The organism is Citrobacter sp. Cpo032 (assembly GCF_030332975.1).
In the GTDB taxonomy this organism is placed as follows: domain Bacteria; phylum Pseudomonadota; class Gammaproteobacteria; order Enterobacterales; family Enterobacteriaceae; genus Citrobacter; species Citrobacter portucalensis.
In genome coordinates this window covers 288,358-612,486 of record NZ_JAOWGU010000034.1, presented here as the reverse complement: position 1 = coordinate 612,486, position 324,129 = coordinate 288,358, and the positions used below count along the sequence as shown (strand labels likewise).

Genomic DNA, 324,129 nt, shown 5'->3' with positions numbered 1-324,129 from the left:
GAGAAGCCCCGACCGGGGTTCGACTACTGGCGCAGCCAGTTGGACAGACCGGGAGCGCAGCGAACGGGCTGCCCCGCAGGAGCGAGCAAAGCGAGTCAATCCCCGCCTCACCGCCATATTTTAAGAAGAGCTCGTACGCAAGTACGGGCTTTTTTTTCGCATGTTGCGCGCCAGTGGGGGGGTAAATCCCCCACTGTATGATGAACGCTTTCCGATATGTTCGGAGTGCTTTTATTGCGTACTTAGCTTATTTTAATATCATCCCAATCGATATCTTCCTCTTCTTGAACATTATTTATAATTACATCCCGGGGAACATCTTTTTTGATAACGGCATAGACAGTAGCCGTGACAAATATATTAACTATCAATGCCATAATACCGGCCATTGGATGTGACATTGTAGGAATCATCAAAACACCACCAAAAGGTACTGTTGCATCTGCGCCATAAACCATGGTGATTGCACCACCACAAGCACCGCCGATTGCTGCAGCAGCAATACCACGAACGATATCATTCATAACTATAGGTATAGATCCTTCGACAATATTCACCACCCCCATAGGAACAGCCGATTTTAACATTTCAATTTCTTCGTTATTATAAATATTTTTGCGAAGAAGTTTGGCAATAAAGAATGCAAGCCCAAAACCAATAGGTGTTGCAGTGTTAACTAACTGCAGGGCCGTAATTGGTTCATTTATACCCTGTGCCTGGAGTGTTAAGACAAATGCAAAACATGTTTTATTTATCGGACCGCCAAAGTCAACGATACACAACGCTCCTATAACAGCACCTAATAGTAAATTAGATGAAGTTCCCATACTTCTCAGGAACGATGTCAGAGCGTCTGTAAAAATACCAATAGGCGTACCGATGATATAAACCATAATCAGGGCACTGAGAACGGATGCAAAAAATGGCACAACCAATGTGGGCATTAACCCCCTAGCCCAGTCAGGCACCTTCATATTTTTAATAATAGCAAGAGCAATATACCCGGAAATGTAGCCGCCGATCATGCCACCAATGAAGCCCGCACCAATAGCATTAGCCGCCAAACCAACGACAAAACCAGGGGCAATACCGGGCTTACCTGCGATAGAACCGGAAATCCCGATAGCTATAACGACGGGTAATAGTCCAAGCGCCTTGGCCCCCATAGTCGCGAAGGCCTGCCACAGATCAAATTGACCCGGTACTAAAGTGTCCTGAACCGTCCCCCCAAGGCCCATACCAATTGCAATAATGAATCCAGCACCACAAACAATGGGAATCAAGAATGAGATGGCAGTAAGCAGATGACCCTTAGGGTTTGCTGCTTTCCATACTTCTTTAATATTCATAAATTACGCCCTTTAATTTATATAGGATACGCATAGGTAAAAGTTATGAATTTACTAATTCACTGAGTTTTTCAATAAGCTTATTGGGAGATTTAACTGCCATTTCAGTTGGCACTCTGACTACTTTCTTTCCAGCGAACCTTTCTTCACCAGAAACCTTAACATCGGCGGCTAACAGGACAATGTCGGCTTGTATGATCTCATCAGCGGTTAAGGTATTCTCGATACCTATAGTACCTTGTGTTTCAATTTTGACATTATGCCCTGCTTTTTTCGCAGCTATTTCAATTTTCTTTTTCGCAATATATGTATGTGCAATACCTACAGTACAAGCTGTAACGCCAACAATATTCATAACTATTCTCCAGGATTTAATTATTTGCTACGTCATGGCAGAGGTGTTGATTAAATTAAGCGTTAATGCCTTCATCTTCAGGGATCAAAAGTTCGATGATTTTCTGAGGGTCATTTTCTTTCAGCAATTTTTCTATTATTTCTTCATCTGCTAATGAGCCAGAGACTTGTGATAGTAAACGGATATGAGTTGCATTTTGATCCACCAGACAAACAGCAAATAAAATAATGCAACGAACATCACTACCATCCATTGTTTCCCAGGGTATTTGATGCTGGGCTCGTCCAATAGCCAATGCCGTACGGGCTACTCCAGAGGATTTCCCATGTGGGATCGCAATATGATTTTCGAACCCAGTGGAGCCTTGTTCCTCGCGTAGCCAAACATCTTTTAGAAAATCATTTTTACTAATGACAACTCCATCAAGCACTAATAAATCAGTTAATTCTTCAATGGCTTCTTCTTTTGTTTTAGCCATCATATTTAGCTTAATGTTTTTTGCATTAAGCACATCCGAAATATTCATAATTCACCTTAATTAATATAATAGGGTTACAGCGCCCTCAACCGAATAAATCAAGAGCGAGAGCAAAGAGACAGATCGGTTAAATAGACTCTTTACCCTGAGTAATGGCTTAATACGGCTGAGCGCGCTGTAATTTCAGGCAGCGACTTCGCGCTGGTAGATATCGACCATTTTATCCCAGGCATCACTGACATTATCCGCCAGGGAGAACAGGCCCGAGGTCCCTACAATAAAGACGTCAACGCCGGATCGGGAGATCACATTAAAGGTCTTCTCGTTGCAGGATCCATCAATTTCAGTCAAGTAGTGGTAGCCTTGCGTTTCGCGCATCGCAATCAGTTCTTTGATTTTGTTGAGTGATTCCGGAATAAACTTCTGCCCTGCGTAACCGGGGTCAACCGACATAACAGTCACTTTATCCAGCAGATGCGCGTATTCTTTAATAGCATCCGCTGGAGTTGCCGGATTCAACACCACGCCGCAGCGGCGACCAGCATCTTTGATCTGGTTCAGCAGACGGAAGATTTTGTTATTCGCTGTTTCCGGATGGAAACTGATAATATCGGCTCCGGCCTCAATACACATTGGAATTATATCTTCCGGGTGATTCACCATCAGATGCACATCAATTGGCACATCGGTGATTTTCTTCAGATTTTCGATAAAGAAGGGTGACAGCGTAATATTCTTCACATAACTACCATCCATGATATCGACATGATAGAAATCAGCCCGACCATTCATTGCCGTAATTTGTTCTCTGAACTGCGTTAAATCCATACACATTAACGACGGCGAAAATTTAGCTGCCATATTTTACCTCCATAATAATCAATTAGTTAAACAATGAAATGGCATGCCCAAGTATGATGCCAACAACGCCGAAGTCCGCATCACCAAAGGTGGTGGATGCAAAACCAAGGTCGCCCATTAGAGGCAGTAAGATTGCAGGCAAAAACGAAATCAGCAGACCGTGAGCAAAAGCCCCCACTACCGCGCCTCGGCGACCGCCGCAGATGTTGCCGTAGACGCCCGCCGTCGCGCCGCAGAAGAAGTGCGGCACCAAACCCGGAACAATGACGCTCAAACCAAACAGAGGGCACAGGAACATGCTCACCAGACCGGCAGCAAAACTTGACAGAAAACCGACGATTACGGCATTCGGGGCGAACGGAAAGACGGTTGGGCAGTCGAGCGCCGGTTTGGCGTCTTTCACCAGCTTGTCGGCGATACCTTTAAAGGCTGGAACAATTTCGGCAATAATCATGCGTACACCCGCAAGGATGATCCACACGCCTGCCGCAAAGGTCAGCGACTGGATAACGGCGAAGATGATAAAGTTCTGACCACCACTGACGCTGCTCTCAACAAATTCCTTACCTGCAACCAGCACCAGAATGACAAACAGGATCATCATCGTCAGAGATATAGCAACCGAGGAGTCCCGCAGGAAATTCAGTGATTTCGGCACCTGCATTTCTTCAATTGACGGGCTACCTTTACCGACCGCTTTTCCCACCAGCGCCGACAGCAGATAGCCAGTTGAACCAAAATGACCTAGTGCCAGATCATCAGTACCGGTTATTTTGCGAGTGAACGGCTGCAGAATGGCCGGAGAGACCACCATCATGATGCCGAGGATCACCGCCCCGACCAGTATCACCCAAAATGGTGACAGGCCGCCGACGGAGAGAATGACAGCCAGCATCGCCGCCATATACAGCGTGTGGTGCCCCGTCAGAAAGATGTATTTCAGCGGTGTAATGCGGGCAAGTACAATGTTAAACAGCATCCCCAGCACCATGATCATTGCCGTCGCGGTACCGTAGTTTTTCTGCGCCAACGCCGCCATGGCGTCAGTATTTGGCACAACGCCCTGAATATGGAATGAGTACTCAAACAACTGGCTAAACGTTGTTAACGTAGTGGCAACAATCGCCGCACCGGATGTTAGTATTACAAAACCCATTATAGTTTTAAGAGTTCCGGAAATAACCTCGGAGACTGCTTTTTTTTGCAATAATAAACCGATCAAGGAAAACAGACCGACCAGTATTGCTGGTGTACCCAATACATCATGAATAATAAACTGCAGCATAGAATGACTCCGTAGGGCCGCAAAAAATTAGTCAGAGATTCTCGGAAAGAATTTCTTTGATTTTATTGTTATCCAGTAAATTAGATAAGCCAAAGACCTGTGCAGCATGGCTGGGTAGATGTTCAGCAATATCTTTAGCACTAAGAATAATATCTGCAGTTTCACTTTTTGCCGACGCCAGATCAGTATGAGAAACAATTGCTTCTTTATTTAGCTCTTTAATAATTTTTTTCACGTTCATTTCAACGATAAAACTGCTGCCTAAACCGTTACCACACACAATCAGAATTTTTTTCATCTTTACCTCACTATCCGTTGATAACGGCTTGAATTTTCTCCAATGAGGATGCTTTTAACAATGCTGAAAGTCTTTCATCATCGCTAAAAATATCCGCAAGGGATGTGATCATATTAATGTGTTCATCTCCCGAAATCGCACATAACATAATCACCACATAAATAGGATCATTGTCTTCCGAGTCAAAAGAAATGCCTTGTTTAATATGCAAAAGCGATAAGCCATTTTTAATCCCACCCTGTTCCGGACGAGCATGGGGCATCGCCAGACCAGGTGCTAAAATATAATAAGGACCGAGTTCCTGATGGCTATTTAAAATGGCTTTAATATAAGCCTGAGTTATCGACTCTTTATCCAATAAAGGTTGTGCCGCTAACGTAATGGCCTGTTTCCAGTCACAGACTGAATCCACAATTTGGATATTTTCCGTAGGTAACCAGGTCGTAATCATAAATACCCCGATAGCGTTGAAATTGAGCCTACTATAGAGGAATGCCTTCACGCCTTACCGTGATCTTCCTCGCAAAGTTAGCGCTAACACGATGGTGATGTTAAAATTCTTGTTACCGCTAACTTAATTAACCATACTTATTATTACTTTGCAGTTGGGCAATGCGCAAAACGCTAAACATCATTTACAATAGGAGCCCAGACAGGCTAAAGGAGGACATCAGTGCAGACGTTACAAGCGGACGATAGCGCGCGAGAAAAACGCAGGAAAAACACTGGCAAAATTACGCTCGCCGAAGTGGCAAAACTTGTCGGCGTTAGCACGATGACCGTGTCGCGCGCATTACGTATGCCTGAAAAAGTGAATCCTGAACTACGCACCCGCATCGAAGCAGCGGTGAACGAGTTGGGCTATGTGCCAAACCTGCAGGCCCGCAGCCTCGCCTCTGCTGACTCCAGTCTCGTAATGGGTGTGGTGCCTTCTTTTTCCTCCCCTGGATTTCTTGCCGTCTCCGAAACGCTACAGACGGTGATCGCGACCCAGGGCTACAGCATGATGTTTATCGAGTCCGGCCAGGGTGGACAAAGCGAAGAAAAAGCCTTTGCACAAATGCTCGCCTATAATCCGGCGGCGATTGTTCAGTTCAATATTGATAACATCAGCAGTTGTTCGCAGATGATAAGTAATACCGGCGTGCCGGTGGTTGAGATTGGTGCTATTAATCGCGATGCTAGCTGGGTCAGTATCGGCGTTGACTACGCTGCGGCCATTAAAAAGCTGGTCACCTCCCTTGCGCAGAGCGGATATAAAAATATCGGCTTGCTCTGCACCGCCTCCAATAACATTATGTTTCGCCAGGTGCTGAGCGGCTGGAACAGCGCCATGCTCTCGGTTAACCACTCCCCACATCGCGTGGTGACCTCTCACCTACCAGCAGGCATAACGACCGGTTTAAACCTGCTGGGAGATATTCGTATCACCTGGCCAGAGCTGGATGCGCTGATTTGTACATCTGATGAAATTGCCTGCGGCTGCATTATGGCCTGCCATGGTGCAGGACAAAAAGTGCCCAACTCCCTGGCATTGGCAAGCTTGAGTGGTGGTACTCTTGCCGCAGTTTGCTCACCTTCTCTGACTGCTGTCGAGTTCCCGTGGAGTGAAACAGGAACTCGCGCAGGAAAAACGTTACTTGATCTCCTTGCTGGCAATTCGACGGATAAATTCATTGAATTACCATCAACGTTACAAGTTCGCGCGAGCACCAGAAAAATGTAATGCGTTAATATATTTATTGATTTGTCATCCTGCCTACAGCCCTGCATATCTCTGTAGGCCTGATAAGCGAAGCGCCATCAGGCATGGCAGTTATTGTCGGCTGAGTAGCGTTAGCACTTCATAGTGCGCGGTGTGTGGGAACATATCGAAAAGTTGGACGCGTTCAATGCGATACCCGGGCAACTCACGAATATCCTTCGCCATGGTTTGCGCATTACAGCTGGAATAAACAATAAAACGCGGTGCCATGCGGGAAAGAAAATCGCACAACGGTTTTCCAATCCCGCGACGCGGCGGATTCACCAGCACCAGGTCAGGTACTTCGCCCTGAGCGGTAGCAAACTGGGTTGAATCCAGCGCCTGAAAATGCAGATTCTGCAACCCAAGCTCCTGCGCTGACTGCTTCGCGCAGGTAATCGCCTCTGGCGCGATTTCAATCCCTGTCAGTTTCATTTGCGGTGTAGCACAGTGCAGACCAAAGCCCCCTACGCCGCAAAACAGATCCCACATATGATTAACCGGAAGCTGACGCACCCAGTCACGCGCCGTGGCATATAACTGCCCCGCCACTACCGGATTGGTCTGGAAGAAGCTCTGCGGGCGGATCCACAACGGCACATCGTTAAAGCGTTCCGCCAGCGCCTGTTGTTCCGTCAGGAAGATTTCTGTCTCCCCTTCCATAATCGCCATATGCACCGGCTGAATATTGGCAGTGATCACTTTTAACTGTGGGAGTTGTGCCTGCAACCAGGGTAGCGCCGCTCGCAGCTGTGCCAGTTTTGCGTCAGAACGCAGGACAAAACGCAGCATCATACCGCCGTCGTATCGGCTTTCCGTTAACAGCAGATATTTCAGCTCCCCGCGTTTGCGCGCCACGTTATAGGGCGTCAGCCCTGCCCGAGCGATAAACGGCTTAAGCGCGGCAAATACGGGTGCAAAAGACTCAGGATAGAGCGGACAGTCGCACAAGTCCTCAGGCGTACCGTCACGATGCAGCATTCCCAGCAGCGGTTTTTCCACGCTGCCGCTGACTACCATTTTGGCTTTATTACGAAACGCGCTTTCCGGACCACTGACCGGCGCGCACCATTCTCCGACCGGATACTCGGCCAGCAGATTCTGCAGATCGGCTGTTTTTTCGAAGAGTTGATCGGCGACAGGCTGTGTTATCCACTGACAGGAGCGACAGCGTTCGGCGTCATATAGTGCGCACTGCATACAAAGACCTACAAATTAACCGGGGGCCAAGATTATACACGTTATTGCAAACGGAAGAACCGCCTGCTGGACGCAGGAACAAACAGCAGCAGCAATACCAGCATATCCGGCAGTTTTTGCATCACCAGCGTATGCAGGATTTCGCGTCTGGACTCCCCCGCAATGCTGAACAATTCTGGATATCCGTAGCCCAACGAAGCAGCCCACAGATAGACGCTGGCGATAATCTGGGTCAACAGATAGATCCAGCGTGCCCAGTTCCGTCCTTTTACCAGCGAAAATGCGCAGTAAATTTCGATAAATAGCAGCACCAGACTGCCCAGAAACACCAGCGTCAAATTCCAGGTCTGCACACTGCGATGAATAAACTCACTGGTTCCACGAAACCCAAGCGTATTAAAAATCATCAACAGATCGAGACAGCGGATCATGATAATAGCCAGCGCCGCCACCTGCACCAAAGCAGGGACGTTTAAGCGAGCATGTGATGTGGATGATTTCTTAAAAAATCCCAACGCGTCGTCTTCCATGAAAACGGCGCAGCCACCACAGTTGCGCCGTATAGACAGGTTGGCAGATTTTAGTTTTTTCAGCCGCGTCTTGCACGTTGGATATCGCGGATCCGTTGTTTTTCTGTTCGCGCCATCAGATACCACGCGATAAATCCGATAATTCCTACCACACCAAGGATCAGCGTCGCCAGGGCGTTGATCTCCGGGTTCACCCCCATACGTACGCTGGAGAACACCAGCATCGGTAACGTTGTGGCGCCAGGACCAGAGACAAAGCTGGCAATAACCAGATCATCGAGTGACAGCGTGAAGGCTAATAACCAACCGGAAATCACGGCCGGCATAATCATCGGCAGGGTGATGACGAAAAAGACCTTCAGCGGCGTGGCGCCGAGATCCATCGCCGCTTCCTCAATGGAGTGATCCAGTTCGCGCAAACGTGAAGAAATCACCACCGCCACATATGCCGTACAGAAAGTGACGTGCGCCAGCCATATGGTCAATATACCGCGATCCGCTGGCCAGCCGATGGCGTGAGCCAACGCTACAAACAGCAGCAGCAGCGACAAACCGGTAATGACATCTGGCATAACCAGCGGCGCGGTGATCATAAAAGCGAAACCATTCGAACCACGAAAACGACCAAAGCGCACCATTACCACGGCGGCGATGGTGCCAAGGATTGCCGCCATCGTCGCAGCACCCGCAGCAATCGTTAAACTCATGCCGACGGCGCTTATCATCGCGCTATCGTGAAAAAGCTCGCCATACCAACGTGTTGACCACCCCGCCCAGACCGTCACCAGCTTCGAGCTGTTAAACGAATAGATAACCAACATCAGCATCGGCGCGTACAGGAAGGTAAAGCCCACTACCAGGATAAAAATACGCCACGGCGAGCGAACGACCGGTAAGTTATTCATCCGTGTTCCCCCACGCTTTTTTGCTGATATTTGTGGAACCACATGATCGGCACAATCAGTAGCAGCAGCATAATAATGGCGACAGCAGAAGCCACCGGCCAGTCGCGGTTATTGAAAAATTCCTGCCACAGCACGCGACCAATCATGATGCTATCCGGGCCGCCCAACAGTTCCGGGATCACAAACTCGCCAACAGCCGGAATAAATACCAGCATTGACCCGGCGATAATCCCACCCTTGGTCAACGGCACAATCACGCTAAAGAAGGTCTTAAGCGGCCGGGCACCTAAATCCAGCGCCGCTTCCACCAGCGAGTAATCGATACGGGTCAGCGCGGTATAAATCGGCAGCACCATAAAGGGCAAATAGGCGTAAACAATACCGATGTAGACCGCCAGATTGGTGTGCAAAATCGTCAACGGTTGGTCAATGACGCCCAACCACATCAGGAAGTTGTTCAGCACGCCGTTGTTTTTTAGGATCCCCATCCAGGCATATACGCGAATTAAAAACGAGGTCCAGGACGGCAGGATCACCAGCAACAGCAGAATATTACGCGTTGAGGGTTTACTGTGCGCGACGGCCCATGCCAGCGGGTATCCCAGCAGCAGGCAACAGATTGTCGAAATTCCCGCCACCTGTAACGATTGCAGGTAGGCATCGAAATAGAGCGGATCGTCCGTTAACTGCAGGAAGTTGGCTAAGTTGAGCGTGATGGATAGCTGATCGTCAGCCCATGAAACGAGGTCCGTATAGGGAGGAATAGCGCGCGCCATTTCCGCCAAACTGATTTTGAAGACGATCAGAAAAGGCAGCAGAAACAGGAGCAGCAGCCACACATACGGCAGCGCGATCACCAGCTTGCGCCCGTGCTTCATTTGCAGCCGCGACATAAACAGCGTGAATCGCCCTGCTTTATCCACGCGTGCCGGAGGTTCAAGTGTACTCATCTTCGCTCCTTAAACCGTCAACACCACACAGCTGTCCGCATCCCAACATAAACGGACTTCGTCACCCCAGGTTGGTAATCCCTTGCGATAACGATGCTCATTTTGTAGCTGGGCGCTCAACATCTGGCCGCTTTTCAAACGTACGTGGTACACCGACAAATCGCCCAAATAGGCAATGTGTACCACTTCGCCTACCGCGAAGTTATAACCCTCTGGCGGAGGGGCTTCGCAGAGCATGATTTTCTCCGGGCGCAGCGCAACGTATACCGGGACGTTATCGACAATAGACGCATCGGCGTCCACTTTCAGCGGATGCACCAGTCCAGGAGACTCAATCACCAGACCATCTTCCTGGCGTTCTTTTAGCAGTCCCTCAAAAACGTTTACCGAACCGATAAACTCTGCGCTGTAGCGCGTAGTCGGGTGTTCGTAGATCTCTTCCGGCTCGCCGATCTGGACAAATTTGCCACGGTTCATGATCGCGATACGGCCCGCCATCGTCATGGCTTCTTCCTGATCGTGTGTCACCATCACGCAGGTAACCCCGACGCGTTCAAGGATATCCACCACTTCCAGTTGCATGCGGTCTCGGAGTTTTTTATCCAGCGCTCCCATCGGCTCATCCAGCAGCAGCAGTTTTGGCCGTTTCGCCAGACTACGCGCCAGTGCCACACGCTGACGCTGACCGCCGGAAAGCTGGTGCGGTTTGCGTTTGGCGAACTCCTGCATATGCACGAGTCCCAGCATCTCATTCACCCGACTGGCGATTTCAGCCTTCGGCAGCTTGTCCTGCTTGAGGCCAAAGGCAATGTTCTGCTCCACCGTCATGTGCGGAAACAGGGCATAGGACTGAAACATCATATTAATCGGACGCAGATAAGGCGGGACATGCGCTAAATCGACGCCATCCAGCATGATTTGCCCGGTAGTCGGCAGTTCAAATCCCGCCAGCATCCGTAGCAGAGTCGATTTGCCACAGCCGGACGCGCCGAGCAGAGCAAATATTTCACCTTTGTAGATAGTAAGATTGACGTCATCAACGGCGTGCTGACCGTCAAATGACTTGGTCAGATTGCGAATTTCAAGCAGCGGGGTCAGCGCCTTGCGGATTTTCGCTTGTGGGCGTGGGGTTGCATCATTCACTCAGGTGCTCTCCGGCATAAAACAAAGAAACGGTGCAAATAACGCACCATAACGGTGCGTATTGCCGGGTTATATGTGTCCGGGTTCAACGCTGCCCGGCAGGCAAAAATCCTGCCGGGTCATGTCCCAAACATCGGTTTATTTCCCGCTTTTTACCTTCGTCCATGCGCGGGTACGTACACGATCGATCTTCGGATCCTGTACTTTCAGTGTGAACAGCTTGGCGCGAACATCTGCAGGCGGGTAGATACCCGGGTTGTCACGAACTTCAGGGCTGACCAGAGCCGTCGCTTCTTTGTTGGCATTGGCATAAAACACGTGGTCGGAGATATGCGCAATCACATCAGGGCGCAGCAGGTAATTGAGGAACTGATAGGCTTCATCTTTGTTTTTCGCATCGGCAGGCATCGCGAATACGTCAAAGAACGCCATTGCACCTTCTTTAGGAATTGAGAAGGAGATATTGACGCCATTTTTCGCTTCTTTCGCACGGTTTGCCGCTTGCCATACGTCCCCTGCCCAGCCAATCGCGACGCAGGTATCACCGTTTGCCAGGTCGTTAATATATTGCGAGGAGTGGAAGTAGCGAATATTTGGGCGCAGCTTCAACAGCAGGTCAGTTGCCGGTCCGGTGTAATCATCCGCTTTGGTACTGTTTGGGTCTTTACCCAAATAGTTCAGCACCGTGGCAAACACCTCTTCGGGCGCATCGAGGAAAGAGACGCCGCAGCTTTTGAGTTTTTCCAGATTTTCCGGTTTGAGGATCAAATCCCAGCTGTTAACCGGCGCATCCGGCCCCAGCACCGCTTTGACTTTATCCACGTTATAGCCAATACCGGTCGTAGCCCACATATACGGCATCGCGAACTTGTTGTCCGGATCGTGTTTACCCACCAGCTTCAGCAGTTCAGGATCAAGATTTTTCCAGCCCGGCAATTTGCTCTTATCCAGCGGCTGGAATACGCCCGCAGTCAGTTGACGCTCAAGGAAGCTGGCAGAAGGAACGACAAGATCAAAGCCGGTGCTGCCAGCCATGAGCTTACCTTCCAGTACTTCATTGGAATCAAATACGTCATAGATAACTTTAATTCCGGTCTCTTTTTCAAAATTAGCCACCGTGTCCGGGGCGATATAATCAGACCAGTTATATATATGCAGCGTTTTTTGTTCAGCAGCGAGCGTGCCGGCAGAGATGGCCATCAGAGCACCCGCAACCAGGCCTGATAACCATTTTTTATTTAAGGCGGTCATAATCTCTTTCCTTCTGAAAGTTCGTTAACAAACGAACAAAAATGTCACACTCTAATGATATGCAAGAAACGTGCATATTCTTTCATGCGGCACCGATGAAAAGAGAGACCTCTCCTCATGCCGCTGTTGCTCGCTGGCATCCGCCGATGCATTCAACACACATTGTGGCCACAGGTCAGGTCACAAGGGGTTGTTTAAATGATGACGTTGGTAAGCTTCGCAAGAATAACTTTAGCCAGGAATTGTGGATATAGCCCAGATTAAAAAACGTCTTTTATCAATTTTTTATGCAGGAATTGTCTATGACATAAAGCGGAAGGCGCTGAATCGAGGTGAATAATTCTTTAATGAAAGGTTAAATGCAGAATAAAAACAGGCAATACGCAACCGCTCTGGCAGCGGCTGCGCAATATATGTCCAGATTCAGGAAGAATTAATGGAGGAAATGAATTTCAGCGGTGCTGTTTTGCGCATCTTCTTCAGCATTAAATAACAGCTGATGCGCTCCGGCTTCGAGGATCACCATCGATATTTGCTCTTCGCTCTGGCGAACAAAACATTCAAACTGCTCAAACGTTACGCCCGGCGTAACGGATAAAGACTGGCAAACCACCAGCTTTGGCAGATTATCATCCTGCATATCCAGAAACGCTTTCACAGTCAGTGAACTGGCATTGATCGCAGACAGATCGGCTGCCAGTGGCAGCAATGCAGAAGGTCTGACTTCCGCCATCGCAGAAAACAGAATGACGTTATCGACTAAATCAACTTTTGCATCAAAGATGCCGTCAAAATTCTGCATGTGTGGCAAGTGCAGCGCCTGACAGGTATCGCATTCAAAAAAACTCATGCCCAGGTCGTCGAGCCATTGACGCAACGTATCCAGAGTGGGAACGACCAGTGATGTCATAATAATGTGCGACCTCTATTGATGAAAAAAATACCGGCACAGCTTACGCAAAAAGATCGTGTCATACCACGATCGCAATCGATATTGTGTTTAGCCGCCGATTTTAAGACAAAATTCAGGCGTAGCATGGCGCTCGATCCACTGGATCATCTTGCCGGCAATGTCTATCCCGGTGGTTTTCTCGACCCCTTCCAGACCCGGAGAAGCGTTAACCTCCATGACCAGCGGCCCACGTTCTGCACGCAGAATATCAACACCTGCAACATCCAGCCCCATGGTCTGAGCGGCTTTGAGCGCAATTTTTCTTTCGCGCGGCGTAATATTCGCAATAGTCGCCACCCCGCCGCGATGGAGATTAGATCGAAAATCGCCCTCTTTAGCCCGTCGTTCAATGGCGGCCACTACTTCATCGCCCACCACGAAACAGCGGATATCCCGCCCTTGCGCTTCTTTGATATATTCCTGAACCAGGATATGGGCATTCACCCCACGAAAGGCATCTACCACGCTTTCTGCAGCCTGCCGCGTTTCCGCCAGCACCACGCCGATCCCCTGGGTGCCTTCAACCAGTTTCACCACCAACGGCGCACCGCCAACCATGTCAATCATGTCGCTGGTATCGTCCGGAGAGTGAGCAATTCCGGTGATGGGTAAATCAATTCCCTGACGCGCCAGCAGTTGTAGCGAACGCAGCTTATCGCGCGCTCGCGTAATCGCTACCGATTCATTCAACGGATAGCTACCCAGCATCTCAAACTGGCGCAGCGCCGCCGTCCCATAAAAGGTAATCGCGGAACCAATCCGCGGGATCACCGCGTCGAAATGGGGAAGCTGACGGCCCTTGTAATGAATAGAGGATGCCGCCGGGCTGATGTTCATATAGCAAGAAAGGGGATCGATAACTTCAACCAGGTGACCGCGCTGCATCGCCGCTTCACGCAGGCGTTTACAAGAATAGAGCGTTCCGTCCCGGGACAAAATGGCAATTTTCACCCTGCACCTCTCTGAATGACCTGGTAAAAGCTGGCGTATCATACACTGGGTTAAAATCTTTAGCGCGTGGCCCATCCCTGTTTATGCAAATATTCCAGGATAAAGGGGCGACTTTCTTTAATGATGGTACGGCGAATATGATCGCTCCAGGTGTCGCGACGGGTATTGCTTCCTCGGGTCAGATAGTACTGCGCGAGCTGCTCATCATATTGCGCCAAAACATCGCTGTTGAGTGGCTGGTATTGGTTTTCATGCACCACAAGCGACGCGGGCAGCCGCGGCTTGATATCCGGGTTATCCGCAGGCCAGCCGAGGCACAATCCAAAGAGCGGCAGAACATGTTGCGGAAGCTTCAGCAGTTCGGTGACCGGCTCAATATTGTTACGCAAACCGCCAATAAACACACCGCCAAGTCCCAGCGACTCTGCCGCCGTCAATGCATTTTGCGCCATCATTGCAGTATCAACCACGCCCAGCAGCAGCTGTTCCGCCAGCCCAAGTTGCGCGTCAGGGCAAATCTGCAAATGACGGTTAAAATCAGCGCAAAACACCCAGAACTCAGCGGCCTGAGCCACATGCTTTTGGCCGCCAGATAAGGTAGCCAGTGATTCACGCAGGGATTTATCCGTTATGCGAACGATCGTCGTGCACTGTAGAAAACTGGAGCTTGACGTTCCCTGAGCGGCGGCAATAATCGCCTCACGCTGTGCATCCGAAATGGCATCATCAGTAAAATGGCGAATGGAACGGTGGCTGCGAAGTAAATCAATGGTTGGAGTCATCTCTTTTGTCTCTGTCTGAATCAGTTGAATCACCGGGTGCGCGAGACATCAGTTGCGGTGCCAGCAATTGAGCAACACGCCACATCAACGCCACCGCAGCAGGGAGCATCAGCAGTATGCCCAGAAATATCATCACCACGCAGGCTAACGGGCTGTTAAGCGGTGCGGGCAAGGTGAGGTAATCGTTAAGCGATAGCAGCGCCAGCGATAACAAAACCATCCCAATTATTTCCAGCATCAATACGCTTTTGGGTAATACACCAATTGTGCGCATACGCGGCCTCCCGGTGAAATGGCTTCCATTATAAAACGTTCCGGCTTGCCGTGTTTAACAGATATAGCTTGAGGATATCAAAGCAACAGGCTGAACCTGCTTTCCATCCGTCACAAATCGCGGCATCATAACAAGTATTGCCATCCGGCCTGATAAGTTCGAGGAGAAAGAGATGTTTGCCGTTATTTTTGGTCGCCCAGGGTGCCCGTATTGCGTGCGCGCAAAAGAATTAGCAGAAAAATTAAGCAGTGAGCATGAAGATTTTAACTTCCGCTACATTGATATCCATGCTGAAGGAATTACCAAAGCAGATCTGGAAAAGACGGTAGGTAAGCCAGTTGAAACCGTTCCGCAGATTTTTGTCGATCAAAAACACATCGGCGGCTGCACTGATTTTGAAGCTTGGGCAAAAGAGAACATGAATCTGTTCGCCTGATAGCGGTTTCTACGCCCTCACCTTGAGGGCGTCATCAGTTCTTTTTCCGCCGTTGATGCTGATTGAATAAGCTACTGATAAATAAAAAACATAATGCGCCAAGCGCGCACCAAAACACTGCACTAAACAACCACGCCAGCTCTTGCCACAATGAACGCGTCGGCATAAAAACGAACCGCATCAGTAACAGGCAGCACGGCGCCGCCAACATTGCACCAAGCAGGGGTTTGAGCACTTCCCGACGATGGGAAAAAAAGCTTGCTGCAGCACCAGGTAAGATAAAAAACAACAATCCGACCTCAGGATGCCCTGCCGCTCTGAATGCCCCTTTCACGTTCAGCGTTAATGAAAGACACACCACAATAAAGAGCACAAAGCAGCAGACCGCACTCGCCCAACTTTGCTTATGTTTCAATCGTTCCTCCTGACACATTCTCTATCGAACACTCTTTTCGCCCGCAGGCGTCCAGTCAGATAAAGTAACTCGGCATTCCATGCCAAAAACACACCCACACGATTCTTATAGCCGTTGATACGTAATGAGATTAAACTAACCGCATATATTGTTATGCTGCATTATTCGGGGCTGTGTACGATGCTATCGCCCCTTAATTTCTGGCAAAAACATTAGCGTAAATTGCCATTTCTTTCAATAGCTTACTAGTAAACAAGAAGTTAGTCTCCGTGAATATAAACGTCGCAGATTTGTTAAATGGGAATTACATCCTGTTATTATTTGTGGTCCTGGCTCTGGGCCTGTGTCTGGGCAAATTACGTCTGGGTTCAGTCCAACTCGGTAATTCCATTGGCGTTTTAGTGGTCTCCCTATTATTAGGTCAGCAGCACTTTAGTATTAACACCGATGCATTAAATCTCGGCTTTATGCTGTTTATTTTTTGCGTCGGCGTCGAAGCCGGTCCCAACTTTTTTTCGATTTTTTTTCGCGATGGGAAAAATTATCTAATGCTTGCCCTGGTGATGGTCGGTAGCGCAATGCTGATCGCGTTGGGGCTGGGTAAGCTATTTGGCTGGGACATCGGCCTGACGGCGGGTATGCTGGCTGGCTCGATGACCTCAACGCCGGTGCTGGTCGGCGCGGGTGATACCTTGCGCCATTCAGGAATGACAGGGACACAACTTTCAAGCGCTCTCGATAACCTGAGCCTGGGTTACGCCCTCACCTATTTGATTGGTCTGGTCAGCCTGATTGTTGGTGCGCGCTATTTGCCGAAACTGCAGCATCAGGATCTGCAAACCAGCGCCCAACAAATCGCGCGTGAACGAGGTCTGGACACCGACGCCAATCGTAAAGTGTACCTCCCGGTGATCCGCGCCTATCGCGTTGGCCCTGAGCTAGTGGCATGGGCTGATGGTAAAAATCTGCGCGAACTGGGTATTTATCGCCAGACCGGTTGTTACATTGAACGCATCCGTCGCAACGGCATTCTGGCCAACCCGGATGGTGATGCGGTGTTGCAAATGGGCGATGAGATAGCCCTGGTGGGTTATCCGGACGCCCATGCTCGCCTCGATCCCAGCTTCCGTAACGGTAAAGAGGTGTTCGATCGCGATCTGCTCGATATGCGCATCGTCACTGAAGAAATTGTGGTGAAAAACCACAATGCCGTTGGTCGTCGCCTGGCCCAGTTGAAACTGACCGACCATGGTTGTTTCCTGAACCGCGTGATCCGTAGCCAGATTGAAATGCCTATTGATGACAACGTCGTACTCAATAAAGGCGACGTGTTGCAGGTCAGCGGTGATGCTCGTCGCGTGAAAACCATTGCCGATCGTATCGGCTTCATTTCCATTCACAGTCAGGTGACCGATCTGCTGGCCTTCTGCGCCTTCTTTATCATCGGTCTGATGATCGGGATGATCACCTTCCAGTTCAGTAATTTCAGCTTCGGCATCGGGAATGCGGCTGGACTGCTGTTCGCTGGGATCATGCTGGGCTTCCTGCGAGCCAACCACCCCACATTTGGCTATATCCCACAGGGTGCGCTGAATATGGTGAAAGAGTTTGGCCTGATGGTATTCATGGCAGGCGTCGGTTTAAGCGCAGGCAGTGGCATTGGTAATGGCCTGGGTGCCGTCGGTGGTCAAATGTTGATTGCCGGTCTGGTAGTCAGCCTGGTTCCGGTTGTCATCTGTTTCTTGTTTGGTGCTTACGTATTGCGCATGAACCGTGCCCTGCTGTTTGGTGCCATGATGGGCGCACGTACCTGTGCTCCAGCAATGGAAATCATCAGCGACACCGCACGCAGCAACATCCCTGCGTTAGGCTATGCCGGGACTTACGCGATTGCTAACGTTCTTCTGACATTAGCGGGGACACTCATCGTCATTGTCTGGCCTGGCCTTGGTTAGCGCTGAAATTTTCCCTTAATTGAAAAATTTTTGCAGGTAAGCAGAACTTTTCTTCAAGGCGTCAGTCATAACTATTGCCACTGCTTTTCTTTGATGTCCCCAATTTGTGGAGCCCATCAACCCCGCCATTTTGGTTCAAGGTTGATGGGTTTTTTGTTGCCTGAAATTTATCACCTATAAAATCAATTAATTATGAGTGAAACCAACCATACCTGGCGACAAAATGGCGACACGATTTTTTATGCCTTCATTTCAGCCAATTCCTAAGGTATTTTCTTCGTACATAAAATTGTTACGTTTGGAAAAGGATTTTAGTTATGGCTATCCCCGCCCCCTCACTTGATGCTGTAAAATTGTACGATAATGCGCTAATTTCTATCCAACTTGGTATTGAAGACTTTGAGCAGTCAACCCTACCTTCCGGTAATCAAGCACGAGCACTCTCGTCAGTAAGAAACCTTTTCGCTGGAATGCTGCTTTTGTTCAAATACAAAATTGCTGTATCGGTTAGTGATCCAGCAGATGCTTATAGCGTTATCTTCAATCCCCCTCCTATCGTGCCCGAATCTGATGGAAACGGTGGTGTTAGATGGGTTCCGGATGGAAAGTTCAAGAAAACAACAATTGATGTCCATGGCATTCAACAACGATTTGAAGGGTTCGGCATCAATGTCGATTGGGACGTAATCAATAAATTACAAGATTGTCGAAATCACTTAGAACACTTACATCCTCAACATACATATGGTGAGGTAGGAGGCTTTATTGCCGACCTTTTTCCCGTCCTAAGTGATTTCATTACTAATGAGTTACAACAAGTTCCAATGGATGTTTTAGGTGGGGCTTGGGAAAAGATGCTTGCTCACAAGGATTTCTACAACGAAAAACTTGCTGAATGTGAAGACAGTTGGCAATCCGCAGATATCCCTGATGGGATGCAAATCTATTTAGATGATTGCAATTGCCAGATGTGCGGATCACAACTCATTAAGGCGGCGGATGAAGACTTAGCGTCAGGACTTACTGTTAAACAGCATGAAGATAAATTTAGATATCGCTGTGTTAGTTGCAGTTACGCAGACCTGATTGCACCGGAACTCTATCACGCTTTTCATGTTGCCAATGATTATGACCCTCGCGATGGTAGTGAGCCAATTTGTGAAACCTGTTACGAATGCAATCATGATACCTTTTTGATTTTCGAACAAAAATGTGCTTGGTGTGGTGCTACCCTTGAACACAATACGTGTAGCATTTGTGGAGAGCCTCTAACGCAAGATGAGCAAGATAATGGGGGCTTATGTAGTGCCGATCAATATATTCGCGAAAAGTTTATGCGCGAAGACTGAGAAAATTTTTCAGATTTTGATAAATTAAAAAATGTTCCGAAACCCGCGATGTTCCTCGTTTCGCGGGTTTTTTGTTTTCTTCATCATAGCACAGCCCGAACCTTTCCCAACTTGCTGAAAAGTAATTATTTCTTTATTTATCTGGATGTTGCAAATTCACTTAGATCCTCAAGCAATCCTTGAAAATGAAAAACACTGAAATTCCTTTCATACTTTTCAGTTCTGGTTTTCTGTGAAGCTGCCAGCCACAGCGCGGTCTGGCGCTCTGTTTTGTAGAAAATGAAAACTGAAAAATTTTATCGATCCAGAAACCGCAGGCGGGTGCGGTGTAGTGCCGTTTTTGTCTGCGAACGATTTATTTTGTCAGCGTGTAGCGCCGTCAGCGTAACGTGACAGCACAGATCCTTTTGTGGTGTTACGCGGTCGCGGTCAGATAAAAGAAGTGCTTAGAATGCGTCTGGTGAGGTCTGGGGATGGGCACAAAAAAGCCCGCATTATGCGCGGGCTGATGGGATGATCAGGCGATTATTTTCTGGTACTTACTCCGGGTCTGTCCGGCCTTCTCCGCCGTCTGTGTGAATGCTCCGGCATTGGTTGGCGTACCAACACTGGGGTGTGAATGGCTCGCACACTGCTGCGCCAGCTCGGCCAGTAAATCAATGGTGTCCAGCATCATGGTCAACGTGTTGACGCTCTCACTGCCAATATGGACGGTTGGCCCCATAATCTGCTGACCGCCCGCCGCCACCGATTTACGCAATGCGGCAATCTTTTCAGTCAGGGTTCCCCCTACATCAACATCCACGGCTCCGGCCACCTTAGTGGATTGTTTCCCGGTTATGTCAGTTTCGTCATTTCCTTCAATGCTGGCCAGCCTGTTGCCTTTCACGGCCTGGCTATAATCCCCTGCACTGACCTGCTGAATGGCTCCGGCCATCAGGGTGGCAGTGCCCAGTACAGTGGTTTTGTCAGTGGCTTTAACGGTCGTTTCACGGCTAACCAGATCGCGCCGTTCCGTATCGGCCTTGACCGTCCGCGTCATCGATGTTTCGCTGATGGTCTGATCGGTCTGCCTCACCCAGTCGCCAGCCTGGGTGACACGTTGCGATACTTCCGCCCGCTGCTGTTGCAGCTGCTCGCCGGGTTTAACATCCGGCAGACTGGTACCATCCGGCAGCGTCTGCCTGATAAAAGGTTTATCCGGTCGCCCTCCGGTAAACGCAACTTCAACCAGCGTCCCTTCTGGCGGAAACTGGAACATGCCTGAGTCATTCCCGGCCATAGGAACCGGCAGCGGCACCGCAGAATAAACCGGCGTCTGGTTGTCCGGGTTGCCGTCTGCATCAAGCAGCTGCACATCAACGGCATAGCGCGGCCGGAACGGATCGGCAAAATTACCGCTTTTCACAGTTTCACTGGGTGCCACCACTCTGGCCAGTTTTGGCAGGTGCAGCCCGGAAGCCAGCTCCGGGTAATGGCTTTCAATCTGGCGCTGTGCCGGTGTTTTCTGTAATGGCTGACCTGTCGCGCGGTTTCTGGGTGTCCAGGTGACGGCCATTGTGTCATTGGTCAGATGAACTTTGGTCACACGCTCCCCGTTCAGCTCCACACCCGGCCGCAGACTCTGGATCACCGGCAGCGTCATGGAATTACCGCCAGCAGCATCCTGGCTGAACTCTGCCGGGATATCGACCGGACGACCGGCAAACATCGCTTTTTCCGCACCGCCCACATACAGGGAACCATCCGGCAACTGGTACCAGATGTAATCCTGAATACTGAATGCCCTGCCCAGATTATTCAGCAACTGATAACCCGTGCCGTTATGGGTGAAATGCGGGATCGGCTTATCGCTGTAGGGGGCATCCGGCACACTGACCACAATTCCGCTGTTTTCCTCCAGCCAGCTGGCTACTTTGCGCAAAGTGGGATGTTGAAAAGAACATGGCCACATCCTTTCAAATACGCCAACCAGCTCGCGCACAAACAGACGCTGAAAACCATTTTCGGCTGGTTGCGAGCGTTCCACGTAGCCGGTAAACCATCGCAAAAGCAGATCGGAATACCCGCCAGCGCCAGAACGCCGCCACCAATCTGCATAAAGGCTTCTTTTGATTTTTCAGCAAAGCCCGTTACGTTGCCCTGCGCCTGTTTTAACGGGCGGGACAATTTATCAATAAGGCTTAATGTAAAATCTAACTGTTTCATTCAGTGCCTTTAAATGCTTTAGCCACGCCATTAGCCACGGCTATTCCCGTATATTCCCAGTGACGGTTATCCAGCCATATAGCGGCGGCAATATCGTCAACGGAATCCTGACCATGTGGTAAATAATGACGGCGAAGAATTAAATACTGTTCGAGTCCATTTCGTTCAATATCATGGACTCGTTTTGTCAGTTTTTTACTTCAATCTCCAGTTCCGGCGCGTAAATATCATTAACTTTACTGACCAGTTGCAACGCTGCACCCGGATGTTTTAATACGTCAATCAGTGCTTCTTTCGTTTCCGGGGTAACAATACGCATCAGATAATTATTTGCAGGTGCAACTTTATTATCCATTGCCATTTCATTAATCAGTTTATTGTAAGCAGTCTGATTAGGTTCAAAAACAATATCTGCACCACAAACACTCAGTTTAATTTGTTCCATAAATAACACGCTCTCTTAAATTAATTTCATCGACTAACTGATTATGACGCGCCGCACACTGGCCATATATTTCAAGGTAAACAGTCAGCAGTTCCGCTGCATCTTTACCTGTTGCCCCGTTCAGACGCGGCAGCTGCGTGGCGCATCGTGTTTTCAGGTTTTCCTGATAACGCACGTTCGGTACCGGCGACGGCGCTGTTGTACATGCTGACAAAATCATCAGACAGGCACCTGTTAGTAAAAACCGGCTTAAGCACTTCCGTGCGGATCTCTCGCGGTTGCGCATTTCTTAGCGCCTCCAGTTTATCTTCCAGCGCCCTGGCGGAATCACTGGCAATGCCCTGCATCATCTTTCGCGATTCATTACCCGCCACCTGCGCCGCCGTGTTGATTGCCAGCTCCAGGCTGTCTCGCCGCCAGTCAGCAGTCAGCCAGCCCCAAGCAAACGCCAGCGCTACTACAACCAGCCACTGCGCGTGACTCATCAGCGCACCCCGTTATGTTCCAGGCTGAAATGATTACCATCCGGTCTGGATTTGAAGCGCCCGCCCCAGCTTCCGCCCAGTGATTCCCAGTATTCCCCCAGTGGCAGATAGTCCTCTGTACGGGTCTGGTACTGGCCGTTCACAAACAGATTAAAATCCACGGCCAGACGCTGGGTGTGCAGACTGTTAGAAATGCCGCTGCCCTTCTTCGCGTTCAGCGCCGCCTGTTCCGGGGTGCGGTACGCTTCACCAAACGTCAGCCGGTAGCCGCGTTCTTCCGCCCAGTGGATCAGGTTGGCCACCATGACGGTAAACAGCTGCTGCTTTTCACTCAGGGTCATTTGTCACGCTCCCGTTCTTCTTTCCCGCTGCACGTCTGCGCAGCCACATTTCAACAGCCTGATAACCGGCAATACCCAGCGCTGCCCCCAGTCCCTGAATTGCCAGCGGGCTGGCCTCCGGGATTTGAATCAGCACCGCGCCAGCGATGACTGAAACAAAACTGCCCAGGATCACACGGCTGATAAACAGGCGCGGTGTAATGGGATCATCACTGGCCAGCACCTTCGCAACAGCAATGAGCGCCCCCATAATCAGCAGTGAATAAAGGCTCTTTTCATGTTCCTGCATTCCGGCTTCCTTATCCGATCAGGTTTTCCGTGGCTTCCGCTTCCAGATACGGCACACCGTTGATGTTCACGAACTTGGGACTGGTCACAAAATATTTGATTTTGTGTGTCGCCACACCGCCGCCCTTTGGATCGATATCCAGCAGATTACTTAGCTGGAGTTTGTTGCCGAACGATTCCACTTTCATTTCTTCGCTGCCCGCTTTGGCATAGAAAAGAAAATCCAGCGGCGGAATACCACGCCACGAACCTGCGGCGTGGGCTTTGGCCGTCAGTACGCCCAGCACCTTGGAACTGACTTCAATTTCTCCCTCTGCGGCTACATCACCATCGACATGGCCATCCGGCACACCACGGGTCTGGGCGGCGGCGCTGTTATCCGTGATATCGAGTGTGATTTTCTCGATATGGATCAGATCGCCATCAAGATAGGTATCAAACGACATACCCGAAATACGTTTACTCATGCAGCGCCCTCCAGACTGGCATCCAGTAACAGACTGATGGTGATTTGCAGCGGAACTTCCCAGGTGCGTACCACCAGATAAATATCCACCGTCTTTTTGTTCTTCCAGACAATGGTCACATCACCCTCCTGCGGCGGCTTCACTTCCCCCGGAAATGACACGCCATTGATACTGGCCGCTGTGGACATTTCACGCAGTGGACGTGCAAACAGCGTCTGGTGTGCAGCAATGCTGCCCGGTGTGCTGTTCAGTGAACGATCCGCAATTTTGCTGATAGCCAGCAGACGTACACGACGCGCCGCTTTATCGGCAACACGCAGGGTTTCAATCGACTGGTAATCGCCGCCTTCCACATCCAGCGTTCGCCCGTCAGCCCAGTAAAAACCGTCATAATCCGGGTACCACAGCCCAGTCCAGCGCCTTATCCAGATCGCCCACGTCAAACAGCCAGATAACACACCAGGCAAATACCGGGTTGGCGTACACCTGCCCGCTTTCCAGATACGCTTCCACAGTCGGCATCCAGCGCGGCAGCAACACATCCCGTTTAAACTCAACGCGATCCGCGATTGTCGGCAGGTTACGGGCATGTTCCACATCCGTTTCCAGCGCCTTAATCAGCAGGTGCATGCTTTCCGTGGTTTCCAGTGCCTGGCTGCGTTTCAGCTTTTGTTCCATCGCTATGCGCTGGCTGTGACGCTGCGCGGGAGAAAGTGCCATTTGTCAGCCCTCTGCTGGTTCGGAAACCTTGCCGATGGTCACGGCGGATTCATCAATGGCCGCATACAACTCCGGCACTTCAACCGCATAGCCTTCATTACGCAGGTATTTGTTTTCGAACTGCTTACGGTCTTCAACAAATTCCGCCTTACGCATGCGGGTGTTGCGCTGGGTGTAGATATGCAAATTAGAAAGCGGCGTGACGACCATACGTTTACCCGGCATAAACGGCGGGATAACAGCAGGACGGCCAGCAATAGTGCTGCCCAGCATCTGCGCCGCAATTTTCTCAGTCGGGCGGTCTGCCGCCTGATACAGTCGGTATTGTTCAGCAGCAACCAGATCAGCACCGACCAGAACCACCAGGCGCGGGTCATTGCGGAACTGTGCCGGAATCTTGGCGTTAATCAGGTCAGAAGCCATTGCATCCAGTGACTTGTAATCCCCGGCTTCATCCAGCACGACCGGATCGGTCATAATCTGATTACCACCCAGCAGCGTTTTCATACGCTCATGCCAGCCGATGTTGACATCTTCGCCGTTCGGGTTATCCGTTGGATTCGTCGTTTTGGCACGGCTCTTACCGTTAAAACCAATACGCAGCATATCCAGCGCAAACGCCTGTGTGGTAAACGCCTGGACCAGGTTGTAAAACTCGTTTTCGTCCTTACCGGCATTGGCCCAGACCGAAAGCAGATCCCAGCGCAGTGCGGCGCAGCTGTCCGTTTCAACCAGTGAATAGTCATTGCCGTCCACGCCAACCTGACGAACAAAGCGGCCATTTTCACTGCGGCCGGTATCAGGCCAGGCAGATCGAACTGCTGTTTAAAAAATACAACTTCACCTATCTGGGAGTTGACGTTACCGGTATTGGCCAGGGTGTTTTTGACAACATCCAGCATTTTGCCATGCGCGTGGCCGTCGCCATTCGTTACGACATGAACACGAAAAATCAGCTGGTACTGAAAGCGGCGGACGTGGTGGAAAGCCAGCGTATTGAATGGGACAAAAACCTGAAAGAGATCCCGGCCAGCTTTATGGCTGTACGCCGCACCACCACGCAAAGCGGTAACGCCATGACATTTGTCGCTGACCGCAGCCAGGACACTGGCCACGCTGAGGCGTTCTGGGCCATTACCCACGCCCTGCATAACGAACCACTCAACTACGAAAACAAACCGAAATCCCGCTGGGGTGTAAGGAAAGAGGCTGCATGAGTAAAAAAAACCGCTTCGTTAAGCGCAACCCGCGCGGCGATAAGTCCAAAAAAATGAGCATCATTACGTTCGGCAAACCGGAACCTGTGCTGACCACCGGCACGGATTACCGCGACATCTGGTACGACAATGCCGCCGATCACTTTACCCAGCCTATTGACCGGCTGGCACTGGCACAGCTTATCAATCTGAACGGTCAGCATGGCGGCATCATCCACGCCCGGAAAAATATGATTGTGTCTGATTATCTGGGCGGTGGCCTGACTTACGACCAACTGGAAGCCGCAGCGTTTGACTATACAACCTTCGGGGATATTGCGATTGGCAAAATCCGCAACGGATGGGGGGATGTGATTGCCCTGGAACCTTTACCCGGCCTGTATATCCGCCGCCGTAAAGTCAGGGACAACGCCACAGACCAGCCCGGCGATTATGTGGTATTGCAGGACGGTGAACCGCAGGTATGGCCGCAGGAAGATATCATCTTTATCAAGATGTACGACCCGCAGCAGCATATTTACGGACTGCCCGACTATATCGGCGGCGTACACTCGGCATTGCTTAACAGTGAAGCCGTCATTTTCCGCCGCCGCTACTACCACAACGGCGCTCATACTGGCGGCATTCTCTATACACGTGATCCCAGCATGACGGATGAAATGGAAGAAGAAATTGAACAGCAGCTGCGTGACAGCAAAGGTATTGGCAACTTCTCCACTATTCTGGTGAACATTCCAGGCGGGGATGGGGATGCGATCAAGTTCATAGAAATGGGTGATATCTCTGCAAAAGATGAATTTGCCAACATCAAAAACATCAGTGCGCAGGACATTCTCAACGCGCACCGCTTTCCCGCTGGGCTGGCCGGAATTGTCCCGCAGAACACTGCCGGTCTGGGGGATGTTGAAAAGGCGGAAAGGATTTACAAGAAAAGCGAGATAGCGCCTATTCAGCGTCGGTTTATGACTGCCGTGAACAACGATCCCGAAATACCGGAACGTCTGCACCTTCACTTTGATTTAAGTTACACAGAATCAACGGATAAGGATGCGGCATGAGGCGAAAAAGGCTAAAATCCAGGCATTATTTAACAGCTGGAGCATGGAATATGCGAGTTCTGAAAATCGAATGCCCGGAATGCGGCTCAAAGGCTGTTATTCGTAAAACAAACCGGAAGCACCGGCAGATTGCGGATATTTACTGCGCCTGTTCAGATGTGGAGTGTGGCCATACGTTTGTGATGAATCTGACGTTCTCCCACACTCTCAGCCCCAGCGCGAAAACGGGTGATGCAATGGTGCAGAAAATATTGAATGCACTGTCACCCGATCAGCGTCAAATGGCATTAGACCTACTGAAAGCGACTCCCGCCGCCTGATAAGCCCCCTTCCCGGGGGTTTTTACTTTCATATTCATCAAGTTTACTTTCCAGATCTGAAGTCAGCTCGCTTAGCCAGGCAAGTGCAATGTCCTTTTCACATCCAGTGCAATTACTTTTGGCGATCAACCTGGTAAACAACGCAATCCGCTGCAATGCGATAGTTTCCATAAACAAATCCTGCACAAGCATCCTCCTAAAAACAGAATAACTGTATATTCATACAGTATACATTTAAGCACAAAATGTGAAAGTGATTTTTGCTGCTATTCGTTGACAAACATTGATGTATCACAGACTTACGAGGCTACAACCACCCCGGCCACAGCTCGTGCATTGGCTCGTTTCGTGTCTCCTGTAACCTGCCATTACGGTAAATCAACGCCGCCTGGCCAAATCTCAAACCACTGCCCCGCATGAGAATCGCTATTTCATCGTCAGAACCTTCAAAACCCCGGCTGCGCAATTCCAGTTTTAACCGTCTGCGGGTTCCACCCTCCGTACAGTTATTGACAGAACTCCAAGGGGCGGCGTTGCCGCCAGAAAAACCCGCCTCCGCTGGCGCTTCGGCCAACTTCGCTACCTTCTGCCACTTCACCAGTCGCGTACATATCGCTGAATCTGGAACTAATGGAGAATAGACACCCTGAACGCGCTGCACGTCCTCTGCGTATTCATTACCCTGCTCAGTGATTTCATAAGCCAGACGAACAACCAGATCGCGGCGGGCAACCAGTGCGCCACCCTGCGACTGGGTATATGCCGCCCAGTCCCCAACATCCGCAGCAGCCAGAACCGCATCCATTCTGCGGTCAGTCAGTACCTGATCACGCAACCGACGCAGCTCACGCCAGACTGTCACCGGCGCACCACCAATCTGCTGAAACTGGCGAATGCGCCAGCGTGAAGCCCATGCAGAAACGGACTTGGCCATGTCCCGTAGGTTCTCCCCTGTTTCGTCGTCCTGTTCACCATCCAGCGCAAAACCATCAATGTTTTTGGATATGTATTTGGCGATGTAACCCGTAGCCGAACCTTTAGCGGGATCGATGGCTTCAACATGGAAACGTGCCTTTAGCGCGTTTGGCGTTTGCAGTTCTTCGGAATCGGTAATTCTGGCGTGATAGCAAAGAATATCGCGCACGGTATCCACGTCACCAGGACGCATAAAAAGCAGCATATGCCAGTGCGGTGTCCCATCGTGGTGAGGCTCTACCACACGAAAACCAAAAACATGGATACCAGCCCGGGAAATGGCTGCGCGGGCTTTCGCCCATACACCACATAAGTAGCGCTGGGTATCCTGCGGGGTGCAGCCATCCCACTGTGAAACAAAGCCCCCTTTGCTGTGTACCGCATGGAATCGCGATGGCGCGGTGATGGTGTAAAACTCACCGGCCAGCCCTTCTTCATTGGCCATATCTTCAAACCCTCTCATTCTTACCATTAGCTCACAGCGACGGATCGCCGGATTAGCAACGCTGCGATGCACCATGCTGTCCAGTGCAATACGCAGCCCTTCATCATTCAGCAGGTCAAACTTTTTGAAGAACTCAAGGTTCCGCTTTTTCTGGTCTATCCATTCGCCCAGGGTTTTACGGGACACATAAGCGCTGGCCGCTTTCTGTACCTGCCCCACTGCAATGGCCATATGCTCACGCTGCATATCCCGCGCCCGCTTAAGACGCAGATACCACCATTCTGGTGCCATCATGCGGAGGATCCCGGATTCAGCCTTACGCGTTTCCAGTTGCCCGCCATTAGCTTCATGTTCAGCCCAGTACGGCGGTTGATTGTTCAGCATCAGGGAACACGTGCATAAATGGCGGTAAGACTCCAGCGTACGGCGGCGCAGCTCTGCGGCATCGTCAGTGCTGCCTACAAACTGATCGGTAAAGTCATACAGTGACTGGGAGATCCAGCCAGATATCTGGCCAGCCAGTTTTTTGAGTTCCGGGCGGTCAAGTGACGGCAGTCGCTCCAGCGACTTACCGAAAGGAAGATCAAGTGCATCAGCGGCCAGTTTGTAACGTGCAGCCACTTTGCGCAGACGTGGCAATACATTCCCGCCGATAGTTTTGCGCAGGAACGTATTGGCACGGCGACGCCCGTCACGACCAGACAGCAGCTTTTCGTAACGGTTGCCGAAATACCCGGCTAACCAGTCGGGTATCTCATGCAGGTACTGGGAACGCCATTCATAATCCTGTGGGTTAACAGCCCACAGGCGGCGTTCGGTGATCGTCGCATCTGACGGGGTACTAGGCGCAAAGGTTTCACGCCGCCAGGCATTGACGGCATGGTGTTGGCCAGGCTCCAGCATATCAGCCACGGTTAACCCACTTCCGCCAGAAATCAATCAGGAAGGCCACAAGTACAGCCGTTACCAGTGGTAGCCAGAAAACCGCACTCAGAGTGATTAGCCCTAAGTCCTCAGCATCGTGATCAAATTCGTCCTGGCATTCGTCCCATAAGAGAAAGGCGAAAGTAATACAGGCAAACAAGGCATAAAAGCCGGTAATAATTTCCGTCATCATGCCACCACCGCCCGAACATCGATCGCAGGGTTAGCAGGTGACTTAAGAATCAGCTCAGCAGCCACTTTCTGGCTTGCCGCTGCTGCACCCACACTACGTGGCGCATTTACCCGAACAGCTTCAAATCCTGCATACAGGTAATGCACCATTTCCAGATCGCTGTTTGACGCGACAACCTTAATCCCACGCTCAGTCAGGCGGCGCAGCCTACGCGCCAGCCGTCCCTGATCCATGTGCGAAAAACCGCGCTCATGGTAAGCGGTGAAATTGTCGGTATCAGTCAGGTAAGGCGGATCACAATAAACAACGTCATGCCCGTCCCTTACCAAATCAAGCGTTTCTGAATAGTTGGCAGTAATGAACGTTGCACGTTTCGCTTTTTCTGCAAAAGCGCGGATTTCATCAGCAGGAAAGTAGGTTTTTTTGTACTTACCAAACGGAACATTGAACTGACCACGGCGATTGTATCGACACAGGCCATTGAAGCAGTGACGATTCAGATAAAGAAAACGCGCCGCAGCTTCCACAGATTCAGAACCAAAGTATTTGCCGGACTGATTGAAGGCATCACGCACCGCGTAATAGAAAATTGCCCTGTTTTCTTCATCACCTAATGAACCGGCAGAAAATAAAGCCTCCAGCTCAATGAGCAATGCATCAGTGTGATAAGCCATCGTCTTATACAGATTAACAAGGTCAGGATTCACATCAGCTATCAGATACTCGTCATAATCCGTATTCATCATGACAGCACAGGAACCGGCAAAAGGTTCTATCAGGCGCTTACCCTCCGGCAGATGGGGAAGCAACTGCGGCATAAGGCGGGCTTTGCTGCCCACCCACTTAAGCGGAGTTTTTACTGCCATGCTGCACCGCCTTTACTGCAAATCGCTGCGGCTTCTTCGCGGATTAACTCAATGATTTCCGTTGCGCTTAAACCTTCATTGGCTGCATGGGTGGCCAGCTTATCCAGACGGGTGGAACACAGATCAGCAGCAGCGGCTTTACCTTCCTGCGTGGCTTGGGTGAGCATAGCCAGCAGGTCAGTGCCTGATTTTGTTGCGGGTAAATCCTGACGTGTCATGTGCATTTTGGTTTCCTTAAGGCAAAAGAATCCCCGGCCACCTAAGCTGTGGCCCAAAAAAATCATGTTGTTAATTAGTGAAAAGCGGGTTGTACAGTGACGGCGGAATGGTTCGGTGCAGGAATAAGGTGCAGCTCGTACGTTGTCCGCCACCACTCCTGGATCAGTGCTTTAATTTCGCCAACACCCAACGCACCGGCCGTGTAGAAAATTGCACGGATCCCAGCCAGCGCTTCAATCTGTGCTTCTTTGCTTTCGGCCTCGCGGTACACGCAGCACCAGAAAGCGGCATTGATTGCCAGCCAGTGACGCGGATTAGTCATGTGCTCAGTGTCATTAAAGAAGAACGGATGCAGCGCAATGCGACCGTTTTTGCTGGTGCTTTTCTCTGCAAACGCCACGGCATAATTATGTGGAACGCCCCACACGGCCAGCTCAGCCCCTAACGATTTACCTTCAACGGAAATAATGGCCATCAGAGATTCCCCTGTTGTTGTAACTTATGGACGATATGAGGCGCGATAATCATCTGCGGACCCCGATTGTTATTGATTGGATAAACCCGCTTTATTGGACGGTTCGCGGTACTTTTAGAAAAATCACTGTCACGCAATGACCCGAATCCATTCATCGTCAGACGCGCACGGGAAATGCCGCAGCGCAGCTGAATCATTGCCCGGTAATCCAGACGCTCAAACAGTTCCCGCCAGCAGCATTTGCTTAAGTGGGCTTTGAATACACTCAAGCCAGAATTAACAGCGGCGGCATGGAGAACTACCCCGCGCCATTCCGGTGTTAATTTGTCCCACCAGTCAGCAGCCTCACTGCTGGTATTGAAGTATTTGCGGCGAATCTTTTTAATCTGATCCAGTCCGCGCTGTTGCTGTTCCTGACTAATTGCCATAGCGCCCCCCTATACACCTAACCAGGCGACGGACTTTTGTTGGCAAGAAACGTAAAACCACCCCGCCTTTCATTCGAACAGACTCATGCGCATTGAATTTATACGTGTGGCTAGGATTCCAGCGCTGACCGTTCGGCAGTTCTATCCAGCCCGTTGAACCACTTGGCCGTTGCATGGCTGGTGATTCTTTTTTGAGGTAAGTAACAAACGCTTTCATGGTGCTCCCTCACATCAAGCCGGTGGCGTTAGCCGTCACCAGATCCACCGCTGCGGCCAGAACAGGCGCAGACTGGATACGGCTTTCAACGGTATAAGCCAGCACGGATAAGCTACGGATTGCATCGCGAGCGCGATCCAGAATTTGTGTACGGCGGGCGGCGGTCATATGACCAGTTGATACGGCTTCCCCAGCAATTGCGCCCACACAGGCTGTGGCACTCAGTGCGCACAACTGCATGTTGCCTTCTGTGGCATTGTTCACTGGTACGGATGGAAGGCAGTTAATCTGCCCCAGCATTCCATCCAGTAAACGCGCATCTTCGGTGTAATCCGTAATAGCTAAAAGCTCGTCACAGGTTAAACGGTGTGGCTGTGCTGGATTCAATTTGTTGCGCAGGATCTGCGGCCTCATGCCAACAGCAGCGGCCACATCTTCCAGATTGTGCTCAATCGCAAATGCTCGGCAAGCCGCATCAAAGTGCGCATGTTTGGAGGTTTGATAATCAAACATAGTCATTGCCCTCAGTCGGTCTCAAAATCGAACTAATTGATGGACACGTTGCAATCTGAGAGCGCATCGACAGTCATAGCCGCAATGTTGATCATAACTTTTTCGCGCTTTTTATCTTTGCGTAAGCGGTGCCGTATCAAGCGACCATCCGCTAGCATGTCATTGATTGTGTCAATTGATAGCCCAGTAAGTTCGCTATATTTTTCAATTGATACGGAAGGAACAGTCAACGTGATTGAAATGTGAGGAGTCATGATGCAAGATTCCTTTTTAAGTAAGTAAACCGTGTCTAGCGGTGTTCAATAGTGAAGACTCCAAATGAGCTTCAGCAGCAATATTACGTCTCATTTGGAGTTTGTCAACATGTAAGGTTCCAAAGGAGCATTAATGGATTTTAACAATGGTGGCCGTGAGGCTATTCTTCGTATGCTTGAGGCCTACGGAGTAAGTACTCGTAAGGCTCTTTGTGAGCGGCTTGGGATTTCAACAAGCACGATGAGCACCAGATGGATGAGAGACGTGTTCCCTGCTGACTGGATAATAAAGTGCTCAATTGAGACCGGAGTCCCAGTTGAGTGGCTTTCATTTGGAACTGGGAGTCCTAAGCCACCCCAAAAATCTTTAGGTATCCAATCAGCAAATGAAAATGTTCTTGCTGATTTGTTTTCCGTACCTCGAAAAAAAATCAAAGATGGGAAATTATTAGATTCAAATTTTTACCTACTCGACAAAGCGTTGGTGCCAGATTCTTTGCGAAAACCTATCGTAATCATGGATTCAGATCAGCTCTATTTAGCTGATCAACATTTTCACGAAGTGACCGATGGTAAGTGGGTGGTAGAGATAGAAGGGAAAGTGAGTATTAGAGAACTTACGAGAATACCTGTAGGAAGGGTCAAGGTTGGAGCACCCAATCCATGCCATTCATTTGAGTGCTTTATCAGTGAACTAAACCCAATTGCACGATGCCATTTTTACTTACTGGTCAATTTGAATTAAAACCGTTACTGACAAAGGAAATCGATATGTCACGAAGTTTTGCGGTCTGGGGGTGTAGGGATTATCATAGTAGTTCAGGCTCGACCTACAACTCTGAACATAAGAATTTCATTGAAGAGTTGCATATTAATTTTTGGAACATAAGCGCTCATAAATTTGGCTATTTAGATTTTGGCATCACATTCAAAAAGCCTGAAGATGAAACCATTGCTAAGCATGGGGCAATATGTATATTCCTACCATTCGAAAAAGAAAATAATTTTTTTTCTGATCTTAGTGAAAACCTTGAATCAAGCAGAGATCTCGTAACTGCAGTTTTCAATGAATACCTTATTGACACTAAAACAGTAGATGGTAGACATTTAAAATTAGTGCTCGCCAATAAAGGAGACTTAGTTGTTAATACTAAGTTATCATTTAGCGGCGGCGAGCTTGATCATAGAGTCAAGATAACAAAAATCCACAATGGCACCTTACTAGCCTTTAAACTCAAGGATTGTCTCTCTTCCGAAGATGCTTGCAATCACTATTTAAGATTCCGTGTCCAAATTAATAAAGAAGATATCGGTCTTTTAGTGAAAACATTTTACCCCAAAGATCTCTTCCTTAAGAGTAGTATTGAGCGGTCTGATATCATCGATTTTAGGGTTAATGAGCAAAGAAACCTGCCCTCCGAAATAGCCACAACTCTTGCTAGCGCCGCTTGTACCCCTTTGAAATGCCATATTTTTATAATCCGCGATATGGTTGATGACTGTTCCGCATCCGGTTCAAATTATAAAGGTTCAAGAATTTTAGAGTCTGAGACATGGACAAAATATTTTAGCAAAGGCGTATCTTTCGGGTCTCATGACCCAATGATATATCATTGGAAAATATCAAATGATATAAATTCGAGACTTAATGATTTTTCTGTCGTCGTAAAATTTAAAAACACGAAATCTAAACTAAGCAAAATATTTGCATACATTTTCTACGGCGCAGCAATAACATTTGTTATGAAATTTGTACCAACAGAAAGCTTAGATAAAAACCTATTTATTTACGGTTCACTATCGTTAATAGCATTATATATAATCGCACATTTCATTAAATTTAGAAAATGACTTTTCAATGAGACATGGAGATTAAAATGGAAAATTTAAAGCACATTAGTTTTAATGAAGTAAACTTTGACGATGCTTTTTTTGACTCATTGAAAGCTGACTATAAAGCTGGTTTTGTAGAATGGTTTCACAAAAAAGCAAAAGATCTAAGAGAAAAAGCATACGTGCTCTACAATGAGGATGATTCAATTGATGGATTCATGTATCTAAAAATTGAAGATGGCGAGGTTACTGATGTTAACCCTTCATTGGCTGATTTAAAACATCTCAAAATAGGGACCTTTAAGTTTAATACGAAAGGTACATTGCGAGGTCAACGTTTTTTGAAAAAGATATTTGACCACGCATTAAGTGAAAAAGTGAACGATATATATGTAACAGTTTTTGACAAGCATGATTACCTGATTAAACTTTTTTTAAATTATGGGTTTATAAAATACGGAAAAAAAGAATCTGAAAATGGTATTGAAAATGTTTTAGTAAGAGAAATGAGCACAGATGATCTCACTGGAGACCTTCTTGCCGACTATCCCTTCATCAACAACAGACATAAAGAAAACAAATACTTACTATCTATTTATCCAGATTTTCATACTCGTCTATTCCCAGACTCAAAACTTATAACTGAATCTCCAGATATTATTACTGACGTGTCTCACGCTAACAGTATAAGAAAAATTTACATCTGCGCCATGCAAGATGTAGCAAATATAAAAATGCATGACATTCTCGTAATTTATCGAACTTCAGATAAAAAAGGTCCAGCTCATTATCGTTCTGTTGCTACATCTCTATGTGTCGTAGAAGATGTTAGAGATATTTTTTCATTCCCAACAGAGCAAGATTTTATTAAATATTGTGCTCGGTATAGTGTATTTACCGAAACAGAATTGAGAAGTTTTTATAAAACAAAGAAATACCCCTATATTATAAGTTTTACATATAATCTTGCTTTACCGAAAAGAATCACTCGTGCTAAACTAATAGAAGACGTTGGTTTAAATCCACAAGCATATTGGGGTGTATTAAAATTAACCGACAGAGAATTTGACAACATTATTAAACTTGGTGCTGTAGATGAAAGTATTATTGTCAATTAAACCTGAATTTGTTGAAAAGATTCTTGATGGAACAAAAAAATTTGAGTTCAGAAAAGGAATCTTCAAAAATCCAGATGTTAAATCTGTGGTTATTTATTCAACAATGCCTGTAGGGATGATTGTTGCTGAGTTCGATATTGCTGATGTTATTGAAGATAAACCCAGCAATGTCTGGAAAAAAACCAGCCGTTATGCGGGTATCAGTAAACAATTTTTTGATTCTTACTTTCAAAGCAGGGATAAAGCCTTTGCGATTAAGATCGGTGATTTGAAAGTCTATGAACAACCACGTTTGCTAAGTTCATTAGGTGACAACATAACAGCACCGCAGTCATACCGATACCTATGATGTATAAGGTTCTTAACATCATACATTGACACTGTTTATACATACAGTAAAAATGCTCTCCAAAAGGAGGGCATTTTTTATGTCAGTACGAAAACTCACCACCGGAAAATGGATTTGTGAATGCTATCCCGCAGGTCGTAGCGGACGCCGCGTGCGTAGGCAGTTCGCTAGTAAAGGTGAAGCGTTAGCGTTTGAACGGCACATGATGGATGAGACTGAGGCGAAACCCTGGCTGGGCGAATCGGTAGACCGCCGGACGCTAAAAGATATCGTCGAACTCTGGTACAAGCTGCACGGAAAATCTCTGACCGCAGGCGAGCATGTTCACGACAAGCTGATCCTGATGGTCGATGCTCTCGGAAATCCCCTCGCCACTGATTTAACATCCAAAATGTTCGCGCACTATCGCGATAAACGCCTGACGGGTGAAATCTACTTTAGCGAAAAATGGAAGAAAGGAGCCAGCCCGGTAACTATCAATCTTGAGCAAAGCTATATGAGCGGAGTGTTTAGCGAGCTGGCACGACTTGGAGAATGGACTGCGCCAAACCCATTGGAGAACATGCGCAAATTCACCATCGCAGAAAAAGAGATGGCCTGGCTGACACATGAACAAATCACTGAGCTTTTGTGCGACTGCAAACGCCAAAGCCCCCTACTCGCCCTAGTTGTCAAAATCTGTCTGAGTACCGGTGCCCGCTGGCGCGAAGCTGTAAACCTGACTCGTTCTCAGGTTACAAAATACCGGATCACATTTGTCAGGACTAAGGGCAAAAAGAACCGCAGCATTCCAATCAGCAAAGAGTTGTATGAGGAAATCATTGCCTTGGACGGTTTCAAGTTCTTTACTGACTGCTACTTCCAGTTTTTATCTGTGATGGAGAAAACTTCTATCGTGCTGCCGCGCGGTCAGCTTACCCACGTTCTGCGCCATACGTTTGCAGCACACTTTATGATGTCAGGCGGTAACATCCTTGCTCTTCAGAAAATCCTTGGTCACCACGACATAAAAATGACCATGCGCTATGCTCACTTGGCCCCTGATCACCTTGAAACAGCGCTGCGCTTTAACCCATTGGCTACCCTACCAAATGGCGACAAAGTGGCGGCAGCGGTTGGCATTGCCCCGTAATCGCCACTCCTTATCACTAACCTAACTTATTGATTATCTTGTAACTCATTGTTTTCACTAACCCGTTTACATAAATGGGTTTTTTGTTGCCTGAAATTTGCGTTCATCGCCTTCCACCTCTGAAACGCCCCTCTAATTTGCAGCATGCCGGTTATGGCACATACTTTAAAACGGTGCTTTATCGGGGATGGGGGTTAGTCATGTTGCTTACTGGCAAAGTCGCAGTAATTTTTGGTGGCAGCGGGGCTATTGGTAGCGCGGTTGCGCAGGCCATGGCGCGCGAAGGAGCCCATGTGTGTCTGGGTGCTCGCAGCCAGGAAAAACTTGATCGGACGGCCAGTATTATCCGAACGGCAGGTGGTACAGTCGAAACCTTTATCACCGATGTACTTGACGAGCACAACGCATCGAAGGAAGTTACCCGCCTTGTAGAGCAAACCGGTGGAATAGATGTGGTGGTTAACACAACGGGATTTATGCACGAACAGGGCAAACGCATTGACGCATTATCCCTCTCTGAGTTTATGAGCGGCATCACCCCTTTCCTCTCGGCGCAGTTCAATATCGCTAAAGCCGTAACGCCGCACATGGGCGGCAATCGTGCGGGCGTCATTCTCAGCGTTGTTGCCCCCGCGGCCCCGATGGCGATGCCTGGTCATCTGGGTCATATTGTTGGTTGTGCAGGAACAGAGGCTTTTATTAAAGCGTTCGCCAGCGAGGTAGGACCGGCAAATATCCGGGTCGTCGGCGTGCGCTCGCATGCGATTGTGGATGCTGTTGCAGCTGGCTCCTATACCGGAGAAATTTTCTCCGCCAAAGCACAGTCAATGGGTTTAACCGTCGATCAATGGTTAGGGGGTGCGGCGCAAAGTACCATGCTCGCGCGCCTGCCTACGCTTGCACAAATCGCTGAGGTCATGACCTTTCTTGCTTCAGACCATGCCAGCGCCATGACCGCGACGGTGGTGAATATTACCGGAGGCGCTACGCACAGCTGACTGTCGCGGGTATCCCTGCAATACGCTCCACCATCAGCAAGATATCTTCTCGCTGCAGCGGTTTTTTGTCCGTGACAAAATGCAGCGTCATTCCTTCAATAAAAGCATCCAGCGCCCGCGCAGTAACCGGGTCAAACCATTGCTCCAGCGTTTGTTGGCTGCGTAGCATCCAGTTCTGCATCACCGTTTTCAACGCTGGTTTACGGCTGGCGAAAGCATACAGCTGATACATGAGCTCCATATTATCAGGCGTTGTGACCTGAGAGCCGTAAATCATATCGGTAATGGCATGGCAAGCCTGCGACGCATCCTTAACGTCGGCAAAAAAGTCCTGATACTGCAACAGCATCCTGTCAGTAAAACGGCCAAATGCCTCCATCAAAAGCTCATCAATTCCCGAAAAGTAATAGGTCATAGAACCCAGTGGCACCTCGGCAATCATAGCGATTTTACGATGTGTAACCCCATGAATACCATGGGTTATTACTGCATCCAGAGTCGCCTGAACTATTTTTTCCCGCCGCTGCGGATCGTTTGCACGTCGCACTACATTTCCTCTTCTTGCATTTGTGTACAAATGTACACAGTCTTGCTAATGTTGTCTCCTTCCCTCTTTTCTTTGGCTCGAATTCATGACTGGCATCTCATCACGCAAAGCCTTAAGACGTCGCACCTGGGCGCTGTTCACGTTCTTCTTTTTACCAGGATTATTAATGGCCTCCTGGGCAACGCGTACCCCTGCCATCAGAGATATCCTCTCCATCTCCACTGCCGAAATGGGCGCGGTGTTGTTTGGGCTCTCTATTGGTTCGATGAGTGGCATACTTTGTTCGGCCTGGCTGGTGAAACGATTTGGCACGCGTAAGGTGATTCGCACCACCATGTCTTGTGCAGTCCTCGGAATGGCGATCCTCAGCGTAGCGCTCTGGCTGCATTCCGCATGGCTTTTCGCGTTTGGCCTGGGCGTATTTGGCGCCAGCTTTGGTGCGGCAGAAGTTGCCATCAACGTCGAAGGTGCGGCAGTTGAGCGCGAAATGAACAAAACCGTGCTGCCGATGATGCACGGTTTTTACAGCCTGGGAACGTTGGCAGGGGCTGGAGTTGGAATGATGCTTACCGCCTTCAGCGTCCCGGCTACCGCGCATATTATTTTGGCTGCAATGGTTGCTATCACACCTATTTTCATCGCCATCAAAGCTATTCCTGACGGCACGGGCAAAAATGCCGCTGACGGTTCTCACTCCGGTGAAAAAGGACTGCCTTTTTATCGTGATATCCAGCTATTGCTGATCGGCGTTGTAGTGCTGGCGATGGCATTTGCTGAAGGTTCCGCCAACGACTGGCTTCCACTGTTAATGGTGGACGGACATGGATTTAGCCCGACATCAGGCTCGCTGATTTATGCCGGTTTTACGCTGGGTATGACCGTTGGGCGATTTACCGGTGGCTGGTTCATCGACCGTTACAGCCGCGTTGCGGTGGTGCGCGCCAGTGCGCTGATGGGCGCTCTCGGGATTAGCCTGATTATTTTTGTCGACAGCTCCTGGGTGGCCGGTGTGTCCGTTATTCTGTGGGGACTCGGCGCATCGCTCGGTTTCCCGCTGACCATTTCAGCCGCCAGCGACACCGGCCCCGATGCCCCAACCCGCGTCAGCGTTGTGGCGACCACCGGCTATCTGGCGTTCCTTGTTGGACCGCCGCTGCTGGGCTATCTGGGTGAACACTATGGCCTGCGCAGCGCTATGCTGGTGGTGCTGGCGCTGGTGCTTGTCGCCGCCGTCGTCGCGAAAGCGGTAGCGAAACCGGATCTCAAAAATACTACGGTGATGGAGAACAGCTAATGAGTATCAAATTAATTGCGGTCGACATGGACGGCACATTTTTAAGCGACCAAAAAACCTATAACCGTGAGCGCTTTATGGCGCAATACCGCCAGATGAAAGAACAAGGGATCCGCTTTGTGGTCGCCAGCGGCAACCAATATTATCAGTTGATTTCCTTTTTCCCCGAACTGGCCAATGAGATCTCATTTGTCGCCGAAAACGGCGGTTGGGTGGTCAGTGAAGGAGAAGATGTCTTTAACGGCGAACTGGCTAAAGACGATTTCCATGCCATCGTAGATCATCTGCTGACCCGCGCCGATATCGACATTATTGCCTGTGGTAAAAACAGCGCCTATACGTTGAAACAGTACAGCGATGAGCATAAGAACGTTTCCGCCATGTACTATCATCGTCTCGAATTTGTAGATAATTTTGACAATCTTAACGACGTTTTCTTCAAGTTCGGGCTGAATATTTCCGACGACCGAATTCCACAGGTACAGGCCGATCTCCACGAGGCGATTGGCGATATTATGGTACCGGTGCATACCGGCTACGGCAGCATCGACTTAATAATACCCGGCGTGCATAAGGCTAACGGTCTGCGCCTGCTGCAACAACGCTGGAATATTAACGACGACGAGGTTGTTGTGTTTGGCGATGGCGGAAATGATATTGAGATGCTGCGTCAGGCGGGATTTAGTTTCGCAATGGCCAACGCTCACGAACCGGTTGTCCAGGCGGCAAAATATCGTGCAGGCTCGAACAACGAAGAGGGCGTGCTGGATGTTATCGACCGCGTGTTAAAGAATGAAGCACCGTTTACGTATTAACGGCTCAGCACAGACGGCAACAAAATGATGGCATGATCTATTCATAATCCGCCTCAAATTAACCCGCTGGATTATTACTTCCAGTGAATATTTCAGGCGAGCGGATCATGAAGAAAAGTGTACTGATGGCGACATTGTTGCTGGGCTTTGCGGGGACAACATTTGCACAGAGCGTTACCGTTGATGTCCCCAGCGGTTATAAAGTGGTGGTAGTGCCCTCTTCCGTCAGCGTCCCGCAGGCGGTCAGCGTAACGACCGCACCACAAACGGTATATGTTGCTCCAGCGCCTGCTCCGGCCCCTGTCTATCGCGCACATCCTTATGCGCGACATGTGGCAAGCGTCGGTGAAGGGATGGTTATCGAACATCAGATTGACGACCACCACTAAGTTGTCGCCAGGCCCAGACAACCGTAATACTGGTCAGTTAAGATCTTTGGTGAGCGGTAGGACGGATAAGGCGTTTACGCCGCCATCCGGCAATTTGCTACAGGCCGCCGGATGGCGCTTCGCTTATCCGGCCTACCGCGTGATTCTATTATCAACATAATGATGAATTTATCGGCGTCATTATGCTTATCTGCGCTGGATTGCGGACAACCGGGCCTTAACCTTCCCGGGAATTCCCTACCCGTTTATCTTTCAGGAAGATAACCATCAAAATCAGCCACAGTACGCCGCTTGCCAGATTGAACAGGCTGAACAAGCCGTTCCCTCCCAGCAGATACGCGTGTTTGCTCAACTCAATACCGACGGTAAAAATCAGCATCTGCAACATACCCATTGCGGCAGAAACGGTCCCCTTACTCATTTCGCTGGCAAACAGCGTCAGGCGCACCAGCCCCGCATTCGCCACGCCAATGCCAAACGCATAGATACTCAAACCTGCCGTCATCCATAGATATGCATGAGATGACACTACCGTGGCCGCAGCAGCAATAATCAGGCCAACGGCGATTGGCCAGCCGCCCATGATAATTAGCGAACGCACGGTTTTTCGCGAAGTCAGACGCGCCAGCACCAGGTTACCGGCAATCAACGCGCCAAAAATCGGCACCTGCAACAGACCATATTCGTAGCTGCTGAGATGTTCACCACTGATGATAATAATCGGGGACTGCGCAATCCACGCCAGTAACGGCAGGCTGACAAAACCCAACGCCAGTGCGCCTGCAACGAAACGTACGTTCCTCAGCACCAGCTTATAATCCTTGCCCAGCTCTTTAATGGACAGCTTTTCACCAAGCCGGGTTGCCGTTTCCGGCATCGCGCGTTGCAGACCAAAAAAGGAGATGGCCGCCAGAGCAGCAAACAGGATAAACATCCCTTCCCACGGCAGAACATGTACCCAGGCTGCGCCTACCAACGGACCCAGCAGTGGCGCAATCAGCGCCACGTTTGCCATCAGCGCAGTAATTTTTATGCAGACCGCTTCTTCAAAGGATTCCTGAATGGCGGCGTAACCCACCGCACCAATAAAGCACAGGCTTATCCCCTGCAAAAAACGCAGGAAGGTAAATTGCTCAATATTCTGTGCAAGCAGGGTTGCAAGGCAGGTAACGATGAACCAGATCACGCCGGTTAACATTACCGGGCGACGACCAATACGGTCCGACAGCGGTCCTAACAACCACTGCAAAAACATGCCGCCTGCCAGATAGGCGGTCATGGACGTAGGTACCCAATCTAATCCGGCGTTATATTGCGCCACCACCGCCAACATTCCGGGCTGGATCATATCGTTGCCGATATAAGTGGAGAATTCGTAAAGCACCAGACAGAGCGGGAAAAGTAATGCCTGACGCCCCAAACGGACGCCTGAAGATAAACGGTTCTGCATGCAATCTCTTAACTATAGAAAAATCGCGCAAAGTGTAATAAATGCGCCGTACTGGTGATAGTGAATTATGTGATTTGAAAGCAAAATGCGCACATTTTTACACTCATTTGCTCAAGAACATTTTGCTTTAAGGTTAATTTAAGTTGAGACCGCTATCATGCTCAATAAGTCTCATTAATTGTCTTAAAAATCGTCATTTAACAGGCAAATAAGACAAGACCGCTTTTTATCCCGTGGAAGCAATTTTATGCTCTCCCCAAATGGGTCTATTTAACGATTACACTGAGTCTGGACGTTATGCTGGAAAATCTGAACAATTCGCTTTTTTACTTGATCAATGCAACACCGGACTCTGAGCAATGGGCAATTTCGCTCGCCATTTTCATTGCCAAAGATCTGATCAGCATTGTGCCGCTGTTAGCCGTTGTGCTCTGGCTTTGGGGACCTCGTGGTCAGGTTACGCTCCAGCGCCAGTTGGTCATCAAAATGGCCATTGCGTTGGTAGTCGGTCTGACGATTTCTTGGCTGATGGGGCATCTTTTCCCCCACGATCGTCCGTTCGTTAACCACATCGGCTATAACTTCCTGCACCATGCGGCAGATGACTCTTTCCCGAGCGACCACGGTACGGTTATCTTTACCTTTGCTCTGGCCTTCCTGTTCTGGCATCGCTTGTGGACGGGTGCTCTGCTGATGGTTGTCGCCGTGGCGATTGCCTGGTCACGAGTTTACCTTGGCGTTCACTGGCCGCTGGATATGCTGGGCGGATTACTGGCCGGGTTGATCGGCTGTCTGAGCGCCCAGATGATCTGGCAACGGTTCGGCACAACCTTGTACCTCGGCCTGCAGACGTGCTATCGCACCTGCTTCGCTCTCCCCATCCGTAAAGGTTGGGTACGTGACTAACCCGCGGTAAAAAGAGTAGTATTAAGCGCGAAACTAAGCACTTATTCTATTCTCCAGGGGAACTATGGAAACTCGACGCGACGAGCGTATTGGTCAATTACTGCAGGCGCTGAAACGCAGCGATAAATTACACCTCAAAGAAGCCGCGACGTTGCTGGGCGTATCTGAGATGACCATTCGTCGCGACCTGAATAATCATGATGCTCCCGTCGTGCTGCTCGGGGGCTATATTGTTCTGGAACCCCGCAGCGCTAACCACTATTTAATCAGCGATCAAAAATCCCGTCTGGTTGATGAAAAGCGTCGCGCTGCCCAGCAGGCGGCGAGTCTCGTGCAGGCGCATCAGACCATCTTTTTCGATTGCGGTACGACCACGCCGTGGATCATTGAAGCGATCGACAATGAACTGCCCTTCACCGCAATCTGCTACTCGTTGAATACGTTTCTGGTGCTGCAGGAAAAACCGCAGTGCCGCGTCATTCTGTGTGGTGGTGAATTCCATGCCAGTAACGCGATTTTTAAACCACTCGATTTCCAGGAAACGCTGAACAACCTCTGTCCGGATATCGCCTTTTATTCTGCGGCAGGTGTTCACATCGAAAAAGGCGCGACCTGTTTTAATCTGGAAGAACTGCCGGTGAAGCACTGGGCGATGTCGATGGCGCAGCATCACGTTTTGGTGGTCGATCACAGCAAGTTTGGCAAGGTGCGACCTGCGAGGATGGGGGACTTGAAACGCTTTGATACCATCATCAGTGATAACCGCCCTGACGATGAGTTTGTTGAGTACGCTAAAGCGCAACGTATCACGCTGAAGTACTAACAGATACTGCCGGACGGCGATTGCGCCATCCGGCAATAAATAAGATTACGAGAACCAACCACCAAACCACTGGTGGAATTTCATCATCACAAAGTCCCACATGCGGCTAAAGAAACCACCCTCTTCCACATCTTCCATCACCATCAACGGACGCTGCTCAATGGATTTCCCGTTCAACTGGAAGTCGATAGTGCCCACAACCTGACCTTTCTTCAGCGGTGCAGTTAGCTGTGGTTCAGTCAGGGTAAAGCTGGCCTTCAGGTTTTTGAGCTGGCCACGCGGAATGGTCACAGAACCCCCTTCTCCGGCGCCCAAATTCACTTCACTCTTATCGCCAAACCAGACGCGCTGGGTGACGAAAGTCGCATCCGGCTTGATCGGCGTAACGGTTTCAAAGAAACGGAAGCCCCAGGTCAGCAGTTTTTCTGACTCATTGAAACGAATGCGGTCGGTTTTTGCTCCCAGCACCACGGAGATCAGGCGCATATCGCCTTGGGTCGCAGAGGCCACCAGGTTGTATCCCGCCCCGGCAGTGGTCCCGGTTTTCATACCGTCCACGTTCAGGTTGGTGCTCCACAACAGACGGTTGCGGTTCGGCTGGCGGATTTTATTGAAGGTAAATTCTTTCTCTTTGTGAATAGCGTACTCTTCCGGCACATCGTGGATTAACGCCTTCCCGAGCAACGCCATATCACGTGCGGTACTGAACTGTCCTGCCGCATCCAGGCCGTGTACCGTCTGGAAAGTCGTGTTGGTCAGCCCCAGTTTTTTCGCATAGCCGTTCATCAGGCCAATAAAGGATTCCTGACTGCCGGCAACGTAATCAGCGAGTGCAATACAGGCATCGTTACCTGACTGAATGATAACGCCTTTATTCAGATCGGACACCGCAACCTGATCGCCGGGCTTGAGGAACATGACCGACGAACCGCGCAGGGCTGGATTACCGGTCGCCCAGGCGTCTTTGCCCACGGTGACCATGTCGTTGAGGTTAATTTTTCCGGCCTTCAGCGCCTGCCCAACCACATAGCTGGTCATGATTTTGGTCAGACTGGCAGGGTCCAGTTTCTCATCAGCATTACCTTCAGCCAGCACCTTACCACTGGCGTAATCCATCAGAATCCACGCGCGCGCGTCCACGCTCGGCGGGGCCGTCGGTTGCTCCGCCGCCTGTACGGTCGGTGCCAAAAGGATTAAGAGTGCAGAACCTGCAGCAAAGCTGCGAAGTGAAGAGAAGTATTGCGTCATAAATGCCACCCGAGTATCCATTCCAAAAAACCACGTCATACCACACAGTGTTTACACAAAACCGGCCAAGCGACCTCGACCAACCCATGCAGAAAAAGTCTGATGGATGACGTGTAAAATAAGTGCGGTGAGTAATAACGCACTAACGAGCTTAAAGAAACCGTAAGTTGGTAAAGTTTTTAAAGTTTATGCAATAACGCCGCGGTGCGCTGCTCCTGGCACGATTTTTTTAGACTTTGTTGCGTAAATATTAGGTTTACCCCACCATGTGAGCTAGTCAGATGGCATCTGCAGCCATAAAGCTGCTCAATTAATTTGCGGGGTTACTATGATTACACTGTGGGGTCGCAATAACTCGACCAACGTAAAAAAAGTATTGTGGACGCTCGAGGAACTGGAACTGCCGTATAACCAAATTCTGGCGGGCGGACAGCATGGCGGTAACCGCGATGCCGACTATCTGGCACTGAACCCGAACGGACTGGTCCCGCTGCTACGCGATGATGAAACAGACGTTGTTCTGTGGGAATCCAATACCATTGTCCGCTATCTGGCCGCTCAGTACGGACAAAAACGTTTGTGGATTGACGCCCCGGCCGCGCGCGCAGTCGGTGAAAAATGGATGGACTGGGCAAATCAGACGCTAAGCCCTGCGCATCGGGTTATCTTATTTGGTCTGGTCAGAACACCTGCCGATCAGCGCGATATGGCGGCCATTGAGGCAAGTAAGCAAGTTTGCGAGAACCTGTTTGCCATTCTGGATAACGCGCTGGCAGACCAGCCATGGTTCTCCGGCGCTGAATTTGGCACCGCGGATATCGCTGTGGCACCGTTCATCTATAACCTGTTCAACGTTGGTCTGAGCTGGACCCCGCGCCCGTATCTGGAACGCTGGTATCAACAACTGACCGAGCGCCCGGCGTTTCAAAAAATCGTGATGATCCCGGTCAGCTAACCAAATCAGGGACTCACTTTCAGTAATTCCCCGTCGGACTCGTCGGTTAACACGTACAAATAACCGTCTGGTCCGACTCGCACATCACGGATCCGCTGCCCCCTTTCCTGCAACAGACGACCATCCTCAGTGACCGTATTCCCTTTAACGCTCAGCACGATCACTTCTTTATCTTTCAACGCGCCGATGAACAACTTCTGCCGCCACTGCGGGAAGGTATCGCTATTGTAAAAAGCCATTCCACTAACCGCCGGCGACTTTTCCCAGTAAAAGATGGGTTGTTCCGTGCCAGCAACAATTTGACCTTTTGCTTCGGGAATTTTCAAACCACTGTAGTTAACACCCCAGGTCGCGATAGGCCAGCCGTAGTTTTTCCCTTTCTCGGGGATATTGATTTCATCGCCTCCGCGTGGACCATGCTCATTGAGCCACAACACATCACTCCACGGATTCATCGCCATACCCTGCGGGTTGCGGATGCCATACGACCAAATCTCTGCCCGCGCTCCTGCCATGTTCACAAACGGATTATCCGGCGGAATTTTTCCCTCGTCGGTCAGTCGGACTAATTTACCCTGCAATTTATCCAGGTCCTGGGCGGTAGCGCGTTGATTATTCTCCCCCAGGCCAATAAACAGATAACCGTTACCATCAAATACCAGACGTCCACCAAAATGGTTTCCGGTGGAAAGCTTTGGCTGTTGGCGAAAAAAGGTCTGAAATCCTTGCAGATGTTTGAGATCGTCACTCAATCGCCCGTAGCCTACCGCAGTGCCCGCTTTGCCTTCGCGGTCGGCTTCAGCGAAGCTTAGCCATACCCGGCGAGATTGTGCAAAATCCGGTGCTAACGCCACATCAAGCAGTCCTCCCTGACCATTTGCCCAAACTTTGGGTACGCCGGTCAGCGGGTCGGAAAGCCCTTTATCAGGCTGCCAGAGTCGAAGCTGTCCACCTTTGAGCGTAATGAGCATACCGCGGTTATCGGGTAAAAAAGCCAGTGACCATGGGTGATCGAGTTTAGTTTGCAGCACTTCCACTTTTACCGCGGCGGCATAAGTGGAAAATAGCGCAAGTGGAATAGCACAGAGAAAGAGTCGACGCATAACACCTCCTTAATGGCTCTGCATAAAGCGTAGCCAGCAAGGGGAATTATCCCGCTACATTTACATAATCTTGACGAAAAGGGGGAGCGCCCTCCCCCTGATTCAGACGTGTTCCAGCGTTGGGTAAGATTGCAAACTCTGGATACTTAGCGTCAGCGTTGTCAGGCAGTTTTCCAGTTTCTCTGCGTTAACGGCGATAAACGTTGGACAATCGTGATGTCCACTCATAAGACAAACAGCGGCGGCGGCTAACGCCCCTTCAGCACGATGAAGGGCATTCCACTCTTCCTGATCAAGATGCATACCGTGAAGCTGTGATTGCTCGTGCAATTCGCGATTCAGTGCAAAAAAAACATCACGCAGGCGATCGCTCTCGCTAACTGACATGTAGCCTTTCGCTTTTCTCAACTGCAGATAAGCGGCAAGTTCGATACGGGCGTTTATCAATTTGTTGAGAAGATCGGTTCTCAGTCTGTCAACAACCATACTTTGTTCCTCCTCTTTCCAACTATGGTGCAACTTAATAGTATGGTTGTTTTTTGAACAAATAGATGTCCTACATCAATAAAGCCCAATTGATTAACATAATTTACAATGTTACAACTTCATCCGGTACGCTTATCGAAAGCGCCCAGTGTCTGACTCGCCTGACTTTTTTTGCTATACCTGATGTGGTTACTGCCATGGTGTTGATGATGAGGGGTCTATGTCGAAAGCAAATGATGCAGAAAAGATACGCACACTATCAAAAATAGATCTCAATCTGCTGACCATTTTCTGTTTGATCTATAGCGTGGGTAGCATTTCCAGAGTCGCTGACATGCTGAACATCTCACCTTCCGCCGTCAGCCAGTCATTAAGAAAACTGCGCGAAATGATGGGGGATAATCTGTTTGTCCGTAGCGGGAATGCACTGTTACCGACGGTCTATTCTGATGAACTGTATGATAATACAATCCCAATTATCGATAAGCTGTCAACGCTGATGCCGCTTTCCACGCCTGCCACCAAAAAAAGGTTAACGCTTTATACGGAATCTTTTATTTCCCCTATCGTTATTCCAGATGTCACCGCCAGAATAATCGAGACTGACGCCGATATCAGCCTCCTGCACCTTACCGCCGACCTGAATGAACAGAGTATTATTGAACTGCTGAATATGCGTCAGGCAGATGCCGTTTTTTCTACCTTTTCTGTAGAGTCAGCAAGTCTTTCATGCCAGAAAATATGCGATATGCGCCTGGTGCTTGCGGCCTCGCAGAATAATTCTTTATATGGTAACACCATCAGTGAAGCGCAATTCAGAAACGCTAACCTGGTCGGTTACAATACTAAGAATGAGAAAATCATTTATCATCGCAGTATTGTAGATAAAAAATTTAGAACCGGAGAACGCTGCCTGCTTACCTCATCGTTTACGGCGATTCTGACGATTGTGTCCAATACACATTGTTTAGGGGTAATCCCGGAAAAGGTATTTGAAACACACGCTCACCTGTATGGACTAAAAAAAATAAACACTCCGTTTCCCTTGCCGCAATTTAGCGTGTTTGCCTCATCGCGCAAAGAAAGTAATACCCACAAAATCCTCTCACCTATTCTGGCTGATTTGCAAACAGCCTCCCTGTTATGAAAACCAGAGAGGCTGAGCGTTAGAAATACTGGCTACACGCGTATTTTTGCTATGCGCCAGATATGGTCGGCATATTCCTGAACCGTTCTGTCCGACGAGAAATACCCCATGTTAGCAATATTATGCATGGTTTTTGTCGTCCACTCCCGGGGAGTACGATACAACTCGTCCACCGCATCCTGACAATCTACATAGCTGCGGTAATCTGCCAACACCTGATAGTAGTCGCCGAAGTTAATCAATGAATCCAACACCTCCCTATAACGCCCTGGCTCCTGCGGACTAAACATCCCCGTACCGATTTGCGTCAGCACCTGATGAAGTTCCTCATCCTTTTCAAAGATGTGCCTCGGGTCATAGCCATCACGTCGCAGAGTTTCAACCTGATTCGCCGTATTGCCAAAGATAAAGATGTTATCTTCCCCAACGTATTCGCGCATTTCGATATTCGCACCGTCGAGCGTACCGATAGTGAGCGCACCATTCATACCGAATTTCATATTGCTGGTCCCAGAGGCTTCCGTCCCGGCCAGGGAAATTTGCTCTGACAGATCGGCTGCCGGAATAATTAGCTGAGCGAGACTGACGCTGTAATCCGGGATAAACACTACTTTCAGTTTGCCGCCAATCTGCGGATCGTTATTGACTAACTGCGCCACATCGTTAATCAAGCGAATAATTTGTTTTGCCATGTGATAAGAGGAGGCTGCTTTTCCGGCAAAGATATTCACTCGCGGTACCCAGTTGGCATCCGGCGCGGCTTTAATTCGGTTATAGCGTGTAATAACGTGGAGCACATTCATGAGTTGCCGCTTGTACTCGTGGATGCGTTTCACCTGCACATCAAACAGCGCATCAGGATTCACCACCACACCATAGTGGGTGGCAATATGGTGCGCCAGTCGCTGCTTATTTTTACGTTTCGCACGATGCACAGCCTCATTCACCGACGGATAATCTATAAACTGCTTCAGCTCGCCCAACTGCATTAATTTAGTCCGCCAGCTGTCACCGATATTTTCGTCCAGCACTTTGGCAAGCGGTGGATTCGCCAGCGCCAGCCAACGACGCGCAGTCACACCATTGGTTACGTTGGTGAAACGCAGGGGAAAAATATTCGCAAAATCTGCAAACAGTGATTCGGTCATCAGTTTTGAATGCAATGCCGACACGCCGTTTACCTTATGACTGACAACTACCGCCAGCCAGGCCATACGCACCACACGACCATTGGACTCATCAATTAACGACACACGTTTTAGCAGATCGCTGTCATTACGATAACGTTCCTGTAAGGTCTTCAGAAAACGATCGTTAATCTCAAAAATAATCTGCAAATGGCGCGGCAAAATTCGACTTAGCATTTCTACTGGCCAGGTCTCCAGCGCCTCACTCATCAACGTATGGTTGGTATAAGAAAAAATCTGACAAGTCACGTCAAACGCGTTATCCCAACTAAACTGATGATGATCAATCAATAAACGCATCAACTCAGGGATCGCCAGTACCGGATGCGTATCATTAAGGTGAATCGCAATTTTATCGGCCAGATTGTCGAAAGTTTTGTGCAACTGATAATGACGACTCAGAATATCCTGAATCGTCGCCGAGGCCAGGAAATAGGCCTGGCGTAAACGCAATTCACGCCCCGCATCGGTGGAATCATCCGGGTACAAAACCCGCGAGATACGATCGAAGTGGTATTTGTTTTCCACTTCAGTAGCAAAGTCGTCCTGCTGATTCAGTTTGCCCGCATTAACTTCGCTATTCACCTGCACGTTCCACAAGCGCAACGTATTAGTCGTGTCCGTCGCATAACCTGGAATAATTTGATCATGCGCCACGGCCAGAATATCCTCGGTTTCAAGCCAGCGGGTTTTATTTCCTTCCTGTTGAACACGCCCGCCAAAACGTACTTTATAATGCGTATTATGACGTTTAAACTCCCAGGGATTACCGTATTCCAGCCAATAATCGAGCGACTCTTTTTGTACACCGTTAACGATATTTTGTTTGAACATACCGTAGTTATAACGAATACCGTATCCACATCCCGGCAACCCAAGCGTCGCCAGTGAATCAAGGAAGCAGGCCGCCAGACGACCGAGACCACCATTACCTAATCCGGGATCGTTTTCTTCGTCAATCAGTTCTTCCAGTTCAAGTCCCATCGCCTCCAGCGCGCTTCTGACTTCATCATAAATACCTAAAGAGAGCAATGCATTGGATAGCGTACGACCAATTAAAAATTCCATCGACAGATAATATACCTGGCGCGCATCCTGAGAGAATTGCGCCCGATTAGAACGGTGCCAGCGCTCGACCATCCGATCGCGTACCGCATATAACGTCGCATTAAGCCACTCCCGTTTCGTGGCGATTGCGGGATCTTTGCCAATTATGAATAAAAGTTTATTAGCAATATCATCTCTAAGTTTATCAACATCAGAGTCCGTGACGACCGGAAGTGGCGAAATATACATATTAACGTTACCTTTCAAATTTTGCAGGATGGTAATAGACAGGTGAATTATTTAAAGTTTGGGTACGTGAGCGTTAGCTTTTTGTCGAATATTTTCATGACTGGCGATAAACGTTAATTCTGTCATTAATACACGCCAACTTAAGCCTGTGGCAAGCGAGATATAATATAAACTCACACCATTAGCATAAAGAGTTTTAGCCATTTCAAGTTTCGACTTCAAAACAATATCTTTCAAATTTAACCTCATTAGTAACGCTCGACGAGATTAAATTTACGATAATGAGTGCCTATAGCCAAGAAGCGGCACTTAAAGCCGGAATTAGACTCACTAAACACCTTTCACTGACCGATCTACTCTTTATAGGTATCGCTCTTTATTCTCTCCGTCTTATGCTGATCAGATATAGATGTACCGTGAAGGCATCTGTATAATCCCCCGATTACGAGCAATGTACAGTATAAGAAAATGGCAAAAATTGGTTTTATATCACTAGGTTGTCCGAAAAACCTCGTCGATTCTGAGCGCATCCTGACCGAACTTCGTACCGAAGGCTATGATGTTGTGCCAAGCTACGACGACGCGGATATGGTTATCGTTAATACCTGCGGCTTTATCGACAGTGCGGTTCAGGAGTCCCTGGAAGCAATTGGCGAAGCGCTGAACGAGAACGGTAAGGTGATCGTCACCGGCTGTCTGGGCGCGAAAGTCGATCAGATCCGTGAAGTCCACCCGAAGGTGCTGGAAATCACCGGGCCGCATAGCTATGAACAGGTTCTGGAGCACGTTCACCACTATGTGCCAAAACCAAAACACAACCCGTTCCAGAGTCTGGTTCCTGAGCAGGGCGTCAAGCTGACTCCTCGCCATTACGCCTATCTGAAGATTTCCGAGGGCTGTAACCACCGCTGCACGTTCTGCATTATTCCCTCCATGCGCGGCGATCTGGTGAGCCGTCCGATTGGCGACGTCCTCAGCGAAGCCAAGCGTCTGGTCGATGCGGGCGTGAAAGAGATTCTGGTAATCTCTCAGGATACCTCTGCGTACGGTGTAGATGTGAAGCATCGTACCGGTTTCCATAACGGCGAGCCGGTCAAAACCAGCATGGTTGATCTGTGCGAACAGTTATCAAAACTGGGGATCTGGACGCGCCTGCATTACGTCTACCCTTACCCGCACGTTGATGATGTGATCCCGCTGATGGCGGAAGGCAAAATCCTGCCGTATCTGGACATCCCGTTACAGCATGCCAGCCCGCGTATTCTTAAACTGATGAAACGCCCGGGCTCCGTGGACAGACAGCTGGCGCGCATCAAGCAGTGGCGTGAAATCTGCCCTGAACTGACGTTGCGATCCACTTTCATTGTTGGTTTCCCGGGTGAAACGGAAGAAGACTTCCAGATGTTGCTCGACTTCCTGAAGGAAGCGCGTCTGGATCGCGTGGGCTGCTTTAAATACAGCCCGGTAGAAGGCGCTGGCGCTAATGACCTGCCGGATCAAATCCCGGAAGAGGTGAAAGAAGAACGCTGGAACCGCTTTATGCAATTGCAGCAGCAGATCTCTGCTGAACGTTTGCAAGAGAAAGTGGGCCGCGAGATTCTGGTTATCGTTGATGAAGTTGACGAAGAAGGCGCAATTGGTCGTAGCATGGCTGATGCTCCAGAAATCGACGGCGCGGTATACCTGAATGGTGAAACCAAGGTGAAACCTGGCGATATCATCCGCGTGAAGGTCGAAAACGCAGATGAATACGATCTGTGGGGCACCCGCGTTTAATTAGCGTAACCCAACGTAGGCCGGATAAGGCATTTATGCCGCATCCGGCAATGCCTGATGGCGACGCTGAAGCGTCTTATCAGGCCTACTGTTTACCCTTTTATCTTCGGGTCCAGCGCGTCACGCAGACCATCTCCCAGTAAGTTAAACGCCAGCACAGTCAGGAATATCGCTACCGCCGGGAAAATCGCCACGTGCGGTGCGATCACCATATCAGCGCGCGCTTCATTAAGCATTGCCCCCCACTCCGGCGTCGGCGGCTGTGCGCCTAATCCCAGAAATGACAGGCTCGCGGCAGAGATGATCGACGTGCCAATTCGCATGGTAAAAAAGACCACGATCGATGAGACCGTTCCAGGCAGAATATGGTTGAAGATGATGGTCGCATCGCTGGCACCAATACTACGCGCAGACTCAATAAACGTCTGTTGCTTCAGCACCAGCGTATTCCCACGCACCAGGCGCGCGAAGGCTGGAATGGAGAAAATGGCCACGGCAATGATCACGTTAGCAATACCGCTGCCCAGCACAGCGACCACGGCTATCGCCAGCAATATCCCCGGAAAGGCGAACAGCACATCGCAGATTCGCATGATCAGTCGATCCCACCAGCCTTCGTAGTACCCCGCCAGCAGACCCAGAACCGTACCAATCGCCGCGCCAATAAATACGGCAAAGACCCCTGCCGCCAGCGAGATTTGCGCCCCAACCAGCACGCGGCTAAAGATATCCCGTCCCAGTGAGTCAACGCCAAACCAGTGCAGCATCGATGGCCCGTCATTCAGACGGTCATAATCGAAGTAATTCTCGGCATCAAATGGCGTCAGCCAGCGGGCAAAAATCGCTACCACGATCAGGAGCAATACAAACAGCCCAGCGACCATCGCCATGTGCTGTCGACGGAACCGACGCCAGAACTCATGCCACGGTGTGCGTATCTGCTCTGGCTTAACAAGGGGCATCGCATTTAAAATCGCCTGTCGGCGCCAGTTAAAAAATCGCATCCTTACTTGTACCTGATAGCCGGATTAATGGCAGCGTAGAGCACATCCACCACTAAGTTAATAAGAATAAATTCCAGAGAAAACAACAGCACCTCGGCCTGAATCACCGGGTAGTCGCGCATTTCGACGGAGTCCACCAACAGCCGCCCAAGCCCGGGCCAATTGAACACCTTCTCAACCACGATTGAACCACCAAGCAAAAAGCCAAACTGTAGTCCCATCATGGTGACCACCGGGATCATCGCATTACGCAGACCATGTTTTAACACCACCCAAGTTTCACTCACCCCTTTAGCCCGCGCGGTGCGCATATAATCTTCGCTGAGCACATCAACAAACGAGGCGCGAGTAAATCGAGCTAACACCGCAGCCACCGCCGCGCCCAGCGTAATAGACGGGAGGACGTAGTGCAGCCAGGTGTCTGCGCCCACGGTAGGCAACCAACCAAGTTCAACAGAGAATATCTGCATCAGCAGCATGCCAAGCGCAAACGCCGGGAACGAGATCCCGGTGACCGCCAGCGTCATGCTTAATCTGTCCGGCCAACGATTGCGCCATACGGCAGCAATGATCCCCGCCGTCATACCAAACAATACCGCCCACACCATACTGGCAATAGTCAGCCATAGTGATGGCATAAAACGACTGGCTATCTCTTCTGAAACCGGGCGACGAGACACCATCGAGGTGCCAAAATCGCCTTGCAACACGTTGGTCATGTAATGCCAGAACTGAACATGCAGCGGCTGGTCCAGACCCAGCTGCTTGCGCACCAGTTCAATCACCTCGGCGTCAGCTTCCGGTCCGGCAATCAGCCGGGCCGGATCGCCGGGTAGCAGGTGAACAAATAAAAATACCAGCACCGCAACAATCAACAGAGTTGGAATCAACCCCAGCAGGCGCTTGAAAACATAGTTAAGCATCAGGCTCCCTTCGTCGGCCCCTGTGCTAAGGGGCCGAATGCATAGCTTATTTTAAATCCGCATCATCAAAACTAAATCCGGTATCCGGCATAATCCAGAACCCGGTCAACCGGGTACTGTGTGCCGAAATCAGTTTTTCCACCACCAGCGGGATCCACGGCGACTCTTTCCAGATAATATCCTGCGCGTCTTTGTACAGCTTCGCTTTCTGCGCCGGATCGTTAGTTTGCAACGCTGCCGCTAAATCACTGTCCACCTGCTTATTGCTGTAGAACGCCGTATTAAACAAAGTTGGCGGCCAGTTTTGTGATGCAAACAGCGGTGACAGCGCCCAGTCAGCTTCGCCCGTAGACGCCGACCAGCCGGTGTAGAACATCCGTACCCCGCTCTCTTTCTGCGCTTTCCCTTCAACTTCCGCGGCGCGCTGACCGGCATCCATCGCTGTTACCTGAGCCTTAATGCCCACCTGCGCCAGCTGCTGCTGGGTAAATTGCAGCACTTTCTGCGCGGTACTGTGGTTATGCGAAGACCATAGCGTAGTGGTAAAACCGTTCGGATAACCTGCTTCTTTCAGCAGTTCGCGCGCTTTCGCCGGGTCGTAGGGCCACGGCGTATAGCTTTGCGCATAGGCTATCGACGGGGGGATAACGCCGGTTGCCGGCGTCGCGTAACCAGCAAAAGCCACTTTCACCAGCGCCTGGCGGTTGATGGCATAATTCAGCGCTTCACGCACCTTCGGGTTGTCGAACGGTTTTTGCGTGACGTTCATGCTGATGTAACGCTGCATAATAGACGGACTGGCCACCAGTTCCAGGTTTTTGTTCTTCGCCAACAGCGACGCCTGCTCGTATGGGATCGGGAAGGCAAACTGCGCTTCCCCAGTTTGCAGCATGGCCGCACGCGTGTTGTTGTCGGTCACCGGACGCCAGGTAATCGTATCCAGCTTTGGCAACCCTTGCTGCCAGTAGCCCGCGAACTTCTTAACCTTCACAAAATCCGTCTGATTCCAGGTATCAAGCTGGTACGGCCCGGTCCCCACAGGATGGAAACCGATCTCTTTACCGTATTTTTCCAGCGCGGCGGGAGAAATCATCGCCGTTGCCGGGTGCGCCAGAATATTGATAAAGGCAGAGAACGGCTGTTTCAGCGTAATCTTCACCGTCGACGGATCGACGACTTCGGTTTTATCGATATTCTTATACAGGTTGTAACGTTTCAGATGGTTTTCCGGGTTACTGGCCCGATCGAGGTTAGCTTTTACCGCATCGGCATTGAAGTCGGTTCCATCCTGAAACTTCACGCCCTGGCGCAGCTTAAGGGTATAGGTCAGTCCATCATCAGAAACCGTATAACTCTCCGCGAGCACATTTTTCAGTTTCATCTCTTTATCAAGACCAAACAGCCCCTGATAAAACGACTTCGCTACCGCCTGTGACAACGTGTCATTCGCGTCATAGGGGTCGAGCGTCGTGAAATTGGATCCCACGGCCACCACTACATCTTTGGCGGCCCAGCCAGGCGATGCGGCCAGTGCAGAGGCCACTCCCACAGCAACCAGCCATTTTCGAGCAACAATTTTTGTCATGTTATTCTCCTTAAACCCTGCCTGCCTGTTATAAACGCGAAAGCGCATTTTCTGGTAGCGGACGCGCAACATAATGCCCCGGACCAACTAACTGGAGTGATACGGGGGAAATCTCTTCGCCACGTTTACGAATATTGCTGGGGATATCGTCCGACAACAGCACGCGCTGGGGACGGTGATGGGATGGATCGGCGACCGGAACTGCTGCCATCAGCTTGCGAGTGTACGGATGTTGCGGATTTTCAAACACCGCCCGTCGGGTGCCTATCTCAACGATCTGCCCCAGATACATTACCGCCACACGATGACTGATCCGTTCCACTACCGCCATATCGTGGGAAATAAACAGGTATGCGATACCCAATTCTCGCTGCAGATCGAGCATCAGATTGATGATTTGCCCGCGAATTGAAACATCCAGCGCCGAGACAGATTCATCGGCAATAATCACTTTAGGATTGAGCGCCAATGCCCGTGCAATACAGATACGTTGACGCTGACCGCCGGAAAACTCGTGCGGATAGCGCCAGGCATGCTCAGGTAGCAAGCCTACACGTTCCAACAACCATGCAACCCGTTTTGATCCCGCATCGCCCTGCAATAACCCATGTACCCGTAGCGGCTCCAGAATGGAATATCCCACGGTCTGGCGCGGATCGAGCGAGGCATACGGATCCTGGAAGATAAACTGAATATCCCGACGCAGCGGCTGCAACTTGCTGGCAGCAAGGGTATCAATACGCTGTCCGTTGAAAATGATTTCCCCACGCTGAGACTCAACCAGGCGCAGCAGCGCCCGCCCGGTGGTGGATTTCCCGCAGCCCGACTCCCCCACCAGTGAGAGCGTTTCTCCAGGCCACAGGTCAAAGCTGACGTTTTCCACTGCATGCACCTCGCGAGTCACGCGATTTAGAATGCCGCTGCGCAGAGGAAAACGCGTCACCAAATTACGTACCCGCAGAATAGGCTCGCCTTCAACCACGGTGTCCTGCTCGGTCTGCGGTTCTACATGACTGGGATCGTGCAATGAAATGAGCGGGAAACGGCGCGGAAGCTCATGCCCGTTCATCGCCCCAAGCTGCGGCACGGCTGCCAACAGCGCTTTGGTATAGGGATGCTGGGGAGCGTGAAAAATTTGTTCAACGCTGCCGGTTTCTACCGCCTCGCCCTGATACATCACCAGCACGCGGTCAGCAATATCCGCCACAACGCCCATATCGTGGGTAATGAAGATCACTCCCATCGACATATCCTGCTGCAACACTTTTATCAGTTGCAGGATCTGCGCCTGAATGGTGACATCCAGCGCGGTCGTCGGCTCATCGGCAATTAAAACCGCAGGGCGACACGACAGTGCCATGGCGATCATCACCCGCTGGCGCATACCGCCGGAAAGCTGGTGTGGATAACGCGATAAAATCGCCTTCGCCTCGGGGATACGCACCTGATCGAGCATCCGCTTCGCTTCTACCATCGCCTCTTCGTGGCTGGCACCCTGGTGCAAGCGAATAGACTCGGCAATTTGCTCGCCCACGGTAAACACCGGATTGAGCGATGTCATAGGCTCCTGGAAGATCATCGCGATATCCGCACCGCGCACGTGACGCATTTGTGATGCGCTCTGTTCACCCAGCTCAATAACCTGCCGGTTGCGGCGTCGCAGCAGCATTTCATCGCAGCTTACCTCGCCGCCTGCTTGTTCAATCAGACGCATCAGCGACAAGGCTGTCACCGACTTTCCTGAACCGGACTCACCAACAATCGCCAGCGTTTCGCCACGCTTCAGGCGAAATGACAGATTACGCACTGCGCTGACACGCTGCTGCTCCTGTTCAAAGGCAATATTCAGATTGCTGACTGCCAGCACGTCGCTGGCATCAAGCTCATCACTGTGTGGCAACGCTATCTCCTTTTTCCCGATAAATACCGGTGGTTGGCGTATCGCCTGCGTATCCCCAGGCGCGGTACATGCCTTCGCTATTAAACGGCAAGGCCACGTTGCCCTCATGATCGATAGCAATTAAACCGCCACTGCCGCCAAGCGCCGGTAATTTTTCCATCACTACGCGTTCACACGCTTCGGATAAACTCAGGCCGCCATAGTCCATCAACGCCGCAATGTCATAGGCCGCCAGCGCACGAATAAAGACTTCCCCGGTTCCGGTGCAGGAGACTGCCACACTTGCGTTATTGGCATAACAGCCTGCGCCGACCAACGGACTGTCACCCACCCGCCCCGGTAATTTGTTGGTCATTCCACCGGTCGATGTTGCGGCCGCCAGATTGCCAAACATATCTAACGCGACCGCCCCCACGGTACCCATTTTGTTGTTTTCATCCAGCGGACTCGCGCTATGGTCCAGCACCGTTTCACCCACTGTTCGCGCCGCCAGTAGTTGAGCGTAGCGTTCTGGCGTCGAGAAAATATCCGCTGATACGCGCTCCATACCCTGCGCAATGGCAAAGTTTTCAGCCCCTTCACCTATCATCATGACGTGTGGGCTGTATTCCATTACCAGGCGCGCCGCGAGAATCGGATTGCGTAAATGGCTGACTCCGGCGACGGCTCCCGCATTCAGCGTGTTACCGTCCATCACGCAGGCATCCAGTTCATGGGTTTCATCACGGGTATACACCGCGCCAATTCCGGCATTAAACAACGGACACTCTTCCAGCAGGCGCACGGCTTCGGTAACGACATCCAGTGCGTTACGACCGTCCTCAAGCATCCGCTGACCGGTTTCAACGATATCCGACAGCGCCTGAATATAACGCAACTCTTGCTCCTGACTCAGCTGCGAACGGGTGATAGCCCCTGCGCCGCCGTGAATTGCAATGACTGCTTTACCCATTTTTTTCGTCCATTAGGTGGCAGGTACCGGGGTTATAAATATCAGAATTTCTGTGGCTTATTGATTCGATTTTTGAATATAGAAAGATGCAGACGTCATGTAAAGGTAAAGGCCCGTACCTCACGCCCCATCCCATCAGGTTATTTAAATGAGTTAAACAGAAAGAGTATCTTCCAACATCGTTGAATATATTATTCAAGCCGATCGGCAATCTGTTTTTTTGCATAAAACACAAAGCGTTCAACAGATGGCATAGACGCAGCCCAGTTCTTTTTGGTTAACCCCAGGTATTCCGCACGTGCGGCTTGCAGCGTATCAGCATACTCATCGGGTAATTGCGGTATAAGCCAGGAGGCGGCTTCATCTTTAGCGACAATATTGCCCGTAACTACGCTGTACCAAATACGCGCCAGAGTAAGGATGATATTTCGCTCGTCACCCTCTAAATCGCCCGGTTTCTGCCACATATCAAGGGTATGCCGAAACGTTTGCAAGACATCGCTAAAAGGGATGACGTTGAATAACGTCTCAGCGGGTTCACCGAACAACGCTACGCTGACGCGCCGGGCCTGGGTCAGCAGGATGGAAAGATCAGGATCCACCTGTCTCGGTTCAAAAATTCCCGCGCGAATATCGTCACGCAACCATTCGCCAAATTGCATTTCCCTTGACGGTGGGAATTGCCACGGCACAAGTTGTGAATAGACCACGATGGTCACTTCCAGCGCCCGATAGCTATCAACGCTGCCAGGCGGTGCTGATATTTCCAGAAACCCCTGCATCAGATCTTTTCTTTGCCGGGTATTCAGTGGCAGCCTAATGGTAACCAGTAAATCGATATCGCTTTGGGGCTTTAAGCCACCTTCAACAGCAGAGCCATACAAATTAACAGCAACCAGGTCGCCCTCGATAATCCGCGCAATCAGTGCACTGGCGGCATTCACCTGTTGTCGAATTGAATTCGGGATAGTCGCAGCCATTTAGCCTCCTGGAAAAAAGCAGAAATAATGAGTCTATACTGCATTTTTCCTGTAGCGCTATTCTCTGGCAGAAAACCTGTCTCAGATCGGATCCTAAGCCTGAGGTAGCATACTGTCCGCGTCCATTTTCTGACATAATGAGCGGATTCGATTTTGCCCCGCAGGAGTCTTCTCATGGAATTTACCGCCGGACTGATGCCGCTTGAAACGGCTCTCTCTCAGATGCTTTCGCGTATTACCCCACTCACCGCCGTCGAAACGCTGCCGTTGGTTCAATGCTTTGGCCGCATTCTGGCCACCGACGTCATCTCCCCGATTAATGTGCCGGGATTCGATAACTCGGCAATGGATGGCTATGCGGTGCGATTAGCCGATTTACAATCAGACCAGCCTCTTGCGGTGGCTGGCAAAGCCTTTGCTGGTCAACCATTCCACGGCGAGTGGCCTGCGGGAACCTGCATCCGCATTATGACCGGTGCCCCGGTGCCTGCCGGTTGTGAAGCGGTGGTGATGCAGGAGCAAACGGAACAAACTGACGACGGTGTGCGTTTTACCGCCGACGTCCGCAGCGGACAAAATATTCGTCTGCGCGGTGAAGATATCGCAAACGGCGCGGTGGTATTCCCCACCGGAACTCGTCTGACAACCGCCGAGCTTCCGGTTCTGGCCTCGCTCGGCATTGCCGAAGTACCGGTCGTTCGCAAAGTTCGCGTGGCGTTGTTTTCCACCGGTGATGAGCTGCAACTGCCGGGTCAACCGCTGGGCGACGGGCAGATTTATGATACAAACCGTCTGACCGTTCACCTGATGCTGCAGCAGCTGGGCTGCGAAGTGATCAACTTAGGAATTATTCGCGACGATCCCAACGCGCTGCGGGCCGCGTTTATCGAAGCCGACAGCCAGGCCGACGTCGTCATCAGCTCTGGTGGCGTTTCGGTAGGCGAAGCGGATTACACCAAAACCATTCTGGAAGAGCTGGGAGAAATTGCCTTCTGGAAGCTGGCCATCAAACCCGGTAAACCGTTCGCGTTTGGTAAACTGAGCAACAGCTGGTTTTGCGGCCTGCCGGGTAATCCGGTTTCTGCGGCCCTCACCTTTTATCAGCTGGTGCAACCGATGCTGGCGAAACTCAGCGGCAACACCGCCTGTGGGTTGCCTGCGCGCCAGCGCGTGCGCACCGCCTCACGCCTGAAGAAAACGCCAGGGCGTCTGGATTTTCAACGTGGTGTATTGCAGCGTACCGCGGAAGGCGAACTGGAAGTCACCACCACCGGACACCAGGGCTCGCATATTTTTAGCTCCTTTAGCCAGGGCAACTGCTTTATCGTGCTGGAGCGCGATCGCGGTAACGTTGAGGCCGGAGAATGGGTTGAGGTAGAGCCGTTTAACGCATTGTTTGGAGGCCTGTAATGGCAGAACTCAGCGACCAGGAGATGATGCGCTATAACCGGCAAATCATTCTGCGCGGCTTCGATTTCGAAGGTCAGGAAGCGCTCAAAGATGCGCGGGTACTGGTCGTTGGTCTGGGGGGACTGGGATGCGCAGCAACCCAGTACCTTGCGGGCGCTGGCGTCGGGCATTTAACCCTGCTCGACTTTGACACGGTCTCCGTGTCAAACCTCCAACGCCAGACGCTGCACAGCGATGCAACAGTCGGGCAACCCAAAGTGCTATCCGCCCGTGACGCGCTAGCGCGGATTAACCCTTATATCTCCATTACGCCGGTGAATGCGCTGCTTGACGATAGCGAGATTCACGCGCTTATTACCGAACACGATTTGGTGCTGGACTGTACGGATAACGTCAGCATCCGCAATCAGCTGAATGCCGGATGTTTTGCCGCCAGAGTCCCGCTGGTTTCCGGTGCAGCTATTCGTATGGAAGGACAAATTACCGTATTTACCTATCAGGAAGGCGAGCCTTGCTACCATTGCCTGAGTCGTCTGTTCGGTGAAAATGCCCTGACCTGCGTAGAAGCCGGAGTGATGGCCCCGCTGATCGGCGTGATCGGATCGTTACAGGCGATGGAAGCCATTAAGCTACTGGCAAACTACGGTAAACCGGCATCCGGAAAAATCGTCATGTACGATGCCATGACCTGCCAGTTTCGCGAAATGAAGCTGATGCGCAACCCGGGGTGTGAGGTTTGTAGTCGGTAAAAAAGTCGGGTGACGGCTTCGCCTTACCCGACCTACAACGGCTCGAACGTAGGCCGGGTAAGCGTTAGCACCATCCGGCAACAGCATCAGATCGACGTGCGTCCAAATGCACTCTGCCAGTCGTGCTCAAACTTCGCGACGGCAGCATCAACCGCCGGAGAGCTAATCATCTGCTGAGCAACGTCCAGCGGTAGCGTGATGGACTCGCAGCCCGCCAGCAGACAATCCAGTGCCTGACGCGGTGTTTTAAAACTGGCTGCCAGTACTTTGGCGTGCGGGGCATGCATTTTCAGTAACGTCTGCAGGTCGGCCACCGTCTGAATGCCATCCCCTCCTTGCGCATCCACGCGGTTAACGTATGGCGCAACGTATTCCGCACCCGCCAGAGCAGCCAATAACCCTTGAGCTGCACCGTATACCGCAGTACCTAACGTCGGGATCCCTTCTTCTTTCAGCAATTTTATAGCCGCCAGACCTTCTGCTGTCACCGGCACTTTGACCACGATATCAGCAATGATTGCCCGCAGCTTACGCGCATCGCTGACCATCCCTTCGGCGGTGGTCGCCATCACTTGAGCAAACAGACGCCCTTGCCCTCCCATCGCTTCCTGCAGTTGCGGCAGTAGTACTTCCAGCGTCTGGTTCCCTGCCGCCACAATGCTCGGGTTAGTGGTCACCCCTGCCAGCGGGAAAATGCGCGCCAGAGCTTTTACCGCATCAACATCAGACGTATCTAAATAGAGTTCCATAACCTTTCCTCAAACGAATAATTAGCATGAATAAAAGGTAGCACGGCGAAACCTCACGGTTAGTTGACGCACGTCAATATAACTTTCATTCGAAAGTAATTTAATCTTTATACGAAAGAAGAGAGGTCGCTTATGATTTTTAATATCCAGCGCTACTCCACGCATGATGGTCCCGGTATTCGTACGGTGGTGTTCCTTAAGGGATGCTCCCTGGGCTGTCGGTGGTGCCAGAATCCGGAAAGCCGCGCCCGCACGCAGGACCTGCTTTATGACGCGCGTTTGTGCCTCGACGGTTGCGATCTCTGTGCTCAGGCTGCACCTGCGGTGATTGAACGGGCGCTGGGCGGATTACTTATTCATCGTGAAAAACTGACCGATGACGCTCTCACCGTACTGACCGACTGCTGTCCGACTCAGGCGTTAACCGTCTGCGGAGAGGTAAAAAGCGTGGACGATATCATGGCGACCGTATTGCGTGATAAACCGTTTTACGATCGTAGCGGTGGCGGGCTCACCCTCTCGGGCGGCGAACCGTTTATGCAGCCAGAACTGGCGGCAGAATTATTCAAAGCCAGCCACGACGCGGGCATTCATACGGCGGTCGAAACCTGTCTGCATGTCCCGTGGAAGTATATTGAACCATCATTACCTGACGTCGATCTGTTTCTGGCCGATCTAAAACACGTGGCGGATGCGCCGTTTAAACAATGGACCGATGGCAGTGCCTCTCGCGTACTGGAAAATCTAAAAAAACTGGCTGCCGCCGGTAAAAAAATGATTATCCGCGTACCGCTGATTCAGGGATTCAACGCAGACGAAGCCGCTATTCAGGCCATTACCGATTTTGCCGCCGATGAGCTTCACGTCGGTGAGATCCATTTTTTGCCCTACCACACCCTTGGCATCAACAAATACCACTTACTCAGTCAACCCTACAACGCACCGGATAAACCGCTTGATGCGCCAGCACTGCTCGAATTTGCCCAGCAGTACGCCAGCCTTAAAGGTTTAACCGCGACCCTACGAGGATAATCGCCATGACCACTCTGAAACTGGACACACTCAGCGACCGTATCAAAGCGCATAAAACGGCCCTGATCCACATCGTGAAACCACCGGTTTGTACCGAGCGCGCCCAGCACTATACCGAGATGTATCAGCAACACCTGGATAAGCCTATCCCGGTACGTCGTGCACTGGCACTAGCTCATCATCTGGCGGAACGTACCATCTGGATCAAACATGACGAACTGATCATTGGTAACCAGGCAAGCGAAGTGCGTGCTGCGCCTATTTTCCCGGAATACACCGTCTCCTGGATTGAAAAAGAGATCGACGACCTCGCCGACAGACCGGGCGCAGGCTTTGCGGTAAGCGAAGAGAACAAACGTGTATTGCATGAGGTGTGCCCATGGTGGCGTGGTCAGACCGTGCAGGATCGCTGCTACGGGATGTTCACTGATGAGCAGAAAGGGCTGCTGGAAACCGGCATTATCAAAGCCGAAGGTAACATGACCTCCGGCGACGCACACCTGGCGGTAAACTTCCCGCTGCTGCTGGAAAAAGGTCTCGACGGCCTGCGTCACAAAGTCGATGAACGTCGCTCCCGCATCAATTTGACATGTCTGGAAGACCTCCATGGCGATCAGTTCCTGAAAGCGATTGATATCGTGCTGGAAGCCGTCAGTCTGCACATTGCGCGCTTTGCCGCGCTGGCACGCAAAATGGCATCTACGGAGACCCGCGCCAGCCGTCGCGAGGAACTGCTGACCATGGCGGAAAACTGTGATGTGATTGCTCATGAACCGCCTAAAACGTTCTGGCAGGCGCTGCAGTTGTGCTACTTCATCCAGTTGATCCTGCAAATTGAGTCGAACGGCCATTCAGTGTCGTTTGGTCGCATGGATCAGTATCTCTATCCTTTCTACCGTCGTGATGTGGAGCTGAATCAGTCGCTGGATCGTGAGCACGCCATTGAACTGTTGCACAGCTGCTGGCTGAAACTGCTGGAAGTGAACAAAATCCGTTCCGGCTCCCATTCGAAAGCCTCGGCGGGCAGTCCGCTGTATCAGAACGTGACCATTGGTGGTCAAAACCTGGTCAACGGCCAGCCGATGGATGCCGTCAACCCGCTCTCCTACGCGATTCTGGAGTCCTGTGGCCGTCTGCGTTCTACGCAGCCAAACCTGAGCGTGCGTTATCACGCGGGGATGAGTAATGACTTCCTTGATGCCTGCGTGCAGGTGATCCGCTGCGGTTTCGGGATGCCAGCCTTTAACAACGATGAAATCGTCATAGCGGAATTCATTAAGTTGGGCATTGAACCGCAGGATGCCTATGACTATGCGGCCATTGGGTGTATCGAAACCGCCGTTGGCGGCAAATGGGGCTACCGTTGCACCGGCATGAGCTTTATTAACTTTGCCCGCGTGATGCTGGCGGCACTGGAAGGTGGGCGTGATGCCACCAGTGGCAAAGTCTTTCTGCCACAGGAAAAAGCGCTCTCGGCTGGTAACTTCAACAATTTCGACGAAGTGATGGATGCCTGGGATACGCAAATCCGCTACTACACGCGTAAATCCATAGAAATTGAGTATGTCGTCGACACCATGCTGGAAGAGAACGTGCACGATATTCTGTGTTCCGCGCTGGTAGACGACTGCATTGAACGGGCGAAAAGCATTAAGCAAGGCGGCGCGAAGTATGACTGGGTATCGGGTTTGCAGGTGGGTATTGCCAACCTCGGTAATAGCCTGGCAGCAGTGAAGAAACTGGTCTTTGAACAGGGCGCTATTGGTCAACAACAGCTGGCCGCCGCGCTGGCCGATGATTTTGACGGTCTGACCCATGAGCAGTTACGCCAACGACTGATCAACGGCGCGCCGAAATATGGCAACGATGACGATAGCGTTGATACGCTGCTGGCCCGCGCTTATCAGACCTATATCGATGAACTGAAACAGTATCATAATCCGCGTTACGGACGTGGCCCGGTTGGCGGCAATTACTACGCCGGGACCTCATCTATTTCGGCAAACGTGCCGTTTGGCGCAGCAACGATGGCAACGCCGGATGGCCGTAAAGCACACACTCCGCTGGCAGAAGGCGCAAGCCCGGCCTCCGGTACGGACCATCTCGGCCCAACGGCGGTAATTGGTTCGGTGGGTAAACTGCCGACCGGTTCGATTCTCGGCGGCGTGCTGTTAAATCAGAAGCTCAACCCGGCCACGCTGGAAAATGAATCCGATAAGCAAAAGCTGATGATCCTGCTGCGTACCTTCTTCGAAGAGCACAAAGGCTGGCATATTCAGTACAACATTGTCTCCCGTGAAACGCTGCTGGAAGCCAAAAAACACCCGGATCAATATCGTGACCTGGTGGTCCGTGTAGCAGGTTATTCCGCCTTTTTCACTGCGCTTTCTCCGGATGCGCAAGACGACATCATCGCGCGTACTGAACATATGCTGTAAACAATATTGTCGGCCGGATGAGATTCCACACCGCCATCCGGCACGCCACCCTCCCCATTGCCGGATACGCTGACGCTTATCCGGCCTACAACGACTCTCCCCGTAGCCGGGTAAGGCAAAGCTACCATCCGGCTTTTTACTTTCATTCGAAATTAAATTTGTGCTACAGGTCACATTGTTATTAGAATGTTTCTGGTTGCAGTAATCGCCAGGAGCCTATCTTTATGACCATCAAAGTTATCGTCACCGATATGGACGGAACTTTTCTCGACGACGCCAAGAAATACGATCGTGCACGTTTTATGGCGCAGTATCTGGAACTGAAAAAACGAAATATCGAATTTGTCGTGGCCAGCGGTAACCAGTATTACCAGCTGATCTCCTTTTTCCCGGAGCTCAAAGAGGAAATTTCTTTTGTCGCTGAGAACGGGGCTTTGGTCTTTGAACATGGCAAACAGCTGTTTCACGGCGAGCTTACCCGCCACGAATCCCGTATTGTCATTGGTGAACTACTAAAAGATAAGCAGCTCAACTTTGTGGCTTGTGGGCTGCAAAGCGCTTACGTTAGCGAAAATGCGCCGGAGTCCTTTGTCGCATTGATGTCAAAACACTACCATCGCCTGAAACCCGTAAAGGATTATCAGGATATCGATGATGTGCTGTTCAAGTTCTCGCTAAATTTACCGGACCAACAAATCCCATTGGTTATCGATCACCTGCATGCTGCGCTGGACGGCATTATGAAGCCCGTCACCAGCGGCTTCGGGTTTATCGATCTGATCATTCCGGGTCTACATAAAGCCAACGGGATCAGCCGCCTGCTTAAACGCTGGAACCTGTCACCGCAAAACGTAGTCGCCATTGGCGATAGCGGAAACGACGCGGAAATGCTGAAAATGGCGCACTACTCTTTCGCCATGGCCAACGCGGCAGAGAATATCAAAGCGATTGCTCGCTATCAGACCGACGACAATAACCATCAGGGCGCGCTGAACGTAATTCAGGCTGTGCTGGATAACACCTCCCCTTTTAACGTCTAATCCTGCCAACCGGGGTATCCCTCATCCCGGTTTTCACTCTTTTTCTATTTTGCTCACTCCATCAAGTTTTAAACTTGCGTTAACTAAATTTTAACTTATATTATCATCTGTAAGTTAGTTAAGTTTCGAATGAAAGTTAATGCGAGGTGGATATGGCTTTTACTTTTACCAGCGACACGCTGCCTGCCGATCACAAAGCGGCAATCCGGCAGATGAAACAGCAACTGCGGGCACAGCTTGGGGATGTTCAGTTAATCTTCAATCAGTTGAGCGATGCTATCGCCACCCGCGTGGCGGAAATCAACGCCCTCAAAGCGCAAGGTGCCCCAGTGTGGCCAGTGATATCTTATGCAGATATCAAAGCAGGCCACGTAAGTGCAGAGCAGCGTGAAGAAATTAAGCGTCGCGGATGCGCAGTCATTAAAGGTCATTTCCCTCGCGAACAGGCTCTCGGATGGGACAGCTCAATGCTGGACTATCTGGACCGCAACCACTTTGACGACGTCTATAAAGGACCCGGCGATAATTTCTTCGGTACTCTGAGCGCATCACGGCCTGAAATCTACCCCATCTACTGGTCCCAGGCGCAGATGCAGGCCCGCCAGAGTGAAGAAATGGCCAATGCACAGTCGTTCCTCAATCGTTTGTGGACCTTTACAAGCGAAGGTAAACAATGGTTTAACCCGGATATCAGCGTTATTTACCCTGACCGCATTCGCCGTCGACCGCCGGGAACCACGTCTAAAGGGCTGGGCGCGCATACGGATTCCGGCGCGCTGGAACGCTGGCTTCTTCCGGCATATCAGCAGGTCTTTGCTCATGTTTTCAATGGCAAGCTGGAAGATTACGATCCGTGGCAGGCGGCGCATCGCACTGAGGTAGAAGAGTACACGGTGGATAACACCACCAAATGTTCGGTATTCCGTACCTTCCAGGGCTGGACTGCACTGTCCGATATGCTGCCAGGTCAGGGATTGTTGCATGTGGTCCCGATCCCTGAAGCGATGGCGTATGTGCTGTTACGCCCATTGCTTGACGATGTGCCGGAAGATGAACTTTGCGGCGTCGCGCCCGGCCGGGTGCTGCCGATTTCCACGCAATGGCATCCTCTGCTGATTGAAGCGTTAACCAGCATTCCACAACTGGACGCCGGAGACTCCGTCTGGTGGCATTGTGATGTGATTCACTCCGTCGCACCGGTGGAAAATCAGCAGGGTTGGGGTAACGTGATGTACATTCCTGCCGCACCGATGTGCGAAAAGAATCTGGCCTACGCCCACAAAGTGAAGGCCGCGCTGGAAAAAGGTGCATCACCGGGTGATTTTCCACGGGAGGATTATGAAACTAACTGGGAAGGACGCTTCACGCTGGAGGATTTGAATATCCACGGTAAACGCGCGCTGGGGATTGTTTAATTTTATATCCCCTTATCCCTAAGTATCTCGTGTTACAGGTGCAACCATCACACCTGTAACACGAGAACGACGGGAGACTTATTCGACGCCTTTACTACGCAGGTAATCTTCGTAGTTACCGGTGAAGTCGATTACGTGTTCCGGCGTAATTTCAATCACGCGGGTTGCCAGCGAGCTGACGAACTCACGGTCATGAGAAACGAAGATCAGCGTGCCCTGGTACATTTCCAGCGCCATGTTCAGCGACTCGATAGATTCCATATCCAGGTGGTTGGTCGGTTCATCCATAACCAGGATATTCGGTTTCTGCATCATCAGCTTACCGAACAGCATGCGTCCTTTTTCACCACCGGAGAGGACTTTTGCAGGTTTCTTGATATCGTCCTGGCTGAACAGCAGACGACCAAGGAAGCTACGTACTACCTGCTCATCATCGCCTTCCTGCTTCCACTGACTCATCCATTCGAAAACGGTCAGATCGTTTTCGAACTCGTATTCATGATCCTGCGCGTAGTAACCGACCTGGGCGTTTTCAGACCACTTAACGGTACCGTTGTCCGGCTGTAAGTCGCCAACCAACGTTTTCAGCATAGTGGATTTACCCACGCCGTTGGCACCAATGATGGCAACCTTCTCCCCTACTTCCAGCAGCAGGTTGAAGTTTTTAAACAGCGGGCCTTCATCAAAACCTTTCGCCAGCGCTTCCACTTCCAGCGCGTTACGGAACAGTTTCTTATCCTGTTCGAAGCGGATGAACGGGTTCTGACGGCTGGACGCTTTCACTTCGTCGAGCTTAATCTTATCAATCTGACGCGCACGAGAAGTCGCCTGTCGAGATTTAGACGCGTTGGCGCTAAAGCGGCTGACGAAGGATTGCAGATCGGCAATCTGTGCTTTCTTCTTGGCGTTATCGGCCAGCAGACGTTCACGCGCCTGGGTTGCCGCCGTCATGTATTCGTCGTAGTTACCCGGATAAACACGCAGTTCGCCGTAGTCCAGATCCGCCATGTGCGTACAGACCATGTTCAGGAAGTGACGGTCGTGTGAAATGATGATCATGGTGCTGTCACGCTCGTTCAGCGTCTGCTCCAGCCAACGGATGGTGTCGATATCCAGGTTGTTCGTTGGTTCGTCGAGCAGGAGAATGTCCGGGTTAGAGAACAGCGCCTGCGCCAGAAGCACACGCAGCTTCCAGCCGGGTGCGACTTCGCTCATCGGGCCGTAATGCTGTTCTACCGGAATACCTACGCCCAGCAGCAGTTCACCCGCACGCGCTTCCGCAGAGTAGCCGTCCATTTCGCCATACTGAACTTCGAGGTCAGCAACTTTATAGCCGTCTTCTTCGCTCATCTCGGCCAGAGCGTAAATGCGATCGCGCTCCTGCTTCACTTCCCACAGTTCAGCGTGACCCATGATCACGGTGTCAAGCACGGTGAACTCTTCAAAGGCGAACTGATCCTGGCGCAGCTTACCAATGCGCTCGTTAGGATCGAGGGAAACGTTGCCCAGCGTCGGTTCGAGATCGCCGCCGAGAATTTTCATAAAAGTGGATTTACCGCTACCGTTCGCGCCAATCAGGCCGTAACGGTTGCCGCCGCCAAATTTGACGGAAATATTTTCAAACAGCGGCTTACTGCCGAACTGCATGGTGATATTGTTGCAAAGAAGCAAAATTGATACTCTCTCGTAGGTTACTGAGGTGGTTATGAAACAAAACGGGCAAGCATACTCTTACATAAGATTCTCATCAAAGAAGCAAGAACAAGGCGACTCCGTAAGACGTCAAACTGAGCTTGCTGAACAGTACGCACATGCGAATAGTTTGATTCTATCAGATAAGAACTTTCAAGACCTCGGAATCTCAGCATTCAAAGAGGGAAACAGACCTTCACTCGGTGACATGCTTGAAGCAATCGAGAAAGGTCAGATTGAACAGGGTTCGACTATCATCATTGAATCGTTAGACCGCCTGAGTCGCCGAGGCATCGACGTGACTCAACAGATAATTAAGTCGATCCTGCAACACAACATCTTTATCGCTTCACTGGTTGATGGTCTATTATTGAACCAAGAATCTGTCAACGACCTCGTAAGTGTCATCAGGATAGCCTTGGCAGCGGACCTTGCCTATAAAGAGTCCGAGAAAAAATCGCAGCGCCTACGTGAAACGAAAAGACAACAACGACAACGAGCACTAAACGGTGAAGTTATCAACAAAATTCTGCCTTTCTGGTTAGAACGGAAAGAAGATAAATTTTATTTTAGTGACAGAGTGGATTCGGTCATAAGAATCATTCAGTTACGACGAGAAGGATTTGGAACAAATAAAATCGCTAAAGCGCTAAACGACGAAGGTCATCGACCATTACGTTCTACTGGCTGGAATCATACAACGGTTGGAAAAACAATAAACTCGGTTGCACTTTACGGTGCATATCAAACATCTGAGACGACTAAAGATCGGAAAGTCATTCTGCTTGATATCATAGAGAATTATTATCCTGCAGTTATCAGCAAAGAAGAATTCATGCTTTTACAGTCTGATCAGAAACAAAACAAGCCTGGATATAAGTCGGAACACAATGCCTTCGCTGGAATATTAAAACACGAATGCGGGGGTTCTCTTGTCAGAAAATTCCACGTTGCTTCTGGAAAAACATATCAATACCATGTTTGTGCTAATGCAAGAGATGGAAAGTGTAACATAACGAAAAATTTTAAAAATATAGAAATAGCACTTTATCGGATAATGAGAAAACTGAAACTTGAGAAAAGTACCAATCTTGATGGGGCATTATTGATAGAGCGAGACACAATAAAATTAAAGATTCAGGAGCTAAATAATATGCTTCTCACTGAATCCAAGATCCCGACAAGTGTAATCCAAACGATAAATAACCTTGAGGATAAATTGCACGAACTTGAAGAAAAAATCAAGAAACAGAATAGTATGATTATCTCAGAACGGGCATTTGATTTGAATCTATTGCAGGAGATTAAAGACCCACAAGAACTGAACATGATGCTTAAGCGAGTTATCGAACAGATAACCGTTTATAATATAGGTAAAAAATGGAGAATAAAAGTTCTGTACAGAAACAAACACGTTCAGAGCTTCCTTTGGGATGGTGAAAAAATTAGTTTTATTACTGATACTAAAGAAATATTAGATCTCGTTAATTCTTGGGTCTAAAATGAATGTCTATCCATCGCTATAACGCCATGAATCGCTCTGTATCTTGTCAGAGCGATTAAAGCAGGCGTGGGCATTATTTAATACAAAAACCCCGTAAAACTCGATACAGTGCGTTTTAGAGCAAGGGGGCTAAATTACATTATCCATTACGTCTACATACTGATCCCATTGTTCCGCTTCTTATCGAAACACCTCTATAGTTGCTGTAACTCCCCAGGTAAGTTGAATGTAATCCCCTTCTTTGGGAATACTCGATACTAACCCGCCCCTCCCCACCTTAACATTACGCATATCATTCCTTGAAAAACCATTAAATACAATAATCTTCGTAGCCATGCCACCTCTTCTACCCACATCAATCGATCGATTTTATAGATCAATATACAATTATTGATAGATTTTACAGATCAATGTAAAATCAAGTCTCTCAGACTGATTTCGGTTCGAAATCAACCAATTTACGTTTACTGAAGAGTCGCAGTTTTTCGATAGCACAAGGAAAGACATACGCATGAAGCCAAGAAAACTCTTTATAATCATCACGTTGAATGCTTTTTTGATTTCAAGCAGCGCTACAGCAGCCTCAGATAACCGCATCAGTTTCCAGAATATTGATACCGTGGATGACCTTATGGCGCTCCCAGCAAGTGAACTTTGCCTGAATGGTGGACCTACGTCAGATGACATAGAACTCATATTGCTAAATGGCCCCTTGGCACGTTCTATGTATCAAAATGACCCTACGGCAGCACGGATGGTCATTAATGAACAATCCGCAAACATTAAAACCAGAATCAAAGAAAAGTGCTCAAATCCAGATAAGCCCGTGCGTAAGTTAACGAAAGGAATGTTTAAGAACGGAGACGATGTGTGCAAACGTGGAGCGCCGACGATAGAAGAAGCTAAAGTATTCATTAACGAGTCGGACGACCCTGAATTGAATATTGATAAACAATTGCAAGCCATTCCTTATGAATATCGCCTCATATTGGAAGAAGGTGCGAAATTAAATGGGTATACACTTCGTGAAATGTTTATTGAGGATATAGCTACGAAGATCTCAAAAAGTTGGGAAAAAGCGTGTGCTGATAAATCATATTTTCAGAATAAAGCAAAGAACATCACAACCGCTCATGACAAGCTAACAACACCGCATTCCCCGGAAGAAGATTATCGTATTGCGGATAAAAAGCTTAACGATACATGGAAAGAACTACCAACTGAAACACGTAAATCTTTGCTACCATCGCAACGAAAATGGATCAAACAACAGGCTACCTGCAATCAGGATGTTCAATGCTTAATTGACATGACCAATAAGCGCATCACTGAACTGGAGGCTGAAAATGCTAATTAATGATTTAACCGTAGTATTGGTCCATGACCATTTAGCACAATCACCGGGCAATACCTACCAAGGAAAATACACAGTAGGGCGATTTCATCTGACAGATTCGTTCATCGTTGGATATATGAAGCTGATACATGGAATCGAAATACCTGACTCATGGATCAGTAGCTGCTTCACAAACATATCAGATACCGATACCCGTAAGGTTATGTATATGGAAGGCTGCGACATTTTATCGAAACATATTATGAATGAAATCCGTAGTTCCGTGAAGTCTCCACCTGACAACGTAAAAATATACCGTACTGGCGAACATGTTACCAAAATAGAAATCATGGAAGAACGAAATGAAATCATCTTATGAACGTTATATTAAAAAATCAGTCTTAACGGCTGCTATCTCCTTCGGATTTTTCATGTTGAATGGGATAGCAATCACACCATGCCAGGCTAAAACCCCTCAAATAGTACCCACATCAGATGCGGATGCAGTGTCTTTACAACAAGCAACAAAATCCCCCAGACCTTCTGTGATTGATATCCTACCGAGACTGTATACGACTGAAGAGGTTTATGCGCGATTTAAAGAACATGAGTTCCGGGCAACGAACGATTTCAAAAAATGCCGATTGATGGTTACTGGTAAAATAGAAAACATCAGTACTGTTACATTCAGTAAAAAACCATTAGTTACATTGGATATTTCTGGTTCGAATGAAGGACTAAAGTTTATTTTTGAAAATACAGATTATGATAACGATAAGGTAGCAGCGTTAAACGTGGGAGATACAATAATTATTGCCGGATTGAATGCACGACCGGGTACATTTGAAGGTATTTTTTTAGATAATTCGCAAATCATGACTGGTATGATTTCAAAAAAGAAAAGGCAAATGTTGGCTGTGAATGGTGGAGTCTATGATAGGGAGATTTGTCATAAGTAACATTATTTATACTCTTCAAATGCAGGGGCCAAGCCCCCTGCATCTTTCATCAATGGACACTGTACCAAGCGGAATAAAACCTGTAAGGAGCTACATTGGCGATTTTTTTTGATGACATACGACTCGAAATATCGCGACAGAACATTAAAGCAGGACCTGCCCTGCGAAATGGCCAATCCCCATCGACAAAAACATAGCCAGTGTACTCCAGAACATAATTCTTATGATCGCCCTGACAGGAGGTGCTTTACCTACAACAGAGGATATATAACCAAGGACCACCAGTGAAAAAAGGGTGGAAAGGATAATAAACAAAAAAACCTGCTTTGGAGGAGATAACCATGCAACTATTAAAGGTAACACAGCACCAGCAGAAAAACTCAGAGCAGAAAAGACAGCAGCCTGAAGGGGCTGTGCAGAGTTTGTATCCGTCAGCCCAAGTTCTTCACGGGCATGAGCATCCAGAGCATCTCTCGCCATGAGCTGCTCTGCAACCTTATAGGCAAGCACAGGATCCAGTCCACGTTGTATATAAAGTGAAGTCAGTTCCTGCATTTCACCTTCATAATCGGTTTCCAACTCCCTTTTTTCCTGAGCAAGTGCAGCGTTTTCGGTATCAGCCTGAGATGAGACTGAAACATATTCTCCCGTTGCCATCGACATAGCACCAGAAACCAGTCCGGCAACACCAGCAAGTAAAACTCCCGAAGAACTGGTGTTTGCTGACGCAACACCAAGGACAAGGCTTGCTGTCGAAACAATTCCGTCATTTGCCCCCAATACAGCCGCCCTAAGCCATCCCACTTTTTCGATGCTGTGTCGTTCAAGATGCATATCTTTGCTTTCCTTCAACTACGCACACTAATCGGAATTACGGACATATAAGAATGCCTTGACAGATAATTAAACTATTGTAGTCAATGTTATCCAGCCATTACAGCACACTTTATTAATCATCAATCTATCACACTATTCCGTAACGGAATTTTTCCTTTGGCTACGGATGGTGAGAAATATATGCAGCAACCCCATCGAACCATGCGCCCAGAAATAGGTTTCAATAAATACAGTCAGAAACTTATGCAAATTCAGGACACTTTCTGTCAGCACTGGCGACATTCCAGGAATTGTATTGAGTGCAAACCAGAAACCACCACATGATGCAACGCCCAATAGCGCAAGTACACCAAGCCCCTGGATCAAGGCAGCAATCCCACCAGCATGAGCTTCAGGGAGACGGAATGACATCAGCATTTTGATATCTTCAACCACACCTCGAAAATCAAGGGTCAGCCAAGCAAAATAGTAATGAAATCCTCGTTGTGTCAGCATCCATGCAAGCATGATTAACCCAAGAACAATCAGTGATAATCCAGTGATAACATGGAACCATGTAACGAACCCTGTGAGAGTATAGTCACTGAGAGCATCGCTTTCGGTAAGATTTGAACTAACAATCTGCAATAAAATCAATACAGCTACGATGATATGAAGCACACGTAGAAATGGTGTGTCTTTGTGAGGGAGAGCATTACGTAAATTTTCATTCATAATTTAGCCACTTTGTTAGGGGTGGTTGACCAAATCAATATGCTTTTTATTAACGAAACCTTAACTTATCGGAACTAAACAATACTCTTTAATCAGAAAATGGTATCTAAACCTATAGTACATCACATCTGTAATATGAAGACATTACCATGAAGAAGTGTTTTTCCAGCCAAGAGATCATCAGTATGCTTCCGTGAAGCACGAAGCGGGTATATCTGCCCCGTGCAACATCAATAGGACTTAGCTTATGTTGAGGCAATATGTAGCATCGGTAAGCATGTTTGCGACCCCTACATTTTTATATGTACTGAGCAGATAAGATAACGTATTAGAATTTCTTCACCAGGGCATAACTATCCATTTTAATACAAGCAGGTATATCATGGCAGTTCCGGGATATCTTTCCAGCATATCTACTTTCTCCTGATAGTTCCCGGTTCAGTCAACGCCAAGTTTATTATGGTATTTTCTCATCATACTGCCCAGTTTCTGTGCTGCAATTTTCCCAGCGTCAAGACCTTCCTTTTCAGCGGTACTTTCAACAGCAGTTACCTCATCAATCAGAAGAGACATACCTGCAACATACGTTTCCCTGTCATACCCCTCTATCGGGCCGTTCAAGATGGACTCTGCTGTTGATTTCAGATCCTGCATATCTTTCCTGAAAGATGTAACATCCTCCTCCTTAAGTGCTGCACGGTAGCTTTTATTCATCATCTTCATGGCATGTTCAACACCGTCAGAACCAGCCATTACACTGGTAGATAAAAGAAGGGCTGTTCCTATTATAACAGTATGCATAATTTTTCTCATAATAACTCCATATTGTTTACTATCATTTAAAAAACATCACAACCCGAAGTTGCAACATTGAACAAAGAAAATAATTACTTGCCAATTTCCCCGAAGAAAATAAGCATTAAAATTATTATTTATGATTATTTACACTTCCGTAATCAAGGTCACTTCCCTCCTTAAAATAAGGGTCAACATGTGTCATAACATTTAATACATGATGATTATCTAAAACTGATTTCCTGGCCAAAACAGCAATGTCATGCCCTACTTTCACTGATAAATTACCATCAATTTCCAGATGAACATCAACAACAACAAGGTCCCCCATTTTTCTGGTCTTGAGGTCATGGATGCCTTCGACCCCAGGAGTGGATAGTAATGTTGTTTTTATACTATTTTCAGTTTCAATATCTACGGCCCTGTCCATCAAGTCATGAAGCGAATCTGACATAAATGAATATCCCATTCTGGTCACAATAAGTCCCACAACCAGTGCAGCTACCGGATCAAGCAATTTAAAACCTGATAAACTACCAATAATACCAATAGCCACCACCAAAGATGAGGCAGCATCAGAGCGGGCATGCCAAGCATTTGCAACCAGCATAGTGGATTTTACTCGGGTTGCTACTGCCAGCATATAGCGAAAAAGAAGCTCTTTGATAACCAGTGCAGCTAAGGCTACCCACAGAGCAACAATATGTACCTGAGGAATATCATCTGGCTGTTGCATTTTATTTGCTGCTGACCATAACATCCCGATGCCAACAATGAATAAAATTGTCCCCAGAATTAATGATGCACCATTTTCATAACGATGATGTCCGTAGTGATGGTCATCATCGGGATTTTTTTTACTTTTATGATTAGCAATAAGCACCACAAAGTCTGAAACTAAATCAGACAGAGAATGGATACCATCCGCGATAAGCCCCTGAGATCCGGAAAATACACCAGTAATCACTTGCCCGGATGTCAGAAAACAATTAACAAGCACACTAACCCAAGTACTTTTACGGGCCGCGATGAAACGCTCATGAGAACTAATATCAATATCATCCGTAAATTTGTTTACCTGCACCAGAAACTCCTTATAACAGCATCAACAGTTAATACTAAACAGACTATCCTTCCCGGACAGGTTCTGTGGTGAAAATATAATAATTGGTGAGATTTATTCCTGTAAAGGACGTGCCATGTTTGCGATGACATTCATTTATCATAATTTTTAAACATTAATTTATTCTTAACAGAATATGAAAAAATTGACAGTTACCACAACTATACGCTTACGTTCAGTGTATACGTATTCGGCAAACTAAAATTATTTTACAGGTTATTATGGCAGATGATAAAAACTGGTTATGTAGATGCTAGACTATTCAGGTCCCCAGTAGTGGCTCGCTGTAATTGATAAAGACCTACTGAAATGCAAACTGAGTGGTTCAGTTACAGGAACTGACTACATCGTATAACCCAAGCAAGATCTGAGAACATTCAGTACAACATCTCTTTTAGGTATACCTGATAAAGACCATGACACAAAGTCTCAATAGGGTTATATTTAATTCTATTGACAGCAAAACGACGTAATGTATCATATGGGTGTTGAATTGATATTTAAAAGAGAATCCATAATGAATGTCCGTATCTACTGCCGTGCATCTACTGAAGGCCAACATGCTGATCGTGCATTAGCTAGCTTGCGCGAATTTGCGCAAAGCAAAAACTGGTCGGTTGCCGGAGAATACATTGAGAATGCAAGTGGTGCGAAGCTGGAGCGTGTGGAACTAATGCTTCTCCTCGAAGAAGCACAACCCGGCGATCTGCTTCTTATTGAAGCAATTGACCGTCTCAGTCGTCTTCAGCATGAAGAATGGGCTGAACTCAAAGCCACGCTGAACAGTAAAGGACTGGTTATTGTATCAATGGATTTGCCAACAAGCTGGCAGATGGTTGAAATGTCCGGTAATGACCTAACCAGCGGCATTCTTCGGGCAGTCAATGCTATGCTGATCGATATCCTTGCGACAATGGCACGACAAGATTATGAAACCCGCCGTAAACGCCAGGCACAGGGGATTGAGAGAGCAAAACAGGCAGGTTTGTACACGGGGAAAGAAAAAGATATGGAAGCCCGTGAGACTGTTCGCGAAATGCTGGAACAGAACGTTAAACCAGCCCACATAATGAAAGCAGCAGATATCAGCCGTGCCACATTTTACCGAATCAAGAAGGAATTAATAAACTAATTTCATTCGATTCTGACCAGACTGTGTAATTGAACCAGATTTGACTACCCATTTGCTTTTTATCTTGGTGAATGTCTGATGTGTGCCAAGCGGGCATTGCTGGCATCACAACGTGTTAATCAACGGGTAGCAGTTCAGGCGGCATATGTCGCCATAACCCATCTAACTCGTACAGCCCGCCATATGCGTTATTTTCCGATGGTCACTGTTAATAGCATTGTCTCTCGTCATGAATACCGGCGTTTTAGTCGGGAGTCCAGCCTTTCTGTTTCATCCATGACTTTGATGTACTCTTTGGCTAATTTCGGTGGCAATTCAATACGCCCATGTTGGTTCGCTAGATCACCGGTATTTAAGATTTCAAAACGTTTTCTAGCAAGGTACAACCATCTGATCACATCAGGATCATTTACCAGAGCCTGACGGATATTATCTACCTGTTGACCCTTATAAATCCGCTTGCTATCTGGGAGAAACAGAATGTTGTCCGTATGATAAGGATATGGGGTGATATCCAGCATTTCTCCAGCATCATTCTCCCAAATACAGTGGAACTCAGCTTCAATATAAACTCCAGGAACCCACCAGATAGCCCAACCGTAAACAGCCTTACCCCCATTCTTTTCGATCACCATTTCAACATTCGGAAAGCAGTCCATCACTTCAGCTCCCGGGAAAGGTTCATTGTTAATCAATACAGCGTGAGCATCAGGAACAACTTGCAGACAAAAATTCAGGGTTTCAGGCGCATCTAGCTGTGCGGGTATTGGGTGGCGCATAGTATTTCCTTATATTAGAAACAGATGGAACATTTATAGTAAAACGACTTACAGAAAATGTCATCGTTAGCGAGATTCTGAATTACGAGCGAAGCGAGATTCTGAATTACGAGCGAAGCGAGTTCCGTCAAGCGAAGCGAAGACGGACAGTTAACATTGGTTAAGAAACAGTCAAAAAACTACATTTTTCTCTATATATAAAATATAAAAATTTAAAAGTGTAGTTATGTAGGTTAGACACTCACTTCGTTCGTGTCCCTCGCTTCGCTCGGAATTTTGAAGTAATGTATGAATCTAAAAACAATGCTATTATCGTTGAACTATCATGCAACTGACCGAAGCATAAAGTTAATCAGGTCTTATTCATGCCTTAAAACGCCCTGAGCGCTGCTGTAAGCGATTTCCATAATATGGGTAATGCGATGATATACCTTGCAAAGAAAACCGCTCTACGGGCTTCCTGTGCGATATTTACGAGTTCAGTGCTTTACTATTCAATTTTGATGTTGAATACAAGCGCGTTCCCTTCCCTGTTTGCGACTTCCCGCGTTCTTTGGCTAGGTAAGAAAGCCAGAATACCGGGTCATTAAGTGATTCAGGAGCATCTCGATGAATGACGTAGTGATCGGGATAAGCTTTAGTGGACTTAGACAAGTTTACCAGCGTTGCATTACCACCTGTCAGTTTCATCCAGATTTCCGTAATAATACCTGCGATCCCTCTTTCTGGCGTTCCAAACCACCTTACCGAACGATGTGGAAGTGCAATCCAGCAATGGTAATGTGGCTGTGAAGCCTTTTCCTGTTCGCAAACCCAACCGTAAGCAAAATCGATGATAGGTTCCGATAAGCCGTTGTTATTGGATGCCAGACATGAACGTAACCGTTTGAACAGTTGACGTATGTATTCGTTACCAACGTCAGCAGAAGTGAATTCTGGCAGATGAAGATCAAAGCGGGTAAGAAACACTCGACTGTATCGCCTCTGCATTGCTTTTAATTCGGTGATCATCGCCATAAGTATATCTTGGCGAACACCAGATCCGGTTCTTGTGTTAATCGGATATTGGTGATCATCATGAACAAAAGACTTGCCATCAATTGCTTTGTAACGACCGTGTTCATGGTAGACAGTACGAAAGCAAGTTGTCGAAAAAATCGACGATTGGAACAGGGTTTGAGATTGTTGCATCATTGTTAAATCAACCTTTTTTTGTACTCAGAAAGAGATCACACCTCCTAAACAGTTATTACCAAAAACCACGGTAAAACGAGAGCATTTGCGATACCGCAAAGCCGCCTTGTATCTGACGTTGGGGATGTTTTCGAGGGGGGAAATACTACGGAACAAAGTTTACAAAAATATTTATCCAACCTTTAATTTTATCAGAATGAGAACAAATTGCGCAATACAAATTTTTATTTGGACCAGGCAGCGTATCAGACTTTGCTCGTTGTCCTTCCGAATTCTTGGGGTGGGGATGGCTAAAACCACCGGACCAGTATGAGGTTATTGGCCCAATGAAACCAGAATGTTTGAACAACGAAGACTAACCAATGCTCTCAGGAAGACAGAAACCTCTCTCCATTACTTAATTTCCCCCTTTGAAACTATATTGTGACGTTGCTGGAAACTAACACAGGCGTATCCTGAAAGAGAAAGAAATATGTGACAAACCGCTTATTATGCCATAAGTCTGCAAGAAGATCGCGTCTTCATGCGGAAGGGAAAAAGTGAAACCAAAAGGAAAAAAATGTGATTTAGTACACATCCGAATTCCTTGTTGCTCAGATTGCACATATAATGCGTGCCCAACACTACATAAATCTCAACCCACTAGCCTGCCTGGCACTGAATCTCGCATACATGAATATGAATATGAAATTAACAACGCTTTTCGCGGCGGCACTCGCAATAGTTGGTTTTTGTAATACCGCTTCAGCCGTCACGTACCCGCTGCCGACTGATGGTAGCCGTTTGATTGGCCAAAACCAGGTCATTACTATTCCTGAAGGCAACACCCAACCGCTGGAGTATTTTGCGGCAGAGTATCAGATGGGTCTGTCTAACATGCTGGAAGCCAACCCGGGCGTGGATACCTTCCTGCCGAAAGGCGGCACCGTGCTGAACATTCCTCAGCAGTTGATCCTGCCGGATACCGTGCATGAAGGTATTGTTATCAACAGCGCTGAAATGCGTCTGTACTACTACCCGAAAGGCACCAACACCGTAATTGTTCTGCCGATCGGTATCGGCCAGCTGGGCAAAGACACGCCAATCAACTGGACAACCAAAGTAGAACGTAAAAAAGCAGGCCCAACCTGGACGCCAACGGCGAAAATGCATGCGGAATACCGCGCTGCGGGCGAGCCGCTGCCAGCCGTTGTTCCGGCAGGTCCGGATAACCCGATGGGACTGTACGCGCTGTATATCGGTCGCCTGTATGCCATCCACGGCACCAATGCTAACTTCGGCGTAGGCTTACGCGTCAGCCACGGTTGCGTGCGTCTGCGTAACGACGACATCAAATTCCTGTTTGAAAATGTGCCAGTCGGCACCCGTGTACAGTTTATTGATGAGCCGGTAAAAGCCACTACCGAACCAGACGGCAGCCGTTACATCGAAGTACATAACCCACTGTCTACGACTGAAGCACAGTTCGAAGGCGGAGAAATCGTACCGATTACCCTGACCAAGAGCATTACCAGCATCACCGGCCAGTCTGACGTCGATCAAGCCGTCGTTGAGCAGGCGGTACAGAACCGTTCAGGTATGCCGGTTCGCCTGAACTAAGCACATACCTAAAACGAAAAAGGCGGATGATTCATCCGCCTTTTTTATTACCTCAATGCCGCTATTACATTAATAACAACAAACCATACCCCACCAGCGCCGCCCATATCAGCATCGGTACCGAATACCAATGAAAACGCCACCAGATCCGTCGGTCGTTTGCCATCCGTAACGCAATGAGATTCGCCAGCGATCCCGGCAACAGACCAAAGCCGCCCACATTAACCGCCCAGGCCAGCAGCAGCGTCGGCGGGACATAGTTCAGCAGCAAAATCGTACTGGGCACATTACTGATAAACTGCGACAGGCCAATAGCCGTTAACCAAAGTCCCGGTGCTGAGAGCGTGCCAATCTGGTGGGAAATCCCCTGCAAGGCCGGGAGCTGCGTCAGCAAATGCACATCAATGAACATCGCCATAAATACTAACAGCAACGTCCAGTCCACGCTGAGGATCACGCGACGCGCCAGTACCATGAACCCTGCCGCCACAATAGCCAGCCCCCACAGCTCTTGCTTTAACTCCAGCGCCGCCAGGAAGATGATATACAGCGCCAGACAACTCCATACCAGGCGTGGTTGCCAGTCAGGCGCGCGCGTACCGGTATGATAGTGCAACGCTTTATGCGGGAAACTGAACCAGCACAGCACCACCAGCGTCAGCATCATGGCCCCCGCAAGCGGCGCCATTTGCCAGGTAAACGCGGTAAACGATAAGCCTGAGCGTCCCCACATCAGAATGTTTTGCGGATTACCTATTGGCGTGAGCAACGATCCGGCGTTTACCGCCAGCGCCTCAAAGATAATCAGGCGATTCACCGGAATGGCACATAATTTTTTCAGGGTGATGGTCAGCGGAACAACAATAAACAATGCAACGTCGTTGGTCAGAAACGTCGACAACAACGCCGCCGCCAGCACCATAAATATCGCCAGCTGGCGCTCTGTTTTGAAGCGGCGGGTCATCTTGCGACCTAACACATCGAAATAACCGCTTAGCTCCACGCCTTTGGTCAGTAACATCAGGCCGCTAAGCGTGATTATCGTGTGCCAGTCAATCGCCCCTGGCCAGGACCGGGGCGTAAATGGCGTGAACAGACTCAGTACAACCCCAACGATGATTAACAGCTGGAAAAAACGATCGCGCTGTAAAGCACGTAATAAAGGAAAACTCATTCAGAGCCCGTTCCTTGCTGTTGCGTAAACCGGCTAAAAGCCTCCAGCGTTTCCTTACTAACGTGATGCTCCATCCCCTCCGCGTCGCGACGGGCAATTTCCGGGCTGATGCCTAACATCAACAGGAAATTTTCCACAATCTGATGACGTTCCCGGCTCTCCTGGGCTAGTCGTTCACCTTCTGCGGTTAAAAACACCCCACGCCACGGGATCATTTCAATCAATCCGACTGAAGCTAGGCGCTTAAGCATTTTAGCAACCGTCGGCTGGGAAACCCCAAGTCGCGCTGCCATATCCACCTGGCGCGCTTCACCTACCTCAATAATGAGATCGGAAATCAGCTCTACGTAGTCATCAATCAGTTCGCGGCGATGCGCCTCCCGGACCTGACGAAATCCTTCAACGTGTTCTTCGACATTCACCAATTGCGTCACTTTTTTTGTTGTTGGCATACCTGCGCGACGACTCATTCTGCTTCCTCGTTACTGTGACGCGTTAACGGCATCTGATTAGAGAGCGCTCATTGTAAACCAGAGTTGCGTGGGCACAAAAAATTAACGTTTTAGCAATAGCTATATAATATAGCCTGTGCTATATCTGTATATAATAAAGACATCCCTCAAGGACTGATGGGATCGTGAAGTCAGGAGGTTTACATGAATGAATTTAAGAGGTGTATACGCGTGTTTAGCCACTCTCCCTTTAAAGTACGGTTAATGCTGATCTCTATGCTGTGTGACATGATTAACAGCAAACCAGAGCAGGATAAACCTTCAGAAAAATAATGCGGCGTCGCGGTACGCCGCTTCATTTTCCTGCCGTCATTCGGGTACGGTGGTGGTTTTCGTCTCAATAACCCTTCTTTTTGTCAGTTTTGCCACGTCCCTCGCAAAACAATTTCTTTGTAGTAGTTGACCTTCTCTTGCGCACACTCTATCTTTTCGCAGCCCTGCGTATATTGCGGCTCGCGGATGCGGACCCTATCCCTCTTCTCGCTCTCTCAGGCAGGCAATGACCCTTAGCGCCAGGGTAAGCACATGGCGTTTTTGTAACAGTGGCATATGAATTTAACCCTCAAAGATTCAATCATTGCTCGTAGCCGAGCGATTAGTCCGTGGACTGGCCTCTATTTCTTACAGTCTTTGCTGATCAACCTTGCACTGGGCTATCCGCTTAGCCTGCTCTATAGCGTTGCTTTCACCTGCATATTGATGCTGCTGTGGCGTAGCGCGCCGCGCGCGCAGAAAGCACTGATTGGCATTTGCTCACTCATTGCAGCAATGTACTTTCCGTTCGGCCAGGCTTATGGTTCACCGAACTTCAATACCTTGCTGGCGCTGCACTCAACCAATATGGAAGAGTCAACCGAGATCCTGACCATCTTCCCCTGGTACAGTTATCTGGTTGGAGTGTTTATTTTTGCCCTTGGCGTTATCGCCGTACGCCGTAAAAAAGATGTGCAGCAGCGCAGCTGGAATAAGTTCGACAGCATTTGTTTGCTGTTTAGCGTTGTCGCATTCTTTGTTACCCCGGTACAAAACCTGGCCTGGGGCGGCGTGTTCAAGCTGAAAGACACTGGCTATCCGGTTTTCCGTTTCGCCAAGGACGTTATCGTCAATAACAACGAAGTGCTCGACGAACAAGAGCGTATGGCGAAACTGTCGAGCGTAAAAGACAGCTGGACGGTAACCGCCGTTAAACCGAAGTATCACACCTACGTCGTGGTGATCGGCGAAAGCGCCCGCCGCGATGCGTTAGGGGCGTTTGGCGGCCACTGGGATAACACCCCGTTTGCCAGCTCCGTTAACGGCTATATCTTCGCGGATTACATTGCGGCCAGCGGTTCAACGCAAAAATCGCTCGGCTTAACGCTTAATCGGGTAGTGGATAATAAACCCCAGTTCCAGGATAACTTTGTCACCTTGGCTAACCGCGCGGGCTTTCAGACATGGTGGTTTTCCAATCAGGGACAGATTGGTGAATACGATACGGCCATCGCCAGCATTGCGAAGCGCGCTGATGAGGTTCAGTTCCTCAAAAGCGGTGACTTCGAAGCGGATAAAAACACCCGTGACGAAGCGCTGTTGAAGATGACTGCCCAGGTGCTGGCAACCGAGCGCACCCAGCCACAGCTCATCGTGCTGCATTTAATGGGCTCGCATCCGCAGGCCTGTGACCGAACGCAGGGTAAATACGAGACTTTCGTCCAGTCAAAAGAGACATCTTGTTATCTGTACACCATGACGCAGACAGATGACCTACTGCGCCAGCTTTACGAGCAGTTACGTAACAGCGGTAATAGCTTCTCGATGGTCTATTTCTCCGATCATGGCCTCGCGTTTAAAGAGCGGGGAAAAGAGGTGCAGTACCTGGCGCATGACGATCAGTTCCAGCAGAATTTCCAGGTGCCTTTTATGGTGCTGTCGAGCGATGATAAAGCGCATCGGGTGATTAAAGCCCGTCGCTCCGCCAATGATTTCCTCAGCTTTTTCTCGCAGTGGACGGGGATAAGCGCAAAAGAAATCACCAACAGCTACCGCTTTATCTCAGAGAAAAAAGCCGGGCCGGTGTACATCACCAACTTCAAACTGCAGAAGGTGGACTACAACCATCTGGGTACCGATATTTTCTCAACCAAATAATACGTTGTCGGCCGGATAAGGCATTTTGCTACCGATGCCTGATGCGCTGCGCTTATCAGGCCTACAACGACATTCCTTCCTGCATTACACGCAAAAAAAATCCGCCCCAAGAGGCGGATTTTTCATATCACCGAAGTGATTAGAAGCGGTAACCCACGCCAGCAATCCAGGTGCCAACGTCAACGCTACGAATACGGCTCTGCTCGTAGGAGAAGTCCAGAGCAACGTTTTCGATCGGGTTGAACTGCAGACCAGCACCGTAAGAGAAACCGTAGTCGCTGGTGCTGTGGTTGTCAGCCGGAGATGCTGCGTTCTGGAATTTACCGTAACCAACACCCACTACACCGTAGATGCTTGCCCAGTCGTTCAGACGGTAAGCCGGACCAGCAGTGATGCCGTAGTATTGGGTTTTGTTGTAGTCGCCAGAAGCATCGGTACGATCTTTTTCAGTGTAAGTGAAGGAACCGATAACACCCAGCGGGTTGTTGTCCTGCTCGTAGCGATACTTCAGGTTGAAACCGTTCATTTTGTTCGCTGCGCCCTGAGCATCGCTCTGAGCGTAACCACCGGTAACGGTAGAAGTAGCAGCTACAGCAGTACCTGCGGAGAAAGCCAGAACAGCGGCCAGTGCTGAAAGACATGCAATTTTTTTCATAACCACCTCAAATGTGCTTCAAGTAAATCTTAAGTTTTAAATATACCAAAAATTGATGGGAAACTCTTTGCGATTCGCGATGTCTAACGGGGTCTTTCATGTAACAGAACATTTCAAAAACCCGCTATCTCTTTCAATTAACATCACTTTTTCAACTGAAAATACCATTATTGCGCGCACAATATGGCACATTCATCCAGAACATTCCTAATCACACAGATTATTAATCCATCATTTTCATGCCATTGTACGGAACTGAGCAATTTTTTTTTCAACGAATACTCAACCAGTTGAGCGTAATTCCATTACACTCGCTGTTTTACTTTTCTATACATAAAGTCATCTGCGTCGTAACAATGCTGAAGCGTGGCACAGATGGAGACGTGTAATCATCATTTGACAGGAGAAAGGATGCCGGGGTTGTCACGTAAAGCGCCAGTCTGGTTGCCTATTTTGGTTTTGCTTATTGCTATGTCCTCCATTCAAAGCGGAGCATCACTGGCAAAATCGTTGTTCCCACTCGTCGGTGCGCCGGGCGTTACCGCGCTGCGCCTTGCGCTGGGTACGATCATCCTTATCGCTTTCTTTAAGCCCTGGCGTTTACGATTCGCCAAAGAACAACGCCTGCCGCTACTGTTTTATGGCCTGTCTCTGGGCGGGATGAACTACCTTTTCTACCTGTCAATCCAAACCGTCCCACTGGGAATCGCCGTGGCGCTGGAATTTACCGGCCCGCTCGCGGTAGCGCTGTTTTCATCCCGACGCCCGGTGGATTTCATTTGGGTTGCGTTGGCAGTGCTCGGGCTTTGGTTCCTGCTGCCTCTGGGTCAGGACGTTTCTCACGTAGATTTAACCGGCGCAGCGCTGGCGCTGGGGGCTGGCGCCTGCTGGGCCATCTATATTCTTACCGGGCAGCGAGCCGGGGCGGAACACGGTCCGGCAACCGTCGCGGTAGGGTCATTCATTGCAGCACTGGTATTTGTTCCAATCGGCGCACTCCAGGCCGGAGATGCCCTGTGGCACTGGTCCATTCTGCCGTTAGGTCTGGCCATTGCAGTCCTCTCTACTGCGCTTCCCTATTCGCTGGAGATGATTGCTTTGACGCGCCTGCCTACACGTACTTTCGGTACATTGATGAGCATGGAACCCGCGCTGGCAGCGGTTTCCGGAATGATCTTCCTCGGTGAAACACTGACGCTTATCCAGACGCTTGCTCTGGGCGCCATTATTGTCGCATCAATGGGCTCTACGCTTACTATTCGTAAAGAGCCACAAATAAAACAAGTCGACGTGAATTAACCACGTATTATTCTGCATGGTTTGCATAATCATGCAGAATATCCAATTGTAAATCTGCGTGATAATAATTCTAAAAAATATAATTTTCTCATCCGCATATTTCATTTAATCTTAAAATTAACATAAAAATAACACCACGCAAGTAACAATACACTCATCACATTGATTTTATTTGATATTTTATATTTACCCTCTTCTTCGCTATTAAAGTGATAGGCAACACCGGAAACAAAAATCCAAATTTAGCGCTATACTTAATTCCGTTGAAGAGTTGGGACATAAATATCAAGAGGATATGAAAATATGAGTACCGCGAAACTGGTAAAAACAAAAGCATCCGCCCTCCTTTATACCCGCAACGATGTATCTGATAGCGAAAAGAAAGCGACCGTAGAACTGCTGAATCAGCAAGTAATCCAGTTCATTGACCTGTCATTGATCACCAAACAGGCTCACTGGAACATGCGCGGTGCAAACTTCATTGCAGTACATGAAATGCTGGATGGCTTCCGTACAGCCCTTACCGATCACCTCGACACCATGGCTGAACGCGCCGTACAGTTGGGCGGTGTGGCACTGGGCACAACTCAGGTTATTAACAGCAAAACGCCTCTGAAAAGTTACCCGCTGGATATCCATAGCGTACAGGACCACTTAAAAGAGCTGGCCGAACGTTATGCCGTAGTTGCAAACAGCGTACGTAAAGCTATCAGCGAAGCAAAAGACGAAGATACCGCGGATATCTTTACCGCAGCTTCTCGCGACCTCGATAAATTCCTGTGGTTTATCGAAGCCAACATTGAGTAACAGCAGGCATAAGAATTACCTATATAACCCTCGCTTCGGCGGGGGTTTTGCACATCTATGGTGCATAACATTGATCATTCGTCACTCCAAAGTAAATTATTTGTAATAATCACCTCACACAATCGTTAACGAAAGATTGTTTTATCAACAATTTTTACGCTAAATAGTCATACCGTTTGCACCGTGACTGGTTCGCACCAAATGAGTGCCCCAAAACAGTGCAGATTATTCGCTATGCCCTACTTATTGTGCAGAAAAACGAGACACCCTCTTGTTAAAACAATGAGTTGCAAAATTGGCACGATTTTTTCATTAAGCCATATGTTCTCGCAGGGGATCGCCCCGTGGATATAAAAGGAAATCCTATGAAGTCTGTATTAAAAGTTTCACTGGCTGCACTTACCCTGGCTTTTGCGGTGTCCTCCCATGCCGCAGATAAGAAACTGGTTGTCGCAACCGACACCGCGTTTGTACCGTTTGAATTCAAACAGGGTGACAAATACGTTGGTTTTGATGTGGATCTGTGGGCTGCCGTGGCCAAAGAACTGAAACTGGATTATGAACTGAAACCGATGGATTTCAGCGGCATCATCCCGGCTCTGCAAACCAAAAATATCGACCTGGCACTGGCAGGTATCACCATCACCGATGAGCGTAAAAAAGCGATCGACTTCTCCGACGGCTACTACAAAAGCGGTCTGTTAGTGATGGTGAAAGCGAATAACAACGACGTCAAAAGCGTAAAAGATCTGGACGGTAAAGTCGTTGCAGTTAAGAGCGGCACCGGTTCCGTTGATTACGCGAAAGCGAATATCAAAACCAAAGACCTGCGTCAGTTCCCGAATATCGATAACGCATATATGGAACTGGGCACCAACCGCGCAGACGCTGTACTGCACGACACACCAAACATTCTTTACTTCATCAAAACAGCTGGCAATGGTCAGTTCAAAGCTGTAGGCGAATCGCTGGAAGCCCAGCAGTACGGTATCGCCTTCCCGAAAGGCAGCGATGACCTGCGTGAAAAAGTGAACGGCGCGCTGAAAACGCTGAAAGAGAACGGTACTTACAACGAAATCTACAAAAAATGGTTCGGTACTGAACCTAAATAATAACCGGCAGCGTTGCCCGGTGGCGTGATGCTTACCGGGCCTACGCCTGGATTTTTGAGACCTGTAGGCCGGATAAGCACAGCGCATCCGGCAAAACGGGCATTTGAATATTTACACCACGGTAACAGGAACGACATATGCAGTTTGACTGGAGTGCCATCTGGCCCGCCATCCCGCTTTTGATTGAAGGCGCCAAAATGACCCTGTGGATCTCGGTCCTCGGTCTGGCTGGCGGTCTGATAATCGGACTTGCAGCAGGGTTTGCGCGCACTTTCGGCGGTTGGATCGCCAACCACGTAGCGCTGGTGTTTATCGAAGTCATTCGCGGTACGCCAATCGTTGTGCAGGTAATGTTTATTTACTTCGCTCTGCCAATGGCATTTAACGATTTACGCATTGACCCCTTTAGCGCCGCCGTTGTCACCATCATGATCAACTCCGGGGCCTATATTGCGGAAATCACCCGCGGTGCGGTGCTCTCAATCCATAAAGGGTTCAGCGAAGCCGGTTTGGCGCTTGGACTTTCACGCACAGAGACTATCCGCCACGTTATTTTACCCCTCGCACTGCGTCGTATGCTGCCACCGCTGGGCAACCAGTGGATCATCAGCATTAAAGATACCTCGCTGTTTATTGTCATTGGCGTCGCTGAACTGACCCGTCAGGGCCAGGAAATCATTGCCGGTAACTTCCGCGCACTGGAAATCTGGAGCGCCGTTGCGGTGTTCTATCTGATCATTACGCTGGTGCTGAGCTTCATTCTGCGTCGTCTGGAAAGAAGGATGAAAATCCTGTGATTGAATTTAAAAACGTTTCTAAGCACTTTGGTCCAACTCAGGTGCTGCACAATATTGACCTGAACATTCAGCAGGGCGAAGTGGTGGTGATTATCGGTCCGTCCGGGTCCGGTAAATCTACCCTGCTGCGCTGCATTAACAAGCTGGAAGAGATAACCTCCGGCGATCTGATCGTCGATGGTCTGAAAGTAAACGATCCGAAGGTAGACGAGCGCTTAATCCGTCAGGAAGCCGGAATGGTGTTTCAGCAGTTCTACCTGTTCCCACATCTGACGGCACTGGAAAACGTCATGTTCGGACCGCAGCGCGTACGCGGGGCGAATAAAGAACAGGCCGAGAAACTGGCGAAAGAGCTGCTGGCAAAAGTGGGTCTGGCCGAACGTGCACATCACTACCCTTCTGAACTGTCCGGTGGTCAACAACAGCGTGTGGCTATTGCCCGTGCGCTGGCAGTAAAACCGAAAATGATGCTGTTTGATGAGCCAACCTCAGCACTCGACCCGGAACTGCGTCATGAAGTTCTGAAAGTGATGCAGGATTTGGCGGAAGAAGGGATGACCATGGTGATTGTGACCCACGAAATTGGCTTTGCCGAAAAAGTGGCTTCACGCCTGATTTTCATTGATAAGGGACGAATTGCCGAAGACGGTAATCCGCAGGCCCTGATTGAAAATCCCCCCAGCCAACGCTTACAGGAATTCTTGCAGCACGTTTCCTGATAGCTCAACCTCCCTTCGCCCGAAGGGAGGTTTTTCACCAGAATCCTCTCATTTCAATTCCCTCCCGCTCTGACATCTATACTTATCCTTTTGAATTTATTTTCTCATGGGAGGAGTCATGCGCTGGATCTTGTTCATCTTTGTTTGTCTGCTGAGTCTTCCGGCTCAGGCGGTGACAATACCTGGCGTCACCTCGCCAACGTCAACCAACGCACAAGCCGCGCCAACGAAAGAGCCGGATGTTGAACAGAAGAAAGCGGCCTACGGCGCACTGGCGGATGTGCTGGAAAATGACGCCTCGCGGAAGGAACTGATCGATCAGTTACGCAAAGTGGCGACAGCGCCCCCTGCCGAGCCGGTGCCAACCATTGTTCCACCCACATTAACAGAAGAAAAAACGGTGCTGGAAAACGTCACGGATGTCACACGGCACTACGGTGAGGCGCTCTCCAGCCGCTTTGCCCAACTTTATCGCAATATTACCGATGCACCGCACAAGACCTTTAACCCGCAAACGTTCACCAATGCCCTGACTCATTTTTTAATGCTGGCGGCGTCAGTGTTCGGGTTTTACTGGCTGATCCGCCTGTGCGCGCTGCCGCTGTATCGCAAAATGGGGCAATGGGCGCGGCGGAAAAACCGCGAACGCAGCAACTGGCTGCAGCTTCCAGCAATGATCGTTGGCGCATTCATTATTGATTTGCTTCTGCTGGCGCTGACATTGTTTGTCGGGCAGATACTGAGCGACAGAATGAACGCCGGCAGTCGCACCATCGCCTTTCAGCAAAGCCTGTTTCTCAATGCCTTTGCCCTGATTGAGTTCTTCAAAGCCATTCTGCGTCTGATATTTTGCCCAACAGTGGCCGAACTGCGTCCGTTTAACATTCAGGATGCCGGTGCGCGCTACTGGAATCGGCGTTTGAGTTCATTAAGCAGTTTGATTGGTTACGGGCTTATAGTTGCCGTTCCCATTATCTCCAATCAGGTCAATGTGCAGGTCGGCGCGATGGCCAACGTCATCATCATGCTATGTATCACGCTATGGGCGCTGTACCTGATTTTCAGAAACAAGAAAGAGATAACGCTGCATTTACAGAATCTGGCAGAAAGATCGTTAGCTTTTTTCAGCCTGTTTATCCGCGCCTTTGCGTTGGTATGGCACTGGCTGGCCAGCGCCTACTTCATTGTGCTGTTTTTCTTTTCGCTGTTTGATCCGGGCAACAGCCTGAAATTCATGATGGGCGCTACGCTGCGCAGCCTGGTAATCATTGGAATTGCCGCCTTTGTTTCCGGCATGTTTTCCCGCTGGATAGCCAAAACTATTACCCTTTCGCCACACACCCAGCGCAGCTATCCGGAACTCCAAAAGCGGCTGAATGGCTGGCTGTCGACGGCGTTAAGCGTGGCCAGGATCCTGACGGTGTGCGTTGCGGTCATGCTGCTATTGAATGCCTGGGGACTGTTCGACTTCTGGAACTGGCTGCATTACGGCGCAGGAGAAAAAACGGTGGATATTCTGATCCGTATCGCGCTGATTTTATTCTTCTCCGCCATCGGCTGGACGATCCTTGCCAGCCTGATTGAAAATCGTCTGGCTTCCGATATTCACGGACGCCCGCTACCCAGCGCTCGTACCCGCACCCTGTTGACGCTGTTTCGCAACGCGCTGGCGGTGATCATCAGCACGATCACCATCATGATTGTGCTGTCGGAAATTGGCGTTAATATCGCCCCATTGCTGGCCGGGGCCGGGGCGCTGGGGCTAGCAATCTCTTTCGGCTCGCAAACGCTGGTAAAAGATATTATTACCGGGATTTTTATTCAGTTTGAAAATGGCATGAACACCGGCGACCTGGTGACCATCGGTCCACTCACCGGTACGGTTGAACGAATGTCCATTCGTTCTGTGGGCGTGCGTCAGGACACCGGGGCGTACCATATTATTCCCTGGTCATCGATAACGACCTTCGCCAACTTTGTGCGTGGAATTGGATCGGTCGTCGCCAATTACGACGTAGACCGCCATGAGGATGCGGATAAAGCGAATCAGGCGTTGAAAGACGCGGTTGCTGCGGTGATGGAAAAAGATGATATTCGCGGGCTGATTATCGGCGAACCGTCGTTTGCCGGGATTGTAGGATTAACCAATACGGCATTCACGCTACGGGTCTCGTTTACCACCTTACCGCTGAAGCAGTGGACGGTACGTTTTGCGCTCGACAGCCAGGTGAAGAAATACTTCGATCTGGCCAACATACGCGCCCCGGTACAGACGTATCAAGTGTTACCTGCACCAGGGAATGGTCCTGCGTCGGCGGCAAGCGAACCACTACCGCCAACCGAGCCAACGCTTTAGCGTTTACGCGCCATAAAACGACGACGCTGATCGTTATCCATAAAGGTCCAGGCAATAAAGCGACTCTGCTTTTGTCCCTGGGCCATCTCTTTCTTGACCACTTTCACCGCGCCCGCATCCGTTAATGCGTGGTACAGCGGAGGCAAGTTCTCGCCGCGAGAAACCAGTGTAGTAAACCACATCACCTGGCGACCAAAGGCCTGGCTTTCAGCAATCATTTTCTTGATGAACGCCACTTCACCGCCTTCACACCACAGCTCCTGCTGCTGTCCGCCAAAGTTCAGTGCATCGTCTTTGTCCTGTCCCAGATTACGGCGTTTGCGCTCGCTTCCGGCACGGGCTGAGGCCGCAGAATCATGGAATGGCGGGTTACACAATGTGGCTTCATACTGCTCATTTTTGTGAATGATGCCGTTGAAGATTGCCGTTGCATCTTTCTGGCGACGCAGACGAATAGCACGGGTTAATCCCGGATTGGCGTTGACGATCGCCTGAGCGCTGTTAAACGCTTCGCTACTGGTTTCACTACCCGTGAATCGCCAGCCATATTCATGCACGCCGATCAGTGGATAAATACAGTTTGCCCCCACTCCCACGTCCAGCACGCTCGCATTTGCCGGAATGGTTCCGCTGGTTTCACCCAACAGGTCGGCCAAATGGTGTATGTAGTCAGCACGACCAGGCACCGGCGGGCACAGAAAACCATCTGGAATATCCCAGTTTTTCACCGCATAAAAATGCGCCAGCAGTGCTTTATTGAGCGCCTTTACTGCCTGCGGATTCGCGAAATCAACACTCTGCTCGCCGCCGGGCGTGAGGGTGAGAAATTGCGTCAGCTCGGGCGTAACCTGGCATAAAGTCGCAAGATCATAACGGCCATTGTGGCGGTTGCGTGGGTGTATTCCCGGTTTCTGGGGGGACATAGCATTCTCCTTTTAACAGCGGCGTAAGATACCCGCATAACGCCACGCGGTAAACACACTCATCAAGGAAATTTGATTTTTTATGCCTGTTTCATGGCAAATAAATCGTTCAAAAAACAGACGACTGATCATCGATTTTTTGCGGTAAATATCATCCGCAGGCGGCCTAAACTTATCAGGCACCACCTGTTGTTTCTCAGAGGATATCACCATGAAGAAATGCCTCACATTACTTGCCGCTACCGTACTTACCGGCATGACATTTGCCTCCTTTGCTGCACAGCCATACACCAGCCCAGCTACCGGTCAGCTACAAGCTTCCGGCACCGTATCCGCTACCGGCGCCTCTAATCTGAGCGACCTGGAAGACAAGCTGGCAGAGAAAGCGAAAGAGCAAGGGGCAAAAGGCTTTGTCGTTAATTCTGCTGGCGGTAAAAATCAGATGTACGGCACCGCAACTATCTATAAGTAACCCCCTTCCTTAGCCCAACTGCATTCGTCCCGGATGCAGTTTTCTGCGCGCTGTTCACTTCATTGCAGTTCAATTTGTAATCAATATGTTGGCATTTTGAATCCAATGTAAATAAATGTATTTATTTTTGAATTAATGAATGCTAAAACGTCGCGCTGATTAGTAATGCTTATCAAAATCATTATCAATTACACATTCATTTCCGCGAGGCCTGCAGGGTATAACATCCATAGAGATGTCCCTTCGCGCGAGTGAAACCGTCCACTCAAAAAATAATAAGTCACTCATTAACATGGATAAAAATCGCAACTTGCCGTCCAGTAGCTTTCACTCACTGACTTTTTTTGCCGGTCTGTGCATTGGCCTGTCCCCTATAGCTCAGGCTGTCGCTGCGGACGACCAGGATAAAAAACAAGAAGACACTCTGATCGTTGAAGCGGCCAAACCTTCGCTGTACGCCCCAACACAGTCTGCCGACCCTAAATTCTCCCGTCCGGTGGCGGATACAACCCGCACCATGACGGTGATTTCTGAGCAGGTGATTAAGGATCAAGGCGCAACAAATCTGACCGACGCGCTGAAAAACGTCCCGGGCGTTGGCGCATTTTTCGCCGGTGAGAACGGTAACTCCAGCACCGGTGACGCGGTTTACATGCGTGGTGCGGATACCTCGAACAGTATTTATATCGACGGTATCCGTGATATTGGCAGCGTCACGCGCGACACCTTCAATACCGAACAGGTGGAAGTAATCAAAGGTCCTTCCGGTACCGACTATGGACGTAGCGCACCGACTGGCTCTATCAATATGATCAGCAAGCAGCCACGCACTGACTCAGGAATCGATGCATCGGCCAGCGTCGGTAGCGCCTGGTTCCGCCGTGGTACGCTGGACATTAACCAGGTCATCGGCGAGACCACCGCCGCACGTTTAAACCTGATGGGTGAAAAAACGCATGATGCTGGTCGCGATAATGTTAAGAATGAACGTTACGGTGTGGCCCCCTCTCTCGCTTTTGGCTTAGGGACTGAGAACCGACTGTACCTGAACTATCTGCATGTCACCCAACACAACACACCGGATGGCGGCATCCCTACCATTGGCCTGCCGGGATACTCCGCACCTTCTGCGGGGACTTCTGCACTGAATCATTCAGGCAAAGTGGACACGCATAATTTCTACGGTACAAACTCGGATTACGACGATTCGACAACCGATACCGCGACGATACGTTTTGAACATGACCTGAACGACAGCACCACTATTCGCAACACCACCCGCTGGTCGCGCATTAAACAGGATTATCTGATGACGGCGGTGATGGGCGGCGCGTCTAACATCACCCAACCCACCAGCAGCGTCGACAGCTGGACCTGGTCACGCCTGGCAAATACCAAGGATGTCAGCAATAAGATCTTGACCAACCAGACCAACCTGACCTCAACGTTCTACACGGGATCCATCGGTCACGACATCAGCACCGGCGTGGAGCTGACGCGCGAAACACAAACCAACTATGGCGTGGTGCCGATCACCCCACCACCGGTGAATATCTATCACCCCGACAGCAACGTGAATATCGGCGGATTGTCTCGTAACGGCGCCAACGCTAACGGGCAAACAGACACCTTCGGTGTATACGCTTTTGATACGCTACAAATTACCCGTGAATTCGAGCTGAACGGTGGTATTCGCCTCGACAATTACCGCACGGAATATGACAGCGCCACCGCTTGTGGCGCTTCCGGTCGCGGCGCAGTAGCGTGCCCGACAGGCGTGGCCAAAGGTTCCCCGGTCACCACTGTGGATACAGCCAAATCAGGCAATCTGGTGAACTGGAAAGCTGGCGCGCTGTATCACCTGACCGATAACGGTAACGTGTACATCAACTATGCCGTTTCTCAGCAACCGCCGGGCGGCAGCAACTTTGCTCTTGCTCAGGGCGGCAGCGGTAACAGTGCGAACCGTACCGATTTCAAACCGCAGAAAGCGAAAACCAGCGAGATCGGCACCAAATGGGAGGTGCTGGATAAGCGCCTGCTGTTAACCGCCGCGATTTTCCGCACAGATATTGAGAATGAAGTTGAGCAAAACGACGACGGTACCTATTCCCAGTACGGAGAGAAACGCGTTGAAGGCTACGAGCTCTCGGTAGCAGGTAACATCACTCCCGCATGGCAGATTATTGGGGGTTACACCCAGCAACGCGCGACCATCCACAGCGGTAAAAACGTTGCTCAAGATGGATCCTCTTCCCTGCCATATACACCGGAACATGCATTCACGCTGTGGAACCAGTATCAGGCTACCGATGATATCTCCGTTGGCGCAGGCGCTCGCTACGTGGGCAGTATGCATCGCGGTTCCGACGGTGCGGTGGGTACGCCATCCTACACTGAAGGTTACTGGGTCGCTGACGCCAAACTGGGCTATCGCGTGAATCGCAATCTCGATTTCCAGCTAAACGTCTATAACCTGTTCGACACCGATTATGTATCTTCCATAAACAAGAGTGGATACCGCTATCATCCGGGCGAGCCAAGAACTTTCCTGCTCACCGCCAATATGCATTTCTAATCCATCGCGTGGGGCGTAAGCCCCACTTTCAGGAGAAACACTGATGATGTACCACATTCCCGGCGTTCTGTCGGCGCAGGATGTAGCCTGGTTTCGCGAACAACTGGACGCTGCCGACTGGGTTGATGGTCGCGCAACCACCGGCGCTCAGGGGGCGCAGGTTAAAAACAACCAGCAGGTGAATACGCAAAGTGAACGCTACGGCGTTTTACAACAGGCGGTACAGACTGCGGTAAATAACAGCGCGCTTTTCTTCGCCGCAGCACTACCGAAAACGCTCTCCACACCGCTGTTTAATCGCTACCAGGACAACGAGACCTACGGTTTTCACGTTGACGGTGCGGTGCGTAGCCATCCGCAAAACGGCTGGATGCGCACGGACCTTTCCGCAACTTTATTCCTGAGTAACCCGAATGATTATGAAGGGGGAGAACTGCTGGTCAATGATACTTACGGCCAGCATGCGGTGAAGCTTCCGGCAGGCGATCTGGTGCTTTACCCTTCCAGCAGCCTACATTGCGTCACGCCAGTGACCCATGGCGTTCGTGTAGCGTCTTTTATGTGGATACAGTCGATGGTCCGTGACGACAAAAATCGCGCCATGCTTTTTGAACTGGATAAAAACATTCAATCCCTGAAGGCTCGCCATGGGGAGAGCAGCCAGATCCTGTCATTACTCAATCTCTACCATAACCTGCTGCGCGAATGGTCTGAAATCTGATACTGCTGGCGCGTGGTCATTTTTCAGCCATCACCTTCGCTATACTTAGTCTGTAGACATCAGCAGGAGATACACATGGCATCCGGATGGGCAAATGACGACGCGGTTAACGAACAGATCAACAATACTATTGAAGATGCTGTTGCCCGCGCTCGCGGTGAGTTACCGACGGGGGAAAGTCTGTATGAATGCGAAGAATGCGGCAATCCTATCCCTCAGGCCAGACGTGAGGCCGTGCCAGGGGTACGCTTGTGCATCACCTGCCAACAGGATAAAGATTCACATAGCGCATCATTTTCAGGATATAATCGCAGAGGTTCGAAAGACAGCCAGCTACGTTGACTTATCTTTACCAAAAGTTTCAGCGCATACGATTTCCTTTACGAGCACGCTTTTTTGCACCCTGTGTAGCAAAATGTGCCGTTGTCGCCTTCTCTGTAAAGCGCAATGACAAGAACTGTAAATCCCTCACTCGAATTTATTAATATTCAATAAGTTATTTGTCATTCAATTTTTTTGATTGATGTCGTCAATTCTATTCGATTTTCTCTCACCAAAAAAAACGTGATACTTATCACATCGACGGAACAACGTCTTCTTAAAGAACACTGACTAACAGAACAACCCTGCGAGAGATTAATCATGAAAAATATCAAATTTGCTGTTGCTGCCATCGCCCTGTCTACCCTGTCATTTGGCGTTTTCGCTGCCGAGCCGGTTTCCTCTACTCAGGCGCAAAACATGAACAAAATTGGTGTGGTATCTGCTGACGGTGCCACTACGCTGGACGGCCTGGAAGCCAAACTGGCTGAGAAAGCGAATGCTGCTGGCGCAACTGGGTACAGCATCACTTCCGCTATCGGCAAAGATAAAATGAGCGGCACCGCGGTTATCTATAAATAACCGAAAGATTACCTGTACGACCCAATGCTCCAACCCTCATTGACCCTGTTTGTTACCCTTTGTTTGCCCGTCCGCCACTGGACGGGCTTTTTTTTGCCTATTTTTCCAGCCGTTGGCAGAATTCCTGCAACACGGCGTCTGGCATCCCAATTTGCAGTGCCGCCTCACAAATCGCTTGCCAGCTTCCGGCATCCAGCGGAATACCGTGTTCCAGCCGTTCCTCGCGAGTATTCACCTCCCACTCCCCAGGCAACAGGATCGGGGCATCTTCAGCATGCGGCGACGCTTTCACCCACTCAGCAAATGCCGCGACCTGGTTGTCGCAGTCCGACGCGCCGAACAGTTGTGGATTCATAATGATGGTGGTCATACAGTTAATGATGGCGTCCGCGCTGGTCTGCAGGCTCTCTTCATGTGTGGTTTTACCGCCAGAAAGCGCACCGCCCATAATTTCGCACATCGCCGCCAGCGCATACCCCTTGTGCTCGGCAAAGGTCAGCAACGACCCCAGCGGAGAAACCTGCATTACCGCAGGATCGGTAGTGGGAACACCCTCCACATCAATCAGGCATCCTGGAGCCACCGGCTCGCCCTTATGCCATGCCACACGGGTTTTGCCAAACGCGATGGCGCTGGTTGCATAGTCCAGCAACAGTGGGAAGGTATTTTTACGCGGGAATACGACGCAGAAAGGATTGGTTCCAAAACGGCTATCGCGGCCATGAAACGGTGCGACCATCGGGATCCCCACCACATTCACAAAGTGTACCGAGACAAAACCTGCCGCCGCACATTGCTCCGCCCAGTAGCCAATACGGCCGATATGGTGCGAATTATGTAATGCCACGGCGGCGATTCCGTACTGACGCGCTTTTTCGATTCCAAGCGTGATTGCCTCGTGTGCCGCCACCTGACCAAACGCAAAGTCGCCGTCAAGCGTAATCACCGCCCCCGCATCTTTTACCACTTTGGCATGACGGTTGATCTGCAGATGCCCCTGCGAGAATGAACGAATATAGCTTGGGATCATACCGATGCCATGGGAGTCGTGACCGGCGAGGTTAGAGGCTATCAGATGGTCGGCCACCAGCCGCGCCTCCTGATCATTGCTTCCCATCTGATGAAAAACGGCCTGGATAAAGGCGTGCAGCGTTGGCACATGGAAGCGATGTCCACTGTTCATTGTTATCTCCTTTGTGTCGCGTGTTTGTTGTGTTTCTTATTTTTCAACAAACTATGCTGCGCCACGGTGCGCTGGAGGTCAATAAACGTGCAGAAATTTCACATTGCCGAAAAGAGAGAACCGACAGGCCAGGCAACAGGCCCGTCGGGATAACAAATGGTTTAGAAACTTTGCTCGACGCGGGCAAGTCCTTCAGCCAGTGAGGCGGACTCACCGGTTGCCACCAGGCAGCAGGCCATCTGGATTTTCAACGATGCCGGAACAGGCTCACTGCCAGCCAGACAACGCTCAATCCAGCGCGCGGTGGTTTCCGGGTCTTTTGCTACCGGTAGCGGTACCGGCTCGTCAGGCATCTCGCTCTGTCGGTCTTGTAGCACTCGCACACCGGATGAATCTATCAGGCTTATCTGCGGGCAGCGCTGCGGGTTGGCATACACTTCGCCCTCGGTACCATGCATCAACAGGCCGCGCCCACCGATATCGCCGAAGAACTTCGCCACGCGCGAAACATATTCCGGGTGGGACACGCTGGAAAGACGCAGCGCGGCATCTTCAGCAAACGGCGTGGCTAATTTAGCCAGCGTATGTGCACTGTTACGCACACCCATGCGCCAGCGCATCGCCAGCTGTTTCTCCAGCGGAGGGCACAGCGCGCTCACCGGAATAAACACCGGCTCATGACCATCCAGCTTTGCCTGCGCCTGCCCGGCATGCAGCGTTGGCGTAATGCCCATCAGTTCGAAAATGGTTTCAGTCAGTACGCGGGTTGGATCCTCGCTAACGCCGTGCACCACCACCGGAAAACCGAGTTTATGCAGTAGAATCGCCAGCAGCGGAGTCAAATTCGCCTGCTTGCGCGCGCCATTGTAGCTGGGAATGACAATCGGCATGGGTTTGGTTACCGGCGGAGTCAGGCGAATGGTGTGGTTTTGCATCGCTTCGTAAAAGCCCAGCATCTCCGCTTCCCCTTCGCCCTTGATACGTAGCGCAATCAGTACCCCGCCCATCTCAAGGTCAGGTACGTCGCCGTTCATCATATGGGTATACAGTCCGCGAGCAGTATCCTTATCCAGGTCACGCGCGTGATTTTTTCCTCGCCCAATCTCTTTAATGATTTTGCGGTAATCCATCGATAACTCCTTGCCTGTTGCTCACATCGTTAACGCCGACGGCGGCGCGTGGGCTTCGCTTTTTCTTTTGGTTTTACTATAACGTCTGGCACAGCAGGTTGCTCTATCGGAAATATGGGTAACGCGTTCAGTAAACGCTTGCCATAGCTTTTGGTCAATAAACGCTTGTCATAAATAACCACTTCTCCCCAGCAGCCATGGCTACGGATGAGTCGCCCAACCTGCTGGATCAAATTGAACGACGCCGCAGGCAGGCTCTGCACCTCGAAGGGGTAGCGGTTCAGACTTTTCAACCACTCACCCTCGGTGATCACTACCGGGCTGTCGATTGGCGGAAAGGCGATTTTATGAATATGCACCTGAGTCAGCAGGTCGCCTTTCAAATCCAGACCTTCAGCAAAAGATTGCAGCCCAACCAGTACACTGCGCTCGCCGTTGGCCACCCGTTTACGGTGCAACTCCACCAGACGATAGCGCGGCTGATCGCCCTGCACCAACAACAGCAGGCGCAGATCGGTAACGTGCTCAAGAAAACGCTGCATCGCGCGACCGCTGGCAAAGAGTATCAGCATGCCCTGATGCTTTTTACTCTCCAGCTGTTCGCGAAAATAGGCGGCCATTTCCGCGATATGCTGCTCTTCGTTATCAATTAACGGTTCGTAGCGCATCTGCGGAATGACTATTTTGCCCTGTTCAACGTGATTAAACGGTGAATCCAGCGCGACAAACCGGTCCCCTGCTTTTTCCTTCAGACCGCTCATCTCCTGCAAACGCGAGAAGCTGTTGAGCGAGCGCAGCGTTGCGGAAGTGACAATAATATGCGGGACGCTACGCCACAGCAGTCGTTCGAGCTGATCGCTCACACGGATCCCCACGCAGTGGAACCAGACGTGGATCTGCCCGTCACGCACCTCGCGCGTCGCCCATTTACTCACCGGTGCGCCTGACGACTGCGCGAGCGATGCCAGCCGCCACAGTTTGCTTTGCGCCTCAAACATGCCCAGCGCCCGGTTCATCTGCAAAATAACCCGATGCAGACGCACGATATCGTGAGTGCCGGTTTTTTCGCTGAGATCGTTGAGGAACAGTTCCGCCAGACCGCGCAGCATTTCTGTTAGCTTTGCCAGACGCTGACAAATCTCCATCACTTCCGTAGGCAATTCGCCCATCGCGAAGCGGTGTTCTGCCTCCTGGGTTGCGGGCATATACAGATTAAGAATGTTATTGAGCGATGAAATCAGCTCATACAGCTCCTCACAGTGACCGTTCAGACGCTCGGCATTTGCCAGTGGCGGCGTGGTCTTCGGGCGAAACTGCTCCAGGCAGGTAGCCACTAATTTGCAAAATAGATCCAACTGAAGTCGATACCAGGGGGCGCTGATTTCTGCGCTCATCTCCAGCGCATCACGCGCGACATCCGGCAAATGGTGGCCTTCATCAAGTACCAGCAGTAGGTTTTTCGGCTCCGGCAAAACGGCTTCGCTTTCCATGGCCGCCATTACCAGCGCATGATTAGCCACGACCACTTCAGCTTCCTGAATCTCCCGGCGGGCGACAAAAAAAGGGCATTCACGATAGTAGTGACAGTTGCGATTCAGACAGCTGGCTTTATCGGTGCTCAGACGCTGCCAGAGTCCATCGTCGATAGCAATATCGGTGTGGTCGCGCAGCCCGTCCCACTTGTAGCTGTCGAGATCGCCTTTTAGCCTGGCACAGCGCTTTTGTTCTTCCTGGTTGTTGGGCGTCAGGTCATCGTCGAGAAAAGCCAGCAGATCCTGCTGATTGGGTTCAGTGCTGGCCAGCGCCGCTAAGTTACGCGGGCAGACATAGCGTCCGCGACCAAACGCAGCGGTAAAACGCAGGTCGGGGATAATTTTGCGCAGCAGCGGTAAATCTTTGCTGTAGATCTGGTCCTGCAAAGCGACGTTGGCGGTACTGACCACCAGCGTTTTTTGTTCTTCACGCGCGATGGCAATACCGGGAATCAGATACGACAGGGTTTTCCCCACCCCGGTCGGTGCTTCAATCGCCAGATGCCGCCCTTCTTCCCCGGAGAGCGTTTTCGCGACGTCAGCAATCATCTGCCGCTGCGGCGCACGGGGGATAAAGTCGGGGATCTGTTCCTGAAGCGCCTTGTACCAGGCGGCGATTTGCGCTTTTAGCGCAGCCGTAAGTGCCATGAGAAAACCTGAAATACTGTATAAACAGCCACTATTGTGGCACTTTCTATCCCGTGTCGCAAAAAGAAAAGCCCGACCTTTCGGCCGGGCTCGCAATTACTGCGCTGCAGACGGTTTGCGCGGACGGCGCGGTGGACGAGGTTTATCACCTGCCGGTTTGCCTTCGCCATTACGCGGCTTCACTTTTGGCGCTCCGCCATCCGAACGACGCGGCTGCTGTCCACGCCCTGCTCCGCCCTGCCCTCGACCACCGCCGCCGCCACGCTGCTGACGACCGTTCTGGATCGGCTCAGCTTTAATGGACGGGTCTGGCTCGTAGCCTGGCGTCGCAATACGCGGGATCTCTTTTTTCAGCAACTTCTCGATGTCACGCAACAGCTTGTGTTCATCGACGCACACCAGAGACAACGCTTCGCCAGTAGCGGCCGCACGACCGGTACGACCAATGCGGTGCACGTAGTCTTCCGGGACGTTTGGCAGCTCGTAGTTCACCACATGCGGTAACTCTTCAATGTCGAGACCACGCGCGGCAATGTCGGTCGCTACCAGCACGCGAATATCACCGGATTTAAAATCAGCCAGCGCACGCGTACGCGCACCCTGAGATTTATTACCGTGGATAGCCGCACTGCGGATGCCGTCTTTATTCAGCTGCTCTGCCAGATGGTTCGCGCCATGTTTGGTACGGGTAAACACCAGCACCTGCTGCCAGTTGCCCTGACCAATCATCTGAGATAGCAGTTCGCGTTTACGTTTTTTATCAACGAAATGAACGTGCTGAGTAACCTGCTCTGACGCGGTATTACGACGCGCCACTTCGATTTCCAGCGGGTTGTGCAACAGTTTTTCGGCCAGCGATTTAATGTCATCAGAGAACGTTGCCGAGAACAGCAGGTTCTGACGTTTTGCCGGCAGTTTTGCCAGAACGCGACGAATATCGTGAATAAAGCCCATATCCAGCATGCGGTCAGCTTCATCCAGTACCAGGATCTCAACCTGATCCAGTTTCACCGCATTCTGGTGTTCCAGATCGAGCAAACGACCCGGAGTGGCGATCAGCACATCTACGCCGCCACGCAGCTTCATCATCTGCGGGTTAATGCTGACGCCGCCGAAGACCACCAGCGAGCGAATATTCAGATACTTACTGTAATCACGGACGTTTTCGCCAATCTGGGCCGCCAGTTCGCGGGTTGGCGTGAGGATCAGCGCACGAACCGGACGACGGCTTTTACCATGCGGCTGATTGGTGATCAGGTGCTGTAACAGCGGCAGGGTAAAACCTGCCGTTTTCCCCGTACCGGTCTGGGCGCTGGCCATCAGATCGCGGCCTTCCAGCACGGCAGGAATAGCCTGCTGCTGAATAGGGGTAGGTTCACGGTAACCCTGCTCGGCAACGGCACGTAAAATTTCAGGGTTTAAACCAAGGGAATCAAAAGACATAACAACTCCGAACCGCCCTGACCGTTACCGGTGTCGTTTTCAGGGAGATACATACAATAGAGATGACAAAAACCACAATGTCATGAAGGGGCGGAGTGTAGCAGTTTTTGTGATGTGCCGCATAAATTATCCCTTCACTGGAAAATAATGCTTCGGACTGGACAAGGCTGCACATCAGTCATAATCTTAATCAATAGATTGATTAAGATCAGAGTCGTGCCATGAATACACCCACCATGACAACCAAAGGTGAACAGGCGAAGAACCAGCTCATTGCCGCCGCATTGGCGCAATTCGGCGAGTATGGTCTGCACGCCACGACGCGCGATATCGCTGCACAGGCCGGGCAAAACATTGCGGCTATCACCTACTATTTTGGCTCAAAAGAGGATTTATATCTCGCCTGCGCCCAGTGGATTGCGGATTTTATCGGTGCACAGTTTCGCCCGCACGCTGAAGAGGCCGAGCGTTTATTCGCCCAACCAGAGCCGGACCGTGGCGCGATGCGCGAACTGATCCTGCGCGCCTGCAAAAATATGATCATGCTGTTAACTCAGGACGACACCGTTAACCTGAGCAAATTTATCTCGCGCGAACAGCTTTCCCCCACCGCGGCTTATCAACTGGTGCACGACCAGGTTATCAATCCGCTGCATACACATCTGACGCGCCTGATTGCCGCCTATACCGGTGGCGATGCCAACGATACCCAGATGATTCTGCATACCCACGCCATACTCGGCGAGGTGCTGGCTTTTCGTCTGGGGAAAGAAACCATTCTGTTGCGTACAGGCTGGTCACAATTTGATGAGGATAAAACCGCGCTGATTGACCAAACGATCACCTGTCACATCGATCTTATTCTGCAAGGTTTAACGCAAAGGAGTCTGGAGTCATGAAAAAACCTGTCGTTCTCGGGCTGGTTATCGCGGCCCTCGTTGCCGTGATTGCCGGTGGAACGTGGTGGTATCAGAGTCGGCAAGATAACGGCCTGACGCTATACGGCAATGTCGATATCCGTAGCGTCAACCTGAGTTTTCGTGTCGGCGGCAGGCTGGCCTCGCTGGCGGTTGACGAAGGCGATGCGATTACCGCCGGCCAGGTGCTGGGTGAACTGGACCGTGCACCGTATGAAAACGCATTGATGCAGGCAAAAGCCAATGTAGCTGCCGCACAGGCGCAATACGATCTGATGCTGGCAGGGTATCGCGAAGAAGAGATCGCGCAAACCGCGGCGGCAGTCAAACAGGCGCAGGCCGCATATGATTACGCGCAGAACTTTTACAATCGGCAGGTCGGATTGTGGAAAAGCCGCACCATTTCAGCCAACGATCTGGAAAACGCCCGTTCATCTCGCGATCAGGCGTTAGCTTCGCTGAAATCCGCGCAGGATAAACTCACGCAATATCGCAGCGGTAATCGTGTGCAGGACATCGAGCAGGCAAAAGCCACGCTCGAACAAGCTCAGGCCGAGCTGGCACAGGCAGAGCTTAATTTGCATGACACCACGCTGACCTCGCCGTCTGACGGCACGCTTCTCACCCGTGCAGTTGAACCCGGCAGCATGCTGAACGAAGGGGGCACGGTACTGACGCTGTCGCTCACGCGTCCGGTTTGGGTTCGTGCTTACGTTGACGAACGAAATCTGAGCCAGGCGCAGCCAGGACGTGAGATCCTGCTCTATACCGATGGCCGCCCGGACAAACCGTATCACGGCAAAATCGGCTTCGTTTCTCCTACCGCCGAATTTACCCCGAAAACGGTCGAGACTCCTGACCTGCGTACCGACCTGGTTTATCGCCTGCGAATTGTCGTCACCGACGCGGACGATTCGCTGCGCCAGGGAATGCCGGTAACGATAAAGTTTGGCGATGAGGCACGGCATGAATGACGCCGTCATTACGCTTAAAGGGCTGACGAAAAACTTTGCCGGAATGGAAAAACCGGCCGTCGCCCCGCTCGACTGTACCGTCCATGCGGGCTACGTGACCGGGCTTGTCGGGCCGGACGGCGCGGGCAAAACTACGTTGATGCGAATGCTGGCGGGATTATTAAAACCTGATGCCGGAAGTGCTGCGGTGATTGGTTTTGACCCCATCAAAGACGACAGCGCACTACATGCGGTGCTGGGCTATATGCCGCAGAAATTTGGTCTGTACGAAGATTTAACCGTCATGGAGAACCTCAATCTCTATGCCGACTTACGCAGCGTCACCGGTGAAGCGCGAGAAAAAACCTTTGCCCGACTCCTGGAATTCACCTCGCTGGGACCATTTACCGGACGACTGGCTGGCAAGCTTTCTGGCGGCATGAAGCAGAAGCTCGGGCTTGCCTGTACGCTGGTTGGCGAACCCAAAGTGTTGCTGCTGGATGAGCCAGGCGTGGGTGTCGACCCTATTTCCCGTCGCGAACTGTGGCAAATGGTCCACGAGTTGGCCGGGGACGGCATGCTGATCCTCTGGAGTACGTCGTATCTGGATGAAGCAGAGCAATGCCGTGATGTGCTGCTGATGAACGAAGGTGAACTGTTATACCAGGGCGATCCTACTCAGCTTACGCAAACCATGGCAGGTCGCAGCTTCCTGATGAGCAGTCCACAGGAAAACAACCGCCGACTGCTGCAACGCGCGTTAAAGCTGCCGCTGGTCAGCGACGGAATGATTCAGGGGAAATCCGTCCGTTTAATCCTGAAAAAAGAGGCTACTGCTCAGCAGATCCAAAACGCTGACGGCATGCCGGAGCTAACCATCAACGAAACAGCCCCCCGCTTCGAAGACGCCTTTATCGATTTACTCGGCGGAGCCGGAACATCGGAGTCCCCGCTGGGCGCTATCCTGCATACCGTGGAAGGCACGCCTGGCGAAACGGTGATCGAAGCCAAAGCGCTGACCAAGAAATTTGGCGATTTTGCCGCTACCGACCACGTAGACTTTGCCGTGCAGCGCGGCGAGATTTTTGGTCTGTTAGGACCCAACGGCGCTGGCAAATCCACCACCTTTAAAATGATGTGCGGCCTGCTGGTCCCCACCTCCGGCAAAGCGCTGGTGCTGGATATGGACCTGAAAGTCAGCTCCGGCAAAGCGCGTCAGCATCTGGGCTATATGGCGCAGAAATTCTCCCTGTACGGTAACCTGACGGTTGAACAGAATCTGCGCTTTTTCTCCGGCGTCTACGGCCTGCGTGGTCGGGCGCAGAAGGAGAAAATCGATCGTATGAGCGAGGCATTTGGCCTGAAAAGTATCGCTTCCCACGCCACCGACGAACTGCCGCTGGGCTTTAAGCAGCGTCTGGCGCTGGCCTGCTCGCTGATGCATGAACCCGACATTCTGTTCCTTGATGAACCCACTTCCGGGGTCGATCCCCTCACCCGTCGTGAGTTCTGGTTGCATATCAATAGCATGGTGGAAAAAGGCGTCACGGTGATGGTGACCACCCACTTTATGGATGAGGCAGAATACTGCGATCGTATCGGGCTGGTGTATCGCGGCAAACTGATTGCCAGCGGTACGCCAGACGACCTGAAGGCTCAGGCTGCCGACAGCGACACGCCGGACCCGACCATGGAACAGGCGTTCATCACGCTAATCAATGACTGGGATAAGGAGCATACGCATGAGTAACTCCGCTCTCTCCTGGCGTCGCGTCCGCGCGCTGTGCGTGAAAGAGACGCGCCAGATCGTCCGCGATCCCAGCAGTTGGCTGATTGCTGTGGTGATCCCGCTGCTGCTGCTGTTTATCTTCGGCTATGGGATCAACCTCGACTCCAGCAAGCTGCGGGTAGGGATTTTGCTCGAACAGCAGAGTGAAGAGGCGCTGGATTTTACCCATACCATGACCGGTTCGCCGTATATTGACGCCACCATCAGCGATAATCGCCAGGAACTGATTGAGAAAATGCAGGCCGGGCGCATTCGCGGTCTGGTGGTGATCCCAGTGGATTTTGCCCAGCAGATGGCGCGACCTAACGATGTCGCCCCGATCCAGGTGATCACCGACGGCAGCGAACCGAATACCGCCAACTTTGTGCAGGGTTATGTCGAAGGCATCTGGCAAATCTGGCAGCAACAGCGGGCAGAAGATCGTGGGGAATCGTTCAAACCTTTGATCGACGTGCAAACCCGCTACTGGTTTAACCCGGCGGCCATCAGCCAGCACTTTATTATTCCCGGGGCGGTCACCATCATCATGACGGTCATTGGCGCCATCCTCACCTCATTAGTGGTGGCGCGCGAATGGGAGCGCGGCACCATGGAAGCTCTGCTGTCTACCGAAGTCACCCGCGTCGAGCTGCTGCTGTGCAAATTGATCCCGTATTACTTTCTGGGCATGCTGGCGATGCTGCTGTGTATGCTGGTGTCGGTGTTTATTCTTGGCGTGCCCTACCGTGGCTCGTTGCTGATCCTGTTTTTCATTACCAGCCTGTTTCTGCTCAGTACGCTCGGCATGGGGTTGCTTATTTCCACCATCACCCGCAACCAGTTTAACGCCGCGCAGGTCGCACTGAACGCCGCCTTCCTGCCCTCGATTATGCTGTCGGGATTTATCTTCCAGATAGACAGCATGCCCGCGATTATCCGGGCGGTAACCTACATTATTCCGGCGCGTTATTTCGTCAGCACCCTGCAAAGCCTGTTCCTGGCGGGCAATATCCCGGTGGTGCTGATTATCAACGTGCTGTTTTTAATCGCTTCGGCGGTGATGTTTATTGGCCTGACGTGGCTTAAAACCAAACGTCGGCTGGATTAAATTTGTGTATGGAAATTGTAGCCGTAGGCCGGATAAGGCGTTCACGTCGCCATCCGGCATTATGCCTGATGCGCTTAGCTTATCAGGCCTACAAACTGGACTGAGAGGACAGGCATGTTTCATCGCTTATGGACATTAATTCGCAAAGAGCTGCAATCGCTATTACGCGAACCGCAGACGCGAGCCATTCTGATTTTACCGGTGCTGATTCAGGTTATCCTGTTCCCGTTCGCGGCAACGCTGGAAGTCACCAACGCCACTATCGCTATCTATAACGAAGACAACGGTAAACATTCGGTTGAGCTTACCCAGCGCTTCGCCCGCGCCAGCGCCTTTACGCATGTTCTGCTGCTGAAAAGCCCGCAGGAGATCCAGCCCACCATCGACACGCAAAAAGCTCTGCTGTTGGTGCGTTTCCCGGCCAATTTTTCGCGTAATCTGGATACCTTCCAGCAGGCTCCCATGCAGATTATCCTCGACGGACGTAACTCCAACAGCGCACAAATTGCCGCGAATTACCTGCAGCAAATCGTTAAGGAGTATCAGCAGGAGCTGATGGACGGCAAGCCGAAACCGAACAACAGCGAGCTGGTAGTGCGTAACTGGTATAACCCGAATCTGGATTACAAATGGTTTGTGGTTCCGTCGCTGATCGCCATGATCACCACCATCGGCGTAATGATCGTTACTTCACTCTCGGTTGCCCGCGAGCGCGAGCAAGGCACGCTGGATCAACTGCTGGTTTCCCCGCTTACCACCTGGCAGATTTTCATCGGCAAAGCTGTGCCCGCGCTAATTGTGGCTACTTTTCAGGCCACCATTGTGCTGGCGATCGGCATCTGGGCTTATCACATTCCGTTTGCCGGTTCATTGGGGCTGTTCTATTTCACAATGGTGATTTACGGGCTGTCGCTGGTTGGCTTTGGTCTGCTGATTTCGTCACTGTGCGCCACCCAGCAGCAGGCGTTTATCGGGGTATTTGTGTTTATGATGCCGGCGATTTTACTCTCGGGCTATGTCTCACCGGTCGAAAACATGCCGGTCTGGTTGCAGAATCTGACGTGGATAAACCCGATCCGCCATTTTACGGACATCACGAAACAGATTTACCTGAAAGATGCGAGTCTGCAGATTGTCTGGGGAAGCTTGTGGCCGCTATTAGTGATAGCGGCCACGACCGGATCAGCGGCGTATGCGATGTTTAGACGCAAGGTGATGTAGCTTTTTGTCCTTCGCCAGCAGCGAGACCACGGCGGGTCCGGCAAGGATGACCAGCCCCGCCAGTGCCAGCAAGACGTTGTTTTGCAGCACGCGTGACAGCAGCCACAGCACGATCATGGCGGCACCGAAATACCACGTCGTGGTCAACTCTTCCAGCACATCAGCCACGTCGCGCCAGCGCTGTTCGTGGTGACGTTGCAATGCAAGCATCAATAAAACCGTAACGCCGTACACGACGCACAATCCCAGGCCGACATGCACCAGTCTGCCGCTCATCCAGCCCATTACCAGCAACGCCACTACCAGTAAATGCAACACTATCTGCCAGCAACTTAGACCCGTTGCGACACGAACACGTTGTTGCCACCTCATGGCTATTCTCCTGAAGGATTTTCGACTAATTGTTCAGAGTACCGGACTTTACGGAAAATTCCGCAACACCGCATCTTTTTGTGACGACGACTACACTATTTTAATCAGGAAAGTGACGCCAACGGGAGAATCATGGCCAGACAAACAGAACGGTTTTCATTCAATGTGCTCACCATTAATACTCATAAAGGGTTTACCGCCTTCAATCGGCGTTTTATTTTGCCTGAGCTGCGAGAAGCCGTCAGAACGGTCGGTGCGGACATTGTGTGCCTACAAGAGGTAATGGGCGCACACGAGGTGCATCCACTGCATGTGGAAAACTGGCCGGACACCACGCACTACGAATTTCTGGCGGACACTATGTGGAGCGACTTCGCCTACGGGCGTAACGCCGTGTACCCGCAAGGACATCACGGTAATGCGGTGTTGTCGCGGTATCCCATTGAGCATTATGAGAATCGTGATGTGTCAGTCGGCGCGAGTGAAAAGCGCGGAGTCCTTTACTGCCGCATTGTACCGCCAATGCTCTCCCACCCCATTCATGTGATGTGTGTGCATCTCGGCCTACGTGAAGCTCACCGCCAGGCCCAGCTCGCTATGCTGGCAGACTGGGTCAACGCCCTGCCCGACGCGGAACCCGTGGTCATCGCAGGAGATTTTAACGACTGGCGGCAAACGGCCAATCGCCCGTTGAAAGCCAAAGCTGGCCTTGACGAGATTTTTACCCGCGCCCACGGTCGCCCGGCGCGAACGTTTCCGGTGCAGTTTCCCCTGCTGCGCCTGGACAGGATCTATGTGAAAAACGCGAATGCCAGTACCCCAACGACGCTTGCGCTGCGTCACTGGCGACATTTGTCCGATCATGCCCCTCTGAGTGCGGAGATTCATTTATGAAATATGGCTGGCGTGAAGGCAATCAAATTCAACTGCTGGAAAACGGCGATCAATTCTACCCCGCCGTATTTGACGCCATTGAGCAGGCACAGCAAAAAATTATCCTTGAGACTTTTATCTGGTTTGAAGATGCGGTAGGAAAACAGCTGCATGCCGCGTTGCTCGAAGCCGCCCGACGAGGAATCAAAGCAGAGGTGCTGCTGGATGGCTACGGCTCGCCGGATCTGAGCGACAGTTTTGTTGAAGAGCTGACCGTAGCCGGTGTTGTTTTCCGCTACTACGATCCGCGTCCGCGTCTGTTTGGAATGCGCACCAATCTCTTTCGCCGTATGCATCGAAAAATAGTGGTCATTGATGACCGTGTTGCCTTTGTCGGCGGCATCAATTACTCCGCTGAACATATGTCGGATTACGGCCCGGAGGCTAAGCAAGATTACGCCGTGCGCGTTGAAGGTCCAGTCGTTGCTGACATTCTGAACTTTGTACTGGAAAACCTGCCCGGGCAAAGCGCCGTACGGCGCTGGTGGCGACGTCATCACCGGGCAATCGACAATCATCGCCCCGGCGAAGCGCAGGCGCTGTTTGTCTGGCGCGATAACGAAGAGCATCGCGATGATATTGAACGCCACTATCTTAAAATGCTGACCCAGGCCCGACGGGAAGTGATCATTGCCAATGCCTATTTCTTTCCCGGTTATCGCCTGCTGCATGCCCTGCGTAAAGCAGCACGACGCGGCGTTCGGGTAAAACTCATTGTGCAGGGTGAACCGGATATGCCGATTGTGAAAGTGGGTGCCCGCCTACTGTACAACTATCTGGTTAAAGGTGGCGTCCATGTCTACGAATACCGCCGTAAACCTCTGCATGGCAAAGTGGCGCTGATGGACGATCACTGGGCGACGGTGGGCTCCAGCAATCTTGATCCGCTGAGCCTGTCGCTGAATCTGGAAGCGAATCTGATTATTCATGACCGCACGTTTAACCAGACCCTGCGCGACAACCTGAACCCTATTATTGCGCAGGACTGCAAGCGGGTTGATGAATCCATGCTGCCAAAACGCACCTGGTGGAACCTGACTAAGAGCGTGCTGGCCTTCCACTTTTTACGCCACTTCCCGGCGCTGGTCGGCTGGCTTCCGGCGCATACCCCGCACCTGGCCGAGGTAGAGCCGCCCGCGCAGCCCGCTCTGGAAACTCAGGACCGTATACAAACTGAGGATGCAGGAGGGAAAACCTGATGGCAAAAAATCACCGACGCTGGCGGTTAGCGAAAAAGATCCTCACATGGTTATTTTTTATTGCGGTGATCGTGTTGCTGGTCGTTTATGCCAGCAAAGTCAACTGGCAGGAAGTGTGGACGGTAATTCGCGATTACAACCGGATCGCCCTGCTCAGCGCCGTGGGGTTGGTGATCGTCAGTTATTTACTTTACGGCTGTTATGACCTGCTCGGGCGCTACTACTGTGGGCACAAGCTGGCAAAACGCCAGGTCATGCTGGTGTCGTTTATCTGTTACGCGTTCAACCTGACGTTAAGCACCTGGGTGGGCGGTATTGGGATGCGATATCGGCTATACTCGCGTCTCGGGTTGCCGGGGGGCACAATAACGCGGATTTTTTCGCTGAGCATTACCACTAACTGGCTGGGCTATATTCTGCTGGGCGGTTTTATATTTACCTTCGGCGTCGTCGATCTGCCCGCTCACTGGTATATCGATGAAGGCACATTGCGCATTTTAGGCATAGCGCTGCTGCTGATTATTGTTGTTTATCTGTGGTTTTGCACCTTCGCTAAACATCGTCACATCACCATCAAGGGCCAAAAGCTGGTGCTCCCCTCCTGGAAATTTGCCCTCGCGCAGATGGCGATATCCGGGACTAACTGGATGGTTATGGGGGCGATTATCTGGTTGTTGCTGGGTCAGAATATTAACTATTTCTTCGTGCTTGGCGTGCTGCTGGTAAGCAGTATTGCCGGGGTTATTGTGCATATTCCGGCGGGGATCGGCGTGCTGGAGGCGGTGTTTATGGCGCTGCTGGCGGGAGAGAATACGTCTCAGGGCACGATCATTGCTGCCCTGCTCGCGTATCGCGTGCTGTACTATTTTATTCCGCTACTGCTGGCGCTGATGTGTTATTTGCTGTTGGAGAGTCGGGCGAAAAAGCTACGGGCAAAGAACGAGAAGGCGATGGCGAAATGAGGATGTATATAGTGCCGGATGCGGCGTAACGCCTTATCCGGCCTACTTTTTATACCATCCGGCAACAGACAATTAACGACGATTGCCGAAAATACGCAGCAGCATCAGGAACAGGTTGATGAAGTCCAGATACAGCGTTAGGGCCCCAAGAATCGCGTATTTACGCAGATTGGAGCTGTCGCGCAAGTCGATCTGCTCACCGATATTTTTCAGCTTCTGCGTGTCATAGGCGGTCAGACCGACAAACACTATCACCCCGATATAGGTCACCGCCCACATCAGCGCTTCGCTCTTCAGCCAGAAGTTAACCAGCGAAGCCAGCACAATACCGATCAGCGCCATAAACAGCATATTGCCGAAGCCGCTCAGATCGCGCTTGGTGGTGTAGCCATACAAACTCATGATCCCGAACATCCCACCAGTGACCACGAAGGTGCTGGCGATAGACGAGTAGGTATAGACAATAAAGATGCTTGATAGCGTCAACCCGGTTAATGCCGAATAGAGCATAAACAGCGTGGTCGCCATACCCGCGCTCAGCCTTTGCACCATGCCGGACAGGACAAACACCAGTGCCAGTTGAGCGATAATCAGGCCAAAGAAGGTGATTTTGCTGGAGAAGACAAACATCATCACCGCGGGCGTATTTGCCGCATACCAGGCGATAAACGCCGTCAGCAACAGTCCGCAGGTCATCCAGCCGTACACCTGCGCCATATACGTTTGCAGGCCGGAACGGGCCTGTACAATAGAATCGGATCGTGGGAATCGGTCCATGACAATCTCCTGAATCAGTATGAGCCTACAACAATTGTACTCTACCAGCGTTTTGCTGCTAGCTTATCGCTGTCGCGGGCATCAACCCAGCGCTCACCTTCCGGCGTAGCCTCGCGCTTCCAGAACGGCGCGCGGGTTTTCAGGTAATCCATAATGAACTGCCCGGCATCAAACGCGCTGCTGCGATGCGCGCTGGTTACGCCAACAAAAACGATTTCGTCACCCGGCCACAGTTCGCCAATGCGATGAATAACCGTCACCCGACCCAGCGGCCAGCGCGAACGCGCTTCGTCGACAATCTCCGCCAGCGCTTTTTCGGTCATTCCAGGATAGTGTTCCAGCGTTAACGCCTTAACGCTGTCACCGAGATTGTGATTGCGCACTTTACCGGTGAAAGTGACTACCGCGCCGTCTTCATCGCGCTCTGCCAGCCAGGGATACTCATCCCCGACGCTGAACGGCGCATGGCCAACAACAATTCGCGTTTCAGCCATTTTAGCCTCCGGTTACCGGCGGGAAGAAAGCGACTTCATCACCCGCGTTAAGAGGATGGTCAAAACTGACCAGCGTCTGATTCACCGCCGCCAGCAGCTTGCCGTCTTCCAGCGCCAGCGCCCAGCGATCGCTTTGCGCCGCCAGATGCTTGCGCAGCGCTTCTACCGTTGCAAACTCGGCGGCAACTTCTAACGCATCGGTGTTCACCAGTTCCCGTACCTGAGCAAAGAAAAGAACCTTAATCATGTGCATCCACCTTAAAATCACCCGATTTGCCGCCGCTTTTTGCCAGCAAACGCACCGGACCAATCACCATATCCTTTTGCACCGCTTTGCACATATCGTAGATGGTCAACGCCGCCACGGAGGCTGCCGTTAACGCTTCCATTTCAACGCCGGTTTTACCGGTCAGGCGACACAGCGTTTCAATGCGCACGCGGTTGTGCTCCGGTTCGGCGTGAAGATTGACTTCGACCTTGCTCAGCATCAGTGGGTGACACAGCGGGATAAGATCCCAGGTCCGTTTGGCAGCCTGAATACCGGCAATACGCGCCGTGGCGAAAACGTCACCCTTATGGTGACTGCCGTCGATGATCATCGCCAGCGTTTCGCTACGCATGGTTACGAATGCTTCCGCACGCGCCTCGCGTACGGTTTCCGCTTTGGCGGAGACATCCACCATATGCGCTTCGCCAGCGGCGTTAATATGAGTCAGTTGCGACATACTTATTTCTTCAAATGTGGGTGGAAATTACACGGACGCGTACGGGCATCGAGCTGCGGCGCAATGATATTTTCCCAGGCAGTACGACACGCTTTGGTCGAACCCGGCATGGCAAAAATTAGCGTTTTATTCGCCACCCCGGCAATCGCGCGGGATTGCAGCGTCGCGGTGCCAATCTCTTCAAACGACAGCATACGGAATACTTCGCCAAACCCTTCGACTTCTCTGTCGAACAGCGGTTGCAGCGCTTACGCCGCCTTCACCAAATAAACACAGATGAAGCTTGCCGACAGAGGAAACGCGCAGACGATTACAGGTGGCGCAGAAGTCTTTCTCATAAGGCATGATCAGACCAATTTCGCCAACATAATCAGGATGACAGAAAACCTGAGCCGGGCCGTCGCTACGCTGTCGGATCTGGTGGATCCAGCCGCGACGCAGCAGCTCATCGCGCAGTACCTGTCCGGAAATATGGTGTTTACGGAAGAGAGAGCTGCCCTCGCCCGTTTCCATCAGTTCAATAAAACGCAGTTGGATTGGTCGAGGTTGGATCCACGCCAGGAAGGTGTCCAGTTGATGATGGTTTACGTCGCGCATCAGCACGGTGTTGACTTTCACTTTTTCAAAACCGGCATCAAAGGCAGCATCAATGCCTGCCATCACCTGCTGAAACTTGTCCTGTCCGGTAATGGCGTGAAACTGACGGGCGTCGAGGCTGTCGACGCTGACGTTGAGCGCGGTCAGTCCGGCATCGCGCCAGGCGGCAGCATCGCGCGCCAGACGATAACCATTGGTGGTTACCGCAATCTGGCGGATGGCGTCGTTTTCGCGCACGGCGGCGATAATGTCAGTGAAGTCGCGACGCAGTGAAGGTTCGCCCCCCGTCAGACGCACTTTTTCCGTTCCCAGACTGGCGAACGCACGCGTGACACGGCGAATTTCATCAACGGTTAAAAAGCCGTTATTGGTGACACCGCCGGGCTTATAGCCATCCGGCAGGCAGTAGGTGCAACGAAAGTTACACACATCGGTAATCGACAAACGTAAGTAGTAAAACTTACGTGCGAAAGCATCGGTAAGTTGAGAGCCCATGTACACCTTTCCAAATACGGGAGACGTAGTCATTTCTTCCTGCGCCCTGGTGACAAACTTTTTCAAGTCTTGTCACGGCCAAAGCACCGTATCATTTGACCCAGGTGCAGAGGCTAGAGTGTTTATACTCATCATACTTCGAGTTGCAGATGCGTTGGCTTCCGACAACTCAAATTATTTAGAGTACTTTGTGGTTATGCCGATACTAGCGTGTAAATGGCGCTTTTGCCATGTACACTTTCGCTGTATAAATATGTATATAGCGACATGATCGTGCAATTTCGCTACAGAATAAGCAAAAATCACAGTTTTGCATTGATATACATCATCTTGCCATCAGGTGAGTGTCGTCAGAAAGGAGTAGATCGCAGAAAAAAATTACGGCAGATGCCGACTGGATAATTGCTGAAAACACGCTATTTACGTTACTGTAGCGCCGATCAATTGATATCAGGAAAATATATGCGCACTCGCACGCTGGCAGATCTGGACCGCGTTGTCGCTCTCGGCGGAGGGCATGGATTAGGACGCGTTCTCTCCTCTCTTTCCCCATTAGGTTCCCGCCTGACGGGTATCGTCACCACCACCGATAACGGCGGGTCGACAGGTCGTATTCGTCGCTCTGAAGGAGGGATTGCCTGGGGAGACATGCGTAACTGTCTGAACCAGTTAATTACCCAACCCAGCGTTGCATCCGCTATGTTTGAGTATCGTTTTGGCGGTAATGGCGAACTTTCCGGGCATAACCTCGGAAATCTAATGTTAAAGGCGCTCGATCACCTCAGCGTGCGGCCTCTGGAAGCTATCAATTTAATTCGTAGCCTGCTGAAAGTTGACGCACATTTAATTCCGATGTCGGAGCTGCCGGTGGATCTGATGGCCATTGATGAGCAGGGACACGAAGTTTATGGCGAAGTGAATATCGATCAGCTCACCGTCCCACCTCAGGAACTGATGCTTTCGCCAAAAGTCCCGACTACACGGGAGGCCGTTGAGGCTATCGCTGAAGCGGATTTAATTTTGATAGGCCCCGGCAGTTTTTACACCAGCCTGATGCCGATTCTGTTACTCGATGAAATGTCACAGGCATTACGTCGCACACCGGCTCCGATGGTCTATATAGGCAATCTTGGGCGTGAATTAAGCCTGCCAGCAGCGAGCCTGACGCTTAGCGATAAGCTGGCCATTATTGAACAGTACGTCGGGAAGAAAGTGATTGATGCGGTGGTTGTGGGGCCGAAAGTGGATGCTTCCGCCGTTACCGACCGCGTTGTGATCCAGGAAGTGCTGGAAGCCAGCGATATTCCCTACCGCCATGACCGCCAGCTATTGCATAGTGCGCTGGAGAAAGCAGTGCAGGCGCTGGGCTGAACGGATTTGCCTGATGCGCTTCGCTTATCAGGCCTACAAAACGCTCTGCGCCACAATCCAGCACCAAACAATGCCTGATGCGTTGCGCTTATCAGGCCTATAAAACGCTCTGTGCCGCCATCCGGCACCAAACAATGCCTGATGCGTTGCGCTTATCAGGCCTACAAAACGCTCTGCGCCGCCATCCGGCACCAAACAATGCCTGATGCGCTGCGCTTATCAGGCCTACAAAACGATTTGCTCCGGCATCCGGCCTACGAATGCTATCCACCCCGCATCCGACACCGCCTTACGATGCCGCAATAAACAACTCGCGCAACTGATGCAACTGGTCACGGATTGTCGCGGCCTCTTCAAATTCGAGATTCTGCGCGTGTTGCATCATCTGCCCTTCCAGCTCGTGAATCTTCTGCTGCAGCGCTTTTGGCGTCATATCCAGTTCGACAACCTCAGACTTCGCGCCTGCGCGTGACTTCCCTTTGCCTTTAGCTTTGGTCTTCGCAATATTCTGACCCAGCGCCAGAATATCGACCACTTTCTTGTTCAGCCCCTGCGGCGTAATACCGTGTTCTTCGTTATAGAGCTGCTGTTTCTCACGACGACGTTCGGTTTCACCAATCGCTTTAGCCATAGAGGCGGTAATTTTATCACCGTAAAGAATCGCCTTACCGTTGATGTTACGCGCCGCACGACCGATGGTCTGAATAAGTGACCGTTCAGAACGCAGGAACCCTTCTTTGTCTGCGTCCAGAATCGCCACCAGGGAGACCTCAGGCATGTCCAGACCTTCACGTAACAGGTTGATACCCACCAGCACGTCAAACTCGCCCAGACGCAGGTCACGAATGATTTCCATACGTTCCACGGTATCGATGTCAGAGTGCAGATAACGCACCCGTTCGCCGTGTTCTTCTAGGTATTCTGTGAGGTCTTCCGCCATCCGTTTGGTCAGCGTGGTGACCAGCACACGTTCGTTAATCGCCGCACGGGTGCGGATCTCAGATAGCAGATCGTCAACCTGAGTCGCCACCGGGCGCACCTCAATGACCGGATCCAGCAGGCCGGTCGGTCTTACGACCTGATCGACCACATCATCACCGGATTTCTCCAGCTCATAGTTGCCCGGCGTCGCCGAAACATAGATAGTTTGCGGGGCCAGCGCTTCAAACTCTTCAAATTTAAGCGGACGGTTATCCAGCGCCGACGGCAGACGGAATCCGTATTCGACCAGGGTTTCTTTACGCGCCCGGTCACCGCGATACATGCCGCCAATTTGCGGGATAGTCACGTGAGATTCATCCACCACTAGCAGGCCATCGGCAGGCAGGTAATCAAACAGCGTCGGCGGCGGCTCGCCCGGACCACGCCCGGACAGATAGCGGGAATAGTTTTCAATCCCCGAGCAGTAACCCAGCTCGTTCATCATTTCCAGATCGAACAGGGTACGCTGACTTAAGCGCTGTTCTTCCAGCAGTTTGTTATTTGCCAACAGGACTTTTCGCCGCTCGGCCAGCTCAACCTTAATTTCTTCCATCGCCTGAACAATACGTTCGCGCGGCGTCACGTAGTGCGTTTTAGGATAGATGGTAAAGCGCGAAATAGTGGATTCGACCTGTCCGGTAAGTGGGTCAAACAGCGACAAACGTTCGACCTCTTCATCAAACAGTTCCACGCGCAACGCGATGTCGTCAGATTCCGCTGGGAATATGTCGATCACTTCACCGCGCACGCGGAAGGTCCCGCGCTGGAATGCCTGATCGTTGCGAGTATACTGCAGCTCCGCCAGACGACGCAGGATCGCGCGCTGGTCGATAATCATCCCCACCGTCAGGTGCAGCATCATTTTCAGGTACAGATCCGGGTCACCCAGACCATAAATCGCGGAAACCGACGCTACGACGACGACATCCCGTCGCTCAAGCAACGCTTTGGTTGCTGACAGACGCATCTGCTCAATGTGTTCATTAACCGAAGCATCCTTCTCGATGAAGGTGTCAGAACTTGGCACGTAGGCTTCCGGCTGATAATAGTCGTAGTAGGAGACGAAATACTCCACCGCGTTATCCGGGAAGAACTCTTTCATCTCACCGTACAACTGCGCGGCAAGCGTCTTATTGGGGGCCAGCACCATGGTAGGGCGCTGTAGGTCCGCAATCACGTTCGCGATGGTAAATGTTTTCCCCGACCCCGTCACCCCCAGCAACGTCTGATGCGCCAGACCATCCTCCAGACCTTCTTCCAGGCGACGTATCGCCTCAGGCTGATCGCCAGAGGGTTTAAAAGCGGAATTTAGTTTGGACGGTTTACTCATGAGCAGCTACCTGAAGCAATGGGCGGGCAGGTGTGTAATTTTACTCGCAGCAGTATATTTTGCCAGTAAAATATACTGGATGAAAAAACAGTAACGCGCCAGAATATTTCTGTTACGCCAGCAAAATGGCCGTGACTACAGGCTAAAATTTGTCCGCAGGCAAGATAAAACACCAGCAAAAATGTGTTATCCCCAAACCAATGACTTTTTTAACATTTGTCAAGCTACCCGATGAAAGTTTTGTGGCAACACATGACACTTCTGCGACAGCCATTGCATTTATCTAACACACTGTAATTTAATGATTATTATCTCAAGCCGTCTTTCGCATCAATTTAGTCGCAGGCCGCGTCTTCTCTCGCTTACCTTGTGTTTTCTAACTCTAATACACAAGGTTATCCACAGGAATAGTGGATAACTGCCTCCAGCCCGTACGGACTGTAGCCTGGCAAAAACGTCCTGATGATCTTTTCTGGTGGGATAAAAAAAAATTATCGCTATTTTTTGATATTTATCAGCTAACGAAGCGACCTGGGATAGCCGAGATCTTGCTCGCATTTTCATCATTTTCCTGCCTGCACCATCACAACGCCACCAGGCACTGACAATGTGCACACTGCGGCTCTCATCCACAACAAGCCGGATACCGCAACCCGCTCAATACGCTATTCTGCTGTATTTTCCCCTAATTCCGCTTCTGGCAAGAGATTTGCAGTTTTCTCCCGACCATCAACCCGCGAGGCGGATATCATCATGAGGGAGAAATCTATGTTGAGTCTTCGTGCAGTGAATCACTATTACGGTAATCAACACTCGCTTTGGGATGTCGATCTCGACCTGTTGCCCGGCAAATGTACCGCCGTGCTGGGTCTTCCAGGGATGGGAAAAACCACGCTGGCCAATTGCATCACAGGCAATTTACCGATTGAGAGCGGAACCATGTTCTGGCATCAGGCTGGCGCACCACCTTGCGATCTGCTTCAGATTCCGGCGGCAAAGCGCATTGCGCTGGGTATTAACTGTGTATCGCAGGAACGGCGAATTTTTTCGCAGCTGACGGTAGAGGAAAATCTGCACATTGCGCGCCAGGCGGTTGAGGAAAGCGAAGCGATGAACAGCAGCGATATTTACCGCCTGTTTCCACAGCTGTTTGTACTGCGTCAGGCCAAAGGGGTGGCATTGTCGGAGGAAAATCAGCACCAGCTTGCACTCGCCAGTGCACTGGTCACTCGCCCGCGCCTGCTGATCCTCGATGAGCCGACGCGAGGAAGTGGCCAGGCGTATATCCACAAACTGGGGAATCTGATTGTGAGGCTAAGCCAGGAGCTTGGCATCGCCATTATGCTCGCGGAGCAGAGCCTGCCGTTCATTCGTCGGGTCGCCGACTGCTATTGCTTGTTACATCGTGGACGCAACGTGGCTCAAGGGCAAATAACACAATTCAGCGACCCGCTAATCAACGACTGGTGGATGCCAGAGACAAAACGCTAAGATCGATATAACGACCAGTCGATGCTCGTTCCGGCTCTTCTGCCAGCCAGGGAATTTCCCCCAGTAGCGGAGCCGCAAGCGCACGCTTTAGCGTCGCCATATATTCAGCATGACGCTTGCCAGGTGGCATCACATCATTGGCAATCCATCCGGCGAGCGTCAGCCCGGCCTGCTGCACTGCCTGGGCGGTCAAAATGGCATGATTGATACAACCGAGCTTAACGCCAACCACCAGAATCACCGGCAGTTGTTCCGCTTTTACCCAGTCAGAAAAACTCAGCGTTGGCGACAGTGGCGTAAACCATCCGCCTGCGCCTTCCACCAATACCCAGTCAGCCTGTTCTTCAAGCAAGCGTAAACCCGCAGACATCACTGAGGCCTGAATGGGGCGCCCTTCGTCAGCACTGATGATATGCGGTGAGGTAGGTTCGGCGAAGGTATACGGATTGATGGCCGCATAATCCACTGCCACAACGCTGTTGCGCTGTAGAGCCAGCGCATCGCTGTTTCGCAGACCTTCAGCCGTCATTTCACTGCCTGACGCCACCGGCTTATAGCCGACCGTTCGCAACCCCAGCTGTCCCGCCGCCTGAAGCAACGCACAGCTGGCGATAGTTTTACCTACTTCGGTGTCCGTCCCGGTGACAAAATATGTGTTAGTCACGTTGAATTACTCCCAAAAAAAGATGATAGGTCAGCGGATATTTACCCTGCTGACAGGGCCAGGCGAGCTGTAACTGGCGCAACTGCGAGCGGGTCAACACACGCTGCTCGCGTCCATCATGCAAATGCGTCGCGCCAATGCCCTTCAGCGAGCGCATGGCGCTCAGCGCATTGTCAAACCACAGCGTGACGGCATGAGACTGGTATTCAACGTCCCAGCCGCACAGAGCGTTTTCCAGTTGCTCCACGGGCAAAAAACGGTTGGCATGCTCCCGGTCATCAACTGCTCGCCACGCCTGACGAAGTTCCGGCATCGACCCTTGCGCCAGCGTACTAAACGCCACCGCCCCGCCAGGACGCACCACCCGGTATAGCTCGCGTAACGCGCCGCGCAGGTCGTTGCACCACTGCACGGCCAGATTGCTCCAGGCCAGGTCGAAAGTGGCAGCGGCCTGCGGAATGGCTTCGATATCCGCCAGCAGATAGTGATGGGCGACATCGTGACGCTGCGCTTGCGTAAGCATTTGCGCCGACAGATCCAGAGCACTGACCTCGCTCCCCTGCTCCCGCCAGTAGCGACTCATACGCCCAGGCCCACAGCCCGCGTCCAAAACCCGTGAGAACGCCCGGCCATCGAGTTGTGCCAGTAACGCATCGGCGCTCTGACGCTGAAGCTCCGCATGTTGCTCATAGTGCATAGCCGCGCGACCAAACGCAGCGGCAATCGCCTGCTTATTGACCTGCGCCATGCAGCACCTCCAGTAAGTTGTCGATATCCTGGACTTCATGCGCCTGGGTCAGCGTAATCCGCAGCCTGGCCGTCCCAACCGGCACCGTCGGTGGACGAATCGCCGTCACCCAGTATCCCTGTTGCCGTAACGTCTGTGCCAGTTGCAAGGCTTTATGATTGTCGCCAACGATCAGCGGTTGAATCGCGCTGTCTGAATGCGCCAGCGTCAAATCCGTAGTATTCACCCCTGCGCGAAAACGCTGGATAAGCATCGCCAGCTTTTCTCTGCGCTCATCGCCTTCGCGGCTGCGGATCACCGCCAGCGCGGCGCGCAAGGCCTGAGCCTGGGCTGGCGGCATGCTGGTGCTGTAGATCAGATGACGGGCAAACTGCAGCAGATAATCGGCCACACTATCAGAACACAGGATCGCCGCACCGCTGACGCCGAACCCTTTGCCAAATGTCACCACCAACAGCTCAGGTTTCACCTGCTGTCGGGAGCACGAACCACGCCCTTCCTCACCGCTTACGCCAATCCCATGCGCATCATCCACCAGCAGCCACGCGCCCTGCCGTTTCGCCACCGCGTGGATTTCTGCCAGCGGCGCACTGTCGCCATCCATGCTGAACACGCCTTCGGTGACCACCAACTGCTGCCCCGGACAGGGGGCTGTCAGCAGACGATCCAGATGTTGCGAGTCGTTATGGGTAAAGCGACGTAACACGGCAGGGCTAAGACTGGCAGCCTCCAGCAGCGAGGCATGGCTGAGCCTGTCGGCAACAATCTTGTCATCTTTTCCCATCAGTGCGGCAATGACCGCCTGATTGGCGGCAAAACCAGAGATGAACAACAGCGCCCGGGAATAGCCGAGCCACTGCGCCAGCTCTTCTTCCAGCGCCTGATGAGCAACGGAATAACCGCTGACATGGCCCGAGCCGCCGCTGCCGACGCCAAAACGCTCAGCGCCCTGCTGCCACGCGCAGATAATCTGCGGATGGTGGCTTAAGCCGAGGTAGTCGTTGCTGGAGAAATTCAGATACTGGCGACAGTCGGCCTGCAGCCAGCGACCGGCACCCTGCGTCACCGCATAGCGCTGACGCAACGCATCAGCACTACGACGCGCTGTTAGCGCATCGTCAATTTTTTGCTGCCAGGTCATACGGTTGCCGCGTTGTAGTAATCGTCGGTATCCGGGGTACGCAGCGCCTGCTCCAGACGTTGTTGCTGTTCGTTATCGCCCGCCAGTACCGCAGTTTGCTGCGGGTTAAGACCCAGCTTGCGAAATAACAGCAAATCTTTATCTTCGTTCGGGTTCGGGGTGGTCAGCAGTTTGCAGCCGTAGAAAATCGAGTTGGCCCCGGCCATAAAGCACATCGCCTGGGTTTGTTCGTTCATCTGCTCGCGCCCGGCAGAAAGACGCACGTATGAGGTCGGCATCATGATACGCGCCACGGCGATAGTACGAATAAAATCAAAAGCATCTACGTCGTCGTTATCGGCAAGCGGCGTGCCCTTCACTTTCACCAGCATGTTGATCGGCACACTTTCCGGCGGCGTCGGCAGATTCGCTAATTGTAGCAGCAGACCCGCGCGGTCGGTCACCGTTTCACCTAGCCCAACAATCCCGCCGGAGCAAACTTTAATGCCCGCCTCGCGCACTTTATCCAGCGTATCCAGGCGCTCCTGGTACGAGCGGGTGGTGATGATATTGCCGTAAAATTCCGGCGAGGTGTCGAGGTTGTGGTTGTAGTAGTCCAGACCCGCATTGGCCAGGCGCTGGGCCTGAGATTCGTCCAGCGTGCCCAGCGTCATACAGGCTTCCAGCCCTAGTTCTTTCACGCCCTGAACCATTTGTTCCAGGTACGGCATATCGCGCTCATGCGGGTTCTTCCACGCCGCGCCCATGCAAAACCGCGTTGAACCAGCCTGCTTCGCCTTACGTGCCGAGTCCAGTACCTGTTCAACCTCCATCAACCGTTCAGTTTCCAGACCGGTTTTATAGCGGGAGCTTTGCGGGCAGTATTTGCAATCTTCCGGGCAAGCACCGGTCTTAATCGACAGCAGCGTACTAACTTGTACCTGCTGCGGATCGAAATGCTGGCGATGAACCTGCTGCGCTTCAAACAGCAGATCCAACAGCGGTTTTTCAAATAATTCGGTGACTTGCGACATTGTCCAGCGAGAAGAATGAGCCATATTGGTATACGTTTCGTTGTTAGTTTGGTGTAGACTCGTAAACCTAAATCTTTTTAATTTGGTTTACAAGTCGATTATGACAACGGACGATCTTGCGTTTGACCAACGCCATATCTGGCACCCATACACCTCCATGACCTCCCCGTTGCCGGTTTATCCGGTGGCGCGTGCCGAAGGTTGCGAACTGACCTTAGCCAGCGGTGAGAAGCTGATTGACGGCATGTCATCCTGGTGGGCGGCAATCCACGGTTACAATCACCCGCAGCTGAACGCCGCGATGAAAACGCAGATTGATGCCATGTCGCATGTGATGTTTGGCGGCATTACCCATGCCCCGGCCATTGCGCTGTGCCGCCAGTTGGTGGCGATGACCCCAGAGGCGCTGGAGTGCGTTTTTCTCGCGGATTCAGGGTCGGTCGCAGTAGAAGTTGCAATGAAAATGGCGCTGCAATACTGGCAGTCTAAAGGCGAATCCCGCCAGCGTTTCCTGACATTTCGTAATGGTTATCATGGTGATACCTTCGGCGCGATGTCGGTCTGCGATCCTGACAACTCAATGCACAGTCTGTGGAAGGGGTACCTGCCGGAGAACCTGTTTGCCCCAGCCCCACAAAGCCGCATAGGCGGCGAGTGGGACGAACTGGATATGGTGCCTTTTGCCCGTCTGATGGCCGCGCATCGCCACGAAATTGCGGCGGTGATCCTAGAGCCAATCGTACAGGGCGCTGGCGGTATGCGCATGTATCATCCCGAATGGTTAAAACGCATCCGTAAGATGTGCGACCGTGAAGGGATCCTGCTGATTGCCGATGAAATCGCCACCGGATTTGGTCGTACAGGCAAGCTGTTTGCCTGCGAGCATGCCGACATCACTCCGGACATTTTATGCCTGGGCAAAGCGTTAACCGGCGGAACGATGACCCTTTCTGCAACCCTCACCACCCGCCAGGTTGCAGAAACCATCAGCAATGGTGAAGCCGGATGCTTCATGCACGGCCCGACCTTTATGGGCAATCCGTTGGCCTGCGCCGTCGCCTCCGCCAGCCTGTCGTTACTCGAAACCGGCGAGTGGCGCGCGCAGGTAGCGGCCATTGAAGCGCAGTTGCGGGCAGAACTCGCCCCGGCGGCGGACTCCAGTTGGGTCGCGGACGTACGCGTGCTCGGCGCCATCGGCGTCATCGAAACCACGCATCCGGTGAATATGGCAGCGTTACAGAAGTTCTTTGTCGAACAGGGCGTGTGGATAAGACCGTTTGGCAAGCTCATCTACCTGATGCCGCCGTACATCATCCAGCCCGATCAGTTGCGTCGCCTGACGCAGGCCGTGAACGAGGCTGTGCGCAATGCAACATTTTTTAGCGATTAATCAGCGGTAAGCTCTACGGTTTCTGGCTACACTTTTTGGCTAACGAGAGGAGTCAGCATGAAACTAATCAGTAACGATCTGCGCGATGGCGATAAGCTTGGGCATCGCCACGTCTTTAACGGCATGGGGTATGACGGTGATAATATTTCCCCCCACCTGGCGTGGGATGACGTACCCGCAGGAACCAAAAGCTTTGTCGTGACCTGCTTTGATCCTGATGCGCCAACCGGCTCCGGCTGGTGGCATTGGGTGGTGGTAAATCTGCCGGCTGATACCCGCGTACTCCCGCAAGGATTCGGCTCCGGGCTGGTTGCACAACCAGATGGGGTGATTCAGACCCGTACAGATTTTGGTAAAGCTGGTTATGGTGGCGCTGCGCCGCCGAAGGGGGAAACCCACCGCTATATCTTTACGGTTCACGCCCTGGATGTGGAGCGTATTGATGTCGATGAAGGTGCCAGCGGCGCGATGGTTGGATTTAACGTCCATTTCCACTCGCTCGCCAGCGCCTCGATTACGGCGATGTTTAGCTAAGCTGTGTTGTGCCGGATGTCGGTTTCGCCTCATCCGGCCTACAAAGCAGACCGTAGGCCTGATAAGACGCGTCAGCGTCGACATCAGGCAATTTTCTACAGAAATTCAGGCAGCAATTGCAGCAGCGTTCCTTGCGCTAACAGCTCGGTCGCGCACTCAATATCCGGGGCAAAAAAGCGATCCTGCGTGTAGTGGGCAACCTGCTCGCGCAGCGCCTGTCGCGCCTGCTCCAGCAACGGACTGGAGGTTAACCCTTCACGCAGGTCAATCCCCTGACACGCCGCCAGCCACTCCACGGCAATCACGCCGCGCGTATTTGCTGCCATCTCCCACAGTCTGCGCCCCGCCGCCGGAGCCATAGAAACATGATCTTCCTGGTTAGCAGATGTCGGCAAGCTGTCCACGCTGTGCGGATGCGCCAGCGCTTTGTTCTCGCTCGCCAGCGCGGCGGCAGTTACCTGAGCAATCATAAAGCCGGAGTTAACCCCGCCATTTTTCACCAGGAACGGCGGCAACTGCGACATATGTTTGTCCATCATCAGCGCAATGCGCCGCTCTGACAACGAGCCGATTTCCGCAATCGCCAGCGCCAGATTATCTGCCGCCATCGCCACCGGTTCAGCATGGAAATTCCCACCGGAGATCACATCGCCCTCTTCGGCAAACACCAGCGGGTTGTCGGAAACCGCGTTGGCTTCAACCAGCAGGACATCCATCACCTGGCGCATTTGTGTCAGACATGCCCCCATCACCTGTGGCTGACAGCGCAGAGAATACGGATCCTGAACTTTTTCACAGTTATGATGCGACTGCGAAAGCGCGCTGGAGTCGGTCAACACATGACGGTACAGCGTTGCGGCATCAATCTGCCCACGCTGCCCTCGCGCGGCATGAATACGGGCGTCAAACGGACGACGGGAGCCCAGCACGGCTTCTGTGGTCAGCGCCCCGCACACCGTCGCAGACGCAAACAGTTCCTGAGCTTCAATTAACCCGCGCAGTGCAAAGGCGGTGGAAGCCTGAGTGCCGTTGAGCAGCGCCAGTCCCTCTTTCGCCTCCAGCGTGATCGGCTCCAGTCCGGCCTTTTTCAGCGCGTCGGTAGCCGGGAGCCATTCCCCCTGCCAGCGCGCTTTACCTTCGCCCAGTAGCGTCAACGACATATGTGCCAGCGGCGCCAGGTCGCCCGATGCGCCCACCGACCCTTTCGCCGGGATCAGTGGATACACCTCGGCATTCACCAGCGCAATCAACGCTTCAATCACGCTCAAACGAATGCCGGAAAACCCACGCGCCAGGCTGTTGATTTTCAGCACCATAATCAGGCGAACCATTGCGTCATCCAGCGCCTCGCCAACGCCTGCCGCATGCGAAAGCACCAGCGAACGCTGTAAATTCTGCAAATCTTCCGTGGCGATACGGGTCTGAGCCAACAGGCCAAAGCCGGTATTAATGCCATATGCCGTACGGCCTTCAGCGACAATATTATTGACGCAGGCGACGCTGGCGTTGATTGCATCAATCGCCCCGGCATCCAGGTTCAGTTTGACCGGCTGCTGCCAGATTTCACGTAGCTGGGTAAAACTCAGCTGGCCCGGCGTGAGTGTCATGGTGTTCATATCAGCGTTTCTCCTGCGTCGCAGCAATCATTGGCAAATTCAGCCCTTCTTCAACGGCGCACTCCACCGCAATGTCATACCCGGCGTCGGCGTGGCGCATCACCCCGGTAGCCGGATCGTTATGTAAGACTCGGGCGATGCGCGCCGCGGCTTCATCGGTGCCATCGCAAACAATCACCATCCCGGCATGCTGAGAGAAGCCCATGCCAACCCCGCCGCCGTGATGCAGCGACACCCAGGTCGCTCCGCTGGCGGTGTTAAGCAGCGCGTTCAGCAGCGGCCAGTCGGATACGGCGTCTGAGCCGTCGCGCATAGCTTCTGTTTCGCGGTTTGGGCTGGCAACAGAACCGGAGTCCAGATGGTCACGGCCAATAACAATCGGCGCAGATACTTCACCGCTGCGCACCATCTCATTAAACGCCAGCCCCAGCTTTTGTCGCCACTCCAGGCCGACCCAGCAGATACGCGCTGGTAAGCCCTGGAAGTTGATCCTCTCACGCGCCATATCCAACCAGTGATGAAGGTGCTTATCATCAGCCACGATCTCTTTCACTTTGGCATCTGTCTTATAAATATCCTGCGGATCGCCGGAAAGCGCCACCCAACGGAACGGGCCTATGCCGCGACAGAACAGGGGGCGAATATAAGCAGGTACGAAGCCGGGGAAATCAAAGGCGTTTTCCACGCCCATCTCTTTGGCCATCTGGCGAATGTTGTTGCCGTAATCAAACGTCGGCACACCCATTTTGCTAAACGCCAGCATCGCCTCAACGTGCGTTGCCATTGAACGTTTCGCCGCCTGCACCGTGCCCTGCGGATCGGACACCGCTTTTGCCTGATACTCTTCCCAACTCCAGCCGCACGGCAGATAACCATGCAGCGGATCGTGGGCGCTGGTCTGGTCGGTGACCATATCCGGGCGCACACCGCGCTTCACCAGTTCCGGCACAACGTCGGCGGCATTAGCACACAGCGCAATGGAGACAGCTTTACCCTCGCGGGTGTATTTGTCGATACGCGCCAGCGCATCGTCAAGCGATGTCGCCTGCTCGTCGACGTAACGGGTACGCAGACGGAAATCAATTCGGCTTTGCTGGCATTCAATGTTCAGCGAACACGCACCCGCAAGTGTAGCGGCTAGCGGTTGTGCTCCGCCCATGCCGCCCAGCCCGGCGGTCAGCACCCAGCGTCCGCTGAGGTTACCCTGATAATGCTGACGCCCGGCCTCAACGAAGGTTTCATAAGTCCCCTGCACGATGCCCTGGCTGCCGATGTAGATCCAGCTCCCGGCGGTCATCTGGCCGTACATCGCCAGCCCTTTGGCGTCCAGTTCGTTGAAGTGTTCCCAGGTAGCCCAATGTGGCACCAGGTTGGAGTTGGCAATCAGCACGCGCGGTGCGTTGTCGTGAGTTTTGAATACGCCTACCGGTTTACCAGACTGGACCAGCAGAGTTTCATCGGTCTCCAGTTTGGTCAGCGTATTGACGATGGCGTCATAACATTCCCAGTCCCGCGCGGCGCGGCCAATCCCACCGTATACCACCAGCTCATGCGGATTCTCCGCCACATCGGGATCCAGATTATTCATTAACATGCGCAGCGGCGCTTCGGTCAGCCAGCTTTTGGCCGTTAAGGTGGTGCCGCGTGGGGCACGAATATCCTGCTGACGATATTTGCTATGGGACATGACAGAAAACTCCTCGCGAACGTCGGATAGATAAGCAACATATACTTGTCTATACAAGTCATCGCAAGGGTGATTTTAACAATTAGGATACATTTTTATTATATTGCGTCAGCAATCACGGTTTTCATGTCCTGTATCAGGACATAAACCGTCCTTGCAGGCGATAGCGGGAACCCGGGAACAGCAAACGGGCATGAGAGACTATGGACGACGCAGACCAGGTCTTACGACGAATCAGCAGGCAGGGATCGTGTTCTTTGATATTCAGCAGCGCGCACTCTTCAGCGCTGGCACGTACCGCTTCAACAATATGCTCACCTTCCGTTAAAGGGGCTATCAGTGACAGGTATGCGTGCGGTGTAGTCTGGCTGTAATCCTGCGCCAGATACTCCGGCACAATTTCGGCATTCACGCAGCGATCTTCAATCTGTACCGGCAGATCGTTCTCGTAGTGCACCATGACAGAGTGAAAAATGGAGGTGCCTTCTTTGACATTTAACACCAAAGCCTGCTGCGCGTTGGCCTGGGTTTTTTCCAGCGTCAGCACTTCGCACCGGTGCTGATGCTGACGGGCGTTGATTTCATCCGCGATGCTGCGGATTTCAAACAGCGCGGACTGACCTTTGGGCTCGGCGACAAACGTCCCCACGCCCTGCAAACGCACCAGTAAACCTTCATCCGTTAACTCACGTAGCGCCCGGTTGATGGTCATGCGGCTGAAACCATACTGCGCCACCAGCTCTGCCTCAGACGGAATGCGATCGTGAGGCTGCCAGATACCGCTGGCAATTTTTTCGCTGATCTCCTGTTTGACCTTTTCGTAAAAAGGAGCCGGAGCAGAACGGGATGGGAGCATGCGTGAGCCTTCCTTAAGCTGAAAATGTGAGTGGGTAGAGTTTACAGGCATTACCCAAGCCTGATAAGCGCAACGCCATCAGGTATATCAGTGCCACCAGTGGGCGATTTGCCAGCCTAATCGCGCCGCCACGCGTGCTGCTCTGCCATCATCGTCAAAGCGTGGATTAAATTCAACCATATCCACCGCCAGGAGTTTACCGCTACGACACAGAGGCTCAATCAGTCTCAGCAGCGTCGCCAAGGGTACGCCAAGCGCGGCGGGGGCCGACACGCCGGGCATTTCCCACACCGGCAGCACGTCGAGGTCGATTGTCAGATAGATGACTTCCAGATTGGCAATGAACTGCGCTAACTGCGCCTGCGCCGTATCGCAATGCAGATCCTCCACCACGGTAACACCGAGCCGCTGGGCCTCATCCCAAAGCGCCTGGGTGTTTGCCGCCCGACTGACGCCGATACAGGCATAGTGAAATTCACGCTGCTGTTCATCGCAAAGCTGCGCCAGCTGGAGAAATGGCGTACCGGATGTAGCTTGTTCAGCTTTGCGCAAATCGAGATGCGCATCGAAGTTGACTATCCCCACTTTCGCCTGCGGGAACGCATCCAGTACGCCAGCGCCGTGTGCAAAAGCGGTTTCATGTCCTCCGCCCAAAACAAAGGTACGCATGTTCTCCTGCTGACAGCGCTGTACCGCATTACGTAACGCCTGCTGCGCGCCCTCAAGATCGGGAGCCTGCGCCACAATATTTCCCAGATCCACCAGCCGATTGTGCCCATCGTGGCTGGCTAAATTCGCCAGCGCCTTGCGTAGCACATCGGGTGCTCCGGCGGCGCCCGTGCGCCCCTGATTGCGTTTAACGCCTTCGTCGCAGGCAAACCCGAGCAACGCTATCTGCTCGCGGTACATTTCTGGGCTAAACGTCGGGCTCAGGGTGATAGTCTGAAACAGGCGCAGCGCATTCGGCGATTCGGCGCGGTCATCACGTCCCTGCCACAGCGCAGGTGAGGCTGGTTGCCAGTTGGTCATGCTATTTGTCCTTTGAATACGCGTTGGTAGAGCGGATTGCGCCCGGGTTCATACAGGATCTCGACCGGGAGGGTTGCATCCCACACCACAAAATCGGCCACAAACCCGGCCTTCAATTGACCGTGGGTGGCATGACGCCCAAGCGCCCGAGCCGCATGACGGGTTACACCCGCCCATGCTTCTTCCGGCGTCAGGCCAAACTGGACACAAGCCATATTCATCGCCCAGTGCAGGCTGATAAACGGACTGGTACCGGGGTTAAAATCTGTCGCTACCGCCATCGGTACCTGATATTGACGCAGCAACGCTACCGGTGGGCGCTGCTGCTCTTTGAGGAAATAGAACGCGCCGGGCAGCAGCACGCCGACCGTACCGCTTTGACTCATCGCCGCCACGCCCGCTTCATCGAGGTATTCAATATGATCGGCGGATAGCCCTTGGTAGCGGCTTACCAACTGTGCGCCGCCAAGCAATGACAGTTGTTCGACATGGCCTTTAATCGGGATGCCCAGCGCCTGTGCAGCCTGAAACACCCGCTCACTCTGCGCCAACGAAAAACCAACGCTTTCACAGAACAGATCGACGGTCTCAAACAGCCCTTGTTCCCACAATTGCGGCAAAATGGTCTCACACACCAGCGTAATATAGCCGTCAGGATCATCCCGGTATTCCGCTGGAGTTGCATGCGCGGCCAACAGCGTCGGGCTGATTTCAACGATACTCTCTGCCGCCAGCTCTGCCACCACGCGCAATATTTTCTCTTCTGTCGGCAAATCCAGGCCGTAGCCGGATTTTATTTCCAGCAGCGTAACACCTTCTTTGATCAGCTGTTCCATCCGCTGATGGGCTACGTGAAAGAGTTGTTCATCCGTGGCGCTGCGGGTCGCCGATACGGTGGCATTGATCCCCCCACCCTGAGCGCTTATCTGCTGGTAGGAGACACCATTTAGTCGCTGCTCCCACTCACCTGCGCGGTTTCCGCCAAAGACCAGATGCGTATGGCAATCAATCAGGCCTGGCGTAATCAGCCTGCCCTGCATATCAAAAGTATTGTCATGCGTGAGATATAACGATGACTCCGGGACGATATCGCGAATCTTGCCCTGGCGGACGATCAGCGCGTGACCATCCAACAGCCCATATGGGGTGCCACGTTCAGGGTCCATAGTCGCCAGACGAACATTGCGCCAGATAACATCATCAGGGAAGAATTGCTGCATTCGACTCACCACTTGTCATAGGTTGTATAGACATTTATTTTTGATTATAGGGATGTTGTCAACCTGAAGAACCATAATTGTTATCTATTTGTGATATAAAGACTCTCCGCGCCAGACATTGCTGCGATAAAAAACAACTTTTTACCTTTTCGCCTTCCCGTTTCGCTCAACTTAGTATAAAAAAGCAGGCTTTAATGGATAACTTTCAAAGCCCGGAGCAACCTGTGAACATATCATCAGTTTCCCGTCTGGCGCTGGCAATGGCTTTTGGCGTGACGCTGACCGCCTGTAGCTCTACGCCGCCCGATCAAATTCCTTCCGATCAAACCGCGCCAGGAACCTCTTCGCGCCCAATTTTGTCGGCCAATGAAGCGAAAAACTTCGTTACTGCGCACTATTTTTCCGCGCTGACGCCAAACACCGCGCCGTGGAGCCCTTCTTCTATTTCTCTGCCTGCACAGCCTGACTTCGTCGTTGGCCCGGCAGGGACTCAGGGCGTCACCCATACCAGCATTCAGGCCGCTGTTGATGCAGCAATCATCAAACGTACTAACAAACGTCAGTACATCGCGATTATGCCAGGCGAGTACCAGGGCACGGTATATATTCCAGCAGCAACAGGTAGCCTGACGCTGTACGGCATGGGCGAAAAACCGCTTGATGTGAAAATTGGCCAGGCCATTGACGGTGAAATGAGCACCGCTGACTGGCGTCGTACGGTGAACCCAGCCGGTAAATACATGCCGGGTAAACCTGCGTGGTATATGTTTGATAATTGCCAGAACAAACGCGGCACGAATATTGGCGTGATGTGTTCTGCTGTCGTCTGGTCGCAAAACAACGGGTTGCAATTGCAGAACCTGACCATCGAAAACAACCTGGGTGACAGCGTTGATGCGGGTAACCACCCGGCCGTTGCACTGCGTACCGATGGCGATAAAGTGCAGATCAACAAGGTCAATATCCTGGGCCGCCAGAATACCTTCTTCGTGACCAATAGCGGCGTACAAAACCGTCTGGAAAACGATCGTCAGCCGCGTACGCTGGTTACCAACAGCTACATTGAAGGCGATGTGGATATCGTTTCCGGTCGCGGTGCCGTAGTGTTCGATAACACCGATTTCCGCGTAGTGAACTCCCGTACCCAGCAGGAAGCCTATGTGTTCGCACCGGCTACCCTGTCAAACATCTACTACGGTTTCCTGGCGATTAATAGTCGCTTCACGGCAAGTGGCGATGGCGTGGCGCAGTTAGGCCGCTCGCTGGATGTCGATTCCAACACTAACGGTCAGGTCGTGATTCGTGACAGCGTGATTAACGAAGGCTTTAACATGGCAAAACCATGGGCTGACAGCGTTATCGCAAAACGCCCGTTTGCCGGTAATACCGGTGCGGAAGATGACAAAGGTGAAATCCAGCGTAACCTGAACGACACCAACTTCAACCGTATGTGGGAATACAACAACCGCGGTATCGGTAGCAAAGTGGTTGCTGAACCTAAGCAGTAAACGTCATTCTCTGATGTAAACCCGGCAGATTCATGCTCTGCCGGGCAATATGCCGGATACTCATCCGGCATTAGACGCAATATTAGTACGCGTTAACCACCACCCACATCGGGCCTTGTCCTACCGCGTAACGACCTTTCTCCGTCAACAGTCCTTGTTCGCCAGCAATCTCGTATACCGCGATATGGTGCGATTTTTGCCCGGCTGCAATCAGGTATTTACCTCTGTTATCGATATTAAAACCGCGCGGCTGAGTTTCGGTAGGTTGGAAACCTTCTTTGTTCAACACGCTGCCATCTTCAGAGACGCTAAAGACCGTAATCAGGCTGGCGGTGCGATCACAGGCATACAGATGACGACCATCCGGTGTGATGTGAATATCTGCTGCCCAACGGGTATCCGCGAAATCAGCAGGCATCATATCCAGCGTCTGCACACACTCAATCTTGCCGTAAGGATCTTTCAGCTCCCAGACATCAACAGAGCTGTTCAGTTCATTCACGCAGTAGGCATATTGCTTATTCGGATGGAACGCCATATGACGCGGGCCCGCGCCTTCAACGGTGGTCACTTCAGCTGGTTCCTGTGCAACCAGATGGCCATCATCGCTAACGTCAAACAGGCAGATACGATCCTGTTTCAACGCCGGAACCCACAGGGTACGGTTATCCGGAGAGATGTTGGCTGAGTGGCAACCATCCAGACCTTCTACCACGTCAACCAGTTCCACCGGCAGGCCATCTTCCAGACGCGTGACGCTAACGCTACCCGCGTTATAAGAGCCAACGAACACGAAACGTCCCTGATGATCGGTAGAAATATGCGTCGGGCTACCCGGCAGCGCAGACTCTGCCGCGAAGGTCAGCGCTCCGTCATCAGGCGCAATACGATAAGCCAACACGCGAAACTCCGGGCGCACACCAACATAGAGGTAACGCTTATCCGGGCTGACGACCATCGGCTGTACCTGACCCGGTACATCAACCACCTGCGTCAGCGTCAGAGAACCATCGTGATTCAGGCTCCAGACGTGGATTTGCTGACTTTCAGGGCTGGCGGTATAAACGGTTTGCTTCATGAATACTCCTTTGCTTTTTGGCAGGTGGCTGCAATCGCCTGACACACGCCTAAGGTAGACGCTTTTAACGGTGAATGCTTAATTAAGGCTCAGAATTTTGTCCGGCTCCCGTCTCGGTGTACCATTCCAGCAGACAAAATTCTCAACCTTAATCTGGAAAAAACTATGACCGCACGCGTGATTGCCCTGGATTTAGACGGTACCCTGTTGACCCCGAAAAAAACCTTGCTGCCATCCTCCCTCGAAGCGCTCTCGCGCGCCAGAGAAGCAGGCTACCAACTTATCATTGTCACAGGTCGCCATCACGTTGCTATTCATCCTTTTTATCAGGCACTGGCGCTGGATACACCTGCAATTTGCTGTAACGGTACCTACTTGTATGATTATCAGGCAAAAAAGGTACTGGAATCCGATCCCCTCCCGGTTGACCAGGCATTACAGCTGATCGAAATGCTGGATGAACATCAGATCCACGGGCTGATGTATGTGGATGAGGCCATGCTGTATGAGCGCCCAACCGGGCATGTGGTGCGTACCGCTAACTGGGCACAAACTCTGCCGCCGGAACAGCGCCCGACCTTCACCCAGGTTCCTTCGCTGGCGCAGGCCGCGCATGACGTTAACGCCGTCTGGAAATTTGCCCTGACCGATGAAGATATTCCGAAATTGCAGCAGTTTGGTCGGCACGTCGAGCAACAGCTGGGGCTGGAGTGTGAATGGTCCTGGCACGATCAGGTCGACATTGCTCGTAAAGGCAACAGCAAAGGACGACGCCTTACCCAGTGGATTGAAGCACAGGGCGGGTCAATGGAAAACGTGATTGCCTTTGGTGATAACTTTAACGATATCAGCATGCTGGAAGCCGCAGGTACCGGTGTGGCGATGGGCAACGCGGATGACGCGGTCAAAGCCCGCGCCAACATCGTGATTGGTGACAACACCACAGACAGCATCGCGAAATTTATCTACTCCCACCTGCTGTAATCAGGCGGTAATCGATACGCTCTTAATTTGCGCGTACAGCCACAGGCCAGGTTTGATACCCAGTTCATCCCTGGCCCACGGGCTGATCCTTGCCCACAGCGTCTTACCGCCCACCTCAAGCTGAACTTCCACCTGACCGTTATCGTCATAACATTGCGCGACTTTTGCCCGGAGAACGTTACGAATACTGGTCTGCTGGGGGGGTTGGAGCACCAGTGAAACATCAGAGGCCTGAATACGAATACGCAGCGCGGTTTGCAGCGGTTGCTCCAGCTTATTGACCCACAGATGCTGATCGCCGAGCGCCAGCGCGGTCATCGCATAGTGTGGATGATGTTCCAGCACGCTGACTTTCAGAATACTGCTTTGCTGTTCCTTAGGCAGCCAGGGGTGCATCACGCTGCTACCCCAGACATCTTCCAGCGAACCAAACGCTTTGACCTGCCCGTTCTCCAGCACCATCACTTTATCCGCCAGGTGCAAAATCTCATCAAGCGAGTGGCTGACATACAGCATCGGAATATTGATTTCACGTGCAAGGCGTTGCAGGTAAGGCAGCAGTTCGCGTTTACGCGGTATATCCAGTGAGGCTAACGGCTCATCAAGCAGCAATAACTCAGGCGCGGTCAGCAGCGCCCGACCGATGGCGACACGCTGCTTTTCACCGCCAGAAAGACCGCCAGGCAGACGGTCAAGCAGCGGTTCAATGCCCAACAACGCCACCAGCTTATCAAACTGTCCGGCCATGCTTTTCGCCATTCCGTAACGCAGGTTGCCGCGCACTTTATAGTGCGGGAACAGGCGCGCATCCTGGAAAACATAGCCCACCCGGCGTTTTTCCGGCGTTAAACAGATACCGTTCTCGACGTCGTTTAAGACCCGACCGTTGAGCACGATGCGTCCGGACTGCGGCTGCGTCAGGCCGCTGATGGCGTTAATCAGTGAGGTTTTGCCCGCACCGGAAACGCCAAAAATAGCGGTGATGCCGCTGGCTGGCAGCGTTTCGTTGAGCGTCAGGCAATGCGTCCCCAGCGTCTGGGAGAAATTGAGTTCCAGCATAATTATCGCCCCGTCCGCTCACGGCTAATACGCGCCAGCCATTCAGAAATCAGCAGCGAAATCAGCGCCAACACAATAGAAATGATACACAATCTCGCCGCCGCGCTTTCGCCGCCGGGAGTCTGGATCAGGGTATACATCGCCGAAGGAATGGTGCGGGTTTCACCAGGAATGTTGGAAACAAAAGTAATGGTTGCGCCGAATTCCCCGAGGGAACGCGCGAACGCCAGCACCGTACCGACAATAATGCCGGGCAGCATCAGCGGTAGCGTAATGGTCATGAATACACGCCAGCGTCCGGCTCCCAGCGTGCGGGCCGCCTGCTCCAGCTTGACGTCGACACCTTCCAGCGCCAGACGAATTGCCCGTACCATCAGAGGAAAAGACATCACCGCTGCAGCCAGTACCGCACCGCGCCAGCTAAAGGCAAAGGTAATGCCAAACCAGTCGTACAACCATTCGCCAATGAATCCGCGCCGCCCCATGGCGACCAACAGCAGATAGCCTACCACGACCGGCGGCAGAACCAGCGGCAAATGCAGAACGCTGTCGAGCAGCGCTTTGCCCGGGAACTTGCATCGCACAAGCAGCCAGGCAAAGAAGATCCCAAACGGCAAACTAAACAATACAGCCAGGGAAGAAACTTTCAGGCTCAGGATGACGGCCTGCCATTCAGGATCGGTCAGTATCATTACTTGGTCGTAAATCCATAACGTTTAAAGATTTCAGCAGCCTGCGGTCCTTTCAGGTAATCATAGAACGCGCTAACCGTTGCGTTTTTGTGCCCATCAACAATCGCGATAGGGTATTCCACTTTTTTGTGCGAATCTTCCGGGAAAGTCGCAACAACTTTTACGCCCTTACTGGCGACAGCATCGGAACCATAGACGATCCCCAGCGGCGCTTCGTTACGCTCTACCAGCGCCAGCGCACCGCGCACGTCTTCAGCAGGAGCCAGTTTCGGGGCCAGGGTATCCCATGCACCCAATTTTTGCAGCGCTTCTTTGGCATAAATGCCCGCCGGAACATGTTCTGGATCGCCAACAGCCAGGCGTCCACCATTCAACAGACTGGTCCAGTTGGTTTTGCTGTCAATGGTGAAGTCTTTCTGCGCGCTGGCTTTCGGCGCAACCACCACCAGACTGTTACCCAACAGCGTTTCACGCGATGCGGTATCAATCGACTTCTTGTCTACCGCGTAGTCCATCCATTTCTGATCGGCAGAAATAAACAGATCGGCCGGTGCGCCTGCTTCAATCTGACGCGCCAGCGTGGAAGAAGAAGCAAAAGAGGAGACAACATCAACGTTCTTCTCTTTTTTATATTGCGTTGCAATGTCCTGCATCGCGTTGGTCAGCGAAGCCGCTGCAAAAACGGTAATCTTTCCTTCATCCGCCAGCGCATGCCCGGCAACGGTAAGAGAAAGTGTTGCCCCTGCAAACAAGCGTAACCATGTACGTGCCATCTGTAACTCCTTTGCGTTTCGTTATGTAGGCGCAAATATAACGAGTAAACCAGGATTTTCCCAGTGGTTATTGATACCAATTAGAGGTTACACAAAGAAAATATCGGCAGGGAAAGCAAGATCTTGAGAAAACGAGTTGGCAGGCAAAAAATATAAACGCCCGACTGAGCGGGCGTTTGGGGAATCAATGATTCTGTCTGGACTGGTCTTTCTGACCGATACCGGAGAAAATGTTGAACACTTCACCCAGTCCGTAAATCAGCCCCAGGATGACAGCCATCACCACAGGAACCATAATTACGGCGAATACCAGACTTTTCAATAACTCTAACATGGTCAACTCCAGATATAGTCCTTAGTTGTATTCTAACCACATAACACAGAAAAGCACTCCCCTTTTGTGCGGTTGGCTTTGCGCGCGCGCGGTTTTCCGTCACAATACCCCTTTTGCCAGGAGCTTGTGATGCAGGCCGAAATCCTTCTTACGCTGAAACTTCAGCAAAAACTGTTTGCCGATCCCCGCCGCATTTCTCTGCTTAAGCACATTGCGCTTTCCGGCTCCATCAGTCAGGGCGCGAAGGATGCAGGTATCAGCTATAAAAGCGCCTGGGATGCGATTAACGAAATGAATCAACTCAGCGAGCAGACGCTGGTTGAGCGCGCCACTGGCGGCAAAGGCGGCGGCGGCGCGGTGTTAACGCGCTACGGCCAACGCTTAATCCAGTTGTATGATTTATTGGCGCAAATCCAACAGAAAGCCTTCGATGTTTTGAGCGATGACGATGCCCTGCCACTCAATAGCCTGCTGGCGGCGATCTCTCGCTTTTCGCTGCAAACCAGCGCCCGTAACCAGTGGTTTGGCACCATTACCGCCCGCGACCACGATCAGGTTCAACAGCATGTCGACGTGCTGCTGGCGGATGGCGAAACGCGCCTGAAAGTGGCAATCACTGCGCAAAGCGGCGAGCGTCTCGGGCTTGAAGAAGGCAAAGAAGTACTGATTCTGTTGAAAGCGCCATGGGTGGGAATCACTCAGGACGACGCGATCGCTCAGGCCGCCGATAACCAGTTGCAGGGCACGATTAGCCATATCGAACGCGGAGCGGAGCAGTGTGAAGTGTTGATGACCTTGCCAGACGGCCAGACGCTGTGCGCGACTTTGCCGATAGAGCAGGCCCACACATTAACAGAAGGCGCTAACGTCACAGCATATTTTAATGCGGACAGGGTGATTATCGCCACACTGTGCTGAGTTAATTGACATCAGCCTGAAGAACACGTATCCCTGTTATTCATCGCTGCAAATAATGGGATACAAAATGTCATCGTTGCAAATTTCGCAAGGCACGTTTCGTCTTAGCGACACAAAAACGCTCCAGTTAGATGCGTTGACGTTAAACGCGGGTGATAGCTGGGCGTTTGTTGGCTCTAACGGCAGCGGGAAATCTGCGCTGGCCCGCGCGCTGGCGGGCGAGTTACCGCTTCTGAAAGGCGAACGTCACTGTCAGTTCACACGTATTACCCGACTCTCTTTTGAGCAGCTACAAAAGCTGGTCAGCGACGAGTGGCAGCGAAACAACACCGATCTTCTTAGTCCCGGTGAAGACGACACCGGGCGCACTACCGCAGAAATCATTCAGGACGAAGTTCACGACCCCGCCCGCTGCGCTGCACTGGCGCAGCAGTTTGGCATTTCATCCCTACTTAACAGGCGTTTCAAATACCTTTCCACCGGTGAAACGCGCAAAACCCTACTCTGCCAGGCATTAATGTCCACACCGGATTTACTGATCCTTGATGAACCCTTTGACGGGCTGGACGTGGCGTCCCGTCGCCAGTTAGCAGAGTTGCTCGCTGAGTTGCACCGGGCCGGTTTAACGTTGGTACTGGTGCTTAATCGCTTTGATGAAATTCCTGAGTTCGTGCAGTTTGCCGGCGTACTTGCCGACTGCACGCTGACGGAAACCGGTGCAAAACCCGACCTTCTGCAACAGGCATTAATCGCTCAGCTTGCCCATAGCGAGCGGCTGGAAGGCATCCAGTTACCCGAACCGGATGAGCCTTCGGTGCGCCACACGCTGTCAGATAACGAGCCGCGCATTGTGCTTAACGACGGCACCGTCTCGTATAACGATCGCCCTATCCTGCATCATCTGAGCTGGCGGGTAAATCCGGGGGAACACTGGCAAATCATCGGCCCCAACGGTGCGGGGAAATCAACCCTGCTCAGTTTAATCACCGGCGATCATCCCCAGGGATATAGCAACGACCTGACCCTGTTTGGCCGCCGCCGGGGCAGCGGTGAAACTATCTGGGATATCAAAAAACATATTGGCTATGTCAGCAGCAGCCTGCATCTGGATTACCGGGTAAGCACGACAGTTCGCAACGTTATTCTCTCCGGTTATTTCGATTCAATCGGCATTTATCAGGCCGTCTCCGACAGGCAGCACAAGCTGGTACAACAGTGGCTGGATATTCTGGGCATCGATAAACATACCGCGGATGCGCCATTTCATAGTCTTTCCTGGGGGCAGCAGCGGCTGGCATTGATTGTTCGTGCACTGGTGAAACATCCTACGTTGCTGATCCTCGATGAACCGTTGCAAGGATTAGATCCGCTCAACCGTCAACTGATCCGTCGGTTTGTGGATGTCCTGATCGGTGAAGGTGAAACTCAGCTTTTGTTTGTCTCTCATCACGCCGAAGATGCCCCTGCCTGCATAACCCATCGGCTAGAGTTTGTACCCGAGGGTGATATCTACGCCTATCGACAAACCTCTCTGCGTTAATTTTCATGCCAGGGCGTTTATCACGCCCTTTTTTCTGCTTTTTTTTCAGACAAGTGCTGAAATAACAACCTAACATAATGATTTATAATAAAGTAACTGGCAGTATCGAGTGAAAACACTGGAGTGTAAACGATTCCACTAATTTATTCCGTGTCACACTTTTCGCATCTTTGTTATGCTATGGTTATTGCATACCATAGGCTTAACGGAGCGAATTATGAGAGTATTGGTTACAGGTGGTAGCGGTTACATTGGAAGCCACACTTGCGTGCAGTTGCTGAAAAACGGTCACGAAGTGGTGATCCTGGACAATCTCTGCAACAGCAAGCGCAGCGTACTGCCCGTCATTGAGCGTTTAGGCGGCAAGCATCCGACCTTCGTGGAAGGAGACATCCGTAACGAAGCGCTGATAACCGAAATTCTGCACGATCATGCCATTGATACGGTCATCCATTTTGCCGGTTTAAAAGCCGTTGGAGAATCCGTTGCCAAACCGCTGGAGTACTATGACAACAACGTCAACGGCACTCTGCGTCTGGTGAATGCAATGCGCGCTGCTAACGTGAAAAACTTCATTTTCAGCTCCTCCGCGACCGTCTATGGCGATCAGCCGCAAATTCCTTACGTTGAAAGCTTCCCCACCGGCACGCCGCAAAGTCCGTACGGCAAAAGCAAGCTGATGGTGGAACAGATCCTGACCGATCTGCAAAAAGCACAGCCCGACTGGAGCATTGCCCTGCTGCGCTACTTTAACCCGGTTGGCGCTCATCCATCGGGAGATATGGGGGAAGATCCGCAAGGTATTCCAAACAACCTGATGCCTTACATCGCGCAGGTTGCCGTTGGCCGTCGCGAATCTCTTGCCATATTTGGCAATGACTACCCTACTGAAGATGGCACCGGCGTACGTGACTACATCCACGTGATGGATCTCGCCGACGGCCATGTTGCTGCCATGGAAAAACTGGCGGGCAAACAGGGCGTACATATTTACAACCTCGGTGCAGGCATCGGCAGCAGCGTGCTGGACGTGGTCAACGCCTTCAGCAAAGCTTGCGGTAAACCGGTGAATTACCATTTCGCCCCGCGCCGTGATGGCGATCTTCCGGCCTACTGGGCGGATGCCAGCAAAGCCGATCGCGAGCTCAACTGGCGCGTGACCCGCACACTGGATGAAATGGCACAAGATACCTGGCACTGGCAGTCACGCCACCCGCAGGGATATTCGGATTAAGGACCAATCATGACGCAATTCAATCCTGTCGATCATCCACATCGCCGTTTTAACCCGCTCACCGGGCAGTGGATCCTCGTATCACCACATCGCGCCAAACGCCCGTGGCAAGGGGCGCAGGAAACTCCGTCTAAGCAGGTACTGCCTGCACATGACCCGGACTGCTTCCTGTGCGCTGGCAATACGCGCGTTACCGGCGACAAAAACCCGAATTACACCGGGACCTATGTCTTTACCAATGACTTTGCAGCGCTGATGTCCGATACCCCGGACGCGCCGGACAGTCACGATCCGTTAATGCGCTGTCAGAGCGCGCGCGGTACCAGCCGTGTAATTTGCTTCTCGCCCGATCACAGCAAAACGCTGCCGGAACTCAGCGTCCCTGCGCTAACAGAAATAGTGAAAACGTGGCAGGAGCAGACTGAAGACTTAGGCAAAACCTATCCCTGGGTGCAGGTATTTGAGAATAAAGGCGCAGCGATGGGGTGCTCGAACCCGCACCCACACGGACAAATTTGGGCCAACAGCTTTTTGCCTAACGAAGCCGAACGTGAAGATCGCCTGCAGAAAGCATACTTCGCCGAACAAGGCGCGCCGATGCTCGTTGATTACGTCCAGCGTGAACTGGCGGACGGTAGTCGGACGGTCGTTGAAACTGAGCATTGGCTGGCAGTCGTGCCCTACTGGGCGGCATGGCCGTTCGAAACGCTGCTGCTGCCGAAAGCGCATGTTCTGCGTATCACCGATTTGACCGACGAACAGCGCGCTGATCTGGCGCTGGCGTTGAAAAAACTGACCAGTCGTTACGACAATCTGTTCCAGTGCTCATTCCCCTACTCCATGGGCTGGCACGGCGCGCCGTTTAACGGAGAAGAAAACCAACACTGGCAGTTGCACGCGCACTTTTATCCGCCGCTGCTGCGTTCGGCAACCGTGCGCAAATTTATGGTCGGTTACGAAATGCTGGCGGAGACCCAGCGCGACCTGACGGCAGAACAAGCGGCTGAACGACTGCGTGCGGTCAGCGACATCCATTTTCGCGAATCCGGAGTTTAAATAATGAGTCTGAAAGAAAAAACACAATCTCTGTTTGCTGAAACATTTGGCTACCCTGCCACCCATACTATTCAGGCACCGGGTCGTGTGAACCTGATCGGTGAACATACCGATTATAACGACGGCTTCGTTCTGCCCTGCGCTATCGACTATCAAACCGTTATCAGTTGTGCGGCACGCGACGATAGAAAAGTCCGTGTGATCGCCGCTGATTACGATAATCAGGTTGATGAGTTCTCGCTTGATGCGCCGATTATCGCTCATGACAGCCAGCAGTGGTCAAACTACGTGCGTGGCGTAGTGAAACATCTTCAAAAGCGCAATAACGCCTTTGGCGGTGCTGATCTGGTGATCAGCGGTAACGTCCCGCAGGGTGCGGGCTTAAGCTCTTCTGCCTCACTGGAAGTCGCTGTTGGTACGGTATTCCAGCAGCTCTATCATCTGCCGCTCGACGGCGCGCAGATTGCCCTGAATGGCCAGGAAGCTGAAAACCAGTTTGTCGGCTGTAACTGCGGCATTATGGATCAGTTGATCTCGGCGCTTGGCAAGAAAGATCATGCGCTACTGATCGACTGCCGTACGCTGGGCACCAAAGCCGTTTCCATGCCTGAAGGCGTGGCGGTGGTAATCATCAACAGCAATTTTAAACGTACGTTGGTGGGTAGCGAGTACAACACCCGTCGCGAACAGTGTGAAACCGGTGCGCGTTTCTTCCAGCAGCCAGCGCTGCGTGATGTCAGCCTTGAAGCGTTTAACGCCGTCGCCCACGAACTGGATCCGATTGTCGCCAAACGCGTTCGCCACGTGATCACGGAAAATGCGCGTACCGTTGAAGCCGCTCAGGCGCTGGAAAAAGGCGACCTGCTGCGCATGGGCCAGCTGATGGCGGAATCTCACGCCTCAATGCGCGATGACTTTGAAATTACCGTGCCGCAAATTGATACGCTGGTCGAGATTGTCAAAGCGACCATCGGCGATAAAGGCGGTGTCCGTATGACCGGCGGCGGCTTCGGCGGCTGCATCGTGGCGCTGATCCCGCAAGATTTGGTGCCTGCCGTACAGCAGGCCGTCGCGCAACAATACGAAGCAAAAACCGGTATCAAAGAAACATTCTACGTCTGCAAACCTTCACAAGGAGCAGGACAATGTTAAGCGAAATCCCTGTGCAGGCTCCGGACGGTCAGCCGTTTCGCCTGCTCACCCTGCGCAATGACGCAGGGATGGTCGTCACGCTCATGGACTGGGGCGCGACACTGCTCTCTGCACGTATTCCGCTTAGCGATGGTAGCGTGCGCGAAGCATTACTCGGGTGCGCCAGTCCGGAACAATACCCGGAGCAGGCTGCGTTTCTGGGCGCTTCAATTGGTCGCTACGCTAACCGTATCGCCAACAGCCGCTATACCTTTGCCGGCGAAACCGTTGAGTTGGAACCAAGTCAGGGCAACAACCAACTGCACGGCGGACCGAACGGTTTCGACAAACGTCGCTGGCAGATAGTGAATCAGAATGACCGTCAGGTGCTGTTTGCCTTAACGTCTGACGATGGCGACCAGGGTTTCCCTGGTAATCTTTGCGCCACCGCGCAGTATCGCCTGACTGACGATAATCGGATTTCGATAACCTACCGTGCCACGGTTGATAAGCCCTGCCCGGTAAATTTGACGAATCATGTCTATTTTAATCTAGACGGTGACAAAACAGATGTGCGCCAGCACAAGCTGCAAATTCTGGCGGACGAGTATTTACCCGTAGACGAAATGGGCATCCCGCATGACGGGCTGAAATCCGTAACTGGTAGCACTTTCGATTTCCGCACGCCTAAAATCATCAGCAGTGAATTTCTTGCCGATGACGATCAGCGCAAGGTGAAAGGTTACGATCATGCCTTCCTGCTTCAGGCTCAGGGCAATGCACGTACACCGGTCGCTCAGCTATGGTCACAGGATGAAAAACTGCAAATGGTGGTCTACACCTCGGCCCCGGCATTGCAGTTTTACTCCGGCAACTTCCTCGGCGGTACGCCATCTCGTGGGCCAGACGCCTACGAAGACTGGCAAGGTCTGGCGCTGGAAAGTGAGTTTCTGCCTGACAGCCCGAACCATCCAGAGTGGCAGCAGCCGGACTGCTTCTTACGCCCGGGTGAAGAGTATGCCAGCGTGACGGAATATCAGTTTATTCCAGTCTGATCCTTTCCCCTCACAGGCCCGATGACGTAACGTAGCGGGCCTGTTATTTGTTTATCACAGTAGAACCGCTCAAATCCCCACCACTCAAAGACAAAATCGCAACCTTGAATTCACAAGAACCTTACACTGTGGCGCTATTTTCGCTATGGTTATGCGTAAGCATTGCCGCTGACGCTTTACGGCAATATAATGAGAATTATTATCATTCAATATGATTTATAGGAGTGAGTGTATGGCTGTAACTAAGCTGGTTCTGGTACGTCACGGTGAAAGTCAGTGGAACAACGAAAACCGTTTTACCGGTTGGTATGACGTTGATCTGTCAGAGAAAGGCGTGGGCGAAGCAAAAGCGGCAGGTAAACTGCTGAAAGAAGAAGGCTACAGCTTCGATTTTGCTTATACCTCTGTGCTGAAACGTGCCATCCACACCCTGTGGAACGTACTGGACGAACTGGATCAGGCCTGGCTGCCGGTTGAAAAATCCTGGAAACTGAACGAACGTCATTACGGCGCGCTGCAGGGTCTGAACAAAGCTGAAACCGCTGAAAAATACGGTGACGAGCAGGTTAAGCAATGGCGTCGCGGCTTTGCGGTAACGCCACCGGAACTGACCAAAGATGACGAGCGTTATCCGGGTCACGATCCGCGCTATGCGAAGTTGACCGACAAAGAGTTACCGGTTACCGAAAGCCTGGCGCTGACCATCGATCGCGTTATCCCCTACTGGAACGAAACCATTCTGCCGCGCATGAAAAGCGGTGAGCGCGTAATTATCGCCGCTCACGGTAACTCTCTGCGTGCGCTGGTTAAATACCTGGATAACATGGGCGAAGATGAGATCCTTGAACTGAACATCCCAACCGGCGTACCGCTGGTATATGAGTTCGACGAAAACTTCAAACCAATCAAACACTACTATCTGGGTAACGCTGACGAGATCGCAGCAAAAGCGGCAGCCGTTGCGAACCAGGGTAAAGCGAAGTAATTTTCATCCCGGGTCAAACGAAAAAAGCGTGGAATGCTCCACGCTTTTTTATTGTCGGATGACGGCGTTGCCTTATCCGGCCTACCGAGCGTAGCCCGGATGAATTTTTTAACCGCGGCGCGCTTTTACTGCATCCGCCAGCTGGCGCAACACCGCATCGGTATCTTCCCAGCCAATGCAGGCGTCGGTGATGCTCTTACCGTAAGTCAGCGGCTCACCGCTATCCGGGTTCTGATTACCTTCTACCAGATGGCTTTCGATCATCACGCCAATAATTGCTTTTTCGCCCCCAGCAACTTGTCCGCAAACATCTTTCGCGACATCCATCTGCTTTTTGAACTGCTTGCTGGAGTTGGCATGGCTAAAGTCGATCATCACCTGCGCTGAAAGCCCTGCTTTGATCAGACCTTCTTTCACGTCGGCAACGTGCTGAGCACTGTAGTTCGGCTCTTTGCCGCCACGCAAAATAATATGGCAATCGCCATTACCACTGGTATTTACGATCGCCGAATGACCCCATTTGGTCACAGACAGGAAGCAGTGCGGCGCTCCTGCGGCGTTAATCGCATCAATCGCTACTTTTATCGTGCCATCAGTACCGTTTTTAAAGCCAACCGGGCAGGACAGACCAGACGCCAATTCGCGATGCACCTGAGATTCTGTGGTACGTGCCCCAATCGCGCCCCAGCTCATCAGGTCGGCGAGGTATTGCGGCGTAATCATATCGAGGAATTCACCCGCTGCAGGCAATCCGCTGTCATTGATATCCAGCAGCAGTTTACGCGCAATGCGCAGCCCATCGTTGATCTGGAAGCTGTTGTCCATGTGCGGATCGTTGATAAGCCCTTTCCAGCCTACGGTAGTTCGCGGTTTTTCAAAATAGACGCGCATAACGATTTCAAGCTCGCCTTTTAACTCTTCACGCAGCGCCAGCAGGCGAGCGGCATACTCTTTAGCAGCTGCCGGATCATGAATAGAGCAAGGCCCAATCACTACCAGCAGGCGATCGTCACTCCCTTTCAGGATTTTATGAATCGCCTTACGGGCATGAGCCACCGTGTTTGCGGCATTTTCAGTAGCGGGAAATTTTTCCAACAATGCGACTGGCGGTAATAACTCGTTGATCTCTTTAATGCGTAAATCGTCGTTCTGATAATTCATGATTATTCCAGCGTTGCCATACTTATATAAATGAATGCAATCCCTCCAATCTATATCTTCAGTCATAAAGTGTAAACGGGGTTTTACACTTTGGACGGATTAATCCTGGAATTGGCCAAAAAAACGCAATAAAGTAGCGAAAAACGAGATCCAACCTACAATTTATAACTGTAACAGCTTTAATTTTCATAAATTTCAAGATTCTATGCTGGGTTTAATTTCTCTGGCAAAACTATTAACCACATATTGATGATGTAACTGGCACATGCACTGTTGGAAGACGTTATCCGACATATCGACCATAACAGGAGCATATTATGCATATGACAAAGCTGGCTTCACTCTTTCTTACCGCTACACTCAGCCTCGCCAGCGGCGCGGCGCTGGCAGCTGAAACCAATACGCAGTCCAATAACGGCCAGGCAAATTCCTCGGCGGATGCCGGTCAGGTCGCCCCAGACGCACGCGAAAACGTGGCACCAAATAATGTCGACAACAGTAACGTGAATTCGGGTGGCACAATGCTGCATCCGAACGGTTCATCAATGAACCATGAAGGGATGACCAAAGATGAGATGCACAAAAACACCATGTGTAAGGACGGTCGCTGCCCTGATGTGAATAAGAAGGTTGAGACCGGAAACGGCATTAACAATGATGCTGAGACAAAAACTGATGGCACTACGCAGTAACGCTGAAAATAAAGCTAATAATGGGAGAGCAATAGCTCTCCTTTTTAATTTTATCATCCCAAAAACGGTATGATGGCATACAGTAAAGATGAGAATAACAAAGGGATGGCATAATGGCGCACTCGTATACTCATACTTCTTCTGAGCAACCCAAGGACAATAATGCCCGCCGCTTGATGTTTGCATTCTGCATTACAGCCGGATTTATGTTGGTTGAAGTGGTGGGTGGAATACTTTCAGGTTCACTGGCCTTGTTGGCCGATGCCGGGCATATGCTCACTGATGCCGCAGCGCTCCTTTTTGCGCTACTGGCCGTCCGGTTTTCCCATCGCCCGCCCACAATACGACACACCTTCGGCTGGCTGAGGCTCACGACACTGGCCGCGTTTGTTAATGCCATCGCATTGGTCGTGATCACCATTTTAATCGTCTGGGAAGCCATTGAGCGCTTCCATACGCCCCGCCCCGTGGCTGGCGGCATGATGATGGTTATAGCTGTCGCGGGTTTACTGGCTAACGTGCTGGCTTTTTGGGTTCTACACCGCGGCAGTGAGGAGAAAAACCTAAACGTCCGCGCCGCGGCACTACATGTGATGGGCGATTTACTCGGCTCGGTCGGGGCGATCATCGCTGCGCTGATTATTATCTGGACGGGCTGGACGCCTGCGGACCCGATTCTCTCGATTCTGGTTTCCGTGCTGGTACTGCGTAGCGCCTGGCGACTGTTAAAGGATAGCGTTAATGAATTACTGGAAGGCGCCCCGCTGACGCTGGATATCGCCGCACTGCAGCGCCATCTCAGCCGGGATATCCCCGAAGTCCGCAATGTGCACCATGTCCATGTCTGGATGGTGGGTGAAAAACCGGTAATGACGCTGCATGTGCAGGTGGTCCCGCCGCACGATCACGACGCGCTGCTGGAGCGTATTCAGCATTTCCTTATCCATCACTACCAGATTGAACACGCCACGATCCAGATGGAGTATCAGCCGTGTAATGGGCCGGACTGCCACCTGTATCAGGGGGTATCCGGCCATTCACACCATCACCATTAATGGGACAGCGCGTGGGAACCCCGCTCGCGCGCGCTGTTAATCCACATCCTGCTACCGTTCAGGGCGATAACCGTCAGGATCACATATTCCAGCGACATGGCATATACGCCTTGCAGGGCGAAAATCACTACGCTTATTACGTTAATGATCACCCACAGCAGCCAGTTTTCAACGTACTTACGCGTCATCAGGATCATCGCCGCAATCGACAACACCATCATGCAGGAGTCCCAGAACGGGAATGCATCGGGTTGCAACTCAGGCACAACAACCTGCAATCCTAATGCCTGCATAATGTTCACCGCAATGCGGGTCAGGAACGCAAAGACCAGATCGATATAGACCGACATCAGGCCGATCGCCACCACGCAAGCCGCCAGCCAGCCGATCGCTTTTGGTAACGGCAGCCAGCGAATTTTCAGTTCCGCTTCATGCTGGTTGGTTTGCCTGGACCAGGCATACCAGCCGTAGATGTTGGCGGCAAAGAAGAAAACTTGCAGCAACAGGCTTGCATAGAGCTGGATCTGAAAGAAGATAATCGCAAACAGCGTGACGTTTATCAGGCCGAAGAAGTAATTGCTGATTTTCTCAAGGCTCGCCAGGCCAATACACAGCAACCCAGCGATCGTCCCCACAGCTTCGATCCACGACAGATCGTAACCGCCAGCGCCAATCGGAATATGTACCAGAATGTTCTGCGTGCTAAAAAAGTCCATCTTTTCCCCCAGAGCAAAAATAGTAATTAAGCTCGAAGTGTAGCCGCAAATTCCAACATGCGGTTTAACGGCAACAACGCCCCTTCTCGCAGCGCAGCATCAACATGTATCTCATGAGCCGCTCCGCCTTGTTCCAGGCCCTCAGCAATCGCCTTGAGGCCGTTCATCGCCATCCACGGACAATGCGCACAGCTGCGGCAGGTTGCCCCCTCACCAGCCGTCGGCGCTTCAAGCAATTCTTTATCCGGAACGGCCTGCTGCATTTTGTAAAATATGCCCCGGTCAGTCGCCACAATCAGCTGTTGATGCGGTAACGATTTAGCGGCGTTGATTAACTGGCTGGTTGAGCCAACCGCATCGGCCATATCAACGATAGACTGAGGGGACTCCGGGTGCACCAACACCGCTGCATCAGGGTAAAGCCCCTTCATGCGTGTTAAAGCCTGAGTTTTAAATTCGTCGTGGACGATACAGGCCCCCTGCCAACAAAGAACGTCTGCACCGGTCTGTTTTTGGACGTAGTTGCCCAGATGTCTGTCCGGAGCCCAGATGATTTTTTCACCCAAACTATCAAGATGCTCAATAAGTTCTACCGCGATACTGGATGTGACGACCCAGTCCGCACGTGCTTTAACGGCGGCTGAGGTATTGGCGTAAACCACCACGGTACGATCCGGGTGCGCATCGCAAAACGCGCTGAACGCATCAATCGGACAGCCCAGATCTAATGAGCATTCCGCCTGTAGGGTCGGCATCAGGATGGTCTTTTCCGGACTGAGGATTTTGGCGGTTTCCCCCATAAACCTCACGCCTGCAACCAACAGCGTAGAGGCAGAATGTTTTGAGCCGAAACGCGCCATCTCCAGAGAATCAGAAATACAACCACCGGTCTCTTCGGCCAACTGCTGAATTTCGGGATCGGTGTAATAGTGCGCGACCATAACGGCATCACGCTCTTTCAGCAGGCGCTTGATTTTTTCACGATAAAATTGCTTTTCATCCACACTCAGCGGGGCTGGCTTCGGCGGAAACGGATAAATTGCTGCTTCTGGATCAAACATCACGCTCATCTTGCTTTCTCGTTTTACTGGCTTAACGAAATAACCGATTAAAAGCGTGACGCACGCCATATTCGGTTGGTTTTGTTTTATATGCTAAACAAGATAGCGGATTGGCGTAAGAAAGTCACAATAATTGCGTGTGAGGAATGCCGGAAGGCGACTGACGTCTTATCCGGCCTACGTGAATAGTGTCGTCTGTAGGACTGATAAGCGAAGCGCATCAGGCAGCAGCTTCGAATCTTATAAATCGCAGATAGCAAAAAGGCGCCTTTAGGGCGCCTTTTTACACTGGTGGGGCGTGCAGGATGACTCGCTTTGCTCGCCCTCCGGGCCGTCGCCGTAAACGGCTCCGTTGTCTCACTACGTGAGACCCGAACCTGCAGCAGGTTCGAATCGTTAATTCTGCGCATAGCAAAAAGGCGCCTTTAGGGCGCCTTTTTACACTGGTGGGGCGTGCAGGATTCGAACCTGCGACCAATTGATTAAAAGTCAACTGCTCTACCAACTGAGCTAACGCCCCCGTATGGGGTTTACTTCTTTATACTTTCAGGATGGTGGGTCGTGCAGGATTCGAACCTGCGACCAATTGATTAAAAGTCAACTGCTCTACCAACTGAGCTAACGACCCGCTCGGGTATAACCTGAAAATTTTTACTCGGTGCCACCAATAAATTGGTGGGGCGTGCAGGATTCGAACCTGCGACCAATTGATTAAAAGTCAACTGCTCTACCAACTGAGCTAACGCCCCGAGTGGTGGGTGATGACGGGATCGAACCGCCGACCCCCTCCTTGTAAGGGAGGTGCTCTCCCAGCTGAGCTAATCACCCGATACTGCGCTGGATACTACTTACTAACTAAGTTAGTGGTGGGTCGTGCAGGATGACTCGACTTCGTCTCGCCCTACGGGCCGTTGCTTACGCAACGTTATCCTTCACGTTTTACTATCGCGTTCCACCAGAACGATTGGTGGGTCGTGCAGGATTCGAACCTGCGACCAATTGATTAAAAGTCAACTGCTCTACCAACTGAGCTAACGACCCACTTTTTTTGCCGCTTTCGGGCTGTTTGATATCCCTTGGCAACGGCGGCATATATTACTGATTTCAGATTTTAGCGCAACAAAAATTTCGATGTAAATAACTCAACTGCTTAGGAATCACACGACGCGACCAGAATTAACACGATTTCTGGTCGCATGGTGTTCATTACATCGCGCCAAGGCGTTTTTGCGCTTGTTTCGCGCCATCAGTGCCAGGGTATTTAGTGATAACCTGCTGATAAACGGCTTTCGCTTTCTCTTTATCACCTTTGTCCTGCATGATGACGCCGACTTTATACATCGCGTCTGCAGCCTTTGGTGATTTCGGGAAGTTTTTGACTACTGAAGCAAAATAGAACGCTGCATCATCTTTTTTCCCCTTGTTGTAATTCAACTGACCCAGCCAGTAATTCGCATTTGGCAGGTAAGTTGAGTCTGGGTACTTTTTAATGAAGTTCTGAAATGCTTCAATCGCGTCATCCTGGCGGGATTTATCCTGCACCAGAGCAATGGCCGCATTGTAATCGGTATTCGCATCGCCAGTTTGTACCGGAGCACCTGACGCTGCCGCTGCACCCGCATCAGGTGCAGGGGTTGCTGCTGCCCCGCTCTGATCGCCGCCCGCAGATTGCGCCGCAGGTGCACTGCCGCTGCCAAGATTATTCATCTGCAGCAATATCTGCTTCTGGCGTTCAACAACCTGATTCAGTTGATACTGATTTTCCTGAATTTGACCGCGCAGGGAATCAATATCGGACTGATTATCGGAGAGTTGTTGCTGGAGTTGGGTTAAAAGCTGACTGTGAGCGTTAGAAATACGCTCGAGTTGAGTGACACGGTCTTCGACCGAGCCAGAGCCGACACTACTGATTGGCGCCTGTGCAAAAGCGGCCCAGGGGGCCGCTATGCCAACCAGTAACGACAGACTCAACAGATGATGTCTGAAGTTACTGCTCATGCAATTCTCTTAGTAAACCAGTACGGCGCGACGGTTTTTGGCGTAAGCCGCTTCGTCATGACCCAGTACTGCAGGTTTTTCTTTACCGTAAGAAACGATGGAGATCTGGTCAGCAGAAACGCCTTTACCCTGCAGGTACATCTTAACGGCGTTCGCACGACGCTCACCCAGGGAGATGTTGTACTCAGGAGTACCACGTTCGTCCGCATGACCTTCTACGGTGACTTTGTAAGACGGGTTGCTACGCAGGAAGTTAGCGTGAGCATCCAGCATTGCAGCGAAGTCAGAACGGATATCGTACTTGTCCAGATCGAAGTAAACGATGTTGTTCTGCTGCAGCTGTTGCATCTGAAGACGCGCTTGCTCTTCAGAAGACATGTTGCCGCTGCCGTTTGCATCCATACCAGTGCCGGCACCCAGCATGCCTTCGCTGCCGTCATTGCTGGCGTTCTTGTTAGAAGAACACGCTGCAATAGCCATAACAGGCAGAGCAATCATCAGCCCTTTCAGCACTTTGTTCAGTTGCATTTCAATGATTCCTTTATTAATCAATTATTTATTATCACAGATACGGCGACCAGGCAGGGAATTTAACCTGTCCATCAGTTGCCGGAAGACGCGCTTTGAAACGCCCATCTGTAGAAACCAAATTCAGCACGGATCCCATCCCCTGAGAAGAGCTGTAGATTACCATAGTGCCGTTAGGTGCCAGACTTGGCGTTTCGTCCAGGAACGTTGACGACAGAACTTGTACGCCACCCGCTACCAGATCTTGTTTGGCAATGTGTTGCTGACCGTTGGCCGAGCTTACCATTACCATAAATTTACCGTCGCTGCTCACATCCGCATCCTGGTTTTGCGAACCTTCCCAGGTAATGCGCTGCGGAGCACCGCCGTTGACATTAACTTTATATACCTGCGGACGACCGGCCTGGTCAGACGTAAAGGCCAGGTTTTGGCTGTCCGGGAACCAGGTAGGTTCCGTGTTGTTGCTACGACCATCCGTCACCTGACGGATCTGACCGGAACCAATGTCCATGACATACAGGTTCAGGCTACCGGTTTTAGACAGGGCAAACGCCAGTTTGCTGCCATCCGGAGAAAACGCAGGCGCACCGTTGTGACGTGGGAACGAGGCTACCTGACGAACCGCGCCGTTAGACAGTGTCTGAATAACCAGTGCAGAACGACCGCTTTCGAAGGTAACGTACGCCAGTTTTGAACCGTCCGGGGACCACGCCGGAGACATCAGCGGCTGCGGAGAACGGTGTACCACGAACTGGTTGTAACCATCGTAGTCGGACACACGTAATTCGTACGGGAACTGACCACCGTTGGTCTGAACAACATAAGCGATACGGGTACGGAATGCACCTTTAATGCCGGTCAGTTTTTCAAACACTTCGTCACTTGCAGTATGGCCCGCGTAACGCAGCCACTGCTTGTTCACTTTATAGGTGTTCTGTGCCAGTACGGTACCCGGTGCGCCACCGGTGTCAACCAGCTGATAGGCAACGCTGTAAGAACCATCCGGATTCGGCGTAACCTGGCCGACGACTACGGCATCAATGCCCAGCGCAGACCAAGCGGCAGGTTGAACTTCCTGCGCGGTACCGGGCTGCTGAGGCAGACGAGAACGGTCTAACGGGTTAAATTTACCGCTGTTACGCAGGTCAGCACCTACGATACCACCGATATCTTCGGGTGCAGCACCCGGTCCTGCCCACTGGAAGGGGACAACACCAATCGGGCGCGCCGAGTCCACCCCCTGGGTGATCTCGATACGTACTTCTGCGTGCAGCACCGCTGCCCACAGCATCAGAAAACCAAATGCTACTCGTAATGCCTGCTTCATCATATCTCCCTTATCTGGACGGAAAGCCCACGATAATTTAGCAGAATGTTAACAAACTCAAATACACAAAACTACCAGAACTCTGTCTCAACCTTAGACCGTTTCCCCTGATTTCTCAGGGGTCGTTATTACAGTTTGAAGTCCAGTTTGGCATCTTTTACTTTTTCATAAACTGCCTGGCTAGGCGGTTTAGGAATTCTGGCGGTTTTCGCAGCCGTCAGCGCAGCCTGACACAATGCCGGATCCCCGCCCTCTTCGGTCACATCCAGTAACAGACCATCGGGTGCTAACTTGATATGTAATACGCAAGATTTACCTGCATACAAATCTGCACCATACAGACGGCTCTGGATCGCATTACGAATTTGAGATGCGTAAGCACTGATATCAGCGCCAGATGCACCGCCATTGGCACCACTTGTACCACTATCTTTCGCCGGTTGGCCGTTTCCTTTCGCTCCACCGCCCGATTTCGGTGCATTCTTACCAGAGCTCAGGTCGCCCAACAAGTCGTCAACGCCAGAGGCTGCAGCGGCTTTTTCGGCCGCAGCCTTTTTAGCAGCAGCTGCTTTATCTGCCGCAGCTTTCTTATCGGCAGCGGCTTTCTCAGCTGCAGCTTTTTTGTCTGCCGCTGCTTTTTCTGCAGCGGCTTTCTTATCAGCCGCCGCTTTTTCAGCAGCTGCAGCTTTCGCGGCAGCGGCTTTTTCTGCTTTCTCAGCAGCAGCTTTCTCGGCTGCAGCTTGCTTAGCGGCCTCAGCCTGTGCTTTCTTCGCAGCGTCCGCAGCTGCCTTAGCAGCTTGTGCTTCTGCAGCTTTCTTCGCATCAGCGGCGGCTTTAGCGGCTTCAGCCTCAGCTTTTTTCTGTGCGTCCGCAGCGGCTTTCTTCGCGGCATCTGCCGCTTGCTTCGCCTGAGCATCAGCTTTAGCCTTCGCGTCTGCAGCAGCCTTCGCCGCAGCCTCTTCAGCCTGTTTCTGTTGCTCTTGCGCTTTCGCTGCGGCGGCTTCAGCTTGCTTCTGCTGTTCCGCCTGTTCGCGCACTTTTTCCTGCGCGGCTAAACGTTCTTTTTCCAGCTGCTTCAGTCGCTTTTGCTCAGCTGCCTGCTTCTCGCGAAGTTCTTCAGCTTGCTGCTGCGCCTGCTTTTCACGCTGCTCTTCAGCACGTTTCGCACTTGCCTGCTGTTGCTGCTGCCTGTCGTACTGTTGCACAACGGCGCCTGGATCGACCATAACGGCGTCGATGGACGAACCGCCACCGCCGCCGGCTGAAGCATCAATGTGCTCATCGAACGAACTCCAGATCAGCGCTGCAAATAAAATGACATGCAGCACCGCTGAAATAATTATCGCCCTTTTGAGCTTGTCGTTTTGTTCGGTTGCCTTTGACACTCTCGGTTCCCAAAAAACTGTTCGCCTGTTACGTGCTATCTTTCAAGCCAGCAAAACGCAGTCATCAGATTGGCTGCGTCATCAAGCCAACCGATTTTACGCCTGCACTGTGTAACAAGTTCAGCGCTTTAATTATTTCATCATAAGGCACGTCTTTCGCACCACCGATTAAAAAGACCGTTTTCGGATTGGTCTGCAGGCGGCTTTTCGCTTCCGCGATAACCTGCTCCGGCGGCAGTTGATCCATACGATCTTTCTCAACCACCACGCTGTATTGCCCAATACCGGAAACTTCAATAATGACCGGGGGTTCGTCGTTACTGCTGACGGCTTGCGACTCGGTCGCATCCGGCAGGTCGACTTCCACACTCTGCGTAATGATCGGTGCGGTTGCCATAAAGATCAGCAACAGCACCAGCAGTACGTCGAGCAGCGGTACAATATTGATTTCGGACTTGAGTTCGCGACGACCTCGTCCACGCGTTCTGGCCATGGCTTACCCCTTGTTGCTCTCGCTAACGGTAAACGCCTGGCGGTGCAGAATCGCGGTGAACTCTTCCATAAAGTTGTCGTAATTCAGTTCCAGTTTGTTCACGCGCTGGTTCAGACGGTTGTAGGCCATAACCGCTGGAATTGCCGCAAACAGACCGATAGCCGTTGCAATCAACGCTTCTGCGATACCCGGTGCGACCATTTGCAGCGTGGCCTGTTTTACCGCGCCCAGCGCGATAAATGCGTGCATGATCCCCCAAACGGTACCGAACAGACCGATATACGGGCTGATGGAGCCAACGGTGCCGAGGAATGGAATATGCGTTTCCAGCGTTTCCAGTTCACGGTTCATCGAGATACGCATCGCACGGGAAGCCCCCTCAACGACCGCTTCCGGCGCGTGGCTATTTGCTCGATGCAAACGCGCAAATTCCTTGAATCCGCTATAGAAAATTTGTTCCGAGCCCGCCAAATTATCACGACGCCCCTGGCTTTCCTGGTACAGGCGCGACAATTCAATGCCGGACCAGAACTTGTCTTCAAATGCTTCGGCTTCACGTGAAGCAGCATTAAGAATACGGGTCCGTTGGATGATGATGGCCCAGGATGCGATTGAGAAACCAATCAAAATCAACATGATAAGTTTAACCAGAAGGCTTGCCTTCAGGAACAAATCAAGGATATTCATGTCAGTCACTGCTTAAACTCCGCGACAATAGACTTGGGAAGCGCACGAGGCTTCATTTTGAGTGGATCAACGCAAACAATCAGAACTTCGGCTTCATTCAGCACGGTGTTCTCTGCGTTGACAATGCGTTGCGTGAAAACCAATGAGGTGCCACGCATTGACGTAATTTCGGTTTGAACTTCGAGCATATCGTCGAGCCGGGCAGGCGCAAAATACTCGAGGGTCATCTTGCGCACCACAAAGGCTACACGTTCGGCCAACAGGACCTGCTGACTGAAGTGATGATGACGAAGCATTTCTGTGCGTGCTCTTTCATAAAAAGCGACGTAACTGGCGTGGTAAACCACCCCACCGGCATCGGTATCTTCATAATAGACACGAACCGGCCATCGAAACATATACTTATTCATTCCTACTGCCTCTTTGTTGGCTTCGCCCACTCACACCAGTTACTTACCTTTGTAAGCGTCTGGTGATTCGCGTTCTTGCCGCCGCGATGCATCAAGAATGTCGTTGTATATCGCGCTGTCTTCACTGTACATCCCGGTAATGCAACAAAAGGTTAGTGCTTTCAAACTTCGCTACTATACGCGCGGGAATGGTGCTTTGGAATGGGGGAAAGTAAACGGAGAGTAAAAAATTATGGGCTTATGCAAGCCCATAAATATTTAAGGATGTTTCTTATTCAAAAGAAGAAGAAAAACAGTCCAACAACGAGGACGATATCCGCGATCAGCGGGCAGAAGATACCCTGCCAGTGTACGGCACGAGGACGGAAGCCTACGCCGTGGATAATACCTGCGCAGACCGCCCACATCAGCAGGAAACCATGCCAGATTTCAAGCTCACTGGTTTTGGCCGCGAAACGTGACGGATCCCAGAATATGCAGCCAGCCAACACGATTGCCAGCACAAATGAAAGCGCCCGCAAGGGGCGCTTGTCCATCGCGTTGTATACCATCGCGATAATGTTGGTCATTAGCTATCTTCTTGCCCGGCTTTGCCTGATTCAACGTGCTCAAGCGCCAGCGCTGTGATTATCCCAAATGCACAGGCAAGAAGCGTTCCCAAAATCCATGCGAAATACCACATTTTAAGCTCCTTACTTAGTACAGAGAGTGGGTGTTGCTTTCAATATCTTCTTTAGTGATGCGACCGAACATCTTCCAGTAACACCAGCTGGTGTATAGCAGAATGATCGGTACAAACACCGCCGCGACCCAGGTCATCAGATTCAATGTACGCTGGCTGGAGGTGGCATCCCACATGGTCAAACTTGCGTTCATCATGGTGCTGGATGGCATCACAAACGGGAACATTGCGATACCGGCAGTCAGGATGATGCAGGCTAACGTCAGTGAGGAGAAGACGAACGCCCATGCCCCTTTCTCCATGCGAGAAGTCAGGATGGTCAACAGCGGCAGAACCACGCCCAGAGCAGGAACCAACCACAGGATAGGTGCATTGTTAAAGTTCACCATCCATGCGCCAGCCACACGAGCCACTTCTTTGGTCAGCGGGTTTGAGGCGGCATGGTGATCCAGTGCGGAGGTCACAACATAACCGTCAATACCGTAAATCACCCATACACCGGCCAGCGCGAAGCAGACCAGAGTCACCAGCGCCGCAACCTGTGAAGTTGCACGAGCACGCAGATGCAGTTCACCTACCGTACGCATCTGCAGATAGGTCGCACCCTGGGTGATGATCATCCCAACGCTCACGACACCCGCCAGCAGACCAAACGGATTCAGCAACTGGAAGAAGTTACCGGTGTAGTACAAACGCATATAGTCATCTACGTGGAACGGAACCCCTTGCAGCAGGTTGCCGAACGCCACGCCAATCACCAGCGGTGGCACGAAGCTACCAATGAAGATGCCCCAGTCCCACATGTTGCGCCAGCGCATGTCTTCAATCTTAGAGCGGTAGTCAAAACCGACCGGACGGAAGAACAACGATGCCAGTACCAGAATCATCGCCACATAGAAACCGGAGAACGCAGCGGCATACACCATCGGCCAGGCAGCGAACAGTGCGCCACCCGCGGTGATGAGCCAAACCTGGTTACCGTCCCAGTGCGGGGCGATGGAGTTAATCATAATTCGACGCTCGGTATCATTACGACCGAGGAAACGGGTGAGCATGCCCACCCCCATGTCGAAGCCATCAGTGACTGCAAAACCAATCAGCAGAATGCCAACCAGCAGCCACCAGATAAAACGCAATACTTCATAATCGATCATTTGACGACTCCTGTCTTAGCGTGCCGGCTGAGAAGTCACAGTGGACTGCTCGTAGTGATAACGACCGGTTTTCAGGCTACTCGGCCCAAGGCGTGCGAACTTGAACATCAGATACAGTTCAGCCACCAGGAACAGGGTATACAGGCCGCAAATCAACAGCATCGAGAAGATGAGGTCGCCAGCAGTCAGCGAAGAGTTCGCTACGGCTGTTGGTAACACTTCACCAATCGCCCACGGTTGACGACCGTACTCTGCAACAAACCAACCGGATTCAATAGCAATCCACGGCAGAGGAATCGCATACAGCGCGGTGCGCAGCAGCCATTTTTTCTCACCGATACGGTTACGAAGCACAGTCCAGAAGGACACCGCGATAATTGCCAGCATCAGAATGCCGCATGCCACCATGATACGGAAAGCGAAGTACAGCGGCGCAACGCGAGGAATAGAATCTTTCGTTGCCTGCTGAATTTGCGCTTCGGTCGCGTCGGTAACTTTGTCCGTATAGCGTTTCAACAGCAGACCATAACCCAGGTCTTTCTTCATGCTGTTGAACTGGTCACGAACGGCCTGGTCGGTAGTACCAGCACGCAGTTCTTCCAGCAACTGATACGCTTTCATCCCGTTACGGATACGCTCTTCGTGCTGCACCATCAGATCTTTCAGACCAATGACCGGTGTATCAACAGAGCGGGTGGCAATGATGCCCAGCGCATAAGGAATTTGAATCGCAAAATGGTTTTCCTGCGCATCCTGGTCCGGAATACCGAACAGCGTGAAGGAAGCCGGTGCAGGCTGAGTTTCCCATTCTGCTTCAATCGCAGCGAGTTTGGTTTTCTGCACGTCGCCCATTTCGTAACCAGATTCATCACCCAGAACGATAACAGACAGAATAGCAGCCATACCAAAGCTGGCAGCGATAGCAAAAGAACGTTTAGCAAACGCGAAGTCACGACCGCGCAGCATATAGTAGGAGCTGATACCCAGAACGAACATCGCGCCACATACATAACCAGATGCCACAGTGTGAACAAATTTCACCTGTGCTACCGGGTTGAGCACCAGTTCAGAGAAGCTCAGCATCTCCATACGCATGGTTTCGAAGTTGAAATCCGCTGCGATGGGGTTCTGCATCCAGCCGTTCGCAACCAGAATCCACAACGCGGACAGGTTAGAACCCAGAGCCACCAGCCAGGTGACACACATATGCTGGACTTTACCCAAACGGTCCCAGCCGAAGAAGAACAGACCTACAAAGGTGGATTCGAGGAAGAAGGCCATCAAACCTTCGATCGCCAGCGGCGCACCGAAAATATCCCCTACATAGTGGGAGTAGTAAGACCAGTTAGTCCCGAACTGGAACTCCATGGTCAGACCGGTAGCCACACCCAGAGCGAAGTTGATACCAAACAACTTGCCCCAGAACTTGGTCATATCTTTATAAATCTGTTTGCCGGAAAGGACGTAGACCGTTTCCATGATGGCCAACAAGAACGCCATACCGAGCGTCAGTGGCACAAACAGGAAGTGGTACATCGCGGTCAAGGCAAACTGTAAGCGCGACAGTTCGACTATATCTAACATCATGACTCCTTGCTCATCGCATGAAGACTCCGAGAGTGAACCCCGTTAGAAAGGGTCACACGCATGCCCCAATACAAATTTATCTGCTTCCTTCCGCCGCTACCCTTTCCTCTCATTTGAAGAAAGGACAATGATGAAAGGTTACAAACATGTTAATAAAACACTCAAATTGATCCCGCAATTATATTACGCCGTAAAATCCTTACAATAAACAGGTTTTTATCGAGACAAATTTGCATTTTTCGATAGTGATCAATTTATAGCTAATTTACCACTTTCAGACCAATTTGATCTGAAGCAATTTAACCTCTTTTGGTGCTGTTTTCCAAGTTTTAAACATTGATTTAAATCAATTTTCAAATTTAATGTTAATAGTGTTTAGCACTCACGCTACTAGTAAACGCGATGTTAACAACATGTTTTTCAATGAGTAATTGCCGTTACTACAAATGATAGGATATTTATTTAAATGTACACGATCTTTTAACCAGCCCGGCTGACAAAATTGATAGCAGATAAAGAATCACTAATGCTGGGTAGCTCACAGTTTTTTGTTTAGCAAGTCATGGATTTGTTATTTCATACAAATTGTTCATTTAAATTTTACTTATAATTAACACCTAAATGTAACTATCTCAACTGGAAGCGAAAACGTTCCACAATGACCGATGCATTGCGTTTGTCGTTCTGCGAGAGAACGCTGACGTTTCGCTTAAATCATCACTGAAAGTTATCATTAACACCCCCTCTTCTCTTATGTGGCAAAGATTAAATATGCCACAAACATTTCCTTATCATTTTTATCCTAAATTTAACAAAAATGAATTGTGACATATAAGATTAAAAAATAAAAAACCGTTATGTCGTTCACAAGTTAATTAGTAATTGGGATTTTTGAAATTATTTAAAACACGTCATAAATGGCGCGCATAACAAAATAAGATTTCGATCACAAACATGGCAAGTCATTTATTACCCAATTCTCTAATAAATTAAACCCAGCTAAGAAAAGATAATCTATCACATTGATTATGAAAGGATTTTATAGATGGCAGATATAACAATCATTTTTCTCAGGATATTTTGAAAATAGATCAATTGCTTCCTTTTTCGCTTCCACAGAAACTCCAACCCTATTAAGAGGTTGTCACAATCCATGTTCTAAATATTAGAAAATAATTTCACTTATTGACCATCAGCCCTACAGAGGATTACCCATGAAGAAATCTACACTTGTTATTGGCGTCATCGGTGCTGACTGCCATGCAGTAGGTAATAAAGTTCTGGATCGCGTTTTTACTGCTCATGATTTTCACGTAATCAACCTCGGGGTGATGGTGAGCCAGGATGAATATATTGATGCTGCGATTGAAACAGGCGCCGATGCCATCGTGGTGTCCTCTATCTACGGTCATGGCGACATTGACTGCCTCGGACTACGTGAGCGCTGCATCGAACGCGGCCTTGGCGACATTCTGCTGTACGTCGGCGGCAACCTGGTCGTCGGTAAACATGACTTCGCCGACGTGGAAGTGAAGTTTAAAGAGATGGGCTTTAACCGGGTCTTCGCCCCCAGCCACGATCTGGAAGATGTTTGCGCGCTTATCACTAATGATATTCACCAACACAATGTCCTCGAACAGCGTTGCCTGGAAGAGGCCATCTGATGCAAACAGTTTCTGTCGATATCGGCTCGACATGGACCAAGGCAGCCCTCTTCGCACATGAAGGCGAGGAATTAACCCTGGTAAACCATGTCCTGACCCCAACCACCACACATCATCTGGCAGACGGTTTTTTTGCCAGCCTGAATCAGGTGCTGAATGTTGCCGATGCTCGCCCGTTACTGAAAAGTGGTGAAGTGCAGTTGAAATACTCCTCCTCAGCGAAAGGTGGGCTCGCCGTTGCAGCAATGGGGCTGGTGCCTTCCATTACGCTGGAGTCGGCAAAAGTTACCGCCCATTCGGCAGGAGCGAAAATCGCGCAATATTATTCGTACAAGCTGAACCGTCATGACATCCAGGAGCTGGAATCATCACCGCCAGACATTCTGTTGTTTACCGGCGGGACAGACGGTGGCGAAGAAAGTTACGGCCTGGCGAATGCACACGCGCTGGCAGGCTCAAAACTTGATTGCGCCATTATCTACGCCGGAAACCGGGACATTCAGGACGAAATACAAGCAATTCTGGGACATAAGGATCTGACCACGGTAGACAACATTCTGCCGGACCTCGATCACCCGAATCCGTTTGCCGCGCGTCAGGCGATTTGCGATGTGTTCTTGTCACGCATCGTCAAAGGCAAAGGTCTGGACGTTATCGTCGGCGAAACAGGCGAAGAGCCTATGCCGACGCCATGGACGGTATATGAGTTAGTCAAAGCCATTAGCGATTACGACAGCGCATGGAAGGAATTCATGCTGATTGATATGGGCGGAGCCACCACGGATGTCTATTCGGCCAGCGCGAATACCCTCTCCCCCGATACCGTCCTGCATGGTGTTCCTGAACCGTTCGTCAAACGTACCGTTGAAGGCGACCTTGGAATGCGCGTTTCCGCCGTTGTGGTGGGAGAAAGCACGCAGGATATGGTGAAAGTCATCTTCGCCCAGCAGCCACAGCGCGAGGAAGCGTTTTACCGCTATCTACGCCACCTGGTTGGGCAACCGGATTACCTGCCACTCAGCGAGGAAGAGAAATATTTCGACACCCTGCTGGCAGGTTTATGCGTGGGCTATGCCGCTGAGCGCCACGCGGGCACTAAAAAGCAGGTTTGCACCTGCGTGGGTAATGTGGATTTACAGATGGGTCGCGATCTCACCACCGTACGCAAAGTCGTCGGTTCAGGGGGATGGCTCTCTCGCGCCAGCCAGTTCGATATCCATAACTGGCTCAAATACAGGGAGCTGGACGACCAGGGTAAAAGAATTCTGTTACCGAATCAGTTTGAGTATTACCGCGATTCAAATGGCCTGCTCCCTCTACTGGCAAACGTCGCCAGGCTGTACCCGCAAGCCGCTGCTCGCACCAGCATTCAGTGTTTAACCCTATAAAACTTAAGGCAGCTACGAATGGAACTTCGAAATAAAAAATTGACCCACGACGAATTCATGACCGAAAGGCATCAGGTGTTACAAACCTGGGAAACCGGCAAAGACGTTGAGAACTTCGAAGATGGCGTGAAGTACCAGCAATCAATTCCAGAGAAAAAGCGTTTCTCCCTCGCCCTGCTGAAGGCCGATCAGGAAGGTAAAACTCTGAGCCAGCCGCGCGCAGGTGTGGCATTAATGGATGAGCATATTGCGCTGCTCAAAACATTGCAGGAAGAGTGCGACCTCCTGCCAAGTACTATCGATGCCTATACCCGTCTGAACCGCTATGAAGAAGCCGCTGTCGGGATCCAAAAATCCATCGAAGCAGGTACTTCCAAGCTGAATGGTTTACCGGTCGTCAATCACGGGGTTGCTGCCTGCCGTCGTATGACTGAATCACTGGATAAACCGATCCAGGTTCGCCACGGTACACCGGATGCGCGTCTGCTGGCAGAAATCGCCATGGCCAGTGGCTTTACCAGCTACGAAGGCGGCGGTATCTCCTACAACATCCCTTACGCCAAACGCGTCACCCTGGAAAAATCCATCCGCGACTGGCAGTACTGTGACCGTCTGATGGGTCTGTACGAAGAGAACGGCATTCGCATCAACCGTGAACCGTTTGGTCCGCTAACCGGCACGCTAATCCCGCCGTTCATGTCCCACTCAGTCGCGATTATCGAAGGTCTGCTGGCGCTGGAGCAGGGCGTGAAGTCTATTACCGTCGGTTACGGCCAGGTCGGTAGCCTGACACAGGATATCGCTGCTATTCAGGCACTGCGTGAACTGTCCCACGAATACTTCCATAACCATGGCTTCGACGATTACGAGCTGAGCACCGTTTTCCACCAGTGGATGGGCGGATTCCCGGAAGATGAAGCAAAAGCCTTCTCCGTTATCGCCTGGGGCGCAGCGGTTGCCGGTATGTCTGGTGCCACAAAAGTCATTACCAAAAGTCCGCACGAAGCATTCGGTATCCCAACCGCGGCAGCTAACGCCCAGGGTCTGAAAGCGTCACGCCAGATGCTCAACATGGTCAGCGATCAGAAATTCCCGCAGTGCGCTGCCGTGGAGCAGGAAGTTGACCTGATTAAGAGCGAAGTCCGCGCGGTATTGAAGAAAGTCTTCGAACTGGGCAATGGCGACATTGCGCGCGGTACGGTGCTGGCCTTTGAAGCTGGCGTGCTGGATGTGCCTTTCGCTCCTGCCGCCTGTAACGCCGGTAAGATCCTGCCTGTTCGCGATAACACAGGCGCAATCCGTATTCTTGAAGCCGGTGCCGTGCCGCTGCCGAAAGATATTCTCGCCCTGCACCACGACTACGTTGCAGAGCGCGCACATTTCGAAGGTCGCAAGCCTTCTTTCCAGATGGTCATTGATGACATCAACGCCGTATCCCACAGTAAATTAATAGGAAGACCATAATGAAAATTAAACAGGCCCTTTTCACAGCTGGCTACTCCTCATTTTATTTTGACGATCAGCAGGCCATCAAAAACGGCGCCGGTCATGACGGGTTTATCTATACCGGCGATCCGGTAACGCCAGGATTTACGTCTGTTCGTCAGGCGGGTGAATGTGTTTCCGTACAGCTGATTCTGGAAAACGGCGCGGTAGCTGTGGGCGATTGCGCAGCGGTGCAATATTCAGGTGCAGGCGGTCGTGACCCACTGTTCCTGGCTGAAAACTTCATTCCGTTCCTCAACGACCACATCAAGCCGTTACTGGAAGGTCGTGACGTTGATTCGTTCCTGACCAACGCCCGTTTCTTTGACGAACTGCGTATTGACGGCCATCTGCTGCATACCGCCGTACGTTATGGTCTGTCTCAGGCGCTGCTCGACGCGGCGGCACTGGCTACCGGTCGTCTGAAAGCCGAAGTGGTTTGTGATGAATGGCAACTGCCATGTGTCCCGGAAGCCATTCCGTTATTTGGTCAGAGCGGCGACGACCGTTATATCGCCGTCGACAAGATGATCCTCAAAGGTGTGGATGTCCTGCCACATGCGCTGATCAATAACGTTGAAGAGAAGCTGGGCTTTAAAGGTGAAAAACTGCGTGAGTACGTCCGCTGGTTATCTAACCGCATCCTGAGCCTGCGCACCAACGATAGCTATCACCCAACGCTGCACATTGATGTCTACGGCACCATCGGTCTGATCTTCGATATGGATCCAGTGCGTTGCGCCGAATACATCGCCAGCCTGGAAGCCGAAGCGCAAGGCCTGCCGCTGTACATTGAAGGCCCGGTTGATGCCGGTAACAAGCCGGATCAGATCCGCATGTTAACCGAGATCACTCAGGAGCTGACTCGTCTGGGTTCTGGCGTGAAAATCGTTGCGGATGAATGGTGTAACACCTATCAGGACATCGTGGACTTCACCGACGCGGGCAGCTGCCACATGGTGCAGATTAAAACCCCGGACCTGGGCGGTATTCACAACATCGTTGATGCAGTGCTGTATTGCAACAAACACGGAATGGAAGCCTATCAGGGCGGTACCTGTAACGAAACGGAAATCAGTGCTCGTACCTGCGTACACGTCGCGCTGGCCGCGCGTCCAATGCGCATGCTGATCAAACCGGGTATGGGTTTCGATGAAGGTCTCAACATCGTGTTTAACGAAATGAACCGCACCATCGCGCTGTTGCAAACTAAGGATTAAGAGATGGCACGCACATTTAAGATCTTATCGCCTACGGCTATCCTGGGTTATGGCTTCCCGGAAGAAAGTTTTCGTAAAGCCATGGAAGAGTCACCGGATCTTATTGCTGTTGACGCAGGTTCCTCCGATCCTGGCCCCCACTACCTGGGGGCAGGTAAACCCTTTACTGACAGGGCCGGTGTGAAACGCGATCTGCGCTATATGATTGTGGCAGGCGTTAAGAACAACATCCCTGTCGTGATCGGCACAGCCGGTGGTTCTGGCGCAGCTCCGCATCTGGAGTGGTGTCGCCAGATAATCCATGAGATCGCGCAGGAAGAAAAACTGTCTTTCTCAATGGCGCTGATTCCGTCTGATGTCGACAAAGAAATCGTTCATCAGGCGCTGGATAACGGCAAAATCACCGCGCTCGATTTTGTGCCTGAACTGACTCACGAGGCCATTGAAGAGAGCACCTACATTGTCGCGCAGATGGGCGTCGAACCTTTCCAGCGTGCGCTGAAAGCCGGTGCGCAGGTGGTCCTGGGCGGACGTGCCTACGATCCGGCCTGCTTCGCCGCGCTGCCGATTATGCAGGGCTTTGATGAAGGTCTGGCGCTTCATTGCGGTAAGATCCTTGAGTGTGCAGCCATTGCCGCCACCCCTGGCTCCGGCTCAGATTGTGCGATGGGAATCATTGACGATAACGGCTTTACGCTGAAGGCGTTCAATCCCAAGCGTAAGTTCACCGAGACTTCCGCAGCAGCGCACACCCTGTACGAGAAGTCAGATCCGTACTTCCTGCCAGGGCCAGGCGGTGTGCTGAACCTGAAGGCATGCACTTTCACCCAGGTTAACGAGGGTGAAGTGTATGTCAGCGGTTCACGGCATGAAGAAACACCGTATGCGTTGAAACTGGAAGGTGCACGCCAGGTTGGCTTCCGTTGCCTGACCATCGCCGGAACACGTGACCCTATTATGATTGCCGGGATTGACACGATTCTTGAAGAGGTACAGGCAAGCGTTGCACGTAACCTCTCACTGAATGACGACAGTATCCGCATGACGTTCCACCTTTACGGTAAGAACGGTGTGATGGGCAACCATGAGCCGATGAAAACTGCGGGCCATGAACTGGGAATTTTACTGGATGTCGTTGCGCCAACGCAGGATATCGCCAACAGCGTTTGCTCGCTGGTGCGCTCTACCCTGCTGCACTACGGCTATGAAAATCGTATTGCGACTGCGGGCAACCTCGCCTTCCCGTTCTCGCCATCTGATATTCAGAGTGGACCGGTGTATGAGTTCTCGATCTATCACCTGATTAAAGCGAGCGATGCGCTGCGTTTTGATTTCCACATTGAACAGGTGACGCCAGAAGGAGTTCAGGCATGAAACACTCAATTTGTTCACTGGCGCAAGTAATTCGTTCCAAAAACGCCGGACCGTACGAACTGGTTTTAGATATTTTATTTAAAACAAGGGAAGACTATCAGCGGGTAAAAGCCTGCGAGCAATTAACGCCACAGCTTATTGCCGGTTTATATAATGTTGAGCCTGAATTTATTCACAATATCGTCTGGTTCGATCCAGCGAATGCCGTAAAAATCGTCATGCCACGAGATATTATTTCCGGCAATGTCGGTGACAATGATGTTTATGGTGCGCAGCAACACGCTCCATTATTAAGTATTGAGTTCGACTTGTAACAAAAAAAACACAATAACAACCATTGGAGCACAGAATTCAGCTGTATCACAGTGCTTCGAATTATTCATGCGGTTGGTCACAACAGGCGTGCGTCTGAGCTGCTGTCCAGGTTCAGGCGCACGCCACCCTACACAATTCCAATTACCAGCCTTTATCCGATGGAGTACACATGAAGAAAATTAGTTTAACGAAGATGATCATATTAGGCCTGATACTCGGCATGATTGCCGGGGTGGCCATAAATAATATGGCCGCGGCTGAAACAGCAAAATCTTATGCAGCAGATATTTCCATTTTCACCACCATATTCTTACGTATGGTGAAAATGATTATCGCTCCATTGGTTATTTCAACTCTGGTTGTAGGTATTGCCAAAATGGGCGATGCCAAAACGCTGGGACGTATATTTTCGAAAACCTTCTTCCTGTTTATTTGCGCCTCTCTGGTGTCAATTGCACTGGGTCTGGTTATCGTTAATATCTTCCAGCCAGGCGCAGGTATCAACTTTGTGCCACATGACGTCGGAGCCGTTGCCGCCGTTAAGTCAGAGCCATTCACGCTGAAAGTATTCATCTCACACGCGGTACCGACCAGTATTGTCGATGCGATGGCGCGTAACGAAATTCTGCAGATCGTCGTGTTCTCAATCTTCCTCGGTTGCAGCCTCGCTGCGATTGGTGAAAAAGCCGATCCTATCGTGAAAGTGCTGGATTCACTGGTGCACGTCATGCTGAAGCTGACGGGTTACGTCATGTTGTTTGCACCACTGACCGTTTTTGCCGCTATTTCAGGCCTGATTGCCGAACGTGGTCTGGGTGTGATGGTTAGCGCCGGGATCTTCATGGGTGAGTTCTACCTGACGCTGGGTATGCTGTGGGCGATCCTGATTGGCCTGTCTACGATGATCGTCGGGCCTTGCATCGCGCGTTTAACGAAATCAATCCTCGAACCCGCTCTGCTGGCCTTTACCACTTCAAGCTCTGAAGCCGCCTTCCCGGGTACGCTGGACAAGCTGGAAAAATTCGGTGTTTCGTCAAAAATTGCCAGCTTCGTTCTGCCTATCGGTTATTCCTTTAACCTGGTCGGTTCCATGGCTTATTGCTCATTTGCCACCGTCTTTATTGCCCAGGCGTGCAACATCGAACTGAGCATGGGCGAGCAAATCACCATGCTGTTGATCCTGATGCTCACCTCGAAAGGAATGGCAGGCGTACCGCGCGCATCAATGGTGGTTATCGCTGCAACCCTGAACCAGTTCAACATTCCAGAAGCAGGTCTGATTCTGCTGATGGGTGTCGATCCGTTCCTCGATATGGGTCGTTCCGCCACGAACGTTATGAGTAACGCAATGGGAGCAGCCATTGTCAGCCGTTGGGAAGGTGAACACTTCGGCCAGGGTTGCCGTGGCTCTGCACCAGTGAAGTCCCCGGAGCAGGAACGTCCGGTTACCGAAACGGAAATCGCTTTGTCCTGACAATAGAACAACAACTAATCGTAGGCCGGATGGCGTCGTGAACGCCCTATCCGGCCTACAGGATAGTTTTCCCAACAACACCAACAGGAATGCATAATGAATAAAACAATTCTCGGCGTGAGTCTCTTTTCTTTCAGCGTCTTGTTTAGCGCAACCACATTCGCGCAAACCACGCCCGACTACGCCAAGCTGATAGAACAGGCTCATCAGAAGTACAAAAGTAACAACGATGGAAAAGTCGCCGACTACATCCCTGCTCTGGCGACCTATAGCCCGAAAAATTTTGCCATCACCATTGCGACGGTGGACGGCAAGATCTACCAGGTTGGCGATGTTAACAAACCTTTCCCAATGGAATCCCTGAGTAAAGTGTTCACCATGGCGCTCGCCATGGAGCAGCACGGTCCTCAGGTAGTGCTGGATAAACTTGGCGCCAATGCCACCGGAATGCCATTCAACTCAGGTTTAGCCGTTGAACTGACCAAAGGCGCGCCTGAAAACCCTCTGGTAAACGCCGGGGCCATGAGCACCGTTAGCCTGATCGAAGCCAAAGACAAAACCGATCGTTGGAACAAAATCCTCGACAACCTGAACGTCTGGGCCGATGCCACTCTCACCGTGAACGAACCGGTTTTCAAATCTGAAATGGAAACCAACCAGCACAATCAGGCGCTGGCCAAACTGATGGAATCCTATAACAGCTTCTATGGCAACACTGACGAAGCCGTTGAAATTTATACCCGCCAGTGCTCGGTGGATATCACCGTTGAGCAACTGGCCAAAATGGGTGCCGTACTCGCGAACAAAGGCAAATCTCCGTTCAACGGTAAACAGTTGCTGAATGAGAAATATGTTCCGCAGGTGCTGGCAGAAATGGCAATTGCCGGGCTTTACGACGGTAGCGGTAAATGGCTGTACACCGTTGGCATCCCGGCGAAAAGCGGCGTCGGCGGCGGCATGGTTGCCGTTGTCCCAGGCGAATATGCGATTGCGGTCTATTCTCCGCCGCTTGATGAAGCCGGAAACAGCGTTCGTGCCCAGAAAACTATCGAATATGTCGCCGAAGCGACAAAAGCCAATGTCTTTTTAGCCAAATAACTTTACGCCGGATGGCGCTTCGCTTATCCGACCTACATCAATGCGTTAATCGTAGGCCGGATAAGCGAAGCGCCATTCGGTAAACAACACGAAGAGGTGAGAAGTAAACATGTCTAAACCATTTGTCTGGCAGGAACTCTTTGTTCAGAGTAAGGATAGTACCGAGTATGAATTACTTAGTAACCAGCACGTTACGGTAACGGAGTTAGACGGAGAGGAAGTGATCAAGGTTGCACCGGAAGCGTTAACCTTGTTAGCACAGCAGGCGTTTTATGAGGCTTCATTTTTCCTGCGCGCCGGACATTTAAAACAGATTGCCAGCATTTTGCACGACCCACAGGCCAGCAGTAACGATAAGTACGTCGCATTGCAGCTGCTGCGCAATGCAGAGGTTTCAGCTAAAGGCGTTCTGCCCAACTGCCAGGATACCGGGACGGCAACCATTGTGGCCAGCAAAGGACAACATGTCTGGACCGGCGGCGATGACGCAGAAGCATTAAGCAAAGGCGTGTATTCCACCTTTACCGAAAACAACCTGCGTTACTCACAAAATGCCCCGCTGGATATGTATACCGAGGTCAATACCCAGACCAACCTGCCCGCACAAATCGATATTAGCGCCACCCCAGGTAACGAATACCGTTTCCTGTTCGTCAATAAAGGTGGCGGCTCAGCTAACAAAGCGGCGCTGTACCAGGAAACCAAATCCATTCTACAGCCGGAAAAACTCACTGCGTTCCTGATCGAAAAAATGAAATCACTGGGTACAGCCGCTTGTCCGCCGTATCACATCGCTTTTGTGGTTGGGGGCTTATCCGCCGACCAGGCGCTGAAAGCCGCCAAACTGGCTTCAACCAAATATTACGATAATCTACCCACCAGCGGGAACGAGCTGGGCCAGGCGTTCCGTGATACGGCGCTGGAAGCCGAGTTGCTCAATGCCAGCCGCGAGTTTGGCATCGGGGCGCAGTTTGGCGGCAAATACTTTGCCCACGATATCCGCGTAATTCGCTTACCGCGCCACGGCGGCTCCTGCCCAATCGCGATGGCCCTCTCCTGCTCTGCCGACCGTAACATTAAGGCCAAAATTAATAAACACGGTATCTGGCTGGAGAAACTCGAGCATAATCCAGGCAAATTCATTCCTGATTCTCACCGGATAGAAAACGGCGCTCAGACCGTACAACTGGATCTGAACCGTCCGCTGCGTGACATCCTGCATGACCTTTCCGCTCTGCCCATTGGTACACGCCTGTCGTTAAGCGGCCCGATTGTTGTCGCTCGCGATATCGCCCACGCGAATATCAAAGCGCGACTGGATAACGGCGAACCGATGCCGGAATACATGAAAAAGCATATCGTTTACTACGCGGGTCCCGCCAAAACCCCGGAAAATCAGGCTTGTGGCTCAATGGGGCCCACCACCGGCGGGCGCATGGATGGGTATGTCGATTCTTTCCAGGCACAAGGCGGCAGCCTCATTATGCTCACCAAGGGTAACCGCAGCCAGCAGGTCACTGATGCCTGTCACAAACACGGTGGATTTAGCCTCGGCAGCATTGGCGGTGCAGCAGCCCTGCTGGCGCAGCAGTACGTGAAAAGCCTGCACTGCTTGGAATATCCCGAACTGGGAATGGAAGCCGTATGGATGATGGAAGTTAAAAATATGCCGGCCTTCGTGTTAGTCGACGACAAAGGTAATAACTTCTTTAGTCAGTTTGAGCAGCAGCATCGCTGCGCAACCTGTCCGGCAGGACATTAAGGAGCCTCAATGGAAGCGCGAGCCAATAATGACAGACACCGCCAGCGTCAGCAGAAACTGAAAGAACAGGTTGATACCCGCGTGGCGGCGGCAACGGAGAAGAAAGGGATCCTGATTGTCTTCACCGGCAACGGTAAAGGGAAATCCACCGCAGCCTTTGGCACGGCAACGCGCGCAGTGGGTCACGGAAAAACCGTTGGCATCGCGCAGTTTATTAAAGGTCAGTGGGATAATGGCGAGTACAACACCCTGCAACCACTCGGCGTTGAATTCCATATTATGGGCACCGGGTTTACCTGGGAAACCCAAAACCGGCAAGCGGATATCGAGGCGGCAACGGTTGTCTGGCAAGAAAGTAAGCGCATGCTGGCTGATGCGCATTACGATCTAGTGGTGCTGGATGAACTCACCTACATGCTTGCTTACCACTATCTGGATACCCAGGAGGTTATCAGCGCCATCGAAAATCGCCCTGCCGGTCAGAGCGTTATCGTCACAGGACGCGGATGCCACACACTGTTGCTGGAACTGGCCGATACGGTCAGTGAAATTCGCCCGGTCAAACACGCGTTTGACCGCGGTATTCAGGCACAGATTGGGATCGACTGGTAGCCGTTTTTTTGCCGGATAACGATGCTAACGCGTCTTATCCGGCCTACCCATCGTTGTAGGCCTGATAAGGCGCAAGCCATCCTCAGGCAGCCGATACCACGGACTTACTGAGCAACCAGTTACGGAAAATCTGTAAATGCTCGGATTCCGATTTCTCTTCACGCCACGTCATAATAAATCGATTCCCGGTACGCATTGGAACATCGCAAGGAATGACCATATCACCGCTGTCCAGATCGTGCTGAATGGCAAAACGTGGGAGCAGCGCAACGCCCAGATTAGAGCGGACCGCCGCGATCAGCATCGATAACAAATCAAATCTCGGACCTTTATTCACCAGCGGACTGCTGACATCTGACAGCGCAAACCACTCCTGCCACCCTTTGATGCGCGTGCTTTGGTGCAAGAGCGGAAATTCGTTTAGTAATTCGTTCACCGCCAGTTTTCGTTCCGGTTCGGCCAGCAAACAGCGGCTGCAAACCGGCAGAATTTCCTCTTCAAACAGGTACTCAACCCCTGACCATGGCGAATAAAAGTCTTCGCGCATGATTGCCGCGTCATACTCTCGATTGAGAAAATCACCAATATTCGCCAGGGAATGAATGTTCACGATAATATCAGGATTAAGTTTGTTAAATTCACGCAGGTTTGGGATCAGCCAGTGCGTGCTGAACGTCGGATTCACCGCCAGCTCAATAACCTGTACCGTCGGCTGCCAGGTCATTATCGTCGTCGTATCTCGTTCAAGTTTATTTAACGTTTCTTTAACGATACTTAAATAGTGTTTACCGGCCGCATTTAAAAAAATGCGTTTTTTGGCATGATTAAATAGCGCGGTATTGAGAAAATCCTCCAGTGCATTTACCTGGCGGAAAACAGCACTTTGTGTTAAAGCCAGCTCTTCAGCTGCCCGAGTATAACTTTCGTGACGCGCAACAACTTCAAAAGTTACCAGCAACTCCGTCTTGGGTATTTTTCCTCTCATAACCTCTTCCATATGCAGCGTACAAAAATAGTTTAATTTATAAAAAATAATTCAAGCTACCCAGATAAGCACCGAGAGTTATATTTTATTTCATCCATTAATGTCATTGATCCAATCCATGATTTACTCACACTGATGGCGGATAAATATTAACCAATAATACTCAAGAGCAGCAATAAACACAATTTAAATAAGGTTAAACCTAAGCAAATGGTGCCAATAAGTTCTTAATAATTTTTCAAGTTATCTTGTTTATTGCAGAAAAAACTTTGCGAGATTAATCAATATTATCAGTGCGATAATTTTGGATAATTTCACGTTATAACTTACGGGCAAACGACTGCTTTTTATCATTCCTTGATGTGGTTTCTGCCTTTTTTTGATCGATGTGATAAAGGACACAATGTGAAAACTTTCGGAAAGGTCTGGCTCGTTGGGGCAGGTCCCGGTGATATTTCATTACTTACCCTCAAAGCAATGATGTGCATTAAACAGGCTGATGTCATTATTTACGATCGGCTGGTCAATCCTAAAATTTTGGAATGGGCATTACCTGATTGTCTTCTTATCAATGTCGGCAAAAACCCAGGTTTCCATTGTGTACCGCAGGATGAAATCAATGCACTGCTTGTCCAGTATGCCCAAACGCACAATAATATTGTGCGTCTGAAAGGCGGCGATCCGTATGTTTTTGGACGTGGGGCTGAAGAAGTTGAGGATCTCGTCGAGACGGGCATCCCGTTTGAAGTGGTGCCGGGTATCAGCTCAACCATTGGTGGCCTGACCTATGCCGGGATTCCGGTAACACACCGCGATTTCGCCTCGGGATTTCACGTGGTAACCGGTCATACGCGGGAGGGCAACCAACAGCAGGACTGGCGTCAGCTGGCCAAACTGAATGGTACGCTGGTTATCGTCATGGGTATCGCCAATCTGGCGTTTATCTGTGAGGAATTATTGATGGGTGGAAAATCAGCAGATACGCCTGCAGCGCTAATTATGTCCGCCACCCGGGATAACCAACGCCGACTGACCTGTACGCTCGGTTCACTACTGAGCAAGGCGCAAGAAGCTAACATTCTCCCCCCTGCGCTGATAGTGATTGGTGATGTGGTAACCCTGAGTGATCGGCTCTCTTTTATCCCTGAAGCCATTACGCTGCCAGAAAACCTTTACTGCGACAGTCTGGCATGACGAAAAGACTGGGGCGACGTTTGATGCGCCGCCCGGAAAACGCGGCAAAAGTAACTGGTTTGTGCGTATTGGAGTTTCCGGGCAATGCTGTCTATTGAATGAACGGGATCGTGCAATAACTCCCCCGCTTTTTGCATTTTTTTCTGATTCACCCAGGTTTTAAAGTTAACGCCCTGTCGTTTCTTAAAAAAACGGCTGAAATAGTTTGCGCTTAAGCAAACGTGAGCTGCTACGGATTCCAGTGATAATTCACTATATAAATTCTCATCAATATAACGCAACGCTGCCAGAAGCTTTTTCTCGTGTCGGGAAGGCTCTGTAAAATAATGACGCATGTAACTGGTCGGCGGGATAACAAACTCATCAGGTTGTTGCTGTTCTGTCTCAAAATTATCAACAATAAAATTTAATAAATTAGCTGATGCCACCAGTGTATTATTATCGACTACCGCCACCTGACTCCATTCAGCTTTTATTTTTGGTTCATCCATCCATGAGCATTCATTATCAATAACGATAGTTTTATATTCCTGATATTTTGCCCGCACCTGCCCACAGAGCATAAAACCGTACAGATGCCCATCGCGAATTAATGGCATAGAAAACAGACTTAGCCCTGCGTGGCAGTTGAGTATTCTGGGTTTAAGGTGTTTTAACCCTTCAAAAGCACAATATTTTTCACACTTTTGGCAACTCGCACAATATCGTTCATCCGCCCGCATTAATGTGCAGAACGAATTAAAGTTATGGCAATCCGAGAGAGTTTTTCCGTTAACATCAACCACAACCGTGGCTAATCCAGTCGCACTGGAGAATACTTTTGCTATCGAGAAAAAACGTTGTAGATAATCATCCTGGATTTTCAACGACACGGTATCCTCCGGCATTAATGAAATTAAAGCCGGTAATATGCAGAAATTAATCAAGAGAAAGAATGATGCTCACCGCAAAAAATAATCTCATTTATGCAGATGATTATGATCAATTGGCAAGAGAGTTAAAGCGACCTCGATAATACTCCGCTGCATACTACTGACTTCGCTTTCTCAAAGATTAACGAATCTTCACACTCTCTTGTGAGACTCTTTTCGCAACACCAAACATCTTTATCCATTATTTTCAATAGATTACTCATTTTTACTGTGAATCAATGATGTGCTTATTTGTGATAATCATCATGTGAATGTGAAAGTCCCTCCTGAATAATATGTTCAATTAGCAAACAATCTGAACGGAGTTGATCCATGGCCGTCACCACAGGCGTTATCGCCGACGATTTCACCGGCGCAACGGACATTGCAAGCTTTATGGCGCAGCAGGGGTGGCGCGTTGCACTCCTGCCCGGAATGCCTGATACCACTCAATGCTGGAATGAAGAGGTTGACGCTATCGTCATCTCGCTGAAAAGCCGCTCATTACCCGCAGAACAGGCCATCGCACAATCTCTGTCCTGTGCCCGCTGGCTGAAACAAAAGGCAGGTGTCCGCCAGATCTATTTTAAATATTGTTCGACGTTCGACTCCACGCCAACAGGCAATATTGGACCGGTCAGCGATGCGTTGATGAACGACCTGCGTACACCCGTGATCGTCCACTGCCCCGCCCTGCCGCAAAACGGGCGCACGGTGGTGCATGGCCATCTTTTTGTAAACGGCGTACTGCTTAACGAATCCGGGATGGAAAAGCATCCGCTTAATCCTATGACCGATGCCAGCCTGCCGCGCCTGTTGAGCGCGCAAACGCCAGGCAAGGTTGGTTGCATCAACCTCACGACGCTGCGTCAAGGTGTGGAAGCGGTCACTGACGCTCTGGCCCAACTTCAGGCTGAAGGTACGCGTCACGTTATCGTCGATACGCTGGATGAAGCAGATCTCACCACGCTGGCGCAGGCACTCCATGCCAGCCCTCTGTTAGCCGGGGGCTCCGGGCTCGGTGGCGCACTGGCCGCCTGCACCGGAACTCAGCAAACCATGCCGCCGGACGCTTTTCCACTACCCGCTAAAACGGTGGTGTTCTCCGGTAGCTGTTCTGCAATGAGTAATCGTCAGGTCAATCGCTATAAGGCCGCAGCAGCCTCTCGTGTACTCGACGTGGCCCGCTGCCTGTCTGATACAGAACACTACACTGATGAACTGTGTGCCTGGGCGATGACGCATATCAACGACCCATTCGCGCCGATGATATACGCCACCCAGCCGCCAGACGTACTCCAACGCATTCAACAAGAGTACGGCGAACAGACTGCCAGCCAGGCGATCGAACACGCTTTTTCCCGACTGAGCGCAAAGCTACAAGTTGCAGGTGTAAACACCTTTATCGTCGCAGGCGGAGAAACATCCGGCACCGTGGTAGAGGCACTGCAGGTGAAGCGTCTGTCCGTTGGCAAAGCCATTGCGCCTGGCGTGCCGTGGGTATTTTCCTCCGGTCTGGCGCTGGCGCTGAAGTCAGGCAACTTTGGTGACGAAGATTTCTTTTTTACAGCCCAGGAGTACGCATTATGAATCCGGTGAGTGAACACCAACTACGCGAACTACTCGTCCACTATGGCCGTTCCTTGTTTATGCGTGGTTACAGCAGCGGCGGCTCCGGCAACCTCAGCGTCAAATTGCCGGATGGCGGCTATCTGGTGACCCCGACCAACTCCTGCCTGGGTGAGCTTGATCCTGCCACGCTAAGTAGGCTGGATGCCAACGGCGTGCATCTTAGCGGCGACAAACCGTCAAAAGAGGTGCCCATGCATTTGGCGTGGTATCGGCATCGGCCATCCTGCGGCGCGGTTGTGCACCTGCATTCTCCATGGCTGACCGCGCTCTCCTGTCTGCCTTGCTCCACACCAGAAAACTGTCTACCGCCACTAACGCCATACTATGTGATGCGCGTCGGACAGCTACCGCTGCTGCCTTATTTCAAGCCCGGCCATGAAGGCATTGCCAGCGCATTGAGTGAAATCGCGGCAGATCATACGGCTGCGTTGCTGGCCAATCACGGGCCGGTAGTAAGCGGTCGCTCGCTGCGTGAGGCGGTGTTTAACGCCGAGGAACTGGAAGACAGCGCCCGCATCTGGCTGACATTAAAACCGCTCGGCTATGTTCCGCTCTCAGAAGAGGCGGTGGCCGAACTTGAACATTCCCGGCAAGCGTGAGGTGACATGATGATCCCCGAGCAACGACGTGATTTTATCTACCGCTACGTGCACGAAAAAAATGCCGCCTCATTTAATGAACTGGCAGATCTAATGAGCGTGTCGCATATGACCGTACGTCGCGACATTCAGTTGCTGGAAGAAGAAGGCAAAGTTATCGCCATTAACGGCGGCGTGAAGCTCAATAACCTGCTGAAATCCGAACTGCCGTGGCGGGAAAAAGCCGAGTTGAATCATGATGTGAAGCGCAAAATGGGCCAGCTCGCCGCAATGCTCATTGAGCCCGGACAAACGCTGTATCTGGATGCCGGAACATCGTTGTTTGAAGTGGCGAAAGCGGTAGCCGCCAGCCACTGTTTCAATCTGACGGTAGTCACCAACGATTTTTCCATCAGCCACTATCTGATGGATATGCCACACATTACGCTCTATCACACCGGCGGTCTGGTGGATCAGCGTAACCGCTCATGTCTTGGCAAAAGCGCCGCCAGTTTTCTGCGCACCATTAATATTGATGTGGCGTTTCTCAGTTCATCGTCGTGGGATACCGAGCGCGGCATGTCGACGCCGAGTGAAGGGAAAGCCTCAGTCAAAGAAGCGGTGCTTACCGTCTCCCGGCGTCGGGTGCTGGTCTGTGACAGCAGTAAATTTGGCAAATACGGCATGTTCCACATCTGTGGGCTGGAGCAGTTAACCGACATTATTTCTGATAACCGGTTACCGGAAAATGCGCAGCAGACTATTGTCAGCCAGGGCGTTAAGCTGCATCTGGTTGATGGCCGGGAGGGTGCACGCCATGCTGAAGTTAGCGGCTAACCTCGACTGGTTATTTACTGATTTACCGATAGCGGGTCGATTTCAGGCGGCAAAAGCAGCCGGTTTTCGCGGCGTAGAAGGGCTGTTTCTCTGGCAGCACCCGCTGGAGCATTTGCGGGCCGCTCAGCGGGAAACTTCTCTGCCGGTGGTGCTAATGAACGCCCCGGCTGGCAACTGGGCACAGGGTGAACGGGGACTCGCAGCATTGCCCGGTCGAGACCAGGAATTTCATCACAGCCTGAACGTGGCGCGAGATTACGCCACGGCACTGGGTTGTCGCCGGGTTCACGTTATGTCCGGCTTGCGCTGCAATGACCTGACGCTGCACGCCCAGCGCGACCTCCTGACGAATCGACTGCGCATCGCCTGCGATGTGATGGCAGACGCGGAAATCGATGTACTGATTGAACCATTAAATTCGCAGGATATGCCCGGTTATTTTATTGACAGTTTCCCGCTGGCTGAATCTATCATTCACGAGGTTGGTAAGAAGAATATCGGCTTACAGTTTGATATTTACCACTGTCAGAAAACTCATGGCAACGTGGCGAAAAATATCGAACGCTATTTTACCCTTATTAAACATTTTCAAATCGCTTCTGTTCCTTATCGCCATGAACCGGGAACCGGGGAGTTAAATGAAGCATGGCTGTTTAATTTTATAAGAAAAATGAATTACCAGGGCTGGATTGGCTGTGAATATCAACCATCAACATCAGGGCCGGAATCATTACGCTGGATAACGCCTTACCTATAATTTTAATATCTCTGTACCGGAGGAAAAATGTCGGATACTGTTATTATTTCGCTGGCACCCGTTGCCGCGGATTGCCCCAGAGTTATACCCGAAGAACTGGCGCAGGAAATACTCGCCAGCGTAGAACATGGCGCGTCCATCGTCCATTTACACGTTCGCGATAAACAGGGACGCCTGACGCCAGATACTACCGACTTTCAGGCAACAATTGACCGCGTTATGCGCCATTCAAACCTGATTATTCAGGCTTCTACCGGCGGCGTCTCTTCGATGTCCATCGCCGAGCGCTGCGCGCCACTGGCCTGCCCCGGCGTGGAGATGGCTTCGCTGAACGTCGGTTCCGTTAACCTCGGTGATGCGGTGTATTTTAATCCCGGTCCGGACGTGGAATATTGTTCACGGCAAATAACTGAACGCAATATTATTCCAGAGTTTGAAGTTTTTGAAATCGGCATGATTAATAACATCCTGAACCTTGAAGATAAAATAAAATTTCAAAAACCTATGCTCTTTAATATTGTTCTCGGTCACCGCGGCAGTACGCCTGCAACCGTTGATGCATTAATTGCTCTGCGTAGCATGATCCCACGCGACGCCTTATGGGGAATTACTCATTTTGGCAGAAGGAATTTCGATATTATCGCTGCCGCGGTCGCTATGGGTGCCAGTGAAGTGCGAATCGGCTATGAAGATAGTTATTATTTAAGCGCCGAAGAAAAAGCGCAGCATAATTATCAGCAGGTAGCCAAACTCGCTACGCTCATTCGCAGTATGGATAAAAAAGTTGCTACGCCGGAAATTGCGCGGCGCATGTTATCTATTCCACCCCGGCAGCAATAACAACAGCAAGGACATTTCAACATGACTATGACCACTGTTATTCACAAAACCGGACTCGGCGTCAGCGTTGCGGGCGTGGTGCTGGCGATTATCGGCGCGCTCATCCAGTCCACGGCGCTGTGGCAGCCGGGGCTGGTGATGTTCACCGTCGGATTCGCCGCCGGTGCAGGCTACTGGCCTGGTTTACGCAGCTATCAGTTTACGCTGTGGATCATCGCTGGTTTTGTTGCCGCCATGACCTGGTCTACGGATCTGATCGTCTGGGGCGGTTTCAATATCACTCATAAATGGATCGTGTTCCTTGTGATTCAGGCCACCATGTTCAGCATGGGCACCAAGCTAACGATCCAGGATTTTATTGATGTCGCCAAAATGCCGTGGGCAGTTTTTATCGGTACCTTCTGCCATTTCGTGATCATGCCCCTGCTCGGCCTGAGCATTACCCTGATCTTTGATTTTCCGCCTGAAGTGGCGGTGGGCATTTTGTTGATTGGCGCTTGCCCCAGCGGTCTCTCGTCGACGGTGATGGTTTACATCGCCAACGCCAACCTCGCGCTGGCGGTGTCAATCGCCGCAGTCTCAACGCTGGCGGCAACGGTAATGACGCCACTGTGGGTTAATCTGCTGGCGGGTTCGATGATCGATATCCAGCTCACCGCGATGGTGATGGACGTGGTGAAAATCGTATTAATTCCCATCGGAGCAGCAATTCTGCATGACTATCTGAAAACCTATGCAGGCGTGCGCGGACGCCGTGTTGTCCAGATGCTGGCCGGGATCGGCGCAATTTGGCTGCTGTATATGATTGCCGGCGGCTGGGACGCGCTGTTTGGTCATGCCAGCGCCGAAGCGCAGATGTACGCGGTGGTCCTCAACTTCGTAGCAGGCGGCCTCGTTTGGGCATTGTTCTACAACTGGCTGTATGGCCGCGTGGCGGGCGTGAAGAAGGTCATGCCAACCATCTCAATGATGGGGATCATTTTCTTTACCACCACCGCCGCCGCCGCCGGGCGCGACAACCTGGTGCAGGTCGGTTTCCTGCTCTGCTTCGCCATGTTGATGCATAACCTCGGCGGCTTCCTGATTGGTTATCTGATGAGCCGTTGGATCTTCCGCATGGACGTGCAGTCTGCCCGTACCGTGGCCTTTGAAGTCGGCCTGCAAAACGGCGGTATGGCGTCAGGGCTTGCCGCCGCGATGGGCAAACTGGCAACGGTTGGACTCGCATCAGCGGTGATGACACCGCTGGGTAACGTTAGCGGATCGCTGCTCGCTAACTACTGGCGCAAAAAAGACGCCAGACAGGCGCAGGTAGCAGCAGCCAAAGATCCCGTTCAACCTGCTTGCGAAAATCTGTCGAAAGGATAATCACGATGACAACTCTCACTCTGGGACACGCCCTGCGCGCCGTAACCTATGCGCTCGAACTCGCCGAAACACGTTATGCAAATCGCCCGTTAAGCGTGGCCGTATGCGATGCCAATGGAGAACTGCTCAGCTTTGCGCGGATGGATAACGCCAAACTGTTAACCATCGAGTTAACCCAGCGTAAAGCGCGCACCAGCAGCCGCCTGGGCTGCACCACGCAGGCATTTTTACAGCGTCTGCAAAAAGAGCAGCTGGATATTAGCTATTTTGCCGATCCGCGTTTTACGGCGCTGCCGGGCGGGATCCCGATTCTGCACCAGGGGAAATGCCTTGGAGCCGTCGCGGTGGGCGGTTTATCCGCGCAGGAAGATCATGATGCGGCGCTGTCCGTCGCGGAAACGTTACTTAAGGAGATTGCCCAATGAAAAAGGTCGCCATGCTGCATACCAGTGCAGCCACGCTTGCGATAATGCAACAGCTGATCGCCGACATCATGCCGGAGGTCGAAGTGATGCACCTGGTTGAAGAATCTATGATTAAACAGGTGATGAAAGCCGGAGGCGTATCGCCAAATATTGCCGCCCGCATCGCCGACTATGTGCATATTGCTGAAAAGGCGGACTGCGATATCTTTATTACCGCCTGCTCTTCAATTGGTACTGCGGTGGAGCAATGCCAGTTTATGACCCCACTCCAGCTCGCGCGCATTGACTGCGCGATGGTGGAAGAGGCGATTGAAAAAGGCGAACGGATCGCCGTGTTAGCAACCGTGGCAACCACGCTGAAGCCAACGCTGGATTACGTCCAGCGTAAAGTTCAGCAAAGCGGTAAATCACGAACCATTACGCCTGTATTAATGGAGGATGCATTCCACGCGCTGCTGGCGGGAGATATGGATACCCATGACCGTATCGTCAGTGAAGGGTTACAGAGCGCCTTTACCCAGGCGGATGTCGTGATGCTGGCGCAGGCTTCGATGGCGCGCGTTTTACAACAGCTCCCTTCCCCGCCGGTGCCGGTAATGACCTCACCGGAAAGTGGAATTCGCTGGTTGAAAACGCTGGCTGAACGCTAAATTCCCGGCAAAAAAAAGGCCATCATCAGATGGCCAACCATGTCGAAACGGGACCAGCCCTTGACTATGCAGAGAGTCAGGGCTGTTTTTTTATTTCTTACTTAATAACGGTTTTCAGCGCTTCGCCGATATCGGCCAGGCTACGAACAGTTTTCACGCCTGCGGCTTCCAGCGCAGCGAATTTCTCATCCGCTGTACCTTTACCACCCGCGATGATCGCACCCGCGTGACCCATACGCTTACCTTTCGGCGCAGTCACACCCGCGATGTAACCCACAACCGGCTTGGTCACATGATCTTTAATATAAGCAGCTGCTTCTTCTTCCGCGCTACCGCCGATCTCACCGATCATGACGATCGCTTCAGTCTGCGGATCTTCCTGGAACAGCTTCAGGATGTCGATGAAGTTAGAGCCTGGGATCGGGTCGCCGCCGATACCCACACAGGTAGACTGGCCGAAACCGTAGTCGGTGGTCTGCTTAACCGCTTCATAGGTCAGGGTACCTGAACGGGAAACGATACCCACTTTACCCGGCTTGTGAATGTGGCCCGGCATGATACCGATTTTACATTCACCCGGAGTGATAACGCCTGGGCAGTTCGGGCCGATCATGCGTACGCCAGCTTCATCCAGCTTCACTTTCACGGTCAGCATATCCAGCGTTGGGATACCTTCGGTGATGGTGATGATAAGCTTGATGCCTGCATCGATTGCTTCCAGAATGGAATCTTTGCAGAACGGCGCCGGAACGTAGATAACGGTGGCAGTTGCGCCGGTCGCTTCTACCGCTTCACGTACGGTGTTGAACACTGGCAGACCCAGATGCGTGGTGCCGCCTTTGCCCGGCGTAACGCCACCGACCATTCGCGTACCGTAAGCGATCGCTTGTTCGGAGTGGAATGTCCCCTGGCTACCGGTGAAGCCCTGGCAGATAACCTTGGTATCTTTATTAATTAAAACTGACATTATTTCCCCTCCACTGCGGCAACAACCTGCTGAGCTGCATCCGTCAGACTTTTCGCTGCAATAATATTCAGGCCGCTATCAGCCAGTTTTTTCGCGCCGAGTTCAGCGTTGTTACCTTCCAGACGTACCACGACCGGAACGTTTACACCTACTTCTGCTACCGCGCCGATGATACCGTCAGCGATCAGATCGCAACGTACGATACCGCCGAAGATGTTAACCAGTACGGCTTTAACATTGTCATCAGAGAGGATAATTTTGAACGCTTCGGTTACACGCTCTTTGGTCGCACCGCCGCCAACGTCGAGGAAGTTAGCCGGTTCGCCGCCGTGCAGCTTAACGATGTCCATGGTGCCCATTGCCAGGCCCGCACCGTTAACCATACAACCGATGTTACCGTCCAGTGCGACGTAGTTCAGTTCCCACTGTGCAGCCTGCGCTTCACGCGGATCTTCCTGAGACTGGTCGCGCATTTCGCGCAGGTCAGCCTGGCGGAACAGTGCGTTGCCGTCAGCGCCCAGTTTGCCGTCGAGGCAGATCAGGTCACCCTGCTTGGTCACCACCAGCGGGTTGATTTCGATCAGCGCCAGATCGCGCTCCAGGAAGATAGTCGCCAGACCCATGAAGATCTTGGTGAACTGCTGAACCTGTTTACCTTCCAGACCCAGTTTGAACGCCAGCTCACGGCCCTGGTAAGGCATCGGACCTGCCAGCGGATCGAGCGCCACTTTGTGGATCAGGTGCGGGGTTTCTTCCGCTACTTTTTCGATTTCCACGCCGCCTTCGGTAGAGGCCATGAAGACCACGCGACGGGAGCTACGGTCAACAACTGCGCCGAGGTAAAGTTCTTTACCAATGTCGGTCGCGGCTTCAACCAGAATCTGATTTACCGGTTGGCCATGAGCATCTGTCTGGTAAGTGACCAGACGTTTACCCAGCCAGTGTTCAGCAAAAGCGCGAATGTCTTCTTTGCTGTTTACCACCTTCACACCGCCCGCTTTACCACGGCCACCAGCGTGAACCTGACATTTCACTACCCACGGGCCAGCGCCGATTTTAGATGCAGCTTCTTCGGCTTCACGCGGAGTAGTACAGGCATAACCCACCGGTGCCGGTAAGCCATAGCGGGCAAAAAGTTGTTTTGCCTGATATTCATGTAAGTTCATGTGTTCTGTCCATCCTTCAGGTAATCGTTATCTTTTACCCGTAGGTCTGATAAGCGTCCAGACCTACGGGGCAGGTGATACTCTTATTAACTACACGTCCAGCAGCAGACGCGTTGGATCTTCCAGCAACTCTTTAATAGTTACCAGGAAGCCTACTGACTCACGACCATCGATCAGACGGTGGTCATAAGACAGCGCCAGATACATCATCGGCAGGATTTCAACCTTGCCGTCTACCGCCATCGGACGATCTTTGATGGCATGCATACCCAGGATGGCGCTCTGCGGTGGGTTGATGATCGGCGTGGACATCAGGGAACCGAACACACCACCGTTAGTGATAGTGAAGTTACCACCCGTCAGATCTTCAACCGTCAACTTGCCGTCGCGACCTTTAACTGCCAGTTCTTTAATATTCTTCTCAATGTCAGCCATACCCAGCAGATCCACATCACGCAGGACCGGCGTGACCAGGCCACGCGGCGTGGAGACCGCCATGCTGACATCAAAGTAGTTGTGGTAAACCACGTCATCGCCGTCGATGGACGCGTTCACTTCCGGATAGCGTTTCAGCGCTTCAACAACCGCTTTCACGTAGAAAGACATAAAGCCCAGACGGATACCGTGGCGTTTCTCGAACGCATCACCGTATTGCTTACGCAGGTCCATGATTGGCTTCATGTTGACTTCGTTGAACGTGGTCAGCATGGCGGTGGAATTTTTCGCTTCCAGCAGACGCTCGGCTACGCGTTTGCGCAGACGGGTCATCGGAACACGTTTTTCGCCACGCGCGCCCAGTTGAGCCTGCGGTGCAGGTGCTGCAGCCGGCGCTTTTGCTTCGGCTTTCGCAGCCGGAGCTTTCGCCAGATGTTTTTCAACATCTTCACGGGTGATACGACCGCCGACACCGGTGCCGTTGATAGCGCTGGCTTCGAGGTTATGCTCACCCAGCAGGCGACGGATCGCCGGGCTCAGGGCATCGTTGTTCTGCTCAGCAAGAGACGCCTGCTGGCGCTGTGCCGGAGTAGAATCTTTCTCTTCAGACTTAGCACTGGTTTCTTTACCGGTGCTGTTGCCTTCACGCAGGCGACCGAGGATCTGGCGAGAAGTGACGGTTGTCCCTTCATCTTCCAGAACCGCATCAAGAATACCGTCCGCTGATGCCGGTACTTCCAGTACCACTTTGTCAGTTTCGATTTCTACCAGTACTTCATCACGACGTACTGCATCGCCCGGTTTTTTGTGCCAGGTTGCAACCGTTGCATCCGCTACGGATTCAGGCAGGTCGGGAACAAGAATATCTACGCTACTCATTATTTATCCTTTATTTAATCGACGTTCAGCGCGTCATTTACCAGATCTTGTTGCTGCTTCTGGTGAACGGACATATACCCTACTGCCGGAGAGGCAGAGGCCGGGCGACCTGCATAACGCAGAGCTGACCCAAATGGAATTACTTCACGGAAATGATGCTGGCTGCAGTACCATGCGCCCTGGTTGAGCGGCTCTTCCTGGCACCAGACAAAATCATGTACATGAGCAAATGGTTTCAGCGCTTCCTGCACCGCTTTATGCGGGAACGGATAGAGCTGTTCGATGCGCACAATGGCGACATCTTTTTGGTCGTTCTTGCGGCGTTGCTCCAGCAGGTCGTAATAAACCTTACCAGAACACATCACGACACGCTTCACGCCTTTAGGATCAAGTTCATCTACTTCGCCAATGGCTGGCAGGAAAGTACCATTTGCCAGTTCGTCCAGCGTAGACACCGCCAGCGGATGACGCAGCAGCGACTTCGGTGACATCACCACCAGCGGACGACGCATACCGCGCAGCGCCTGACGACGCAGCATGTGGTAAACCTGCGCCGGGGTAGACGGGACGCAAACCTGCATGTTTTGCTCAGCGCAAAGTTGCAGATAACGTTCCAGACGCGCGGAGGAGTGCTCCGGACCCTGACCTTCATAGCCGTGCGGCAGCAGCATAACCAGACCACACATACGGCCCCATTTCTGCTCGCCGGAAGAGATGAACTGGTCGATAACGACCTGTGCACCGTTAGCGAAGTCACCGAACTGTGCTTCCCAGATGGTCAGCGTGCGCGGTTCTGCTGTGGCATAACCGTACTCGAACGCCAGCACGGCTTCTTCAGACAGCACGGAGTCCCATACGCGGAAGGTGCCTTGTCCGTTATGCACATGCTGCAGCGGCGTGTAGGTTGAACCGTTCGCCTGGTTATGAATCACCGCGTGACGGTGGAAGAAGGTTCCGCGACCGGAGTCTTCACCCGACAGACGGACCGGAATGCCTTCGTCAACCAGCGTGGCGTAAGCCAGATTCTCTGCACCCCCCCAGTCAAACAGCTTCTCGCCTGCGGCCATGGCCTGGCGGTCGCCGTAAATCTTGGCAACACGCGACTGCATTTCAACCGCTTCAGGTACAGTGCTGATGCGTTTTGCCAGCTCCTGCAGACGCTTCATCTCAACTTTGTTCGGGTAGTTTTCATCCCACTCGTGGTTGAGGTACGGCGACCAGGTGAAGGAGTGCATGTTCATTGGACGCCACTCTTTCACTACGCATTCGCCAGCATCCAGCGCGTCACGGTACAGATTGACCATCTCGGTCGCATCTTCCAGCGTGGCGACCTTGTCCGTTTCCAGCTTATCAGCGTAGATTTTGCGCGGGGTCGGATGCTTTTTGATTTTCTGATACATCAGCGGCTGGGTTGCGCTCGGCTCGTCGGCTTCGTTGTGGCCGTGACGGCGGTAGCACACCAGATCGATAAAGACATCGCGTTTAAAGGTATTACGGAAATCCAGCGCCAGACGCGTCACGAAAGCGACCGCTTCCGGGTCATCCGCGTTCACGTGGAAAATCGGCGCCTGAACCATCTTACCGATGTCGGTACAGTACGGTGTAGAACGCGCATCCAGCGGGTTAGACGTAGTGAAGCCCACCTGGTTGTTGATAACGATGCGAACGGTACCGCCCACTTCGTAACCACGCGCTTTCGACATGTTCAGGGTTTCCTGAACCACGCCCTGCCCGGTAACTGCCGCATCACCGTGAATGGTGATTGGCAGGACTTTATTGCTGCTCGGTTCGTCCAGACGATCCAAACGTGCACGTACGGAACCGATAACCACCGGGCTAACGATTTCCAGGTGCGACGGGTTAAACGCCAGCGCCAGGTGTACCAGACCGCCTTCGGTTTCGATATCTGATGAGAAGCCCATGTGGTACTTCACGTCACCGGTGCCGAGGTGTTCTTTATGTTTGCCCGCAAATTCGTCGAACAGTTCCTGCGGGCGTTTGCCCAATACGTTAACCAGAACGTTCAGACGACCACGGTGCGCCATGCCCAGTACCACTTCACGGGTACCGCTGTTACCGGCGTGGCGGATCATCTCTTTGAGCATTGGGATTAACGCATCGCCGCCTTCAAGCGAGAAGCGTTTCGCGCCCGGGAACTTAGCGCCCAGGTAGCGTTCCAGACCTTCTGCTGCGGTCAGTTCACTGAGGAAGCGTTTTTTCTCTTCGCTACTGAATGCGGCACGGCCAGACTCGATACGCTGCTGAAGCCAACGTTTTTCTTCGGTGCTGGTGATGTGCATATACTCGGCGCCAATTGGGCCGCAGTAGGTTTGTTTCAGCGCAACAACCAGGTCACTCAGCTTCATCGTGTCTTTGCCGCCGGCAAAAGAACCTACGTTAAAGCTTTCCTGGAAATCCGCATCGGTCAGATCGTGGAAAGACGGGTCCAGATCGGCCACATTTTCTTGCTGCCACAGTCCCAGCGGATCAAGATTCGCATGCTGATGACCGCGGAAACGATAGGCGTTAATGAGCTGCAGGACTTTAACCTGCTTCACATTGGCATCAGGGTCGGAAATAGAAGAAGAGTAACGTGGGGTAATCAACGCCTGTCGACGGAAATAATCACGTGTTTTTGAGTGAAGTTGATCCGGTTTGACTCCGGTACCAGGTAACTGCTGGAACGTCGAACGCCAGTTAGCATCTACCGAGTCAGGGTCGGTTAAGAAGTCTTCATAGAGCTGTTCTATCCAGCTCTGGTTAGAACCAGAGAGGTAAGAAGAGTCCAACCAGGCTTTCAAAGCGCTGTTCTGCATCGTGATCCCTTAAGCATTTGTATGCTTACTTCGCCGTGGATACTACCACGCACACCGATGTGCGTGCCGGGGTTCACTTGCGAGCTCTTTTTGTTTGGCTCGCGAAGGAACCTTTAAAAACTGTCTAATCATGTGGCAGTTTTTAGAGGTTTCCTACATTAACAATTTGCCTGATGGCGCTTCACTTATCAGGCCTACGGGATTGTACCTGTAGGCCGGATAAGACGTTTACGTCGCCATCCGGCAACCACTACAACAACTTACGCACTACGTTTGAGCAGCATCGACTTAATATGGCCGATGGCGCGCGTCGGGTTCAGTCCTTTCGGACATACGCTGACGCAGTTCATGATGCTATGGCAGCGGAATACGCTGAAAGCGTCACTTAAACCTTCCAGGCGGCTGTCGGTCTCGGTATCGCGGCTATCAATTAAGAAGCGATACGCTGCCAGCAGGCCTGCCGGGCCAATAAATTTGTCCGGGTTCCACCAGAATGATGGGCAGGACGTTGAGCAGCATGCACACAAAATACATTCATACAGCCCATCGAGCTTCTCACGCTGCTCTGGCATTTGTAAATGCTCACGAGCCGGCGGATTTTTCCCATTATTCAACAAGTAAGGCTTAATCTTCTCATACTGTGCGTAGAATTGCCCCATGTCTACCACCAAATCGCGCACAACCGGTAAACCCGGCAGCGGGCGAATGACAATTTTTTTGCCCGGCTGATTCAGCGCAGAAATAGGAGTGATACAGGCCAGTCCATTTTTGCCGTTCATGTTCAGACCGTCGGAGCCACAAACCCCCTCACGGCAAGAGCGGCGGAACGACAGCGACGGATCTTTTTCTTTCAGCTGCATCAAGGCATCCAGCAGCATCATGTCGCGCCCTTCTTCCGCCTCCAGGGTGTAATCCTGCATGCGCGGAGCGTCGTCAACATCCGGGTTATAGCGATAAACTGAAAACTCGAGTTTCATTGTCCTGTCTCCGCATTAATAAGTACGAATCTTCGGCGGGAATGCCGGGCGCAGCTTCGGTTCCATATTGACTTGACGTCGCGTCATGGATTCCGACTCTGGCAGGTACAGGGAATGGCACAGCCAGTTTTCATCATCACGTTCCGGGAAGTCGAAGCGGCTATGCGCACCACGGCTTTCGGTACGGAAGTTTGCAGATACTGCAGTGGCGTACGCGGTCTCCATCAGGTTATCCAACTCCAGACACTCAACGCGCTGGGTGTTGAACTCGCTGGAGGTATCGTCCAGACGGGCATTTTTCAGGCGTTCGCGGATCGCTTTCAGCTCTTCCAGACCTTTCGCCATCGCATCGCCTTCGCGGAATACCGAGAAGTTGTGCTGCATACATTCTTGCAGCGCTTTGCGAATCGCCACCGGGTCTTCACCGTTACGGTTACCGTTCCAGCGGTTCAGACGCGCCAGAGAAGCGTCGATTTCATCTTCGGTCGCATCCAGCAGGTCACCCTGCTCAGCGATGGACTCCTGCAGATGCAGACCAACCGCACGACCAAATACGACCAGGTCCAGCAGCGAGTTGCCACCCAGACGGTTGGCGCCGTGAACCGACACGCAGGCGATTTCGCCGACGGCAAACAGCCCTGGGATCACCACATCTTCGCCCTGCTCATTCACGGTCAGCGCCTGACCGGTTACTTTGGTCGGAATACCGCCCATCATATAGTGGCAGGTTGGGATAACCGGAATCGGCTCTTTGACCGGGTCAACGTGAGCAAAGGTACGAGACAGTTCGAGAATGCCCGGCAGACGGGATTCCAGCACTTCTTTACCCAGGTGGTCGAGTTTCAGTTTGGCGTGCGGACCCCACGGGCCGTCGCAGCCGCGACCTTCGCGGATTTCGATCATGATGGAACGCGCCACCACGTCACGACCCGCCAGGTCTTTCGCATTCGGGGCATAACGCTCCATGAAGCGCTCGCCGTGTTTGTTCAGCAGGTAGCCACCTTCACCACGGCAGCCTTCTGTTACCAGAACGCCTGCACCGGCGATACCGGTTGGGTGGAACTGCCACATCTCCATATCCTGCACCGGCACGCCAGCGCGGATAGCCATACCAACACCGTCACCGGTATTGATGTGGGCATTAGTGGTGGACTGATAAATACGGCCAGCACCACCGGTCGCCAGCACGGTCGCACGGGCTTTGAAGTAAACCACTTCACCGGTTTCGATACACAGCGCGGTACAACCGACAACGGCGCCATCGGCGTTTTTCACCAGGTCCAGCGCATACCACTCGGAGAAGATGGTGGTATGGTTTTTCAGGTTCTGCTGATACAGCGTGTGCAATAGTGCATGACCGGTACGGTCGGCCGCTGCCGCAGTACGTGCCGCCTGCTCGCCGCCGAAGTTCTTCGACTGGCCGCCAAACGGACGTTGATAAATTGTGCCATTGTCGAGGCGAGAGAACGGCAGCCCCATGTGGTCCAGCTCCAGAATCGCTTCCGGACCGGTTTTACACATATATTCAATAGCGTCCTGGTCACCAATGTAGTCCGACCCTTTAACGGTGTCGTACATGTGCCATTCCCAGTTATCTTCATGGGTATTACCGAGCGCAACGGTGATGCCACCCTGCGCGGATACGGTATGGGAACGGGTTGGGAACACTTTGGAGAGCAGCGCACAGGTCTGACCGCTCTGGGAAATTTGCAGCGCCGCGCGCATACCTGCGCCGCCGGCACCAATCACAACAGCATCAAATTCTCTGACTGGCAGTTTCATTACACACCCCACACCACAACAAATCCATAAATGACGTAAACCACCAGCGCAACAACGATAGCCAGTTGCAGAATCAGGCGCACAGCCAGAGGTTTAACGTAGTCGGTCAACACCTGCCACATGCCGATCCAGGCATGAATCAAGATGGAGAAAAGTGCCAGCAGGGTGAAGACTTTGGTGAATGCCGATGAGAAGAAACCGGTCCAGACTTCATACGTCAGCTCGCCGCTGGTGGCGAAGAAACCGACCATATAGATGATGTATAACGTCAGAACGATAGCGGTAGCACGGACCAGAATGAAGTCATGTACGCCGTTGCGTCCTAATGCGGAGGCGTTGCTTACCATACGAGGACTCCTGCGAGAAGTGAAAGCACGACAATGATAACGAAACAAATTTTGGCGGAGCGTGTCCCTGCTTCGAGGGTTTCTTCGATATAGCCAAAATCCATCAACAGATGGCGAATGCCCATTACGGCGTGATATGCCAGCGCAATCAGGATCCCCCACAGAATTAACTCCACAAAGAAGTTATTCATAATGGATGACGCGGTGAGGAAACCTTCAGGGGAGGAAAGGCTGGTACCCAATAACCACAACAGAATCCCGACCGCCACAAAGGTGATCACTCCGGATACGCGATGGAGAATGGACGCTATCGCCGTGATTGGGAACCGGATCGTTTGCAGATCCAGATTGACAGGTCTTTGTTTTTTCACATTTCTTATCATGAATAACGCCCACATGCTGTTCTTATTATTCCCTTTAGACTTCGGGTACAGAAGATGAAGACACCTGTAGCCTGAAAGACGACGGGATTTCCTTCCTCCGGTCTGCGTGCGGGTCAGACAGCGTCCTTACTATAACTACGCGTCATATAAAACACTGCTTCCAGATGCTAAAACGACACGTTACAACGCTGGTTGGCTCGGGATTGCAGGGTATTCCGGAGACCTGGCGGCAGTATAGGACGTTCACAAAATCATTACAATTAACCTACATATAGTTTGTCGGGTTTTATCCCGAACAGTGACATAGGTCACGATAACAACATTATTTTAATTTTTAATCATCTGATTTGACAATCATTAAACAAAGTTGTTACAAACGACACCAGAAAAAGCATATAATGCGTAAAAGTTATGGGGTCACTCTTTCACCGGAGATTTAGTTATGTAACAGTGTGGAAGTATTGACCAATACCTTCAGGACAGTTATTAGTGATAGACAGGTTAAATAATTCGGATTGCTAAGTTCTTGATTTGCAGTTTATTCGCCATGAAAAGACCGTTTTACCTGCAAGCGCCCATAGCTCTGTACCCAGGTCATCCCCTCTTTCGCAGAGCGGCGAGCCAAATAACAAACTGGTAACGGTTTATTGATGCACGAAGGCAAATTTAAGTTCCGGCAGTCTTAAGCAATAAGGCGCTAAGGAGACCGTAAATGGCTGATACTAAAGCAAAACTCACTCTAAACGGTGACGCTGCTATTGAACTGGATGTGCTGAAAGGTACGCTCGGTCAAGATGTTATTGATATTCGTAGCCTCGGCTCAAAAGGGATGTTTACTTTTGACCCAGGTTTCACCTCTACCGCATCCTGCGAATCCAAAATTACTTTCATCGACGGTGACGAAGGTATTTTGCTGCATCGCGGCTTCCCGATTGACCAACTGGCGACCGAGTCCAACTATCTGGAAGTGTGTTATATCCTGCTGTACGGCGAAAAACCAACGCAGGAAGAGTACGACGAGTTCAAAACCACAGTCACTCGCCATACCATGATCCACGAGCAGATCACCCGTCTGTTCCACGGTTTCCGCCGCGACTCTCACCCGATGGCCGTTATGTGCGGTGTTACCGGAGCGCTGGCAGCGTTCTATCATGACTCGCTGGATGTAAACAACGCACGTCACCGTGAAATCGCCGCCTTCCGCCTGCTGTCCAAAATGCCAACCATGGCAGCGATGTGCTACAAATATTCCATCGGGCAGCCGTTCGTGTACCCACGTAACGATCTCTCCTACGCCGGTAACTTCCTGAACATGATGTTCTCTACGCCGTGCGAAAAATACGAAGTGAATCCGATTCTGGAACGCGCAATGGACCGTATCTTAATCCTGCACGCTGACCACGAACAGAACGCCTCAACCTCTACCGTACGTACCGCGGGTTCTTCTGGCGCTAACCCGTTTGCCTGCATCGCGGCTGGTATCGCTTCCCTGTGGGGACCGGCACACGGCGGCGCAAACGAAGCTGCGCTGAAAATGCTGGAAGAAATCAGCTCTGTTAAACACATTCCGGAATTTGTTCGCCGCGCGAAAGATAAGAATGATTCCTTCCGCCTGATGGGCTTTGGTCACCGTGTTTATAAAAACTATGACCCGCGCGCTACCGTCATGCGTGAAACCTGCCATGAAGTACTGAAAGAACTGGGCACCAAAGATGATCTGCTGGAAGTGGCGATGGAACTTGAGCACATTGCGCTCAACGACCCGTACTTCATCGAGAAGAAACTCTACCCGAACGTAGACTTCTACTCCGGCATCATCCTGAAAGCGATGGGTATTCCGTCCTCCATGTTCACCGTTATCTTCGCCATGGCACGTACCGTTGGCTGGATTGCACACTGGAACGAGATGCACACCGACGGCATGAAAATCGCCCGTCCTCGTCAGCTGTACACCGGCTACGACAAGCGCGATTTTAAGTCTGATATTAAGCGTTAATTGTCTGCCGGATGGCGCTAGCGCTTGTCCGGCTTAAAGTTATAAACGCTCCCAGGCCGGATAAAGCAGTGATGCCTATGTCCGGCCTGTTTTTATTTGATCCACATTATTTTATTCTTATCGTGCTTTCTCTATGATTTACTGAGATTTCTCACATTTTACTCAGGAGCATGGGATGCCTGTTTTGCAGTGGAGCCTGTTGTTTGTGCTATCGCTCCTTCTTTCCCTGCTCTTTCTGTTTATCCATCTTCCAGGCCCCTTGCTGCTCGGTTCGATGATCGTCGGCATCATCTTCAGTATGCGCGGCATCTCGCTGCATCCTCCTCGCTGCACATTTCTTGGCGCACAGGCGATTCTCGGCTGTATGATTGCCCAAAATCTGACTGGTTCAATCTTTACAACCCTTGCAGCCCACTGGCCGATGGTGATTGTTATCCTGCTGGCAACCCTTATCAGCAGCGCGATAATCGGCTGGCTGCTGGTTCGCTATAGTAATCTACCGGGGAATACCGGTGCGTGGGGCTCGTCACCAGGCGGTGCAGCGGCAATGGTCGCAATGGCCCAGGATTATGGCGCCGACATCCGGCTGGTGGCGTTTATGCAGTATCTGCGCGTACTGTTGGTGGTCGGCGCGGCAGCGCTGGTCACCCGGCTGGTGATGGGCGGCCAGGCCCAAACAATCAGTGAACAAATCATCTGGTTTCCGCCGCTAAGCGGCAATCTTTTCAGCACTCTGATGCTGGCCGCCGTTGCCGGCACGGCTGGACGCCTACTGCGTATTCCCTCTGGCGTTATGCTATTGCCAATGCTGGTGGGTGCCATGCTGAATGCAAGCGGAGTGATGGTGATTGAACTGCCGGAATGGCTACTGGCTATAGCCTACATGTCAATTGGCTGGCAAATCGGTCTTGGCTTTGACAAGCAGATCTTTTTGATGGCATTACGACCACTGCCACAGATCCTGTTGTCCATTTTTTCACTGATGGCGATCTGCGCAGCCATGGCCTGGGGACTGGCGCATTACATGCAGATCGACTTTCTCACTGCCTATCTGGCAACCAGTCCTGGAGGAGTGGATTCTGTTGCGGTGATCGCCGCAGGAAGCCACGCTGATATGGCGCTCATCATGGCGATGCAAACCCTGCGACTGTTCAGCATTTTGTTAACTGGCCCCGCAGTCGCGCGGTTTATTTCGGTGCACGCACCAAAACAACCCGCTTAGTGCTGACAACCCGGGCACCAGTAAAAGGGGCGCGAAGAGAGCATCGTTTTCTCGATTATGCCACCACAACGCTCACAGGTTTCGCCATCCCGATGAAAGACCTTAAAGCGAAACAACGCACCGTGATGTTTATTCTCATCGACCAGGCCGCGGGTAGTATAAGACAGCCGCGGAATATCAAGCAGCGCATGTGCCAGTTTATCCAGTTGCTCATCACTAAGCTGCGACGCTTTATGCTGCCCGGTCAACCCAACCTGCCAAAGGATCTCTACCCGCAGGTAGTTACCTAATCCAGCCAGAAACGCCTGGTCCAGTAGCAGACCAGAAAACTGGCGATTGCGAAAACGCGGAGATAACAGACGCGCTTTAACCTCATCGGGCGTTAAACGTAAATCCAGTACATCTGGCCCTACCCGTTGCAGGAACGGATGGGTGGAGAGCTGTTCTGGCGTCAGCATTTCGATATCAGACGCGCTATAGAGCAGGATAGTTTTGTCGTGTGTCTGCAGCCTGACACGCAGTACCCGCGAAGTTTGCGGAATTTTGCCGGTATCCACCACTCGCCACACGCCATAGAGCTGATTGTGACTGTACAGCGTCAGGCCATTAGAAAAATGGGTCAGTAATGCTTTCCCCCGCGTTTCAAGCTGGGTAACACGTTGCCCAATCAGTTGAGATTGATACGGTTTTAACTGCTCAAAGGCAAACCAGACATCCGTCAGGGGTTTGCCTTTGACTGCCGCCTCCAGGTTATCCGCCGCGCGGCGGATCTCCGGGCCTTCAGGCATAATACTGTCCTTTGTTAATGTGTTGCGCCGCCCGTCACTGCAATATCGCTTTCTACCTGCAAGGCGGTGGCAATCGCAATCTCCAGCGCACGGCGCACCGTTTCTGTCGCCATACTTGGCGCCCCGGGATGCTGTGCAGCCTGTTGCGGCAAATAAGGGATATGAATAAAACCGCCCTTCACCGCCGGTACGTCGCGTAGTTTATGCAGCAGGCCATACATCACGTGGTTACACACGAAAGTACCCGCAGTCTGGGAAACCGAGGCCGGAATTCCCGCGTTGCGCATGGCGACAACCATCGCTTTAATCGGCAACGTACTAAACCATGCCGCCGGGCCATCGACTACAATCGGCACATCGACCGGCTGTTGCCCCTGGTTATCCGCAATACGCGCATCGTCAACGTTAATCGCCACGCGTTCCACGGTGATATCCGTGCGACCACCCGCCTGCCCCACCGCCAGCACCAGTGATGGCGACAACGCGTCAATCGCGGCATTGAGTACAGCGAGAGACTCGCCAAAGACACACGGTAGTTGGCGGGCTATTACGCGGCATCCACCGATAATAGCATTGTCGAGGCTCGAGACCACTTCCCAGGAAGGGTTAACTGACTCGCCGCCAAAGGGTTCAAATCCCGTGATGAGTACTGTTTTCATCCTTCCTCCTTACAGGAACATCAGGAAATACATCAGGAACACGTTGACCAGCAGCAGCAGTATGCCGGTTGGCACCTGCGCTTTAATCACCGCATTTTTGTCCGGTAGTTCCAGCAACGCTGCAGGAACAATATTAAAGTTCGCCGCCATCGGCGTCATCAGCGTCCCACAATAGCCGGAGAACATACCTATCGCCGCCATTACCGCTGGGTTGCCGCCGTGTTGCAGTACGAGGATCGGAATGCCAATCCCAGCGGTCACGATCGGGAAAGCAGCAAACGCATTACCCATAACCATGGTCAACAATGCCATGCCGATGGTGTACACCGCCACCGCGATAAAGCGACTATCCACCGCCAGATATTCCTGCGTCAGGTATGAAATGCCGCTACCGACACCCGCCGCTGTAAACAGCAGCCCAAGCGTAGCCAGAATCTGCGGCAAAATGAACGCCCAGCCAATGGAGTCCAGCAGACGGCGTGCCTCCTGAATCGGTTGATGCACCCGCTCATGGGTCATTTTTATCGCCATCGCCAGACCAATCAACGAACCCGCTGTCATTGAAAAGAGCGTCACCAGAGTGGCGTGATTACCCGGCCCGAACAGCGCATCCTGTAAGCCCGGAATATGGTTGAACATCAGTACGCCAATGACCGTTACCACCGGGATCGCCAACGCTGGGAAAAACAGGCGGTTGCCCAGGCGGCTGGCGCTTTCTTCGCGCTGTTGCTGCGTGCGTTGATGGTAGCTTCCCAGCTTCACACCGCCAAAACCCGCGATCAGGGCCAGCACGACCACCGCAACGCCGACGGCAATATGCACTGCGCGTTTATCGCCAAACAGCGAGTATGTCCAGTCACCAAGCAGAAACAGTACGCCATATATGCCCCAAAAAAGACCTGTGGTGAAACGGCGCGGGTTTGCTTTGTCCTGCCAGGACATCAGCGCCACAATCAGTAATACCGCACCTGCCAGCCAGTAGAGATAGCTTTGTTGAAAATTCATTTCGCTTCCCCTTTCGCTGCGGCATTTGCTTTCGCCACCTCACGTTGCAAATAGCTATCCAGACGCCACAAACGCGTGCCGTGGATCAGGAAAGCACAAATTGCCGTTGGGATCCCCCACAAGGCGATATGCAGAGGTTCGGTCTGGATCCCTCCAGACTCCAGCATAAAGTTGTGCATGAATATGATCGCGCCGAAGGCAACAAAGATATCTTCACCGAAAAACAGCCCGACGTTATCGGTCGCCGCTGACATTGCGCGCAGGCGATAGCGAACCGCGCCGGGTATCTCTCCGTGATTTTTCTCGGCGGCCCCTTCCGCCATTGGCGCCAGCAGCGGGCGCACCATCTGCGGATGCCCCCCCAGACTGGTCAACCCTAACGCAGCGGTCGCTTCGCGAATGAACAGATAGACAATAAGCAGGCGGCCACTGGTGGCACTGCGGATTTTCGCAATCCACGCCTGAGCACGCTCTTTGAGTCCGTGACGTTCCAGCAGGCCAATAACCGCCAGCGGGATCAGCAGGATAAACGGCAGGTTGCGGGTGTTAAGAAAACCTTCACCCAGCTTCTCGAGGATGGTGGCGATCGGCATATGCGCCGCCAGTCCCGTGACGATCCCGGCAATAATAACCACCAATACCGGATTAAAACGTAAAAGAAATCCGACCACGATGACGGCGATCCCCGTCAATGGCCAGAGAGAAATTACCTCTCCCATAATTCATTCCCGTAAATGTTGTTGTGTAATATATTGTTGTTTTGTATGGTAAATCTTATGCACCAATTTCAATATTGCATGCATTAAAGGCGCTACGCAAGCGACGGGCAAAAGCGAGTGCGTGCTCGCCATCCCCATGAATGCATACCGTCTGGGCGGTCACGCTTGCCCATGTTCCACTTTGGCTTTTTACTCTGCCGGATTGCACCATTTCTAACGTTTGCGCCAGCGCCTGCTCTTCATCCTCAATCAGTGCGCCCGGCTGGTTACGTGGCACCAGACTGCCATCGGCCTGATAACCCCGATCGGCAAAAACCTCCTGACGCGTTATCAAGCCATAGTGTTCTCCAGCGCGAATCAGTTCGCTTCCCGCCAGCCCGACCAGAACCAGCGACGGATCACAGGCATGAACCGCTTTCGCAATCGCATCAGCCAATTGAGGATCTTTCGCCGCCTGGTTATAGAGCATGCCATGCGGTTTGACATGGCGCATCACGCCGCCTTCTGCCCGCGTGATGGCAGCCAGCGCGCCAATTTGATACAGCGTCTGCGCATACACCGTTTGTGCAGGCAGGGTCATGGCGCTACGACCAAAATTTTCCCGATCCGGAAAGCTGGGGTGTGCGCCTACCGCCACACCATTTTTTAACGCCTCGCGCACGCTTGAGAGCATAGTTTGCGCATCGCCGGCGTGAAACCCACAGGCAATATTGGCTGAAGACACCAGTTGCAGCAGCGCCGCATCGTTAGCGCATCCCTCACCGAGGTCCGCGTTGAGATCAATTTTCATTGTTAAGTCGCCATGTTAATTGTTCCAGGTAACGCTGCCGTTCCTGTCGCGCCTTAAGCGCTTCCTCCAGCGAACACTGCACAAAATGAATCGGCTGACCGAGCGGGATCTGCGCCAGATGATACATATCTGCCTCGATAATACAGGCGATGCGCGGATAGCCACCCGTCGTCTGAGCATCGTTCATCAGCACGATTGGCTGGCCATTATGCGGAACCTGCACCACGCCGGGGAGCAAACCATGCGACAGCAGCTCGCGATCGGTCGTGCGCGTCAGCGGCTGCCCCTGAAGACGATACCCCATACGGTTACTTTGCGGGCTAAGCTGCCACGGCGAGCGCCAGAAAGAGGCCTGCGATACCTCATCAAACTCCTGATATTCAGGGCCGGGCAGTGCGCGAATGAGATTACCCCACATCAGTTGTTTTACACCTTGTGGCCCGCTGAATTGCCGGACAGATATGCCAATCGCCAGTCGATCGCCATCACGCAGCAGACGTCCTTCAAACCCACCAATGCCCACTTTCAGATCGGTACTACGCGAACCCATCACTTCGGGAACATCAATACCGCCTGCTACTGCCAGATAACTGCGCATACCATGAAGAGGTCGTTTTAGCGTCAGGCGCTGCCCGGCTTTTACTGGTAACCGCCATCCGCTCCATACTGGAGTTCGATCCAGATGCGCTTCGCATCCGGCACCGGTCAGGGCAAACCAGCCATCGGCTTCAAACTCCACCACCAGTTGCCCCAGCGTGATTTCCAGCGCTGCGGCATTCGCATCATTACCCACCAGCAGGTTAGCCACGTTCAGCGCCGGTTTATCCAGCGCGCCACAGTGACTAATTCCGGATTGACGAAAACTATGGCGTCCCCCGTCCTGTACTGAGGTGTACATGCCAGCGCGGATGATGTTTAACATATCCCCTCCTTCTGCGGGACAAAACGCACGGTATCGCCAGCCCGTAACAGAATCGGCTCCTCCCGTTTTGGATCAAATAACGAAACGGAGGTACGCCCAATCAATTGCCATCCACCGGGTGTGGCAAGCGGGTAGATCCCCGTTTGAGATCCACCGATACCGACAGAACCTGCCGGAACAAGCAAACGCGGTTCCGCACGTCTGGGGGTATGCAGCTGTTCAGGTAAGCTCCCGAGATAGGGAAATCCCGGCTGAAAACCGATAAACCACACCACATAGTCAACTGACGCATGAAGTTCGACGACCTGCTTGTCGCTTAATCCACTGTGTCGGGCGACCTCTGCCAGATCAGGGCCAAACTCACCACCATAGGTCACAGGTATTTCAATAAAACGTGAATCCGGCTCCAGTGCTTCGCTCTCTTCCCACCAGCGCTGCAGGCGTTCAATCGCATCCAGCGCCAGCGTTTGCGGGTCGCGTAGAGTAACCGTGATATTGTTCATTCCCGGAATAGCTTCAAGCACATTCGGGGCGTCAACTAAACGCTGAGCCAGACGCCAGATGCGTTTCTGAGTCGCCAGCGTGATGGGGGGCTCCAGTTCGAGAACCACCGCCGTTTCACCTAACAGATAACAACGCGCTCGCTGCACTTTCATCCCTCTTTATTACGCTGGATTAGGTATATCGATAAAGGTTACGTCCAGATCGGTATTTTCATTCAGCCATTCGCTTAATGCGCGAATGCCGCCGCGTTCGGTCGCATGGTGACCGGCAGCATAAAAATGCAGCCCCTGCTCGCGGGCTGAGTGAATGGTTTGCTCAGAGACTTCACCGGTAATAAAGGCGTCGACACCAAATCGGGCTGCGCTATCAATAAAACTTTGACCGCCCCCGGTACACCAGGCAACGCGCTGAACTTTCTCCGGCCCGGTATCACCGCACCATAACGGTTTACGACCTAAACGCGCTTCAATCCACGATGCCAGCTCCAGCCCCGGAACAGGCATGGAGAGTTCTCCCCATGGCACCAGCGGTTCAATTTCCCCCATAACGGTGATTCCCAACAGCGCGGCCAACTGCGCGTTATTCCCCAATTCCGGGTGTGCATCCAGCGGCAAGTGCCAGCCATACAGGTTGATATCATTTTCTAACAGCGTTTTCAGACGATTGCGCTTCATGCCGCGAATAACCGGAGATTCGCCTTTCCAGAAATAGCCGTGGTGAACAATAACCGCATCCGCTTGCTGGCGTACCGCCTCGTCCAGCAATGCCTGGCTTGCAGTCACACCGGTCACGATTTTATGCACCGTCTCTTTGCCCTCAACCTGCAAACCATTCGGCGCATAATCGCTAATGGCGGCGCTGTTTAGTTTGTCGTTGATCAGTTGTTCCAGTTCGGTGTTTTTCATCATCGTCCTCGTAGTCATCATTTCTGCCTGCTCAATCAGCAACACAGCTTAGGTTAAAATAGCGTCCCCGCCTGCGTTCGTCGATAGCCATTTCACTGACACATAAAGAAACAATCACACCCGCTTTGAACGTGATTTGCTTACCACTACGCGATCTAATTCATGTATATTTATGCAATCAGACAGCATATTGCAAAAATAATCAGATCTGTATCAAAGTTACAACTTTAAGGAAACACACTCGCGCAGCACGTTCAGCCAGTCGCGAGGCATTTACTTCGAGAAAATAATGAATAAACAAGCATCTCAACCACGGGCGATATACTACGTTGTCGCGCTACAAATCTGGGAATACTTCAGTTTTTACGGTATGCGTGCGCTGCTGATCCTGTATCTCACTAACCAGCTTAAGTACGACGATAATCACGCATATGAACTGTTCAGCGCCTACTGCTCGCTGGTCTATGTCACCCCTATTCTCGGGGGATACCTGGCCGATAAAGTGCTCGGCAATCGAATGGCGGTGATGATCGGCGCATTTTTAATGGCGGTGGGACATCTGGTATTAGGTGCCAGTGAAATGGCTCCGGCGTTCCTCTATTTGTCGCTGGCGATAATTGTCTGCGGTTACGGTCTGTTTAAATCAAATATCAGTTGCCTGCTGGGCGAGTTATATCAACCTGAAGACCCGCGTCGCGACGGTGGATTCTCTCTGCTCTACGCCGCCGGTAACATCGGTTCGATTATTGCCCCTATTGCCTGTGGCTACGTGCAGGAAGAATACAGCTGGGCGATGGGCTTTGCGCTGGCTGCCATCGGCATGCTGGCAGGGCTGGTGATATTCTTATGTGGTAATCGCCATTTCGCCCACACCACCGGCGTCAACAAGGCCGTTCTGTGTGCTAAAACCTTTATTCTGCCAAACTGGGCCTGGCTGTTAGTTTTGTTGGTTGCCGCACCGCTGCTGATTACCGTGCTGTTCTGGAAAGAGTGGTCCGTTTATGCACTGATTGTTGCCACTGTTATTGGTCTGGCAGTTCTGGCGAAGATTTATCGCCAGGCACAGACGCAGAAACAGCGCAAAGAGCTGGGGCTTATCGTCACACTGACCTTCTTTAGCCTGTTGTTTTGGGCCTTTGCTCAACAGGGCGGCAGTTCGATCAGCCTGTATATCGACCGCTTCGTTAACCGCGATATTCTGGGGTATTCCGTCCCTACCGCGATGTTCCAGTCGGTTAACGCTTTTGCCGTTATGCTGTGCGGTATCGTACTGGCGTGGGTAGTCAAAGAAAGCGTAAGTGGCAATCGTACCGTACGTATCTGGGGTAAATTTGCCCTTGGCCTCGGCTTAATGAGCGCTGGATTCTGTATTCTAACCTTGAGCGCTCGCTGGTCCGCTGCTTACGGCCACTCTTCCATGCCGCTGATGGTACTTGGGTTGGCGGTCATGGGCTTTGCCGAACTGTTTATTGACCCGGTGGCAATGTCACAAATTACGCGTATTGAGATCCCTGGTGTTACCGGCGTATTAACCGGCATTTATATGCTGCTTTCCGGTGCCATCGCCAACTACCTGGCTGGTGTTATCGCCGATCAGACCTCGCAAGGTTCGTTTGATGCTGCGGGCGCTATCAACTACTCCATCAATGCATACATTGATGTCTTTAGTGAAATTACCTGGGGCGCGCTGGCCTGTGTGGTGCTGGTGCTGCTGATTTGGCTGTACCAGTCGCTTAAGTTCAGAAACCGTCCGCTGGTGGTAGAATCCTGAGTGTAGGGGCCCGATGATGTAATCTGATTCGGGCTTTTTTTCAGGAATTACGCATAGCTGGCAGTCAACTCCTCTTCAGAAAGACCTGTAACCAGAAGCACCATGTTGCGATCTATTCCCTGCTCCAACATAGTTTGCGCTATACGTAATGCGGCTTCTCGTTTGCCTCGCTGCAACCCTTCCTGTAATCCATCTAAGCGTAACCGCTCGGCAATCGTCATCAGCTTCTCCTTATGTTGGGGGATCCGTTGCGCCATCTCTTGTATAAATTCATTAAAGCGAGATTCATCGCCGGATTGCAGGATGTAATTAAACATCGCCTGTAGTTGCGTGTCATTAGCGCACCCTGTAAGTAACAGCGTGGCCAGTTGATCTACCAGCCCCATCAAATCCCGCTGACGGATATGTTTTTGCATTAATTCCAGCAGTGCCATTCGCCTGTGAGCCATGATTTCGTCATCGGGCACCACTGTGATATCCACCAATGGAAATGCGCTGGCATAAAGTTGCCGTGCCGTTACAGGATCGGTAAACGCATCAAGCCAGCACAGTGAGTACGGATACGGACTTCGACAGCCATGATAAAACAGCATGGGTATCACAATCGGCAGTTCTTTGTGCCCGGCATCCAAATGACGCTGCATCGCCGCTATTGCGTAACGCAGCAGACGAAAAGCCATATGCGGATCGGCTGAACTCTGGTGTTCTATAACCACGTATACATAACCTTCACCATCGTGCGTATGCACAGACCAGAGCACGTCGGAGTAGCGGGTACGTAAATCCGCTTCAATAAAGCTTTCTGACTCCAGCTTCAGCGTATTTAAATCGCAAAGCGTTTGCAGATCTGCGGGTAGATGAATTTCGAGGAAGTCCCGAGCTGTTTCTGGATGATGTAAAAACGTTTTAAATACCGCATCGTGCGGTGTAGATGTCGTTGGTGTTGTCATCAAATTCCGTCACCTGAATGAAGATGACGGCACTTTACTGCTGGCGGAAAACATCTTCATCAAGGCATTAGCAGCCTTGCGTACACGCTTCAGCGCTAAATGCCCCCACCACTGCAACATATTCATTCTACTGGAAGGTCTTACGCAGAAATCCGCTGCGCGCTTATCCCTTACGCGCCGCCTCATATGCCGCCAGCGTCGCCAGCCTTGCCTGTTTATGATCGACAATCTGACGAGGATAGTTAAGCGTCACCTGCGCTTTTTCAGCCCATGACCACGGTTCATGAATAGCTTTACCCGGCACATCGCGCAGTTCCGGCAGCCACTGGCGGATAAACTCACCGTCACGGTCGAATTTTTCGCCCTGCGTCGTGGGGTTAAAGATACGGAAATACGGTGCGGCGTCGGTTCCGGTTGAGGCTGCCCACTGCCAGCCGCCGTTATTGGCCGCCAGGTCGCCATCGATCAGTTGCGACATGAAATATTGTTCGCCTTTACGCCAGTCGATCAGCAGGTCTTTCACTAAAAAACTGGCGGTAATCATGCGTAAACGATTATGCATCCAGCCCATGGCGTTGAGCTGACGCATGGCCGCATCCACAATGGGGTAGCCTGTATTCCCTGTTTTCCAGGCCTGGAAATGCGTCGGATTATTCTGCCATTGCACGCGTTCGGTCCAGCGAATAAAAGGTTGATACCGACATAGCGCCGGATGGTAAGTCATCAGATGACGATAAAATTCGCGCCAAATAAGCTCATTCAACCAAACGCTGCCTGCCCCATCCTCAAGCGCCTGCGGCTGCTCCACGAGCAGTCGATTCAGGCACTGGCGCGGTGATAGTCCTCCTGTCGCCAGGCTCGCGGATAATCGACTGGTTCCATCAATCGCCGGAAAGTCACGCAGTTGTTCATATTCTCCGGCGGCCTGCTGGCAAAAATGGCGTAACTGCGCGATGGCCAATTTTTCTTCTGCCGGAAATTGCTGCGTATCAAAATCCTGCTGCGGGTAGCTCAGCGCGATGGATGTTAATGGAGAGTCAAGAGCACCGCTTTCTCTCACCTTCGGCGCACTGACACATTCCGGGATCCCGTCTTTTATCCGCTTCAGCCAGGCATTTTTAAACGGCGTAAAGACTTTATACATCTCGTGATTACCGGTCATGACCGCCCCCGGAGGCAGGATCACGCTGTCGTCAAACCCTTCGCACACCACCTGAGGTAATGACTTTTCGACGGCAGTATCACGCTGGCGTTCGTTTATTTCATATTGATAGTTATAAAATATTCGACTGACGCCATGCTGTACGCAGACGTTTTTGACGGTTTCCACACTGGTCGCAAAATCAGCAACTTCATGAAACAGAAGCGGGATGCCCTTTTCTGCCAGCGCCGTTTGCAACGCGTTCAGCTGCGCATTAACCAATGCAGCCTGACGTGGGGCCATATCATGCGCCTTCCACTGTTCAGGCGTGGAGATATAGAGCGCGAGTACATGTGCAGAACGATCCCGACAAGCCGCCGCCAGCGCGAGATTGTCATGCAGACGTAAATCACGCCGAAACCAGACCAAATGCGTGGTCATAAAACTCCCTGATAAAAATTAATCATTGCCCTGTAAACGCCAAATCGCAGGCCAGAGTTCAAAATAACGTTGCCCGGACAACCAGGTGTTCGGGTGCTCAGCCATATAGTGTTTGAGGAGCATTAAGGGTGCAAGTAGCGGCTGCGCCTCGCGTCGATAGTTATCGATTATCGAGGTCAATTCCTGACGTTGACGCAGATCGAGCTGATTACGGAAATAGCCCTGTACGTGCATCAATACATTGGTATGGTTACGCCGGGTAGCAGGATTTAATAACAGATGGATCAATCGTAGGCGATACTCGGTAAAAAAAGCATCGAGATCTTGCCATTCATGGATTGCGGCAACGAAGGGGCCAAGCTCCCGATACTCTGGCTGGGAATGCGCCAGTAGTACCAGTTTGTAGCGGGTATGATAGTCAATTAATGCGCCCCGCGTTAATTTTCGCTGACGCAGGCGGTGCAATTCATGCAAAGCGTAAACACGTATTAATGTATTTTCGTCGAACTGAGGTGCCTCACTCGCTTCTGTGGTCAGACAGGTGCGGATACCAACAGGAATTCTCGTGCTCATCGCCACTCCTTATCCGTTACTCAGATAAGTGTAGACGTCGGCGTATAAAAAAACCGCCACATTGCTGTTGGCGGTTTTCTTGAACAATAACGACAACTTAATAGAAGTCGCAGGTGGCTTTTTCAGCCTGCTCCATCCACACCGGTTTATCACTGGTTTTGGACCAGACGCGGTGCAGATAGCTGTAAAAACGGGCGCGGTCTTTCCAGAACAACATGACCGGCAGCGCCAGCACGCCCGCCACAACGGCAAAGGTACGGCGCAAGAAAACAATGTGTGCTGGATATTCTTTATAAAAGTCCATAATCCTCTCCCATATATCTGTTCGGTGAATCGCACCGGAAAAATAAACTTGGTTAACTGATGAAAATAATACCGCCTTGTGTGTAATTTTGCTACTCATCCGACCACTTATTTTTATCTATTGATGCTCCGTTTAGCTAAAAACCGTAATTAAGTTACATAAAGGTTAAATTAATACTAATCATTAGTTAAATAATGGTCTTTGCCATTTTTATACTTTTTTTACACCCCTCCCACTGATTTTTGCGAAATCTTTGCAAGCAAAAATCTACGCTCTGGTTATCACATTTATGCCACTGGAGGTGCACCGTGAGTGCAGGCGTGATAACCGGCATTGTGCTGGTCTTTTTATTATTAGGTTATCTGGTGTATGCCCTGATTAATGCGGAGGCGTTCTGATGGCGGCCCAAGGATTTTTACTCATTGCCAGTTTCTTGCTGGTACTGTTTATCATCGCCAGACCGCTGGGTTTTGGCTTGGCTCGGCTGATCAATAATACGTCCCTGCCGGGTCTGGCTGGCGTGGAACATCTGCTCTGGCGCGGTCTGGGCATCTCGCAGCAGGAGATGAACTGGCGGCAGTATCTGTTGGCGATCCTCGTGCTCAATGTGCTGGGTTTGCTAGTCCTGTTTTCAATGCTGATGGCGCAAAACCTGCTGCCGCTAAATCCGCAACAGCTACCTGGGCTTTCGTGGGATTTAGCGCTCAACACAGCGGTGAGTTTTGTCACTAATACCAACTGGCAATCCTATGCTGGCGAAACCACCTTAAGCTACTTCAGCCAAATGGTCGGGCTGACCGTGCAGAACTTCCTGTCAGCGGCAACCGGGATTGCGGTGATTTTTGCCCTGGCCCGTGCCTTTACTCGCCAGAGCATGAACACGCTGGGCAATGCCTGGGTCGATCTGGTTCGCATTACATTGTGGATCCTGCTCCCCATTGCATTGCTCATTGCGTTGTTCTTCATTCAGCAAGGTGTGCTGCAAAACGTGTTGCCCTATCAGCCCATGACTACCCTTGAAGGGGTGAAACAGCTGCTGCCTATGGGGCCCGTCGCCTCACAGGAAGCGATTAAGATGCTTGGCACTAACGGGGGCGGTTTCTTTAACGCTAACTCATCACATCCGTTTGAAAACCCTACCGCGTTGACCAATCTGGTACAGATGCTGGCCATTTTCTTAATTCCTACCGCGCTGTGTTTTGCCTTTGGTGATGTGGTTGGCGATCGTCGCCAGGGGCGGACCCTGCTGTGGGCCATGTCGCTGATATTTGTAGTCTGCGTAGCCGTGGTGATGTGGGCCGAAGTTCAAGGCAACCCGCACCTGATGGCATTCGGTGCAGACAGTAATATCAACATGGAAGGCAAAGAAAGCCGCTTTGGCGTGCTGGCTACGAGTCTTTTTTCCGTCGTGACGACAGCGGCATCTTGCGGCGCTGTCGATGCGATGCATGACTCCTTCACCGCGCTGGGCGGGATGGTGCCGATGTGGCTAATGCAGATTGGCGAAGTGGTCTTCGGTGGTGTCGGTTCGGGCCTGTACGGCATGCTGCTGTTCGTGTTGTTGGCGGTGTTTATCGCGGGCCTGATGATTGGTCGCACGCCGGAATATCTGGGTAAGAAAATAGACGTGCGTGAAATGAAAATGACCGCGCTGGCGATTCTGGTCACCCCTGCGCTGGTCCTGCTCGGTACGGCGATAGCGATGATGAGCGATGCCGGACGCAGCGCCATGCTCAATCCTGGTCCACATGGCTTTAGTGAGGTGTTGTACGCCGTATCGTCTGCCGCGAACAACAACGGCAGCGCCTTCGCCGGATTAAGCGCCAACAGCCCGTTCTGGAACTGTCTGCTGGCCCTGTGCATGTTCTTCGGCCGTTTCGGCGTGATCATCCCCGTGATGGCAATTGCCGGATCGCTGGTCAGTAAAAAGATCCAGCCAGCAAGTCCAGGCACGCTGCCTACCCACGGTGCACTGTTTGTCGGGTTGTTAATCGGTACGGTGTTACTGGTTGGCGCCCTCACCTTTGTTCCTGCCCTGGCGCTTGGCCCGGTCGCAGAATACCTGTCATTACACTGAGTGATGCGGAGCACATGACTATGAGTCGTAAGCAACTGGCGCTGTTCGAACCCTCTCTGGTCGCACAGGCGCTGATGGACGCCGTGAAAAAATTAAGCCCACATACCCAGTGGCGCAATCCGGTGATGTTTATCGTCTGGCTGGGCAGTCTGCTGACAACCCTGTTAACGCTGGCAATGGCCACAGGCCATATGCAAGGCAATCCGTGGTTTACCGGCGCGATAAGTCTGTGGCTGTGGGTCACCGTTCTGTTCGCCAACTTTGCCGAAGCGCTGGCGGAAGGACGCAGTAAGGCTCAGGCTAACAGTCTGAAAGGAGTGAAAAAAACCGCTTTTGCTCGCAAACTCCGCGAACCGAAATACGGTGCCGCCATGGATCACGTGCCGGCGGAGGATTTACGCAAAGGAGATATCGTGTTAGTAGAAGCGGGCGATATTATCCCGTGTGACGGCGAGGTCATCGAAGGTGGCGCATCGGTAGATGAAAGCGCCATTACCGGTGAATCCGCGCCGGTCATTCGTGAATCCGGTGGTGATTTCGCCTCCGTCACCGGCGGGACCCGCATCCTCTCCGACTGGCTGGTGATCGAATGTAGCGTGAACCCTGGTGAAACGTTCCTCGACCGGATGATCGCCATGGTTGAAGGCGCGCAGCGGCGTAAAACGCCGAATGAAATCGCCCTGACGATCCTGTTGATAGCCCTGACCATCGTTTTTCTGCTGGCGACCGCCACGCTGTGGCCATTTTCCGCCTGGGGTGGTAGCGCGGTTAGCGTCACGGTACTGGTTGCCCTGCTGGTGTGTCTGATCCCCACCACCATCGGTGGGTTGCTCTCTGCAATTGGCGTCGCCGGGATGAGCCGCATGCTGGGCGCGAACGTCATCGCCACCAGCGGACGTGCAGTAGAAGCTGCGGGTGACGTGGACGTACTGCTGCTGGACAAAACCGGCACCATTACGCTGGGTAACCGCCAGGCTTCAGATTTCCTGCCCGCCCAGGGCGTGGACGAAAAAACGCTGGCCGACGCCGCGCAGCTTTCATCTCTGGCCGATGAAACCCCTGAAGGCCGCAGTATCGTGATTCTGGCAAAACAGCGCTTTAATCTGCGTATTCGCGACGTGCAATCGCTACACGCCACCTTTGTACCGTTTACCGCCCAAAGTCGGATGAGCGGGATCAACATCGACAACCGCATGATCCGCAAAGGGTCGGTCGATGCTATTCGTCGTCACGTCGAAGCCAACGGCGGCCACTTCCCTGCCGACGTGGAGCAGAAGGTCGAAAACGTCGCACGCCTAGGCGCTACACCGCTGGTGGTTGCCGAAGGCTCCCACGTACTGGGCGTGATTGCCCTGAAAGATATCGTAAAAGGCGGAATCAAAGAACGTTTTGCCCAACTACGCAAAATGGGCATCAAAACGGTGATGATCACCGGCGATAACCGTTTAACCGCCGCCGCGATTGCGGCAGAAGCCGGGGTAGATGACTTCTTAGCTGAAGCCACGCCGGAAGCCAAGCTGGCGCTGATTCGTCAGTATCAGGCGGAAGGTCGTCTGGTGGCGATGACCGGCGACGGAACCAATGACGCCCCGGCGCTGGCGCAAGCCGACGTGGCGGTCGCCATGAACTCCGGGACCCAGGCAGCGAAGGAAGCGGGCAACATGGTGGATCTCGACTCTAACCCCACCAAGCTGATTGAAGTGGTGCACATTGGTAAACAGATGCTGATGACGCGTGGTTCGCTGACCACCTTCAGTATCGCCAACGATGTGGCGAAGTATTTCGCCATTATCCCGGCCGCGTTTGCCGCCACCTACCCGCAGCTCAATGCGCTTAACGTGATGGGGCTGCATTCGCCGGACTCGGCGATCCTCAGCGCGGTTATCTTTAATGCGCTGGTTATCGTCTTTCTGATCCCGCTGGCGCTTAAAGGCGTGAGCTACAAACCGTTATCCGCATCCGCAATGCTGCGCCGTAATTTGTGGATCTATGGTCTGGGTGGTCTGGTTGTGCCGTTTATCGGTATCAAAGCAATTGATTTACTGCTGACCCTGCTGGGTCTGGTGTGAGGTTTCAGATGAGTGGATTACGTCCTGCATTATCAACATTGATTTTCCTGATGCTTATCACCGGCGGGGCTTACCCGTTGTTGACCACCGCGTTGGGGCAGTGGTGGTTTCCCCACCAGGCTAACGGCTCGCTTCTGCGTGAAGGTCAGGTCGTTCGCGGCTCTGCGCTCATTGGGCAACATTTTACCGCGGCCGGTTATTTTCAGGGACGCCCGTCTGCTACAGCAGAAATGCCCTATAATCCAATGGCTTCAGGCGGCAGCAATCTGGCAGCCAGCAACCCGGAACTGGATAAACAGCTGCAAAGCCGGATAGCCGCGCTGCGTGCCGCCAACCCGCAGGCAAATCCTGCCGTTCCGGTAGAGCTGGTAACGGCTTCTGCCAGCGGACTGGACAACAACCTGACACCCGCCGCGGTGGCCTGGCAAATCCCCCGCGTGGCGCAGGCTCGCAACCTCAGCGTTGAAGAAGTCACGCGCCTGGTTGCACAATACACGCAAAAGCCGTTGGTCAGTTTTATCGGCCAGCCGGTGGTGAACCTGGTAGAACTTAATTTAGCGCTGGATAAGCACTGAGAAAAAGGACATGCATAACGAACCCTTACGCCCCGACCCCGATCGCCTGCTGGAGCAGACCGCTGCCCCGCACCGCGGAAAACTGAAAATTTTCTTCGGCGCGTGTGCAGGCGTCGGTAAAACCTGGGCCATGCTGGCAGAGGCCCAGCGGCTGCGGGCGCAGGGGTTAGATGTGCTGATTGGCGTGGTGGAAACCCACGGACGCAAAGAGACCGCCGCGCTGCTGGACGGTCTCAGCATCCTGCCGCTAAAGCGACAGGCGCGCCATGGTCGTCATATCAGCGAGTTCGATCTCGACGCGGCGCTGGCCCGCCGTCCGGCGCTCATTTTGATGGATGAACTGGCGCACAGTAATGCGCCTGGCTCACGCCACCCTAAGCGTTGGCAAGATATTGAAGAACTGCTCGAAGCCGGTATTGACGTTTTTACTACCGTCAACGTGCAGCATCTGGAAAGCCTCAATGATGTGGTCAGCGGCGTCACAGGCATTCAGGTTCGCGAAACCGTCCCCGATCCTTTTTTCGATGCCGCCGACGATGTGGTGCTGGTCGATCTTCCCCCCGACGATTTGCGCCAACGCCTGAACGAAGGCAAGGTCTATATCGCCGGTCAGGCGGAAAGAGCCATCGAGCATTTCTTTCGCAAAGGGAACTTGATCGCGCTACGTGAGCTGGCCCTGCGCCGCACGGCCGATCGGGTTGACGATCAGATGCGTGCCTGGCGAGGGCGTCCGGGGGAAGAAAAAGTCTGGCATACCCGTGACGCCATTTTACTGTGCATTGGACACAATACCGGCAGCGAAAAGCTGGTGCGTGCTGCCGCGCGTCTGGCAGCGCGCCTCGGCAGCGTCTGGCATGCAGTGTATGTCGAAACGCCAGCGCTGCACCGACTGCCCGAAAAACAGCGCCGGGCAATCCTAAGCGCTCTGCGGTTAGCCCAGGAGCTGGGTGCAGAAACCGCCACCCTTTCCGATCCCGCTGAAGACAAGGCTGTAATCCGCTACGCCCGTGAGCATAATCTGGGAAAAATTGTCCTAGGACGTCCGACTACGCGACGCTGGTGGCGCAGTGATTCTTTTGCTGACAAACTGGCCCATCGCGCACCGGATCTCGACCTGATGATTGTTGCGCTCGATGAGCCACCTTCGCGCCCTGTGCTACCAACTGCAGATAACCGCACCTTTAAGGATAAATGGCGGGTACAAATTCAGGGTTGTGTGGTTGCCGTCGCGCTGTGCGCCATCATTACGTTGATTGCCATGCAGTGGTTGATGGCCTTTGACGCCGCCAACCTGGTGATGATCTATTTATTGGGCGTGGTGGTTATCGCCCTCTTTTATGGACGCTGGCCGTCGGTGCTGGCAACTTTTATTAACGTCGCCAGCTTCGATCTCTTCTTTATTGCTCCGCGTGGCACGCTGGCCGTTTCCGATGTCCAGTACCTGCTCACCTTCACCGTGATGCTAACGGTAGGACTGGTAATCGGTAATCTTACCGCCGGAGTGCGTTATCAGGCGCGGGTAGCCCGTTATCGTGAACAACGTACGCGCCATTTGTATGAGATGTCGAAAGCGCTGGCCGTCGGACGGAGTCAGAAAGATATCGCCGCCACCAGCGAACAGTTTATTGCCTCAACGTTCCAGGCCCGCAGCCAGGTTTTACTGCCCGGTGAGAACGGTAAGCTGGCCCCTCTCACCCATCAACAGGGCATGACGCCGTGGGATGATGCCATTGCCCAATGGAGCTTTGATAAAGGGCAACCGGCTGGCGCAGGTACTGACACGTTGCCAGGTGTGCCGTATCAAATATTACCGTTAAAAAGTGCCGACAAAACGCATGGGCTGCTGGTTGTGGAACCGGGAAATTTACGCCAGCTGATGATCCCCGAACAGCAACGCCTGCTGGAAACTTTCACTTTACTGGTCGCCAGTGCGCTGGAGCGTCTGACGCTAACCGCCAGCGAAGAGCAGGCCCGGTTTGCCAGCGAGCGTGAAAGCATTCGCAACGCGCTGCTCGCCGCCCTTTCCCACGATTTACGTACACCGCTAACGGTGCTGTTCGGTCAGGCAGAGATTTTAACGCTGGATCTGGCCAGCGAAGGATCGCCGCATGCGCGCCAGGCCAGCGAGATTCGCCAGCACGTCCTGAATACGACCCGACTGGTTAATAACCTGCTGGATATGGCGCGAATTCAGTCTGGCGGCTTTAATCTTAAGAAGGAGTGGTTAACACTGGAAGAGGTGGTCGGCAGCGCCCTGCAGATGCTGGAGCCAGGACTCTCTGCTCCTATTAATTTGTCGCTACCAGCACCGTTAACGCTGATCCACGTCGATGGCCCACTCTTTGAACGGGTGCTGATTAATCTGCTGGAAAACGCCGTTAAATACGCAGGTCCAGCGGCGCAAATCGGTATTGATGCCAGCGTCGATGGCGAACACCTGCAACTAGACGTCTGGGATAATGGCCCCGGCATTCCATCGGGTATGGAGCAGCGAGTTTTTGACAAGTTTTCCCGGGGAAACAAAGAGTCATCGGTACCAGGCGTTGGGCTGGGGCTGGCAATCTGTCAGGCCATTGTGGACGTGCACGGCGGTACGATTTCCGTCCACAATCGCGCACAGGGAGGAGCATGTTTCCGTGTTACACTGCCCCAGGAAATCCCCCCTGAACTTGAAGATTTTCATGAGGATATGTGACGAACGTACTGATTGTTGAAGATGAACAGGCTATCCGTCGCTTTCTGCGCACCGCGCTGGAAGCCGATGGTCTGCGTGTATATGAAGCGGAAACGCTGCAACGTGGTCTGCTGGAAGCCGCCACGCGAAAACCCGATCTCATCATTCTCGATCTCGGTCTGCCGGACGGTGACGGCATTGATTTTATTCGTGACCTGCGACAATGGAGCGCGATACCGGTAATTGTGCTCTCAGCCCGCAGCGAAGAAAGCGATAAAATCGCTGCCCTGGATGCCGGTGCCGATGACTATCTCAGTAAACCCTTTGGTATTGGCGAGCTACAGGCGCGATTACGCGTGGCATTGCGCCGCCACGCCAGCGGCGCGTCTCCCGAGCCGGTGGTGCATTTTTCCAACGTAAAAGTAGATATCGCCGCCCGGCTCGTACATCGTGGTGATGAAGAGATTCATCTGACGCCGATTGAATTTCGCCTGTTAGCGGTACTGCTGAATAATGCCGGAAAGGTACTAACGCAACGCCAGCTGTTAAATCAGGTTTGGGGACCGAATGCCGTCGAACACAGTCACTATCTGCGAATTTACATGGGACACCTGCGCCAGAAGCTGGAACAGGACCCGGCGCGTCCGCGTCATTTTCTGACCGAAACCGGGATTGGTTATCGGTTTATGCCGTGAATCTAAGCCGAATAAAAAAAGCCGGATCAGCGCAAAGCTATCCGGCTTTTTAATTCATGCCAGATAGCGACGCTAGCGTCTTATCCGGCCTACGGTTTACGCGTTCTTCAGCACTTCGCTGACGATCTCAACCGCTTCTTTTTCGATCTGCTTGCGGTGTTCTTCACCGAGGAAGCTCTCGCAGTAGATTTTATAAGCGTCTTCGGTGCCGGACGGACGAGCGGCAAACCAGCCGTTGTCAGTCATCACTTTCAGACCGCCGATAGAAGCACCGTTGCCCGGTGCCGCCGTCAGACGAGCGGTGATCGGGTCGCCCGCCAGCGTGCTGGCACTCACCATTTCCGGAGACAGCTTAGACAGCGCCGCTTTCTGTGCGGAGGTCGCACTTGCCTGCAGGCGGTTGTAGCTCGGCGCACCAAAGCGGGCAGCCAGTTCGTTGTAGTGCTCCTGCGGATTCTTACCGGTCACTGCGGTAATTTCTGCCGCCAACAGGCACATGATGATGCCGTCTTTGTCGGTCGACCACGGTGTACCGTCGAAACGCAGGAAAGATGCCCCCGCACTCTCTTCACCACCAAAGCCAAAGCTGCCGTCGAACAGACCGTCAACAAACCATTTAAAGCCAACCGGCACTTCGACCAGTTTACGCCCTAAATCATTCACCACGCGGTCAATCATTGCCGAGGACACCAGCGTCTTACCAACGGCAACATCTTTGCCCCACTGCGGACGATGCTGGAACAGGTAGTTGATCGCCACCGCCAGATAGTGGTTCGGATTCATCAGCCCTGCCGGGGTGACGATACCGTGACGGTCGTAGTCTGGGTCGTTGGCAAAGGCCAGATCGAACTTGTCGCGCAGCGCCAGCAGGCCCGCCATCGCGCACTCGGAGGAGCAGTCCATGCGGATTGCGCCATCTTTGTCGAGATGCATGAAACGGAAAGTCTGATCAACGTGATCGTTAACGATAGTCAGGTTCAGGTTGTAGTGCTTAGCAATACGCTTCCAGTATTCGATACCGGAACCGCCCAGCGGATCGACACCCAGTGTCAGACCCGCTTTTTGGATCGCTGCCATGTCGACGATGTCAGCCAGTCCTTCAACAAACGGCTGAACCAGATCCTGCTCTGTTACATGACCAGATGCCAGCGCAGCATCCAGCGACATGCGCTTCACGCCTTGCAGACCGTCAGCCAGCAGCGCGTTGGCTCTGTCTTCCACCACTTTGGTGACGTTGGTATCTGCCGGACCACCGTTTGGCGGGTTATATTTAATGCCGCCATCTTCCGGCGGGTTGTGGGACGGCGTGATCACAATGCCGTCAGCCAGCGGGCCGCCTTTTTTGTTGTGGACCAGGATAGCATTCGACACAGCAGGGGTTGGCGTAAAGCCGTTATTTTCCTGCACGATGACGTCAACGCCGTTCGCCGCCAGCACTTCCAGTACAGAGATAAAAGCCGGTTCAGACAGCGCGTGGGTATCCTTGCCCACATAGCACGGGCCAGTAATCCCGTTTTTCGCACGTTCTTCAGCAATCGCCTGAGCGATAGCCAGAATATGCGGCTCGTTAAAACTATGACGACCTGCACTGCCACGATGTCCGGACGTACCGAACTTAACGGCGTGCTCAGCGTTCCCTGCTGTTGGTTTCAGTACATAGTACTGTGCCGTCAGTTGGGCGACGTTAATCAAATCACTCTGTTGCGCAGGTTGACCTGCACGGTTGTGGATTGCCATTGCCTGGTCCTTCTAATGCAAGGATTAAATTGTTCCGCAAACCTTTTCAATCAATTCCGCAGGGAATTGCATTGACTGCATGATGTGTTCAACCATGCTGCATTTACGGCCGGTATTGGTGTTGGTGATCACCCAGTACGGCGTGCCTGGCACGTGTTTCGGTTTGGTTTGATTACCATTTTTCAGCAGCGTCTGTTCATCCGCTGCAAAATAAACGCGCGTACGGCCATGCAACGATTCCGTTGCTTCGGCGAACGCGTTTTGATCCAGTGAATAGAGTGTAGACAGCACCAGCATAAAGCGATTTACTGCTTTCTTCTGTTCCGCGTATTCGTCGGACAGCAGCAGTTCACGCATCGCGCGCACTTTATCTTTTACGGGGTTAACCGGCTTAGCTTCCACGACAGGTTGCACAGCGCGGACTTCTTTGACTACCGGAGTGACAGGCTGTGATGCGGCGGAAAATTTCAACATACGCCGTAAAATGTCGGATGCGCTCTCGCCAATATGCTTGGTGTGGCTGGCAATATAGCTATAGAGTTCATCATCAACTTCAATCGTTTTCATCTTAATCCAGTGCAGTGTTTAGCTGAATACAAGTTGTCGGGGTAAACACACGTAGTGTAAAGGCAAATCCCAACAGCGGATAGCGTCAAGCCTGGTGGCCAGCAAAACTCAGAGTAACCGTAGTTGTTGCAGCCATGTGGCAGAATGGTCAACATGATACCCTAACCCGTGAGTGTGAAAAAAAGAACTTTGCCATGAAATTGAATATCCGAGCGCAATCTGCGCAAAACCTGCACAATAATTCTCCCATCGTCCTGGTTCACGGCCTGTTTGGCAGTCTTGATAACCTGGGGATCCTGGCGCGCGATCTGGTGGTCGATCACGATATCATCCAGGTTGATATGCGAAATCATGGCCTCTCCCCTCGCTCCCCTGAGATGAATTATCCGGCCATGGCGCAAGATTTGCTGGATACGCTGGACGCTCAGCAAATAGAAAAGGCGACCTTTATTGGTCACTCGATGGGGGGGAAAGCCGTCATGGCGTTAACCGCACTGGCTCCTGATCGTATCGATCGACTGGTGGCCATTGATATTGCTCCGGTCGACTATCATGTTCGCCGTCACGATGCGATCTTTACCGCTATTAATGCCGTAACCGATGCCCAGGCCACTTCGCGTCAGCAGGCGGCCAGCGTCATGCGTCAACATCTGCATGAGGAAGGCGTAATCCAGTTTCTGCTGAAATCGTTCGTCGACGGCGAATGGCGTTTTAACGTTCCCGTGCTGTGGGATCAGTATCCTCATATCGTCGGTTGGGAAACCATTCCTGCGTGGGAGCACCCGGCGCTGTTTATCCCTGGCGGCAACTCACCGTATGTTACCGAAGCGTATCGCGAACAACTGCTGGCGCAATTCCCACAGGCTCGGGCGCATGTTATTGCAGGAGCCGGTCATTGGGTGCATGCGGAAAAACCGGAGGCGGTGCTGCGCGCCATCCGTCGTTATCTGAACGAACAGGCTAACTGATTAAAAACTCAGCGTCTGCGCGCGATTACGCGCGTGGGCGTTGGCGTGTCACCCCTGCTGATGTATTATGGCGCGCTATCCATCCGGGCAGACGCCTGGCTGATTGTTTCCCCGAAGTCACCAAGATCATGGCCAAAGAACAAACGGACCGTACGACATTAGATCTGTTCGCGCAGGAGCGTCGCCCGGGACGACCCAAAACTAATCCGCTCTCGCGTGATGAACAGTTACGTATTAATAAACGTAATCAGCTTAAGCGTGACAAAGTTCGCGGGCTTAAGCGTGTCGAACTGAAACTGAACGCTGATGCCGTTGACGCTCTGAACGAGCTGGCCGAGGCGCGCAACATGAGTCGCAGTGAACTCATCGAAGAGATGCTGATGACCCAACTCAGCACATTGCGCGGTCAGGCATAGTCTGAATTTCTGCTCTAAATCATAAATCGTGTAGCACAGAGTGCAGTCCTGCGTGTTTGCTGTTTCCGCATGCCTGACTGTTCTGCTATGATTGCCCTTATCCGTGGGCAATGCGCCACCACCATTTCAATAAGTTTCAAGAGGTTATTTAACTCATGGCAATCACTGGCATCTTTTTCGGCAGCGACACCGGTAATACCGAAAACATCGCAAAAATGATTCAAAAACAGCTTGGTAAAGACGTTGCCGATGTTCATGACATTGCAAAAAGCAGCAAAGAAGACCTCGAAGGTTATGACATTCTGCTGCTAGGCATCCCAACCTGGTACTACGGTGAAGCGCAGTGTGACTGGGACGACTTCTTCCCTACCCTCGAAGACATTGATTTTAATGGCAAACTGGTTGCATTGTTCGGCTGCGGCGACCAGGAAGATTACGCAGAATATTTCTGCGATGCGTTAGGGACCATTCGCGACATCATCGAACCGCGCGGCGCAACCATCGTTGGTCACTGGCCGACGGCGGGTTATCACTTTGAAGCGTCTAAAGGCCTGGCTGACGACGACCACTTTGTCGGTCTGGCTATCGATGAAGATCGCCAGCCAGAACTGACAGCAGAACGCGTAGAAAAATGGGTTAAGCAGATCTCTGAAGAGCTGCACCTCGACGAAATCATTAATGCCTGATTTCGTGCGGCGTAGATTTCCATCTGCGCCGCATCAATAGATAAAACCAATCAAAATAATTGCTACAAATTTGTAACTTTTTCGTCTGACCCTGTACAATGGCTGGATGCCAATCGGGTGTTGCACAGTGTGTTTGTCGGCGATACCACGTTTTGATTAACAATATATGCCAGAGACTTGCAGTTTTCATTTAGCCATGGCAGTTCTATAATGATACGCATTATCTCAAGTGCAATTTCTGTCACTTCTGTTAATGAAGTGAATCGTTTAGCTACAGGACAGATTCCGCATGACTGACAACAATACCGCATTAAAGAAGGCTGGCCTGAAAGTAACGCTTCCTCGTTTAAAAATTCTGGAAGTTCTTCAGGAACCGGATAACCATCACGTCAGTGCGGAAGATTTATACAAACGCCTGATCGATATGGGTGAAGAAATTGGTCTGGCGACCGTGTATCGTGTGCTGAACCAGTTTGATGATGCCGGTATCGTGACCCGCCATAATTTTGAAGGTGGTAAATCCGTCTTCGAGCTGACTCAACAGCATCATCACGATCACCTCATCTGTCTCGACTGCGGTAAAGTAGTCGAGTTCAGCGATGATTCCATCGAAGCGCGCCAGCGTGAGATCGCGGCTAAACATGGTATTCGTTTAACCAACCATAGTCTCTATCTCTACGGCCACTGCGCTGAAGGCGATTGCCGCGAAGATGAGCATGCCCACGACGGCAAATAATGTAATGCTTTTTGAAAAGCCAACCTTCCGGTTGGCTTTTTTTATGGGCATTACCTGCCCTTTTCCCCTTCCCTCCGCTCCTGTGTTGCTTTAATGTAAAAATCAATTGCCCCTTCCGGAGAGTCGAAATGGAACTTCGCCAGCTACGCTATTTTGTGCGCATTGTAGAAACCGGCAGCATGGGTAGCGCGGCACTCGATCTCAATATCGGGGTTTCGGCACTCAGCCAGCAAATGTCGCGTCTGGAAAGCGAACTCGCTATTCGCCTGCTGCAGCGCACCTCGCGCGGTGTGACGCCCACCAGCGCCGGGCTGGCTTTTTACTCCCAGGCGCAGCTGGCGCTTCGTCACGCAGACGACGCGATCCTCGCCGCACGCGAGTCCCGGCTTTCCGGGCACGTCAGCGTCGGCATGGCTCCCAGTACCGCTTCCGTTCTCGGAATGCCGTTTATCAACGCCATGCGGGAAAGCTACAGTGATGTCCGTCTGCATGTGGTGGAAAGCCTCTCTGGCAATCTGGAGCGGATGATTAATACCCGCCAGATTGATCTGGCTGTCGTGTTTCAGAAAGAAAAGATCCTGCGCTGGAGCGCCATACCGATTCTCGAAGAGCGGCTGTTTTTGATTGGGACTCATGCCTTACTGGCTGATATTGCCGATGACAATATTGCTCCAGCCCAGCTGGCAAGTATCCCATTGATAATGCCAAGCCCGGGCCACGGTCTGCGCGGCAGGCTGGAAGCGATTTGTCAGGAACACGCTCTGAACATTGAGATCGCCACGGAAATTGATGGTCTGGCGCTACTCATGCGCGCCGTGCGCAGTGGCATTGGTGCCACTCTCCAGCCCGGCGCGGCAATTTCCCATCTCGATAAAGAGACGCTAAGAGTGATCGGCGTCCACAATCCAATACTTAGCCGCCCCAACTTTCTGGTGAGTCTCTCAGACGATGAACTCACCCCGGCAGGCCTCGCGGCCCGCGTGGTGCTGACGAAAGTGATGCATCAACTGGTGGAAGCAGGAAGCTGGCCTGGCGCCATCCTTTACAATAACTAAAGTACCGTTTAGCACCACGTCATAGCGCCCGCACAAGCCGTGCGTATACATTTCAATTACAAATTTAACAAATGGTTAAATGGTAATGGAGTATACGATGGTTGATGTTCTGGTGATTGGTGGTGGCAATGCCGCGTTATGCGCTGCCTTGTCTGCCCGCGAGCAAGGAGCTTCGGTACTCCTGCTCGAAGCGGCTCCCCGTGAATGGCGCGGAGGAAACTCCCAACACACACGTAATTTACGTTGTATGCATGACGCGCCGCAGGATGTGCTGGTGGAAAGCTATCCGGAAGAGGAGTTCTGGCAGGATCTGTGGCGCGTCACGGAAGGGAATACCAACGAAGCGCTGGCGCGTCTGGTGATCCGTACCTCTTCACAATGCCGTGACTGGATGCGTCAGCACGGCGTTAACTTTCAACCTCCTCTCTCCGGCGCTTTGCACGTGGCGCGAACCAACGCCTTTTTTATGGGCGGTGGAAAGGCCCTGGTGAATGCCTATTATCGCAGCGCAGAAAAGCTGGGCGTTCAAATTCGCTATAACACCCCCGTTCAGGCGCTTGAACTGCGTAATGGCGAGTTCGTGGCGGCGTTGGCAGGCGAAGAGCGCATCACCGCTAAGTCCTGCGTGCTTGCCGCTGGCGGATTCGAATCTAACCGGGAGTGGTTGCGCGAAGCCTGGGGGGAAAATGCCCGCGGCGAGTGGCCTGCGGATAACTTTCTGATTCGCGGCACGCGTTTTAATCAGGGCGTACTGCTCAAATTTATGATGGATGCTGGCGCAGACATTATCGGCGATCCCTCCCAGTCACACTGTGTGGCTATTGATGCCAGAGCACCATTATATGATGGCGGAATTTGCACCCGCGTGGACTGCGTCTCGCTGGGCATAATGGTAAACCGTGACGCAGATCGTTTTTATGATGAAGGCGAAGATTTCTGGCCCAAACGCTACGCCATCTGGGGACGTCTGGTCGCTCAACAGCCAGGACAGATTGGCTACTCCATCATCGACAGTAAAGCTATCGGACACTTCATGCCTCCGGTCTTTCCTGGCGCGCAGGCCAATACGTTGGCAGAACTGGCCTTTCAGTTAGGACTGGATGCCGAACGCTTTACCCACACCGTGACAGAGTACAACAACGCCTGCCAGCCAGGTCAGTTCGACCATACCGTTCTGGATAACTGCGCCACTAAAGATTTGCTACCCGCGAAAACGCATTGGGCGCGACCGCTGGATCAACCGCCTTACTACGGCTATGCCCTGCGGCCAGGGATCACCTTCACTTATCTTGGGTTAAAAGTGAACGAACGCGCCGCTGTGCAATTTGCCGGGCTTCCAAGCCGCAACCTGTTCGTCGCCGGAGAGATGATGGCGGGCAACGTGCTGGGCAAGGGTTACACCGCAGGCGTGGGGATGTCGATCGGCACCACCTTTGGCCGCATTGCCGGAAAAGAAGCCGCGCTGGCCGCACGTAAGGAGACACGTCATGAAGCAGCTTGAGAAACTGATCATCGAAGCACAAATTATCACCGAACCGGAAGCGGAAGTTGAACGTGTAATGCAGGTGTGCAATGCCTGTCGCTATTGTGAAGGCTTTTGCGCCGTGTTCCCGGCCATGACGCAGCGTCTGGAATTCGGTAAAGCGGATATCAATTATCTGGCAAACTTGTGCCATAACTGCGGCGCTTGCCTGCACGCGTGTCAGTATGCCCCGCCTCATGAATTTGCCATCAACGTGCCGAAAGCGATGGCGGAAGTCCGGCTCGAAACCTATCAGCATTACGCGCAACCCGCCGCCTTTGGCACGCTTTATCGTCGCGCAGGCGTAACCGTGACGCTGGCGCTGGTTTTCGGTCTGATCCTGTTTTTACTCCTCGCTATAGGTTTGAAAGGTTCATTATTCCATCCTCCACTGGCCGGGGATTTCTATCAAATTTTCCCGCATAACCTGCTGGCCTGGATGTTTGGTTCGGTGTTTATTCTGGCGATCGGTTTGCTGATGGCGGGCGTGATCCGCTTCTGGCGCGAGATCTCTCCGGGTATGCCGCGTTCCGCCGAGATTGCTGAAGCCTCACACGATGCGCTGACGCTGAAATATCTCGATGGTGGCCACGGCAAAGGTTGTAACGAAGCGGATGATGCCTTCACCCTGATGCGCCGCCGTTTCCACCACTTTACCTTCTACGGTTTTATGCTCTGCTTTGCCGCCACCGTGGTGGCAACAGGCTATCACTACTTTGCAGGCATAGAAGCGCCCTACCCGTTCTTCAGCGTTCCGGTCATGCTGGGTACATTGGGCGGCATTGGTCTGGTTATCGGCCCGGCTGGCCTGCTATGGCTGAATCTTAAGCGCTCACCGCTACATGGCGACGCACGGCAAAAACCGATGGATCGCGGTTTTATTTTGCTGCTGCTGCTGACCAGTCTGACTGGTCTGGCGCTGCTGGCGGGAAGGGACACTTCATGGATGGCTATTTTACTGGCCATTCATCTCGGTGTGGTCATGGCGCTTTTTCTGACCATTCCTTACGGAAAATTTGCCCACGGATTTTACCGCTGCGCAGCCTTACTCAAGTGGGCGATTGAGAAACGGCGCGGCAAACAGGCGGGAGTCTCAGGCGACTAACCCGCAAACTCTTACCTCTATAAATATTATGATAAGACAGTGGAGCAAACCCAATGACACAACAACCATCGCGCACCGGAACTTTCGGCGCAATACTGCGGGTAACCAGCGGTAATTTTCTCGAACAGTTCGACTTTTTTCTGTTCGGGTTTTACGCCACCTATATTGCAAAGACGTTCTTCCCCGCTGAGAGTGAGTTTGCCGGGCTCATGTTGACCTTTGCGGTTTTCGGTTCGGGTTTTTTAATGCGGCCCGTTGGCGCAATCGTGCTGGGTGCTTATATCGACAGAATTGGTCGCCGCAAAGGACTGATGGTGACGCTGGCGATCATGGGCTGCGGGACCCTGCTGATTGCCCTGGTTCCCGGTTATCAAAGTATTGGCCTGCTGGCTCCTGTGCTGGTATTAGTCGGTCGATTATTGCAGGGATTCTCTGCGGGCGTGGAACTGGGAGGCGTTTCGGTTTATCTTTCTGAAATCGCCACGCCTGGCAATAAAGGTTTCTACACCAGCTGGCAGTCCGCCAGCCAACAGGTTGCCATTGTGGTGGCAGCGCTGATTGGCTACGGCCTGAATGCCACGCTGGGGCACGATGAAATCTCTGAATGGGGCTGGCGCATTCCGTTCTTTATTGGTTGTATGATTATTCCGTTGATCTTCGTCCTGCGCCGCTCGCTTCAGGAAACGGACGCATTTTTACAACGTACGCACCGTCCCGACACCAGGGAGATTTTCACCACTATCCTCAAAAACTGGCGTCTTATCTCAGCAGGTACGCTGCTGGTAGCGATGACCACAACGACGTTTTACTTCATAACCGTCTATACCCCGACCTACGGCAGGGCTGTACTCCACCTGAGCGCGCGCGATAGCCTGATAGTCACCATGCTGGTCGGTATTTCTAACTTTATCTGGCTGCCGATTGGCGGGGCGATTTCTGACCGAATTGGTCGTCGTCCGGTATTGATGGGGATTACCGTACTCGCACTACTCACCACCTGGCCGGTAATGCACTGGCTCACCGCCGCACCAGATTTTACGCGTATGACGCTGGTCCTGCTTTGGTTCTCGTTCTTTTTTGGCATGTACAACGGGGCAATGGTCGCCGCACTCACCGAGGTGATGCCTGTCTATGTCCGTACGGTGGGTTTTTCACTGGCCTTCAGTCTGGCTACGGCGATTTTTGGCGGTCTGACACCCGTCATATCCACGGCGCTGGTCCAGCTAACCGGAGATAAAAGCTCGCCGGGATGGTGGCTGATGTGCGCGGCACTTTGCGGACTCGCCGCCACGGCAATGCTGTTTGTCCGCCTGAGTCGTCATTATCAACCGGCCGAACAGAAACTCTGACATGCAAACGGGCGGAGAATTCTCCGCCCGTTGTATTTTCATTTTTCGATTTACTGTGCAGTATTCTTACTGCGTATTTCCTGCCAGACCTTGTCACAATCAGCATTAACGGACTGACCGTTACCCGTGTGCGTGGCCTGGATACACTGCTGATAATCCAGCACGCGTACGCTTTCTTCATTGGCAAACTGTTGGTGCTGTTTTTCTTTCTTCAGCACATTCAACACGCTTTGGCAGGCTTCAATTTTCTCCGGCGATCCCTGCGCGGTATTAATACACGCGCTGTAGGCTTCTTTCAGACGGCTGTCCTCTTTCGGCGCAGGAGATTGCGCACACGCCACCAGCCCTGATGCCATAACGGCGATGAGTATCAGTTTTTTCATAGCACTTTCCTCAACGATGCGGCAGGCACCCGGCCTGCCGCTGTTGGCATTAGAAGATGGTGAACGGAGCAATAACGATGAACTTCACGTCGCGCTCATCCTGGAACATGTTGCCGTAGCCACCGCCCCAGCTCGGAATGTCTGAATGGTTGTCGTATTGAGTGAAGTGCAGCTTAAACATGGTGCCCTTCGCACGACCTTCCTGCAGGGTGTAGACCGCATCCAGGCTGTAAGAAGATTCTTCGATAGTCCGGTTTTTGTCGTAGTACGCATCCGGGTTGAGCTGCCAGGTTGATGGCTTAGCATCCCATGCGTAAACGTAGGACGCGCCTACCGCCCAGCCCGGCAGATTCCAGTTCTTCAGGTCATACATTGCGCCGAAGAAGACTGCCTTTTCACCGTTGGCGTTGAAGTCAGAACGGTTATCCCACCAGACATCCAGACGACCGTTTGAAGAGGCGTAGGTTGGGGTCATACGCTGCAGGAAGTAACCCTGCTGGCCGTCCGCTTTAACCCAGGTCCCTTCCAGACGAAGGTCAACGACTTCTGCCACTTTGTAGCCAAAGGTCAACGCCTGCAACCAGGCAGTGCCATCATAAATATCGTTCACGGTACGATCATCAACCTTGTCGCGTGCACCGTAGAACTGGTAGCTGGTGGTAAATGGGTTACCGCCTAAATCGAATTTGTAGCTGGCTTTTGCGAAGTACTGATCGACATAACCTTCAGACTGACCAAATGCCGCTTCCAGCAACAGGTTATTTTTGAAGTCATATTTCGCGCCAATTGAGTGCAGGTAATCAACGCTGGTCTTTTTATCAGCCTGATAGAATTTATCGACTTCGGTGTGCCACGGTGCTTTATATTCGTTAGCCCACATATAGGAGACACTCAGTGCGCCAGCATCACCGTAATCGAAGTTGGCACCGGCTTCAGCACCCTGATAGGTACCTGGCATAAAACTCCAGTGCGGTGCCAGCAGAGTCTGCCCGGTTGGTTGAATGTAACCGGCGCGCGCCCAGGTTGGGCCGTATTTAAATTTGGCTGCTGCTTTATAAAGGCTAATCCCGCTCTTATCGCCGGAGTAATCCTCGTCATAGCCTTTATTTTTGGAAGAAAATGCGATTTCGTTTGGATGGCCGCTTTCGCTACTTTCGTTCATTTCAATAGCGGTAAATGCTGCGATATCAATACCAAACATATCGGCCGCATAACCGGACTGGAAGTCGAGGTTAGCGTTCCAGGTGGAGTGAGAAAGGTTGGTTTTATATTTGTCATGATCGGTCACATCTTTACGGTCACGCTCACGCTGCCAGTAATAGATGCCACCTGTTAAGGTTGAGTCATCAATAAATCCTTCGGCGTGTACCTGCGGAGCGACAACAAAACCCGACATTGCTGTGATACCGGCGATAGCCAGCGCCAGCGTACTACGTTTGCCACTAAACGTACGCATATGTTAATCCTCTTTGACATATAAAATGCTGCCGACAAAAGCGGACAGCGAAAAAACAAAAAATAAAAAAGTAGCGCTAAGAAAACCTCAGTGACTACAATGAATAGACTATTTTTCGCGACGCGAATTATCAATCTCTTTCTGTAACGAGTATGTAATAGTATGAGCAACCGCACATATTTGATTGCTTTCTGTTACATTTTCATCGGAAGATAAAAAAGCGTTGAAAAAATTAAAAAATCGCTTGTTTTCCATGGAGATGAAATCGGTTTCAGCCCATTTCATATTGAGGTAAGTTATTTAAACGTAAAAACATTCGCCCAGCCCATTATTACGGACATGTAATTAATTCGCTCCGCAAACGGAGCCTGGAACACGTTTTTTTTGCGAAAAAAAACGCCGCATGAAGCGGCGTTTAGAGAGGATGTGTTGCGGCTTATTCGCCCGCTTTAGCCCACGTGTCACGTAGACCAACGGTACGGTTAAACACCAGCTTGTCAGCCGTTGCATAACGACTGTCCAGGCAGAAGTAACCTTCACGCTCAAACTGGAACGCTTTACCTGCAACCGCTGCCTTCAGCGACGGCTCACCGTAACCCTGCTTAATGACCAGCGATTCCGGGTTAATAACGGACAGGAAGTCTTCCGCCGCGCCTGGATTTGGCACGCTAAACAGACGATCGTACAAGCGGATTTCAATCGGCAGCGCATGGGACGCGCTCACCCAGTGAATAACGCCTTTGACTTTACGACCATCGGCCGGGTCTTTGCTCAGGGTGTCGGCATCGTAGGTGCAGAAAATGGTGGTGATATTCCCTTCCGCATCTTTCTCAACACGTTCGGCCTTGATCACATAAGCATTACGCAGACGTACTTCTTTGCCCATCACCAGACGCTTGTACTGCTTGTTCGCTTCTTCACGGAAGTCTGCGCGATCGATCCAAATTTCACCGCTAAATGGCACTTCGCGGCTGCCCATTTCCGGTTTGTTCGGATGGTTAGGCATGGTGACCAATTCGCTTTCGCCCTGCGGATAGTTTTCGATAACCAGTTTAACCGGATCGATAACCGCCATCGCGCGAGGGGCGTTTTCGTTCAGATCTTCGCGGATACAGGATTCCAGAGAAGCGATCTCAATGGTGTTGTCTTGCTTGGTCACGCCAATGCGTTTACAGAACTCACGGATCGCGGCAGCAGTGTAACCGCGACGACGCAGGCCAGAAATCGTCGGCATACGCGGATCGTCCCAGCCTTCAACGTGCTTGTCGGTCACCAGCAGATTCAGCTTACGCTTGGACATCACGGTATATTCCAGATTCAGGCGCGAGAATTCGTACTGACGCGGATGAACCGGAATGGTGATGTTGTCCAGCACCCAGTCGTACAGACGACGGTTATCCTGGAACTCCAGCGTACACAGGGAATGCGTAATGCCTTCCAGCGCATCGCTGATGCAGTGGGTAAAGTCGTACATCGGGTAGATGCACCACTTGTTGCCGGTCTGGTGGTGTTCGGCGAACTTAATACGGTACAGCACCGGATCGCGCATCACGATAAACGGCGACGCCATGTCGATTTTCGCACGCAGGCAGGCTTTACCTTCTTCAAAACCACCGGCACGCATTTTTTCGAACAGCGCCAGGTTCTCTTCGACGCTACGATCGCGGTACGGGCTATTTTTGCCAGGCTGAGTCAGCGTGCCGCGGTATTCACGGATTTCATCCGCTGACAGTTCGTCAACGTACGCCAGGCCTTTATTAATAAGCTCTACCGCATAGGCGTGAAGCTGATCGAAGTAATCCGAAGAGTAGCGAATGTCGCCAGTCCAGTGGAAACCTAACCATTCAACGTCGTTTTTAATCGACTCAACGTACTCGATATCTTCTTTAACCGGGTTCGTATCATCAAAACGCAGGTTGCACTGGCCCTGGTAATCTTGCGCAATGCCAAAGTTCAGACAAATGGATTTCGCGTGGCCAATGTGCAGATAGCCATTTGGCTCCGGCGGAAAACGGGTATGGATAGTGGTGTGCTTACCACTGGCCAGATCTTCATCGATGATCTGACGAATAAAGTTACTCGGGCGGGCTTCAGCCTCACTCATCGTGGATTCCTCAAAGCGTAAACAACGTATAACGGAGTATGATCTTATAAGCGACGTCAGGAGACAACTATTAGTTGCACAAAAAAGGTGTTTCAACAGGATATATGAGGGCATTTGCTGCAAAAAAAAGCGGCGGAGGAATATCCCCCGCCGCTTAAGGCACTTAACTCACTTTACTCAGGAGCAGTTATTTACCTTTAATTTCATACAGTGGTGTTTGACCGGCAACCACATGACCTTCGGCTTTAATAACCAGAGCGCCGAAATCATCGCTGTTGCTGCACACAACCGGGCTTATCATGGAACGTGCGTTAGCGTTCAGGAACTCCAGATCCATTTCCAGAATCGGTTGGCCTGCAGTAACTTCCGCACCTTCTTCAACCAGACGCTTAAAGCCTTTGCCTTCCAGCGCTACGGTATCGATGCCCATATGGACCACGATTTCCGCGCCTTTAACAGTTTCCAGGCAGAACGCATGGTTAGTGTTGAAGATTTTCACGATGGTGCCCGCAGCCGGAGCAACCACGATTTTATCCGTTGGTTTCACTGCCACGCCGTCGCCTACTGCTTTGCTGGCGAAGGCTTCATCAGGAACCTGCTCCAGAGCAACTACGTCACCAGTAATCGGAGAAACCAGCGCTTCAACGGTGACTGCATTCGCTACAGCCTGCGGTTTTGCTACTGGGGCCGCTGCTGCTGGCGCACTTTCACCAGATGCTGCTGCCACCGGGCCACGCGCGACAACTTTCTTCATTTCGTCGCCGATGGATTCGGCTTTCGCCCCCACGATGACCTGGATAGTTTGCTTGTTCAGCTTAACTACCCCAGATGCGCCTAAACGCTTACACATCGCATCGTTAACGCGACCGGAGTCGGCAACGGTCAGACGCAGACGAGTGATACAGGCATCAATCGCTTTCAGGTTATCAGTACCACCAACCGCTGCAATGTAGTTGGTTGCAAGTTGAGCCAAACCTTCTTCAGTGTTGCTGTTGGCTTCTTCAGTAACGATATCGTCTTCTTTATCTTCGCGGCCCGGCGTTTTCAGGTTAAACATACGAATAACCGCGCTGAACAGCACAAAGTAGATAACGAAGAACACCAGCCCCATCACTACCAGCATCCAGACGTTCTGGCTTGCTGCCGGCAGGTTGTACATCAACACGTAGTCGATAGCTCCTGCGGAGAAGGAGAAGCCTGCGTGGATCCCCAGCAGTGTTGCAACGAACAGGCTGATACCCGTTAACAGTGCGTGCAGGAGATACAGCAGTGGAGCCAGGAACATGAACAGGAATTCCAGCGGCTCGGTAACACCGGTCAGGAACGCGGTAATCGCAACGGACAGCAGCATACCGCCCACCATCGGACGACGTGCTTTCGGAGCCGCGAAGTACATTGCCAGCGCCGCACCCGGCAGACCAAACATCATGATTGGGAAGAAGCCAGACATGAACATACCCGCAGTGCCGTCACCCGCGTAGAAGCGGTTGATGTCACCGTGGAATACGGTACCTGCAGCGTTAGTAAATTCGCCAATCTGGAACCAGGCGATGGTGTTCAGCACCTGATGCAGACCGGTTGGGATCAGCAGACGGTTGATGAAACCAAAGATACCGGAACCCAGCGCGCCAGCGCCCACGATCCACTCACCACCCGCATGGATGGCGTTCTGTACCGGCGGCCATACGTAACCGAAGATAGCAGCCAGCACCAGACAGAAGAAGCCAGTGGCGATCGGCACAAAGCGTTTGCCGCCAAAGAAGCTCAGGAAGTCAGGCAGTTTGATACCAGACCAGCGGTTATACACGGCACCGCCGACCAGACCGGTGATGATACCAGCCAGCACGCCCATATTGATTGCAGGGTTAATGGTAACCATTGCTTTGGTCAATATGAAATAACCGACCGCACCTGCCAGCGCTGCTGCACCTGCGCTGTCTTTTGACCAGCTGGAAGCAACACCGATCGCAAAAATTAACGCGAGGTTATCAAAGATGGCCCCACCCGCTTGCGCGATGAAGGGTACGTTAAGTAAATCTGGTTGGCCGAATCGCAGCAGCAGTGCCGCGACTGGCAGCACAGCGATGGGGAGCTGTAACGCCCTACCCAGCCGCTGGAAAAAACCTAAAATATTCATTTTATTCCCCCTACGAGACCCCGATTAGGCTTCTTTGAAGCCATATTTTTATTGTGCGACCATTCCTGACAGCAAGATTCTGGAACAACGATATTAACCATTCATCTACATTCAGAGTGTGTGAAAAATTAATTCGTATCGCAAATTAAACGCGTGTTTTTTGTGATTCCAGTCACCAAATATCGTTATTAACCCTCCCTTTCACTGGCTAACTACGAAAACTTATTTTATCATTCAAAAAATCGAAACGGATTGATCCTTACCGATGCAAAACCAGGTTACGCTTAATACTGCACAGAGACTCAATCCGCCAACTGCTTACTTTTACTTTTGAGGTGAAGAATGAGACTGATCCCCCTGAATACCGCTGAACAAGTCGGCAAATGGGCTGCTCGCCATATCGTTAACCGTATTAACGCGTTCAAACCAACGGCAGATCGTCCGTTCGTTCTGGGCCTGCCGACTGGCGGTACTCCGCTGACAGCTTATAAAGCATTGGTTGAAATGCACAAAGCGGGCCAGGTGAGCTTCAAGCATGTTGTTACGTTCAACATGGACGAATATGTTGGCCTGCCGAAAGAGCATCCGGAAAGCTACCACAGCTTTATGCACCGCAATTTCTTTGATCACGTTGATATTCCAGCAGAAAACATCAACCTCCTCAATGGTAACGCGCCGGATATTGATGCAGAATGCCGTCAGTATGAAGAAAAAATCCGTTCTTACGGTAAAATCCACCTGTTTATGGGCGGTGTAGGCAACGATGGTCACATCGCGTTCAACGAACCCGCTTCCTCTTTGGCTTCCCGTACCCGCATCAAAACGCTGACTCACGACACACGTGTTGCTAACTCACGCTTCTTTGACGGCGACGTAAGCCAGGTGCCTAAATATGCGCTGACCGTTGGCGTGGGCACCCTGCTGGATGCTGAAGAAGTGATGATCCTGGTTCTGGGCCACCAGAAAGCACAGGCGCTGCAAGCTGCCGTTGAAGGCAACGTTAACCACATGTGGACCATCAGCTGCCTGCAGTTGCATCCAAAAGCCGTTGTGGTCTGCGATGAGCCTTCCACCATGGAACTGAAAGTGAAGACGCTGAAATACTTCAACGAGTTAGAAGCGGAAAATATTAAAGGTCTGTAATTGATGTCTCCGCCCTGTCGATAAGTTGCAGGGCGGCATTTTTTGAAATCGGGGGTCGGAATGTATGCTTTAACCCAGGGCCGGATCTTTACCGGTCACGAAATTCTTGATGACCATGCGATTGTTGTCGCCAATGGCCTGATCGACAGCGTTTGCCCACTGGCTGAATTACCGTCAGGGATTGAACAGCGCTCACTGAATGGGGCCATTGTTTCCCCCGGTTTTATTGATGTACAGCTGAACGGCTGCGGCGGCGTGCAGTTTAACGATACGGCAGAAGCCGTAACCGTTGAAACGCTGGAAATCATGCAAAAAGCCAATGAAAAATCTGGCTGCACCAACTATTTGCCAACGCTTATCACCACCAGCGATGATCTGATGAAACAGGGTGTTCGCGTGATGCGTGAATACCTGGCGAAACACCCGAATCAGGCATTAGGACTTCATCTTGAAGGCCCGTGGCTGAACCTGGTGAAAAAAGGTACCCATAATCCGGGATTTGTCCGTCAGCCGGACGCTGCACTGGTTGATTTCCTGTGCGATAATGCGGATGTGATCACCAAAGTCACACTGGCACCAGAAATGGTCCCGGTAGAGGTCATCACCAAACTGGTGAATGCGGGTATCGTGGTTTCTGCGGGTCATTCCAATGCAACGGTAAAAGAAGCAAAAATCGGATTCCGTGCAGGTATTACCTTTGCAACGCATCTGTTCAACGCGATGCCGTACATTACCGGCCGCGAACCCGGTCTGGCGGGCGCTATTTTGGATGAAGCCGATATCTACTGCGGTATCATCGCCGATGGCCTGCACGTTGACTACGTTAACATTCGTAATGCTAAGCGCCTGAAAGGCGACAAGCTGTGCCTGGTCACTGACGCGACAGCGCCAGCAGGTGCAAACATTGAACAGTTCATTTTCGCTGGTAAAACAATATACTACCGCAATGGACTGTGTGTTGATGAGAACGGCACGTTGAGCGGTTCATCATTAACCATGATTGAAGGCGTACGCAATCTGGTCGAGCATGCAAATATCGCCCTCGACGAAGTCTTACGCATGGCAACGCTCTACCCTGCTCGCGCCATCGGCGTCGACAAACAACTCGGCAGCATCGCGCCAGGCAAAGTAGCCAACCTGACTGCGTTCACGCACGACTTTAAAATTATCAAGACCATCGTTAATGGCAACGAGGTCGTTACTGAGTAAGAGAAAGAATGACACCAGGCGGACAAGCTCAAATAGGTAATGTTGATCTCGTAAAACAGCTTAACAGCGCGGCGGTTTATCGCCTGATTGACCAGCATGGGCCAATCTCGCGAATTCAAATTGCCGAGCAAAGCCAGCTTGCCCCCGCCAGCGTAACCAAAATTACGCGTCAGTTGATCGAACGCGGGCTGATCAAAGAAGTCGATCAGCAGGCCTCCACCGGGGGCCGCCGCGCTATCTCTATCGTCACAGAAACTCGCAATTTCCACGCCATTGGCGTACGACTGGGTCGCCACGACACAACGCTCACGCTCTATGATATGAGCAGTAAAGTTGTCGCCGAAGAGCATTACCCCCTCCCGGAGCGCACCCAGGAAACGCTGGAATATGCGCTGCTCAACACCATTGCCATCTTTATTGAGAGCTGCCAGCGGAAAATCCGTGAGCTGATCGCAATTTCTGTCATCCTGCCAGGCCTTGTCGATCCTGAAAGCGGCGTCATCCGCTATATGCCACACATTCAGGTCGAAAACTGGGGACTGGTCGAAGCGCTCGAAAAACGCTTCAAAGTCACCTGCTTTGTTGGTCATGATATTCGCAGCCTGGCGCTGGCTGAGCACTATTTCGGGGCAAGCCAGGATTGCGAAGACTCCATTTTGGTGCGAGTGCACCGTGGAACCGGCGCGGGTATCATCTCCAATGGCCGAATTTTCATCGGTCGCAATGGCAACGTCGGCGAGATTGGTCATATTCAGGTAGAGCCGCTGGGTGAGCGCTGTCACTGCGGTAATTTCGGCTGCCTGGAAACCATTGCCGCCAATGCTTCTATTGAACATCGCGTGCAGAACTTACTGAAGCAGGGTTATCCAAGTCGACTCACGCTGGATGATTGCAGCATCAAAGCCATCTGTAAGGCCGCGAATAAAGGCGATAATCTGGCAGCAGAAGTTATTGAGCACGTTGGTCGCCATCTGGGTAAAACTATCGCCATTGCCATCAACCTGTTTAACCCGCAAAAAATCGTCATTGCGGGCGAAATTACCGAGGCGGATAAGGTGCTGCTGCCTGCAATAGAAAGCTGTATCAACACGCAGGCGTTGAAAGCGTTTCGCCATAATTTACCGGTGGTTCGGTCCACGCTGGATCACCGCTCCGCCATTGGCGCCTTTGCGCTGGTGAAGCGCGCAATGCTCAACGGGACATTGCTGCAACGTTTGCTGGAAAGCTAATGCTCTCATATAGTAGTCGATTACTATCAGACTCATAACGAATTCCCTGGGTAGTCCATGGCCATTAAGAATGTAATTTGTGATATCGACGGCGTGCTGATGCACGACAATGTTGCTGTACCGGGTGCGGCAGAATTTTTGACTGGGATCCTGGAAAAAGGTTTGCCGTTAGTCCTGCTGACTAACTACCCTTCGCAAACCGGGCAAGATCTGGCAAACCGCTTCGCCACCGCGGGTGTGAATGTCCCTGATAGCGTCTTTTATACTTCCGCGATGGCTACCGCTGATTTTCTTCGTCGCCAGGAAGGGAAAAAGGCCTACGTGGTGGGTGAAGGCGCGTTAATTCACGAACTGTATAAAGCTGGATTTACCATTACCGACGTGAACCCCGATTTTGTGATTGTTGGCGAGACACGTTCCTATAACTGGGACATGATGCATAAAGCAGCCTATTTTGTCGCCAACGGCGCGCGTTTTATCGCCACTAACCCGGATACCCACGGTCGCGGCTTTTATCCCGCCTGTGGAGCACTCTGTGCCGGTATTGAGAAGATCTCAGGTCGTAAACCGTTTTATGTCGGCAAACCCAGCCCGTGGATTATTCGCGCGGCTCTCAACAAAATGCAGGCGCACTCGGAAGAAACCGTTATCGTTGGTGACAACCTGCGTACCGATATTCTGGCAGGTTTTCAGGCGGGTCTGGAAACTATCCTGGTACTGTCTGGCGTATCCAAGCTTGATGATATTGACAACATGCCGTTCAGACCAAGCTGGATTTACCCGTCCGTTGCTGAAATAGACGTCATTTAATCTCTTTAGCCGGATAACAACATCTGCAAGTTATCCGGCCTGAAAAATACATCCATTCAATAAAATCACCACTTCACTGTTGATTCATCAATAATAGCGTTCATTACATAATCTTTTTTCATCAATCAGCAATGACCATTGCGTTTTTTATTTTCTGACCCGTAATTCGCTTGCGCCCTCTCCAGCTTTGCGGCATTTTCTTTATCAAGCAAACATAAAAAGCATCACGCAACAGGTTAACGGAGAAGGTTATGTGTTCTATTTTTGGCGTATTCGATATTAAAACTGACGCAGTTGAACTGCGTAAAAAAGCCCTGGAACTGTCTCGTCTGATGCGCCACCGCGGCCCGGACTGGTCAGGTATTTACGCCTGTGATAACGCCATTCTGGCGCACGAACGTCTGTCCATCGTCGACGTCAATGCCGGTGCTCAGCCGCTGTACAACGTGAAGAAGACACATATCCTGGCGGTTAACGGTGAAATTTATAACCACCAGACACTGCGTGCTGAATACGGCGATCGCTACCAGTTCCAGACCGGTTCCGACTGCGAAGTTATCCTCGCCCTGTATCAGGAAAAAGGACCCGCGTTCCTCGATGACCTGCAAGGGATGTTCGCTTTTGCCCTGTACGACAGCGAGCAGGACGCCTACCTGATCGGTCGTGATCATATCGGGATCATCCCGCTGTATATGGGTTACGACGAGCACGGTAACTTCTACGTTGCGTCTGAAATGAAAGCGCTGGTTCCCGTCTGCCGCACAATCAAAGAATTCCCGGCCGGTAGCTATTTGTGGAGTAAAGACGGTGAAATTCGTCAGTACTACCAGCGCGACTGGTTTGAATACGATGCAGTCAAAGACAACGTTACTGATAAAAACGAGCTGCGCCAGGCGCTGGAAGATGCGGTGAAAAGCCACCTGATGTCAGATGTTCCTTATGGCGTACTGCTGTCCGGCGGTCTGGATTCTTCCGTAATTTCCGCGATAACTAAAAAATACGCGGCACGCCGTGTTGAAGATCAGGAACGTAGCGAAGCCTGGTGGCCACAGCTACACTCCTTCGCCGTCGGCCTGGAAGGCGCTCCGGATCTGAAAGCTGCGCAAGAGGTGGCGAACCATCTGGGGACCGTGCACCATGAGATCCACTTCACCGTGCAGGAAGGTCTGGATGCGATCCGTGACGTGATTTACCACATCGAAACTTACGATGTCACGACGATTCGCGCCTCGACGCCAATGTACTTAATGTCGCGTAAAATTAAAGCGATGGGCATTAAAATGGTGTTGTCGGGTGAAGGTTCGGACGAAGTGTTTGGCGGCTATCTCTATTTCCACAAAGCGCCAGATGCAAAAGAACTGCACGAAGAAACCGTGCGCAAGCTGCAAGCGCTGCATATGTTCGACTGCGCCCGTGCCAACAAAGCCATGTCGGCCTGGGGTGTAGAAGCCCGCGTGCCCTTCCTGGATAAGAAATTCCTTGATGTGGCGATGCGCATCAACCCACAGGACAAAATGTGCGGCAACGGCAAAATGGAAAAACACGTTCTGCGCGAATGTTTTGAGTCCTACCTGCCGGCAAGCGTCGCATGGCGTCAGAAAGAGCAGTTCTCTGACGGTGTCGGTTACAGCTGGATTGACACTCTGAAAGAGGTGGCTGCAGAACAAGTTTCTGACCAACAACTGGAAACTGCCAGCTTCCGTTTCCCGTACAACACGCCATCGTCTAAAGAAGCGTATTTGTACCGTGAGATTTTCGAAGAGTTGTTCCCGGTAGCAAGCGCTGCCGAATGTGTGCCGGGCGGGCCGTCGGTTGCCTGTTCTTCTGCTAAGGCGATTGAATGGGATGAGGCGTTTAAAACCATGAACGATCCGTCTGGCCGTGCCGTTGGCGTACATCAGTCCGCTTATAAATAAGTTAATCCTTAGATAAGAGCCCTGCGGGGCTCTTTTTTTATGTTTGTTTTCTGTGCAAAAAAACAATTAATAACTAATAATTGCCGAATATTGCGTCATGCTGTTCGCAACCTAACCAAACAGTCACATTCCAGCTATTTTCAATGAAAAAGGGGTTGACGCTTCAAGGCTCAATACGCATAATGCGCCCCGCAACGCCGATAAGGTTACGCGAAAAAAAGATGGCTACGTAGCTCAGCTGGTTAGAGCACATCACTCATAATGATGGGGTCACAGGTTCGAATCCCGTCGTAGCCACCATCTTTTTTGCGGGAGTGGCGAAATTGGTAGACGCACCAGATTTAGGTTCTGGCGCCGCAAGGTGTGCGAGTTCAAGTCTCGCCTCCCGCACCATTCACCCGTAAGCGTTGCACGGATGGGGTATCGCCAAGCGGTAAGGCACCGGTTTTTGATACCGGCATTCCCTGGTTCGAATCCAGGTACCCCAGCCATTTTTTCTTCGATATAGCGGTTCACCGCAACGGTCATTGGGGTATCGCCAAGCGGTAAGGCACCGGTTTTTGATACCGGCATTCCCTGGTTCGAATCCAGGTACCCCAGCCATCGAAGAAAATGTTAGTATTTGGCTACGTAGCTCAGCTGGTTAGAGCACATCACTCATAATGATGGGGTCACAGGTTCGAATCCCGTCGTAGCCACCATATTAAGGACATATCGACTCGTTCGGTAAATCCAAAAAATTGTTGGGGTATCGCCAAGCGGTAAGGCTCTGGTTTCTGATACCAGCATTCCGAGGTTCGAATCCTCGTACCCCAGCCAATTTCAAAAAGTCGTCCACTCTGTGGGTGCACCCGTTGGGGTATCGCCAAGCGGTAAGGCTCTGGTTTCTGATACCAGCATTCCGAGGTTCGAATCCTCGTACCCCAGCCATATTAAAAAAGCTCGCCTCGGCGAGCTTTTTGCTTTTCTGCATTTATCGCCTGATGGCGCTCCGCTTATCAGGCCTACGTATTTTCCCCGTAGGCCTGCCTGAATTACAACCCTAACGCATACTTCAGTGCCTGACGTTTCAGTACGCCAGCGCGCTCTGCGGCCATGAGCCCGAGATTACGCATGATGCGCAGCGGCTGCAGGTTATTGCTGAATCCGGCATAGAACAGATCCATACCGCTTTGCATGATGAAATTGTCAGTCATACGGCGATTCTGATAGCGCTTGAGCACCGGCTGACTGGCCCAGGATTCACCGTAGCTGCGCGCGTTCACCAGCACATCAATCAACGCATCGACATCACGAAAGCCCAGATTAACGCCCTGCCCCGCCAGCGGATGAATGGTATGCGCGGCATCACCTACCAGCGCCAGCCCCGGTTGCACATATTGCAGCGCATGACGACGCGTAAGCGGGAACGCCCCCGCAGCCACTGGCATCACCTTACCGAGTCGCGATGGAAAATGTTTAGCAATCTCCGTCTGCAATTGCGGCATATTCAGCGCTTGCAATTGGCGGATGCGAGCCGGTGAGTCGTACCACACCAACGAGGCCCAGTTATCAAACAGCGGTAAAAACGCGCGCGGGCCGTCAGGCGTAAATTGCTGCCAGGTGCTGTCTCCCGGTGAATTTTCGCATTGCACGGTTATCAACATACAGGACTGCGCGTACTGCCAGGCATGGATACCAATCCCGGCCATTTTTCGCACCTGAGAGTTGGCACCATCGGCGCCGATGACCAGCTTCGCGCTAATAGTTTCGCCACCTGCCAGCTCAAGCTCATGTCGATCGTTATGTTGATGCAAAGAAATCAGGGACGCCGGTACGCGCAGCGTGACTTTAGGGTGAGCTTGCAGCGCCTGCCAGAGCGCCTGTTGCAGGACCGTGTTTTCCACCATATAGCCCAACAGAGGCAGCTTAAGCTCGGCGGCATCAAACATCACATGGGCATTTTCCCACTCCCACGTTTCCAGTCGACGATAAGGATGGCTGCGCATCCCCTGCACCGTATCCCAGACGCCCAGCCCTTTTAGCAACGACACCGACGCGGAACTAATGGCAGAAATTCTGACATCAGGCTGTCCGTCAGCCACAAACGGCGCGGGAACGGCATGCTCGATGACCGTTACCGTAAATCCATGCTGCGCCAGTCCAAGCGCCAGCGCGCCGCCGACCATCCCCCCGCCGACAATGGCAATTTCCGTTGGTTGATTTGTCATGGTCAATTATCCAGTTACATGTATTGTGTAAGTTTACAGGATTTTTTACCCCTTGAGGCTGACATCCGTCATACTGGTCACAACCGCGCCAAAGCAGTACACTATGCGCCCTGCATTTCAGCCACAATTTCGCAAGAGCAAGTCGATGACCAAAAAACTCCATATTAAAACCTGGGGCTGTCAGATGAACGAATACGATTCATCGAAGATGGCCGATCTGCTGGATGCCACTCATGGGTATCAACTGACTGACGTGGCGGAAGAAGCGGATGTGCTGCTGCTGAATACCTGCTCAATCCGTGAGAAGGCTCAGGAAAAAGTGTTCCATCAACTGGGCCGCTGGAAACTGTTAAAAGAGAAAAACCCCAAGCTCATCATTGGGGTCGGTGGCTGTGTTGCGTCTCAGGAAGGCGATCATATTCGCCAGCGCGCGCATTACGTCGATATTATTTTTGGGCCGCAAACGCTGCACCGCCTGCCGGAAATGATCAACAAAGTGCGTGGAAGCACGACCCGTAGCCCGGTGGTTGATATCAGTTTCCCGGAGATCGAAAAGTTCGACCGCCTGCCGGAACCGCGTGCTGAAGGTCCAAGCGCGTTTGTGTCCATCATGGAAGGTTGTAATAAATATTGTACTTACTGCGTGGTGCCCTACACCCGCGGTGAGGAAGTCAGCCGTCCGGCGGATGATATTCTGTTTGAAATCGCCCAGCTTGCAGCCCAAGGCGTGCGTGAAGTGAACCTGCTGGGGCAAAACGTGAACGCATGGCGTGGTGAGAACTACGACGGCACGATCGGATCTTTTGCCGATCTGTTACGTCTGGTCGCTGCGATCGACGGTATTGATCGTATCCGCTTCACCACCAGCCATCCGATCGAATTCACCGATGATATCGTTGAAGTTTATCGCGATACGCCAGAGTTGGTGAGCTTCCTGCATCTGCCGGTACAGAGCGGTTCAGACCGCGTACTGAACCTGATGGGGCGCACCCATACCGCGCTGGAATACAAAGCAATCATCCGCAAACTGCGCGCTGCGCGTCCGGATATCCAGATTAGCTCCGACTTCATCGTTGGCTTCCCGGGTGAAACCACGCAGGATTTCGAGCAGACCATGAAGCTGATTGCTGACGTCAATTTTGACATGAGCTACAGCTTTATTTTCTCTGCGCGTCCTGGCACCCCTGCCGCCGATATGGTTGACGACGTACCGGAAGAAGAGAAGAAACAGCGTCTGTACATTCTACAGGAGCGTATCAACCAGCAAGCTATGGCCTGGAGCCGCCGTATGGTCGGCACGACCCAGCGCATTCTGGTTGAAGGCACATCGCGTAAGAGCATCATGGAACTGTCAGGCCGTACCGAAAATAACCGTGTGGTGAACTTTGAAGGCAACCCGGATATGGTCGGTAAGTTCGTAGACGTAGAAATTACCGATGTCTGGACTAACTCCCTGCGCGGTAAAGTGGTGCGTACCGAGGACGAAATGGGTCTGCGTATCGCAGAATCCCCTGAATCGGTCATTGCGCGTACCCGCAAAGAAAACGATCTGGGCGTCGGTATTTATCAGCCTTAATCCTGCTGAAAAACGTAAAAAAGGCCCGATACCGCTACACTTATCGGGCCTACAATCCTGGGCTCGCTGTCCCGGCGGGTCTTGTAATCTGCCCTATCATCCCCATATTTGCTGCAATGCTTGCGCCTTTCCCCCATGGCGTGAATAATTTCCTTAGATGCCGGTAAATGTTCAGCGTCCGGCGAGACATGCATAAGAGGAACAGTTTGAACATAGACACTCGCGAAATCACCCTTGAACCCGCAGACAACGCCCGCCTGTTGAGCCTTTGCGGCCCATTTGATGACAACATCAAACAGCTGGAACGTCGCCTCGGCATCGAAATTAACCGCCGTGATAACCACTTTAAACTGACCGGTCGTCCAATTTGCGTCACCGCTGCGGCAGATATTTTACGTAGCCTGTACGTCGATACCGCCCCAATGCGCGGTCAGACGCAGGACATCGAGCCTGAACAAATTCATCTGGCGATCAAAGAAGCGCGTGTGCTTGAACAAAGCGCAGACAGCGTGCCTGAATTTGGCAAAGCGGTGAACATCAAAACCAAGCGTGGAGTAATTAAGCCGCGCACGCCGAACCAGGCACAGTACATTGCGAATATCCTCGACCACGACATCACATTTGGCGTTGGCCCTGCGGGTACGGGTAAAACGTATCTCGCGGTTGCCGCTGCGGTTGATGCGCTTGAGCGTCAGGAGATCCGTCGCATTCTGCTGACCCGTCCGGCAGTGGAAGCGGGCGAAAAACTGGGATTCCTGCCAGGAGATCTCAGCCAGAAAGTCGATCCGTATTTACGACCGCTGTATGACGCGCTTTTCGAAATGCTCGGCTTTGAAAAGGTTGAAAAGCTGATTGAGCGTAACGTCATTGAAGTTGCGCCCCTGGCCTACATGCGCGGTCGTACGTTGAACGATGCGTTCATCATTCTTGATGAAAGCCAGAACACCACCATCGAACAGATGAAAATGTTCCTGACCCGTATCGGCTTTAACTCCAAAGCGGTCATCACTGGCGATATCACCCAGATTGACCTGCCGCGTAGCACCAAATCCGGACTGCGTCATGCCATTGAAGTGCTGGCTGAAGTCGACGAAATTAGTTTTAATTTCTTCCATAGCGAAGACGTGGTGCGCCACCCGGTGGTTGCCCGTATCGTCACGGCGTATGAAGCCTGGGAAGAAGCAGAACAGAAACGCAAAGCCGAGCAGGCTGCAGAACGCAAGCGCGAAGCTCAGGAGCAGGAACAAAAATGAGTCAGGTTATCCTCGATTTACAGCTGGCATGTGAAGACGAATCCGGTTTGCCAACAGAAAGTCAGTTTCAGGGCTGGCTGGATGCGGTGATCCCGCAGTTTCAGGAAGAGTCTGAAGTGACGATTCGTCTGGTCGATGACGCGGAAAGCCACGACCTGAACCTGACCTATCGCGGGAAAGACAAATCCACCAACGTGCTCTCTTTCCCGTTTGAGGCTCCGCCGGGCATTGAGATGCCGCTGCTGGGCGATTTGATCATCTGCCGTCAGGTGGTTGAGAAAGAAGCGCAGGAGCAAGGCAAACCGCTTGAGGCCCACTGGGCGCACATGGTGGTGCACGGTAGCCTGCATTTACTCGGCTACGACCATATTGAAGACGATGAAGCGGAAGAGATGGAATCCCTCGAAACAGAGATTATGCTTGCTCTGGGCTATGAGGATCCGTACATTGCCGAGAAGATTGCAGAATAGTAGCTTGCCGGATGGCGGCGCTTGCGCCTAATCCGGCCTACATTCATGCCTTTCGTAGGCCTGATAAGCGTAGCGCCATCAGGCAAAACATGCCGTCAACAGCTGAGTAAACGCATGACGCGCTTTGTATTAACTAACATGAGAACCCATACGACGCCATGAGCGACGACAATTCACACAGTAGTGACACCTTAAACAGCAAAAAGGGATTTTTTTCCCTGTTACTGAGCCAACTTTTCCACGGTGAACCGAAAAACCGCGACGAACTGTTGGAGCTGATCCGTGATTCCGGGCAAAACGACCTTATCGATGAAGATACGCGCGATATGCTCGAAGGGGTAATGGATATTGCGGACCAACGCGTTCGCGACATCATGATCCCTCGCTCCCAGATGATTACCCTGAAACGCAACCAAACTCTGGACGAATGCCTCGATGTCATTATCGAGTCTGCCCACTCGCGTTTCCCGGTAATTAGCGAAGACAAGGATCACATTGAAGGGATTCTGATGGCCAAAGATCTGCTGCCATTTATGCGTAGCGATGCCGAAGCCTTCAGCATGGAGAAAGTGTTACGCCAGGCGGTTGTCGTCCCTGAAAGCAAGCGGGTTGACCGCATGCTGAAAGAGTTCCGCTCCCAGCGTTATCATATGGCTATCGTCATCGACGAGTTCGGCGGTGTCTCAGGTCTGGTGACCATTGAGGACATCCTTGAACTGATTGTCGGTGAAATTGAAGATGAGTACGACGAAGAAGACGATATTGATTTCCGTCAGCTCAGTCGCCACACCTGGACTATTCGCGCGCTGGCGCCAATTGAAGACTTCAACGAAGCTTTCGGCACGCATTTCAGCGATGAAGAAGTGGATACCATTGGCGGGTTGGTCATGCAGGCCTTCGGTCATCTGCCCGCGCGTGGAGAGACCATCGACATTGATGGTTACCAGTTCAAAGTGGCAATGGCCGACAGCCGTCGTATTATTCAGGTTCATGTCAGAATTCCGGACGACTCACCCCAGCCCAAACTGGACGAATAAACCCGAAACTGGATCTAAGACTACATGGCATTTGCCCCTTTAATTGAACGCCAGCGCATTCGCCTGCTGCTGGCGTTATTATTCGGTGCCTGCGGGACACTGGCTTTCTCACCGTATGACATCTGGCCCGCTGCGATTGTTTCGCTGATGGGTCTGCAGGCTCTCACCTTCAACCGCCGTCCGCTCCAGTCTGCCGCTATCGGCTACTTCTGGGGACTGGGACTGTTTGGCTCAGGCATCAACTGGGTTTACGTCAGTATCGCGCAGTTTGGCGGTATGCCGGGCCCCGTTAACGTCTTCCTCGTGGTTCTGCTTGCTGCTTACCTTTCCCTCTACACTGGCCTGTTTGCCGGCGTTTTGGCGCGTCTGTGGCCGAAAACTACCTGGATACGTGTAACGATTGCCGCGCCGGTAGTCTGGCAAATCACTGAATTTCTACGCGGCTGGGTACTGACCGGTTTTCCGTGGTTGCAATTCGGCTACAGCCAGATCGACGGTCCGTTAAAAGGGCTGGCGCCGGTAATGGGCGTTGAGGCGATTAACTTCCTGCTGATGATGGTTAGCGGCCTGTTGGCACTTGCGCTGGTAACGCGTAACTGGAAGCCGCTGGCTGCCGCCGTGGTGCTTTTCGCTCTGCCCTTCCCGCTACGTTATATTCAGTGGTACACGCTGGAGCCGGAAAAAACCACCCAGGTCTCGATGGTGCAGGGTGACATCCCGCAGTCGCTCAAATGGGATGAAGGCCAGTTACTCAACACCCTGAAGATTTATCTCGACGCCACCCAGCCTGAGATGGGCAAATCACAGCTCATCATCTGGCCAGAATCCGCTATTCCGGACCTGGAAATTAACCAGCAGCGTTTTCTGAGCATGATGGATGACCTGCTGAAATCGAAAAACAGCACGCTGATTACCGGTATTGTAGACGCGCGTCTGAACAAGCAGAATCGTTACGACACCTACAACACCATCATCACACTAGGTAAAGACAGCCCATACAGCTACGACTCCAGCAACCGCTACAACAAAAACCATCTGGTACCGTTTGGCGAATTTGTCCCGCTGGAATCTATCCTGCGCCCGCTAGCGCCATTCTTTGATCTGCCAATGTCTTCGTTCAGCCGCGGTCCTTATGTACAGCCACAGTTGCATGCACACGGCTTTAAGCTGACCGCTGCCATCTGCTACGAAATCATTCTTGGCGAACAGGTACGGGATAACTTCCGCCCGGATACGGACTACCTGCTGACTATCTCTAACGATGCATGGTTTGGTAAATCTATTGGCCCGTGGCAGCACTTCCAGATGGCGCGTATGCGTTCCCTGGAGCTGGCGCGACCTCTGCTGCGTAGCACAAACAACGGTATTACGGCGGTGATTGGTCCACAGGGCGAAGTTCAGGCGATGATCCCGCAGTTTACCCGTCAGGTGCTGACCACCAGCGTGACGCCAACGACGGGCTTATCCCCTTATGCCCGTACCGGAAACTGGCCGCTCTGGCTGCTAACCGCGCTGTTTGGCTTTGGCGCAGTGGTAATGAGTCTGCGCCAACGTCGTAAGTAACCCACCTCCCCAGGCCGGATAACGCCTCGTTTATCCGGCCCCCAAAATATGTATCCCTTCCCATTCTGGCACGTCTATTGCTTTGTTCTACAAGGCAAACGCTGTTTTGGCTGAATGTGCAACCTGGTCGCACCAAAGTTGAGCGCCGGTAGCACCTGAAAAGTGCAACAAGATATTTTTGCCCCCAAATGGTGCGGCGCACTTCGCAAAAATAAACAATAACACAGCAAATTCTTTACATTCATCCAAACTAAATGTTAACAAACACATACAAGACTGCACGTTTTAGTAGCAAACAATAACAACATCACAATGGGTATCAATGCGTCCCTGGCGCAGACGATAAAGGAGTTGGATATGCAATTACGTAAGCTCGCCACTGCCATGCTGGTCATGGGAATGTCCGCCGGTCTGGCGCACGCAGAAGACGCAGCACCAGCGGCAGGCAGCACGCTGGATAAGATCGCCAAAAATGGCGTGATCGTTGTCGGCCACCGTGAATCATCAGTACCGTTTTCTTACTACGATAATCAGCAAAAAGTGGTCGGTTATTCACAGGATTACTCCAACGCGATCGTTGAAGCCGTGAAGAAAAAGCTGAACAAGCCTGATCTGCAGGTAAAACTGATCCCGATTACTTCACAAAACCGTATCCCGCTGCTGCAAAACGGCACCTTCGATTTTGAATGTGGATCCACCACCAACAACGTCGAGCGCCAAAAACAAGCGGCTTTCTCTGACACCATTTTCGTTGTCGGCACCCGTCTGCTAGCGAAAAAAGGCGGCGACGTTAAAGATTTCGCCGATCTGAAAGGTAAAGCCGTAGTCGTGACTTCAGGTACCACCTCCGAAGTTCTGCTGCACAAGCTGAATGAAGAACAAAAAATGGATATGCGCATCATCAGCGCGAAAGACCACGGTGACTCTTTCCGTACTCTGGAAAGCGGTCGCGCCGTTGCCTTTATGATGGATGATGCCCTGCTGGCTGGCGAGCGCGCAAAAGCGAAGAAACCAGACAACTGGGAGATCGTCGGCAAGCCACAGTCTCAGGAAGCCTACGGCTGTATGTTGCGCAAAGATGATCCTGAGTTCAAAAAGCTGATGGACGACACTATCGCCAAGGCGCAAACCTCAGGCGAAGCTGAGAAATGGTTTGATAAGTGGTTTAAAAATCCAATTCCGCCGAAGAACCTGAACATGAATTTCGAACTGTCAGACGAGATGAAAGCCCTGTTCAAAGAACCGAATGATAAAGCGCTTAACTAACTAAAATAAATGGGAGGCTTCCCCTCCCTCTCGATTGTTACTCGGCACGGACAGACTATAAGCCTGATGGTCGTTCCCCATCAGGCCTGAAAACCGCAAAACGCCGAATAACAATCTTCGAGGGTAGCGCTGCTACCCTTTTTTTTCTGGAGTAGATTTATGTCTATAGACTGGAACTGGGGTATTTTTTTACAACAAGCCCCGTTCGGCAACACCACCTATCTCGGCTGGCTCTGGAGTGGTTTCCAGGTCACTGTCGCGTTATCCATCACCGCATGGATTATCGCTTTCCTCATAGGCTCTTTATTCGGCATCTTACGTACCGTTCCAAATCGTTTCCTTTCTGGGATCGGCACGCTGTACGTTGAGCTGTTTCGTAACGTTCCGCTCATCGTCCAGTTTTTTACCTGGTATCTGGTTATTCCTGAACTGCTGCCGGAAAACATTGGGATGTGGTTCAAGGCTGAGTTGGATCCCAACATCCAGTTCTTCCTTTCATCGATGCTTTGTCTGGGGCTGTTTACCGCCGCGCGCGTCTGCGAACAGGTTCGCGCCGCTATTCAGTCTCTGCCTCGTGGGCAGAAAAACGCAGCTCTGGCAATGGGGCTGACGTTGCCTCAGGCCTACCGCTATGTTCTGTTGCCAAACGCCTACCGCGTGATTGTTCCGCCAATGACCTCAGAGATGATGAACCTGGTGAAGAACTCCGCGATCGCCTCCACCATCGGCCTGGTCGATATGGCGGCACAGGCGGGCAAACTGCTGGATTACTCCGCCCACGCATGGGAATCGTTTACCGCTATCACTCTGGCTTACGTCCTGATTAACGCCGTCATCATGCTGGTGATGAATCTCGTTGAACGTAAAATCCGCCTGCCTGGCAATTTGGGAGGCAAATAATGTACGAATTTGACTGGAGTTCTATCATCCCTTCCCTGCCGTATCTGCTGGACGGGCTGATGATCACGCTGAAAATTACCGTCACGGCGGTCGTCATTGGTATTGTCTGGGGAACCATCCTTGCAGTAATGCGCCTGTCCAGCTTCGCGCCGATTGCCTGGTTTGCGAAAGGCTACGTCAACGTATTTCGTTCTATTCCGCTGGTCATGGTGCTGCTGTGGTTCTACCTGATTGTGCCCGGCTTCCTGCAAAACGTACTGGGTCTGTCGCCAAAAACCGATATTCGCCTGATCTCAGCAATGGTCGCGTTTTCGATGTTTGAAGCCGCGTACTATTCCGAGATTATCCGTGCCGGTATCCAGAGTATTTCTCGTGGGCAATCCAGCGCCGCGCTGGCGCTAGGGATGACCCACTGGCAGTCGATGAAGCTCATTATTCTGCCGCAGGCATTCCGCGCGATGGTACCGCTGCTGCTAACCCAGGGCATCGTACTCTTCCAGGATACCTCGCTGGTCTATGTATTAAGTCTGGCAGACTTCTTCCGTACCGCCTCCACCATTGGCGAGCGTGACGGCACACAGGTTGAAATGATCCTGTTTGCTGGCGCCGTTTATTTTGTATTCAGTCTGAGCGCATCGTTATTGGTCAGCTATTTGAAGAAAAGGACAGTTTAATGATTACCCTGAAAAATGTTTCTAAATGGTATGGTCACTTTCAGGTGCTGACCGACTGCTCCACGGAAGTGAAAAAAGGGGAAGTGGTTGTGGTCTGCGGCCCGTCAGGTTCAGGTAAATCAACGCTTATCAAAACTGTGAACGGGCTGGAGCCGGTACAACAAGGCGTCATCACCGTTGATGGTACCGTGGTGAACGACAAAAAAACCGATCTGGCCAAACTGCGCTCTCGCGTTGGTATGGTGTTCCAGCACTTTGAACTGTTCCCCCACCTGTCGATCATTGAGAACCTGACTCTGGCGCAGGTAAAAGTGCTCAAGCGCGATAAAAAACCGGCCCGCGACAAAGCGCAAAAGTTACTGGAACGCGTTGGTCTATCAGCACATGCGGAGAAGTTTCCAGCTCAGCTCTCAGGGGGCCAGCAACAGCGTGTCGCTATCGCCCGGGCGCTGTGCATGGATCCTATCGCCATGCTGTTTGACGAACCGACGTCGGCGCTTGATCCTGAAATGATCAACGAAGTACTGGATGTTATGGTTGAACTGGCCAATGAAGGGATGACCATGATGGTGGTAACCCACGAAATGGGCTTTGCGCGTAAAGTGGCGAACCGGGTGATCTTCATGGATGAAGGGAAAATTGTTGAAGACTCACCGAAAGAAGAGTTTTTCGCTAATCCGAAATCGGACCGCGCCAAAGACTTCCTCGCGAAAATACTGCACTAATCTTGCTGGCGCGCATCTCCATGTGCGCGCCACCTCACGCTTTATCCCTTCGCCTCTCGAAACACATACAGCCCAGCGTTAACCTTGTCACAAAGTCCCACTTACAAGGAGCAACAATGGCACTTCCTATCCTGTTTGATTGCGATCCGGGTCATGACGACGCTATCGCAATTGTGCTCGCCCTCGCCTCACCAGAACTGGATGTGAAAGCGATAACCTCATCAGCCGGTAACCAGACACCTGACAAAACGCTGCGTAACGTGTTGCGCATGTTAACGTTGCTCAACCGTACGGATATCCCAGTGGCTGGTGGCGCAGTGAAACCACTGATGCGCGATCTGATTATCGCCGATAACGTTCACGGCGAGAGTGGGCTGGATGGCCCGGCGCTGCCGGAACCCGCTTTTGCGCCACAAGACTGTACCGCCGTGGAACTGATGGCGAAAACCCTGCGTGAAAGCCCGGAACCGATGACGATTGTCTCCACCGGGCCGCAAACTAACGTCGCATTGCTCCTGAATAGCCATCCTGAGCTGCACGCCAAAATCGCCCGTATCGTGATCATGGGTGGCGCGATGGGACTCGGAAACTGGACGCCCGCCGCCGAGTTCAATATTTTCGTGGATCCTGAAGCCGCTGAAATCGTATTCCAGTCTGGCATTCCAGTGGTGATGGCTGGTCTGGACGTCACGCATAAAGCGCAAATACATCGCGAAGATACCGAACGATTCCGCGCTATCGGCAACCCTGTTTCGACGATCGTGGCTGAACTACTCGACTTCTTCTTTGAGTATCATAAAGATGAAAAATGGGGATTCATCGGCGCGCCACTGCATGATCCATGCACCATTGCCTGGCTGCTGAAACCTGAACTGTTTACCACCGTTGAACGCTGGGTCGGCGTGGAAACTCAGGGTAAATATACCCAGGGAATGACCGTGGTGGATTACTACTTCCTGAGCGGCAATAAGCCAAACGCCACCGTAATGGTAGACGTGGATCGCGAAGGGTTTGTCGATTTGCTGGCAGAACGTTTAAGATATTACGCGTAAAACTGTAGGCCGGATAAGGCGCCAGCATCGCCATCCGGCATATTGCCTGATGGCGATGCTGGCGCATCTTATCAGGCCTACAAATAACTTCTGGCACGCCTAATCATCACGGCTCAAACGGTCGGCGCTGGAACTGATCGTGTCCGCATTTCGGACACAGCGGCAGCACATCCGGGGTGTAAACCGCTAAATGGAAGTGGCACTTCTCGCAGACCAGATTACCTAATCCGACCACCTCGCCGCTGTGATAAACCCCGTGATGACTGAGGTCCTGGAACACCTCGCGCCATTCGAGCTGGGTTTTATCTGTAATATCGGCCAGTTCCTGCCAGATACTCTCCTTGATAACCCGCATAAAGACGCTGTCTGTCTCCTCATCGAGACTTTCTTCATAGCTCAGAGCAAACTCTTCCAGGTCGCGTCTGACGGCCCGGGTGAGCTCTTCCACCTCGGTTCGCGTTAACTCCCCGGTCTGCATAACTCGTTGACGCGCCTGCTCCACCAACGCATCAATATCGCGTTCGCCATTACGCAGACGTTCGCTCAGTGAAGCCACCAGTTCACGGTAATATTGAGCAACCTTGTTCATCGCTTCGCCTCCTGGGTCGTTAACTGTCTATAATAATAGACGTTATTTACGCTACGCTTTGCAAGACTGTCCACAGAGTGTGTAAATTCGTGCAAGAATTATCCTTGCGGGAATTCAACGCTGAATGCGCGAAAGGCTGTTTTGGCGCGGGCGTTTGGGCTATGCTATGCGGATCTGAAACACCACATCTAGAGCTACGTTTGTAGCTGTATTGAAAACAGGACCACTGGCTGCCATGCAAGAGCAATACCGCCCGGAAGAGATAGAATCCAAAGTACAGCTTCACTGGGATGAGAAGCGCACATTTGAAGTTACCGAAGACGAGAGCAAAGAGAAGTATTACTGCCTGTCTATGCTTCCCTATCCTTCTGGTCGACTACACATGGGCCACGTACGTAACTACACCATCGGTGACGTGATCGCCCGCTACCAGCGCATGCTGGGCAAAAACGTACTGCAGCCAATTGGCTGGGATGCGTTCGGTCTGCCTGCAGAAGGTGCTGCGGTTAAAAACAATACCGCGCCAGCACCGTGGACGTACGACAACATCGCATACATGAAAAACCAGCTCAAAATGCTGGGTTTCGGTTACGACTGGAGCCGTGAGCTGGCGACCTGCACCCCGGAATACTACCGTTGGGAACAGAAATTCTTCACCGAGCTGTACAAAAAAGGCCTGGTGTACAAGAAAACGTCTGCGGTCAACTGGTGCCCGAACGACCAGACCGTACTGGCGAACGAACAGGTTATCGACGGCTGCTGCTGGCGTTGCGATACCAAAGTCGAGCGTAAAGAGATCCCACAGTGGTTCATCAAAATTACCGCTTACGCTGACGAACTGCTGCGTGACCTGGATAACCTGGATCACTGGCCTGACACCGTGAAAACGATGCAGCGCAACTGGATTGGCCGTTCTGAAGGCGTGGAAATCACCTTCGATGTGAACGGTTACGACAACACGCTAACCGTTTACACCACCCGCCCGGACACCTTTATGGGTGCGACCTATCTGGCCGTTGCCGCAGGTCACCCGCTGGCGCAGAAAGCTGCTGCAAATAACCCAGAACTGGCCGCCTTCATTGACGAATGCCGCAACACCAAGGTTGCTGAAGCCGAAATGGCAACCATGGAGAAGAAAGGCGTCGACACGGGCTTTAAAGCCGTTCACCCGCTGACTGGCGAAGAAATCCCCGTTTGGGCAGCAAACTTCGTCCTGATGGAATACGGTACGGGCGCAGTCATGGCCGTTCCGGGCCACGATCAGCGCGATTACGAGTTTGCGACAAAATATGGCCTGACCATCAAGCCAGTAATTCTGACCGCTGAAGGCGCAGAGCCGGATCTGTCCGAACAAGCTCTGACCGAAAAAGGCGTGCTGTTTAACTCCGGCGAGTTTGACGGTCTCGACTTCGAAGCTGCCTTCAACGCCATTGCTGACAAGCTGGTAGCGAAAGGCGTGGGTGAGCGTAAAGTGAACTACCGTCTGCGTGACTGGGGTGTTTCCCGTCAGCGTTACTGGGGTGCGCCAATTCCGATGGTGACGTTGGAAGACGGTACCGTGCTGCCGACGCCAGAAGATCAGTTGCCGGTTATTCTGCCGGAAGACGTGGTTATGGACGGCATCACCAGCCCAATCAAAGCCGATCCGGAGTGGGCAAAAACCACCGTTAACGGCATGCCTGCGCTGCGCGAAACCGACACCTTCGATACCTTTATGGAATCCTCCTGGTACTACGCGCGCTACACCTGCCCGCAGTACAACGAAGGGATGCTGGATCCAGAAGCCGCAAACTACTGGCTGCCAGTTGATATCTACATTGGTGGTATTGAACACGCCATCATGCACCTGCTCTACTTCCGCTTCTTCCACAAGCTGATGCGCGATGCGGGCATGGTCAACTCTGACGAACCGGCCAAACAGCTGCTGTGCCAGGGTATGGTGCTGGCTGATGCGTTCTATTACGTTGGTGCAAACGGCGAGCGTAACTGGGTTTCTCCGGTTGATGCCATCGTTGAGCGCGACGAAAAAGGTCGTATCGTCAAAGCTCAGGACGCAGAAGGCCATGAACTGGTCTATACCGGCATGAGCAAAATGTCCAAGTCGAAAAATAACGGTATCGACCCGCAGGTGATGGTTGAGCGTTACGGCGCTGACACGGTACGTCTGTTCATGATGTTCGCTTCTCCGGCTGATATGACGCTGGAATGGCAGGAATCCGGCGTTGAAGGGGCGAACCGCTTCCTGAAACGTGTATGGAAGCTGGTTTACGAACATACTTCCAAAGGCGATGTAGCTGCCCTGAACGTTGATGCGTTGAGCGAAGACCAAAAAGCGCTGCGTCGCGACGTACATAAAACCATTGCTAAAGTTACCGATGATATCGGTCGTCGTCAGACCTTTAACACCGCAATTGCGGCGATTATGGAGCTGATGAACAAGCTGGCGAAAGCACCGCAGGAAGACGAACAAGACAGAGCCCTGATGCAGGAAGCGTTACTGGCCGTCGTTCGCATGCTGAACCCGTTCACCCCACATGTTTGTTTCACGATGTGGGAAGCACTGAAAGGCGAAGGCGATATCGACAACGCACCGTGGCCGGTGGCGGACGAAGCCGCAATGGTTGAAGACTCGACGCTGGTTGTAGTTCAGGTGAACGGTAAGGTCCGTGGCAAAATTACCGTTCCGGTAAATGCGACAGAAGAACAGGTTCGTGAACGTGCTGGCCAGGAGCATCTGGTGGCAAAATATCTTGATGGCGTTACCGTACGTAAAGTGATTTATGTACCGGGTAAACTCCTCAATCTGGTCGTTGGCTAAGCGCGGGAGGAAGCGTGCGACTTCTGACAACATTGTTGTTATCTCTGGCGGTGCTTGTCACCGCCGGGTGTGGCTGGCATCTGCGTAATACTACGCAGGTCCCACCCTCAATGAAAACCATGATCCTGAACTCTGGTGATCCGAACGGCCCATTAAGCCGCGCGGTTCGTAATCAGCTGCGTCTGAACGGCGTTACGCTGCTTGAAGACGGTACAATGCGTAAAGATGTGACGTCCTTGCGTCTTGGCGCGGTCAGCATTTCGCAGGATACGGCGTCGGTATTCCAGAACGGTCAAACGGCTGAATACCAGATGGTGATGTCCGTGAGTGCATCCGTGCTGATCCCAGGTCATGATATTTATCCAATCAGCGCCAAAGTTTATCGTTCGTTCTTTGACAACCCACAGGCTGCACTGGCGAAGGATAACGAGCAGGACATGATCATCAAAGAGATGTATGACAAAGCGGCTGAACAGTTAATTCGTAAGCTGCCGAGCGTACATCTGGCCGATACTCTGTCATCCAATGCTGATGATGATGCTAAGCCAGCGGCGACAAAAGCCGCAGAGCCTGCGTCATCTCCGGCGCGTGTTTCCACCACGCTGGGTAACTGATGCTCAAGTTGTACCCTGAACAACTCCGCGCACAGCTCAATGAAGGGCTGCGCGCGGCGTATTTGCTCTTAGGTAACGATCCTCTCTTATTGCAGGAAAGCCAGGACGCTATCCGTCAGGCAGCAGCAACGCAAGGATTCGAAGAACACCACGCTTTCACCCTGGACAACAGCACCGACTGGGGAGAGATTTTTTCACTCTGCCAGGCGATGAGCCTGTTTGCCAGCCGTCAAACCCTGCTCCTGCAGTTGCCAGAAAATGGCCCCAATGCCGCCATTAACGAACAGCTCGCTTCACTCGTCACACTGCTACATAACGACCTGCTGCTGATTGTTCGCGGCAACAAACTGACTAAAGCGCAGGAAAACGCCGCATGGTATACCGGACTTGCCAATAATGCGGTGCAGGTAAGCTGCCAGACGCCGGAGCAAGCACAGCTTCCTCGTTGGGTCGCCGCCAGAGCGAAGCTTAACAATCTACAACTGGATGACGCAGCCAATCAGCTGTTGTGCTATTGCTATGAAGGTAATCTGTTAGCACTGGCGCAAGCGCTGGAACGGCTAGCATTGCTTTGGCCTGATGGCAAACTAACGCTGCCTCGCGTGGAGAAAGCCGTTAACGATGCCGCGCACTTTACCCCGTTCCATTGGGTGGATGCGCTGCTGATGGGCAAAAGCAAACGCGCGCTGCACATTCTGCAACAGTTACGTCTGGAAGGCAGTGAGCCGGTTATTTTGCTACGTACGATACAGCGTGAATTACTGCTGTTGGTCAACTTAAAACGGCAGTCAGCCCATACGCCTTTACGCACGTTGTTTGATAAACACCGGGTGTGGCAAAATCGCCGGGGTATGATGGGAGACGCGCTAAACCGGCTGAATCCTGCGCAGTTGCGTCAGGCGGTAACGCTGTTAACGCGTACGGAAATTACGCTTAAACAAGACTATGGTCAGTCAGTGTGGGCGGAACTTGAGGGGCTTTCCCTGTTACTCTGCCATAAATCGCTGGCCGATGTTTTTATTGATGGTTGATATGAAATCATTGCAGGCTCTGTTCGGTGGCACCTTTGATCCGGTGCATTATGGTCATCTTAAACCGGTTGAAATTCTGGCGAATCTGATTGGCCTTTCCCGGGTCATTATCATGCCCAATAACGTGCCGCCGCATCGTGCGCAACCCGAAGCGTCCGGCGAACAACGTCAACGCATGGTTGAACTGGCCATTGCCGATAAGCCGCTGTTCTCCCTTGATGAACGCGAACTGAAACGTGATACTGCCTCCTACACTGCGCAAACGCTCAAAGAGTGGCGCGAGGAGCAAGGACCGGACGTACCATTAGCGTTTATTATTGGCCAGGACTCACTGCTTACCTTTCCGTCCTGGCATGACTACCACACGATACTGGGTAACACCCACCTCATTGTCTGCCGACGTCCGGGCTATCCGCTCGAAATGGCGCAGGAAAAGCACCAGCAGTGGCTGGAGGATCATCTGACCCATTCGCCAGATGACCTGCACAACTTGCCTTGCGGGAAAATTTATCTGGCTGAAACGCCGTGGTTTAACATCTCCGCCACGCTCATCCGTGAGCGTCTGGAAAAAGGCGAGCCGTGCGACGACCTGATGCCAGCTGCAGTGCTTGACTATATCAATCAGCAGGGGTTGTACCGCTAAGCACCTTGCGTAGAGCCGCCAACAGGCTGTCATTCTCTTCCTGACTGCGAACGGCTACCCGATAATAGCGCGCATCCAGCCCCGGATAATTAGCACAACTGCGAATCAAGACATGTTGTTCCAGCATTGCGCGTTGCAGATCAAAATTCGCCCGCTCGCAGCGCAATAAGCGATAATTTGCCCTGCCAGGATACACCGTCAGGCCGGGCAGTTCTTTCAACTGCCGATCAAACCTCGCGCCCTCTTGCTCCAGCCACTTCCACGTTGCCTGCTGATATGCGCTGTCGTGTAAAATAATCTCGCCTGCCAGTGCAGCAAATGCGTTAATTGACCACGGCATTTGTCGACGGCGCATCTGTGCCACAGCCTGTTCATTACTGTTGACCAGATACCCTAACCGCAGCCCCGGTATCGCATAGAACTTGGTGAGAGAGCGCAGCACCCAAATATGCGGGTTATCACGAAGCAGCGGAATAAACCCCGGCTCCCCGGCAATAAAATCGATAAACGCTTCATCAAGGATCAGATTGATCCCAAGCAACTCACAACGCGCGGCTATTTCGCGCAGCAGGCGGTTATCGGGCAGCAAGCCAGTGGGGTTGTTGGGCGTACAGAGAAACAGGCAGTCCAGCTCTGAGGATAACGCATCGAGGATTGCATCGGTAAGCTGCCAGCCATCGTCTTCGCACAGCGCAAACTCATGGATCGTACAGTCTCCCCATTGCAGCGCCCGACGATATTCAGCAAACCCGGGCGTCACGATCATCGCATGACGTGGTTTAAGACCTTGCACCAAAGTGAAAATCGACTCAGTCTCGCCGTTTCCGGCAAGTATCCATGAGGCAGGAATCTGATGATGCTCCGCCAGCGCCGCATGCAGTTTAGCGTAATCAACATCCGGGTAACGCTCCGCGCAGTCCAGGTTGTCGAGGATCGCGCGTTTTAAACTTGCCGGCATACCCAGCGGATTAATATTCGCGCTAAAATCCAACAATTGTTCAGGCGAGATGCCCAACAGTTCGGCGGCTTCTCGCGTATTGCCACCATGCGCGCTCTTCAATAAAGACATCGTGCCGCTCCACGCAAAAAAAGGTATTTTAGTGAAAAATCTCTGCGCAATCAGGGCAAACATCATGTTTTGTGCGAATAACCTCAAGAGGAAAAAATGAGACTCTGGTTAGTACGTCATGGAGAAACTGAAGCCAATGTCGCTGGTTTATACAGCGGCCATGCCCCCACACCGCTAACGGAACGGGGTATCGCTCAGGCGCAAACACTGGGTACGCTGTTACGCAATGTGCCTGTCGACAACGTTCTGTGCAGCGAGTTGGAACGTGCCCGCCATACAACGCAGTTGATCTTAGGCGATCGTGAGGTCCCTGTGCGCAACATGCCTGAGCTCAATGAGATGTTTTTTGGTGACTGGGAAATGCGCCATCATCGCGATCTGGCGCGAGAAGACGCCGAAAACTACGCCGTGTGGTGTAACGACTGGCAGAATGCGACACCAACCAATGGTGAAGGCTTTCAGGCGTTTTCCCAGCGCGTGGAACGCTTTATTGCTCAGCTCGCTGATTACAAAACGTGCCAAAACCTGCTGGTGGTGAGCCATCAGGGTGTTCTGAGCGTGTTGATCGCCCGTCTGCTGTCCATGCCGGCTGCAGCAATGTGGCATTTTCGCGTCGAACAAGGTTGCTGGAGCGCAATTGATTTTTGCGACAATTTTGCGGTTCTGAAAGTGCTCAACAGCCGGGCTGTATGGCACGACGGGGAGTGAACGCACTGTTTTTTCTGCCGAAGGGCTTCTCTCCCATTGACACCCCATGACAGGCTGTTATTCTCCGCAACCTGACTTTTCCCGCCCTTCAGAGCTTTGCAGAAATTGTTTTACAAAAATGGCGATGCATTCTGCGGCGTGGGGTGGGATGATAGCGCACTTCAAAAGCGCTTTCGGAGACATTTGTCCCGATATCGCCTCTGGTTCAGGTATACTAACAGACGTTTTTAACTCTTTTCACCCAGGGGGAACACTTGCAGGGTAAAGCACTTCAGGATTTTGTAATCGACAAAATTGATGACCTGAAAGGTCAAGACATCATCGCCTTAGACGTTCAGGGCAAATCCAGCATCACTGATTGCATGATTATCTGCACCGGCACGTCCAGCCGCCATGTAATGTCTATCGCAGACCACGTTGTTCAGGAGTCCCGCACTGCTGGTCTGCTGCCGCTCGGCGTAGAAGGCGAGAACGTTGCAGACTGGATCGTCGTTGACCTCGGTGATGTGATTGTCCACGTGATGCAGGAAGAAAGCCGTCGCCTGTATGAACTGGAAAAACTCTGGAGTTAATGCGTGAAGCTGCAACTTGTCGCTGTGGGTACGAAAATGCCTGACTGGGTGCAAACCGGGTTTACGGAGTATCTCCGTCGGTTTCCGAAAGATATGCCCTTTGAGCTGATCGAAATCCCGGCAGGAAAACGCGGCAAGAACGCGGATATTAAACGCATTCTCGACAAAGAGGGTGAGCAGATGCTGGCTGCCGCAGGCAAAAACCGCATCGTCACCCTTGATATCCCTGGTAAACCCTGGGACACGCCGCAGCTGGCGACTGAACTGGAACGCTGGAAACTGGACGGTCGTGACGTCAGTCTGTTGATTGGCGGGCCGGAAGGTCTCTCTCCTGCCTGTAAAGCGGCAGCGGAACAAAGCTGGTCACTCTCTGCGTTAACCCTTCCTCACCCTCTTGTTCGGGTTCTGGTCGCGGAGAGTCTGTACAGGGCGTGGAGCATCACCACCAACCATCCTTATCACCGTGAGTGATCATTGATTCTTGAGTAGATTAAGCAGCGGATGAAACTACAGAATTCTTTTCGCGACTATTCGGCTGAGTCCGCGCTGTTTGTGCGCCGGGCGCTGGTCGCTTTTTTGGGGATTTTGCTGCTCACCGGCGTGCTGATCGCCAACCTTTATAATCTGCAAATCGTTCGCTTTACTGATTATCAGACTCGCTCGAACGAAAACCGCATCAAACTGGTGCCTATCGCCCCCAGTCGCGGCATCATTTATGACCGTAACGGAATTCCGCTCGCCCTTAACCGCACCATTTATCAGATAGAAATGATGCCGGAAAAGGTCGACAACGTTCAGGATACCCTCGACGCGCTGCGTAACGTCGTAGACCTGACGGACGACGACATTGCCGCCTTTAAAAAAGAGCGCGCCCGTTCACACCGCTTCACCTCCATTCCGGTAAAAACTAACCTGAGTGAAGTTCAGGTGGCACGGTTCGCCGTTAATCAATATCGCTTTCCCGGCGTCGAAGTTAAAGGCTATAAACGCCGCTATTACCCCTACGGCTCTGCGCTGACCCACGTCATTGGCTACGTATCGAAGATCAACGATAAAGACGTGGACCGCCTGGACAAAGACGGCAAGCTGGCCAACTACGCGGCGACGCACGACATCGGTAAATTGGGTATTGAACGCTATTATGAAGACGTACTTCACGGCCAGACTGGTTATGAAGAAGTTGAAGTGAACAACCGTGGCCGCGTCATTCGCCAACTGAAAGAAGTGGCGCCGCAGGCCGGGCACGATATCTATCTCACCCTTGACCTGAAACTCCAGCAGTACATCGAAACGCTGCTGGCGGGCAGTCGTGCCGCGGTGGTAGTCACCGACCCGCGTACCGGTGGCGTTCTCGCACTGGTGTCCATGCCGAGCTACGACCCGAACCTGTTTGTCGATGGTATCTCGAGTAAAGATTACTCCGGGTTGCTCAATGACCCGAATACCCCGTTGGTTAACCGCGCGACTCAGGGTGTCTACCCCCCTGCTTCGACGGTTAAACCTTACGTCGCGGTTTCTGCATTAAGTGCAGGCGTCATCACCCGCAATACTGGTCTGTTCGATCCGGGTTGGTGGCAATTACCGGGCTCTGAAAAACGTTACCGCGACTGGAAAAAATGGGGGCACGGCCATCTGAACATCACCCGTTCTCTGGAAGAGTCGGCGGATACGTTTTTCTATCAAATCGCCTATGATATGGGGATAGACCGCCTTTCAGAATGGATGAGCAAGTTTGGCTACGGCCAATATACGGGTATCGATCTTGCCGAAGAGCGCGCCGGAAACATGCCAACCCGCGAGTGGAAGCAAAAACGGTTTAAAAAGCCATGGTACCAGGGTGATACCATTCCGGTCGGCATCGGTCAGGGTTACTGGACGGCAACCCCTATCCAGATGAGTAAAGCGCTGATGATCCTTATCAACGACGGTTTGGTAAAAGTTCCGCATCTGCTGATGAGTACGGCAGAAAACGGCAAGCAAGTGCCGTGGATTCAGCCGCACGAACCACCCGTTGGTGACATTCATTCCGGTTATTGGGAAATCGCAAAAGACGGCATGTACGGTGTAGCCAACCGTCCTAACGGTACTGCACACAAATATTTCGCTGGCGCACCTTACAAAATTGCGGCGAAATCCGGTACTGCACAGGTCTTTGGCCTGAAAGCCAATGAAACCTATAACGCACATAAGATCGCCGAGCGCTTACGTGACCACAAGCTGATGACGGCCTTCGCACCCTATGATAAGCCCCAGGTTGCTGTCGCCATAATCCTTGAAAACGGTGGCGCGGGCCCGGCTGTGGGTACCATTATGCGCCAGATCCTTGACCACATTATGTTGGGCGACAATAACACCAATCTGCCTGCAGAAAACCCCGCGGTTGCAGCAGCGGAGGACCAATAATCGTGACGGATAATCCGAACAAAAAAACATTCTGGGACAAAATCCACATCGATCCCACGATGTTGCTTATTTTGCTGGCGCTGCTGGTTTACAGCTCGCTGGTCATCTGGAGCGCCAGCGGCCAGGATATTGGCATGATGGAGCGCAAGGTCGGTCAGATCGCGATGGGCCTGGTCATCATGGTGGTGATGGCGCAAATCCCGCCCAGGGTTTATGAGGGCTGGGCTCCCTATCTCTACATCTTTTGCATCATTTTGTTGGTGGCAGTAGATGCCTTCGGCGCTATCTCCAAAGGCGCGCAGCGCTGGCTGGATTTGGGGATTGTGCGTTTTCAGCCTTCCGAAATCGCCAAGATTGCCGTGCCGCTGATGGTCGCGCGCTTCATCAACCGTGATGTTTGCCCGCCATCGCTAAAAAATACCGCCATTGCGTTGGTGCTGATATTTATGCCCACCCTGCTGGTGGCCGCCCAGCCAGACCTCGGAACTTCAATTCTGGTCGCCCTTTCCGGTCTGTTTGTTCTGTTCCTTTCTGGTTTGAGCTGGCGTTTAATCGGTGTTGCGGTGGTCCTGGTTGCGGCGTTTATCCCGATACTGTGGTTCTTCCTGATGCATGATTATCAACGTCAGCGCGTCATGATGTTACTCGATCCGGAAACCGATCCGCTGGGTGCGGGTTATCACATCATTCAGTCTAAAATTGCTATTGGCTCCGGCGGTCTACGTGGTAAGGGCTGGCTACACGGTACGCAGTCGCAGCTTGAGTTTTTACCCGAACGCCATACAGATTTTATCTTCGCGGTATTAGCGGAAGAACTGGGTCTGGTAGGGATCTTAATTCTGCTGGCGCTGTACATTTTGCTGATTATGCGCGGATTATGGATCGCTGCCCACGCGCAAACCACCTTTGGTCGCGTCATGGCGGGTGGTTTAATGTTGATATTATTCGTTTATGTCTTCGTAAATATTGGTATGGTGAGCGGTATTCTGCCCGTGGTTGGCGTTCCTCTCCCACTGGTCAGTTACGGAGGCTCGGCACTTATCGTGCTGATGGCTGGGTTCGGGATTGTTATGTCGATCCATACCCATAGAAAAATGTTGTCGAAAAGCGTGTAAGGGGTACGCAATGCGTAAGCAGTGGCTTGGTATCTGCATCGCAGCAGGAATGCTCGCGGCGTGTTCGAGTGATGATGGTCAGCAACAGGGTGCTGTCGCGCCGCAGCCTGCGGTGTGTAATGGTCCGATTGTTGAAATCAGCGGGGCTGATCCGCGCTTTGAACCCCTGAACCCAACGGCGAATCAGGACTATCAGCGTGATGGTAAGAGCTACAAAATCGTCCAGGACCCTTCCCGCTTTAGCCAGGCAGGGCTTGCCGCTATCTATGATGCGGAACCCGGAAGCAACTTAACCGCGTCTGGTGAAGCGTTCGACCCGATGCAGTTAACCGCAGCGCATCCGACGCTGCCAGTCCCAAGCTATGCCAGAATAACTAACCTGGCTAATGGCAGGATGATTGTCGTGCGCATTAACGATCGCGGCCCTTATGGCAACGATCGCGTGATTTCACTTTCACGTGCAGCAGCCGACCGTCTGAATACCTCCAACAATACCAAAGTACGTATCGACCCGATCATCGTCGCCCAGGATGGTTCCTTGTCCGGGCCGGGAATGGCTTGTACCACGGTAGCGAAACAAACCTATGCCCTGCCCGCGCGTCCTGATTTAAGCGGCGGTGGCAATATGGGCAGCATGCCTGCGCCATCGGATGCGGGTCAGCCGCAAGGCGATATTCGTCCGATCAGCAATTCCACGTTGAAAAGCGATGATACAACCGGTGCGCCAGTGAACAGCAGTGGATTCCTCGGTGCGCCGACCACGCTCGCTGCAGGCGTGCTGGAAGGTAGCGAGCCGACTCCGGCTCCGCAACCGACCACCACCGCACCGGTAACGCCAACCGCACCAGCAGCAACACCAGCCGCCGTCGCAGCACCTGCGCCAGCGGCAGTAGCCAACGGACGCTACGTGGTTCAGGTTGGCGCAGTCAGCGAGCAGTCGCGTGCGCAGCAGTATCAAAAACGTTTAAGCCAGCAATTTGGCGTCCCAGGTCGGGTGGTACAAAACGGCGCAGTCTGGCGTATCCAGATGGGGCCGTTCGCCAGCAAAGCTGAAGCCTCCACATTGCAGCAGCGTCTTCAAGCCGAGGCGCAATTACAGTCCTTCATCACCGGCGTGTAATAACGTAAATCAGGTATCTGAACTGTCAGTTTCTGTAAATGACATTAACAAAGTCACGCGGAAAGTCAGATGCCTGCCCGTTTTGCATTTGCTATAGTAGGGCACTTTTTTTAATTTCATCACGGACGTCGTAGTTCAGACCATGAAGACCACTTTTTCCGCTCGTTTCGTGCAGCGTATGGCGCTCACCGCGGCTCTCTGCGCAGCTTCTCTCTCTGCTGCCCATGCCGATGACCTGAATATTAAAACCATGATCCCAGGTGTTCCGCAGATCGATGCGGAGTCATATATCCTGATTGATTACAATTCAGGCAAAGTTCTGGCAGAACAGAACGCTGACACTCGCCGCGATCCCGCCAGTCTGACCAAAATGATGACCAGCTACGTCATCGGCCAGGCGATGAAAGCCGGGAAATTCAAAGAAACCGATCTGGTCACCGTCGGCAATGACGCCTGGGCTACAGGTAACCCGGTCTTTAAAGGTTCATCATTGATGTTCCTGAAACCTGGCATGCAGGTTCCTGTTTCTCAGCTTATCCGTGGTATCAACCTGCAATCCGGTAATGACGCGTGCGTAGCAATGGCGGACTTCGCAGCCGGCAGCCAGGATGCTTTCGTCGGTCTGATGAACAGCTATGTGAACGCGCTGGGCCTGAAAAACACCCACTTCCAGACCGTTCATGGTCTCGACGCTGACGGTCAATACAGCTCGGCTCGCGACATGGCGATGATTGGTCAGGCGCTGATTCGCGACGTGCCTAACGAATACTCTATCTATAAAGAAAAAGAGTTCACCTTTAACGGCATCCGTCAGTTAAACCGTAACGGCCTGCTGTGGGATAACAGCCTGAATGTCGACGGTATCAAAACCGGTCATACCGACAAGGCTGGCTATAACCTCGTTGCATCCGCAACCGAAGGTCAGATGCGTCTGATCTCCGCCGTCATGGGTGGCCGCACCTATAAAGGTCGTGAAACCGAAAGTAAAAAACTGCTTACCTGGGGCTTCCGTTTCTTTGAAACCGTGAACCCACTGAAAGTCGGTAAAGAGTTTGCTTCAGAGCCCGCCTGGTTTGGTAATACCGATCGTGCATCGTTAGGCGTAGATAAAGATGTCTACCTGACTATTCCGCGCGGCCGCATGAAAGATCTGAAAGCAAGCTATGTGCTGAACACCACAGAACTGCACGCACCGCTGCAGAAAAACCAGGTTGTCGGCACCATCAACTTCCAGTTGGATGGCAAAACCATTGAGCAGCGCCCGCTGGTAGTCCTGCAGGAAATCCCTGAAGGCAACTTCTTTGGGAAAATCATTGATTACATTAAATTAATGTTCCATCACTGGTTTGGCTAAAAATTGAACACTTGAAAGTGTGATTTACGTCCCCATATACTAGGTATCCAGATAACTCCCACGCGCTGTGGGAGTTATTATTTATTGATGTAACGCCGGAGCTGACATGAAAACCAAACTTAACGAACTGCTTGAATTCCCTACTCCATTTACTTACAAAGTAATGGGGCAGGCGTTGCCTGAGCTGGTTGATCAGGTGGTTGAAGTGGTACAGCGCCATGCGCCAGGTGATTACTCTCCGACGGTAAAACCGAGCAGCAAAGGCAACTACCACTCGGTCTCAATCACTATTACTGCTACACACATTGAGCAGGTTGAAACGCTGTACGAAGAATTAGGCAATATCGATATCGTACGCATGGTACTGTAAAAACCTGTTGGTTACCCGCTGCATCCCCGCTCGGGTAACCCCTCCCCCCTGTGATATACTTTTCCCCCTCTTTTATATTCTCTACTCTATGTGAGTATCTACGGAGATGCCGTTTTGTATCAGGATAAAATTCTGGTCCGCCAGCTCGGTCTTCAACCTTACGAGCCAGTTTCTCTGGCCATGCACGAATTCACCGATACCCGCGATGAAAACAGTTATGACGAAATCTGGCTGGTAGAGCATTATCCTGTTTTTACCCAGGGTCAGGCAGGTAAAGCAGAGCACGTACTGATGCCGGGAGATATTCCGGTGATCCAGAGCGATCGTGGCGGTCAGGTGACTTATCACGGGCCGGGCCAGCAGGTCATGTATGTGCTGTTGAACCTGAAGCGTCGTAAACTTGGCGTTCGCGAACTGGTTACGCTGCTGGAGCAAACCGTTGTGAATACCCTTGCGGAAATCGGTATTGACGCCCACCCGCGAGCCGATGCACCAGGCGTATACGTTGGAGAGAAGAAAATCTGCTCTTTGGGGTTACGTATTCGTAAAGGTTGTTCATTTCACGGCTTAGCGCTCAATGTGGATATGGACTTGTCGCCTTTCCTGCGTATCAATCCTTGTGGTTATGCCGGAATGGAAATGGCGAAGGTATTGCAGTGGGATAGCACCGCCACGACCGAGAGCATTCGCCCAAGGCTGCTGGCCAACATTCTGGCGCTGTTGGGTAACCCACCGCACGAGTACATCGCGGACTGAAAATACGCGCATACTTTGCCACGGCATATGTTGTGGCAAATGGCACAAAACAACAACTATTTTACATTTTGCCAGCCTGTCAGGCTGCTTTCTTGACCGTTTCAATGATATACTGCGTATCACTAATTCAAAAATAGTTGATAAATGCAACATTCCCTTGAATTGAAACGCTTTCCTTCGTAATTCGCAACTGGAACACGCAAGCTATGAGTAAACCCATTGTGATGGAACGCGGTGTTAAATACCGCGATGCCGATAAGATGGCTCTTATCCCGGTAAAAAATGTGGCAACAGAGCGTGAAGCCCTGCTGCGTAAACCGGAATGGATGAAAATAAAACTGCCAGCGGACTCCACTCGCATCCAGGGCATCAAAGCGGCAATGCGCAAAAATGGCCTGCACTCTGTCTGCGAAGAAGCTTCCTGCCCTAACCTGGCTGAATGTTTCAATCACGGAACTGCAACCTTTATGATCCTCGGCGCAATCTGTACCCGCCGTTGCCCATTCTGTGACGTTGCCCATGGCCGTCCGGTTGCTCCTGATGCTAATGAGCCGTTAAAACTTGCTCAGACGATTGCTGACATGGCGCTGCGCTATGTCGTCATTACCTCCGTTGACCGCGACGATCTGCGTGACGGCGGCGCTCAGCACTTTGCTGACTGCATCACCGCTATTCGTGAGAAAAGCCCGTCGATTAAAATCGAAACGCTGGTGCCTGACTTCCGTGGTCGTATGGATCGTGCGCTGGATATCCTCACGGCCACCCCGCCGGATGTGTTTAACCACAACCTCGAAAACGTACCACGTATTTATCGCAATGTTCGTCCAGGAGCTGACTACAACTGGTCACTGAAGCTTCTGGAACGTTTCAAGGAAGCGCACCCGGAGATTCCGACTAAATCAGGTCTGATGGTCGGTCTGGGCGAAACCAATGCGGAAATCATTGAGGTCATGCGTGACCTGCGCAGTCATGGTGTAACCATGTTGACGCTGGGGCAGTATTTACAGCCAAGCCGCCATCACCTGCCGGTTCAACGCTATGTGAGCCCGGATGAGTTCGATGAGATGAAAGCCGAAGCTATGGCAATGGGCTTTACCCATGCAGCCTGCGGTCCATTCGTTCGCTCTTCATACCATGCTGACATGCAGGCCAAAGGGCTGGAAGTGAAGTAATCGTGTAATACTCACTTACATATCAGCAATAAAAAAACCGGCAAATTGCCGGTTTTTTTTCATGCAGAGTATGCAGTAAGAGCATCATGCTCCTGACATTACTCTTTATGAGAAAGCTTCTCAGCCTGAACGCTACCATCAGCATCTTTCTTAGCATCGGCATTATCGTCGTTCATTGCTTTCTTGAAGCCCTTGATTGCCGTTCCCAGGTCTCCACCCAGTGTACGTAACTTCTTGGTACCAAACAGCAGAACAACCAGTGCGGCAACCACCAGCAGTTTGGTAATACTAATCTCACCCATAGATACCTTCTTGACTTAAACCAGGCTGCATAAAGCGCCATATTAACCTGAGAATATTAACGGCCTTTCGACGCGCGCACACAATAGCAATCTGTAACAAGGTGAATCAAGCCTTGTTTAAAAAAACGTCATAATAATTGCGGTGGCGCAAAGCGTCGGTTACTTAACACCGGGAGTTGTGCCCTAACCTGCCTCACCCGCTCGGCGGAAACCTCGGCCATAATTAGCGTGGGCGTTTCTGCCGCAGCAGCAATGGTCACACCAAAGGGGTCGATGACCCTGCTTTGGCCGATATTCTTGTTACCGCACTCTCCCGCCGCAATCAAGTAACACGTCGCATCTAACGCTCTTGCCGCCAAAAGCGTAGCCCAGTGATGTTCTTTAAGCGATCCCCGAACCCAGGCTGCGGGTAAGACAAGAATTTCCGCTCCCTGCAATGCGTGCGCCAGCGCCAACTCAGGAAAGCGCAGATCATAACAGGTCATTAACCCTACTTTTAACCCATCTACGTCCAGCAGCGGCGCTATGGCGTCCCCTGCATCCACATTTCGTGACTCCTGAATCGAAAAGGCATCATAGAGATGTAATTTAGCGTAATGGGCCACGACCTGACCTGCCCGTAGCGCCACCAGCATGTTAAACGCCCGGCCTGGCACAGAAGGAACATGAATCGTCAGGATTGTCGTCATCTCGTTTTGCGCGCTTTCTCGCAGCAAGCGCGTCAAAAATCCGCCCTCCAGCAGTTGAGCTGATTTCACTGACAGGTCTGGGTCCAGATCGTCACGGGCCAGAAGCGCCTCCGGTAATACCAGCAGCGACGCCCCCTCTCCTGCAGCCTGTGACATCAATAAGACGCAGGTTTCTGCATTTTTTTCCCATGAAGGTCCCACGGCAAATTGCCCTGCTGCAACGAACATATTCCCTCCAGAAAACGTTGTTAGGCTCGCCAACCACGATTATTCAGCGTTACACTCATCCTATATACAATCAAATAGCAGGATTATGCAGTGTTACAACTCCTTTTAGCGGTTTTTATCGGTGGTGGTACAGGTAGTGTAGCAAGATGGATGTTGAGCATGAGGTTTAACCCGCTACATCAGGCCATCCCATTCGGCACGCTGGCTGCAAACTTACTTGGCGCATTTATCATTGGTATGGGTCTGGCATGGTTTAATCGCATGACAAACATTGATCCAATGTGGAAGGTACTGATTACCACTGGCTTTTGCGGGGGACTGACAACGTTTTCCACTTTCTCAGCTGAGGTGGTGTTTTTGCTACAGGAAGGACGCTTTGGTTGGGCTATGGTGAATGTACTGGTTAATCTGTTGGGATCATTTGCGATGACCGCCCTGGCATTCTGGCTGGTTTCGGCCTCTCCCGCGCACTGAAGCGAAAAAAAACCCGCAATTAAGCGGGTTTTGAATGCTTGCTGTCGTATGCTTACAGAGCGATTACGTTTGCAGCAGAAGGGCCTTTGGCACCGTTAGTGATTTCGAACTCTACACGCTGACCTTCAGCCAGAGTTTTAAAACCATTGGTCTGGATTGCAGAGAAGTGTACGAACACGTCTTTGCTGCCATCTTCCGGAGTAATGAAACCGAATCCTTTGGACTCATTAAACCACTTAACGTTACCTTTAATCTTAGACATCAAAATTACCTTTACATGAAAAATAGACACAAATGCTGTGTCGGGTATCAGTACAACAATTGTGGTGGACTTTGTCCAGTCGAACTTTATCAAAAAGTGATAAATGTCGCGTTATTTTTCAGTTAAAGTTAGTATCGCATTGTTTTTAAAAGACTTTTTAATAATCCACCTGACAATACAGGTAGTCCATCAAAACTGGAAACGCATCCATGCAAAGTAGACGTTACCGTTGTTGTACGTTCCCGGAATGTAGGTCATCTGGAACGTTGCCGGACCATACCCTATCGATGCCAGCGGTAACAGCACGGGTACCGGAATGTAGTTCCAGTTATCGCGCGCGGTAAAACCAGCGGTAAAACCGAGACCTGTGTGGAAATTTTCATCTGCCAGCGGTCGCCAGGTTTTTTCCCAGCCATAACCACCAATGGGTTCCCATTTATTGTAGGAATCCTTAAAGGCCATTATATAAAGCCCGTGCCAGTTACCTTTATCATCCCAACGGGATTGACCAAAGCCCGCCCCCCATGGGCGTTCATTGTAGCGATCCGTTTTTTCTTTATCATAAGCAAAACGAGCATGCCAGGTAATAGCCGGCACGTACAGATCATAATGTTCTGGCTGCTGCCAGGTTTCACTGACATTGTCTTTAAAAGTAGCGAACCAACCTTTATCTTCAGCAGCGCCCTGGGGAATGAAAGCTAACTGAATAAAAAGAAATGAAAAAATGAGAAAATATCGTTTAGCGACAATCACAACTTAATTACCATCCTGGGATTTATTATTAATTGTAGCAAACCCAACCTTAATGTTAGCTTAACAAAAATGCGCAGCTAAAAAATCAGAATAATCCTCAGCCTATAATTTTTAAGATAATTATCCATGAGTTTATTGAGCCATCTAATAGGAACTATTTTCTCTTTATTGCCAATAAATTGTTCTTTCCTGCGAAAAAAGTTAAATAGCATCACAATAAATTAACAATTGATATTCATCATCGCCACAAAACACACACATCAGCGCTGCGCTTCACAGTTTCTTATTGTGAGATTCTTTTTTTAACCACGATGCTGAAAAAACGGCTTAACCATCGCTTGAATCCGTATTTTTATTGATTTTAATCAGCAAGAGTTATCGGTTTATTAGGCACATTCTGTCACCACTTTTTACTTTTTTTAGTTTTTTTACTTTCTGGGCAGCAATGCGACAGGGGAAACGATGTTGACATTTATTGAACTCCTTATTGGAGTTGTGGTTATTGTGGGTGTAGCGCGCTACATCATTAAAGGTTATTCCGCGACAGGCGTACTGTTTGTTGGCGGTCTGGTTTTGCTGATTATCAGTGCGCTGATGGGGCATAAAGTTTTGCCGTCCAGCGCGGCATCGACGGGCTATACGGCAACAGACATTGTTGAATATATTAAAATTTTGCTGATGAGCCGTGGTGGCGATCTCGGCATGATGATCATGATGCTGTGTGGTTTTGCCGCTTATATGACCCATATTGGCGCGAACGATATGGTCGTTAAGCTGGCCTCCAAGCCTCTGCAATACATCAACTCTCCTTACCTGCTAATGATTGCCGCCTATTTTGTCGCCTGCCTGATGTCACTGGCGGTTTCTTCAGCAACCGGTCTGGGCGTATTGCTGATGGCAACACTGTTCCCGGTCATGGTTAACGTTGGGATCAGCCGTGGCGCCGCAGCGGCCATTTGTGCCTCCCCTGCTGCAATTATTCTTTCACCAACATCAGGTGATGTGGTGCTGGCGGCAAAAGCTGCGGAAATGCCGCTGATCGATTTCGCCTTTAAAACCACGCTGCCAATTTCCATTGCAGCCATCATTGCTATGGCGATTGCCCACTTTTTCTGGCAGCGTTTTCTGGATAAAAAAGAGAACATTTCTCATGAAATGTTAGATGTGGCTGAAATCACCACGACTGCCCCGTCATTTTACGCCATTCTGCCGTTTACCCCGATTGTTGGCGTCCTGATTTTTGATGGTAAATGGGGTCCACAGCTGCATATCATTACGATTCTGGTACTGTGCATGCTCATCGCGGCTATTCTGGAGTTCGTACGTGGGTTCAATACCCAAAAGGTTTTCTCTGGTCTGGAAGTCGCTTACCGTGGCATGGCGGATGCCTTTGCTAACGTGGTGATGTTGTTAGTCGCTGCGGGTGTTTTTGCCCAGGGCCTGAGCACAATCGGCTTTATTCAGAGTCTGATTTCTATCGCTACCTCGTTTGGTTCGGCGAGCATTATTCTGATGATGGTGCTGGTGATCCTGACTATGCTGGCGGCAATGACTACGGGTTCCGGTAACGCCCCGTTCTATGCCTTCGTTGAGATGATCCCTAAGCTGGCGCATTCCTCCGGCATTAACCCAGCTTACCTTGTTATCCCGATGCTGCAGGCGTCAAACCTTGGACGCACAATCTCCCCGGTCTCCGGCGTGGTGGTTGCTGTTGCGGGTATGGCGAAGATTTCTCCGTTCGAAGTGGTGAAACGTACCTCGGTTCCGGTTCTGGTTGGGCTGTTGGTTGTGATTATCGCAACTGAAGTGATGGTACCAGGCTCTTCTTCAGCCGTCGTTGGCGGCTGATACTCAGAGAAATGTAGGCCGGATAAGGCATTCAAGCCGCATCCGGCATTTCGACTGCAACGTTGCCGGATGTCGATGCTAAAGCATCTTATCCGGCCTACGTCAGAAATCAGCATTTAGCCGCCGTGATAGATACGCTGCGGCCTACCCACCTTACCGTGAATAATCTCCGCAATAATCAAATGACGGCTGGCACAGTACTCCAGGTAGCGTCTGGAAGTCGTTCGGCTGATGGTGAGCGCCTGGGCGATCGTTTCTGCTGTATGGTGTACCGTCGGATCGGCAAATAATTTCAACACTGCATTCAGTGTTAACGCATCAATCCCGGTCGGTAAATCCCCTTTCGGCTCGCCCCGCGCGTAGGCATTAAACATCTCATCAATCTGCTTTTGACTGGCGCTATCATTACCGGCCAACATGCGTCGACGCTGTTGATAACGCGTCAGGGTCTGCCCCAGCCGCTCGTAAGCAATGGGTTTGACCAGGTAATCAAACGCGCCGCTGCGCACAGCTTCGGAGACTGTTTCCATGTCGCTGGCCGCCGTGGTAAACACCACACCGCCCGGATAACGCGCCTGGGTTAGCTCATGCAATAACGTAATTCCCTTGCCGTCCGGCAAGTAGTTATCGAGCAGAATCAAACCGGGCTTAAAACGCTCAATCATCATCCTCGCCTGCGCAAGATTACCCGCCAGCCATATCTGGCTGAAGCCGGGTATATGGCGGATATATTCAGCATGCATTTCCGCCAGTAGCGTTTCATCCTCAACGATCAATAGCGTTAATGGTTCCGTCATTGTTTTTTTTCACTTTCGGAAGAAATAAAGAAAATAAGGTGCCGCAGGGGGAGTTATCTTCAAGCGTAATCACCCCGTCACAGCGCCTCACATAACTTGCAATAAGATACAAACCGATGCCATGTTCACCTGGTTCATCGGTACGGGTGCTCACACCCTGTTCAAATATTTTTTCACGCAATGCTTCCGGCACACCGCATCCCTGATCGGCAACTTCGATGATCACATCATCCCCTTCATCGCTCAAATAGAGTTCGACGACCTTATTGCCTTGCTGGGTGCGCAAGCTCGCTTCAAATGCATTATCAAGCAGATTGCCAACAATTGCTGCAAACTCTGTGCTATCCAGCCCCTCGGGGAGTTGATGCAGTTGGCTGCCCGGAACAATAGTCATGGTGAGACCCAGTTCCCGCGCGCGCTGCACCTTGCCAAACAACAGACCGGCTACCTGACGATCGGCAAACGCGCCGCGCAGGCTGTCAATCAGTTGCTGTTGCGCCTGGGATTCCCCCTGCACCATGGCCAGAACCTTGTCATACTCTTTCATTTGCAGCAGACCATTGATAGTCGACATCCAGTTCAGATGCTCATGACGCAGCGTTCTCAGGCTCTCTACATACTGTTTGATCTGCGTTAACTGCGCATTAAGAGTAGCAATTTCATCTTTACTACGAAAACTGATGATTGCCCCAAGCAGTTCGTCACCGGAGCGAATCGCCTCACGGTTGGCGATAACGCTCAGTCCATTAAAGTTGACCATCGCGTCCTGTCGTTTTTCCGCAATCTGTTGGGTGAAAAAGTCCGCTGGCTGAACCACCTCACTCACCGGTTTTCCAAGCCACTTTCTCCCAGGTGAAGACAGCCCCAGCATTTTCCTCGCACTGCGATTTATTGCGGTGATATATCCATCAGGATCCACGGCAATCAACCCTTCATATACCGAGCTGAACAACGCTTCCTGCTGACGTACCACTCGCGCAATTTGTTTCGGTTCCATACCCAACATCTGCCGACGAATATGGGCAGCGAAAAACCAGGAGAGCAGCATAAGTACCAGCAACAGCAGGATAAACACACCGGCCATTGGCAGTAAGAAATCCGATCGCCAGCTATCGATTTTGCTGATCAGATAACCAATTGAGACCACGCCAATGATTTTGCCATCGTCATCAAAGATGGGCGTTTTAGCGCGCATTGCCATCCCAATGGAGCCTTTACCGGTAATAAAGTAGCTCTCCCCTTTTTCCAGCGCACCGGGTTTGGTGAACTGCATCGGATAGCCAATCTTTTCCGGGTTCGGATGATATAGACGAATGGAGTTGGTATCCCCGATAACCACGTAGTCGAAGTCAGTTCCGCTCTGCAGTTTGTCGGCAATCGTCGCCAATCGCTTGTAATCACGATGCTTAACCGCCGTGATGATACTGTCGTTAGAGGCGATGATTTTGGCCTGATTCATTGCCATATCGCGGACATGCGTTGCCAGATAATCTTCAAAGCTGGCGGTGAAGTATTGTGCCAGGGCGGCAATGATAAAAACAGAAACAACCAGAATGAGCAGAAAGATACGTAAAGGAAACGCCAGACTGCGGAAAAAAGGAAACCGTGTTTTATTTTTCTGTTCTGCCATCACATTTTTCCTCACCGACGTTAACTAAAACTAATTTCTCATTGTAGTTGTAATTAAAATGTTCTATTTACACGTTATGCTATAAAACAAGATCGTTGCAGATTCCCCACCTTAAATCAATTAAACAAATTAAAACCACACCTTATTTTAGGGTTAAATTAATTAAAAAACTTAAAACCATAAAACACATTAAAACCTTCTAACTTATTGTGAAATAAATCAAAAATTACCTCCAAAATACCCCTTACGATGTATGCATCAGGGAAAAAAAGAAATACTCCGTAATAAAAAACCATTCCCTTCAATTGCAAACAAAACGTTATCAGGTTGCTAAACAGAGCAACAAAAACAGAAACCCAGTAACAAATATAGCATCGGGGCTCTATTCACTATGTTCGGTAATAATATATTCACGCAAGTTAAACGCTCAGAAAATAAAAAGATGGCGGCTATCGCGCAATTTCTGAAAGAGAATGATTTGAGCGTAGATACGACCGTCGAAGTATTTATCACCGTCACCCGTGACGACCGTCTGATTGCCTGCGGTGGTATCGCTGGGAATATTATTAAGTGTGTCGCAATCTGTGAATCTGTCCGTGGCGAGGGCTTAGCGCTGACGCTGGCGACCGAGTTAATCAACCTTGCCTATGAACGCCATTGTACGCACCTCTTCATCTATACCAAAACCGAGTACGAATCGCTGTTTAAACAGTGCGGTTTTTCTACGCTCACCAGCGTTCCCGGCATTATGGTATTGATGGAAAACAGCACCACACGTCTGAAACGCTACGCCGAGTCACTGGCAAAACAGCGTCATGATGGGAAAAAAATTGGCTGTATCGTCATGAACGCCAACCCCTTCACCAACGGACACCGTTTTCTGATCCAACAGGCGGCCGCGCAATGTGACTGGCTGCATCTGTTTTTGGTGAAAGAAGATACCTCACGTTTTCCGTATGAAGACCGCCTGGATCTGGTGCTTAAAGGAACAAAAGACATTCCGCGTTTAACCGTGCATCGCGGTTCGGAGTACATCATTTCCCGCGCCACATTCCCATGTTACTTCATCAAAGAGCAGAGCGTTATTAACCACTGCTACACCGAAATAGACCTGAAAATCTTCCGCCAGTATCTGGCTCCGGCTCTCGGTGTCACGCACCGCTTCGTCGGTACTGAGCCGTATTGCACCGTCACCTCCCAGTATAACAACGATATGCGTTACTGGCTGGAGACCCCAATGCTTCCCGCCCCACCGATTGAACTGGTGGAAATTGAGCGGCTGTGCTTCCAGGAGATGCCGATTTCCGCCTCCTGGGTGCGCAAGCTGCTGGTTAAAAAAGATCTCACGGCTATCGCATCCCTGGTCCCTGACGCCACGCTGCATTATCTGCAAAGCATGGTTGAGCGAGCCTCATCGGGTGCGACAGTCCGCCAAAATACCCCCGCATTAGCAACAGGTGAAAAATGAAAATAAACCAGGCAGCCGTCGCAGGCACACTCGAGTCCGGTGATGTGATGATTCGCATCGCCCCACTCGATTCGCAGGATATTGACCTGCAGGTTAACAGTAGCGTCGAAAAGCAGTTCGGTGATGCCATCCGGGCCACCATTCTGGACGTTCTGTCCCGCTACAACGTACGCGGCGTGCAATTGAATGTTGATGATAAAGGCGCACTGGACTGCATTTTACGTGCGCGACTGGAAGCACTACTGGCCCGCGCTGGCGGTATTCCGGCACTGCCATGGGAGGATTGCCAGTGATTTCCGAATCTTTGCAACAACGTAAAACCCGTACTCGCCGCAGCATGTTGTTCGTACCGGGCGCCAATGCCGCCATGGTCAGCAACTCGTTCATCTACCCGGCAGATGCGCTGATGTTCGACCTGGAAGACTCCGTCGCGTTGCGTGAAAAAGATACCGCTCGCCGCATGGTGTACCATGCGCTGCAGCATCCGCTGTATCACGACGTTGAAACCATCGTGCGTGTAAACGCCCTCGACTCCGAATGGGGCATCAACGACCTTGAAGCCGTGGTACGTGGCGGTGCTGACATCGTACGTTTACCGAAGACCGATACCGCGCAGGATGTCATCGACATCGAAAGCGAAATTCTGCGCATCGAAAACGCCTGTGGCCGTGAACCCGGCAGCACCGGTCTGTTAGCCGCCATCGAATCGCCGTTAGGCATTACTCGCGCGGTAGAAATTGCCCATGCTTCCGAACGTCTGATCGGTATTGCCCTGGGTGCGGAAGACTATGTACGTAACCTGCGCACTGAGCGCTCCCCGGAAGGTACTGAACTGCTGTTTGCCCGCTGCTCTATTTTGCAGGCTGCACGTTCTGCCGGTATTCAGGCGTTCGACACCGTGTATTCCGATGCCAACAACGAAGCGGGTTTCCTGCACGAAGCCGCACACATCAAGCAGTTGGGTTTTGACGGCAAATCGCTCATCAACCCGCGCCAGATCGAACTCCTGCATAACCTGTACGCCCCAACGCGCAAAGAGCTGGCTCACGCCCGTCTGGTTGTGGAAGCCGCTGAAGCCGCTGCTCGCGAAGGTCGTGGCGTAGTTTCCCTGAACGGCAAAATGGTCGACAGCCCGGTTATCGAGCGCGCCCTTCTGGTTATCTCCCGTGCAGAACTTTCCGGCATTCGCGAAGAATAAGGCAAAAAAATGACGCAGAAAATCGAACAGTCTCAACGCCAGGATCGCGTGGCGACCTGGAGCCGTCATGCAGAAAGTGAGCTTTCCGCTTATCAGAGCACCGCAAAAGTAGAATTGCAGGCGCAAAAACCGCGCGACAAAAAGCTGTGCACTAACCTGGAAGACGCTATTCGTCGTTCAGGTTTACAGGATGGTATGACTATCTCTTTCCACCACGCTTTTCGTGGTGGCGATCTGACGATTAACCTGGTGATGGACGCCATCGCCAATATGGGCTTTAAAAATCTGACGCTGGCCTCCAGCTCTCTGAGCGACTGCCATGCTCCGCTGGTTGAGCACATCCGTCAGGGCGTGGTTAGCCGCATTTATACCTCCGGTCTGCGTGGCCCGCTGGCGGAAGAAATCTCACGTGGCCTGCTAGCCGAACCGGTACAAATTCACTCCCACGGTGGCCGTGTGCACCTGGTGCAAAGTGGCGAGCTCAGCATTGATGTGGCGTTCCTCGGCGTGCCGTCCTGCGACCAGTTTGGCAACGCCAACGGTTATACCGGTAAAGCGTGCTGCGGCTCACTGGGCTATGCCCGCGTAGACGCCGAAAATGCGAAACAGGTTGTCCTGCTGACTGAACAGCTGCTGACCTATCCGCATAACCCGGCCAGCATTACGCAGGATCAGGTAGATCTGATCGTGCAGATCGATCAGGTCGGCGATGCGGACAAAATTGGTGCCGATGCGACCCGCATGACCACCAACCCGCGTGAACTGTTAATCGCCCGTAGCGCGGCTGAGGTCATTGCTAATTCCGGCTACTTCAACGAAGGCTTCTCACTGCAGACAGGAACCGGCGGCGCCTCTCTGGCCGTTACGCGTTTCCTGGAAGACAAAATGCGCAGCCGCGATATCCGTGCCGACTTCGCGCTGGGCGGCATTACCGCTACCATCGTTGACCTGCACGAAAAAGGCCTGATTCGCAAACTGCTGGACGTTCAGAGTTTTGACCGTAACGCCGCAGAATCGCTGGCCCGCAATCCAAACCACATTGAGATCAGTGCCAACCAGTATGCCAACTGGGGCTCAAAAGGCGCATCCGTCGATCGTCTGGACGTCGTGGTGCTCAGCGCGCTGGAAGTTGATACCAGCTTCAACGTTAACGTACTGACCGGTTCAGACGGCGTACTGCGCGGCGCATCCGGTGGTCACTGCGATACCGCGGTTGCCGCTGCGCTGTCTATCATCGTCGCGCCGCTGGTTCGCGGACGCATCCCGACCCTGGTTGATAACGTGCTGACCTGCGTAACCCCAGGCTCCAGTGTTGACATTCTGGTCACCGACCACGGTATCGCCGTCAACCCTGCACGTCCGGAACTGGCAGAACGTCTGAAAGAAGCCGGTATGAAAGTGGTGTCCATTGAATGGCTGCGCGAACGTGCACAGCAGCTCACCGGTCAGCCACGCGCTATCGAATTCACTGACCGCGTGATTGCCGTTGTGCGTTACCGCGATGGTTCAGTGATTGACGTTGTGCATCAGGTGAAGGAATAAACCATGCACCTGCTCCCTGAATACGCCACCCAACACGCGGTTTCCATTCCCGAGCTGCTCGCCAGCCGCGATGAGAGACAGGCAAGGCAACAGGAGTGGCTGACACGCCACTCTGCGCCGCTGGTCTCGTTTACCGTCGTCGCACCGGGACCGATTAAAGACAGCGAATTAACCCGTCGTATCTTTAATCACGGCGTAACCGCCTTGCTCGCGTTGGCGGAACAATCCACCTGGATTGTCAGGGAGCAAACAGCGCTGGTTTCTGCCAGCGGTCCAGAAGGTCTTTTGTCGATTGAGGCTCCGGCCCACGACCTCAAGCTCGCCACCATTGAACTTGAGCATTCACACCCGCTGGGACGGCTATGGGACATCGATGTCCTGACCCCTGAAGGGGAAATTCTGTCCCGGCGTCATTTCGCACTCCCTGCCCGCCGCTGTCTGCTGTGCGAGCAAAGTGCTGCCGACTGTGCGCGGGGTAAAACCCACGCGCTTTCCGACTTACTCACTCAGATGGAGGCACTGCTGCATGATGCCGATTCCCGCAACATCAACCAATAACGCAGTCCTTCCTCTGGATCTGCCTGATGCTTACGCAACGCTTGCGTGGCGCGCCATGTTGACTGAAGTCAACCTGTCGCCCAAACCCGGTCTGGTAGATCGTATTAACAACGGCGCGCATAAAGATATGGCGCTGGAAGATTTTCATCGCAGCGCTGAAGCGATTCAGTCGTGGCTGCCACGTTTTATTGAATATGGGGCGTTTAGCGCACAGCTGTCGCCTGAAGATGTATTGAAAGGACTGCGCCCGCTGGGCATGGCCTGCGAAGCCGATATGTTCCGCGCCACCGCCGGGGTGAACACCCATAAAGGGAGCATCTTTTCACTGGGACTGCTGTGCGCCGCCATTGGCCGCCTGCACCAGCTCCAACTCACTGTTACCGCTGAAACCATTTGCTCTACGGCAGCAACATTTTGCCGTGGCCTGACCGAGCGCGAACTGCGCCAGAACAATCAACAACTCACGGCTGGCCAACGTCTTTATCAGCAATTGGGATTAACCGGCGCACGGGGCGAAGCCGAAGCGGGATATCCGCTAGTCATCCAACATGCCCTGCCGCACTACCGCGCACTGCTGACTCAGGGCCGCGACCCTGAACTGGCGTTACTCGACACATTATTGCTGCTGATGTCTATCAACGGCGACACCAACGTGGCTTCACGTGGCGGCGCAGAAGGTCTGCGTTGGCTACAGCAGCAGGCCACCGCCCTGATGCAGCAAGGGGGGATTCGTACCCCTGCCGATCTCGAATATCTACACCAGTTCGACCAACAGTGCATTGAACGCAACCTCAGTCCCGGAGGCTGCGCCGATCTGCTGATCGTCACCTGGTTCTTAGCTCAGATTTCACAAGTTCATCATTATCACAATTAAAGATCCTTTCCGGAGAATCACACACATGTCTTTAGCAAAAGATAAAATATGGAAGTTATTGGCCCCCCTGGTCGTCATGGGTGTCATGTTTCTTATCCCCGTCCCTGATGGAATGCCTCCACAGGCCTGGCACTACTTTGCCGTGTTTGTGGCGATGATCGTCGGTATGATCCTGGAGCCAATTCCGGCAACAGCGATCAGCTTTATCGCCGTAACGATCTGCGTTATCGGCAGCAACTATCTGCTGTTTGATGCTTCAGAACTGGCCGACCCGGCGTTTAAAGCGGGTAAGCAAGCGCTGAAATGGGGTCTGGCTGGCTTCTCCAGCACCACCGTGTGGTTGGTGTTTGGTGCGTTTATCTTCGCACTGGGTTATGAAGTCACCGGTCTGGGTCGTCGTATCGCGCTGTTCCTGGTGAAATTCATGGGTAAACGTACCCTGACGCTGGGCTATGCGATTGTTATCATCGACATTCTGCTGGCACCGTTTACTCCATCTAACACCGCGCGTACCGGTGGCACCGTATTCCCGGTTATCAAAAACCTGCCGCCGCTGTTTAAATCATTCCCGAACGATCCTTCCGCGCGCCGTATCGGTGGATATTTGATGTGGATGATGGTCATCAGTACCAGCCTGAGCTCCTCGATGTTCGTGACCGGCGCTGCGCCAAACGTACTGGGACTGGAATTCGTCAACAAAATTGCCGGTATTCAAATCAGCTGGTTGCAGTGGTTCCTCAGCTTCCTGCCGGTCGGTATTATTTTGCTGATCGTTGCTCCGTGGCTGTCATACGTTCTGTACAAACCAGAAGTTACTCACAGTGCTGAAGTTGCCGCTTGGGCCGGTGATGAACTGAAAGGCATGGGTAAACTTACCCGTAAAGAGATAACGCTGATCGGTCTGGTACTGCTCAGCCTGGGCCTGTGGGTCTTCGGTGGTAAACTGATTGATGCAACCGCAGTGGGCCTGCTGGCTGTCTCCCTGATGCTGGCGCTGCACGTTGTACCGTGGAAAGACATTACCCGTTATAACAGCGCATGGAACACTCTGGTTAACCTCGCCACGCTGGTCGTTATGGCGAATGGTTTAACCCGTTCAGGCTTCATCGACTGGTTCGCCAACACTATGAGCACGCACCTGGAAGGCTTCTCGCCTAACGCGACCGTGATCGTTCTGGTGCTGGTGTTCTACTTTGCTCACTACCTGTTTGCCAGCCTTTCCGCTCACACCGCCACCATGCTGCCGGTTATTCTGGCCGTCGGTAAAGGTATCCCGGGCGTGCCGATGGAACACCTGTGTATCCTGCTGGTACTGTCCATCGGTATCATGGGCTGTCTGACTCCATATGCAACAGGCCCAGGCGTTATCATCTACGGCTGTGGTTATGTGAAGTCCAAAGACTACTGGCGTCTGGGTGCTATCTTCGGCGTTATCTACATCGCTATGCTTCTGCTGGTCGGTTGGCCAATTCTGGCAATGTGGAGCTAATCATTCCTGTTCACGCCTGATGAAAATGATGCCAGTCAGCTAAACCTGACTGGCATTTTTTATGATTAAATAGATGATATTCAGAATTTATATAAGTGTCCGAAATCATCATGACATCAACATGGCGTTATTCTTCGTTGCTGGCAGCACTCCTGCTGCCAGTTTCTGCAGCTCAGGCCGATGAACTTCAGGCAAAACAGTACGCTGATTTTGACAGCTACGTGCTGGCTCTCTCCTGGCAAACCGGATTTTGTCAGAGCCAACACGAGCGTAATCGTCAGGAGCCTGACGAATGTCGTTTGCAAAAAGAGAGCGCAGACAAAGCGGATTTCCTGACCGTTCACGGTTTATGGCCCAGCCTGCCTAAATCCATTGCCGCCCGTGGAGTAGACAATCGCCGTTGGATGCGTTTTGGCTGCGCGACTCGCCCTATTCCCAACCTGCCTGAAGCCCGCGCCAGCCGTAAATGCGCGGCCCCCGAAACCGGGCTGTCGCTGGAAAGCGCGGCAAAACTCAGCGCCGTAATGCCCGGCGCTGGAGGGAGATCCTGTCTGGAACGTTACGAGTATGCCAAACATGGCGCGTGTTTCGGTTTTGATCCCGACGCGTACTTCGGCACGATGGTACGGCTGAATAATGAGGTTAAGAACAGCGAGGTGGGCAAATTCCTGGCGGAAAACTACGGCAAAACCGTCAGCCGTAACGCATTTGACGCCGCCGTTGCCAAAAGCTGGGGCAAAGAGAACGTCAAAGCGGTGAAGCTAAGCTGCCACGGCAATCCAGCGTATCTCACTGAGATCCAGTTATCCCTGAAAGCCGACAACATCAACCAGACGTTATCTGCCCAGTCATTCTTACCGCAACCGCATCCAGGTAGCTGCGGTAAACAGTTTATTATCGACAAAGTGGGATACTGAAACTTGTGACCGACGCTGCGAGCTGGCGTCGGTCCGTAAACTTAGCGTTTTGCACGGGCGTCCGGGCGAACTAAATCAAAACGGTGTGTTTCACTGATCGAATAATACGCTGTTGGCCCACCTGCACGTAGTACCGGCTTCGCTTTCGCCGTCTGATAGATGCCGTCTTCCAGGAGCGTTTCATCTATGTGAATGCCTACCACTTCCCCCAACACCAGCCAGGTTTCAACCGGTGAGCCATCAGCGGTAGTCAGTTGCAGGCTTTGCGATAAGCGGCACTCAAAATTGACCGGGCTTTGCGCCACGCGCGGCACGTTGACTATCCGGCTATCTGCCTTGCTAAGCCCGGCGGCAAAAAACTCGTCCTCACCGTGCGGCAAGCTGGCTGACGTTTCGTTCATCGCAGTGGCCAGCTCAAGAGTCGTCAGGTTCCAGACAAATTCACCAGTTTCGATAATATTCTGCACGCTGTCTTTCCAGCCGCTGCTGGCGAAACCGATAATCGGCGGATGATAGTTAAAACAGTTAAAGAAACTGTATGGTGCCAGATTGTGCCGACCGTTGCCGTCACGCGACGCAATCCAGCCAATCGGGCGCGGTCCAATGATGGCATTTAGCGGGTCGTGCAGTAAGCCGTGTCCCTGTGACGGTTGATAGAAATACATAGCGTTCCCTGTTGAAGTTAACGTCAGCGCAGCACAAATTATGCTTCGCTCATCCCCCTGGGAAAAGAAGATCAGCGTAGAACAATCTGCCAACGATTACGACTGAATAAAGTTGAGCAGGTCACCGTTGATCTGTTGCTTATGGGTGGTGCAAATGCCATGCGAGCCGCCGACATATACCTTCAACTGCGAGTCCGGCAGTATTTCCGCCGCGACCTTTCCGCAGGTTTCAAACGGGACAATCTGATCGTCATCACCGTGGATCACCAGCGTCGGGATGGTCATCTTTTTGAGGTCTTCACGCAGATCTGTTTCCGAAAACGCGTGTATACAGTCGTACAACGCTTTGATGGAACCTTGTAAGCCTTGTTCAACAAAACTTTCCCTGACGGCTTTCGACTCTTTTGCGCCCGGACGGTTGTAGCCATAGAATGCAGCGGTCAGTTCATAGAAAAAGGCGGCGCGATCGTTCAAAACCCCCTCACGGATGCCATCGAATACCTCTTTCGGCACGCCATTTGGGTTAAAGTCAGTCTTGATCATGATGGGCGTCACCGCGCCAATTAACACCGCTTTTGCCACCCGCTGCGTCCCATGCCGGCCAATATAACGAGCCACTTCCCCACCGCCGGTAGAGTGCCCAACATGTACGGCATCTTTAAGATTGAGATGCGCGGTAAGTTCAGCCAGGTCGTCAGCATACTGATCCATATGATGTCCATCCCAGGGTTGGGCCGAACGCCCATGTCCGCGCCTGTCATGGGCGATCACACGAAATCCTTTCGATCCAAGGAACAGCATCTGATCTTCAAACGCGTCTGCCGTCAGCGGCCAACCGTGACTAAACACAATAGGTTGTCCACTTCCCCAGTCTTTAAAATGCAAATAGCTGCCGTCTTTCAAGGTAAGTTTGTCGTACTGGCTCATGAGATCTCCTGTCGCGGAACACTGAGTTGTTTGACGCGCCCGCAGCGAGCGCTTAAAAAGCATAATGCAAATTGGAGAACGATCACGTTTTTCGGCTAAAATCACACCATATGCGACAATATTGATGATTTACCTGAATGTGAACTAAATCACTTCAAACATGGGGTAAGTCTCAGTATCATCATAAAAGCTAAACCCTTGCCGCCTGACGGTGAGGGTTTTCTTTTGGGATTATTTACCTGCGCACCCGCAGTATCGACGACATGGAGTAATAAATGTCCAGACCAACTATCATCATTAACGACCTCGATGCGGAACGCATTGACCGCCTGTTGGAGCAACCTGCGTTTGCTGGTTTACCGATTGCCGACGCCCTGAACGCCGAGCTGGATCGTGCCCAAATGTGTTCTCCAGAAACCATGCCGCACGACGTCGTGACCATGAACAGCCGCGTGAAATTCCGCAATCTGAGTGATGGCGAAGTCCGTGTGCGTACCTTGGTGTATCCGGCCACTATGACTGACAGCAACACACAGCTTTCGGTAATGGCACCTGTCGGCGCTGCACTTCTGGGGCTACGCGTGGGTGATACCATTCATTGGGAACTGCCAGGCGGGACCTCAACGCACCTCGAAGTTATCGAGCTTGAGTATCAGCCTGAAGCTGCAGGCGACTACCTGCGCTAACTCTGTCTTATCAAAGCCACTCGCTTTATCTTACAGGGGATGCATCCGCATCCTCTTTCCGGTTAGATCTCCCTGCTCCTCGCTTTCTTTCCTGTTCGCAAAACATAAATCTGTGTCGTGACTGACAGAATCATTTTTAATACTATGCTGTTATGTGTTCATGTAATGACAAGGAGAATGTTTATGTACAACACAATCATAATGCCTGTTGATGTATTCGAAATGGAACTGAGCGACAAGGCTATTCGCCATGCAGAATTTCTGGCCCAGGATAAAGGGGTTATTCATCTGCTGCATGTGCTGCCAGGCTCAGCGAGCTTAAGCCTGCATCGCTTTGCGGCCGATGTCCGTCGTTTTGAAGAGCATTTGCAACACGAAGCGGAAACCCGTCTGCAAACGATGGTCGGTCACTTCAGCATCGATCCTTCCCGTATTAAACAACACGTCCGCTTTGGCAGCGTCCGTGACGTGGTCAACGAGTTGGGTGAAGAGTTGAATGCGGATGTCGTTGTCATTGGGTCGCGTAACCCATCAATCAGCACCCATCTGCTCGGCTCAAACGCTTCCAGCGTTGTTCGACACGCGACTTTGCCTGTGCTGGTTGTTCGTTAACAGCCACTGATTTGCTAAAGAAAACCCCTGCCAGGTTAACGCCTGACAGGGGTTTTTATAGTGCAGGTGAGTCTTACTTTTTTTATGCTACTGTCGTGCGAATCAGATAATCAAACGAACTTAACGAGGCCTTCGCGCCTTCACCTGTCGCGATGATAATCTGCTTATACGGTACGGTGGTGCAGTCACCGGCAGCGAAAACGCCTTTCACGCTGGTTTCGCACTTGGCATCGATGATGATTTCACCCATACGGTTACGTTCAACGGCACCTTCCAGCCAGTTGGTGTTCGGTAGCAGCCCAATCTGAACAAAAATACCGGCCAGTTCCACATTGTGAACATCGCCGCTCACACGGTCACGATACTCCAGGCCAGTAACTTTGCTGCCATCGCCTTTCACTTCTGTCGTTTGCGCATTCAGAATGATGTCGACGTTTTTCAGACTGCGAAGCTTATTCTGCAGCACCTGGTCGGCCTTCATTTCAGGAGCAAACTCCAGCAGCGTCACATGTTCAACAATACCTGCCAGGTCGATAGCCGCTTCAACGCCGGAGTTACCGCCGCCAATCACCGCAACACGCTTGCCTTTAAACAGCGGGCCATCACAGTGCGGGCAGTAGGTTACGCCTTTGGTGCGATACTGATCTTCGCCCGGAACGTTCATGTTGCGCCATTTCGCGCCGGTGGCGATGATAATGCTACGTGCTTTCAGCACCGCGCCGGAGGCCGTTTCAATCTGATGCAAACCGCCTTCCTGCGCTGCTGGAATGAGTTTGCTCGCGCTCTGGCTGTCAATCACATCGACATCATAATCATCAACGTGTGCTTTCAGCGCGCCTGCCAGTTTCTGACCTTCAGTTTTCGGTACTGAGATATAGTTTTCAATATCAACAGTATCAAGGACCTGACCGCCAAAACGTTCGCCCATCAGACCGGTGCGAATGCCTTTACGTGCAGAGTACACCGCTGCCGCCGCACCTGCAGGACCAGAACCGACAATCAATACGTCATAAGCATCGCGCTTATTCAGCTCTTCAGCCGCACGTTTTTCTGCGCCAGTATCCACTTTCGCCACGATCTCAGTCAGCGTCATACGCCCCTGACCGAACTCTTTGCCGTTCATAAATACCGCCGGAACGCCCATCACGTTACGATCGGTGATTTCGTTCTGGAAAGTACCGCCGTCAATCGCCGTATGTTTGATACGTGGGTTCAGCACCGCCATCAGGTTCAGCGCCTGCACCACGTCCGGGCAGTTATGGCAGGAAAGTGAATAATAGGTTTCAAATTCAAAATCACCGTCGAGATCGCGGATCTGCTCCAGCAACGTCTGCGCCTCTTTTGACGGATGACCACCGGTCCACAACAGCGCCAGCACCAGAGAGGTAAACTCATGACCCAGCGGAGAACCGGCAAATCGCGGTCCCTGGTGAGAACCGGGATTGGTAATCAGGAACGATGGCTTACGCACCGCCAGAGTATTGTCTTCTTTGAAGGTGACTTTTTCTGACAGTTCAGCAATTTCAGTCAGCAGTTCCTTGATTTCTGCCGATTTAGCGCTGTCGTCCAGCGACGCAATCAGCTCAACAGGTTTGGTCAGTTTCTCAAGGTAAGCCCTGAGCTGGGTTTTCATATTTGTGTCGAGCATTCTTCTTCCCTCTCTGAAAACATCATCATGCAAGCCGATTTTGCGGGACTGCATTAATGCAACTTGCGTCATGGTGCTGGAATGAAACAGGCGCAAATTTGCGCCTGTGGAATGCCGGATGCACTACGTTTATCCGGCCTACAAACTACGCGACTTAGATTTTACCAACCAGGTCCAGAGATGGCGCTAAGGTTGCTTCACCTTCTTTCCATTTCGCCGGGCAAACTTCACCTGGGTGGGAAGCGACGTACTGTGCGGCTTTGATTTTACGCAGCAGGTCAGACGCATCACGGCCGATACCTTCAGCAGTAACTTCGATTGCCTGGATGATACCCTGCGGGTCAACAACGAAGGTTGCGCGGTCAGCCAGACCTTCATCTTCACGCATGTTGTCGAAGTTACGGGTCAGGGCGCCAGTCGGGTCGCCGATCATCGCGTATTTGATTTTTGCGATGGTTTCAGAGCTGCTGTGCCATGCTTTGTGGGTGAAGTGGGTGTCGGTAGAAACGGAATACACATCTACGCCCAGTTTCTGCAGTTCTTCGTAATGGTCTGCAACGTCACCCAGTTCGGTCGGGCATACGAAAGTAAAGTCAGCCGGGTAGAAGAAGAAGACGCTCCAGCGACCTTCGGTATCTTTCTCGGTTACTTCGATGAACTCACCGTTTTTGAACGCCTGGTTTTTGAAAGGTTTAATTTTGGTATTAATCAAAGACATCTGTACTTCCTCCGTGTTTTCGTTGAGAGATAAGTTAACGAAAATCTCTTCGCAGGGCTAATGCGTTTCCTTTATCAAATCAATAAGCGTTAACTAACAACTCACTCAAACTCATGTTGTGAACCTAAAGATAAAAGTAAAAAAGGCCCCCTTTGCAGGGAGCCTCATTACCCGAGCTACCCGCAGGTAACGTCAGTGCCAGCAGAGCTGGCTATGTGTTGCGCTCTACATTACCTTAACAAAGGTCGTAACAGCGATGGGGATTACATCACCCAACTAAAGAAAGGGCAATCGACAGACCGTCGATCTTACCTATGGCTGTGATAGGTTTTGCAATTAAGCCCACTTTCCTGCTGATTTTATAAGGAAAATCAATGTTTAAACGCATCTTACTCTTAACTCTTCTCCCCGCTATCGTGCACGCAGAGGAGCTCCCTGCCCCTGTTAAAGCCATTGAGAAACAGGGAATTACCATTCTGAAGCCCTTCGATGCACCGGGTGGAATGAAAGGCTATCTGGGAAAATACCAGGACATGGGGGTCACTATCTATGTCACGCCTGACGGTAAACATGCCATCTCCGGCTACATGTATAATGAAAAAGGCGAAAACCTCAGTAATGCGCTCATAGAAAAAGAGATCTATGCCCCTGCCGGACGTGAGATGTGGCAGCGAATGGAAAAAGCGTCGTGGATTCTGGACGGGAAAAAAGAGGCCCCGGTCATCGTTTACGTGTTTGCCGATCCCTTCTGTCCTTATTGCAAACAGTTCTGGCAGCAGGCGCGCCCATGGGTAGATTCCGGTAAAGTTCAGTTGCGTACGCTGCTGGTTGGCGTGATCAAGCCTGAAAGCCCGGCAACTGCTGCTGCGATCCTGGCATCCAAAGATCCGGCCAAGACCTGGCATGACTATGAAGCATCCGGCGGGAAAATGAAGCTGGAAATCCCGGCTTCAGTCCATCCAGAACAGATGAAGGTACTGAATATCAACCAAAAAATCATGGATGATTTAGGTGCTAATGTGACGCCCGCGATCTACTACATGAGCAAAGACGATACGTTACAACAGGAAGTGGGATTACCCGATAAGGAAAAATTAAATATTATTATGGGGAATAAATAAAGGTAACAAAATGAGTGATTGTTATGGTTCTCATTTCAATCACTCTTTTAAATATATTTTTATCTTAACTATCAAGCAATCTGTGTTATTTTAGTTTAAGTTAATCATTCATTAAGCTATAAACATAAATTCTAAGAATGATTAGAATTTAAATTATTCAATAATTGAATTACCCAATACATTACCATCACAGGAAGGTATGCATGGCTAACCTCTATGACCTCAAAAAATTCGATCTTAACCTGTTGGTAATTTTTGAATGTATTTATCAACATTTGAGCATCAGTAAAGCTGCGGCAACACTGTATATCACCCCTTCAGCCGTCAGCCAGTCATTACAGCGACTGCGTACACAGTTTAACGATCCCCTGTTTATTCGCTCAGGCAAAGGCATTACGCCTACGGTCACAGGGGTAAATCTTCATCTTCACCTTGAAAAAAATCTCAACAATCTGGAACAAACCATCAATATCATGCACGGTTCCAGCCTGAAAAATAAATTCGTCATCTACAGCCCACAAATTACAACCAATCTGAATGTGACATCTTTAATTAATAACCTCAGAGAAAACTCAGATATTGAAATTGAACATCATGATATATTGATGTCAGCAGAATCGGCTGAAAATATCCTTGCATATCGTAAAGCCGATCTGGTTATTTCAATAACACCGGTCCACAATCGGTCTATTGTATGCACTCATTTTAAGACCATTGAGTGTGTTTTAGTATGCAGCGGCAACCACCCCAGAATAAATGAAACGAGTACACTCGAACAAATCCAACAAGAACAGTTTACATATTTTTCCTCTGAAGAACAGGGTATTAAAGATTATCGTTCCCGTGTCAGTGAATCGATGGTATTCCATAACGTCGGTTTTAGTAGCGATTCCTTACTCTCGATTGCTAACGTTATCGCCACTACGGATATTATTGGTTTTCTCCCCAAACAAATTTATGAACTTTATCAACCAGCATTGAACTTTAAAGAAATAAAAACCGATTTTGAATTGCCAAAAATTAAACTATTCATCATGTATAACCGCGCATCACTTAATAACAAAGCCTTTGCAGATTACATAAACAAACTATCTTTAGATAGTTAATGATAACGCATTTAAATTCATACAAAACATATAACGGTGACATTACATGCAAATAATGAATATATTTAAATATTGCATGTCGCAAGAAAAAGCCTATCTTATTACGGACATTTATTATGGCTGCAAATAATAAAAATTCGATATGGATTTGATATGTCTGTTTATAAAATACCGTTGGATAAAAATGTTCTGCAAGCAGCACAGGAACGCATTACCTGGACGCTTGAGACTCTACCGCGTGTCTGCGTTTCTTTCTCTGGAGGTAAAGATTCGGGGTTAATGTTACATCTGACCGCCGCCATTGCCCGCCAGTTACAGAAAAAAATAAACGTCTTATTTATCGACTGGGAGGCTCAGTTTTCCTGCACTATCGACTATGTCCAGGCGCTACGCGAGAGTTATTCCGATATCATCGAAGAATTTTATTGGGTTGCATTGCCACTGACGACGCAAAATTCACTGTCACAATTTCAGCCTGAATGGCAATGCTGGGAACCGGGTACTCAATGGGTGCGCCAACCGCCCGCAGATGCCATTACCGATCCCGAATTTTTCTCTTTCTATCAACCCGGTATGACTTTCGAGCAATTTGTTCGTGAGTTCGCTGAATGGTTTTCGCAGAAACGACCGGCCGCCATGATGGTCGGGATCCGCGCCGATGAGTCATATAATCGTTTTGTCGCCATTGCGAACTCGAAAAAACAGCGTTTTGCCGATGACAAACCCTGGACCACCAGCGCCCCCGGTGGGCATACCTGGTATATTTATCCGATTTATGACTGGAAAACTGCTGACATCTGGACGTGGTTTGCGAAGTCAATGCTCCCGTGTAATCCCCTGTACAACCTGATGTATCAGGCGGGGGTTCCCACGCGATACATGCGTATCTGCGAACCCTTTGGACCAGAACAACGCCAGGGGCTGTGGCTTTACCATGTTATTGAGCCTGAACGCTGGGCAATGATGTGCTCCCGCGTCAGCGGGGTAAAAAGTGGCGGGATATATGCTGGTCAGGATAACCATTTTTACGGTCACCGCAAAATATTAAAACCCGAACATTTAAGCTGGCAGGAATACGCCATGCTGTTATTGAAGAGTATGCCGGAAACGACCGCCGAACATTATCGCAATAAAATCGCCGTCTATTTACAGTGGTATAAGAAAAAAGGCATGGAGAATATCCCACAAACCCAGGAAAGAGATATTGGTTCAGTGGATATTCCGTCGTGGCGGCGTATCTGTAAGGTCCTGCTGAATAACGACTATTGGTGCCGGGCTCTCTCATTTAGTCCAACGAAACCCAAAAACTATCAACGTTACAATGAGCGTATGAAAACAAAACGCCAGGAATGGGGACTCTTATGCAACAGCGATTAACTCAGGAACTCCTCGGCTTTCTTTCTGGTTTATCAGAACCAGAGAGAATTGAAGCCATAAATGAATTCAGAAAGGCAATACACAGCGTCAGTCCCTTTCGCGAGGAGCCCGTAGATTGCGTTCTTTGGGTTAAAAATGATCATATTTCACCCAATGACTACAACCCCAATAACGTTGCGCCACCGGAGAAAAAGCTGCTGCTGAAGTCCCTCGAGGCTGACGGGTTTACACAGCCCATTGTGGTGGTTCACTCAACGGCTGAAGAGTACGAAATTGTCGACGGTTTCCACCGCCACGAGTTAGGTAAAGCCAAAGCCTCACTGAGGCCCAGGCTGAAAGGATATCTGCCGGTTGCCTGTTTAGAACGCGAACGCCATGAGCGTATGGCGGCAACCATTCGCCACAACCGCGCTCGCGGGCGTCATCAAATCCACGCCATGTCCGAGATTGTCCGCGAGCTATCGCAACTGGGATGGAGTGAAGAAAGAATTGGCAAGGATCTTGGTATGGACAGCGACGAGGTGTTACGCCTGAAGCAAATTAACGGCCTGCAAGCGTTGTTTGCCGACCGTCGATTCTCCAAAGCCTGGACCGTGAAATAGCTACAACGAAACCAGACGCTCGGCTGCCGCTAACAGCGTCGATTCTTGCTTGGCAAAACAGAGGCGAATCAGTTTATGCGGGAAAGGATCGGCGCAGAACACCGACAGCGGAATTGCCGCCACGCCCACTTCAGTGGTCAGCCACTGGCAAAACTCCACGTCGTTAAGCGAGGAAACGGCGCTGTAATCGACCAGTAAAAAGTATGTGCCTTCACACGGCAGAATTTCCAGTCGACTATCACGCAGTGCGTTCACCAACACGTCGCGTTTTTTCTGATAAAAGGCGGGCAGTTCGCGATAGTGTACCGGATCTTCTCGTAGCATATCCGCCAGTGCGAGCTGAGCCGGCGTGTTGACGGAAAACGTCAGATACTGGTGCACTTTTCGTAGCTCAGCGCTAATGGCGGCTGGCGCAACGCAGTATCCGACCTTCCAGCCAGTCATATGGTAGGTCTTACCAAACGATGAAACAGCAACAGCGCGTTCCCGCAGCTCTGAATGTGCCAGCACGCTGGCATGCCCCTGTTTGGCGAAACAGATATGCTCATAAACTTCGTCGCTGATGACAAAGATCTCGCGTTCTTTAATCGCCTGCCACAGCGCGTCAAAATCGGCGTGATGCCACACAGTGGCAGAAGGGTTATGTGGCGTGTTCAGGATAACCAATCGGGTACGGTCGCTGAGTAAGGCACCAAACGCCTGCCAGTCGACGCGAAAAGCCGGTGGTTGCAGGGCAATACGTTTAACCACACCGCCGGATAATTCAACCGCAGGCGCATAGCTGTCGTAGCTCGGGTCAAAACAAATCACCTCATCACCTGGGCGCACCAGCGCAGTGATCGCGGCATACAATGCTTCCGTGGCCCCCGCCGTGATGGTCACTTCATTATTCGCGTCAGGTTTATAGCCATACAGGTCTGCCGTTTTATCCGCGATAGCTTCGCGCAGCGGCTGCACGCCCGTCATCGGCGCATACTGGTTTGCGCCATGCGCGACGTGATACGCCAGACGCTCTTGCAAAAAGAGTGGACCGTCAAAATCAGGAAATCCCTGCGAGAGGTTAATGGCCTGATGCTGCTGCGCCAGCGCACTCATTTGCGTGAAGATAGTGGTGCCCAGATTAGGCAGTTTGCTTTGCGGAATCAGCGGGTTATTACTCATTATTGTTATCCCAGCGTGTGATGTTGTGGTTGAAGCCACTATAGCACGATGCTAGTATTTGGCAATCAAGACGTTCAGACGTCCATATAAAAATAACCTGCCTGGACAGGACAGCCAAAAGGACAACACAACATGAGTAATACCGAGATTCGCGTCGTCACCGGCCCAGCCAACTATTTTTCCCATCCTGGCAGCCTGTCGAGACTGAACGATTTTTTCTCTGCCGACCAACTTTCACGCGCCGTGTGGGTTTATGGTGAACGCGCCATCGATGCGGCCCGCCCTTACCTGCCAGAGGCTTTTCATCTTGCCGAGGCTAAACGCCTGCTGTTTACGGGACATTGCAGCGAAACCGATGTTGCTCAACTGGCAAAAGAGTCGGGAGAGGATCGCAGTGTGGTGATTGGCGTGGGTGGCGGTACATTGCTCGACACCGCTAAAGCGTTGGCCCGTCGTCTGGATCTGCCGTTTGTCGGTATTCCTACTATCGCGGCGACCTGCGCTGCCTGGACGCCGCTCTCCGTCTGGTATAACGATGCGGGCCAGGCACTACATTTCGAAATTTTCGCTGACGCGAACTTCCTCGTGCTGGTCGAACCCGGGATCGTTCTCAATGCGCCAGAAGAATACTTACTGGCGGGGATCGGCGACACGCTGGCAAAGTGGTATGAAGCCGTCGTGCTCGCACCTCAGCCGGAAACACTGCCATTGACAGTACGTCTGGGTATTCAAGCTGCGCAGACCATCCGCGACGTCCTGCTGGAAAGCAGCGAGCAGGCGCTGGCAGACAAACAACAAGGCACGCTAAGCCGCACGTTTTGCGATGTGGTAGATGCGATTATTGCCGGAGGCGGCATGGTTGGTGGTCTGGGCGAGCGCTACACACGCGTGGCGGCAGCGCATTCTGTTCACAATGGCCTGACCGTCCTCCCACAAACCGAGAAGTTTTTACACGGCACCAAAGTGGCGTACGGCATCCTGGTGCAGAGCGCGCTGCTGGGACAAGATGATGTGCTGGCGCAGTTAATTACTGCTTATCAGCGATTCAACCTGCCAACCCGGTTAGCTCAACTGCAAGTGGACATCAATAACCGCGCCGAAATCGACAAAGTGATTGCGCACACTCTGCGCCCGGTGGAGTCCATTCACGCCCTGCCGGTAACGTTAACGCCGGAGACACTGCGCGCAGCATTCGAAAAGGTGGAGTCGTTTACGGTGTGATTATGGTGCGGGTTGCCTGATGGCGGCTTCGCCTTATCAGGCCTACGGTCAGAGCATTGTGGTAGGCCGGATAAGCATCAACGCCATCCGGCAAAAAATCAACAGCACTTCGCGCCACCTTTCCCGCCATATCGTGCATCCTGGCGCTCACGGAAAAATTCTTCGTAGGTCATTGGCGTCTGGTCCGGATGCGTGACGCGCATATGTTCAACATAGTTGTCATAATCCGGCATACCTATCATTAATCGGGCGGTTTGGCCTAAATACTTCCCGGCTTTGGCGAGTGTTTCAAACATAGTGTTTCCCTGTCGTACAAACGCCCTCCCCGTACAGGAGAGGGCTCGTTGGTTAAGAGAAGATTAGTGCGCGCCTTTCGCCTGCGCCACGATCTCTTCGACATTCTCAGGCATCGGCTCGTACGGTGTCTCTTTCGACGTTGGTTTGTCCTCTTTCAATGCTGCCAGCGCAGTTTTGATGGAGAACAGACCCAGCACCACAACGACGACCATGAAGAAGATGGTGAGACCCGCATCCAGGCGGTTGTTAAACACCAGTTGCGTCAGCTGCGACTGGGTGTATTGCGCCGGAATGTTACCGCTGTCGATCATCGCCTGGAACTTGTTGGCGATAGCCAGGAAGCCGATTTTCGCATCCGGGCTAAACGCTTTCTGCCAGCCAGCGGTCAGGGTACAAATTAGCAACCAGGCCGTTGGCACCAGCGCCACCCATGCGTAGCGCTGGCGTTTCATCTTGAACAGCACCACAGCACAGAGCATCAACGCCATACCGGCCAGCATCTGGTTAGCGATACCAAACAGCGGCCACAGGGTATTAATACCACCCAGAGGATCCACCACGCCCTGGTGTAAGAAGTAACCCCAGGCCAGCACGCACAGCGCTGTAGCCAGCAGGTTTGCAGGCAGCGAATCGGTACGTTTCAGGCTCGGTGATACCACGCCCAGCAAGTCCTGCAGCATAAAGCGCGCGGCGCGTGTACCGGCATCTACCGCCGTCAGAATAAACAACGCTTCAAACAGAATGGCGAAGTGATACCAGAACGCCACATCCATCATGCCGCCCAGTGCGCCATGCAGAATGTACGCCATCCCGACGGCCAGCGTCGGCGCACCACCTGCGCGGGAGATGATGGATTGCTCACCCACTTCATTGGCGATTTGATGCAGGGTGTCTGGCGTAATGGCAAAGCCCCAACTGCTGACTACCTGTGCCGCAGAAGCCACTACGTCAACCGTGCCCGCAGGAGCCAGCACCGCCATCGGGCTGTTCATCGCAAAGTACACGCCCGGATCGATGATGCACGCGGAAACCAGCGCCATAATGGCGACAAAGGATTCCATCAGCATTCCGCCGTAGCCGATAAAGCAGGCCTGCCCTTCATTCGCCAGCATCTTCGGCGTGGTTCCGGAGGAGATCAGCGCATGGAAGCCAGAAACCGCACCACAGGCAATGGTAATAAACAGGAACGGGAACAAGTTACCGGTCCAGACCGGGCCAGTACCGTCAACAAACTTGGTCAGCGCTGGCATGGTCAGCGTCGGACGCATGATCAGAATCCCTACCGCCAGACCAACGATGGTGCCGATTTTCAGGAAGGTAGAGAGGTAATCACGCGGGGCCAGCAGCAGCCACACCGGCAGGACGGCGGCAACAAAACCGTAGCCCACCAGCATCCACGTCAGCTGTACGCCGGTAAAGTCAAAGTACGGTGCCCAGGTCGGGCTTTCAGCCACCCAGCCGCCGGAAATAATGGCAAACACCAGGAACACCAGACCGATGACCGACACTTCGCCAATGCGGCCCGGGCGCAGATAGCGCAGATAAATCCCCATGAAGATCGCCAGCGGGATGGTGAACGCCACGGTGTAGGTTCCCCACGGACTGTGGGTCAGCGCTTTCACGACGATCATCGCCAGTACCGCGAGAATAATCACCATGATCATAAAACAGGCCACCAGCGCAATAACGCCCGCCGTTGGGCCCATCTCTTCTTTCACCAGTTCGCCAAGGGAACGACCATCGCGACGGGTAGAAACAAACAGCACCATGAAGTCCTGCACCGCACCCGCCAGTACCACCCCGGCGAGCAGCCAGATCATCCCCGGCAGATAGCCCATTTGCGCCGCCAGCACCGGTCCAACTAACGGACCCGCTCCGGCAATTGCCGCAAAATGGTGACCAAACAGCACTTTTTTATCGGTGGGAACATAATCCAGACCGTCGTTATGGCGCACGGCTGGCGTCATACGCGTCGGGTCAAGCGCCAGTACATTTTTCGCGATGTACAGGCCGTAGAAACGGTAAGCGATAAGGTAGACACAGACCGACGCCACGACTATCCACAACGCGTTGATCTGTTCACCACGATTTAATGCGATATAGCCGAGGGCAAATGCTCCCATAACGGAGAGCACTGTCCAGACGAGGTACTTCCCTGATTTGTTCATAGTTGTTATCCGTTGTCCGATCCAGAGAGATGTTACATTTTGTTTCTATAACATCTTTTCTGAATTTAACAACCTGACAACCATGCAAACCCGAAGTATCACTGAGTATTTACATTGCATTGTTAACTAGATCACTTCATTTACCTGTTAACTCTGCAATTTCATTTTACTTTGCCGGGTGATCTCACCCCATCACCGCAGTGCCTAAACGGCAGGTGCAGCAGCGTCGACCTTGCTCATCAAAGATGACGATTTCCCAGCTTTGATTTTGACGCCCAAGGTGCAGCGGCTGGCAAACGCCGCGCACTTTCCCTTGCGATACCGCCCGATGATGCGTGGCGTTGAGTTCCGTCCCCACCACGCATTGCCCGTCGCGGGTCATCAGATAACCCGCCATTGAACCCAGCGTTTCCGCCAGGGCCGCGGATGCGCCGCCGTGCAGCAGGCCAAATGGCTGATGCGTGCGGCTATCCACCGGCATTTCGGCTTCCAGCACATCATCACCCAGCCGGGTGTAGACCATGCCTAAATGCGCCACCATCGTGTTCTGACTGGTGGCATTGAGTTCATCCAGCGTTAAATGACGCTTCCAGATCATCATCATGCCCCCAGCGTGGAACCGCCGTCCACCACGATATCCTGTAACGTAATGTGACTGGCCAGATCGGAAGCGAGGAATAAAATAGTGTTAGTGATCTCTTGCGGCCGGGCGATTTTCCCCAGCGGAATCCCAAGTTTAAACTGTTCGCCAAATCCACGAATGCGCTGTTGCTCCGCGTCATCGCTAACCCACAGCGTGCGCTGCATATCGGTGTCGGTCGAGCCTGGCGACACCACATTACAGCGCACACCGCTGCCCGCCAGTTCAAGTCCGACGGTCAGCGCCAGACTTTTCAACGCGGCTTTTGACGCGCCGTAAGCACTCATGCCGATACGCGGCGTGTGCGCCGCATCCGACGCGACGGTCACGATCGCCCCGCCCTGCTGGCGACGAAACTGCGCCATCGTCTGCTGAAACAGATTGAACGCCCCGCCAACGTTAACCGCAAACGTCTGCTGCCACTCCTCAGCGCTCAACGCATCGGTGGCCCCCATACGCAAAATACCTGCGGCATTGACCAAAATATCCAAACGCTCGCGCGCTTTGAGGACGCGCTGGCACACATCAGCTACCTGTCCGGCATTCGCCACATCCAGCACTTCGGTCGCAAACGGGTAGTTATCCTGAGGAAATTCGCGATCGAATCCTGTCACCTCAGCACCAGCCTTCGCAAATGCCAGCGCCGTGGTGTAGCCAATCCCTTTACCCGCGCCGGTTACCCAGACGGTTTTCCCGGCAAAATCAAATCCAGCCATTACTTCACCTCACGGGAGAGCAGTGCCCACCATGCGTCAATGGTCGGTTTTTTCGCCAGCATCACGAAATCAATGTCACCATGAACCTTACGCCAGCGCGCCGCCAGCGCCATCATGCGCACGGAATCCAGCCCGTAGTCGATCAGGTTTTCGTCATCCATCGGCTCTTCAGACTCATCCAGCAACGGCAGAATAACGCTGCGCAACGCATCTTTACTGGTCGGGACCGGTGTCGGCAATAATTCCTGGGTCATTACCACACGCCCGGAACGTCCCGCCACGTATTTCAGCGACATCAGGTGTTCGTCACGGCTAAAGTCCGCAAGCGCATCGGCAACCATAAACGGCTTGATATCACGCATGAAGGCGTCCGTTGCGGTGGTCATACAGCCGATATGCGCATACACCCCGGTAATGATCAGTTGATTACGTCCGGTTTCCTTGAGCATCTGTTCCAGCGGGGAGCGATGAAATGCGCTATAACGCCATTTCACCAGAATGGTATCCGCTTCATCCGGCGCCAGCGCCTCAACGATCTTTTGTTGTTCCGGGGAACGCGTCAGGCCCGGTCCCCACATATCATTGAGCAGAGCGCGGTCTTCATCACTCTGTTCTTTCGGCTGAGCGGTGTAATACACCGGAATGTTATGCTCTTTGCAGTACTGGCGCAGCGCGGCGATGTTCGCGACGACCTGCTCCATCATCGGGCAGTTATCGCCCCAAAAGCCGATAAAATAATCCTGCATGTCGTGGATCAGCAGCGCGGCGCGTTCAGGGTCAAATGCCCAGTCGACTTTGTTCACCGGAACATCGAGCGCCGTTGGTAGCGCATAAGCCTGCAGTTTAGGAATTGCCATTTCTATTTCTCCTTCAGGCCAGTGAACGTGATGCCAGCCACTGACGTAATTGTTTTTTATCTACCTTCCCCACTGGAGTCAGCGGTAATGACTCAACGCACTCAACACGATCGGGTAATTTGAATTCCGCTATGCCCTGTTCGCGTAGAAAACGGCGCACCTGCACCGCGCGCAGCGGCTCTTTCACCACCAGCCAGGCACAGCTTTTCTCACCCATCAGTTCGTCTTCCATACTGACCAGCGCGGCATGGATCACCATAGGATGGCGCAGTAGCAGGTTTTCAATCTCTTCAGCAGCGATCTTCTCCCCGCCGCGATTGATCTGATCCTTTTCACGCCCCTGAACGGTGATGTAACCATCCGGATCGATAGCGATCAGATCGCCGGAACAGTAAAAGCCGTCGGCGTCAAAGGCGCTGGCATTATGCTCAGGACTTTTGAAATAACCGCGGAAGGTGTACGGACCACGCGTCATCAGGCGTCCGGTCTCTCCCCGGGCTAAAGGGTTGCCGTCAGCGTCTGCTACCCAGACTTCATCATCGGGACACATCGGGCGACCCTGGGTATTGATGATGCGCTCAGGACTGTCGTCCAGACGGGTATAGTTCACCAGCCCTTCCGCCATGCCGAAGACCTGCTGCAACTGGCAGCCAATCTCGGCTGGAATACGTGCCGCAAGCGTGGCGGAAAGTCTCGCACCACCGACCTGAAGCAGTTTCAGCGAAGCCAGTTGCGCATTACTGCCCCACTCCGCAATCGCCTGCAACCACAGGCTCACCGCAGGCGGCACCAGCGCCGTGGCGTTAACCTGATGCTGTTCAATCAACGGGAAACACAGAGTGGCACTCGGGTCAGCCGCCAGCACCACGGTGCCGCCAGCCAGGAATACGCCCAGCGCGCCTGGCGAACTCATGGCGTAGTTATGCGCCGCCGGGATTGCGCATAAATAACGCGTTTCCCCGGTGAAGCGGCAAATCTCATTGCTGCGACGCACGCTGTAGTAGTAATCGTTATGAGTGCGAGGAATCAGCTTTGGCGTCCCGGTCGTCCCGCCAGAAAGCTGGAAGTACGCCACCTCATCAGCAGGCGATGGCGTGGCGGAAAAATCTGTCGCAGGCTGGTTTATCGCCGTTTGCAGATTGTGTTCACCCTCATCATTACGCAGTTGCACCACGCGCACTGAATTGTGTTCGGCCACAAAAGCGTTAAGAAAATCGTCGCCGCTAAACAGCGTATGCTGGCGATCGGCAATCAGCAGTGCCGGCTCAATCTGTTTGGCATAGGCGTTGAGTTCGTTACGCTGATGGCTGAACAGGGCCAGCACTGGAGCTACGCCCAGCTTGAGCAGCGCAAAGAAGGTGATGTACAGCTCAGCCACATTGCCCAGTTGTACCAGCGCGGTTTCGCCAGGTTTGATCCCCTGGCGACGCAAACTGCAGGCAAGATTGTCAGCGGCCTGATTCAACTGGCGATAGCTCAGATGGCATTCACCATCAATAACCGCCGTATGGTCGCTGTCGGCGTGACGGGTCAGAATGTCGGTCAGCGGCAAATCCTGCCAGTAACCTTTTTCACGATAGCGGCGGGCAAACTCCTCCGGCCAGCGGGTGAAAGGAATACTCATTATCGCTCCTCAGAAGCCTGGTCAATAAGGCTCTTAATGCAGTCCAAAAACATTCAACATCGTGGAGAGCTTGGCCCCCGTTTCACGCCATTCCGCAACCGGGGAAGAGGCTGGAACAATTCCTGCTCCGGCAAAAAAACGCACCTGATTGCGCAGCAGCTTCGCACAGCGGATCGTCACCACCCACTCACCGTTACCTTCGGCATCACACCAGCCGACAATACCGCCGAACAATTCACGATCGAACGGCTCCAGCTCGGCGATAAGCTTGCGCGCAACCTGATGTGGGAAACCGCTTAGCGCAGGCGTCGGATGCAGCAGGCACGCCAGCGTCAGGGCGTTTTCCTGCGGGTTGGCTTTACCTTCAAACGGCGTGCCGAGGTGCCAGAGCGTCGGCGTGGTAACCAGCTGCGGAGAAGAAGGCAGTTGCAATTCACGGCTGCGATCGCGCAATACCGTTTTCATCGCCTGCGTCACCAGTTCGTGCTCATGGCGGTCCTTCTCAGACGCCAGCAGGCGGATCCCTGCTTCGCGATCCAGCACATCATCTGGCTGACGACGTGCTGAGCCCGCCAGCGGCAGAGAACTGAAACGATCGCCTTCTTTGCGCAGTAGCAGTTCCGGGCTGGCACCAATCAATACGCCGCCGTCTTCAATCGGTACATGGAAGTTGTAGCTCGCTGGATTTTGCGCCACCAGACGCTCCAGCAGCGCACCGCTGTCAATGTTGGCATCGGCGGTGATATCGATCAGGCGTGACAACACCACTTTGTCGACTTCTGGAGTGGACGTCAGCGCAGCCGCCCGGGCGACCATATCTTCAAAAAAGTCCTGTTCCGGGATCGATTTACGTTGAACGACGTTCAGCGACTGATGCGCGGTAAAGTAACGTGATGATTGCTGCTTCGCCGTACGAGAGAAGCTCTGCCATGATTGGGGAATAAACAGCGATGATGGCTGGCGGGTATCAAAGGGAATCGCCCCGACCATGACAGGGTTCGCGATGCCCTGCGATTTGGCATCAGCAAACAGTGCGTTCATTTTCTGTTGGAAAGGGCTGTCTGGCGAATCGCCATCAATTGCCGGTTCCGCATAGCGGGCGAAGCATCCTGACGTCGTAAAACTACGGTACGGCGACATAAAGAAAAAACTGTCGGGAGCGAGCGTCGGCATAGTCTGCGTTTTTTCCTCGGCCAGTGACGTATCCATATCATCCTCCAAAAAATGATAAAGGCTCTAATAATGATTATCATTTATATTTTCGGTCGCTAACCTAAAAGTAAAGCGGCGGTATGTCAACTCTTGTGGTAGCACAATGTGCGACTTTGGCTTGCATCCTTGCTCGCTAACAATGAAAATGAGAAGCATTACTCATACTGATAACAGGAAGCCGATTCGTGAGTCTCCCCTCTTTTTGCCGCACCGTGCTCTTACTGGCAGGTTTATCTCTTTCAGGAATTTCTTCAGGTCACGCCGCCGACTGGCCGCGTCAGGTTACTGACAGCCGCGGCACGCATACGCTTGAGCATAAGCCGCAGCGCATTGTCTCCACCAGCGTAACCCTCACCGGCTCGCTGCTGGCGATTGATGCCCCGGTCATTGCCAGCGGTGCCACTACGCCGAACAATCGCATCGGCGATGCGCAGGGCTTTTTACGTCAGTGGAGCGAAGTAGCAAAAGAACGCAAACTGAGCCGCCTGTATATCGGCGAACCGAGCGCCGAGGCCGTCGCAGCTCAAATGCCGGATCTGATTCTGGTAAGCGCTACTGGGGGAGATTCTGCCCTCGCGCTATACGATCAGCTGTCCACCATTGCGCCAACGCTCATCATTAATTACGACGATAAAAGCTGGCAGTCGCTGCTGACCCAGTTAGGTGAAATTACCGGTCAGGAGCAACAGGCAGCTGCGCGAATTGCCGAGTTTGATAAGCAACTTCAGGCGGTTAAGCAACATATTACCCTGCCACCACAGCCGGTCAGCGCGCTGGTATATACCGCCGCGGCGCACAGCGCCAACCTGTGGACGCCTGAGTCAGCGCAAGGCAAGCTGATGGAGCAGTTAGGGTTCACGCTGGCAACGCTGCCTGCCAACTTGCACACCAGCCAGAGTCAGGGCAAACGCCACGATATCATCCAGCTTGGCGGTGAGAACCTGGCAGCAGGCCTGAACGGCGAAGCGCTGTTCCTGTTTGCTGGCGACAGCAAAGATGCCGACGCTATTTACGCCAATCCGCTTCTGGCGCATCTGCCAGCCGTGCAGAATAAACGCGTTTACGCCCTGGGTACGGAAACCTTCCGTCTCGACTACTACAGCGCCACGCTGCTGCTGCAACGTCTGTCGGCTCTGTTTTAATGTTCAGCGCCGGATGCGGCTAACGCCTTATCCGGCCTACAACCGTAGAGCACAACGCGATCAGACATTCACGGGGACCTGCCGGAATCGGCGCACTTCTCCCAACAGCAGCAGCAGTAACAGACCGACAATCACCAGTCCAAATCCACTCACGCTTGCCGAAGCAACCGGCGTCATCATCGCGCCCAGACCACCTAACAACGCCGCGCCAATCGCATCGCCGGTGACGTTTTGCGCCGTCCACAAACCGTTAATTCGCCCGAGCATCGCTTCCGGCGTCTGCGTCTGTAACAGGGTGTACTGCAACAAAGAGCTGACCGCGCTCAACCAGCCAAACAGCGCCAGACAAACCACACCAAGCTGCCAGACGGGCATCAAGCCAAACAGGCCGATAGCCAGAAATGAAGCCACGGTCGATGCCAGCATAATCAGTCCCGGGCGAACGCTGTGCGCCAGTTGTCCGCTTGTCAATGCGCCCACGGCTGCCCCCAGCGGAATAGCCGCATACAACAGGCCAATTTGCGCACTCGACATGTGCCAGTTAATCGCCAATGCCGGATACAGCACACGCACGGCGCTCGCCATGGTTAACAGACCACCGAGCAGCGCAATGCCGCCAATCAGCGGGCTGGCAAGCAGAAAGCGAAATGCTGCCAGCAGCGATTTCAGCGGATGCTCGCGCGGCTGCGGCGGAGGCGGCAACGCAGGAAGGCTCAGCAACGGTAGTAAGGTAATGAAGGTTCCCGCCGCCGCCAGTCCGTAGTTCCAGGCCACGCCGCCAGTCGCGAGCAGCACCCCGCCAAGCATCGGTGAAATTACCGATCCCAGACGCACCGTCAGCATGGTAATCGCCCCGGCCTGCATCAAATTCTCGCGCCCAACCAGCGCTGGCGTCGCAGCCAGCAATGCGGTCACGCCCAGAGAGGCAAAGAAACCATCCCATAAGCCAAGCAGATAAATCGCCAGCAACGACGGTTCGGGCAGCAGCGCATTCAGACACAGGCCAATAAAGCCAATACCACAGGTTCCACGCGCCAGCAGGATCACTTTTTTACGCTCATAGCGGTCGGCCAGCACTCCGCCCACCATCAGGCCAATAAACATTGCGCTACCGGTCAACGTCACCGACAAACCCACCTGCCAGGTCGACTGGGTCATCATCTGGATCTGTACCGGAACCGCCACGCCGAGTAGCCCCAGAGAGACAATGGAAATAAAACGGGCGAGGAAGACTGCGCGAAATGCTGGGTGGGTCTTTAACAGGCTGAGATTGAGCAGCCAGGATTGTCGATTCATTACAGAGCCTTACCAGGTACTTTTTCAATATCCATTCGATGGCTGCACATGCTAACATATCCAAATAAGATCGATAACGATAATTACTATCATTATCAGGGAAGTTGATATGTCATGCTCTGTTTCCGCGACACGCGCCTTCGCCGTGCCCGGACTATTGTTATTACTTGTTCTCACCACGGTATTAAGTCTGGTTATTGGCGCCAAGTCGCTACCTGCCTCCGTGGTGCTGGATGCGCTCACCGGCAGTTGTCAAAGTGCTGATTGCACCATCGTGCTGGACGCGCGCCTGCCGCGCACGCTGGCGGGGCTGCTCGCCGGTGGCGCGCTGGGCCTGGCTGGCGCACTTATGCAAACGCTCACGCGTAACCCTCTCGCCGATCCCGGCATTCTGGGTGTCAACTCCGGCGCCAGCTTCGCTATTGTGCTGGGGGCCGCGCTGTTCGGCTTTTCCTCTGCGCAAGAACAGCTGCTGATGGCCTTTTGCGGTGCGCTGGCTGCATCGCTGATCGTAGCTTTTACCGGTAGTCAGGGCGGCGGGCAGTTAAGCCCAGTACGTCTGACGCTGGCGGGCGTTGCGCTGGGCGCGGTGCTGGAAGGATTATCCACCGGCATCGCCCTGCTCAACCCGGACGTTTACGATCAGCTGCGTTTTTGGCAAGCCGGCTCACTGGATATCCGCAGCCTGCAAACGCTGAAAGTTGTGCTGGTACCGGTACTGATTGCCGCGGCTGTCGCACTGTTTCTCAGTCGCGCTCTGAATAGCCTGAGTCTCGGCAGCGACACCGCTACCGCGCTTGGCAGTAAAGTCGCTCGCACGCAATTTATTGGCCTGCTGGTTATTACCGTACTGTGCGGCAGCGCGACCGCGATTGTCGGTCCTATCGCCTTTATTGGCCTAATGATGCCGCACATGGCGCGCTGGCTGGTGGGGGCGGATCACCGCTGGTCACTGCCCGTAACCCTACTGGCAACGCCTTCTCTGTTACTGATTGCCGATATAATCGGTCGCCTGATTGTCCCCGGCGAGCTGCGCGTGTCGGTAGTCAGTGCGTTTATCGGTGCACCGGTGCTTATCTTTCTGGTACGCCGTAAATCGCGCGGAGGTGGCGCATGATGCACCTCTCCCGCCGCCTGATAATCAGCAGCCTGCTGCTGGTTGCAGGTTGTCTCGTCATTGGTTTGTGGAGCCTGCGTAGCGGCGTTGTTACGCTGGAAACCCAGCAAATTATTGCCGCCTTGCTCGGCGATGCGCCGCGCAGTATTACGCTGGTGGTAACCGAATGGCGTTTGCCACGCGCGCTCATGGCGCTATTGATTGGCGCGGCTCTCGGTGTGAGCGGCGCAATATTTCAGTCACTGATGCGTAACCCGCTGGGTAGCCCGGATGTGATGGGTTTCAATACCGGAGCCTGGAGCGGTGTGCTGGTGGCAATGGTGCTGTTCGGACAGCATCTCACCGCTATCGCGCTGGCGGCCATGCTGGGTGGGTTCCTGACCTCTCTGGTGGTCTGGGCGCTCGCCTGGCGCAATGGGATCGACACCTTCCGGCTGATTATTATTGGTATCGGCATTCGCGCCATGCTGGTGGCGTTCAACACCTGGCTGCTGCTGAAAGCATCATTAGAAACCGCGCTGACGGCCGGGCTGTGGAACGCCGGATCGCTCAATGGCCTGACCTGGGCCAAAACCTGGCCTTCTGCCCCGCTGATTATCATCATGCTGGTGTGCGCCGCGCTGCTGGTACGCCGGATGCGTTTACTGGAAATGGGTGATGACAGCGCCTGTGCGCTTGGCGTCAGCGTTGAGCGTTCACGTCTAATGATGATGCTGGTTGCGGTAGTACTGACCGCTGCCGCCACCGCGCTGGCCGGTCCTATCTCGTTTATTGCTCTTGTTGCGCCGCATATCGCGCGACGTATAAGCGGTACATCTCGCTGGGGATTAACCCTGTCGGCGCTGTGCGGCGCGTTGCTGTTGCTGATGGCGGATTTATGCGCCCAACAGCTGTTTATGCCTTATCAGCTTCCGGTGGGCGTTGTCACCGTAAGCCTCGGCGGTATTTATCTTATCGTCTTGTTAATTCAGGAGTCCCGCAAAAAATGATCGAATCAGTAGCCCGTTTGCGTGGCGACCAGTTAACGCTGGGTTATGGCAAGTTTACCGTGGCGGAAAACCTCAATGTGTCGATTCCCGACGGCCATTTCACCGCGATTATCGGGCCAAACGGCTGCGGGAAATCAACCCTACTGCGCACGCTGAGTCGTCTGATGACGCCCGTGCACGGCAAGGTCTGGCTCGACGGCGAGCATATTCAGCACTATGCCAGCAAAGAAGTCGCCCGCAGAATAGGTTTGCTGGCGCAAAACGCCACCACGCCGGGGGATATTACGGTACAGGAGCTGGTTGCCCGCGGACGCTACCCACACCAGCCGCTGTTTACCCGCTGGCGGCAAGAGGATGAAATTGCGGTCTCAAACGCCATGCAGGCGACGGGTATCACCCACCTGGCATCACAAAGTGTGGATACCCTTTCCGGCGGACAACGTCAGCGTGCATGGATTGCGATGGTGCTGGCGCAGGAAACGTCGATTATGCTGCTCGATGAACCCACCACCTGGCTGGATATCAGTCATCAGATCGATCTGCTGGAACTGCTGAGTGAGCTAAACCGGGAAAAAGGTTACACGCTGGCCGCCGTTTTGCACGACCTGAATCAGGCCTGTCGCTATGCAACACACCTGATCGCGCTGCGTGACGGAAAAATTATTGCCGAGGGTGCACCGAAGGAGATCGTCACCGCGCAGCTTATTGAAAAAATCTATGGGCTGCGCTGTATGATTATCGACGATCCGGTTGCCGGAACGCCGTTAGTGGTGCCGCTTGGACGCAACAAATAACACGCGTTACAGTATGGCGGCCAGCTTGCCGCCATACGACAATTCATCACACCAGTTGCTGCTCAATAAACGTCATTTTTTGCTTACGCGACATCATGGCATGGTTCAACAGAACACCACCACACGCCACCATTCCCCCCAGTAATGCGGCCAGAATAACGATCATTGATTTAGCCGGACCGTCTTTTTTCACCGGCAGCGAAGGTGAAAGTTGATATTTAAACGGCGTAAATGTTACGTCACCCACATTCATCGCTAACAGTTGCTCAACGTGGTACTGGCGATTACGTAATTCACCGTTAATTTCAGCAACATCCGTTACTGATTTTTCTATTTCTAATTTACGTTCGATGCCGTCAGCACCCAGTGAAATAGAGAAATCGGGGTCATCCTTCACCGCCTGGCCATTACTGTAGACCGGCTTTTTAATCCCGGCGGCATTGGCAATCTCCAGCGAGTAGTTCAGTCGCTGGATATTTGCTTCCAACTGGTTTTTGAGCCTGACGCGATCCATCTCCAGTCTTTCTTTTTCATAACTGGTTTTGATGGACAATTTATTGCGAATATCTTCCAGCGTTTCTTTCACCACAAGGGCAGAAATATAGTGGATATATCCCTTCAGCACTGACTGGGCTTCTTCGGCCTGAGGTGCGGTAAAACTCAGTGTCCATGAGGTATACAGCGATGTTTCGTTCTTCTTACCCAGGTTAGTATCAACCGCTTTCATTTTCTCACTGAGCCTGACAATTGCCTGATGCAACTCCATTTCGTCGATATCAGCACCTTTCAATTGATCCATTACGTAAGGCGAAGAGCGCAGATATTCTTCTAACAATGACGGCGACTGGAATTTTTTGATAAACAGGTTAAACACATCACCACGGCTAACGCTAATATCCATATCCAGCACGCGCAATTTGGTCAGCGTATTCTCTAATCCCTGCCATTGAACCGCTTCCGCCGGCGTCACGATGGCCTGACTGGTCCATTTTTGTGGCAGCAGAAAAGAGACCAGAATACCCACACAAGCAAAGGCGAAAACGGTCGCTATAATTTTCGTTCTTGCACGCCATAAGATTTCGATTAGATTCACTAAATCGATTTCATTTGCGTTTGCCGTTGGCTGAGGATACCCAGTAAATTCCGAAACGTTATCTTGCTTTATATTTAATGATGACATGTTGCGTGACCTGAAAACTTTCCTAAAAGAAAAACATTCCTGTGGGAGAAGTCTACCAGCTAGTCAGAATTATCCGAAACAATCTTTGTGCTTGTCGCCCTACCAAAAATTATATTCGGAATTTATTCACCCCTTTCATCACCTTGTATTGCATAAAAAAGAACAATTCCATAACATATTATTTACATCGTGGAATTGTTCGATCACCGCGATAGCAATATTCGTCTTGTTACACAGATTTATTAATCAGTGCATTTATTACAGGCCCTATCGCCTCAAATGAGGCAGGGGAAATAATATCAACATGCGCGCAATCCTGGCGGTAAACATCCAGACTGGATATCCACGGTAACCAGCTGCGTTCAGGACTGACACCCGGTACTAACGTGCGCTCAGCAACGAACAGCGTAGCGTGACCTGCAAACGGCACGCTGTGTGCCGTGGTGAGCAGGCGAACCGCATCGGCGTAGTTGCCTTCGATTGCGTTAAATAAAGCCTCTGACGCATTCCCCTGCTGCGCCGCCAGAAACGCTTCGCGTTCACGCTCGATCTCCGCCAGTACCGCTGGATCCAACCCATTGGCCTCTTTTTCTTGCCAGTTTTGCGTTTCCGGCGGCCAGGTATCCAACAGTCCGAGGAATGCAACCGTCTCTCCTCTGGTATGTAAGCGCGCGGCGATCCCCTGTGCCAGCGTGCCGCCCAGCGAATAACCTAATAAATAGTAAGGTCCGTGAGGTTGTTGACTGAGCAACGTTGCCAGATGATGTTCGCATACCGCGTCGAGGTTTTCCGCCGTCTGCATAGGCCCATCCGGTCGTGGCGACTGAAGACCTACAATCGACCACTGCGGGCTGAGATATCGCGACAGCACGCTAAACTGCCAGGCAAAACCCGACGCCGGATGGAAACAGAACAGCGTTGGGCCGTGACTTTCACGCAGCGGCAGCAGTGCCTCAAATCCCATATGTTGCGACTGCTCATCATCAGTGCTCTCCAGTAGAGCACTCAGTTGTTCAACGGTAGAGGCCACCATAATCTGCCCCGGCGTCACCTGACGCTCAAAAACCCGGCTCAACTGTGCCGCCAGCTTCATCGCCAGCAACGAATGTCCGCCAAGCGCAAAGAAGTCTGCCGCCACGTCATTCACCTCGCAACCCAGCAAAGCCGCAAAAGACTGCGCGATGGTGGTTTCAGTCCCTGCTCGCGGCGCACGCCCGGAAGTACGCGACGTCAACTGCGGCATCGGCAGCGCTTTACGATCCAGTTTACCGTTCGCGCTAAGCGGCAGCTCCGCCAGCTGCAACAATACCGTCGGCACCATATGCGCAGGCAGTTTTTCACGCAGCTTTTCCCGCAACGCTGACGTATCCAGCGGTAAACCCGATTGTGACACCAGATACCCCACCAGTTGACGCGCATCGCCGCCTGTCGCCGCCGCCTGGTTGAATACGCAGGCGTGGGCAACGGCATGCTCGACATCAGGCAACTGCTGCATCACCCGGTCAATCTCGCCGAGCTCAATGCGTTGTCCGCGAATTTTAAGCTGGTCATCGCTGCGTCCAAGGTACTCCACCGCGCCATTTTCCAGCCAGCGCGCCACATCTCCGGTACGATACATGCGTTCGCCAGCGTTAAACGGATCGGCGATAAAGCGGCTTGCGGTCAGATCCGGACGGCCCAGATAACCTTGCGCCAGTTGGATCCCTGTCAGATATAAATCACCAGCCACGCCGAAAGGCACCGGGCGCATCATGGCATCCAGGATACGTAAACCGGTATTCCATACCGGATAGCCAATCGGCACGCTGTTGCCGGTTACAGCAGCAAGGTCTTCCCCCCAGGCCGGATACCAGCTCACATCAACCGCTGCTTCCGTTGGTCCGTACAAATTGTGCAGTGGCGCATGAGTTAACTGTTCCCACTCACGGCATAAATCTGCAGGCAAGGCTTCGCCGCTGCAAAATACCCGTTTCAGCGAGGCACAACTCTCCCGCGCGGTTTCCGGCGTCAGTGAAGCGACAAAAGCGGCCAACATAGAGGGAACAAAGTGCGTGGTCGTCACCCCATATTGGGCAAAGAACTGCTGCATCGCCAGCGGATCGCGGTGCGCCTCAGGCTCTGCCATTACCAGCTTTGCCCCGGCAATAAACGGCCAGAAAAACTCCCATACCGAGACGTCAAAACTGCACGGTGTTTTCTGCGCCACCACATCATCCGCGGTCAGCGGATAGTGATTTTGCATCCACAGCAGACGGTTAACGATGGCGGTTTGCCCAACCATCACCCCTTTTGGTCTACCGGTAGAACCGGAAGTAAAAATGATATAGGCAGTATGATTGGGCTGAGATAGCGCCAGCGGAGCAGCATCTTCTGCTGGCAGGGGCGAGTCATAGCACAGACTTTCCAGCCCAGGAATATCGCTAAAGCGCGCCAGTTGCTCATTGGTCGCGATCAACAATTTTGGCTTCGCGTCTTCGAGCATCATCCGCAGGCGATCGTCCGGGTATCCGGTATCCAACGGCAGCCAGGCTGCACCGGCTTCAACGATACCGTGCAGCGCCAGCGTCAGGAACACGGAACGCGGTAATGCCACGGCGACGCTGTCGCCAGGCTTGACGCCGCGTGCACGCAAAAGGCTCGCCAGCGCCACGACCTGCTGGCGCATTTCGCGATAGCTAAACTGATAGCGGGCATCGGCCAACGCCGGGGCATCCGGCGTTTTATCGGCCTGCTGTACCACCAGCGCGCTCAGCGTAGTGGACGGGATCTCGACGGTGGTGTGATTAATCTTCGCCAGCCGCTCATGTTCTGTTGGCAACAGCATCCCGGCGTCGCCGCAGCATAGCGCCGGATTGTCGGCAAACTGCTCGATAAGCCCGATTAAACGCGAGGCATGCTGCGCCAGCGTTTCTGCATCGTAGCGCTGTTTATTGGCCAGAATTTCAATACTCAGCCCACCGTTTTCATCCGGGAATAACGCCAGCTCAAGATCATTCACCGGCCCTGTCGCCAGCGTGTGGGTTTGTGCCTGAACGCCGGGAATATTCAGCTGATAGTCGAATATTTTCACGTTCAGCACCGGGCCAAACAGCGGCTCAGCACCAGCTGCACGCCCGCTGTCGCGAACGATTTGTTCGGCATCATAACGTTGATGCCGACGCATTTTCTTCAACTGCCCGGCCAGTCGTTGTGCAAGCACAGGCAAGCTTTCTGCCGCATCCAGCCTCACACCAAATGGCAGTACGTTTAAAACCGGTCCTGCGGAGGTCAACGCCGCCGACCCCATGCGCCGCATAAAGATAAACCCGGCGGCATAATCCATTCGGCTGCATAAACGTCCCAGCCACAATGCCACCAGCGCGAGGGCCAGATCCGCACGCTGAACGTCAGGCATACGTGCCGCAAGCCGACGAAACGCCCCTTCAGGCGCGGTTAACTTCATACGAATAATATCCGCGCTGGCCGATCGTCCCGGCAACGGATTGTTCGACAGCGAGGCAGGAGGCGGGAGTTGCTTTCGCTGCTCGCTCCAGAAAGCGCCGTCGCGTTGCCAGGCATCGCTTTGACGGTACTGTTGATACTCCTCCACCACCTCGGCGAACGGCGTAAAAGGCGAGTCTGGCGTAGGCTCGCCGTGTAGCCATGCGCGATAAATTGCGGCTATCTGGCGGGTAATGGCCGGAAAACTGAAGCCATCGACCAGCAAATGATGGTAACGCTGATACCAATACCAACGCTTTTCTCCCACCTGTATAAGCAGGTGAAAAACCAGCGGCTTATTGCCATCAGCACGTATGTCCTGCTGCAGGTCTGCCTGCATCAACGCACGCGCCGCCTCATGTGGATTGGATTTTTCGCGCAGGTCGATAATTTCAGGTTGCGCAAAGGCGAGCGCAGAATCCACCCATTGCCAGATCTCACCGTTATCTTCGCTAAACCGCATCCGCAGGGTATCGGCCTGCTCCAGGCCCGCCACAACGGCTTTCGCCAGCAACGACGCGTCCAGTTCGCCAGTTAACTCTACGTAGTGCGCCACGCTCCACGCCGAGGGCAATGTGGAGAGTTTTTCGGCCATCCAGATCCCCGGCTGAGCCGCCACTAACGGTAAACGCTGAGTCATGGAGCCTCCTGCACATCGACGTAGTTCGCGGTCGTAAGCGTGGTCCAGTTTGTTTCCAGCCATTGCTGGCAGGCTTCCTGGGATTGGGGTTCGCAAACAATTTGCCAGCCAGCAGGAAGCGAGCACTGCTGCGGCCAAAGGCTAAACTGACGTTGGTGATTTTGCAGAATGTAAAACTGGCCCTGCGGATTATCGAAGGGGTTACTGAATTCCATACTCAACTCCTGTCGTGGAACATCGTCCGGTTAAATCGTGTCGGTAAGCGGTTGCCAGAGCGTCATTAGCCCTTGCATCAGACCGCCGCGCCAGCAAAGCGCATCGTGTCCGCCATCAACCTGACGCCAGAAAATAGACTGTGGTGCAGAAGGTAACTGGGCATATAACGCCTGATTAGCGCGATAAATAATGGGCTCGCGGATCCCCGCTTCCAGGACAATACGCAGCCCCTGAGCACTCACCTTCCCGCTTTTCAGTTGCTCGACGATCGCCCCGTCCTGATGACCACCGCGATGCGGCCACCAGTAAGAACCGGACTGGCTAAGCACACAACCAAAGCGCGCGGGCCAGTTCAGCCCGGCATACAGCGATGACAACCCGCCAAAACTTTGCCCAGCCACCACGGTGCGCTGCGGATCGTCACTAAACGCGGTCGTTGTCTTCACCAGTGGTAATAGCTCCTCCTGCACCGCCAACCAAAAATCCGCATTACACGGTAGCTCATGGCTGCGGTGAGCCGTATCAATGGCATCAATCAGGAGATAAACGGCAGAAGGAAGGTGTCCGCGATGCGTGAGTGAAGTCAACGCAGGCCAGACCGGCATACTCTGTGCCCAAAACTGTCCGTCCAGCAGGATAGCCAACGGACGCGTTTCGGGTTGAGCATCACCGGTGGTAAACACCCATACGCGACGCGTATTGCCGAGCCTGGCGCTATGCCATTGCAAGCAAACTGCGGGTGAATCTGGGTTTTCAGGTCGCTCCCATCCAGGCTGTACGGGTGCCTCCGGCATTTCCAGCGCAGACACCGCGTGGCCACGACCGCCCTGCCAGCTCTGCGAATTAAGGGGATCGGCAATGGCCTGTGGCAGCAATTGCCGCCAGCCTTCACGCAGCACGTTTCGGTCAGGCGCTTCGCCTGCCACAAGCGAGGAAAAGATATCGTTGCGCTCTGTTGGGATAAAACAATAGCTGCCACGCCAGTTGGCGCTGAGGGAAACACTCCAGCACCAAACATTTGTTCCATCAATGCGTCGCATCGACTGAGGGGTGGCATTTTGATGGTGGTCGGTGACGCCGGTGATATAAACCCAAACGCGATGAATGACTGACTCATTTTCCGTTCCCTGCGGGTCACGCCACCAGAAGGTTACCCGATAATTTCCGTTGTCTTCACGCTCCCACTCCGGGCCTTTTTTCGACTGCCACCACGCCTCGCTTCCCATCTTTAACGTCGTCACAGCCATAACCCCATGTTTATTGTGAAATTTTATGATCTAGCGTGAAATATATTGATAATATTATTGATAACTATTTGCATTTGCAATAGCGTATTGTCGCGCTGTGGGAAGCGCGTACAGTTTTTCACCACTTATAAACCGACCTGGCGCTGCGTACTTTTTCTGGAATGGATAGTTTACGCAGATGCGGGCGACATCAGGCCAAATGCCGCACCACGGCACATTGGTACTCGTGGCTAAAAGAACAGCAGGACATACAATGAACAACAAGATTCATTCACTGGCCTTATTGGTCAATTTAGGGATTTACGGGGTAGCCCTGCCAGCAATGGCAGAAGATCAAACCGATAGCGTCGCTGTCTCTCCTGAAGACACCATCGTCGTTACCGCCGCCCAGCAGAACCTGCAGGCGCCGGGCGTTTCAACCATTACCGCTGATGAAATTCGTAAGAACCCTCCCGCTCGCGATGTGTCGGAAATCATCCGAACCATGCCTGGCGTTAACCTGACCGGTAACTCAACCAGCGGTCAGCGCGGCAACAACCGCCAGATCGATATTCGCGGCATGGGGCCAGAAAACACCCTGATTTTGATCGACGGTAAACCGGTTACCAGCCGTAACTCCGTGCGTCAGGGCTGGCGCGGCGAGCGTGATACCCGTGGCGATACCGCCTGGGTTCCACCGGAAATGATTGAGCGTATTGAAGTGCTGCGTGGTCCTGCCGCTGCACGCTATGGCAACGGTGCAGCTGGCGGCGTGGTGAATATCATCACCAAAAAGGGCAGCAATGAATGGCACGGCTCCTGGGATACCTATTTCAACGCCCCGGAACACAAAGACGAAGGTTCGACCAAACGCACCAACTTTAGCCTGAATGGTCCAATGGGCGGGGATTTCAGCTTCCGCCTGTACGGTAATCTTGATAAAACCCAGGCCGACGCATGGGACATCAACCAGGGCCATCAGTCAGAACGTACCGGCACTTACGCCAACACCTTACCGGCCGGTCGTGAAGGGGTGATCAACAAGGACATTAACGGCGTGGTGCGCTGGGATTTCGCCCCGCTCCAGTCACTGGAACTGGAAGCCGGTTATAGCCGTCAGGGCAACCTGTATGCGGGTGACACCCAAAACACCAACACCAACCAACTGGTGAAAGATAACTACGGGAAAGAGACCAACCGTCTTTACCGCCAGAACTACTCTTTGACCTGGAACGGCGGTTGGGATAACGGCGTCACCACCAGCAACTGGGTGCAGTATGAACATACGCGTAACTCCCGTACACCAGAAGGTCTGGCAGGAGGTACGGAAGGGATCTTCGACCCGAATGCGTCACAAAAATATGTCGATGCCGACCTGAATGACGTCATGCTGCACAGTGAAATCAGCATTCCGTTTGATCTGCTGGTGAACCAAAACCTGACGCTGGGTACTGAATGGAACCAGCAACGCATGAAGGACATGTTGTCCAATTCGCAGACCTTTATGGGCGGCGATATCCCCGGTTCGAGCAGCACCAACCGTAGCCCGTACTCAGACGCAGAGATTTTCTCCCTGTTTGCCGAAAACAACATGGAACTGACCGACAGCACCATGCTGACGCCGGGTCTGCGTTTCGACCACCACAGCATCGTTGGCGACAACTGGAGCCCATCTCTGAACCTGTCCCAGGGGCTGGGTGATGACTTCACCCTGAAGATGGGGATTGCGCGCGCCTATAAAGCACCAAGCCTGTACCAGCTCAACCCGAACTACATTCTGTACAGTAAAGGCCAGGGTTGCTACGCCACCGGTTCCGCGACCGGAATTGGTTGCTACATGATGGGCAACGATGACCTGAAGGCTGAAACCAGTATCAACAAAGAGATTGGTCTTGAGTTCAAGCGTGACGGTTGGCTGGCTGGGGTAACCTGGTTCCGCAACGATTACCGCAACAAGATTGAAGCGGGTACGGTACCGTTCGATAGAACATCTATCACCAACAAAGGGAAGACGACTTACACCGATATCTATCAGTGGGAAAATATTCCTAAAGCGGTGGTTGAAGGTCTGGAAGGGACGTTGAACGTACCGGTTAGCGAAACCGTTAACTGGACCAACAACATCACCTACATGCTGCAAAGTAAGAATAAAGAGACCGGCGAGCGCTTGTCGATTATTCCTGAGTACACGCTGAACTCAACGCTGAGCTGGCAGGCACGTGAAGATTTGTCGCTGCAGTCCACCTTCACCTGGTACGGCAAACAGCAGCCGAAGAAATACGATTACCAGGGTAAACCGGTAACCGGTAGTTCGGCGAGTGAAGTCAGCCCGTACAGCATCGTCGGCCTGAGCGCGACCTGGGATGTGACGAAAAACGTCAGCCTGACCGGCGGCGTGGATAACGTCTTCGACAAACGTCTGTGGCGTGAAGGTAATGCCCAGACCACGGGCGATATTGTAACCGGGAACTATATGGCGGGCGCTGGCGCGAATACCTATAACGAACCGGGCCGGACGTGGTTCATGAGCGTAAACACCCACTTCTGATAAAACTTTCCCTCTCCTCGCTGCGAGGAGAGGGAAATTATAACTATCATGCACACCACGCACACACCGCTCACTTTCGCAGACCACACGCTGCACATTGTTGAGTTCGATCCCGACAGCTTCTATGAGCACGACCTGCTCTGGCTCCCCCACCACTCTCAGCTTCAATCCTGTGGACGTAAGCGTAAAGCTGAGCACTTAGCTGGGCGTATTGCCGCAGTACACGCGCTGCGTGAATTTGGTCACAAAACCGTACCCGGCATCGGCGGGCAGCGACAACCGCTGTGGCCACAAACGTTGTTTGGCAGCATTAGCCACAGTGCATCAACTGCGCTGGCGGTAGTATCGACGCATTCCGTTGGGCTGGATATAGAAGCTATTTTTACGCCACAAACCGCAGTTGAGCTGGCTGACGGTATTATCGATAACCGCGAACGATCGATTTTGCATCATGCTGGTCTGCCCTTTCCGCTCGCCTTAACTCTGGCATTCAGCGCCAAGGAGAGCCTGTATAAGGCTTTTTCCACTCAGGCATCCGGGTTACCAGGTTTCACTAGCGCAAAAATTACCGCACTCACGAATCAGCAATTAACATTGCAAATCATGCCATCATTTTCGCCTAACCTCGCCAATCAGGAAATTAACGTGCATTGGTTTCAACGCGATAAAAACATCATTACCCTGTGTGCACCCACGCTGTCAGGATCGTGATCCTTTTCTCCTTTTAAGAAATTAGCTGCGCAAATCGTAGACAGTTCGATTATCTCGACTTATCGTTAAATTGAATAATAAATCATATTTGAATAAATATTCAAAGTGGAGAAAGAGATGAACAAGACCCTGATTAAATCCGTATTACTGGCCTCGATCCTTACCGCATCGGGTTCGCTGTATGCTGCCGACAACGGACTGATTGCGATTATCACCCCTTCACACGACAACCCGTTCTTTAAAGCCGAAGCCGACGGCGCGGTCGCCAAAGCGAAAGAGCTGGGATATACCACGCTGGTCGCCTCTCATGATGATGATGTCAATAAACAAAACCAACTGATTGAGACCGCCATAGCCCGAAAAGCAAAAGCCATCATTCTCGATAACGCGGGCGCCGATGCCACCGTTGGTCCACTGGAAAAAGCCAAAGCGGCGGGCGTGCCTGCATTCCTCATCGATCGTGAAATTAATAAGACCGGCATCGCAGTCGCGCAAATCGTGTCGAACAACTACCAGGGCGCGCAGCTCGGCGCAGAGAAATTCGCCAAACTACTGGATGGAAAAGGCAAGTACGTTGAGCTGCTGGGACGCCAGTCCGACACCAACGCGCATGTGCGCTCACAGGGGTATCACGATGTGCTCGACGACTATCCGGATATGAAAATGGTCGCCCAGCAAACGGCGAACTGGAGCCAAACTGAAGCGTTTACCCGTATGGAAGCTATTTTACAAACCAACCCTGATATCGTCGGCGTCATTTCCGGCAACGACACCATGGCGCTGGGCGCAGAAGCTGCCCTGAAGGCTGCTGGGAAAAACAATGTCATCGTGGTGGGTTTTGACGGCAGCGACTACACCCGAGATTCCATCATCAACAAGAGCAACATTAAAGCGACCGTCCTTCAGCCCGGCTGGCAGCAGGCACAAATGGCGGTTGAGCAGGCTGATTACTACCTGAAAAACGGCAAAGCGCAGAAAGAAGAAAAACAGCTCATGGATTGCGTGCTGATTGATGAAACCAATGCCAGCAAGCTGAGTAAATTCAACCTGAGCCACTAAGCGGAGGCACTATGTCGTTAACACAATGGGGTGCTGCACTGGTTGGGTGCGCCACCCTGTTGCTGACGGCCTGCACGGTAGTTGACCTCGACGAAAACGGCAACCCCATCATCCCGGCCGACCCACAGGCCAAAGCCAGTTTCGACAATCAAACACCCGAGCAGATCGCGCAACAAACCTGGCAATCCCGCGTCCTGGATGCGGCAAAGCAACACGCTCTGGATGCGTCAGCGCTGAGCGCACGCCTGAAGACGCCCTCACCCACCGCCGAGAGCGTATTTGTGCGCCTGACCAGTCAGATTGAGAACGTCGACACCACCAATGCGCGCGAGAAAAGCATTGTGATGGGGGTCAATGACGCCCCTGTCACCATCCAAATAGGCCCGGTGATGCGCGGCAATGCCATTCGCGATGCGAGTGGTTTTAAGTTTGAAGACTTCACTAACCAGGTTCAGTTTGCCCAGCTTTCCCGGGCGTATAACCGCGAAGCGGTAAAACACTTGCCCGCAGTGGACGAAAGCTGGCAAGGGAAGCGTGCCACGGTACTGTTCGCCGTAACGCTGAATGCAGGAAAAGCGGAAAACGCGGCAGCGTTAGCGCTGGAACAGGAGGCACACTGATGAATAATTCCTCAGCAGAGGACATCATCCTGCGCACACATGCCATCTCAATGCTATTTCCCGGCACGATTGCGCTGGACAGCGTGGATTATCAGGTGTGGCGCGGTAAGGTCAACGTGATTATTGGCGAAAACGGTGCGGGGAAATCCACGCTGATGAAGATCCTCGCCGGTGTTCAGCAGCCCAGCAGCGGCGAGATGACGCTCAATGGCAACCCTGTGCGCTTCGCCAATACCCGGGACGCCGCGGCGCACGGGATTGGTATGGTGCATCAGGAACTTAACCTGTTTGAGAATCTCACCGTCGCGGAAAATATTTTCCTTGGCCGGGAGATCCAAAAAGGCATGACCCCCATTGATGAGGCCGAGCAGGAGAAGCGTACTGCGGAGCTGCTAACCCGACTCGATCAGCCCATTTCACCCCGCGATCTGGTCGGCAATCTCAAAGTTGGACAGCAACAGCTGGTTGAAATCGCCAAAGCGTTGGCGGAGGACGCTGACATTCTAATCCTCGACGAACCCACCTCGGCGCTGAGTAAAACCGAAGTCGAGATCCTGTTTCGCGTGATTCGCGAACTGACTCGCCAGGGCGTTTCGATAATCTACATCTCTCATCGACTCGAAGAATTGATGGCGATTGGCGATGTGATCACCATTTTACGCGATGGCAAATTCCAGGCCGAAGCCAGAGTTAGCGATATCGATGTGCCGTGGATTGTGCGTGAAATGCTGGGCAGCGACCCGGTGAGTAATTTTCTTGAGCCAGGCCGCACGTTCGGCGCGCCGGTTCTCGAAGCGGAACATATTACCTGCGTCAATGCCGCTGGCAATGCGGTGGTCAACGACGTCACCT

At 51.9% G+C, this 324,129-nt stretch carries 311 protein-coding genes, 12 tRNA genes, 1 other RNA gene, 9 pseudogenes and 1 riboswitch (1 of these 334 only partly in view); of the genes and pseudogenes, 169 read left to right on the top strand and 164 right to left on the bottom strand.

All coding sequences use genetic code 11. From position 1 onward, the window contains the following. Positions 1 to 242 precede the first annotated feature (242 nt). The 7 genes from OGY33_RS05015 to OGY33_RS04985 form a co-directional block, all read right to left on the bottom strand. The gene (locus OGY33_RS05015) at positions 243 to 1,349 is read right to left on the bottom strand and encodes a PTS fructose transporter subunit IIC (RefSeq protein WP_191238696.1); all 1,107 of its coding nucleotides are present in this window, start codon (positions 1,347 to 1,349) and stop codon (positions 243 to 245) included. Positions 1,350 to 1,392: 43 nt separating this feature from the next. Further along, a complete protein-coding gene (locus OGY33_RS05010) occupies positions 1,393 to 1,704 on the bottom strand; it encodes a PTS fructose transporter subunit IIB (protein WP_191238697.1) in 312 nt (103 codons plus the stop codon). 55 nt (positions 1,705 to 1,759) lie between these two features. Beyond that, a complete protein-coding gene (locus OGY33_RS05005) occupies positions 1,760 to 2,230 on the bottom strand; it encodes a PTS sugar transporter subunit IIA (protein ID WP_191238698.1) in 471 nt (156 codons plus the stop codon). Positions 2,231 to 2,365: 135 nt separating this feature from the next. Then, positions 2,366 to 3,043 (bottom strand): D-allulose 6-phosphate 3-epimerase, encoded by a 678-nt coding sequence (gene alsE, locus OGY33_RS05000; RefSeq protein ID WP_191238699.1) that lies wholly within the window; start codon positions 3,041 to 3,043, stop codon positions 2,366 to 2,368. A 22-nt stretch (positions 3,044 to 3,065) separates the two neighbouring features. Further along, positions 3,066 to 4,328 carry a PTS ascorbate transporter subunit IIC gene (ulaA, locus tag OGY33_RS04995; protein WP_191238700.1) on the bottom strand — a complete coding sequence of 421 codons (1,263 nt, stop codon included), beginning with the start codon at positions 4,326 to 4,328 and terminating at the stop codon, positions 3,066 to 3,068. 31 nt (positions 4,329 to 4,359) lie between these two features. Continuing rightward, complete coding sequence (locus OGY33_RS04990) at positions 4,360 to 4,626, bottom strand: PTS sugar transporter subunit IIB (RefSeq protein WP_191238701.1); 267 nt, start codon at positions 4,624 to 4,626, stop codon at positions 4,360 to 4,362. A gap of 10 nt (positions 4,627 to 4,636) precedes the next feature. Beyond that, positions 4,637 to 5,077, bottom strand: coding sequence for a PTS sugar transporter subunit IIA (locus OGY33_RS04985; protein ID WP_191238702.1), 441 nt, complete (start codon positions 5,075 to 5,077; stop codon positions 4,637 to 4,639). A 222-nt stretch (positions 5,078 to 5,299) separates the two neighbouring features. Between OGY33_RS04985 and OGY33_RS04980 the strand changes: the two genes are divergently transcribed. Then, entirely contained in the window at positions 5,300 to 6,352 is a 1,053-nt protein-coding gene (locus tag OGY33_RS04980; RefSeq protein WP_136391671.1) for a LacI family DNA-binding transcriptional regulator, read from the top strand. Positions 6,353 to 6,442: 90 nt separating this feature from the next. Here OGY33_RS04980 and rlmC read toward each other — a convergent pair whose 3' ends face one another. From rlmC to OGY33_RS04930, 10 genes are all read right to left on the bottom strand, one after another. Next, on the bottom strand, positions 6,443 to 7,570 hold the full coding sequence (gene rlmC, locus OGY33_RS04975) for a 23S rRNA (uracil(747)-C(5))-methyltransferase RlmC (protein ID WP_103015122.1): 1,128 nt from the start codon (positions 7,568 to 7,570) through the stop codon (positions 6,443 to 6,445). A gap of 41 nt (positions 7,571 to 7,611) precedes the next feature. Continuing rightward, positions 7,612 to 8,100, bottom strand: a complete 489-nt coding sequence (locus tag OGY33_RS04970; protein ID WP_003035378.1) for a YbjO family protein — start codon at positions 8,098 to 8,100, stop codon at positions 7,612 to 7,614. A gap of 59 nt (positions 8,101 to 8,159) precedes the next feature. After that, positions 8,160 to 9,005 carry a putrescine ABC transporter permease PotI gene (potI, locus tag OGY33_RS04965; RefSeq protein WP_191238703.1) on the bottom strand — a complete coding sequence of 282 codons (846 nt, stop codon included), beginning with the start codon at positions 9,003 to 9,005 and terminating at the stop codon, positions 8,160 to 8,162. Next, complete coding sequence (potH, locus tag OGY33_RS04960) at positions 9,002 to 9,955, bottom strand: putrescine ABC transporter permease PotH (RefSeq protein ID WP_003831667.1); 954 nt, start codon at positions 9,953 to 9,955, stop codon at positions 9,002 to 9,004. Before potH ends, potI begins: the two co-directional genes overlap by 4 nt. Positions 9,956 to 9,964: 9 nt before the next feature. Then, positions 9,965 to 11,098, bottom strand: coding sequence for a putrescine ABC transporter ATP-binding subunit PotG (gene potG / locus OGY33_RS04955; RefSeq protein WP_008784245.1), 1,134 nt, complete (start codon positions 11,096 to 11,098; stop codon positions 9,965 to 9,967). Between the two features lie 138 nt (positions 11,099 to 11,236). Then, positions 11,237 to 12,349 (bottom strand): spermidine/putrescine ABC transporter substrate-binding protein PotF, encoded by a 1,113-nt coding sequence (gene potF, locus OGY33_RS04950; protein WP_003831664.1) that lies wholly within the window; start codon positions 12,347 to 12,349, stop codon positions 11,237 to 11,239. A 433-nt stretch (positions 12,350 to 12,782) separates the two neighbouring features. Next, positions 12,783 to 13,259, bottom strand: a complete 477-nt coding sequence (locus OGY33_RS04945) for a type III secretion system chaperone family protein (RefSeq protein WP_003831662.1) — start codon at positions 13,257 to 13,259, stop codon at positions 12,783 to 12,785. Positions 13,260 to 13,349: 90 nt separating this feature from the next. After that, the gene (gene rimK / locus OGY33_RS04940) at positions 13,350 to 14,252 is read right to left on the bottom strand and encodes a 30S ribosomal protein S6--L-glutamate ligase (protein WP_048214587.1); all 903 of its coding nucleotides are present in this window, start codon (positions 14,250 to 14,252) and stop codon (positions 13,350 to 13,352) included. A gap of 59 nt (positions 14,253 to 14,311) precedes the next feature. After that, positions 14,312 to 15,034, bottom strand: a complete 723-nt coding sequence (gene nfsA, locus OGY33_RS04935) for a nitroreductase NfsA (RefSeq protein WP_008784243.1) — start codon at positions 15,032 to 15,034, stop codon at positions 14,312 to 14,314. Further along, the gene (locus OGY33_RS04930; RefSeq protein WP_048214588.1) at positions 15,018 to 15,308 is read right to left on the bottom strand and encodes a DUF1418 family protein; all 291 of its coding nucleotides are present in this window, start codon (positions 15,306 to 15,308) and stop codon (positions 15,018 to 15,020) included. The genes nfsA and OGY33_RS04930 overlap by 17 nt, the downstream gene beginning before the upstream one ends. Before the next feature lie 172 nt (positions 15,309 to 15,480). Here OGY33_RS04930 and OGY33_RS04925 point away from each other — a divergent pair, with 172 nt between their 5' ends. Then, a complete protein-coding gene (locus OGY33_RS04925) occupies positions 15,481 to 15,744 on the top strand; it encodes a GrxA family glutaredoxin (protein WP_008784241.1) in 264 nt (87 codons plus the stop codon). Between the two features lie 34 nt (positions 15,745 to 15,778). Here OGY33_RS04925 and OGY33_RS04920 read toward each other — a convergent pair whose 3' ends face one another. After that, positions 15,779 to 16,159 carry an inner membrane protein YbjM gene (locus OGY33_RS04920; RefSeq protein ID WP_003035356.1) on the bottom strand — a complete coding sequence of 127 codons (381 nt, stop codon included), beginning with the start codon at positions 16,157 to 16,159 and terminating at the stop codon, positions 15,779 to 15,781. Positions 16,160 to 16,428: 269 nt separating this feature from the next. Between OGY33_RS04920 and OGY33_RS04915 the strand changes: the two genes are divergently transcribed. Both OGY33_RS04915 and OGY33_RS04910 read left to right on the top strand, forming a co-directional pair. Continuing rightward, complete coding sequence (locus tag OGY33_RS04915) at positions 16,429 to 18,114, top strand: aspartate:alanine antiporter (protein ID WP_003831652.1); 1,686 nt, start codon at positions 16,429 to 16,431, stop codon at positions 18,112 to 18,114. Positions 18,115 to 18,431: 317 nt separating this feature from the next. Next, positions 18,432 to 19,463 (top strand): hypothetical protein, encoded by a 1,032-nt coding sequence (locus OGY33_RS04910; protein WP_191238705.1) that lies wholly within the window; start codon positions 18,432 to 18,434, stop codon positions 19,461 to 19,463. 517 nt (positions 19,464 to 19,980) lie between these two features. Here the strand turns inward: OGY33_RS04910 and OGY33_RS04905 are convergent. From OGY33_RS04905 to OGY33_RS04860, 11 genes and pseudogenes are all read right to left on the bottom strand, one after another. Continuing rightward, a pseudogene (locus OGY33_RS04905) lies at positions 19,981 to 21,531 on the bottom strand (hypothetical protein); the annotation flags it as partial. A 136-nt stretch (positions 21,532 to 21,667) separates the two neighbouring features. Continuing rightward, complete coding sequence (locus tag OGY33_RS24545) at positions 21,668 to 21,811, bottom strand: DUF6890 family protein (protein ID WP_370922079.1); 144 nt, start codon at positions 21,809 to 21,811, stop codon at positions 21,668 to 21,670. A gap of 47 nt (positions 21,812 to 21,858) precedes the next feature. Next, positions 21,859 to 22,116: a putative phage tail assembly chaperone gene (locus OGY33_RS04900; RefSeq protein ID WP_191238712.1), complete on the bottom strand. Its 258-nt coding sequence runs from the start codon at positions 22,114 to 22,116 to the stop codon at positions 21,859 to 21,861. Next, on the bottom strand, positions 22,103 to 22,291 hold the full coding sequence (locus tag OGY33_RS04895; protein ID WP_024137079.1) for a hypothetical protein: 189 nt from the start codon (positions 22,289 to 22,291) through the stop codon (positions 22,103 to 22,105). Before OGY33_RS04895 ends, OGY33_RS04900 begins: the two co-directional genes overlap by 14 nt. After that, on the bottom strand, positions 22,221 to 22,601 hold the full coding sequence (locus OGY33_RS04890) for a hypothetical protein (RefSeq protein WP_086551038.1): 381 nt from the start codon (positions 22,599 to 22,601) through the stop codon (positions 22,221 to 22,223). Before OGY33_RS04890 ends, OGY33_RS04895 begins: the two co-directional genes overlap by 71 nt. Continuing rightward, the gene (locus tag OGY33_RS04885; RefSeq protein ID WP_000175561.1) at positions 22,601 to 22,942 is read right to left on the bottom strand and encodes a M15 family metallopeptidase; all 342 of its coding nucleotides are present in this window, start codon (positions 22,940 to 22,942) and stop codon (positions 22,601 to 22,603) included. The genes OGY33_RS04890 and OGY33_RS04885 overlap by 1 nt, the downstream gene beginning before the upstream one ends. Then, positions 22,929 to 23,231: a phage holin family protein gene (locus tag OGY33_RS04880; RefSeq protein WP_001738730.1), complete on the bottom strand. Its 303-nt coding sequence runs from the start codon at positions 23,229 to 23,231 to the stop codon at positions 22,929 to 22,931. The genes OGY33_RS04885 and OGY33_RS04880 overlap by 14 nt, the downstream gene beginning before the upstream one ends. Before the next feature lie 10 nt (positions 23,232 to 23,241). Beyond that, positions 23,242 to 23,697, bottom strand: coding sequence for a phage protein (locus tag OGY33_RS04875; RefSeq protein ID WP_191238713.1), 456 nt, complete (start codon positions 23,695 to 23,697; stop codon positions 23,242 to 23,244). Next, a pseudogene (locus OGY33_RS04870) lies at positions 23,694 to 24,104 on the bottom strand (DUF2586 family protein); the annotation flags it as partial. The gene OGY33_RS04875 and the pseudogene OGY33_RS04870, both read right to left, overlap by 4 nt. Beyond that, positions 24,103 to 24,417, bottom strand: a pseudogene (gpM, locus tag OGY33_RS04865) (phage terminase small subunit); the annotation flags it as partial. The pseudogenes gpM and OGY33_RS04870, both read right to left, overlap by 2 nt. Positions 24,418 to 24,420: 3 nt before the next feature. Next, a pseudogene (locus tag OGY33_RS04860) lies at positions 24,421 to 25,221 on the bottom strand (phage major capsid protein, P2 family); the annotation flags it as partial. Here OGY33_RS04860 and OGY33_RS04855 point away from each other — a divergent pair. The 3 genes and pseudogenes from OGY33_RS04855 to OGY33_RS04845 all read left to right on the top strand — a co-directional run. Further along, positions 25,212 to 25,634, top strand: a pseudogene (locus OGY33_RS04855) (phage terminase large subunit family protein); the annotation flags it as partial. The pseudogenes OGY33_RS04860 and OGY33_RS04855 sit on opposite strands and share 10 nt — an antisense overlap. Further along, positions 25,631 to 26,692 (top strand): phage portal protein, encoded by a 1,062-nt coding sequence (locus tag OGY33_RS04850; protein ID WP_086551032.1) that lies wholly within the window; start codon positions 25,631 to 25,633, stop codon positions 26,690 to 26,692. The pseudogene OGY33_RS04855 and the gene OGY33_RS04850, both read left to right, overlap by 4 nt. Beyond that, positions 26,689 to 27,012 carry an Ogr/Delta-like zinc finger protein gene (locus OGY33_RS04845; RefSeq protein ID WP_191238718.1) on the top strand — a complete coding sequence of 108 codons (324 nt, stop codon included), beginning with the start codon at positions 26,689 to 26,691 and terminating at the stop codon, positions 27,010 to 27,012. Before OGY33_RS04850 ends, OGY33_RS04845 begins: the two co-directional genes overlap by 4 nt. Here the strand turns inward: OGY33_RS04845 and OGY33_RS04840 are convergent. From OGY33_RS04840 to OGY33_RS04795, 10 genes are all read right to left on the bottom strand, one after another. Beyond that, on the bottom strand, positions 26,986 to 27,183 hold the full coding sequence (locus OGY33_RS04840; RefSeq protein ID WP_001742468.1) for a hypothetical protein: 198 nt from the start codon (positions 27,181 to 27,183) through the stop codon (positions 26,986 to 26,988). The genes OGY33_RS04845 and OGY33_RS04840 overlap by 27 nt on opposite strands. A gap of 136 nt (positions 27,184 to 27,319) precedes the next feature. Beyond that, entirely contained in the window at positions 27,320 to 29,335 is a 2,016-nt protein-coding gene (locus tag OGY33_RS04835; RefSeq protein WP_191239029.1) for a replication endonuclease, read from the bottom strand. 1 nt (position 29,336) lies between these two features. Further along, a complete protein-coding gene (locus OGY33_RS04830) occupies positions 29,337 to 29,549 on the bottom strand; it encodes a hypothetical protein (protein ID WP_048225947.1) in 213 nt (70 codons plus the stop codon). Further along, complete coding sequence (locus OGY33_RS04825) at positions 29,546 to 30,415, bottom strand: DNA adenine methylase (RefSeq protein WP_048225948.1); 870 nt, start codon at positions 30,413 to 30,415, stop codon at positions 29,546 to 29,548. Before OGY33_RS04825 ends, OGY33_RS04830 begins: the two co-directional genes overlap by 4 nt. After that, positions 30,406 to 30,639 carry a DUF2732 family protein gene (locus OGY33_RS04820; protein ID WP_048225950.1) on the bottom strand — a complete coding sequence of 78 codons (234 nt, stop codon included), beginning with the start codon at positions 30,637 to 30,639 and terminating at the stop codon, positions 30,406 to 30,408. Before OGY33_RS04820 ends, OGY33_RS04825 begins: the two co-directional genes overlap by 10 nt. Positions 30,640 to 30,707: 68 nt before the next feature. After that, positions 30,708 to 31,109, bottom strand: coding sequence for a hypothetical protein (locus OGY33_RS04815; RefSeq protein ID WP_003838010.1), 402 nt, complete (start codon positions 31,107 to 31,109; stop codon positions 30,708 to 30,710). Next, positions 31,109 to 31,537: a hypothetical protein gene (locus OGY33_RS04810; protein WP_048225952.1), complete on the bottom strand. Its 429-nt coding sequence runs from the start codon at positions 31,535 to 31,537 to the stop codon at positions 31,109 to 31,111. The genes OGY33_RS04815 and OGY33_RS04810 overlap by 1 nt, the downstream gene beginning before the upstream one ends. Beyond that, the gene (locus tag OGY33_RS04805) at positions 31,527 to 31,754 is read right to left on the bottom strand and encodes a phage filamentation protein Fil family protein (RefSeq protein WP_172750748.1); all 228 of its coding nucleotides are present in this window, start codon (positions 31,752 to 31,754) and stop codon (positions 31,527 to 31,529) included. The genes OGY33_RS04810 and OGY33_RS04805 overlap by 11 nt, the downstream gene beginning before the upstream one ends. Before the next feature lie 9 nt (positions 31,755 to 31,763). After that, positions 31,764 to 32,267, bottom strand: a complete 504-nt coding sequence (locus OGY33_RS04800) for a phage regulatory CII family protein (protein ID WP_000460873.1) — start codon at positions 32,265 to 32,267, stop codon at positions 31,764 to 31,766. 32 nt (positions 32,268 to 32,299) lie between these two features. Beyond that, positions 32,300 to 32,521 carry a hypothetical protein gene (locus OGY33_RS04795; protein ID WP_032411932.1) on the bottom strand — a complete coding sequence of 74 codons (222 nt, stop codon included), beginning with the start codon at positions 32,519 to 32,521 and terminating at the stop codon, positions 32,300 to 32,302. 133 nt (positions 32,522 to 32,654) lie between these two features. Between OGY33_RS04795 and OGY33_RS04790 the strand changes: the two genes are divergently transcribed. The 6 genes from OGY33_RS04790 to OGY33_RS04760 all read left to right on the top strand — a co-directional run bounded on the left by OGY33_RS04790 (position 32,655) and on the right by OGY33_RS04760 (position 37,951). Continuing rightward, a complete protein-coding gene (locus tag OGY33_RS04790) occupies positions 32,655 to 33,266 on the top strand; it encodes a phage repressor protein CI (protein WP_048225955.1) in 612 nt (203 codons plus the stop codon). Positions 33,267 to 33,292: 26 nt separating this feature from the next. Continuing rightward, positions 33,293 to 34,372 (top strand): hypothetical protein, encoded by a 1,080-nt coding sequence (locus OGY33_RS04785; protein ID WP_048225957.1) that lies wholly within the window; start codon positions 33,293 to 33,295, stop codon positions 34,370 to 34,372. A 26-nt stretch (positions 34,373 to 34,398) separates the two neighbouring features. Then, entirely contained in the window at positions 34,399 to 35,472 is a 1,074-nt protein-coding gene (locus OGY33_RS04780; protein ID WP_048225959.1) for a hypothetical protein, read from the top strand. Beyond that, positions 35,450 to 35,821 carry an ASCH domain-containing protein gene (locus tag OGY33_RS04775; RefSeq protein WP_032428730.1) on the top strand — a complete coding sequence of 124 codons (372 nt, stop codon included), beginning with the start codon at positions 35,450 to 35,452 and terminating at the stop codon, positions 35,819 to 35,821. The genes OGY33_RS04780 and OGY33_RS04775 overlap by 23 nt, the downstream gene beginning before the upstream one ends. A 79-nt stretch (positions 35,822 to 35,900) precedes the next feature. Further along, the gene (locus tag OGY33_RS24450) at positions 35,901 to 36,953 is read left to right on the top strand and encodes a phage integrase (RefSeq protein WP_048225960.1); all 1,053 of its coding nucleotides are present in this window, start codon (positions 35,901 to 35,903) and stop codon (positions 36,951 to 36,953) included. 200 nt (positions 36,954 to 37,153) lie between these two features. Then, entirely contained in the window at positions 37,154 to 37,951 is a 798-nt protein-coding gene (locus OGY33_RS04760) for an SDR family NAD(P)-dependent oxidoreductase (protein ID WP_048214590.1), read from the top strand. On the opposite strand, the gene OGY33_RS04755 is transcribed toward OGY33_RS04760, so the two are convergent. After that, positions 37,938 to 38,498 (bottom strand): TetR/AcrR family transcriptional regulator, encoded by a 561-nt coding sequence (locus OGY33_RS04755; protein WP_191238719.1) that lies wholly within the window; start codon positions 38,496 to 38,498, stop codon positions 37,938 to 37,940. The two genes, OGY33_RS04760 and OGY33_RS04755, sit on opposite strands and share 14 nt — an antisense overlap. A gap of 85 nt (positions 38,499 to 38,583) precedes the next feature. Here OGY33_RS04755 and OGY33_RS04750 point away from each other — a divergent pair, with 85 nt between their 5' ends. The 3 genes from OGY33_RS04750 to OGY33_RS04740 all read left to right on the top strand — a co-directional run bounded on the left by OGY33_RS04750 (position 38,584) and on the right by OGY33_RS04740 (position 40,996). Next, positions 38,584 to 39,792: an MFS transporter gene (locus OGY33_RS04750; protein ID WP_103015125.1), complete on the top strand. Its 1,209-nt coding sequence runs from the start codon at positions 38,584 to 38,586 to the stop codon at positions 39,790 to 39,792. Then, positions 39,792 to 40,607 carry a Cof-type HAD-IIB family hydrolase gene (locus OGY33_RS04745; protein WP_191238720.1) on the top strand — a complete coding sequence of 272 codons (816 nt, stop codon included), beginning with the start codon at positions 39,792 to 39,794 and terminating at the stop codon, positions 40,605 to 40,607. The genes OGY33_RS04750 and OGY33_RS04745 overlap by 1 nt, the downstream gene beginning before the upstream one ends. Positions 40,608 to 40,714: 107 nt before the next feature. Then, positions 40,715 to 40,996: a hypothetical protein gene (locus OGY33_RS04740; protein ID WP_003831642.1), complete on the top strand. Its 282-nt coding sequence runs from the start codon at positions 40,715 to 40,717 to the stop codon at positions 40,994 to 40,996. Positions 40,997 to 41,213: 217 nt separating this feature from the next. On the opposite strand, the gene OGY33_RS04735 is transcribed toward OGY33_RS04740, so the two are convergent. Further along, entirely contained in the window at positions 41,214 to 42,446 is a 1,233-nt protein-coding gene (locus OGY33_RS04735) for an MFS transporter (RefSeq protein WP_008784235.1), read from the bottom strand. Between the two features lie 297 nt (positions 42,447 to 42,743). Between OGY33_RS04735 and ybjG the strand changes: the two genes are divergently transcribed. Together ybjG and deoR are read left to right on the top strand one after the other, a co-directional pair. Then, positions 42,744 to 43,352, top strand: coding sequence for an undecaprenyl-diphosphate phosphatase (gene ybjG, locus OGY33_RS04730; protein ID WP_191238721.1), 609 nt, complete (start codon positions 42,744 to 42,746; stop codon positions 43,350 to 43,352). Between the two features lie 64 nt (positions 43,353 to 43,416). Continuing rightward, complete coding sequence (gene deoR / locus OGY33_RS04725; RefSeq protein WP_103284944.1) at positions 43,417 to 44,175, top strand: DNA-binding transcriptional repressor DeoR; 759 nt, start codon at positions 43,417 to 43,419, stop codon at positions 44,173 to 44,175. A gap of 45 nt (positions 44,176 to 44,220) precedes the next feature. Here the strand turns inward: deoR and dacC are convergent, their stop codons facing one another. After that, positions 44,221 to 45,423, bottom strand: coding sequence for a serine-type D-Ala-D-Ala carboxypeptidase (gene dacC / locus OGY33_RS04720; RefSeq protein WP_020996521.1), 1,203 nt, complete (start codon positions 45,421 to 45,423; stop codon positions 44,221 to 44,223). Positions 45,424 to 45,751: 328 nt separating this feature from the next. Between dacC and OGY33_RS04715 the strand changes: the two genes are divergently transcribed. Beyond that, positions 45,752 to 46,378, top strand: a complete 627-nt coding sequence (locus OGY33_RS04715) for a glutathione S-transferase family protein (protein ID WP_191238722.1) — start codon at positions 45,752 to 45,754, stop codon at positions 46,376 to 46,378. Positions 46,379 to 46,383: 5 nt separating this feature from the next. On the opposite strand, the gene OGY33_RS04710 is transcribed toward OGY33_RS04715, so the two are convergent. Together OGY33_RS04710 and bssR are read right to left on the bottom strand one after the other, a co-directional pair. Then, the gene (locus OGY33_RS04710) at positions 46,384 to 47,481 is read right to left on the bottom strand and encodes a PQQ-dependent sugar dehydrogenase (RefSeq protein ID WP_191238723.1); all 1,098 of its coding nucleotides are present in this window, start codon (positions 47,479 to 47,481) and stop codon (positions 46,384 to 46,386) included. A 102-nt stretch (positions 47,482 to 47,583) separates the two neighbouring features. Further along, positions 47,584 to 47,967, bottom strand: a complete 384-nt coding sequence (gene bssR / locus OGY33_RS04705; RefSeq protein WP_008784229.1) for a biofilm formation regulator BssR — start codon at positions 47,965 to 47,967, stop codon at positions 47,584 to 47,586. Positions 47,968 to 48,187: 220 nt separating this feature from the next. Between bssR and OGY33_RS04700 the strand changes: the two genes are divergently transcribed. Beyond that, positions 48,188 to 49,114: a LysR family transcriptional regulator gene (locus OGY33_RS04700; protein WP_048214596.1), complete on the top strand. Its 927-nt coding sequence runs from the start codon at positions 48,188 to 48,190 to the stop codon at positions 49,112 to 49,114. A 32-nt stretch (positions 49,115 to 49,146) separates the two neighbouring features. On the opposite strand, the gene glgP is transcribed toward OGY33_RS04700, so the two are convergent. Both glgP and OGY33_RS04690 read right to left on the bottom strand, forming a co-directional pair. Further along, on the bottom strand, positions 49,147 to 51,597 hold the full coding sequence (gene glgP, locus OGY33_RS04695) for a glycogen phosphorylase (protein WP_191238724.1): 2,451 nt from the start codon (positions 51,595 to 51,597) through the stop codon (positions 49,147 to 49,149). Positions 51,598 to 51,648: 51 nt separating this feature from the next. After that, positions 51,649 to 51,834: a glycine cleavage system protein T gene (locus OGY33_RS04690; RefSeq protein ID WP_223240755.1), complete on the bottom strand. Its 186-nt coding sequence runs from the start codon at positions 51,832 to 51,834 to the stop codon at positions 51,649 to 51,651. Between the two features lie 231 nt (positions 51,835 to 52,065). On the opposite strand from OGY33_RS04690, the gene rimO reads away from it, so the two are divergent. Beyond that, positions 52,066 to 53,373, top strand: a complete 1,308-nt coding sequence (gene rimO / locus OGY33_RS04685) for a 30S ribosomal protein S12 methylthiotransferase RimO (protein ID WP_003831616.1) — start codon at positions 52,066 to 52,068, stop codon at positions 53,371 to 53,373. A gap of 92 nt (positions 53,374 to 53,465) precedes the next feature. Here rimO and gsiD read toward each other — a convergent pair whose 3' ends face one another. The 6 genes from gsiD to OGY33_RS04655 all read right to left on the bottom strand — a co-directional run bounded on the left by gsiD (position 53,466) and on the right by OGY33_RS04655 (position 60,717). Next, positions 53,466 to 54,377 (bottom strand): glutathione ABC transporter permease GsiD, encoded by a 912-nt coding sequence (gene gsiD, locus OGY33_RS04680; protein WP_032942798.1) that lies wholly within the window; start codon positions 54,375 to 54,377, stop codon positions 53,466 to 53,468. Positions 54,378 to 54,379: 2 nt separating this feature from the next. Continuing rightward, on the bottom strand, positions 54,380 to 55,300 hold the full coding sequence (gene gsiC, locus OGY33_RS04675; protein WP_008784225.1) for a glutathione ABC transporter permease GsiC: 921 nt from the start codon (positions 55,298 to 55,300) through the stop codon (positions 54,380 to 54,382). A gap of 46 nt (positions 55,301 to 55,346) precedes the next feature. Continuing rightward, positions 55,347 to 56,885 carry a glutathione ABC transporter substrate-binding protein GsiB gene (gene gsiB / locus OGY33_RS04670; protein WP_079934656.1) on the bottom strand — a complete coding sequence of 513 codons (1,539 nt, stop codon included), beginning with the start codon at positions 56,883 to 56,885 and terminating at the stop codon, positions 55,347 to 55,349. Positions 56,886 to 56,913: 28 nt separating this feature from the next. Continuing rightward, positions 56,914 to 58,785 carry a glutathione ABC transporter ATP-binding protein GsiA gene (gene gsiA / locus OGY33_RS04665; protein WP_032941808.1) on the bottom strand — a complete coding sequence of 624 codons (1,872 nt, stop codon included), beginning with the start codon at positions 58,783 to 58,785 and terminating at the stop codon, positions 56,914 to 56,916. Continuing rightward, positions 58,772 to 59,737, bottom strand: a complete 966-nt coding sequence (gene iaaA / locus OGY33_RS04660; protein WP_149607134.1) for a beta-aspartyl-peptidase — start codon at positions 59,735 to 59,737, stop codon at positions 58,772 to 58,774. The genes gsiA and iaaA overlap by 14 nt, the downstream gene beginning before the upstream one ends. Before the next feature lie 191 nt (positions 59,738 to 59,928). Next, on the bottom strand, positions 59,929 to 60,717 hold the full coding sequence (locus OGY33_RS04655) for an aminoglycoside adenylyltransferase family protein (RefSeq protein ID WP_191238725.1): 789 nt from the start codon (positions 60,715 to 60,717) through the stop codon (positions 59,929 to 59,931). Between the two features lie 174 nt (positions 60,718 to 60,891). Between OGY33_RS04655 and moeA the strand changes: the two genes are divergently transcribed. Continuing rightward, positions 60,892 to 62,127, top strand: coding sequence for a molybdopterin molybdotransferase MoeA (gene moeA, locus OGY33_RS04650; RefSeq protein WP_191238726.1), 1,236 nt, complete (start codon positions 60,892 to 60,894; stop codon positions 62,125 to 62,127). Beyond that, positions 62,127 to 62,876 carry a molybdopterin-synthase adenylyltransferase MoeB gene (gene moeB, locus OGY33_RS04645; RefSeq protein WP_191238727.1) on the top strand — a complete coding sequence of 250 codons (750 nt, stop codon included), beginning with the start codon at positions 62,127 to 62,129 and terminating at the stop codon, positions 62,874 to 62,876. Before moeA ends, moeB begins: the two co-directional genes overlap by 1 nt. 86 nt (positions 62,877 to 62,962) lie before the next feature. Here the strand turns inward: moeB and fsa are convergent, their stop codons facing one another. Further along, complete coding sequence (gene fsa / locus OGY33_RS04640; RefSeq protein ID WP_032942786.1) at positions 62,963 to 63,625, bottom strand: fructose-6-phosphate aldolase; 663 nt, start codon at positions 63,623 to 63,625, stop codon at positions 62,963 to 62,965. Positions 63,626 to 63,757: 132 nt separating this feature from the next. Between fsa and OGY33_RS04635 the strand changes: the two genes are divergently transcribed. The 4 genes from OGY33_RS04635 (at position 63,758) to OGY33_RS04620 (ending at position 69,550) form a co-directional block, all read left to right on the top strand. After that, entirely contained in the window at positions 63,758 to 64,657 is a 900-nt protein-coding gene (locus tag OGY33_RS04635; RefSeq protein ID WP_103015132.1) for a glycyl-radical enzyme activating protein, read from the top strand. Between the two features lie 5 nt (positions 64,658 to 64,662). After that, the gene (locus OGY33_RS04630) at positions 64,663 to 67,095 is read left to right on the top strand and encodes a glycyl radical protein (RefSeq protein ID WP_191238728.1); all 2,433 of its coding nucleotides are present in this window, start codon (positions 64,663 to 64,665) and stop codon (positions 67,093 to 67,095) included. A 224-nt stretch (positions 67,096 to 67,319) separates the two neighbouring features. Beyond that, positions 67,320 to 68,135, top strand: coding sequence for a Cof-type HAD-IIB family hydrolase (locus OGY33_RS04625; protein WP_032942782.1), 816 nt, complete (start codon positions 67,320 to 67,322; stop codon positions 68,133 to 68,135). 152 nt (positions 68,136 to 68,287) lie between these two features. Continuing rightward, a complete protein-coding gene (locus OGY33_RS04620) occupies positions 68,288 to 69,550 on the top strand; it encodes a DUF1479 domain-containing protein (protein WP_103015135.1) in 1,263 nt (420 codons plus the stop codon). A gap of 78 nt (positions 69,551 to 69,628) precedes the next feature. On the opposite strand, the gene OGY33_RS04615 is transcribed toward OGY33_RS04620, so the two are convergent. Continuing rightward, positions 69,629 to 71,221 (bottom strand): ABC-F family ATPase, encoded by a 1,593-nt coding sequence (locus tag OGY33_RS04615; RefSeq protein ID WP_191238729.1) that lies wholly within the window; start codon positions 71,219 to 71,221, stop codon positions 69,629 to 69,631. A gap of 34 nt (positions 71,222 to 71,255) precedes the next feature. On the opposite strand from OGY33_RS04615, the gene OGY33_RS04610 reads away from it, so the two are divergent. The 4 genes from OGY33_RS04610 to OGY33_RS04595 all read left to right on the top strand — a co-directional run bounded on the left by OGY33_RS04610 (position 71,256) and on the right by OGY33_RS04595 (position 75,041). Further along, positions 71,256 to 72,743 (top strand): recombinase family protein, encoded by a 1,488-nt coding sequence (locus OGY33_RS04610; RefSeq protein ID WP_048214608.1) that lies wholly within the window; start codon positions 71,256 to 71,258, stop codon positions 72,741 to 72,743. A gap of 514 nt (positions 72,744 to 73,257) precedes the next feature. Next, on the top strand, positions 73,258 to 74,103 hold the full coding sequence (locus OGY33_RS04605; RefSeq protein WP_048214609.1) for a lysozyme inhibitor LprI family protein: 846 nt from the start codon (positions 73,258 to 73,260) through the stop codon (positions 74,101 to 74,103). Then, positions 74,093 to 74,461 (top strand): hypothetical protein, encoded by a 369-nt coding sequence (locus OGY33_RS04600; RefSeq protein ID WP_048214610.1) that lies wholly within the window; start codon positions 74,093 to 74,095, stop codon positions 74,459 to 74,461. Before OGY33_RS04605 ends, OGY33_RS04600 begins: the two co-directional genes overlap by 11 nt. After that, on the top strand, positions 74,445 to 75,041 hold the full coding sequence (locus OGY33_RS04595) for a hypothetical protein (protein ID WP_048241347.1): 597 nt from the start codon (positions 74,445 to 74,447) through the stop codon (positions 75,039 to 75,041). The genes OGY33_RS04600 and OGY33_RS04595 overlap by 17 nt, the downstream gene beginning before the upstream one ends. Positions 75,042 to 75,185: 144 nt before the next feature. On the opposite strand, the gene OGY33_RS04590 is transcribed toward OGY33_RS04595, so the two are convergent. The 4 genes from OGY33_RS04590 to OGY33_RS04575 all read right to left on the bottom strand — a co-directional run bounded on the left by OGY33_RS04590 (position 75,186) and on the right by OGY33_RS04575 (position 78,471). Continuing rightward, the gene (locus OGY33_RS04590) at positions 75,186 to 75,875 is read right to left on the bottom strand and encodes a VIT1/CCC1 transporter family protein (protein ID WP_032936649.1); all 690 of its coding nucleotides are present in this window, start codon (positions 75,873 to 75,875) and stop codon (positions 75,186 to 75,188) included. Between the two features lie 135 nt (positions 75,876 to 76,010). After that, positions 76,011 to 76,592 carry a cytochrome b/b6 domain-containing protein gene (locus OGY33_RS04585; protein ID WP_048214612.1) on the bottom strand — a complete coding sequence of 194 codons (582 nt, stop codon included), beginning with the start codon at positions 76,590 to 76,592 and terminating at the stop codon, positions 76,011 to 76,013. 438 nt (positions 76,593 to 77,030) lie between these two features. Next, positions 77,031 to 77,405, bottom strand: a complete 375-nt coding sequence (locus OGY33_RS04580; protein WP_048214613.1) for a cytochrome b562 — start codon at positions 77,403 to 77,405, stop codon at positions 77,031 to 77,033. Positions 77,406 to 77,520: 115 nt separating this feature from the next. Then, on the bottom strand, positions 77,521 to 78,471 hold the full coding sequence (locus OGY33_RS04575) for a cation diffusion facilitator family transporter (protein WP_048214614.1): 951 nt from the start codon (positions 78,469 to 78,471) through the stop codon (positions 77,521 to 77,523). 556 nt (positions 78,472 to 79,027) lie between these two features. On the opposite strand from OGY33_RS04575, the gene OGY33_RS04570 reads away from it, so the two are divergent. Then, on the top strand, positions 79,028 to 79,642 hold the full coding sequence (locus tag OGY33_RS04570; protein ID WP_048214615.1) for a recombinase family protein: 615 nt from the start codon (positions 79,028 to 79,030) through the stop codon (positions 79,640 to 79,642). 227 nt (positions 79,643 to 79,869) lie between these two features. On the opposite strand, the gene OGY33_RS04565 is transcribed toward OGY33_RS04570, so the two are convergent. Together OGY33_RS04565 and OGY33_RS04560 are read right to left on the bottom strand one after the other, a co-directional pair. Then, a complete protein-coding gene (locus OGY33_RS04565) occupies positions 79,870 to 80,421 on the bottom strand; it encodes a hypothetical protein (RefSeq protein ID WP_053071023.1) in 552 nt (183 codons plus the stop codon). Between the two features lie 471 nt (positions 80,422 to 80,892). Beyond that, a complete protein-coding gene (locus tag OGY33_RS04560) occupies positions 80,893 to 81,615 on the bottom strand; it encodes a YagK/YfjJ domain-containing protein (RefSeq protein ID WP_048214616.1) in 723 nt (240 codons plus the stop codon). Between the two features lie 678 nt (positions 81,616 to 82,293). Here OGY33_RS04560 and ldtB point away from each other — a divergent pair. Next, on the top strand, positions 82,294 to 83,214 hold the full coding sequence (gene ldtB, locus OGY33_RS04555; protein ID WP_008784213.1) for a L,D-transpeptidase: 921 nt from the start codon (positions 82,294 to 82,296) through the stop codon (positions 83,212 to 83,214). Positions 83,215 to 83,278: 64 nt separating this feature from the next. Here the strand turns inward: ldtB and OGY33_RS04550 are convergent, their stop codons facing one another. Continuing rightward, positions 83,279 to 84,388 (bottom strand): anion transporter, encoded by a 1,110-nt coding sequence (locus tag OGY33_RS04550; RefSeq protein WP_048226004.1) that lies wholly within the window; start codon positions 84,386 to 84,388, stop codon positions 83,279 to 83,281. Continuing rightward, a complete protein-coding gene (mntR, locus tag OGY33_RS04545) occupies positions 84,385 to 84,858 on the bottom strand; it encodes a manganese-binding transcriptional regulator MntR (protein WP_003831586.1) in 474 nt (157 codons plus the stop codon). Before mntR ends, OGY33_RS04550 begins: the two co-directional genes overlap by 4 nt. Positions 84,859 to 85,044: 186 nt before the next feature. Here mntR and mntS point away from each other — a divergent pair, with 186 nt between their 5' ends. Both mntS and OGY33_RS04535 read left to right on the top strand, forming a co-directional pair. Beyond that, on the top strand, positions 85,045 to 85,173 hold the full coding sequence (mntS, locus tag OGY33_RS04540) for a manganase accumulation protein MntS (RefSeq protein WP_003831584.1): 129 nt from the start codon (positions 85,045 to 85,047) through the stop codon (positions 85,171 to 85,173). Between the two features lie 276 nt (positions 85,174 to 85,449). Next, positions 85,450 to 87,030: a phosphoethanolamine transferase gene (locus OGY33_RS04535; RefSeq protein ID WP_048214618.1), complete on the top strand. Its 1,581-nt coding sequence runs from the start codon at positions 85,450 to 85,452 to the stop codon at positions 87,028 to 87,030. Positions 87,031 to 87,169: 139 nt separating this feature from the next. On the opposite strand, the gene ompX is transcribed toward OGY33_RS04535, so the two are convergent. Continuing rightward, on the bottom strand, positions 87,170 to 87,685 hold the full coding sequence (gene ompX, locus OGY33_RS04530) for an outer membrane protein OmpX (RefSeq protein WP_048214619.1): 516 nt from the start codon (positions 87,683 to 87,685) through the stop codon (positions 87,170 to 87,172). Between the two features lie 411 nt (positions 87,686 to 88,096). Between ompX and rhtA the strand changes: the two genes are divergently transcribed. The 6 genes from rhtA to ybiO all read left to right on the top strand — a co-directional run bounded on the left by rhtA (position 88,097) and on the right by ybiO (position 94,775). Beyond that, on the top strand, positions 88,097 to 88,984 hold the full coding sequence (gene rhtA, locus OGY33_RS04525; protein WP_048214620.1) for a threonine/homoserine exporter RhtA: 888 nt from the start codon (positions 88,097 to 88,099) through the stop codon (positions 88,982 to 88,984). 303 nt (positions 88,985 to 89,287) lie between these two features. Continuing rightward, positions 89,288 to 89,791 (top strand): DNA starvation/stationary phase protection protein Dps, encoded by a 504-nt coding sequence (gene dps, locus OGY33_RS04520; protein WP_003035253.1) that lies wholly within the window; start codon positions 89,288 to 89,290, stop codon positions 89,789 to 89,791. A 365-nt stretch (positions 89,792 to 90,156) separates the two neighbouring features. After that, a complete protein-coding gene (glnH, locus tag OGY33_RS04515; RefSeq protein ID WP_003035251.1) occupies positions 90,157 to 90,903 on the top strand; it encodes a glutamine ABC transporter substrate-binding protein GlnH in 747 nt (248 codons plus the stop codon). A gap of 137 nt (positions 90,904 to 91,040) precedes the next feature. Beyond that, positions 91,041 to 91,700: a glutamine ABC transporter permease GlnP gene (glnP, locus tag OGY33_RS04510; protein ID WP_003035248.1), complete on the top strand. Its 660-nt coding sequence runs from the start codon at positions 91,041 to 91,043 to the stop codon at positions 91,698 to 91,700. Continuing rightward, positions 91,697 to 92,419: a glutamine ABC transporter ATP-binding protein GlnQ gene (gene glnQ / locus OGY33_RS04505; protein ID WP_003035246.1), complete on the top strand. Its 723-nt coding sequence runs from the start codon at positions 91,697 to 91,699 to the stop codon at positions 92,417 to 92,419. The genes glnP and glnQ overlap by 4 nt, the downstream gene beginning before the upstream one ends. A gap of 118 nt (positions 92,420 to 92,537) precedes the next feature. Continuing rightward, positions 92,538 to 94,775, top strand: a complete 2,238-nt coding sequence (gene ybiO, locus OGY33_RS04500; RefSeq protein WP_191238730.1) for a mechanosensitive channel protein — start codon at positions 92,538 to 92,540, stop codon at positions 94,773 to 94,775. On the opposite strand, the gene rlmF is transcribed toward ybiO, so the two are convergent. Beyond that, the gene (gene rlmF / locus OGY33_RS04495; protein WP_103015137.1) at positions 94,772 to 95,698 is read right to left on the bottom strand and encodes a 23S rRNA (adenine(1618)-N(6))-methyltransferase RlmF; all 927 of its coding nucleotides are present in this window, start codon (positions 95,696 to 95,698) and stop codon (positions 94,772 to 94,774) included. The genes ybiO and rlmF overlap by 4 nt on opposite strands. Before the next feature lie 211 nt (positions 95,699 to 95,909). Between rlmF and mcbA the strand changes: the two genes are divergently transcribed. The 5 genes from mcbA (at position 95,910) to ybiJ (ending at position 100,372) form a co-directional block, all read left to right on the top strand. Continuing rightward, a complete protein-coding gene (mcbA, locus tag OGY33_RS04490; protein WP_003035239.1) occupies positions 95,910 to 96,170 on the top strand; it encodes a DUF1471 family periplasmic protein McbA in 261 nt (86 codons plus the stop codon). A 292-nt stretch (positions 96,171 to 96,462) separates the two neighbouring features. Beyond that, positions 96,463 to 98,748: a catecholate siderophore receptor Fiu gene (locus OGY33_RS04485; protein ID WP_103015156.1), complete on the top strand. Its 2,286-nt coding sequence runs from the start codon at positions 96,463 to 96,465 to the stop codon at positions 98,746 to 98,748. Between the two features lie 43 nt (positions 98,749 to 98,791). Then, complete coding sequence (gene ybiX, locus OGY33_RS04480) at positions 98,792 to 99,469, top strand: PKHD-type hydroxylase YbiX (protein ID WP_149607127.1); 678 nt, start codon at positions 98,792 to 98,794, stop codon at positions 99,467 to 99,469. Between the two features lie 75 nt (positions 99,470 to 99,544). Continuing rightward, complete coding sequence (locus tag OGY33_RS04475) at positions 99,545 to 99,811, top strand: DksA/TraR family C4-type zinc finger protein (protein ID WP_008784204.1); 267 nt, start codon at positions 99,545 to 99,547, stop codon at positions 99,809 to 99,811. A gap of 300 nt (positions 99,812 to 100,111) precedes the next feature. Continuing rightward, entirely contained in the window at positions 100,112 to 100,372 is a 261-nt protein-coding gene (gene ybiJ / locus OGY33_RS04470) for a DUF1471 family protein YbiJ (protein WP_003831561.1), read from the top strand. Between the two features lie 97 nt (positions 100,373 to 100,469). Here the strand turns inward: ybiJ and OGY33_RS04465 are convergent, their stop codons facing one another. From OGY33_RS04465 to rhlE, 4 genes are all read right to left on the bottom strand, one after another. After that, positions 100,470 to 101,555, bottom strand: coding sequence for a malate/lactate/ureidoglycolate dehydrogenase (locus tag OGY33_RS04465; protein WP_191238731.1), 1,086 nt, complete (start codon positions 101,553 to 101,555; stop codon positions 100,470 to 100,472). Between the two features lie 161 nt (positions 101,556 to 101,716). Continuing rightward, positions 101,717 to 102,685, bottom strand: a complete 969-nt coding sequence (gene ybiB / locus OGY33_RS04460; RefSeq protein ID WP_048214626.1) for a DNA-binding protein YbiB — start codon at positions 102,683 to 102,685, stop codon at positions 101,717 to 101,719. A gap of 29 nt (positions 102,686 to 102,714) precedes the next feature. Further along, positions 102,715 to 104,865 (bottom strand): ATP-dependent DNA helicase DinG, encoded by a 2,151-nt coding sequence (gene dinG / locus OGY33_RS04455; protein ID WP_191238732.1) that lies wholly within the window; start codon positions 104,863 to 104,865, stop codon positions 102,715 to 102,717. 96 nt (positions 104,866 to 104,961) lie between these two features. Next, complete coding sequence (gene rhlE / locus OGY33_RS04450; RefSeq protein ID WP_191238733.1) at positions 104,962 to 106,308, bottom strand: ATP-dependent RNA helicase RhlE; 1,347 nt, start codon at positions 106,306 to 106,308, stop codon at positions 104,962 to 104,964. Between the two features lie 221 nt (positions 106,309 to 106,529). On the opposite strand from rhlE, the gene cecR reads away from it, so the two are divergent. The 5 genes from cecR (at position 106,530) to OGY33_RS04425 (ending at position 112,275) form a co-directional block, all read left to right on the top strand. After that, positions 106,530 to 107,207, top strand: a complete 678-nt coding sequence (gene cecR / locus OGY33_RS04445) for a transcriptional regulator CecR (protein ID WP_003831550.1) — start codon at positions 106,530 to 106,532, stop codon at positions 107,205 to 107,207. Beyond that, the gene (hlyD, locus tag OGY33_RS04440) at positions 107,204 to 108,199 is read left to right on the top strand and encodes a secretion protein HlyD (RefSeq protein ID WP_003831548.1); all 996 of its coding nucleotides are present in this window, start codon (positions 107,204 to 107,206) and stop codon (positions 108,197 to 108,199) included. The genes cecR and hlyD overlap by 4 nt, the downstream gene beginning before the upstream one ends. Next, positions 108,192 to 109,928: an ATP-binding cassette domain-containing protein gene (locus OGY33_RS04435; RefSeq protein ID WP_149607121.1), complete on the top strand. Its 1,737-nt coding sequence runs from the start codon at positions 108,192 to 108,194 to the stop codon at positions 109,926 to 109,928. Before hlyD ends, OGY33_RS04435 begins: the two co-directional genes overlap by 8 nt. Continuing rightward, positions 109,921 to 111,054 (top strand): ABC transporter permease, encoded by a 1,134-nt coding sequence (locus OGY33_RS04430; protein ID WP_003831545.1) that lies wholly within the window; start codon positions 109,921 to 109,923, stop codon positions 111,052 to 111,054. The genes OGY33_RS04435 and OGY33_RS04430 overlap by 8 nt, the downstream gene beginning before the upstream one ends. 114 nt (positions 111,055 to 111,168) lie before the next feature. Continuing rightward, complete coding sequence (locus OGY33_RS04425) at positions 111,169 to 112,275, top strand: ABC transporter permease (RefSeq protein ID WP_008784194.1); 1,107 nt, start codon at positions 111,169 to 111,171, stop codon at positions 112,273 to 112,275. Here OGY33_RS04425 and OGY33_RS04420 read toward each other — a convergent pair. Then, positions 112,237 to 112,647: a YbhQ family protein gene (locus tag OGY33_RS04420; RefSeq protein ID WP_003831542.1), complete on the bottom strand. Its 411-nt coding sequence runs from the start codon at positions 112,645 to 112,647 to the stop codon at positions 112,237 to 112,239. The genes OGY33_RS04425 and OGY33_RS04420 overlap by 39 nt on opposite strands. Before the next feature lie 132 nt (positions 112,648 to 112,779). On the opposite strand from OGY33_RS04420, the gene OGY33_RS04415 reads away from it, so the two are divergent. The 3 genes from OGY33_RS04415 to OGY33_RS04405 are packed head-to-tail and all read left to right on the top strand — an operon-like array spanning position 112,780 to position 115,741. Continuing rightward, positions 112,780 to 113,541, top strand: coding sequence for an endonuclease/exonuclease/phosphatase family protein (locus OGY33_RS04415; protein WP_048214630.1), 762 nt, complete (start codon positions 112,780 to 112,782; stop codon positions 113,539 to 113,541). Then, a complete protein-coding gene (clsB, locus tag OGY33_RS04410) occupies positions 113,538 to 114,779 on the top strand; it encodes a cardiolipin synthase ClsB (protein ID WP_032942766.1) in 1,242 nt (413 codons plus the stop codon). Before OGY33_RS04415 ends, clsB begins: the two co-directional genes overlap by 4 nt. Next, on the top strand, positions 114,779 to 115,741 hold the full coding sequence (locus tag OGY33_RS04405) for a lysylphosphatidylglycerol synthase domain-containing protein (protein ID WP_191238734.1): 963 nt from the start codon (positions 114,779 to 114,781) through the stop codon (positions 115,739 to 115,741). Before clsB ends, OGY33_RS04405 begins: the two co-directional genes overlap by 1 nt. A gap of 72 nt (positions 115,742 to 115,813) precedes the next feature. Here the strand turns inward: OGY33_RS04405 and OGY33_RS04400 are convergent, their stop codons facing one another. The 6 genes and pseudogenes from OGY33_RS04400 to moaA all read right to left on the bottom strand — a co-directional run. Beyond that, on the bottom strand, positions 115,814 to 116,518 hold the full coding sequence (locus OGY33_RS04400; protein WP_003831536.1) for a Bax inhibitor-1/YccA family protein: 705 nt from the start codon (positions 116,516 to 116,518) through the stop codon (positions 115,814 to 115,816). Positions 116,519 to 116,559: 41 nt separating this feature from the next. Further along, positions 116,560 to 117,012 (bottom strand): molybdopterin synthase catalytic subunit MoaE, encoded by a 453-nt coding sequence (gene moaE, locus OGY33_RS04395; protein ID WP_008784190.1) that lies wholly within the window; start codon positions 117,010 to 117,012, stop codon positions 116,560 to 116,562. A gap of 1 nt (position 117,013) precedes the next feature. Further along, a complete protein-coding gene (gene moaD / locus OGY33_RS04390; RefSeq protein ID WP_003831530.1) occupies positions 117,014 to 117,259 on the bottom strand; it encodes a molybdopterin synthase sulfur carrier subunit in 246 nt (81 codons plus the stop codon). After that, positions 117,252 to 117,737 carry a cyclic pyranopterin monophosphate synthase MoaC gene (moaC, locus tag OGY33_RS04385; protein WP_003035188.1) on the bottom strand — a complete coding sequence of 162 codons (486 nt, stop codon included), beginning with the start codon at positions 117,735 to 117,737 and terminating at the stop codon, positions 117,252 to 117,254. Before moaC ends, moaD begins: the two co-directional genes overlap by 8 nt. 2 nt (positions 117,738 to 117,739) lie before the next feature. Beyond that, positions 117,740 to 117,985, bottom strand: a pseudogene (locus tag OGY33_RS04380) (molybdopterin-binding protein); the annotation flags it as partial. After that, positions 117,984 to 118,829: pseudogene (gene moaA / locus OGY33_RS04375) on the bottom strand (GTP 3',8-cyclase MoaA); the annotation flags it as partial. The pseudogenes moaA and OGY33_RS04380, both read right to left, overlap by 2 nt. Further along, a riboswitch (molybdenum cofactor riboswitch) is annotated at positions 118,817 to 118,962 on the bottom strand. It overlaps the preceding pseudogene by 13 nt. 329 nt (positions 118,963 to 119,291) lie before the next feature. Between moaA and yvcK the strand changes: the two are divergent. Further along, a complete protein-coding gene (gene yvcK / locus OGY33_RS04370; RefSeq protein ID WP_191238735.1) occupies positions 119,292 to 120,200 on the top strand; it encodes a uridine diphosphate-N-acetylglucosamine-binding protein YvcK in 909 nt (302 codons plus the stop codon). 289 nt (positions 120,201 to 120,489) lie between these two features. On the opposite strand, the gene uvrB is transcribed toward yvcK, so the two are convergent. Then, a complete protein-coding gene (uvrB, locus tag OGY33_RS04365; protein WP_191238736.1) occupies positions 120,490 to 122,511 on the bottom strand; it encodes an excinuclease ABC subunit UvrB in 2,022 nt (673 codons plus the stop codon). A 768-nt stretch (positions 122,512 to 123,279) separates the two neighbouring features. Between uvrB and OGY33_RS04360 the strand changes: the two genes are divergently transcribed. Beyond that, positions 123,280 to 124,002, top strand: a complete 723-nt coding sequence (locus OGY33_RS04360; RefSeq protein WP_048214632.1) for an ABC transporter ATP-binding protein — start codon at positions 123,280 to 123,282, stop codon at positions 124,000 to 124,002. Here the strand turns inward: OGY33_RS04360 and bioD are convergent. Genes bioD through bioB form a run of 4 tightly spaced genes read right to left on the bottom strand, consistent with a single transcriptional unit; the run spans position 123,968 to position 127,592 of the window. Further along, complete coding sequence (bioD, locus tag OGY33_RS04355; protein ID WP_048214633.1) at positions 123,968 to 124,666, bottom strand: dethiobiotin synthase; 699 nt, start codon at positions 124,664 to 124,666, stop codon at positions 123,968 to 123,970. The two genes, OGY33_RS04360 and bioD, sit on opposite strands and share 35 nt — an antisense overlap. Beyond that, a complete protein-coding gene (gene bioC, locus OGY33_RS04350) occupies positions 124,659 to 125,414 on the bottom strand; it encodes a malonyl-ACP O-methyltransferase BioC (protein WP_191238737.1) in 756 nt (251 codons plus the stop codon). Before bioC ends, bioD begins: the two co-directional genes overlap by 8 nt. Next, positions 125,398 to 126,555, bottom strand: a complete 1,158-nt coding sequence (bioF, locus tag OGY33_RS04345; RefSeq protein WP_191238738.1) for an 8-amino-7-oxononanoate synthase — start codon at positions 126,553 to 126,555, stop codon at positions 125,398 to 125,400. The genes bioC and bioF overlap by 17 nt, the downstream gene beginning before the upstream one ends. After that, entirely contained in the window at positions 126,552 to 127,592 is a 1,041-nt protein-coding gene (bioB, locus tag OGY33_RS04340) for a biotin synthase BioB (RefSeq protein WP_008784180.1), read from the bottom strand. Before bioB ends, bioF begins: the two co-directional genes overlap by 4 nt. Positions 127,593 to 127,668: 76 nt before the next feature. Here bioB and bioA point away from each other — a divergent pair, with 76 nt between their 5' ends. Then, positions 127,669 to 128,958, top strand: coding sequence for an adenosylmethionine--8-amino-7-oxononanoate transaminase (bioA, locus tag OGY33_RS04335; RefSeq protein ID WP_191238739.1), 1,290 nt, complete (start codon positions 127,669 to 127,671; stop codon positions 128,956 to 128,958). Positions 128,959 to 129,015: 57 nt separating this feature from the next. Next, positions 129,016 to 129,492, top strand: a complete 477-nt coding sequence (locus tag OGY33_RS04330; RefSeq protein ID WP_048214637.1) for a kinase inhibitor — start codon at positions 129,016 to 129,018, stop codon at positions 129,490 to 129,492. 95 nt (positions 129,493 to 129,587) lie between these two features. On the opposite strand, the gene hutH is transcribed toward OGY33_RS04330, so the two are convergent. From hutH to hutI, 5 genes are all read right to left on the bottom strand, one after another. Beyond that, the gene (gene hutH, locus OGY33_RS04325) at positions 129,588 to 131,108 is read right to left on the bottom strand and encodes a histidine ammonia-lyase (RefSeq protein WP_048226039.1); all 1,521 of its coding nucleotides are present in this window, start codon (positions 131,106 to 131,108) and stop codon (positions 129,588 to 129,590) included. 1 nt (position 131,109) lies between these two features. Then, positions 131,110 to 132,795, bottom strand: coding sequence for a urocanate hydratase (gene hutU, locus OGY33_RS04320; RefSeq protein WP_191238740.1), 1,686 nt, complete (start codon positions 132,793 to 132,795; stop codon positions 131,110 to 131,112). A 136-nt stretch (positions 132,796 to 132,931) separates the two neighbouring features. After that, positions 132,932 to 133,651 carry a histidine utilization repressor gene (locus OGY33_RS04315; protein WP_003831502.1) on the bottom strand — a complete coding sequence of 240 codons (720 nt, stop codon included), beginning with the start codon at positions 133,649 to 133,651 and terminating at the stop codon, positions 132,932 to 132,934. An 87-nt stretch (positions 133,652 to 133,738) separates the two neighbouring features. Continuing rightward, positions 133,739 to 134,680, bottom strand: coding sequence for a formimidoylglutamase (gene hutG / locus OGY33_RS04310; RefSeq protein ID WP_149607115.1), 942 nt, complete (start codon positions 134,678 to 134,680; stop codon positions 133,739 to 133,741). Beyond that, positions 134,677 to 135,900 carry an imidazolonepropionase gene (gene hutI, locus OGY33_RS04305; RefSeq protein WP_125362535.1) on the bottom strand — a complete coding sequence of 408 codons (1,224 nt, stop codon included), beginning with the start codon at positions 135,898 to 135,900 and terminating at the stop codon, positions 134,677 to 134,679. Before hutI ends, hutG begins: the two co-directional genes overlap by 4 nt. Before the next feature lie 224 nt (positions 135,901 to 136,124). Here hutI and OGY33_RS04300 point away from each other — a divergent pair, with 224 nt between their 5' ends. Continuing rightward, positions 136,125 to 137,408, top strand: a complete 1,284-nt coding sequence (locus tag OGY33_RS04300; protein WP_048216339.1) for a putative acyl-CoA thioester hydrolase — start codon at positions 136,125 to 136,127, stop codon at positions 137,406 to 137,408. A gap of 82 nt (positions 137,409 to 137,490) precedes the next feature. On the opposite strand, the gene pgl is transcribed toward OGY33_RS04300, so the two are convergent. After that, positions 137,491 to 138,486, bottom strand: coding sequence for a 6-phosphogluconolactonase (pgl, locus tag OGY33_RS04295; protein WP_048235821.1), 996 nt, complete (start codon positions 138,484 to 138,486; stop codon positions 137,491 to 137,493). 165 nt (positions 138,487 to 138,651) lie between these two features. Here pgl and OGY33_RS04290 point away from each other — a divergent pair, with 165 nt between their 5' ends. Then, entirely contained in the window at positions 138,652 to 139,470 is an 819-nt protein-coding gene (locus tag OGY33_RS04290) for a pyridoxal phosphatase (RefSeq protein WP_008784170.1), read from the top strand. On the opposite strand, the gene modC is transcribed toward OGY33_RS04290, so the two are convergent. From modC to OGY33_RS04270, 4 genes are all read right to left on the bottom strand, one after another. Next, positions 139,471 to 140,529, bottom strand: coding sequence for a molybdenum ABC transporter ATP-binding protein ModC (modC, locus tag OGY33_RS04285; protein WP_003831474.1), 1,059 nt, complete (start codon positions 140,527 to 140,529; stop codon positions 139,471 to 139,473). Between the two features lie 2 nt (positions 140,530 to 140,531). After that, the gene (gene modB, locus OGY33_RS04280) at positions 140,532 to 141,221 is read right to left on the bottom strand and encodes a molybdate ABC transporter permease subunit (protein WP_008784169.1); all 690 of its coding nucleotides are present in this window, start codon (positions 141,219 to 141,221) and stop codon (positions 140,532 to 140,534) included. Beyond that, on the bottom strand, positions 141,221 to 141,994 hold the full coding sequence (gene modA / locus OGY33_RS04275; RefSeq protein ID WP_003831470.1) for a molybdate ABC transporter substrate-binding protein: 774 nt from the start codon (positions 141,992 to 141,994) through the stop codon (positions 141,221 to 141,223). The genes modB and modA overlap by 1 nt, the downstream gene beginning before the upstream one ends. A 184-nt stretch (positions 141,995 to 142,178) precedes the next feature. Next, positions 142,179 to 142,328 (bottom strand): AcrZ family multidrug efflux pump-associated protein, encoded by a 150-nt coding sequence (locus tag OGY33_RS04270; protein WP_045441137.1) that lies wholly within the window; start codon positions 142,326 to 142,328, stop codon positions 142,179 to 142,181. A 129-nt stretch (positions 142,329 to 142,457) separates the two neighbouring features. Between OGY33_RS04270 and modE the strand changes: the two genes are divergently transcribed. The 7 genes from modE (at position 142,458) to gpmA (ending at position 150,247) form a co-directional block, all read left to right on the top strand. Then, positions 142,458 to 143,246 (top strand): molybdenum-dependent transcriptional regulator, encoded by a 789-nt coding sequence (gene modE / locus OGY33_RS04265; protein ID WP_032942748.1) that lies wholly within the window; start codon positions 142,458 to 142,460, stop codon positions 143,244 to 143,246. A 67-nt stretch (positions 143,247 to 143,313) separates the two neighbouring features. Then, positions 143,314 to 144,786: a molybdate ABC transporter ATP-binding protein ModF gene (gene modF, locus OGY33_RS04260; RefSeq protein ID WP_191238741.1), complete on the top strand. Its 1,473-nt coding sequence runs from the start codon at positions 143,314 to 143,316 to the stop codon at positions 144,784 to 144,786. 217 nt (positions 144,787 to 145,003) lie between these two features. Next, positions 145,004 to 146,020 carry a UDP-glucose 4-epimerase GalE gene (gene galE / locus OGY33_RS04255; protein ID WP_003831462.1) on the top strand — a complete coding sequence of 339 codons (1,017 nt, stop codon included), beginning with the start codon at positions 145,004 to 145,006 and terminating at the stop codon, positions 146,018 to 146,020. A 9-nt stretch (positions 146,021 to 146,029) separates the two neighbouring features. Continuing rightward, entirely contained in the window at positions 146,030 to 147,076 is a 1,047-nt protein-coding gene (gene galT, locus OGY33_RS04250; RefSeq protein ID WP_286571152.1) for a galactose-1-phosphate uridylyltransferase, read from the top strand. A gap of 3 nt (positions 147,077 to 147,079) precedes the next feature. Next, the gene (gene galK, locus OGY33_RS04245; protein ID WP_048214650.1) at positions 147,080 to 148,228 is read left to right on the top strand and encodes a galactokinase; all 1,149 of its coding nucleotides are present in this window, start codon (positions 147,080 to 147,082) and stop codon (positions 148,226 to 148,228) included. After that, positions 148,222 to 149,262 (top strand): galactose-1-epimerase, encoded by a 1,041-nt coding sequence (gene galM / locus OGY33_RS04240; RefSeq protein ID WP_191238743.1) that lies wholly within the window; start codon positions 148,222 to 148,224, stop codon positions 149,260 to 149,262. The genes galK and galM overlap by 7 nt, the downstream gene beginning before the upstream one ends. 232 nt (positions 149,263 to 149,494) lie before the next feature. Beyond that, the gene (gene gpmA / locus OGY33_RS04235) at positions 149,495 to 150,247 is read left to right on the top strand and encodes a 2,3-diphosphoglycerate-dependent phosphoglycerate mutase (RefSeq protein ID WP_003022999.1); all 753 of its coding nucleotides are present in this window, start codon (positions 149,495 to 149,497) and stop codon (positions 150,245 to 150,247) included. A gap of 108 nt (positions 150,248 to 150,355) precedes the next feature. Here the strand turns inward: gpmA and aroG are convergent, their stop codons facing one another. Then, positions 150,356 to 151,408 carry a 3-deoxy-7-phosphoheptulonate synthase AroG gene (gene aroG, locus OGY33_RS04230; protein WP_003831449.1) on the bottom strand — a complete coding sequence of 351 codons (1,053 nt, stop codon included), beginning with the start codon at positions 151,406 to 151,408 and terminating at the stop codon, positions 150,356 to 150,358. A gap of 317 nt (positions 151,409 to 151,725) precedes the next feature. Between aroG and OGY33_RS04225 the strand changes: the two genes are divergently transcribed. Continuing rightward, the gene (locus OGY33_RS04225; protein WP_003022994.1) at positions 151,726 to 152,100 is read left to right on the top strand and encodes a YbgS-like family protein; all 375 of its coding nucleotides are present in this window, start codon (positions 151,726 to 151,728) and stop codon (positions 152,098 to 152,100) included. 113 nt (positions 152,101 to 152,213) lie between these two features. After that, on the top strand, positions 152,214 to 153,155 hold the full coding sequence (gene zitB / locus OGY33_RS04220) for a CDF family zinc transporter ZitB (protein WP_048214652.1): 942 nt from the start codon (positions 152,214 to 152,216) through the stop codon (positions 153,153 to 153,155). Here zitB and pnuC read toward each other — a convergent pair. From pnuC to cydA, 19 genes are all read right to left on the bottom strand, one after another. After that, a complete protein-coding gene (pnuC, locus tag OGY33_RS04215) occupies positions 153,152 to 153,871 on the bottom strand; it encodes a nicotinamide riboside transporter PnuC (protein WP_048214653.1) in 720 nt (239 codons plus the stop codon). The two genes, zitB and pnuC, sit on opposite strands and share 4 nt — an antisense overlap. 26 nt (positions 153,872 to 153,897) lie before the next feature. Continuing rightward, positions 153,898 to 154,941, bottom strand: a complete 1,044-nt coding sequence (nadA, locus tag OGY33_RS04210; RefSeq protein ID WP_003837113.1) for a quinolinate synthase NadA — start codon at positions 154,939 to 154,941, stop codon at positions 153,898 to 153,900. A 280-nt stretch (positions 154,942 to 155,221) separates the two neighbouring features. Next, positions 155,222 to 155,354, bottom strand: a non-coding RNA gene (locus tag OGY33_RS04205) — RtT sRNA. A gap of 22 nt (positions 155,355 to 155,376) precedes the next feature. Beyond that, positions 155,377 to 155,452: transfer RNA gene (locus tag OGY33_RS04200), tRNA-Lys, on the bottom strand. Positions 155,453 to 155,484: 32 nt separating this feature from the next. Then, positions 155,485 to 155,560 (bottom strand) — tRNA-Lys (locus tag OGY33_RS04195). Positions 155,561 to 155,605: 45 nt separating this feature from the next. Further along, a tRNA-Lys gene (locus tag OGY33_RS04190) sits at positions 155,606 to 155,681 on the bottom strand. 3 nt (positions 155,682 to 155,684) lie between these two features. Beyond that, positions 155,685 to 155,760, bottom strand: a tRNA-Val gene (locus OGY33_RS04185). A 137-nt stretch (positions 155,761 to 155,897) separates the two neighbouring features. Then, positions 155,898 to 155,973: transfer RNA gene (locus tag OGY33_RS04180), tRNA-Lys, on the bottom strand. A gap of 165 nt (positions 155,974 to 156,138) precedes the next feature. Further along, entirely contained in the window at positions 156,139 to 156,930 is a 792-nt protein-coding gene (cpoB, locus tag OGY33_RS04175; protein ID WP_003831441.1) for a cell division protein CpoB, read from the bottom strand. Positions 156,931 to 156,939: 9 nt separating this feature from the next. After that, positions 156,940 to 157,458, bottom strand: coding sequence for a peptidoglycan-associated lipoprotein Pal (pal, locus tag OGY33_RS04170; protein ID WP_003022983.1), 519 nt, complete (start codon positions 157,456 to 157,458; stop codon positions 156,940 to 156,942). A gap of 34 nt (positions 157,459 to 157,492) precedes the next feature. Next, positions 157,493 to 158,785: a Tol-Pal system beta propeller repeat protein TolB gene (tolB, locus tag OGY33_RS04165; RefSeq protein ID WP_003022981.1), complete on the bottom strand. Its 1,293-nt coding sequence runs from the start codon at positions 158,783 to 158,785 to the stop codon at positions 157,493 to 157,495. Between the two features lie 128 nt (positions 158,786 to 158,913). Continuing rightward, on the bottom strand, positions 158,914 to 160,170 hold the full coding sequence (gene tolA, locus OGY33_RS04160; RefSeq protein ID WP_191238744.1) for a cell envelope integrity protein TolA: 1,257 nt from the start codon (positions 160,168 to 160,170) through the stop codon (positions 158,914 to 158,916). A gap of 64 nt (positions 160,171 to 160,234) precedes the next feature. After that, positions 160,235 to 160,663 (bottom strand): colicin uptake protein TolR, encoded by a 429-nt coding sequence (gene tolR, locus OGY33_RS04155; RefSeq protein WP_003022978.1) that lies wholly within the window; start codon positions 160,661 to 160,663, stop codon positions 160,235 to 160,237. Positions 160,664 to 160,666: 3 nt separating this feature from the next. Beyond that, positions 160,667 to 161,359 (bottom strand): Tol-Pal system protein TolQ, encoded by a 693-nt coding sequence (gene tolQ, locus OGY33_RS04150; protein ID WP_003022976.1) that lies wholly within the window; start codon positions 161,357 to 161,359, stop codon positions 160,667 to 160,669. After that, positions 161,356 to 161,760 carry a tol-pal system-associated acyl-CoA thioesterase gene (ybgC, locus tag OGY33_RS04145; protein WP_003831439.1) on the bottom strand — a complete coding sequence of 135 codons (405 nt, stop codon included), beginning with the start codon at positions 161,758 to 161,760 and terminating at the stop codon, positions 161,356 to 161,358. Before ybgC ends, tolQ begins: the two co-directional genes overlap by 4 nt. A 275-nt stretch (positions 161,761 to 162,035) precedes the next feature. Next, the gene (gene ybgE, locus OGY33_RS04140) at positions 162,036 to 162,329 is read right to left on the bottom strand and encodes a cyd operon protein YbgE (RefSeq protein WP_048214655.1); all 294 of its coding nucleotides are present in this window, start codon (positions 162,327 to 162,329) and stop codon (positions 162,036 to 162,038) included. After that, a complete protein-coding gene (gene cydX / locus OGY33_RS04135; protein ID WP_003022970.1) occupies positions 162,329 to 162,442 on the bottom strand; it encodes a cytochrome bd-I oxidase subunit CydX in 114 nt (37 codons plus the stop codon). Before cydX ends, ybgE begins: the two co-directional genes overlap by 1 nt. Before the next feature lie 14 nt (positions 162,443 to 162,456). Further along, positions 162,457 to 163,596 carry a cytochrome d ubiquinol oxidase subunit II gene (gene cydB, locus OGY33_RS04130; RefSeq protein ID WP_003831431.1) on the bottom strand — a complete coding sequence of 380 codons (1,140 nt, stop codon included), beginning with the start codon at positions 163,594 to 163,596 and terminating at the stop codon, positions 162,457 to 162,459. Positions 163,597 to 163,611: 15 nt separating this feature from the next. Then, complete coding sequence (cydA, locus tag OGY33_RS04125) at positions 163,612 to 165,180, bottom strand: cytochrome ubiquinol oxidase subunit I (protein WP_008784156.1); 1,569 nt, start codon at positions 165,178 to 165,180, stop codon at positions 163,612 to 163,614. Between the two features lie 1,217 nt (positions 165,181 to 166,397). Between cydA and glmS the strand changes: the two genes are divergently transcribed. The 10 genes and pseudogenes from glmS to cobO all read left to right on the top strand — a co-directional run bounded on the left by glmS (position 166,398) and on the right by cobO (position 177,575). Next, positions 166,398 to 166,847, top strand: a complete 450-nt coding sequence (gene glmS, locus OGY33_RS04120) for a methylaspartate mutase subunit S (RefSeq protein WP_191238745.1) — start codon at positions 166,398 to 166,400, stop codon at positions 166,845 to 166,847. Beyond that, entirely contained in the window at positions 166,847 to 168,235 is a 1,389-nt protein-coding gene (gene glmL / locus OGY33_RS04115) for a methylaspartate mutase accessory protein GlmL (protein WP_191238746.1), read from the top strand. Before glmS ends, glmL begins: the two co-directional genes overlap by 1 nt. Positions 168,236 to 168,253: 18 nt before the next feature. Next, positions 168,254 to 169,699: a methylaspartate mutase subunit E gene (locus OGY33_RS04110; protein WP_003831428.1), complete on the top strand. Its 1,446-nt coding sequence runs from the start codon at positions 168,254 to 168,256 to the stop codon at positions 169,697 to 169,699. After that, a complete protein-coding gene (locus OGY33_RS04105) occupies positions 169,699 to 170,940 on the top strand; it encodes a methylaspartate ammonia-lyase (protein ID WP_032942736.1) in 1,242 nt (413 codons plus the stop codon). The genes OGY33_RS04110 and OGY33_RS04105 overlap by 1 nt, the downstream gene beginning before the upstream one ends. Positions 170,941 to 170,943: 3 nt before the next feature. Then, positions 170,944 to 172,314, top strand: a complete 1,371-nt coding sequence (locus OGY33_RS04100; protein ID WP_103015100.1) for an acyclic terpene utilization AtuA family protein — start codon at positions 170,944 to 170,946, stop codon at positions 172,312 to 172,314. After that, positions 172,311 to 172,628, top strand: a complete 318-nt coding sequence (locus OGY33_RS04095; protein ID WP_003831425.1) for a DUF4387 domain-containing protein — start codon at positions 172,311 to 172,313, stop codon at positions 172,626 to 172,628. The genes OGY33_RS04100 and OGY33_RS04095 overlap by 4 nt, the downstream gene beginning before the upstream one ends. 170 nt (positions 172,629 to 172,798) lie before the next feature. Continuing rightward, a pseudogene (locus OGY33_RS04090) lies at positions 172,799 to 174,080 on the top strand (dicarboxylate/amino acid:cation symporter); the annotation flags it as partial. 119 nt (positions 174,081 to 174,199) lie between these two features. Beyond that, a complete protein-coding gene (gene glsA / locus OGY33_RS04085; protein WP_032942734.1) occupies positions 174,200 to 175,201 on the top strand; it encodes a glutaminase A in 1,002 nt (333 codons plus the stop codon). A 109-nt stretch (positions 175,202 to 175,310) separates the two neighbouring features. Beyond that, complete coding sequence (locus OGY33_RS04080; RefSeq protein WP_103015099.1) at positions 175,311 to 176,963, top strand: class I fumarate hydratase; 1,653 nt, start codon at positions 175,311 to 175,313, stop codon at positions 176,961 to 176,963. Positions 176,964 to 176,972: 9 nt separating this feature from the next. Next, the gene (cobO, locus tag OGY33_RS04075) at positions 176,973 to 177,575 is read left to right on the top strand and encodes a cob(I)yrinic acid a,c-diamide adenosyltransferase (RefSeq protein WP_003022939.1); all 603 of its coding nucleotides are present in this window, start codon (positions 176,973 to 176,975) and stop codon (positions 177,573 to 177,575) included. Between the two features lie 82 nt (positions 177,576 to 177,657). On the opposite strand, the gene OGY33_RS04070 is transcribed toward cobO, so the two are convergent. Next, positions 177,658 to 178,560: a LysR substrate-binding domain-containing protein gene (locus OGY33_RS04070; RefSeq protein ID WP_003022936.1), complete on the bottom strand. Its 903-nt coding sequence runs from the start codon at positions 178,558 to 178,560 to the stop codon at positions 177,658 to 177,660. 405 nt (positions 178,561 to 178,965) lie between these two features. Between OGY33_RS04070 and cobA the strand changes: the two genes are divergently transcribed. After that, on the top strand, positions 178,966 to 179,754 hold the full coding sequence (gene cobA, locus OGY33_RS04065) for a uroporphyrinogen-III C-methyltransferase (protein ID WP_003831416.1): 789 nt from the start codon (positions 178,966 to 178,968) through the stop codon (positions 179,752 to 179,754). Here cobA and OGY33_RS04060 read toward each other — a convergent pair. Next, positions 179,733 to 180,626 (bottom strand): PocR ligand-binding domain-containing protein, encoded by an 894-nt coding sequence (locus OGY33_RS04060; RefSeq protein WP_191238747.1) that lies wholly within the window; start codon positions 180,624 to 180,626, stop codon positions 179,733 to 179,735. The genes cobA and OGY33_RS04060 overlap by 22 nt on opposite strands. A 372-nt stretch (positions 180,627 to 180,998) precedes the next feature. Here OGY33_RS04060 and otnK point away from each other — a divergent pair, with 372 nt between their 5' ends. Genes otnK through OGY33_RS04020 form a run of 8 tightly spaced genes read left to right on the top strand, consistent with a single transcriptional unit; the run spans position 180,999 to position 187,752 of the window. After that, on the top strand, positions 180,999 to 182,255 hold the full coding sequence (gene otnK / locus OGY33_RS04055) for a 3-oxo-tetronate kinase (RefSeq protein ID WP_191238748.1): 1,257 nt from the start codon (positions 180,999 to 181,001) through the stop codon (positions 182,253 to 182,255). Then, a complete protein-coding gene (gene otnC / locus OGY33_RS04050) occupies positions 182,252 to 182,896 on the top strand; it encodes a 3-oxo-tetronate 4-phosphate decarboxylase (protein WP_008784146.1) in 645 nt (214 codons plus the stop codon). The genes otnK and otnC overlap by 4 nt, the downstream gene beginning before the upstream one ends. A gap of 6 nt (positions 182,897 to 182,902) precedes the next feature. Then, a complete protein-coding gene (locus OGY33_RS04045; protein ID WP_008784145.1) occupies positions 182,903 to 183,712 on the top strand; it encodes a DeoR/GlpR family DNA-binding transcription regulator in 810 nt (269 codons plus the stop codon). Further along, positions 183,693 to 184,469, top strand: coding sequence for a hydroxypyruvate isomerase family protein (locus OGY33_RS04040; protein ID WP_100272753.1), 777 nt, complete (start codon positions 183,693 to 183,695; stop codon positions 184,467 to 184,469). The genes OGY33_RS04045 and OGY33_RS04040 overlap by 20 nt, the downstream gene beginning before the upstream one ends. 27 nt (positions 184,470 to 184,496) lie before the next feature. Further along, the gene (locus tag OGY33_RS04035; RefSeq protein ID WP_008784143.1) at positions 184,497 to 185,309 is read left to right on the top strand and encodes a beta-keto acid cleavage family enzyme; all 813 of its coding nucleotides are present in this window, start codon (positions 184,497 to 184,499) and stop codon (positions 185,307 to 185,309) included. A gap of 21 nt (positions 185,310 to 185,330) precedes the next feature. Further along, entirely contained in the window at positions 185,331 to 186,677 is a 1,347-nt protein-coding gene (locus tag OGY33_RS04030) for a bile acid:sodium symporter family protein (protein WP_020996543.1), read from the top strand. Between the two features lie 5 nt (positions 186,678 to 186,682). Continuing rightward, positions 186,683 to 187,102 (top strand): GlcG/HbpS family heme-binding protein, encoded by a 420-nt coding sequence (locus OGY33_RS04025; protein WP_032942726.1) that lies wholly within the window; start codon positions 186,683 to 186,685, stop codon positions 187,100 to 187,102. Then, positions 187,099 to 187,752 carry an aspartate/glutamate racemase family protein gene (locus OGY33_RS04020; protein WP_048214664.1) on the top strand — a complete coding sequence of 218 codons (654 nt, stop codon included), beginning with the start codon at positions 187,099 to 187,101 and terminating at the stop codon, positions 187,750 to 187,752. The genes OGY33_RS04025 and OGY33_RS04020 overlap by 4 nt, the downstream gene beginning before the upstream one ends. A gap of 97 nt (positions 187,753 to 187,849) precedes the next feature. Here the strand turns inward: OGY33_RS04020 and sucD are convergent, their stop codons facing one another. The 8 genes from sucD to sdhC all read right to left on the bottom strand — a co-directional run bounded on the left by sucD (position 187,850) and on the right by sdhC (position 197,519). Beyond that, positions 187,850 to 188,719 (bottom strand): succinate--CoA ligase subunit alpha, encoded by an 870-nt coding sequence (gene sucD / locus OGY33_RS04015; RefSeq protein WP_191238749.1) that lies wholly within the window; start codon positions 188,717 to 188,719, stop codon positions 187,850 to 187,852. Then, entirely contained in the window at positions 188,719 to 189,885 is a 1,167-nt protein-coding gene (sucC, locus tag OGY33_RS04010) for an ADP-forming succinate--CoA ligase subunit beta (RefSeq protein ID WP_003022927.1), read from the bottom strand. Before sucC ends, sucD begins: the two co-directional genes overlap by 1 nt. Before the next feature lie 90 nt (positions 189,886 to 189,975). After that, complete coding sequence (odhB, locus tag OGY33_RS04005) at positions 189,976 to 191,199, bottom strand: 2-oxoglutarate dehydrogenase complex dihydrolipoyllysine-residue succinyltransferase (protein WP_003022925.1); 1,224 nt, start codon at positions 191,197 to 191,199, stop codon at positions 189,976 to 189,978. A gap of 14 nt (positions 191,200 to 191,213) precedes the next feature. Next, the gene (gene sucA, locus OGY33_RS04000; protein WP_168978499.1) at positions 191,214 to 194,015 is read right to left on the bottom strand and encodes a 2-oxoglutarate dehydrogenase E1 component; all 2,802 of its coding nucleotides are present in this window, start codon (positions 194,013 to 194,015) and stop codon (positions 191,214 to 191,216) included. A gap of 260 nt (positions 194,016 to 194,275) precedes the next feature. Continuing rightward, positions 194,276 to 194,992: a succinate dehydrogenase iron-sulfur subunit SdhB gene (gene sdhB, locus OGY33_RS03995; RefSeq protein WP_003022921.1), complete on the bottom strand. Its 717-nt coding sequence runs from the start codon at positions 194,990 to 194,992 to the stop codon at positions 194,276 to 194,278. A gap of 15 nt (positions 194,993 to 195,007) precedes the next feature. Beyond that, positions 195,008 to 196,774, bottom strand: coding sequence for a succinate dehydrogenase flavoprotein subunit (sdhA, locus tag OGY33_RS03990; RefSeq protein WP_003831409.1), 1,767 nt, complete (start codon positions 196,772 to 196,774; stop codon positions 195,008 to 195,010). Continuing rightward, positions 196,774 to 197,121: a succinate dehydrogenase membrane anchor subunit gene (gene sdhD / locus OGY33_RS03985; protein WP_003831408.1), complete on the bottom strand. Its 348-nt coding sequence runs from the start codon at positions 197,119 to 197,121 to the stop codon at positions 196,774 to 196,776. Before sdhD ends, sdhA begins: the two co-directional genes overlap by 1 nt. Then, positions 197,115 to 197,519, bottom strand: coding sequence for a succinate dehydrogenase cytochrome b556 subunit (sdhC, locus tag OGY33_RS03980; protein WP_003831406.1), 405 nt, complete (start codon positions 197,517 to 197,519; stop codon positions 197,115 to 197,117). The genes sdhD and sdhC overlap by 7 nt, the downstream gene beginning before the upstream one ends. Before the next feature lie 383 nt (positions 197,520 to 197,902). On the opposite strand from sdhC, the pseudogene OGY33_RS03975 reads away from it, so the two are divergent. From OGY33_RS03975 to OGY33_RS03965, 3 genes and pseudogenes are all read left to right on the top strand, one after another. Next, positions 197,903 to 198,013 (top strand): annotated as a pseudogene (locus OGY33_RS03975) (hypothetical protein). A gap of 203 nt (positions 198,014 to 198,216) precedes the next feature. Then, positions 198,217 to 199,500 carry a citrate synthase gene (locus tag OGY33_RS03970; protein WP_008784136.1) on the top strand — a complete coding sequence of 428 codons (1,284 nt, stop codon included), beginning with the start codon at positions 198,217 to 198,219 and terminating at the stop codon, positions 199,498 to 199,500. A 175-nt stretch (positions 199,501 to 199,675) separates the two neighbouring features. After that, the gene (locus OGY33_RS03965) at positions 199,676 to 200,722 is read left to right on the top strand and encodes an AbrB family transcriptional regulator (RefSeq protein WP_191238750.1); all 1,047 of its coding nucleotides are present in this window, start codon (positions 199,676 to 199,678) and stop codon (positions 200,720 to 200,722) included. Here the strand turns inward: OGY33_RS03965 and nei are convergent. From nei to ybgI, 8 genes are read right to left on the bottom strand one after another with little or no spacing between them, the layout of a single operon-like run. Further along, positions 200,719 to 201,510, bottom strand: a complete 792-nt coding sequence (gene nei / locus OGY33_RS03960) for an endonuclease VIII (RefSeq protein ID WP_048214670.1) — start codon at positions 201,508 to 201,510, stop codon at positions 200,719 to 200,721. The genes OGY33_RS03965 and nei overlap by 4 nt on opposite strands. Before the next feature lie 14 nt (positions 201,511 to 201,524). Next, positions 201,525 to 202,169: a pyroglutamyl-peptidase I gene (gene pcp / locus OGY33_RS03955; protein ID WP_003831398.1), complete on the bottom strand. Its 645-nt coding sequence runs from the start codon at positions 202,167 to 202,169 to the stop codon at positions 201,525 to 201,527. A gap of 9 nt (positions 202,170 to 202,178) precedes the next feature. Further along, positions 202,179 to 203,174, bottom strand: coding sequence for a DUF979 domain-containing protein (locus OGY33_RS03950; protein WP_032942722.1), 996 nt, complete (start codon positions 203,172 to 203,174; stop codon positions 202,179 to 202,181). Continuing rightward, entirely contained in the window at positions 203,171 to 203,893 is a 723-nt protein-coding gene (locus OGY33_RS03945; RefSeq protein WP_003831395.1) for a DUF969 domain-containing protein, read from the bottom strand. The genes OGY33_RS03950 and OGY33_RS03945 overlap by 4 nt, the downstream gene beginning before the upstream one ends. Positions 203,894 to 203,948: 55 nt before the next feature. Further along, positions 203,949 to 204,683, bottom strand: a complete 735-nt coding sequence (pxpA, locus tag OGY33_RS03940; RefSeq protein WP_191238751.1) for a 5-oxoprolinase subunit PxpA — start codon at positions 204,681 to 204,683, stop codon at positions 203,949 to 203,951. Further along, positions 204,673 to 205,605: a 5-oxoprolinase subunit PxpC gene (gene pxpC / locus OGY33_RS03935; protein WP_191238752.1), complete on the bottom strand. Its 933-nt coding sequence runs from the start codon at positions 205,603 to 205,605 to the stop codon at positions 204,673 to 204,675. Before pxpC ends, pxpA begins: the two co-directional genes overlap by 11 nt. Beyond that, positions 205,599 to 206,255 carry a 5-oxoprolinase subunit PxpB gene (pxpB, locus tag OGY33_RS03930; protein WP_003831391.1) on the bottom strand — a complete coding sequence of 219 codons (657 nt, stop codon included), beginning with the start codon at positions 206,253 to 206,255 and terminating at the stop codon, positions 205,599 to 205,601. The genes pxpC and pxpB overlap by 7 nt, the downstream gene beginning before the upstream one ends. Before the next feature lie 15 nt (positions 206,256 to 206,270). Further along, entirely contained in the window at positions 206,271 to 207,014 is a 744-nt protein-coding gene (gene ybgI, locus OGY33_RS03925) for a radiation resistance protein YbgI (protein ID WP_003831390.1), read from the bottom strand. A gap of 289 nt (positions 207,015 to 207,303) precedes the next feature. Between ybgI and dtpD the strand changes: the two genes are divergently transcribed. After that, on the top strand, positions 207,304 to 208,785 hold the full coding sequence (gene dtpD, locus OGY33_RS03920; protein ID WP_191238753.1) for a dipeptide permease DtpD: 1,482 nt from the start codon (positions 207,304 to 207,306) through the stop codon (positions 208,783 to 208,785). Between the two features lie 47 nt (positions 208,786 to 208,832). Here the strand turns inward: dtpD and OGY33_RS03915 are convergent, their stop codons facing one another. The 4 genes from OGY33_RS03915 to OGY33_RS03900 form a co-directional block, all read right to left on the bottom strand. After that, positions 208,833 to 209,735, bottom strand: coding sequence for an Rpn family recombination-promoting nuclease/putative transposase (locus tag OGY33_RS03915; RefSeq protein ID WP_191238754.1), 903 nt, complete (start codon positions 209,733 to 209,735; stop codon positions 208,833 to 208,835). A 163-nt stretch (positions 209,736 to 209,898) separates the two neighbouring features. Continuing rightward, a complete protein-coding gene (gene phrB, locus OGY33_RS03910) occupies positions 209,899 to 211,317 on the bottom strand; it encodes a deoxyribodipyrimidine photo-lyase (RefSeq protein WP_191238755.1) in 1,419 nt (472 codons plus the stop codon). 18 nt (positions 211,318 to 211,335) lie between these two features. Then, positions 211,336 to 211,890, bottom strand: a complete 555-nt coding sequence (locus tag OGY33_RS03905; RefSeq protein WP_100247216.1) for a DUF1722 domain-containing protein — start codon at positions 211,888 to 211,890, stop codon at positions 211,336 to 211,338. Between the two features lie 97 nt (positions 211,891 to 211,987). Further along, positions 211,988 to 212,194, bottom strand: a complete 207-nt coding sequence (locus OGY33_RS03900) for a YbfA family protein (protein WP_003022870.1) — start codon at positions 212,192 to 212,194, stop codon at positions 211,988 to 211,990. A gap of 308 nt (positions 212,195 to 212,502) precedes the next feature. Between OGY33_RS03900 and kdpF the strand changes: the two genes are divergently transcribed. From kdpF to kdpE, 6 genes are read left to right on the top strand one after another with little or no spacing between them, the layout of a single operon-like run. Then, on the top strand, positions 212,503 to 212,592 hold the full coding sequence (gene kdpF / locus OGY33_RS03895) for a K(+)-transporting ATPase subunit F (protein WP_001670793.1): 90 nt from the start codon (positions 212,503 to 212,505) through the stop codon (positions 212,590 to 212,592). Further along, the gene (gene kdpA, locus OGY33_RS03890) at positions 212,592 to 214,271 is read left to right on the top strand and encodes a potassium-transporting ATPase subunit KdpA (RefSeq protein WP_048214674.1); all 1,680 of its coding nucleotides are present in this window, start codon (positions 212,592 to 212,594) and stop codon (positions 214,269 to 214,271) included. Before kdpF ends, kdpA begins: the two co-directional genes overlap by 1 nt. A 20-nt stretch (positions 214,272 to 214,291) precedes the next feature. Further along, positions 214,292 to 216,340 (top strand): potassium-transporting ATPase subunit KdpB, encoded by a 2,049-nt coding sequence (kdpB, locus tag OGY33_RS03885; RefSeq protein ID WP_048214675.1) that lies wholly within the window; start codon positions 214,292 to 214,294, stop codon positions 216,338 to 216,340. 8 nt (positions 216,341 to 216,348) lie between these two features. Then, positions 216,349 to 216,915, top strand: coding sequence for a potassium-transporting ATPase subunit KdpC (gene kdpC / locus OGY33_RS03880; RefSeq protein WP_048226085.1), 567 nt, complete (start codon positions 216,349 to 216,351; stop codon positions 216,913 to 216,915). A 10-nt stretch (positions 216,916 to 216,925) separates the two neighbouring features. Next, complete coding sequence (kdpD, locus tag OGY33_RS03875; RefSeq protein ID WP_149608216.1) at positions 216,926 to 219,610, top strand: two-component system sensor histidine kinase KdpD; 2,685 nt, start codon at positions 216,926 to 216,928, stop codon at positions 219,608 to 219,610. After that, complete coding sequence (gene kdpE / locus OGY33_RS03870) at positions 219,607 to 220,284, top strand: two-component system response regulator KdpE (protein WP_048226088.1); 678 nt, start codon at positions 219,607 to 219,609, stop codon at positions 220,282 to 220,284. Before kdpD ends, kdpE begins: the two co-directional genes overlap by 4 nt. A gap of 96 nt (positions 220,285 to 220,380) precedes the next feature. On the opposite strand, the gene pgm is transcribed toward kdpE, so the two are convergent. Both pgm and seqA read right to left on the bottom strand, forming a co-directional pair. Further along, the gene (gene pgm / locus OGY33_RS03865; protein ID WP_008784117.1) at positions 220,381 to 222,021 is read right to left on the bottom strand and encodes a phosphoglucomutase (alpha-D-glucose-1,6-bisphosphate-dependent); all 1,641 of its coding nucleotides are present in this window, start codon (positions 222,019 to 222,021) and stop codon (positions 220,381 to 220,383) included. A gap of 24 nt (positions 222,022 to 222,045) precedes the next feature. Further along, positions 222,046 to 222,588 (bottom strand): replication initiation negative regulator SeqA, encoded by a 543-nt coding sequence (seqA, locus tag OGY33_RS03860; RefSeq protein WP_048214679.1) that lies wholly within the window; start codon positions 222,586 to 222,588, stop codon positions 222,046 to 222,048. A 194-nt stretch (positions 222,589 to 222,782) separates the two neighbouring features. Between seqA and ybfF the strand changes: the two genes are divergently transcribed. From ybfF to OGY33_RS03815, 9 genes are all read left to right on the top strand, one after another. Further along, positions 222,783 to 223,556, top strand: coding sequence for an esterase (gene ybfF / locus OGY33_RS03855; RefSeq protein WP_048236466.1), 774 nt, complete (start codon positions 222,783 to 222,785; stop codon positions 223,554 to 223,556). Positions 223,557 to 223,684: 128 nt separating this feature from the next. After that, positions 223,685 to 223,972: a LexA regulated protein gene (gene ybfE / locus OGY33_RS03850; protein ID WP_003831362.1), complete on the top strand. Its 288-nt coding sequence runs from the start codon at positions 223,685 to 223,687 to the stop codon at positions 223,970 to 223,972. Between the two features lie 155 nt (positions 223,973 to 224,127). After that, entirely contained in the window at positions 224,128 to 224,658 is a 531-nt protein-coding gene (gene fldA / locus OGY33_RS03845; protein WP_003022839.1) for a flavodoxin FldA, read from the top strand. A 210-nt stretch (positions 224,659 to 224,868) separates the two neighbouring features. Next, positions 224,869 to 224,955, top strand: a complete 87-nt coding sequence (locus tag OGY33_RS03840) for a ryhB-regulated fur leader peptide (RefSeq protein WP_100247215.1) — start codon at positions 224,869 to 224,871, stop codon at positions 224,953 to 224,955. Then, on the top strand, positions 224,948 to 225,394 hold the full coding sequence (gene fur, locus OGY33_RS03835) for a ferric iron uptake transcriptional regulator (protein WP_003022836.1): 447 nt from the start codon (positions 224,948 to 224,950) through the stop codon (positions 225,392 to 225,394). Before OGY33_RS03840 ends, fur begins: the two co-directional genes overlap by 8 nt. Positions 225,395 to 225,522: 128 nt before the next feature. Continuing rightward, entirely contained in the window at positions 225,523 to 226,449 is a 927-nt protein-coding gene (gene tcuR / locus OGY33_RS03830; RefSeq protein WP_048226092.1) for a tricarballylate utilization LysR family transcriptional regulator TcuR, read from the top strand. 97 nt (positions 226,450 to 226,546) lie between these two features. Then, positions 226,547 to 227,950 (top strand): FAD-dependent tricarballylate dehydrogenase TcuA, encoded by a 1,404-nt coding sequence (tcuA, locus tag OGY33_RS03825; RefSeq protein WP_149608217.1) that lies wholly within the window; start codon positions 226,547 to 226,549, stop codon positions 227,948 to 227,950. Beyond that, on the top strand, positions 227,937 to 229,076 hold the full coding sequence (gene tcuB, locus OGY33_RS03820; protein WP_149608218.1) for a tricarballylate utilization 4Fe-4S protein TcuB: 1,140 nt from the start codon (positions 227,937 to 227,939) through the stop codon (positions 229,074 to 229,076). The genes tcuA and tcuB overlap by 14 nt, the downstream gene beginning before the upstream one ends. Before the next feature lie 53 nt (positions 229,077 to 229,129). After that, a complete protein-coding gene (locus OGY33_RS03815) occupies positions 229,130 to 230,425 on the top strand; it encodes an MFS transporter (RefSeq protein ID WP_149608219.1) in 1,296 nt (431 codons plus the stop codon). Between the two features lie 50 nt (positions 230,426 to 230,475). On the opposite strand, the gene OGY33_RS03810 is transcribed toward OGY33_RS03815, so the two are convergent. From OGY33_RS03810 to nagE, 4 genes are all read right to left on the bottom strand, one after another. Continuing rightward, positions 230,476 to 230,808 carry a ChiQ/YbfN family lipoprotein gene (locus tag OGY33_RS03810; RefSeq protein ID WP_032942698.1) on the bottom strand — a complete coding sequence of 111 codons (333 nt, stop codon included), beginning with the start codon at positions 230,806 to 230,808 and terminating at the stop codon, positions 230,476 to 230,478. A gap of 49 nt (positions 230,809 to 230,857) precedes the next feature. After that, entirely contained in the window at positions 230,858 to 232,264 is a 1,407-nt protein-coding gene (chiP, locus tag OGY33_RS03805) for a chitoporin ChiP (protein WP_103015089.1), read from the bottom strand. A gap of 436 nt (positions 232,265 to 232,700) precedes the next feature. Next, positions 232,701 to 234,368: a glutamine--tRNA ligase gene (gene glnS, locus OGY33_RS03800; RefSeq protein WP_048226099.1), complete on the bottom strand. Its 1,668-nt coding sequence runs from the start codon at positions 234,366 to 234,368 to the stop codon at positions 232,701 to 232,703. Positions 234,369 to 234,555: 187 nt separating this feature from the next. Next, entirely contained in the window at positions 234,556 to 236,505 is a 1,950-nt protein-coding gene (nagE, locus tag OGY33_RS03795; RefSeq protein WP_003831342.1) for a PTS N-acetyl glucosamine transporter subunit IIABC, read from the bottom strand. A gap of 342 nt (positions 236,506 to 236,847) precedes the next feature. On the opposite strand from nagE, the gene nagB reads away from it, so the two are divergent. From nagB to OGY33_RS03735, 12 genes are all read left to right on the top strand, one after another. Next, positions 236,848 to 237,648, top strand: coding sequence for a glucosamine-6-phosphate deaminase (gene nagB, locus OGY33_RS03790; RefSeq protein ID WP_003022803.1), 801 nt, complete (start codon positions 236,848 to 236,850; stop codon positions 237,646 to 237,648). 60 nt (positions 237,649 to 237,708) lie between these two features. Beyond that, positions 237,709 to 238,857: an N-acetylglucosamine-6-phosphate deacetylase gene (gene nagA / locus OGY33_RS03785; protein ID WP_003831339.1), complete on the top strand. Its 1,149-nt coding sequence runs from the start codon at positions 237,709 to 237,711 to the stop codon at positions 238,855 to 238,857. A gap of 8 nt (positions 238,858 to 238,865) precedes the next feature. Next, positions 238,866 to 240,086, top strand: coding sequence for a DNA-binding transcriptional regulator NagC (nagC, locus tag OGY33_RS03780; protein WP_003022796.1), 1,221 nt, complete (start codon positions 238,866 to 238,868; stop codon positions 240,084 to 240,086). Between the two features lie 57 nt (positions 240,087 to 240,143). Then, positions 240,144 to 240,896: a ribonucleotide monophosphatase NagD gene (nagD, locus tag OGY33_RS03775; protein ID WP_003022792.1), complete on the top strand. Its 753-nt coding sequence runs from the start codon at positions 240,144 to 240,146 to the stop codon at positions 240,894 to 240,896. Positions 240,897 to 241,147: 251 nt separating this feature from the next. Beyond that, a complete protein-coding gene (asnB, locus tag OGY33_RS03770) occupies positions 241,148 to 242,812 on the top strand; it encodes an asparagine synthase B (protein ID WP_008784099.1) in 1,665 nt (554 codons plus the stop codon). A 223-nt stretch (positions 242,813 to 243,035) separates the two neighbouring features. Further along, positions 243,036 to 243,112 (top strand) — tRNA-Met (locus OGY33_RS03765). Between the two features lie 8 nt (positions 243,113 to 243,120). Then, positions 243,121 to 243,205: transfer RNA gene (locus tag OGY33_RS03760), tRNA-Leu, on the top strand. A 23-nt stretch (positions 243,206 to 243,228) separates the two neighbouring features. Beyond that, positions 243,229 to 243,303 (top strand) — tRNA-Gln (locus tag OGY33_RS03755). A gap of 37 nt (positions 243,304 to 243,340) precedes the next feature. After that, positions 243,341 to 243,415 (top strand) — tRNA-Gln (locus tag OGY33_RS03750). A 21-nt stretch (positions 243,416 to 243,436) separates the two neighbouring features. Further along, positions 243,437 to 243,513: transfer RNA gene (locus OGY33_RS03745), tRNA-Met, on the top strand. A 43-nt stretch (positions 243,514 to 243,556) separates the two neighbouring features. Further along, positions 243,557 to 243,631, top strand: a tRNA-Gln gene (locus OGY33_RS03740). Between the two features lie 36 nt (positions 243,632 to 243,667). Then, positions 243,668 to 243,742 (top strand) — tRNA-Gln (locus OGY33_RS03735). Positions 243,743 to 243,846: 104 nt separating this feature from the next. On the opposite strand, the gene ubiF is transcribed toward OGY33_RS03735, so the two are convergent. Then, positions 243,847 to 245,022 carry a 3-demethoxyubiquinol 3-hydroxylase gene (ubiF, locus tag OGY33_RS03730; RefSeq protein ID WP_048214686.1) on the bottom strand — a complete coding sequence of 392 codons (1,176 nt, stop codon included), beginning with the start codon at positions 245,020 to 245,022 and terminating at the stop codon, positions 243,847 to 243,849. A gap of 145 nt (positions 245,023 to 245,167) precedes the next feature. On the opposite strand from ubiF, the gene miaB reads away from it, so the two are divergent. The 10 genes from miaB (at position 245,168) to rihA (ending at position 255,538) form a co-directional block, all read left to right on the top strand. After that, positions 245,168 to 246,598, top strand: a complete 1,431-nt coding sequence (gene miaB, locus OGY33_RS03725; RefSeq protein ID WP_003831327.1) for a tRNA (N6-isopentenyl adenosine(37)-C2)-methylthiotransferase MiaB — start codon at positions 245,168 to 245,170, stop codon at positions 246,596 to 246,598. Positions 246,599 to 246,804: 206 nt separating this feature from the next. Continuing rightward, entirely contained in the window at positions 246,805 to 247,851 is a 1,047-nt protein-coding gene (locus OGY33_RS03720; protein ID WP_003022776.1) for a PhoH family protein, read from the top strand. Next, positions 247,848 to 248,321 carry an rRNA maturation RNase YbeY gene (gene ybeY / locus OGY33_RS03715; RefSeq protein WP_048214688.1) on the top strand — a complete coding sequence of 158 codons (474 nt, stop codon included), beginning with the start codon at positions 247,848 to 247,850 and terminating at the stop codon, positions 248,319 to 248,321. The genes OGY33_RS03720 and ybeY overlap by 4 nt, the downstream gene beginning before the upstream one ends. A gap of 158 nt (positions 248,322 to 248,479) precedes the next feature. Further along, the gene (corC, locus tag OGY33_RS03710; protein WP_003022770.1) at positions 248,480 to 249,358 is read left to right on the top strand and encodes a CNNM family magnesium/cobalt transport protein CorC; all 879 of its coding nucleotides are present in this window, start codon (positions 248,480 to 248,482) and stop codon (positions 249,356 to 249,358) included. A 24-nt stretch (positions 249,359 to 249,382) separates the two neighbouring features. Continuing rightward, entirely contained in the window at positions 249,383 to 250,921 is a 1,539-nt protein-coding gene (lnt, locus tag OGY33_RS03705) for an apolipoprotein N-acyltransferase (protein WP_191238757.1), read from the top strand. A gap of 357 nt (positions 250,922 to 251,278) precedes the next feature. Then, entirely contained in the window at positions 251,279 to 252,187 is a 909-nt protein-coding gene (gene gltI, locus OGY33_RS03700; RefSeq protein ID WP_003022762.1) for a glutamate/aspartate ABC transporter substrate-binding protein GltI, read from the top strand. A gap of 159 nt (positions 252,188 to 252,346) precedes the next feature. After that, the gene (gene gltJ / locus OGY33_RS03695; protein ID WP_003831316.1) at positions 252,347 to 253,087 is read left to right on the top strand and encodes a glutamate/aspartate ABC transporter permease GltJ; all 741 of its coding nucleotides are present in this window, start codon (positions 252,347 to 252,349) and stop codon (positions 253,085 to 253,087) included. After that, positions 253,087 to 253,761 carry a glutamate/aspartate ABC transporter permease GltK gene (gene gltK / locus OGY33_RS03690; protein ID WP_048214691.1) on the top strand — a complete coding sequence of 225 codons (675 nt, stop codon included), beginning with the start codon at positions 253,087 to 253,089 and terminating at the stop codon, positions 253,759 to 253,761. Before gltJ ends, gltK begins: the two co-directional genes overlap by 1 nt. Further along, on the top strand, positions 253,761 to 254,486 hold the full coding sequence (gene gltL, locus OGY33_RS03685; protein WP_003022754.1) for a glutamate/aspartate ABC transporter ATP-binding protein GltL: 726 nt from the start codon (positions 253,761 to 253,763) through the stop codon (positions 254,484 to 254,486). The genes gltK and gltL overlap by 1 nt, the downstream gene beginning before the upstream one ends. Positions 254,487 to 254,602: 116 nt before the next feature. After that, a complete protein-coding gene (rihA, locus tag OGY33_RS03680; protein ID WP_048214692.1) occupies positions 254,603 to 255,538 on the top strand; it encodes a pyrimidine-specific ribonucleoside hydrolase RihA in 936 nt (311 codons plus the stop codon). A gap of 106 nt (positions 255,539 to 255,644) precedes the next feature. On the opposite strand, the gene OGY33_RS03675 is transcribed toward rihA, so the two are convergent. Continuing rightward, positions 255,645 to 256,127 (bottom strand): zinc ribbon-containing protein, encoded by a 483-nt coding sequence (locus tag OGY33_RS03675; protein ID WP_003022748.1) that lies wholly within the window; start codon positions 256,125 to 256,127, stop codon positions 255,645 to 255,647. 235 nt (positions 256,128 to 256,362) lie between these two features. Between OGY33_RS03675 and leuS the strand changes: the two genes are divergently transcribed. The 4 genes from leuS to nadD are packed head-to-tail and all read left to right on the top strand — an operon-like array spanning position 256,363 to position 261,233. Then, positions 256,363 to 258,945 (top strand): leucine--tRNA ligase, encoded by a 2,583-nt coding sequence (gene leuS, locus OGY33_RS03670; protein WP_095533124.1) that lies wholly within the window; start codon positions 256,363 to 256,365, stop codon positions 258,943 to 258,945. Between the two features lie 14 nt (positions 258,946 to 258,959). Beyond that, positions 258,960 to 259,559, top strand: coding sequence for an LPS assembly lipoprotein LptE (gene lptE / locus OGY33_RS03665; RefSeq protein WP_048226108.1), 600 nt, complete (start codon positions 258,960 to 258,962; stop codon positions 259,557 to 259,559). Beyond that, positions 259,559 to 260,590: a DNA polymerase III subunit delta gene (holA, locus tag OGY33_RS03660; RefSeq protein ID WP_191238758.1), complete on the top strand. Its 1,032-nt coding sequence runs from the start codon at positions 259,559 to 259,561 to the stop codon at positions 260,588 to 260,590. The genes lptE and holA overlap by 1 nt, the downstream gene beginning before the upstream one ends. 1 nt (position 260,591) lies before the next feature. After that, on the top strand, positions 260,592 to 261,233 hold the full coding sequence (nadD, locus tag OGY33_RS03655) for a nicotinate-nucleotide adenylyltransferase (RefSeq protein WP_103015104.1): 642 nt from the start codon (positions 260,592 to 260,594) through the stop codon (positions 261,231 to 261,233). On the opposite strand, the gene cobD is transcribed toward nadD, so the two are convergent. Beyond that, a complete protein-coding gene (gene cobD / locus OGY33_RS03650) occupies positions 261,208 to 262,302 on the bottom strand; it encodes a threonine-phosphate decarboxylase CobD (protein WP_191238759.1) in 1,095 nt (364 codons plus the stop codon). The genes nadD and cobD overlap by 26 nt on opposite strands. Positions 262,303 to 262,398: 96 nt before the next feature. Here cobD and OGY33_RS03645 point away from each other — a divergent pair, with 96 nt between their 5' ends. The 10 genes from OGY33_RS03645 to lipA all read left to right on the top strand — a co-directional run bounded on the left by OGY33_RS03645 (position 262,399) and on the right by lipA (position 271,872). After that, positions 262,399 to 263,010: an adenosylcobalamin/alpha-ribazole phosphatase gene (locus OGY33_RS03645; RefSeq protein WP_128316851.1), complete on the top strand. Its 612-nt coding sequence runs from the start codon at positions 262,399 to 262,401 to the stop codon at positions 263,008 to 263,010. A 254-nt stretch (positions 263,011 to 263,264) separates the two neighbouring features. Then, positions 263,265 to 263,582, top strand: coding sequence for a ribosome silencing factor (gene rsfS / locus OGY33_RS03640; RefSeq protein WP_003022728.1), 318 nt, complete (start codon positions 263,265 to 263,267; stop codon positions 263,580 to 263,582). A gap of 3 nt (positions 263,583 to 263,585) precedes the next feature. Then, positions 263,586 to 264,053, top strand: a complete 468-nt coding sequence (gene rlmH, locus OGY33_RS03635) for a 23S rRNA (pseudouridine(1915)-N(3))-methyltransferase RlmH (RefSeq protein ID WP_003022725.1) — start codon at positions 263,586 to 263,588, stop codon at positions 264,051 to 264,053. Positions 264,054 to 264,083: 30 nt separating this feature from the next. Continuing rightward, the gene (mrdA, locus tag OGY33_RS03630) at positions 264,084 to 265,985 is read left to right on the top strand and encodes a peptidoglycan DD-transpeptidase MrdA (protein WP_003831292.1); all 1,902 of its coding nucleotides are present in this window, start codon (positions 264,084 to 264,086) and stop codon (positions 265,983 to 265,985) included. A 2-nt stretch (positions 265,986 to 265,987) separates the two neighbouring features. Then, positions 265,988 to 267,100, top strand: coding sequence for a peptidoglycan glycosyltransferase MrdB (gene mrdB, locus OGY33_RS03625; RefSeq protein ID WP_003022718.1), 1,113 nt, complete (start codon positions 265,988 to 265,990; stop codon positions 267,098 to 267,100). Positions 267,101 to 267,110: 10 nt separating this feature from the next. Then, positions 267,111 to 268,220 carry an endolytic peptidoglycan transglycosylase RlpA gene (rlpA, locus tag OGY33_RS03620; RefSeq protein ID WP_032942683.1) on the top strand — a complete coding sequence of 370 codons (1,110 nt, stop codon included), beginning with the start codon at positions 267,111 to 267,113 and terminating at the stop codon, positions 268,218 to 268,220. 142 nt (positions 268,221 to 268,362) lie between these two features. Continuing rightward, positions 268,363 to 269,574, top strand: coding sequence for a D-alanyl-D-alanine carboxypeptidase DacA (dacA, locus tag OGY33_RS03615; protein ID WP_003022711.1), 1,212 nt, complete (start codon positions 268,363 to 268,365; stop codon positions 269,572 to 269,574). Between the two features lie 106 nt (positions 269,575 to 269,680). Continuing rightward, the gene (gene ybeD, locus OGY33_RS03610; RefSeq protein ID WP_003022706.1) at positions 269,681 to 269,944 is read left to right on the top strand and encodes a DUF493 family protein YbeD; all 264 of its coding nucleotides are present in this window, start codon (positions 269,681 to 269,683) and stop codon (positions 269,942 to 269,944) included. 114 nt (positions 269,945 to 270,058) lie between these two features. Further along, a complete protein-coding gene (gene lipB / locus OGY33_RS03605) occupies positions 270,059 to 270,700 on the top strand; it encodes a lipoyl(octanoyl) transferase LipB (protein WP_286571124.1) in 642 nt (213 codons plus the stop codon). A gap of 206 nt (positions 270,701 to 270,906) precedes the next feature. Then, entirely contained in the window at positions 270,907 to 271,872 is a 966-nt protein-coding gene (lipA, locus tag OGY33_RS03600) for a lipoyl synthase (RefSeq protein ID WP_003022702.1), read from the top strand. Positions 271,873 to 271,970: 98 nt separating this feature from the next. Here lipA and tatE read toward each other — a convergent pair whose 3' ends face one another. Further along, positions 271,971 to 272,174, bottom strand: a complete 204-nt coding sequence (gene tatE, locus OGY33_RS03595) for a twin-arginine translocase subunit TatE (RefSeq protein ID WP_003022699.1) — start codon at positions 272,172 to 272,174, stop codon at positions 271,971 to 271,973. A 128-nt stretch (positions 272,175 to 272,302) separates the two neighbouring features. Next, the gene (locus OGY33_RS03590) at positions 272,303 to 273,091 is read right to left on the bottom strand and encodes a deaminated glutathione amidase (RefSeq protein WP_126955860.1); all 789 of its coding nucleotides are present in this window, start codon (positions 273,089 to 273,091) and stop codon (positions 272,303 to 272,305) included. A 90-nt stretch (positions 273,092 to 273,181) separates the two neighbouring features. On the opposite strand from OGY33_RS03590, the gene crcB reads away from it, so the two are divergent. Then, a complete protein-coding gene (gene crcB / locus OGY33_RS03585) occupies positions 273,182 to 273,565 on the top strand; it encodes a fluoride efflux transporter CrcB (RefSeq protein WP_003831281.1) in 384 nt (127 codons plus the stop codon). Positions 273,566 to 273,617: 52 nt separating this feature from the next. On the opposite strand, the gene cspE is transcribed toward crcB, so the two are convergent. Both cspE and pagP read right to left on the bottom strand, forming a co-directional pair. Beyond that, entirely contained in the window at positions 273,618 to 273,827 is a 210-nt protein-coding gene (gene cspE / locus OGY33_RS03580; RefSeq protein ID WP_000034825.1) for a transcription antiterminator/RNA stability regulator CspE, read from the bottom strand. Positions 273,828 to 274,016: 189 nt separating this feature from the next. Then, complete coding sequence (pagP, locus tag OGY33_RS03575; RefSeq protein ID WP_003831280.1) at positions 274,017 to 274,580, bottom strand: lipid IV(A) palmitoyltransferase PagP; 564 nt, start codon at positions 274,578 to 274,580, stop codon at positions 274,017 to 274,019. A gap of 462 nt (positions 274,581 to 275,042) precedes the next feature. On the opposite strand from pagP, the gene dcuC reads away from it, so the two are divergent. Continuing rightward, positions 275,043 to 276,428 (top strand): anaerobic C4-dicarboxylate transporter DcuC, encoded by a 1,386-nt coding sequence (gene dcuC, locus OGY33_RS03570; protein WP_003022136.1) that lies wholly within the window; start codon positions 275,043 to 275,045, stop codon positions 276,426 to 276,428. Positions 276,429 to 276,544: 116 nt separating this feature from the next. Here dcuC and dpiA read toward each other — a convergent pair whose 3' ends face one another. Beyond that, entirely contained in the window at positions 276,545 to 277,225 is a 681-nt protein-coding gene (gene dpiA / locus OGY33_RS03565) for a two-component response regulator DpiA (RefSeq protein WP_003831279.1), read from the bottom strand. Further along, entirely contained in the window at positions 277,194 to 278,855 is a 1,662-nt protein-coding gene (gene dpiB / locus OGY33_RS03560; protein ID WP_008784080.1) for a sensor histidine kinase DpiB, read from the bottom strand. The genes dpiA and dpiB overlap by 32 nt, the downstream gene beginning before the upstream one ends. 391 nt (positions 278,856 to 279,246) lie before the next feature. Between dpiB and citC the strand changes: the two genes are divergently transcribed. From citC to rna, 8 genes are all read left to right on the top strand, one after another. Beyond that, positions 279,247 to 280,323: a [citrate (pro-3S)-lyase] ligase gene (gene citC, locus OGY33_RS03555; RefSeq protein WP_191238760.1), complete on the top strand. Its 1,077-nt coding sequence runs from the start codon at positions 279,247 to 279,249 to the stop codon at positions 280,321 to 280,323. Beyond that, positions 280,320 to 280,616: a citrate lyase acyl carrier protein gene (citD, locus tag OGY33_RS03550; protein WP_003831276.1), complete on the top strand. Its 297-nt coding sequence runs from the start codon at positions 280,320 to 280,322 to the stop codon at positions 280,614 to 280,616. Before citC ends, citD begins: the two co-directional genes overlap by 4 nt. Then, entirely contained in the window at positions 280,613 to 281,521 is a 909-nt protein-coding gene (locus tag OGY33_RS03545; protein WP_003831275.1) for an aldolase/citrate lyase family protein, read from the top strand. Before citD ends, OGY33_RS03545 begins: the two co-directional genes overlap by 4 nt. 9 nt (positions 281,522 to 281,530) lie before the next feature. Further along, positions 281,531 to 283,063 carry a citrate lyase subunit alpha gene (gene citF / locus OGY33_RS03540; protein ID WP_003831274.1) on the top strand — a complete coding sequence of 511 codons (1,533 nt, stop codon included), beginning with the start codon at positions 281,531 to 281,533 and terminating at the stop codon, positions 283,061 to 283,063. Between the two features lie 3 nt (positions 283,064 to 283,066). Beyond that, positions 283,067 to 283,621: a citrate lyase holo-[acyl-carrier protein] synthase gene (gene citX / locus OGY33_RS03535; protein WP_071445765.1), complete on the top strand. Its 555-nt coding sequence runs from the start codon at positions 283,067 to 283,069 to the stop codon at positions 283,619 to 283,621. Next, the gene (gene citG / locus OGY33_RS03530; protein ID WP_003831272.1) at positions 283,590 to 284,495 is read left to right on the top strand and encodes a triphosphoribosyl-dephospho-CoA synthase CitG; all 906 of its coding nucleotides are present in this window, start codon (positions 283,590 to 283,592) and stop codon (positions 284,493 to 284,495) included. Before citX ends, citG begins: the two co-directional genes overlap by 32 nt. A 25-nt stretch (positions 284,496 to 284,520) precedes the next feature. Then, the gene (citT, locus tag OGY33_RS03525) at positions 284,521 to 285,984 is read left to right on the top strand and encodes a citrate/succinate antiporter CitT (protein ID WP_003831271.1); all 1,464 of its coding nucleotides are present in this window, start codon (positions 284,521 to 284,523) and stop codon (positions 285,982 to 285,984) included. A gap of 110 nt (positions 285,985 to 286,094) precedes the next feature. After that, a complete protein-coding gene (rna, locus tag OGY33_RS03520) occupies positions 286,095 to 286,901 on the top strand; it encodes a ribonuclease I (protein WP_003835606.1) in 807 nt (268 codons plus the stop codon). 41 nt (positions 286,902 to 286,942) lie between these two features. Here rna and OGY33_RS03515 read toward each other — a convergent pair whose 3' ends face one another. After that, on the bottom strand, positions 286,943 to 287,566 hold the full coding sequence (locus OGY33_RS03515; RefSeq protein ID WP_191238761.1) for a flavin reductase family protein: 624 nt from the start codon (positions 287,564 to 287,566) through the stop codon (positions 286,943 to 286,945). Between the two features lie 96 nt (positions 287,567 to 287,662). After that, a complete protein-coding gene (locus OGY33_RS03510) occupies positions 287,663 to 288,493 on the bottom strand; it encodes an alpha/beta fold hydrolase (protein ID WP_048214704.1) in 831 nt (276 codons plus the stop codon). A gap of 275 nt (positions 288,494 to 288,768) precedes the next feature. On the opposite strand from OGY33_RS03510, the gene rnk reads away from it, so the two are divergent. Both rnk and uspG read left to right on the top strand, forming a co-directional pair. Then, entirely contained in the window at positions 288,769 to 289,179 is a 411-nt protein-coding gene (gene rnk, locus OGY33_RS03505) for a nucleoside diphosphate kinase regulator (protein ID WP_003831264.1), read from the top strand. A 183-nt stretch (positions 289,180 to 289,362) separates the two neighbouring features. Then, positions 289,363 to 289,791, top strand: a complete 429-nt coding sequence (gene uspG, locus OGY33_RS03500) for a universal stress protein UspG (RefSeq protein WP_003022101.1) — start codon at positions 289,363 to 289,365, stop codon at positions 289,789 to 289,791. Between the two features lie 82 nt (positions 289,792 to 289,873). Here the strand turns inward: uspG and ahpF are convergent, their stop codons facing one another. Both ahpF and ahpC read right to left on the bottom strand, forming a co-directional pair. After that, positions 289,874 to 291,439 (bottom strand): alkyl hydroperoxide reductase subunit F, encoded by a 1,566-nt coding sequence (gene ahpF / locus OGY33_RS03495; RefSeq protein ID WP_191238762.1) that lies wholly within the window; start codon positions 291,437 to 291,439, stop codon positions 289,874 to 289,876. A gap of 154 nt (positions 291,440 to 291,593) precedes the next feature. Continuing rightward, positions 291,594 to 292,157 carry an alkyl hydroperoxide reductase subunit C gene (ahpC, locus tag OGY33_RS03490; protein ID WP_002894394.1) on the bottom strand — a complete coding sequence of 188 codons (564 nt, stop codon included), beginning with the start codon at positions 292,155 to 292,157 and terminating at the stop codon, positions 291,594 to 291,596. A 374-nt stretch (positions 292,158 to 292,531) separates the two neighbouring features. On the opposite strand from ahpC, the gene dsbG reads away from it, so the two are divergent. The 4 genes from dsbG to OGY33_RS03470 all read left to right on the top strand — a co-directional run bounded on the left by dsbG (position 292,532) and on the right by OGY33_RS03470 (position 296,363). Next, positions 292,532 to 293,278, top strand: a complete 747-nt coding sequence (gene dsbG, locus OGY33_RS03485) for a thiol:disulfide interchange protein DsbG (RefSeq protein ID WP_191238763.1) — start codon at positions 292,532 to 292,534, stop codon at positions 293,276 to 293,278. 203 nt (positions 293,279 to 293,481) lie between these two features. Continuing rightward, positions 293,482 to 294,384 carry a DNA-binding transcriptional repressor CitR gene (citR, locus tag OGY33_RS03480; protein WP_048214707.1) on the top strand — a complete coding sequence of 301 codons (903 nt, stop codon included), beginning with the start codon at positions 293,482 to 293,484 and terminating at the stop codon, positions 294,382 to 294,384. Positions 294,385 to 294,537: 153 nt separating this feature from the next. Further along, the gene (locus tag OGY33_RS03475; protein WP_048214708.1) at positions 294,538 to 295,761 is read left to right on the top strand and encodes a phosphoadenosine phosphosulfate reductase; all 1,224 of its coding nucleotides are present in this window, start codon (positions 294,538 to 294,540) and stop codon (positions 295,759 to 295,761) included. Continuing rightward, a complete protein-coding gene (locus OGY33_RS03470) occupies positions 295,746 to 296,363 on the top strand; it encodes an IbrB-like domain-containing protein (protein ID WP_032942666.1) in 618 nt (205 codons plus the stop codon). The genes OGY33_RS03475 and OGY33_RS03470 overlap by 16 nt, the downstream gene beginning before the upstream one ends. On the opposite strand, the gene OGY33_RS03465 is transcribed toward OGY33_RS03470, so the two are convergent. Then, entirely contained in the window at positions 296,364 to 297,524 is a 1,161-nt protein-coding gene (locus tag OGY33_RS03465; RefSeq protein ID WP_048214709.1) for a pyridoxal phosphate-dependent aminotransferase, read from the bottom strand. It lies immediately after the preceding gene. 132 nt (positions 297,525 to 297,656) lie between these two features. Between OGY33_RS03465 and OGY33_RS03460 the strand changes: the two genes are divergently transcribed. Further along, complete coding sequence (locus OGY33_RS03460) at positions 297,657 to 298,745, top strand: oxidoreductase (protein WP_191238764.1); 1,089 nt, start codon at positions 297,657 to 297,659, stop codon at positions 298,743 to 298,745. A gap of 98 nt (positions 298,746 to 298,843) precedes the next feature. Here OGY33_RS03460 and OGY33_RS03455 read toward each other — a convergent pair whose 3' ends face one another. From OGY33_RS03455 to entC, 7 genes are all read right to left on the bottom strand, one after another. After that, a complete protein-coding gene (locus OGY33_RS03455) occupies positions 298,844 to 299,041 on the bottom strand; it encodes a YbdD/YjiX family protein (protein WP_008784064.1) in 198 nt (65 codons plus the stop codon). A gap of 63 nt (positions 299,042 to 299,104) precedes the next feature. After that, the gene (cstA, locus tag OGY33_RS03450) at positions 299,105 to 301,210 is read right to left on the bottom strand and encodes a pyruvate/proton symporter CstA (RefSeq protein WP_008784063.1); all 2,106 of its coding nucleotides are present in this window, start codon (positions 301,208 to 301,210) and stop codon (positions 299,105 to 299,107) included. A gap of 184 nt (positions 301,211 to 301,394) precedes the next feature. Next, positions 301,395 to 301,808, bottom strand: coding sequence for a proofreading thioesterase EntH (gene entH, locus OGY33_RS03445; protein ID WP_003022055.1), 414 nt, complete (start codon positions 301,806 to 301,808; stop codon positions 301,395 to 301,397). Between the two features lie 2 nt (positions 301,809 to 301,810). Next, on the bottom strand, positions 301,811 to 302,566 hold the full coding sequence (gene entA / locus OGY33_RS03440; RefSeq protein WP_136391616.1) for a 2,3-dihydro-2,3-dihydroxybenzoate dehydrogenase EntA: 756 nt from the start codon (positions 302,564 to 302,566) through the stop codon (positions 301,811 to 301,813). Next, positions 302,566 to 303,423: an isochorismatase gene (locus OGY33_RS03435; protein ID WP_003831197.1), complete on the bottom strand. Its 858-nt coding sequence runs from the start codon at positions 303,421 to 303,423 to the stop codon at positions 302,566 to 302,568. The genes entA and OGY33_RS03435 overlap by 1 nt, the downstream gene beginning before the upstream one ends. 13 nt (positions 303,424 to 303,436) lie before the next feature. Next, positions 303,437 to 305,047, bottom strand: coding sequence for a (2,3-dihydroxybenzoyl)adenylate synthase EntE (gene entE, locus OGY33_RS03430; protein ID WP_149607464.1), 1,611 nt, complete (start codon positions 305,045 to 305,047; stop codon positions 303,437 to 303,439). A gap of 33 nt (positions 305,048 to 305,080) precedes the next feature. Then, complete coding sequence (entC, locus tag OGY33_RS03425) at positions 305,081 to 306,256, bottom strand: isochorismate synthase EntC (protein WP_191238765.1); 1,176 nt, start codon at positions 306,254 to 306,256, stop codon at positions 305,081 to 305,083. Between the two features lie 188 nt (positions 306,257 to 306,444). Between entC and fepB the strand changes: the two genes are divergently transcribed. Next, on the top strand, positions 306,445 to 307,401 hold the full coding sequence (gene fepB / locus OGY33_RS03420) for a Fe2+-enterobactin ABC transporter substrate-binding protein (protein WP_079934792.1): 957 nt from the start codon (positions 306,445 to 306,447) through the stop codon (positions 307,399 to 307,401). A gap of 60 nt (positions 307,402 to 307,461) precedes the next feature. Here fepB and entS read toward each other — a convergent pair whose 3' ends face one another. Next, positions 307,462 to 308,697 (bottom strand): enterobactin transporter EntS, encoded by a 1,236-nt coding sequence (gene entS / locus OGY33_RS03415; RefSeq protein ID WP_003831193.1) that lies wholly within the window; start codon positions 308,695 to 308,697, stop codon positions 307,462 to 307,464. Positions 308,698 to 308,806: 109 nt separating this feature from the next. On the opposite strand from entS, the gene fepD reads away from it, so the two are divergent. The 3 genes from fepD to fepC are packed head-to-tail and all read left to right on the top strand — an operon-like array spanning position 308,807 to position 311,597. Beyond that, positions 308,807 to 309,814 (top strand): Fe(3+)-siderophore ABC transporter permease, encoded by a 1,008-nt coding sequence (gene fepD, locus OGY33_RS03410; protein WP_003831192.1) that lies wholly within the window; start codon positions 308,807 to 308,809, stop codon positions 309,812 to 309,814. Then, entirely contained in the window at positions 309,811 to 310,803 is a 993-nt protein-coding gene (gene fepG / locus OGY33_RS03405) for an iron-enterobactin ABC transporter permease (RefSeq protein ID WP_286571114.1), read from the top strand. Before fepD ends, fepG begins: the two co-directional genes overlap by 4 nt. Then, positions 310,800 to 311,597, top strand: a complete 798-nt coding sequence (gene fepC / locus OGY33_RS03400) for an iron-enterobactin ABC transporter ATP-binding protein (protein WP_167820324.1) — start codon at positions 310,800 to 310,802, stop codon at positions 311,595 to 311,597. Before fepG ends, fepC begins: the two co-directional genes overlap by 4 nt. 46 nt (positions 311,598 to 311,643) lie before the next feature. Here fepC and wzz(fepE) read toward each other — a convergent pair whose 3' ends face one another. The 4 genes from wzz(fepE) to fes all read right to left on the bottom strand — a co-directional run bounded on the left by wzz(fepE) (position 311,644) and on the right by fes (position 318,360). Continuing rightward, on the bottom strand, positions 311,644 to 312,777 hold the full coding sequence (wzz(fepE), locus tag OGY33_RS03395; RefSeq protein ID WP_191238767.1) for an LPS O-antigen length regulator Wzz(fepE): 1,134 nt from the start codon (positions 312,775 to 312,777) through the stop codon (positions 311,644 to 311,646). A gap of 229 nt (positions 312,778 to 313,006) precedes the next feature. Further along, entirely contained in the window at positions 313,007 to 316,897 is a 3,891-nt protein-coding gene (gene entF / locus OGY33_RS03390; protein WP_191238768.1) for an enterobactin non-ribosomal peptide synthetase EntF, read from the bottom strand. Then, a complete protein-coding gene (locus OGY33_RS03385) occupies positions 316,894 to 317,112 on the bottom strand; it encodes an MbtH family protein (RefSeq protein WP_191238769.1) in 219 nt (72 codons plus the stop codon). Before OGY33_RS03385 ends, entF begins: the two co-directional genes overlap by 4 nt. Positions 317,113 to 317,142: 30 nt before the next feature. After that, positions 317,143 to 318,360 (bottom strand): enterochelin esterase, encoded by a 1,218-nt coding sequence (gene fes / locus OGY33_RS03380; RefSeq protein WP_191238770.1) that lies wholly within the window; start codon positions 318,358 to 318,360, stop codon positions 317,143 to 317,145. A gap of 253 nt (positions 318,361 to 318,613) precedes the next feature. On the opposite strand from fes, the gene OGY33_RS03375 reads away from it, so the two are divergent. From OGY33_RS03375 to OGY33_RS03355, 5 genes are all read left to right on the top strand, one after another. Next, positions 318,614 to 320,887, top strand: a complete 2,274-nt coding sequence (locus OGY33_RS03375) for a TonB-dependent siderophore receptor (protein WP_048226151.1) — start codon at positions 318,614 to 318,616, stop codon at positions 320,885 to 320,887. 48 nt (positions 320,888 to 320,935) lie between these two features. Further along, the gene (entD, locus tag OGY33_RS03370) at positions 320,936 to 321,598 is read left to right on the top strand and encodes an enterobactin synthase subunit EntD (RefSeq protein WP_191238771.1); all 663 of its coding nucleotides are present in this window, start codon (positions 320,936 to 320,938) and stop codon (positions 321,596 to 321,598) included. A 117-nt stretch (positions 321,599 to 321,715) separates the two neighbouring features. Then, the gene (locus tag OGY33_RS03365; RefSeq protein ID WP_032942648.1) at positions 321,716 to 322,657 is read left to right on the top strand and encodes a D-ribose ABC transporter substrate-binding protein; all 942 of its coding nucleotides are present in this window, start codon (positions 321,716 to 321,718) and stop codon (positions 322,655 to 322,657) included. An 11-nt stretch (positions 322,658 to 322,668) separates the two neighbouring features. Continuing rightward, positions 322,669 to 323,277, top strand: a complete 609-nt coding sequence (locus tag OGY33_RS03360; protein ID WP_191238772.1) for a DUF2291 family protein — start codon at positions 322,669 to 322,671, stop codon at positions 323,275 to 323,277. After that, a protein-coding gene (locus tag OGY33_RS03355; RefSeq protein WP_187426960.1) for a sugar ABC transporter ATP-binding protein crosses the window boundary here: on the top strand, positions 323,277 to 324,129 show its 5' portion. The gene runs 674 nt beyond the window's last position; the window shows 853 of its 1,527 coding nt (coding positions 1-853); its start codon is at positions 323,277 to 323,279; the stop codon falls past the right edge of the window. The genes OGY33_RS03360 and OGY33_RS03355 overlap by 1 nt, the downstream gene beginning before the upstream one ends.

Bases quoted from the DNA above. Each gene is read 5' to 3' on its own strand.
- OGY33_RS05015 (WP_191238696.1), bottom strand. From the start codon at position 1,349: ATGAATATTAAAGAAGTATGGAAAGCAGCAAACCCTAAGGGTCATCTG.
- OGY33_RS05010 (WP_191238697.1), bottom strand. From the start codon at position 1,704: ATGAATATTGTTGGCGTTACAGCTTGTACTGTAGGTATTGCACATACA.
- OGY33_RS05005 (WP_191238698.1), bottom strand. From the start codon at position 2,230: ATGAATATTTCGGATGTGCTTAATGCAAAAAACATTAAGCTAAATATG.
- alsE (WP_191238699.1), bottom strand. From the start codon at position 3,043: ATGGCAGCTAAATTTTCGCCGTCGTTAATGTGTATGGATTTAACGCAG.
- ulaA (WP_191238700.1), bottom strand. From the start codon at position 4,328: ATGCTGCAGTTTATTATTCATGATGTATTGGGTACACCAGCAATACTG.
- OGY33_RS04990 (WP_191238701.1), bottom strand. From the start codon at position 4,626: ATGAAAAAAATTCTGATTGTGTGTGGTAACGGTTTAGGCAGCAGTTTT.
- OGY33_RS04985 (WP_191238702.1), bottom strand. From the start codon at position 5,077: ATGATTACGACCTGGTTACCTACGGAAAATATCCAAATTGTGGATTCA.
- rlmC (WP_103015122.1), bottom strand. From the start codon at position 7,570: ATGCAGTGCGCACTATATGACGCCGAACGCTGTCGCTCCTGTCAGTGG.
- OGY33_RS04970 (WP_003035378.1), bottom strand. From the start codon at position 8,100: ATGGAAGACGACGCGTTGGGATTTTTTAAGAAATCATCCACATCACAT.
- potI (WP_191238703.1), bottom strand. From the start codon at position 9,005: ATGAATAACTTACCGGTCGTTCGCTCGCCGTGGCGTATTTTTATCCTG.
- potH (WP_003831667.1), bottom strand. From the start codon at position 9,955: ATGAGTACACTTGAACCTCCGGCACGCGTGGATAAAGCAGGGCGATTC.
- potF (WP_003831664.1), bottom strand. From the start codon at position 12,349: ATGACCGCCTTAAATAAAAAATGGTTATCAGGCCTGGTTGCGGGTGCT.
- OGY33_RS04945 (WP_003831662.1), bottom strand. From the start codon at position 13,259: ATGACATCACTGGTCGTTCCCACTCTGGATACGTTGCGTCAATGGCTC.
- nfsA (WP_008784243.1), bottom strand. From the start codon at position 15,034: ATGACTCCAACCATTGATTTACTTCGCAGCCACCGTTCCATTCGCCAT.
- OGY33_RS04930 (WP_048214588.1), bottom strand. From the start codon at position 15,308: ATGCGCACAATTGGTGTATTACCCAAAAGCGTATTGATGCTGGAAATA.
- OGY33_RS04925 (WP_008784241.1), top strand. From the start codon at position 15,481: ATGTTTGCCGTTATTTTTGGTCGCCCAGGGTGCCCGTATTGCGTGCGC.
- OGY33_RS04910 (WP_191238705.1), top strand. From the start codon at position 18,432: ATGGCTATCCCCGCCCCCTCACTTGATGCTGTAAAATTGTACGATAAT.
- OGY33_RS04900 (WP_191238712.1), bottom strand. From the start codon at position 22,116: ATGGAACAAATTAAACTGAGTGTTTGTGGTGCAGATATTGTTTTTGAA.
- OGY33_RS04890 (WP_086551038.1), bottom strand. From the start codon at position 22,601: ATGAGTCACGCGCAGTGGCTGGTTGTAGTAGCGCTGGCGTTTGCTTGG.
- OGY33_RS04885 (WP_000175561.1), bottom strand. From the start codon at position 22,942: ATGACCCTGAGTGAAAAGCAGCAGCTGTTTACCGTCATGGTGGCCAAC.
- OGY33_RS04880 (WP_001738730.1), bottom strand. From the start codon at position 23,231: ATGCAGGAACATGAAAAGAGCCTTTATTCACTGCTGATTATGGGGGCG.
- OGY33_RS04875 (WP_191238713.1), bottom strand. From the start codon at position 23,697: ATGAGTAAACGTATTTCGGGTATGTCGTTTGATACCTATCTTGATGGC.
- OGY33_RS04850 (WP_086551032.1), top strand. From the start codon at position 25,631: ATGAGTAAAAAAAACCGCTTCGTTAAGCGCAACCCGCGCGGCGATAAG.
- OGY33_RS04845 (WP_191238718.1), top strand. From the start codon at position 26,689: ATGAGGCGAAAAAGGCTAAAATCCAGGCATTATTTAACAGCTGGAGCA.
- OGY33_RS04840 (WP_001742468.1), bottom strand. From the start codon at position 27,183: ATGGAAACTATCGCATTGCAGCGGATTGCGTTGTTTACCAGGTTGATC.
- OGY33_RS04835 (WP_191239029.1), bottom strand. From the start codon at position 29,335: ATGCTGGAGCCTGGCCAACACCATGCCGTCAATGCCTGGCGGCGTGAA.
- OGY33_RS04830 (WP_048225947.1), bottom strand. From the start codon at position 29,549: ATGATGACGGAAATTATTACCGGCTTTTATGCCTTGTTTGCCTGTATT.
- OGY33_RS04825 (WP_048225948.1), bottom strand. From the start codon at position 30,415: ATGGCAGTAAAAACTCCGCTTAAGTGGGTGGGCAGCAAAGCCCGCCTT.
- OGY33_RS04820 (WP_048225950.1), bottom strand. From the start codon at position 30,639: ATGCACATGACACGTCAGGATTTACCCGCAACAAAATCAGGCACTGAC.
- OGY33_RS04815 (WP_003838010.1), bottom strand. From the start codon at position 31,109: ATGGCCATTATTTCCGTTGAAGGTAAATCGTTAGGGGCTGAGCTGGCC.
- OGY33_RS04810 (WP_048225952.1), bottom strand. From the start codon at position 31,537: ATGGCAATTAGTCAGGAACAGCAACAGCGCGGACTGGATCAGATTAAA.
- OGY33_RS04805 (WP_172750748.1), bottom strand. From the start codon at position 31,754: ATGAAAGCGTTTGTTACTTACCTCAAAAAAGAATCACCAGCCATGCAA.
- OGY33_RS04800 (WP_000460873.1), bottom strand. From the start codon at position 32,267: ATGTTTGATTATCAAACCTCCAAACATGCGCACTTTGATGCGGCTTGC.
- OGY33_RS04795 (WP_032411932.1), bottom strand. From the start codon at position 32,521: ATGACTCCTCACATTTCAATCACGTTGACTGTTCCTTCCGTATCAATT.
- OGY33_RS04790 (WP_048225955.1), top strand. From the start codon at position 32,655: ATGGATTTTAACAATGGTGGCCGTGAGGCTATTCTTCGTATGCTTGAG.
- OGY33_RS04785 (WP_048225957.1), top strand. From the start codon at position 33,293: ATGTCACGAAGTTTTGCGGTCTGGGGGTGTAGGGATTATCATAGTAGT.
- OGY33_RS04780 (WP_048225959.1), top strand. From the start codon at position 34,399: ATGGAAAATTTAAAGCACATTAGTTTTAATGAAGTAAACTTTGACGAT.
- OGY33_RS04775 (WP_032428730.1), top strand. From the start codon at position 35,450: ATGAAAGTATTATTGTCAATTAAACCTGAATTTGTTGAAAAGATTCTT.
- OGY33_RS24450 (WP_048225960.1), top strand. From the start codon at position 35,901: ATGTCAGTACGAAAACTCACCACCGGAAAATGGATTTGTGAATGCTAT.
- OGY33_RS04760 (WP_048214590.1), top strand. From the start codon at position 37,154: ATGTTGCTTACTGGCAAAGTCGCAGTAATTTTTGGTGGCAGCGGGGCT.
- OGY33_RS04750 (WP_103015125.1), top strand. From the start codon at position 38,584: ATGACTGGCATCTCATCACGCAAAGCCTTAAGACGTCGCACCTGGGCG.
- OGY33_RS04745 (WP_191238720.1), top strand. From the start codon at position 39,792: ATGAGTATCAAATTAATTGCGGTCGACATGGACGGCACATTTTTAAGC.
- OGY33_RS04740 (WP_003831642.1), top strand. From the start codon at position 40,715: ATGAAGAAAAGTGTACTGATGGCGACATTGTTGCTGGGCTTTGCGGGG.
- OGY33_RS04735 (WP_008784235.1), bottom strand. From the start codon at position 42,446: ATGCAGAACCGTTTATCTTCAGGCGTCCGTTTGGGGCGTCAGGCATTA.
- ybjG (WP_191238721.1), top strand. From the start codon at position 42,744: ATGCTGGAAAATCTGAACAATTCGCTTTTTTACTTGATCAATGCAACA.
- deoR (WP_103284944.1), top strand. From the start codon at position 43,417: ATGGAAACTCGACGCGACGAGCGTATTGGTCAATTACTGCAGGCGCTG.
- dacC (WP_020996521.1), bottom strand. From the start codon at position 45,423: ATGACGCAATACTTCTCTTCACTTCGCAGCTTTGCTGCAGGTTCTGCA.
- OGY33_RS04715 (WP_191238722.1), top strand. From the start codon at position 45,752: ATGATTACACTGTGGGGTCGCAATAACTCGACCAACGTAAAAAAAGTA.
- OGY33_RS04710 (WP_191238723.1), bottom strand. From the start codon at position 47,481: ATGCGTCGACTCTTTCTCTGTGCTATTCCACTTGCGCTATTTTCCACT.
- bssR (WP_008784229.1), bottom strand. From the start codon at position 47,967: ATGGTTGTTGACAGACTGAGAACCGATCTTCTCAACAAATTGATAAAC.
- OGY33_RS04700 (WP_048214596.1), top strand. From the start codon at position 48,188: ATGTCGAAAGCAAATGATGCAGAAAAGATACGCACACTATCAAAAATA.
- glgP (WP_191238724.1), bottom strand. From the start codon at position 51,597: ATGTATATTTCGCCACTTCCGGTCGTCACGGACTCTGATGTTGATAAA.
- rimO (WP_003831616.1), top strand. From the start codon at position 52,066: ATGGCAAAAATTGGTTTTATATCACTAGGTTGTCCGAAAAACCTCGTC.
- gsiD (WP_032942798.1), bottom strand. From the start codon at position 54,377: ATGCGATTTTTTAACTGGCGCCGACAGGCGATTTTAAATGCGATGCCC.
- gsiC (WP_008784225.1), bottom strand. From the start codon at position 55,300: ATGCTTAACTATGTTTTCAAGCGCCTGCTGGGGTTGATTCCAACTCTG.
- gsiB (WP_079934656.1), bottom strand. From the start codon at position 56,885: ATGACAAAAATTGTTGCTCGAAAATGGCTGGTTGCTGTGGGAGTGGCC.
- iaaA (WP_149607134.1), bottom strand. From the start codon at position 59,737: ATGGGTAAAGCAGTCATTGCAATTCACGGCGGCGCAGGGGCTATCACC.
- OGY33_RS04655 (WP_191238725.1), bottom strand. From the start codon at position 60,717: ATGGCTGCGACTATCCCGAATTCAATTCGACAACAGGTGAATGCCGCC.
- moeA (WP_191238726.1), top strand. From the start codon at position 60,892: ATGGAATTTACCGCCGGACTGATGCCGCTTGAAACGGCTCTCTCTCAG.
- moeB (WP_191238727.1), top strand. From the start codon at position 62,127: ATGGCAGAACTCAGCGACCAGGAGATGATGCGCTATAACCGGCAAATC.
- fsa (WP_032942786.1), bottom strand. From the start codon at position 63,625: ATGGAACTCTATTTAGATACGTCTGATGTTGATGCGGTAAAAGCTCTG.
- OGY33_RS04635 (WP_103015132.1), top strand. From the start codon at position 63,758: ATGATTTTTAATATCCAGCGCTACTCCACGCATGATGGTCCCGGTATT.
- OGY33_RS04630 (WP_191238728.1), top strand. From the start codon at position 64,663: ATGACCACTCTGAAACTGGACACACTCAGCGACCGTATCAAAGCGCAT.
- OGY33_RS04625 (WP_032942782.1), top strand. From the start codon at position 67,320: ATGACCATCAAAGTTATCGTCACCGATATGGACGGAACTTTTCTCGAC.
- OGY33_RS04620 (WP_103015135.1), top strand. From the start codon at position 68,288: ATGGCTTTTACTTTTACCAGCGACACGCTGCCTGCCGATCACAAAGCG.
- OGY33_RS04610 (WP_048214608.1), top strand. From the start codon at position 71,256: ATGAAACAAAACGGGCAAGCATACTCTTACATAAGATTCTCATCAAAG.
- OGY33_RS04605 (WP_048214609.1), top strand. From the start codon at position 73,258: ATGAAGCCAAGAAAACTCTTTATAATCATCACGTTGAATGCTTTTTTG.
- OGY33_RS04600 (WP_048214610.1), top strand. From the start codon at position 74,093: ATGCTAATTAATGATTTAACCGTAGTATTGGTCCATGACCATTTAGCA.
- OGY33_RS04595 (WP_048241347.1), top strand. From the start codon at position 74,445: ATGAAATCATCTTATGAACGTTATATTAAAAAATCAGTCTTAACGGCT.
- OGY33_RS04590 (WP_032936649.1), bottom strand. From the start codon at position 75,875: ATGCATCTTGAACGACACAGCATCGAAAAAGTGGGATGGCTTAGGGCG.
- OGY33_RS04585 (WP_048214612.1), bottom strand. From the start codon at position 76,592: ATGAATGAAAATTTACGTAATGCTCTCCCTCACAAAGACACACCATTT.
- OGY33_RS04580 (WP_048214613.1), bottom strand. From the start codon at position 77,405: ATGAGAAAAATTATGCATACTGTTATAATAGGAACAGCCCTTCTTTTA.
- OGY33_RS04570 (WP_048214615.1), top strand. From the start codon at position 79,028: ATGAATGTCCGTATCTACTGCCGTGCATCTACTGAAGGCCAACATGCT.
- OGY33_RS04565 (WP_053071023.1), bottom strand. From the start codon at position 80,421: ATGCGCCACCCAATACCCGCACAGCTAGATGCGCCTGAAACCCTGAAT.
- OGY33_RS04560 (WP_048214616.1), bottom strand. From the start codon at position 81,615: ATGATGCAACAATCTCAAACCCTGTTCCAATCGTCGATTTTTTCGACA.
- ldtB (WP_008784213.1), top strand. From the start codon at position 82,294: ATGAATATGAAATTAACAACGCTTTTCGCGGCGGCACTCGCAATAGTT.
- OGY33_RS04550 (WP_048226004.1), bottom strand. From the start codon at position 84,388: ATGAGTTTTCCTTTATTACGTGCTTTACAGCGCGATCGTTTTTTCCAG.
- mntR (WP_003831586.1), bottom strand. From the start codon at position 84,858: ATGAGTCGTCGCGCAGGTATGCCAACAACAAAAAAAGTGACGCAATTG.
- mntS (WP_003831584.1), top strand. From the start codon at position 85,045: ATGAATGAATTTAAGAGGTGTATACGCGTGTTTAGCCACTCTCCCTTT.
- OGY33_RS04535 (WP_048214618.1), top strand. From the start codon at position 85,450: ATGAATTTAACCCTCAAAGATTCAATCATTGCTCGTAGCCGAGCGATT.
- ompX (WP_048214619.1), bottom strand. From the start codon at position 87,685: ATGAAAAAAATTGCATGTCTTTCAGCACTGGCCGCTGTTCTGGCTTTC.
- rhtA (WP_048214620.1), top strand. From the start codon at position 88,097: ATGCCGGGGTTGTCACGTAAAGCGCCAGTCTGGTTGCCTATTTTGGTT.
- dps (WP_003035253.1), top strand. From the start codon at position 89,288: ATGAGTACCGCGAAACTGGTAAAAACAAAAGCATCCGCCCTCCTTTAT.
- glnH (WP_003035251.1), top strand. From the start codon at position 90,157: ATGAAGTCTGTATTAAAAGTTTCACTGGCTGCACTTACCCTGGCTTTT.
- glnP (WP_003035248.1), top strand. From the start codon at position 91,041: ATGCAGTTTGACTGGAGTGCCATCTGGCCCGCCATCCCGCTTTTGATT.
- ybiO (WP_191238730.1), top strand. From the start codon at position 92,538: ATGCGCTGGATCTTGTTCATCTTTGTTTGTCTGCTGAGTCTTCCGGCT.
- rlmF (WP_103015137.1), bottom strand. From the start codon at position 95,698: ATGTCCCCCCAGAAACCGGGAATACACCCACGCAACCGCCACAATGGC.
- mcbA (WP_003035239.1), top strand. From the start codon at position 95,910: ATGAAGAAATGCCTCACATTACTTGCCGCTACCGTACTTACCGGCATG.
- OGY33_RS04485 (WP_103015156.1), top strand. From the start codon at position 96,463: ATGGATAAAAATCGCAACTTGCCGTCCAGTAGCTTTCACTCACTGACT.
- ybiX (WP_149607127.1), top strand. From the start codon at position 98,792: ATGATGTACCACATTCCCGGCGTTCTGTCGGCGCAGGATGTAGCCTGG.
- OGY33_RS04475 (WP_008784204.1), top strand. From the start codon at position 99,545: ATGGCATCCGGATGGGCAAATGACGACGCGGTTAACGAACAGATCAAC.
- ybiJ (WP_003831561.1), top strand. From the start codon at position 100,112: ATGAAAAATATCAAATTTGCTGTTGCTGCCATCGCCCTGTCTACCCTG.
- OGY33_RS04465 (WP_191238731.1), bottom strand. From the start codon at position 101,555: ATGAACAGTGGACATCGCTTCCATGTGCCAACGCTGCACGCCTTTATC.
- ybiB (WP_048214626.1), bottom strand. From the start codon at position 102,685: ATGGATTACCGCAAAATCATTAAAGAGATTGGGCGAGGAAAAAATCAC.
- dinG (WP_191238732.1), bottom strand. From the start codon at position 104,865: ATGGCACTTACGGCTGCGCTAAAAGCGCAAATCGCCGCCTGGTACAAG.
- rhlE (WP_191238733.1), bottom strand. From the start codon at position 106,308: ATGTCTTTTGATTCCCTTGGTTTAAACCCTGAAATTTTACGTGCCGTT.
- cecR (WP_003831550.1), top strand. From the start codon at position 106,530: ATGAATACACCCACCATGACAACCAAAGGTGAACAGGCGAAGAACCAG.
- hlyD (WP_003831548.1), top strand. From the start codon at position 107,204: ATGAAAAAACCTGTCGTTCTCGGGCTGGTTATCGCGGCCCTCGTTGCC.
- OGY33_RS04435 (WP_149607121.1), top strand. From the start codon at position 108,192: ATGAATGACGCCGTCATTACGCTTAAAGGGCTGACGAAAAACTTTGCC.
- OGY33_RS04430 (WP_003831545.1), top strand. From the start codon at position 109,921: ATGAGTAACTCCGCTCTCTCCTGGCGTCGCGTCCGCGCGCTGTGCGTG.
- OGY33_RS04425 (WP_008784194.1), top strand. From the start codon at position 111,169: ATGTTTCATCGCTTATGGACATTAATTCGCAAAGAGCTGCAATCGCTA.
- OGY33_RS04420 (WP_003831542.1), bottom strand. From the start codon at position 112,647: ATGAGGTGGCAACAACGTGTTCGTGTCGCAACGGGTCTAAGTTGCTGG.
- OGY33_RS04415 (WP_048214630.1), top strand. From the start codon at position 112,780: ATGGCCAGACAAACAGAACGGTTTTCATTCAATGTGCTCACCATTAAT.
- clsB (WP_032942766.1), top strand. From the start codon at position 113,538: ATGAAATATGGCTGGCGTGAAGGCAATCAAATTCAACTGCTGGAAAAC.
- OGY33_RS04405 (WP_191238734.1), top strand. From the start codon at position 114,779: ATGGCAAAAAATCACCGACGCTGGCGGTTAGCGAAAAAGATCCTCACA.
- OGY33_RS04400 (WP_003831536.1), bottom strand. From the start codon at position 116,518: ATGGACCGATTCCCACGATCCGATTCTATTGTACAGGCCCGTTCCGGC.
- moaE (WP_008784190.1), bottom strand. From the start codon at position 117,012: ATGGCTGAAACGCGAATTGTTGTTGGCCATGCGCCGTTCAGCGTCGGG.
- moaD (WP_003831530.1), bottom strand. From the start codon at position 117,259: ATGATTAAGGTTCTTTTCTTTGCTCAGGTACGGGAACTGGTGAACACC.
- moaC (WP_003035188.1), bottom strand. From the start codon at position 117,737: ATGTCGCAACTGACTCATATTAACGCCGCTGGCGAAGCGCATATGGTG.
- yvcK (WP_191238735.1), top strand. From the start codon at position 119,292: ATGCGCACTCGCACGCTGGCAGATCTGGACCGCGTTGTCGCTCTCGGC.
- uvrB (WP_191238736.1), bottom strand. From the start codon at position 122,511: ATGAGTAAACCGTCCAAACTAAATTCCGCTTTTAAACCCTCTGGCGAT.
- OGY33_RS04360 (WP_048214632.1), top strand. From the start codon at position 123,280: ATGTTGAGTCTTCGTGCAGTGAATCACTATTACGGTAATCAACACTCG.
- bioC (WP_191238737.1), bottom strand. From the start codon at position 125,414: ATGGCGCAGGTCAATAAGCAGGCGATTGCCGCTGCGTTTGGTCGCGCG.
- bioF (WP_191238738.1), bottom strand. From the start codon at position 126,555: ATGACCTGGCAGCAAAAAATTGACGATGCGCTAACAGCGCGTCGTAGT.
- bioB (WP_008784180.1), bottom strand. From the start codon at position 127,592: ATGGCTCATTCTTCTCGCTGGACAATGTCGCAAGTCACCGAATTATTT.
- bioA (WP_191238739.1), top strand. From the start codon at position 127,669: ATGACAACGGACGATCTTGCGTTTGACCAACGCCATATCTGGCACCCA.
- OGY33_RS04330 (WP_048214637.1), top strand. From the start codon at position 129,016: ATGAAACTAATCAGTAACGATCTGCGCGATGGCGATAAGCTTGGGCAT.
- hutH (WP_048226039.1), bottom strand. From the start codon at position 131,108: ATGAACACCATGACACTCACGCCGGGCCAGCTGAGTTTTACCCAGCTA.
- hutU (WP_191238740.1), bottom strand. From the start codon at position 132,795: ATGTCCCATAGCAAATATCGTCAGCAGGATATTCGTGCCCCACGCGGC.
- OGY33_RS04315 (WP_003831502.1), bottom strand. From the start codon at position 133,651: ATGCTCCCATCCCGTTCTGCTCCGGCTCCTTTTTACGAAAAGGTCAAA.
- hutG (WP_149607115.1), bottom strand. From the start codon at position 134,680: ATGACCAACTGGCAACCAGCCTCACCTGCGCTGTGGCAGGGACGTGAT.
- hutI (WP_125362535.1), bottom strand. From the start codon at position 135,900: ATGCAGCAATTCTTCCCTGATGATGTTATCTGGCGCAATGTTCGTCTG.
- pgl (WP_048235821.1), bottom strand. From the start codon at position 138,486: ATGAAGCAAACCGTTTATACCGCCAGCCCTGAAAGTCAGCAAATCCAC.
- OGY33_RS04290 (WP_008784170.1), top strand. From the start codon at position 138,652: ATGACCGCACGCGTGATTGCCCTGGATTTAGACGGTACCCTGTTGACC.
- modC (WP_003831474.1), bottom strand. From the start codon at position 140,529: ATGCTGGAACTCAATTTCTCCCAGACGCTGGGGACGCATTGCCTGACG.
- modB (WP_008784169.1), bottom strand. From the start codon at position 141,221: ATGATACTGACCGATCCTGAATGGCAGGCCGTCATCCTGAGCCTGAAA.
- modA (WP_003831470.1), bottom strand. From the start codon at position 141,994: ATGGCACGTACATGGTTACGCTTGTTTGCAGGGGCAACACTTTCTCTT.
- OGY33_RS04270 (WP_045441137.1), bottom strand. From the start codon at position 142,328: ATGTTAGAGTTATTGAAAAGTCTGGTATTCGCCGTAATTATGGTTCCT.
- modE (WP_032942748.1), top strand. From the start codon at position 142,458: ATGCAGGCCGAAATCCTTCTTACGCTGAAACTTCAGCAAAAACTGTTT.
- modF (WP_191238741.1), top strand. From the start codon at position 143,314: ATGTCATCGTTGCAAATTTCGCAAGGCACGTTTCGTCTTAGCGACACA.
- galE (WP_003831462.1), top strand. From the start codon at position 145,004: ATGAGAGTATTGGTTACAGGTGGTAGCGGTTACATTGGAAGCCACACT.
- galT (WP_286571152.1), top strand. From the start codon at position 146,030: ATGACGCAATTCAATCCTGTCGATCATCCACATCGCCGTTTTAACCCG.
- galK (WP_048214650.1), top strand. From the start codon at position 147,080: ATGAGTCTGAAAGAAAAAACACAATCTCTGTTTGCTGAAACATTTGGC.
- galM (WP_191238743.1), top strand. From the start codon at position 148,222: ATGTTAAGCGAAATCCCTGTGCAGGCTCCGGACGGTCAGCCGTTTCGC.
- gpmA (WP_003022999.1), top strand. From the start codon at position 149,495: ATGGCTGTAACTAAGCTGGTTCTGGTACGTCACGGTGAAAGTCAGTGG.
- aroG (WP_003831449.1), bottom strand. From the start codon at position 151,408: ATGAATTATCAGAACGACGATTTACGCATTAAAGAGATCAACGAGTTA.
- OGY33_RS04225 (WP_003022994.1), top strand. From the start codon at position 151,726: ATGCATATGACAAAGCTGGCTTCACTCTTTCTTACCGCTACACTCAGC.
- zitB (WP_048214652.1), top strand. From the start codon at position 152,214: ATGGCGCACTCGTATACTCATACTTCTTCTGAGCAACCCAAGGACAAT.
- pnuC (WP_048214653.1), bottom strand. From the start codon at position 153,871: ATGGACTTTTTTAGCACGCAGAACATTCTGGTACATATTCCGATTGGC.
- nadA (WP_003837113.1), bottom strand. From the start codon at position 154,941: ATGAGCGTGATGTTTGATCCAGAAGCAGCAATTTATCCGTTTCCGCCG.
- cpoB (WP_003831441.1), bottom strand. From the start codon at position 156,930: ATGAGCAGTAACTTCAGACATCATCTGTTGAGTCTGTCGTTACTGGTT.
- pal (WP_003022983.1), bottom strand. From the start codon at position 157,458: ATGCAACTGAACAAAGTGCTGAAAGGGCTGATGATTGCTCTGCCTGTT.
- tolB (WP_003022981.1), bottom strand. From the start codon at position 158,785: ATGAAGCAGGCATTACGAGTAGCATTTGGTTTTCTGATGCTGTGGGCA.
- tolR (WP_003022978.1), bottom strand. From the start codon at position 160,663: ATGGCCAGAACGCGTGGACGAGGTCGTCGCGAACTCAAGTCCGAAATC.
- ybgC (WP_003831439.1), bottom strand. From the start codon at position 161,760: ATGAATAAGTATATGTTTCGATGGCCGGTTCGTGTCTATTATGAAGAT.
- ybgE (WP_048214655.1), bottom strand. From the start codon at position 162,329: ATGACCAACATTATCGCGATGGTATACAACGCGATGGACAAGCGCCCC.
- cydX (WP_003022970.1), bottom strand. From the start codon at position 162,442: ATGTGGTATTTCGCATGGATTTTGGGAACGCTTCTTGCCTGTGCATTT.
- cydB (WP_003831431.1), bottom strand. From the start codon at position 163,596: ATGATCGATTATGAAGTATTGCGTTTTATCTGGTGGCTGCTGGTTGGC.
- cydA (WP_008784156.1), bottom strand. From the start codon at position 165,180: ATGTTAGATATAGTCGAACTGTCGCGCTTACAGTTTGCCTTGACCGCG.
- glmS (WP_191238745.1), top strand. From the start codon at position 166,398: ATGAAGAAATCTACACTTGTTATTGGCGTCATCGGTGCTGACTGCCAT.
- glmL (WP_191238746.1), top strand. From the start codon at position 166,847: ATGCAAACAGTTTCTGTCGATATCGGCTCGACATGGACCAAGGCAGCC.
- OGY33_RS04110 (WP_003831428.1), top strand. From the start codon at position 168,254: ATGGAACTTCGAAATAAAAAATTGACCCACGACGAATTCATGACCGAA.
- OGY33_RS04105 (WP_032942736.1), top strand. From the start codon at position 169,699: ATGAAAATTAAACAGGCCCTTTTCACAGCTGGCTACTCCTCATTTTAT.
- OGY33_RS04100 (WP_103015100.1), top strand. From the start codon at position 170,944: ATGGCACGCACATTTAAGATCTTATCGCCTACGGCTATCCTGGGTTAT.
- OGY33_RS04095 (WP_003831425.1), top strand. From the start codon at position 172,311: ATGAAACACTCAATTTGTTCACTGGCGCAAGTAATTCGTTCCAAAAAC.
- glsA (WP_032942734.1), top strand. From the start codon at position 174,200: ATGAATAAAACAATTCTCGGCGTGAGTCTCTTTTCTTTCAGCGTCTTG.
- OGY33_RS04080 (WP_103015099.1), top strand. From the start codon at position 175,311: ATGTCTAAACCATTTGTCTGGCAGGAACTCTTTGTTCAGAGTAAGGAT.
- cobO (WP_003022939.1), top strand. From the start codon at position 176,973: ATGGAAGCGCGAGCCAATAATGACAGACACCGCCAGCGTCAGCAGAAA.
- OGY33_RS04070 (WP_003022936.1), bottom strand. From the start codon at position 178,560: ATGAGAGGAAAAATACCCAAGACGGAGTTGCTGGTAACTTTTGAAGTT.
- otnK (WP_191238748.1), top strand. From the start codon at position 180,999: ATGGCCGTCACCACAGGCGTTATCGCCGACGATTTCACCGGCGCAACG.
- otnC (WP_008784146.1), top strand. From the start codon at position 182,252: ATGAATCCGGTGAGTGAACACCAACTACGCGAACTACTCGTCCACTAT.
- OGY33_RS04045 (WP_008784145.1), top strand. From the start codon at position 182,903: ATGATGATCCCCGAGCAACGACGTGATTTTATCTACCGCTACGTGCAC.
- OGY33_RS04040 (WP_100272753.1), top strand. From the start codon at position 183,693: ATGCTGAAGTTAGCGGCTAACCTCGACTGGTTATTTACTGATTTACCG.
- OGY33_RS04035 (WP_008784143.1), top strand. From the start codon at position 184,497: ATGTCGGATACTGTTATTATTTCGCTGGCACCCGTTGCCGCGGATTGC.
- OGY33_RS04030 (WP_020996543.1), top strand. From the start codon at position 185,331: ATGACTATGACCACTGTTATTCACAAAACCGGACTCGGCGTCAGCGTT.
- OGY33_RS04025 (WP_032942726.1), top strand. From the start codon at position 186,683: ATGACAACTCTCACTCTGGGACACGCCCTGCGCGCCGTAACCTATGCG.
- OGY33_RS04020 (WP_048214664.1), top strand. From the start codon at position 187,099: ATGAAAAAGGTCGCCATGCTGCATACCAGTGCAGCCACGCTTGCGATA.
- sucD (WP_191238749.1), bottom strand. From the start codon at position 188,719: ATGTCAGTTTTAATTAATAAAGATACCAAGGTTATCTGCCAGGGCTTC.
- sucC (WP_003022927.1), bottom strand. From the start codon at position 189,885: ATGAACTTACATGAATATCAGGCAAAACAACTTTTTGCCCGCTATGGC.
- odhB (WP_003022925.1), bottom strand. From the start codon at position 191,199: ATGAGTAGCGTAGATATTCTTGTTCCCGACCTGCCTGAATCCGTAGCG.
- sucA (WP_168978499.1), bottom strand. From the start codon at position 194,015: ATGCAGAACAGCGCTTTGAAAGCCTGGTTGGACTCTTCTTACCTCTCT.
- sdhB (WP_003022921.1), bottom strand. From the start codon at position 194,992: ATGAAACTCGAGTTTTCAGTTTATCGCTATAACCCGGATGTTGACGAC.
- sdhA (WP_003831409.1), bottom strand. From the start codon at position 196,774: ATGAAACTGCCAGTCAGAGAATTTGATGCTGTTGTGATTGGTGCCGGC.
- sdhD (WP_003831408.1), bottom strand. From the start codon at position 197,121: ATGGTAAGCAACGCCTCCGCATTAGGACGCAACGGCGTACATGACTTC.
- sdhC (WP_003831406.1), bottom strand. From the start codon at position 197,519: ATGTGGGCGTTATTCATGATAAGAAATGTGAAAAAACAAAGACCTGTC.
- OGY33_RS03970 (WP_008784136.1), top strand. From the start codon at position 198,217: ATGGCTGATACTAAAGCAAAACTCACTCTAAACGGTGACGCTGCTATT.
- OGY33_RS03965 (WP_191238750.1), top strand. From the start codon at position 199,676: ATGCCTGTTTTGCAGTGGAGCCTGTTGTTTGTGCTATCGCTCCTTCTT.
- nei (WP_048214670.1), bottom strand. From the start codon at position 201,510: ATGCCTGAAGGCCCGGAGATCCGCCGCGCGGCGGATAACCTGGAGGCG.
- pcp (WP_003831398.1), bottom strand. From the start codon at position 202,169: ATGAAAACAGTACTCATCACGGGATTTGAACCCTTTGGCGGCGAGTCA.
- OGY33_RS03950 (WP_032942722.1), bottom strand. From the start codon at position 203,174: ATGAATTTTCAACAAAGCTATCTCTACTGGCTGGCAGGTGCGGTATTA.
- OGY33_RS03945 (WP_003831395.1), bottom strand. From the start codon at position 203,893: ATGGGAGAGGTAATTTCTCTCTGGCCATTGACGGGGATCGCCGTCATC.
- pxpA (WP_191238751.1), bottom strand. From the start codon at position 204,683: ATGAAAATTGATCTCAACGCGGACCTCGGTGAGGGATGCGCTAACGAT.
- pxpC (WP_191238752.1), bottom strand. From the start codon at position 205,605: ATGTTAAACATCATCCGCGCTGGCATGTACACCTCAGTACAGGACGGG.
- ybgI (WP_003831390.1), bottom strand. From the start codon at position 207,014: ATGAAAAACACCGAACTGGAACAACTGATCAACGACAAACTAAACAGC.
- dtpD (WP_191238753.1), top strand. From the start codon at position 207,304: ATGAATAAACAAGCATCTCAACCACGGGCGATATACTACGTTGTCGCG.
- OGY33_RS03915 (WP_191238754.1), bottom strand. From the start codon at position 209,735: ATGACAACACCAACGACATCTACACCGCACGATGCGGTATTTAAAACG.
- phrB (WP_191238755.1), bottom strand. From the start codon at position 211,317: ATGACCACGCATTTGGTCTGGTTTCGGCGTGATTTACGTCTGCATGAC.
- OGY33_RS03905 (WP_100247216.1), bottom strand. From the start codon at position 211,890: ATGAGCACGAGAATTCCTGTTGGTATCCGCACCTGTCTGACCACAGAA.
- OGY33_RS03900 (WP_003022870.1), bottom strand. From the start codon at position 212,194: ATGGACTTTTATAAAGAATATCCAGCACACATTGTTTTCTTGCGCCGT.
- kdpA (WP_048214674.1), top strand. From the start codon at position 212,592: ATGGCGGCCCAAGGATTTTTACTCATTGCCAGTTTCTTGCTGGTACTG.
- kdpB (WP_048214675.1), top strand. From the start codon at position 214,292: ATGAGTCGTAAGCAACTGGCGCTGTTCGAACCCTCTCTGGTCGCACAG.
- kdpC (WP_048226085.1), top strand. From the start codon at position 216,349: ATGAGTGGATTACGTCCTGCATTATCAACATTGATTTTCCTGATGCTT.
- kdpD (WP_149608216.1), top strand. From the start codon at position 216,926: ATGCATAACGAACCCTTACGCCCCGACCCCGATCGCCTGCTGGAGCAG.
- pgm (WP_008784117.1), bottom strand. From the start codon at position 222,021: ATGGCAATCCACAACCGTGCAGGTCAACCTGCGCAACAGAGTGATTTG.
- seqA (WP_048214679.1), bottom strand. From the start codon at position 222,588: ATGAAAACGATTGAAGTTGATGATGAACTCTATAGCTATATTGCCAGC.
- ybfF (WP_048236466.1), top strand. From the start codon at position 222,783: ATGAAATTGAATATCCGAGCGCAATCTGCGCAAAACCTGCACAATAAT.
- ybfE (WP_003831362.1), top strand. From the start codon at position 223,685: ATGGCCAAAGAACAAACGGACCGTACGACATTAGATCTGTTCGCGCAG.
- fldA (WP_003022839.1), top strand. From the start codon at position 224,128: ATGGCAATCACTGGCATCTTTTTCGGCAGCGACACCGGTAATACCGAA.
- OGY33_RS03840 (WP_100247215.1), top strand. From the start codon at position 224,869: ATGATACGCATTATCTCAAGTGCAATTTCTGTCACTTCTGTTAATGAA.
- fur (WP_003022836.1), top strand. From the start codon at position 224,948: ATGACTGACAACAATACCGCATTAAAGAAGGCTGGCCTGAAAGTAACG.
- tcuR (WP_048226092.1), top strand. From the start codon at position 225,523: ATGGAACTTCGCCAGCTACGCTATTTTGTGCGCATTGTAGAAACCGGC.
- tcuA (WP_149608217.1), top strand. From the start codon at position 226,547: ATGGTTGATGTTCTGGTGATTGGTGGTGGCAATGCCGCGTTATGCGCT.
- tcuB (WP_149608218.1), top strand. From the start codon at position 227,937: ATGAAGCAGCTTGAGAAACTGATCATCGAAGCACAAATTATCACCGAA.
- OGY33_RS03815 (WP_149608219.1), top strand. From the start codon at position 229,130: ATGACACAACAACCATCGCGCACCGGAACTTTCGGCGCAATACTGCGG.
- OGY33_RS03810 (WP_032942698.1), bottom strand. From the start codon at position 230,808: ATGAAAAAACTGATACTCATCGCCGTTATGGCATCAGGGCTGGTGGCG.
- chiP (WP_103015089.1), bottom strand. From the start codon at position 232,264: ATGCGTACGTTTAGTGGCAAACGTAGTACGCTGGCGCTGGCTATCGCC.
- glnS (WP_048226099.1), bottom strand. From the start codon at position 234,368: ATGAGTGAGGCTGAAGCCCGCCCGAGTAACTTTATTCGTCAGATCATC.
- nagE (WP_003831342.1), bottom strand. From the start codon at position 236,505: ATGAATATTTTAGGTTTTTTCCAGCGGCTGGGTAGGGCGTTACAGCTC.
- nagB (WP_003022803.1), top strand. From the start codon at position 236,848: ATGAGACTGATCCCCCTGAATACCGCTGAACAAGTCGGCAAATGGGCT.
- nagA (WP_003831339.1), top strand. From the start codon at position 237,709: ATGTATGCTTTAACCCAGGGCCGGATCTTTACCGGTCACGAAATTCTT.
- nagC (WP_003022796.1), top strand. From the start codon at position 238,866: ATGACACCAGGCGGACAAGCTCAAATAGGTAATGTTGATCTCGTAAAA.
- nagD (WP_003022792.1), top strand. From the start codon at position 240,144: ATGGCCATTAAGAATGTAATTTGTGATATCGACGGCGTGCTGATGCAC.
- asnB (WP_008784099.1), top strand. From the start codon at position 241,148: ATGTGTTCTATTTTTGGCGTATTCGATATTAAAACTGACGCAGTTGAA.
- ubiF (WP_048214686.1), bottom strand. From the start codon at position 245,022: ATGACAAATCAACCAACGGAAATTGCCATTGTCGGCGGGGGGATGGTC.
- miaB (WP_003831327.1), top strand. From the start codon at position 245,168: ATGACCAAAAAACTCCATATTAAAACCTGGGGCTGTCAGATGAACGAA.
- ybeY (WP_048214688.1), top strand. From the start codon at position 247,848: ATGAGTCAGGTTATCCTCGATTTACAGCTGGCATGTGAAGACGAATCC.
- corC (WP_003022770.1), top strand. From the start codon at position 248,480: ATGAGCGACGACAATTCACACAGTAGTGACACCTTAAACAGCAAAAAG.
- lnt (WP_191238757.1), top strand. From the start codon at position 249,383: ATGGCATTTGCCCCTTTAATTGAACGCCAGCGCATTCGCCTGCTGCTG.
- gltI (WP_003022762.1), top strand. From the start codon at position 251,279: ATGCAATTACGTAAGCTCGCCACTGCCATGCTGGTCATGGGAATGTCC.
- gltJ (WP_003831316.1), top strand. From the start codon at position 252,347: ATGTCTATAGACTGGAACTGGGGTATTTTTTTACAACAAGCCCCGTTC.
- gltK (WP_048214691.1), top strand. From the start codon at position 253,087: ATGTACGAATTTGACTGGAGTTCTATCATCCCTTCCCTGCCGTATCTG.
- gltL (WP_003022754.1), top strand. From the start codon at position 253,761: ATGATTACCCTGAAAAATGTTTCTAAATGGTATGGTCACTTTCAGGTG.
- rihA (WP_048214692.1), top strand. From the start codon at position 254,603: ATGGCACTTCCTATCCTGTTTGATTGCGATCCGGGTCATGACGACGCT.
- OGY33_RS03675 (WP_003022748.1), bottom strand. From the start codon at position 256,127: ATGAACAAGGTTGCTCAATATTACCGTGAACTGGTGGCTTCACTGAGC.
- leuS (WP_095533124.1), top strand. From the start codon at position 256,363: ATGCAAGAGCAATACCGCCCGGAAGAGATAGAATCCAAAGTACAGCTT.
- holA (WP_191238758.1), top strand. From the start codon at position 259,559: ATGCTCAAGTTGTACCCTGAACAACTCCGCGCACAGCTCAATGAAGGG.
- nadD (WP_103015104.1), top strand. From the start codon at position 260,592: ATGAAATCATTGCAGGCTCTGTTCGGTGGCACCTTTGATCCGGTGCAT.
- cobD (WP_191238759.1), bottom strand. From the start codon at position 262,302: ATGTCTTTATTGAAGAGCGCGCATGGTGGCAATACGCGAGAAGCCGCC.
- OGY33_RS03645 (WP_128316851.1), top strand. From the start codon at position 262,399: ATGAGACTCTGGTTAGTACGTCATGGAGAAACTGAAGCCAATGTCGCT.
- mrdA (WP_003831292.1), top strand. From the start codon at position 264,084: ATGAAACTACAGAATTCTTTTCGCGACTATTCGGCTGAGTCCGCGCTG.
- rlpA (WP_032942683.1), top strand. From the start codon at position 267,111: ATGCGTAAGCAGTGGCTTGGTATCTGCATCGCAGCAGGAATGCTCGCG.
- dacA (WP_003022711.1), top strand. From the start codon at position 268,363: ATGAAGACCACTTTTTCCGCTCGTTTCGTGCAGCGTATGGCGCTCACC.
- ybeD (WP_003022706.1), top strand. From the start codon at position 269,681: ATGAAAACCAAACTTAACGAACTGCTTGAATTCCCTACTCCATTTACT.
- lipA (WP_003022702.1), top strand. From the start codon at position 270,907: ATGAGTAAACCCATTGTGATGGAACGCGGTGTTAAATACCGCGATGCC.
- tatE (WP_003022699.1), bottom strand. From the start codon at position 272,174: ATGGGTGAGATTAGTATTACCAAACTGCTGGTGGTTGCCGCACTGGTT.
- OGY33_RS03590 (WP_126955860.1), bottom strand. From the start codon at position 273,091: ATGTTCGTTGCAGCAGGGCAATTTGCCGTGGGACCTTCATGGGAAAAA.
- cspE (WP_000034825.1), bottom strand. From the start codon at position 273,827: ATGTCTAAGATTAAAGGTAACGTTAAGTGGTTTAATGAGTCCAAAGGA.
- dcuC (WP_003022136.1), top strand. From the start codon at position 275,043: ATGTTGACATTTATTGAACTCCTTATTGGAGTTGTGGTTATTGTGGGT.
- dpiA (WP_003831279.1), bottom strand. From the start codon at position 277,225: ATGACGGAACCATTAACGCTATTGATCGTTGAGGATGAAACGCTACTG.
- dpiB (WP_008784080.1), bottom strand. From the start codon at position 278,855: ATGGCAGAACAGAAAAATAAAACACGGTTTCCTTTTTTCCGCAGTCTG.
- citC (WP_191238760.1), top strand. From the start codon at position 279,247: ATGTTCGGTAATAATATATTCACGCAAGTTAAACGCTCAGAAAATAAA.
- citD (WP_003831276.1), top strand. From the start codon at position 280,320: ATGAAAATAAACCAGGCAGCCGTCGCAGGCACACTCGAGTCCGGTGAT.
- citF (WP_003831274.1), top strand. From the start codon at position 281,531: ATGACGCAGAAAATCGAACAGTCTCAACGCCAGGATCGCGTGGCGACC.
- citX (WP_071445765.1), top strand. From the start codon at position 283,067: ATGCACCTGCTCCCTGAATACGCCACCCAACACGCGGTTTCCATTCCC.
- citG (WP_003831272.1), top strand. From the start codon at position 283,590: ATGATGCCGATTCCCGCAACATCAACCAATAACGCAGTCCTTCCTCTG.
- citT (WP_003831271.1), top strand. From the start codon at position 284,521: ATGTCTTTAGCAAAAGATAAAATATGGAAGTTATTGGCCCCCCTGGTC.
- rna (WP_003835606.1), top strand. From the start codon at position 286,095: ATGACATCAACATGGCGTTATTCTTCGTTGCTGGCAGCACTCCTGCTG.
- OGY33_RS03515 (WP_191238761.1), bottom strand. From the start codon at position 287,566: ATGTATTTCTATCAACCGTCACAGGGACACGGCTTACTGCACGACCCG.
- OGY33_RS03510 (WP_048214704.1), bottom strand. From the start codon at position 288,493: ATGAGCCAGTACGACAAACTTACCTTGAAAGACGGCAGCTATTTGCAT.
- rnk (WP_003831264.1), top strand. From the start codon at position 288,769: ATGTCCAGACCAACTATCATCATTAACGACCTCGATGCGGAACGCATT.
- uspG (WP_003022101.1), top strand. From the start codon at position 289,363: ATGTACAACACAATCATAATGCCTGTTGATGTATTCGAAATGGAACTG.
- ahpF (WP_191238762.1), bottom strand. From the start codon at position 291,439: ATGCTCGACACAAATATGAAAACCCAGCTCAGGGCTTACCTTGAGAAA.
- ahpC (WP_002894394.1), bottom strand. From the start codon at position 292,157: ATGTCTTTGATTAATACCAAAATTAAACCTTTCAAAAACCAGGCGTTC.
- dsbG (WP_191238763.1), top strand. From the start codon at position 292,532: ATGTTTAAACGCATCTTACTCTTAACTCTTCTCCCCGCTATCGTGCAC.
- citR (WP_048214707.1), top strand. From the start codon at position 293,482: ATGGCTAACCTCTATGACCTCAAAAAATTCGATCTTAACCTGTTGGTA.
- OGY33_RS03475 (WP_048214708.1), top strand. From the start codon at position 294,538: ATGTCTGTTTATAAAATACCGTTGGATAAAAATGTTCTGCAAGCAGCA.
- OGY33_RS03470 (WP_032942666.1), top strand. From the start codon at position 295,746: ATGCAACAGCGATTAACTCAGGAACTCCTCGGCTTTCTTTCTGGTTTA.
- OGY33_RS03465 (WP_048214709.1), bottom strand. From the start codon at position 297,524: ATGAGTAATAACCCGCTGATTCCGCAAAGCAAACTGCCTAATCTGGGC.
- OGY33_RS03460 (WP_191238764.1), top strand. From the start codon at position 297,657: ATGAGTAATACCGAGATTCGCGTCGTCACCGGCCCAGCCAACTATTTT.
- OGY33_RS03455 (WP_008784064.1), bottom strand. From the start codon at position 299,041: ATGTTTGAAACACTCGCCAAAGCCGGGAAGTATTTAGGCCAAACCGCC.
- cstA (WP_008784063.1), bottom strand. From the start codon at position 301,210: ATGAACAAATCAGGGAAGTACCTCGTCTGGACAGTGCTCTCCGTTATG.
- entH (WP_003022055.1), bottom strand. From the start codon at position 301,808: ATGATCTGGAAGCGTCATTTAACGCTGGATGAACTCAATGCCACCAGT.
- entA (WP_136391616.1), bottom strand. From the start codon at position 302,566: ATGGCTGGATTTGATTTTGCCGGGAAAACCGTCTGGGTAACCGGCGCG.
- OGY33_RS03435 (WP_003831197.1), bottom strand. From the start codon at position 303,423: ATGGCAATTCCTAAACTGCAGGCTTATGCGCTACCAACGGCGCTCGAT.
- entE (WP_149607464.1), bottom strand. From the start codon at position 305,047: ATGAGTATTCCTTTCACCCGCTGGCCGGAGGAGTTTGCCCGCCGCTAT.
- entC (WP_191238765.1), bottom strand. From the start codon at position 306,256: ATGGATACGTCACTGGCCGAGGAAAAAACGCAGACTATGCCGACGCTC.
- entS (WP_003831193.1), bottom strand. From the start codon at position 308,697: ATGAATCGACAATCCTGGCTGCTCAATCTCAGCCTGTTAAAGACCCAC.
- fepD (WP_003831192.1), top strand. From the start codon at position 308,807: ATGTCATGCTCTGTTTCCGCGACACGCGCCTTCGCCGTGCCCGGACTA.
- fepG (WP_286571114.1), top strand. From the start codon at position 309,811: ATGATGCACCTCTCCCGCCGCCTGATAATCAGCAGCCTGCTGCTGGTT.
- fepC (WP_167820324.1), top strand. From the start codon at position 310,800: ATGATCGAATCAGTAGCCCGTTTGCGTGGCGACCAGTTAACGCTGGGT.
- entF (WP_191238768.1), bottom strand. From the start codon at position 316,897: ATGACTCAGCGTTTACCGTTAGTGGCGGCTCAGCCGGGGATCTGGATG.
- OGY33_RS03385 (WP_191238769.1), bottom strand. From the start codon at position 317,112: ATGGAATTCAGTAACCCCTTCGATAATCCGCAGGGCCAGTTTTACATT.
- fes (WP_191238770.1), bottom strand. From the start codon at position 318,360: ATGGCTGTGACGACGTTAAAGATGGGAAGCGAGGCGTGGTGGCAGTCG.
- OGY33_RS03375 (WP_048226151.1), top strand. From the start codon at position 318,614: ATGAACAACAAGATTCATTCACTGGCCTTATTGGTCAATTTAGGGATT.
- entD (WP_191238771.1), top strand. From the start codon at position 320,936: ATGCACACCACGCACACACCGCTCACTTTCGCAGACCACACGCTGCAC.
- OGY33_RS03365 (WP_032942648.1), top strand. From the start codon at position 321,716: ATGAACAAGACCCTGATTAAATCCGTATTACTGGCCTCGATCCTTACC.
- OGY33_RS03360 (WP_191238772.1), top strand. From the start codon at position 322,669: ATGTCGTTAACACAATGGGGTGCTGCACTGGTTGGGTGCGCCACCCTG.